Below are 461,373 nucleotides of genomic sequence, written 5' to 3' on the forward strand. Positions count from 1 at the left end.
ATCAATGTAGCTGTCGTACGCTTGTCGCACCAGTTGATCAGGATAATCATCATCATTGCCGTATTTAGGAACATCAAAAAGAATCATTTGCTGGATTTCTTTACTGCGATCACTTTCGTAATCAGTCATTAATGCTTCCCATAGTTCCTCGGTTGTGACTTTCTCTTCTTCAAAAACCAGCTTCTTAATGGCAGCTAACGAATCAGCTAAATTGGCAATGCCTACTTGCAGACCAGAAATAAAGTCGTAAACTGCTCCGCCCTCTTTTAAGGTTTTGCCTCGACCGATACAATCCTCTGTTAAAGCAGAACATAGAATATCTGGAACTTCCTTTTCTAACCCAAGATCAATCGCATTTTCCACAATCACACTCATGCGAGTCAGTTCTCGCACTGTTTTATCCCAAGCAGTCTGTAATTCTTCAAAGGTTTGCATCTCTTTGAAGTGTCCATTCCCTTCTACAAAACGTTTACCAGAAACTGGATCAATGCCGTCATTCATGGCAGTCATCAGAATTTTAGGGAAATTCATGTAGCTCATTCCAGTACAGCGGTAGCCCCATTTACCGGGGACCGCTGTCTCGACACAGCCGATTGCACTATAATCATAGGCATCTTCTTCTGTGACTCCGATGTTAATAAAGGATGGAATGATAATTTCGTCATTATTAAACGCCGGCATCCCGAAACCAATCTTCATAACTTCAATAGCTTCATCCATAAAATGCTTATCTAGACCAGCATGATAGCGCACCGTCAAGTTTGGTTGCGGCAGCTTCGTTTGTGCCACACTTCGTAAAACCAGATAAGACAAATCATTGACAGCATCTTGTTTATCTCGTGTTTGACCACCGATCGTCACATTTTGGTAAATCGGACTACCCGCACTGCTGAAGGTGTGGGCCTGGCTGCGAACTTTATTCACGGTCAAGGTCTTAATCCACAGGTTGGTTAACAACTCAACTGCTTGATCTTCAGTTATGCTGCCTCTGTCTAAATCAGCCTTCAAATAGGGATACATGTATTGATCGAAACGGCCATAGGATAATGAGTGACCATTTGATTCAATTTGCAAAACTAGTTGAATAAACCACACTGATTGTATTGCTTCTTGGAAGGTTTCCGCCGGCTCGTTAGGTACCTTGGCACAAATTCGGCTGATTTCCAACAACTCGGCCTTTCTTTCGGGTGCTGCAGTCTCTGCTTGTTCCTTAGCCAGTTGAGAAAAACGCTCGGCAAATGTCTTCACCGCATCCAAGACCAGTAAGACCGCATTATAAAACTGATATTTGTTAATACTTTCTGGTTGGGTTAAATCTAAATTCTCTTTTTCTCTTAGAGTGCGTTCTTTGTAGCCCTTGAGTCCAACTTCCAGAACTTGCCTGTAGTCAACTGCTAAATGCGCATCTCCGGAGTTCATCTTGCCTTCCATTCCGAAAAATCCGGTTTCCATAAAGACAGAAACCTCTTCCGGTAGTAAGCAGCCAGCTTTGGCACGTAAATTATTGTTTTCCCAAAATGGCGCAATCGAGCGTAGCTCCTCTTTCGTTTGTTCTGAAATGTAAAAAACATCCCCATCACGTTTTTCAAACAGATCTAACTCGTTTAAAACAAATTCCATGGTATATTCTGGAAAAATCGGAGCATCCTTGTTGGAAGAGGCTTGATTACCTACAATCAATGTTTCATCTTCAATATAGATGGACATTTTTTCTAGAATGTTCTTTAGCATTAGAGCTCGCTTCATAACGTTGGTCTGATTCATGTTTTCCTTATAGGCTTCTGTTGCTAACAGAGCACGTTCAGCACAAATATAAGGCTTCTTAGTCAGTACAGACTCACGATAGTCGTTCATGCGATTGGTTAATGTTCCAAAATAAGGGTAGTTTTCAGCCGAGCTTTTTTCTTTTGTTTGAATACTCATTACGCTTCCTCCTTTTTTTCGTTCGTAAACATTATTGTTTCTTTCGTAACCATAATAGCATGGTAATAGAATACGCGTCAATTGCTATTCAGTCATTTAAAAATAAAAAAAATATTGCACAAATGTGCAATATCAGACAGTTATTACTTTGATATGGTGATTAATTAAAAAAGCTTGGTTCTCTGCACTGATTCCCGCATCGGTAAATACCTTGTTGACTTCATCAAAACCAAATTCGGATACTACACCATTCTGGGTAAATTTGCTGGAATCTGTTAAAACAATCGTATGATTTGCAGCGGTCGCCAGTGTCCTAGTAGTATCACAGCGAGTAATGTCACTGCCGGTAAAGCCGCGCTTTTTATCAAAGCCATCGATACCAACAAAAAGCTTATCAACGAAAAACTCACTAATTACCTTTTTAACCAATGGTCCTACATTTACCTGAGAATCTTTTTGATATTCACCACCAATAAGGATTACTTTAGCGGATTCAGCCTTGCGAATATAGGAAGCTATAAAACAAGAATTCGTAATAATAGTGATATCATTTCGATTGAAAGCCAATTCTTCTGCCAGCAACGTACAGGTAGAGCCTGACTCAATCATAATCACATCCCCATCGTTCACTATTTTACTTGCTTCTAAAGCAATCCTTCGCTTGAGATCATAATTCTGAGCCAAACGGAAATTGATATCGTCGGTATTATTTAGTAAAGCATAGCCATGCTGGCGGTGCAACAACCCCCTAGACTCCAGCTTATCTAAGTCTTTTCGAATAGTTACTTTAGAAACCTCCAATAGTTCTGAAAGTTCATTAACTTCGATTTTTTTCTTTTGACTAACAATCGAAAGTATCTCTTCTTCTCTAGACATTCAATCCCCCCTATTCTTTACCAGATTACCATATTTTCCAGCAGACAACAATCATTAAAGATAACCTATTCACTTTCATTCGAAACTAAAACTATTTACGTAAGGATTTTTATCTGTTAATATGAATTTGAATAAGAAAGGAGCCTTTGCCATGATGGACCAAGCATGTATTTTCAATATCCAAAAATTTAGTATTCACGATGGACCTGGAATTCGAACGGTGGTTTTTTTCAAAGGTTGCCCGCTCCGCTGTTACTGGTGTTCCAATCCCGAGTCTCAAGCTGGTGATCCAGAAAATATGTGGGACACTCAAAAGAAAGATTACGCCACTGTAGGGGAATACAAAAGCATGAATGAAATTATTGATGAGGTCATGAAGGATGAACCTTTTTACGAAGAATCCGATGGGGGCGTGACTCTTTCCGGCGGCGAAGTCCTCTATCAGGCAGAATTTGCGACCGAATTATTGCGGAAATTAAAGGAGAAAGGCATTCACACTGCCAGTGAAACAACTGGGTTTGCCAGACAGGAAGTTTTTGAAAAATATATTCAACAGGTGGATCTGTTGTACTTTGATGTAAAACACCATGATGAGCTGCAACATAAAAAGGGCACAAAAGTATCTTTAGCTCCAATTTTAAAAAATTTGGCATTTGCCTTGGAGCGTCATACCAATTTAATTGTTCGTATTCCCGTTATTCCTGATTTCAACGATGGCAGAGAAAATGCGGAGTCTTTTGCTCAGCTGTTTGATCAATTGGGCATTCAAAAAGTCGAGCTTTTACCTTTCCATCAATTTGGTGAAAAGAAATATGCATTTTTGGATCGAGAATATAAGATGCAGGATATTCCCCAGCTACACACTGAGGAGCTGGCTTACTTTAAAGAAATATTTGAACAACATCATATTGCTTGTCAAATTCATTGATAGCCTTAGGTGAAGTAAGATTTGAATCTGCTTCACCTTTTTGCTGCCTTAAATTATAAAAAAGAAATTGATGTATTTTTCTTGCATCTTTATTTGTAAATTAGTCATTTTAGTAAAAGTTTTATCGCTCGTTCTTTATTGTGTTGTCACTGATTAGAATCAAAAATTATTTTAATATAGAAATCTGATTCTGTCTTTATTGGTTGGAATTCCTTTGTCTACTTTTTTCCACTGCCCTTCCTGATACAGTTCATATCGCTCAAAAGCACAAGGTAATCCTTGGGCTTTGACAATATTGCTGCTGTCCATTAATTGAAAATGCAAATGAGGACCGAAGGAGTTGCCTGAATGCCCAACACGACCAATCAACTGACCCTTTTTGACTTGTTGGCCAGCTGCAACTTGTACCGAACCTGTCTGTAAATGGCACAAAGCGGCATAAACTTTTTCTACCCGCTTAATAATCACATAATTTCCAGCTACTGTTCGTGCATCGTCAATAACGGGATCAAAATGATTGGCATTTTTGTAAGCATTTATCAAATCAGTCCGTAAATTCGTGCGCTCTCGTTCGGGATAATGATCTTCTGCGAAAACAACTTCTCCATCAAAGGGGGCATAAATCTCTTGCCCCCAGCAATAGTAATCACTAATAGGTAATCCGGATACCAAATATTTTGGCAAGCTGCTGCGATAGGCTGGCCAGCCGCTGCGGTTCCAATCCACCTGAATAAAATCATACGCATAGCGTGTTCCCAATCGATCCGTCCCATGACTGGGTATCTTTGTACCAGGTGTATTTGGCGACTGCCATTCTCCCCGCAGAGGAAATTCAACAATTATCGGATCTTGTATTTCAGTGTTCTTCACGGAATACCCTCCTATCTTGAATTGACTAAGCAATACAATTATCAATATAACTAAAACAAGTGCTGCCTTTTTATTCATCTGCTGCTGCATAAACTAATTTCTTCAATTCTTTTAAATACTCATCCAGTGTAACAATGACCGCCTCTTCATCGAAATCTATACCATTGGATGACTTAATCTTCTCCACAATCTGGCTGGTAAAGCCTAAGTTGATCCACAAAATGAATTGCTTACACTTTTCATGATCTAGATCACTGCGAAATTTCGATTTATCAAGATTATCAAACAATTGCTGCTGACAAGTCTTTTGTTTCTCAACAGTCGCTAACCTTTGATTGATTTCAGCTGATTTTGTTTTTGCTGATAATTTGTCAAAATCAAGGATCCAAGGATAGCGTTTGATCAGCTGGAGCTGCAAAAGATATGACCAACGTAAGCGAACAAAGATATCTCCTTCTGAAAAATCCAGCATTTCAAAATACTCCTGCTCAAGCAAATCCGTGAAATAGTCATAAACTGCTAAAAAAAGATCCTGCTTGTTATTCACGTAATGAAACATCAGTGCTTTGGACATTTTAGCCTCTTTAGCAATTACATTGGTAGAAGAATGATCATAGCCTTTTAAGACAAACTCCTTCAAAGCCGCATTCAACAGCCTGTCCCGTCGTTCCTGTTCTAATTCCAATAATTTTTTATCCATTTATTGCTCCTTCCACCTAGCTGTTTACCTATTAGGTCAACACAATTATATCTTTGTTTATCTAATAGGTCAATATTTTTTATAGTACTAGAATTGTCATCTGTATATAATAGAAGACAAATTTCTTAATTGGTGCCTGAAAAAGCCCAAACCCTTTTGGCTTCGGGCTTCGGCACTATTTTATTAAGACAATAAACTTAACAAGTAATAAACAATCCATGAATACCACTGCGTTCCCACAGCCAAGGAGGTGATTTCGGTCGCTTCCCCCGGGATTTGATAGCCAATATCGGCTGCTAATCCAGTCATAATTGGTGCAGCAATTCCCGAAATATACAGGGTAATTGTTGCAATAAATATTCCGGTGATTACACCGCGAAATAGGTTCCCCTTCGAAGGCAAGATTGCAAAAATCATATAAAATGGCAGTGCGGTTAAATCAGCTAACGGCAAAGTTTTGTTTCCGGGAAGAATAAATGCCAGTACTAAAGTAATCGGGATCATCAACAAACCTAAAGACAATACAAAAGGGTGTCCAATTCCTAATGCAGCATCTAAACCAATGTAAATCTCTCGGCCTTCGAACCGTTTCTCCATGAATTCCTGAGCAGCTTCGGAAATGACAATCAAGCCGTCCATCAATAGGGAAACCATGCGTGGAATCAAGACTAGTGATGCAGCAATTGAAACAGCCGTAGTCAAGATATCAGACAAAGGCATTCCGGCAACAGCGGCTAACAAGCCGCCTATTACCAGCCCCATCATCATTGGTTCGCCAAAAATCCCTAGTCTTTTCTGAACATTCTCGGTGGTCCAATTAATCTTGTTAATCCCGGGAATCCGATCTAACAGCCAATTCATAGGATACCCTAACACTGCCCAGCCGGTTGTCTGCAGTGCCGGTAATGAAATTCCTTCCAAGCCTAAAACATCTGAAACATCTTTTTGCGTCATATCTGCTAATTTAAAAATAATTGCCATATTAATGACAGCACTTGCTACAGCCAAAACCATACTTCCTGTCGTCAGGTACAGCGCACTAGAGATAAATAATGGCTGCCAGTAATTCCAAATGTCGACGTCCATCGTTTTAGTCAAATTAAACATTAACATTAAAACATTGGTGATAATGATAGCGATAAAAACAAACGGAACAACGGGTGTCCCCCAGGCAATCGAGGAGCCAATTCCCCAGCCGATATCTGTGGCTGTTAAACTAAAATTGTACCGTTCAACTAAGGCTTTGGTTACTGGTGTGATAGCACTCATCATGACACCGGCCATTACATTAATTCCGATAAACCCAATCCCAACAGTCAGTCCTGCTTTAAAAGAGACCGACAGCTTCCTTCCAAATATAACGCCCAAAATAGTAATAATAATGGGCATCATCACACTCACACCTAAATCAATGATGTATTTGAAAAAGTCAAAAACAACTGACATTTCTTTTCCTCCTTTTTGCTAGAATTCTAAAATCTCACGCAGCTCTTGCTTTGTTTTATCCCGACCAATTCCGGTCAAAAATGAGCGGCCTAAGAGCACTGGCACATCTCCTAAATCAGCAGAAATAGTGGTAGAGCTGATGACTATATCTGGTTTTTTATTAGCAACCTTAGAAGGAATGTCGGAGACAATATATTGACTAATATCGTACTGAATATTATTTTCATCTAAAAACTCCGAAACCTTTTTTACAATAACTGTGGAAGTTGCAATCCCCGTCCCACAGCATACATAGATTCTTTTTCGATTCATTTTTTTCTTCCTTTCCTAGAACTCTTCAGGGAAAAACATGATTTTGCCAAAATTGTCTTCTGGTTTTTTATGCGTGACGGTGTCAAATATTTCTGGTCCCTCGGATAGTTTCAAGCGATGAGTAATCATTGATTTTAATTCCAATTGACCATTTTCAAGCAGCGACATAATGGTTAACCACTCCTTACCAGGGAACGGTGCCGAAACACAACTCCAGGCCCCCCAAACCTTCAATTCACTACGTACAATTTTTTCAAAATAAAAGCGTTCAATCATAATATCCGCATACGGAATTCCCATAAAGACTACACCGCCGCCTTTCTTGGCATAGGCGAATACTTGAGCGGAAGTAATGGGAGAGCCTGCCGATTCTACTACAATATCAGACATCAAACCGCCTGTATAAGCGGTAATTCTTTCTAAAGTCTCTTCCTTCAAAGAGTTTATGGTATGAGAGGCTCCTGCTTCTTCTGCCATTTTTAATGCCTCGTCAGCAATATCTACTGCAATAATTTTGGTTGCTCCGAATATCTTGGCAAATTTAATTGATAACAAACCAATATTTCCACAGCCAACCACAACTACAGTATCGCCAGCAGTAATATTCGTGTGGTAATAGCCATGCACCACTACAGCTGAAGGCTCAATCATAGCTGCCGATTCATAATCCACCGAATCGGGAATGGCCACACAATTTTTTTCAGGTAAACGAATGTATTCAGCATAGGCTCCACCATGGCGAGCACCAATAACTGTTAAGTTTTCACAACGAGCAAACTCCGATTTTTTACAGTAATAGCACTCCTCAACATCCAAATCAGCACAAGTAAGACAAGGAGCTCCTGCCACACGATCACCTATAGATACATGTTTTACCTGCTCGCCAATCTCTATGACCTCACCAGAAAATTCATGGCCCCAAACCATCCCCGAAACATAGGGTCCTAATTTTTTATAGCGTGACAGATCGGAACCGCAAATTCCCACAGCTTTCACTCTGATCAACACATCGGTTGGTTTTTTCAACTGTGGTTTTTTGGCTTCTTCATAACGCAAATCTTGTTTTCCATATAATTTTAATGCTCTCATTTTATGCTCTCCTTACTGTAACGCATTTTCTAAAAGCTTAAATTTTTCGGTTGAATCCCCTGAGAACAGATAGGATCCTACCACAAACCAGTTAGCACCCGCTTGTTGGCAAGCCTTGATATTTTTAGTATTTACTCCGCCATCCACTTGGATATTAATCGGCCGTTCACCAATCAACTTCTTCATGGCCTGAATCTTTTGGTAAATTGGCGAATACAGCTCTTGTCCACCTAAACCTGGATTCACTGTCATCAGCAATACATAGTCAATTTCATCTAAAACCAACTGAATACTTTCTATCGGTGTACCTGGATTCAACACAACTCCAGCTTTTGCTCCCAATTCTTTAATCAACTGAATGCCCCGCAACAAATGAACCGTTGCTTCTTGATGGATGCTAATATACTCCACCCCAGCTTTCACTAATTGAGGAATAAATTTTTCTGGATTTTCAACCATCATATGAACATCAAATTGAAAGGGTAAAATTTGTTTTAAGTCCGCAACCTGAGTTGGTCCGAAAGCAATATTTGGCACAAAACTACCATCCATCATATCTACATGCAGCGTTTCTATCTCTAACTCTTTCAATGCCATAACGTCGTGTTGCAAATTCCCAATATCAGCCCCGAATAAGGAAGGCATGATGCTATTTTTAACCAAGATGAAAATCTCCCTTCAGATTCTCGTATAAATTTTCAATCATTGTTTGTTCGCTGGCATAACTGCTCTTTCGATTAAAATACAGCAGTTGATATTCCCCATTCGACTGACTGGCAAGTTTAACCCACCGTTCATTCTTTGAAGGAATCAAAATATACCAGGGTAGTTTTTTCTTTTCCTGCTTCCAGATTTCTGATAGTTTCTTTACAGGAAGTCCCGGATTCATCAAAATTATTTGTTTGATACGGCCTGGGATGTAATACATGTAAATGACTTTGGAGTACAGAAGCAGTGATCCATAACAAGCGAACAGAACGAGAAACAACAGCTTGTGTTGGATTAAAAATGTTAATACACTTTGTCCCACTTCTCCTAACATACGATCATTAATTTCTTCAAAAAGGCTTTTCATTCTCCCGTACTCCTTTTCGTTAGTTTAATAATTGAAGAACAGCAGCTTCATCTTCAGCCTGAACAAGGGCCCTCATTTTTTCTTCATTCTCAATCAATGAAATTACTGCCTGAAGTGTCTCCAACTGTTTATTAGGTTCTTTAATCGCCAGCATAAAAACGAGACGAACCGGAACCTCCACATCTTCTGCACCCATCTCCTGGAAAATGACTGGTGTTCTTACTACACCGATAGCAATTGTTGCTTCAATTACATGCTTGCTATCGGTGTGAGGAATTGCAATACCATAATTTGTAGTGTTTAATCCCGTAGGAAATGCTGCTTCCCGTTTCTTAATAGCTGGAATAAAACTGCTTTTTACATATCCATTTTTAAACAGCCGGCAGCCAATTTTTTCCAACAGCTGTTCCTTATCCAAATCGATCTGTTCATCAAAAAAAACAATGTTCTTCTGCTTAATCATATTAACTAACTCACTCATTTACCGTTACCTTCCATTTTCCATTATTTGCCCAGCAAGCGATCTCCCACTGCACCACCAGGATGATTAATACCAAACTGCTCTTTTGTAAATTTGGTATAAGTCATCAAGGCTATGCACACCGCATCAAAAATCGAAATAACTGCCAATGTACTCGCTGTTGCCAACATATTAAAACTATCTGGTTCTTTGTCCACTGACACTTTGATAAATAGATCAGCAGAGTGACTAATGGCCGAAGTTTCATTTTCACCAACTCCGACAATATAAGGCTTTTGAGCTTTGATAGAATCCAACAAATGAACCAATTCTTTGGTATTCCCGCCTTTGGAAATTAGAATAACAATATCGTCCTCGGTAATAATCCCCATTGAACCATGCACAGCATCCGCTGGATTCAGATAGACTGCCGGAATACTGACACAGGATAATGAATGCACAATCTTTTTAGCACCAACCCCTGAAGTACCGCATCCGCTGACAACTACCTTGCCTTTTTTTTCACCAATTTTATGAACCAGAGTAGTTAAAACATCCAAATCAACAGTTTCACTTAATTTTGTAATGGCTGCTCCTTCAATAGCTAAAGTATTTAATATACTATCTTTGATTTCTTGGTTATTCATACATAATTCCTTTCTTAATTCACGATTTCTTTCAATAGTTTTAAAATCGATTGCTTCTCATTCGTATTTGTCATTTTTTCTATCATTACCGGTGATTCAGCAATTGTTAAAATATCAATAATCGCTTGATTGTGCTGCTTCTTGTCAATCGGAGCGATCATAAAAACAATTTTGAGTGAATGGCTTTTAGAATAGTAGAAACCCTTGCGTACAATCAGCAGACTAATGCCAATTCTCTTAACTCCTTCGCTTGGTAAAGCATGGGGAATCGCTACCTCTTCTCCCAAAATTGTGTATGGGTCCTCAAAGTCATGGCTGTCAATCACCGCTTGAATGTAGCTTTCCGTAACTGCTCCTTCAGCCAAAAGCGGCTGACCAGCAATCTTTAAAGCTTCTCGATAATCAACCACCTCATCTAGAATAGTAATTTTATTTTCCGAAAGAAACTCATATAGCCCCATGGTTTTATTACCACTGGTACGAATTCGATTTTCATTTTTAATGGGCAAACGTTCTCCTAAAATTTCCAGAATGCTGTTTTCGATTCTGACTGTTTGAGCATCAGGGATATATTCTCTTATTTCTCCCATAATTCGTTCAACAATAGTCGTACGATCTTCATCGCCAAAAACGTTCTTAAAGACCTGCGCTCGCAATTGCTGCTTTTCTTCTTCTGTCATCGCAGCCTGGACTACGAAGCAATTATCATAAGGATGAAAGTGTCCAATTGAAAAAATAATGTCTACTTTCAAATGACTCTTCTCAAAGGCTCGGTGTGACACGGGTTCATAAAAATAAACTTCGGGAAAAATCGTCATCAATTGAGAAAGCATTAATTGCGAGTAGGTTACTCCTTTTGGACAAATAACAATCGCTGTTTTCATTTTTGGGTACTCTGTTTTTCCCTGAGGTAGAATTTTTGACCCGAATATTAAGGAAATGTACATAATTTCGATATCAGGCAGCGGTACTTCCAATAAATCCTCTAAAGGCTTGAAACAATCCTCAATGATGGTATTTAGAAAATCATATTGAGCAATAACATTTTCCAAAAACTCCTTCTCATAAAGATCATTCTTTTCATTAATCAAATAGCGAATGCGATAATAAGCGGGTGTCAAATGATACATTAAGCTGTTTAAAATCAGCTCGCGATCCTTTAATTCAATTGAGGTTTTCACTTCGAAGTTATCAATACATACATTTAAAGCTTCTCTTAAACGATTGGTGATCGTTTCATTCACAAACTCTGCTGAAATAATTTTTGAAGTCAAAATCTGCAAGGATATATAGATCGTTTCTCTACGTCCATATTGTTCTAAACCCAGAGTTTGTTCGATTAAACGAACTTCTTTCAGTTGATAGATGTCTAATTCTTCTTCTGAAGTTTTCTCATTAACCAACTGTCCATAAGAAATCCGATTAAACACAATCAGTAAAAAGTATGGCAGTTGACTAAACTGTTCATCAGTAAAACGAATTTCCAGCTTTTGCTCGATTGCTTTCAATTTTTTCTCCATCGCTAAGCGTTCCACTCGTGTTAAACCAGAAAATTTAACCAAAAGTTGAGTTCCACTAGACATTTTGTTAACATATAAGAGAGTTTCTTTAATGAAATCTCTTATAAATAGTTCTTTACCAGAAAGTGAATAGCCTTGTGTACGAGAATAAACAACCTTAATTTTGTGGACAGATAATTTCTTTTTCAGCTTAGAAAGGTCTCGTAAAATCGTATTTTTACTAACCTTCAGCTCATAAGAAAAATACTCTAAGGATAAATCTAATGCTTCGTTGAATAACAATAGGGCAAGTATTGTTATTCTTTCGTCTTCTGAATAGAAAAGGTTAGGGTCTTTTCTTGCTTCTTCATCAGTTTGTATGAAGGCAGCAACTGATTCGTCAATGATAAATCCACCGGTTCGTGTTCGTTGTATACTTGGCAATTCATTTTCTTTTAGTTCACTGTTAATTTGACGCATCGCATATTTAATTTGATCCTTTGATAAATTTAGTTTGCTTTCCAACCCCTTTCGCGTAATGCTAGGGTTAGCAATCAATTCTGTCATTATGTTTAAATACCTTTCTTCCATCTTCAAACTAACCCCCTTTTTTCTTGGTACCTATCTGCTGCAAAACAATACATTTTCCTTATGTCCTTATTATAGATTTTCACCTTGAAAAAGTATAAGCGTTTTCATTCAAAAAATTCCCCAGCCATGTACCTCGCTTGGTGATGTTATAGAATGCACCGAATATTTCAAATGAATACAGGGAAAGCTTTAACTCATCTCAGCAAATTCAGTTATATTAATTATACATAGGTTATCTGCCAAGACTGAAATTTTTTTTTGTACTAACCAAAATAACTTTCAGGAACAGAAATTTTTTTAATTTGCTACGAAAATACCTGTACTTTTTCATGCCCATAATTCTCGCAGAATAGTTCCAGTATTCCGCTTATCTTTTATATAGATGATTTATCTACATTACTTTTATGACATGATGGGAAAGCTACTTCTACAACTTTTGTACGATAAAGATTCTTTGTCCAAAAACTTCCAAATTTATTTTGGATACGGTCACTAAACTAACAGCCGTTTGGCATTTTGCCAGTCTCTTTTTATTAACACGCTGCAGACTATTTACCCCCCTCACAAATCCTAGGTGGTTTTAAAAAAATGCAAAAAAATAGTGAAAAAGCATACAGCCTTCCCACTATTCTTAGTGTTATTTTTCGATTTTATTTTAATACTTGCATCACAGACTCTACTGTAAAACCATACTCTTTGATAATGGTATCACCAAGAGCACTCATACCAAATTTATCAATTGACAAGATCTTTCCTTGGGCACCAACATACCGTCCCCAACCGAAGCTTGTATCCATTTCGATTGATACACGAGCTGTCACTTCTTTTGGCAGAAAAGAGTTTTTATACGCTTCTGTTTGTTGCTGGAATAGTTCAAAGCTAGGTATGAAAACGACCGAGACATCTTTGCCTTCTGCGACCTTCATACTGACCAGGTTTAAAATCTTTTTCAGCTGCCACCATTTTATTGTTTGAACCAGAAAGATCAGCTGATCCGCCTCATGAATACGGGACCGCTTTTGATAATTTCTGAATCATTTCTCGGCTGGATACGTGACTAGCTTGACTGGATCCACCTTCATATTTAGGCAGAGCAGCCTCCCAGTCCACCGGCAATTCATCAGTAAAAGCTTGTTTGAATTACTGCGCCAATTCTGGATAGTCCTGTTCATAGCAGATAAACGTTCATCCCATTCAGCTTCAGCTCTTTCACCTTCTTCAATCACCGTTTTCTTATTTTATTGTTTTGCCAGTCATATCTTCATAATCTTTAGCCATGATAGCAAAAGCTTTTGATATATCTTCATCCAAGCCGAATAACCCGCTGCGTCCAACAATATAAATGTCCGGTCCAGCAGCATCAATCCGTTTGAAAGATTTGCGGTTAGAAGAACCATCCATTTCAATTACATAATTGTAGCCTTTTTCTTCTCGTAATTCCCGTAACGCAACGATTTTGTCTAAAGTACTCTCGATAAATCGTTGACCAGCAAAGCCGGGATCAATCGTCATGATAGTAATTTTGTCCAACAACTCGATATAAGGGAAAAGCATTTCAATCGGTGTTTCAGGGTTCAAAACGATTCCCGCCTTTAAGTCGGCATCATGGATTTGGTCGATTAGACGAAAAGCTAAGCCGTCTAATACTTCTGCATGCATACAGATCCATTCACATTTCATATCGACTAATTGCTGCACCCACAGACTAGGATTAGTAACCATCAAATGAGCCGACATAGGCAAATCGGTAATCTTGCGCAGCTCCTCAATGAACCATGGAGATAGCGTAATGTTTGGGACATAATGTCCATCCATAATATCAATGTGATAAGAATCTACCTTGTCATTCAAAAAGGTAATTTGTTCTTTAAACTTGTCTAAATCCATCGTCATTAAGGATGGTGAAAATTCTACTTTACTCATAACAGTCTCCCGTTCTTCCATTTATTTATTTCTAGAAAATTTGAATGTCATCCAAATTAATCTCTTCTTCTTCTTTCTCTACTAGACCTTCATCAACTTTTTGTGAAACGTCTTTTTTAATTACTGCCAGAACTAATCCGGTAACAACTGCATTCACAACAATCGCAATTACACCGGCCATTGGTTTGCTCATGGTTGGAATCATTAATATTCCACCAAACGGAACTGTCGCATCAGCACCTAAAATCATAGTGGTTGCTCCACCTACAAAACCTCCGATAGCAGTTGCTGCAACACCGCGAACAATATCATTCATGACTAAGGGGATAACGCCTTCAACGATGTTGATAACACCCATAGGAACCGCTGATTTCAAGGTTTCAACTTCTAAAGGAGTATAAATAGTTTTTCTAAACAATTTAGCAATAAAGTAAGCTAAGCCAAAGCCAATTGGTGTTGCTGTATTGACTAGCTGTAAAGCTGTGATTGGTCCATTTAGCCCTTCCGCCTGCATAGTTAATACAAAGGCAAAAACAGTCTTATTGATAGGACCGCCATAATCAATGCCACTTAGCAAACCAATCACACCGCCGAATAAAAGCAAGGAAGAATTGCCTAGTCCATCTAAAAAGTTCGTCAATAGTGAAGTCAAGGCCGCAATCGGTGCACCAATTATGTACACCATTATCAAGCCGCCAATAATTGAGGTTAAGAACGGAATAACCAGAGTTGGCATTAGGCCTTTAGCCCAGTTTGGTAATTTCACATATTTTAAAATTGCTAATACAAGATAACCTGCTAAATAGCCTCCTAAAATTCCGCCAATAAATCCTGCGCCAATCGCATTCGCCGTTAATCCAATGATAAACCCTGGTGCGATTCCTGGTTTACCACCGATTGAGAATGAAATCCCGGTTGAAATAACTACCGGTAATAGTCCTAAAGCTGCGCCACCCATGGTCGCCAGTGCATCCCAAATCGAGAATTCTCCTTGAACCAGCTGTCCTTGACTAGTTCCGCCGAATGCCATACCAATCGCAATTAGAAACCCTGCGCCACAGACAATCGGAATTAAATAAGAAATTGCGGTTAATAAGTGCCCTTTAAGATTTAACTCTTTGATTTTTTTCATCGTCCTACCCCTTTACCCTAATTTTGTATTTTCTTGATCAACAACTTCTTTAGCTTTTTCAATTAATTTATTGGGTGATTTTACGGCGACTTCCGTTGGAACCTGAATCACTCGTTTGCCATCAAATCGTTCACGATTGGTGATTTTAACATCCACCGCTAGAATCACAATGTCTGCTTGGTCGATTTCTTCTTGCGTTAATTCATTTTCAATCCCTATGGTTCCTTGCGTTTCAACCTTCATTTCAAAACCCGCTTTTTTCGCGGCATTTTCTAATTTTTCTTGGGCAATGTAAGTGTGCGCAATTCCCACTGTACAAGCGGCTACTCCTACTAGTTTCATGCGAAGAATTCCTTTCCTTTAAGCAAATGCTGCAACGACCTCTTCTGGTTTCGAAGATTTCAACAAGTTATCGACAACTTCGTCATTACCAAGCTTTCTAGCAAATAATGACAATAACTTCAAATGACTAGTTGCTCCTTCATTATTGTTACCAACTGCAAACAGAATAATTCCCTTTACCCCATTGCCATCTAGTGACTCCCAAGGTATTTCCTGTTGGTTAATTCCAATCGCTACTCCAATCTTATTCACATAAGCACTTTTGCCATGAGGAATTGCGATATAATTGCCGATACCCGTTTGTCCTTCAGCTTCACGAGCATAGATGTCTTTGATGAAACCGTCAATGTCAGAGATGTAGTTGTTTGTTAGTAATTCCTGAGCTAAATCTCTCAAAGCTTCATCCTTAGTTGTCGCATTCATATTAGTCTTAACCGTTTTCAAATCAACGATATCAGTTACTTCCATCTTGCATTTCTCCTTTTTATGCCGTTTGTTGTTCAACAACTTCCTTAGCTTTTTCGATCAATTTATTTGGTGATTTGACTGCGACTTCTGTTGGTACTTGGATTACCCTTTTACCATCAAAACGTTCGCGATTGGCAATTTTAACATCCACTGCTAGGATCACGATATCCGCTAGATCAATTTCCTCTTGGGTCAATTCATTTTCAATCCCGATAGTTCCTTGCGTTTCGACCTTCATTTCAAATCCAGCCTTTTTCGCGACATTTTCTAATTTTTCCTGCGCAATATACGTGTGGGCAATTCCAACAGTACAAGCAGCAACTCCTACTAATTTCATGATAGTTCCTCCTTAGTTGGGGTAAAACAGCCAGCAATTTCGTGTTCACGAGTTGTTTTAGTGCTTGGTTGTTTTCCTTTGATAGCCTTATCATAATAGATATTTCAGAAAACGCTTCACTCAAAGTTGACCGTTGCAATGGACAATTTTGTAAATAATTATATCATGTTGCTATTGAGAGCCTTGTCACTACAAGTTTAATTAGAAGTTCATCTTTCATGTTTACTTACCCAACTTTTTTACCTATTTTAATTAAACAAGTCAAAAAAGCGAGAAGCCTTCGCTCCTCGCCAAACGTTTTTTCTATTCCTCGATATTATACGCTAACTCTTTTTCTTCACTCATTGTATTAATTCCCAGCTTGTCATAAATCATCGCTTTATAGGCAATATAAGCATTATATTCCAGACGCTCCAGCATATCGTTAGCCTTATTCAGGGAGTCTTCCAACACTAGAACACCGTGTTTGTTCAACAACATCACCTTGGACAACACATCATCTCCCAAACTTCCCACATGCTTTGTCACAATTTCCGCTAGTTCGGGTGAGCAAGCTGGTGCAAAGGGCAGACAAGGAATCTCACCAAATTTTTGAGTGGCTTCGGTCAGATTCGGCATCGGCAGTCCCATACTGGCAAAAACCATTGACTCACGAGCATGTCCATGTAAGACACAGCCGATTTTACGATTAGTGCGGTAGCAAGCCATGTGCATATTGATCTCTCGCGTTAAGCGTCCATCTCCTTCAATAATATTTTCAGCCATGTCTACAACTAAAATCTGATAAGGAGACAAATCACATAGATGGTTCTGCGACATTAATGTAGGAGTCATAATCACATGATCCTCGTTCAGCCGTACACTGATGTTACCTCCAGCTGCATTGGTCCCATATCGTTCGTAAACATTGCGGGTAATTTTTGCTAAATGCGCTCTTTCCTGTTGATATAGCATAAGTTTCCTCCTAATTTTGCTGTTTAATTCGAACCTTGTTCTTCAGTTCTTTGGCTTCTGCTAAATTAAAGTAGCAGCTATCTTCATATCGAACTTTGCTGGCAGCACAACCGCTTGCCATCATTAAGGACTGTTCAATATCACTTGTCTGATAAAAAGTCGCTAGAAAGGCGCCTACAAAGCAGTCACCTGCTCCTGTATCATTAACCTCCTTCACATCCGGAACGATCACTTGATACTGTTTCCCTTCAAAATAGCAGATGCTGCCTTGATCACCTCGAGAAGCAATCATTACGGCAACTTTAGCAGAAATTTCATTCAACTTTTCTTCGATAGTTTCCTTTTCTGACAATAATTCCCGCAGCTCCAACTCATTAGGTTTAATGAAGTCGGCGCCTGAATCAATTGCCAGCTTTAAAGCCTCACTGGACAAATCGCAGGCTAAAAAACACCCTTTAGTTTTAATTAACTGCAAAAGCTCTGCTAAATCGATCAAATCAAAGCCTTCTGGTGTGGAGCCTGCTACTAAAACCATGTCTTGTGGAGTTAATGTAACCGCCAAATAATTCTTCAGCTTCTCTTTGTCAACCGCTGACACTGTGAAGCTAGGCTCAGTTACCATAGTAGAACCCTGGTTTTCTGGATCAATTAGAATAACTGCTTCTCTCGTTGAGCCATCTGTTGTGATGAATCGATGAGCAATTTCTTTATCATCCAATACCTGCTGAAATTTCAGCAAATTCATTATTCCGGCAAAACCCAGAGCCAGATTTTCCACACCCAATTTTGATATGGCATAAGAAGCGTGGGTACCCTTTCCGCCGATATCGTACAACACCTTTTGTGCTCGATTATTTTTACGTTTTTTCAACTGTCCCTTTAAAAAAATCAAACGATCAATCGCCGGATTTAATGTGATTGTATAAATCATAGTGTGCCTCTCTTTTTAAGCAATTTCTTCGGTACCATTAATTTCGCTCTCACCTTTGTCCGCTTTGGCTTCCTTCATTAAGTCCCGATAGTAAAACACGAAACTGGTCACCCAAATTACCAAGATAATCGCTGGAATAAAATTACCTTCCAAGAATTTGAAGACATGAGAGAAAGCATAGGTAAAGACTGGCGCATCAATTGAGCTGTTAGAAATCATTTGACCAGCTGCTAATTCTACTGCCCCTGTCTGATTCGCTAGTTGGGTCATGAATGGGGCAAAAGCTGTCCCCACCCATAAGAAAATTGGTGAACCAATTATACAAAGAATGATCATTCGCAGTAAGTTGCCGCTCGTTACCAAATAAGCAGGCACCGCAATAGAAATGTTGATGATTCCAGCAAATGGTAAAATCTCATTGCCTGGCAAGAACATAGAGAACAGCAGCGTCACTGGAACGGTGAAAATAATTGCTAGCCAGATTTCATTAGAACCACCCATAAACGGCCAGTCTAATCCCACTAGAAGTGTGCGCCCTTCGAATTTTTTGTTCATAAAATCGCTAACTGCCTCTGAGATTGGTGATAAAGCCTGCATGAAATACTTTGTGATTACTGGGAACAAGGTTAAGGATGTAGCTGCCTGAATAGCCAAAGTCAACGTTTCAGCCACACTATAACGAGCCAGCACTCCAAAGACGATCCCTAACAAGAATCCTAATACATGATTTTCTGCAAAAACACCGATTTTACTCTTCAAGGTTTCGGCATCAAACTTACGATCCAACGCCGGAATTTTTCTCAGCATTTTGTCAATCGGGTAGAAAATTGCGGCCAGGAAAACCATTTTATGTGTACAGGTCACCCCAGGGATACCTGATAGTTTTTCGATTCGGTGTTGATGAGCATCAGCACTCATTAACTTGAAAACAATTTGGACTGCTGCTACAGCGAATGCCAAGAAAATGTTGCCGGTAATTCCCACCACAGCTACAGCTGTAAAGATTTTACCCCAAACATTCCAAATATCGGCATTAAAGGTATTGGTTCTATTGATTACCAGCATTAGCACATTGATTCCGATCATCAAAGGAAACATCAAGAAAGCATAAGGCCAGGACCAAGAAATCGTAGACATGGTAGTCCAACCGCCGTCAACAATTGGCAGTGAAATCCCGGTTGCTTTTAACATCGCTTCCGCTGCTGGAGTAATCGCTCCAGTCATAAAGCTGATTAGCATGGTCATTCCGGTAAATGCCACTCCCAGCGTAATACCTGCGCTAATAGCGTCCTTAATCTTCATCTTCACTGCAATTCCGGCAATGATAATAATGATTGGAACGAAAATTGCGGCACCCAAACTTAGTAAATAATCGATAACAGTTTTTAAGATATCCATTTACTTGCTCCTTTTCGTTTTATTTGCAAACTTCGATTAGCTTCTGTAACTCTGCTTCCTGCCCCATTCCGGTTAAAAAGGCAATGCCGTTAATCACTGGAATCGGGTATTCTTTAGTAGTTTTCGTAATAGTAATATAAGCCACACTCGAATCCATGTAACGGTCTACTGATTTCAGATCAACTGCCTCTACATAGGCATCTACCCCTCGATCCTTTAATAAGCGACTTACTTTGCTTGCTACCGTTTGTGAAGTTGCTACCCCACTTCCGCATGCTACAATTACTCGTTTCATTTTCCATTCCTCCATTTTCTAATCAATCGGTCCAAAATTGGCCTTAATAATATTGATAATCTCTTTTTTCTGCTCTACACTCATTAATGCACTTACCGCTTCTGTATTGCACAATAACCCCATCAGATTTTGTAGTGCTGTTACCTGCTGCCCATCTTTCAAAACTCCTAGCATAAAAATCAGTTCGGCGTTAATTGACCCTTCGGCAATACCCATTGGCTCAAAGGAGATACTGTTTTTAGGCCGAATCACTGCAATGAAAGGTTTTTTCAAATTCTCCGGATCAGTGTGAGGGATCGCTACTCCCACTGTGCTAGTCTGTAATCCGGTCGGGTACTCCTTTTCCCGCAAAGTAATGTTGTCATAATAGCTCTCCTTTACGTAGCCTGCCTGCTCCATGTAGGCGGCAAACCATTTAAAAAGATCTGTTTTGCAAGATATTTCCGGCTCTAAAAACACCAAATTTTCATCAAATAACTCTATTCCTGCCATATCTTCACCTCTTCTATTCATTGATTAGCTCAAAAGAAGATTTCAACAAATCATAAAAAGTCTCAATAGTTGAAATTTCTTCAATTTGACGAATATTTTTCTCCTGCAATAAGGCATCATTAATCTTTAGCAGCCATTCCACATGCTCATTTTGCTTTGAAGGTGCCAGAGCGATCATCATTTTTAATTCTCGTTCACCAGCAAATTTCACCTTATTTTTTACCAAGACCAATTGATAATCTGGCTTAAACACATCATTTTCCGGTTTCGCATGAGGTAAAAAACAATCCTTGGCAATCATCATGAACGGGTAGTCCTCTTCAAACAGCTGTAAAGTTCGCTCTACATATCTTTGATTGACACTGCCTCTCTCCAGCAGTTTTCCAAAGGCAAACTGGAAAACCTCTTGCCAGGAATCGGCTTCAATCATAGAAAATTGCTCAATTTTTAATTCAAAGGGATTACACTCCTCATCCGTATTCCCCGTATCCTTTTGGTAAAACTGCTCAATTCGCTTAACTGCATTGGCCTTGTTACCGTCTGGAAAAAGATCATCTAATAAACCGTACAACTCCTTGGTTTTCTTTTTGATGTCCTGATTGATCGCTATTTCTACCTGCTGCTGAATTTTCTGCTTGGCTTGCTTGTCTAAAACTGAAGGAATAACAAAGGTTGTAATCTCCGTATCGATCGGAATGGTTGTGAAAATGAAATCTGGCAAAACCTCTGCCTGGGAAATTTCATCCACTGCGTAGGTTCCTGCAAAAGCAATGTTAGGGAAAAGCTCCTTCAAATTCTCCTGCAGCAGCTTAGAAATCGACATGCCGCTTCGACACAAAACCAGTGCCGTAAAAGGCTTAAAGGATTGATCTTGAACAATTTCCTTCATGGAGCTGATAACGATCATAGCGATAAAGGCCTTCTCTTCATTTGAGAAATGACAGCTGATTTTCTTCTCAATCATGGAAATCCCCTCACTGATCTTCATATACAGTGCACTGTACTCCTCCATAATTACTCTAGTCAGCGGATTACGAATATTTACACTTAACAAACTACGAAAAATCGCCGGCTTCAAATGCAATGCCAGTTTTTCCTTCAAGGTTGCCGGATCCTTGAAATGCATCAGACAACCATTTTCCAGAAAATAAACAAACTCATTAATCGCTGATTCAACCTCACCGCTACCATAAAGCTCATCATTGATCTGTAAAAAAGTAGAGGACAAAATTTGAAGAATCATATACAGCTTGTCATTTTCATTTAAATTAGGCATGCCGCGAAAAACATTCCGATAAGTCGGATACTCGCTGGTGTTAACAATATCGTATTTTTCAAATGGAAAATGCCACTTTATGCGCTGCTGCTGAGCTCGTTTAATCAACGTACTTAGCAGAATCGGCAATTCCTCCAGACTTTCTTCAGTAAAAGTCATTTTGACCTGTGATTGAATTTTCAGGAGCCGATTCTTTAATAGCACAATTTCACTATTACTGGTATAACCTGCCTCCAATAACAGATAGCGGCTAAAGGATTTACGCAATAAGCCTCGCAGCGAATTAACAATTTCATTACGAATCGAAAACTCCGGCCCTTCAATCGTATAACCAATTTTGCGCGAATAGTTGATCAAGATCCCTTGAGTCGTTAACGCCTCCCGTAGCCGTTTTACATCAGTTAAGGCAGTGTTCTTACTCACCAAAAGTTGATCCGCCAGCTCCTGCAAATTAAGGTCCAGTTCACTCAAAGACATATGCAAAAACAACAATTGCTGACGATTCTCTGCATCGTAATAGGGCAGAATTTTGATATTATGCTTTTTCAAATATTTGTAACAAATGTTGCGATCCTGATCAGAAACATAGATTTTCCGTTCATCCAACTTCAGTTTGGCCTGCAATACTGTATTGATTTCCTCAACATCCTTTTTCAATGTGCATCGTGAGATAACCTGACGACTTAACAAGTCCTTGACTGAAATTTTGGACTGCTGAACACATTCTTGAATAATCTGAATTTGTGAACTCTTCATTTTTAAGCACCTCTTACACTAATTATCTTAACTGAAAAAAAAGGTCGTTTTTGAGAGTTCATCACAATATGAAAACGCTCTATTTTCCAAATTGTGATGAACTACTTTTCTGCTAAAATCACCCCTTTCATTAAAAATTAACCGAAACGCCTCGTAAAATAAGCTAGCAGTCTCTATGTTAAACTACGGAAGGTGATTGAAAAAATTTCCAGTCGTTTGAGCCATTTTCCTTTTTAAATAGCAGGCAGTACCCTGATCTAAAGCTTTTGTGCACAAAAAGCCCTCTAAAACTTCAATGTTTTAGAGGACTCGCTTTATTCTAGGATGGAGATTCACGAGAAGCAATGGTTCATTTTGATACAAAAAGTCTAATTAAATCAAAAAAACTTGACTGGTTGTCAACCAATCAAGTCTAATTTGAAAATTATTTCACTGAGCCGCTAGTCATCCCTGAGATGATATTTTTCTGGAAGATCAAGTAAACAATCAAAATCACGATAATTCCAATTACATAGGAGGCAAATGACGGACCGTAATCACTGAAGTATTGCCCTTGGTAATTGTATTGGAATAATGGTAACGTCCAGCTTGACGAATCCTTATTCAAAATCAGCAATGGCAGCAAGAAGTCATTCCAAACCCACAACGCATTAATGATCAAGGTCGTGGCATGCATTGGTTTCATTAAAGGAAAAGCAATTTGGAAATACATTCTAAACTTGCCGCAACCGTCAATTTCCGCGGCTTCATCTAATTCTACCGGAATCGCGGTTTTGATGTAACCTACATACAGGAACAAGGTTTGTGGAACAGCATAGGCTAAGTACAGAATAATCAAACCGGCGATATTAGATAATCCCAATTTAGTCATCATTGAGGTAATCGGAATCATAATTACCTGAAAGGGAACAAAAATTCCTAAAATCAAAAAAGAATACATAAGAGCAAAAGCTTTTTTGCGGTTGATATTTCTGGCAATCGAGAAGGCTGCCATAGGAACAAATAAAGTAATTAAGCAAATGGCTACCACAGAAATCAGCGCTGAGTTGAAGAAATATTGACCTATCCCATCAGCAATAAGTCGTTGATAATTCTCTGTAGTGAATGGATTAGGAAAACCGAAAAAGTTTCCGGTAATTTGATTCGTTTCTTTAAAGGAACTTAGCAGGGTCAAAAACAGCGGAACAAATATTAGGACGAACCCAATAATGAGTATCACATAATGACCAATGGAACCTTTTCTTTTCATGGGAATTCCTCCTTATATTTCGAACCGTTTGGATAAACGAATTTGCATTATCGAAATAATCGCAATTGCTACGAACAATACAATCGCAATCGCATTGGCATAACCATACTGATTATTTTTGAAGGCATAATTGTAAACTAACAAGCCTAAGGTGGTTGTTGAATCACTAGGTCCACCGCCAGTCAATGCGTAGATCAAATCAAATGCAGTTAATCCACCCTTTAGTGCCATAATGAAAACCATACTCAAGGAAGGCAGCAAATAGGGCAATTCAATGTTTGTAAAAATCTGCAAATTGCTGGCCCCATCAATTGATGCCGCCTCAATAATTTCTTCTGGAATACTCTGCAGGCCAGCCAGAAAAATCACAATAGGCATGGCCACACCTTGCCACAGTGCCACAAACAGTACACCCCAGAAAACTGTTTCCTCATTGGCAATCAGGTTTTGCTGCAAAAATTTAATCCCAAACGCTTCCCCTAGCTGAGGAATCCCGTAATTAAACACTTGCTTGAAGATCAAGCCGAGAGTTACCGTACTAAGAACCGCCGGGAAGAAGTAGGCTGTTCGAAAAAAACCTACTCCTTTCATTTTTCGGTTCAAAAATCTGGCTATCGCAATTCCTAGAACAACTTCCCCGACAATTAAGCCAATTGTGAAGATGATGGTGAAGCTAATTGATTTCATAAATTTCTCATCTGAAAGAATCGCCTGAAAATTCGCGAAACCAACCATATTATAGTTAGACGTTAATCCAGTCCAATCAGTAAAACTATAAAAGAAACCTTGCAGCATCGGAACATAAAAGAATACTATTTGCAGAAGTACAGGAACAATAACGAATAGGTACGCCCAGCTTTTATTAAAAAATCCTTTTCTTTGCATGTTCGTTTCCTCCCTGATTATTTCATCGTATCGAAGAAATTATTTAGATTGGATGCCAGCTTATCTTTATCTCCGCTGTTTACATATTCAACAGTCATATGATGGAAGGTTTCTTCTGAAGTCCATTCCTTCTGCAACCAAACAATTTGCTGATCAGTAAACACATACTGATTGACACCTTCCATTTCAGGGAATTTACCTTCTGTATCCACAGAGGTTACCGAAGTTGGTGCTCCATTTACGTCATAGTATTTTTGCATTGCTTCTTTAGAAGTCATGTATTCTACAAACTTTTCAGCTGCTTCTTTATTCTCTGAGCTTTCAGCTATCGATAAGGCTAAATCAGCCGCTCCAACCGTCAACTCTTCTCCTTCATTTTGTCCAGGATAAGCAAACATTCCTATTTCAAACTCAGGCGACTGATTTTGAACTGCCGGCAATGCCCAAATTCCGTTAGGGAAAATTAACGCATCTCCCTTAGCAAATGCGGCAACCGCATCATCATACGTCGCACCAGAAGCATTTTTTTGCCCGTTGTCTCGTAGTAAATCAAGCTCTTTTGTGACATTTTTGAAATCTGCATTGGAAGTTTTGATTGCTCCCTTAGGACTGTGTACCAATGCATTGTTGGCACCATCAAAACCACCATCCGTAGTTGCCCAAGCCAATTGATGATAACCGTTTAACGTCCAAGCATCTGTTTGAGTTAACGATAAAGCAAAAGGTGTTTCCTTTTTCTCTTTGATATCAGCAACCAGCTCTTCAAACTCAGCCCAAGTTTTTGGTGTTTCTAAGCCTAACTCTTCAAATTTATCTTTATTGTAAAAGAAACCCCAAGCATTGCTGGTTAATGGTACCGAGTAAATTTTATCATTAATCGCGTAGGTTTCAGCAGTTCCTTCTTTCAAATTCTTCAAGTAATCGTTTTCAGTTAAATCCTTAAAAACGCCATCTTTTGCCCATTCCTGAAAATCATTGTTTTGAGGATAAACGTTGATAACATCTGGAGCATCATCGCTAGATATTCGCGTTTTCAGCACGGTTGCTCCATCAGGTACATTGGTAAAGTTTACCTTGATGTCTGGATTTTCCTTTTCAAAGTCTTTAATGATTTCATCTAAAGTACTTTGCATTTCCTTTTTTTGATTATAAAACTCAATCTCTGTTTTTCCATTAGAACTAGATCCTCCGCTATTACCGCAAGCGCTTAACATTACACCAGTACTAATCAAAGCCAAACCACTTACAATCACTTTTTTCATATCCATTACTAAACAACCTTCTTTTTTATTATTGTTTTGTCTATTGTTTTCTTGTGTTTTTAGATTAACGTTTATCAAACAAAAAGTCAATGTTTTTTTCACTTCGTTTTCTAAAAAGCTTTAAAATCGCTATTATAAAGGCATTCAAATCTTACAAAACGCTTCACAAGATTTTTACCCCCGTGTCAGTAAACAAGTATAAGGAATAATGGAATTATAAAGAACTTCGTTAAGAATAAGTAAACAGCAGTAAACACTAACCTACGCAAAAAAAGCCTAGAAAAGATTTCTAGACTAAATTTAGTATGTTTATTATTTTAGTTGCGTACTTGTTCACTTTCTCGAACAATAATCGTTCCTGGTACATTAATCCGAACTGGAGCACAACGAACTCCTTCGATTTTTTCTGCCGCCATCCGTACACTAAGGGAACCAATTTCTTCAGTTTCAATATTGATAGTGCTCAAAGAGGGCGTTAAGAATTCAGCAACCTCAATATTGTCATAGCTGACAATCGAAATGTCCTCAGGAATGCGAATGCTTTTTTCCTGCAGCGCACGATAAACACCTACAGCCATCGGATCACTACCAACAACAATAGCTGTCGGCAGCTCTTTGTTCTGATACGCAGCTATGAATTCTTGTCCTAGGCGCATCCCTTCAATCGTCGTCCAATCGCCAACAAAAGCCGCTGAATATTCTCCCAGCTGTTGCCGTTTCATCCAGTTCAAATAGGTCAAATGACGAATATCATCATATTTGATAATTTCACTACCATTGTTGCTGCGAATCCTTCTGAAACCGCCGATAAAGGCGATATTTCGATGCCCTTTTTGATATATCCGATCCAGATGTGACTCAGTCGCTTCCTCTAAATCGGAATAGACGGTATCAAACTTTTTTGAGACCTTAGCATCATCAATAATAACAACATTCCTGTTTTTACTGTAAATCTCCTCCAGCAGCTGTTCTTCTACCTGTCCAATCACTAGCACAGCTCCCAGCTTGTCGATCCCCTCCAGCTTAGGATTTTGCGGTAATCGATAGACATTTTCGATGCGTAGATGCGCTCGTTTCGCTTCCTTTTCCATACCAATGCGTATGTTGCGGAAATAAGGATCATCCCATTCATTGATTTTCGTAACTGAAGTAACAATTCCGATCGTTGCCACCACTCGCTTGGATCGTTCCTTTTTCTCATACCCGTAAAACTCCACTGCAGCCATGATTTTTTGACGTGTTTCTTTCGTGACTGTCAATGAAGCATCTGCGTTTAAAACCCGCGAAACAGTTCCGGGAGATACACCGGCTTTTTTCGCAACATCTCTAATCCCAACCATTTTTTCTCCCCCTTTCCTGTCTTGCGAATTCTCTTTTAATCTTTCAATAGCTGTTCAATTGTTTGCAATTCTTGTTCCGTAAAGTTAACATTTCCCAAGCATTTAACGTTTGACTCTAATTGCTTCAAACTGCTAGCTCCCACGATGACACTAGCCACCGACTTTAAGCGCATATTCCACGCCAAAGCCATTTCTGCCAAAGTTTGACCTCGGCTCTCAGCCAATTCATTCAGTCTAGCTACCGAAGCCAATGTTTTCTCGACCTTTTCCTCGTTAAGGAAAGGACTGTCTGAACGGCTGGCCCGTGAATGTTCTGGAATTCCATGTAAATACTTATTGGTCAATAAACCTTGAGCAAGCGGACTGTAAACAATCGCACCAATCCCCTCGTTTTCTAACACGTCCACCAATTCATCCTCAATCCATCGATCAAACATATTGTAGTTCGGCTGATGAATAATGAACGGCGTTCCTAACTGTTTGAAGATCTTCGAAATCTCCAATGTCCGCTGAGCATCATAATTGGACACTCCGATATAAAGAGCTTTCCCTTGATGAACCAACAGATCCAAAGCACGAGCTGTTTCTTCCAGCGGCGTTTCATAATCAGGTCTATGATGGTAGAAAATGTCAAAATACTCGACTCCTACCCGCTTCAAGCTTTGATCACAGCTGGCAATAATATTTTTCTTTGAACCCCATTCACCATAAGGGCCTTCCCACATGTAATATCCTGCTTTAGACGAAATAATCAATTCGTCACGGTAAGCTCCAAGTTCTTCTTTCATCATTCGACCAAAATTTATTTCGGCGGAACCAGCTGGGGGACCATAGTTGTTCGCCAAATCGAAATGTGTTATACCTAGATCAAAAGCTCCCAATACAATTTCCTTTTGATTCTGAAAATAGTCAGTGTCCCCAAAATTATGCCACAATCCTAACGACAATGCTGGCAATTTAAGCCCTGAATTTCCTACACGATTATACTGCATTTGCATATATCTTTCGCTGTTTGCTTGATACATTTCATCCACTCCATTATTTTTTCTACCTTTACACTGCTTAGTCTTTCCAACAAGAAAACACCTAATCCATACTAAACAAAAGTAATCGGTTTCAATTCAAGAAAAAGCTAAAATCCTTAATCAATGAACATACAAAAAATGATTACACCTTTTTACCAGAATGTTTATCCAAGTGTTTTCCGCTTTTTAAGATTATCGTTTATTGAGTAAAAAGTCAATATTTTTTTAAATGTTTTCCTTTAAAACCCCGTCATTGCAAACAAAACAATTGGTAATCCATTCCATGAAAAAAAGCAGTTAAGTGTCCAAACTTAACTGCCCAATAATAATTAATTTTCCTTCGGTACAAAGCTTTCTCGGATAATCAATTTTGCCGGGAATGATAGTGTAACGTTCACTTCCCGTTCTTTTTGAATTTTTTCATTCGCTAATCGGACTGCTGCCTTGCCCAATTCTTTAGCATTGACCTTTACCGTCGTCAAATTGGGAGTCAAAAACTCCGCAATTTCAATATCATCATAACTGGAAACAACTACGTCGCGGCCAATCGTTTTTCCTGCTGATTGTATCGCTCGGTAAACACCCACTGACAGCGGGTCACTTCCAACTAATAACGCTGTCGGAAAATTATCTGCTCTTTCTGCCAACAGCTCATCAGCCATTCGTTTGCCTTCCAATGGTTCCCATTCTCCTAATTTGTAAGAAATTTTATCAGATAGACCTTGCTCGTTCATAAATTCCTTGTAAGCCTTCAACCGTTTCTCATTTTCGTCGGCAACTTCATTCCCCTGCTCGTCAATGTCTATATTATAACCACCAATATAAGCAATCTCCTTATGCCCGGCCGCAACAAATAGGGACAGAACCTTCTTAGTCACTTTAGAAAAATCAGTGAACACCAAATCGACAGACAAATCGATATCTGGATTGTCTAACAGAATAATATTACAATTATGGTCAAGCAGCTTCTCAATTGATCCCTTTTCAATGGTACCTAACACCACCAAAGCATCCAAATTACTGATTAACTTAGACTTCTTGAAAACATCCGCAAGGGCATACTGTTCTAAATTGAAATGACGTTTTTTGCATTCTTCCTCCATACTCAGCCGCAGCTCGCTAAAGTACGGGTCATCAATTTCTCGTTGACGCGTAATTGTAGAAACCAAGCCTATCGTGGTCGTCTTAGCCCGGTTATATTTTCTTTTCTTGATGTCATAATTTAGCTCTTGTGCTGCTTGATATATTCTCTCTTTCGTGGAATCCGTGACCGAAAGGGTTTCATCAGAATTTAGCACTCTCGATACGGTTCCAGGACTCACCTGAGCTCTTCGTGCAACGTCGCGAATACCTACCATATTATCAATACCTCATGAATTTTTACTTTAACAATAATACATGATTGCTGATAAGTCAAAGTTTCGCCATGCTTAGCACCCTATTTTGAGTTTACTATTTTACCGCCAATCATCCGTTTTTGGAAATGATCGGTATTATTTACCCATAGAATTACCAATACCACTAAAACCAGTCCAAATAAAATTTTGAAAGGAGCAAAAATACTAGATGAGCCAGAAGCCGTTTGCAAAATTCTTAAGCCAAAAGGAGCCACGAAATTCCCTAGATTGCAACCAATTAAAATAATCGAAGTAGCATAGTTCATTTTACTGGAAGGAGCGTATTTATTCAGCGAATTGTAAATGAAGGGAAAAATAAGGCTTCCCGGAATTCCACTGATAAAATAGCCTACCAACAGCAGCCGAAAATTATCCTCCGAATTACCAATAAGAATAGTCGACAACGCTAGCAAACCAAGACCGATGTACAAGCATTTCTCACCAAATAAGCGATTAACAAAACCAAAGGTAGCACCCGTCAGAATACCAATAATTGGCATTACAGCCAAAAAGTTAGAAGCATTGTAGCTATCTCCTTTTAAAGAAGCCACCATTGCTGGAAACCGTACGCCAATAGCCACGAAAATCATCACCAAAAACAAAGCAAACATCGAAAGCAAGTAGACTTGAGGTAAGACCCTGGTAATTTCCTCCGTGCCTAAAGTAGAAATCTCCTCTTCCGTATCTTGATCATTAATTTCCGGCACAAACAAGCTGAACATTATCAAAATCGGAAATGCCAACAAATAAACACCAAAGGACAACTTCCAGCCAAACGCTAAAAGCAAACCCGCCACAAGCGTCATCATTGCACTACCGATATTTTCAGCTGACCCTCGGAACCCCAGCAAAGCAGCTCGTTTGTTAGGCTCATTCTTATAAAGCAGATTGATAATAGAAACTGCCAATGAATTAAACAAACCAAAGCCCGCTCCCAGCACAAAACGGCTAACAATAATCAGCGGGTAGCTAGTTAAGAAGATCGGAACAACACCACCTATTCCTACCAATAGTAAACCCAGCTGTACGGTCTTTTTCACCCCAATCTTTTGGGCGATAAAACTAGACAGAACCACAAAGATCACTACTGCCAACGCCGGAACAGTCGCAACCAATTCTCCTTGAGTCGTGGTCATTCCTAGGCTGTTCTTCATCTGAGGCAATGCACCATTGATGGCTGTAGCGCTAGTTAACAGCATGGAAATTGCTAAAATTGAAATTTGCGTGATTACCGAATTCTTCTTAACCATTTTTTTATCCTACTTTCTTTTCAAATGAATCAGCTGTGTTTGAAAATCGCCAAAGAAATCTGGGTAGTACAAGCCGATATTCATCAACTCCGAACCCGAGTAAACTGCACCTGACTCTGTATCCTCATATAACCCTTTCTCATCCAAGCCTGCTAAACGAACTTCATTGAAGACAGGCTGAGCATTTGCCAATACCCTTCCAATGAACAACAACGCTTCGTCTTGCTCTTCTGAAACGAACATCCAGGAAGCCAAATTACCCTCAAAAGGACTTTGTAAACGGATAAAATTGCCAAATTGCACCAGCTGTCTGATTTCTTGGTAATAAGTCACCTGCTCCTTCACCTGAAGCTTTTCTTCCTCACTCATCAAAGTTAAGTCTAATTCGTATCCGAACACACCGCACATTGCGACATCCGCACGAGTCTTCAATGACGTAATCCGGCCTGTTTGATGATTTGGCACCGCTGAAACGTGTGCTGTAATTGCCGAGGTTGGATAGGCTAGGCTGGTACCATATTGAATCTTCAATCGTTCGACAGCATCAGTATTGTCACTGGCCCATGATTGCGGCATGTAGTACAAAAAACCAGCGTCGAAACGGCCGCCGCCGCCGGAGCAGCCTTCCCACAAAATGTTCGGATATTTCTTAGTTAGATTCTCCATCAATTCATACACACCTAGGATATAGCGATGTGCTGTTTCCCCTTGGTTAGTTGACGAGAGGGTTAAAGAATAAGCATCCGACATACTGCGATTCATATCCCATTTAATGTAGTCAATTTCTACCTTATCCAAAATTTTCTCCATTTGGACTTGAATATACTCTCGTACTTCTTTACGTCCCATATCCAATAAATGCTGATCTCTTGAGGAAGAGGGAATCCTTCCAGGCTCGGTCATTAAGAAATCAGGATGCTCACGGTAAAGTTCTGAATCAATTGAAATCATTTCCGGTTCAAACCACAAACCGAATTTCAGGCCTTTTTGATGTACGTAGTCAGCAACACCTTTCAAACCATTTTCCAACTTGCCATCAAACTCAAACCAATCCCCTAAAGAAGAATTATCGGAGCTGCGCTTACCAAACCATCCATCATCCAGTACAAACATTTCAATCCCTAAGTCGGACGCTTCGTCGACGATCTCTTCAACCTTTTGGCTAGTAAAATCAAAATACGTGGCTTCCCAATTGTTAACTAAAATCGGACGCTCCTGGTATTGATGATGTCCACGCGCCACTCGCTCTCGCAACAGATGATGATACGTATCACTCATTTTATTAAGACCTCTATCTGAATAGACTATCAAGACCTCTGGGGTTTGAAATTCTTGCTTCGGCTTTAGTTCCCAAGAAAAATTATAGGGATTGATTCCCGCTATAATCCGTAACTGATCAATCTGGTCTTTCTCCAATTCAAAGGCATGGTTGCCGGAATAAACAAAGTTAAACCCAATTACTTCACCAGTAAACTCATTAGTATCTCTTCCAGCAATCGCTACAAAGCTATTCATATGATGACTAGATGCCCCACGACGACTTTCAAAAGTTTGAATTCCTGTTGAAATTTCTTTACGAGAGATTTGGCGCTCCCTAACATGAGCTCCCGGCAGCGAAATCACCTCCTGATACATTCCGTTGTTGGTCAAATCCAACTGCATCGAAGCGATTCTTTCAATGTTGATTGCCGTTTCCAGTCTGTTTCTGACTTTAGTTGAACGTGCGATAACCGCACGATCGCGATAAATTGTAAACAAAAGATCCACATAGATTTCTTGATCACGATCCTTTAGGATAATTGTTAAAGTGCTTGCTTCCTCATCCTCAGTTACATAGGCCGCTGGTAACCCTGCTAAAGCAGGCTTGCCTTCATCAATGAAATGATTAAAATATCGAAAATCATGCAGATTAGAGCCATTTTCTCGTCGAATGATTGAAGCAGGAATTCGATAGTCCATAGAACCATGACTAGAAAACTCTTGCGGCAGCGTGTCTTTAGAATAGGTCCGGTCAGGATGCCCTGGTACATTGCCGGAAAAACCACGGTCTCGATGAGGATAGTTTTTATAGTCTCCATAGCTTGTGACTATTTTGCCAAAATAAATATGACTTAATACATTGTCAGCCTCAATTTTCATAATGTAAGAGATTTCACCATTAGATAAATGAAAGACTTGTTGCTCTTTATTAAAGGTAATTAATTCTTGTGACATTCTTTCTCCTCCGCTCAGTAAACAAAATAATTTTCCTTATTTGTTTACTTTAATGTTTACTAAACTGTTTTGTCAATGTTTTTTTGCTTTATCTACATCTTTTTTTATAAATAGCTAAAGATTACCGGTTTTACAAAATACTTTGTAGAACAAAATAAAAAAGTGATCAGACTTTTGTCTAACCACTTAATTATTCTCACATTTATCAAATTTTCTTGGTTACCTCACAAGGTGAGCCAAAGGCAACTACATTAGGTGGGATGTCTTTCGTAACTAAACTCCCTGCTCCAATTACAGCATTTTCGCCAATTGTCACTCCAGGGAAAATAATCGAACCAGCACCAATCCAAACGTTTCGCTCAATCACTACTGGCAAATTGTACTGGGCATTTTGTTTTCTCAGCTCGGGATCAAGCGGATGAGTGCCCGTAATGATGGTGACATTCGGTCCGATCATTGTATCCTCGTGAATTTCAATTCGGGTATCGTCAACCAAAGTTAAATTGAAATTGGCGTAGACATTTTTACCCAAATAAGTATTTTTCCCCCAATTTGCATGGAGCGGCTGCTCAATATAAACACCTTCACCTTTGGCTCCTAATAATTTTTCCAACTGCTCAGATTTTTTCTCCACCTGATCTGGAGAAATCTGATTGAATTCATGTAACAGACGATTATAGTGCAGCTTTTCTTCAAAAATTTCCCTGTTCTCATAATAGATTTCACCGGCATCCATTTTCCGTTTGATCTCTTGTGTACTATCCATCTTCTCCACCTCGAATTTTCCAGTCATCAAAACGTTAAATTTTGACATGCTAATTGCGATAAGTTTACTAAACCTTTAGCTGATAATCAATCAGTTTCTTTAGTTGATTTTTAATAAAAGGGACTCAGCTGGCAGCATTCTTCATAAAATCCAAGCAAATTAACAGTATTAACCTAAATCAAATTTCATCAAAATTTAGAAAACACCCTTCCAAAAGAGTAAATTTTCTAGTAGAATCTCGTTTAAGCACATCAATATAGGTAACAATAGGAGGTCACTATGCTCAATTATCAGGAAATAAAAGCGCTTTTCCCAGCAGCTGTTTTAGCGGATTCTCCTCATCCGATTGACGAGATCACTTATTTTAAACACAAGAATCAATATATCGGTATACCAAATTCTGATTTTACTCCGCGGGAAAAACAATTGTTAAAACTTTTATTACCGCAATCGGAGTTGTCCGTTGACAATAAACTTTGGTATCAAATCCTTTTTCAGCACAAGACAATTAAAACACAAGAAAGTTATCGACTCATTCAAGTAAAGTTCCAACAGGCAGACCCCATTATGCTGAAAGCTTGGCAAAATGAGATCAAGGAAATTTTACCCGCTTTGGTGGATATTCTTGTGTTAGAGCGACAACAAGCTATTCTAATTGAAGCCTTCAGTGGAGAACCTTTCTCAGCAGCCGATTTGAAAGGTATCTTTTTGGCTCTAGATACAGACTTTACTTTTTCCACCAAACTATTTGTAGGACCCTTTCATCAATCTAACCATGATTTCACTAATCTGCTGCAAGAGGAAAAACAACTATTCACCTTTGGAGATGACTATTTACGGACAGTCAAATGTGTTACCTTGCCTCAATTGAGTGTTCCTTATTTTTCGATCCACAGCGCTCAAGACAGCTATTTGTTGGCCTCTTTGTACAAGGATTGGTTTGCTAGTGATGAACTGTTGGAAATTATTCCTGCCCTTTGGAGTAATCATGGTAATCTCAGTTCGACTGCTAAGGCACTCTTTCTACATCGCAATACACTCCTTTACAAGCTGGATAAATTTCAAACCGAGACTTTTATTGACTTAAAAAATATTGATCAACTTTTTTTATGCTATTTGATTTTAATCAATTATCACTATTAGCTGAGCTGTTTTAACAACCTGACCATATTTATCCAAAGAATCTTGTGCAAGTTGACGTTGTCCTTCTACCCGTTTTTTCGGTATATTCTTGTTAATCAAACACGCTGACAAGAAAGAAGGAACTGCTATGGTAGAAATGAAGCTGCAAAATATTTACAAAAGATATGACAATAATCCAAATAATTCTGTAACTGATTTCAATTTGGATATTGCGGATAGAGAATTTATCGTTTTCGTCGGCCCTTCTGGTTGTGGAAAATCGACTACATTGCGGATGATTGCCGGTTTAGAGGATATTACTGAAGGCGAGCTTTCGATTGATGGTAAATTAATGAATGATGTCGCTCCTAAAGACCGAGACATCGCAATGGTTTTCCAAAACTATGCTCTTTATCCTCATATGACTGTATTTGATAACATGGCCTTTGGCTTGAAATTACGGAAATATAGTAAGGAAAAAATTAAGGAGCGGGTTGAAAATGCTGCTGAAATTCTCGGATTAACCGACTATCTTTCTCGCAAACCAGCAGCCCTTTCTGGTGGTCAAAGACAACGAGTAGCCTTAGGACGAGCAATTGTCAGGGATGCTAAAGTATTTCTGATGGATGAGCCCCTTTCCAATTTAGATGCCAAGTTAAGGGTAGCTATGCGGGCGGAGATTGCCAAACTGCATCGTAGATTAGAAACTACAACTATTTATGTAACTCATGACCAAACTGAAGCAATGACGATGGCTGACCGGATTGTTATTATGAAAGATGGCTTTGTACAGCAAATCGGTTCACCCAAAGAGGTGTACAATCAACCGAAAAATGTTTTTGTAGCCGGCTTCATCGGTTCTCCAGCTATGAATTTTTTCAACGTTTCTTTGAACCAGGGGGTAATTACTGACGGTTATGGCTTAAGACTGCGTATTCCTGAAGGTAAAAACAAAGTATTGCTAGAAAAAGGCTACGAAGGTAAAGAATTAATCTTCGGTGTTCGACCTGAAGATATTCACAGTGAGCAGGTTGCTTTAGATGCCGCAGTAGGTTCCACCGTTACTGCTGAAGTAGTGGTTTCTGAACTTTTGGGAGCAGAAACCATGCTGTACACGAAGATTGGCGAAACAGAATTCATTTCCAAAGTCGATGCCCGAGATTTCCACAATCCAGGTGAAACAATTGATCTGGCCTTCAATGTTAACAAGGCCCACTTCTTTGATAAAGACTCCGAAGAGGTCATCACCTTACCCTGAGGCACAAATCCTTATTCGTCGAATCAACAATAATTTGTTGATTCGGCTATTTTTATTTGGTAAAACATTTTAGTATTTGAGGAATTGAAGAAAAACTTATACTTTCTCTTTCGCAAATGAAAAATTGTAAAAATAAAGGGGTTGCTACTATTTCTTTAACGCGCTAATTAGAATTTATTTAAATAACACTTGTGTTTTCTCTCATTGTATATTAATATTTTGTCGTAACAAAACTAGAGAGAAGGACTTATCACCATGAATTATTCAATGACCACCCAAGAATTCGTCGCCCTTGCTTTAACGAAGCCCTTGCATGTGCTGGATCTTAGAGACCCAGATTTTTTTGATACAGAAGAAGTCAGAACACCTTCTTCAGTCACACAGATTCCTTTGACTCAGCTGCCGAATCGCTATAATGAATTAGATAAATCAGAAACCTATTACCTATTCAGCCAGTCAGGGAAACGAGCGAAAACTATGGCTCGCTTTTTAACGGAAAAAGGCTATCATGCAGTCGATGTAATCGGAGGAACAACCGCGGTATTGAGCTATCTGGAAATTTTCCATCCGGCTCAGTTAAGCTTGGTAAAACACTCAGTGATCGATTGCTTCTCCCAAAGCCTGATCGTAATCAAGATGCTGCGTACAAAAGAAGACTTGGCTCAGCGCTCTGTTGAATTCGCTTAATATTTAAAACACTATTTTCATCGTGAGAATTTTTAGTTATCGTTAGAGTATGGCACTTTCTGTCGGAATACTTTTTCCTTCGCAGATCACTCCTCATCCCGACAATACCCATCTATCTGCTTTCACTAAACCAAAAGATTCTCACCACTCTCAATTCTCACTAAAAAAGTCGAAAAGCTTTAACACTCTTCGACTTTCCTACTAATTCTCTTCAAGAGATCTTATTTTATACACAACAAAAATCGTCATACACAAAATAAAACCTAAAATAATTAGACTGTTGTTGATCGTATCATTCGTTTGGGCCAGTCTGCCGGAATAAACCCGTGATTCTACTTCGGTTGAGCCAGTGACAACTGGCTGATCAGCAGGGATTGATTCCTCCGTTCCCAAGGTCCCAAAAACTTCAATCTGACTTGTCAAATGACTGCCTCCTTACTTAGAGGGATGAGTTTACCATTTTGTTGGAGTGAATTTCAGCCCTAAATCGTAAGTTTCAGTGATTTGACCAGTAACGCTGCCTTGATCAAAACTTCCTGAGTAACCAAAAGTTAAAGAAGTTGCGTTATTAGTGGTTCCAGCTGAAGTCAACTTACCTTCACTATTCGACAATTCCCCTAAGCTTGTTTCTGCTTCACCAGCAGGAGTTCCGCTGCTGATAACCGCTACATCAGTTTTGGTTCCATTCAAGTTTGCATTCAATGCAACATTCAAACTGGTAATTTTGCTAAGTGCGCCATCTGCTGTTTGGGAAGAAAAACTTGCCACAGATACTGTCACAGGACGACCTGAATGATTTTCAATTGTATAATTTGGGGATTTAATCGTTGTTGATTTACCAGCACTGTAAAACAAGGTTTTGCTCGGCACCGTCACATTGACCCAATCAGTGTTTCCCTCGTCAATTCCGGCATCTGGTTTGGAGTTGTCCGCCCCTAGTGTTCCTTTTACTGGAACTGTACTTGTACCTGCTTCTGTTACTGTTTTGGTTCCATCACCATTATCGGTTTCAGCTGCAGCTGCTCCTACAGCAAAACTTAACATTCCAGCACTTAGCAATAATCCTGTAATAATTTTTTTCATTTTTTTGATCTCCTCTAATTGTTCTTTTATTGAACGACAATTTCCAGGGCGGATTTGACCTGTCCCTGTTGTTTCTTGGTATCTGAATTGAAAATTTCAAAGGTTGCAGTAGCTGAATAAGTCCCTTGATTTAGTTTTTTATCCAAAGTGGCTTCTTTAATTTCCTCTCCTGGTTGAATGGCACCTGAAGTGTAAAGAACCTCTCCAGTACTGTCCAGAGTAACAATTACGTTGGCCGGCTGAGCATTGGATGGTGGGTTTTGAATTGCCAATTTTCCAGTCATACTTTCTTGATCAATTATTGCAGAGGCAACAATCCGCATATTAAATTGACTGTTATCCACAGCTTGCTGCGCATAATCAGCGACTTCTGCTTCGGTCATTTTAGATGCATCTTTTCCCTCTGGTAAAAAATTCCCGGCTATCACTGTGGCTGAATCATTTTCGGAAAAATAGTTGTAAGCAAAATATCCGCCAAGCAGCAGAAGTAAAAGCAGCACTAGATACCACATTTTTTTCCTATTTTCTTTCTTTTTAAAAGTCAGTCCCTCCTTTATCTAACTGAATTTCTATTAAACAGCTTTCCTCTAACTTAACTGCTGAGGTAAGTATCTTGCTGGATTGCTTTTTATCCTACAGCATTCGAGAATGAAGGTAAATACGTTATTTTTTATATATTTTCAATTTGTTTGCAGAAAAAATAAAAATTTCTAAGAACGAATTGACGTATAGTAATCATGAAGTAAACTCGATGAGAGGAAGATTTATGAAGAAATTATCTTATTTACTCAGCATATGTCTGATTTTTTTCATACCAATAAAAACGGCGGCTGAGGAAACAATTGAAAGTCCTGAAACAAGTTCGACAGTTGCGTCTAGCCAAACAACTACCGAATCTACCAATGAAACAACAGATGAAACAACAGAAGCTACGACAAATTCAAGTCAAAGCAGTGGGTCTTCTAGTGAAGAAGCAACTAACGAATCTGTTGACACACTCGAATCAGAAGAGCTGCCTAGAATGGAACGGTCTGCTACGACATACAGTGAAGTAACTGTTCCTGAAGGTTATCACCTATATGCTATCACCAACTATGCCAGCTTCAAATCGGCCATGGCAGATACTACCTACAAAAAAAAGTACCTGCTTTTACAAACAGATATTGTTTATGGTTATGTAAATTTGGCGATCGATACCTTAACCTTTAATGCGGATACAATTATCGATGGAGGAGGGACTGATGGAACACATCAATACGGTATGTTTTTTGGTTACACTTCAAACGATGCAAACTTCAACACGAGTACTTTATTAAAGGTTTCATCAGCTAATTTGAATATCACTTTTCGTAATTTAAGCTTCGGCAGCAATGCATATCCTAATTCAACCACTGCTGGATTAGTTTATCCGTATACTAATGGTTCTTCTTTTGCAGCCAATTTGAATTTAACGATTGAAAATGTAAATTATACTATTTCTGGAAACGGTGCAGTTCCTTTTAACGGTTATTACGGAACCGGCAGCACGATTACTTTTAAAGGCACTAACAGTTTTATTAGCTCTAGTACAGGAAATTACGGACGTGAATTCGCATCTGGCTTTCGCTGGATCATTTTCGATGCAGCCAGCACGAATTATATCAAGGTGATGTCGAATCCTAACGGCGAGGATGCTGTCTTTCGTGGAGAATCGGAGAAAGGGCCCATTGATGTATCTCTCAATCAGAATGCTCAAGTAACCATTGACAATGGAAAAAATGATTTATTTGCTAGTAGTATCGCCACCTTAAATGTTGGGGAAAATGCTCAATTTCACTACAAAACTATCAATGGTGGAGGTTTGCGGGGAACAAGCTATATGAATTCAGGTATTCGCAATGTATCAGATGGAGGACCCACTACTCTGAATGTTGGAAAGAATGCTGAGGTACTTTTCGAAAACAATAAATCGGTTTCGACATCTTGGTCATTAAAGGGAAATACAGTGGTAAATGCGGATGATCCAAAACGAATTTTATTTTCTAAAACTAATGCAGGAACGAATCTATTTACTGGCGGGACAATGACCTTCAATCGAAAAGATGCTGATGCATTTAGGAAAGGACAAATAAACACTCTAATTAATGGAGCAACAGAAGCAGCAAATCCAAAATTATTAGATATCAATCAGTCTGCTTCCTATACTGAAAATAATACTGCCAATCAAGTCACTTTACTTTATCAGCCTACTGCTAAAGTGGCGTCTGTCTCTGCGACTACTAAAGTCGCTCCAAAACAAAGTGATTTAATCCTGGGTGAATCATTGATTCCTACACCAACTGATCGTACCCTGCAGGAAACCACCTATAAGGTTGCAACCGCTGATTTAGTAGCCGATCAAAATCCCAATAGCGAAAGTTCACAAGCAGCTATCGAAATGGCCAGTGGAAATACCTTGCAGGCGAACCAAAGTTTAACGGGTCAAACGCAATTTACGATCAATCAATTAGTTGCTCAAACTTATTATCTTTATACGAAGATTAAGGATCAGATCACTCTAACTGCTTCTGGTCGAACTTTCACTGTCGGTACCACGAGCAATTGGCTGTCCACAACCCAAACAGTTGAACCAGGAATTTTTGTTCAATTACCAGTTCAGGCGGCTTTTACCTCCCCCATGACTGGTGCTTTCAAAAGCACGAGCTATGATGCAATAAATCTGGGTAATACCCCAATTTTGGTTTCCGCAACAGCATTAACTGATTCAACGAACAACCAATTCAAACTGGTGGATCAGCTAACCAATAATTCTAGTTTTGAAGCAACCTTAAATTTGGAGTTAGCTGCTTCTTACAATGCCCAAAAAGAACTAGTAAGCTTGACAAACATAGATACTCGCAAAGGAGTTACCTTACAGCCCTTTTCCGAAACTGGCAGCAAAGGTAGCTTCACCTTAAAAGGCGACTACTCTGGACCACTCTCTGGAGTAAAAAGCAGCAACTATCTGCTGCAATTTTCAATTCAAGCAGCGAACTAGTTAGCAAAAAAACAAGGCGAGATTCGCGATGAGATCGATTGTTAAAATAAGGTTAGTCCCCGATTATCCAGGGATTAACCTTATTTTCTTTCAAAAAGTCTTCGGTTCCATGTTTACAGTATCATTTTATTCTGATTTCCAAGCTTACCAAACTTTTTTAGCCACTTCTTGCAGCAATTGAATTTTCGCCCACTGCTCTTTTGATGTTAATCTATTTCCTTCTTGGGTGGAAGCAAACCCACATTGAGGACTGATCGCCAAATTTTCAAGTGGTACATAGTCTGTTGCTTCTTTGATTCGTTGGACCAGCAAGTTCGGGTCCTCCAGCTCAGGAAACTTGGAGGTGACTAAGCCTAAAACTACTTTGCTATTGGGGTTAGTCCAATAACGAAGCGGTGCAAAGTCCCCCGCTCGATCCGAATCATACTCCAAGAAAAATCCATCGTAATTCGTTGAGAACAACTCCTTAGCAATTGGTTCATATCCACCAGAAAACAACCAAGAGGAGGCGTGATTTCCACGGCAGATGTGGGTGGTGATTATCAAATCTTCTGGTTTGTTTTTTAAAGCATCGTTGATGATTGTCGTACAAATTTGAGCAATCTCTTTTGGATTAATTCCTTTTGCAGTCAATTCAGACCGTTTATCTGTATCGGCCAAAAAGGCCCAATTAGTATCATCAAACTGTAAGTAGCGACAACCTGCTTGATAAAACGCTTGAATAGCCTCCTGATAGGTTTTTGATAAATCCTGATAAAAGTCCTGCAAATCAGGATAAATTTTAGTAATTTGAGAAGATCCATCATTTGCTAATAACTCCTGCCGTAAAATCATGGTCGGGCTAGGAATTGTGGCCTTAGCATAATAGCCAACCTCTGTTTCCACTAAATCCTTCAGAAAAATGAAATCAGCTAAGAAAGGATGTTCTAGATTGAAAGAAATCTTCTCTGTCACTCGGATATTGTAAGATGGAGCCGCCTTACCGTGAAACTGCTGATTGTAGCCTTGCTCTGGCACATAACCTTCAACTCCGTTTAAATTCTCCAAAAAATCAATATGCCAAAAGCCTCGCCGAAATTCGCCATCGGTAATCCCTCTAATACCTACCGCTTTTTGTTCCTTTACCAGTTTGGCAATCTCCTGATCCTCCAGCTTCCGCAACTCCGCTTGCGACAGAGTACCTGCTGCTACCTCTTGTCGTGCCTCCTTAATACTTTCTGGTCGTAAAAAACTGCCTACATGGTCTACTGTAAATGGAATTTTTTGAGTCATTGTCAACATCCTTTTCTTTTTTGTTTTAAAAAATTTGATCAAGCGAGCGTTGAAAAATAAAAAAAGCCCTTCTGCCAGCATGACTAGCAAAAGGACGAATGATCGTGTTACCACCTTAAATTTAGAAGGTTTCCCTTCCCTCAGTTCGACGTCACATTGTGAGATCGATGGCCCTGATATCGGCGGACATTCCGCTTTTGACTACCTATCGTCAAAAGTTTCTCAAAAGCCATTTTCAGCTTGTCACTTCTAACTCTTTTCACCTGCCAGAGTCTCTCTTAAACCGTTCCAAACTTACTTTCTTTCTCATCGAAAAAATATTTTATTAATCAATAGATTATCACTAAATTCTCATTTGTCAAATAGTTTTTCTAATTTTTTGAGCCAAATTTTTTCACTAGGCCTCAAAAAGTGCATCTCTTTCATTTAAAACGCTTGACTCATTTTTTCCAACTTACGTAAATATTTCTCTCGTTTTTCTGGCGTCGAGCCTCGTAAATAAGCAATTTCTGTTAATTTCACTGGCTTAATACCGCACATTTCCAGTACTTGCCGCTTCAACACACGGCCATAGTCTTGTTGAAAAAAACGTGCATAAGGCTTCGGTGTATCATGACTGGTAATAATCCAAGCTTGGCGACCCTTTAATAAACCCACTGGCATCATTCCCCTGTATTCATACGCAAAGCCCTTAGCAAATACCCGGTCAATAAATCCTTTTAAGATTGCTGGCATACTGCTCCACCAAATCGGAAAAATAAATATTAGCTGTTCCGACCACTCCAGCAGTTCCCGATACTTTTTAGTTTTTTCATCCGTAGCTAAATCCCGTCTCTGATTCTGCTCGTTAAAGACTAACAAAGGGTCAAAGCCTTCTTGGTACAAATCTAGCACCTTCACCTGATGCTGACTACTCAAATTCTCTCGAACTGTCTTTAAGACTCCCGCTGAAAAACCCGTTTGATTTGGGTAAGCATAAATAATTAGAATATTCATTAAAAGTCTCCTTCAAAAATAGTTACTGACCATTATAGACTCTTTGCAGGTTAAAAGACAGAGTTATTTAGTATGCCTTAACTATCCCCATCCGTTGACTCAATCGCTAAGTCAATAATTATTCAAAGATGTTGAGGAGCCTCATTGAATTCACATATGGTTGCCCCGGCAATAAAACGAATTTATAATTCCTCAGTCTCTCAATCAAAGGACTAATGGTATCTTGAACTTTTTGATTAAATTCAATGAGAATAAGCGATCACTTAAATGCCTAATCCTGCCAAACCATTTGATATTCTAATTCATTGGTGGCCTGTTCAACTTGACTTCCAGTACATACAAAGTTTTGTTTTTGATAAAAGTGCAGGGCTTGTTCATTTTTAGCATAGACAGATAAAAATAACTTTGTCTGCTGCTTTTTGACTTCAGCCATCAAAGCTTTGCCAATGCCTTGGTGTTGATAAGCGGCTTGAACAAAGATTCCGGCAATATACTGATCCATTAAACCTAAAAAGCCGACAATTTTATCTTCCCGATAATAAGCAAATAGTCTGGCATCAGGCAATAATTCTCTGACGTCCGTATAATTTTTTTGCCAGTATTCAGCTGGAATAAAAGCGTGAGCCGAAAGATTGCTAGCCAACCAGATTTGGGCAAGTTCATCAATTTCACTATGTGTTGGTGTTAATTCTTTAATCATAACTGATCCGATCCCTTCTCTGGTTTCACCGAATAAAAGCCAAAAGAGAAATATTTTAATACCTTACGATATGCTTCGAAGGAGAAGTCAGGCGCATTGGTCAATACATCGTAAACGACCCCAAACTCCTTCACACGATAACCAGTATCCTGCATTTGATTGTTGAAATAGAATTTTTGTCTTCGTTTTCGCTGCGCATAATCAGGATAATCTGGATCAACGGTTTCAATCGTCAGAACAATTCCTGACTCCGCATATTCTTGTTGAATCCAGCGAACTATTTGCGAACCATACCCTTTTGAACGCATGTCAGGATCGGTCGCCAGATAGAAAACGAAGGTTAGCCCTTCGTTATAAACCAAATAAGCAAAACCACAAAAAACCTCCTGATCATAAAACGCTAAAAAATCCACCCGCTTTCTACGTGCAAACAAGCGCATTAGCCAAAAGGGCATCTGTTCATCCTTTGGAAAAGAATGCTTATAAATTTCTACAATTCGTAAGTAAGCGGGCAGCTGCTTCGTAACAGGTTTGGTTGTGAGCATCAAATCCTCCTTTTATAAATAGATCAAAAAAGACTTCTTCAAGCTTAATTTTCTTTTTACTTGCTTGATTGTTGAAACAATGGCAATCCACATAATCATTTTGTAAGCCGCAGTTGAAATCAACGAAATGACCATAATACATACCCAATTCGGCATTTTCAAGCACACACTTCATCTTTTCTACTAAAAACAAGTATAACAAGTCCTTATTCTCACAGCAAATTTCGATAATAAAAAAACGCTGAATCAGCGTAAAAAGGCGTGTTCGACAACTAAGCGAACTAGTATTGGCAAAATAATAATTGTATAAAGCGTTCGACAAATTTGGATACCGGCAATTTTGGGCATATCACCGCCCAACTCTCCAGCAATTAGCGAAATATCCGTCGCTCCTGCCGGTGATGAAGCGAATAGAGCTGAGCGCAAGTCTAAAATCCCCCTCTTGTAAACGATAAAACCAAACAAGATATTAATCAATAAATAACTGATCAGCAAAAGACAAGCAGGAATGAATAGCTGAACTATTTGTTCCAGACTCTCTCTAGTAAAGGTACTGCCAATAATCGAACCAGCCAAAATCTGAGCCAATTGCCGTATTTTATTATTCAACGGTGCCGTATTTTTTAGAAGCTTCAACCCACAAGAAAAAATAAGCGAGAAAATCAGTGCTCCTACTGGTATTTGCAAGTACATTCCCAGCAAGCCGCCAAATCCGGCAATTAGAAGAATCAACAGATTATTCATCAACTCATGATTGGTTCCAAAAGGCACAAGTTTATTGGACGATATATCATCCGCTACTTCCCGTTTCTCGACTTTACCTAAGCGTTTCAGAATGAACGTAATCCAATAAGGCAATATCAGCAGCATTCCTACCAGACGTGCCAACTGCATGGTAGCAACAATTTCTGCCTGTGCTCCCATGTCAATACTAATCAATGACACATCCATGATCCCACCTGGAAGACAGCTCAAGAGCGCTGTGGTCAAATCAATTGAAAAAAAACGAGCAAATAAATAGCCCATCACAAAGGTATTAATGGTGAAAAAGGTCAGCAGTAAAACAATCGATTTTGCCAGTTTAGGAAAGTTTAGCAAATCCTGCTTTGATACTTGCTGACCAATATATGCACCACTGACAATTTGAGCGATGACCTTTAAACTGCTAGGCATAAACATAGCATTCGACAAAATCGAAAAAAGCGCCACTGCCAGCATACTTCCCGTCATAAAAGCGGCTGGCATTTTTAAACGCTTGGCGACTGTCCCACCCAAAAAGCCGACAATTAATGTTCCTACAATTTTTAACAGCAACTGATAAATCTCCTTGTAAAAGTATTAAACTCAATAGCTTCATTTTATCAGTTGATTACAGTTGGCTCTGTTCTTTTATTGTTCTTTTTTAACAAACAGAATTATTCACCGCGGATACCTGAGATCTTCTGTTCGATCCGTTTCGCATCTAAACGATATCTGACACTGCTGGCACTCAAAACAATCAGTACGATAATTGTTATGAAAAAATGGAGCGGAGATCTTGGTAAATGAAGTTTCCCAAATAACTCATAGGTCACATAAATGCTGTTGAAAAGACCAGCTAATGCTACATAGAACCAAGCGGTCGCTTTATCAAAATACAACAGCAACTTTTTGAGATCATTGGCTTCTAATTTCATTTCACGGATAATGATGAGTGCCCGTTCCTTTTCTTTGTGGATTTTTAATGGAGGAAGTACCCAGTAAAGAGGAGAAATTTTTTTGACTGTCTCTAATCTGCCCGAAACCATTTTAGAAAAAGTTATTGCCTGATCTGATAACTCTAAAAAGGCTTGGTACATAGGAAAGATAAACAGCAGCCATCCGCCAGTAAAACCCAATAGATTAATAAAAAGCGCCATTTCTGCACCCCATTTCGTTATGAAAATAGCTAAAATTTATTACCATTTTTCCGATCGGATTCGCGAATTGGTCGAATCACTTTGCAAGGATTCCCAGCAGCAATTACATTGGCTGGAATGTCTTTCGTGACTACACTGCCTGCACCAATAATCGTATTTTCCCCAACTGTCACTCCTTGTAAAACATGGACACCCGCTCCCAGCCAAACTCGGTCACCAATTTTTATCGGTTTTGAATACACAATATGGTCTTCAGCTCGTTCAATAGGGTCTTCCGCATGATTCGCGCCATACATTCCCACTCTGGGAGCAATATAAACACCATTACCGATTGTCACTTGATTGCAGTCTAGAATAATTAGGTCATGATTAATGTACACATTGCTGCCAATAGAAATGTTAAAGCCAAACTCACACAAAAAATTTGACTCAATATAAACGTCCTCACCGATCGAATGTAATAGTCCTTGTAAAATTGATAGATCATACTTGTTTTCCGAATTCACCAAAAAATTGTATCTTCGGCATTCCTGGATTGCTTTTGCCCGAATTGCTTCAACACCAGCATCCATATCATCGTAGGGTTCTCCAGAATTAATCATTTTTTTTACTGTTTCAATGTTCAAAGTATTCAACCTCCTAGTTATTAGTCATTTGAGTATATCATTAAGTAAAAGACTTGTTACAACTAAAAAAAGAAAACAGCCGAATTCGACTGCCTTCTTTTAATAATTTTTTACTGTGCTTTCTGTGCATCCATATCATTTTCCGTTTTAACTAATTCCTCGTAGGTTAAAATGCCATCGTTATTAATGTCCGCTTGCGAAGTCTGTTCGCTAATCACTCGTTCGCCATTTGGCAACACTCGTAAAACTGTTACCTCTTCACCCCATGGCGTAATTAAGACTTTACCAACTTGAGCTTCCTGTTGGGCATTCTGAGCGTCCATATCATTTTCCGTTTTAACTAATTCTTCATAGGTCAAAACACCGTCGTTATTGATATCCGCTTGAGAGGTTTCCTCACTGATTACTCGTTCACCATTTGGCAATACTCGCAAAACAGTCACCTGTTCACCCCATGGCGTAGTTAATACTTGGCCAATTTGACTCGATTGCTGCGCTTCGCTGGACGGCGTCGTTTGTTGATTGTTCGCCGTTGAAGTTGCAACAGTATTTTTTTCTTTTATAAAATCAGCAGATGGTGTAATTTTTACTTTCTGTTCTTTCTTCAAGTCATCCAAGGAGGCAGTAATAGTGATGGTTTTGCCTTCTGCTTCCTCTAATTTGTAATCATAAGTGAATTTCCCTTTGTTATCAGCTGTTACCGTATCATCTTCAATTTTAATCTTAGCCTCAGGATCAGTGCTTCCTTTAATCGTTGCTTTCCCGGTATCGTCCGTTGTAAATTCTTTGGCAACTGTTAATTTGAGACTTTTTACCTCAGAAGTCGATTGCGCCATACTGGAGCTAGTGGTCCCGTTGTCTCCTGAACCACAGCCTGCTAAAGCAACAGAACAACATAGTAATAAAGTTAACCCAATGATTTTTTTCATGGTTTCACCCTCTTTTTCTCTCTGTAATATAATTGTAACAAAAGAAATCTTTTTGTAAATACTTTTTGGCGAAAAAAACTAAATTTTTTTCCTATTTCTCCTCTAATCTTTGATAGCGCTCTTCTTTCAAGCTGCTTATTCATTATTATCTCTGTCTATAGTGTACCATACAACTAAATTAGACCAAATTTTTACTTGTGTATTCTATCATCCAGCTAGCTATCTTTGTGCGTGCTTCGCCATTTCCCAGTAGATATTCACAGTCAGATTGAACCCAACGGCTTGTATCTTTGTTTTATAAAATACACAGAAAATAAAGAAAAAGGTATCCCAACTCATTCATTAAGGTTGGGGTACCTTTTCTTTATTCTAACTATCTACCAATTCTCTGGCTTGTCCATTACCTTCGCTACATGGACTAATCCAGCATAATCAGCCAAGTTAATAGTACTGATCGGTTGAACCATCCACGCATCCTCCAACCCTTTTTTTGTAGGATAAGGTGGAATAAAGCCTTGTGGTAATGCTGGGACAAATCCATGACGAGGATAATAGTCAATATGACCTAAAACAAACACCAAATCTCCCTTTTGCTGCTTTAGCAGATTCAGACCTGCTCGAATCAACTGCCCGCCAATTCCCTTTTTTTGATGGCTAGGAATAATCGCCAGAGGAGCTAAAATTGAAACTGATAATTCTTCAAAACCTTCTAGCCAACCTTTAGTAAACAAAATATGCCCTACTGCCTGTTCTCCGTCGAAAGCCAATAGTGATAGTAACGGTTGTGCCGTTGGATCGTCCAATAATTCATCAGCCAGCACTGGCACTTCTGGGTCATTAAAGGCTAGATCCTCCACTTGAAAAATTGTCTTACGGTCCTGCTCATTTGTTTCACGAATGTTAATGGTCATTTTTTGCACTCTCCTTATTTTTTAGCTATGAGAAGAGCGTGTTACCAGTAGTAAACATAAGCTTGTCAAACAAAGGCCTCCTTTTATCTATTACCTAAAGTATAAAGGAGAACGATTGATACGACAACAAATTTTAGTGCATACCTGCAAGTAGTACAAAGAAAAAAATCAGATAATCATAAACAGTATGAGCGATAATTCCACCGCGAAGGCTGTCGGTTTTCTTCCAGGCATAATTGAATGGGAGACGCGTCAAGCCAATGACTACTAGACTTTGGTACCAATTCCAAGAATAAGTGGTCAAATGCAACGAACCAAAAAATAATGCACTCAAAATGGAACTGAAAAGAAAGGCTTGCTTTTGTCCGAATTGCTTAACTAAATAATAATACAAAGGAAAAGCTACTGCGGCAGTCGTTAGTTCTTCACCAGCCAGTGAGATCCAGGTGGTAAGAAAGAAATAGATATTTTGCAGTAAGCTGTTCTCGTGCAACGATTGCGCAATAGGATTTTCTACCGTTTGATTATTCAACAATAAATTGCCCAATCTTGCAGCAATCGTTGAAAGAACAAAGCTCAGCACTACAAACAGTATGATGTACCTTATTTTGCCTTTTCCCATTGGTTTAAGGAATAGTTTGCAAGCATCAGGACCAAATTGAAAAAGCAGCGCCAATAAAGAGAAAAGAAACAGCCAAATCCAGCTAAGCGGCCAGTCAGTCGTGCGTCCTATAAAACCAATTGCCAACAAAAATGGCGTGGCTATTAATCCCCGACGGTTGGGCCTCGTTTGTTCTATTTCATCCAGCATAATGAAACCTCTCCTTTTCCAAACAGTATACAGGAAGTCCCAAAAAAAGAGATAAAATTAGACTGCTAACCGATTGGCAGCAGTCTTTAGTCGTACTTATTCCATTTCCATTTCTCTTGCCGTTCGTTCTTTGATGGATTTATCAATCAACCACTCGCCTATGCCCACCGCTAAACCAACTCCAGCAACTAAGAACAAAACATAAGATACTGGATTTTCTCCTTCTGGAGGCAGAAAGAAGAAGATTGTACTGAAAGCAAAGAAGATAAATTGAACAGCTGCGACTAATTTTCCAATACCGTCACCACCAGGAATTCGGAAAGGTCGTTCGATATCTGGGTCTTTCTTACGCAAAGTAATAAAAGCGAATGAAAGAATAATATATGGTAAGAAGAAAATAATCGACGTAAAGGACAGCAATGTCCAAAATAAATTAGCATTACTAGAAGAGATTAAGCCATAAAAGACCAGCAATGCGGTTGAAGAAAGTCCCAGTAAAATAGCTGAGCCAATTGGCGCATGTACTTTATTGGTTTTTGCAAAAACCTTCGGCAGCTCACCCTCTAGTCCCGCCTCTAACGCAGCCTTGTTGCCCCCTAAAGCCCAACTGAAAATGTAACCTAGAAAAGCGATAAAGAAAATTACACCAACAACGATTACCACCCCGCGACCAAAAACTTCTCCAAAAGCAATAAACAAACCAGAATCAGGGTCAATACTGTCCACTGGCAAAATAATCAGCATGGCCACTGCCGCAATGATATACAAAACAATTGTACAAATACCGCTAGAGAAAACTGCTTTTGGCACATTTTTGCTAGGATTTTCCATTTCACCTGCTGAACAGCTGATCAAATCGTAACCTGTTAAAGCATAAACATACACCGGAACTAACGCAAAGAAGCTTAAGTCAAAGGTTGGTACGATATTAGCCATCGAAAATTCTGTTTGTGATCCCTTAGTAGTTAAGGTCATTACTGCTCCGATCATCAAAGCCAAACAGGCCAATAATTTACAGATCGTACTTAGCATAGTCAGCCATTTAGCATCCTGTAGATCAATACAGTTGAAACCTACAACAACCCAAGTGCAAATAATGCAAAAGATAACCATGCCCCATACAGATAGATCTGGGAAAAACAGCATTTGTAAAACGGACCCCATTACTACTAACGTCGAAGGAATAAAGCCCGCCACATTGACCCAGTACCACCAGGTAGTCCGAGCTGCCCAACGATCCCCGTAAGCTCGTTTGATCCAAACATAAATTCCTCCTTGATCAGGATAAGTCGAGCCCAGCTCGGCACAAATCAATCCATGAGATAAAAAGAAGGTTGCTCCTAACACAACAAAGCAAAAGATTAATGAGGGGCCCATGGATGCCTGAGAAGCAATCAATTCCAGTGAAAACACTGCCGCAAAGGACAGCGAAACAATGTCAATAAACCCCAGTTTTTTTACATCTTCCATTGTTCACTCACTCCTTTTAGTTGAGTCTTTGATCTAGAAAGGCACGCATTTTCCCTTCGTAATACGCCTTAGTCTGATCATCTGCCCGTTTCAATTGTGGATACAAATACCATGCCAGTAATCCCCGCTGAACATGCAAGCGGTTTTCTGCCTCCTGGAAGACCAATGAGCGTGTTGGATGATCTAGAACCTCACTAGTAATTTCCACTTCGCGATTAGCTGGCAAACAGTGCATAGCTTTACAATGATCGGGAGCCATTTCCAGCATTTCCATGTTTAATTGATAACGAGGATAAAAGGCTGCTGTTCGTTCCTCTTTTTCATCCTCATACCCATAATAGTACCAAACATCAGGAATAATAAAATCGGCTTTTTTTACAGCTTCTTCCACATTTTCAGTAACGGTCAGTGTTCCACCAGTTTTTTGCATTTTCTCCTCTACCTTTTTGATTTCTGCATCGCTGATAGAATACTGCTTTGGTGAAGCAATTGTATAATGCAAGCCTAATGACGCAGCCAAATGTGCATGTTCCATTGCCATGATACCGTTTTCGCCAGAATCGCCGACAAAAACTACTTCAACTTCCTCCAACGATTTACCTTTTGGCAGATGTTCCATCATGGTCAGTACATCAGCTAAGCCTTGCGTCGGATGAATGTAATAAGTCATAGCATTAAACACTGGAACAGAAGCGTATTTAGCCAAGGTTAATACCAGCTCATGATCCTCTGTCCGCAGCATAATTCCGTCACACATACTGGACAGAACCTGTGCAGTATCCTTAATGGCTTCATGAGACCCAAAATGAATCTCCCCTGGTTTTAAATAAAGACCATGTCCACCAAGTTCGGCCATAGCAGTCTCAAAAGAAACTCGGGTTCGGGTGGAAGGCTCTTCAAAAATCATCGCTAAGGTTGCTCCCTTTAATAATTGCGGCACTGCATTTTGATGGGCAGCTTCCTTTAGCTGAATGATCGTCGTTAAGATGTCCTGGATTTCCTCTTTGGCTAAATCATAATTATCTAAAAAATGCTTAATTGGATATGTTGGTGTATGTGATAGTTTCATTTGTTACCCCTCCAGTTTATTGTTGTAGGCAGTTTCGCCTCAAAAAGAACTACGCTATAATGAAATAGAAAGCGGGTGATCGGATGACAGCGACCAAAGATTTTTATTCAGCAGCGAATCAGCATTTTACGGAGCTCAATGATTCAGAAAAGCGTATCTTTAATTACATTCTGAAAAATTTTGATCAGATAAAATTCTACAGTATTCGCGAATTAGCCTTAAGATGCTACGTCTCCTCCACCACTATTTTTCGTTTTGCTAAAAAATTGGGCTTCAACGGATATAGTGATTTTATTGAAAGTTTGACCGTAGTACCCGAAGCTCCGCAAACGATTCCCCATTCGATTAAGCAAAAAGATTTTAAAGATGAATATTTAAAAAACATTGTTGAATCTGTTCGAGTCACTGACCAAACCAAAATTGAACAATTTAACCAGCTATTAGATTTGAATCCGGTACTTTACTTAATGGGTGAAGACCTTGATTTACAAGCCTTGCATTATGTTCATTGGTTGTTTACTGCACAAGGTTTTCGCGCAGTTTTGTTGCAGGATCAGGCTGCCGTTCAAAATGCATTGCGACATATTACTGACCAAGATATTTTCTTTGCCTTTGCCTATACTGGCGACAATAGTTCGATCGTCGAAGCGATTGAACGAGTGAGGCAAAATTCTCGTGCTACCATTGTCACCTTTACACGTGCCGTAACCAATGTTATTCAAAATTTGTGTGATATTGATTTTTACGTGTTCAGTGACGAAATTGGGCTGGATCACTTGGATCTCACTTCACGCATTTCCATGCTGGCTATTGTCGAGCTGATTTTCTATCATCGCTTCAATCGCACGCTTGACGAATGATAGTACCCGTTTCAGCTGAAATTGCTTGCGCCACCTGCTCCAAGTCGGCAATAATTGCGGTTTTCCCCGATTCGCTGGCCACAAACTCACAGGCTGCTTCTACCTTTGGCAGCATACTACCAGCAGGAAATTGTCCTTCTGCAACATATCGCTGCATTTCCTTTAGACTAACTTCTTTTAAAGCTTGCTGATTTTCTTTTCCAAAATGAATATAAACATAGTCCACCGCTGTCAAAATGATAAAGGTATCGGCATCGATTAAGGTGGCCATTTTGGAAGCCGCAAAGTCTTTATCAATTACGGCATCCACTCCTTCATAGCGATTCCCATGATAAACCACCGGAATCCCCCCCCACCACAGGCAATCACCACCTGATTAGCATCTACCAATGTTTTCAAACTCACTTTTTCATAAATATCTACCGGCTTAGGTGAAGAAACCACCCGCCGCCAGCCCCTGCCTGCATCCTCTTGATAGATTTCCCCAGTTTTAACCATCAACTCTTTGGCTTGCTCTTCAGAATAGTAGCTGCCAATCGGTTTTGTTGGTTTTTGAAAGGCTGGATCCTTGCCATCCACCACCACCTGAGTCAACATAGATATGACTGGAATATCATCTACGCTTCGGCTAACCAGTTCTTCGTCAATCGCCTGCTGCAAATGGTACCCAATATATCCCTGACTCATGGCAATACACTCTGCAAAAGGCATGACTGCTTCACTAATCATTGCTTCAAAGGCTAGTCGGATTTGACCAACTTGAGGCCCATTGCCATGAGCGATCACTACCTGATGCCCCGCTACAATCAAATCAGCAATTGAACGAGCTGCCAACTGTGCCCGTGATAATTGTTCATTAGCGGAATTTCCTAAAGCATTCCCCCCTAAAGCCACTACAATTTTTGCCATTTTATTTTTCGCCTATTCTAAGGTTTCTAAAAAACTATCCAGCTTCTCTTTAGCCGCCAGCTGTTCGTATTCTGTTCCAACATTTTGATACTTAGTTAAATACACTAGCAGTCCTCGCATTGCTGTTAAGCGGTTTTCCGCTTCGTCAAAGGCTAAGGAAATCGCTGAATCCAACACTTCATCCGTCACTTCTTCTCCACGGGTTGCTGGTAAACAATGTAAAAATTTTACTCCAAGGCTGCATTGCTCTAACAACTCACGATTCACTTGATACTTCGGCATGAAAATCTGATGCCGTTCTTCAGGCGACAATTCACTTTCATACAGACCGTACCATACATCTGTGTAAACAAAATCGGTACCTGGCAAAGCTTGCAATGGATCATCGGTAACCAGCCAGCTGCCGCCATTCTCTTGAACATTCTTTTCTAAAATTGCTCGGTAGTCAGCATTTAATTGATACCCCTCTGGACCATAATGAACAAAATGCATTCCAAGCTTAGTAGTTATAAAACCTAATGAAGCACAAACCTGTGTTGCGTCACCCACAAAGGTTACTTTGCAATCCTCTAAACGTTTCCCTTCTGGTAAATGTTCAACGATGGTACACAAATCGCTAATTTCCTGGGTTGGATGATTATAATCACTCATGGCATTCAGTACTGGAACACTCGAGGCTTTAGCTAAATCGACTACGGTTTGATGTTCAATCACCCGTGCCATCACCACATCAACTAAACGGGAAATAACTTTTCCTGTATCTTCAATCGTTTCATGTCCACCTAGCTGAATCATACCCGGTCCCAAATATTGCGCATGTCCACCCAGCTGTTCCATGGCTGTCTCAAAGGAAACACGGGTTCGAGTCGAACTTTGTTGGAAAATCATGCCTAAGGTTTTCCGTCGCATCAATGGCGGATAGTAGCCTTTTTTTACACAATCTTTGATTAAAAGTGATAAGTTGATGGTGTCCAATAATTCTTTTTTTGAAAAATCCTGTGTGTCGATAAAATGTTTCATAGTCTGCCTTCCTCCTATCCTTTTGGCTGCTGCTGAGTAATGCAGTGAATATTTCCGCCGCCGTAAACAATTTCCCGCGTTTGTACTCCGACAATTTCTCGATCTGGGAACATTTCCTGAATTTGCTTCAACGCTAATTCATCGTTAGGATCACCATACTGAGGTGCAATGATGGCACCATTGGTAATCAAGAAATTCATGTATGAAGTAATGCAAATATCCTCTGCATGTCTAGGAATACTGCCTGTCACTGAATCTACTTCATATTCAGCTCCATAAGTCACCGGATTCACTGTCGTACATAACTTATGAACCTTCAGCTTCCGACCTTTCGCATCGGTTTGATTGCTTAAAAATTGATAGGTTTCCTGTGCCACCTGATAAAAAGGATGATCCTTTTCTTCGGTATAAATACACGCAGCCTCACCTGGTCGAACGAAGCAGGCAACATCATCAATATGTCCATTGGTTTCATCAGGGTCAATACCATCTCTTACCCATAGGACTTTTTCAACGTTGAGATACTCTTGCAGCATATTTTCTATTTCTTCCCGATTTAAATGTGGATTACGACCTTCTGACAATAGACACATTTCCGTGACCATCACTGTTCCTTCGCCATCAACATGAATCGAACCACCCTCTAAAATAAATTCCGGGGTGTGATACGTATCCACATATTCAATTTCACAAACCTTCTGGGCAACTTTTTGGTCATAATGCCAAGGAAAATACAAACCATCTACTAAACCGCCCCAAGCATTAAAGTCCCAATCCACCGCGCGAACATCTCCTTGGTCGTTCACCACAAAGGTTGGCCCACAATCCCGCATCCAGGCATCGTCGGTGGTAACCTCCACTACTCGAATATCCTCTGACAAGCTGTTGCGGCAATGTTCAAATTGATTGGCCGATACACACATGGTCACCGGTACAAATTTAACAATTGCCTCAGCCACCGAAACAAATGCTTTTTGCGCATCCTTCCCGCCATTTTTCCAATTGTCAGGTCGTTCTGGCCAAATCATCCAAATTTGTTTGTGGGGTTCAAATTCTCCCGGCATACGGAAGTTGTCCTGTTTAGGTGTTGATGAAAGTCGCTTTGCCATGTAAAACACTCCTATTCTTTAGTTAAAATTTATTTTTGATTAGATATCCAAAATCTCCGTTTTAGCCGATTTCATAGCATAATGGATCAGCCATTCTCCACAACCAATTGAAAGCAGCAACCCTATTATTAAACTGGCTACGTATAAAAGCGGCTCCTCTCCCTCTGGTGGTAATAGAAAAGAGAAACTGCTGAAGATTAGAAAGAAACAATGTACCCCCGCCACTAGATAGGCCACTGGTTTACCAAAAGGTACTTTAAAAGGTCGTTCAATAGCAGGGTCAAGCCGACGTAGTTTTAAAAAGGTAAAGCTCATTACGATATAGGGTAAAAAGAAAATAATTGAAGTAAAAGCCAATAATGTCCAAAACAGGTTCTCACTAGTACTGGCAGTGACCCCGTAAAAAATCAGTAAAGCCGTTGAAACAATTCCTAATAAAATGGCCGAGCCGACGGGTGCATAGCTTTGATTGGTTTTCGCAAAAAATTTGGGTAGCTCTCCACCTTCTCCGGCTTCCAAAGCAACTTTATTTCCACCCAGTGCCCAGCCAAAAACATAGCCTAAAAAGCCAACAAAAGTTACCATACCAATCATGTTTACCAGCCATTTACTGCCAAACATGGCTACCACCGTATCGAACAAGCCGGAGGTTTCACTAATCGTCGAAATCGGCAAAACAACTAAAATAGCGGTAGCAGCTAATATATAAAAGAGAATCGTAAAAAAGCCGCTGAGAAAAACTGTTTTTGGAACATTTTTGCTCGGATTATCCATTTCTCCAGCTGAACAACTGATCAAATCAAATCCGGTTACGCTGTAAACATAAACTGGAATCAATGCCACAAAGCTTAAATTAAAGCTTGGTAAAAATGAATCGCTGGCAAAAGAATGGTTTACCCCTTGTGTAAAGGTGTAATACAGCCCCCCAACCAACAAGACCAAGGTCACTGCAATTTTGCTAATAGAGCTGATAATTGGCAGCCACTTGGCTTTTTGCAGATCAATACAATTGAAGAAAACGACAAACCAAACACACAAAATACAAATTCCGACAATCCCCCAGACTGAAAGATTCGGTAAAAACATTTCCTTGATAATTGAAACCATTACCACTGCAGTGGCAGGAATGAACCCTGCGACATTCAGCCAATACCACCAGGTCGTACGTGCTGCCCACTTATCCCCATAGGCTCGTTTTACCCAGACATAAATCCCCCCTTGATCTGGATAAGTAGAACCTAACTCGGCACAGATCAAACCATGGGACAAAAAGTACGTTAAACCGATAAATAAAAAATTGAAAATAAGTGAAGGCCCCAACTTTGCCTGTGAAGAAATTAGTTCCAGTGAAAACACCGAAGAGAAGGCTAAGGCTAAAATATCAAAGAAACCCAATTTCTTTTTTGCACCACCCATCTAATCACCTCTTTTCCTTTTTTGAAAGCGTTTGCTTTTCTTTCTTTTACTTTAGCATTGCCGAAAGTGCTCGTCTATTGTCTAGGCAGGGAATGTATCAACGAAACATTTTTTGGAGATCGTTACTTAATGAGTAACGTTGTAGTAACACCATTAAAAGTTGACTATAAAAGCTTTTTTTATTATCCGTTGTTATTCCACATATTTTTTTATAGCTGTTTCTTAGGTACAAAAACAAAAAGAGATACAGGATATCCTGCACCTCAGTAAGTGTATTAGAAAAATATTTTTATTCTTCTTCCTTTGAAGTAACTGCCAGTACCATAAAGGAGAGGGTTGCAATCAAATAAAAAATAAACGATTCCAGTCTGATTTTATCTTAACAATCGAACCAAGAATCGTTTATGTTTTTTGTGCTTTGTTGTAAAAGTAAACGCTTAATCTTCGCTGCCATTACTCAAAAACTATTTTTACTTAGCTTGTTCGTCTACTTAATGCCGCTTCAAGATTATCAAAACAATCATCCACTTGTTGTTGTGAGAGATTTTCGTCTGCAAGAACATTCCAAGCATCTCCCATTGCGTTATGATAAGCTGTGTAATCTTCACGAGGTCCAAAGTCTGCTGGCCCCAGCCCTTGAGACGAATCATATAATGCTTGAAGATCTGTCTTATCTGCTATTAAAATCAGATTATCTAATGCAACTTGTAGCTTATCCAATACTGGTTGTGTCGTTTCTTCTATTGGACGTTCACTATCGAGAATACCTTTCGCTGCATTTAAACAGTTATTTAGTTCGTTCCAAGAAGCTAACGTATAGTCGGCCGAATTCTTGGTCATACCTGTGTCATATAGTCTCTGTAATTGATCTAACAATGTCTGCGATGCATCTGCTTTTGCTGAATCTACCATTCCCTGCAACCTATTCAAGGCCTCATCAACTTCAGATTGAGAACTATTTAAATCATTCATTCTCATATACGCACCCGAATATGCTTCATGAAATAATAAATAGGTTGGTCGATCCTCATAATGGTGTGGTCCTATGCCTGTTGCACTTAGATGAAGATCTTTTAGCGCCTGGAACTTTGCACGTCCAACTAATTCATTAATCCTTTCATTCAGATCATTTAGACTGTCATTTACCTCTTTTTGGGTCGCATCTTCTCGAGCTTCAATGTCCTTGGCCGCATCTTTCGAAGCCATTAATTTATCCCAAGAAATTGGTGTATAGTCGTCTGCTTTTAAACCGTCTAGAGATTTTAAAGCATTCGTCAGTTTGTCTTTATTCACTTTGTTGTAATTAAAGACGATTTCCTTACTGGAAGTGATGTTTTTGATTTCTTGCCTACTACTCCCCACAAGCTCGTAGCCAGAGAAATTCTCGGCATTCGCAATATAGTTAAATCCTTCCTTAACTCTAGTAGTTGATTCTTTCAGTACTTTTGTCCCACTTTTATGAACAGTTTTTATATTGAAATAATCATTGGACCCGTGATGTGCATAGAAAGCGACTTTTTCGTCTTTCCAGCCAACTTGAATCAAATGCCTCTGCTCATTTAGATTAATTGTAAAATTATGGGCACCCGATTTAGTATTGGGGTTATATGCTCTGTAAACAGGAATTCCAATAGGCTTTTCTTTGTTGCTGGTATCAACTGATTTGAATGCTTCTCCTTCTTTGCGCCAGCCTGCTTTTTCCAAATGGTTATATTCATTTACGTCCATCGTATAATGGTGATCTCCGGCATTCGGATTATATAATCGGTAAACGATTATTCCGCTGCCAGGAGTTTCCCATGCTATTCCTTCATCATGCCAACCAACATTTACTAAAAGGTCTCTTTCACTTGAGTTCTGCGTATAGAAGTGTTCTCCGCTGTTGGGATTGTATACCCGAAATAGTGTCTGAGAAGCTGCCTGTGCCTCATTTGAAGTAAAAAATAGTGCCAGTCCAGAAAGAAAAAGTATACTCAGCAACAATTTTTTTCTCATAAAAAATCCTCCAATTTTTATAAGCGTTTACACTTAAAATAATATATGTTGTTTTTATTGTTGTCAACACATGGTTAAATATCCAATTTAATTAAATAAAATTAATTAAGTGGTAAATTATTCCACTATGAACTAGCTTATTTATAAAGAACATCAAAGAAACTACTTTATTGCGCATTTGAGCACATGTTCTTCAACTTCTTCAGCTAACTGTTGGTTATTTAAAAATCTTCTCATGCTAAAAAGAGTTTCTTAGAGACAGATACTCATTTAATCTGAAATTCTCCTACTCAAATCGCACGAAGCATAAAGTGAAATTTTTTAAAAAAATACATTTACAAAGATTTCTTTTGTGTTACAATTGGGTTACAAAAAAATTACTAAAAAGACAAGGAGTAGAAACATGAAAAAACTAGGAAAAGTAGGACTTATTATTGCGATGATTTTTGTATTGGCTGGGTGTCAAACAAAGCAGAAGGAAGAAGCAAAAAAAGCTGAGCCAAAGATAACTCAAACAAAGAAAAAAGCGAAAAAAACGACCACTACGTCAACTTCTGAAAGACAGCAAACGGATGATACAACACTTGTGCAACAAGCACCTGTTGGAAATGAACCCGCAGCAAACCCTGAGGCAGTAGGCAGCCAAGTAAACAATACCAATCCTGTAAACACACCACAGGAACAAACAGCAAGTCCTGCTCAACCAGTGCAGCCAGAAGAGATTGAAAAGCCTGGTGTTTATTCTCGTGAAGAGTGTATTCATATTGCACGGATGACTATTAGCATGAGCGGCGTTGATGCAACTCAATTTACTGAGGATCAATTATACAATTATTACGATCAGTGCGCACAGCTCGGTGCAGACTATAGCTACCTTTTGGGATTAGTCGCTCAAGATATTGGTGGTGATAAACAAGCCATGATTGAAAACTATCATCTGGTACATGGCTTGAATCCAGATGGAACAACACCGGAGTAAATCGATTTTTCTTTATAGGACTCTCGTTAAAAGCACCTTTATTTTGTAAAAGATAAAAGCTTCCTTATCCCGAATTTTTGGGATAAGGAAGCTTGATGAATTATTTTGCTGTTCGAATCGTTACAAATTTTACTACCACGTATTCTTCCACGCCATAGATTCCATTTTCGCGACCGAAGCCTGAGTGCTTGATTCCGCCGAATGGGGTAGCCGAATTAGAAATTTCTGTATCGTTTACACCTACCATGCCATATTCCAATTTATTGCTGACATTGTCAATGGTATGGATATTTGTAGCGAAGAAATAAGAAGCTAGACCAAATTCGCTGTCATTTGCATCCTCAATTACTTTTTCTTCGTCTTCAAATTCGATTAAAGGAATAACTGGTCCAAAGGTTTCTTTATAAAAAATATCCATTTCTTTGGTCACACCATCAAGAACAGTTGGTTCGAAGAAGAAGCCATTTGCATATTCGCCTTCATTCATTTCACTGCTGCCAACCAAAACCTTTGCTCCTTTGGCTGTCGCATCTTCCATTTGTTCGACAACCTTTTCGACACCTTCTTGATTAATCAGTGGTCCAGTCGTTGGATCATCCAATCCATTACCCACGGTCACCTCTTTAACCTTTTCAACGATCATCTTCGTCGCCTTCTCTTTAATATCTTTGTGAATAAAGATTCGATTTGGCGAAGTACATACTTGTCCGTTGTTGCCGAACTTAGTTTCAACTAATGTTTCAACTGCTAATTCTAGATCAGCATCTGGGAAAATAATAAATGGTGCATGTCCGCCTAATTCCATCGATACCTTTTTTAAGGTTGGTGCAGATTGCTCATTTAATGTTTTACCTACTTCAGTTGAGCCGGTAAACGTGATTTTCTTTACCGTATCTGATTCAGAAAGAATTTCGCCGATCGTAGCTGCATCTCCTAGCAAAATGTTAACTACACCTTCAGGAAATCCTGCCTTATCAAAAAGTTCCATTAAAGCTAAGGCTGAAAGTGGTGTATCCTCCGCTGGTTTAAGTACAACCGTACAACCAGCTGCGATTGCAGGAGAAATTTTTCGAACAATCATGTTTGACGGGAAGTTCCACGGTGTAATTGCACCAACTACTCCAACTGGCTGTTTGCGTACTTGCCATTGGTTGGTTGATGGTGAGGGGATAATTTCTCCCATTACTCGCTGACCTTCCGCTGCATTCCAACGCAAGTTCTCAACGTTGGTTTGAATTTCTCCTTTGGCTTGTGAAAGCGGCTTGCCTTGTTCCATCGTCATGATAGTTGCCAGACGTTCCGCATCCTCTTCCACTAAATCTGCCATTTTATTCATTAATTCAGCTCGTTTTGCTGGTGCCATAGCCGACCATTTAGGTAATGCAGCCTCCGCTGCTTCAATTGCTGTATTCGTTTCTTTTTCTCCGCCTTGATGAACCTCAATCAATGTTTCACCAGTTGCCGGATTAATAACAGGCCGTTTGTCTTCTGAGCCTTCGATCCATTTGCCATTAATATAGAGACGAGTTTCGACTTGTGGTAAATCTTTTTTTGCCATATGTCTAATTTCCTCCTTATTATTCGGTGCTTGGTACGTTAATCACCGTAACATGGATAAAATGAAAGCACAAAAATGATGCCTGTTATTGAATAAAAACTCGTTTCCTCTTAATAACTTATAAAAAAGTTTTTTTCTACTTGGTTAACGTTTAAGCGCCAAATCAAAAGCCAATCAAACAGATGAATTTCTGCTTAATTGGCTTTTGTGTACTTAGCTTTTAATTAATCCCGATGGCTCTTCCATCCCATTCGCGATTAAAATCTGCGACTGAAACCCAGGCAACCGCTCCCTTGTCATAGGCCATGTTTTTACCACCAGTACCCGCACCGGCATTAGCACTATAATACAACGGATCATGTACCAAGAATTTATTGTCTTTGTAACCAACAACTACCTTGCAATGGTTTCTGTTCGTGTCGTTTGGTTTTTGATAAGAAGAGTAGCCATAATAAAGTACAGGATTACCACCCATAATTCGGTCTACAATTGCTTGTGTATTCGTACCCGTAATGTTGGACACATTGTTATACCAGCGTTTCGCATAATTAGTCAGTGATCCTGGTGTAATGACCCAACCAAATCCAGCTCCAGTATAAACATTCCCCTGCTGTCCACCTTTATCACTAGGATACATTGGAAGATTATCTTGTACATATTTCAAATCAACATTTGCTCCTTTATAACGCAGCAGCATCGTCATGGCCGCACCGGCACAGCCCCATGGTGACATGACGGGGACGTATTGACTCACGTAAGGAACTGACAACACTCGTTCTACTGGAGCAATCGGTTGTGCTCCTCCTAGTGTATGCCAGGAAATCCCTTCATAACGCCAACCAGCACGAGTCAAAAAGTCTCGTTCATTGGCATCCATTGTATAATGATGAGCGCCTGCGCCTCGTGTATTCGGATTGTACACCCGATACATAGGCATCCCAGTCCAAGGTGTATGCCAGGCAATTCCCTCATACCGCCAACCGACTGATTTAAGATGATCTCGTTCAGCGCCATTTAAGGTAAAAAAGTGTTCGCCAGAATTCGGGTTATAAATCCGGAACAATTCTCTTCCAGATCCGAGTACCCGCATACTAATACCTTCGTAACGCCATCCTAGTCTTACTAAGAAATCTTTTTCGTTGCCGTTCATAGTATGCAGATGTTCACCCGAGTTCGGATTGTACACTCGATAAATCGGAATCGTCGCTTCTGCTTTTGGTGCTGCCGCTTGAGGAGCAGCTTTTACCGCTGGAGCCGCAGCAGGAGTTGTACTGTTTGTCGTTGCTTGAACAGCTGTTTTATCCGTACTGTCTTTGTTATCGGCCGGTTTATTTAAAGTTTCCTTATTAGTTTCTTCAACTGGTGCTTCTGCTTTTTCTTCTGTAGTATCAGGAACTGTTTCTGCAGATTCGTCCGTTGATGGGTCAACGGTTTGTTCCTGTTTATCTTCAGCTGGAAGAGACTCTTGTTCATTTTTTGGTGCTTCTTCAGTAGAGTCATCTGTAGTAGGCGTCTCTTCCGTTGGTTGTTCTATCACAGGTATTTCTGGCAGAACTGCTTCCTTGGAATCCTCTGCGACTGTTTCACCAGCACTTTCCTGAGAGTCAACAGTCGTTGGTGCATCAGTGGGCGGTGTTTCTACCACTGTCTCTACTGTCGTTGCTTCTGCTGCATGAACTGTTTGTTCCTGAACAGCTAAACCGCCAACCCCTAAAAGTCCCAGAAATACAATAGGTGCTACTAACCAGGTTTTTCCCTTTTTGTACATTTTAAACCGCTTCTTTTCCATAATAACCTCCTTGTTTTTTAACAAAATAAACACCCTAAAACTATTATACATTATAATGTGGGTTTCTATTAAAAAACAAATGGCAATTAGCGGGATTGTTTATAAATAGCCGCTGTTTTTGAAAGGAAAACCTAATCGAGAACGATACAAAGACGGTTACCTGTGCTTTTCAATATTTCTCGTAAACCCGATATAAGTAACTAGGAAGTAGGCCAAGTAAATGATTAAGAAAACCAGCAATGCCAAGCCATAAAATCTAACGGGCGTTCCCTGAACACCTGTGTAATAAACGAAACGTTCACCAGCAAACATGCCAATAAAAATACTTAGAATTATCGAAATCAGCAGTGGACACAAGTAATAAATACTTAGCTGCTTTAACACCACTTTTTCCGTTTCTTTTTTGTTTAATCCTAACTGGCGTAAAATATCGTAACGTTTTTTGTGCTTGGTAGAATCACTTAATTGCTGAACTGCCAAGATGGTCAAGGCCGCACATAGGAAGACGATCCCTAAATACGCCAACATGAAACAGATTGATACAATCACAAAACTGGCTTCCTTTTTGATATTGTCTCTAACGATTGTTGTCCCGGACATCGTTAAAATCTGATCACTGCCATTGCCATACCCCATAGCATAAAGATCCCCATATTGATCCGTTTCAATGAAATTCTTATCTAAGGTTTCCAAATTCTTCTGCAAATTCGCTGGTGCCTCATCAGTAAGATTGGCAATCAGTACCCCGTAATAAGGCGTCATTTGGTCAGCTACTTGATCTGGTACCACCAGGATGTAGTCTGCCCCATTCATTCCGTTCTGAGCAAAAGGTTCCATATTGGTATCCTGCAGTGATAAAGTTTTGTGATTAGCAGTAACAGTAACCGCCTCTTTTACCAACTGCCATTGTTTTTCTAATCGGCGTTTGCCATGTAAAATATAATTTCCCGATTTCAGACGAACTTGGCTGTAACCAGCTTGCTTTCTTAGGTGATTGTAGTCACTAAGTCGCATAAAAGTATCTTCGCCAAAATAGGTGCCATCAGTCCAGCGACCGTCGATTTTTTCCCCCTTTTGCGTTCCATCAACATGCTGATACAGATAGTCGTTCATCGTTGTCGTCCCATCACGGTAAATCTGGTATTGATAAAGTTCTTTAATGGAAGCTTTTTTTTCAATAGTAGCCCTCTCTTTAGTAAATGCATAATTAGGATCGGAGTTAGCTATAGAAATGTCAAAGGGCTGCTCCAAGGTTACTTGGTTCTGTTGATAATCTGCAAACATCATTACTACCATCCACGTTAGTAATGCCCCGGTGAATAAAATCGTCAAAGTTCCCATGGTAACACGCATTGTTTTAATTTTTGATGACAGCTGCCGCAGGACAAACAGAGTATCTTGTTTATAAATCAACGGCGATTTCTTCTGAATGAAGCGAATAAAGAAAGCCGATAAGCCAAAATACAATAAATAAATGGCGAGAACTAAGCCCAGCGAATAGAACACGCTGCTGTTTAAAGGCATATTCGAAGTTAATATCAGGACATTGAAGACACAAATGTATATCAGTGAAAGAAAGACCAAAATGCCTTTACGCGTATTTTTCTCGTGAACAATTTTCTCATTTTGCTGATCCGCATGCAGCAGCTGACGGATGCTCATCTTTTTGATTTTTCGTCGAACGTTTTTCATTGCTAGTAAATAAGCCAATGCTTGAATGCCAAAGGTCAGCAAAAGATACCAAGGATTAAAATCTGGAGAAATCTTGTACTCCGCATCCAAAATAGAATAAAAAATGTTTACAAATAACAGCTGAAACAAATACCCAGGGATAATTCCTAAAATAATCGACAGAAAACCTAGCAGATAGTTTTCTCTCCGAAAAAGTTTGATTATTTCCTTTTTAGTCATTCCCAGCAACAAATAGGTGCCGAATTCCTTACTGCGTTTTTCCAGCATGAAGTTAACAATATAGCGAACCAGCCACATGACAATTCCAATAATGAAAAAGGAAGCAGTACCAATCATGACGCCAAAAACTGTCATATCAGCATACAAAGCTCGCATATCTTTGGAGAAAATCATACCGTGAAAGGCAAACATCAGACTGGAAATAATCGTCATGGTACCCACGTAAATCATATAATCCTTGGCAGAACGCTTAGTATTGCGCCAAATGAGGGTATTAAACATTGCCCCCACCTCCGCCAAACACTGACAGCACATCTAAAATATCATTCAAAAACTCCCGGCGGCTTTTGGTGCCACGGATTAATTCATGAAAAATCTGACCATCCTTTAAGAATAAAATTCGTTTGCAATAACTGGCGGAAAAAGCATCGTGAGTCACCATCAAAATTGTTGAATGAAGATTTTCATTCATAGTTACGAAGGTCTCCAGCAAGGTTTGGGCCGATTTCGAATCCAAGGCCCCCGTTGGTTCATCTGCCATAATAACTAGCGGTTGGTTGGCAATTGCCCGGGCACAGGCACAGCGCTGTTTTTGGCCACCGGAAACTTCATAGGGAAATTTATCCCCAATCGTGTCAATACCCAGCTGCTGCAACAAACGCTTCACCCTTTTTTGAATATCTTTGGCCGGGCGGCTTTGTAGACTCATCGCCAGCATAATATTTTCTTCAATTGTTAAGGTATCCAGCAGATTAAAATCCTGAAAAACAAAGCCTAGATTTTCCTTACGAAAGGTCGCTACCTGTTCCTCATTTAAGGTGCTAATGTCGCTGTCGCGAAAATAAATATGGCCTGCTGTCACGGTATCGATAGTGGAAAGGACATTCAATAGCGTGCTTTTCCCGGAACCGGAAGCCCCCATTATGCCAGTAAATTCTCCTTCATTTACGGCGAAGCTCACGTTGTCCAGTGCTTTTGTGACATTGTTTTTAGACCCATAATATTTTTCTATTTTTTCAACTTTTATCAGTGTGTTCATTTTTCGCTCTCCAATCTATATCCTGTGTTGTTAAGTTCAGTTTATAGATTTTCTTAGTTAGTTAATATAGAACTAGCTGTAGTGAAGATTACAGTTTTGAAAGATAAGTATTTTTAGGGAAGCTTAAGGTAACAATAGTATACGCTCCTTCTTTAGAGTCGATTTCTAAGCCCAGCTCCAGTTTTTTACAGAGTTTTTGGCACAAATACAAACCGATACCAGTGGTTTTTTCCCGCTTACGGCCGTTTGTTCCAGTGAATCCCTTGTCAAATACTCTTCTTAGCTCTGTCTCAGGGATTCCGATGCCATTATCCTTTAAAGAAAGTCGAGTTGCGTGATCCGTTTCTTCTATTATAAAGGCGATTGCACCTGATCCATCTTTTTTGTATTTCAGTGCATTAGTAACCAGCTGGCCTAAGATAAAGGCTACCCATTTCTCATCAGTTTGAACGAAGACCGAATTTACTAAAGGGTCTACAGTCATTTGATGTTGAATCAGCAAGTATTTGCTTTTCCCCAAAACTTGCAGTACCACTTGACGTAGATCCGTTTCCTTAATAGCATAATCCTTATAGACCTCTTCAGAACGAGCATAGAAAAGGGCCTGCTCAACCATTTCGTCCATTTCAGTTAAATAAATTTCTAGTTTGCGGCGCAATTCATTGGTTTGATTGTGAGCCGTTAAACGCATCCCGGTAATCGGCAGCTTTACCTCATGAATCCATCCTTCAATAAATTCTCGATAATCCTGCTGTTCTTCCTCTATTGCCTGAATTTTTTCAATTACAGCCTTATTAGATTGACGCAAAATCTGCTGATACAATTGATCCTCCAAGCGCCAGCTTTGACCCATGAACTCTTGAATCAAATACGGTTTTTCCAAATTATACAAAGTGTTAATAATATCTTGAAAATACCTTCTCCGCTGATGATAACTGATAACTAGCCAAACAATTAAAATTGTCAGCCAAAAGCAGGTAATTAAGCCACAAGTCAGCCCGCTGTTGCCGATTGCCAGCAAATACAGCAGCAATAGAAACAGACTGATCCCATTTAACAGCAAAATAAGCAGCTTATCTCTCAAAAAGTTTGCAATTGTCATTCTCTGCTCCTTAATTTGTACCCGGCACCTCGTTTAGTTTCAATAAAGTTAATCACATCAATCTCGGACAGGCGTCCACGAATACGATTGACAGTGACGCTTAAGGCGTTGTCATCGATGAACACTTCGTTATCCCATAAATATTCAATTAAATCTAAGCGCGGGACTACTTCCTCCTTATGTAAAAACAAATAATGCAGCAGCTTGCATTCATTCTTAGAGAGCTCTACAGTTCTAGTCCCTGCTTGTAGTTTGTAGGATCGGATGTCCAGCCGTACCCCGTTATGCTCCAAAACTGACTCCTCAGGCAATTTTGTCCGACCCGTCCGCTTCAAAACAGCCGAAATCCGCGCCAGTAAAACCGATGGATGATAAGGCTTGGCAATAAAGTCATCGCCGCCCATTAAAATACTATTGGTTTCAGTCATCGCATTGCTGTCACTGGTCAAGAAAATAATCGGCACCTCCATAGTACGACGGATTTCTCCACACAAAGCCTGACCATCCTGTTCCGGCAAATGAATATCTAACAAAATTAGATCTGGTGCTAACTGCTGAACCTGCAGAGCAACAGCTTCAAATTTTTCAATAGCAACCACTTCGTACAGTGAATTCCGCAGCAAAGCAGCCAGTTCTTCTCGGATTTTAGGTTCGTCCTCAATAATCATGATTTTCAATCGGTATCCCTCATTTCTCGGCAGCCATTATCTTTTATTCTATGATAGCATTGGCTTTTGGAAATGAACATCCTTTTCCAGAATCAGCCAAAAAGAACCATCCAGCAAAAAAGTGCTGGATGGTTCTAGGGTTTAATGACGTTTTCTTCTTACGTAAACTACTCCAACTACAATTATCAATAGAGCTCCGATAATTAATAGAATTGGTGCATTTTGACTCCCTGTTTTAGGAAGATAGGTGCGGTTCAAGCGCTGAGTACTTTGGGTACTTTGCGTACTGCCGCCAGAGGTTGTTGGAAGCTTTGTTTCTGTTTCTTCCTTCGTATTTTTCTTCGTTAATGTCAGTGATTCTTTTTCATCTTTGACTTCGAAGGTTACTGGCGTATTGTCTAATACGTATCCTGCTGGAGCTTGTGTTTCTACCAGCTGATATTTACCCGGTGCTAAGTCCTCCAGCACGAAGGTTCCGGCTTCATTAGTAGTCAGATTCTTTTGCAAAGTTTTTCCTTTGTCATCCTGCAGCTCAAAATCGGCTTTGGCCAGGCGTTCAGAGGTTTGACTATCTATCTTGTTCAGAACAACCGTGTTAGGCAGAAGCTTATTGGTTTTCTTGACTTGGACTTCATCTTTTCCTTTAATCGTAAAGGTTACTGGCGCAGCATCTAGTTTATAACCATCCGGTGCTTTAGTTTCGATGAACTGATAATCTCCTTCTGGTAATTCCTTGACTGCTAAGCGTCCGTTGTCATCTGTTGTCATTTTATCAACCATGGTTTTTCCCTTAGTTGACTTCAAGGTAAATTCTGCTCCCGGTAAAGCTGCTCCCGTCACATCGTCTACTTTTTCTAAAAGAACACTGCCTTCTATTCGCTTATTCGTTTTCACCAGCTCAATTGCTTTCGCTTCAGTAGTCACTGTAAATTTGACTGGTGTCTGGTCGGCTTCATATCCGGTTGGTGCCTGGGTTTCTACTAGCTGGTAGTCCCCTGCTGTAAGATTTTCAAGCGATAATTTGCCTGATTCATCGGTTGCTAAATCTGATTTAAGCTGTTTCCCTTGTCCGTCTTGCAATTCGAAAACGGCTCCGGATAATGCTTCGCCAGTTTTGGCATCCGTTTTAGTTAATACAGCTGATCCTAGTTTAGCTGGTTCTGCCTTGTTAATCATCTGAACTTCAGCAGCTTTTGCTTGAGCTTTAGTGATAGTAAACTCAACCGGCGTTGCATCGAGTTCATATCCTGTTGGTGCTTGGGTTTCCACTAGTTGATAATCTCCCGGCGCCAAATCCTTAATTGTTAATTTGCCGTTCCCATCGGTAGCCAGATTCGATTGCATCTCGGTTCCGTCACTGGAGTTCAACTGAAAGATTGCACCTTTCAGCATTTGATCCTGTTGTTCATTTGTCTTGGTTAAAACAACGGAACCTGTAGACAGAGTATTGGTTTTCTTCAAATTAACTACTTGCCCCTGCCGTTCAGTAATAGTAAATTTAACCGGTGTTGCGTCTAGCTGATACCCTTCTGGTGCCTGGGTTTCTACTAGCTGGTAATCCCCTTTTGTTAAACCAGTGATGACAATGCTTCCATCGATATCCGTCGTATATTCGTTGTCGTCTGCTGCTGTTCCATCTGCTTTTTGCAGCTGGAAGACTGCATTTTTTAACGGATCTTTGGTTAACTGGTCAGTTTTAACTAATTCAACACTATTAGGAACCGTTTTAGTATTAGTAACTTTAATAGGTTCCATATTCTCGGTTAGGTTAATCAATTTGCCGGTGGCATACTCGGCATTGATTTCATAACCATTTGGTGCCTTGCTTTCCTTCAGAAGGTACTCTCCTAATGGTAACCCAGTGAAAGTAACTTTCCCATCCACATTGGTGTCGGCCTTCAAGCCGGTTTCATTGCCGTCAGCTGTCAGGATTTCAAAGGTAGCTCCTTCTAATACTTTGGATTCATCCTCTTTATCTACTTTTATAACGGATAAATCGGCTGTTTTCACCACACCAGAACCGCTGCCGCTAGTAAAGTTTAGATTTACATTGGCACTGGACTGACGATAGTAAATATTCAATCCGCCATAGCTTGCAGAATCCACCTGAGATTGGTTTTTCACCAAGCCCGGGAATTCGCTAATCGTATTGTAGGTAACTTTGATGTTATTTTCAGCTTTGTAATCAGAGAACGTCAGCTTGAAGGAGTTATCTCCAAAGGTTAGACGGTAATGATCAGTACTAATTTTTTCACCAGTTGACGCGTCTGTAACAACAAAGGAAGTCGGATCATAGGCTGCATTGGTGGTTCCTTGCGTTAAGGTATCAGAAATCACCGGATCTTCCACTGACATATTGGAAGAAATATTTCTCGTTTGCAGTGTCCAGTTAGCGACATTCTCCTTAGTTGGATCCTTAGCCGCTGATTTCTGCAGAGCATAATCATAATTGCTAGCATAGACAGTGTACTGATAATCCACCGGTGTTTGCGAATCATACGTCACTTCGGCCTTATTATCTAAACGTTGATAAACATACCAGTCTCGTTTCACACGGGTTTTGTATTTTACATACACCCGTTTTTCTCCAAGCTTGGCAAATTCCAAATTGACTTGATTATTCTCAGTATCAATTTTGGTTGGGTAAGCGTCATCGCCTTCTGGTACTAAGTTGTAATCATAACGCAAATAGTTTTGAATGTTGGTCAGCATTGATTCACTGGTCACTTCTTCAAAGCGTAGAGAGCCTGGTACCAGCTCAGTGCCAGCTGGCAAAGTATCTGCCATTTTGGTCATGTTGAACTTGGTTCCTTTCGAGTTCAACAAAACCAGCCAGTCTTGATACAAATACTGATCATCCATTGTAGAAGCTCGGCCTAGTTTAGCACCGCCAGTGTAATAAGGATCGGTAAAGACGCCTTTAGCTTCATACTCGATCACGCCTGGTGTATCTCCATAATTTAATGTTGCTTTATTTTTAATATCTGTACGCTGATCTGAGGTTTCCAGTTTCGTCTTAATTGTAATGACTAAGGTATCATCCAGTTGCTGATAATCTCCCAAGAAATCAATTCGAACGCCGCCGTTGAAGCTGTCTGGTGCCCCATTCACATTCGGTTGTACACCGGCTGGAGAACCATTCTCATCAAACCCTGTCAGCTTGTAATCCACGTTTTCGGTTAAAGGAACAAATTCCGTATCAGAAACTTTTTTCTTCACCGTTAAATCAGTATAGGACTTAACTGCCCCAATAAAGTAATCGTGAACTACCGGATTCTTCATGCGATATTTTTCGGCATTGATCGTAATTGTCCATTCCATTGTACGATTGAAAACATCAATTGTTCCAGATTCTTTGGATAATAAATTAGGAATTAGACTAACCTGTGCTTCTTTGTTAACTGTTCCATTAGAGATTTTGTTCTTGATCACTCGTTCTGTCGGATCGGTGATCTTCGTAGAATATCTGACAATATATGCCTGAGTAGTATTCGCTTTCGGTTGCAGGGTTAACGACCCATCTGTCTTAGAAACGACCGATAGCTCATTAGTACCGTCCCCTTGAGTGTTGACCTCGTAATCATTGCCGCCATTATAGGTGAAGCCTACCTTTTCAACAGATAAGGAGCCTGGTACAAATTCGACCCCTTGGTCAGCTAAGTTAGTTGTTAACTGAGAGGCAGTGGTCAATGGCTGCTCGTTGAAGTTGTACTTAATTTCCCAATCAATGTTGCCGGTATCCTTGTTGATAGTTCCCTTTGCCTCCAGTGGCTGCAAGGTTACAAAGCTCTTGCTTGCTGAAGAAGAACTGATATTGGTGGTATCTTCATAGGTATACCCATACGCATATAAATAGTTATACTCGGCGCCAGCAATGGATTCGTCCACGTAATTCTTACCATCTACACCAGTAACAATTGATTCAACAAAAACTGCCTTCTTATTCATTGGTTTCGTCAGTTGAATTTCCGCGGCAACCTGATTGGTACCCGCATTTTTTAACGATACCTTGTAGTCGCTGTCAACTGTCAGCAAAGTTTTTTCTCCAACCAAGGCACCGTTGAAATCCACGTCGCTGGTATATACCTTAATGGAATCAAAAGAAAGTTTACTAGTATAATTGTACGCTTCCACTCGAAACATTCGATTATCTTTATTGGTTCGATCTAAATTAAAAGCAGAATTGATTTGAACAGATTTAGGATTCAAATCGTCCATGGCTACTGCTGTAGTATTTTTCCCAGTATCTACACTAGAGGTCATTTCTAAATTGAAAATAGTTTGTGTAGGTGTTGTGTCAAATACGACTTTTTGTGTCTCTTCATCAATGCCGTTAACTTTCTCAAGAGAAGTCGTCAAGGTTAATTCATATTCTTCCGCTGCGACATTATCCTCTAAAAAGGTAATAGTTAATTCTTTTGTAGCAGCATTGATTTTCCAGTTTGCTGATGTCATAGGACTGAAATCACCGGATAAATCCTTGGCGATGGCAATCTGTTGAGGTAATTGGGTCGCAAAGGTATCCCCAGCCTGATAATTCTTATTAGCAAACGAGAACTTCAAGTTTAGTTTAATCCCTGACATGTTAGGCAATGTATCTGATGGTTGAACCTCATCGCCATTAATTTTATAAAGCTTCGCAGACGTAAAGATATTATCCGTAATGGCTGTCCGTAATGTTTTAGTTGCAGCAGCAGGTGCTTTCTCTTTAGCTGCAGATATCGACGGTTCTGTCGTATCTGTGCTGCTTTCTTTGGTTAAACTGCTACTTTCATTATTTACACTGCTGCTCGCTGCTATACTCCCCTGACTGCTGACAGTCGTAGAAGCAGTTGTTGTCTCTGTCGATTTCGTTACTTCAGAAACCTGCGAGTCCTTTGTTCCAGATTCGTCTGTTCCCTGTGCATAAGTGAACGTTGGAACAATGACTTGTAAAATTAACAAAACTGTTAAACTTATAGCTATAAATTTTCTTTTCACTTCCCCACACCTTTCTAACTCTATGTATATTATATTTAACAATAAAATAACTTTTTTGTTCGCTGATTAACATGTTTTATTATCATTTACTAATTTAGCGATTCTTTTTCTATGTATAAAAAATAAATAAAAAACCACAATTTTCAACCGATAAAAGTTATATGCAAGTATCATACTTTGATTTCCCCTTTTTTTATGAGTTTCATCTCTAAAAATAAGTTATTTATACATGCTAAAAAAGCCGTTCAATTAATCACTTTAAACAGCTCTAGCCTTTTTTCGATTGAAAGCTATTCAAAAAGGCCAAAACAGTTGTTTTGGCCTCCCTAAGTATAATTTTCCTATTCGAACGCTTTGTTTACATCCTCAAGCATCAGTTTTACTGATTCTAGTCCCCCTCCGCTTAAGTACCAAACATCTGGCTGAAGTGTGATCACTTTGTTTTCTTTGCCAGCAGTTGTTTGGGCAACTAATTCGTTCCCAGCAACATCATTATCAGTGCTATCTCCACCAATCGCTTTAGTGCGATCTACAACAAATAAAATATCTGGATTTTTATCTAAGACATATTCATAGGAAACGCTTTGGCCGTGAGTAGATGCTTCAATTGCATCATCAGCTTCGGCAAAACCAAAGGTGTCATAAATAATACCAAAGCGAGAATCTTTACCATAAGCGGAAAGCTGGCCTTCATTCACCAAAACAGTTAAGGCTTTATCTTTACTTTCTTCAGCTTTAGTTTTGGTTTCCTTGATACTTGTTTCTAAAGCAGCCAATTGTTCTTTGGCTTCAGATTCTTTGTCAAAGATTTTTCCTAAGGTTTCCACGTTGTGCTTAATAGAGTTCCAAGTGTCAGAAGTGTCTACCTCCAAATACATGGTTGGAGCAATTTCTTTTAATTGATCTTGGAAATCGCTTTGGCGACCGGAAATGATGATCAAATCTGGCTGCATTTGATTGATTTTTTCCAAATCTGGTTCCTTGATACCTCCAGCTGAATCAATCCCTTTGTAATCTGACAAGTAAGCAGGCAGATTATCTGTTGCTGCACCTACGATGCTGTCACCAGCGCCTAATGCATCAATCGTATCCAATGAACCATTATCAAATACCACAACTTTTTTAGGATTTTTAGGTACAGTTATTTTCCCATTGCTGTCGGTAACCTCTAAGGTTTCCGCTTTAGCTGCGCTGCTTTGCGCCGTTCCGCTGCTTGAATCCGTGGTTCCATCATTGGACGACCCGCATCCTGCTAAACCAAATCCTAACAATAAAATTGACAAACTAACCATATATTTTTTCACATTTATTTCCTCCAATTTAATTAAAATACATACAAAAGCGCTTGCCCTCAAGCTCGCAAATTTTGACGTTCATTTCATATAAAGGATCCAGCACACTACACTGGATCATTTCATCGGTGGTACCATGAGCAAAAATCTGTCCTGCCTTCATAGCTACAATTTCATCCGCATAACTGGCAGCAAAATTAATGTCATGAATCACCAAAAGAATCGTTTTTTTCTCCTCATCGACTAGGCGCCGTAAAGTTTGCATCAGCTGAACCGCATAATTCATGTCTAGATTGTTCAACGGCTCATCCAATAAAATGTACTCCGTATCCTGAGCCAAAATCATAGCAATATAAGCTCGCTGCAGCTGACCGCCAGATAAGGTATCAATTGTATCCTCAGCCATTTCAGTTAAGCCCAGCTTGTCCAACGCATGATCAATCAATTGATAATCTGCTTGGTTCAGGCGACCTTTGCTGTAAGGAAATCGACCGAAGCTCACTAGTTCACGAACAGTAATTCGTAGACTTAAGCCATTGCTTTGCTTAAGAATCGACAGCTTTTTTGATAGTTCATTGGATCGCCAGGCTTTTACCTCATTGTGATCCAAATATATTTCACCAGTATCAATCTCAATCAAACGACTAATCATTGACAGAAGCGTACTCTTACCAGCACCATTGGGACCAATAAAAGCGGTCAGCTGTTTCTCTTTAATCGGCAAACGAACTTCGGTAATAACCTGCTTGCTGCCGTAATTTTTCGATACATCTTTGACATCGATCATCCTTGACGCCTCCTTTCACGAATAATTTTCCAAATAAAATAGACGCCGCCGACAAATTGCGTTACGACACTGACCGTTGTTTTCAAATGGAAAACCTGCTCTACTAAAAACTGACTGCCGACTAGAAAAATGATTCCTAGCAGTACCGCCGTTGGAAAAAGGTAGCTATGGCGATAGGTTGGCATCAGCTGATAGGCAATGTTAGCAACAATAAACCCTAAAAAGGTTATTGGTCCTACTAATGCTGTAGCGGTTCCTGTCAACAGACTAACCAAAAATAAAATTAGAATCTGGAAGCGATTTAACGAGAGCCCTAGATTGGTAGCCTGATCTGCTCCTAAATGCAGAACATCCAAGTAGCGATTTACCCCATATAATAGAAGCGAACCCGTCAAAATAATCACTGCTGCCAGAATCAAATGGTTGGTGTTGACGTTGCTGAAGCTGGCAAACAGCCGACCTTGCAGCAGGTCATACTCATTCGGATCCATCATCACTTGAAGGAAGCTGCTGGTGCTGCTGAATAATGTGCCAAAGATCATCCCTAGCATCAGCAAAATAAACAGATCATTTTTCCGCCGCTGCAAAAGCACCTTGGCCAGCAGTAAACTTAACAATGCCATCAGTAAAATACTGATTAAAAATAAGGGCGTTTGTTCCTGTGATAGCATTTTTACACCGCCAACCGTAAAAAACAAAATGGTTTGGATTAAAACGTATAAAGAATCCAAGCCTAAAATATTCGGAGTTAAAAATTGATTCTGGGTCAGCGTCTGAAAGCTGACCGTTGCCATACCTGTTGCCAGCGCTACTAGTAAAAAGGCCGCAACCTTTTTGCCCCTCAGCATCCAGGCAAATTGAAAATTCCCATAGGTGTTATAAGTTAAGTAAAGCCCGCACAACCCAATGGCCACCAAGATTAATACCGCAATCGTTGTTCCTTTTTTTAAGGGAAAAGCTCTCATGCCTGCCGCCTCCTAACCAGTAGATAAATGAAGATAATACTGCCTAGAACGCCTACTGTCAGGCTGACTGGAACTTCGTAAGGCGCAATGACCACTCGCGAAATCATATCACAAACCATTAAAAACAAACTGCCCGACAAAGCAGTAATCCACAAGGTTTGCTTTACGTGATCGCCATAAATCAACGAGACAACGTTGGGTACGATGACTCCTAAAAACGGTACTGTTCCTACCATTATCAAAACCAAACCACTAGCTGCCGCTACTAAGGCAATGCCAAAGGTTTGAGTTAGCTGATAGTTGATTCCCAAATTGACAGCTACATCTTCACCCAAGCCTACAATTGTGAAAAGATAGGCAAAAATATAGATCACAAAGAATAGTGGAATAGTCAGATACAACAATTCATAGCTTCCCTTGGTTACTAAAGAAAAGTTGCCCTGCAACCAGGAGGACATGTTTTGAATCAGCTCAAACTGGTAGGCAAAGAAAGTTGCTACCGAGCCGATGATGTTGCCAAACATTACACCTAACAGTGGAAGGAACACCGGATCTTTTCCCGGCAGTAGCCGACTCAATGCCAGAAAAACCATTGTTCCTAAAAAAGCAAAGACAAAAGCTGCTAAGGTTCGCATCGGGGTTGAAGCATTTGGTAAGAAGAGCATCACCAATAAAATCCCCAGACGTGCACTGTCCATTGTCCCGGCCGTAGTCGGCGAAACAAACTTATTTTGGGTTAAATGCTGCATAATTAAACCACAAATGCTCATGGTTGCTCCTGCTAGAATCAAGCTAACGGTTCGCGGAATCCGCGTAGTTGCCAAAACCAGCCATTGCTCCTGATTCCCCTGAAGTAATTCCTGCAGCATTAAATCCTTTACACCTAAGAAAATCGAGAAACCACTAAAGAGGAATAAAAGAGCAACAATCCATCTTTTTTTCAACGAATCACTCCTTATCTAACTGATAATGATTCTCATTCTCCCTCTCATTTCTAAAGTTTAGGTGAATTTGTCTGAAAATGCAAGATTTTTTTTGCTATTAGGTGAGAATTGTTGTAGGTAACTTTTTGAAATACTCTTTCGTTTACAATTCCAATTAGAATAAAAATATTTTTAAATCCAAGTAAACATAGCATCAAGCCCTATCAACAGCAGCTGCTATTAAAGGTGCCTTGTTACATTGAATCGTTGAATTTGATACCGAGATACGAGTTCCAAAGCGAAGAGAGTATGAGTGTTAAGTTAATTGATATTGTCGATGACTGAGCATAACCACTGTGTACTTGATAAATTAAATGGCACTTATTACAAAAACTTAAACGACGACAGAAAATTCAAATGAAATCACCGATATTGCAGGTGGTTTTCAAAACAGACAAAAAAAACAGACATGAATTCAGCATTCACGTCTGTTAATAAACTCTCCGTTTTTTAAGTCACAAAGCAGTACCTTTAGTAGGAATCAAAAACTTACTAGTATCCACACCTTCATGTTGAAGAAGATAAATTTTTTTAGTGAGTCCCCCGGCGTATCCAGTTAAACTGCTGTTTGTTCCCACTACTCGATGACAAGGAATGATGATCGAAAGCGGGTTGTGACCGACAGCTCCGCCAATTGCCTGAGCAGACATGGAAGTTTTGTTTAATTTTTCGGCTGTACGTTGAGCAACCTCCTTATAGGTCATCACTTCACCATAAGGAATTTGACACAATACTGTCCAAACAGTTTGCCGAAATTCGTTGCCGACCGGCTTCAAAGGCAGTTCAAAAATAGCAGGTTTTTCATTGGCAAAGTAAGCATCCAACCAATTTTTGGTTTGAAGAAAAACCGGCAGCTGCTGATTTTGAGTGATTGCTTCCGATAAACCTGCACCATAATATTTTTGATCCTTCATCCATACCCCCACCAGCGTTTGGTCGATTGCAGCTAAGGTTAAGGGCCCAATCGGTGAAGAATAATCCATCACATAATGCATCTGCATCTTCCCTTCTTATAATGAATTCCACAAGCTGACTGTAGCGTAACTGCGCCACGGTCGCCAATTTTCAGCTAGCTGCAGCATTTCTTTCGGCTTTAATGGTGCTAAAGCCTTCTTAATTCCAACATCCGTTTCCAGAAAAGCATCCGGCCAGTTCAATGCGCGCATTGCTAAGTAATGGGCGGTCCAGTGGCCAATACCGGGAATCGCCAACAGCTTTTCTACTTCTGCTTCAGGAGTGGCTTGAGGGCCAAAACGAATCGTCCCTGCTGACAACCTTTCAGCCAAACTTTTAATCGTTCGCGAACGCGTGGCAATTACACCCAATTGGCCCAAATTTTCTTCAATTGTTCCTTCCAACGTCAAAACCGTTTGCGGCGTAGGAAAGGTGTGCGTTAATTCAGTGAAAGGTGTTTGAATTGGCGTTCCAAATTTTTGAACAATTCTGGCAGCCAATGTACTAGCAGCTTTCACTGTGATTTGCTGTCCAAGAATCGCTCGCACGGCCATTTCAAACGGATCAAAGCAGCCAGGAATACGCGTCCCGCAAGCAAAATTTTCCATATGATTAAGGGTCTCATAAACAACTGTCGGATCACAATACAAATCAAACAATTGACGAATTCTGCTTAACACCTGCGGTAAAACTGGCAGCAAGCTTTCACTAAGGGTTACTGCCAACAAATTTTTTCCTTCCATGGACTGTATTTTTATCCAACCCGAGCATTCTTTTCCTTCAAAGTTCGCGAGTCGAACGGTTCGCAGATAGGTATTATCCTGGACCCTTTCAACCCCCTCAATCGCCCGTTTCTCAAGAAAGTTTAGCAGCTCCTGCCAACGATAAGGCGGCCGATATCCCAGTGCTAAGGTAATCTTATCCTTTTCCCGCTGATCACTGATGCTTTCTTTACGCAACGCGGTTGGTGTTAGTTGGTAGTGTTTTTGGAATAAAGCATTAAACCGGCGTAAACTGCCAAATCCAGAGGCCATTGCCACTTCTATGACTGACAAATTCGTATCTGTCAGTAAGCTTTTTGCCAGCAGCAAGCGACAGGTCTGCAAATACTGAATCGGTGAAACATGGTATTCTTCCAAAAATACCCGTCGCAAATGGCGGTCTGTATAGCCTAATTCTTCGGCCAGCTCCTTCAAATGAATACCACTACCGCAATGCTCCTCCAGCACTTTGGCAACTTGAGCCGCCAAATTTGTCTGAGCATCCGTTACCGAATTTCCTGGCGCTTGTTCAGGACGGCACAATAAACATGGACGAAAACCTGCCAATTCCGCTTCGGCAGCCGTTTTGAAATAGCGGCAATTCTCAGCCTTTGCCTGCCGTGCGCGACAAACTGGACGACAATAAATCTGAGTAGTAGTGATACCGATAAAAAAGCGGCCATCAAAACGAGTATCCTTAGCTTTAAAGGCACTGTATAGATAGTCATTTGTTAACTGCTCCACAAAACTCACCTCCATTTTAAGTTAGTTTACAGAGTGTGAACTACCCGCCACTTAGCTAAACCAATCGGTTCTTCACGATTGAAGTGGGAGCTTCTTGGGAACAGAGCTTACTTGCCAGCAGATGTCTTTGCCTGCAGCGGTTGCTCTTTGTTACCAAGCTATCCCCGTAGTTCCTACGGTTCTTGATTTGGTTATGCAAAGGCTCGCATGCGCAGCCCTTCGTTTAGAATGTTGATACTGGCATTGATGTCTCGATCATGGTGAGCATGACAAATCGGGCAGGTCCACTCTCTAATCTGAAGTGGTTTCTTGCCATCCTTGTGTCCATATTCGGAACAAAGTTGACTAGATGGATACCACCTATCTACCTGGATCATTTCTCGTCCATACCAGTCGGCTTTGTACTGGAGTTTCGCCACAAGGCTGGACCAAGAGACATCCGAAATACTTTTGGCTAATTTATGATTACGCAATAGATCCTTCGTGTGTAAGTCTTCGAGACAGATCACATCGTGGTTTTTGATAAGTTCGGTACTTAACTTATTTAGAAAGTCGTTGCGTTGATTTTTGACTTTTTCATGCAATCTTGCCACTTTGCGTCTTTGTTTTTGGTAGTTCTTGGCTTCACTTAGCTTTTTGCCTGCTTTCTTAGCTTGTAAAGCTCGACGAGAAAGCTTCTGCTGTTCACGTGTTACCTTCCGTTCCATTTCTGCGGTAAAGCGAGGGTTATCAATCTTTTGTCCATCCGAAAGAATCGCAAAGTCTGTAATCCCCAGATCGATGCCAATAACCGAATTCGTTTTAGGAAGTTCTTGTATGTCTTCTTTGCACAACAAAGAAAGGTAATATTTGCCGCTTGAATGATAAGAGATTGTTGCGGATCGGATCTCTCCTTTTGGTTGGCGATGGCGTTTGATACAGACAAGGGATTTTAGCTTTGGTAGTTTGATGTATTTGTTTTCCACCAGCGAAATGGTACCGTTTTGATTGTTGGTGGTATAGCTTTGAACCGGACTGCTTTTGCTTTTGAATTTAGGGAAACCGACACGTTTATCGCGAAAGAAGTTGTTGTAGGCCTTGTCTAAATTCAGCTGGGCATTCGCTAAGGCAAGACTATCAACTTCTTTCAGGTAGGGATAGTCATTCTTATATTTGGCTGGGTAGGCTTTTTCAATTTTTTGGAAGGATCATTCTTCATTGCCGCATAAGCCTTTATCCGCTCATCCAGCATCAGGTTGTAGACTTTTCGAACACAACCAAAAGTCTTGGCAAAGAAGACGACTTGTTCTTCTGTTGGATAGATGCGGTACTTGTACGCTTTTAGTCGTTCCATGAGAGCCGCCCTTTTGTCAGTTTAGATGACACGAACACTTGTTCCTCTAATGATTATATCATGCGGAAAATAGCGTAGCAATAGCTTTTTGTCATTTTTAGTTGCACCGTCCCCCTAAACAAAAAACGGCATTCATCACCCACCTATAGAGGATGGGCGACTTCTGCCTGAAATTCTGTTAAAAATCAAAGCCTTAGTTACTTTTCTATATTATCAAGAAACTTTAACACAAACCAGCCGTTTTCGGACATGAAATTACTTTTCGTTTGTGGAGGCCTGTTTATCATTAAGACAAGTTTTCATTAGGAAAAGGAGCAGTATAGGACAAAAAATCCTATACTGCTCCTTTAGTCAATTCAGAATTGCTGCGCAGTGGCTTAAAAGGAAATTCTGCTAATCTTCATCCATAGCAGCTATTTACAGCGCCTTGCGCACTGCATCCGCAATCTTTTCAATTTTTGGTCCATAAACTACCTGAATATGCGTTTCTGAGGGCTTAATAATCCCCATGCTGCCGGTTTGCTTTAGAATATTTTCCTGTACTAGATTCATATCGTCAACATCTACCCGCAGTCGAGAGATACAGTTATTGACTACCTTGATATTTTCACGACCACCTAAGCCGGCAATTACCTGCATTGCCAAGGAATTATCACCAGCCAGCGATGAAGCACCTACTGCTTCATCCTCATCCACTTCTTCTGCAACATCAATCGACAAGTTTTTAGCTGTTAAGTATTTTTTAAAGACAACATAGTACAGTACGGCATAAACAGGTCCTACGACCAAAACCATGTACCAGCGGGAACCCGGCTGCATGACACCCCAGACAATATAATCAATCAAACCGCCACCCGTATTTCCAATTGCCACACCCAGAACGGACATCAACAAGAAGGAAACACCGCCCATAAAAGCATGGAAAAGAAACAATACTGGTGCAATAAACATAAAGGAAAATTCCAATGGTTCAGTGATTCCTGAAATAATGCTGGCTGCTACACCGGCAATCATCAAAGCTTTCACTCGATCTTTTTTGTCAGAAGGACTAGAGCGGTAAATGGCCAAAGCGGCGGCTGGCAAGCCGAACATCATAAATGGCATTTTTCCTTGTCCTAAGAATTGAGTAAACGGACGTAACGTATCAATATCTACTTTATCAAAGAACTGAAGGAAAATATTCAAGCAACCTTCCACACCTTCATAAACGCCCCCTACTGCAGTAGTTCGGAAGATACTATTCAACACATGGTGCAGTCCCGTTGGAATCAACAAACGTTCCAAGAAACCAAAGAAGAAAACACCCAACGATCCAGCACTGCCAATCAGTGTTCCTAAAGCAGTAATTCCGGCAGAAATTGGCTGCCAAACAAACGGCGCTACCTGTCCCAACAAACCCATAACTAAAATAACAACAATAGCTACAAAACGTTTTCCGCCATAAAAGGCAATTGCCACCGGAAATTGAATCTTATGGTATTTATTATGGAGAAAAGCTACAATAATCCCAGTTAAAATCCCCGCAACCGCTCCCATATCAATCGTTTCGACACCTAAGATCGGCGCTACCCGTAGCGATTCAAAGTTACCAAAGCCGGAATTCACCACTGTGCTGGCACTCACCAAAAAAGTATAATAGCCGACAAAGCCTGCAAAAGCAGCGATTCCTTTATCTTCTTTAGCCATCCCCAATGAAATCGAGATCGCAAACAAAACTGGAATCAAGGTAAAGACAACCCCAGAGATCGTTCGCAGCGTATCAATTACATAAAAAACGGCTGGGGTCTCTAAAATCGGTAATGCCGCTACTACCTGATCCTTAAGCAGAGCCCCTGAGATTCCCAAAAGAATCCCACAGGCTGCCAAAGCGGCGATCGGCATCATCAAGCTGCTGCCTAATGTCGAGAAAAAATCCATTATTTTATTCTTTTTCATTCCTTTTTCCTCCTTGTATCGCCGGCTTTATCGTAGCTCAGGCCACATACCTTGATTGGCTTCTATTAAAGCATCCAAAACCTTACGTGCTCTTTTTCCATCATTTATTAAGCGGTTTAGGGTAAAGGCTTCTAACGCTTTTTGATAAGAGTTTTCGTAATAAGCATCTACTAACAGCTTTTCACTAGAAACCTGGTTAACTAATAAGCCAAGATAAAATTGTGGAATAATACCGACCCCCATTGGACGCGGACCGTTAGCGCCCAATTCGCAGACAACCTCTACCATCGCATCGTCCTGCATGTTAGCAATTGCTCCATTGTTTTCAACAATTAAAATGTGTCGATTATTTTTGTTAAAGGCAATTGCAACCGCAACTTCAATCATCATTTCAGCATGAGCGTCACTGATATCATCAAACTTATCTCCCAGTGTCCCTGCTGAAATAATTTCCTCACATTCCGCAAAAACCCGTTTTTCCCGGCCAGCCATGACTTCATCAGCTCGTGTGAAATTGGGATCTAAGGTTGCTGCTTTGTATTCTGGATATAAGTAATACTGGTCATACGTATTTGGTAAAAATTCTGGAAAATCCTTCATCATCGTTTCCACCATGCCATAAGTATCTAACCAAGAAGGATCTCGCTGCTCGGCATCCTGTGGCAGAAACCCTTGTTTTTTAATCAGCTCCTTAATCTTCGGCAGCAAGTCTTCACCAGTAGTTTTATCGTAAATATGAGTAAACCAACCGTAATGATTCAGACCAAAGTAAACCGGATCCAAATCTTCCCATGAACAGCCCAACAAGCGGCTGCAAGAGCGGACAACATTTTCCGGCTGATCACAAATATTTAAAATTCGTCGATCCGCAGGAAATTCTCTTCGCAAAGCTTCAGCGACGATCGCTGCTGGATTGGAATAGTTTAGAATCCAAGCGTCCGGTGCGTACTCTCGAATCTCGTGAACCGCTTTAATCATTTCAACAATCGAGCGCAAACCATAGGCCATGCCGCCCGCCCCACAGGTTTCTTGTCCAACTAGTCCTATACCCAACGGAATATGTTCATCCTGCGCCCGCATTGGCAAACCGCCCGCTCGCATTTGCATGAAAACAAAATCCATTCCTTCGTAAGCTTCTTTGCTGTCTGTGGTGTACGAAAAGTCCAGCTCAGGAAATTGTTCCCGATACAAAATCTCACCAAACTTGCCGACTAAATTCTGACGCTCCTGGTCAATATCAAACAATACTAATTTTTTTAACGGAAAGTCCTTTTTCATCCGAACAAATGATTTTAAAAAACCTAAAGTAAAGGTGCTGCCTCCACCGACGATACATACGTTAAATTCTCTCATGATTTATAGTCCCCTTAGCTTGAATTGAATTCACTATTAATGGCCAGTTAATATAGTCTTACTATGCCATCGATTGAAAACGAATACAATATCCTGTATTATTTTACTAAGTGATTACCGATTTAGTGCTTTGTCACAAATAATGTAACAAATTTCAACCAAAGGAGTATAAGTATGTTAACAGACCTTTTAGATAATAGAATAATGACCAGCCTTAATCCTAATGAGCAAGCTATTTTTCAGTATATTTATACGCATCCTCAAATAGTTGAGACAGCTACAATTCGCGAATTAGCCAACCAACTAACGGTTTCCACCACAACTATTTTGCGCTTTTGCAAGAAAATCGGTTTATCTGGCTACAGTGAATTGAAGTATTTGACCAAACAAGCCAATTCCTCCATTCCTCAGCCTATCCTTAAGCAAAAATCTGATGCAGCGCTTTTGCAGGAGATGGCACAAGATATTGAAAACACCTTGTTATTGATGAAAGAACAAGATGTCCATCAAATGATTGAGCTCTTGAACAGTTCCAAACACATCCATCTTTACAGTGGCGGTGGTATTTCCGCGCGGGTGCTGGATTACTGGGAAAAAATGCTGTTTTCTTATGGCCGGCAAAATGTCTATCGCTATGAAGCCTCTCGTCTGGCCTTTCATATTGCCGAAACCTTGACCGATCAAGATGTGCTGTTTGTTATCAGCTGCAGCGGAACCTATGAACCGACCATTCGTATGGCTAATCTAGCCAAAATGCGAGGAGCCACGGTTGCAGCTATAACGCCTTACACCGATAATGTTTTGGCAAAAACTGCAGATCTGAACTTTCGGTTTTTCGGGCGATCACGGCAAAATAAAAATACTGAATTTACTTCACGATTGCCCATTTTTTTCGTAATTGATACTATCTTTAAGGCATACTACACTTCATCAGAGGAGGGTATTTCCCATGAATGATTTTTTCGCTGCCATTGAGATCGAAAAATTATCAGAAAATGAGCAAACCATGTTGAAATACATTCAAGATAATTCGACGTTAATCGCTCAGATGAAACTTCATGATTTAGCCAGCAAACTATTTGTATCAGACACCCTTGTAGTTCGTTTTTGTCAGAAGCTGGGACTGACGGGTTTTAGTGAATTAAAATACTTAATCAAAAACGAACTGGTATTGCAAAAGAAACGCCAAAAGGTTTTTCGCGAGCAGATCGATCAGCAGATCAATGATTTTAAATACTTTTTAGCGTTTGCACCTTTGGATCAGCTGCATACGATTGTTCAATTGCTTTGCAATGATCAGCCTTTGTATATCCACGGACGAAGTCTCAGTTCGATTCCCGCTAAGTACCTGCACACCGTTTTAAATACCTTGAACCGCCGCTGTATTCTAGTCGAAGATTTGCATTTGCTCAAAAGTATTAGTCGGACGATTCATCCAGGGGCTACCATTTTAATCACCTCTGCAAATGTTCCACTGGCCGTATATCAGGAAGTTTTTGACAATAGCCGCCAGAATCAGGCTAAAACTATTTTGATTACTTCGCAGGAAAATGATCAAACTACAAATTTAGCGGATTTTTGTTTATTTAGTAACGATACCCCTCTAAGCTATAATGAAACGGATGCTAACTCGCGAATCAATATGCTGAGCCTGATCCAAATCATTATTGAGTTAGCTAGTAAAGAACTGCTGGCTGAGGAATCCACTGCTTTCTAACAGCAAAAAATACCTGGCTATAATTGAAAAGCTCCGGCAAAGGATGGATTGCAAGCGTCTTTTCGTTATAGTCAGGTATTAAACGTTATTATTTTTTGTCCCAAACAGGAATGCTGGAATTTTCAGTTGTCTCGGCAATGATTTTGGCAACCTCGTCTGTCTGATAGGCAGCGATAATTTTTTGATACACCTTTGAATCTTTTTCCTCTTTACGTGCAGCAATCACATTATAATATGGCTTAGAGCTGTCCGCAATAGGCTCCAAGAAAATTGCATCCTTGGTAGGAATCAGTCCCGCATCTACGGCCATACCATTATTGATTAAGGAAATATCAACATCCGCCAACGCACGAGCAGTTTGATTAGAGTCCAGCGATTTAAAGGTCAATTTTTTCGGATTTTCGATAATATCACTAATATCGGGCAGCAGTCCTTTGTCAGGATTTACCTTGATTAATCCAGCGGTTTGCAATAAAAGCAGCGCTCGACTTTGGTTAGAAACATCGTTAGGTACAGCAACAATTGCTTCATCCTCTAATTCTTTAAGATCCTTAATTTTATTGGAATAAACACCTAATGGATTTAGCGTCGTATAAGCGATTGTTGTATTGTCATAACCGCTTTCCTCATTAACTGTGTCCATAAAAATTTCGGTTAAACACGCATGCAAATCGATTGATCCATCCTCCAAGGCTGTAATCGGGGTGCGATAATCGGTAAATTTTACCAGCTCCAGTTGGATATTTTCTTTGTCAGCTAATTCTTTTTTCACATATTCCCAAGGTTCATTGTTTTCACCAACGACTCCTAGTTTGACCACCTTTTGGTCCTCCACTGTTTGACTTTTGGCCTGTCCGCACCCGGTTAAGACAAGTACTCCACCTAATAAAACAACTCCAATTGAGAGCCACTTAGTTAACTTCATTTTTTTCTCCTTTTAGTAGTTTTTTATGACTTAAGTATTCTGCGCCTCCAGATTTTCCTGATGCTGCTCTTTAATGGCTTGCAGCAGCTCTGGATTTTGGATTAAGTCCAACGCCGTTTTTGCCAACAATTCAGCACCGATAGCAATTGATGCTAAGCCCTTTTCACTGCGAGCGGCCGCTTTGAATTCCTCACTATGTCCCGCAATGTAATCATCTGAAATCGATACGGTCGGCTGAATGGTAGGAATTACCTGACTCACATTTCCTACGTCTGAAGAACCATAGCTATCAGGAATTTCCGTACTGATTTCCGTTGCTGGTATGTCTAACTCTGTTAAATGTTTGAAAAGAACTTCATCAAAAAGCGGTGTTAAAACCGTATCATCCACCGAGTTTTGGAAGAGCCCAAAATCATACGTACAGCCAGTAGCTAAGGCCGCCCCCTGGACAATCTGATCAAACTTTTGATAAACCTCGTTTAAGGTTTTACGGCTTGCTGCCCGCAGGTAAAAACGAGCTGAAGCGAATTCAGGAACGACATTGGCGGCCACACCACCATTGGTAATTACTCCATGGATTTTTACATCCAGAGGTAAATGCTGTCTCAGCGCATTCACACTATTGTAAACCTGTAAAATCGCATCTAAAGCATTAATCCCTTTTTCAGGTGCCGCTGCTGCGTGAGAAGCTCGTCCGTAAAACTTCACATCGACCGGATCATTAGCTAGTGAAGGTAAAGTCTGACTGTAGCGATGCGCTGGATGCACACACAAAGCTGCATCCACGTCAGTGAAAAAGCCCTCTCGTACAAAACTACCTTTAGCTGAGCCGTTTTCACCGCCTTCCTCTCCCGGTGTTCCGTACACGCGAATTTCACCGCCTGTCTGATCAATTAATTTCTTAAGTGCGCTGGCTGCTAAAAGAGAGGTAGTTCCAAATAAATTATGTCCACAAGCATGCCCAATTCCTGGCAGAGCATCATACTCCGCTAAAAAGACAATCGTCGGTCCAGGTTTTGCGCTTTTATAACGTGCATCAAAACCAGTGCGGTGTCCGGCAACGTCAGTTTTAACCGCAAAGCCCTCTGCCTGCAGCTGTCTGCCTAAAACATCTGCTGCGTGAAACTCGTAATTGCTGACCTCCGGATGGTCGTGAATATCCAACGCCAATTCTTGATAATGGACTAAACGATTTGCAATAAATTCCTGGATAATTTGTGTTTCCTCTAGTGTATTTGTCGTCATAAAAAATTCCTCCAATTATTTTTTGCCAAAGGTTTCCCAAGCTGGGACATTCGAACCCTTTGAGGTACTCTCAATATCTTTAGCCGTTTCTTCTGTTTGATAAGCGGCCACTACTTTTTGATAAACATCGTTGTCTGCATCTTCTTTACGAGCTACGATAATATTGACGTACGGCTTTGCTCGCTCATCAACTGGTTCCAGGAAAATCGCGTCCTTCTTCGGTGCTAAACCAGCATCCACAGCCATACCGCTGTTGATGACTGAAATTGCTACATCTGATAAAGATCGGGCTGTCTGTGAAGCATCCAATTCAGAAATTTCCAGCTTTAGAGGATTATCAATAATATCAGAAACAGTTGGGGTTTGACCTGCGGCTTCATCTACCTTAATCAAATCTGCGGATTGCAGCAGCAATAATGCCCGACCACCGTTAGTAACATCATTAGGAATCGCAACCTTATCGCCTTCTTTGAGTTCCTTTAAATCCTTAATCTTGTCGGAATAAATACCTAGCGGTGCACTCACTGTATTACCAATAGAAACTAAATCTGTACCGTGCTCTTCATTGTAGTTATCTAAGAAAAACTGATGCTGAAACGAATTCAGATCAATCGAACCATCAGACAAAGCTGCATTAGGCTGATTATAATCGCTGAATTTTACATATTCTAAATCGATCCCCTCTTTACTCAAGCGTTCCTTAACACCGTCCCAAACATCAGTGTCCGCACCAATTACACCTAGCTTCACAACTTGTTGATCCTTAGCTTCTGTTTTGCCATTCCCACTGGAGCAGCCGGTGATGGCCAGTAATAACGCGGCCCCTAAAATAAATGTACTGATTTTTTTCATCTAATTTTCCTCCATTTAATGACTGATTTTTTTTATAACTAAATTACTAATAAATTGACTGATAAAAACTAATACTAGGATTAACAGTGTAGCGACCAAGGTAACATCAGTTTGAAATCGATTATATCCGCGAGTGATGGCCAAGTTACCTAATCCACCAGCCCCTACCGCTCCGGCCATAGCTGTCAAGCCGATGACATTAATGATAGTGACTGCAGATGCTCGGATAATTCCGGCTAATCCCTCCACAAGATAAACGCGAAAGATAATACCAGCTGGACTAGTCCCCATCGCCTGAGCGGCCTCAATCACCCCAGGATCAACCTCCAATAAAGCATTTTCGATTTGCCGAGCAAAAAAAGGAATTACCCCAATAATTAGCGGTACCAGCGCTGCCTTTTCACCAATAGTTGTTCCTACTAAAAATCGAGTAAAAACTGCTAACAGCGTCAGCAAAATAATAAAAGGGATCGAGCGAACAATATTGATCAGTTTATCCAAAACCTCATAAATACCACGATTAGCCAATAGTCCATCCGGACGGATCACCACCAGCAGTACGCCCAAGGCAATTCCTAAAATTCCGGCAACTAACGCGGTCCAAAAAACCATGTACAAGGTTTGCCAAGTAGCCGTCACGAATTCCTGTGGTATTTCACTGACATTTGGTAAATACGTTTCTAACAAATGCATTATTATTCTCCTCCCCTTTCAACCAACCGAATCGGTGATGACTGTTCTGGTCGTTTCAAAATCGTTGCCTCGACTTGGTGCTGCTGTAAAAATTCCAACGCTTTTTTCCGTTGGTGCTGTTCTCCTGTCAGGCGAACAATTAAGCGGCCAATTGGTACCTCCTGTAAAATTTCCACATTTCCGTATAAAATATTGGTGCTAACCTGATAGCGGCTATACAGTTGGGTAATCAGTGGTTCACTCGTCTCATCTCCTACGTAAGCGAACTCTGCCAAAATTTCATTAGGTGCCAGCTTCGAGAATTTTTGATGATTCAAAATAGTAGTTAAGGCCTGATCCACATGCAAAGCCGTTCGGATGAAATCTTTAGTTAAAGGCTGCTGCGGCTGACTAAAAATCTGAACGCTCTCTCCCTTTTCAATAATTTCTCCATTTTCCATTACCGCTACCTTATTACAAATTTCCTTAACCACCTGCATCTCATGAGTAATCAAAACAATTGTCAGACCCAGCTTCCGATTTAACTCCTTTAACAAATCCAGTATTTGCAAAGTTGTCTTAGGGTCTAAAGCACTAGTCGCTTCATCACATAAAAGAATAGTTGGGTCATTCGCTAAAGCCCGAGCAATCGCAACTCGCTGCTTTTGCCCGCCTGAGAGTTGACTAGGATAGGCCTGATGTTTATCAGAAAGTCCTACCAGCTCCAAAAGCTCGGTCACTTTTTGATAACGCTCCTGTTTGGTTTTACCTGAATATTTCAAGGAAAAATCCACGTTATCAAAAATAGTACGAGCATCCATTAAGTTAAAATGCTGGAAAATCATGCCAATAGACTTCCGCTCCTGCCGTAATTCCTTTGGCTTCAACTTATTCAGCTGGATTCCATTAATCAGCACCTCCCCTTCAGAAGGCTTCTGGAGCAGGTTAATCACTCGAACCAAGGTACTTTTCCCAGCTCCTGAATAACCTACAATGCCATAAACATCTCCCTTTCCAATCCGCAGGTCTACCTGCTTTACCGCAGCGATGGTTTTATTCTTTTGCTGAAAGGTCACTGATATATTTCTCAATTCAATCATTCGCTTCACTCCTTTTTATAAAAAAGACGCCCTCAGATCCCTATTGATTACGGATCTGAGGACGCCTGTCGCGTGTTACCACCTCAATTTAAGTGACACTTTCATGCCACTCCTCTTCAAGTACTATCATACTCTAGCAAGATAACGGCTGCTGCCGTTGCCGTCTCACGTTCTCCGCTCGGGGCAAATCACTCAATGGCCATTTTCCAATTTGCTGTTTCCTATCTCTTTTCAGCTGCCGAGATTCTCTGTAAGGGAAGTCAAACTGTACTTACCATTTCATCGTTTTTCCTATTTTAAAACAAAAAAGCCCCTTTACCAGTCTAGACTGATAAAAGGGCGAATGCTCGCGGTACCACCTTTTGTTTCGAAGTTTCCTTCTGCTTAATCCAACGTCTTAAATTCAAGATATTGGTGTTCCGGGTAACGGTGGAACCGACCGTGCCTGCCTACTTATCGACACGCTATCCTCAGAGGCCATTGTTCATCTTTTCTTCCTTGGTTCTTTTCACCAGCCAGAACCTCTCTAAAAAGTTTTCCAAGATTACTTTTCTCTTCAACGGAGTTGTTTATTAAGTTGATCCAAACTTTACACGAAGAAAAATTCACTGTCAACCAAAAAAATTAAGAATAACGACTATTTTTACTCTCAAAAATCTAAAAGGGTATTTTATCAAAGTTTCTTACCCAATTTTTTTTTGCGAAATAACGATTCTTTTTCCCCAAAAAAATCACTCTTTGATACGAAAAGTCTGAGGGGCTTTTTTCCATAAAATGACTAAACCGATCACTATATACAATAAACTCAGACCTGAGACTAGCAAGGCATAGCTCAATCCAGTAACATTCAGCTGCAGGTTCAAATAGGCAATCCCGTAGAAAATCCCGGAAATAATTTTGTATAGAGGGTTCATCACTTCCATCTCACTAGTAAAGGGCTGCAGCACATAATAGATAAACAGCTCATGAAAGGAGAATAAAACTGCCAGGCTAAATAGTAGTAGTACTAATACCATAAAAAATTGCAGTGATAGGATTCCCGGGTTTAACAAGGTAAAGGTAATAAAAAGCAGTAAAATACCCAAAATAATGGAGCCGTTGTAAAACAAGGTTTTTCGGAAACGATAGAAAAATCCCGACAGAATTGTTGAAGCCTCACGATAAAAGGGATAATAAAGCATCGCCACATCACAATTCACGAAGACCATTTGTACGATGGTTTTACCAAAGGAAGCCAAATACATGGTGAAAAACAGCAACGGCAATAAGCCGATCAGCTCAGCTTCTTTCGCGTCCTTCAATACACCAAATAGTGATCCGCCAATCACTAATAACCAGGTAGCCCCTATCACTGCCAAACGGATAAACAAGTTTCGCTGCAAAATGCGATGGTACCGTTTGAACAGAAGATCGTTCAAATACTGACTACCGGAAAGTGTTTCGTTGCTGTCAGCTTCCAGCTCTAATTTCTTTTGCATTGACAAGCCTTGCCCCAGATATTGTGAATTCTTGGCTTCCGGTGCAGCAGCGTCCAAATTACGAAGCCGTTCAACCTGCCAAATCAAATAGCCACCCTCATCATCAAAATACAAAAGCTTATAACCACAAAGAATTGTTAAAATTAGTAAGGGGAGCCAGCAGACAGGATGTAAGAGCACCGACATGACCTTAGCAGTTGGATCAAGCCAAAATTCAGCCGCTACCAGCAAAATGATAGCAAAAAAAATTGTCCATGTGATTCCGCGACGCTGACTAAGGGTCAAGGTATATGTTTTTCTTCCCAACCAATAAAAGAACAAACTAATAGCCAAGTAAGATAAGCTTCCAACAATAATTACTGTTAACGGATTTCGCAGAAACAAACCGTAAATAAAAAAAGCTGGCCAGTATTTCACAGTCTCAACAATGTTAAGCAGCATCAGCCTCCCCCGGACAAAACGCTGTCGTGGTAAAGAAAACTGGTCCAAAAAATTCACTTCATTGTTATCCATCGAATACCATATTCCGTTGAAGATACTCATGATCCCCAGCCAACCTATCCAAAACAGCAAACCCTGTTTTACAATGGTCTGATCTAGGGGAATCAAAACGAATGGCCCTCCCGAAAAAAAACGAATGGCAAAAAAAGAAAGGACATAGCTTAACCCCAGCCACAGAAATTTTGCCCCCAACGTCATTAGAGCCTTCCAAATGAAAATTAGTACGGTCAAAATCTTTTTCAATTCATAGCTGTTGTAGACTGTCACAGGAATTTTTTTACCAATCAATGGCAACTTTCGCAAATAATAAAGCAAGCCGTTAACCTTTTGAGTTGTTTTGACCACGGAAAAAATCCAAGAGATTCTAATTACCTCAATCATGCCTGCGGGTCCTGCAACAATTGAATAATCTCTTCTTCAAAATCCGCGTCATGTATTTTTTCCGAAGGGATTGACTGCAGCTGGTGATGATTCAGCAGCACAATCTCATCGCACAAATCCTGTGCCAGCTGCAAGATATGTGTCGAAAAAATAACAATTGAACTCTTTTTAGCAGCCACAATTAATTCTTTCATTTCATGAGCAGCAACGACATCAAAGGAAGTCAGCGGTTCATCCATCAAAAGAACTGGCGGGGTAATCATCAAGGAAACCACCATTTGTACCTTATTTTGCATTCCGTGAGAAAAATCCTTTAGTAACCGATGCTGGTCTTCTCCCTTAATCCCCACCATTGTTAAATATTCTGAAGGAGTTTTGCTACTCGTCATACGATCATTGTTAATATCCATAAAAAATTTCACGAATTCAATTGCTGTCATAAAAGCTGGCAAATGAGGAATCGTATAAACATAACCAATATCTGTATTAAAATAATCTTTCGGACCGGCTCCCTGATCCAACAAAATCTCTCCGCTGTTTAGCTGCATATTTTTGGCAATACAATTGAACAGTGTCGTCTTTCCAGAACCATTTCTTCCCAGCAAGCCATAAATCTTGCCCGCTTCAAAAGTAAAATCCGCCTTATCAAAAATAATCTTTTCATCAAACTGCTTGGCGATCTTATCTAACACTAATTTCATCATCCAACACTTCTTCCATTTTCGCTCTCTTAAGAACACTTTTTTTTATTGTATCAAACATCATTCGGCACTACGAGAAGATTCTCAGTAGGCTGCCCGCGAACTAACAATCCTGCTGTTCGTCAAAAAGACATCTAGTAATAAGAAAGTGTACAACTAAGTATACTTTTTCATAGCTTTTTATTTTCTCTATCTCTTTTTCAATAAGAAATCCTTCCCTGTTGTAACTGCGCTTAACAATGGGCTCTCTCACTCATCACAAAAAAATAGCTAACTTTACACTCCGAGTCCAGTAGACTCCATTTCGTCTAGAAAGTTATTATCCATTTATTTAGGAATTCGTTGGCTTCAGTTGCACGTTTAAAAGAGAAAAATTAGCTGATAAGAAAGAACTAAAATATTCTCATCTTTACAGCTTTATAGGTGAGAATTCCCACTAATTATCAAGTCAAATGACTACGTTCTTATAAATATTTCGTTTTTTGAGAATATGTAAGGTACAATCTGTATTATTAAAGCCTTCAGCATTTTTAGAAAAAAAACTTTTCACCCATATCTTTTAGCAAGCACAATGATCAACTTATTCCTACTTTTCAATACTGCTGCATTGGTATAATGCACTATAAAAATTTCTAATATCCTTAAAATACGCAGCAACTTACTGTTTCCGGAGTTGATGCCTGCCATACCATACCTTTATGCTATGTACCAACCGTCTCTTATTATTTTTCTATCAAGTAACCAATTAGTACATCCTAAACAGAAAATCTTTATCCTCTTTTAGCTTGCTCTTAAATATTTCTATGTCTAACTAAAAAATAAATGGGCATAGATGTGAGTTCAAAAAAAAGCCTGCGGAAAACCGCAAGCTTTCTCTATGATATATGTGAAAAATAGGTGTACAAGGTTCTTCCCCAAAAACCTTGCTCATTATAAGAAAAGCTCTCATAATGATCTATCAAGATCACACATATCAGATAACTTAATTATACGACAAAAATTAAATAAATAAAGCTATTTTTCGATATTTACAACTAAAAGCTTGGAATATATTTTTGAGTACAGATCAAAACAAATACTATGACCCTATCAATTGCCGCCATGACCTCCATTTGAGCATTGAAGGCCATGAAAATGACAACCCGCGGCTTATTAAAACGGGGATTATTTCAGTAAGTTATCTCGCAGTATTTTTCAGTATAACTTTTCAAAGTTTGAAAAGCTTCAATGACCAAGGACCAAGTTTAAATGCAGAATCTACTATTCTGCCTATTCCTCTATTATTAGCCTTCAGAGTTTTTATTCTTTAAAATTTGGTTCACTAAATAACCACCTTGCCAGCGTTATTATTGTTTAGGATAATCCCTTTCCGAGTGGTCTCAAGAGTCATTCTGTCTCATAAAAATTTATTCTATTCAAAGACAGGTCTAAATAAGCTATACTAACTAAACCAATTTAGAAAGCTATCTTCGCTTTTTCTTTCTTCGTTTTTTATTGACCTTCCGAACTAGATTCTGATTCGTTCGCCAATCCTTATTGGTTGATGGCGGACCGGCTCCATTTTCAGATTCAGAAACGGTTTCTTCTATTGAATCAACAAATTCAAAATTGAAATCTTTCAGCTTTGATCCTTTTGGCAGGGTACTTTTCACAAATTCCCGCAGCTCCTTCTTAGTCATTGAGGAATAATCGAAATCCTTCGGCAAATAGGTTTCCATAACTTGATCGCCATTTTTACAAGGTTTACCATATCTGCTCAGAACTTCCCCAGAGGGCACTAACGGCTTCACCGATTTCATTTGTTCACTTTCAGTTGTATGAGATGTCTTTTTAACTCGTGGTAAAGTCTCACACTGCTGTTTTCGAGCAGTCGTTTCTTCTATCGTTTTTCGGGTAATACTGGTTCGAAACAGACGGTATTTCACTTCCACAACTGTCACAAATCGACGAACACCATCTTTTTGGAGAATGTCAACGGTGCTTAGCAGGGATAAATAATCTTCATGTTCTTGGGTAGAAAGGGTCGGGTCAACATTGCTTAAGGTCCAATTGTGCTTTTTGCCGTTTTCGTCTTCAAAGGTCGAGATTAAGCTGGCTTTCGCTTCTACTTCTCGCTCACCAGAATGAAGCAAAGGGAATTTTTCCATATATAAAAGAGCTTGCTCTGTTAATTCCTTGCGTTTTTTTGAATTGGAGAATAATCGACGAAGTACAATATCCCATTCTTTGTCACTGAAATAAGGTCGAAAATAGACACACAGCTCTCTCACTTCTTGAAGATCTTTGCTTTCCATAAACAGTGAGCGAATTAGATCAGCCGCCAAATAAGAAAAATCAGCAGGACAAAGTGCATTGCGCAGAAGCACAATTAAGGCACACTGAATCACGTAAGCGCCATCATTGGTAATCTGATAAAAATCGCGTATTCTTTTTTCGAGCGAATTGCGCAACATATTATGAAGTTGTCGAGTACCAAGTGGTTTTGTAATCTTAGCCATGTTCACATCTCCCAAAAACGTTTTTTTATTTAATTACACCTTAATATAAAAAACTTACACAGTCAAGGAAGATTTCATTTTTAGTTATTCTATCTTTCATCCCATAATAAAAAAACTCTACATAAAAACTTTTATCTAAAATAAACCATGAGAATCCCTTCAGTTTAAATCACTGAAAAAACCTTATATAGAAACAATTACGACTATCCTTTTATTAACTTTCAACAAAATAAGTTATTAAAAGAAGTTGCTTAGAATTCTTTAGAACCTAAGAAACTTTTTTCTATTTCGTTATATAACTAGTCGTATTTTCCATTAACTACAAGAATCTAATTAAAAAACCTAAATAATTAGTTATTTATATAAGAGAATTTGTTAAGTACTAATTAAGAATAATCTATGTCAAATTTGTCACGAATGCTCAAGAAAAGTCTTCCCGATGAATCATCAGTTCAACAACCGATAGTTTCAAATTGACCCTAAGTTAAGACTAGTATTGCCTTTTCACCCCAGCACTCTTATATCGATTTCAATGAAGTTGCTAAATTCTTATCCTTATACACATGAGACGGCGAAATAGTTAAACAAACCTTTCTCTCGTTCCGCAGAAAGGCTGATCTAAATAGTTAAAATTTTCCCTACCTCCGTAGAAACATCAGCTAGCTTTTGATAACGACCTTTCCTACCTGTTATCCGATCTCTTTGCTTTGTTGCGTATCGTAGATTTCAAGTTTTTTAAAAGTTCACTCAAAAAAAGGCGGCTATAGCCACCTTCTACTCCAAATGCTTCGAATAATTCCAGACCTTTTGCTGGAAAGCCTCTCCATCTTCTGAAGAAAAAATACTTAAGCTAGTATTCTTCAGCAAACCCTTTTGACGGATTTTTCGCAAATCTTGTTCTCTCAGAAAAGCCAGCAAAGATGACAGCATCACGCCATGGCCTACAATCAGATAATTTTTATCTCCCTGATAGTCCAACGACTGTAAGAAACCCAGACCTCGATCCAACAATTCTTGATAGCTTTCTCCAGCAAAACCGCTTGGATCATACAGCTCGGGTTGGTGCATCAAATGATCAAATTGGTCATGATCCTTTTGTGCCTCGATAGCGGTCCCATCCCAGTCACCAAAATCCATTTCTTTTAAGTCATCACTAATAATAATTTCCAACTGACTGTGTTGATTTTCACTCAGAATTGCCTGCATTGTTTTAATGGTTCTTTGAGTCGGGCTGACATAAATACTGGCAAAATCGATTTCCTCCAAATACGCTCCGAGCCTTTTAGCCTGCTGGATTCCCTCTGGCATAAGACCAGGATTGGAACGACTTCCGTTAAACAGTTGTTGCCGATTATTCTCGGTTACTCCATGTCTTACAAAATATAAAGTTGCCATATGCTGCCTCCGATCCTTTTATTAAGGATAGTTTCTTTTCGGCAGTTGTGTCAAATTACGGGCTTAGTTAATCATCTGATGTTAGAGCTGTCCTCGCTTATAAGAGTCGTTATATACTTGAAAATCCTGATCATGCAAGGAAATGGCCGCGTCAGCTAACCAGTTAACATTACGAATCAGTGCCCGTCCCTGCATGATTATATCCGCCTGCTTATTCTGCAAAATATACTCGCACAAGCCAGGGTTGTCTAATAGACCCAATGCCGTTACCGGTATCGAAACTGCCTGTTTCATTGCAATTGAAAACGGTACTTGATACCCGTCATGCATCGGAATGTTGGGCCTGCGGTTCAGTAGTCCGCCCGTAGAAATATCTAAACAATCGACACCTTCAGTCTCTAACCAACGGCCAATTTCTTGCCAGTCTTCCAAGCTGTTTTGTTCCCCCGCTTGGGCGTAATCAGTTAGAGACAAACGAACCCACAAGCTGCCGTGGTAATTTTTACGAACTTGTTCCACAATTTCTTGCAGGAAACGATAACGATTTTCCAGCGTCCCACCATATTTATCCGTTCGTTGATTGGTCGAGGGTGATAAAAACTGGTTAATCAAATATCCATGTGCGCCGTGCAATTGGATCATATCAATCCCAGCATCGACACTGCGTTTAGCTGCTGCAACAAAGCTCGCCTGCACACGATGAATTTCTTCAACCGTCAGTTGATTTGGTGTTGCATAATCCTCACTATAGGCAATTTCACTAGGAGCCAGGGGATAAACAGCATCTTTCGCTTTCCGACCTGCATGATTCAACTGAATTCCCACTTTAGTTCCAAAACTATGCAAATCAGCTACTAATCTTTCCAACGCAACTTTCTGTTCTTGATTCCAAAGCCCTAAATCCCGACTGCTGATTCGGCCATCCGGTTCAACTCCCGTTGCTTCAATAATAATCAGACCTGTCTGGCCAATTGCACGAGCGCCGTAATGAGCGAAGTGAAAGGGGGTTGCCACTCCGTCCTCTTTTATAACTTCGTACATACACATGGGTGACATCACCACACGATTTGCTAAGGACAGATTACCAATTTCTACAGGCGACAACAATAATGACATTTTTCTCGACTCCTTCTATTTTATTAACCAGCTTTCGTCCATGTTAGGCTGCTTGCGGTAATGCTTCCCATGAATATCAATTACCGCATGCCACTCCCGACACAATTCCCAGGAAATCTCTTCAGGAATCGGCAGTAAGGCATTACGCATTTCTTCATAGCTTAAATAATCACCTAAGCCTAGTCGCTTAAACAAGCGTTGTGCGTAAGTATCTGCAATAAAGGCTTTTCGCTTGAATATATATAGCAACATCACATCAGCCGTTTCTGGACCAACACCCTTTATGGATAGCAGCTCTTCTCTTAATTCCTTCGTTGAGAAGTGCTCCAAAGCTGACACTTCTCCACCATGGCCCTTAAACCAATCCAGCAATGCCTTGATAGCTTGACTCTTTTGACGATAAAAGCCGGCTGGCCGAATCAATTCCTCTAGCTGTTCCAGCGTTAACTGTTCCAATTGCTCAATCGTCAAATAGGGTTGAAGGTTTTTCAATGCTCGTTCCGCGTTGCCTTCATTGGTTCGCTGAATCAAGATCATTGTAAGCCAATCTGACAACCAATCATCTGATTCCCACCAGTATTGGAATCCGTAATGCGCCACCAACCGATTCAAGACTTCAACTATTTGATCAGTCATCTTCTTTACTCCTTCGTTCTTTCCAAAAGCTTGGTGCCTTCTTTTATTATTATAAAGCCTTTTTCTTAGCTGACAAAGCAAAAAGCCGACTTGTTCTTCCTTGTCGGCCTTTGCATACATCATTTATTCCTCTGGATTCTTAATAGTTGCTGGATCAATTCCCAATGCTTCACACATTTCTTTATTAACGTAGAATTCCAGATTTTCTGATTCCTCTACTGGCATGTCTGCTGGAGTTGCTTCGCCTCGTAAAATTTTAGCAGCCATTCTTCCCGTTTGTGCCCCTAATTCTTCGTAATTAATCCCAATAGTAGCAATGCCGGCTTCTTTGACATCGTTGATGGCTCCAGCAACTAAGGGAACCTTTTTTTCTTTCATTACATCCCCAACCAGTGTTTTTGCACTAGCAAAGGTATTGTCTGTCGGCAGGTAAATGCCATCAACTTCATCCGCAACTGTTTGAGAAACTTGTTGCACATCATTCGTGCTGGTAACTGTGCGAACAACCGGTTCTACCCCAGCTTTTTTCAACGCTTCGATCGCCAAATCTGCTTGAATTTTTGAATTGATTTCACCGGAATTGTACATGATTCCCACTTTTTTAGCATCGGGCACAATCGACAACAGTAATTTGATTTGTTTAGCCACTGGCGACATATTGGTTGTTCCTGTTACATTTCCACCAGGTTTGTCGTAACTGTTTACCAATTTTGCTTCCTTCAAATCAGTCACACAGGTTACAACAATCGGAATATCTGTTGTCGCTGTCAACAACGATTGACCAGCGACCGTGGTTACTCCCAACAATAAATCTGGATCTGATTTTACTAATTTTTCACTGATGCTCTTCAAATTATCCTGACTGCCTTGGGCATTGTGGTAGTCGATCTTAACAGTTTCGCCATCAATAAAGCCCTCTTCTTTCAAGCCGCGAACAAAGCCCTTGTATGAATCATCCAACGATTCATGCTCCACAAATTGCAGTGCCCCAACTGTTTTCATGTCATCTTCAGCTGATTCTCCTTGCCCACATGCACCTAATATCATCAAACTTAAAATACCAATTCCTGCTAATACTTTTTTCATTATTTCCTCTTCCTTTCGAATAAAAAAATCGTCCACCTAGATAGTCTAAGCGGACGATTGGAAATTACGAAAGAAATCAATACTATTTTCGCACTATTCACAGCCACTTAGAATTACCTACGTGGCTGGTGACGCGTTGAAGCACATTAGCCATCATAGATACAAACCTGTCCGTTTGTATCCAGATGAATACAAACGTATCTAATAATAGCTAACGTAATAGCGGTTATTCAGTTGTGAGAGTTTGTTCTTTGTCATGTTAATGACCTCCAACCGATGAGTTGAACATAGTATACAACAAGATAAATTAAATGTAAATGAGAAAAATGGAATTTGTATTAAACATTTTTTTAGCTAGACCAATAAAACTAGAAATCCAATCTTACTTTTTCTCTCGCTGCAGGTAGACTCCATCAACTTAAATTAAAGAGGATATCCTTGAATTTCATTAGAAAAAATTACTTATTCATTATTTTCACTCGGAGTTAAAGGCATGCTCGCTTCTTTCTAACTAGTAGACCAATTTCCTCCCCAAAGAAAAACATCAGAGTCTACTCTAAACTAGACTCTGATGCTATTAATCCAGCCAATCCTCCCCTTGATCCATCAATTCCTGCAGCTGCTCCAAAAATACTTTCAGCTGATAGCCATCCGTTGCTGCATGATGTGCATTAATCGCCAATGGCATGTACCATTCGTCATCCTGCTGAATAAATTTTCCAGCTTCAAAGCTGGGAAAATAATAATCCTTTAGTTGATGATGCTGCAAAGAAAAACTATCAAAACTGAACCAGGGGATACAAGAGATCACATACGCATTCTCTGGTGGCGGTCCTTTCTTCGTTAACATGCCACGATCAGTGCCAAATGTTTGAACATCTGCCAAATAACGCTGATAAAATTCCGAAAAATTGGTCGAATATTCAGTCCATAGCAGGGAAACCGTCTGATCTTCTGGATGAAACTGCGGATAAACCGGATTGAGATAGTCCCAAAAACCCAAAGTCTCATCCTTTATCGCCAATTTCAATTCCTGCAGTTGACTTATCACGCGACTCCCAGCATACAAATATGCTGGGAAAAATTTAATCTGTTTGTATTTGGCTTGTTGACGCAGTTTAGTAACCCGCAGCTTTACTGTAATTGAGTAGCTGGTAGGAGCCATTTGCGAATAATAGTAAAAAGATTCCGCTCTAGGCCAATTTTCCATCGATTGTTTATAAAAAGTGGCCATTGGTTTGCTCCTTTTTGAATAATCCATGCGTAGTACAATAAAAATACATAGTCGCATGACACATTCGCGGCAGTCGAACTGCTGGTTCCTGTTCGGGATACAGCTTTTTCAACTGAATTTGATCACCAGAGACTAGCGCCAGAAAGGACAACGAGTGCTCCTTTTTCATTTCATGGGCAAAGGTAGCATACCAGTCAGCTTCAACTTCTGTTACCTTCACCTGATGCTCCCCTTGTTCTGCCTGAGGCAATAAGGGTTCTAAATGTCTTCCACAACAAGTCATTTCAGTTTTCCCAAATGAAAAGTTGATGGTCTGGCAGGTCGAACAGACAAAAAAACTGACCTTAGTTATATTCCCGTTATTCAGTTGATTTTGAGTTAATTCCCCTGCCAGCAGTTGATTGGTTTCTACTTGAAACAACTGAGAAAGTTTTGTTACCAGTGATACATCGGGGTAACCTCGCCCCCGCTCCCACTTGGAAACCGTCCGATCGCTAATCATTAGAGCTTCGGCTAATTCTTTTTGTGTCCAGCCGCGTTCATTCCGTAAATTGCGAATTAATCGGCCAGTTTGTATACTATCCATCTTCTCACCTCTTACCTTAAGATTACGTGATTCCCACCGGCAAAACAACCAACGGAACGTAGAGTTTTACTGCTTACTGACCACAAAGCAGGCGGTATCGGAATTATCCTCCCACGGCTCACCGGCAATATTTTTATAAAGCTTGACTTGGGTAAAGCCTCCTCGCTGCAACTCTTCTGTCATTTCTTTCGGCGTAAAGACCGTCTCCCAAATATAAAAAGTCTTTTGCTCTTCTTCATTCAACAAATGATGGGCTGCTAAATAGGTTGACCCATATTTTTCCGTACGTTCCAAATGCAGACAGGGTTCTTGGCTCCAAAAACTATTTTCTTCCATTTGCCAGATTTGAGTTGGCTTAAAATCTTGATAACGAACAGGCGTAAACACATCAAAAACCAGTCGACCATCAGGCTTCAGTGCCTGATAAGCCCTTTCTAAAATAATTCGGCGATTCTCATGGGACAAAACACCTAAATCACAATAAATCATAAAGATCAGATCGTAGGATTCCTCCTGCCAATCAGTTTTAGTATAGTCTCCCTGAATATAACGAATCGGCAGGTTCTCCTCCTCAGCAGATCGTCGGGCATAGTCAATACTATTCTGGGAAAAATCAATCCCAGTCACTTGATAGCCAGCTCGTGAAAACTTCTCAGCATAGATTCCCGGACCGCAGCCTAAATCCAATACTTTTGGATAGTCTTCTGGTGGAAATTTTTCTGTCAGCCAAGCCACCGATTTTTCAACAAAATATTTGTTGCGAGTGGCTCCGTCTTCCTGCTCATTTAAATGAGCAGCCAGCATGTGGTTAGCTACATAAGGATCAAGCCAAATATTCTCACTGCTTTTCGTGAACAAAGGGATGTCTTGTCTTAATTTATTTAGATTCATTTTTAAATTCTCCTTTTTAGTAGTTGATCGTTGATTGGTTTTAGATATACAAGAATAGCAACGCAAAAAAACATGAAAAAGCCAACATCTAAACACAACAAATAAACTGATTTCACCATGAAATTTTTCAGTTTATTTGTCTTAGATGGCTTTTCCACGTTTCACTAGCTTACTTTATTTGTAATGCTTAGTGCGCCGGACTACATGCACTTCCTTTAATCAACGATCACTATAAGTTTAGCAGAGCCATTCAGCATGTGCAAGCCTGGTTTTTGTCAGCTAATTTTTCGACATTTCTTTCAAAACGTAGTAAACTACCTCCAAGGAAGTGAACGGAATGTCATTAACGCAACAACAAAAATTGGATACTATTTTAGAATTCCAAGAAAATATGTCTTTGGCAAATCTGACAATTGAAGCAGTTGCTGAAGACTTTCAAGTAGCACCAGAAAAAATTACCCGCATTCTTCAGCTTCAACAAAATTCCATTGAAGATCCATGGATTCTAAAAGAGTACTTAGCCAAAAAGGTTGAAGAAGCTGGCCAAGTTCCTGTACCTTTCACCGCTTTGGTCGGTGATCACCATCAATATTGGTTCTTAAATACTCGAAAAATTGATAAAATGAAGCTAAGCCGCGGAAACGCTTAAACAAAAAAACTTCTCTGACCACTCAGGTTAGAGAAGTTTTTTATCCTTGCAGCTTCACCTAAAAGCCCATTCGCCTTTTTACCTGTTGAACATTTTCTTGATTTGTTAGTTGTTCAAGCAGCCAAAACGCTACTTCCAAAGCTGTTGCTGGCGAAGAAGAAGTAACAATATTTCCCTCTTGAACAATGGACTGACCATGCTGCACCTCTACCCCAAAAGCTGCCAGCTGATCTTGCCGAGGATTGCCGGGATAGGTATAAGTTGTCGCTTTTTTACCAGATAAAACACCACTTTTGGCTACACTTAAGGCGGCCACACAGATTGAAGCGATCGGTTTACCCGCTCCTGCAAAATATCTAATTACAGTCAGAAATCGTTCATTGAACGCATCTGTGTAAAATCCTGCTTCTTCAAAACCGCCAGGAATTGCCAAAGCATCGTAAGAGTCCAGTTGGATTTCATCTAACAGAACATCGGGAATCCATTTCGGCCCCCAAGTACAAGTCAGTTCTGAATGCAGTCCCACCGATACCAGCTCGGTGGAACCATCTCCCTCATATAAATTCCAACCTAGAACATCTGTGAAAACACTTGCTTCATACGCTTCAAACCCATTCGCTAACAATAATAATGTTTTTGTCATTTTTCGTTCCTGCCTTTCCTTCCCTCTATTAATAGCATATAATGAAAAAATACTTGCTTCCATGTACAAAACAAGGTATTAGGGGTGTTTCACCTTATTTATTAAGGTAAAAGAGCCTTTTCACCTTAATAAAGGAGGTTTCTATGGATCAAACTGATTGGAAGATTCTCGACCTACTGGCAGAAAATGCCCGCATGCCGATAAAAGAGCTTTCTAAGAGGGTCGCCTTAAGTAATCCCTCAGTAAAGGAAAGAATTTTAAAACTAGAAGAACAAGGTATCATCGAGGGCTACACTACCAAAATCAACTATCAAAAGCTGGGGAAGAAGATTGACGTCTTTATTCTGATGGAAACCATAAATTGCCAAGCCTTTCGTGAGTTTTGCTGGAGTCATCCTGATGTTATCGAATGCCATCGCATTGCTGGAAAATACAGTTATTTAGTTAAATTTGCGACAGACTCGATGGCTTCATTAGAGGATTTTATTGATCAAACCCTCAAGTATGGCCATCCTTCGACACAAATCGTTTTTTCCTCTCATTACAATGAAAAAATGTTCAAAGCTCCTTAATTAGAAGCCTTGAACATTTTTTTGAGCCTTGTTTTTTTCACTACATAATAAACCGGACAAAGTAGCCAAAACAGTATGGCAAGCCAAATACCCACATCTACGTAAAACGGTGGATTGAACCACAGACGTACCTTGTTTACTCCACTTTTTGCCTGAACAGCAGGCGTGCCAATCTCAGATAGCGTCGGCGAAACTTTTTTACCATTTACCGCTATTCCCGAACCATGATACAGAACAATTGGCAATTGCGTTTGTCCCGCTTTCGACTGTGTCCATTTAACAATTAAAGAATTACCAGCCACGATCTTTTGAAAATCCGGATTGGGATCAACCACTTTTTGTTTGTATAAATTGTAATTGTTGCGGCCAGTTTCTTCATAAACCGGCAAGTAGTCCGGTGTACCTTTTTGCAAAAGTTCTAAACTCTTTTTCAAGTCACGACTGTAGAAGGAGTCACGAACCTGCTGGTCATCTCCATAAACATACGTATGAATTCCTTCTTTATTAGTGTAACGCTCAGTGTGCCAGCGCTGCAAAGTCTGATTCGTGGTATACAAAATCTGCACCGCACCAATCACAACCACCAGCATCGGAATTATCTGCTTCAAACGCTTGGGCCAATTGGTTGTACTGTAGACCTGAGCCGTGAAAAAAACAAACAAGACAGTAAAAGGTGCAAAGAAACGAAACGGAAACTGAATTAACGACACAAACGGAACCTGCTTCTGCACCCAGGTTGTCCAAGGCAGCAAATCACTGGATAAAATCAAGAAAATCAGCGATAAAGCACCCGTCAAATGAATTAAAGGCGTCATCTTCTTGCGACTCACTAGATAGATTGCCAGCATTGCGCCCATTAACGGCACAAAGGTATAAGGATAAAACAGCCAATAATCACTACCGCTGTCCACCGCAAAATTTGACATTTGCTGGTTTACAAAAGGACTAATCAGCTGATTGTTGGTGTATAGATAGAAAAGCGACCCCCACAGATTCGCCGTTAGCCCTAAAAACAGCAGCACCGCCAAACTGACGTCCTTCATCAGCTTCATTTTCTGCTCACTGCGAATGAAGGTATAAACAAAATAGAAGGCATAAATCCCTGCCAGCAGCAAGCTAGAAAATAAATGAATTTGCGTCATCAACGCCATCAGAATCGCCAGCTTCACCACTGGAATCCGGCCTTTTTCCACCATATCCAATAACGGTAACAGACACAGTGGCAAAACCGCCGTTCCCCAGCTGGTAAATCCCTGACGCTGAATCCAGTATTGAATCGAAAATGTCGTCATAAAGAAAATTGCCGCTGAAACCGCCAAACTCTTGGAAATCCCGGCCCGCTTCAGCAAACAATACATTGAACTACCTGATATCAAATAAATCAAAAAATTTGCCAGCACCTGATACCTAAACCAGCTGCCACCGATCAGGACTAACAAACCGTTTAGATAAGCCCACAGCGGACCGTAAAGAGCATTGACAATTCGTCCCGACTGCTGAAAACCATAAAGAGTAATAAAATATTCAAAATTTCCGTTTTTAATTTGCATCGCTGTATCATAAAAGCGATTGAAGTGAAAAACTGCATCCGAACCAACGATCATATCGCGGGTAATCAGGTTAGGCAAAATAAATAAAACCGCCATCAAGGGAATGACCCAGTACGGATAGTTTTTTTTCATGAAAACCAACTCCTCGTTTTTCATTATATGTCACACCTATGTGATTCATGTAATAAGAAGACTTGGTTCAAGAAGCTTTATTAGCAATTTTTCTTTTTTCTTTAATGATTTATGCCGATAAACACCCTCAATAAGTGCGATTGAGGGTGCTCAAAAGTAGTTTTTAAGTCGCTATGTTCTGAATAATTAAAGAAAATCATCTTAACATAGTTAGCACAAAGTTCTGCAGTTTGTCTTACCTTCTTGATATCAGACAGAAAATCCACTAAGTCAACTATTGATAACAGACTCACAATTGACGGATTACAAAAACCGAATGGGTTCATTAACAATCAGTAATGACTTTTATCAGTAATCATCAGTGTCTCTTTATCGTAAGTAACAGTAACAGAGTGGGGCTCGTAATCCCCATCACTGGTTTTATTCCAAGTAGCCATCGATCTTGGCGGCATACCATAGGATTCTTTTTCCCAGCTAGTAACAGTATCGGGCTTGCCCACCAACTTTTCTAATTCTTCATAACTTGAACCATTTTCAAAAGAATACTTTTCACTGTCAGCATCGTAATTCTCGGTAGCTACTTTTACAGAATCATAGATATTTTGTGTCCAACCTTCAGGGAACTCCCCTTTTGTAGAAGAATCTTCGACACCTGGCTCGATTGGCTGATAGGGAATTACACTCTCAGTATTGCTACTAAACACTGAATAACTCAATAGTCCGACCAGCATAATAATAATCGGAATTGCCGCACTGACATGTATCAAGTTTTTTTTCTTTTTAACTGTAGACAACTCATCAACTTGATTGACGGTGCTCTTTTTTTTCGTGTTCAAATAAATTGTGCCGCAATATTCGCACTTCCAGCCATTTTTTACTTGGTGGAATTGCGTACTGCCACAGTTCATACATTCTTTATTTTTCATGATAAAACCCATCCGATCCATATTCTTCAGGAAAATCATCTGGGTATTTTCCTAACCCTTCTCGAGGATATTTTTCTGGCGAGCGGGTGAAGGATACGTAGCGCACGATCGGTGTCACATACCCCACTCGATCATCCTTAAAATAAACGTTTGGTTTTCCTTGTTTTTCGTAAACGAATTGTTTTGAGTACCCTGCATAAGAGTTGTCTTTAATAAATGCAATAAAAGCTTGAACTTCTCTCCAAGTAAGTTGTCCAGTTTGCCATTGCTCCTTTAAGGATTTAGCTTCGTAGTTGACAGGTCTGTTCTCATCATCAAATTCAAGTCGAATATTATTTTGGATTGCTTCAGAATTTGTGATGATTTCATCCGGCTGTCCCCAAATTCGCAAAATATCCGCAGTAGAATATTGTTCAAAATCTGGTCCATAAGCAACTAGAAAACCAGCTTCATGATAATAGGTTGTTACCGCGAACTCTGAATTAGGATCTTCGATGATCATATCTTTTTTAGGCGGTTTTTTTACTCTTTTCTTTTTTGCGATATCATGATCTTTTTGTGCCTCAGCCAATCGTTCTTCAAACTCATTTGTTCTCTCTCCGCCATATTCAGCAACTGAGGCTTTAGCTAATTTAATTTCCTCATCGTTGAGTGAGAGCTCTGCGATTCGAACAGCTCGTTCCGGATTGCTTAATTGACTTGACGAATAATCTGACTTGGGACTATCATTTGGGTTTTCCACATCTTGTTTTGCAGGTATGTTCTCTCCTGAAAAAAATAGTATGAAACTGAAGACGAATAAAATGAGAAAAAGACTAATTATCGTAGGTTTTGCAACTCGTGTATTTTTAGTTGGAACAGGCGATTTCTTCGGTGTGACTGGTGCATCATCGAAATCATATTCTGCGTGACAGTAAGAACACTGGTACCCTCTCTTTGTTTTTTTAAATTGATTCCCACCACAGTATTTACAAATTAAACCTTTCATCTTATCTACCTAACTTTTCTTTAGATTGTGAACAGTCATTGCCTCAACCATAGATTCCCTCTCAACTACACACAAGCAACAATATCCAAGAAGTAACTACAGGAAGAGAACCTGTCGACATCGTTGATTATTGATTAAATGACTATTTTATCGTGATTCCCCTAAGCATATTGTTTCATTTAAAAATAAGTGCGTGCAGAAAAAGCTGTTCTTCTGTCCACTCAATTGTTTAAGAAATTTGTCCATTTATTTTTCAGCATAGGTTCTGATTCTTCTTGTGTCAGAAAAAATCACCTTAATAATGGCAAAGAGGTCAGGAATCCAATTAAACTTCCCTTTTAGATGCAGGAATCACAAAAATTTTGTCCGCTTCAGTCTCTCAGTAATTGTTTTACACTATCTATTACCGTATCTAAATTTATACAACAAACAACTCCTAATTTCATATCAGAGTCCTTGTCTACCAAATTTCCTTTGAACTCAGTAGAAGCACTTTATCTGTGTATAAAAAACATGCCTTTTTAAATCAACTGACAGTAGCATTTCAATGGCCTCTCTAAGAATTTCTTGTTTTGTCACAAATTAATAAATAGACGATATTTTCTCCTATACTACAAACTTAATAATAAATAAAATTAATCGAATTAAAGGAGGGATCCTTCCGAATAAATTACAATAATGATTATTTTCATTCGCTGACAATCAAATTTATCCTCTATTTATTTTCATGCTATTTTTTATTATGAAAACTTGATTAATCCTATTATATCAAAGGAAATAGGAAGCACAATAGGTATTCTTCACAAGATTCTTTTCAGTATAAAAGCAGAATAATCTCGTGTACACTCTCCACGTAACATAACACCTATTTATTTTTATGCCAATGTGCGTATTTGGTTTGTCTTCAATTCCACCTTCACAGATAATCATTAATTGAAAAAATAATTAATTCTGCATTATATCTTACACATTTTTTATGTATGAACATTAACAGCTCCTTTTTATAAGTACTAGATAAGAAATCAAAGCAAAAAAGACAAGAAATTTAGCGAATACACCTCATTTCCTGTCTTCATGCTTTATTAAGTAAACTTATTTTCCTCTCAAACGCTTGAAAAGCAAGGGATCCGTTCTCACACTTACATCTCTTCCCCTGCCAAAAAGACCTGCTGTACATTCCGCAGCTGCTCAATATCCTGGGTAACATCGCCGGATACCACTAAAATATCCGCCTGCAGGCCCGATTTAAGTTGGCCTGTCACCTCGGTTAAGTCGAAAACTCGTGCCGGATTTTGAGTAGCTGTTTGAATCGCCTCAAGTGGCGTCAAACCATAACGAACCATTAACTCAAGCTCCTCAACAATCGGCACATCAGGCGCCTCCAGCATCACCATATCTGTCCCTGCTAAAATTGTTACTCCTTCATCATAGATCGGTTTAAAATTCTTCGAGTAAGCCTCAACAGAAGCTTCAAAAAAATCTAAATGATGAGAGTAGGTTTCAGTAGATTGATTAGAATGATCAATCCCCACCTCTTGTACCTTCTTGTTGTAATCAGCCAGAAAATGATAAGCAAACATCGTAGGCGTCCAAGTCTGCTGATTTGCCGCCATTTGTTTGCCTTGTTCTACCGTTAAAAAGTTGCCATGTTCAATCGTATCAAAGCCAGCATCAATACACATTTGGATTCCTGGTTGCGTGCCGGAGTGAACCACACATTTCATGCCCAAACGATGGGCCTCCTCAACTCCCGCATTCAGTTCTTCTTGGGTAAATTCACAGATATCGTCACGGTTTGTGGTTAACAGCTTAATCCAATCCGCACCATCACGTTTTTGACGACGAATGGTATGACGAATATTTTCTACACCATCCACCTCTTCAATGCCATCCTCATGGCCATGACCACCAGTAATACAAATTCCACGATCAGTATGCAGAATCCTTGGTGCTTTGACAAAACCTTTTTCCGCTGCCAGCCGCAGCGTTTCTAAAAGAAATTGCGGACCGCAGCAGTCCCGAATCGTTGTTACCCCCTTCTTCAGACAGGTCTCCGCTTGCTTTTGTGCATAATAAGCAATCATAAAATCATTGTAGTGATGCAAATCTGGCTGCGTCCAATAATAGCCCAAATGGATATGAGCATCCATTAAACCTGGTAGAATCGTTGACTGACCGTAATCTCGAACCTCTGCCTCCGGATATTTTTCCTGTAATTCTTTCGCAGGACCCACTGACAGAATCTGATCGTTTTGACAAACCACACCGCCATCCTCGATCACTGTTTCTCCATCACCAATAATAATTTTTGCCGCCTTTAATAAAAACATGCTATCCTCCCTTTCCCTACTAATGTTAGTATATTCACAAAAGTTTACGCTTACAAGGGGGAGGTGGAATTATTTAGCAAAGTCATTTTTTTAGAGATTTAAAAGCTTTCTATTACTCCTTTTTACTTTCCCATACGTGTCTTCTCTGTATTAACCTTATATAAATCAGAAATTATGCAGATTGAAAATTTTTGCACCTCTAATAATTTTTTTACAGTTTGCTTCATGAAAAAAAGCCTGCCTTCATTTTGCAACGAAAGCAGACTGTCTATTCTTAATAGCGTTCATTTAACACGGATAAAGCAACTAGAAACAAGATTACCAAGCTGATACTTAAAATAATATTCATTGAACGCTTGCTGACATCCAAGCCTTTGCCATGGCTGCTGAACAGCGGAACCATAGTTAGCCCAACCGGAATAAAGTAGCGGCCTTGAAGTCCCTCAATGGTTTTCTTGGCATTCACTGGATTCCAGATTTGATACAGTGCAAAGAAAGTCAGCAGGGTGTATAGGATCAGCAACAGCACAATAATTCCTTTTTGATAAAGAGCCAGTGTTCCACCGTCTTCTTTTTGCAGCAGGGAAGCCACAATCAAAATTGAAAAGTAAAAGATAATCCAGTGGGTTGCCATTGGTGCATCCAACAAACCAAAGTCTCCGACTGCTGACCGAGTGATATAATCTCCTTTGATCCCTAAAACATAGTTATCATAAAAATTCGTCAGAAAAATCGACGGATCCTTGAAAAAGGCTGCCACCTGCTTCGATGGGTTAGAAAAATCACGATAAAGCGTTTGCTGATCAATCATGAAGCTGTTCCACCACAGATAAAAACCAATCGATAAAGCCAAAATCAAAATACCCCAGGCAATTTTCCTTCGCACACTTAAAGCTTTATTGGGCAACAAGAAAAACAGCATCCCTAAAGTAATCATTGTCGGCTTCATTAAAACCAGTCCGATCATCATTACCATACTGATCAACATAGCTGGCGAGCTGATTCGTTTTTTGCTTCTAAGATGCAAGATCCAAGACGTAAAGAAAAAACCGCCGGCAATAATCATGGCATCTCCAGAAACCGTAGAAGCTAAAAACATAGCCATCGGATTGAGACCAATTACTGCCCCGCCCCATTTTGAAAAGGGGAAAATAGCTAAAGCTGCAAACACCACAAAAATGTAAGCAAACAGATTGAAATAGCGGGCAATATAATACTGATTCAGCGGTCGTTGATTAAACAGCTTACCCACCCAGATCGCGGTTATTTGCGGAATGTAATTGACAAAGCTGTAGTTGGTCATGCCGCCGGTTCCGATAAATTTATCCGAATTATCGCCATCTGACTTAATCATATAAGGATACTTTTCATTTTCTCCCCATTTTTGAACGGCGTATTCGTTCATGCGATAGATTTCATCTGAAACCTCAAAACCATAAAAGCCCCAGGTTTGATCAGCCTTTTTCGGTGCCTTTCCTGTACGCGTCTCTGGACGCACCTTAAAACGGGAAAGGGCATCAGCCTTCACTAAGTGCCCGACTTCATCGGGGGCCTGCAGCGGTGGAATGATTTTGATGAAGATTAGACCAAATACCATTGCGAAAATTAAAAAGAAAACGACTGGAAATTCCAGTCTTTTTATTGTTTGAAAGATCGGATTTTCTTGTCTTTTGCCCGATCGAAGTTGGGTGGTTGTCATTAACTAGCTCCTCAATAAATTTGTCTATGTCTAATTTATCATACTTCACAACATTTTGAGTGGACTTTTTCTTGATTGGTACAAAAAATCTATACAAGAAAAAAGAAGTCGCATCTTACCGCGACTTCTTCCATCAAAAAGGCTGAATCAATCTATAAAATCAAGTTGATTCCACGTTGCTTCTTTATTCAGCAATATACGAACAGCTGTAATCAGCATATTCCGTTACTTTTACTTGAAACGCACTATTTTTAGGAACAATAAACTCTTCTTCTTCAGTGAAAGTTTGCCATTCCGTTTCGCCAGGCAGCAAAACCGTCATTGCCCCTTGTAAAACAGTCATTAATTCTTTTTCGTTTGTATTAAAGGTATAGTCACCTGCTAACATGAACCCTAAAGTAACCTTACTGCCATCTGCCTGTTGAAGGGTTCGGCTGGTTACCTTCCCGTCAAAATAAACATTGGCCTTTTTCACTGCATCTACATTTTTTAACACGACAATTTATCCCCTTTTTTCAGTTTTATGCTTTTTGTGCAATCGCCAGCTTACGACTCTTTTGAATATAGGTAAAGCCAGAGTAAATAATCACTACGATGACAATCCAAGTTAACACCGTAATATCTAAGCCTGTAACGAATTTCGAAGCAATAATTACCCCCGCAATTCCGCCAATCGTGATTCCCAGACTTACCTTACGAGCATACTCACCTGTTCGAATAAAGTTGATACTCGCTACAGGCATCAATGCACCGCAGGAAGCAGACATGATCGGGAAAGCCACCAAAGGACTCAAGCCCAGCATATACACCATTGCCATACAAGGGGCATACAATCCCACCCCCATCGTCATTAGTGCACCTAAACCAAAATTACCCACAATTCCAATTATCAGTTTAATCCCGGTTAAGCCAGTCGCTGTATTGCCTTCACCTAAAATATTGATCATGCCAGTTTGTTTCAAGGCCATCAAGATTGCGGTCAATATTAAAGCACAGCCCATTACAAATTGAACCTTTTGCTCCGGCAGCTTAGTAACAAATTTCGAGCCGATCCATGAACCAACTGTTGCAGCAGCAACCAAAGAAAACAAAGTCAACGGCTCCACCTTTACCACTGTGATAAAGATAATTGCTTCCAATAAACAGGATAACGCATGACTGACATTTAACGTTCCCGGCAGCTTGCGATCGTCATCCAGCTGCTTGGTCAAGTTCATTAATAAAGTGGTAGGAGCAAATGCCCCAATGCCCAAAGTATCTAAGAAATCAGTAATAAAACCAATCCCGATTGAAACAGGCATACTGCCGCTGCCAAGATTTCTCTTATTCTTAAACAGATCCCGACCTAAAACACTCATGTGCAAGCCTATAAAAAGGACCAGCATTACCAAAACGATTTGTTTCATACTTACCTTCCCCCAAGAGAGAGCCTAGAAAGCATTTCCCGTTATCTTTCTAGGCTCAGATTTTTTTAGCCAAAATCTTGTTCTGTTCGAGCAATAATTTCATCCTGCAGCGCTTTTTCCAAATTATTAAAGTAGTCGCTGTAACCCGCTACTCGTACAATCAGATTTTCGTATTCTTTTGGATGCTTTTGAGCCTTAAGCAGAACATCCCGATTGACAACGTTAAATTGAATATGGTGTCCGTCCAGTGCAAAGTAGCTACGAACCAACGACGCCATATTAATAATTCCCTGTTCTCCAGCAACTACACTTGGCGTAAACTTCTGATTCAACAATGCACCACCAGTTTTGGTTTGATCCAGCTTAGAAGCAGATTTGATTACTGCAGTTGGACCGTTGCGGTCGGCTCCTTTTTCAGGTGAAATCCCATCTGGTAAAGGAATTCCTTTATGACGGCCATTTGGTGAAGCTTCCATCACTTGACCAAAGTAAACGTGGCAAGTGGTTGGCAGGAACTCTACTACCGTTTTAGAACCTTTTGGTGTAGGCCGGCCAGCAATGATATCCTGCAAGGTTTCATCCACTGTTTTTAACAAATCATCCGCATAGTCATCGTCGTTCCCGTATTTCGGTGTTTCATTGTAAACCATGTCATAAATATCGTCATGCCCTTCAAAATCATCCGAACAAGCTTGAATCATTTCAGCCATCGTCATCGTTTTTTGATCAAACACATTATGCTTCATCGCAGCTAATGAATCGGTGATAGTTGCGACACCCACACACTGAATATAACTCGTGTTATAGCGAGCTCCGCCGCAGTTGTAATCTTTCCCCACGGATATACAGTCATCGCTCATTACTGAAAGCAACGGTACGGGCATAAATTCCATGTACATCCGTTCGATCATATTGTTTCCGGCAACCTTCACGTCCACCACATATTTCAATTCTTCATAAAAAGCATCAAACATTTCTTCGTAAGTTGTCATTTCGCGGAAATCGCCAACATCAATCCCTACCTGCTTGCCTGTATAGTGATCGTACCCGCGATACATTGCTAACTCAAAAACTTTCGGAATATTCAAGTAACCAGTCAGAACATACGCTTCTTTACCAGCGACGCCCACTTCCACACAACCTGAACAAATCCCGCTTTCTCTCGCATCATCGACAGATTTGCCTAAATAGCTCAATTCATTCAAAATAGCTTCTGAATTATAAAGCGCCGGTTGACCCCAGCCTTTACGAGAGACCCGCAACGCTTCACGCAGGAATTTCTCTGGTGATTTTTTCGAAATTTGAACGTTCGAGCTTGGCTGCAGCAGCTTCATTTCATCCATTACTTCTAAAATTAAATAGCTGACTTCACTAACTCCGCTGGTTCCATCAGGACGCAATGCCCCGGTATTCAAATTACAGAAATCAGTATACGTACCGCTTTCCTTCAACGTGATTCCGACTTTTGGCGGTGCCGGCTGGTTGTTAAATTGGATCCACAGATTTTCTAAAAGCTCCCGCGCTTCCTCACGAGTCAAACGGCCTTCTTCTATGTCTTTTTCATAAAAAGGTTCTAAATGCTGATCCAATTTACCTGGTGAATACGCATCCCAGTTATTCATTTCAACAGTTACCCCAATGTGCACAAACCAGTACATTTGAATTGCTTGACGGAAAGTTTGTGGTGCATGTTCAGGTACAACATCACAGACTTCAGCCAATTCCAACAGTTCTTTTTTCCATTCTGGATCAGTTTCTGTTTCAGCCATATTCCGACATTGCTGAGCATAACGTTTTCCAAAGATAATCATTGCTTCACAAACCAGCTTCATACCTTCTAATTCTTCTCGTTTGTTTAAAGCTTCCATATCATTGTTGTAATCAAGGTTGTCAATTTCCCGTTGGATATCTGCTTTGAAATCAGCGAAACCTTTTTGATACATTTTTCCGTCTGCAACTGTATGACCAGGTCCCCGTTGCATCAAGAATTCTGTATATAAACCAGCATCAAACAATAAATGCCATTCTTCCGGCAATAACTTATTCATGCGCGTCATCATTGCTCGATCATGCCAATAAGGAATAATGACTTCCTCTTGAATCTTGCGATCTTCCTCTGATACTTTGAAGAATACCTTTTCACGATTGTTCATATTCTCAAAATCGTCTAACGTATGACAACATAACTCTGGGAAAGTTGGAGCTGCCCAAGGTGCATGCCCCTTCTCACCAAGAACCAAACTACCTTTTTCAATATAGTTTGTCCGGTTTTCCATAATATACTTAAATGCTAAACCACGCAAAACGGGGGTTGAAACTTTGCCTTCCCATTGCTTGTAGGCTTCTGTCAGTAAAACAGCTCGTTCCATGGAAATTCTAGGTTCACACTCTTTTTCACTAATTTCTCTTAATCGCTTGATTCGTTCAGTACTGCCTCTTCTCGTTGGTTCCAATGTTAATTCAGCCATTTCTTTTCCTCCTGTACTTCTTTATTATCCACCGATTGTCACTTGATAACCGGCTGTTTCATATACTTTTTGAATGTGCGCAACTTGTTCATCAGATGGTTTAATAAAATTCTGGGTACATTCTCGGTTCAAACGTTTGTATTTGTCTCGACCAAAGTCATGATAAGGCAACAATGAGATTTCACTCACATGAATTCCTTGTTCATAAAGCCAACCCACAATATTCCTCGCTGTCTGTTCATCTGCATTGACTTCATCCAGCAGAATTAATCGCAAATCGATCACTGCCTTTTGGTCGGATAAATAGCGTAAATTCGATAGAACCATGTCATTTCCAGCGCCTGTATACAGGTGATGCAATTGTGAATTTATGAACTTTAAATCGTACAAAAACAGGTCGGCATAAGGTAAGATTCTCTCGTAATTTTTTTGAGGGGCCACGCCGCATGTATCAATCGCTACCGAGATACCCATACGCTGACATTCTTTTGCCAACTCAACCACATAGTCCATGTCTTGCGCCATTACCTCGCCGCCGGAGAAAGTAACTCCGCCACCAGACTGATCATAAAATATCTGGTCTGCTTGGATTTTTTTAACCAGTTCTCGAATGGAATAGTCTTTGCCGATTACCTCTTCTTTTCCGTATTTGTTCAACATAATCTCTGGACCAAAAACTTGGCTTTCTGGATTGTGACACCATTCACATCGAATGGGACACCCCTTGAAAAAAATCGTTGTTCGAATACCTGGACCATCATGGGTAGAGAATTTTTGAATGTTAAAAATGGTCGGATTTTTTTTCACGTTATTCCCCTCCTACTCACTTGTAATTATAATCACAAAGGCAAATCTTTGCAAGCGGTTTTTTCATAATAATGAATTTTTTTCTTTTTGATGGCGCTTTCTTTCACGAGCGTGACCACATAGGCATTTAGGGTATTTTGCGTTATACTAATAGTAATAACTTCAAGGAGGAACACCATGAATATTGGAGATAAAGTAAAAGCATTGCGTACAGAACGGGGCTTTACCTTGAAGCAGCTTTCTGAGGCTACCGGCCTGTCTACCGGCTTTTTGTCACAATTTGAACGAGGAATTACCACGATTGCAGTGGAGCATCTGTCAAACATCGCCGAAATATTTGATGTAAAAATCAATTATTTCTTTGAGGATGTTGAAGAAAGTGAACCAATTATTCGCGGCTATGATCAACCAGTTCTGCGGATTTTAAACAATATGATCTACAAAAAGCTTAGCCCTGCTCCTGAGGACAAACAAATGGCACCGAAGTTAATTGAGATAATGCCTCACGAGGATCGTGAATTTCCTGCTTCCTATCCTCACCACGGTGAAGAATTTGTCTATGTATTGGAAGGAATTCTTACGCTGGAGCTGGATAGTAAAAGTTATCAGATGTATCCTGGCGACTCTGCTCACTATTTTTCAACCTTGGATCACAACTGGGATAATCAAACCAATAAGGTCGTTAAGTTCATTGTGGTTCATTTTCCGAATGATTATTGAAACAGTAAAACAACCCCAGTTAAACTATATACTTCTTGACGTATAGTTTAACTGGGATTGTCTCTTAGATCGCTTTATTTATGTGATTACCATCAATTAACCACTTATCTTCCTATTCAATTTCGCGTAATCGCTGCACACGATTTATTTACTTTTATTCCATCTAGTTCAAGCTGCTTTCTTCACTTTCGGCTGAAGCTTTTCGTTTGCTTAACTGTTTTTATTCATCGCTATCAAGTCTCCCTACTTGCCTTGAGTGCAGCGCGCATGCTTAATCGTTAAAAAACTTTGTTATAGTGGAACAAACAAAAAAGCCCTCCAATTTTAAAGAGGACATTTGATGCAAAGAAAACAATATTATACTTTCTGAATATCCTGATCAATTTTTTCCTGCACATATTTAGAAATACTGATATTATTGTTGTTCAGATAGAAATCCTGATATTTTTTGATGGAGACCATACGCTTAACCGGTTCTTCGCTGAACCTTTTCAAAATTGCCGTCAAATTAGTCGCGATTAACGTAATGTATTGATGATCTTCCTTCGTTTTTTCTAACTCTGAAAGAGCCTCTTCACCCATCTCTGGAAAAGGCTCTTTGGCTTCATAAATATCAAACAGCGTAAATTCCAACGAGCTCTTCGCCACCCCAACTGCTTCCGTTAACGTTTCCGCGCTCGCAGCAATTGTCATTCCAGTAAAAGGATAATCGATGAGATAATCGTCTTCGGCCAATCTACTAATACGCATGGCAAAAACAAGTTCTTGCTGGTCCATGGTAAACCTCCTTGTAAAACTTTAGTTTAGATTTAATAGTTTTAGCAGTGCTTGCTCAGTTCCTTTAGATAAATCCTTATTTGCATGAATAGCAATTGTTACCTTTTCTCCAGTTTCAAAATGCTTTAATCTAACATGGGAACCCTTTTGTCTAATCATTTGCCAACCATTTTTTCTTGCTAAACGCAATAGGTCTTTACCAGTCATTGGCATGATGTATCCTCCAATTTCATAATTATCTTATCACAAAAGTATATATTTTTATATACTTTATAATTTTGATTAGTATCTCCCCTGTTTAATATACGCATTCTGCCAAAAAACTATTTTTCACTATACAAAATAAAATCGAACCATCGTATCACTATTCATTGCATCACGCCTCTTCTACAATAAATATATCAAAGAAAAAGCAGGTGAAAAAATGAAGCTTCTAAACTTACGAGAATCACCAGAAATAAAAAATGAGTTGACAAACTATTTACAGGCTAAATGGGGTACTAAGGAAAGCAACCCCGTTTACCTTAATTGTTTGGCTCATGCTGTTAGTCCAGAACTAGCATTGCCAATGTGGTATGCCTTAATAGATGGAGAGAGAATAATTGGCTGTGCCGGATTAATACCGAATGATTTTATCAGTCGGATGGATTTAACACCTTGGCTTTGTGCACTTTTTATTGATGAAGCGCATCGCGGGAAGCAATTGAGTCGGTGGCTTATCGAACAAATCAAGCAGGACACGCGAAAATTAGGCTATCAGAAGCTTTATCTGTGTACCGATCATATCGGACTTTATGAAAAAATGGGGTTTGACTATATTGGCGACGGCTTCCATCCTTGGGGCGAGCAAAGCCGCATTTATCAAATAAACAGTTAAAAAGCTTCACGAAAAAAGCTCATGAAGCCCCCCTTTATGCTGACCAGCTATCGTACAGCTTTTGATAGTCGGTCTTTTTCTGTTTATCACCATAAACTTTTTCACTCAGTGCAGCCTGCAGCCAGAAAATGTCATTAATCACTTCGCGAGATTGCTTAGCTTCAGGAACATCTGCCCAGACTGAAATGGCAATGCCTTTAGTTTGGGTCAGGTTGATAACTCGTTGACCATTAGCAAATGTGGTTAATTGAAATTCCGCATTAATTTTTTCGTAGGTAGGATAACTGTAACCCGCCGCTTCACCCAAAACATAATAAAAGAAATTGTCATTATGATTGATGACGCTATAATTTTTTTCGAAATACTTTTCGATCGGTGCCATGTGTTGATTCCAGCAGGTCCAATAAGAAATTTCACAGTCCTGAGTTAAGTGAACCTGTTCCTGACGATTACTTCTATAAAAACCATCATTCCAGACACGTACTGTAAAACCAAGTCCTTTTACATAAGCAGCTAGATCATTTATATAGGAAATAAAGGTCTCAATTCCGCTAGCGGATTTTCCAAAATGTTTCGAGGCAGCCTTTTTCAATTCAGGATAGTTTTCAAGCAGATCGAAATCGACAAACTCATCGGCACCGATATGGAAATAGCGGCTTTCGTAAAATAATTCTGCAAATTCCTGATAAATAGCCTGAATGAACGCTGTGGCCTCCGAATTTAAAATATCTACTGCTTTCGTGTCACGTTCGTTATCCTTCATGGGCAGCTGCCACTGTGGATAATGGCGCAAAACCTGCTGCAAATGTCCTGGCGAGTCTAAATCTGGAATGAGTTCCAAATAGTATTGTTTGGCATAAGCAATCAATTCCTTGATCTCAGCTTGAGTTAAATGCTCTGCTGAAACAATCTCTGGATACCGCAGCGATTCAATACCAAAACCCTCATTTTCTGAAAAATGCAGCTGTAAATGCGTGAACTGGAACAACGCCATACTACGAACCAGACGTTTTAGTTCGACTAACGGATAATATTTTCGACCAATATCCAGCATTACAATCCGTTCTTCCAGTTGAGGCTGAAGTATTTCTGGCCAATTATTTTCCATTAATTGACTCAAAATAACTCGAACCGCTCCTCGAAACAGAATCGCTGGATTCCCTCCTAGAATACGAGTAGATTCAAGTTTAGCCTTCATCCCCAGCTCTGAATCTATTTGCAAACAAAAAGTATTTTCCTGGTCATTCACAAAATAATACCCTAGCTCCACAAATAGCTTCGTCACTCGATGTTGGACTTCTTGTGTGACTTTTGTTTCAGCAAGCAGCGTGCATTTTATTTTTTCCATAACCGTTTCCTTCTATCTAAAGAAGCTGACCTAAAAGCGCATTGCTCTTTCCTCAGCTTCCAATTCTTATTTTGATGCTTCTTCCGCCAATAAAAGACTGCCAAGAATTCCGCTTTCGTTAGGCAATCCCCAGCGAACAATATACTCGCTGGCAGCTGGTGTTTCCATGTATCCAGCCATTTGATCGACAAAGGATTGTTGTATTTTCATCAGCATATGCTCTTGATTCATTACTCCACCACCTAATACAATTTTTTCCGGTGCTAAAGTCAATACATAGCTCATTAATGCTTGTCCAATGTAATAAGCCTGCAAATCCCAAATCTGATGATCCTCCGGCAAGTCCTGTCCCTTGATTCCAGTGCGAGCCTCTAGCGAAGGTCCGGCTGCCAAGCCTTCCAGACAATCCTTGTGATACGGACAGCTTCCCGCGAAATTATCATCGGGATGACGCTTAACATGCATATGGCCCATTTCAGGATGACCTATTCCCGAAAAGATTTGCTGATCGACGACCACACCGCCGCCAATTCCGGTTCCCACAGTCAAATAGATGCAGCTTTTTTCCCCTTGAGCAGCCCCCTTCTTCAGTTCACCATAAGCTGCCGCATTGACATCCGTCGTCCAAGCCACTGGAATTGAGTAATGCTTTTTAATGCTGCCAAGAAAATCAAAATCAGCCCAACCAGGCTTAGGCGTAGCTAAAATATAGCCATAATTGTCTTTTGCAGGGTCTGTCCCAATTGGCCCGAAAGAACCAATTCCCATCGCTGCTAATTCGTAAGGATCAAAAAATGCGTAAACCTTCGTTAAGGTTTCTTCCGGTGTTGTAGTAGGTATACTAACTTTTCTAATGATATTCTGTTGTTGATCGCTGACGGCACAAACAAATTTTGTTCCACCAGCTTCGATACCGCCAAAGTACATACTTTTTACTCCTTCATTTCCAGCGTTTTGATTTCATAAGGCTGAAGGGTTGCTTCAAATTCTCCACAGCGCTCCTCCAATAGATTCAATTGATAGGCAGGGGCTTGACCAGCTTTTTCTACGAATAAGTTTGTCGCTTGATCACTCAAATTATACCCGCGAAGAATCAAGGCCTCGTCTTCCTTGCGCCGTTTAAGAGCCGTTACTTCAAAGCGATCTTCTTCAAGCAATAAATAATTGTGCCTAGCCTTCAATAGTCCACTATGAACATTAGTTTGTCGGGTAGTTAATGGAACTTGTGCACTATGAGCCTGCTTATAGGTTTGGTAACGACTAGCCGGTTCGCCATGCAATTCAACCCCAAAGCTGAAGGTATGCTCTCCTAAACATTGCGCTTCAGGAGTTGGGAAATAGCCCCAGTCACCCATTTCACCGACACTTCGTAAAAGTGTCAAGGCAATTGTATCATCAATAATTTCATACTCATTCAAACCAAAGTTAGAAACCGTCAGCCCATATTGTTGATTATGCAGATTAACAAAAGCATGCTGATGCTGCGGATTAGCTGGGTTTTCCCAATGCTTAGATGGCTTAGTTGGGCGGACAACCGTCTCATAAATACTGTCAGTTTCGTGAGTGTCTGCTGTGATCATCGTAGAGAACAATACCCGCAGACGATGGTCTTTTGCCTGATTATTGACCCTCGTTTCAAAATTCACCCGCCGATTATGATTATCCAGCGTTATCTCTGTTGTCAAAATGAATGGAATCCGTTTATCTGAACGCTGTGCTTTTCGCTCTCTAAAATCAACCACCATTTGCTGTTCCAAAGCGAGTAAATCCTCTGCTGCTTGTGGAATCTTCAACTCATGGACTAAACGAATTTTCCCAGTCAACGGCGTATCTTCTAAAACTTCTACCCGATGATCAAAGGATGTCGATAAAATCGCTTGATCATTTTCCGGCTGTTTGAAAATATACTCATTAGCAATATCGCCAACATCTTCAAAAACCAGCAGGTTATTCACGGTCCGACCTAATTCTTTGTCTGTTAAGCTGATTGAGCCATCCCCAGCAATCGTTACTTTGACCTGTCCATTTTCTAAAACACGGCCTTCTTCTTTAATTAAGCTGCCTTCCATCGCATCTACAGCCCCCTCAACCAAGCTAAAGCTTTCCCAAGAGAAAGGCGGTAAATCCTTTACGTCAATAGTTACAGTCACATATTTTTCCATGTACGGAATGCGAAAACGGTCCTTCGGCAAATCGTAATCAAAGCGAATCCGCTCTTCACTAATTACAGCCGGTATCGTCTGACCCGTTTGATTAATAACATGGTATTGCTTCCTTGTCTCTTGCGCTAAAGTTTCATAGCCATCAGAAGGATACTGCTCTTGAAACGTAATTCGCTTCAACTCAAGATCAACCTGAGCAGTACCGCTTTTTGCTGCACTGGCGGTATTAAACACGACAAAAGGGGAACTGCCGTCAGGAAACTCGCTAGTATCAATCGTTGAAACCAATTGTTCAGCTGCTTCCTCTGCCAAATATTTCCCCACCTCATTGGCTTTCTCAAAACGCGGCAGCATTTCTCGATGTACTTCGTCCACGGAGCATCCGCAAATGCTATCGTGAGGATGGTTTTGCATCAAGGTTTTCCAAGCATAATCCAACTGATCATGAGGGTACTCTCCAGTAACTTCAAAAGCCATCGAAGCCAACGGTTCCGTGATATTTTCCAGCTGACGGCTGACTTTGGTATTCCACTGCTTTAAATAAACTCGGGCAGATGACGTATTGGCTAAAGTAAACCAGCCGTCGGTCTCCTGACTGGTCAATTCTCCAGTTACCTGCCCAATTTCTTCTGGTAAATCTGCTTGAACAGCCTCTAAATATTCAGCAAAACTAGAGTGAACGAATTCATAGTTTGGATACAATTTATTGGCTAATGTGATTGCTTTTGATATATCTTTTTGTACCGGCTGGTGATCAACACCGTTCATCATCAGTAAATGATCCGTTGAAGCATATTTTTCTGCATCTGCCAATTTTTGGTCCCAAAAAGCTTTCGCCGCTGTCTCTTCTGCCGGAATCTCATTCCCGTTGCTGTACCAGTTAGCAAACAGCAACCCAAAAATCTCGGTTCCATCTGGTCCCTGCCAGTTCATTTCAGAATATTGTGAAGTATAGCGGTCCTCCAAAACTTCGTTATCAAAGCCAATCGGTTTCACCCCGCGACCAAATGCAGCCGCAGCTAAATTGGCTTGCTTCATCATTTGCGGTGTTTGTCCCATGTTACCAAAAGTGTCGGGAAAATAACCCAGCATCACCGGTGTTCCCCACTTTTTACTTTCCTCCATACCAATCAGCATATTCCGCGCATTTGATTCAGAGCTGATTAAAAAATCATCCTGTAAAATGTAAAAGGGGCCAATTTGTAGCTTGCCAGAGGCAATTGCTCGCTGAACTGCTGCTTTTCTTTCCGGACGTACCTGCAAATAATCGTCCAGTATAATTGTTTGTCCATCTAAATGAAAGCTGTGGAATTCTGGATCGTGTTCAATTAAATCCAACAAATCGTCCATCAGCTGAACTAGACGCATGTGATGCTGCTCGTAAGCCATGTACCATTCACGATCCCAGTGACTATGCGAGATGATATATACTTTTTTCTTCATTGAAATGCTCCTCATCTATTTTTCTACTCGTATATCAAAGTAATCCATCACCAGCTCACAAAACATCATATTAGCCCACGAAAACCATTCGCGCGTATACTGATTTGGATTATTTACATCAAATCCTTCGTGCATCAAATGAGTGCCGCCGTCAGTTGCAACCAGCTGATTCAAAATTCTTTCCTTTTCACCTTTATCATTGGTCGTCATGCCTTCCATTGCCAAAGCAATTGGCCAAACATAATTTTCCGGCGTATGGGAGGACCCGATCCCCTTAGCAAACTTTCCTTCATAAAAATAAGGATTTTCCTTACTCAATAAGGTCTTACGGGTAGCAAGGTAAGTTGACTCGTCTATTGAACCATAGCCTAAGTAAGGAGCCGAAATTAAATTTGGTACATTGCTGTCATCCATGATTGTGGCATGGCCTTTACCATCCACTTCGTAGGCAAAAATCGTTTCTCCAGCTTGGTTAATTGTTCGGCCGTATTCCTCAATGCCACTTTGAATCTCAGTTTTCAACTTGTGGGCTCGGGCAACAACCTCTTCATCCTTCAATACTTCAGTGAACAATTCTTCCAAGTACCCCAGTATAACTACTGCAAACATATTCGAAGGAACCAGATAGCCATATTGGCACGCATCATCACTTGGTCTAAATCCAGACCAAGTCATACCAGTAGGAACAACCTCCGCTCCTCGACCTTGGTTAACTAGTGTATCTTCTTGACGAGTAGTCTCTCGTTCAAAGGAATACAGCGATTGATTATGATCTTGTTCTGTTTCAAAAACTGTCAAAAGCTTGTCAATGCCTCTAACAAAATCAGCATTAAACTGATCCTGTCTACCTGTGTTTTTATATAACAAGTAAGCTAGCTGAACGGGATAACAAAGAGAATCAATCTCATATTTTCTTTCCCAAATCCAGTCGTTCATTTCTGTGTGGTCAGTTTGATGGCCCGCCCCATTCGCGGTTTCGTTAAAAGCATTGGCATAAGGATCAATAGTTATATAAAAAAATTGTTTCTTCACCAACCCAGCAATCATATCTGCCAAATCAGAATCTTCTTTAGCTACTACTAAATAAGGTCGAACCTGCGCCGTTGAATCCCGCAGCCACATCGCTGGAATATCTCCCGTTAATAGAAACGTCGTGCCATCCTCCTGACGTTTTACTGTTGTCAGAAGAGTGTTAGCAAAGGCCGCATTAAAATTTTCTGCCCAATTAGTATGTTCACTTCCACATTTCTCAGTAATTTGTTCCATAAAGCTAACGATGGATTTTGGTATATCTTTGTAGGTCATATTCTGTCTCCTTTTTGTAATTTGATATATCATTTACGCAATTGATTATATCCTAATAACCGATCATTGTCTACGCTTTCACCAACATTTATTTAACTATTTACAGAAATCAAAAGTATGTTAATATAGTGATATGATATATCAAATAGGAGGAGACCATGGAACCTTTATATAAAACGATTCTCAACGATCTTAAAGAACAAATCAGCAATGGAACCTTGCCTCTCGGCAGTCAGGTTCCTACCGAAAAAGAACTATCCGATACTTACGGTGTCAGCCGGATCACGTCTAAACGGGCCTTGACTGAGTTGGAGCAATTAGGGCTGATTGAACGAACACGGGGAAAAGGCAGCTTTGTCAAAGAACCGTCTCCACAAAAAAATTCAACCAAACGGATTTTGTTTTTGCTGCCCTTTTCCAATGACCTGTCGCTAGGAAACTTTTCAGAAGGACTGCTGCCAGTGGTTCAAGAGGAACAATTTGAAGTGATGATGACGAATTTTGACTTTCTAACCAGTCATCAAGCCCGTGATATTGCCCTGGAATTTGATGGCATGATTTATTATGCCGATGATGAAAGCCAGCATCTGGATTTGCTATTTGATCTTTCTTTCCAGCAATTTCCAATTGTCGTGTTGGACAAACAGCTGCACGACTTGGATCTGCCAACAGTACTTTCGGATAACTTAGCTGGAGGCAAGGCCGCCTGTGACTACTTAATTGAACAGGGCCATACTCAAATTGCTTATATTTTTGGTCATCTCCATCCACCACAATCGACTCGGCAGCGTTATTTAGGGTATATCCGCAGCCTAAAAGAGCAGCAATTGACTTTTCACACTACTTTAGAAGAAAAGCTGGCCAATCCAGCTAACGTACTTGAGTATGTAGAAAAAAATGGGATCACTGCTTTAGTTTGCGAAAACGATTTAGTTGCGATTGAAGCGATGAGAGTGTTAAAACAGGGCGGCTACCAGTTACCGCAGCAGATTTCAGTAATCGGCTTTGATGATATTCAAGCCGCTTCATTGGTGGATCCGGCATTAACAACTATTTCTCAAAATTTTAAAGAAATCGGAGCCCTAGCTGGTCAGTCCTTAATAGCGTGGATTAAAACCGGGCAGCAGCCGGACAGCTGCAAAGTAGACATAACCTTAATTACCCGAGACTCAACGAAGGAGTATGCAACCAATGATTAAAACGATTGATACCCGTCATGGAACCGCCAACCAGCACAGTTTTTCCAACGGCAACTGCCTGCCATATACTGGCGTTCCCTTTGGCATGAACTATTTTGCACCGCAAACGACCGACCAAAATGGCAGCTGGTGGTTCCATCCCAATGATCGAACTTTCCAAGGTTATCGCTTAACCCATCAGCCAAGTCCTTGGATGGGAGATTTCAGCCGCATGCTAATGACCCCATTCAGCGGAGAGCTGGCCGATATTTCTTTATTCCATGCCCAAAGCTCTTACCGTCCAGAGGAAGCAGTTTTTGCTCCTTATCAGTTAAAAATTAATCAATTGCGCTACGGTATTGATTCCATCTTGGTTCCTAGCATGTATGGTGCTATTTTAGAATTAACTTTCAGTCAAGAACAAAATGGACTTCTATTGACATTACCTGGTATGAAAGATGTTCAACAGATAAATGATTCTGAACTGCAGTTAAGTATTGTTAATTTCAGCGGATGTGAGGATGAAGACTTTACCTTTTACTTAACCTTTCAGTTTGCTGAACCCGTTTTATCTTTTGTTAAAACTATCAAAGACAATGACACTTTTATTAAATTAAATTTCGGCTCTGTTAAACAGCAAACGATTCACTTAGGTACCTCTTTTATTAGCCAAGAGCAAGCTGCATTAAATCTGGAACGAGAAAAAGAAAAATCCCTAGCTGAATTTTTGCAGACCAGTCAACAAGAATGGACTTCTTATTTCAATCGCATTCAGGTTGAACACACGGATTCGCAGCAAACAAAAACCTTTTATCACAACTTATATCGAATCTTTTTGTTCCCACAAACCTTCTATGAGATTGATGCAACAGGTCATAAGATTCACTATGATACCTTTAATCGCAAAGTTCAGTCTGGTGTGTTGTATACTAACAATGGTTTTTGGGATACTTACAAGACGGTTTATCCTTTATTTTCTTTGATTGCTCAGGAGAAATATGGGGAAATGCTGGAAGGTTTTTTAAACAGCTACGAAGAGACTGGCTTTTTACCAAAATGGTTGTCACCAGATGAACGTGGTTTAATGCCCGGTACCTTAATTGATGCAGTAATTGCCGATGCTGCAGTGAAAAATATTAGGCCGGATTTAATGCCCCGCTTTTTACAAGCTATGAAAAAGGGGGCTACCGTTCAAAGTGAACGCGCCAATTACGGTCGCCAAGGGACCCTGGATTATTTAAAATACGGGTATGTTCCCAGCAGTTATCATGAATCGGTTAATCACACGCTGGATTATGCTTACAGTGATTTTTGTATCAGCCAAGTAGCAAAAACATTAGGCGACAAGGAAATGGCTCAAACTTATGCTCAGCAGTCGCTGAATTATCGGCAGATTTCCGATCCAGCTGTCGGATTAATGCGGGCGAAAGATGCAGAAGGGCATTTTCGTAAGGACTTTTCACCAATTCGTTGGGGTAGAGATTATGCAGAGGGCAGCGCTTGGCAAAGCAGTTTTGCTGTATATCAGGATTTCCAAGGCTTAATTCAGTATATGGGAGGACAAACGGCCTTCACTGAAAAATTGATTGCGCTTTGTAATCAGTCACCGGATTTTGATGTAGCCGGTTATGGTTTTGAAATTCATGAGATGAGCGAAATGGCTGCAGTCGAATTTGGCCAGCTGGCGATTTCTAATCAACCAAGCTTCCACTATCCTTATTTATTCAGCTATGTCGGCAAACCAGAAATGGCTCAGCCCCTGATCAAAAATCTGTTAACCGAGTGTTTTAGTTCCGATACTGACGGTTATCCTGGCGATGAGGATAACGGCAGCATGGCCGGCTGGTACATCTTCAACTCGCTGGGCTTTTACCCGGTTAGTCCTGGTACTGGTGAATATGTGATTGGCATGCCGCTGGTCAAGAAAGCTGTCCTGATTTTGTCAACGGAGGAAAAATTAACCATTACAGCCTCTCCAAATCAGCGGCAACAGCAATTTATCCATCAAACGAAACGAAATGATCGCCCTCACCAGCAACTGTTTTTTACCCACGATGATTTGATGACTGGTGGACAAATTGACTATCAGCTAGGCATTGTACCTCATCCTAAAGAATACAAAACAAGCGACTTCCCCTTTTCGCTGAGCAAATAAAAAATCGGCCGAAAAAATCCCATCAAAGATTTTTCGGCCTTTTCCTATTTCATAACCGCTTCAAAATGAATCGCTGCTCCGATTAAATTAGCATCATTTTGATACTGACAGGCAACTACCTCGGGCATTATTTCTTCCACTGATTCAGCAGCTAAATAATGATACAAGCGTTCCTTAATATTCGTAATCACATCTTCCCGCGTTGAAACGCCGCCTCCAATCATAACGATTTCCGGATCAAGCGCCACCTGCAGATTATAGAGAGTCAAGCCAATTGCATCATACATGGCTGCTAAATATTGCTTTGCTTGTTCGTCGCCAGCATCTGCGCGAGCAAATAACTCCATGCCTGTTAGTTGGATTCCCGTATTTTGGCTAAAAGCATTAGCCGTATTAACCGCTGTTCCCAATTTGCTCAGTATCGTTTGACCATACGGCTTCATCAAGCCAAATTCTCCCCCAAAGAGATGACGCCCCTTGTGAAGCTTACGATCAATAAACACTGCTCCACCAATACCAGTTCCAATTATGATAAACACTGCATGCTTAGCGTGCTGTCCAGCACCTAACACCATTTCACTAATTCCGGCGCAGTTGGCATCATTTTCAATGGTTATCGGCAGACCAAGTTCAGCTTCCAGCTCATCAAAAATCGGGCGGAAATGCAAATACCCCACCGCGCTTACCCCTTCAATCTGACGAGCGGCCACATTCACTGCTCCAGGAGAGCTGATCGCCACCCCCGTGACCTTCGGAATTTGCTGCAGCCTCTCCTTCATAGCCAGAACCATTTCCTCAAAAGTTTCCGGTGTAGCAAAGCTGCCCTTTTGCGACAGCTGATCGGACTGCCAGCGAGCATACTTCACTGAAGTTCCACCAATATCAAATACGGCTAAAGCCATTTGTTTTCCTCCTCGCTGTTTACATTGGAATAATCCATAAAATATTGCTCACGAAATTCCTTTGGAGTGATCCCATTGAGCTTCTTGAACATTTTCGAAAAATAGTTGGTGTTGTTGTAGCCAATCTCATCAGCAATCTCATTGATATTCTGATTGCTGTACAGTAAAAGCTGTTGAGCCTTTTTAATTCGTACCTGATTGAGATATTGAGAAAAGCTGCTGTGCATTTCTTTTTTGAACAGCTGACCTAAATAAACAGCATTCAAATGTAATTCATCGGCCACCATCTTCAGTGTGAGATCCTGAGTATAATCCATGCGCACCAGTTCAATCACCTCCTGAGTTGCTTCAGAAATCTGCTTTTCTACCGGCTGTTCACTGACCATGTGCAGTACATCCTCCAATACCTGCTTCAATTGGTAGACCGTGGTGCTTTGACGAATTTTTTGGATTGTCTCTTCATAAATCACCTTAGTAACGGTGGGGTACTGCCGGGAAATATCAGTAAACAACAAGAAAGCAATATAACGGGCATTTTCTGGCTGCAGGTGTTGGCTGTGAACTTCTTCGAATATTTTATCCAATTCCTGCTGAATTGTTTTCGCATCGCCGATCATCAGAGACTTATTAAACACCAGAAAAGAAAACTCCTGCTCATTTAAGTTCTCTACCAATTCCAGCTTCTGATTCGGCAGCAAATCGGGATAAAAATTATTCAATTCCTCAATCTGCAAGACCTTCTCATAACTTTCATATACATTCTCCCAGTCTAGAATAGTCTCCCCTGTGTAAAAGGCAACTCGTCCACCATACTGTCGCTTCAAATCAGCTAAAAAACGTTTCAACTTCTCGGCATCTCCTTGAAAAATCAAGGTAATTTGCTGATCCTGCTGCGGACCTCCAGTGATAATCAATCGTTGGTTTTTGGTTTTCAATTGCTGGATAATCGCCAGCAATTGATCCGCCTCGCTTAAAATCTTAATTACCGTAAAAGGTCCTTGGATTGGTGTGCCAAAACTCTCCATCAGCTCAAAAAAATCATGCTCATTTAGATCATCGTTGAGCCAACGAACGATGCTGTTTTCACTATATAGCTGCTCTTGCTCCTTACGGTGCTGTTTTTCCTTTAACTCCTGCTGAATTTTCTTGACGATTTCGGTCAATTCCTCCTGATCAACCGGCTTCACTAAATAGTCCTTCACACCCAAGCGGATTCCCTCTTTGACATACTCAAATTCCTGATAGCCAGACAGAAAGATCGCTGCAAATTCATAGCCGCGGCTGTACGCTTCCCCGACCATCTCGATGCCGTTCATTTCCGGCATGGTAATATCACTCACAATCAAATCTACCGGATGCCAGCTCAAATAATCCAACGCTTCAAGACCCGTTCGAGCTGTGGCAACAATTTCAAAGCCCAGTTCCTGCCAAGAAATGATTTGCTTCAGGCCCTCTAAAATCATATATTCATCATCTACTAGCATTGCTTTATGCAACAAGAGCTTTCCCCCCTTTAATCCGAATAGTCACGATAGTCCCTTGGTTCAACTGTGCGTCAATGTGCATCGAAAATTCCAAGCTAAAGGAATTCTTCAAGCGCTCATAGATATTGCGCATTCCAATCGATGAATCCTGAAGATTCTCTGGCAGGAACAGCTTCTGCCGCAATTCCTTTAACGCTGCGTCCTCCATACCTTTCCCATTATCGATCACCTGAATCACGATATCTTGCCCTTCAAAAAAGGCCTTCACACTAATCGCGTTGTCATTGCGAGTATAATCAATTCCATGGACAAAATAATTCTCTATTAACGGTTGCAGGCTAAATTTCGGAATCACCAGCTGCTCCAATTCTTTTTCAATCGTAAACCGGTAAGCTACTCGATCGGGATATCGCATTTGATAAAGATAAACGTACTTCTCACAGAATGACAATTCTTTTTTCAACGTTGTGGTTTTTTCCTGAGTTGTATTATTTCGCAGCAAAGCCGAAAAAGCATACACTACATCAGCTAATTCTTTTTGCTGCTTGCTTAAAGCATACATCCGAATATACTCCAACGTATTATAAAGAAAATGTGGATTGATTTGCGATTGCAACGCGCGCATGTGAGCATCCCGCTGTTTAATCTCCAGTTCGTAATTTTCCTTAATATACTGATCTAAGCTGCCAATCATAAAATTAATCGCCTGGGAAAGATCAAAAAGTTCATCCTGAACCAAAGCAAGATCGATTCTTTCCTGCAAGTTCCCTTCCGCTACACTGTGAGTAATAGCCACAATCGTTTCCACCTGCCGGAAGTAGCGTTTGAAGGTTCGGTGAAGCACCAGTAATAAAACACTAGCCAACAAACAGCCCAACAAAATTATTAAGCTGAAGGTTTTTAGATTTTTCCACCAAAGAACGTTTTTGTTTGCCACTAAAACGTAGGAATAAGCTTTACTGGTTTTCCGATCCAGCACATAGTAATTTTTGTGAATTATTTTGGGAACTGCACTGTGACGTTCGATCCCTTTCACCAGTGTTTTGTATTCAGCATCCGTCACTTGATGATGAGTAGAAAACATTACTTGATCCGCACTATCGACGATAAATACATCAATTCCTTCATCCATCAACGACTGAGCAGAGCTGCCCAGCACCGCCGATTCTGAAAAAACACCATAAATCTGGCCAATGGTTTGAAAGCTGTACTGATCAACAATGGGACGATTAATCAAAAAGCCATTTTTTTCCGGCAGTTCTCCCTGCATTTTCTGTCCATTGTGATTTTTTCGATCAGCCTTCAAATAATTCTCTGAACCATCCAATGTGACATATAGCTCTTCCAGATCCGGAAAAGCAGTAAAAAAGCCGCTAATCGTAGAAGAAACACGGGTATCCTTCTGATAATCATCCCAATACTTTTGGGTAAATTCAAAATACTCCGAAGGCGACAAATTCAAATACTTGCGCACATTATCTACCGCCGCATTTGAACTAGCTAATTCCATGTAAAGATAACTCATGGTGGTGTCCTTATCCGTTGCATAACTGTGAATTCGATTCTCCAAGATGTTCATTTCACTCATCAGCTTCTTGTAATTAGAATCCGCAGTAAAAACGCACAAAGCAGCCACCGTTAATAGGATAATTCCTACTAACAGAAGGCTGTATACTCGCATCAATCGATTCATTAAATAAGTTTTCTTAGTCAAACGGAATCCACCCTTATCCATGGACGGCCAACTTCTGATCCACTAACTGGCGATTACTCTTAGTAGCATACCCACTCCAGATAATCAGCAGTGCAAAGGTCGCAAACAAGAATAAACCTTTAAAGTACCAAGTAACTGCTAAAATACTAATCACTCCAAAGAGCACCTTCAAGAAAACACCAAAATTTAAGAAAACACTGATAAAAGCTAGCTTCAGCAGATTGACGTTGGAAATCTCGTAGCTCGTTTCGTACAACGTTATATAGAGAAACAGCACCGTCACTAAAAGCAGCACAAAGAACAATAAGACAGCAATAATCAGCCAAAGCAAGCCTTGAATTTGCGCCGCCAAATAGAGATTATAGACTAACACCAAAGTAAGTACTGCAAACAATCCAAAGTGTAGATTTCCTCGTTTAAAGTTCGACTTCCAGCCGGTTAAAAAGCGCTTAAAGGTAATTTCTTGATAGTTTATTCCTTGTTCAGTCAGCAAATCATTCATCGTTTGAAATGCCGGTCCGATGCCTAAAACCAGTCCCCCCATTAGTGAAAATAAAAGGAAGAAAAGATTTAATTTGATAATGGTCCATATCACATAGAACAGTCTTTGAACCCCGCTGCTTGCCATAACCTTCACCTCATCATTTTTTTGAAAATGTTCAAGCCTTAGTTCACAAGGCTGTTATAAACTAAGGTTTAAACACTTGTCATATACTACCACGAATTCCAATTAAGAACAGCGACCATGACAGAAGCCTTTAAGCTAGGAACTTATCACTTGGCCCAAGAGTTCAAGTACCCTCTTGGAACCAAGCACGTTTTTCTAATTCATCCTATTTCTGTCACAGCCTAAGTATTCCTTAGTTGCTTTCTTCCATATATTGATCCAGTTGTGCCTGCATTTCTTTTTGAGCTTTGTCCCAGCCTGCGGTTTTTAATTCTTCAATTAATTTTGGCAGATTTTCTTCAGGGTCAATTGAACCAGTATTCAAATTCGCTGCGTAACGATTCATCACATTCATAATATTGGTCAATTCTGTTTTGAAGCTGTCCGTTTTCACGTTGAAGCCTAGAATTGGTGAAGTCTCTGCTGTTTCAATACTTTGATCACGTTTTTGAATCATTTCATCTGTCACAGTTTCGGAAGTATAAAGCAGCATGTTGTTACCCGTGTTCCAAGCATCCATGTGCGCTTTTGGTTTGTAACCGTCCAGTAATTTGATCTTTTTATCGCCAACTTTTTCCCAAGCTTCACCTTCCACTCCCCAAACCAAGCCGTTTAACAAATCAGGATCTGTGTTTAACAGATTCAAGAATTCTACCGCTTTTTCTTTGTTTTTCGAAGTATTGGAAACAACAAAGTTTGCCATTTGTGCCTGAGCCGTAGTCTTCAATTGAGAAGTTAAGGGACGAGAAGTCAATGATTGACCAGCAGCCTGTGACAGGATCGTATCACCATAATCCAATGGCCCTTGAGTTTCTTCACGGGCAAACCATGTGTTGCCCTCTAAAGGATAAGCCTGTGTATCTGTTGCCGCATCTGAAGGAATCAAACCAGCTTTGTACCACTGATGTAGGACCTTCAAATTGTTCTGGAATTCAGGATCTTCGTACTGGTTCACAATTTTCGGTGAACCATTGGCATCCAATTTCACCGCAAAAGGATAATCCTTGCCTAATGGAAAATCAAAGTTGCCGGAAGCTTTAAAATTTTGACCAATTGCAAAAGCAGCAATATTTGGTTCCTTTTCATGAAACTGCTTCAATACTTCGGTAGCAGATTCATAAGAACCATCAACTTTACTGATATCTAAATTGTATTTTTTCACGAATTGATCATTAAAGGTTAACACCTGCTGTGCCCAATTATTGCCATATACCGGAATCGCATACAATTTGCCATCGACTTCGTTTCCCTTTTTATACATTTCGGGCAGTTGATCCATGTATTCCTTAGCATGCGTTTGTGAAAGTTCAGTTAAATCGGCGAAAGCACCTTTTTGCGCATTGGCTACATATTGATAAGCAAAAGCGATATCGTAGCTTTCTCCTGAATTAATAATCGTTGGCATTTTCTTGTCCCAGTCTCCCCAGCTGATATATTGCAGGTCGATGGTTACACCAATCTTATCCTTGATTTGCTTGTTGGCAATCTTCATTAATTCATCATAGTTATCCGGCTTATCCCCCACTTGATACATTAACAAGGTTTTGGAATCACCACCGCCAGCTCCCTTTGAGTCATCTGATCCGCCGCAAGCAGCCAAACCGACTGTTGCTAAAGCAATTGCTGCTATCCCTAGTACTTTTTTCCACGCTTTCATCATTCCACTTCTTTCTATTCGTTTATTCTTTGACACCGCCAATAGTTAAGCCTCCAACGAAATAACGTTGGAAGAATGGATACGTTAAAGCAATCGGCAAGGTTGATACCACCACAATCGCCATCCGAGCAGACTCACTCGGCAGGGCTGCCAAGCCACCTTGAATCTGTGCACCTAAGCCGGCATTTCTTGCCAGAAAGTCCAAATTATTTTGAATCTTCATTAATAAATATTGCAATGGAACCAAATTATCTCTTTGAATATACAGCAAGGCATTCAACCAGTCATTCCAATATCCTAAAGCCGCGAACAAACTAATTGTCGCAATGCCCGGAACCGCCAACGGTAAAACAATGCTCCTAAAAATACGCATTTCACTGGCACCATCAATACGAGCAGACTCAATAATACTGTCTGGTACGGTCTTTTTAAAGAAAGAACGCATTACCAGAATATTGAACGGTCCTAAGGCCAATGGCAGAATCAACGCCCAAATCGTGTCATTCAGACCTAACAGATTCTTAACCACTAAATAATTGGCAACCATCCCAGGTGTGAACAGCATAGTTACTAGAGCAAAAATGGTAAAGAAACGGCGAAACGGAAAATTGGACCGCGAAATAACGTAAGCATACAACGAGGTCATCGACGCATTTACTAATGTTCCTAAAACCGTAACAAAAATCGTTACTCCAAAGGCCTGAAAAATTTTCTTACTCATTTCCCCCGCAAAAATGTAACTGTAGGCTGCCGTTGAAAATTCTTTTGGCCAAAAGCGATACCCCATCTCCGCCAGCGATGCTTCCTGAGTTAACGAAATCATGATGACAAAGATGAACGGCAACACACAAGAAACCGCAAACAAGGCAATTACTACATTGAAAATTAAATTGACCGTCGGATTAAAGGAACGAACTTCAACTTTGTTTACTTTTTTCTTTTTCATTGAATTCCTCCTTAGAATAGTGCTGAATCCGGTTCGATTTTTCTAACAACAAAATTAGCAATTAATAATAATGCAGCTCCGACGACTGACTGATACAAGCCGGCTGCCGACGACATTCCGATATCTCCCGTTGAGGTCAACCCATTATAGATGTAAGTATCTAAAACAGAGGTTACTTGATACAATGCACCAGAATTACGTGGTACATTGTAGAACATACCGAAGTCAGCTCGGAAGATCCCGCCGATGTTCATGATTAAAAGCACCAGCATCATCGGTACAATTTGCGGAATAGTCACGTTTTTAATCTGCTGCCACTTGCTGGCACCATCCACCATCGCTGCTTCATAATACGTCGGATCAATTCCCATCACGGAAGCATAGTAGATAATACTATTGTAGCCCAGACTTTTCCAAACGTTCATAATAACGAAAATCAGCGGCCACCACGTTGGATCGCTGTACCAGTTAATCGGGGTTTTTCCGGCATTGGTCAGCCAATGATTGATAATCCCTTTATCTGGACTCAAGAAAGCATAAACGAAATACCCGATAACTACCCAAGATAAGAAATACGGTAAAAGAGACATTGTATGATAAACCTTTACAAATTTCTTATTGCGCAGTTCACTCATAATAATCGCAAAAGCGATTGCGAAGAACAAATTAAATGCCAAGAAAACAATGTTGTATAACAGTGTGTTTCGGGTAATTAACCAAGCATCCTGTGAAGCAAACAAGAATTTGAAATTATCAAAGCCTACCCATTCACTGGTCATCAGGCTGTCAATAAACCCATTCGGTGAAATGTGAAAATTCTTAAAGGCCACCACATTGGCAAAGACTGGTATATAAAAGAAGAATATAAACCAGATGAACCCCGGCAAAGCCATTAAGATCAAGGCTTTATACCGCCATATATTTTGCCAAAATCCAGCTTTCTTTTTTTTCTGCATTCCTTCAACTCCTTTCGAAAACAATGATATCGCTTTCCATCAGCAGAAGTAATGAACAAATTTAAGGTATGTCGCAACAAATTAAAGGAAAGCTCTAAAAGCTATTTTTGATCGAAAGCAATTGTGATAAAAAGTAGGTAGCTGCTTTTGCAGGTTTTTTCAAACAAAGAAGATTTTGCTTCATAATTAAATGAAAGCGATATCCCGCCAAGCTCTGACTAGAGCTTGGAAAAATTTGGAAAAGAATCGTCGAAGGGTAAATAAAAGGAGGAACCACCAATGGTTGAAATGGCTTTAAAAAATATTTATAAACAATACGACAACAACGCAACATATTCCGTCACTGATTTTAATCTAGCTGTAAAAGATCAGGAATTTATCGTCTTTGTCGGTCCTTCCGGCTGCGGAAAATCCACTACTCTGCGAATGATCGCTGGACTAGAAGATATCTCAGAAGGTGAATTTTTAATTGACGGAAAATTGATGAACGACGTAGCACCTAAAGACCGTGACATCGCCATGGTCTTCCAGAATTATGCTTTGTATCCTCATATGACAGTATTCGACAATATGGCTTTTGGCCTGAAGCTGCGGAAAATCAGTAAAGAGGAAATAAAATCGCGGGTGGACAATGCGGCAGAAATTCTAGGTTTAACCGAATACTTGGATCGAAAACCAGCCGCTCTATCTGGGGGACAAAGACAACGGGTGGCCTTGGGACGGGCAATCGTTCGGGACGCGCAGATTTTCTTAATGGATGAACCCTTGTCCAATTTAGATGCCAAGCTGCGGGTAGCCATGCGGGCAGAAATTGCTAAGCTGCACCGTCGCTTAAAAACGACCACCATTTACGTTACTCACGATCAAACTGAAGCCATGACCATGGCCGATCGCATCGTGATTATGAAAGATGGCTTCATCCAACAAATCGGCTCACCAATTGAAGTCTATAATTCGCCAAGAAATGTGTTCGTAGCAGGATTTATCGGCTCACCAGCTATGAACTTTTTCAATGTAATTCTGTCTAAAGGCATAATTACTGATAATCAAGGTCTGACTTTGAAAATTCCTGAAGGCAAAAACAAACGCCTGATAGAAAAAGGTTACGAAGACAAAGAGCTGATCTTCGGTATTCGTCCTGAAGACATTCATACCGAACAAATCGCTATTGATACCACACCAGATGCAACAGTAAAAGCCGAAATCGTAGTTTCTGAATTGCTGGGTGCTGAAACCATGCTTTACTCCCGGGTGGGCGATACCGAGTTCATTTCCCGGGTCGATGCTCGTGACTTCCATCAACCAGGTAAAATGATCGATTTGGCCTTTAACCTGAATAAGAGCCACTTCTTTGATAAGGATTCTGAAGAAGTCATTGAGTTGAGGTAAAAAAAGCTGAGGAGAAATCCATTATAAGATTTCTCCTCAGCTCTCTTTTTATTTCACTGTATATCTTACTTGTTTAAACAAAGTCACATTTTCGTTGTCTTCAGTGTCGTCCTCGGTTTGGTAAAACTGTACTTTTGATTTATAATCTGTGGGATGTGCATCCTCTAATCCCTCTATATCGATAGAATACTCTTGATTATTCTTTAATGATTCAGCCAGTACCTTTTGATTGGCAACATAGACAAAAGTTGTTTTCTCTTCATCAAAATCAGTCACCATGAACCCCGATAATGTTGTTCTCAGACGAAATTTCATTTGTTAACAACTGTACCTCACCAGTACCGATGTCCATCTGCTTATCTATTTCTTTTTTCACTTCTTTAGTTGCTGTAGAGCACCTAGCTAGTAAAAAACTCCCATCAACATCTCGATTAATGTAAACTTTTTCATGCCAAAACTCCTTTCATTCTCATAAACAATATACGTTTTTTTTCACAAATTAACTATCTGTCTTAGGTCCGAAGTTAAAAGAAATTCTCTCTTTCTAAATTATCCAATTTACTTTATAATCATCAACGAGGAAGTGAGACGATGAGCCCTATTAACGCTAACGAAATTGTTGATAACATGAAAAACCAAAAAATAAACTATGACCGAGTATTACAAAAAATGATTAGTGTCTGGCAGCAGCAACATGCTCGTCCCAAAATTCTAATTCATTCCTGCTGTGCACCCTGCAGCACCTATACCTTAGAATTTTTGACCCAATATGCCGATGTGACAATCTTCTTTTCAAACTCCAACATCCATCCTGCCAGCGAATATCAAAGAAGGATGCTGGTCCAGAAAAAGTTTATTGATGACTTTAATAAAGCTACCGGCCAACAGGTAGATTTAATCGTCGATGAATACAAACCCAATGCCTTTATTCAAATGGTTCAAGAAAATCAGCTAGCCGAAGAAAAAGAAGGTGGGAAACGTTGCACCGCCTGCTTTAACATGCGCTTAGATTTAGCTGCCAAAGAAGCACTCGAACGGGGCTATGATTATTTTGGCAGTGCCTTGACGATTTCTCCAAAGAAAAATAGTCAGCTGATTAATCAGATCGGAATGGATATCCAAAAAATCTACGATACCAATTACCTGCCAAGTGATTTCAAAAAAAATTCTGGTTATCAGCGGTCTATCGAGCTGTGCAAAGAATACGACGTTTACCGTCAATGCTACTGCGGCTGTGTTTTCGCTGCTAAACAACAAGGCTGTGATCTAAAAACTGTTAACAAGGAAGCGAAAGAATACCTTTCGCAGCAGGAAACATCTACGAATAAACTAGAAGTATAATTGCCAAAGAAGCGGTGACAAAAGTAAAAAGATGATTTCAATTTCCGAACAGGAAATTTGAAATCATCTTAGTAGAAAAGCTTAAATGACTACTCAAAATATGCTCAATTTTGTCATCTCTAGTGTTGGAAAACTATTTGCTTTTATGTGTTACTTTCTTTTCCGATTGCACTTTTTTTCTTTTCATATTTTCTTCTTTTAAACGTTTTTGAGCATCTTCTGTGGATTCATTCTCTTTTTTCAAAAAAGTATCTACAAATTTATCAGCTATTTTATTGTGATTAGAGATAACAGTATCCGCAATTTTGTCATTAGTAGACATAAGCTTGTCGGCTATATTTTTGTTGGTTGAAGATAAAGTGTTTGCAATTTTGTCATTTAAATTATTCATAATGAACACCCCTTAATTTGTTATGTATTTATCTTACTCCTGAAAAAAAGACGATACAATCAACAGAATTAGGTAAAGTGTTGGTACACGAGGTGAAGAATATGTGTCGAGAATCTGCAGTAAAGAGAATTAAAAAAAATTTTATTTTATTACTCCAAACCAAGGAGTTACACGAAATCAAAGTTGCTCAATTATGTAAATTAGCGGAGATAAACCGCTCTACATTTTATGCTCATTTTATAGACATTTATGATTTGAGCGAAAAAATAACTGCTGAAATAGAAGATAAATACCTTTACATGGTCAACTTAGCAGGTGATAATGTAGGGCTAAAGCAAGCATTTTTTGAATTGTTTGCAGACGTTAAAAAAAATCCGAAAATTTACCAAGCTTATTTTAAAATTAATCCAACCAAAGGACTGCTTTTTAAAGAGCACGACGAAACAACAGGCGAGTCTCACAACGACTTCCTAAAATATAATTCGATTTTTTTTAGAACAGGAATAACTGCTGTGGTAAAGCTTTGGTTAGAAAATGTTTGTGAAGAATCCATTGAAGAGATGACCGCACTGGTTCTAAATAAATACAGCTTCTAGAACTTTTTGAAAATGAGCAATAAGCTATACTAAGTAGGGTTTATAAACGGCAACTACCTCTTAAGAGAGATGCGGCCTGAAAAATCGTCTATTTAATTGCTTTCAAAGCTATTTTTTTAATTTGTAATATCTCTACTGGTACATGAGTAAAAAGTAATTTTGGCATGTGAAGATACTGGGAGAATGCACTAAGACAATACTTACTGTTGATAGTACTGTTGGGGAAGTATACATGAATAACGTAAAAGAACTATTGCTAGGCTGCTTAGATTTGGCTAAGTTCACTGTTCAGGTGCAGTTCAACAATTCGGACTTTTTTCTCTGCCGTGCGGTGCATTTTTTCAATTCCCACCCTAAATACCCGTAACTAAGACTTAATTATTTCTTTGCCCTAGTTACGGGTAATATATCATGTTGGGCTTGCTGCTCTTATTAATCACTTTAACGTAAATAAATTAAAAAAAGCAGAGTTTTGTCTGTTTGCTCAAAAATCTTTACTCCAATTAATTGTCCTATCAAAGAGGAAGTCCACTACTGTTAAAACAGCGTTTTTTCGGATATCAACTAATAATTTTGTCATCAATCTGTATTGTGTCTCTTTTCCTTCAATTGATTGTCTTGCAAATTAATGCTGTAGATGCCATTTGAACGAAACCAGTTATAGTACTCATACACACCCATTTCAGACTGCGCAACTGATTCCATGTCGGGATAGCCGAAAATTTCAACCAAATCCTCTCGAGTATACGTGTCCATTAACTGCAAAGCATCAAACTCTGATTGATTGAACATTTGGTCTTTCATTTTTTCATTACTAAAGTATAAATTTTTATTGACGACCTTATCATTCTTGTAACTCACACTGAGCATAGGCATAGGTGATTCCCAAGAAAAATTCTGCCAAGTATACGTAAGAACCTTTTCGCCTTCTAAATGATCTTCCATCTTCATATTAGGAGAACCTAGAGAAGAATTGACCTGCTTCTTTGTACTTCCACCTTCCCCTGTTTCCTCTTTGCCAACCTGAATAGCTTCAAACGACTCTCGTAATTCACTAACCGAACCAATCTTTTCGTTCACCTGTTCATCTAATTCTGAAGATTCTATGTCTTTTGTACTCGTGGTTGAATGAAAAGGCTGCTTAAAATAAGTATAGGAAACTACTGCTAGAGTAATACAGAGTAAGCCTATCCAAAAATATTTATCGCGATAAAATTTCTTATTCCATTTTCTCACAGTTCAATCTCCTTTTTGCATTTAGAAACCGTTCATTCCTTTTTTTCGCTAAAAGCTGAAGCTTTATTTCATTTTACCTAAAGACGCCGCTTAAATGAATACTTTCTCACTATTTAACGATCTTTTCTCATGATCTTATCTTATTTTTTTCCTTTTTTTAAGGTATTTATAAAGGATTGCTAAGTCATAGGAATTTTCTTGGTTCACTTTTACTTAATATCTATACAAAAAATAATGGCTGGGAAGATTATCAGTTGGAGAGGTTTTGACCCCTTTCGAATAAATCACATATATCATTTGATGTTAGAATGTTGATTTAACGGTGTTTTGACACTCGATGAAACGAGTAAAAACATAGCAATTGACAAAGTCACCCGCCAGAATTCCGACAAGGGTTTTAAAATTCAAAATCGTTTTAAAAAAGATTGCTTTCGTTTCGATATCTCTTTTTGTTCGAAAATATAGTAATGTACTGAATGAATTAGTTCTACTTTAAAAAAAGTCGAAAAAAAATGTTTCTGCTTTTTAAATTGATGTATAATACCTATATGACTTAAAAGTACTGGAGGTAATTATGAAAAAATTTGAACTAAGTGAAGTGATTTATCAAGCTATTGTCGATGGTACGCTAAAAGGGTATCTGCAATACCTTGACGAACGTAAAGAAAAAATAGCCAAAATGAATGTTAGTGGTGCCTACGCTTGAACTAAAGGAAATCACATTGATGATCAAGTATCTAAAGTTGGACAAAAAGCTGGTATTGATTTTACAATTGAAAAAGCTGGCTATACTTGGGAGTATTTACAATTTACTTTAAGTGAAGAATCAGAAAACTTTATGTTGATTGTAAAAAATTCTCGCAGAATCCAACAATCATTTGACGGAGACATCAAAAAGGAAAAAAATTATCTTGTAGACCTATCAGATATCAATCTACCCGCATTCAAAGAATCCGGTCTTACATTTATCAAAAGGCCAGAACAAATTGAATTAGAGTTAAGTGATCCTGAGGAAGTAAAGGCAGTCTTAGAAGGCCGTTCTCTAAATGTTGAGCATAAATATTCCCGTTTTTACATTGTCACTTATGAAATCAACGATGAGACAAAAATTATTGACTCTATTAATCTGATGATGCCTAATAGCGAAACAATGAGTTTGATTCCAGTAGCAGACTTAACTAGCTATATTACGACCAGCCCATATGAAATTAGGTTTGATGATGTAGCACCAATCAGGGAAGAAAAAACAACAGATCAAACGATCTTTTCCGGAGAACCAAATGCTTTTGGCCTTTCTGTTGCAGCAGAAGATGAGGAAAAGAAAGAATAGTAAAACCTAAATAAGGATGTGTTAATCATGTTTTTCGGAGAGCAATTACAAAATGTTCGAGAATTGAAGGGGCTCTCCAGAAAAGATCTTGCTGAATTAGTTAATGTCAGTGAACAAGCCATATGGCAATATGAAAATCAGTATACTGTGCCTAAATTTGAAATCGTAAATGAATTCAAGAGAATTTTTTCTGTTAAACCTCAATTTTTCTATTCAAAACCTTTCACAAAGAATATAAGTACTATTGAACATATCGCTTATCGAGCAGAAGATCGAGAATCTAGAAAAAAAGCGAAAATGGAAACAACCTATTTAGACTTTGTTAGTCATTTCATTTTTGAGTTTGAATTTAGTGTAGATGTACCTCAAAGATCTATTTATTCTCTGAGAGAAGCTTCAGAAAAACTTTATTATAATGGCGATTCTAAAGTTACTGATAAAAAGAGTATTTTGCAACACCTTGCAGAAAACGCAAGAAGCACTCTGGATATACAAAATAATAGAGATCTATTGTATAAGTTAGAAATGTCTGGAATTTCAATTCTTGAAAAGAATATGGGATCTCATATTGATGCATATAGTACGTGGACAAAAGAAGAACGTCCCTTTATTATTTTAGGAAATATAAAGAAATCATCTGTACGAAGAAATTTTGATTTGGCACACGAATTAGGTCATCTTTTGATGCATAGATTAATTGACATGGATAGCCTTTCCAAAGATGAACATAAAGTCATTGAAAAAGAAGCCAATGATTTTGCTTCTTATTTCTTAATACCAGAAGAAGAATTTGTAAAAGATTTTAAACAAATTAAAAAGAAATCGAATCCATATTCTTACGTCGAGATGAAAATGAAATATATGGTTTCTATCATCGCTTTGGAATACAGAGCCTACAAATTGGGGCTCCTAAGTTATGAAGAAAACAGGTACTTTTACGCATCACTTAATAAATACAAAATGAGACAAAAAGAACCCTTGGATGAAGATATTCCTGTCGTTAAACCGGGTAAAACACGTGCGCTTCTTAATTTTGTATTTGAAAATCATCTGCTAGTACTAAATGATTTTTTAGACAAATATAACATTGAACTTCCCTTTTTAGAATCTCTGCTTGGGATTGATGAAGACTTTTTAACGAAGTTTAAAGCGACTATCAGAGAAGACTACTATGGGTCGAATGTCATTCATTTGTCTCCCAGTGGAAACTAAGGAGAAATCGAGTAGCTCAGCCGTCGCTGCGCCTTAGTGCACGCGAAAGAGCTGAGCTGCTCATCTTTTGAACGCATAGAAAAGATAACTATCCATCAATTTTGTATCACTTTTTGCAGTAAACCTAACAGTTAGTCGAAGATTCCTTTCATATGGGTTAAAGAATATCCAATGATTATTGGCTCTCAATAGGATAAACTGTCTACTGCAGAACAAACAAGAGAATTTCTTTCATAGAAAATAGACACGTCTCTAAAATCCACTAAAGATTTTTAGAGACCTGCCCATTTTCTTTTTTTTGAGACTACTTATGTCAGCCCCTATTTGTTTATTTCAGTAACAGGGACGCTCTTTTTAGCTGAAGTAATTTGCTCAATTTTTTCACCAAAGAAGTTAATTAATGGTCCGGTAAAAAATGCAGTCAACACTGTCCCCATACCTATCGGAGCTCCTAACAGAAAACCGACGGATACACACCCTAAATCGGTTAAGACCCTTATTTCCCGATATTTTAATTTGGTCTTGCTCTGCTCTTCAATGATCTTTGCCGCTGCATCGTAGGGGGAAATACCCAAATCGGCTCGCATGTAAATGGCTACTCCTAATGTGCAGCACAATAAGCCGATACACATTGCTAGTACTCGAATATAGATATTAAGCGGCAATAAAGTAAGCAGAGACAAGACAAAGTCCGACATATAGCCTACTAAGAAAATTCCCAGTGCTGTGCCTAAATGAATAGACCGCTTGCTGAAGCGCAGCATAAAGAGTAGAAAGAGTAAATTCATTACCATTTGAACGGTGCCAAAAGGCAAGGCTAAAAACTGAGCAATGCCGATATTCATTGTTACAAACGGATCTGTTCCAAAGCTGCTGAACCGCATCCAGGCAATGCCCAGTGCAATAATCATCACGCCAGCTATCGTTGCAAGAGCTCGATTGACCAAACTACGCTTCATTAGGCAAATCACTGTAAAGCTGTGCTTCAGCCTTACTCTCCTTTTCAGTATGAATATCTAAAACCTGTTTGGACAGATTAATCAATCGAGTTCCTTTTAGCTTATAGAACTTGCGGTACACAACATAACTGATAATCACAAACACAATTGGAATGATGCAAGTCAATATCCGAATACCCCAAATCGCCGTAGCCGATTGTGCTACATTCGGAACATACCCAACAATTGATAACCCAACCCCGGTCAGTAAACCAGCAACTGCTTGCGCAGATTTCATTAAGAAGGTTTGTGCCGAACAAATAATGCTTTCATTCCGGGTACCAAATTTAATTTCACCATAGTCGATACAGTCAGCGATTGAAACAGTTGTCACGCCTAAGGATAGACCTGAACCAAATTTCAGAATCAAACCAGAAGCCATCGCCAAAACCACATTTGTCGGTGCAATAAATCCAGACACCAGCAAAAGAGTCAATCCTGCTACAGGTAAGGCACAAGCAAGAATGTAAGTTTTTTCCCTACTGATTTTTCGACTAATTTTAGGAAAAAGCATCAATCCAAGCATCTCTGCAAAAATCGTAAAGAAGAAAAGTGAAAATAAGCGTTCACTGCCTGCGACATATTTAAAATAATAAATCATGAATCCATTCAAAATCTGCATCGATAAATTAAAGGTCAGCAGTAAACCGATAAAAGCCAACAGCTGATCATTTTTCTTAATGACATTTACCGCCGTCTTTATGGTAATTTTAGGTGCATTTTTTTGATCAAGCGTGGAAGCCTCGGGGACGTTGGTTTCAGTAATCCCAATTAATACAACAAAGATCACTGCAATAATCACTGCAATCGTTTGAAATCCTTGAAGCTGATTTCCGCCACCTAGTTTATTTACTATTTGGAGACCGAATGTTCCCACCAGCAAACCAGCCAAGCTGGCAAAAATTCTTGGAATAACTGAAACCTTTTCTCGTTCCTGTGGATCACTCGTCAAGTTAGGCAGCCATGACCAATAAGGAACATCCATTATCGTATAGGTCATCCCAAATAGTACATACATGATGGTGGCGTAGATATAAAGGCTGTTTCCAGTCAAACCAAACGTTGAAAAAAGTAAAACAAATACAATGGCATTTAACATGGTTCCTATCACCAGCCAAATTCGAAATTTTCCATGCTTCGTTCGAGTATTATCGATAATCATGCCCATCACAGGATCATTAATCGCATCCCAAATTCGTGCTCCAAAAAATAAAGCCCCTACAAATGCAGGTGTTAAGTACAAAACATCTGTAAAATAATAGGCTAAAAAGGTACCGACAAAGCAGATAATAGCATCTTTACCCAACGCACCTAAACCGAATGCGTATTTCTCTCTAAATGGTACTTTCATTAATCATTTCTCCCTTCATTTCGGTATGCGCTTACCTATAAATCTATTATAGGTTGATGAAAGCGGATACCACAGAGTATAATGTGATTAAATACAGTCAGAATGTTAGGTGGAAAACAATGGAGAAAACGTTTGTTAAGACTTACGCCTTTGATACACAAAAAGATTTACGACTTTTGTACACTGGAAAAGCGATTTGTGGTGCGTTGCACAGCTTTGGACCAGCAGTCAGGCCCAACCATATTGTGCATATTGTAACCAGCGGGAACGGGAGTTATCATGTGGATGGACAGGTTTATTCTGTAAAAGAAGGACAAGGCTTTTTGATTCCACCAGATAAGCGAACCTTTTACCAAGCCGACAGAGAATCTCCCTGGAGTTACTATTGGATAGCATTTTCTGGTGAAATGGCAACTTTTTATTTAGAAGGCTTAGGATTAGATGCCAAGCACCCCATTTTTAAAATTGATCAGATGGAACAATTAGTCGCTATCATTGAAACGACTTTTTCTTTTGAAGACACTTCGGTTCAATCAGAGTTAATGCTTTCTTCATTGCTTTACAAATTTCTCTCTTTGCTGCAGCAGTCTAATGCCAGCACCGTTGCTGTCAACAAGTCCGTTAACCCTCATGTCCAGTATGCGATTGACTACATTAAATCAAATTATGCAACTGACTTAACAGTCAAAAATTTGGCTGAAGCCTTATCCTTAAATCGAAGCTACCTTTCAACAATCTTTAAAAGTGAAATGCGGACTACCTTACAGCAATACATCACCGAGTATCGTTTAACAAGGGCCGCTGAATTATTAGGGATCAGTCAATTACGGATTGAGGATGTTTCAGAATACAGTGGGTATAAGGATCCATTGGTCTTTGCTAAAGCCTTTAAAAGAAAATTCGGCAAGACTCCCTCCCAATATCGCAAAAGTGAACAGGAAAGACAAAAATTATTTGAACATTCTTCTTTCCTCGTCGACCATGAGTAATTAGCAAAAAAAGCTGCTTCAATTCACCTAGTTAGATAAATTGAAGCAGCTTTTTTGTTGTTTTCGTTAGTCCTACTGCTATTTTGCCTGCAGCACGATTATTCTAGAATCAAAATCATGGGAAGTTTTTCGTCCATCAATGACCTGCCCACACGACGTATCGCTAGTTACAAAACCAACATTCATTAACTCATCACCAAAATAAGTCTTTCCTGTTTGAACGTTAGTATATTCAACTTTTGAGGCTAAGCCCTTCAGCTGCAAACGCGAGAACGGTCCATTGATTTCATTTAAAATCTTATAGTACCCCAAGATACTAGTTTTCTTATCAGCTGACACCACCATCCAAGCACAATAATTTCCCTCGAAGGGACTAACCAACCGATAAAAGTCTCCTTGGTGAATGATTTTACGGTAATCCTTAATAAAACAGATTTGCTGCCTGACAATTTCCCGATCCGTTTCCGTCAGCTGGTTCAAATCCAATTCGTAACCAAACGAACCAAAAGCCGCTACATTCCCTCGTGTTTCCATCGATACTTCCCGGAAAGACTGCTCATTTGGCACTGCCGAAACGTGTGCCCCCATCGAACTTAATGGATAAACCAATGACGTACCGTATTGAATCTTCAATCGCTCAACCGCATCCGTATCATCACTCGTCCAGCCTTGAGGAGAATAGTAAAGCATTCCTGGATCAAAGCGACCGCCTCCTGAAGCACAAAATTCAAACAGAATATGCGGAAAATCTGAAGTCAATCGTTCATACAGCGTATATACTCCCAGTATATAGCGATGGAATAACTCCCCTTGGCGTTCGGCCGGTAATTTTTCCGAGTAAGCTTCCGTGATGCAACGATTCATATCCCATTTAACATAGCTAATCTTTGCTTCTCCTAATACCTTAGCAACCATTTGATAAATTTTTTCAACTACTTCTTCTCGACTAAAATCCAAGACATACTGATGGCGGCCATGAGAAACTGTGCGGTCAGGTACTTTGATGATCCAGTCAGGATGTTTTCGATAAAGTTCACTGTCCTCATTAACCATCTCAGGCTCAAACCACAAACCAAAGGACAAACCAATCTGATTGATTTGTTCCGCCAGACCAGCTATCCCATTAGGCAATAGCTCCTCGTTCGCAAACCAATCCCCTAAGCCAGCACGCTCGTGTCGGCGGCCGCCAAACCAACCATCATCCAACACGAACAATTCTACGCCATCCTCGAAAGCAGTCTTAGCAAAATCAATCAATTTCTCCTCAGTAAAATCCATGCCCGTTGCTTCCCAATTATTAATTAGAATTGGGCGCTCCTGATCACGCCACTGGCCGCGAACCAACCGCTTACGATACAACCAATGGTAGCTTTGACTCATTCCATTCAAGCCTTTGCTGCTATAAGTCATCACTACTTCTGGCGATTGAAAGCTCTCTCCCGACTCCAGCACCCAATCAAAATTGAAAGGATTAATTCCCAATGAAACCCGCGAAACATTGTAAGTATCTACTTCTACCTGGGCAAGAAAATTTCCCGAATAGATTAAACTGAAGCCAATTGCCTCCCCCATTTGCTCAGTACAATCAGGCCGCTTTAATGCAATAAAAGGATTTTGATAGTGACTGGAAGACCCCCGAGTACTCTCGATACTTTGAATCCCTGGTACCAGTTTTCTGAACTGCAAATGTCGTTCTCTTCCCCAAGCCCCTGAAAGCTGCAGCAGCTCATAGTTACTATCTGGTAAATCCAAACTCATACTCATTATCTGCTCCAGATGAAGCTTTTGCTCTCCCCGATTAATTACCTTAACCGATCGAGTCACAACCGGCTGCTGCTCAAAGATAGTATAGCTTAGTGTTAGCTCCAAATTTAGCAGCTCATCCAAAAGTTGAATCTCTAATGTTGCTGCTTCATTCTTTTGTTCAACATAAGTTGCCGGCAACTGATCCAGTTCTTTCTTTCCATCAAAAACAGTATAGTCTTTCACCACAAATGACGAAATTCGGCTGCCATTTTCTTGCAGAACCGTAATCGCTGGATGACGAAAATCTGTTGAGCCATACACTGGATATTCTTGCCGTAAATGCTCTCTTGAAAAGCTGACATCCCCTTTGTTTACATACGCTGTATTCGGACGATATTCTGCTTCAATTAAATGATCAAAGGAGTCTCGGTCTGTAATCCGTTTTCCATAATATAAATTTCCTAATGTCCCATCTGACAATACTTGAATGACATAACTTATCTCATCATTGAATAGATGAAACATCTTTCCCTCTTGATGAACTGCAATCGGCATAATACGTTCCCCCTCAAATTTGATTTTATTGTAACCCCTTTCTTAGCGGTTAAGGAGTTCGATTAGTCAGTTAAATCAGTCAAAGTGTTAGGTAATTTATTCTTTAACAAATTGAGATCCGTTTTAGGGAAATTCTCTGTTCCAACCAGCAATCGTATAAGTAAACTTTACTTTTGTATAAATTTAGTTTATCATAATTACAAGAGGTGATTTGATTTGAAAAAAAATATAAGTGACTCTATCACCAATAAGGTTTATGAATATCGAGTGCTAGCCCGACTGTCTCAACGGGAATTAGCTCAACAGGTGGGCGTTTCAAAACAGACCATTTTTGTGATGGAAAAAGGCAATTATCTGCCATCTTTGCTTTTAGCCTTTCGTATAGCCAAGTTTTTCAATGTTGATATTACTGAGATTTTTGAATATATTGAGGAAGGAGAAGTGAACCATGAAGACCATTGATCACCTAATTATCAGTAGAGGGGAAATTTTCTCCAACAATCTGTTGGTTGTCGCCTGCGTACTTTCTGTTGTTCTTGTGCTGAGTATTTTTTTCCTACTGTTCAAAATGGGAGATGACGAGCGTTCCAGTCTTTTAGCTTATCAAACGGCTGCTATTGTTTTATTAGTCAATTGTGCCCTAAACAACTTTTTGCTACTTGGTTCAATTCAAAATTGGAAATTGTTCATTTGTCTAAATTTCATGTTGGCTTCCTTTTTCGGTCTTTTGTTTATTAGTAAGAAGTACTATCAATTTTTGAGGTGATGAGATGGCTGAACTTGAAAAAGATTTTATGCTGAGGCAGGCTAAGGATTTAGCTAAAGGATTAGGAAAGTTTCTAGAACAAGAATCCATTGACGAAATTCTTCAGATGGACCAAGCCAGCAATCAGAAGCAGCCATTGGATCAATTCATCGAAAACGAATTAGAGCGATTCAAAGAAGAACAAGAGGCTGCTTCAAAAGATTCTCTTTCTGGTAAAACTTAGCCGACGAAAACAGCCGTTCCTCAACAAAACAGGAACGGCTACTTACTATTTATAAAAGACTTTTAATAGACTTTATACTCTTGTCCAGTCTGCTTTCCAGCCACGCTCTTCAAAAACGCTGTTGCTACACGATCTGCCGGAACTGGAACAAAACCTTTAAAAGACTCCTTCAAGCGATCATAGGATTCTTCTAAAACATTTGGACTCACGCAGTTAATCCGAATACCTCTAGTGTAATCAATCGCTGCTGCTTTAACAAAAGCAGCTACTCCTCCATTCGCCATTGCAGAAGAAGCACCTGCCGCAATCGGATCGTCTTTCATCACTCCAGTAGTCAACGTGATACTTCCATTATTACGTAAATATTTTTGTCCAATCAACACCAAATTAATCTGACCCAACAGCTTGCTTTGAACCGCCACCATATTATCTTCTGGTGTCATCTCTTCAACCAGAACTTTTTTAGCTGCTCCTGTAGTAGAAATAATCGCATCCACATTGCCAATCTTTTGAAACATCTGCTCGATACTTTCCGGCAAAGTGATATCCACTTGAACATCTCCGCTCGTTCTTCCCGCTGTCAAAACTTCATAATTTTCCGCCTGCAATTTCGTCACGACAGCTTTTCCAATCGTACCATTGCCACCGACTACTAGAATTCTCATCTAAACACGTCCTTACCTTCTTTTTCTCAGAATACCACGAAAAGCCTATAAAACCAATATTCTACTTAGAGTAGAGTTGCTTTTTTTGATTTTTTTCTCCATTGCTACAGCTTTTTTTGCTATGCTTAGAACAAGAAGTTACAACTACAATTTCTTGGTAGGAGAGACAATCAATGGAGAATTTTTTAGCAAAGAAACTAAAGCGATACCGCAAACAACATGAACTTACCCAAAAACAATTAGCAAGTATTCTCTACGTGTCGGACAAAACCGTCTCGAAATGGGAACGAGGAAATGGACAGCCCGATATAGAAACACTAAAGAAAATTGCCCAACTATTGGAAACTACTATCGACAATTTATTAAACGAACGAGAGCCGGTTTATTACTTTGAGTATAAGAGCAAATGAATGATTGGCCTGCTGCCGATTTTGCACGTCGTGATTCCCAATTTTCTGGAGCTCATTCGGACATATGGATTTAAGTATAGCTACTTTTCAATCTTGAAAAAGCTGCCACACGCAAAAGGAATTATCAGCTGCGGCTTTCTTTCTACCGGCATTTTTTCATTGGGAATTTTTAGTCGAGGGATTTTTTCAGTCGGGTTACTTTCATTAGGTGTAATGTCCTTTGGCGTTGCTTCAGGTGGATTAATCAGCTTTGGCAGCCTGGCGGTAGGACCGATAGGCTTTGGAAATTTCGCTTTGGGACTCTTAGCCTTTGCGAATCTTGGAATTGGTTACTTAAGTATCGGGAATCTAGCAATCGGCAGGATCGCTATTGGCAATCACGGAGCTGGTACTTACGCACTATCTCTTGGAGGTAACCTTCATGATAAAGAAATACTGGCTGCTCTGCATCAGCTTCAGCAATTAGATATTCCCACTATGGTAAATGACCTGCTAATTCAACCAATGATCACTTTTATGCAAACACCTTGGATAACTGTGGTTTTCGCTAGTATAGTTATTCTACTGAGCCTGATCACTATTGGGGGGCTGGGATTAGGCTTAATGAGAATTATTCAACATAATCGCAATGAAAAAAGATGGGTGTAGAAGAAAGTCGTGGGTGTAGTGTCCACGACTTTTCGATTTTTAGTAAGCGTAAGATACGATTGCAGAAGTTGTCCTGCACATATACACAAAAATAAGCAGCCGACTTTGTATAAACAAAAATCGACTGCTTGTATTTATAGTTATACTTCTATGACATTCGAATCACTAATTTGCAACTTATAATTGACATCTGATGGAAAGCTATACGTAAACCCATCCACTTTACATGGACTTCAATAATATAATCCAGTGGTTTGAGTAACTCGGAAATATTGATTTCTAAACGACTATCAAATATCTTGCACCGTTGTTCATATTTGACATCACCGTTGTTGACCAAGTAGATAGTTGCTTGGTATTTATCCAAGTATACGATCTGTTGTTTCATACACCATATCATAATATCTGTTCCATATTTTTATTGCCTGATAATTATGTTCTCTGCCATTCTCAACACTTGAATTAAGGAGAAAACGTACTAAAGTTGTATCTATTGTTCGATTATCAGGAAGCACAAATCCAGTTATTGGACGATAAGTTATCCCTTTAGAATTAACAATCTTTCCCACTTCAGGTCGACTTAATACATATTCAAAATAGACACGAATAATGTCATCTGGAACATTGACAGTTATATTTTTAATTTCTCCATTATTATCCGAAACTAAATCATCACGTAAAACATGTCTTTTTCCTTGAGCATCATAATAGAGAATCTTCAAATGTGCATTTCTGATAAGAATGGCTTCTTCTTTATCCTCTGAATAAATCATTGTTAAAAATCTGTCTATCACGACTGGTTTTTCTGCTGCGTCTGATTTACTGTCTCCAATGGTGAATAAAAACAGACCAAGTACCAACAAACAAAATATCTTATCCTTCTTTTCAAATCAATCTCCTCCACATAATTTTTAGGAGATTACCTATTACATCCATCGCACATGAACGTACGTTCTTTTTGGTGCAAAAAAAAAAGACATCTTTTTAGCCTCACAAAGATATTTTACCTTAACTCATGTATATGAACGTCAGATAACTAAATTGATAGCTATTTGACGTTCATAAATCAATTTTCAAAATTTGAGAATCTATAATGAGCTAATTTTTTTATTTATTCCGTAAAAGTCAACTTTACATTTTCAAAAAAACTTTGTCGCTTAAAAAACAGTAATTACAATCAGCTTGATATGCATGGTATACTTTTCCTGAAATTACTATCAATCACATCAAACTGTTTAATAAGTCATCCAAAGTTATCATCTTTTCTCCCAGCTTTGGCAGTAATGCTTTATGCTCTTCAAACGCAGCTAAAAATTCTGAGGGTGTTGCATTTCCTGCTACTGACAAAGCCAAAATATTATAGTTCCACCATTGACTTTCTTGTAAGCTTTGAATAGTTGCCTCATCAAATCGATATTTTATCACCTTTGCCGGTACCCCACCAACAATCGCATAGTTCGGTACATCCTTTGTCACAACGGCATGAGCTGCGATGACTGCACCGTTCCCTATTTTTACTCCCTGCTTGATCGTTACATCCTCGCCAATCCACACATCGTTTCCGATAATTATCGAAGATTGGCTTTGGCTTACTGGAACAGGCTTGAATGTCGCCTGTTCACCTAAATCTTTATAACCATTTTTCGCAGGGTAATGCCTGCCATAAACAATATGAGAAGTAGAGAATCGATTCGTGGGATGTTGAAAGCCCATCATTTTTACATTCGGGGCGATACTGCAATAGCGACCTACTGTAACATTTGTAGCTAGACTAGAGGAAGAATACGTGTAGCTTCCCATGCTGCACAGCTTGCTTCCTACATCAAAACTGGTATAAGGTTCCAGCTGAAGTGTACTTGGAACAATGACTGAGTCCCCTGGTTGGAATCGTCTTCCTGTGGTCCAACGTTCAAAGGTAATGCCGGATGCTTCAAAATAATTGAGTAGTTTTTCAGTGACTACCAAGTGTTGAAGGAACCTTACAGGGGTGATAGCAGGACGTTCCACAAACTTTTGAATAATGTGAGTGTTACGAAATTTCCCGATCATCACAAGTTTTCCGTTCTCAAGTACTGCATGGTTAGTGATTGTGGAAGGTCTGTTTTTCCTATCATAAATAATGAGTTGATCCTCTTCTATTCTCCAATGATGCTCATTAAAATTACTGTTATAGCCAGATACCATGCCTGATGAATGAAAATGAAACTGATTGGTATTGAACTGATCATTGCTAGTCATTCTAAAGTACCCATTCTTTATTCGATGAAAATATTCGCGGATCATCACACATTCCTCACTTACCTATTTTGTCTTTAAAAATAGTCCTCTAGAAAATTGCTCACAACGGAAGATTCTCTCTCATTTGAATAATCCGATGTCCAACCTCTCTTGAAATAAACTTCGCAGCGGTATTGGAGCTTGCCAAGAATAATAAATACAATGCATCCTTAAAGCTGATTCGATCTCCTTCAAACATTCTAGGACCACTTCCTCCAGTAATATCTGAAGAAACAATCATGCCAATCTCATTCAAATTTTGTATATTCTCTACAAGCAAAAGTGCTGTCATTACCTTAGACAAGGCTGCCGGAGTAACTACCTGTGTTTCATGAATCCCTATCGTTGAATTCGGAAGCTGATTCGTATAATAAAGAGGGTTCCCATTTGGCACCCGCAGAGCCATTCCAGAAGTCGCTTTTAAGGACACCTCCGAGCCTACGTTCCCAGATTTATTTTTGCAGGCTGTGATTAATTGATGAACGGCTTCAAAACGATCATTTTCACCCGTTACTCCAGTGGCTCCCATCACAACAGCTAGGTAGAGATCACCCGATGATGGGTCAACAGTTAACGTAATGACATCCAAAACATCTCTTCCAATCGTTCCAGTTTTACCACCAAGAACAGTGTACTTCTCTTCTAAGAACGCATTTCGTAAGGTCGTTTTCACCGTCTCCTTCCGACTGTTTCCACCCTCAATGCGTACTGTGTAATCTTTGGTACCCCAAATTTTTACCAGCTTATCACTTCCCAAAACCTGTATGCCCAACTTCAAAAAATCTTTCGCCGTTGAAACTTGTCCATCTACCTTAAAGCCATGCATATTCTCAATCTTTGTCTGTTCCATTCCTATCTCGCAGGCTTTCTGATTCATTTCTTTTAAGAAAGCGGCATGTGCTTCACGATCTGAAGCTCCGAAACCTTTTCCGCTCAGTCTGTTTATTTTTGTATCCAACGCTGCAAACAACTGCCGCCCGGTCGAAGCAACACCAAACTCATCTTGCGTGTCTGGCAATGCTTCTAGGAACGCTTCCGCAGTTGGCTCATTCCCCGCCTGATAGATCGCAGTGAGATCATATACTGACAAGCGTCGAACGTTTCCAGCACCATTGGCTGATTCCATACTTCCAACGGAAAGAGTGTACTCCTGACTAGGAAAGCTGCCAGTCTTTACGATACCGGTAATGGTTTCATAGCCTTTATTTTTCGTTTTCCTACGTAGTCCAAGACGTGAGCTGCCTGCAACAAAGCGACCATTGACCTGTACCCCGAATAATCCGCTAACGTATCGGGTCACTTTGACATCAAACATAATGAAGTAACAATGATTTTCTTTCAAAATTAGCGATTGCTGCAGCTGTGCACTTCCTTCACTATCCATAGATAGATTCATCCATCCTTGGTCATCTTCATCAAGCACAAGCTCTTCACCAAGTTTCTCCCAATGAGAGAATCGATTTGTCCACCAAGCATTAGTCAACAAGTTTCTTGAAAGCATTTCTGAATCGTTTCTTTCCTTCAGCTGCACTTTTTCTATCGTTTTACCTGCCATCATCTTCTCCTATTTCTTTTCTGCTTGTTTTTTGATCATTTCAGTCACTTCATAAAAGCCCGTTTCACCATGGGATCCCTTAATAAATACGAGAGAATCTTCTGTTACCTCTGCCATGATCTTTTCTATCACCTGTTCCTTGGTTTCACACCAGGTCACAGGTGCGATAGACACGGGGAGGTCTTTAAAAGATTTCCCGTAAAAAATGGCTTGGTCTGGGTCGGCTTGATTAATGTGGGGAATCAAACGTTCGTGATGAAATCTTGCTTCTTCCTCATTTCCTAAGTAATCTACTTCGCCTAACACTAAAAGACTTTTGCCTTTATAAAAAGGCTTCTTACTGGTAAAAAAATCGATACCGTTCATCATAGATTCGATAGCAGAATTATGGGTATCATCAATCACCGTGACATTTTTTTCATTTAAAGTTAGCGGAATCGGACGCAAAACTCGTTTCAAGCTGTGAAAGTCGGCTAACTTAGGTGCCATCTTTTCAACTGAAGAACCCATACAGTCCAGTGCCAATAGTGCCCCCATAGCATTTTGAATTTGTCCATCACTATCGGTCGTCAAAGTAAAAGTCACTTCTTTACCCCGGAAGGAAATGCGGACATCAGTCTTCTCTCGGGACACTTTTTTCTCAAGCAGATAGCAATCAGTCGTTTTATCCTCAAAACTGAATAGAAGGACATTCAACTTGAAGAGCCGAGCCATCTCCACAAAACTAGCCAAATGATCTTCATCCATATCCTTGTTAATCACTACATACCCGTTTTCCTTCACACTAAAGAAGAGTTCTTTCTTTTTGCACAAATTATTTTCTACTCCATCAACAACATGCGCACTGCCGAAGGAGGGAATAATAACCACGTCTGTTTGCCAGATAAAGGCATTATTGCCATAGCCCAGTCGATTCATACAGGCACCGGCAGCTTCGAATAGAACAAAATCGTAATTATCATTGATCTCTACTGATAAGCTGAACGTTGGGTAATGCAGATTCGCATTGCCCATATTTGCCAGGATAGTTCCCTCATCTTTTAGTAAATGCTCCATAATCAGACGAGTGGATGATTTTCCAACACTTCCAGTCAATGCACAAAATTTTCCATGGTAATTCCCCATTTGATACGCGGCATAATGGTAAGCAAAGGTTAGACTATTGGGAACAATGAACTGAGGGATTGTATCCTTCAGTTTGAGAATGGGTTCGTCAGTAATAATGATCGATAAATGCTTTTCTACTTTGTATCGCAGAATGATTTCATTGCCGTGAAAATCCCGTTTCGCCTTGGGAATGATCGCCCGATAACTCTCTGCCGATAGCGCGATGTAAGCCACATTTTGCCAGTTGTTTCGTAACGTCAAGGTGGGATCGCAAACCGTGTGATCAATGACTAATTTAGCACCCAGCTCATCATTAAGAAAATAACCTTCAAAGGTTTGTTCTAACCATTGTTTGTGGGGCAGATTCGGCTCTTTTTCCACCAAATACTCTTTGGGTGCAGATTCTGGCTGCATCGCCAAATCAGCCGTATGGTTGTAATCTTTCCCATTAATTACTAAGGTACAAATCCGCTGATCTGCCTCCTTTTTGAAAACCAAGCAGTCGCTTTGATCGGTTCCCCAAAAAATGCTGCCAAGTACTCCTGCTTGATCCCCTAGCTGAGATTGCGCTTTATATACTTTTCCATGAATCAGATGATCCCGATTCTTGAGATAGTCGAAGCTTTTATCTGATAAACGCAAGAACTCTTCACCAATTTGATAATAGTCATATAAATGAGTCAGCTGCGGAATCATTTTTCGGCCAGTTGGTGTCTTTCGAGAATAATTAGAAGCAAAAATAAATTGGTTGACTCGACGCAGGGTTCCTTTCAGTCCACCATAGACATCAAATAAAGCCACAATACAATCCGGTGCATTGAGAGAAATAGCCTGATTCAATAACTCCCCTAATGGCCGTTTTTCCCCAGATTTTCCGTGGGTGGATCGTCGAGCCGCGTACTCTTTTTCAGCCTCTATGGAAAAACAAATTTCCTGATCTGGCGACAACTTGTTTGCCTCCATATCCTGTAAAATGGCTAAATAAAGCAATAAATGAACCGTTCCCCACGGGGATTGTCGAACCCCTGAAGGCCGTTTTCCGATGAATTCTTTGGTGCTAAATGTTAGCACGGTAGGCTGGAAGATTTCTTTCTCCATCTGTTTCATGTAATCTGTCGGTCATTTTAAGTGTGAAACGACCGTACTCCTCTCGTTGGTTGAATTTTTTATCTCGTTAAAGAAAGCAGCGCTTTTTTGGTAAGCGTGGCATTCTCCTTGTTTCTTCGTTTTTCATAGATCGTTAACATCTTAGTCATAGATTGATTAGTCAGTGCCACTTCGGTCCCTAATTCAAGAAGCCTCAGCGCCCGGATATCTCGACCTTTTTCTAAGTACTCATCAGATAACTGATACAGATAGTTCGCTAGCTCCTTACAAGAAAATTGAGCACGCATCACTGCCTCAAACTCTGCTTTCTCTAAATAACGATCCAAAATAAACCGAGTCCGGCTGTCAGAATAGAAATCCTGGTTTGTTTTTTCTGAGTGTAAGGACAATACCCGGTTAAGCATATACTGGCAGGTCTTGATATTCGCTGTTTTTCTTTGTACTTGAACATCAAAGGACACCTGAATCAGATGTTCCAGACTTTCTTGTGTCTTTGAATCAGTGATCATGCCCCTGCGCAACATGCGCGATAAAATCAACAAGGCATTCTGATTTTGCGTCCGACCAAACGGCAGGACCATTTGTTCAGCTGAAGAAAAATCTAGCTTCGAATGGTTCAGCCAGTAATTGTATAAAAAGACATCCACTCGTTCCTTGTCTTTTAATGCTTCGAGGAGTTCATGATTCTCTTCTTCGTCTAAACCAACAAACTGATAGGTCAGTACAGGCTCTGAATACTCCCGTTTTTGTTCCGCTACTTTCTTTCGCCAATTTCTCTCTCTCAGCCAATTAGCGGATAAGCCCCAGCCTTTGTTTTTGGCAAAGATTCTCAACTCATCAAATTCTTCATTGGTCGCTGCATTGAATAATTCCTCTGACCACAGTGCTTGGTGAAATAAATCGTCTGAAGCTTCACCACTACAGTTCTTGGCATCTAAAAAGCTATGCACCACTTGGTTGTTCATCAGTACACTGCCTAAAGGCCCATGAAGAATACCGTTTGATCGTTTATCTAAAAACAGATCTTTGAAATGGCAGGTCGTCTCGTACTGATTGCCATTGACCTCCACCAAATCAAAGTAATGTGCCTGAATCAGTAAATACGCGGCATACACACGATAGAAAAATGCTGGAAAATAATCCTCTGCCTCGTCTCGTTCAAAGTATTCCTTTATCCCCTTAATCAGAGGTCTAAAGTTAATCAGGCGGAAATAATCACGAATGATCGGAAATTGTCGCAGAATTGGATAAACGAACCATTGAGTATTGGCTACTAAATCACGACTGACATACAATTCCGCGATGTCAAAATTCACCAATTTTCTAACATCCTTCGCATGTCCCCAAAACACAAAATCACTGAAGTTAAAGATACGATGGGTTTTGGCACCAATAACGGTAATTTTGTAGTCAAAGACTGCAGGCATCTCTCTTTGATGGCTTCCTTTAGAAAAGGTATTTTTAATTCGTTTAGGCTCTTTGGTTAAACAGGCGTCAAACTTCTTGATATGATTCAATGCACGATCGGTTCGTACCTTCAACACAAAACAATCCGCTGGCAAATGATCCAGTGCTGCCTGAAACTGCAAGGCTTGCCGCATATAATTAATGGAGGTACTTCTGTTTAAATCCACCCGTCTTTCTAATGGCGGTTGTTCGATAATTTTTATGTGATTTTCTTCTAATTCCTGTTTTAATTCTGGAAAGCGGTCAAACTCACCCTGCCAAGTACTCAACAGGATACCCTCGATTGTTTTGGCTGCTCTCATCTTCAAGAGCTTATCGATGGTTAATCGAACTTCCAATTCTTCCCGAATAGCGCCACACATGACAGCCCACGTTTTCTTCATCTTGTTTTCCTCTCCTAACACACTTGTTTTGTCAGTGTGCCGTCTTCTCGATTGATCTGCCAGCCCAGTTCTTGCAGGTTGGCTTCACCCCAGGTTTCTAGGATTCGCTTGAAATCCTCCATATCCACTTTCCGAGGCTGCCATCTGGTTAGTTGATTTTCAGCATAAATCATCTGTGCCTGAAGAATCATTTGGTCATCTTCAAGCTTCAACTGCGTAACCATGCCATAAGGAACTGCCTCCGGATGAGTGTCAAACTCGCCATTACTATTGAAGACAAAATTGCCCAAGCTATAAAGAACATCCACGCCATCGACTTGTTCAATGGGTTGAATCGCATGAGGACCGTGCCCCATAATTAAGTCCGCACCTGCTTCGACTAAGCGTCGTGCTAAGAAACGTTGTGTTGGATTAATGTGTTGGAAATCAATCCCCCAATGGCAAAGAACGATTACTTTGGAGGCAGGAAATTCCTCTTTTGTTCGTTGAATCGTGCGGAATAATTGTTGAGATAAACAATTTCCTCCTAAGTGATTCCCTTGGGCATACATGCCAAACTCATTGTATTGCCCATTTCTAAACCAATAACCGTTAAAAATGAATAGGTCCTGGCTTTTAGTTTTTAACCGATAGGGACAAAGTGCTTCAAGAGAGGTATGTCCCGAACCAATTGCCGCAATTTTCTGTTTTTTCAAGGCAGCGAGTGTGGATAGGATGCCCGCGCGACCAAAGTCGTTGGTATGATTCGTAGCTAGGGTCACTAAGTCAATGCCATGCTTTTTGAAGGTTTCAGCGGTTATGTCTGCTTTTGCCCCCAGCACAAATTTCTTTTTCCTTTTCATTGGAGAGATAGTAGGATCATCCACCAAAACAGCTTCCAAATTGGCAATGGTGAAATCTGCTTCATCTAAGAAAGATTGGACCTTCTCAAAGGAATAATCATAGCCTTCTTCAGTCAACGGATCCCACTGATTCCGTTTGATTCTTCTTTCGGAATACCATTCTCCTAAATAGGTATCTCCAACGACTGTCATAGTGACGTTCTTTTTCCGAAACGTTTTTTGTTTTTTGTTTTCTTTTATTAGTTTTTCAATACTGATGTCTTCATAGTCTTCTTCAAACCACAGTTTTAGAAGCTGCTGGTCCAATTCAAACGTATTTTCTGCTTCTAAAACAACTACCAGTGTGTGCTCATCAAATGCGATACTGTTGTTTAACCATGAAATTCGATAGCCTACTTCTCGTTCACCCACCAGATGTCCCTGCTTCTTAAACAGTTTGCCCTTGTGAACACATTCGACGTCGATAAAGTAAGCCAATAATTCCTTCGATAGCTCCATGAACATTACACTGATTTTCTTTACATCTTGGATAGTATAGCTTTGAGGATCGTTTCTTTTTTTCCGTCCCGAGATATTTTTACAACAGTTTTCCGTTAATTCATTTTCAACAACAAAGGCATCAATTGCCTTTTGACAACTTTTTTTCGTTTGCTCTCTAAACAGCTTGGCTAACAATAGGCTGGTGTCTGGTCCCATCGTACAAACATGCAGTCGAATCAATTCGCTTAAAGAAATAAATTCGCCCTCATCAAATTGAACCGCATTCGGTGAACGCTTTTCTTTAGCGACTACCTCATTCACTTTGACTTGGTCAGTCAGTAATAACTCCCCTGCTTCCACTGCCTGAAGCACCTGTAAAAGAACCAATAAACTGCCTAGTCCTTTGTCTCCAATTGGTTCTGTTTCCGTTGTATAGTCGATCGATGTGCGATTGTCTTTTGAATAGTGCATCATTTAGCTTTCCTCCACAAAGTACGCATTATTTTTGATAAATATTTCTAACTCCTCTGGCGTCCCCAGTGCCGCATAACTGTTCTGAGGTAAAAATACCGGATGAATAGTTTTCCCCTGCTCAATCAAATAGTTATACAAAGGGGCAATATAAATCTCGCCATACTCATCCAATAATTGAGCGGACATTGCTTCAAAGGCTTCAGAGAAATCCTGCCATGGGTGGAAGTAATATAATCCTACCGAACCCCAAGAAGAAATCGGACGCTTTTCAGCCATCTCTGTAATCCTTTCCTGAGTTTCATCCAGTTTGGCAAAGGACCAGTGAGTGCCTTCTGCTTTAAATAAGGGAACACTGCCATCCCCTTGAAGAATGGCCTCCTTGGAAAGACATTCAGGGTTAATGGTTGTATCAATGTTGTAAATCAGAATATCTTCATCCTTATCTATAAGTTTCGCTACCTGCATAACCGTATCGGCTTGCCCTTTCGTCACTTCAGCCAATTCGATAATTTCATAAGTTTTAATTCCCAATCGCACAATTTCTTCTCTTAAAGACTCTGGAGAATAGCTGCCCTTTCTGACAATAAAAAGAAACGTTTCGTCAAAAAACTGTTTCAATGATCCGACTGCCCAAGAGAACAAGCTGCGCTCCCCAGCCATGATTTCATGTTTAGGCTGTGTATAGCCTTGTTTAGTAAAACGGCTGCCTCGACCAGCCATCGTGATAATTACCTTCATTCGTTTCCTCCATGTATCTACTTTCCGCCTTGAGTAAGGATTATTCTTGGCAGCCCAAAACTTACCTAACGGAATTTCGGTTCCGTAATTTATTCCTATCTAATCAAACGTTTACCAAGTGCATTCTTTTAGGTGTATTTTCGGATGTCTTCAGCTGTAACAACGGTCAACTCAGACACTTTTTTCAACTTATTCTGCACCTTCATCTCCTGAATCCTATCAATAAAATATTCGATACCATCACTAGCTTTGATCCCATCAAAAGTCCAATAGCAATAATCCCACCAATTCAAGTCCAGCAGATTTTCAATAATCGGTTTTCTGAAGCGATAATACAGAATTTTGGCCGGTACACCACCAACTACCGCATACGGTGGAACATCTTTGGTGACAACTGCACCCGTAGCAACTATTGAACCATGCCCAATGACAATACCTTGTTTAAAAGTTACGTTATCGCCAACCCAAACATCGTTTTGAATTTGTACTCCTGAAGGAATCTGCTTGTACGGAATGGCTTGAAAATTTCCTTTCTCAGTTCCAGCAGCTAACGGTACACTCACATTAGCTGGATGAACAGAATAAGAAATGTTTGAGGTAGTAAATCGTTCAATAGGATGCTGCACACCCATAATCTTAAGATTCGGTGCAATCGAACAATAGCGTCCAACTGTAGTAAATTCAGTCAACCTGCTATGGCTATAAGAACAAGTCCCCATTGAAGTGAGAGTATTTCCTACTCCAAAAACACAATGAGGTTCAATTTTCAAGTTCGTAGGATAGCGTAAAGGTGCTCCTTCTTTTAAGCGCCTAAATTTGTTAATGCCAAAGTAAACATGATGTTCCTCTAAAAAATCACCTAGTCGATCAGTATATTTGGTTAAGGGCATAATTAAAATCCTTTCAAATACGGTGCCAAAAGCTTCATCGCCTGCCCAAACATCACCTTCTGCCGCTCTGGATAATCCGCGTGTAAGGGAATCATCGACAAGAACAACAATCCTTCAATCAAACGAACCTGTTCGATTGGATACAGCTGGGCAATACTCTTGTTAACCAATCCCGTAATTTCCTGTTGTAAAGCTGTTTTATGAATCGTGTAGGAATAAACCATCGCAGACTTTTCCGCTAAGCTGAATTGATCCGTAATAATGTGGTCATAGGCCCCCTCAAAGCTGTGCATAATTTTGGCAATATCATAGAAATCATCGCCATAAATATCGAAAGAACCGAATTTACCCCGCGGATCAATCAGCTTCACCAGCTGATTACTTACTTCAAACAGAATATTACTCATGCAAAAGTCGCCATGAATGATTGAAGCGGGTTTTTCACTAATTAACTGATGGTGTTCCAATAAACTAAGTAATCGCTCCATCATTCCCTTGACTGGCTGATAGGTCACACCATTAATCGTTGGTGCTGCTTCATAGAACACTTGAAACGCTGGATCTTCCATCAAACGTTCGACTCGATCCACGGTTTTCTGGTAGTAAATAGCCTTCAAGTCCTGCGGGTCCAGCTGCTTCTTCTCAGAGTGCTGCTTCATTTCCTGACGAACAAACATCAGCTTGTTCATAATCTTTTCCCAATCACTGATCTCTAAATTTCCGTAGATGTATAGATTATGCAGGGTTTCATAGGGATAATATTCCATCTCCACGCATGGCTGCTTTTGATCCAAGGAATAATTGTAGATACGAGGTGTAAAGAACTGCAGCGCCTCCGGCATTTTGATGTACCATTCAATTTCGTGTATCAGCTTCGTGGTATCGTCACTCTTCTTGGTTAAGATTCCACGCTGGTCGTCAATCGTAATCGAGTTGAAGAATCGCGCTTGAACCAATTTTTTCGTTTCTAAGTACTCCCTCTCATGGCCTAAGTCCAGCCACGCATCGGTTGAGATTAATTCGACTAAGTGATCCGTTTTGTCGTACTGCTTAATGGCTTCATAAAAGGAGCGGCTGTCATCTTTGTGGTTTTCCCACCGATCATATTTTCCCGACAGTAAGGGTACGCAGTCGTGAAAGGCTTGTCCGCTGCGAAAGCCAAAAACTCCCGCCACCAGCTGGTCCGTCGGCTTGTCCTGCGAAGAATCATTTTTACTACTGAAGAGCAGCGCCCCTTCTTCACGAACGACACTGGTCCACGGTGTCACGTTATCCCGGTGACCAATCACAATGAAGTCTTTTGCCGCAAAGAAATTCTCCTTCACAATCGTATCGCCAAAGTGAATCGTCAAATGAAAATCATCGTTTACAAAGGACAACATCCGACGCAAGCCATTACTGACGGCTTGAAATAATGTACGACTCTCGCTATCCGTTAAATACAGCTCATAAACTGACTCTGAACGTTGCTTAATTAACTCATTCGCTTCTGCCTGACTTTGATCAGATAGAATAAATACAAAGTCCTTCTCATGGTATTGTTCTAACAAACTATCCTCGATTGTGCCCTCCTCAAAAGGCAGCATCAGCGGGTAGATCGATCCAAAGCGTGTCTGCATATTTGCCGAAATCTTTTTCGTATTTAAAATCATCACTGCTTCCATCGGTCATCCTCAATTCGTTGTAAAATTTCTTCTTCCGTCCATTCCAGGAATTCACTGGGACGAATGGCTCGATCATCGACATAGAAGCCTTGACCACACCAAGGCTTCCCTACATGCAGTTCATCGTAAGGAATCGCCCATTTCTCCAGCCATTCTGTAAGCACAGGCACCATATTTGCCGTGATCAATCCCACATTTCCCTGATAGGTACGCATTTGTCTGGCGGTATACAAAATAATTGTGTAGCCCTTTTCCTTGTATTGCTTCATTTGATCCACCACTTCTTTAATTGGCTCAAGATCGGTGTATTCCTTCTCACCCTTTTTCTCACAAAAGGTATTATCGATATCCATCACAATGGCTCTCATTTGCCACCTCAATTCTAGCGTTTCTCTTAGTTGTCTTCTGACTCAATCGTCAGACACTCATTGGGCTTAGTCGGTCAGCCATTCCCGAATATTCTGCATACCCGCTATCACTCTGACCCGTTGTCAGATAGACGAAAAATTCCGGTGCCAAGGCATAGCCCTGTCCCCATTTCGTAATGAGGGAATCCCCTTGGTAGCCGATTTTCTTGAACTTGCTTTTGATTTTAGTGGCAATACAAGAGAGCTGACTGCGATTCGAATCGGTTTCACCTTCTGACCACAGCACTTCACAGATTTCAGCACGAGAAAGCATTCCCCCTTGTGCTTCCAGCAACAGCTGAAACAGCCGCTCTTCCTTTTTAGAGAAATAAATCCGGCCCGTTGCGGTTTCCAACGTCCGATTCTCCATTCTCTGAACCGGCGGACATTCTTGGCTTTTATTTTCTAGCCGTTCTTCGTAATAAGTACTTTGCAACAAGACTAATTTTTCCCGCATGCTATCAAATGAAAGTGCTTTTGACAGATAGCCAAAAATACCGGCTTCTTTTTCTTCTTCATTGCGTTCGCTTTCAGAAGTCAGGCGAAGCGCCATATTTTTACCTTCACTAAGGGCCGCAATAATTTTACTCACCTCTAGATTACTCATTGTTTCACTCAACAAGACGATGGGGAAAAATTGAACGATCGAAAGCATCCGATGATTATTGAAGGTTTCAGCGGAACAAAACACTTCATAGTTTAATAATTGCAGCTGCTTTTGAAGCTGCTGCTCAGCCAATATATTTTTGGTAAGAATCAGTATCCTATTCATACACATACACTCCTTGTCTTTCCTTTGTTGGTGGGTCATTCCACAAGACTCATTGAAAACTCTGGGCTCAAACAATACCCGCTGCCCCAAATCGTTTGTAAAAGATCTTCACTAAAACCAGCTGCTGCCAGCTTTTCTTTGATCTTTTTCACTAGCACAGATAGCTGAGACATGCGCGAATGATTCAACGGCTCCTTCCAGAGGTAGTCGCACAGCTCCTCGCGGGAAACAATGCCACCATTGGTCGTTTGCAAATAGTGAAAGAGCTGTTGCTCCTTTTTCGTTAATGTTTTTATAAAATGCTCCTGCAGCCTTTCGGTCATCGCCGAATGCTGGTGCAAGGCCACGCGCTGTTTTTCTTCTGTTTGTTGAACCTGTTCCATTTTCTCAGCCAAGCATTCCCTTAGTTGATCCAACGACAGATTTTCTGTCATCCACTCGGTTACGCCCAATACCCGCAATTGTTCTTGCTCGTCTATCGTCGGCGCCCCACTGAATTTGCGAAAGACCGCCACATTAGCTGTTGCTAATCGCGGCAACACCTCCGCAATCTCCCTATTTGTGATCGTTTCACTGAAAATCACTACGCGATAATCGTTCATCACAAAGTCTTCTTTTCTGACATGCTGCAACGCCTGAACCGAGCACAGTACTTCATAATTCAGCTGCTGCAATTGTCCCTGTAACCCTTGTTCCATTAGTACATTCTTTGTCAATACTAAGATCAGCTGCATGCGCGTTTCCTCTCTTTCCTTCAGCCAAGCAGTGCCTCCTGTTTTTGTTTCTTTCTCAATAGGATCGAATCGGCAGTTGAAAAGCTTGGGCGGCTTCCTTCGACAGTCGCTTCATGGGTTGAACGTCAACCAATTCTCCTTGAACCACCAAACGACTCGTCGCATACAAATCCCCACAAGTGATCAACGTTAACAGCTTCCTCTCTGGAACGATCGCCAACACTTCCGTCTGCGTTGGACGGACTTTCTCCTTATGCACCGTTTGATAGGTATAAACACTGGATAGATCCGTTAAATAGATCACATCTCCCAACTGAATTTCTTCAAGCGGTGTAAACAAAAGCTCCGCTTGATCCGAACGATGACTGGCCAAGGCATAATTTCCTGTTCCCATTTCCTGATCAGGTGACAGAGTCCCGGCACCATATAACAACCCTTCATTGGATAATCCTTTAAAAATCGGCAGCCGAATCTTCACACTAGGAATCGCGATACTCGCAATCACTGGCAGCTCCTTTTTTCGTCCAGCCAGTTGTGATTTCACAACCGCCTCTGAGCTGAGCGACTTCACTTGATCGAAATCAAAGGGCGCCTGTTTCTGTTTGTTCTTCGCTAATTGCTGCTTCGATAGATGTCCAATGTCATAAGCTGCACCCGTATCCTTTATAAAATAATTGATCAGCGGTTTATTAAATAGAAGAAAAAATCCGACAACAATCAGCAAAAAAGAACAAAACTGAACGATTTTTTTCTTCATATCTTCCCTTTCTGTAAAAAAAAAGCCATACGATTGAAAAAAACGAACGATCCGTCTAAAAAGATTAATTCTTAGTTCTAGAGAGATCGTTCGTTTCCTTACTGTTTCCTACTCTTCATGATCGAAAAATTCATCAATTGTATCTTTGGTCTTGCGTTTCTTACGCTTCAGCTTGTCCTTCAGTCCAAGCAAGCCAAGTCCAAGCAAGCCCAAACCAGCAGCTGGATAGGCTGCTTCTTTCACTTCGGTCCCTGTCTTCGGTAATGAACCAGCTTTCACTGTCTGAGAAGGTCCCTTCTTCGGAGTCGGTTTGTCCGTATCTGAATCACTGTCTGAATCTGAGTCGCTATCCGAGTCTGAATCGCTGTCCGAGTCTGAGTCGCTATCTGAGTCCGAATCACTATCTGAATCTGAGTCGCTATCCGAGTCTGAGTCGCTATCCGAGTCCGAATCACTGTCCGAATCCGAGTCGCTGTCTGAATCTGAATCGCTATCCGAGTCCGAATCACTGTCCGAATCTGAATCGCTATCCGAGTCTGAATCACTGTCCGAATCCGAGTCGCTATCCGAATCTGAATCACCATCAGACTTCACGATATCCTTCACCTTTTCACTTTCTTTTTGTTCTTCTCCAGGCTGATGGCCCTTCAAAACAATTTCAACTACATCGCCATCTTCCAAGGTAATCCCTACTAAGCGCGCGAGATTCTGAATATAATCATTCAAATCAATCGAGAAGCTGCTTCCAGGAGTCACAGCAAAATCAGCAATAAATAATTGACCATTGATATAAAGATCGATGGTGTAGTATCTATCGAAATCCGTATTCTGATTAGGCACATACCCAGTAATCACAGAACCACCTACGTAATTTGGATTCAGTGTTGGTGGAGTAACTACCCAATCGTCATAATCAACATCCCCGTCTGAATCTCTATCTGAGTCCGAATCGCTGTCTGAATCTGAGTCGCTATCTGAATCTGAATCGCTGTCTGAATCCGAATCGCTATCCGAATCTGAGTCACTATCCGAATCTGAATCGCTATCTGAGTCCGAATCGCTGTCTGAATCTGAGTCGCTATCTGAATCTGAATCGCTGTCTGAATCCGAATCGCTATCCGAATCTGAGTCACTATCCGAATCTGAGTCGCTATCTGAGTCCGAATCACTATCTGAGTCTGAATCGCTATCCGAATCTGAATCACTATCTGAATCTGAGTCACTGTCTGAATCCGAGTCGCTATCCGAATCTGAATCGCTATCTGAGTCTGAGTCACTGTCCGAATCCGAGTCACTGTCCGAGTCCGAATCGCTATCTGAATCTGAGTCACTATCCGAGTCTGAATCGCTATCTGAATCTGAGTCACTGTCCGAGTCTGAATCGCTATCCGAATCTGAATCGCTGTCTGAATCTGAGTCGCTATCCGAGTCCGAATCGCTGTCTGAGTCTGAATCGCTGTCCGAGTCTGAGTCACTATCCGAGTCTGAATCGCTATCTGAATCTGAGTCACTGTCCGAGTCTGAGTCACTATCCGAATCTGAGTCGCTATCTGAGTCTGAATCGCTATCCGAATCTGAATCGCTGTCCGAGTCTGAGTCACTATCCGAATCTGAGTCGCTATCTGAGTCTGAATCGCTATCCGAATCCGAATCGCTGTCTGAATCTGAGTCACTATCTGAATCTGAGTCGCTATCTGAATCTGAGTCGCTATCTGAGTCTGAGTCGCTATCCGAATCTGAATCGCTATCTGAGTCTGAGTCGCTATCCGAGTCCGAATCGCTATCCGAATCTGAGTCGCTATCTGAATCTGAGTCGCTATCCGAGTCTGAATCACTGTCTGAATCTGAGTCGCTATCTGAGTCTGAATCGCTATCCGAATCCGAATCGCTGTCTGAATCTGAGTCGCTATCTGAGTCTGAGTCGCTATCTGAGTCTGAATCGCTATCCGAATCCGAATCGCTGTCTGAATCTGAGTCGCTATCTGAATCTGAGTCGCTATCTGAGTCTGAGTCGCTATCCGAATCTGAATCGCTATCTGAGTCTGAGTCGCTATCCGAGTCCGAATCGCTATCCGAATCTGAGTCGCTATCTGAATCTGAGTCGCTATCCGAGTCTGAATCACTGTCTGAATCTGAGTCGCTATCTGAGTCTGAATCGCTATCCGAATCCGAATCGCTGTCTGAATCTGAGTCGCTATCTGAGTCTGAGTCGCTATCCGAATCTGAGTCGCTATCTGAGTCTGAGTCGCTATCTGAGTCTGAATCGCTATCTGAGTCTGAGTCGCTATCCGAATCTGAGTCACTATCTGAGTCTGAGTCGCTATCCGAGTCTGAATCGCTGTCTGAATCTGAGTCGCTATCCGAGTCTGAATCACTATCTGAATCTGAGTCGCTGTCTGAGTCTGAATCGCTGTCCGAATCTGAGTCACTGTCCGAGTCGCTGTCTGAGTCCGAGTCGCTATCCGAGTCTGAATCACTGTCTGAATCTGAATCGCTATCCGAATCTGAGTCACTATCTGAGTCCGAATCGCTATCCGAATCTGAGTCGCTATCCGAATCTGAGTCACTGTCTGAATCTGAGTCACTATCTGAGTCCGAATCACTGTCTGAATCTGAATCGCTATCCGAATCTGAGTCGCTATCTGAATCCGAATCGCTGTCTGAGTCCGAATCGCTATCTGAATCTGAATCACTGTCTGAATCTGAGTCGCTATCCGAGTCTGAGTCGCTATCCGAGTCCGAATCGCTGTCTGAATCTGAGTCGCTATCCGAGTCCGAATCGCTGTCTGAATCTGAGTCGCTATCCGAGTCCGAATCGCTGTCTGAGTCTGAGTCGCTATCCGAGTCTGAATCTGAGTCGCTATCCGAATCTGAGTCACTATCTGAATCTGAGTCGCTATCCGAGTCTGAATCGCTGTCTGAATCTGAGTCGCTATCCGAGTCTGAATCACTATCCGAATCTGAGTCGCTATCTGAGTCGCTATCTGAGTCTGAATCGCTATCCGAGTCTGAGTCGCTGTCTGAATCTGAGTCCGAATCACTATCCGAATCTGAGTCGCTATCCGAGTCCGAATCACTATCCGAATCTGAGTCGCTATCCGAGTCCGAATCGCTATCTGAATCTGAGTCACTGTCTGAGTCCGAGTCGCTGTCCGAATCTGAGTCGCTATCCGAGTCTGAATCGCTGTCTGAATCTGAGTCACTGTCTGAATCTGAATCGCTGTCTGAATCTGAGTCACTGTCCGAATCTGAGTCACTATCTGAGTCTGAATCGCTGTCCGAATCTGAATCACTATCCGAGTCTGAATCGCTGTCCGAATCTGAGTCGCTATCCGAATCTGAGTCGCTATCTGAGTCTGAATCGCTGTCCGAATCTGAGTCTGAATCACTGTCTGAATCCGAATCGCTATCTGAATCTGAATTGCTATCCGAGTCCGAGTCACTGTCCGAATCTGAGTCGCTATCCGAGTCCGAATCGCTGTCTGAATCTGAATCGCTATCCGAATCTGAGTCGCTATCTGAGTCTGAATCGCTGTCTGAATCTGAGTCACTATCTGAATCTGAGTCGCTATCTGAATCTGAGTCGCTATCCGAATCTGAATCGCTATCTGAGTCTGAGTCGCTATCCGAGTCCGAATCGCTATCCGAATCTGAGTCGCTATCTGAATCTGAGTCGCTATCCGAGTCCGAGTCGCTATCTGAATCCGAGTCGCTATCTGAGTCTGAATCGCTGTCCGAATCTGAATCACTATCCGAGTCTGAATCGCTGTCCGAGTCCGAGTCACTGTCCGAATCTGAGTCGCTATCTGAATCTGAGTCGCTATCTGAGTCTGAATCGCTATCCGAGTCCGAGTCACTGTCCGAATCTGAGTCGCTATCCGAGTCCGAATCGCTGTCTGAATCTGAATCACTATCCGAATCTGAGTCGCTATCTGAGTCTGAATCGCTGTCCGAATCTGAATCACTATCCGAGTCCGAATCACTATCCGAATCTGAATCGCTGTCTGAGTCTGAATCGCTGTCTGAATCCGAATCGCTATCTGAGTCTGAATCGCTGTCCGAGTCACTGTCCGAATCTGAGTCGCTATCTGAGTCTGAATCGCTATCCGAGTCCGAGTCACTGTCTGAATCTGAGTCACTATCCGAGTCTGAATCACTGTCTGAATCCGAATCGCTATCTGAATCGCTATCCGAGTCCGAGTCACTGTCCGAATCTGAGTCGCTATCCGAGTCCGAATCGCTGTCTGAATCTGAATCACTATCCGAATCTGAGTCGCTATCTGAGTCTGAATCGCTGTCCGAATCTGAATCACTATCCGAGTCCGAATCACTATCCGAATCTGAATCGCTGTCCGAATCTGAATCACTATCCGAGTCCGAATCGCTATCCGAATCTGAGTCGCTATCCGAATCTGAATCGCTATCTGAGTCCGAGTCACTATCCGAATCGCTGTCTGAATCCGAGTCACTGTCTGAATCCGAGTCACTGTCGGAGTCTGAATCGCTATCCGAATCTGAGTCGCTATCTGAGTCCGAGTCACTATCCGAATCCGAATCGCTGTCTGAATCCGAGTCACTGTCGGAGTCTGAGTCGCTATCTGAGTCTGAATCGCTGTCCGAATCTGAATCGCTATCTGAATCCGAGTCACTGTCTGAGTCTGAGTCGCTATCTGAGTCCGAGTCACTATCCGAATCTGAATCGCTATCCGAATCTGAGTCGCTATCTGAGTCTGAATCGCTGTCCGAATCTGAATCGCTATCTGAGTCACTATCTGAGTCACTATCTGAGTCACTATCTGAGTCACTATCTGAGTCACTATCCGAGTCTGAATCTGAGTCACTGTCCGAATCCGAATCACTATCCGAATCCGAGTCGCTATCTGAGTCTGAGTCACTGTCGGAGTCTGAATCGCTATCCGAGTCTGAGTCGCTATCCGAATCTGAGTCACTATCCGAATCTGAATCGCTATCTGAGTCTGAGTCACTATCCGAATCTGAATCGCTGTCTGAATCCGAGTCAGAGTCGCTGTCCGAGTCTGAGTCGCTATCTGAGTCCGAATCACTATCTGAATCCGAGTCGCTATCTGAGTCTGAATCGCTGTCCGAGTCCGAATCGCTGTCTGAATCCGAGTCTGAGTCGCTGTCCGAGTCCGAATCGCTGTCTGAATCTGAATCGCTATCTGAGTCCGAATCACTATCCGAGTCCGAATCGCTGTCTGAATCTGAATCACTGTCGGAGTCTGAATCGCTATCCGAGTCTGAGTCGCTATCTGAATCTGAGTCACTATCCGAATCTGAGTCACTATCCGAATCTGAATCGCTATCTGAGTCTGAGTCACTATCCGAATCTGAATCGCTGTCTGAATCCGAGTCAGAGTCGCTGTCCGAGTCTGAATCGCTATCTGAATCTGAGTCACTATCCGAGTCTGAATCACTGTCTGAGTCCGAATCGCTATCTGAGTCTGAATCGCTGTCGGCATCCGAGTCACTATCTGAATCATCATCTTTTACATAAGTGATCTTTGTATCTTGTTCTGGATTGGTTATTTCCCTTTTCGTATACCCTAGGCTAGGGTCCGTTTCATCGATCAGTTCTAATTCTTCTCCATCTTGTGTCGCTACATAGCCAGGTTCATAAGGAATTTCAGCTCCTTCCAGAATCCCACTTGCATCCTCTGGGTCATTGACATAGTCAATAAGCGTTTCTTCTCCATCTTTTTCAAGAACGTATTGGCCTAATTTACCATATACATAGGTAATTGTTGGTGTATCTTCCGCACCAATGATTCCCTCTGACGATCCACCTTGTTTCTCTACATAGATATAGCCAGTAACCACTTGAATCTTTTCTGTAATCTTATCGCCAACCTTTACTGATTCAGTGTCTGTATAAATTGTTTGGCCATTTCTGTCGACATACGTGTAAGAAATCGTCTTTGCTTGCCCCTCATAGATATAGGTAACGACGGTTTTGTTATCTGCCAGAACAGTTTCTGAATTACTATCGGTTTCCACAAGATCGTAGCCGGGGATTGCTTCTTCCTTGTTGGTAACCGTATCATCAAAACGTTGAGTATCCGTTACAGTTGGATGGACTTCATCTCCGTGTTGATTCAAATATCGATAAGTAACTGTTGAGTCGTTCCCTTCATAGATATACGTAATGATCGATGAACCATTAGGCTGGGCAATAGTATCTCCTTCTCTTCTAGCAAAGGTATACTGCTCAAAAGTCTTTGCTTCAGGGGCAATAATTGCCTGACCCACTAGATACTCCGAGTTAACTTCATCAGCTGTTAGTTCTTTGCCCGTATCACTTACGTAACGATAGGTAACCGTAGTTGGATTTCCTTCATAAACATAAGTGACTCTTGACGCATCATTTTCTAAAACAGTTTCGGATGAACCTGCTTGAACTTCCTTGAAGGTATAATCAGGAATCTCCAATTTATTCTCAGGAACTGCTGCGCCTACTTCTTCTTCAACAGTTGTGTCCTCAGCAATTGGATTCCCGAACGTATCCACATAACTATAGGTAACATTCGCTTTCGCTACCCACTGATCAGAAAGAGGGCCTGGTTTTCCTTTATAGGCTCTGATTTCCGCATCGACTTGAATTCTCAGTTCAGCATGCGCTGCTGTAGCATCTTCCAAGTCGCTAGTTGTTTTAGTTGGTGGATTCGCACTGACTGCTGCATAGGTTACATTAAGGTCATCGAAAGCTCCTCCTATGAATTTATAGTAAGTGGATCGCCCACCTGTAGGATTTCTTTTATCCTTTCTCATCTCGGTGATTGCTTCTGTCATCGCACCGTTTCTTAAGTTTTTAGCTTCCTCAACTGCAGCGTCTACCTCAGACGCTGCAGCTTCAACTATCTTTCTATCTAAAGAGTTGGCAGCTCTGACTGCTAGCATATTTTCTATTTTTTCAATAACCTCTGGTTCATTAATGAATACACCAGTTTTATTTAAAGTGTTAAGTACAACTTCTACCCAAATTTTTCTTTTAGCTGAGGAAGAACCAATATCCCCTGGCTCTTCAAAATAATCCCTGGACTGCGTACCTATCCCATTACTCAGCGAAATAAACTCACTCACTGTTTCAAAAGTAAAATCTGTATGATTTCTTACGGGGTCTTGGGGAGTAGACGTAGTAGCATAAACATTGCTCACAGTTAAGGAGCTTAAGAATAGCACCAATAGCGGACTGCTGGCTAACACTATTTTTTTCCCGGTCCTTCGATAGACAATCGTTTTTTCACTCAGCGGTTGATATTCCCGCTTCATCTTATTTAAATCCATCAACACTTTCCTCCCTTTGAGAGAATGAAGCTACACAGTTGACCTGGTTCTAGTTGTGTAGCCTCATTCACTAATCACATGAACGGCTTACTTATTCTGGTTTCTCGTTTCTTCTTTTCTTTTTCTTTGAAACCTCATAGAAAGTAAGACCTAATCCAACCATTCCCAATCCAGCAACAGAATAGAGCAGCTGGCTGTCTTCTGTACCCGTACTAGGAAGTGATTTCTTGCTCAAGGAAGTGCCTGACGACCCGCTTGACCCTGTACCTGGAAGTGTTTTAGGTTTATCGGAATCTGAATCACTGTCTGAATCTGAGTCGCTATCTGAGTCCGAATCGCTGTCTGAATCTGAGTCACTATCCGAGTCTGAATCGCTGTCTGAATCTGAGTCGCTATCTGAGTCCGAATCGCTGTCTGAATCTGAGTCGCTATCTGAGTCCGAATCGCTATCTGAGTCCGAATCGCTGTCTGAATCTGAGTCGCTATCTGAGTCCGAATCGCTATCTGAGTCCGAATCGCTGTCTGAATCTGAGTCGCTATCTGAGTCCGAATCGCTATCTGAGTCCGAATCGCTATCTGAGTCCGAATCGCTGTCTGAATCTGAGTCGCTATCTGAGTCCGAATCGCTATCTGAGTCCGAATCGCTATCTGAGTCCGAATCGCTATCTGAGTCCGAATCGCTGTCTGAATCTGAGTCGCTATCTGAGTCCGAATCGCTGTCTGAGTCACCTTGAACCACCGTACTCGCTGTTTGGCTTTCTTTATCTTCTTTTCCTTCTTGATGCCCTTTGACTATAGCGGTCACGACATCGCCTTCTTCAAGTACTTTTCCAGTCAGTCTTGCGTATTCATTTGCAATTTCAGCTAAATCATAGAAGAAATTCCCCTCAGAATCCACGGCCACTCCACCAACAATCAATTGGCCATTGACATATATGTCAACTGTGTACGTCCGATCGTAATCCATATTCTGACTTGGTATATTTCCAGAAATAACAGTATCTCCACCTTTATTAGGATTTAATGTTGGTGGATTGACAATCCAATGATCATAATCAGCGTCTGAGTCGCTATCCGAGTCTGAATCGCTATCTGAATCTGAGTCGCTGTCTGAATCTGAGTCGCTGTCTGAATCTGAATCGCTATCCGAGTCCGAATCGCTGTCTGAATCTGAGTCGCTATCCGAGTCCGAATCGCTATCTGAGTCTGAGTCGCTATCCGAGTCCGAATCACTATCTGAGTCTGAATCGCTATCCGAATCTGAATCGCTGTCTGAATCTGAGTCGCTGTCTGAGTCTGAATCGCTATCCGAGTCCGAATCACTATCCGAGTCTGAATCGCTATCCGAGTCCGAATCACTGTCCGAGTCTGAATCGCTATCCGAATCTGAGTCGCTGTCTGAATCCGAGTCACTATCTGAGTCTGAGTCGCTATCTGAATCCGAATCACTGTCCGAGTCTGAGTCGCTATCTGAATCCGAGTCACTATCTGAGTCGCTATCCGAGTCCGAATCACTATCTGAGTCTGAATCGCTATCCGAATCTGAATCGCTGTCGGAGTCCGAATCGCTGTCCGAATCTGAGTCGCTGTCCGAATCTGAATCACTATCCGAGTCTGAATCGCTATCCGAATCTGAATCGCTGTCTGAATCTGAGTCGCTATCCGAATCTGAGTCGCTATCTGAGTCTGAATCACTATCCGAGTCTGAGTCGCTGTCCGAGTCTGAATCACTATCCGAATCTGAATCGCTATCTGAGTCTGAATCGCTGTCTGAATCTGAGTCACTATCCGAGTCTGAATCGCTATCCGAATCTGAATCGCTGTCTGAATCTGAGTCACTATCTGAATCTGAATCGCTGTCTGAATCTGAGTCGCTATCCGAGTCTGAATCGCTGTCTGAATCTGAGTCACTATCTGAGTCTGAATCACTGTCGGAGTCTGAATCGCTATCCGAATCTGAATCGCTGTCTGAATCCGAATCGCTGTCTGAATCTGAGTCCGAATCGCTGTCCGAGTCTGAGTCACTGTCCGAATCTGAATCGCTGTCTGAATCTGAGTCGCTATCCGAGTCTGAATCGCTGTCCGAATCTGAGTCGCTATCCGAGTCCGAATCGCTATCTGAGTCTGAATCGCTGTCTGAATCTGAGTCGCTATCCGAGTCTGAATCGCTATCCGAATCTGAATCGCTATCTGAGTCTGAATCACTATCCGAATCTGAGTCGCTGTCCGAGTCTGAATCACTATCCGAATCTGAGTCGCTATCCGAGTCTGAGTCACTGTCCGAGTCTGAATCGCTATCCGAATCTGAATCACTATCCGAGTCTGAATCACTATCCGAATCTGAGTCGCTGTCCGAATCTGAATCACTATCCGAATCTGAGTCGCTGTCCGAATCTGAATCACTATCCGAATCTGAGTCGCTATCTGAGTCTGAATCACTATCCGAGTCTGAGTCGCTGTCCGAGTCTGAATCACTATCCGAATCTGAATCGCTGTCTGAATCCGAATCACTATCTGAGTCTGAGTCACTATCTGAATCTGAGTCGCTATCCGAATCTGAGTCGCTATCCGAGTCTGAGTCTGAATCGCTGTCCGAATCTGAGTCGCTATCCGAGTCTGAATCGCTGTCTGAATCTGAGTCGCTATCTGAGTCCGAATCGCTGTCTGAATCTGAGTCGCTATCTGAGTCCGAATCGCTGTCTGAATCTGAGTCGCTATCTGAGTCCGAATCGCTGTCTGAATCTGAATCGCTATCCGAATCTGAGTCGCTGTCTGAATCTGAGTCGCTATCTGAGTCCGAATCGCTGTCTGAATCTGAGTCGCTGTCTGAGTCCGAATCGCTGTCTGAATCTGAGTCGCTGTCTGAGTCCGAATCGCTGTCTGAATCTGAGTCGCTATCCGAGTCTGAATCACTGTCTGAATCTGAATCGCTATCCGAATCTGAGTCGCTGTCTGAGTCTGAGTCGCTGTCTGAGTCCGAATCGCTATCTGAATCTGAGTCGCTATCCGAGTCCGAATCACTGTCCGAATCTGAGTCGCTATCCGAATCCGAATCACTGTCCGAATCCGAGTCACTATCCGAGTCTGAATCACTATCCGAGTCTGAATCACTGTCTGAATCTGAATCGCTGTCCGAATCCGAGTCACTGTCTGAATCTGAATCGCTGTCTGAGTCTGAGTCGCTATCCGAGTCTGAATCGCTATCTGAATCTGAGTCGCTATCTGAGTCTGAGTCGCTATCTGAGTCTGAGTCGCTATCCGAATCTGAGTCACTATCCGAATCTGAGTCGCTATCTGAGTCGCTGTCTGAATCTGAGTCGCTATCCGAGTCTGAATCTGAGTCGCTATCCGAATCTGAATCGCTGTCCGAGTCTGAGTCACTGTCTGAATCTGAGTCGCTATCCGAGTCTGAATCGCTATCCGAATCTGAATCGCTGTCTGAATCTGAGTCGCTATCCGAATCCGAATCGCTATCTGAGTCTGAATCGCTATCCGAATCTGAATCGCTGTCTGAATCCGAGTCACTATCCGAGTCTGAATCACTGTCTGAGTCCGAATCGCTATCCGAGTCTGAATCGCTGTCTGAATCTGAGTCACTGTCTGAATCCGAATCGCTATCCGAGTCTGAATCACTGTCTGAATCCGAATCGCTATCCGAGTCTGAATCGCTATCCGAATCTGAGTCGCTGTCCGAATCTGAATCGCTATCTGAGTCTGAGTCGCTATCCGAATCTGAATCGCTATCCGAATCTGAATCGCTGTCTGAATCCGAGTCACTATCCGAGTCTGAATCACTGTCTGAGTCCGAATCGCTATCCGAGTCTGAATCGCTATCCGAATCTGAATCGCTATCCGAATCTGAGTCGCTGTCCGAATCTGAGTCACTATCCGAGTCTGAATCGCTATCCGAGTCTGAATCGCTATCCGAATCTGAGTCGCTATCTGAGTCTGAGTCACTGTCTGAGTCCGAATCGCTATCTGAATCTGAGTCGCTATCTGAATCTGAGTCGCTATCCGAATCTGAATCGCTGTCTGAATCCGAGTCGCTATCCGAGTCTGAATCGCTATCCGAGTCCGAATCACTGTCCGAATCTGAGTCGCTATCCGAATCCGAATCACTGTCCGAATCTGAATCGCTGTCTGAATCTGAGTCACTATCCGAGTCTGAATCGCTGTCCGAATCCGAGTCGCTATCTGAGTCTGAATCGCTATCTGAATCCGAATCGCTGTCTGAATCTGAGTCACTGTCCGAATCTGAATCGCTGTCTGAATCTGAGTCACTATCCGAGTCTGAATCGCTGTCTGAATCCGAATCGCTGTCTGAGTCTGAATCGCTGTCTGAATCTGAATCGCTATCCGAATCTGAGTCGCTATCTGAGTCTGAGTCACTGTCTGAGTCCGAATCGCTATCTGAATCTGAGTCGCTATCTGAGTCTGAATCGCTGTCTGAATCTGAGTCACTGTCCGAGTCCGAATCGCTGTCTGAGTCTGAATCGCTATCTGAGTCCGAATCGCTATCCGAATCTGAGTCACTGTCTGAGTCCGAGTCACTATCTGAATCTGAGTCTGAATCACTATCCGAATCTGAGTCACTGTCCGAGTCCGAATCGCTGTCTGAATCTGAGTCACTGTCTGAGTCCGAATCGCTGTCTGAATCTGAGTCGCTATCTGAGTCCGAATCGCTGTCTGAATCTGAGTCGCTATCCGAATCTGAGTCGCTGTCCGAATCTGAATCGCTATCTGAGTCTGAATCGCTGTCCGAATCTGAGTCACTATCCGAGTCTGAATCACTGTCTGAGTCCGAATCGCTATCCGAGTCTGAATCGCTGTCTGAATCTGAGTCACTGTCTGAATCTGAATCGCTATCCGAGTCTGAATCGCTATCTGAATCTGAGTCGCTGTCTGAGTCTGAGTCGCTGTCTGAATCCGAGTCACTATCCGAGTCTGAATCACTGTCTGAATCCGAATCGCTATCCGAGTCTGAATCGCTATCTGAATCTGAATCGCTGTCTGAATCCGAATCGCTATCTGAGTCTGAATCGCTGTCTGAATCCGAATCGCTATCTGAGTCTGAATCACTGTCTGAGTCTGAATCACTGTCTGAGTCTGAATCGCTGTCCGAATCTGAATCGCTGTCTGAATCTGAGTCGCTATCTGAGTCCGAATCGCTATCCGAGTCTGAATCGCTATCCGAGTCGCTATCTGAGTCTGAATCCGAGTCACTATCCGAGTCTGAATCACTGTCATCATCATTTAGTTCATATTTTATTGCAGTGTCTTCATCTAATGATGTGACCTCAGGCGCCATATATCCTTTTGTTTCATCCTCAGGGTCTAGCCATTTCAAAGGATTTCCTTCACTATCGACTGGTGAATACCCTTCAACATAGTCAATAACTTGATTTGGATTCCTTTTGGTTGGATCGGTTGAATCATTTTCATATTTTATTGGTGTTGGTGGTGTTAGTTCTCCGTCTCCTGTAAAGGTGTAGCTGCCCATTTCTTTATAAGTGTATTTAACCTTCACATCACCGGTTGCGCCTACTTTTCCTAACTCACTTGTATTACTTGATTCATGCCCAGTAACGTTTTTTTCTGTTAGATAATAACCTGTCACTACTTGTGCTTTGTCTTCAATATCATTGCCTACAAGACTTGGATCTACGATTGTAGTAACACCTTCTAAAGGTTGTCCTTTATCATCTACAAAGGTATGCGTTACAGTTGCTGCATTTGGTACTAAAGTTAGGGTTGTATTCTCTATCGGGCTTGCTGGACTAAGAGTACTGTTATTTTGATAAACTGTTCGATCGTCATCTACTAAATGATAACCAGCTGGGATGTTGGCTAGTTTAATATCTTTTACTGTTTCTAAGTCATCATTAATTGCATATGGTCCACTATTGCTTGTCATTTTTGTTAAATCTTCGGCTGAACCTTTGTAGGCTGTCGTGTCGTAACTTAGACTACCGACTTCCTGATAAATGAAATCATAGGACTCTTCCATATCTGGACCAAAAGTAATAGTCATATCCGGTTGTTCTACTAAGACATATCCTTTGTCACGATAGTCTTCTGAAAAGATGTAGTCTTCAGATCCGGTCGTTCCGGATAGTTCTTGACTAGGGTCAATTTCTGTCATGTTGGTTCTTGTGCCATCTGGATCTAATAAATATTTTACTTTTGTCTTGTACTCATTAGGCGTATAGCAGTAGGTAATTGTCGGTGTTTCTTCACCCTCAGCAGGGTACTCAATAGTCATTCCTCCTGTTTCTGGATCAGCACCTACAGGTAATTTAGTCTTATCTAAGGTATAACCAGCAACAGCTATATCCTCTTCAGTAATCTTTAAAGCATCGCTAGGAAAACCTGCTTTGGTTTCTGTACTTTTTATTGTGTTCCCAGCATCATCAACATACTTAATATCAATTGTTGTTTGACCTTCAATAATATATTGATTCGGAGTAGTAGTACCTTCAGTATCTTTCCTATTTCCTATTGAATCACTATATTCAATTTTTAAAGTGTGCGGAACACTTTGGTCTTTAAAAACAATTTCCGGTCTCCATCTTATATCAATACAGTAATTTCCATAAACATAATTAATCATATCTTCGTAGACAGCATTCTTATACGAAATACCATATTTTTTTTCAAAAAAATCGACAGGAGAAATCGCCCCACTAGCAAGATATGCTGGACTATCTACTAATCTGTAACCTGTATCTAATTGACTAAACGCTCTAGCAAATGTATACGTTCCATCGGAATTCTTTTTTGAAGTATAAACAAGACTTCTATGCGCACTAGCCTCTTCCGAAGCCTTTTTCAGAATTTCGGTTATTTCTTCATTTGTAGCATCATCTGGTGTTTCTACGTATTTCGTAGGAATGCCAACAACACTTCCATCTACACTTCTTGTAGTATCTGTACTTTGAAAAACTTTACCGGATCCATCGGCTTTAGGCAGGGAAATTAAGTCCCAAGTAGAGGTTAAATCTTCTTCTTGATTCATTCCTGTATAGCTAAGTATTTCTGATTCTGACTCCACAGTAGCTCTGCTTATTTGTACGACAGTTCTGTTGGTAGGAAGTGTCCCTTTACCATCTTTGACTGCAGAATATAGTATTCCATTAACTTTGTAATCTGAAAGAGCCATCAAACGTCCCGAACTTGGACTTATGCCACTAAATATTCCCCGTTCTCCAGTTCCTGCATCATTTTCATTTGTGGACTTATATGTTTCCACAGCTATATCATTTAGTAATAAAGTTGTTGGTAAACATACGAACTTATCCTTTATAGGATCGTATCCCTTTGTAAAAGAAAACTTGGACTTTGATCTACCAACTAAATTGATCTCTATCCTCTTTTTTTCTATGCTAGTTGTTTCAACTTTTAAAATGAAACTATTTTCTTCCGTCGAATAGGCCAAACCTCCTATTCCATCAATATTTGCTATTAATTCTGATAAAACATTGCTACTATTAATTCCTGTTGAAGTTTCTAATCTAATTGGAATCTTTATTTCATCGCCAACAGCTAATTTATTTGACAAATTATCAATGTTCACTATCATGTGAAGTCCATTTTCGAAATACTGATCCGAAGCTACTTCATTAAATTTATTTAGATTCTCATCAATTAGGTATAAGTCTGACACAGTTACTTCCGCATCCTCGTTCGCAACCCAAGTAGTTGTCCCATCAGGATTCTCCGTAGCTCTTGGCTGCGGTCTTTGCGGCATATCTGTTCCTGCTGTAACAACATCTCCACCCTGCTGTCCAACTTCCTCCACCGGATCACTACTGGCAACCGTTCCTACTCCTTCACCAGTGGCATCCACTACTTCATTCTCTGCGGCATGAGCCAACAGATTGCTTGCTGGGCTTGCCACTGTACCAACCAGCATTGCCCCAGCAACGCCACCTTTAACTACCCAATTCTTCTTAACCTTGTGCATCCGGTATTTCTTGATTGGTTCATGCCGGTACACCATTTTTCTTCTTCTACTCATACGTTTTGCAACTCCCCTTTTTGCTAATTTCCCCTTTGATGCGTATTTACTCCGTGTAAAAATAGGTATAGAAATTGATCAGTCCACTTAAGAAGTGTTCCTGATCATCAATCCGCATACGGAATTTATCATGTCTGGTATAGAAACCATTCACAATCTTATCTGGTCGTTTCATGAACAGCGCCATTTCGGGATGCATGACCCCTTTTTCAATTTCAATCACAGCTCGCTTGATCGCCACTTGTTGTAAGCGCCAGAAATCAGTTTTTGAGACAAATTCAGTGAATTGCCCTTTTTTATAGTCATCGGATGCTTTTAACTGATCCGTCGTTTTGATGGCTGCCATTAATAGTTCCAGTAAGGTTGGATACGCGGTATCCCGATGTTCAATGAAACTTAAGTTTTCAAAGGCATTCTTTAAACCAAACTCATAATATTTTTTGTCTTTCAAGTACAACAAAATTTCGTTCGTGGCGTAGCTCAACCAATGATCGTGATAGCGTTCATAGTTCTTCGCTACAAAGCGATCAAACAGTTTTTTCGCTAGTTCTAAGTGTTGTGGATTCTTAGTGATCGCATAGCCACGCAAGATACTAAAAACCGCTTCGCCATCGTAGTAAATAATATTGAATTTCTTCTTGGTCTCAAGATTCTCATTTAAGATATGGGTGGTTTCACCTTTTTCATCGACAAAGTGCCGTTCCATACCCAAAATCAGTTGATTGATCGCGGCTTCATATTTGGTATTGCTAGTAATCACTTGGAACTTCGCTAAAGCCAAAACAGCTAAAGCCTGAGCACCTAATTTTACGGAAATTCCTGAGCCCGCTTTTTCTTTGATGTATAAGGCATCTTCTTTTTGAATCGTTAGATTGGCTAATCCCCAATCCAATCCTTGTTCTGTCGCTTTCAACTCTTCGGTTTGTTTCAGATATTCCTGCGCTTCCAACAAAGCATACAAACTAGAGAAATGCCGAACGGAATTGTACCCGGTCAGCTTATAATCATAAGTGGGATAGTAGCCATAAATGAACTGGCCGGAATCCTTTATTTGTCGCTGTAAGAAGGCGGCTCCTTGGGTTATTGCGTCATCAATAGCCGGTGGCAGTGTTTGATAATCGACGGTTCGCACTCCTGCTTGCTCCTGTTGGGTAGCTAAGGTTAGCCACTCGCCGTTTTCCAAGTAATACCCTTGCGTATCGAACACATAGAATTTCCGCTGAGCGATTTTATTCTTTAGTGTCTGTCCGTATTTTTTCTTCATATAGCTATCGATATTCTTTTGATCAAAGGACAACTCGGGTGAATTAAAGCCCACCCGATGATTGGCTGAAGGCTTGATCAAGGCATTGCCCATCAATTCTTCTGCTAGAAAAGCCGTATTGAATTTCTTGTCAAAGGCGATACCAGACCGAAAGTAATTGTTGCGGGTGACGACTGACAGCTTGCGCATGAGTTCTAAATACGTGCATTCCTCGATTATTTTAACTACATCTACTCGGATGTATGTCTGCTTGTCTTTCGCTTTCTTTAGTTCTTTTCTTAGCCACTCCAGGCAGTCCTCTAAACGTGCTGTGCGGATATTTTTTACTTTGGCGCGATTATTCCCTTTAGAAACTGATAAAAATACCAGTCGTTCTGCTGTCTCAATCGGCACTTGTTTGATTAACTTTTCCAATTTGGTTACTTGCTGCTCCACTCAAAAACGTTCCCTTCTCCAACAATCTTCTTGCCGATGTTTAACGCCATCGGCCGCGTTTCGGTCCCCATCTGTTCACAATTGGTTTACTCTCTGGTGTCACACGCAGCGGGCTGTCATCGGTATCGGCTTCCCAAGGATACAAACCGTTCTCATCCTTTTCGTAGATAGCTTCAATCCGTTGATTCTCTTCTTCTGCGGTAATTTGCCGATGCTTGTACCGATTTTGTAAATACCGTACAGCCATCATGGTAAACGTGAGGGCAATCAGGATTCGCTTGAAATTAAATCCGCCAGCACCCACAGCACTATCCATAGAAGAAAGCCATGCTGTTTGAAGTAGTTGTGTCATCATTGCCTCAGCTCCTTCATTCGATCGGCCAGTAGGAGGATTTCCTTCAAGGTCTTGTATTCTTTAAAATCATAGAGAGACACGACCTTATGAGTGAAAGTTTCCCCTAGCATCAGGTAGCGCAGCACAAAAGGATCATAGATGGACGTGAGTCGCGGCTCTTCATTCTTCACTTACATGACCTCTTTCTCCCGTTCCAGCACCTGCGTGGTGGATGGTTGTCTGGCTTGTGTTTCCTTTCGGACTGTTTCATTTTTCTTTGTTAAGGCTTCAATACTTGCCGTGTATTCTTGACTAATTTCCTGTCTGGCAGCGGTCATCATTCCAGCGAAGGTCTGAATCTCGTCATGGATCGAGGCCTTCAGCTGCAACAAGTCGTGCTGTTTTTTCTCCAGCAATTGTTGTTGAGCCGTTAACTTTACCGCCCATTCCTCCTGCTCTTTTTGCAGGGCACTGATTTCCAGCTTGCTGCTGAAGAGGTTTTGCAGGCGCTCTTCTTCGGCTTGGTTCATTAGGGCTTGTTGTTGTTGTTCCGCTTCGGTTAACAACGTATGTTTTTGTTGCTGAGCAGTGGTTAAAATACTAGTCTTTTTCCGTTCGGCTTCTTCCAGTAGTTTATTGGCTGCTTTCTCAGCTGCTTCCAGTGTTTGTTGGGCAATTCGCTTCATCTTGGTGATGTCTTGGTAGTCTAGATGCAGCTGCTTGAATTGGTCCCACTCGGCTTTTTGTGTTCTTAGTTGATTCAGTGCCGTTTCTAACTGCTGAATCTTCTGCAACAAGTCGTTCTTTTCCGTTTCTTGTTGGGTAGTCAAACGGTTCTGTCCGGCTTGTTTTGACGTTAGCTTGGTCTCTAGTTTTTCCTTTTCTTCAATCAGACGACGGATCCGTTCGTCATAGGTCTCATAGTCATCGGCCACGTTTCGCAAAAAATCATTGACATCACTCTGTCGAAAGCCGCCTAAAGCATTCTTCTTAAAGGTGAGCTTGCGCAGTTCAATTGCTTCAAAATTCATTGACTTGTTTCCTTTCTACGCTTGGATTTGGTGCAGCTTGTCATCAAAGGTTCCTGCCCAGTTTTGCCATTTCACATCGTTGATTTTAGCTAATGCGGCTTTATAATCGTAGATCAGCGTATCGCGGAAATTGATTTCTTCCCGCTTAGCTGCGTCGATTTCCTGTTTGGTTTGCGCCATCTCTTCTGCTAGTAGACTTAACTCATGCTTGGCCTGTTGCAGCATCATTTCCTTTTCTTGTTCCAGCTTCACTAATTCTTGTTGGCAATGGGCCTCTATTTCCTGCTTCCGTTGTTCGGCTGCAGCCAAGACCTGATTGGCTTGTTGCTGGATCGCTCGACGACTGGTTTCGGCTTGCTTTAAAAGGTTCGTCTTCTCTTCTTTGGCTTCTTTGATAATGCGACCGCGTTCGACATGGGCCTCTTCAATGATCTTAGCCCCTTCTTTTTCGGCACTGCGTTCAATTTCTAACGCTGTTTCCTGCGAAATTAGAATGGCTTCTTGGAAGGTACTGCTGGGCTGCTTGGTCGCTTCTTGTTCTTTTTCCCAAGCTAATTGCTTCAAACGTCCTTCCAGCTCTTCCGTTCGCTGTTTTTGTTCGTGCAGCTCGATGACATAGCGCGAACGTTCTTTACTGAACTCGTCTTCCTGCTTCTTCTGCCGAACAGTGATCATTTCGATATCTTCTTGCAGGTCTTCCTTGTCCTGTTCAAAGCGCCGATAATCTTTGGCGACATAGTGCAGGAAATCGTCCACATCGTATTTCCGGTAACCGGAAAAGGATGCCACTGGAAACGTGGTTTTTTTAATCTTTTCTGAATCGAATTTCATGGAACTCCCCCTCCTAAAACAACACTGTTGCTGGATCAACCAGCCGCTCCACCGCTAAGGTTGAATCTAAGCACAATTCAAAGTGCAAATGGCTGCCGGTACTGTTACCGGTTGAACCAACAAAGCCAATCGTTTGTCCTTGTTCGACCCGCTCTCCGGCATTGACTGCGAAGTTGCGTTGATGGGCATACAAGGTTGTTTCTCCATTGTCGTGTTGAATCACGACGTAATTGCCCCAAGAGTAGTGGTACTCTGCAACCAAAACTTTTCCTGCTTTACTGGCAAAGATTGGCATGCCTTCACCAGCGGCTAAGTCAATACCTCGGTGAAATTCACTACCGCGCATTCCGAATGGACTTGATACAACGAAATCATTCAATGGCAGTAAATAACCGGATGAAGCCACTTGATTGGTGGCTTCAGATTCTTCTTTCGGATGATCGTATTGTGTTAAGTTATAGGTTTCGATTAAGCCATTTAGTTTCTTGTTGTAAGAAGTATCTGTGGCATACTTGCCTGTTAAGAATGCTGTCGCTTCTTCATAGTTTTCAGTAGTCGTTTTCCAAGCTCCTTTATAAAAATCAGAATTGCCAGAAATCCCTTCTTTCAATAATTTCGCATAATCTTCAAAGCAATCTTCATAATCGTCATAGGCTCTGAAGCTGGCTTGGATCGTGGTCATGTTGCCACCACCCGTATCTTCTTGCGTGGCGAAACTAACGCTCTTGCCTTCGTGTGCTCCCTTAATTCCAAATAAGTTATAGTTCGGTGCTTGTGCCAATTGGCTGCCGCCCGAACCGGATTCTAAAATGGCTTGAGCAATCATGACCGACGCATAAAGTTCCTGTTCTTGCCCAATCTTTCGTGCCGATTCGCCAATTTCTTCAATAAATTCTGTCGTCGTTAAGTTCCGATCAAATTTGATTGAACCATGACTAGCAGTAGTTTGTTGCGGACCAACGGGCACGATATTCTCTGGGGAGTGCACAACAATCGGTTCAGTTACTGGCTCTTGGACCGGTTGTTGTGCAGGCTGTTGCACGTAAATGACTTCAAACTCAGATTGAGGAGTGGGGGTCTCTTTTTCTGGTTCAACTGGTTTGGACGGTTCTGGTGCCGGAGTTTCCTGTTCAGGCTCCGGCTTTGGTTTTTCTGGTTCAGGCTTTGGTTTTTCTGGTTCAGGCTTTGGATCTGGCTTCTCTTCCGGTTTAGGAGTAGGAGTCGGTTTTTCTTCTGGGTCACTTAGATCAGGGATGGGAGTAGGTACTGGTTCAGTCTCCTCCTCGTCTTCCGAATCAGGCGTTAACACGTTTCCTTCCTCTTTAACTGATCCTCCCTCAGAAGGAGCAGTGATTGTTTCCTCATTATGAATCTCCTCATTTACAGGTTTGGAATCTTCCTTTGTCTCCGTTGGAGCAGCTGAGGAAATGGTTGGCTGTTCTACTGTTACCGACTCACTGGTCGACGCTGCCTTCCCGCTGATCGTATTCTCCGTTGAAAGGGTGCCTTCCGCCGCATGAGCCAACACAGAGGTGCTGTTTATGGCAATTGAAGCTGACCCCAACAAGGTTGTGGTTCCAATAATCCCTTTCCTTAGTGTCGGATGTTTACTGCGTGATCGAAAGACTTTTTGTTCCCACATTCGCTGATACCTTTGCCTTCTTTTCAACTCTTTCCTCTCCTATCCATCTCCATTGGTTGCTTGAACAACCGGGGTGCTTTCTATATACTTAACTTATTTATAGGTAAATCTGGATTACCGACTTGAGTAAAATCAAATGAAGTCCCTGGCTCATTTAAGGCAATTTCACTGACTTCATACGTTAACCGTTGCACAAGCTCTAATAAGGGGGTGGCTAATTCCGCAATTTCAGCCTCGGTCAGGTCTTTCTGGGTTTCAACCTGTTTATTTTTTATGTGATTAATTTGAGTGATGCCGCCTGAAATCTTAAATTTCTTAACCGCTAATGAGAAATCTAATCGGGTGCCCACTGTACTTGTGTAGTGTTCTTGTGATTCTGGATGTTCCGTTTCCAAAGGAAGAATACTTAGATTGAGGAGCTGTTCCTCTGTATCTTCTTGGATGCGATCGTAATGAAATGCTTCCACTAGCGGGTGGCGTCTGTGAATCTCCATTTTGTTCCCTCCTGACTATCTGTAACAACTTAATTTATTACTACTTAACAATGAAATAAATAAAGAAAAATGGTCGCATCAATTGCTTTAACGCCATTTTTAATTGGAAAAATCGATTCATTTAGTCACTGATTGCCCCTCTTAACTCATGAAATTTATTTCTTGGTTTTAACAAGACCAAGAGAACCAACTAACAATCCTATGAAGACAATAAAAAACCGCCAATTGACGGTCTTTGACGGTTTAAAAAGTTTGTGAAAAATAAAATGAAGAAAAATTAATAAATAATGAGAGAATATTTCGGATAATTTTTTCAATTTACTGCGTTGATCCTTGAAACGATTCTTCAGGGAAACACGTTTTAGTGAGACAGACATCTACATCCAACAAAGTAAGCGCTTTCTTTAAAAACGAAAAAAGAGTTGCCCGATAACTAAAATGCTTACTTTTTGTAAGTGAAAGCTATTAGCTGATGGCTCGTTCCATCTGTTTGACCACCTTGATTCGTTGCTCCAACATCGAATCAGTATAGGTGTCTAACGTTAACTTCGCTGAGCTGTGGCCCATGAGCTGGCTAACACTCTTGATATCCCCTTTGCTCTCGATGCAGCGGGTCGCAAACGTATGGCGCAGCTGATGGAAATGGATGTGTTCCAGCTTAGCTTTACTCCGCAGCTTATGAAAGTGATAGGTCAATAGACGCGGCTCTGCCGGGTTTTCTTTGGTTGAAAAGACAAATTCCCCAGTTGAGTCTGCTTGATGCTTCAACAATAATTCTCTCAACAGACCACTCATAGGAATGTACCGGGCAGAAGCTTCTGTTTTAGAACTGGTGTGAATCAGCTCTGTTTTACTCTCCTTGTCCAAAACACAAAAGACACGTTGAAAGGTTGAATGGACGTGAATAGTATTGTCATCAAAATCAATGTCCTGCCAAGCCAACGCCGAGGCTTCGCCAATGCGTAAGCCAGCATGCAAAGCCAGAAGTATTGGCAATCCTTTACTGGTCTTTTCTGTTAAGGCAATTGTCTCCAATGACTTTTGTTCTTTTTTTGTTAAGGCCTGATGCTTATTTTTAACTGCCTTTGGTAATTTTACTGAAGCAAAGGGAGCAGCCTTCAAAAGATTTTTGGTAATGGCAGAATGAATGCACTGATTGACAATTCGGAAAATGACTTGGATCGTCGAAGCCTTAAGTTCCTGTGCTTTTAATGATTCCAGCAACTCTAAACCAGCTGCTTCATCCAGTTCATTCAGCGCATAATTGCCAATCACCGGCAAGACGTAATGCGTTAATTTGTGCTTGTAGTTGGCATGGGTTGATTGCTTCACGTGCTCTTCTGCCTCATAGAGCCAGCGCTGTCCCCATTCTTCTAATAGGATGCACGCTCCTCCCTGGGTTTCCTGGATCAATTGATACTTTAGCTTCAATGGATACAATTTCTGGCGGACTTCTTGAAGGGATTTGCCGTATACCGAGCGGTATTTCCGTTTTCCATTCGCTTTTTTGCCAACAGAATAACGCCCTTCCCAACGTTTGTCCTTTCTTCGATAGATATTTTCTCCTCTGCGCATAAATAATTTCCTTTCTATAGAATGACGGAATTTTTGACGGTAAATAGAGAACCCTGTTCTACTGCCATTCTTTATTTCTTCTTTTTCCAACAATAAATAAAACGATTCAGATTAATTATTTTTTTAAAAGATATTGCGTATTCTAAGCGCATATTCTATAATTAATTCAGTTAAGAATAAATTTTACAACTGATTTTGTTTTGATTTCTCGATTCCTCTTAGTTTTGTTAACACTAAGATATATTTCCCGCTACGAACGATCATTTTTAACCTCTCTCCACTACAAAAACGAGTATAAATCTAATTTTCCCCTCATTTCATTATAATACAACGACATAGTTTATTGGAATTTACAAATAGAAGTTTGTGAATTTTTCATTTTATAAAAGTTATTAACTAGTGTTTTTTATTAATTACACTATTCCCAAATGAATTGGTTAAATGTACTATATTAGTATCCCCTTAATAACTGGGACAAGTAAAAATTATACCCTAAAAAATGATCGGAGTGAGAATCAATGTTACCTATAAAAAATGAAGAATTATGGATGAATGAAAGCGATATTTTGTTAAACTGCCAAGAATGGGGTCCAGATTGGGCGCGTGAATTAGAGCGAGCCGATCCTATTTACCCAACCTTGGATATTATGCAGACCCACCTTGTTCTGCCAATCCCTGGGCAAAACGCAACCCTCACCTTTTATGATGAGAACCAGTGTTACCATTCTCCCTTCAAAACGCTGACCACCTTACGGCGGAAGGAAGAAGCGCTAACCTTCTATGACTACCCTCTTACCAGTCAGGTGTTCACTCATTTACACCAGCATTTAAACGTTTTTCAGAGCCGCCTGCATCCCATGGTGAATGCCCTGTATGTGCTTTTTCCGCTAACCACCATTGAGCATACGATCTGGATTAATCCTTTATCCATTCACACCGTCTGGGAAGACTCTGGCCGAACCTACATCAAGATGGCCAGTGGCCCTGGAGCGGTTGTCAAAACCCGCAAAGAAACCATTATCAAATATGCCGCGAATGCGGCCCTGGCTTTTGCCTGTTCCGAACGGGATCTGCCTTGGCCAACGAAACGATCACGTTACGGGACACCGCTGGACTATTTACAATTGCCAGACACGCCATTCGGACTCCTGTTAAGCAAGCAGCCGGTTTTACAACAATTTCCTTTCGAGTCTGGGATTTATTATCACCAATATTCGACTCGCTGGACGGCCCACTATCAGGCTGAAGCAGAGAGAAATCGCGGCTTCGATGCCTTCCCTTTGGATGAACAGTCCGTATGATCAGACAAAAATAAATAACTAGAAAATAGAGGTAGTTTCCCTTTCATCAGGTGAAACTGCCTCTTTGGTTGTTCTTATTTTTTCGTTTTTTGTTATTTTATCTTTTTCTCAAAAAAGCTGAAACTGCTCTTTTCGTTGGTATATCAGGGTTTATCGGCTTTTTACCGCAAAAGGAGAACACCCCGATTAAAAAAACTTTTCTGGTACCCCAGCCCCTTTTTCCACTTTCTCAAAAATCAAAAGCCTGTTAAATCAAGGTTTTGATTTTTGAAAAGGGCCTGTAAGCCCGAATTATACTCTGGGGTCCCTATAGCTTTTTTTTGAAAAATTATTTATTGTTTAGTCACCGGCCGGGACACAAAAACGAAAAATAAAACAACACCATTGGAGGAATGAAAAAAATGATCCAACTACTAGGAACAAAATTGCAGGTCCAAATTGAACAGAATGGCGAAGACAAACAAAAGAAAGTCAATTTCAGCAATATCGTCAATAATCCAGCGGAAGCCGACATCGTAGCATTAGGGGAAATAATGGCTGACCTGGCACCGGATAGTTCGTTAGACAGCGTAATCGTGACAAACCAAACACGAGTTACTAAATAAAGGAGGTTAACTATGCCTACAACTAAACTAGTCGCTAGATTTCAAACGGAAGATGGGAAGAAGCAAACTTGGTCTTATGAAACGCCCAATACGAGTAAAACAGCAGAAGAAATGAAGGAAACACTTGAGAGAATGACTCAACTAAATCTGTTTCAAAAGCATGGCATTCGTCAGTTTGCGGCGATCCAAAGTGCTGAATTTATTACTACCAAAGAAACAACGATCTTTTAGTCACTTATTATAAAAGCTTCGTTCACTTAGACATTTTCGAAGTCATCACTAAAAACAATACTGAAAACATTAAAAATAGCCCCGCAGTCTGAGTCCTGCGGGTGCTAAAGGAGGAATTAATCGATGTCAGAACAGCCTTTTACCACTCATCAGCTGTTTCATTCAAAACAAGAAAAATTAGAAGAAGAAATTCTGAACTTCTATCAAGAAACACAGGACAGTACTGTCACTATCCAAGTTTTACTAGCCGCTAAGGTTCGTTACCAGCTAGGCGACACAGGCTTTCACTTATTTATGAAGGGATTGGTACGGCATTTATTTGCCAAAGCAACCGTTAACCGTGCCCTTCGCCGTTACTTCTTTTTCTTTGCGGACTATTTTACCAAAGATGAGTGGCAGAAGCTGACTGCCCGATGTTTCCCAGCTGAGCCTGTCACCACTGAATTATTTAAAGTTACTGAAGCCAATACCCTTGGAGCTGTTCTGTCTGCAGCAGAAAGTTCCTGACTACTAATTAACTAAACCCAAAAAGAGGAGAGATCTATATGTTAAAACTAAATGCTTCATTTGAAGACGAAATGGGAAAAAGACACCGTTGGTCTTACAATGAACCTAATCCAAATCTAACACCTGAGGAAATTCGTACATCCTTAGAGACTTTAACCACACTGAAACTATTTGAGAAAGACAATGTGAAGCAATTCCAAAAGGTGGTTTCTGCTAAATTCGTGGAAACGATTGAAACACCGCTCTTTGATTTATCAAAGCCAGCTCCACAGGCGTATGTAGCAGATCCCGATAATGTATTTGCGCCACAATTTGTGACCGAAGAAGTATCCCAAGTCTCTGAAGCTAAAGAACTGCCTGTTAATGAAGAGAAGAAGTCTGAGATAACAGTAGAAGCTGTTGCGTCAGCTGAACAAAAACCAGCATTACCGGTTTCAACTAAAATAGTAGAAGATAGCACAGCTGGTATTGTAAAGAGAACAACTCCAACCGCTATTCCAACTGCACCTGTCCCTGAAGCCATCAAACCTAAGAATCTTCCAAATGATTCAGCCAAACAACTGCTTGAAGTGACTGAATCACAGGAATCTGAAGCTCCTGCTAAACCGATCAACCCACGGAAGGCTCAGGTAGACCGAGTCCGAGCCTTTCATGAAGCCAAGAAGAAGAAAAAAGGGACGAAGAAGAAACGCTAAACTGTCTTTCTCTCCTGCCCTTACCTGTCACAAAGGTGGTGATGATTGATTGAGCAGTGTTTCTGGCGGTGGCTGAACTCTATAAAGGAGGGATGCTTGGATGCTTACCCTAGGAAAGGATTCTCCGCCATGACTGTGTTTCAAGCGTTGACGCTGGCAATTGCCTTTGCGACCTTGATCATCACCATTGATCGACAGAACAAGAAATAGATTCTACTCTTCTAGTTCCACAGTCACCGTCTTAAATGGTGCTACTGGGGTGCCAGCGCGCGGCACCTCTTATCTGAGTAGAGGGTTACTATTTTTCTGCTACATAAATGGAAGCTGGATTGAAGAATTTGTTCATTGACAACAGAATATTTTTTAGAAAGATCTAGCTGCTTCGAAACTCTCAGAGGATATAAGGAAACTGTTGCAAAAATAAGTGGCTGGCAGTATGGAATTGGTGGGTGCCTTAGAAATCTTTACTGGAAACTATTGCTCAATGAATTTGAAAAATATTTACTTCATACCCAATTCCAAGTCGGGATTTTTATTTTTCGATTTTTCTCTATAGCATTTTAAACTTAGAAAACCTTTCAACCGAAAAAACGACTCCAGGAACTTGATCATTTCCTTAGAGCCGCAATGTATACCATTTATTTCCACATATTGGATTGTTCTGTGCTATCTACTTTCACATATGGTTATTAGTGTGTTTCATAAGTTTATGAGCTTTTTCAACAAAAAACAGTATTCATTTTTAAGTCCATCAGAAGTCGAAAGCAATCTTTGTAATTGTCTTGTTATGCTTCTAGGCTTCTCAAAGATTTAATCAGATTATCGTAAGTCTCTTCTTTTTTAAATAGAGCAGAGGTACCTAAGACAAATCCATCCACACTCATTTTGAGCTGGTTCTCTATTTTATCAGGCGATATTGCCCCATCTGTATAGATTTCAAAGGAATAAGCTTTTTCCTCTCTTAAATCAGCAAGCTGTTGAATTTTTGCATCGACAAGATCAAGATATTTTTGTCCAGCAAAGCCTAAATTAACAGTCATTACAAGAACGGCATCCACCATTGGCAACAACTCTTGAATGGTGCAAATAGAAGTACTTGGACTTAGAACGATGCTTGCTTTAAGTCCCTTTTCCTTTATTTTTTGAATTGTTTTACTGGGTTCAGGATCTACCTCTGGATGGATATGAACCATATCACCCGAAACCAATTCAAAATAATCGATAAACTGATAAGGGGATTCCGTCATCAAATGGACATCCAGTGGTTTCTTGGAAACTCTTTGTACCGCTTGAATATCCTGCTGTCCTAATCCAAAGCTTTTGACGAAGTGTCCGTCAATAACATCAATATGATAGCCATCAACACCTGCTTCATCTAATTTTTTAATTTCCGAATCAACCTGAGAAAAATCGAGACACATTAACGAAGGCAATAATTTCACGACGGATCTCCTCCATTCACATTAAATAGTTGCTTTAAGTCGGCAATACCTTCACTGCCTGCGGTGATCGCTTTTTCTTTAAGTTCTTGAACATTTCCGACTGTCTGACTGTTAACGACCGCTTCGATTAACATCGGGAGATTCACACCAGCGACGAACTCGACATTGGGCGTATTCTCGTTCAGTTTATTTAAAATTAAAGCACTCCGATTTGATGGACTGCCACCCAGCAGGTCGATAAAAACCAAAACTTGTCTCCCTTGTTCTAAAGAAGTAAAGATTTTCGATTGAATTTCTTGTTCTAAATGCTCTACATCATCGCCATGAAAGAAGCCAACATAAGTGATGGGGGTTGTTTCTCCGACAATGAGCGTTACTGTTTCTTCAAAAGCTTTGCTTAGTGGTCCGTGTGTAGCGACTACAATATCAATCAAGCTGCTCACTCCCTTAGTTATTCAATAAATTTAGCAATTGAATGGATTCTCGATTTTTTTTGATTTCTTGATAATAATACAAGGTCTTTTCTATATAAGGTGCATCCTCTTTGATTTCTAACAGTTCAGCCAGTAATTTCCGGTGGTCACTAGGCATTTCGGGTTCGGTGATCCCTTGTAGTTCTTCCCAATAAACCAATGCCGCAGCTGCATTAAAAGGTAAAATCTCTGTATCCAACTCATTTTGTCTAATAATCGTATAGGGTGCATAGATTCGTTCGGTTTTGCCAAGCTTACGTTTGGCTGCCCGACCGTTTTTAATACAGAAATCGATAATTGCCCGATCCTTAAACTTAGTCATCGCTTTGTCAGAAAAGTCTTTTTGCTCTTCTAGGGGAATGTTAAAATATTTTGCCAAGCTAGGATTCAAGCTTTCCTGAAGCTGATCGATCATCGTTAAAATTTCAGGATCATTTGCGGCGTCACCAAATAATTCGTAGCCTTTAAGATACCCTAAATAGCTTATGATCCCAGCAAAACAGTTATACGTATAAATTTTACGTTTTAAATAGTTTTCAAAATCATGGATCTTTTCTGCTCCATTAAAATCAAGTGTGCCCTCAAAATGATCGGTATCATAAGGGAAGTGGGTGATATTTTGTGACAAAATGTCCAACCGTGTTTGTTCTAGATTGATTGTTGAACAAAATACCGCCGTTTGTGACACGTTAAAATTTAAATCCTGTTCAAATACTTCTACTAAAGCTTCGTGAAGAACTTTTCCAGGGTTAATGCCGTTTTCACAGGTTAATAATTGTGGCAGGTTTCTATCCGACTGCCAATTTTTACGGATCGTTGTGGCAACTGCTTTTAAATTTTGTTCCCCTACCGCAGTAAAAATCATGTCTGCTGTTTCCAAAACTTCGGATAAATCATCCTCCACATGATAGCCTTTGATCTTTTCTACAATAAAAGGGGTGCGATCTTTATTGTAAAAATGAATGGAAAAGAAGCCATCTTGATTGATTCGCTGGATCAGTTCCTTATCCTGATCAACGAAGACAATCTCTACATTTTTTTCAACTAAGTATCTTGCGGTGTAGCCTCTACCTGTCTGACCTGCGCCAAAAATGACTACTTTATTCATCTTCCTTCACCTGCTTTATCCATTCTTTTTCTTTCAACTCATCAATCGCCGCAAGTACCAATTTTAATAAAGCATCATTTTCTTTTAGTCCAGACAGCTCCTCTAACGTTTTGATATCTCCCTTTTCTTTTCTCATCTCCTGCAGCTTTACGGATACAGGATCTTCCTCGTTATCATAATAAAGCGCAGCTGCGATTGCTTTAGCAAGTGCCCTAGGCTCAAACCCTGAGTCTAAGGCCATTTTCGCAGGGCCGATTAAGCGATCGGTCGGCGATAACTTGCGAATTGGATCTCTAGCGATACGATCCACAGCATCAATAATTGTTCGACTTTGGTATTTTTCTTTGGCAATCTGAGAAAACTCCAGCTGACTCTCTTCTGATACCTGCAATTGAGCGATCAACGCTCGATTTATCTCATCGTATCCTTGATCAAGTAGTTCAACTATTTCAGGATCGTTCGCCGCATCACTCAATACTGTATACCCTTTTAGCGAACCTAGGTAGGCAATCAACGCCACACTGGTATTATTTGTATAAATTTTTTGATACAGCATCTTGCCAAACTGCGGATCAAACTTAAAATATTGCCAGTCAGGGAGTTGATTGACCGTTATTCGCGCTTGATCGACGGGAATCTCCCAATAATCCTGCACCCAGGTATCCATCTGATTTTTCAGATCAAAATCCGCTGGTGCTGAGGTTCCTGAAGCGCGAATTACAGATTGGCTAACATCATTTCCATCTTCAAATTTGTTTTGCTCCGCTTCAGATAAACCATTTAGAATCGCTTCGTGAAGTTCCTCCGCTGGTGTGAGCCAATTTTCACAGGTGATGAATACATTTTTGGGAAGCTGATTTTGCTGATACAACTCATGGTAAGCTTCTGAAATTTTTTCTCCCACACCTGCCAGATTTTTACCGCCTACTGCAGTGAAAACAACGGCGGATTCTGCCAATTCTGTTGCCAGTCGTTCTTTATCAGAGAGTAAATATGCCTGATAGTGATCAATAACTGTATCCTTTTCTGCGTTTCCCAAAACATGAACGGTGTACGTTTTATACTCATTTAGCTGCTCCACCACCGATGGATTCACATCAAAAAATGTCAGCTCTACCTGATTGCGTTTTAATAGCGACGCCACAAATCCTCTACCTATTCTACCTGCACCTATAATAATTGCCTTCATCAATACTTCCTCCCCGTTCTAAATAAATCCAATCAAAACTCCTACGACTGCAATCATGACTAAAATCAATAGCAATTTGGTAGAGCTAAGATTCTTCTTCATTAACAAATACAAGGTGAGAAAAATAATCGACAATGGTAAAATCCCTAAAATGATCTTATCGAATAATTCTTGGATAACCATCTTATTGGCTCCTAAGTTAATGACCGCCGAAGAGGAAAGCTTCACTGTATTTGCAGCTAAGCCGCCGATTGTCACTGCTCCAACACTGGTTGCCATCGTCATATACTTTTCTAATAAACCGCCAGAGAAGATTTCGCTAATTCCTTCTTTTCCTTTCGTAAATAGTTTGCGAAACCCAAAGTAAGAAATACCGTAGTTAATCCCTAGTGTCGCCACCATATAAAAGATTGGTCCAAAGAAGCTCCCGCCAGTCCCTAGCGCAATCGCAATCGAGCCGATAATTGGAACTAAAGTTGCTTGTCGTAATGTATCTCCAACACCGGCCATAGGTCCCATCAAACCAGTTTTCATACCTGAAATATCTTCACTTTCAATAGGAACACCCGCTGCTTTTTCTTCTTCCATTGAGAGAACAACGGCTAAAATAAATGGCCCCGTTAACCAAGGCTCGGTATTATAGAACTCCATATGGCGAGCCATCATTTCTTTTCTTTCCTGCTTGTATTTGTTGGCATCTGGATACAAGCGTTCCATGACATGGATCATTGTCCCTGCCATCGCCGGACCCTGCATTCGCTCCCACGAATAAGTCGTTTGTGCTAGGCTGGTCCAGTAAATAAAGGCTTTGTTTAAATCTTTTTTCGTTAATTTACGGGATTCGTCAAAAGTCATCTCATTCATTTGATTGTCCATTTTTAGACCTCCGCTTCATCTTTAAATTTTAAATCTGCATAGAAATAGGCAATGATCGTGGCAAAAACTGCTAATAGCATCATTGGCAATTCTGCATAAACAACTAAGAAATAGCCCAACAGAAATAAAGGAATGATTCCTTTTCGATTCATAATTACTTTAAGGGTTAAGGCAATCCCCAGAGCTGGTAAAACACCGCCGATAGCACTAAGAATACTCATCGGTGTTCCTTCTAGAAACGTTAATAGGGAAGAAACGGAGCTGCCTCCCAGCTTTAAAATCAGCATCACAGGAATCGCACTAATCGCAAAAGTAGATAATTGAGACGGAACTAAATGAATGAACATAATTTTATGATAGGTTTCTTTTTCTACCATACGATCCATCCACTGAACAAAGAATGAGTTGATGGTTTGTCTGACATTCCAAATCAGTGTTCCAACTAATCCAAAAGGAACAGCTAGGGAAATTGCTACTTCTGGTGAAGAGCTGGACATAATGGCTAAAGCTGTCCCAACAATCCCGGCAATACCTGGTTCGCTGGAGACAGATCCTCCTGGTGAGATAAAACCAATAAAGAATCCATTGATTGTCGCACCGATAATTAATCCGGTTAACGGGTCCCCCAAGATAATACCTACGATCGTCCCTGCCACAATCGGCTGCCGGACAGAAACACTGGTCAACCCTGTTAACCAAGGACTATTTGCAACAGTAAAATAATATAGAACGCCAATTAAAAACGCTTGAATAAGTGAAATTTGCATGTTGGTTCCCCCTCTTTAAAGAACTGACGAAAGTTGAACTTTGTTGGTATCCGGTGTTACTTGGAAAAAGACATCCAATCCTTTTTCTTGCAGCTTAACTAAAGCAGCTTTTTCATCCTCTGAAGCTGAAATATTACGATACAATGGACTTCTTTCAGGCTTGGCTCCCATTCCGCCAACACCCAAACTTCGAAAATCGACACCCTTTTCAACCAGCTCAAGCACTACATTGGGCGTTTTCACGAGAACAAATAGTTTTAGCTTTGGATCGTCTTTACTTAGATAGTCAACCGCTTGTTCAATCGTTAGTACTTCCAACTTAATCTTCCCAGGCATCGACTGCTTCATAACCATCTGTAAAAACGTATCCTTGGCTACTTGGTTATCAATAATAACCACACAATTGGCTCCAGTCGTTTGAACCCAAGCGGTCATAACCTGTCCATGCACCAAGCGATCATCAACTCGTGAATAAACAATATTTTTCATACATTTTTCCTCCTTTGTTGTTACTTTACTAAAAGCAAGTATCGTGCCAACTTGCTAAAAAGCGCTTCAGCGTACGTCTAAAAAGCAAAATGCACACATAAAGGAGGATTCTCCAAATGTGTGCATTTTATTCCTCTGATGTGTGCAGCTGCGAAGACCGCATTCTAACTTGTGTGCACGGAGCTATCCTTCGAGATTAATGATTATCTCGATCAAATACGCCATCTCATCATCACTTAGTTTAATTGTGTATGCATTTTCGATTAGAATCATTTCCGTACGAAGAACTTTATAAATGTGTGCATGCTGTGAAATGTCCTCCGCCGTTCTTGGATTGACGAGGGGTTCTTTCCGAATTCCTCGCTCGATCATGCTGTGGCAATGGAACTGCATCTTGATATAAACCGCATCTGTGATGACTAGTTTCAAATGACTGCATATTTTACTGATTGCTTCATTTATTAGCGGGATTGATTTTTTTGTCTCAATAAAGTTGGTCGAATCTTTGATCAACTCGAAGATTCGAGCATCGTATCGCAAAACTTCTGCCAAATCTTTTTTCTCATCTTTATAGGCACTGATAACTGAAGCGGCCTTTGCCCCTTCCAAATAAGCCGCATCATGAGCAATTTGCTTGATAAGTTCATTTACAGTCATGCCGGGAAGTAGTGATTTTCTCGTTGCTTCTAAAACAATCGGTGTGCTAACAGAGCTGATCAGCTTTACATTCAGTCCTGTGCGCTCTGAAACAATTCGATCTAAACTCACCAATGACCCCATATCTACAAGTAATAAGAGTCCATTATGATAGTTTTCCTTTTTTATCTCTTTGATTACTAGCTCAACTATGTCGGTAAACGAGTCTGTTAATCGCATATCTATCGCTTTCGCGTGATCACAATCTAGCAGATCATTTGCTACCTTCGCCATACTGCTGCCCGTGCTGTCTCCATGCATGACAATCAGAACGCCTACACCATTATTTTGCTTTGAGACTTGAACAGCTTCTAAAAACATGCAGATTGCCAAAATTTCGTGATCGGGTAATTTGATATTGATGTGTTTTCCTAAAGAATCATAGACAATTTGATAGATACCAAAACGATCGGAATACTTTTTTTCGCGCGTTTTTGCGGGTGATTCCAAGCGTCCTGATTTTAGCTTAACTTTAACTGATTCAATATGAAGGGCCAAGCTATATCGGACTTGATTATCGAAGAGCAGTTTTCTTTCTTTACTTACCCGATCGAATAGTTCTTTTACTCCATCGAATACTTCCGGAGAGATTATTTTACCTAATTGAAAGGCTTTGTTATCCACTGGCAATTCGATGGAGAAAAACTCTTCCAATTTTCTTTTAATATCGGTTGTCTCAAATGCTTGATCCGCACTTGCCATTTCAGAGTACATATTTAAGATACTTTGATAAAGGACTTGCTCCTCCTGATAGGTATCAATCGAGAGAGATTTTCCACCGATTGTCTCACGACTAATATTCTTCCCATTAGAGAATATTTGAGAACCAACGCTATCCAAGAAGTTGCTTGTTACTACTGCATTGCGCTTTTCTTTGGCAAATAAAATTCGTTGTTCTTCATTCATTTGCATGTGACCACTCGTTACTTCGATCGTTTCTGCATCACTGATAATCGCTTCAGCAAACGCACGGGCACAGATCATTTGAATATCATTTTTAAGCTGTCCGATATTTCCCACACAGTCATAAATGCAGAAAAACTTGATCACATCCTTGTGAACATTCATTTGATTTTGAATCTTGGTGGATTCATATTTAAAAAAGCTCTCAATCAGCTGAAATCGTTCTTCTGTTTTTTTACTTTTCAACCCTTCCAAATGAATAACATTCGGTATACGTCGTCGAAAAGTCGCTAAGATACTCTCATCAACATTTTCTGTAGTTGCTCCAATTAATAATAGATCCACTTGATGCTGCTCATTATTATTTTCTCCAAGCCTGCGAAACGTCCCATTATCAAGGATCGAAAACAGCATTTCTTGACCTTCTGGAGGCAGTCGATGGATTTCATCCAGAAACAAGATTCCCCCATTCGCAGCATCCACTAATCCACTTTTCTCTTTATCCGCACCTGTAAAAGCTCCCTTTACATGGCCAAACAAGAAAGAGAGAAGCAGCTGAGAGTTCCCTGCATAGTCCGCACAATTATAATAAACATACGGCGCGTTCTCTTCTAATTGGCCGATATCTAAGGCATATTCATGCATTGTTTTCGCAAAGGTAGTTTTTCCGACACCGCTTGGTCCCGTAATCAACGTATGGATGCCCCTAGGCGGATACAATATCGCTGCCTTTGCTTGGTTGACAGCATGTGAAAGACTGCCGTCGTAGCCAATCAGCTTTGAGAAAGCATCCAGCTTAGCATCTTCCTTGTGTTCCTTTTTGTGAGAGAAAATAGTCTTCCACAAATCATTCACATCTCTCCAGGTTGTTTGCTCTAACGCTAAAAAGTTATAAATATATTTGACTGGTTTTCCCTTAACCTTTAAGAAACGCCCCTCATTGACTTCTTGATTCAATACTTTACTCACTCTTGTTCTCTCAAACCCCAGTGAATCTGTAATATCTTTCGTTTCCAAAGAAATGAGCAATTTATCTTTTTGATTGATTTTTGTATTTTGTCTGACGTACTGTACAATTTGCTCACGCATCGGATATCCTCCCCATTCTGAAAATAAAACGATTTCTTTAACCTTATCATATTTAGCAAACAAAAAATATTCATTTTCCAGATGACGTTTTGATCCTTGTCCTTGCCGCCAAAAAGACCGAATCAACGATTGATTCGGTCTCCTGCTCTCTTTTTTTAAAACAAAGACCCAACTGAGCTAGTTGTTACGCGTATTTCTCTTCCGAGTCCTTCTTCAACAATTGAGAAATGACATGGCAGAAATACATGTGTGCATCCTCAACTACTCCGTAATTCTTTGATTGGATCACTTCACAGTATTCTGAATAGGTTTTCATTTCACCATTGTAATCACCTAAGATCGAGAAGACCGTCGCATCATTGTCTTTGGCATATTTGAATGCGCTGACAAGATTCGGTGAATTACCTGAGACCGATAAACCAATAACAAGATCCTTTGGTTTTAAATAGTTTTTCAATTGCTCAGTAAAAACCTCTTCATAAGCGACATCGTTGGACAACGCCGTCACAAGCGGACTGTTATCTACTAAGCTCTGAATATGCAATCGCTTATCCTGCTCCACCGTAATATTTTTACTGAAATCTGCTACCCAATGACTGGAAGAAGCAGCACTCCCGCCATTTCCCAGCATAAATATTTTCCGATCCTGTAATCGTGCTTGATTGATTTCATTTTTCAAGGTTTCGATAAATATTACATCAATTTCAGAGATCGCGTGAAAAAAATCTTGATTATATTTCTCAATATATGTTTTCGTGTTTGTCATGTTGTTGCCTCCTAGTTTAGTAGTTTTGCAATGAAATCAGAGAAGAGTCCCACGACCGTGAAATCGGGATCTCCAAAGGTCATATTGTTTGAAAGTCCGCCTACCACCGCCATAAAAACAGCGGGCAAGATGGAAATCAGTAAGCCATTCATTACCGCACCGGCAATTGCTCCTCTTCTTCCCCCTGTACTATTGCCATAGATAGCCGCTGTCGCACCGGTGAAAAAATGTGGCGTCATGCCTGGAACAATCACGGGTAATTTCGAAAAGCTAAGTAGCAGCATTCCCAATAGCCCAGCTAAAAAACTTGAGATAAAGCCAATAATTACTGCATTCGGGGCGAAGGGAAAGACGATCGGACAATCAAGAGCCGGTTTTGCTCCTACGATTACTTTGTCCGCGATTCCTTGGAATGCGGGAACAATTTCAGTCAAAGCCATTCTCACACCAGCTAATACAACATAAACCCCTGCCGCAAAAGTAATTCCTTGAATTAAAGAAAAGACGACAAAGAATTGGCCTGAGCTTAATTCAGTTTCAATATATGCAGGCCCTGCAAAGAATCCAACAATTACAAATAAGATGGTCATCGTTAGAGAAATTGCGATAGAAGAATCTCTGAGAAAGGATAAGCCTTTTGGCACATTGATATCTTCTGTCGATTTGCTCTTGTTTCCAATAATGCCGCCTAATTTTGAAGCGAGAAGATACGAGACTGTTCCTGAATGACCAATCGCAAAGTCATCGGAATCTGTTATTAGTATCGTGTTTTTCTGGATAAGTGCTGGCCCAATTGCCATATAAGCTCCTAGAATAATAGCACCGATAACTACCGCCAGCCACGGAGTAACTCCACTAAAGATCATTGCGAGCATCCCAGACATGTACATAGTAAGGTGTCCGGTCAAATAAATATATTTAAAACGAGTGAACTTCGCGATCAACAAATTGACTGCCATACCAAAAATCAGAATGAAAGCTGCCGTGCTGTATTTTTCATTGGTCAAAGCACCCATCGCATCTGTATTCGTTACCACTCCTTGAAGCCCAAAAGCTTGAGTGAACATCTGATTAAAAATCGTCAGTGTTCCCGAAATAATCCCCGCACCGGCTCCCAGCAAAATGAACCCCATAATCGTTTTTATCGTCCCAGTTAGTATATTCGTAAAGGGTTTTTTCAAAAGCAATAAACCGATAAAAACAAATATTCCAATCAGGATTGAAGGAGTTCCTAAAATATCGCGTACAAAAATATCGAGCATTTTATCTCCTCCTTATAAATCGAATCCTTTTTCAATAGCCGCCTGCAGGTCTTTTTTACTCATTAAATTAACCAACCCTTGGATGTTTTTCTTTCCATCTTCAAGATTTTCTACAATCGATTTATCGCCAATATAAAGATCAGCGACCTCACCCTTCGCAGAAGTTAGGTCTGTATGGCTTACTTCCATCTCCAAACCCATTTCGGCAAGAACTTTTTTGATATTCATTTCAACCATGAAGCTACTGCCTAACCCATTACCACAAACAATTAAAATTTTCTTAGTCATTTTCTGTTCCTCCTTCTTTGATCAAATCCATGATCGACTGCTTGTTCTCACATTTAAATAGCTCTTCCGTTTTTGTTTCATCAGAAAGAATTTCCGATAATTGCGCTAATGCTTTCAAATGTAGAGAATTGTCAACCGTTGCCAAAATAAAGATCAAATTCACATCTCCTTTTTCTCCAAAAGAAACGCCTTCCTCAAGCTTCAGCAAGCTCATCCCAAGCTGGTTCACACCGTTCTCTGGTCTACTATGCGGAATAGCTACACCTGGTGCAATAACAACATATGGACCGAATTTTTCAACATCCTCGATCATTTTTTCAACGTAGCGAGTTTCAATTTGTTTTCCTTGAACAAGCGGCTCAGAAGCCAGTTGGATCGCTTCTTTCCAATCACTTACAGAGTGTAAAAATTGGATATGTTCTTCTATTAATAGGTCTTTCAACATAGGTTTCCCTCCAGCAGTTACGGATGTCCGATTAAATATAAAGTTCGTCAATTCTTTTCTTACTTTTTCTTCATCATGGATCGTTGCGTAACTTTCAATAATATCCAAGACCCCGTCCATGTAATGCCTGATCTGGTAGCCTGTGATATCTGTTCCTAATTGTTTCCGAATCATCTTTATTTGATCAATTCCCAAGAATGGCTCGATTTGCATAAAGGGATGATTCGTAGCCGTTTCTAAATGAATCGTTGATAAAACTAGATCAATCGGATTCATTGATGGTTCTAAGAGTGTGAACTCTTCTTTCGAGTAGGGGCCAACTACATTAATTTCTGGTATCTCATTCGTCAACTGAATCGATAATAAATTCGCTGTTCCAATTCCACTGGCACACACGAGAATCACTTTCTTCTTTTCAGTCTTTTCAACGTGGTTTTTGATTTCTCCACCAAAATAGACCGTAATAAAGCCAATCTCATCTTCTGAAAATTTTCTTTTTGCATACTCTTCTAATGAGCGAACAGACAATTTAGCAATGGTGAAGATATCTTGGTACTCTTTTTTTAGTTGATCCAAAATTGGGTTGATGTTTGGAATATCGTAGATCAACCGATAGTAAGCTCCATAAAGATGAGAATAAAATTCTTCTAAAAAACTTTCTTTTTGATTAACATACACCCCTGACAACCGTTCAAAAGAGGCCACGATCCGCACAGTGATACTAAATAATTCCTTATCAATCGACGTATTTCTCTTTCGATTTCTTAACCCATTCAGCTGTCCACTAATCAAAAAGGTTTCAAAAAATTGAAGTTCACTGGATTCAGTCGTTTTCAAAAGCTGCTCAGCAATCTTTATCTCCGAAGATTCATCTTGCGGCTGCTCTTCACTAATGAGGGAGTTTTCAATTAAGCTGGTATTGATTCGAATGTTAATTGATCCAGCAAATACACTCAGCAAGTATCGGATTTCATCTGTATAGACAATAGCGTATTTATTTTTTGCTTGATCAATGATAGCTAAGCAACGGGTCACGTCTGATCTAAAAGCTTCTGCTTCGACGATAAATTCATCAAACACTGACAAGATTTGGTCTAATCCGTAGTGAGAACGATAGGCATAATATTGAATTACTCTGAAGAGAAATTTCCTCGTTTGTTTTTCCGATTCTGGCTTTAGGTAATGACCGTCCTTATTCACGGATAGTTGGATAGCTTCTTGTGACGAGAGTGTTTTCAAATCTTTCAGTACGGTATTTTTTGTAACTGCGTTCAACTCTTCCAACCGAGAAATAGTGACGGCTTTGTTTGAGAAAAACAGGCATAGAAACGTGCGGAATTTTCTTTCTTCGGCATCAAATCGAGTAACTATGATTTCTTCATTTGTGAGTTCCAGACTTAGCTTTTCAACCGTTGCTTCTTCAAGATAGTAGCCGGAGATCTTTGAATATTGAATCGGAACCAGCTGAGATTGTCTCAGCCATTCATTTATTTTTGAGATATCATAATAAACTGTTCGCTTAGAGACAGAATATTTTCTGATGAACGTCTCTACAGAGATATAGTCAGGTGAAGTTTTCAAATCATTCAGCATGTTTTTTCTTCTCAGCGTCAGCATAATACCGCTCCTAATTAGTTTATTTTTCTACTCTTATGATACCATGCACAGCTCGTGAACTTTGTCATATCAAGGTTATTGCTCATTTTAATTTCAGAGTTCTGTTCAATATTGGATACTTTCCGTTCTCTTTTCTACTTCTTCGAATTCGTTTTCCCTCCTTTTCATTTATTATTGTATGTTCTTTGGTTTTCGGATGTAAGTTGAATCCCTGTACTATAAAACAGTGCAAAATAGTTTGCTTGTTATGACCTGTAACTATTTTATTGCAGTAATTGTACTTGGTTCAAAAAAAGGCGAGCTTCTTTTTTATAAACTCACAAGTAAATAGGCTATTGAGAACCTATTATTATGGCAGGTTGAATTTTAAGTTGCCCTTCTCCTAATGGACAACACAGTAAAAAGACTGAGCGATAAATACTCGTGTTGATTACTAGGTAAAAATATTCACAGTATACTGTTGCACTATTGATCAATCACCAAAATAAGGTACCACGCTCAGCAAATCATTGTGAGTGTTTTGCTATAATAAGACGCTATAAGTATGTGCTAATTTTCTTTTTAGGAACTTATATGATTCAAAATGCAATATATACTTTACAAATAGTCAGATATAAAATATACTAGGTTTATCAAATTTGATGAAAGGATGCATCCCTGTCATGAAGAATAAACGAATGAAGATGGCTAGAATTGAGTGTGATGTGAGTCAAGAAGACCTCGCCAATGCGATCGGCGTCACACGACAAACAATCGGATTGATTGAGGCTGGCAAGTACAACCCAACACTAAAACTTTGCATTGCCATTTGTAAAACACTGAATAAAACCTTAAACGACTTATTTTGGGAGGATTACTATGAAAAAGAATAAAGATGAACGAACCGTACAATTGAACAACAAAATTCAAAGTGAAGGCTTTGCTTTAGTGATTGGCTTATTATCCCTATCCATATTTATTAAGACATATATTTTGGACATGCCAGTTGCAGAATATACGACTGAATTAGTCATTATGGCTATTGCTGTCCTTTACATTACGATTCGAAGCTCAACTTTGGGTTTTAACTCTTTTGATTACCCGATGAACATGAAAAAATTGATTGTACCTTTAACAATTGCTATCGGATTGCTTATAACTGTCGTTAGTGGGGTTAGAAATTTTTCTCTTTATGGTAATAAGTACACCGGCATAATGGATGGACACTTCCTTGCTGTTTTAGGAGTCACTTTCGTCTCTTCAACTATTTTCATAGGCGTAATTATTGGCGTTTTGTATTCTATTGGCGAATTTGGACAAAAGCGTTTAGAAAAAAAGCTGTATGATGAGGATAAGTAATTTTGGACTTGTGCTTATGAGGAACAAAGCTCTAGTAGCAATCTAAAAAAAGAGCTCTTAGGATAAAATAGCATCCTTCACCGAACAGCTTAGAAAATCTCAATAGTAAAAAAACTGAGCAGATGTTTTTAGACACCCTGCTCAGTTTTTGTATTATTCTTTTACGTTTGGTTTCGCTAATAAACAACAAGCTAACAAAGATTTATTTCCGCATTAAGGGAGTTGAATTCATAAGAGAACCTAAAAAAGCTGATTATGGTACTGTTGCGGTATTCAAAGACTTATACGGAAATTTATGGGATTTAGTTCAATTTGATACGGATTATCCAATGAGTAAACAAGTTGAATATTAGGTAAGCATTCTGTATACCTTTTTTCCTTGCCTCAATGATAACTAGAATTAATAATTCATTCGTTAAAGCTATCATTTATTTGATAGATTTTTTTAGCCATTAAAAGTTAGCTGATTGCCCCAACTGGATGATCTATTTAAATTCAATATGCAGCTCTTTACCTACTTTTGTAGCAATCTCATAGAGAATGCTAAAGCTAGGGTTCATTGAGCCATTTTCAATACGAGCAATTGTACTTTGTGGCTTGCCTACTCGTTCTGCTAACTCTCTTTGAGAAAGACCAAGCTCACTTCTTAATTGTGTCAAAGCAACCGCAACATCCAAACGTTGCGACTCCTTTTCATATTCAGCGGCGAAAGTCGCACTCTCCGCTTTTTTCTTTGCAATTAGTTCATCAATCTTGTTCATAATTATTTTCCTTTCTCATATTCTTCACGCATCCGTCTAGCATGTTCAATCTCACTTCTGGGTGTTCGTTGCTGCTTTTTAGTGAATCCATGAGTTATAAGATATTCGTTTCCGACCTTTTGAAAATAGATTGCTCGTTGAATATTACCTCCGACTTTTGATCGTAGCTCGTATAAGTCAGAATCTAGTTTTTTTACCCATTCCATTCTTTGAGCAACCAGCAATCCATGATCTTCGGCTCTTTTGATTACTGCTAAAAGTTTTGCAGAATCTTTTTCTGGAATTAAATTCAAAAAATCTTCAAATTCACTTGATCCATCTTTCCTTCTAATAAAATCAAACTTTGGCTTTTCCATACTCTGATGATAGCTCATCCGCTATCATTTGTAAATAGTATGCATCAACTAATTAGACTTAACGTTCGTGTTTATACGGAAAATATTCGTTGATTGGGCGCCTACAGCTGTACGGATCATATTCCTCAAATAATGTTAGCTGATCTGCTGCATAATCGTCTTGTAATTAATTACGAATATATTCTCCTTATTTCGTCCTACTGTGTCCACATAATAGCCTCGACACCAAAACTTTCGATTCCCATAACGATATTTCAGATTGGAGTGACGATCGAAAATCATCAAACTATTTTTTCCCTTTCAAATAACCTATGAATTGAGCAATACTTATTTTGGGCGGGAAGCTAACAAGTAGGTGGCTGTAGTCTTTACAAGTATTTGCTTCGAGAATTTCTACTCTCTTTCGTTCGCATAATTCTCGAATAATCTCACCGATGCTTTGTTTGTATTTTCCATAGATAATTTGCCTTCTATTCAAATTGTCTAAATTTACAGGCATTATCGAGATAAGATTAAGCTTCAAATGATCGTTTTTTATTTTTTATAACTAGAATTTTAGTATAATTTTAGAAACGCAGAATATTCTAACTTTTATAGTGATGTCTATACTTATCCCTTGGTTGTACAATTTCTTACTACCGTCTAGAAGAAGTTGGAAAAATACAGTGTAAGAAGTCGCAAAATACTTGTTAATATGTTCGGATATTGTGCTTCTAGATACCTTTAATCCGCAAAGCCAAGAAATCGCAAGAACATTAATAAATCAACGTTTACGTGTTATAATATTACTTAGAAATATAGCAATCCAACAAATTATCCCTTATCCTTACTAGTTAGTAAGAGCTGGATGAAATATATAGAAAAGGGTTTGATAGTTTTGACAACTGTTAAAATGGAGTTAACAGACGACGAAAAGAAAGCTTTAGATGATTTAGGCTTGACAGATCAAAGCATTCATCTTTCGTAAAATAATCGAAGACAATGTTTTTCCAACTATCTCAAATCCTAAAAAATCTAAAAGAGTTAGTCTAAAAACTTATGGTGATGGCTCTCTTATTGTCCCAGATGATGCCCCAGAACATGTTAAGGAGTGGGTGAAGCACGGCTAACTATGATATTTATCTAGCTACTGTCCACTTTCCAGATGATTTTGGGAAGAAAGATAGACAAAAGGACTGGGAAAAGCTGGATTAAAAACTCACTCTATCCTTGATATAAGTATATTATTCGATGCTCTACTTGTTGAGATTAAGCAAAGTCAAAGCCTTGGTAAATTAGCTCAAAATGATACTGTGAGCTTGATTAACAAATTCAACGAATACAACAAATAGTAATCTCTCTCTACGCCTCTTATGCTCTCATTATTTACGTGGGCATTTTTCTTTGTCTATTTTTCGCTTTGGTTTTTTGACTGAAAAGTGCGCAACCTCTTAACAGGATATGTCAGCCCAATCCCACGGACCGATCATGTTAACCCTTATTCTTTAAATTTCACTGTAAAAAAACTTATACCTGCTCAAAGATGTTAAAATAGACTATGGCTATTGATTGAAAGTAGGAATTTTTAAATGAAAAATAAATTGGGTGGTTGGTTTAACGGGCGAATTGGATTTATTTTCCTGTTGGTTTTGTTGCTATGGATGAAGGCGCTATTTGCTTATTTTGTAGAGTTTGATTTGGGACTTGATAATGCGCTGCAGTATTTTATCTTGCTGATTAATCCATTGGCTTCGAGTCTTTTGATTCTTTCTTTTTCCCTCTATATAAGAAGAGAAAAGCTGGCCTACATTACAGCCTTTGTTTTATATGCAATACAGCTGATGCTATTGTTCGCCAATATTATGTATTATCGAGAATTTACGGATTTTCTAACAGTCAATACGATGCTGGGGGTAGGCAAGGTAAGCGGCGGCTTAGGTGAAAGTGCGCTGCAGCTGCTTCATCTTAGCGATCTGCTGTATTTCATTGATTTGTTCATTCTGCCGTTTCTTCTATGGAAGAAAAAGCTTCAGGTCTCTACGCAACGAATTCGAGCTCGTAAAGCATTTGCGGTATCTCTTGGCGCACTCTTACTTTTTTCGGGCAATTTGTTTTTAGCCGAAACTAGTCGGACTGGCCTTCTCACTCGGAACTTTTCTAGAAGCTATTTGGTGAAATATTTAGGAATGAATGTTTACACAGCACTAGATGGCATCCAGACTTACAATACCTACCAGGTTCGTGCTGAAGCGAGTCCTAATGAACTAGTGGAAGTTCAGGATTACACTAGCGCGCATTTTGCAGAACCGAATAGCGAGCTGTTTGGTATTGCTAAGGGAAAAAATGTGATTTATATCCATTTGGAAAGTACACAGCAATTTGTGATCGATTATAAATTAAAGGATGAGAACGGTGAAGAACATGAAGTGATGCCTTTCATTAATCAGCTTTATCATGATAAGAGCACCTTTAGCTTTGAGAATTTCTTCCATCAGGTTAGTGCTGGTAAGACCAGTGATGCTGAAACTCTGCTGGAAAACTCGTTATTTGGTTTGAGCCAAGGATCGTTGTTTAGTCAAATGGGGGATAAAAATACCTTTTATGCTGCACCGGCGATTCTGAATCAGACTCAAGGCTATTCTAGCGCCGCTTTCCATGGCAATGCAGGGAATTTTTGGAATCGAAATGAAACGTATAAGCGGTTTGGCTATCAGAATTTCTTTGATGCTTCCTATTATGATGTGAACGAGGACAATTCCTTCCAATATGGTTTGCATGACAAACCTTTTTTCCAGCAATCGGTGCCTTATCTAGAGCATTTGCAGCAGCCGTTTTATACGAAGTTTATTGCGGTTTCAAATCACTATCCTTATGCTCCGCTGAAAAATGATGAAGCAGGCTTCCCAATGGCGGCTACCGAGGATAAAACCATCAACGGCTATTTTGCCACAGAAAATTATTTGGATCGTTCAGTGGAGGAATTTGTGAATTATCTGAAGGCTAGCGGACTATACGAGAATTCTATTTTAGTCTTTTACGGGGATCATTATGGTATTTCAGAATCACGCAATCAAAGCATGGCTGGTTTGTTAGGAAAAGATAGTCAGTCTTGGAACAATTATGACCAGGTACAGATGCAGAAGGTGCCGTTGATGTTCCATATTCCTGGTCAAGAAAATGGCGGTATTCAGTCAACTTACGGCGGACAGGTAGATGTTTTGCCTACCCTGCTTCATTTGCTGGGGGTCAACAGTCAGGAATATCCTTTCCTAGGTCAAGATTTGTTTTCTGCTCAACATAATCAAATGGTAACCTTTAGAAATGGTGACTTTATTTCTCCTGAGTACACGTATCATCGCGGTTCTCTGTACCATACACAGACTGGTGGGATTATCAGTGAAATGCCTAGTGAGGCCGAAACTGTGAAAGAACAAGTAGCGACTCAATTGGCGATGTCCGATAAGATTAATAATGGTGATTTACTGCGATTTTACAATAACGAAGGTCTTCACCCAGTGGATCCTACTGACTTTGGCTACAAGAATTCTTTGGAACGTTTAGAGACTGAGGAAAAGAATTTGGCTGAAAAGTCTACCAGTGTTTATTCGCAAAATGGTGGACAAACAACCAAAGATTTGTATGAGTCGAAGAGCTATAAAACGTATGAGCTAGAGAATGATCAATAAAATAAATACTGCAAAAGCTGCGTAAACGTCTCAGAAGTCGGTTACGCAGCTTTTTAATTTGCCTATTGCAATGGAGTTAAAATTAGGATTGTCTTTTAAAAATGGTAGCAAAGTACTTGAACTTCTTTTGTCTAACGTTCAGACTGAACGCAAAGCTATTTTTCTGGTGTAATGTATGGAACTGTTGGGACAGTTACGCCGATTGAACTGCCTCTGATATAGGATTGATTCTCTAGCTCAGTAAGGTTCTGGGTTTGCCCGGTTACCATGACGCCCAGTACTGGCAACTCATCCATTTTCTTATCTTTGTTTTCCTTAATAAAGGCAGCGGCTTGCTTATTACCAGCGGAAGCAAAATGTGTGTCAAATGAATCAAAGAAATTATCTTTATCGGCTGAATTATTTTTTGCATCGTTGCTCAATTGGAAGCCATATACCGGCATGCCGGAAGGCCCCACCCGTTCATCCCTCTCTTCTGAAAATAAGTAAAGCCACACGACATTGATGTTTTCTGGCAGCATTTCTTGCACTTCACGGTAAGTGTACGGTCGATCAAAGGAAATGGCCACTTCGGCAACATAATTATCCATTTTTTTTAATTCAGGTAATTCATTTTTCACATTATCATAATACTTCTTGATATTCGGATGATAAAATTTCGCCACCTTTTGTTTAGTCTGTTGATTGTACTCATAGGAATTTTGGTCTGAATGGTACCAAGAATTTGTCAACTCATTATAATCAATCGAATTACGCCAAGTTGTATATTTACTGCGTAAGCTGCTCCAAGGTACGATATACCCATCAATATTTTTGGATTGGTTCGTTACAACATCTCCACCCAAGAAAGAACTGTTGGCAATTACTTGAGAATCGATTTGAGTATTTGGTGCAGCAATTGTTTGATAATTGAACAAGGCTTTGTCTAATTTGCGGTAATTATTTGTTGCGATTTTATCTAAGGCAACGATCAATAAGCCTAAACTAACCAGAGTAATCAGTATTGAGATACCTGCAATTCGTACTAGATTTTTTCTTTTTGCTTTCTGGATGCTTTTGTTTAAATCCATGATCAGTCCTCCAAGCTTTTCTTTAATTTTTTCCGACTTCGGTATAGTTTCTTGCGTACATTTTCGATGGATATCCCTAATAAATCAGAAATGTCGCTATAGGACAGTTGATAAAAGTATTTAAGCAGGATTAACTCTTGTTCTGCAGCAGTCAATGAATCAATCAATTCAAATAATTTCGAGTGTTCTTCTGAAAAGTCTGATTGAAAAACATGGTAGTTATGAACGAACCCCTGCTCCCTTCTTTTTTTCCTATAAATGTTTATATAATTGTTAAAAGATACTCGAAAAAACCACGGTCTCAAATTGTCTTGCGTAATTTCGGGAAGAATCGAAAATATGGTGAGATATGTCTGAGATACCGCATCTTCTGCATCCTCAAAAGAACTGCCTCTTTTTACCAAGAGGTTTGTCATCTCTTGCCCCAACGAAAGCAGAACTTCTTCAAATTTCACATCCTTTTTCATTTGATTTTCTCCTTTCACCTATACAACGTCTGAAGGTACCAAAAAGTGGACAATAAAATTCGGAAAATACTAATTAAGGCGTTAAAGCTTTAGATACAATTATTCAACCTACTAATTCCTCTTGTAAGACCTCCCTTAAGCATACCATGTCACTATCCCTTCATACTTATTTTTCAAGATAGGAAAGAAAGTCGCTATGGTTCGCTAGCATTGAATAAGTTAACTAGAAGTGATCTGCTGGAGAAGTTAAAAGAAGTTATTCATTCTGCTGTGGTACCTATCGCTGCCATTAGTATTTCCATTCCAGGAAAAGTCTTTCAAGGAACCTTAATATCGAGCTGGAAGCAGGAATTGAATGGTTGGGATATAGTAGGAGATTTAGCTAAGCTAACAGATGCACCTGTCCGTATTCAAAATGATGCACATTTGTTTACGATTGGTTATTCGCTGGACCAAAATATTCTGGAGGGAACGACCATTGTTGGAATATACTACCCTCCTCATAGTATGCCTGGGGTAACCATTTTATCTGATGGTCAGTTAATTGAAGGGGAAAAATCGTTGGCTGGAGAGGCAAAATTTCTGCCGTTTTTGATGGACTCGGAGCTGCCAGCTTCTGAAGAAACCTTTCTGAAAAATCTGGTGAATCTCGTTTCAATTTACAATGTGGTTATTGCTCCAAAATATTTTGTCATTTCTGCAGGAAAGACTTCACCACAGTCGCTAAGTCAGACCTTGACTCAAAATGAGACCTTACTTCAACAGCCTAACACACCTAGTTTTTACTTTGATGATCAGGTTACTCATAGTATTGAGTCCGGATTGTTCTGGCTAGCTTCTCAAGATAGGAAATTTTAACAACAAAATAGACCCGTTAGCTGTGGGGGAGCTAACGGGTCCATTTCTTCTATTCTTTTTCTTTATGTTCGTCGATCTTCTTATTCATTTTTCCAGCAGCATCATCGGCAGTATCCTCAGCTTTTTCTTTCGCTTTGCCCATGCCTTGCTGAATCTTGCCTTTTAGTTCATCTTTATTGTCACCTGTCGCTTTACCTTTTGCTTCATTTAATTTTCCTTTAATTTCTTCTTTGTTTGTCATATTAATTCCCTCCTGTTTTTACACCTTTAATTATACGCTTGAAGTACTTCTTGTTCTAACAATGTGCTCGCAAATTAACAAGCAGGAGCAAGAGCAGATTTATCGGCCTATGTTACACTCATAATGAGGTGAAGATCATGCGCAATACTTGGTTGGCTGAACAGCTACAGACGTTAAAAAATGAGCAGAATCAGCTGGTAATTGAAGAAGCACTTCGTTACATCGAACAGTTAGAGGATGACAACGAAAGTTTACAGGTGGCTTTAGAAGGAAACATTTGGAGTCCCAAAAAATGGAATGAAAACAGATAGCCGTACTGGTTTGCAGCACGGCTGTTTCTATGGTTTGATATACGCGTACCCTTCATGCTGAAGACGGACAAGGGCCATCACCCCAGCGGGGACAACCTCGATTTCCTTTGCCAGATCTTCTTTTTTTATATGGTGGGCTTTCATGGCGTTGTTGCAGGCAAGATAGCTGACTGTTGGACAGTCCTTCATAAACTCAAGCTGAGCTGGCAGCAAATAGCCTTGAATGGCCTCCCCGTTAACAACTAAAGTAATTGCCGCATTTTTATCTGCTGCTAACAGGTTTTGAATATTATGACGGGCTTCACTAAGCTTACCTAATTCATCGACATGGAACACAACTCTCATCTTCAATTTCCCCTTACCTATATATATTTGCACGTTCTTCCATTAGATTAGCTGAAATAAGTAAAAAAAACAAAGCATACGAATGCGTTATTTTTCTTTATCGAAATCACAGAAAGTTTTTACTTTGCTTCTTTTGATAATTTGCAAAAAAATTTACTTTAAATACAAAAAAATTGTTTACATGAGACGTTTTTTTGTTTATGTTTAGATTGGTGGTTTAAAAGATGTGATGGAGGTTGTAAGGTGTCTTATCAAGAGATGTTTTTTACGTTTTTAGGTGGCTTAGGAATTTTTCTATTTGGGATCAAGTATTTAGGTGACGGTCTGCAAAAAGCAGCGGGGAATCGTTTACGGGAAATACTGAATCGATTTACTTCAACCCCTCTGCGAGCAGTCCTGGCTGGGCTTATTGTTACTGGATTGATTCAAAGCAGCTCGGGTACCACAGTTCTAGCCGTCGGATTGGTTAGTGCTGGATTTATGACTTTAAAGCAAGCGATTGGGGTTATCATGGGGGCAAATGTCGGCACCACTGTAACCGCATTCATCATCGGATTTAATTTGAGTGAGTATGCTCTCCCCATTATGGGTATTGGGGCTTTGCTGCTATTCTTCACTAAACGCAAGTCACTTCAGTACTTGGGACAAATCCTGTTTGGTTTCGGTGCTCTGTTTTTCGGACTGGAATTAATGGGCAGCAGTATGGACCCCTTAAAGGATTTGCCACAATTTAATGACTTAATGATTCGAGTGTCTCACCTGCCGATTTTAGGCGTGGGGATTGGAACTTTACTAACGATGGTCCTGCAAAGTTCCAGCGCAACAATCGGAATTTTACAACAATTATATATGCAAGGAAGTTTAGGACTGTCTGCTGCATTGCCGATTTTGTTCGGTGACAATATTGGAACGACAATTACAGCTGTTATCGCCTCTTTAGGGGCTAGTGTTGCAGCTAAACGAACCGCCGCTTCGCACGTCATTTTCAATTTAGTTGGTGCAGTTATCTTTACTTTATTATTAACGCCCTTTACACACGTAGTAATTTTTTTAACAGATACATTTAATTTAAACCCGGCCATGCAAATTGCTTTTGCTCATGGATTATTTAACGTATCCAATTTAGCGATTCAATTCTGGTTCATTCCACAAATTGAAATTATTGTGAAAAAGATCATTCCAGGTACCGAAAAGAATTTGAACATTCGACCAACGGCCTTGAGCGATTCCCTGATTTATACTTCGCCTAACATGGCGATTGAACAGGCTTCCAACGAGGTCATTCAAATGGGACGTTATGTGCTGTCGGCCTTGGATGCTGCAAAGAAATTTTATCTGGATCCTAAGAATGAATGGCAGGAAGATGTTAGTCAATATGAGGAAGCCATTAATCGCTTTGATGTTGAATTAACGGAATTTCTTGTGAAGATTTCTACAGCTGAATTGTCTGATTTAGAGAGTCAGGAACAGGCGATGCTGATGGAATTCACCAAAGACTTTGAGCGAATGGGGGATCACTGCATCAATATCATTCGTTACATTGAAGAGTCCATTGACCGCGAAGAACGACAACGACAAAAAGACAAGCGCAATAAGAAACCAAGCCCACGGGATAGTTATATCCTTTATGACGAGGATCTGGAATTGTTGTTTGATAAGGTACGGAAAAATATTCGTGATGCACTGACTGTTTTGGAAGATGACGATGTTGAATTAGCAGAAAGGATGCTGGAGCGGGAAAAGGAAATCAATCAATTGGTAGAATTGCTGCGTTCGAAGTATATTCGCTTGATGAATGCCGGTGAAGGACGTGCTGGAGATAGTGTCGTATTTATTGATATCAGTTCGAATCTAGAACGTTCTAGTGATCGGACCTTGCATATTGCCAAGTATATTTTGGGAAATAAATACAGCTTTAAAGCAGACACTAAGAATTTCCAATATATTGAAACAGAAGATATATAAAAAAAGCTGTCGCATCACTGATGCGGCAGTTTTTTTCAGCCATTAATCCTGCAAGGTCATAATCACTGGACCATCTTTAGTAATTGCAATGGAATGTTCATATTGCGCACAGTATCCCCCATCAATCGTGCGAGCTGTCCAGTTATTTAGATCCATCTGCATCTCCCAAGTACCTGTTGCAATCATTGGCTCAATGGTAATCGTCATGCCTTCTTTTAAACGCGCTCCTTTACCAGCTATACCTACGTGGGGAAAAATCGGATCTTCATGAATTGATGGTCCAATCCCATGGGCTAGAAAATCACGGATCACGCTATAGCCTTTGTCCTCAGCGTAGGTCTGAATCGCATGCCCAATATCCCCCACACGATTTCCCACCTGTGCTTGTTCAATTCCTCGCATCAAGGCTTCATAGGTCACTTCCATTAACTCTTTATGTTTATCAGAGATTTCACCAACTGCATAGGTCCAGCAGCTATCCGAAATTGCACCATGGTAATCGACACAGAAATCAACGTTAACAATGTCACCGGATTTCAAGCAATAATCCGAAGGAAAACCGTGACAAATTTCGTCATTTACGCTGGTACAAGTCGCATACTTATAACCTTCAAAACCAATTTGTGCAGCCACAGCTCCTGCTTCCTCAATCCTCTTTTGGACGAACTGATCAATTTCATTGGTCGTGATTCCAGGTTTGATGAACCCTCTTAATTGTTTATGTATGCCTGCTAAAATTGCACCTGATTCTTTCATTTGTTCTATTTCTCTTGATGACTTTAATGTAACCATGTAACACGCTCCTTTTTTAATTGCAAGATGCTTCCCCATCGCAAAGACTAGCTGGATTATCTCACTATACTTTGGTAAATACAACTGTTTGAAAAGGAATAAGCAGCAGACACGGATGCATCTGCTGCTTGTAACTAGTCCATTGCTATAACAATTCGATAAGTTTCCGGAGTTAGGGCTGCCTGTATCCCCTCTACAATAGAAACGAGTGGATAAGTGCCGGAAATAAACGGCTTCACGTCAACAATCCCTTCATTTAACAATTTCATAGCAGTGATAAAATCGTGGGTATTGGAATTGGCCGTTCCGACTAGCTTAGTCATTCGACGGTGCAGTTTATTCGGGCTGACACTTATCGGTGTATCGGGATGGTAGGAACTATACAGTACCACTCGTCCATACAAAGCGCTCATCTCAATTGACTCTTCTGCCAGCTTGGAAACACCCACTGTGTTCAAAATAATATCAGCACCTTTATTATCTGTTAGCGCCAAAACTGCTTCTACGACATTCACTTGATTCGGATTGATTAATTCATTAAAGCCTAATGTTTTTAGAAAGTCTAAGCGCTGCTCATTTGGTTCTACTACAATTACCCGGCCGCCTTTATTACGAGCTAAAATTGCATGGAATGCACCCATTATCCCAGCTCCGATAACCACAACACTTTCACCTAGTTGAATATTTGCTAACTCAACACTGTGCACAACGCAAGATAGGGGTTCTGTCAAGGCTGCTTCTTCATAGCTTAATTTATCAGCGATTTTGAAAAGCTTGCTGACAGGAACCGCCAAATATTGAGAAAAGCCGCCCATACCACGTGTATCCAAGCCGCCAACCATATTTTCATAACTGAAATTTTGGCAGCTGCTTTCTTCACCAATTCGGCAATTTTCACATTCACCACAGGAAGTCAGCATCCCAACTACCACCCGATCACCGATGTTCCACAGCTTTAGATCAATATCACTACCGACTGCGGTAATAATTCCAGCTTCTTCGTGCCCGCCAATGAAAGGAAAATCAACTTGATTGATCCCTTTATAGACCCGCTGCTCCCAAGTACAAATTGCGCAGGTTTTAAGTTCGACCAAAACCTCGTTGGCTTTAGGAACAGGTTTTTTAATATCAACTACCTCTAATTTTTCTACTTCGGTGAAAATTGCTGCTTTGCATGTATCCATTATATTGTTAGCTCCCTTCGCTACTTAGAAAATTCCGATGATCGCGCCGATAGTTGAGATTAAAACCAGGATCAATAATACCATGGTAGATTTCATTTTTTTATTTAAAAAATATAGTGCCAGCATTGTTACCGTTAGTGGCAGCATACCTTCTAACAGCTTATCCAAAATATCTGTTTGAACATTCAACTTTAAATCACCAAATTTGAAAACCATGCTCGTACTCAAACTGACATAATTAGCGGTCAAAGCACCGATAACCACGCCACCCATAACTTTCGCTCCCAGCATCACCTTTTTTAGTAAATCGCCATTCATTAATTTCTGAATACCTTCTTTACCGTAATTGTAGCCTTGCATCCATAAATAATAGGCAATCCCCAACATAATGACAAACATAGAAATAATATAGAACAACGGACCAAATATATTCCCGTCTGATCCGATACTAATGGCAATCGACAATAGAATCGGAACCAAGGTCCCTTGCCACAAGGTATCACCAATCCCTGCTAAAGGTCCCATTAAACCTGTTTTAATCGAGTTAATGGCATCACCAGTAATCGGAGCTCCAGAAGCCTTTTCTTCTTCTAATGCAATAGTCAATCCACCAATAATTCCACCAAAATGCGGTTCGGTATTGAAAAATTCTAGATGCCGATTGTAGCTTTCTCTCAATTCTTCTTCATCATCCCCATAAAGCTTGTTAAGCACTGGCAACATTGCCAATAGAAACCCTGAAGACTGCATTCGTTCATAATTATAATTAGAATGAGAGAAAAAGGTCCATCGCCAAAAACTCTTTTTTAACTCTTTCTTGGTTAATTTCTTTGCTTTATTTTCCATTCTGCTTCCCCCTACTCTAGTCCGGCATTTCCTTTAAACAATAATTGTGTATAAACAAAAGCAATGATGAAGGCAAGTATTGATACGGCAATAATCGGTAGACCCAAATAAACTGCCAATACAAAGCCTAAGAAGTAAAACACTGCGGTGTCCCTGCTCATAATAGATTTTAAAATCATCGCGACCCCAAGTGCCGGCAGCACGCCGCCAATTACTTCTAACACATGCAGTGGTTTTCCTTGCAATGCATCCAGAATATCCTTCACCACTCCGGAACCAAAATAAGTAATAATAAAGACTGGAATAACTGAGATTAACAGCAAAAACAATTGTGGCATAAACATTTGAATTCGTTCGATTTTTTTGGGATTTAGTTCGTCAGCAGCCTGATCAATCATGTGTAAGAAGGATATATCAACGGTCATATGAGCAATCCAAATGACTGTTCCCAACAATCCAATCGGCACTGCCATTGAGACCGCTACTTCTGGTGAAGCATTCGCTGCCATTGCTAATGCGGTTCCCAACGTTCCCGCCAAGCCTGGGTCCATCGGTACTGTCCCACCGGCTGAAATATAAGCCAAATAAGGTAAACTAATGGCTGCACCGATCATACACCCTTGAACAACATCCCCTAAAACCAATCCGACTAACGTGCCGCAAATCAGCGGCCTTGCTAAAACCGTGCTTCCAAGCAATGTTAACCATGGTGTTCCGTTAATACTCAAATAGTAAATAAAGCCAATTAAAAGTGCTTGAAATAAATTGATTTCCATATTTTTCCCCCATTTTTCTATAAGTACTGTTTAATATCGGCACTGTTTTCTTCCGGTATTACTTGAACAAATACGCGGACTCCTTTATCGGCAAGCGTTTTGAAACACTGACGCTCAGAATCACTAACAGAGATGTTTCGGTAGAGCTTACTGCGGTCTTTTCGAGCCCCCATACCTCCAACATTTAAAGCCTCAATTACCACTCCACCATCAATCAGATTCTCAATCACGTGAGGATTCTTGGCTAAAACAATGATTTTATTGTCGTCAGCTTGTTGTGTTAAATATTCAATCCCTCCGTCCTCTGTTAAAACAGATACCTTAATACCGGCTGGTACTGATGAAGCCATAATCATTTTTAAAAATTCATCCTGTGCCACTTCATTGTCCACAATGACAATTTCGTTGCCCTTGGTTTCATGTACCCAAGCAGTCATCACCTGTCCGTGAATTAAGCGATCGTCAATACGGGCAAATACAATATTTCTCATGCTTGTTCCTCCTTTTGAAATGCTCCTGCTTCAACAAACAATTCTTTGATACCCTCTTGTCCTGTGCTCATAATATGGAGCGCTAATGTATCCAGATCCTTGCTGTCTCGCATTAAAATACTTTCAATCAGCATCGGAAAGTTTACACCCGCGATTGAGCGGTACGACTGCGGCCCTAGTTTACTGGCACAATAGGCCGTTGCTTTAAAAGGACTAGCACCATAAAGATCCGTGAAAATCAATACCCCAGATCCATCATTTAATTGTTTTATTTTCGTGATAACCTTTTCATTGAATTCATCAATGTTATCACCAGGATAAAGTCCTAACCACTCTAGTTTTTCGGTCTCTCCGACAATCATTTTGCTACTTTCGATAAAGCCCCTGGCTAATTCGCCATGTGTCATTACTAAAATACTGATCATCTCTTTTCCTCCTCTTCACTTTCTATATAAGCAATTGCTGTGCCAAAAATCTGGTACACATCTTTTTGGCTAAATACGAGAGTTTTTTCTCGATCTGTGACAGATCAGTTGTTACACATCATAAAAATGATCTGTAACAAGTTCAAAACTATCTGTAACAAGAGATGTGTAACAAATAGTTTTGTCTAAACGAAGGTTTTCACCATCTTGGTTACATATAAAATTTCGCTTTCTGGCAGGCTGATCCCGTATATCCGTTCCAGCAGTTGCAACTCTTTTTCAATCTGATAGAAGTAATTATCTTTATCCTCGCTTCGTAATTCGAAAGCCAAATTCTCTTTACGAATAGAACGTTCAATCATTGCTAAGCAATGGAAATAGAATTTAATAACTAACGTATCAATAATTTCAAACGCTAAAAGCTCCGATAAAGAAAGCAAGATTTCGTCTAAGATTTCCGAAGCTCGCCGGATATCTAGAAAAGTGACACTTTTTTCCAAAGAATGGTAAAATAAATGATCTTTATTTTTGATTAATCGTCGGCTGGAGTAATCAAAAATGGTTGTATTCTTTCGATGACTGGTGAAATAAGTACTCTCCTCTAACAGTTCATTGACAAGGCTTTCAATTTCCAGATTAGTAAACAATGCTTTTCTGGTAGCTTCAATTAGCAGAGGTGACGTGATATTGTCTACTACTCGCACGTTGATCCCCAGTTCTTTCTTCAATCTGACAGAAAAAGTGCTGAGAGAACCCATATCCACCAGCAGCAGAACTCCTGCTCCTTGGTCAATCCGTCGCACAATATCGATGGATTTTTCATAGACACTTTCGATCGTATCCTCTAGGGGCATATCCAATCCTTCTGCATGGTGGATTCCCAATAAATCGTTGACCATTTTTGCTAAATTCGTTGCCACACCCACTCCGTGCATAATAATCAGGATACCAATTGGATTTTTGCGTGTATCTTTATAAATAGTCTCTAGAAATAGTTCAATAATTTCCTGTTCCTCTAAAGGAATTTTTATTTGGAATTTTCGATTAATACTTTTAACCAATTTTTGAGCATAGGGATGAAAAGCTGTTTGTTTAGCTTCCTCAGAAATTTTTCGCTTGCTAAAGTTACGTGATCCGGAGTTGCATTTTAGAACTAAGGCTTCTACATGCAGAGCCAAATTGTAGGTCACTTTTTGATCACAGTTCACCTCTAGATCCGCCGATATTTTCTGAATGGTTGTATTGACAATACTTAATACTTCCTCTGAAACTAGTTTCTCAATCCCTTTATTACTGAGAGGTTCTCGACTTTCAACTGCATCGATCTGAATATTAAAACGCTGATTCATAAAGAGAGTCATCTTCTGCTGAATTTCCTTAATAGATTTTCCCTCCTTCAACAGCGTCGAATATTTTTCTAAAATTTTCTGATAAAACGAAGAGTCAATGGTACTCTCGATCGGCAGCTCCACTTTAGTTCGTCGGTTTAACATAATTTTATTTCCCATGTAATAAGTACAGTCTTGAAAGAAGCCTCTGTCCTCTATATCTATCTCTGGCAACAACGAGCGATCTAGCTGATCGATGCTGATTTTTATCTGGTCATAGCCCTGAATAACTGCTTGGGCAAACTCTTTGGCACACAGAATTTGGATGTCATTCTTCAGCTGACCAATATTTCCCGGACAGTTGTAACGAGTCAGGCTTTCCACAATCTGTTTTTCCACAAAGATTTCTTTCTCAATTTTTTCTGATTCTAAACAGAAAAAAGAATCCACCAGCTGGATTCGTTCCTGTAAGGTCCGGTCTTTCAAATCTGGCAGCTTCAATACCATTTGAAACCTTCGTTTAAAGGTATGGAGCAGAGAACTCTCGATATTTTCAGTTGTTGCGCAAACAATCAGCACATTGACTGGATGGCTCTGACTGGAGGTTTCTCCCAGCTTTCGGTACTGCTGTGTATCAATAATCGTAAATAACATCTCTTGTCCCTCTGGCGGTAACCGGTGAACTTCATCCAAGAAAAGTAATCCATTATTAGCTTCCTCAATTAACCCATCCTTATCAGTATCTGCTCCTGTAAAGGCCCCCCGAACATAACCAAACAAGACAGACAGCAGTAGTTGAGGATTGTTGGAATAATCCGAGCAGTTCACGTGGACAAAAGGACTTTTACCTCTAAACTTACCGATCTCTTGGCCGTATTTGTACATTACCTTGGCAAACGTACTCTTACCTACTCCGGTTGAGCCCAGCAAAATGGTATGCAGACCATCAGGCGGATACATAATTGCAGCTTTGGCTGAGTTAACTTGGTTTTTCAAACTTTCACTTGTACCAATAAACTCAGTAAAAATGGAGCTTTTTTTAGTTGGAGAGGGTTCCTCTTTTCTGATTCTTTTAGGTAACGGTGACTCCTCAGATAACATATTCAAGATGTAAAGGACTGGTTTACCTGCAACTTTTTTTAATTGTCGGTTTTGCACTAATTTATTCAATTCCCGACTAACGGCGGTGCGATTCATATTTAAGGCTTGAGAAATCTCTAACGTCGTAAAGGATACTTTCGATTGATTACTCTTTTTTTTGATCCAAGCTAGAACTTGTTCTGTTCGATTCATACATTCCCTCCTCAAGAAATATAATTAAAGTAAACTTCAATAAGACTGGCCTACACATTTTTCTGTGAAGGCCAGTCTTATTTTTATGAAAAACGTTGAGTTGTTGTTTCGGATTCAACTTTGTCTTGTAATGGAGATGCTGTTACTTTAAGGACCTTATTCAGCTCTTCAATATTCTTGCGTCCAATGGTCCTTAACCATTCGCGAGCAGCCTCTTCTCCCTTGGTAATAAAGGGTTCTACACCATTCGCCCAGGTTGCACGACCGCAAAGAACGCCGTTAAACGTTGAACCAGAATCTTTAGCAAAGTGTAATGTTTTCTGGAATAATTCTGCACTGACACCGGCACTCAAGAAGATAAATGGCAGATCAGTTGCTTTACTCTGTTCCTCAAAAAGTGCTGCTGCTTCCGATTTAGAGTAAACTTCAATTTCGCCAAATCCTTCGACAAACTTCATATTGACAGGAACTTCGACCTTCAATACATCCACGTTATAACGAGGGTTGGAGAACTCCTTCATCATATCATTCACTTTATGAGGTTTTACTTTGGCATATTCTTCTGAAGCGGCATCCGTAATAGTGGCATCATAAGAAACCAGCTCCAAGAAGAATGGAATTCCTTCAGCCACACATTCAGAACCGATTCTTTCCATATAGGCTTTCTTTTGATCATTGATTTCATCGGCTTCATCGATGTCGTAATACAGTAAGAATTTGCAGGCGTCTGCTCCAGCTTCCTTCAGGCGCTTCACGGACCAAACATTCAATGAATCAGGCAACCGACCCGGAGTTGATGCATCGTAGCCTGTTTTTTCATAGGCTAGCAGCAAACCGGCATTTTCTGCCCGGGCTTTTGCCGCTGGCAAACCATATTCTGGGTCCAGCAAGATTGATGTTGCATACGGCGTTAATTCTTCTGAGACAATTTTCTTGAAATCGATAATATCTTGATCAGTCGCTGTTTCTTTGTATTTGGCGATCATCTTTTTCAAAGCACCACGCTGATCAATGGCTAAAGCACCGATTACTCCATCCGCATTACAAGTGTTCATTAAGTTAGTATATTGAACTGCATTTAATTTTTTCACGATTAGTTGGCTCCTTCTAATTGGCTTGAGATTAATTGGGCTAACTCTTTGCTTGAGTTAGTTCCGATAAATTGTGTTTTGAACTCTTCCTTCATTAACATGCGCGCTACTTGAGAAAGTACCTTCAAGTGAGTCGTACCGCCTTCAGCAACTGGGATAAATAGTGCAAGCACATATTTCGTAGGCTTGCCATCCAGACTGTCCCAGTTGATCCCGTCTTTAAGTTTAACCACGATAATTGCTGGCTGACTGACCGCATCGCTTTTCGCATGAGGAATCGCAAAGCCGTCCATCATTCCCGTCGTTCCTTCAGCTTCGCGTTTTTTTAACGCATCATAAACGGCTTGTTCATTATTGGCTAACTCTTTCTCTACAATGGTTTTCGCCAGAAATTGAAAGGTCGCTTCCTGGTCCGGCAAAGCCATATCGGTAAAAATCAATTCTTCATTTAACATATCTTTTTCACTCCTTTATGCTTTCTTCACTCGATTTTTTTGAATCAATCCTAATAAGACACCACCTACAATTGAACCGATTAGAATAGCAACGACCCACAAAAATCCATGAGTAACTACTGGCAAGACTAAGAATCCACCATGCGGTGCTGGTACTTGAACTTTAAACATATAGGTCAAAACAGCTGCAATTGACGAACCAATCATCATGGTTGGCAATACACGCAACGGATCTTTCGCTGCAAAAGGAATCGCTCCTTCTGTGATATGAGTAGAACCCAGAACAAAGTTAACCAATCCCGCATTTCGGTCATTTTTGTCAAAATATTTTCCAAACAGCAATACGGCAAAACCAGTAATTAGCGGTGGAGCGATACAGGCTGCGGATACACCGGCCATAAAGGTTGTGTTTCCTTCTGCTAACAAGGCAGTTCCTGTTACATAAGCGGCTTTATTGATCGGGCCGCCCATATCAAAGGCACACATACAGCCGACAATTATTCCTAAAACTAAGGGACTTGAATTTTCAAATCCAGCCAGGAAGTTCATCATCGCTTCATTGATAGAGGACATCGGACCAGAAACCACTGACATAATTAATCCAGTTACAGCAACGCCCAAAACTGGATACAAGAAGATGGCCTTCAACCCATCCAATGATTTTGGTAATGGTGTCAACAGCTTACCTAAGCCTAAAATTACATAACCGGCCAAGAAACCTGAAACAATTCCGCCTAAGAAGCCTGTTCCTCCATCAGCAGCAATCAATCCACCTACAAAACCAACCACCAAACCAGGACGTTTAGCAATGCTTTCGGCAATATAGGCTGAAAGTATTGGAACCATCATGCTCATAGCAAAACCACCAATACTGTTTAAGCGAGCGGCAAGTTCGTTATATTGCGCATTGGTTGGATCAGCTGAGTAAATCCCCCACAAGAAGGAAATCGCAATTAGTACTCCTCCACTGACAACGAATGGCAGCATATGGGAAACACCATTCATTAAGTTCTTATAGATTGAACGGCCAATTCCACTGGAGCTTTTTTCATTTTCCTGTTCAACCGCTGTTGTATTTTCTTCATGAGAAATTTTACCCTTGCCTGCTAAAGCATCATCAATTAGTTGTTCCGCATCTTTGATCCCTTTGGCTACAGGTACATCAATGATCCGTTTCCCTGCAAAGCGTTCAGCATGAACATCTTTATCCGCAGCAATAATGACAGCATCGGCACCAGCAATTTCTTCGGGGCTCAGTTCATTTTCGACTCCAACTTGCCCATGGGTTTCCACCTTAATGGTAATTCCCTTTTTCTTAGCTGCCTGTTCCAAAGCCTCCTGTGCCATGTACGTATGGGCGATACCGGTGGGACAGCCAGTAGCGGCAATAATTTGATATTTTGTCATTGCGTGTTCCTCCTATTCGATTGTGATTTGTTTTTCTAATTCCGCAACATCCGACAGATCAGTTAATCCTTTTCTAAAAGCTGTTGAGCTCCCGGCTGCAATACTTGTTCGTAAAGTTTCAGCCGGGTCATTTTCTTTAATTAGTCCTGCTAAAAAAGTTCCTAATAGAGTATCTCCGGCACAGGCTGAGTTAACCAGCTTGCCCTTCGGTGAATTTCCTCGTAGACAGTGCTCCTGATTGATAAAAATGGCTCCTTCACTTCCTAATGACAACAGCACATTTTTAGCTCCTGCAGCAATCAGCTTTTTCCCGTACGTAACATACTCCTCTTCTTTCAAGCGCTCCTTGCCAAACCATTCGGCTAGTTCATCTTCATTTGGCTTTAATAGGAACGGTTTGTAAGGCAAGCATTCCAAAATTTCCGTATAGCTGCTGTCGATGATCAAGTTCACCTTATTTTCGAAGCAAATTTTACTAATCTCGATCAAAATACTCGGCGATACCCCCCGCGGCAAACTGCCGGAAACACATAGATAATCTCCCGACTTAAACTGACGAATCTGTTGAAGCAGTGTATCAATGCTTGGTGAATCAATTTCTGGTCCTTTGTTCACCAGCTTGTACTCGGTCTGCTCGCTATTAACTTGAGTAAAAACGTTAATCCGAGTTATTCCGTCAACTGTAACAAAATCGGTTTGAATGTCCTGCTTGTTTAAAAATTGTTCAATATATTCTCCAGTAAACCCGCCACTAAAACCCAGGGCTGTATTAGGAATCCCCAGCATTTTCAGCAATAGGGAAACATTGACGCCTTTTCCATTAGCCTGAATGTCGTCATCGATTGTTCGATTGACTACTTTGGGGATTAACTGCTCTGTTTCGATGTATAAATCAATCGCCAGATTCATGGTACAGGTATATACATTTACCATTTCTTTCCCTCCATCTCTGTGACTTCATTATGCCTTAGAAACTTCTGGTAATGTTTTCTAAAAAAGGGGATCCAGCCGGAAACATTTCCTAAACAGTTGGCAATTCATCTTTTTACTTTGCCTATGCCAAAAAATATCTTAGAACGGTTTGCTTTTAAAAATAAAAGAGCTTACAATATGATAAGAATTAAGGAGGGATCAAGCATGGATAGCAAGTTGAGTGAGGCAGAAGCTTATTTGTGGAAATACATAACCAAGCATATGAATGATATTCCAAACTTGTCGATTGTAAAACTGAGTGAATTAGCCAATGTTTCTACCAGTACAATTGTTCGAACTATGAAGAAAAAAGGCTATGAAGGCTTTACTTCCTTTAAACACCACTTAAAAGAACAAGCCAGCTCCACAATCAATTTTGCTAAAGTAGATCGAGTAGATGAAGAAATCCGCCGCTCCATTTTGAAAAATGAGCAGGAAGTAGTTCGTACCATTAACATGCTGGATACAGGGATTATTGAGGATGCGATTCAAAAAATCGGCAGCTCGCAGCGGATTATTCTTTTTGCCCGTGCCTTCTCTGAACTAATTGCCGAAGAAATGAAAATCAAATTCCAGCTGGCAGGAAAATACTGTGAACTGCATACTGATCCTAATATTATCAAGACCATGAGCACTCGTTTAAGTAAAAGTGATACCGTGATCTTTGTTTCTCTAAATGGCGAAACGGAGGAATTGGTGGTTGCTGCTAAAAACTGTTATAAAGAGGAGATCACAACGATTTTGATCACTGCTAATAATGACAGTCGACTGACTGACCTTTGCGAATTGTCCTTAATTGGCTTCAAATCAGAAATTTCTTTTTTCCCTGATTACGAAGTCCGCTCTCGTCTGCCTTTGTCAGTAATTGCTCGAATCTTACTGGATTCCTATGCAATACGGGTAAGCCGCAACAAAGAAGAGGGTTAAAAACGAAAACCGGAATCTCCTGTGATTTTCTTCAGGAAATTCCGGTTATTTTGTCTATTAATCCGTTACTGAGACAGACACAATCTCAAATTTTGTGACATCCACCAAACCTAAATCAGTAATCTTCAGGCTGGGAATTACCGCTAATGACATAAAGCCTAGAGTCATAATCGGATCAACCTCCGTAGAAATCCCTAGTTCCTCATGAGCAAGCTGATTGATAATTGCTTCCTGCTGAGCTACTTCCACGCCAGTCAAATCGCTCATCAAACCAGCGATTGGTAAAGCTAATTGTCCAATGACTTCTTGATCATTGACTAATACGACTCCACCACCTAACTCTTTTAAGGCTTCTACCGCAACCGTCATGTCAGCGTCGTTCGTTCCGGTAACAATTAAATTATGGGAATCATGGGCGATAGACAACCCAATCGCACCTTTTTTCAAGCCATAATTTTTAAGCAAACCAACAAATACATTACCAGTATTATGATGACGCTCAATCACGGCAATCTTGGTTACATCTTGATGAGCATCGTAAATAAAATCTCCCGACGCATCTCGTTGAACCGGTACAACCGCTTCGTTGGTTAAGGCTTCTTTCGGTACGACCTCAATTGCTCGTGCTTTGTCAGAAGTTAGATGCATTTGGAGCTGAGCTGAGTGAAATTGGTCAATATGAACACTAGATTGAACGTTTTCTGTAGACACTTTCTGAAGTTCGGGTAAGTATTCTCCATTCTTGGCTACTAAAACACCGTCAATGTAAGTTTCTTCGACTGCAAACTTTTCCAAGTCAGAAAAGACGATAAAATCCGCCTTCAAGCCAGGGGCTACTGCTCCACGATCTGGTAATTGGCAGCATTGAGCTGCATTAATCGTCGCCATTTGAATGGCGCGAATCGTCTCAAGACCCTCTTCAATACAAATTCGAATACTATTGTCTAAATGACCCACTTCTAAAATTGAAGCAGCCTGTAAATCATCGGCCACTAAAACACAACGGTGAGAATTATTCACTGTTACGCCTTTTATTAGCGTGCGTAAATTCTGCGTTACTGAACCTTCGCGCAAGAAGGCATACATCCCCCGAGCGATTCGGTCCTGAAGCTCTTCAATCGTAGAGGACTCGTGATCGTTAGTGATCCCCGCCGCTGCATAAGCATTCAGATCCTTGGCGAAAACCATCGGTGCATGACCATCAATTCGTTTCCCATGATTTTTAGCTACCAAAAGCTTATCCAAAATAGCATCTTGCCCTTGAATAACGCCGGGAAAATCCATGAATTCCGCTAGACCATCCACTACTTGGTCTTTCATCGGTTGAAGCATGTCTTCAGCTGTAAGTACTGCTCCCGCATTTTCCATATTTGTGGCTGGAACACAGGATGGCAGCATATAGCGAATATCTAGTGCTGTTCCTCTGGCAGCTTCTAGCATATAATCAAGACCTTTTAAACCTAAGACATTAACAATTTCGTGAGGATCAGCTAAAACAGTGGTTGTCCCATGAGGCACCAGCAATCGTCCAAATTCTTCGGGTGTCACATAAGACGACTCTACATGAATATGAGACTCAATCAAACCCGGGGCCAAATATTTTCCTTGCAGATCATAACTCACTTTGCCCTCGTAATCACCGCCAATTCCGGCTATGACACCATTCACCACCGCAACATCGCCCTCCAAAACCGCGGCTTGATAAACATCTATAATTTTAGCCTGTTTAAAAACGATATCTGCTGGTACACGCCCGGCAGCAACATCGATGATTTGCTTTAACTGTTGTTTGTTCAATTGGGTCACTCCTTAAAAAACATTTTCTCTATTATAACAGGAGTGCTGCGTATTGAGTAAAAAATAAAGAGGATCCTTCAAAACTCTGCCTCTCACTTTTTGACAAGTGTTCTCCATTATTGAAGCTGCAGCTTAACTACCCCTTTTAGCAAGTTATGTACCACTTGATCTCATGCAGCATCACTTTTAAAAACCTTCTATTACTATCATTACTAGCCAAGCTCTCTTATTATTTAACAGCGTTTAAGAAGTCCTTGTCTTTAATACAGAAAAAAACATCAACATATACTTAACTGTTGATGTCTCCTGAAAGTTATGAAGCTAGATAATTATTGACTAGATGCTTCAATACATGTACAGTGATCGGACCCTTATTTAGTAAAAATCTATGACTCATACAAACATACTTTTGGTCATGGTCCACGTCAATTATTATTAAAACCAGTCAACCCTCTCGTAATTATTTACTGCTTAAAACTCTTGTTGAGTGACGCTCAATTAGGGTCACTGGTAAAGAAATGTCTTCCGCCTCTTTGTCCGGCTCTTTAATTCGCTTCATTAACAGTTGAGCCGCCGCTTCCCCAAGCTCCTCAATGGGCTGGGCAATAGTCGTTAAGCGAGGCGTAACATACTCACACATTTCAACATCATCATACCCAACCACACTGTAATCCTCTGGAATCCTTTTTCCTAAATCTTCCAGTCCTCGATAGAGCCCAAAAGCTGTTTCATCATTAATGGCAAAGATCCCTGTAGCTTTTGTCTCTACTACTTGCTTAGCCACAGTATAACCACCGGACTTGTTCATACTTGTATCTAAAATTGTAACTGTCTCTACTTGATTCTTGCAGGCCGCTCTGAAACCTCGTAGACGATTTTGTAAATTTTCTGGTCCTTCAACAGGCATGACAATTGCCAGCTGCTTATGTCCTAATCCAAGTAAATGTTCAGCTGCCAATCGGCCCCCCTCAAAATCATCAGATACAACGGAATCAATAGCACCTTCTGTCCGATTTTGGTCAATGACAATAAAGGGATGATTATTGCCATGAAGCATCTCACATAATGCCTTGTTGGAAATAACTGGCGTTGCAATAATAAAGCCATCTACTCCACGACGCATCAGTTCTTCTAGATAGTCATGTTCCTTTGTCATATCGAAGTTCGCATTGCATAAGACCGTAACAAACTTTTCTTGATAAAGTGCTTTTTCGACTCCGGTCATTAGCTGGCCAAAGAATGGATTAGCAATATCTGAAAGCATGACTCCGATCGTTTTGCTGCCCTTGATTACCATTCGTTGGGCAAAATAATTCGGTGAATAATTTAATTCCTTCTTAGCCTCTATCACTTTAGCAACTGTGGCTGGACTAAATTTGTGGGCGTTTCCATTTAAAACCAGTGATACGGTAGCGATTGATACCCCAGAAAATCTTGCTACATCTTTAATTGTGGCTTTTTTCCCCATTATCCTGTCAATCCTTTACTCCATTATCTACAAACCTATCCCATAGATTAAACGTTTTATTTCAAAAGATGTACCGCTCTCAACCGATCCAGGTGGTGTAGTATCTTAATTATAAAATGTATTGATAACTTTTCAAGTACTTTTGGATAATTTTTGTCATGTTATGGGATTTTTCTCATTATAAAGCTAATGTTGTTTGTCTTGGAACTTACGTAAAAAACTGTGAAGCCTTAACGCACTTCACAGTTCTCTCCTAAATTAAAATAGCTATTGTTTGATACGGCTGCAACTTGAACTCAGAATTCAGTTGAGTTGCGCGATAGTTATCAACTAAAATTTCGCCAGTCAAGAACTCATCAGGCAAGTGAACGATCGTCTCCTCAGCAAAAAAATTATTTAAGACGACTAACTTTTGTTCTTCATGTTCTCGAATAAAGCCGTATACGGATTCATGTTCAGGAGCGAAAGCTCGATAACTGCCTTCTGCGATAATGGGATACTCTTTGCGCAAACGGATCAGCTTTTGATAATAAGCAAAGATTGATCCTTCTTCCAATTCAGTAGCTGCGTTAATCTCTTGGGCATGATTTCCAACCGCTAACCATGGTATTCCTTTAGTAAACCCAGCATTTGCTTCATGCGTCCATTGCATTGGCGTCCGGGCATTGTCTCGTGATTTACTTTGTACAATCGCAAAGGCTTCTTTTTCCGAGTATCCTTTTTGAGTCAGTTCTTGATAAGCATTCAAAGTTTCAACATCCACGTAATCAGCCATTGATTCAAAATCAGGATCAAGCATACCAATTTCTTCACCCATATAAATATATGGCGTCCCACGATTTAAATGAATTGCTGAGGCTAACATCTTTGCCCCTTCGATTCGATAGTTTTCCACATCTACAAATCTGTTAAGGGCCCGCGGTTGATCATGGTTATTCCAAAACCAAGCGTTCCAGCCGTTGTTTTCGCTCATTTGTGTTCCCCAAGTGTGAAACAATCTTTTTAATTCTGAAAAATTAAAGGGAACGTTTGTCCACTTTTTACCCTCTTCATAATCTACTTTTAGATGATGAAAATTGAAGGTCATAGATAATTCATGACGCTCTGGTTGAGTATACAAAATGCAGTTTTCTACAGTCGTAAAACTCATTTCTCCTACAGTAATAATCTCAGGATCTGCTCCATAAGTTGCTTCATTCATCATACGTATATACTCGTGGGCAATCGGACGATCTGTGTATTCTGGTTTACCCTCACTAACAGAATTATCTTTTAGAACCTCGTCTTTACCGATCAAATTGATTACATCAAAACGGAAGCCTTTAATCCCTTTATCCATCCAAAAACGTACAACCTTAAATAACTCTTCCCGAACTTCAGGATTACGCCAATTCAAATCTGCTTGCGTAACATCAAACAGGTGTAAATAGTATTTCCCAGTATCGCCGAAGGGTGCCCAGGCATTGCCGCCAAACTTCGATACCCAATCAGTAGGCTCTTCCTGAATAATAAAATACTCCTGATATCTTTTATCACCGGCCAAAGCCTTTTGAAACCATTCATGCTCGATTGATACATGATTTAATACCATATCCAGCATTACCCCAATTCCATGCTCTTCAGCAGTTTGAATTAGGTGTTCAAATTCTTCCATTGTTCCAAATACAGGATTGATGGCAGTATAATTGGAGATATCATAGCCATTATCTCTTTGTGGACTTGGATAAACCGGATTTAACCAAATCATATCTACCCCTAATAATTTTAAATAGGGCAATTTCTTTAAGATCCCTGCCAAATCACCAATCCCATCACCATCGGTATCTAGATAAGATTTGGGATAAATTTGATAAATTACTTTGTCCTTAAAAGACATCTTCTTCCTCCTAAAACGAGGCAGTTGTTTCACCAACTGCCCTTTGTTAATTATAAGTGTGTAACGGTCATTATCGTCTCAGCTGGGGTAATAGGCGCTGCTTCTAAAACCGGATCAACTTGAAATTCATTCGAGTTGGTTACAATAATTGGGGTTTGAACTTCGTAACCCGCTTGACGAATTGCTTCTAAATCGAACTCCATTAATAATTGTCCTTTAGTTACCGTATCTCCTTGATCTACTTTAGCAGTAAAATATTTACCGTCCAGCTTGACCGTATCAATACCTATATGGATTAATACTTCGGTACCGTCATTACTTAACAAACCGATCGCATGCTTCGTCGGGAACAATAGGCTGACCTGACCATCAAATGGCGCAAAGAGCTTTCCTTCCACAGGGTCAATCACTACTCCTTGCCCCATCATACCTTCAGCAAACACAGGATCTTTGGCTTGATTCAACGGTTGTACTTCGCCGTTTAATGGTGCAAACAATTCTAGAATCTGACCCTTTTTACTAGAGACAGGTTGATCCACCTCGTTTAGGTCAACAGACAGCTCCTCACCAATCCGATCGATTTTGTTAAAGATACCCGCACGTCGGAAGAATAACGTCAATAGGAATGGCACAACAATCGTAATCAGCATCGCAATCCCAAAAATCACATAGTCCTGTGGTCGGATCGCTAAAATTCCCGGCAAACCACCGACACCGATAGACAGTGCGCGAACTTTGAATAAAGTGACGAACATCCCAGCTATTCCGCTGCCAATCATCGCCGCAATGAAGGGATACATGTATTTTAGATTAATCCCAAACATCGCTGGCTCAGTAACCCCTAGCCAAGCAGAAATCACCGATGGAACAGATACTTGCTCTTCCTTTTTATTACCGCGGTGAGCATAAACAACCGCCGCAACCGCTGCTCCTTGAGCAATATTCGATAAACAAATCATTGGCCACAAATTAGTTGAACCAAAATCGGCAATCAGTTGAGAATCAATCGCCAAGGTGGTATGATGCAATCCAGTAATAACCAATGGCGCATAAACTGCGCCGAACACTCCTCCGAACAACCAGCTAAAGCTTGAAGTTAGTCCAGCATTGACTACTGCTGAAATCATCGTTCCGATTTTCCATCCGATTGGTCCTAAAATCACGTGAGCCGCCAAAATGGTTGGCAGTAATGAGAAGAACGGTACAAAGATCATTGAAACAGCTTCGGGAATATGCTTTCTAAAGAAGCGCTCTAGATAAACTAATAGGAAACCTGCCAACATCGCTGGTATGACCTGAGCTTGGTAGCCGATTTTCTCAACTGTTAAAAAACCAAAATTCCAAGTATAATTTGCAGCTATTTCAGCAGCTGAAGTACCATTTACCGCATAGGCATTCAATAGTTGTGGTGATACTAGGGTAATCCCTAATACAATTCCTAGAATTTCCGTTGCCCCCATTTTACGGGCGATACTCCAAGTAATTCCTACTGGTAGAAAATGAAAGATCGCTTCCCCAGGGAGCCATAAGAAGTTGTTCACAGCATCCCAAAATTGCGAGGATTCTGTGATTGTTTGTCCTCCAAGGAATCCCATCGGAACAGCTTCTAAAATGTTGCGGAACCCTAAGATCAAACCACCGACAATAATGGCAGGTAATAATGGCGTGAAAATTTCAGCTAAAACAGTAATGGCACGTTGAACAGGATTTTGATTTTGCTTAGCAACAGATTTGGCGGCCTCTTTTGAAACGCCTTCAATTCCAGAAATAGCAACAAACTCATTGTAAAAAACTGGCACGTCATTCCCGATGATTACTTGAAATTGTCCTGCATTAGTAAACATTCCCTTGACACTTTGAATATCACTAATCTTCTCTTCATCCGCTTTCTTTGGATCATTCAGTACAAATCTCATCCGCGTAGCACAGTGGGTGACCGCAGAAATATTTTGTTTCCCTCCAATGGAAACTAACAGTTCTTTGGCATCCTTTTCGTATTTACCCATCTTTTTCCCTCCAATTTAATAACTTGTATGGATAAGTTATTTCTGCCTTAACTATATGAAATTATGTTCAAATTGTAAACCGCTTACAATTTTGGCCTTTTGTTTTTAATTAGAATTATCTCATTTTATATAGCTACAAGAAAAAATTCACTGCACTTTCTTGTCTACTGTTTACCAACATGTATCTCCTAAAGCAAACAAGTCATCCTTATACATCAAAAAAAATAAGTTTTTTCTAATGTTCTAAAACCACTTAAGAAAGCGATTTACTTTTCATTTGTTTTAATTTATACTTTAGTTGCTTATCCGTACAAGTGAATATCAAGATTGGGTTAAAGGAGGTATCTGATGAAAACTTATGAAATGGTCTATCAGACAATCGAACGAGGTATTTTGAAAGGAATTTATTCTCCTGGCAGCTATTTGCCTAGTGAGAACCAATTACGCAAAACGTATGCTGTTTCTCGCGATACAATTCGCAAAGCACTGTCTCTACTGATGGCGAATGGATATATTCAAAAAATGCAGGGTAAAGGTTCCCTTGTACTGAAACGCGAACAGCTGCGTTTTCCAGTTTCTGGTTTAACCAGCTATAAGGAACTGCAAAATTCTTATGGTTATGAGAGTACCACTGCTGTTGTAAGCCTAACAAAAGTAACCATAGATGAGGATATGGCACGAATAACCGGTTTTGAGGTTGGAGAAATTTGCTGGTCCTTGATTCGTACTCGACAAATTGACCAGAAGAAAGTGATTTTAGATAAGGATTTATTACTGGCCTCCTTGATACCAGAATTGGATACAGAAATTGCTAAAGATTCTATTTATCGTTACATTGAACAGGATTTGCATATTTCTATCAGCTTTGCAGAAAAAGAGATTACCATTGACAGTTTGACAGATGAGGATCGAAAGCTGTTAGATCTGAATCATCACGATATTAATATTGTCTCTGTTAAAAGTCGTGTCTATACTTCGGAAGCTCAACAATTCCAATACACTGAAAGTCGGCATCAGGTAGACAAGTTCCGATTTTTCGATTTTGCCCGCCGCAATCCTTCTACTATGTAACGAATAAAGGGCAGGTTCCATTGCATCACCCTGCCCTCATTTCTATTCGTTTTTCTCTAAGTCATCCCAATGTCGTTTGTACTGTGAAGCTGCTTTGGTAATTTGGTGAAGATCACCTGCTAAAAGATTTCCGCCAACCCCTACCATTACTGCACCTGCTGCATGCCACTCTGCTAAGTTATCCAAGTTCACGCCGCCTGTAGGCATCAAGTTTACCTGAGGCAGCAGACCCTTAATTGCTTTTATCATTTTTGGTCCAGCACTGCTGCCAGGAAATAGCTTGATTACTTCTACTCCACTTTTTAGAGCTTGCTGCATTTCCGTAATGGTAGCACAGCCGGGAAGGTATGGAATTTGATACAAATTACAAATCTCCGCTGTGGCCTGATCAAAAGCAGGGCCAACGATGAAGTCTGCTCCTGCCATAATCATACGTTCAGCACTCGATACATGTAGCACTGTACCTGCACCAATAACGATTTTTTTATTTTTAACCTGCTCCTTCTTTAATTCCTGAATAACTGATTCAGCTTCAGGAACAGTTAAAGTCACTTCAATTCCGGTAATTCCCCCCTTAATCAGTGCACGGCACACACTAAGAGCTTCATCTTTATTATTTCCTCTAACTACAGCAATTACTCCTGATTGCCTTAATTGCTGTAAAAGGTTGATTCGTTGCACTCTCTTCACTTCCTATTCTACGTTCACATGTTCATGCAACGCGTCCTGATTAGAGGTGTCATCACGTTTTGCCAGCATTAAAGTTAAAGCATCCAACGTAATATGAACAGTTTGATCAAACAATGAAGACAATAGTTGAACAGATCTTATACCTGCTCCGGTTTTCGTTGCTCCTGGCACTACAATGACCTGATCCGCTAATTCTGCTAATGGAGAGTTAGGGTCACTGGTCAACACCACAATATCCAGACCTATTTTTTGGGCAGTCTTTGTATCAGCTACAATACTCTTGGTCGTACCTGATCCAGAAATAGCGACCCATGTATCGCCTTTTTGAATGGACGGTGTGATTGTTTCCCCCATTACGTAATCAGTATACCCAATATGCATCAAGCGCATGGCAAAGCCTTTGCCTTGAAAACCGCTGCGGCCAGCTCCAATCACAAAAATTCGTTTATCTTTTTGAAAATAGGATAAAGCAGCCTCTAATTGGGTTTCATCTACCTGCTTCATTACTTCGTTAATTTCTGTCATGATGGTTGTTATCGTGCTCAATTTATTCCCTCCATAAATTGCTCTGCTGCTTGCAGCGGTTCAGATGCTTTGGTGATTTTTGAACCTACAATGACAATTTCTGTCAGTCCTTGCTTAGCTAATCCTTTCGCCTGTTCCAAATCAATTCCACCAGCAATCGCGAGATGCTTAATCGTTGGATACTTTTCGTGAAAAGTTTTCACACTAGCTACAGCGTCTAATTTATCTTTGCGATCAATGGAGTGATGCAGCGCGAAAATTGCCTGATCAAAATTTGTTAGCTGAGTAATCTTTTCATCAGCTACCTCCAGCAGGTCAATCATCATGGTTTTTTGCTGCTCCTGAGCAACTTCATAGCAAGCTTTTAATGTATCGTAAGAAGCAGCACCCATCACTGTTAATATATCTCCACCATAATGGTACCCTTGACGAAACTCGTAGGCTCCTTCATCAATTGTCTTTAAATCCACTAATAGTTCGGTGTCTGACAAAACAGTTCGAATTTGCTCAATTGCTTGATTGCCGTAATCTTTCACTAACGACGTTCCCATTTCTAAAATATCTGTTTTTCCATTTAAAGATTTGGCTAGTTCGACAGCTTCTTCAAGGGTAACTCGATCGATGGCTATTTGTAATTTCATGCTGGTTTCACCTCATTTTTTGCTAAAAAATCTGCTAACTCTTTAGGCGTAGGATAACCATCATTATCTCCTGGTGATTGAACAGCCAATGCACCTACCGCATTTGCTCGAGTAACTGATTCTTTCAGGCTTTTTCCTTCTATTAAAGCAGTAATTAGTCCTGCAGCAAATCCATCCCCCGCACCCACGGTATCCACAACTTCATTAACTGTAAAGCCAGGTATTGTAAAGCTGGTTCCATCTTTTTGCTTCACATATGCTCCCTCTGTTCCTAGTTTTACTACTACTGTTTGTGTCGCAGCACCGTTAGCCAGATAAAAGTCAGCAATTTTTTCCGGATCTCGACTTCCCATAAGAATCTCTCCTTCATTAATACCAGGTAAAATGATTTCAGCATGAGAAGCCAATTCATTAATGGTTGCGACCATTTTCTCCTGTGTTTCCCACAATTGAGGCCGCAGGTTTGGATCAAAAGTTGTCCGTATTTGTTTCTTCTCTAACAATTGAACAAAATGTCGGAATGCAGCCAGCGCTTCACTAGAAATTGCCGGAAAAATACCAGATAAGTGCACCATCTTTACTTCTGAAAAATCAATGTTATCTAAAATTTCTTGATTGAGGTGAGCGGCTGCTGAACCTTTACGGAAATAGAAGATACTCGGGTCTCCTTGACTGACACGATCCTTCAATTGAAAAGCAGTCCAATAATCTTCCGTTTGATCAATATAGTCGGTCCCTACCTGATTTTTGCGCAATTGATCAATAATAAATTCACCAAATGGGTCTTTTCCTAAACGAGTAATATATTCTGAAGTATGACCTAAACGTGAAACTCCTACTGCTACATTCACCTCAGCACCGGCTAAAAATTTTTGGAAATTCTGTGCATCTTTTAAACTTTTGTCTACCTCTGTTGATCCAAATAAAGCAATCGGTTCACCAATCGTTAAAAATTCACTCATCATTTATTCCTCTTTTCTATTAAAGTAAGATATAAGCAGTTGCTAGATTCAAAATAGTAGCCATCCATGCCCATGGCAGGCCGGTTAACAAGAAAGTCTTCGTATCCAATTTCGCGTATTGTACTGACCATAAATTCCAGGATTGAGTTATACATGCTGAGACACCCATCATAGAAGGTACTACCAGCAATCCGTACAAGAAGTATTGATCAAACATGCCGGTTCCGACTAAAATGGCAGCAGTCGCTGCCCCTGCTCCATACAGCATCAAAGGTCCTCGGAAGTAGGATAGTGGCGCGATTATGGCAATAATAATTACGAGAATCAGTTTGCTGTCTGGAATGATTTGTTGGAAAACACCTGTGAATCCTGACATTGCATGAACAGCTGCTGACTGAAACATCGTTAAAACAAACAACATAATCAGTAATCCAGCAATGTCACTAATCGCATGCTTCGCTGTTTCGTTCATCATCGTAACAAAGCGGGTATAGCTTTTCATATTTCCGGTGGCAGCAAAAGCAATAATAGTAGACAACAGCAATGCTGGTACTGCATCCCATTTAGCAAAAATGCTCAAAGCTACTGGTAACACTGGTAAAATATAGGTCCAAATAGGTACTTCAGCAATTTCTTCGCTGGAGTCGCTAGTTATAATTTCCGGCGTACCATTACGAATTTTTTTCGCATTAAATAAAATAAATAATAAAACAATCACCATTTGTACACCCATTGCAACGAAGCCAAAACGTTGGTAATGAGGGCCCCACTCAACTTGCGGAAAGAAAACTTGAAACTGAACAAAGAGCACATTGTTCACATACATTGCAGCCCCGATTGACATGGTGAAGACTAAAACAGCAATATTTCGTGGTACCCCGATCGAAAACATAATCGGGAACAAAATGACTCCGACTGCAATTGCTGACCCAACACCATAAGAACTGGTAAAAATCAACGCAATAACTAATGCGATTAATACCGTTGCTAAAACTGGACTTTTTTTACCCACGGTTTCTGTTCGTCGACTAATACTACCAGCAATTCCCGTATCCACTAGCACGCGGCCAAACCAGGAACCGAAAATAATATAGGCAGCTGTTTTCCCGTAATTTAAGACTGGTTCAGTGAAAATTTCTTGAATTGCTTGGTTAAACGGCACTCGGCCAATGATAGTCCATAAAACAGCCATGACAAAGAATCCGACCGTTAAATTACCGCCCTTCATCGCGTATAAAACAAAGACGATAAAGGTAACCGCTAACAATATTCCGACAATTGCACTACTCATGTTAGTCACCTCCTTAATATTGGTTCAATTCACTTAAAATCTTTTGATACGTTGAAATTGGTTTGGTGTGATCATCAATAAAAAATTCATTTTCCATACTATTAAATCGCTGGGCTAAATAATAAGCACTTAAGTAAGCCGCCAATGCTTCCTTAGCAGCATCCTCCATTTTTTGCTTTTCAATGATCGGTCGATTAATCGTATCCATGAAATGATAAGCGAAGGTTTCAGGATCGATTTTTGTTTGTTGGTCACGCATGTTTTTAAGCCTCCTCAAGTAATTGTTTGGCAGTCAAGATTTGTTTATCTGATGTCGTTGGGTACTCGATTGCTACTGGTATATTCTGTGGCAAAATTTCTAAAATTTTGCGCCATTTAATGACCCCTTTGTCCAATTCGGCGGCTTGAGGTTGATTGTTCTCATAAGCAACATTTTTTACATGAATGTAACGAACATATGCGGATAGTTTTTCCGCCGCGACCTCTTCAGACTCCCCAACAAATCTCCAGTTTCCTAAATCATAAACATAACCAATCGCTAGCCTCGCAATATTAACCGCTTCCATAAATGTTAAAATTGCCTGAATAGTTCCAGATGTCTGTGTTTGATCATTCTCAACATTAACCTCCACGCCTTCTTCAGTAAGCGCTTGAAGATTAGCCAATTCAATGTCTTTATGGAAATCACCAATATTCCACTTAATGTGTTTGACGCCTAATTCCTTAGCTTCCATTAAATACTTGGTTAAGTTAGGATTGATCTCTCGATTTACAAATACCTCATCCGGCACACTATAAAACAACTCAATGTCATTTTTTTCAGCCAACTTTTTGATAACAGGTATTTCTTCTTTTATATTCTGAAAATACTCTCTTCTTAATTCGACTTTGTTAAAGCCTAACTCTTTCGCCTTCATTAACAACTCTGCTTGGAGTGCACCTGCTTCTGCCTCTTTTGCAAAAACAAGTAAGTTTAATACAATTTGTTCTCTCTTCATAAAACAGCTTCCTTTCAATGTGTTAACCGGTTTCTATACCAATATAGTAAACCGGTTTCCTAAAAGTGTCAACCGCTTTCAGTCTAAAAACAAAAGTTAACTGCATATAAAAAGAAGCTGAGTATGGAAAACGGTTCCCATACTCAGCTTCTTCGCCTTAATACTTTCTTAAACAATAACGGTTAAATCGATTTTCGCCAACATAATTTTGTTGGTACTATAATTTCATCGACCACAGATTCTTCATCCTGCAGCAATTGAAGAATCTGCTCAGCAGCAGTTTGCCCGATCGTCTGAGATTGCTGTTCAATACTGGTAATACCTGGTCCTACTAGCGCTGTTAGATTCCAATCATCAAACCCGGTAACCCCTACAGCCTTAGGAATATCAATTTTTTCCTCTACTAAAAAAGTCAACAAAGCCATTAATACTCGTCCATTAGAAGCAAACAACATCGTTTTTTTTGGCTGCATAATTTGTCGTCGAATCCGTTGATCAAGTTTATCTTCTAGAGTAGTTTCCAGCAATTCCGTTTCCATACCAGCCTCGTCTGCAAGTGTTTTAACGGTCTCATAACGAATTTCACGAGTTGTTGCTTCGTGCAAAGGCTCACTGACAACAACAATTTTTTGATAGTTTTCTTGAATAATTACTTTCATTATTTTATTAATTGCGGAGACATTATCAGTTATCACGGCCGGCCACAACACCGGAGAAGTTTGCCTATCCACCAGCAGTAAAGGAATGTTACGTTCTTTCAAAAATTCGTAGTGCTGCGAATCACGAGAAGAGGGCTGCAAAATGATGGCTTCAACACTTTGATCCATCAGCTTTTCCAGTAAATCATGCTCTTGCTCAACAGAGTTGGCTGCGTCCATAATAATCATTTGATAGCCTTGCTCCCCTAGCACTTCACCAATACCTTTTAATAGTAAGGAAGAGTACATATTGGAGATATCGGCAACAACGACTCCAATTAAATAGCTTCGCTTTGACTTTAGTGCTTGGGCCTGACGATTTGGTCGATAATTTAATGCTTTAATAACCGCCGCTACTCTTTCTTTTGTTTCGTGCGACATGTTACCGTAATGACCATTTAAATACCGGGAAATAGTAGTTTTAGACACACCGGCTTGTTCAGCTACTTGATTAATCGTCACTTTCTTCTTCATGTGTTTACCTTCTTCACTTTGGTGTTTCTTCTATTTTAGCGGAAGCTGCCCAGTTTGTGAAGGTTTAGTGTGCCAGCATTTCTTGTGCGATGTCCATTCCTGACAAATTGCTTGGATAATAGGTTGGCCAATGATCCATTTCCTCCAATAGCGCATCTTGGCTCTCGTTGCCACAATAAATATGAAAATGTCCCGATTTTTCTGGCTGAACTCCATGATCGCTAAATTGAATGTACTTGAACGCATCTGTGTCACCTTTTGCTTCAAATAAGAAACGAACTCCTCGATTCCCCGCTTTATAATTTAATATTTTATATCCAGCAGATTTATACTCTGCAGATTTCTCAGTTCCATCATCAAAAATAAAGGTCATTTTATCTCCTTTAATTTTGATTTCTTTGACATCGGTTTGATAACCCGTTTCATAATAAGCCTTATATTCCTCTGCCGTTTTGGAAGAATCCTTTTTGGTTTTGTATTCCATCACTTGATCCAATGTTCCATTTTCTAAATAAGGATAGACCGATTGCCAATTTCCAGCCCAGTCAGACAAAGAACGATCCTTTACATCACTGTCTTCGAAATAACCATTATAGACTGTCTTTTCTTTAGTTGGTGCCAAATTCTCTTCTTTAGGATTTTCGGTATCGGTTGTTTTCCGCAGGGCCTTCAAGTTTTGCTCCATAACGGAAACATAGTCTTCTCCATCGTCCATTTGTTGCTGAGTTAATCCTTCTAACGGATTTAATACTTCTGTTTTAATTTTCGTTTCAGCTGCTAAGGTTTCTGCGACGCTGCTTTTCGCATTCTCTTCAAAGTAAATATATTGAATCCCATTCTTTTCAACAAATTCTTTTAGTTCAGCCAATCGAGCAGGAGAAGGCTCTTCCTCAGCTGACACTCCTGAAATTGGTACTTGATTTAGGCCATATTCCAAAGCTAAATAACTGAATGCTGCATGCTGAGTCACAAAACTTTTTTGTTTAGCGTTAGAAAAAGCGCTAGAGTAATCAGAATCAAGCTTTTGTAATTTTTCCACATAATCAGCTGTATTTTTTTCAAACGTCTTTGCGTGTTCTGGATAGCTTTCACTTAATTGATCACAAATTGCTTCTACTTCTTTGATTGCTAAACTTGGGGCCAGCCAAACATGTGGATCTAATTCATGATGGTGACCTTCTTCACTGTGGTCATGATCATGTTCTTCTTCCTCACCGCCCGGCATTAACAGCATATCTTTAGTTGCTTTAATAATTTTTACATCTTCTTTTTCTAAAGAATCCTCCACATCCGGTACCCACATCTCCATATTTTCATTGTTGTATACTAAAGCATCTGCATCCTGAATCTTAGCAATCTCTTTCGCTGAAGGCTCAAAATCATGGGAATCCGTCCCAGCCGGAACTAGCAGCTCAACCTTTCCTGCATCCCCTACAATATTTTTGGTGAAATCATACATTGGATAAAAACTGGCTACGATAGTTAACTCGTCTTTTCCTGAATTCTCTTTCTTTTCTTCGTTATTTCCACAGGCACCTAGTACACCTGCTAATCCTAGTAATGCCAACCACTTCCATGCTTTTTTCATTCTTTCACATGCTCCTTTACGGTTTATATTTACAAATCGTAATATTTACGTTTTGCCGCATGGGTTTAAATTTAGCATAGACTAATTTCCTTTGTCAACAAAAAATAAAAATTTCTCTCAAAATGAAAAAACAAAAAATCTAAACAATATCCGTACTCTCTCTGCGATCCAATCAGACCGTTTCGCAAATTTTGCGTTTTAACAGAGTTGCTACTAAATATAGTTCAGATTTATTCGTTTTGTATTTTCGAATGCTAGCCATCAATAATTTCAGTCTGATTATCCTTGTAATGCTTCACACTCAAAGTTTCAAAAACAGCCATTACCGGGTGATGATAATCTAACTGCTGCTGGAAATCGTTAAGCTTAGCCGTCAGAGCTTCATAACCTTCTATTTCTTCTAAAAAGAAGTAGCCTTTTAAAGCCAAGCTTTCATGATTAATCGAATCCACACAAAATAAACTGCCAGAGCGGTTATTTTGTATATTTTCAGCGGTTCTTCCATCCATATTAATATAGAATTTGAAATAGTGGAAACCGTTGCGTTCTAACGGCTTCGAAACTGCAATTACATGAGGAAAACCGCGACTATCAATTGTCGTTAAGGTAAACATGTCTGCCCTTTTTATTAATGCTTCAATTTCTTTATCCACTAGAATCCTCCTTTAAATTTAACTGTTTTCCTTTGGTTCGGGCACGTAAAGAGTGAGAAACTTATCCAGCCAATCCAACTCAACTGGCAAAGTTGGACCCTTGTCCCCATCAATCCGTGCAACAATATCCTGTTTTCCTAAAGGTGTAAGTTTCAGCTTTTTTGGTTCCAGATAAAGCAAGCTTTCTGTATTTTTCAATTTGCCGGTAAAAACAAAACGAGCTAACTGAAACAGCTTTAAGAATGTCATATTATGCAGCATACTGACGTGAAATGACTCTGATCCATCCTGAACGTAGTTCATACCGCCAATTGAGTGGGTGGTGGTAATTAAAGCAAACCAAACTTTTAAATTTTTTTTGTAAGAATCGGCCTCAATACTTACCTTGTAGGATCTTTTCTTACCAAATTGTTTCAACGCCTTCAATGGATAGACAATTAAACCAAATTTTTGTTTTTCCTGCTGCCGTACTTCATTGGAGATATCCGCAAAGGTACCAAAAGCAAATGAGCTGACAATCGCTTTTTTGTGCTCATCACATGCTCCAATTCCCACTTTTCGTGTGTGTCCTTTAACAATCACATCCATCGCTTGTTCTAAATCCATCGGAATGTGCCATCGTTTAGCAAAATTATTAACTGTCCCTCCAGGAATAATTCCAAAAGGCACCGTTTGATCCGCCTGTACAAATGCGGTAGCAACGATATTCAAGGTCCCATCTCCACCAATTGCTACTATCGCCTCATAATCGGATAAGTGCTCCTTGATTTTTTTGATAGCTGCCTCTGGATCAGGTGCCGTTAAAAATTCTGCTTGCTTATTGGCAGCCTTCAATTTTTCCTTAAGTTTGTGCGCTGTTTTTTCTGCCTCCCCATCTCCAGCATTCGGATTAAAAAAAATTGCGTATGTCATGTGAATCCCTTCTTTCATCAATCTAACCATACCATGACCTTGAAAAAAAAGCCGTTAAAATGATTATTTCTTACTCAAATAGTTTCCTTTCTCAGAAAAACTGCTATTATAAAAACTAGAAAGGAATGACTGTTATGTTTGAACCGAATAAAAAACGACGCAGCGAGGTATCCGCTGAGCAATTACCTGAACAAATGCAAAATGAATTGTGGCATATGATTTTCATGCGTCCTCATAAAGGATTGCCCTTAAGCTCACCACAACGCTTTAACTTTTTTAAAAATCCCAATAAAACTTTAAGTGTGGTCCATTCACAAAGTGAACCTTACTTTTCCGATAGCGTGACTGCACCTTACATACAGGCTTATGAGCACGTCTCCTTCCCTAGCCGTCTATACGTGTATGATACCGGAGAAGAATTAGTAATGACTTTAGAAGAAAAAAACTGAGTTTCTGTAAAAAGGACCCTCAAATGCAGACTAGAAATCTAACGTTTGAGGGTTACTCTCTATTTAATTACCATGACATTGCAAGAAGAGTGGTTGACTACATATCCCGTTGTAGATCCCAACATCCACTGACCTAATCTATTTAGTCCCGTTGCTCCCATCACGATCAGGTCGCTATCAAAATCTTCTGCCGCCTTAATAATTTCCAATTTGGGATTTCCAGCAGCAATCTGTGTCTCCAACGGAAAATCTACTTTTTCTTTCAGTTTAGTAATCATTTGCTGCGCTTTTTTTTGCAGTTCTTTTGTAATTTCAATCGAATTAACACTGGCAGTCCCTCGAAAACTAGTCACATCAATTACTGTTAACAACAGCAGTTGTGCCTGATTGCGTTTAGCAATTTGAGAAGCTTCTAAAAAAGCTTTTTCAGCCAAATCCGACCCATCTACTAGAACTAAAATTTTGCGATACTCCTTCACATTATCACCTTATTTCACAACTAAGACACTACAAGAAGCATTATTTACAACGAAGGAAGTTGTTGATCCCACTAAAGCTCGTCGAATCGCTCCTTTACCTGTTGGCCCCATAACAATTAAATCAATCGACTGACTTTCAGGAATAATTGTAGCAAGGTACTCTTTGGGGTTCCCAATTTCGATCACACTCGTTACTTCTTTTACTTGTGCTTGTTGTGCTTCATTAATTTTTTTCGCTATCTCCTTTTCGACCATTTCTTTTTCTTCATAAAGAATTTTCGAATACGAAAAGGCACTGTTACTAAGATCCTCTTCATTGATAATCCAAGCGATAAACAATGATGCTTGGTTAGCTAAAGCGATTGTAATGGCTTCTTTAAAGGCTTTTTCGGCTTGTTTTGATCCGTCTACAGCTACTAAAATTGTCTCATAATTTCCAAATATTGTAACCGCCTCCCTTTTCTTAATTATAGCATAATTTTGCTAAAGTACTCTTTGGGAGAGGCTCATTTTATTGCTCTTCCTCTCTATGAATGCTAAGATATGACCAAATTTTCTGAAAGGAAGCTTTGCAATGGATAGAAAACAACGAAAAAGAACTCATTTAGTTATTCACACGGCTTCTTCTACCGCAGCCGCCATTGGTGGAGGGATGGCTCAATTGCCTATCTCCGATGCGGCCGCCTTAATTCCTGTTCAAACAGCTATGATTATTGCTTTAGGCAAGATTTTTAATAAAAAAATTGAAGACGGTGCTGCAAAAGCCTTGGCAACGCAATTCATTGCTCAGCAAGCTGGAAAGATGACTGCCCGTTTCGTCGCTGGTAAAATTCCAGTTGCTGGTACGATTGTTAATGCCACTACTGCAGCAGCTATTACCGAAACTTACGGCTGGATGATTGCTAAAGAGTTTGCTGAGGAAGCTCAAGCTTTAAAAAAAGCTTAAAAGGATCGGCTTGAAATAAAAGCTGCCATTCTTTTTATTATACTATGTTTGTGGATGAACACGGTGTTTCACTCGTTCAATGAAGTAGTCTGCATTTAAGAAAGAGGTCCAGGTTCAACTCCTGGCATCCACATTATAATTCACAAGTGAAGCTTTAGTTGGGTAAATTCCGCTGAAGCTTTTTTGTGTGAAGAATGAAATGCTTCCTTTAAAATTCGAGATCATTCTTAAAGTTATTCACTAAATAACCTAATCAGATAATTTTTAGGCTTTAAATTTTTGATGCTTTCGTGGGCATATTTTTTGTCGTTTTAGACAGATGATGGTAAATTGAAGATGTAGCACATATCCCAACTACCCCATTTTTTCCGGTCACGTTTAGTGATCGGTTTTTTTATTGAATTAAAATCACTCTAATCAAGATGTGTTTCTTCTATCCTAAAGGTTACCTAGCTTTTTGTAATAATTTTAGTCACTCGTTAAATGTTATCTTTTCCTGGCAATTTTAGTATGCTATAATTCTTGTTAGATTGACCATGACTTTTAGAACCTGCAGATTACAGATAATTAATTTGTTTACAACTATTACTATCTTTCTCAGGTCCTTTAATTTGTTTACGCATGCTTCATGGTCAATCCCTTTTAAAAAAAACTATTTTTGCGGTCTTTGAGTGCTTCTCTTGTGAACTAAATTACAATCTGATATTATGACACTGTCTAGCTCAATTAGACGAGTCAATGTACTGGGGTAGTCAGGCTTGACTATCCTTTTTTAGGTGAATTGAATAGGTTTAGTGATTGAGAAAGAAGTGAAAAAATGCTCTTTATTAAGATTCCCCTACTAAACGACATTCCCCCGTTTGATTCTCCTGAAGAGTTGCGATTCACTTGTGTTACCAAAAGTCTCAGCGTCCATACAATGACACCTTATTTAGTATCTTGTGGCTCATTTTTCTATGTCGCTGAACTTATAGAAGGTGCTCCAGCAACGATTTGGACCCAACAAGACTTAGAATTCGCAAAAAGGAGTCTTAAGAGAAAAAATGCCGAAATCTATTTTAAACATTCAAATGATATGTACGAAAAGATTTCAAATTGAGTCCTGTGATATTTTTATATCACAGGTACTGAAAAACGGGTAAATAGTGTGGCTGGAACAGCTTCTTGAAAAACAAGCTGAATAACGAAAAGCTAGTTTAGGAGCTGTCCGCTTCCGTCACACACTTCTTTACTGCTCTTCTTAGAAGCTTCTAATTCCAAATCAAATTTCTGGCTGTTTATACCATCTGCTCTCCCCTATTTTGTCATTTTGCAATGAACAAATCTCATTATTCTTACAGAACTCCTTTATTTCCTGTGCTATAATCAACATAAGTTCACCGTTTGAATAAAGGAGTTTGTTATGCATAAAGTTTGTTTACACGATTTGATTACCCGAAAAACTTTTTTGGCGGAATTTTCTTCTATTCCGGCAGTTTCTGAAACGATTCAAATTGATAATAGTCAACGTTTCTATTTAATTCATGGCATTACTAAAAATATTACTGATCAAATGGAAGCTTCTCATGATTTTGATATTTATGTTGAACAGATTAACAAAGAATACTGGGTGAATTCTTTATTGGACAAAACCCAGAATTGTTAATTTTGAGAAACTTTACATATGGAAAGGCGACAATGAGATGACTACATTAACGATCAAGAGTTATCATATAAATAACGTCCAGTTAGGTGAAAAAAATTTAGTCCTTGAAACCGGGAGCCTAACTCTATCACCAAAATTACTATTTTTCGATCATCCTTTAATCGAAGCAATTACTATCAAAATAATTCCTCCAGATAATCGTAACCAATTCACGAACACCATCATGGATGTTATCCCTCTTTCGGCTAAAGCATTAGGAAGTCTAGGTGAGGGGATTACTCATACATTAACTGGAGTATATGTTTTATTGACTGGAGTGGATACAAACGGCCGCCAAATTTGCAATGGTGGCGGGTCAGAAGGTATTTTGACGGAGCAAGTTGCTTGGGGAAGAGCCGGAACTCCGGCGGATGAGGATTTCCTGATTTCCTTTAATGTGGTCTTGAAAGCAGATGCCTGGGTGTCGCGAGCTGGACCTGATGCTGCACATTTAGCGTGCGATCAGTTTTGTGCCGTTTTTCGACAACAGTTGCGTGCTTTTGACCCACAGGTCTATACTGAAAAACATGTGTTTGACGATCACCTCCGTCCTAATGCAAAGCAAGTTGTTTTAGTTAAAGAGGTTTCGGGGCAGGGTGCTATTTACGATACACGATTATTTCCTACCGAACCAGCCGGTTTTCAAGGAAGTAAATCAATCATTGATATGGGGTGTATGCCCCAATTAGTAACACCAAACGAATACCGTGATGGTATTATTCGAGCAATGGATTAAGGAGACGGCGACATGGGTTTAGGTGCAAGTATGAAAGAAACAACTTTACACCATTATCGTGATCCCTTTGTCGAACTTTTAGCTGAAGATGCTGAGATCGATTTACTGGGAGTGATTATCATGGGAAGTGCTGATGACACGCCAACAAAAATATTAGCTAGCAACCGAACTGCTCAGCTTCTTTGTTCCTTAAAAGCTGATGGAGCTATTTTGTCTTGCAATGGATTTGGCAATAATCATGTTGATTACGCTAATTTAATTAATGAAGTAGGAAAAAATAAGCTTCCCTTTGTTGCCATGAGCGTTTGTGATGCCGAGAATTTTGTGGTTACAAATAATTACCTAACTGAGGTATTGCCTTTTTACAAAAGCAATCAAGGAAAAGAGACTGGTATTTTAGCTCAAAACACCGTAACTAAAGAGGATGCTCAAAAAGCAATCGCACGTTTACGGTTAAAAATGCGTCATTCTTAAGAAGCTAAGAAGCTTCTTTTTTTTGAGGAAATCTACTTTACTTTTAGAACGTATGTTCGTATAATAGCAGTGAGGTGATGATAATGTCTATGATCAGTGCAAATTCTGTTTCAACTTTTTATCAAGCTTATTATTCTATTGTTCAAGAATCCGTTCCTTTAGCCCTATTTCTTAGCAACATTGTTGAAAAAATGGACGAAGAGCAACGAGATTATTTTAAAGTAGCGGCCAAACGTACAAAGCAAAATCAGGATAGTTACTTTTTGTTCGAACGTTCAAATGATGAACTTGTCTTTAAAGGGGTTCGCACGAAAGAAACTTGCCTTGCTTTTCCCAGTGGTAGAAATAAGGAGTGATTAGGATGAATACATTAAAAGGAACAGTCAGCCATTTGAAAGTAATAAAGTTCTCTGATTACCCTCTCGTATATTTCCAGCTAGATGATCATCATTGTTTAATCGCTAAACATAGTTTAAATTTCCTTGCTGACGTAGAAGATGGTATGCAAATCACCGTTGTTGGCCAGTTCAATGTTCGGAAACAATTCGTCGCAGCTAAATACGCTGTGTTAGGAAAAACGCGAATTATGATTGATATAGAAAAATTTCAGCAAACACATTTCATTTCATAAAAAAATCGTGAGGAGGAATCAATTGCATTCCTTCTCGCGGTTTCTCTACTCATTCTTAAAGTTTCGCGTTTCTTGTAGTGTCCCGTCACGTTTAAAAATTCTCAGTTCAGATTCTTTATTTTCAGCTATATCTTTCCCTCGTTGGATAGCTTCTGATTTTTTAGCAAACCGTTCGCTGGCACGTTTTGCACCGTCCGAAATGACTTCCCATTGATCTTCCTGATATTTGACTAATACAGTTGCATTAATTAGTTTTTTTGTATTAGGATTGGTTTCATGCGTATCATTTTTCTGTGGATTCTTAGCATTTTCTACTTGACGTAGTTCCTTCTCAGAAGCATCTGTGTACCATTTTTCCGCTTGACTAATCGCAATTGGAATTGCACGTTCTTCTGGATATCCGTCAGCTAAAAGTGCATTACCAATATCAATTGCTTTTTTGCGTGTTACCTTTTCCAAATTTTTCATAGACGCTGGATAGTCTTTCATATTCCAAGGCATTGGATTTCCCCCTTTTATGCTGCACAAATTAGACTTCTTACAGCTCCCTTCTATTGTATCGACTGATCTCTAAAAAAGAAAAAAATTAGCTCAATCAAAAAAGACACTCCTGCGATAGAGTGCCTTAGGGGAAAACATTGCTTACTCTCATAAGCAGACAAAGAAAGAATGAGAGTTTCTTTCTTCTAGATTTATCTTAGCAGATTTTCTCATCCTTTTACCATTTATATTTGAAATAATTATCCTAAATTTGCGTTGCCTATAAACAAAATGATCACTAAGTAATAAGTTCAAAATAAAAAAAGACCGTCCGTAAAAGCATACATGAATGCTTTACAAACCGCCTTTGATAATTTTTTCACAAAATGCTAGAAAAAAATTAAACATGGACGTATTCCAATTCCACTCCTCTAGCGGTATCTTCATTCACCACTACTTGATAGGTTTTGAATAATTTGGCCATTGTTTTTGAATCGAATGCAAGTACTACACTTGCTGGTAAATCAACCGCTTCAGTTACCTCGCTGATATTGACTTCCTTTTTATTTCTTTGTTGGAATTCAGCAAAAGGACGCATCATATTAGCAAACCCACTAGTCAGTGCAATCTCTTTCTTTTCACAACGAATGGCATCTCTCAGTTCGATTGGATTGGCAACAGTTTTTCTCATGTTATCACATCTCCTTTTCCATACTTTAGCATATTAAAAAAAAGAAAGCAATGAATTTGTGAAAAAAAGCACAAATGTTTTACTTGTTTGAGAGTTCGTTCACTATATCTTTATTTAATGCTATACTCAAAAAAAGGAGATTTTTTTATGAAAAGTAGCAAAAAGCAGCTTCAAACAAGAGGCTGGTTAGAAGAGGACGATCTGATAAATTTTAGAAAATGTTCTTTTGAAATGTTAATGGTACTTTTGGATTCAGAACAGTCGCTAGAACGCAGCGCTGCTGCTCGTTTGATCCCACTTACCGTTGATTCATCTGCTAAATTATTAGAAGTAGTCTCTAAAGAAAGAAAACTGTACTGCCGTTTAGAAATGATGCGCAAGCTGGAAACTGGAACGGTAGAAACAGCTAAACAAATGCTGCCTTATCTAGGAAAGATTGGAAGTAACCAACATCAGCAACCGTTGAATACACCTTCAGCTAAAAAATCTTTCCCACTGCCCCGCGATTTGATTGCTCGTTCATTAGGTAACATGTCGACAAGTATTTTACCTACGTTGTTTGAACAGTTGAATCAGTTAGACATGCCCGCATTAAGTGAATTGATCGATGCGATTGGTCTGCTTATTTTTTATCACCCTAATGAAGCATCTGATAATTACTTTAACGAACTTCAAACACTTTGGGAGGAAAGTATTTATGAGCCCTTGCTTCAATGGAAACTAGTTATTTGCTTTTCTTCCTTTCCACAAAGCGAAATGCTGCTTAAAGAAATTATTCAAACGAACGCTGATTTAGCAAGTGAAGCCCAGCGTTCATTAATCTTAAGGAGGCCTATGTAAATGAAGAATCTTAACCGTATCGAAAAACGCATTGCCCATTTTCAAGATTTTGGTAACGAACTCCCCAAGGCGAAGGTTTATTATCGTCTGGATTGGGAAATTTTATATTTCGATCTTTATGGCAAAATGTTTGGTCTAATGACCCAAGAAGTTAGTGAATCTGCTACTATCACCCTTAAAGGCTTACCCGAAAAGAATGAGGAACTGCGAGAACTTTATTCCGATATTACTCCTGGCTATCATACTAATAAAAAACACTGGAACACCATTAACTTAGCTACCACCCAATTAAGTGATGAAGAAATTGAAAATATGATTCGTCTTTCTTATCAGTTAGTGGTAAAAAATTTACCCGTAAAAGATCGAAAAAAAGTAGAAGTGTATCTTTCATAGCACTTCTACTTTTTGGCAATAATTTTTTTAATTAGAGGCTCAGGAACTGACTGGTCAAATCGAATGTTTAATCTCTTTTGCCCAGTAGCGTAACCCAAATCTTTCGCTTCCTTTACTTGTTCAGGTGTCAAATCCTCAGAGAAGCTGACACTCACGTGCGCTTTGTAAGCAGCTATATTGGCCCGCATTTCATTGTATAAGAAAAAAGGCAGTCCCCATTTAATTGTTTCTTCAACTGGTTGAGTTTTCCGTAAAAGACTCACTAATTGAGATAGAATATCTTGAGCCTCAGCAGGTGACTGTTCAATGTAATCCTGAGTATCAGTTGCTGGTATTTTTTTAGGCATCATGCTCGCTTCCTTTCGCTAACACTATAACAGAAATGCCTATATTCACCGAATGTTACGCATAAAATTTGATAATGTCTCTTAACCAGTTGGCTGCGTTCTTGCCAACACGTATTTCATAGTATTCCGTGAATCGTTCATCCAGTATATACATTTCAGCGACTCCACGATGGGCTTGGGAAGAATATTCTTGCCAACTATACTGCAACCACTTTTTGTGTAGTAAGAAGACTTGTTTGGCTAAATCACTAGGGAGTTCCGGTTGTTGACCATATTTCTTCAACTTTCTTAACAATTCTTGTTCCGTTTCTTCTTTCGTTTGAAAATCTGTTTGGGACATCGCTGACCATTTTTTGGCCGCTTTTTTCACTACATCCTCTCCATATTTTTCAAGCAGCTCTTCTCCATACTGCTCTTCGTTTTCCTGCCATGATTGCTGTTTAAACAACTCAAATTTTTCTTCATTTGTCATTTTCTGCTCTCCTTTATAATGAGCCAAGGTTTGATCAACTAATAAGAGCAACTCATCAATTTCTTGGCGTCTTTTCAGCAATTGCGTTTGCTGCTTATGAAGTGCGGTTTCAATTTTAAATTCTGGTTGATCCAAAATTTGTCGAATCTCTTTTAGTGGCAGCCCCATTGAACGGTAGACTAGGATCTGCTGCAAACGATCAACTTCTGTTTGTTTGTATAAACGATACCCTGCTAGATTAACTTCTGCAGGCTTCAACAAATTAATTTCATCATAATAGCGTAGCGTTCGAGGACTAACTCCAGATAAATCAGCCAATTGCTTAACTGTGTAAATCACTGTATTCACCTCCATGTAGTTAATTTACACCTTTACGTAACGGAAAGGTCAAGTCAATTTACATTTTATGCTTTGGTTTAATAAAGTTAAAAATAAAGAATTTACTGTATGCCATTACCTATTGTGTCAATTTTTTTACAGTTCCTTTTTTCATTAAAGGAACGTATCTCAGACCGACTTACTCTAATAGGAAAAAAATCGGTTTGATGATCTTTTTCGTCTGAATGGCAGAGTATGTTTTTCTGAATTATAGATCTAATTTATTTTATCATGTTTTTGAAAGTTGGATTTTTCGTCCCTGCAAATCTTTTGAAAAATGTCAGCGGTATGATTTTAAAAAGAAATTTTTTTATCCATTTATTTAAAGATAGGAAGAATTAGTAGCTATTCTTTTCTGTAAGACAACCATAGAAATCTAAGAAATAGTATGAACATTTTTGTCATCTTAGCGTTAAAATTGTCACTTTCAGTAATTTTTGAAAACGTTCTCTTTTTTTGCTAAAATTATTGAAAGGAGGTTTCTTATGAAAAAGTTGTTTGTGGGAATGTGGGGTATCCTAATGTGTCTCACGCTATCCGCTTGTGGAAAGTCGGTCACGGTGAACGACCTGAAAGCCCATGATTGGGTAATGGAAACACACGAGCAAGAGGAAGATATAAAATTTATTGCATCCTTTAATGACAAGGAAATGGTTCTTACTATCGACACTCCAGAAACACCCACTGATGCATCTAACGAGTGGGAACAAGCTGGGGAAGAATTAGGTAAGGAACTGATTGAAAATATGGCGTTCCACGTAGCCTGTCAATTAGAAGAAGAAACAATCCATCTAAAAAATGAAGAATTAGAATTAGATAATGATTACCGGGTGAAATTAGATGGAGAAAATGTGGTCTTCACTTCAGAAGAGCCCCAGGAAACGGAGACCATCACTCTGATTCCATTAGAAAAGACGAGTAACACGAACAAATAATAACGTATGTATTTTTTCTGTCAAAAACTAGTAAACATCCTGATTTGCTCTCCATAAATGCTTAATATTTGCTATACTATTTTTAATCAATAAAGAAGGAAGGTTCTTGTATGATCGATCATTTGAGTTTAGGCGTTTCAGATTTGAGCAAAAGCAAAACTTTTTACCAGAAAACTTTAAAACCATTAGGTTACGAAGTAAAAGTAGAAATGGAAAACGGTGTTTGCTTTGGTGCTAAAGATGGTGGCGATCTTTGGATTGTTAAAAGTGAACCTAGCAAAACCCATGTTGCTTTCAGTGCAAATACTCGTGAATATGTTGACGCTTTTTACCAAGCAGCTTTGAATGCTGGTGGTGAAACCAACGGAGCTCCAGGTCTTCGTCCCCACTATCATGAAAATTACTATGGTGCTTTTGTGATTGATCCAGATGGTTACAATATTGAAGCTGTTTGCCATAAAAAAGCTTAAAGGAGAAAATAATGATTATTATTAATGTATTACTAAAAGTAAAAGAAGAAAAAAGAGAAGAATTTTTGGTGTTTGTAGAAGATTTAGTCAACAAATCTCGGCAAGATGAAGGTGCACTGTTCTATGATTGCCTAGAAAGTCTGGATAACAGAAATCAATTCATGATTATTGAAAATTGGCGTGATCAGGCGGCCATTGATAAACATAATGCTACAGATCATTTAAAAAAATTCTTAGCAGAAATCGATCCATATTTATCAGCAGATAAAGAACTTAAAAAGGTTGAGTATCAAGGATAAAAAAGACTGATATACTTAAGAAGGAATTCAATGATGATGTGCTCATTATTGAATTCCTTTTTTTAAATTTTTTGGAGCATTGTAACGTACATTTTAAACGATAATGCCATTGATCCTTGAACTCAAAAACTCAAACCGATCACCAACCCAATCGAACAGCTATTTCTTGAAGAAATTCATTGTCGTACCTTTTAATTGTGGACCCACTTAAATAGACATCACTAGCTACTACAGCATTATCTTTACTTGGATAACCGTTTAGATACTTCGATTCGAAAATAGTAGTTATTTGATCTGGTGAATTTGATAAAGTTTCTTCGACTATTGTCAAAAACATTTTATGAAAAACCAATTGATTAATATTCCACTGAGTATTTAAATCATGCGAAACAGGATAGTCCCAAAATACATTTTTTTGATCCAATGTAACATCTGAAATATTCCTCAATACTTTTTTGATTGTTTTGATATCCCATAGAATATTACGTATATGCGTTCTAGTTGCTTTGTTCATAGTATTCTCCTTAGCGAAAAATATCCTGATAATGAAGCAGTCTAAAAATTAAATTTTTTATCCTAATTTTGACCCGTCTCATCATTCAGGATAGTTTAATCCTTTCATTCAATCGGGCTTCTCTTAGCCCCTTTTTTCTTCTTTATCTCTAATTTGTTGAAAAACTTCTCGCAGCTTTTCCGGTAGAGGAATAAACTCGGAAATATTCTCAAGAAATGAAATTCCTTCATTTGCTAAATAGAACATAATAACGATTTCCCGTAAAGGAATCGTATTTCCTAAAATTTTTTCAACCTCAACAGAAACAGCTACTACTGCAAATAGTAATACTTTTTTGATTAAACCTACAAAGCCAATTTCACTGTTGATTGTTTTCAATTTCCAAGCTTTAATCAGTCCAGTGACATAATCAAGTACCACTAAAAAGATTAGTGCATGTAAAATAGCATCCATCCCTCCAAGATAATTTACGAAGAATCCACCAATCAAACCGATAATGATAGATAGTTCGTTTAAATATTTTTCCATGTGTTCACCTCGATTCAAAACTAAAGTATTTCTCAGTTGACTGTTTAAATTATTAATACGCAGATTTTGGATTTTCTGGAGGCGCCCCTCTATACAAGAGAGCTCCTGTTACTAAAATTTTTTTAATTCCATCATTTGATGTTTTAATAAAGAAAACATGAGGCTTCTCAAAGCCATTAAATGTACAATCAGCCACTAACTGGAATGATTCAAAGCCTGCCCCGCCATAATAGTTAGGCCGAACATTATAACCCAAAATAGTAATTACGCTTTTCATATTACTAGGTACTTGTAATGCAGGGTATTTCCCGGATCCTAGTTGTACAGCATTACCCGTTTTCCAAACGCCAGCATTTTCCAATGATGCACTTGACCATCCCAGCCAAATTTCTCCACCTAAATAGATTTTCCCATTTGTTTGGAAGGCGTTTTGAGCATCTGGACTGTTATTTTCAGTATAAGGAATCGCCATATCAACATTTTTAAAAGAGGGCATCTTTGTATAATTTTTCTTTCCATTAACATCTTGATTCCCTTCTAGCATTACAGATTGAGCCTCAATGGTGTCCTTCACATTCTTCGGAGTCATCACCTTATTATTAACTGTTCCTAACAAAGCTTCCGCATCTGTAGCAGCTCCGTAATTAGGTACATTTCCTAATCCAACCTGATTCTTTGTCACAACATGGGGGTTATTTGTGTCATCAGTATGCTGCTTCAATTGATTAGTAACCTCTGCTGATTTGGCAAAACCGCTTGATTCTAAAACATCTAATGGATTCAAGGAGACGACAATCTGAACACCAACATAATCAATATCAATGTTTGAAGAGGTTACACCATTAGAACTATCCGAATAAACAAGTACATTGATTTTTCCTTTAGAATCAATAAAATTGCGATCATTAATTTCTGTTGTGAAATCATTATATTCTTGTGCTGCACTTTGCAACTGGGTAGAATAACTGTCAGTTGATTCCAAATAGATTGCAGCCTTCAGATTTTTATTGTTAGGTGAAGTTGCTTTCCCCCGCAGTGCTAGCGTAAATGAAACAAAGTTGTTTTTTATCAGCTGAATACTTTCCTCTACACTTTTTCCACTAAATACTGTTGGTGCAATCTGTTCAATGGCTTTTACTACATCAAATTTAAATAGTTGCTGCGGAATTACGCCATTTTGCGTTGAGCCTGTTGATAATCCTGAATCATCTCGAGCTACTATTTTGTTGTAAGCATCCTGATTTACTTCGTTCCAAGCTGCTGCAGGCTTTTTCAACGTGGCAGCCGTATAATCTGAATAACCTTGATGAGGATTCGTTGCTAGATTCCCAGCTGTTTTACTTGAAAAATCCATCATCTTAGGGGTATTTACTGAACCTGAAAACATTTTGATCGCATCCGCGGTAGTCAGACGGTTGCCGAAATCTCTGGTTAATCTTGCTTGTAAGGTTGGTTGCTTAATTCCTTCTGTATCGGTACGAGCTTGGACAATTTCAGGATTGCTGTCGCCAGATTCGGCAACAAGTTCGTCAAACTCATTTCTTAGCGTATCAAACTCTTGCTTATTTTGATTGGCTGTACCTACCGCACGATTGGCTGTTTCTACCGCTGTTTTTGAATCAGCGACTGCTTGATCTGCCTTTACATTTGCCTCTGCTCCGGCATTTTGAGCGATTTGTTTGGCATCATCTCCGGCATCGGCTGCAATTTGTTTGGCATCTCTGATTCCTTGCTCTAAGGTTCTTGAATAGTCGTCAACCTTTTGAGCTGACTGATTGGACTGGTCCATGATTTCGTTAATCTTTTGCCGCCCTTGATTAAGGGTATCGGTCTCTTTAATATGTTCAATTGCCATATGTTTTTCCTCCTTTAAGCTGCTTCACTTTAGCAGCTCAATTCAATTTGTAACTTCACTAAAACTGTCCGCCGATTTGACTTTGAATAAATACCCGACAAGTAATTTGCGCTTCTATTCTCGCTAATTTATTGGGTCTAATCTCGATTGTATGATTGCCCCGTAGAATTTTCCCATTGCTTTTTTTCAAACTTCCTACAATATCCAATCGATTTTCATCTAATTTATGGCTATCTTTTAGTAGTTCTCCATCCACATAAATATCTACCTTGCTGGCATTCTCATTGGCTTCATAAATTCCTAGTTGTAATGGATGTGTGTGATTTGGCAGATTTATCTTATGTTTATGTGCCGGTAAATCCACTTGATGATTATGTGCCGGAATCGTCACATTATGAGCGTGGGCGGGAATTGTAACGCTGTGGGTATGCCCAGCTTTATCAAACCTGAAATTATGGGCGTGACTTGGTAAATCCACACTGTGTGAATGATTTCCAGAAGAGCTCGCAGTATAAATGTCTTTAACTGAGCCGCTTCCACCAACAAAAAGACTATTGCCATTGGAAGCATTATAAACATTCGCTGTCTCATCATCCTTCCACTTATGGTTGACAGTATTACCACCTCGAAGCACCAAATGATTATGATCACCAGCAGGACTAGTATTGGTCGTTCCTCCACCACTTTGACCAGTTATTTCGTTTATATGGATATCCCCATCAGAACTGGTTGTCGAATTTCCTCCACCACCGTTAGAAGCAGCTACCGTTATTGCTCGATTGTTTTTACTGCTAATCGTTTTTGCACCGCCATCTTCACTGTTGATAGGTTTCGCTCCTCCATCACGAACAGCTTTCGTATACCCACGATATTTTTTGGTTTTATAGGTTAATTCCACCGTATTGATATGAAATACATCCTCATCTAAATAAAAATCAATTTTCGCTGGAAAGTTGTATTCACAATTATCCTGATAAGAGTAGCTCAATATATTTGTTGCCCCTTGGGAATAAGTTTCATTGATCTGCTGCTTCCGACTCAAATCAGAAACGGTGGTTGTGATGTCTCCGCTTAGATTGCCAAGCTCTAATTCAATATCCTGCGGAGCGCCAAATACATCATTTTTCCTTTCTTTTTTGATTCGCAAATCAATACTGCCAAAATCATTGGTATTAATCATTACGGTATTGCCCAATCTTAATTGATCAATTGCTAACGGCTGATCGGTTAGCTTCATCAGATCAGTCGCTCGAATAGTCCATGAAATTTTAGGTTCCAGCCATTTTTTTAATAGGCTTTCGGCACTGTCTTTTAACGACTGAGCCTGGGTAAAACGAGTATCTGTCCAAACATATTCAATTAATCCATGCTTCTCGATACTTTCTTTGTTTTCAATATAATAAATTCCATTGTTGACAGAAGAAATATTTAATTGGTTGACACCTTCACCCGAACCCAGAGGATAAATGCGATTGACTAAATTATTGGGATCTCTTTCAATTTCAAAGCCTTGCATGTTGTAGCCTTCTTGAATCCGAGCCACAGCGGATGTCTTAGGCTTAACCAAAGAGAGTTCAAACGGATATGTTTGTGTATTCCACTCCCACAAATACTCTTCATCAAAGACCTCTGGAATTGAAAACAGCGCATCTGCTAACCCATTCTCATTTTCCCAAGAGTAGGAAAAGTACTTCGTAAAGTCGCACTTTTTCAATACCCAATGTTTTGTCTTTTGTTTAGCTAAAATGAACTTGATCGCATCCGCTGTTTTTCTGTTTATACACTCGTGATAACCAAAGAGGACTGTATCTAGTAATGTGCACAACGCATGGGTAGCCGTATAGGTAATCGTATTTTGCGAGGCATCTTTTCGAATCGTTGAAGGCATGATCCGATACAAGCCAATATATTCATTCTCATTATCCACTAGCTCTACCCACAACATTTCTTGTAAAAACTTATTTTTAGGTTCATCCAGCGGCATGGAAAACTCGATGCTTCCAATCTGATTTTCAATTTTTTCATAACTAACATTAAATGCATTCTCAAGGATCGCTGTATACTCTCGCTTGAGATTCATTGCCATAAGCATATGCTCAGCCTCCTATAAGAATCGATTTGGATAGCGTATAGTTAGGCGGAAATCACTATCCTTTGCTTGGATGTACAATGGTTCGTTAGGATAAATATAAAAATCATTCATTGGTCGAATCATTGGTTGTCCATTTCTAGTAATATTAAAAAATTTGGTATCAATGACAACATCTGAACGGTCAAAGTCACCTAAATCAACGGTGTCATTCCTAGTCTTAATCCAAACGCCTCGCCCAGTTCCTGATAAAGTAATGGTAGGTTTTACCTTCAATCCCTCAACGGTTGGATAAATTTCAATTGGTTTAATTTCTTTGCCTTCATCTCCCATTGTGTAGGCCCGATTTTGAAAAGTGATCATAGTGGATCCCCAGTAAGCTCCACCTTCAATCTTAATCGGCATATTTACAGCTCCAGATCCAGTATTTCCCATTAAATAATTTGCTTGGAAAGTAATAGTCTGAGAACCCCACATTACGCTTGTAGCATCTGAACGAGTATATTTATAAGGATCACTTAGTAAAATAGTAAAAGTGCCAATTACTTGATTTCCTCCTTCGGGCACCTCACCGACGTCCAATTTACTTCCTGACCAACGCATCTCTGGCTCATCATTGAACCAAATGTCTACATCTTTCTCCGAAAACAAAGCTACATTCAGCCGATTGAATTTATCCCGAAAAGATTCATTGTTTGACGTCGTCAGCTGATACTTGATTGTCAGTACACGATCCGGAATTCTGGCATACACATGTCGTTTTCCGTCACGAATTCCTAATTGATAGCTTTCAACTTCTGTCGCTGCCAGTTCCCGTCCGGTTACATTTAATGTTCGATATCCGGGAATCAGTTTTTCGAGAAAGTTCCCATTAAAATTCAACGCCTCAGAAGGAAGAGGTCGTTCCTTTTGCGTTGCTGTTGTATCAATAAATTCATATAAGCTCAAAGATTATCCTCTCCTTCCTAATTGACTGTTCCTGCGGTCCTGGTGTTTTTGAAGCAGCTTAGGCATAAAGGGTGCGGTTGTTTCAGCAATAATCCTTCCATCTGGCAACGTGACATAAATTGGTTGATCATTGCCGATAATAATTGGTTGATTCATAGATTCCGCAGAAAAACTAGCCCCAATACTTCCCATACTTTGATTCATCGCATAGTCCATCGATTGCATATCGGGAATAGCCGCCTGAGCTAACTGTTCAGAAGTTTTCTCAACATTAGAAATCATGCTGTCCATTCCTAATACAAACCCCTGACCAGTATATTCACCAATCCTTTTAAATACTCGAGACGGTGATTTTATTCTTAGAAATTCTTTAACCTTATCAACAGCCGAAGAAGCTAATTCACCTGCTTTTCGAACAACACTATCAATCATTGAGCCAATGCCCTCAATAAATCCACGCACTAAATCTTTGCCAGCCGCAATCATATTCGGCCCAGCCTCTAAAATTTTAGAAAGTAACTTCGACGCAATTTCCATCGCTTTCTCTCCTACTGCTGGAATTTTTTCAGCAATTGATTGGATAAATCCCTGGATCAGCTGAACTCCTGAGTCGATAACTTGGGGCAGCTTGTCGATTAGTCCTTGAATCAATGAACCAACAATCTCGCCCCCTTTATTCACAACATCTGCCAACTTTTCGCCAATAGTACTTAAAAATTGATAAATAATGCTTGCAGCTACTGGAATCAGCTGTACGACTGTTTTAGCAATTGCGGTAATCAATGTGCCTAAAATTTCAACCCCCTTAGAAAAAATTGTCGGTAAATATTCCGTAATAGCGCCAAGAAAAGCAGTTAGAACATTAGCAATGGTCTCGACAATTCTTCCAGTGTTTTCACTAATCCCTTGTACAATCGCCAGCAGCAGATTCAAACCCTGAATCATTAATTGAGGTGCTGCGCTAATCAAGCTGATTGCCAAAGTTTCAATCATCTGCAAGGCAGCTGGAATTAATTGCGGTAAAGCCGCAATCACCCCTTCGATTAGAGAACTAATAATTGCCACCGCTCCATTAAATATGGGTTCGATGTTGGCAGTAATAGCTTCCATTAGCGACGTTAAAATTTGCGCCCCCGAAGCGATCAAGGCTGGTAAAGCTGTCGTTATGTTAGTCACTAAGCTATTAATGATCTCTGGTCCCTTCGTAGCAATCATCGTAATCATACTGGAGATCTGCTCGCCAAATTGCTGATTGGCTAAACCTAAACCAGCTAAAACGACACCTAAAATTGCTCCTGGGCCTAATACTTTTAGCGCTAGACCAAACACATTGGTTAAACCACCAAGCATGCCGTTTACAATACCTTGAATTGTTTCAAATGCACCTTTCGATTTTTCAACCTCATCCTTCAACTGCACTGCTGGATTTGCGCCACCGCTTTTTTTCTCTCCGCTGCTTGAGGAAGAACATTTACAGCCTGAATTATCCTGGCCATCCGACTTAGCATTATCTTCTTTTTTACTTCCTAATAAGCCAGTTATTTTTCCTACTGACGAATCAACTACGCCGTTAAATTTACTTAAGGCTTTTTCTACTGGTGTAACAATGGCTTTTACATTACTCATTAATTCTAGAAATTTAGAAATACCGCTATTTTCACCTAGGGTTTCAAACGCTCGATTGACTTGATCTACACCGTTTAAAATCTTTTGCCAAGCCTTTGATAACTCATCAACACTTGAATTAACCGATTTCCCTAGGCTGTTTATGGCTTTACCAGAATTTTCCAATTCGTTTGCCGATGCACTAGAGCGCCCTGAGATTTTTCCAGTTGCTGCATCGGCTAAATTAGAAGCCATTCGTAAAATCCCTCGCACTGGCTCGCTTTCTTCTTTCGCTGCTTCTGTTCGTTGAAATAAACTATTCATATTAGAAAGTGTAATTTCAAAATTATACATGTCATCCATCTATTTCCCTCCTTTCGCATTATAATTTGCAATAAAGTCCTGCAACTGATCCTTATCAGCTTCCTTCACCGACACCTCTTCAGTTGCTCGTTTAATTGCCTTTTTATAATCAAAAAACTTATCAAAACGCGTATAAATGGGTTTCCCTTTTTTCGTTGCTTGGGCCATGGCATTAGCCCAAGCCTGTGAATGAATCATATATTGTTCATCCACCTGCTGCAGACGAAAGGCCTTCATTCTTAGTTCATATTCCACAATCGTCATTCGCTCAATATCTTTAAAATGGAAGAAGTTCAGACAACGCAAGGCGTTGATTTGAACTTCCTCATAGTAATCGCGAAATGATCGTGGTTTTACAGAGCTCCTTGAGCTTCCTGCAACGTTTGATTGACTAGGCGTTTTGTATACTCCGACTTTTTTAATTCTTCGATCACATCATTAATAAGTTTTTCAGCACCAACGTTATTTAAGTACTGATCCAATAAATCCAGCGTGATTTTAGGCTTTTCTGTCTCATTTGCCATAAGAAGTGCTTCAAATGCTGTTTGCATATCACCCAACATAAGATTAGTAATGATGGTACCAATCCCTAGTCTCAGTTCAATGCCGTTTTTATCTAACGAGTATTTTTCGTTAATTCTTGCTAAAAAACCGTACCCAAATTTAAAATGATAGTTTTTTTCATTTACCGTAATATCCACAAAAAGATCCTCCTAAGTGTTTGATTATGGTGCTGCTTCAACTTTTACTGTGTCCTTAAATGCGTAGTCGCCGCCGTCACTATCATCAATTACTAATGTTGCATACCCATTTTTTCCGGTCGATTCAATTGACCATTCTAATGAATATTCCACTTTATCTTCGGCATTATCTGTTGGTTCAAAGGTTGTAAGATAGCCTTCAAAATACTTTGCTTTATATTTAGAAACATTTTCACCAGTACCCGCTTCTTTGGTGCTAATCCGCCATAATTGCATCCGTTTTCCAGCATCAATTCCTTTCTCTTCCAATTCATCAATTCGTGTATCTCCTACTTTGTATAACGTAGTGGCTGATGCAGTCGTTTCAACAGCTCCTGGTGTAACAACTGTGCCATCTTTTGTGATCGTCGTTTCACTGCTTTTTGATTTTGAATAGCCGCTTTCTGTTGTGTAAGCCAATCCCCAAGCTGCCTCGTTTCCTTCTTCCTCTGTAAAGCGATAGCGCCACAATACATCGATTCCGTCTAATGCTGCCATATTCTATTCCTCCATTTTCTTTTTTTCTAAAGGTAATTTGTTGCTGATTAACAGACCGAGCTGATTTTTTAAGTCATCGATCATGGTAGTTAAAGCTTCCAATGCAAGCTCATGAGATTGGTCTGTTAATAGCAGCTGTTCTGTAAAACTGTATTGAAATTCTTGCCAAATTCTTTCTGATTGCCTCATAAAAAGTTGTTGGCGATAGTGCAACTCCAACCTTGAAAGCTGCTCTTCCTGTTTTTGCTTTTCTTGAGTCAGCTCTTTTTGTTGGTTCTCAAGTTGTTGAATATAAAGCTGTGTTTCTGCTAAACGTTGGCGAAATGCATTTTTTCTTGCTTGTTCTTTACCCACTCGTTTTTGCAGCTTTTCAATAATTCTTTCTGATTCCAAATGATTAGTCCTCCTACTCCCTCTGCAGCGGTTTACTTGTAACTAATTATTTTCAGATACGCACATTTTTGGTCATTGGGAGACCCCCACGTGTTTTATTTAACGTCCACAACCTCCGGAAACGGACCATTCTGTTGTTTAGAATTGTTGCGCTATTTGACATTACCAATTTAACGTATGTAATTGGTAGAAAGATATAAACGTTATTCTACTCTTACCAAAATTCCTCGCTCAATCGCTAATTTTTCTAAAATACGATAACGTTTCTTATAAATTCCAGCAGTAGAAAAGTAAGTTGCTTTAGCTATTTCAGGCCAACTCAAATAGTTGAATTCTCCCCATAAATAGATATCCACCAGCTCTTTTAGATCTTCACTTAATTGGTTATATACCTTCGTAATATCTTCATACAAAGCTGCATAATACCTGTAGCTTCTATTTCTCTCCTTTAGAAATAGAGCTCCTAATTCTTCCTCTGGGTGGGACATAGAACTTTTCATCCATATATTTACATCATTAGGATGCCATTCATCAGCTATTAGTGCCTCTGCCATTTTACTAGGTAACCTTTTATAAGAACGAAAATCCTCTTCTAAATTTGCTAATTTTGCTTTACTTAATTCTGCCATATTAACTCCTCCTTTTAATCTCTTTTCGAACATATGTTCTTTTTTAGTTAAAAAAAATTTAAATTCCCAATTTCTCCAGTAAGTTAGCAAAAAACTGATCCCGCAAACGTGTTACCTGTCGTGCACTTAAATAGACTTGATCTGCTACACTAGATAAATTGCAATTTTTGTATGGATTCATATACAGCTCTTTAATGATTATGCGAACTTCAGGAGAAGCAGTTGCTAAGGTCTCCTGAATTATTCTATGGTTTCTTTCTAAATTTCTCAGCCTCCTATCTGAAGAAATAGTTATGAGTAATCGGTCGTCAGTGTTCGGCCACTGAAGAGAAATTTCACCCTCCTTTTCCTTAATATACTCTTTCAAGTTAGGATAATCAGAAAGAATTCCTTTCAAATAATCTTTTTTCCATTTTTCCACGTGCGTAACTCCTTTCGCCAATTTTCTCATCACTTCTTTACTTAAATAGACAAATATTCTACAATAGAGAAGACGAATAGATCAGATTGGCCCTTTTTTCCGTTTCCTATACAACTATTGTATACATATATTCTGCACAATGCAACCATGTCGATTTTTTGTCTATGTTTTTTTTAGAAAGAAAGGTTATTCTCATGAATCTATACGAAAAAATAAAAATATTAGCAAATGAACAAGATATTTCCATTCGTCAATTGGAAGAACAATTGAATTTTGGCAATGGCGTAATCAATCGATGGCGAAAAAACAAACCTGGGATTGATAAAATTGAAAAAGTTGCTGATTATTTTGATGTCTCTCTCGATTATTTGTTAGACCGAGCCGCAAGTGTCAACGATACTGATGCTCCAGACAATCATTCAATTGCCAGGCAAATTATGCTTCGTTCGGATACCTCCGATCTCTCTGAAGAAGATGCAGAAGATATTGAAAAAGAAGTTGAGCGTTTCTTGAATTGGCGTCTGCAGGAAATCAAACGAGAACGTACAGAAAAGGATTGATTGTATGTCAGGCGAATTAGAGGAATATGTTCAATTTTCTACAAAAATTAACGAGTACCTTTCAGCCACAATGTTAGGGTTAGAAATGAATGTTGAAAACTATAATCACGAAGCAGTTTGGCAGTGTATAATGGGTGAAAGTATAAAAATCCGCGGTTTTTATTTCGAAGGCAAAGCACGTCAAACGCTCTCCGGAATGATCGTTAAAGATGCGCATGAAACTACCATTACTTACAATAAGCATATGAACCAAAACCGAATTAACTTTACAATTTCACACGAATTAATTCACTACCTTTATCATTTAAATAGAGAAACTCCTTACCATTATGATACAAAGCAAACTTTGAATACGTATGATTATAAATCGCTCATTGAATTTCAAGCCAATATCGGAGCTGCGGCAATTCTTTTACCTGACCCAGTATTTATCAATGTATTAAAACAAGGGAAGAAACCAGCCGACATTTCAAAAGAATTTGGTATTTCCGAAACAGCTTTAAAGCTGCGTTTAATTCAGACAATGCAAGCTGAATTTAGCGCCTCCTATGAAGCTGCCAGCAAAACTAGCTTTAAAATACTAAATCAATTCGGCCATACTGGGCAAACTTTGATGAAGGATCTGGGAACCAATCTCGAAAGAAAAATTATCGATACAAATCCTTTTTATGAGGCTTTGTGTATCTAGATAATATTTTATTAACGAACGAATAGAAAAGAGGAACAATTATGGGATTATTTGATGGCCTGATGGGCAATGCTTCTGAAGTTAAACAAACAAAAGCAGACAAAGAATTAGAAAATGTATTAATACCCAATGAAACAGTTGATTTAGCTTTTGTGTTAGTCAGAGATTTAATCGTTTTTACAGATTATCGATTAGTTATTGTCGATAAACAGGGAATGACTGGAAAAAAAGTTGAATACAAAAGTTATCCTTACAAAAGTATCTCACGCTTCAGTGTTGAAACTTCTGGACACTTTGATTTAGATGCTGAACTAAAAATTTGGGTTTCTAGTGCCCTGGAACCAGCAGAAGTACTACAGTTTAGAAAAGACAAAAATATTATAAAGGTCCAACAAGCGTTAGCTGCAGCGGTAATGAAATAACCAAAGAAGCGAAAAGTTCGTTCACTTTTCGCTTCTTTGGTACTTCTAGTACTTCTAGTTACTTAATTACATCCCAATCGTAAGCCTATGCTTGCCAGCCAGAGGCTGCATTAGAATAAATCAGCAATTGATTTGCTTGGCGCTCTTTCACTAAGAAAGTTCGGGTTGTTTTGTTTTCAATATTGATTGCATCTCCATTTGCCCAGTGAGTTGCTTGAGCACGAAGTTTTACTAAAGCCCCTCGAGTGATTTGATTTTTAGGTGCTGGGCTTACTTGGCTACTATTTACCCAACCAAAAACTTCTGGATTTGATGCCGAGGCCATTCTAGTTCCTTCAGCATTTCCACCAGTAACTTTATATACTGAGTCATATTCTGAAAGACTAATTTTGACGTTGGTGGATACTGCTTTGTACGCGTTCCATCGGGTCGTATTTTTGTTCATAGCAACATATCGCTCAGTAGCACCAGCAGGGATAATCTTATGCTTCCGCTCTAACAAACAATCCCAGTCATAAGCCCATACCTCCCAACCATTTGCCGCATCTGAATATAAAAGCAACTGGTTGTCTTTTCGATCTTTAACAATAAAAGATCGGGTTGTCTTATTTTCAATATTAATTACATCTCCTTGGCCCAATGACTTGCCGCAGCGCTCAGTTTAACAACCTCATTCGAACTAATTGTATTTGATCTGAATAGCATCAAATCTTTTTCTAAAACATTCCCTCCCCAAGCATCATCTAATGTTCGAATGTAAAGAGAACCATCATTATTGATTTTCGATACATTATACCCTCGCATCATATCATCATAGTTAATCGAGTTACCTCCATGCCATTTCGTAGCACTATTAGAAAAGTGTACCTTTTGGCCTACTTTAAATTTAGAAGTTGGAACAGGTGGTGGTGTGGGTGTACTGTTTTTCAACCGATAATAATAAACAGGTAAGCCGCTGTAATCACCCATCCAACCTTGAGCAGGGGTTGTTACAATTCCATTTTTCCCATAAGCAGGAGCTAAAGTACAATGAATGATTGTCTGATTATCTAAAAAGACCCCCGTATGACCACCAGATCCGCCAGATCCGCCCTTAACACCGGAGACAAAAAGATCTCCTTTACGAACTTCGCCTCTTCCAATCGACTGCAATACACTACCTTCTAATCGATACAAGCTGTCCGTATTACCTACCGCTGTTCCAGATGGCAGAAATCCTGCCTCCATTAATGCGAAATAAACGGAAGAACTGCAGTCATAACTATTCGGTCCCATTCTGTTAGTCATGGAATAGGTAACCTTTCCTTCTCTTGCCTTAAACCAATTAATTACTCCTTCAATACTTGCCATAAAAATCAATCCTTTCTCTTGTTTCTATTTTAGAAGTGGCCACCTCCTCATATAAATGTACACGAACTTATGTTCTGGTTGTGGACAAAAAAAAGACATCTTGATTTTTTTGATAATCTAAAAAATGCTATCTCCTACTTAGATGGACTACTGGCGCATGAATAAATAATAAGATGATCCGAACTATAAAAAATGATCTCGTCATTTAAGAATGTTCATCTCGTAGAGTTCGGATATTTTTATCGGCATTTTACTTCTATCATCATTCCTTTGAGAGGTTACACTTCAACCATTTTTTCAGCAATTTCCCACTCCGTTATTTTTCCAGCTGTTTTCATTCGGTCATAAATTTTACCATCCTTCAAGAAGATCACACTCTTCGCGCTATTGGCAACTTTATTATCATGAGTGATCATTAGAATAGTTACACCCATTGCTTCATTGATGCGCTTAAAAATAGCTAAAACTTCCGCACCTGCATTGCTGTCGAGATTACCCGTCGGTTCATCAGCTAAAATAATTCTTGGTTGATTAACCAGGGCTCGACAAATAGCTGTTCGCTGCTTTTCTCCTACTGATAAGGTTTGAGGGAGTTTATCCAACAAAGGTTCGATTCTCAAGGTATCAATCAAGGGTTTTAATTGCTGCTCTATTTCGTTGAGATTGCGTTTATCTAAAATAGCCGGCAGCAGAATATTCTCCCGTACCGTAATACTCTCCATCAATTGGAAATCTTGGAAAACAAATCCTAATTTACGGCGCCGAATATCCGATAATTCATCTGGATACAACTCCTGTGTATCTTTCCCCTCAAAGAAAACTTTTCCAGAGGTGGGTGAATTAACCATGCCCAATATTTTTAGTAACGTAGTTTTACCGCAACCTGAACGGCCCATAATACTCACATAATCGCCTTGATCAAGCTGTAAATCGATCCCCTTTAGCACATGTTGTTCCCCGTAACTTTTGAAAACATTCTTAGCTGTAATAATTGCTGTCATCAGATCACCCACTTTATAATTTGATTTCCGCACCAGCGATAACCGCAATACCAAATAAAAATGTACCCGATAATTGCTGATAAAAAGTGACTCCAGAATTCCTGACGTTCTACTTGATTAAAAAATCGTAAGCCAAACATTGTAAAAATAAACCCCATACTTGTACCTACAGCTAATACAATTGGTAATAGAAGAAATAATCGTAGTTGACGATTCACCAATTTTCGCCGATCTCTTTCACGAATGCCTAATAAGCCAAGTAGATTTTGCCGGTCCGTCCAGACATTTTTTTCACTAACATATTTATTTAAAAGTAAACTAAAGCACAGCAGCTGACTGATAATAACTAAAAAGATTAAAACCATCATTTCCAGTTTATTTTCAGTAACAACATTTTGCTTTCGTTGCCCTCTCGCATAAAATGGCTGAATCGACTCGTCCCAGCGACGTTCATCAGCATACTTTTCAGACAAAAACGCTAATTCTTTGACCATAGTCTCTTCGTCAGCTGTACGAATCAAAACCAACTGTCGAGCGAAATTGGGCTGTTCTTTTACGGCTTGTTGAAAATCTTTATTTGATAAAACAATTAGATTTTCTTGCAATCCTCGTTGAAACATTCCGGTTAAAATAGACCGTTCCTCGCTTTGAATCTGACGTATAGGAAATAGATTATCGACATTTGCTGTGTCATACTCTTCCAAAGGTTGGCCAATTCGCAAACGTGGCAACGAGCTTCCTGGATCCCAGTCAATCGGTTGCGCTTGAATACTGATAGTCTGTTGGTAAACTACATGCCAGAATCCCTTTGCTAAGTGCAGTGGTTGTTCATTCATTCCAATTTTCTTCCGTAATAGTTGATAGGTATCCTCTGATATCCCTACATGCTGCCCTTGGATAATCATCACCGGACGTTGTGTACCATACATTTCCGGTTCAGGATCCCCATCGACCGAAGTAATGGGTAACATCGGAAATATGTTCATTTCAGCATTTTGTTCTTCACTAATTTTCTTCAGTTGAAGAACATCTTCAGCTTTGACTTTTGCCATAATAGTGTAGGGAAAAATAGTTGCTTCTTCTGTCATTTGATACGTAATGATTCTAGGAATCAAAATGCCCATACAAAACACTTGCAATAGAATCAAAAGCACAACTAAACTAACACTCTTACGAAATTGATAGAAAAAATCAGTAAAATTCAAAAATTGTTCATAATAGCTGTGGCTGTGTTTCAATAGCTGCTGTCCAAGAGCTGCTCCACCATATACTATACCAAGTAACCCAATCGCTAATGGAGCAAAGATAAAGTATGTTTCTGAAGATTTTCGGCGGCTAAACCATAAAAAGGTAATGACTAGAGAAACTATCCCTACACTTAACCAAATAATTGGATATTTGACATTTCCTTTACGTACATCGACCGATTCTTTATGCTTAAACTGTAAAAGACGCAAAATTTGTTCTTGATGAAAAGCCAATGTTAAAACCGAAAACATCAATTGAATCAGTATCGCTATCACAAAAACTAACCAATCTACTCTAACTATTGGCAGCAACAAAAAAGTACCAAAAACTACAGCTAAGCTAATATTTAAAAGATATTCTCTAATAAGCATCCACAAATAGGTCTTTCGTCGAATACCCAAAAGAATCCAAAGTCCATTATTAGCTGTTCTAAAAGACAAATAAACCCCGGTAACATAAGTTAAAAAAATCAATAATAATAGACCCAATATCCCACCAGACTCAATGAATATCCGTAATAAGCCAGTTTTATTAAAGATACTCTCCTGACTATGAAGCACCGAGAATGAACGATAAAAAACCAATAGTAAAACAACAGAAGTATATGACACTAGATTGCCTACAACCAATATGACGGAATCTTGACGATAAAACAGCCAATTTTTTCGAATGATTTTTTTTAGCAGTTTAGGGTATGTACCTTTAAAGTCTAATCTCTCCTTTTTGTCTTCTTTCATAGTGAGCTTAGCAGCCTTAGTCTCAGCATATTCTCGATCTCGCTCTGGTTTTCCGTCAAGATAACGTGACAGCATAAACTCAATAAATGCCAATCCTGGAACGAATAGCAGCGCAATATTTACTTGAAAGAACTGCAAATAAGCGACCCCGATCATCAGGAAAAATAAACTAACATTTTTCATTTTTGGTAATAGCATATTTCTGTAGTCAAATGTTAATCCAACAGCTTCTGCAAAACTAAAAATAATTAGCAACAGCAGTAAGCCACTTCCAACCATTGCTTGTGTCCCAGAAGCAAAGTTGTGTTGCCAAAATGCAAAAAAATCATGATTAAATAAGCTCGTAAACCAAGCTCCAAAAACTGTATATTTCTTTTCAATTCCTTGGACAAAAGGGAATGCGATCCCTAAAATAATTAGGATATATCCAAAAACGATGGAAATTTTATCTATTGGCTTTTTCATTATTTTTCCTCTTCCATTCACAAATTAATAATAACGCTTTCAATAAAAGCTTAACATGCTAATACATAAAAACAACCATGATTTTTTAGTTTTACAAATTATTTACTCAAACTTCATTTATTCAAAACAGATACTCTATACAATAAAAGGTGAAGGGAATCCTCTTCAAAACAACGTAGTAGTCAACTATTCCCATTTATGCTACAATTGTAGATGGAATTTCGTTATCAGCGTAATAGTTGCCTTTCGTTAGTACAAAGAAAGGAGAATGAATATGACATTCTATAACAAAGAATTAACTTATCGAGTAACTTTGGATACTGAATTGAATCTTTTCATCGTTTTTAATGAAGAGGATGCAAATCAATTTGCTACCGGTGTTACTATCGAACAAGCAGTACAAGAATTGAAAAAAATCGCATAAGGAGTGCAATTCTCAAATGAACGGTTCCAGTTCTCTGTAAAGGCATCTACTAGAAGTCAATAGTAGATGCCTTTTGTTTTGTCTTTTTATCAATATTTGCCATGTTTTTTTACTTTGAATACTGTTCTGCTAACGCTACAATTTACTTGTTGATTGTGCATCCTAATCGGTTTTTTCTATTTCCCCTTTTGCAAAAGATATGAATAAATTAACCTATATATCCTTTCAAAGAACGAGTTTGGGGAGAAAAAAGAACGTACGAAGGATCTATATTTCTCCAATTCTTAATAAGTGTTAAATTCTGACTATTGTGCTTCGCAGCTTCCATAAAAACATGATATAATAAATTAATACGAAAAATATTTTTATGCGACACTTTAACTCATTTTGATGAAATTTAATCAATCTGGCGTAACTATAGGGTTACAAGGATGTATTAGAAGGATTTGGGAATACATCGTTTAAACGAGAAATAGTTAATTTTTAGTAATAGTCTACACCCTCAACTTTAGAATATGAATATTGATTAGTTAGATAGCCTTCTCTTTTTTGAGAAGGCTATCGTTCATTTTGCTGATATATTGAGCACTGTCGCTTTTAAAAGTATCTTCCCATTAATTTAGTAAGTAATCTGCCTTTTGTTATAAAAACGGTTGATTGAGCTGCCAAAGAATGATAAAATTATCTTGTTTCGGGAGTGGATGGGTTCTGGTGTGCCCTCTGGTCTTCAAAACCAGTATGAGGAGTTAGTAGCTTCTTGGGTGGGTTCGATTCCCACACATTCCCGCCAATAATGCTTAGCCAAGCTGATCACTAGTGATTGGCTTTTTTATTTTATCAAAATAAGAGAACAGGCAAAAGTTTAAAGTGTATCGTTCACTATAAACTTTTGCCTGTTCTCATACTCATTATTCAGCTGGATATAAATTAGCAGTGGTCTGATTCCCGTTTTGGGAATAGACACTTGTTGATTTTTGACCTTTTTCTTTTTCAACTGCTGCATTTTTATCATCTAAATTATGATAATCATATTTCTTAGCCTCCACAGGAGTAAATCCCTGTGGTGTATAAAAACGCAGTAAATTTTCTTGATTTAGCTTATCAGATAAGGATAAAGCAGTCTTCACCTGCTTTTGATCCTTATCCACTTGATCAGCAATTCCTACCGCTGTGGGATCAACTACTTGACCTGTTTGATTGTCATAAGTTTGTCCGCCTAGTTCCGTGTATTGCGGAGTAACAAAATCGCCATTTCTAAAGGCAACTACTTGATTATGCTGTGGTGAAAAAAGATCCGTTCCAAAATGAATATAGCTTTTATCATCAATACCTACTAAATGCAACAACGTTGGCAATACATCAATTTCGCCACCATATTGATGCTGCACCCCACCATTTTCGAAACCTGGTATATGAAACATCAAAGGTACCCGTTGCATTTGAGCATTATCAAAGTTACTCCATGTGCTTGGATCTTTTCCTAACGCTTGTGCCAAATCTTTATTATTCGTATCAGAAATACCAAAATGATCACCATAAATCATAAAAATAGAATTCTGATAAATCCCTGCATTTTTTAAATACGTGAAGAACTGTTGCAGTGATTCATCCAAGTAATGAGCCGTTCGCACATAATCATCTACAACACTATCACCAGTATTCAATGAAGGGAAATTGAAATTTTTGTCATCAGTATAATAAGGTGTATGATTCGTTACCGTTAAGAATTTAGCATAAAAAGGCTGTTGTAAATGTTCTAAATGCCCTGCTGATTCTCTCAGCATATCCTTATCTAAAATTCCATAACCCAAACTTTCATCTGATTGATTGAAGTAAGAACGGTCAAAAAAGTTTTCATAACCTAAATTCTTATACACATGGTCTCGATTCCAAAAGCTACCAACGTTTCCATGGAAAACAGCACTGGTGTATCCTGCTGATTGATTTAAAATGGCTGGAGCACCTTGAAAGACATTGTCTGAACCCAACTGGGTAAATAGCGACCCTTGCGGCAAACCAAACGTACCCGTTTCCAGCATATTTTCTGCATCACTCGTCTTGCCTTGACCTACTTCATGGAAAAAATTATCAAAGCCTAAGGTTTGCTTGTCACTATAAAGACTATTTAAAAAAGGTGTTACCTCCTGACCATCAACCTTCATTCCAATTAAAAATTGTTGGAAACTTTCCAAGTGAATAACAATCACATTCTTACCCTTAGCCACCCCAAATAAATTTGGATCAGCTGCAGCATAGTGACTGTCCGTGTATTTTTTTACTTCATCTAGACCATTACTAGAAGCATGCGCTCTTACACTATTGGCCATTTCAGTAGTGATTCCATCATATACCGTAAAAGCATCTAATCCTAAATATTTTACAATGTAGGAACGATCAAAGGTTCGCTGCAATAATTGAGGACGATTTGCTTCGCTTAAGGATAAATTTACTGTGAAAAACAAAACAGACAATGCTGTCATAGCAATAGCAGCCGGCTTTTTAACTGACGGACTAACCAACGGTATTTTCTTAATGAACAGCCATAATAAAATTCCTAGAAACGCTAAAATATCCAACCAATAAAAAATATCATGTCCGTTCATTAAAGCAAATGAGCTTCCTGAAATACCATCCGAAACCTTCGAAAAACCTAAAACTGACTTAACTGTAACGAAATCCGTAAACTCTCGATAAAAAATAATGTTCAAATATAAAATCAGAGTATTCAATACATCCAAGACAAACAAAGTGATTAATGCTGGTTTAATTTTTTTAACGTAAAGAAAAATCCCAAAAATTAGAGTGGTTGTTGCAACCGGATTAATCCACAAAATCATCGTTTGAATGGTTCCCTTGACTCCTAACGAAAAATCTAAGTAATAAGCTAGCATTGTTTTAGCCCAAAATAAGAGACCGACAACCAGTAAAATTACCCAGCGATTGGTAATTACTCGTCTAATTCGGTTCATCAAAACCACTTCTTTCTACTATTAAACTCTCCTCCATACACTATAGACCTTTTGATAAAAGAACGGGTCCTTCTGATAAATTATTTAGGATTTTTACAGTTTATTCTAGAAGATCAGCTATAAATGTCCGATTAGTGTAACCATACTTGTTGAGTCAAGAAAACTTTCAGTCTAAACACTTAAAAAATTTTAACCTTTTATCGTTTTTTTTTCATAATTCTATCTGCATTATATAAAATAACAAACCATCTGAAACTTACTCTTGTTGTTCAATTACTAAGTGTGTATACATCCAAACAGTAATCACATAATAAATCAAATATAAAAGGAAAAATATCCCAAATGGTATCCATAACGCTTGATAAGGATCGCTCAAAAATGCTGTGAACATTTGCAGTCCAAAAAGTACATGAACCATTCCTAAGAAGCCAGGTCCTAAAAATAGAACTCCAATTTCTCTGCGAATAGATTGTTTCAATAATGATTGACGTGCACCAATCTTATTAAGCATACGATAACGTTGAACATCGCTATAAGCTCCTGATAAAATTTTAAACATTAGACAGCTTGCTAACATTGTTAGAAAGGCTAATCCTAAGAAGAAACCCATAAATTCAAATCCAGAAAACATGATATTGTAAGAATTATAAGCAGAAACCTTTTGTGAAAAACTACCAATACCGTCTTCATCAATTGATGGATTATTTTTCTCATTCTCGTGAGCCAAAGCTTGGATAGGTTTCAACTGTTTCAAAAAGTCATTTACTTGAACCAATTGCAACTCATCAATTGATTGATCAATAGCATCAAATTCAGCCTGAGAAACTAGATGCATTTCCTTGCTTTGTTGATCTGGTAATTCTACCGAACGTATCGCATCCTGAGCCGTAATATTATTCTGCATTTCTGAGCCTGTATATTTTTTAACCTTTACTGAGCGATCTTGTTTGAACTCATGAGTAGAAATTGGGTTTTGATTGAACTCTTCCGTTAAATAGTAAATATTCTCGGCGTCTTCTTTAAATTGATAGTTCACATCTGTCGTTGGATTTAACGCTGACACTTTTTGCTGATCCACTTTTTGAGCATTATTTAGTACAAGGTCATACGGTGTCACTGCATTGGCCATTTTAGGAATCTCATTGCGGAAACCTAATCCTACTGTTAAAGCACCCAAAGCTAAAGCAACTAGCATGGCTACCATTGACAAAATTCGTGTATATTCCTGCATGCGAAAACTTAATTGTGATAGAGTAAAATTATTTAGTTTCTTAAAGGCAATATTATCTACTTTTTTCAGCATGGACAAAATAAAGACAATGACTGAATGGAATACAAAATAGGTGCCTAATACAATCGTAACCAGTGCTCCCGCAATTCCCAAAAGCTGAAGAACCATTAGTTGATCCATCATGACATAACCAGCTATCAGTAAAATTACACCCAGCAATGCTTCAAAAAACAAGCCCGATTTACGACGTTTTACTTGCAGCGGCGTTTGGTTTTCCCGCAACAAGGTCAAGATTGGTTTTTTAGCAATTACTGTCGCATTTGAAACAGCTGCAATCAAAAATAAAATTGTAAAGAAAACAACGGTCACTAAGAATGCTTTCCCATTAAGCGGTGAAAAGTGTTGAATTTGAATATTGAGTTTAGTTGTCAATAGATGATTCACTACCGAAGTTAATCCAAGTCCCACAATTGAACCACAAATAGTTGCGAGAATCCCAATCAAAAATGTTTCAATAAAAATCATTTGAGCAATTTTTTTTGCTTTAGCTCCCAACATCATAAACATGCCATAATCCTTTTGACGCATTGCCATCAAAAAGGAATTGGCATAAAAAATGTAGACTAACGTAATAATCGATAGTAGGACAGTGCCAAAATAGAAGATAAAGACTATTGATGAAACCAACGAATTGCTTTTTAGAAAGGCTTCATTACTAGCCATAGATTGAAACATATAAAAGATGGCTGCTGCCATTACTAAGCCAGAAAACAAGACTAAATAGTCCCGCAAACGGCTTTTTACTCCTGTTAATGATAACTTGACTAACATACACATACTCCTTCTACTGTTCAAGGTTTCCTAAAGCTGATAAAATATCTCGATAAAATTTTTCGCGACTTTTTTCACCCCGCTGAATTTGCTGATAAATTACGCCATCTTTAATAAATAAGATTCGCTGGCAATAACTGGCAGATAGCGGATCATGGGTTACTAATAAAATAGAAACTTGATCCTCACGATTTAATTCTTCCATTGTGTCCAATAAATCTTTGGCACTTTTTGAATCCAAAGCGCCCGTCGGCTCATCTCCTAATAGTATTGTCGGTTGGGTCACTAAAGCCCGAGCGGCTGCCACCCGTTGCTTTTGACCACCAGATATAGCCGTTGGATAACTATCTAAAATATGGTCAATCGACAAACGTTGCGCTATCTTTTGAACCTCTCTCTTAATTATTTTTGGCTTTACCCCTTGTAATGACAAAGGAACCGCTATATTTTCGGCAGCGGTTAAATTTTCTAACAAATTAAAGTCTTGAAAAATGAACCCAATTTCCTTGCCACGAAAATCAGCTAGACGATTTCCTTTCAGAGTAGAAACATCTTTTTGGTTTATCAAAATATTCCCCTCCGTTGGATTATCCAACGTTGACAATAAATTTAATAAAGTTGATTTTCCTGAACCTGATGCTCCCATGATGCCAATAAATTCTCCTTTGTTCACTTCAAAGGAAATTCCTTTTAGAGCCTCTGTCTTTTTTTCATTTTTCTTACCATATACTTTTTTCACGTCTTGTATTTTTACTATTGTTTCCATTAATTTGCCTCCAATAATTTTTCTTGCGCTTTTTTAGGGACTTCTTTTTCTTTTACTTCTTCAAACGAAGTGACCCCCTTATTCTTGTTCCACGTCAATTTCAAAAAAGCTTCTTTACGTAATGGACGTTCTTTTACTGTAGAGAAATCCATACTCTTTTCCTCACCATTTTGATCATAGCCTGGGAGTTGGTATTGATATTTTGTATAAGTTTGGCCTTGACTATCGGTTTCATTCTGCTTTGTTCCATCCGTTGTTACTTGAACATAATAGCTATCTCCTCCCATAACGACAATATCAGCTATTTTTAGGGCAGCTACTCCAATAACAATCAATGTGATTAAGCCAATTAAAAGTTTTTTCAATTTATATCGCTCCTTTGTTTTTTCTTGTAGTATAGGCTGAATTAGAAAAACGCTCCATCGAACAAAGACAAAAAGAACTAACAATTTTGTCATATGAAAAAAAGACTCAAACATGGATTTTTGCTCCATCGTTTGAGTCTTTTACTCCCATTATGCTAATGTTCTGATCGCTGAAGTTATGAACGCGAATTCCTCATCCTCAATTGTTCGTACATCCAAATAATTTTTTTTGTTTTTTATGCGACTAATTATTGGCATACGACTTTCCCGCAGCTTTTGTTGCAAAGATTCTGCCGAAATAACATCCGAATAAATCGATACGACATAAGTTGGCAACGAATGTTCAGGATAAGAACCGCCTCCGACTGCACTGGCATCCTTTTCAACAGTTATAGTTAAATCATTAGTATTTTTTTCTAGTTTCTCTGCTAAAATTGTTGCTTTGCTCAGACAGTCCTCTTCTGTTAATGACAACATACGTAAAACAGGAATTTCTTGAATTGCTTGCGTTGGATCGAGGTATAATTCAAAGGTTGCCTCCAAAGCACTTAAGGTCATTTTATCGATCCGCAATGCTCGCAATAGTTGGTTTTTTTTCATCTGTTGAATATATTTCTTTTTACCTACAATAATACCTGCCTGTGGCCCACCTAATAATTTATCACCACTAAAAGTTACTATATCACAGCCTTGATCCAGTGCTTCCTTAACTGTTGGTTCATATGGTAACCCAAATTGTCGCATATCAATAAATAAGCCGCTACCTAAATCATTAATCAATGGAATAGCGGTATGATCGGCTATTTTCGCCAATTCTGGTATAGGGACACTTTCTGTAAAACCGACAATTCGATAATTGCTCGTATGCACTTTCAAAATTCCGCCAGTTTCTTCATTCACTGCCTGTTGGTAATCATTTAAATGGGTTTTGTTGGTTGTCCCAACTTCTACAATTTTTCCTCCACTGGAGGTCACTACATCAGGAATACGAAAAGCACCGCCTATTTCCACCAACTCTCCTCGAGAAACCAAAACTTCCTGGCCCTTGATTAGCGTACTCAGAACTAGTAAAACCGCCGCCGCATTGTTATTAACTACTAATACATCTTCAGCACCAGTTAACTCCTTAATAATTTCCGTTAAGTGGCTGTAGCGAGAACCCCTTTCCCCAGATTCTAAGTCAAACTCTAAATTAGAATAGTGAAAACTAATATCTTCTACCTGCTGTTGGACTCGTTTACTTAAAGAGGATCTTCCTAGATTGGTATGAATTACAGTACCTGTTCCGTTAATCACACGACGTAAAGAAAATTGATGTTGTATTAGTTCTTCAGTAATCATTTGTTCAATAGTTGGCAATTGCGGTAAATCTTGACGTATTTGCTGCAGCACTTCTCGACGAATATTACCAAGAACTTCTTGAATCGCTGCTTTTATCGCTCCTCTAGGATACTCCGTGGCTAACTGTTCAATCGCGGGACGTTTCAAAAGAATATCCACTGCCGGCAATTGTGCTAAAAGCTCTTGAATACTTTTCACCATAATCTTCCTACTTCCTTCCAGCAACTTCACTCAATGCCTGTACTACCTGATCAATTTCTTTCTGAGTAGTAAAACGAGAAAAAGAAAATCGAACGGTTCCTCGTGCTGCAGTTCCCAATGCTTCGTGCATCAAGGGGGCACAATGATAACCCGAACGTGTGGCAATTTCATAGTCTTCCCATAATAAATCACTCACTAAAGCCGAATCAGCGTCAGCAATATTTAAAGAAAAAACATTTACTCGCTGCTGATTCATATCTCCATATACAGAAATATTAGGAAGTTCCTGAAGCCTTTTAATGAAATAGCGACCAACTATTTCTTGCGCGGGTGCTGGGTTTTCTAATCCCCATTGGACAGCAGCCCCTAAACCTGCAATTCCTGGAACATTTGCTGTTCCCGCTTCTAATAACGTAGGGAATTCCTTTGGTTGTGTCTTAGAAAATGAACGCATACCGTCGCCACCAGTTAATACAGGTTCAACTACTATGTCTTTACGTACACAGACACCCCCTGTCCCTTGTGGTCCATACAACGATTTATGTCCGGTAAAACAAACAGCTGCAATTTCTTCATCGCCTAAATCGATCGATAAAACTCCAGCTGTTTGAGAAATATCAAGAACTAGCAACAAATCATACTTTTTACAAAAGGCCTTTACTCGCTCCAAATCCAATACATTTCCCGTCACATTACTCGCATGATTGCATACCACTACCTTGGTCTCTGGTCGTACTTTCTCCTCAAATTCTTGATAATTTAAACAACCAGTTGATGTTTCACTAGTAACAAAATCTAACTGAGCACCCGCTTGTTCTAACTGATATAAAGGACGAAGTACTGAATTGTGTTCCCAGCTGGTTGTTATTACGTGGTCCCCTGGTCGAATTATTCCTTTTAGCACTTCATTTAATGCAACTGTCGCATTATTAGTAAAAGCGACCTCATACCCTTCTGTGGCATGGAAAAGTTTCTTGATTGCTTCACGAGTTTCTTCAACTACCTGATAAGCCCGCAAAGAATAAAGATGAGCTCCCCGTGATGGATTACCGAAACTGTCAGCACTCAACACCTCTGCTACTCGTTTAGCTACAACAGAAGGTTTATGAACTGTAGTAGCGGCATTGTCAAAATATAGACTCATCCTATTCACCCGTTTCTTTCGATGCACCTAAAATCCGATAATTCTCCACTCTTTTAGTAATTTCTTGCTTATCCATATATTCTAAAATCAGCATTGATGATTTACGACTAGAGTTGGTCATGTCACGAAAATCTGCCAGTGTCATTTGTTCTTGTTCCTGAATTGTTTTACGAACCTTTTGAACCGCTTGCCAATAAATATTAGCCGATAATACGTATTCGTGAGTCAAAAAGATAACGGAATCTCCGTTTAGTGCCTCTAATACTTCCTCTGCATTTTTATCGAGTCCATACAAAGCATCTTTTTTAACCGGAGTATGACCATTTTTAGCCAACTCCGTTTCAATTTTTTCTTTCGCAAGTTGTTGGTATTTGTTAAAAGTAACTGTAAACTCAGCAACAGCCAATTTGTCCTGCTGTTCCTTGACTACTTCTGATTCTATCAATAGACGAATCAAAGCTGACAATTCCTTTTCAGTTAAGTGATTCCGCATGCGTGAACGAAATTCCTCTACCGGCATTCCTAAACGTAACCGATGTTTCTTATGATAGTCATTTAAGATGCCGATTGCTTTTTCTTGCAATGCTTGGTAACTACTTTGAGCCAGATAACCTGATTTCGTATCAATGATTTGCTGATCAGTTACCATTTCTTTTAGTAATGGCTGTAATTCTTCAATAGACTGCCCCAGATATTCGTGCAGTTCCTTTGATGTAGTAAAAGGCTGTTTTTTATTATTCATGAAATCCAAAATGATCTCTTCAATACTTCCTGCCTCTTTAGCTTTTAAGCTTTCTAAGATTTCTACCTTGAACCGACGGTGTTTAGTTGGTGCAGCATCTAGAACTTCTCCACCAGCAATTGTATGCATTGGTGAATAGGAACGCAATATAAAATGGTCTCGTTCCCTAACTGCCACTTGATCCTCTAAACGTAATTGTAAAAAACCTTCTGTCCCAGGTTTAATCCATTCCGTTCCTAAAGGTACCGTACGTGCCATGACTTCCCTAGTTCCAATCAATAAACGAACGCGATCCCATAGGCCAATTCCCATTTCAACTTCAGGCAAACACTTGACTTTTACATCTAACATCCAGGTCGGTTGCAGACTTTCAGAGGCTGACAATACATCGCCTCGCTCCAATTCGTCTTTACTTATATTAGCCAGATTCAAAGCTGTTCGCTGACCCGCCTGAGCCTGCTGAACATCTTGTTCATGAACCTGAATATTTCTAACTCGAACCTTTTTCCCACTCGAGTATACAAAAAGTTCTTCTCCCAACTGGACTGTACCATCCAACAGCGTACCCGTAATAACCGTACCAAATCCCTTAACACTGAATACTCGGTCAATATTCAAACGAGCGATCCCGGTACTGTTTTTTTCAGACAGTTCCTCAGAGCGAACTTGGATGGCCGTCAATAGTTTTTCAATTCCTGTACCACTAACAGCATCCGTCTCAATAATCTCTACCTCTGCTAACGGTGTATCAGCCAATTGATCTCGAATATCCTCTACTACCAGTTCCTTTAATTCTGGATCAACCGTATCAACCTTGGTTAAAACCACTAAGAAGTCTTGAATACCTAGTAACGTCAAAATATCGATGTGTTCCTTCGTCTGAGGCATAATTCCTTCTGCAGCATCAATAACTAGCAGGACTAAATTGATACCTGGTAACCCAGCTACCATATTTTTAATAAACTTTTCATGTCCAGGAACATCTACGATTCCTACTCGTTGATGGTTAGACAAATCTAAATAGGCGAAACCTAGATTAATAGACATTCCTCGTTTTTTTTCTTCTTTGGTTGTATCCGTCTCAATTCCCGTCAAGGCCTTAATTAAGGTTGTTTTCCCATGATCAATATGGCCGGCAGTTCCAATTACAATATTCGCCATCTAAAGATCCTTTCTTAATTCATAGTCTGTTTTTAATCCTTCTCGTTTCACATGATAAAAGCTTTCAGACTTCACCTGCTGCAAAAGTGTACTTAATATTTCCTCTTCTGCTAACTCATACTTCAAAGAAAAGCCGCAACTGGCATGAATTTTCTCTGGAGTAGGAATAATTCGTACCTTTAGTTGGGCTTCTTTGGCTAGTTTTTCAGCTTTCATAGCTTCATGGGTGGAATAGAAAAGGACCACTCCATATTCTTGCATCGCCTGCTCCTTTACGGTTTCATCACTTTTGGCGCTTGTCGCATCATTTCCACAATACGGTACATGTTAGTGATTTCACCAATGGCTACTTTTTCTGTCAGCTCAAAGAAATTCAAACATGCACCACAGGCATAAATTTCTACATCCTGATCCGCCAAGGCTTGCAAATCTTCTAATGAGTCTGATCCCTCTGTTACAAGACTTACACCACCATTATAGAAAATAATTTGCTTTGGCAATACATCTTGTTCCGTTATAGAATAAATGAACATCTTTAAAAGATTTTTCCCAAGCTCATCTGAACCGCGGCCCATAATATTAGTATCTACCACTACAATATAATCCTCGTTTGTCACTATTTCTGGTGATTCTTTTATCTCTTCTGTATCCACCGCGTCGCCATTACCCTTAGAAATTTTTACTCGATAATTATCCTTGTCGGGTTCCATTTGGTAAATATACCCTAATTGATCCGCCATCTTTTTCAGATTTTGTGTGGCAATCTCATTATCAACCAACGTCTCCACCGCTTCATGTTCCTTTAATGCTTTCTTTGTTTCAATCACTGGTAATGGACATGCTTTGCCAATTGCATCAATTTTATACATGTTATCGTCTCCTTAATATACAATAATTTCTTTTTCTGCTGGCTCTGTTACCCTCCCAAAATCTTGCGCTGGAATTCCCGCTGAGTTCAGTTCAGAAACTAACTCTTTCACCTGTTCTTCCGGTACACTAACTAATAAACCGCCAGAAGTTTGAGGGTCAAATAACAATTCTTCAATTGCAAAATCATCTACTACAAATTTTATTTTTTCCGTCATATAGTTGCGATTTCGCTGCCCGCCAGCAGTCAAAATAAATTCTTTGGCACCTTCATAGGCTTCTTGGAAATAGGGCAGCTGATCCGATTGAATTTCAGCAGAAAAATGACTATTCAACATTTCATGTAAATGTCCCGCCAAACCAAAGCCTGTGACATCCGTACAACTAGTAATCTCATAATTACGAATAATGGACATCGCATATTTATTTAGAGTCTGCATACTTTCAGTTGCCTTGTTGAAACCTTCTTGACTAATTTCATTAGCACTATAGCCTACTGTAATGATACTTACCCCAAGTGGCTTTGTCAGTACTAAATGGTCCCCTATCTGACAAGTATTGTTTTGATAAATATGATTAGGATCAATTGTTCCAGTTACAGATAACCCATATTTTACTGAATGATCATGGATCGAGTGACCCCCGGCTAAAATGGCACCAGCCTCTTGTACTTTCTCCGCTCCACCTCGTAAAATTTCTTTTAAAATCGTTAAATCCTTCTCCTCAGGAAAAGCTACGATATTTAGTGCTGATAATACTTCGCCCCCCATTGCGTAAACATCACTCAAAGCATTAGCCGCAGCAATCTTTCCGAATAAATAAGGATCAGTAACCATAGTTGGGAAAAAATCCAATGTTTGAATAATCGCTAAATCGTCTCTTAGCTTAATGACTGCAGCATCATCTGTTGAATCAAATCCTACTAGTAAGTTTTCATCACTAGATTTTGGTAAATCAGCTAATAGTTCTCCTAAATTCCCAGGACCGATCTTAGCGTTACATCCACCGCAAACAATTAATTTTTCGATTGTATCCATCTGTGCATCATCCTCCACGTTTCCTATTATAACAGGTAATTTTGTTATTCTCTATGTAAGTTTCCTTTGCAGTTTATCAGGAATAATTAATCTTTAATTTATATCCAAAAACTTGTTTCAAAAGGCTGTAAATCATGCTACCATGACAGTGAAGTATCAGATAATTTAAGGAGCACTGCTTATGTTTATAGGATCTATCGTTAACGCATTGTCCGTTATGTTAGGCAGTATTTTAGGAGCCTTTTTAAGAAATATTACTGAACAAACGAAAGAAACCATGACACATGGTCTAAGTCTTGCTGTCATAGCCATTTCAATCCAAATGGCTACTCAGACTGCTTCGTTTATTTTAGTTATCATTTGTATTTGCCTAGGCGGTATGCTTGGAGAATTTTTTAAAATTGAAGACCGCATGAATCAATTTGGTCTCTTACTTCAAAAACGTTTTGCTAATGGTAACGGTAATTTCGCTGAAGGTTTTGTGACCGCCAGCCTAGTTTACGTCGTTGGCTCAATGGGTATCATTGGCGCAATCGAAAGTGGTATTACTGGAAGTAATCATACCCTTTTTATGAAAGCCATTATGGATGGTTTTATCTCGATTGTCTTGACCGCCTCGTTAGGTATTGGAGTCTTTTTCTCTGCATTTGCTGTTCTTATTTATCAAGGAGCACTAACTTTATTGGCTTATTTGATTGCTGAAGGTTTGCCAAATCAGCTATTAGATCCTCTGATGAATGAAATTAGTGCCGTTGGTGGTATTATTATTCTAGGTATTGGACTAAATATGCTAAAGCTGACAACCATTCGAACCTCTAACTTTTTACCTAGCATGATTGTCTTGATTTTGATTATGAGCATTAAATACTATTTTTTTTAACCCATAAAAACTCCAATCCTTACGGGCACAACCGCAAGTAGATTGGAGTTTTTAATATTAAAAAATTAAATTGGTGCTGACTTACGACTTTTACGAATATAAGTAATTCCAGTATAGATTACTACGAAGATGATGATCCAAACCAAAATTGTTAAATCTAGCCCTGTAACAAATTTCGCAGCGATAATTACTCCAACGATTCCTCCCATTGCAATACCCAAGCTTACTCGACGGGAGTATTCTCCCTCTCTAATAAAGTTCACACTAGCAACCGGCATCAAGGCCCCACAAGAACCTGACATAATTGGGAAAGCAACCAACGGACTCAAGCCTAACATATAGACCATTGCCATACATGGCGCATAAAGTCCGACACCAATGGTCATCAATGCTCCAAATATGGCATTGCCGATAATTCCAATAATTAAAAGTCCACCTGACAGGCCGGTAGCTGTATTCCCTTCCCCTAACAAATTGATCATCCCAGCTTGACGTAATGCCATCAGAACAGCTGTAACAATTAAAGCCCACCCCATCCAAAACTGGACAGTTTTTTCTGGTAATTTTGTTACTGTCTTTGAGCCCAGCCATGATCCAACAATCGAAGCTGCGATCAAAGAAAACAACGTCAAAGGATCCACGTCCACTACTGTTATAAAAATAAGGCCTTCCAATAAACAAGAAAGTGCATGTCCAACATTCAACGTTCCTGGCAACTGCTTATCGCTGTCTAATTGCTTAGTTGCGTCTAACAACATAGCCGTAGGTGCAAAACTTCCGATACCCAGCGTATCTAAAAAATCTGTTACAAATCCAATCCCGATTGAGATAGGCCAACTACCGCCTCCAAGATTGGTTTTGTGTTTAATTAAATCTCTCCCAAAAACAACAATGTGCAGCAGTGCAAATAATCCTAAAGTGACCAAAACAATCTGTACCATTTTTTTCCTCCTGTTATTTGTATTAAAACATCAAAAACTACTCGTCCTTCTCTAAGGAAGGACAAAGTAGTTTTAGTAATATCTTATTATGCTGCAGCTGGTTTCATACTCTTACGAATGTAAGTAATACCAGTATAGATGATAACTACAATAATGATATACGTTAAAACATTCAAGTCTAAACCAGTAACAAATTTTGCTGCAATGATTACTCCGATGATCCCACCTGCTGTAATTGCTAAACTTACTTTACGAGCATAATCGCCGGTTTTTACAAAGTTTAAACTTGCTATCGGCATCAAGCCTGCACATGAACCCATCATTACTGGGAAAGCAACTAGTGGGCTTAGGCCTAACATATAAACCATCGCCATACATGGTGCATACAAACCGACACCAATCGTCATCAATGCTCCTAAGAAAAAGTTGATTACAACACCAATAATCAATTTGATCCCAGTCAATGCAGTAGCTGTATTATCCGCACCCAAGATATCAATCCAGCCTTGTTGACGTGCAAACATCAAAACAGCTGTAACAATCAACGCCCAACCCATCCAAAGTTGGACTTTCTTTTCTGGCAAACCTGTTACGAATCTTGAACCGATAAACGCACCTATAGTTGCAGAACCAACTAAGGCAAATAATGTAACCGGAGATACATCTACTACAGTCGTAAAGATAAATGCTTCTACCAATACGGGAATCCCATGTCCTACATTCAAAGTTCCTGGTAGCAAGCGGTCATGACTTAATTGCTTGGTAAAATCTAAAAGCATCGTAGTTGGAGCAAAACTTCCGATTCCTAGTGTGTCTAAAAAGTCTGTAATAAAACCGATGATTCCTGAAACAATCCAATTCCCATGTCCTAAATCATCTTTATGCTTAACGCAATCGCGCCCCATATTTACGGCATGTAACAAAATCAACCCAACATAAATCGCTAAAATAACTGTTACCATATCACTTACCCCTCCTTCATCTCTACCCTAAAAGGAACCCATCTTTTAAAGAATCTTTTGGATCAACTAAAAATGTATTGTATCCAGTAACATACGCTGACCCAGAGACACGAGGAATGATACCTTTATATCCACCCACTTCAGCTTCCTTAACAATTTCACCTTTGAATTTCGTGCATAAAATACTTTCGTAAACAAAAGTATCCCCAACCTTCATTTCGCCTTTACCATACAAAGTGGCAAGCTTCGCACTAGTTCCTGTTCCACAAGGAGAGCGATCCACTTGTCCGTCTCCAAACACAACCACATTTTGATAAGTCGCATCTGGGCTAGTAGCAGGTCCATAAAACTCAACTAAGTCAACTGTCTTAATGTGTTCTAAAGTAGGATGCTGAATTTCAATTTGATCATTCACTGCATCTCGAATGATCATACCTAAATCGTTAAATTTAGAAGCATTTTCTGGTTTAATCTCTAATCCGACAGAAGCCGCAGGTAAAATTGCAAAGAAGCTTCCTCCAAAAGAAATATCCATAGTGACTTCGCCAATTTCCGGAACATTGACTTTGACTGCTTCTTTGTATAAGAATGATTCCACGTTCTCAAATGATACAGATTCCGCTGAGAAATCTTCATCTAAGTGTACTGTTCCGCGAACAATTCCGGCAGGTGTATCTTGAACAACTTTGACTTCACAATCGCCTTCTTTAACTTCTACCCAACCTTGTTCAACTGCGGTAGTCATAGCAGCAATTGTGTTATGTCCGCACATATTCAGATAGCCACCCGAATCCATGAAGATAATTCCGTAATCAGCTTCTTCGTGGACAGGTTCCGTAATAAAAGCACCAAACATATCACGGTGCCCACGCGGTTCTAGCATAAGCATTTGACGTAATACGTCTTGTTGTGTTTCTAAATATTCTCTTTTTTCAGCCATTGTTTTACCAGGAAATTTTGGAATTCCACCAATGATTAAACGTGCTGCTTCTCCCGCTGTGTGTGTATCGATTGCTGAGATCATTTTTGATACTTTCATGTTTTTTCCCTCCAGGTTTATAGATATAGCTACTTTCATACTCAAATCAGCCTTAAATCAATATTAAGTAAAAGTATGCTATCTAATTTTTTGATCGTCTTTACGCATTTTCAATTTGATTGAAGCTAATGCCTTAACTGCATCTCGATGATTGATCGTATTTTCCCCAACTATCTCTGTTTCAATACCCTTTTCAGATTTATTAAAATCTAAAACAAAGTCAGTATACTTGTTTTCGACCACAAACTTAGCTTGTGATCCAATGAACTTAAGACCAATCACGCTGATATCTCTTTGTCCAATCTCTTCCAACATGTTCGCAAAATCAACATCTGAGTTACCCCATCCATCGGTTGAAGCAATTACACCATTGGTGCGCATCCCTTCAAGCCAAGCAGCTGCTCTACGGCCAACTAAATGTTTCATTTTGTTGCTTTGCGGTGTTCCCACTACCACAATGCCTTGAAAATCTATGTCAGGGTCATTCGACAAAAGATCTACTAACGGATCTTGAAAATGATGCAGTGAGGTTTCTTTTGTTGATGGGCCAATCCCCATAAAACATTCCCTCCTATCCGAATTCAAACTATACCATTGAGCGTATGACACCATCACGATATTCGTTTGCAGTAAGGTATACTGGCATATTATTCGTATCGATAATTGAAACGCCGCCTCTAAAACCACTTGGCTCTTCTGGAAACAGCAACATGTCATACATTGCACCTTGACCTGCTACTTGCTTAACTAAAGCTACTTTGGGTTTTCCAGGATTACTTTTTTCTTCATAAGTATGGGTTTCAACGGCCAGCTTACCTTCCAACATTTTCATCCGTTCTCTGATTTCTTGAATATAGTGATCTACAATTTCAAACATTTTTAAACTTAGCTCACGGTTAAAAGGCGTTCCTTTTTTCGCAATTAAGTCAATCCAAATAATGAAATCAGTTTCTTTTGGTGTTCCTGCTCGATTCAGCATCAAGTTTTCACGTAACAAACCTTCAGATGAGCCAAATTCATGCATCTGTTCGCCTTCTTCAATTGTCCCAGTCATAACAACAGTGACGCCTGTTAAAGTGTACGTGATTCCTGTCCCCAACGTTCCCAATACCTTCGTGGATATTGGTATAATATCCATGATGGTATTGGTTTCAATATCTAATTGATCAGGTTGGAGAACGTGAATGGTTAGTTTCTGAATATCGGGGCACGCACTGTCAAAGTGTTTTTTGATCTGTAGACGATCATGTGTCATATGAAATTGGTCACCAAGGGTTACCTCCGCCATATGGAAAACTTTGATTTTTAGTGTTTCGCCTCGCATAAAGTCACCTATATTCTATACATGCGCAATGTATTCGTAAGGTAATGGAACGATCTTACCTGGTGTCTCGATGGTTACTAAGTTAGTTAACGTATCTTTTAAGATACCTGTCTGCATTTCAATATTATGTGGTTCTCCAGCATTGGCGCCCATGGGTACCATCGGTGCAACTGCACGTGGTGATCCATTTTGACGTACTACTGGTGGTAATGCTGCAATTAAAATAGTAGGAATTCCCGCTTCCTCAATAGCTCTCTGCACGATCACGGCAGTTCTATGACAGGTTCCTCAGCCAGCGGTCATTACGACAGCGTCGACTTCTTCGTCCACTAATTTTTGTGCGATCTCAGGACCAGTGACATCGTGAAATGCTTCTTGGTCTCCTCCGCCGCCCATAAATGCGTAATGTACTGGTGCTGCTTCTTTGATAAAGCCTTCTTTGACTAATTCATGCAACCGGTCGATCGGGAACATTGCGTTCACGTCGCGGTTTACATCGGCGTTGTCGTACCCGCCGTGAGAGACCATCAATTCGTCGCTTGGTGTGCCGTCTGGTACTTCGCGGTATGTGGTATCTCCTGCTAAATTGAATCGTTTATCACTCTTTAAATGAACGCCTGCTGCCGTAGCTAATGCAACACGCATTTCTTTAAGCTCTTTTGTGACAGGTGTGAAGACAGATTTCGGCGTAATTGGCACGAAAATTTCTGACTGCAACCCTTCAAAGACTGTTAAGCCCATGTGTTAATTCTCCTCTCCTGGTGTCTGTGCTTGCTTCTTCTGAGTTTCCAAGCGTCGACGTTCATGCTCTTTGATGGCATGGACATAATGATCGTTGGGTTCCTCTTCCAAAACTTCTGGATAAGTCATTAAAAAGCCGACTTCCTGACCAATCGCTAAATCATATTCAGAGATGATCATGCGTCTGGGAATTTTCAATTGACCTAAACGTCCTTTAATGTCGATGGTTACACTGGCATCGTGAAGCTCGACAATGATTCCCTCAAACATTTGCTCTGTTGAAATATATTTGAGTCTATCCATAGTTATTCGTCACCCAAATCTAGTCTTTTTCGTAAATCTCTTGACGTTTTTTACTCTTCGGCAACACTTGTTCATTGTCTGCAAGGTCAATTTTCTTCCCTGTCGCTTTTTCAATGATTTCGATGTTGTTCAATTTCACATTTGGGTTCCACTTGCGTTCCGCTGTTTTGATTTCGCCGCCACCCATTAATGTTTTCAACATGGCCAAGTCACGAATCGCATCTTCTTTACACAAGGTGTTATTAGATAAGATTTCGTTTTCGATTCCTTGTTTGGACTTGTTATTATCCACCATAGCGCCCATTTCTGAGTTGCCGACAACCAATGCACCTTGAACAGCTGAATAAGAATCACCGACTACTTTCACGCCGCGTTTACCGATCTCTTCGATATGAGAAGCGAAGTCGATGTGGTTATTTCCGAAGCCTTCGGTTGTAACAATCGCTCCGTCGATATCCATCGCTTCAATCGTCATACCTAGACGTTTTGATACATAGTATTTTTCCGTGTTTGCCTGAGGTGAACCGACAAACATCACACCAACCAAGTCAATTTCTGGATCTTCCATTGCTTCCATTACCAATGGTTCTCTCCAGTAATGACGAGAGGTTTCTTTTGATGCTGGTCCAATACAGGTTAATGCATGGATTCCACCATCTAATACTTCAGTTGGAGCTAACATGATTGGCAAGTTCCCCAAGTCAACGTTTGGCTTCGCGCCAAGGGTGCCAACTGGTTCAACAGGCATAATCAAGTTATCGTGCATCGCACCTTGTCCCATGATTTCTTTCACGATCAAGACACGTTTGTTGCCAAAGCGACGTTTTTGCACGATTTCGTCTGTTTCTGCGACTAAAGCTTCATCAGCAACTTTAATGGCTTCACGAATTTCTTGTGTAATATGATCAGAAGCTTTATGAGCTGCCAAAGGTCCAGGACGTTCCATATTGGCGCCCTCTTTAATCGTTACTTGTGTTTTGATGAAGATTTCGCCTTTTTCTGGGGCACCAGGACGTCCCCACATAATATTGCGATCCAATTCACCTTCGGATGAACCAAATTCACCGATTTGTACGCCGTTGGCGTCTGTTCCAGTTACCACTAGTACGATGCCATCCAAAACACGAGTAACGCCATGGCCAATATCGCCTTCTGCTTTGGCCGCAATCGGTTGAACATCCATAATGGTTTCACTGTATTCGTTGTAACGATCGGGTGTAATAATTTCGAAGGTCATGCTTTCCACTAGCTCTTCTAGCTCAACTGCTTCCGCACACATCTCTTCCATTTTACGTAAAATTAAAGTTGTTCCTTCAATTTTAGTCTCTTCGCCAAATTCTACTTTGTTAATCTTTAAATAATCACGACGAACTGAGCGAATTACTTTTTCTTCTACCTCCGCAGCTGGTGCCTGCGGTGCAGGAGCGGCTGCTTGTTCTGGAGCAACTGGCATTGGTGCAGCTGGTGCTGCAACGCCCATTGATCCAGCAACAGACATAGGGACTTCTAAGTCAATGCCTTTTCCTTCAGCAATATGAATTTTGATGGTACCTCCTGTAAAAGGTGCTGCTGGTGATACAGGCGGTGCTGGGTGAACGGGTGCTGCTGGAGCCATTGGTTCTTCTGCCACTTCTGGTTCTGCAGCAGCTTCTTCCACTTCCTTCACACCATCAAGAATTTCTCTTGTTAAAGGAATCAAAGCATCTGTGGTTTCCTTTAAAGTTGTGCCAAGTACTTGTTCGATTGTTAACGCATTTTCAGGAATTTCCAGCAAGCCTGAATCCTCTAAATCTTCAAAGATTGCTGGATCTTCTAAATCATCTGGTGCGATTACTTTGCCTGCTTCTGCACGGCAACATAATACTGCAGGATCTTTTGCATGTTCTTTCGCAGTTTCTGCTGTGATGGACATTCGTTAATTCCTCCTAATATTTTTCTTAATTTGTCGGTAATTTACGATATAACCTGTGCCCATCCGCTCGCAGTACATGATCTGTATGATGATAAACCGGAACTCCTAACCTAGGAGCTACACCCATGACGGTGTTCGTTCAATCAGAACAGGATCCAGTCATTACTACCTCGGCGCCTTGTTTCTTCAAGGACATTACCGTCTTCGCTTGACCTGGACATATACCTGGTAAGGCACACCTATATCTTCCGTTCACTTCTACCATTCGCTTGCAGCGCTCTGCAGCGACAACTTCGGCACCCATGTTATTCACGATTTCGGTCATTCGTTCTGCGGACCCTCCGCATTCGCAAATCAGCAAACCGACTTTGCGGTGTTCCTGTGGAAACGGCATAGCTACGAGCACGCCCCCACTTGTTTTTGTAATTGGCGTGGTTTCTTCCCCGCTGCGTCCAGTCATCGGTCCACCGATGACGATTTCACCATGAGGTTCTACATAGCCGCCCACATTATTAATCAAAGTCTTGACGGGTGTTCCGATTGGCACATCTACAAAGACCGTTTCTTTTTGTTTTACACGTCCAGAAACAGTGACATCTTTGTCAATGAATGGTTTGCGGTCTTCAATGGCTTCTGCAATACGTTTGATGGTTTCAACATTGTCAATGACCGCACCGACTTCAGTCGGAAGTTGACCAGGTTCTAGAACAATATCCATGACTTCACGAACAATCATCCGTTCATCCCCTGCTGGATAAATATCCGGTAGCTGATGAACATCAATAGCAGTTTCTGTATCTACAGCTTTGATTAACCGCGTTACTAATTGGCGATGCTTACCTTTCACAGCGATGACACCTTTAGGTGCTTTAACCATCTCCATACAATACTTCATGCCACGAATTAATTGATCAATATGCTCATTCATTTGTTTGACATTATGAACTAGCAACGCTTCGCATTCCGCACCATTAGCAATGAATGTTCCCTTTGAAATTTCACAGGACAATTTTAGAAATGTTGGAAAACCAGCTCCACCAGCTCCAACCACACCGGCTTCTTCTACAGCCTTAATCATCGTGTCTGTTTCAGGGATCGGTAAATAGCTGGAAAAGTCTTGTTCTTCATCAATCATTAGGACAACGCTTTCTTCGCTAACATCTACAACTTTTCCCGAAAAACTACTATGAATATTAGCCCCAAGACCATTTGGCTCCGCAACCAACTGGCCTCGTTTAACCATCTCACCGGCTTTGACAATCCCTTTACAAGGAGCACCAACATGTTGTTTCAATGGTATAAGAATTTGTGTCAATTTATTTCACCTCCTCCGTTTTTTACTTGTTCGAACTTGAGCAAATCAGCCGCCCTTAGTTCAAATAAATCATATCACAATGACGGTTTTTAATAAAGACGATTTCTACTATTTATCTCATCTTCGTATCAATTTTATCTTCTAAGTTACTTCTATTTTTAATTATTTTTTTCGAAAAGCAAAAACGATAGAAAAAATCTTGAAAACTTTAACAAATAGCTTCAAAAGAAGAATATACGTTCATCATATCTCTTTCTAATTTCCGTCACACCATATTTTAATCCAGTTATTTATAATGATTACAAATATATCATATGCGTTATTTAGCATTTCGTGAAAGCGTTACTATTTTCGCTTTCAATAGATATTTATTATCAGATATTAGTAAATCTATCGATGTAATTTATATGTGACTCTATACACAAGTTACTCTTCACATTTTCCAAAAAAAAATAGACCTCAAAATGAGATCTATTTTTCAAACCATTATTCTGCTGTTTCCAATTTATCCAGATTTTTACTTCCAAACCATAGAATCAAACCTAAGACGATAACAATTGCGGCTAAAATACCATAGCCTCTTTGGAATTCCGCTGGAACATCGGTTTCTAAGAAAGCATAAATTTTTGGATAAATTAATTGGGCGATAAATACTGCAACCGGCCAAACACCAAGCAATAACCCCATCAATTTTGCCGGAGCTAACTTGGCAATAAATGAATTTCCTAGTGGTGAGAAAATCATCTCTCCAACTGACATTAAAAGGCTGACTAATACTAACCACATGATAGATGCATGACCTTGTCCCACCATATCCGCAACTACCATTGCCACGTAAGATACACCTACTAAAATCATTCCTAACGCTGTTTTCTTAAACATACTCATATCACCTTGTGGGCGAGCAGCTAGCTTTGTCCATAATTTACCTAAAATTGGACCTAAGATGATACAAGTTAGAGCATTCATAGAATCAAAATATGATGTTGGTACTTGGAAGCTTCCGACCACCCAGTTAGCACGACCTAAGAAGCCTGCTCCATCTCCATAACCAAAGTAGTAGTACGCTGGCATATACGCCATATACCAGACCATCCAAAATACAACTGAGAACAAAGTAACTAAAATAATAGCAAAGATTCGTTTTTTATCTCCAGAAGTCAATGGTGCATTTTCTTCACCCGAAGTATTTTTACCAGCCGACTCAAATTGACGCTGATCAATTTTAAATGGTTTCTTACCTGCTTCACCTAATGAACGGCTGTTAAAGATAAACCATACAGCATCGATTAAAAGTAAAAGGCCGCAAATCATGAAGACAAAGTTAAATCCAAAACCTGGGATTAACAATACTAGAAATGTTGTTCCACAAAACGAGCCAATATTGACGAATGAGTACTGAACAGAGAAAGCCTCATTCAATTCATTTTCATCACTAAACAATAGGCCGTTTATACCAGAAAGATTTCCTTTAAATAATCCTGTCCCAATAGCAACTAAAATGATCATTGCCCACACCATGCCCATAGAGTTTGCTTGCCAAGCTAGCATGTAACCGGCACCCATCAAAATCATTCCAACTGCTACACAAAGTCGTGGACTCAACCAGTAGTCAGCCAACCAACCTCCAAACATTGGTGTAATATAGGTTGCTGCTACGAAATAGGCAGAGATAGCTGCCCCCTGTGCACTAGTCATTCCTAATCCGCCAGAAGCAGCAGTTGTTGCGATCCAAATAGCCAGCATGTATTTTGCTGTATAAAAGGCCGCGCGTTCAAAAGAGAAGCCTAGTGAGCAGACATAAAAGCCAAAAGGTTTTTTCTTTTTAACCGGAGTCGTTTCCATGGTGTTCCTTCTTTCTTAAAATATTTTTAGTCGTGTGCAGAAAGCCACGATTCTAACAAATTCATATACTTTTCACGTTCTTCCACAAACGGCATGTGGCGACTGTACGCAAATAATTCCCATTGTGCTCCAGGAATTACGTCGTACATTGTCTTAGCAACAAGTGGTGTAGACAAATCGTTGGTTCCACTGGTAATCAATGTTGGTACATCTATTGACGATAATTTATTCGTATATTCATATGGCTGTAAGGTACCCGTTGGCATGTATTCATTTGGTCCCCAAGCAGTAACATAGCTTTCAGTTCCAGGAACTTTTTTCCGACGTAACGGTTCTGGAGAATCTTCAGTCGGTACCGCGGCTGCATGACGGATCATGAAGCGGTCATTAGCAGCTAGATAAGCCGGATCATCGTATTTGTTCTCAGCTTCTGCTTTAGCAATCGCAGCCTGATCCTCTTCCGTCATGAATTTGATCATGCGATGCTGTTCTTGTGCCCAAAGACTAGCAGAAGAAAGTGTACTAGAGAGAATCATACTCTTGATTCCTTTAGGTGCATAATCACATAAATAGATAATTTCTAGCATCCCACCCCATGACTGACCTAACAGATGAACTTCATCTAAACTCAAATATTCTCTCAAAGCGATCAACTCATTGACCCATGTTTCTTTGGTCCACAAGGATGGATCAGAAGGAACCGCTGACTTGCCGCATCCCAACTGATCATACATGATTAGTTGACGGCCCTCAACAGCCAGTTCGTCAAGAACTTCAAAATAATTATGAGTTGAGCCTGGTCCTCCGTGCATCAAGATTAACGGTTTTTTACCGCCACTTTTTTCTCCAATTATACGGTAATACGTCTTGTGATCTAAATAAGGCATATAGCCTTCTTCTACTTTCATCTTCATCCTCCTTAATTAATCAATGAGTCTGATATTTACCGATGTTTTTTTGATAGTTAACGATTTTTTGAAAGCCTTCTACCCGCAATAACTACGGATAGAAGGTTATTTCAATTTAACCGACAATTTCAAGCTCTTTTGAATAGTGGTTCAAGTTTTCACAACCGTCTTCTGTAACAATAACTAAGTCTTCGATGCGCACTCCTACTTCTCCAGGAATATAAATTCCTGGTTCGATCGAGAAGATATTTCCTACTTCAGCTACATTATCATTAGCTCCTGAAACATCTCCTGCTTCGTGACATTCAATTCCGATAAAGTGTCCTAGTCGATGAGTAAAATATTCACCGTAGCCCTTTTCTGTGATGTAATCACGAGCCGCTGCATCAATAGCTGATAACTTTACGCCTGGTTTTACCATGTCAATTGCACGTTGGTTAGCTTCCTTGACGATTTCGTAAACTTCACGACCTTTTTCAGATACTTTTTTATAGAAAAACGTACGAGTTAAGTCAGAAGCATAAGAATTTTTGATTCCACCGATGTCCAGAATTACACTATCGCCCGGCTTCACTTTAGAATCATCTGTTTCATGATGGGGGTCTGCTGCATTAGCTCCATAACCCACGATTGGATCAAATGAGAACCCGCTGTTGCCTAACTCTTTATAAATCTCACCTAATTTGTCAGCCATTTCAGCTTCTGTTAACTCCTCAGGTAATAGTTTTTTCAGACGATCAACTGCAACTTCATTATCTGCTTGTGCATCACGCATTAATTGCTTTTCTTCTTCATCCTTGATTGCACGAACGGCATCCGTTACTTGAGAACCATTACTTAATTTTGCATCCGGAACGAGTTCTAACAAGCGCAATAAAAAGTGCGCCGGCCAGTTTTTGTCAACACCAATTTTTTCATCAGTATTTATATACTCTAAAACTTTTTTCACCGCATCATCAGTATCATCAATAAATACTTTTTCTACCCCTAAGTCTTCTTCAATCGGAAATAATTTGTTGATAATCAGTGTATTTTTGTTTTCTGGAGTAATGACTAATACTAATAACCTTTCACCGGGATGAATCCAACGACCCGTTAGATAGAAAATGGTTGCTGGATCCGAAACTAATAATTGCCCATACCCTTGTTCCTTCATTTTTTCTATTACTCTTTCCACACGACGTTCTTTCAAAATAGTTCACTCCTTTTATTGGATTATTTGGCCTTTAAGGCTATTTAAAACAGTTGAATACTGTTTAAAATTATTATTTGAACGTAAATAAGAACCTGTTAGAAACCGGCGATCTTAGTAAAATCAAAAGTACAATTGCTCAACTATTCACCTATAACAGTTTTAAAATAACCATAAAAAGAGAAAAATTTCAAGTCTTTTCAAATAGAAAATTGTTTTTTTCTATTTTTCTCACTTACGTAAGTTTACTACAAATTTTTGTCAATTTAAACAATTCTTTTCATAATCCTCTAAAAACCTCTTCTTTTTTTAGCTATCTCATAAAAAGGAGCGTAAAAACCGGGAAATATTTCGTAATCCTCTAAAGCTATTTTTGCTAAGAAAGAACCAACGGATTATATTATAATAAGATTAGAAAAATCTTTATATAACATTTTTATTCTAATTGCAATCTTATGTTGCTTTAAAAAACATTCACTCCTGTATTTTTTACCTGTAATGAAAAAAAAACGAGAAACCTATTTCTAATTTTCACAGAAATGAACAAATGTCTATACACCTATACTAATCACCGTTTTTTAATAAAAAAAGAAGATAGAACACAGCCTGCTCTATCTTGAATTATTTTCAGTTGTATTTCGAATAATCATATTTTATTATTAGCCTTTTGACGACGACGATAGGAAAAAAAACATTTAGGAGACAGTTCATATCCTACTGTAATTCCGATAGAGATAGCAATAGCAATTTTTAGTACCTGAACACCTATCTGTGCCGCTTTAATTGAATCCCCGATAAAAAAGTTATACGTAAAATTGTACACACCCATTCCTGGAACTAAACAAAAAATTCCACAGATCAAAAAAATTGTAACTGGTGCTCGTAAAGCAAATGAAGCTTCTCTTGATAAAACGATTAATGCCAATGAAGCAATAAAAGTTGCTGCAATAGGAGCTGTCCAAAATTGCATTATTAACAAATAAATAAACCAACCTAGTGCACCAATAATTCCGCAAAGCAAATAATATTTCTTTGGGGCCTCAAATAGTATAGCAAAGGAAATAGTACCTAAAAAACCCGCCACTACCTGTAATATCATACTCACCATCTTTATCTTCTCCTATAACCAGTTAAATACGGTTAAAACCAATCCGACACCAACAGATACACATAATGCTGTAATTAATGCATAGATCATTTGACCCCATCCAGAGCTATAGTCCTCGTTAAATAAGTAGCGTATCCCATTTACTACAGCTACTCCTGGCAGCAAAGAAATAATTCCGCCAGTTACTAGACTAGTTAGCTGTAAGACTGGAAAAAAATGTACAAAAATACAGGCTAAAGTACTAACCCAAATACTGCAAGTAATATTCCAAATTATTTGTGACATATTAAATTTAGGTGCCAAAAAGAAACTATAAAATGCCAACAAAAATCCAAGTACAAATGCTCCAGCAGCATCCCAAAAAGTACCACCAAAAATGTAACAAAAGCTGGCACTACCAAAGGCATAAGCAAAAAATTTTAATCCAGCAGAAGCAAAATGCTCTTGCTTAATTATCGCCAATTGTTCCTTCGCTTCTTCCGGTGTATACTTCTTTTCAGCAATACGACGGGACAGGGTGTTAAGTTCTTCAATCCGTCCTAAATTGATCGGCGATATTGGGATATCGCGCACTCGTGCCTGAACTGTTTGGTCTTTTAGGCGAGCCGTCATAAAAATTCCATTAATTAAGACAAAGCTGTCAAACTCCTTCAGCTCCAGAGCATCAGCGACATGGCGGATCGTACTCTCAATTCGAACAATTTCTGCACCATTTTTTAACATGGTTTCACCAATATCATATACAAAATCAAAACGATCACGTTCATTCATACTTCAAGCCCCCCCTTTATTCCTTACAGAAAAACAACGACAGCAAACTGCTGTCGTTGACCTAGTATAGCCTATTTACCTCTTATAGTTCAATCAAATCATGAGAAATACTAATCATATTTTCGTAACCGTCATCTGTTATTAATACTTGATCCTCAATCCGTACACCACCCCAGTCAGGAATGTAGATACCCGGTTCGATAGTCATTACCATTCCTGTTTCTAACACATCTTCATATTGTTCATCGATATACGGCAATTCATGAACAAACAAACCAATGCTGTGACCAATATTTCGATAGGTATATTGAGGATATTCGGTTCCTTCTAAAGGTTTCAAGGAAGCTTGATAAACATCGCGAACCGCTACTCCATTTTTCATCACTGTCTCAGCAGCTTCCAAGCTCTGTCTTTCATATTCATAAACTTCCCGTTGTTTATCCGAGGCTTTTCCAACAACCACCGTCCGAGTCATGTCAGACATATAGCCATTGTATTGACAGCCAAAATCCATTAAGACAAAGTCGCCATATTCCACGGCTTTTTTAGATGGAATACCGTGCAATAATGAAGTATTAGCACCCGAGATTAAAATATTACCATAAGGCTGTGTATCTGCTCCTTCTTGTACCATGTATAAAGAAAGCTTGGCCGCTAATTCTTTTTCAGTTACACCTACTTTGATATCTTCTAAAATACGAGTGAAGGCACGGCAGGAAATTTCACAGGCATTGCGCATATATTGAATTTCTTGAGGAGATTTGATTGCACGCATTTTGTCGATTACACCACCAGCCTGTACAAATTCTGCAGGTGTTTTTTCATTAAAATCTGTATACATATCATAGGTTAAATAATCAGCTTCAAAAGCAATTGTTTTAATATTTTTTTCTTCAACTAGGCGTGCTACTGTGTCTCCCACTGTTTTTCCTGGCAACCGCCAGTTAATAATTTCATAATCAGGCACTTCGATGTCGGCTTGTTCCGTGTAACGCGGATCAGTTAAAAAGAATTGTTCATCTTTAGTTAATAAGATAAATGAATCATCTCCTGTCCAACCGCTGGTAAAACGAACATTAACTCTTTTAGCAATGAAGAAAGCATCAACTTTTTCTTTTTCTAAATACGCACGAATCTTCATCTCATTCATCATTTTACATACCTTCTTTTCTTTTATTCACTGAAACAATTTCTTGTTTCTATTTCTAGAGTAGCAGTCAACCTTTCAAGGGTCAAACCGTTTTCATTAAAAATAAGTAAATCCTCATTTTGACTGCATTCGTTTTTTTGTCTCTGTTTGCATGGGACTTTCATCAATCTCCCGATGTAAAAAGTAAGAAATAACTGTTCTGATGATGACAATCAGTGCTAGTTTGATAATATCCTGAAATGTCGGATTAATAATCGACTCAATGATGTCAGCAATGATAAGTACTTCTAAGCTTAACAATACATAACTACCTAAATAAGCTTTAATAAAATTATTCTCCAAAGCAATTCCTACCTGATCAGCTTTCTTTTGGAACAGATTTTTGAAGAAATCAAGACACGCAGTAAAGGCTCCCCATAAAATAATAAAGATAGATACCATATTCAATAAGAATACAATAACCTGAAAAACTGGCATCATCCACAATAAGAGCTCATGAGTAAGATTATCCATCACTTTTTCCTCCTTGATTAAAAATAGTTGTTCGAAAGGCCTGCATAGTCTCAGTGAATAGATGCTCTGGTTGATAAACTAATTGAATTTGATTATACAAACGCTGGCCCTCAAAAGACAAACAACAAACCTGATCATGATAAATCGATTGTTCCACCAACTTTTTAGGTAAAAAAGTAATTCCCGTTCCTGTGGCCGTCATTGCTAACAAAGCTGGTGAATTGATACTAGTCATCATGGGTACTGCTTGTTTTTGCTGGAGTAGTAACCAGCTATCCAAAGTCTTCCTAATGGCACTTCCTTGCTCTCGTAAAAAAAGTGGATATTGTAAAAATTCTTCTACAGAAACCGTCTTTTGCCTAGCTAAGGGGTGATCCGACCCAGCCACTACCACTAATTCGTACTGATCAAAAGGTTCAACTATTAAATCCTTTTCAGGCACACTTCCCTCCAACAAAGCCAAATCTAAATCTTGATTACGCAAGGCTGTCAAAATACGTTCAGCAGTATCCGCTTGGATTGTGACCTGATGTCCTTGTTGTATGAAAGCCGGTATTAAATCCGGCAACCAAAAATTAGCAATCGTTAAGTTAGCGCCTAATTTCATAGGTGCTTGCTTTTCAAGATAAACCGCAAAATCTTCCAGCTCTTGGTATTCTTGTAAGAAATGCTTGACCCGCTGATAAAAAGATTTCCCAGCTGGATTCAATTGGATAGCTCGCCCAGGGCGATCAAAAAGTCGAACGCCGATTTCCTTTTCTAACTCTTGAATAGTTTGACTGACGGCCGGCTGGGAAATAAATGCACGTTCGGCAGCTTCGGTCATATTTCCAACTTCTGCAACCACCATAAATAATTCTAATTGGCGGATATTCATAATTTTTCTCCTTATAAGTAAATAGTTATCGTTTTGATAATTACATTGTATTTCACTTATGGGTATTTGTCTCGTATACTGTCTTTAAGGGGGTTTTTTTTTGTCTTCATCTTATTTACGACTATTTGGTTATAATTTTTTTATTAGTGCCTTCACCTTTGGAGGTGGTTATGTAACGATTCCTATGATGGACAAATATTTTGTCACTCATGGTGATATTACCAAAGATGAGCTATTAGATTTAGCAACTATTGCTCAATCTTCTCCAGGCGCAATCGCGGTCAACCTATCAGTTCTCGTAGGAAAAAAATCTCGTGGCTACCTAGGTGCTTTTGTCAGTGGTATTGCAGCGATTTTACCATCATTTATTATTTTGTCTATTATTTCATTGGCTTATACCGCCTTTCAAAACAATCCTGTAATTAGAGCAGTACTACGAGGAATGGAGGCTGCTGTGGCGGCAATCATTGTCGATTTGGTAATTGATATGTATTTGGCTTTAAGGCGTGAAAAAAAGCTTTTACTGATGATTTTACCTTTTATTGCTTTCGTAGCTAATGCCTTCTTCAATGTCCATCCGCTTTGGATTTTAGTCGGAACCGTACTGATTTTGTTTATCCAGGCTAAAGGAGGCAAGAAATGAAATTATATTTAGAAATATTTATCAGCTTTTTCCAAATTGGATTATTGAGTATCGGTGGTGGCTACGCGACTTTACCATTAATTCAAGCAGAAATTGTTCAAGAACAGCAATGGCTTTCATTACAGGAATTTAGTGATATTGTCACCATCTCTCAAATGACGCCAGGGCCTTTGGCAGTCAATAGTGCAACATTTGTGGGATTGCGAGTAGCAGGTCCGGTGGGAGCTATTTTAGCAACCGTAGCCTGTGTAATTTCCGGGTGTTTAATTGCTCTTTTTTTAGAACGTCTTTTTACTAAGAATAAAGAAAATACCACGCTACAATTAGCTTTCTCTGGTTTAAAATCCGCCACTGTTGGTTTGATTGCAGCAGCAAGTTTATCCATGATTACTTTAGCCTTTAGCGGTACCCTAAACTGGTTTGAAGTAGATCATGTTAATTTTATTGCGGTCGCCTTATTTCTAGTTTTCTTCATTTTACTGAGGAAAAAGAAAATAAGTCCTATTTCTTTACTAATTTTAGCTGGCGTCATTGGTTTCATACTTTACTAAAAATTTTCTCAGTGTTTCATGTGAAACTCTGAGAAAATGAGTATCCTTTCCCAAATCACTTTAATAATATGAATAAATCTACTGATTGGTAAATTATTGTCCTATATGTAAAAAAGCTTTCTCAAAGAAAAATCTTTGAGAAAGCTTTTATTTACGTCGGCTGTGACGAGAACGTGAAAAATCTGATGAAGAACTTTTCATCGGTTCTTTTGTTTCCTTAGTATCTTGTTTGTCATCAGTATTCTTATTAAGTATCGGTAAATTAAATCTTGATGTACCTAAAGGAAGCTTTTTAATCAACAGATTACCTAAATATCCAGCTAACCAGGTCCATAAAAATAGTTGAACCGGAAATAGGAATAAGAAAAGGCAAGCCGTTGCAAATGGACGCTTTAAAATGACCGCACAAGAACTTGCTGTAAAAATCGCTACAAGTAAGCCGTTTGAAAACGGAAATACTTGAACTAAAGCTAAAGCAGCAGCTATGCTTGAAAAAATCATCGGAAAAATGATTCCTCCGCGCCAATTACACGCTAAACAAATCATAGTGATAGCTACTTTACCAAAAGCAATCAATAGTATAATGAATACACTCATGGTTTCTGCTTGCCGAGTGAACGACAAAAGACTATGTTCTCCTGAAAATAAGAAATATGGTGATACTAAGCCTAAAATCCCTAAAAGAACCCCAGCAGTAATAGTTAATGGCATTGGCCGTTTAATTCGCTGATTAAAATTCTCTGCTTGTTTTTGCATCCACAAGAAGAACTTTCCGAAAAAGGCTCCTAAAGCAATGGTCGGAATCACTAATAGAATTCCTTGCCATGACCAATTAGTGCTCATTCGTTGGATGGCGAAAACCTGTTCCTGATTTGGAAATAGACTGTAAGTCATCAAGTACCCAATAAAGCCTGTAAACGTAGCAAAAATGAATAATACGTATCTTTTTAACTTACTTTCAGTCAAATTTTGCAAATCATCTTTTTCTAAGGCACTACCGACACCAAACAACGGTGCAGTAAATATAACTCCTAATACCGTTCCTGAAGCAAATTCCAGCAAATCTTTTCTTTGCGGCAAACTTACTTTAAAATGATCACAAAAAAAAGTAATCACGCCGCCAACGATGATCATTAACGAGGCTTCAGGACTAACACTTGCACCAAACAGTAAAACAAGCATGGCACCTAAAATATTGAACAGCAACTGTCCATTTTTATATTCTAGTCTTCCTGTCTCCTGAGATTCAACAAGTGTTTCTGGAAGCATTTTAGGGTATTTTCCAACGTGCTCAATAAAAAAGCCAATGACAATCCCACCCAATGAACAAATCAGTAAGGGATAAATAAACGGATCTCCTAATGCACGTGGAATAATTTGCCATAGTAATTGATTTCCTAATTCCACCATTCCCATAAATAATGCAGCGATGACTCCTACAATCAGCCCTAGCCCGCCACTATAGACGAATGAGGTTCCTGTAAACTTATTCATATAACAGACCTTTCTGAATAGACTCTGCTACATTATAGCAGAGCTTGGGCCTCTTAAGCGCCATAAATAGGTTTTTTTGTGGTATTTTGCCTATTTTTATTAAATTTTTCTTTACTAAACACGTGTTTCACGCCTGAAAGCGTTGTTTCCAATTCTGGTGTTAGTTCATAATGATCCAATAAGTACTGCCGAGTTTTTTCTGTGAAATAGCCGCGCATAAAAGCAAAGAAAAAAGCTTCGATATTTTTAACTTTGTTAAATCGATAGATTTGTTCCAAAGCTTTTGCTACTGCATCTGCCAATCCATTTTTGTAGTACTCATTTTCTTCAAAGGTTAGTACTTTTGCCTCAGCTGGTAGTCCCGCCTTTAAAAATTGTTGGTTACTGACATACTTAGCTTTAAAAATAGTGTCCACAAACCATTTTGCTTTTTCATACTGTCCATCACAAAACGGTAGAAAACGCTGAAAAACTAAATTTGGAATCAATTGTGCATAACGTGCCTGTAAACCGGCAATCAATGCAGACTCTTTATCCACCTGTGGATAACTATTGCTGGCAGGCTCCATGTGTGTTGCATTTGTATTATTTGTTGTTTTTATTACTTGCTGTTTTTCTGTACTTGTCAGTAAATTTTGCGCGCTCGGAGCCGCAAAATTTGCATCTCGTTCAATTCCCCGGTTTTCCCCGGTAGTGGGTTCGATCATTCGCTTACTCGTCGTATAATTTTTGAAAGCCAACTTCACTACGGATCCTTCAGCCGGAGCCTCTGGGTTTGCCACATAAATTCGGTAGTTTTTCAAGCCATGACGAAGCACCTTGATCAAATCCAGCTCTGCCAAGCGATTTCTCAAGGTTGTGATTTTGCGTTCAGATACTCTTAATAAGTCAGCTGCTTCATCATTAGAAAAATAAATGTAAGGCAGTTGATTATCATCCAGCCAACTGCCATCCTGCCGACTGTTGTGGATACTGCAGGTTATACGCATGGTGTACAAAGCGTGCAGCATCATTGCTTCAATAGATAACTCTTGATATTTTGGATTATTGATTAAGTTTAGATCAATGGGCAGATAGTTCCCATTGGGTAAATTGGTTGCTGTCATTGCGTTAAAGGTAGACATGCCAATCGCTCCTTAAATTTTTATCGAAAAAAATTCTTAAGGATTTGAGAGCTGTCACACTATAAATGATTGAGAAAAGAGTGAATTTATAGTATAATAAATAGAGGTTAGTTAAACGCCAATTTTTCTAACCGATTGCTTAAATTTATATGTGACATGCTAATTCGCCAAAATTAGCTCAAACCTTGGGAGTTTAAAGATCGCCAAATCTTTAGACTCTTTTTTTTCGCTGTGCTTTACATGTATTAGAATAATGGATATAAAACGCGTTGTAAAGCGATTTGTTGCCATCTTTTTTTGAGGTTAACTTTTATAAATGTTATGAAGTGTATTATAGTTTACCGCAATTTGGCGGATAACTTTATTTGAGTTAACTTCAAATAAAGTTAAAATCTTTAAAAAGGTAAACTTAAATCAAAGAAGCATTAAGAACAGACGTTTGAAAAGTGTGGATAAACTCTTTGAGAATAGTCACTTTGTCTAAAAGATATCCACAGCTTTGGATTATCCACAACTCCAAAAAAGTAAACCGTAATCGCAAATGCTCCTTTAAAAAAAGTAAACTTTAATCATAGTTTCTCAAAAAAAAAGTAAACCACAATTCATCTTTTAAAGATAATTGGAGTTTACTTTTTTTAGTTGTTTTTCTCATCATTTTCTAATTCAGCGAATAATTTCTGATATTTAGGCTTCTCTTTGTACTCTTCCATCGCTGTTTCTTCCACATGATTCAAGAAATCTCGGTCATCCTTGGACAATTCTTTCTCAATGTAGTATTCATACAGCCAGTCAAACATCTTATCCGGTGTATACCCGTCAAACTTAGCATTGATCAGGTTTTGAATCCGAATTTTTGTGCGTGCCGAAATCTTTTGCATCTCCAAAGCCTTAAGCCGCGGATCGTAGTATTGCCGTTTACGTCCCCGCTTTCCAACTTCCTCATCAGCAGAGACTGCAGGTGTCGGGGCAGATGGACGTGATTGCGGTTCAACAAAATGACTGCGATCAATCGTGTTTTCCGGTTTGCTGGTGGTCTTCTTAATTGGTGCATTAGCTAGCAGATCCTTGGAACTAGGCTTTGGTTTAGTGGCTGTCTTTTCGGTCTGCTCTTGATTGGAGTATTCGGACATTTTCTCAATGCCCTTATTCTTCTTGTTCGCCGTCAAAAGCGAGTCTAGCTTCATCTTTTTCGCCATTTAACGTCTCCCCTATTCACCCGATAATAAGTAACGATGCTCATCAATTTCATCTAAAATATGCACAAACACCTCATGCGCCCGGTTATCCCATTGCTCTACCTTGCCATTTTTATTGATATCATAGGTAATCCCAGAGCCGTCATAGCGTTTCAAGCGGCTTTGGTTCAAGACAACGGTGTTCAATAAGTGACCGCCATAGATGCCCTTTGCTGTTTCATAGATCTCTTGATCGACCGAATCTCTTTTTTGCATCATAAATGGAATGATTCCGACTACTTCCAGCTCCGTTTGATACTGTTCAACGAAAAAATTCATGTAGTCGATGTAGTTCTGGGCCCCTTTAAGTGATTTCACCTGGGTCTGCAGAATGACAATAACGTATTCTGCCACATACATCGCAGCGTTTGAATACGTACTGATCGTCGGCGGTACGTCAATGTAAATTACGTCATAGACCGACTTCAATGAAGAAATAAGCTTGTCCATGTATTGGAACTGCGACAACTTATCATTAGGAAACATCGAGATCATGTAATCCGGAAAGTCAGAGAACGAAATATTGGCTGGGATCAAGTCCAAATTCGGCATAATATTATAGATAGAATTAGAAATGTCCCCTGTTCGGACCGCTTCCCAAATTGTTGAATCAAATTCATCCGGCAGCTCGCTGTTGCCAAAGTTCTCTGCAGTCAATGACAATACGTCACTAGTGTTTCCTTGAGGGTCCAAGTCAATAACCAAGGTCTTCCGGTTCTTTCTGAAGGCACTCTCAAAGGACAACATTTGTACGGTGGTTGATTTACCCACACCACCTTTAAAGTTTCCGACAACATATGTCTGAGCTTTCTGTTCTGCCATATACTACTACTCCCCTATCCTGTGTAAGACTCTTTTAAAGTTTACTATAATTCCCAGCAAAATACAATAAGGTTTACTATTAACGAGGAAAACAGGAGGTAAACCGCAATCATTTAAGGTTTACCGTGAATAACAGCTTGAGAGACAAACGGCTTTTATTGCGGTAAACTATAACTATATGAATAAGGATTACTCTATTTACTCATGTAAAGTTTACTTTATTAAGAAATAAGGTATACTATTTTCTAATTAAGGTAAACTTCTTGTTAACAGAAATACTGTAAACATAGCGATACAGACAGCAAAAAGTAAACTTCTAGATAATTGGAGTTTACTCTAAAAATTTTAGAAGTATACTTTATAGTGTAAATCGACTAGGTTCTCTCAGAGATAAGAAGCATAAGGTAAACTTTAGTTAGTTTAATTAAGGTATACTTTCTATCTTCAGAAATACTAATATAACAGTCATCTGAAATAAAAAAAGTAAACCTTTATAGAACATTTGAGGTAAACTCTAAATACTAATCTGACTTGGCTGCTACTGTAGGAAGAGAGTTTAAAGTTTACCTTTACCAGTATAATTAGCATAAGAATTGAAGTAAACTTCAAAAATCAAAGGTTTACCCTAACTCCACAGAAGAAAATGTACAGTATAGAGCGTTTTCGATGGGTATCTTTAAAGGTAAACTCCTAAATATATGGGATAAAAAGTAAACCTTTAACAACATAAAAAAAGTTTACTTCAAATTTAAACACTGATCTGTAGGTGCTTATTTAGAGTATACTGTATAAGTATTTATATATAAGGTAAACTTTAATCATTTGAAGTTTACCGTTTGACACAGACCCGTAAGTACAAATATGTGAAAGTAAACCATAATTCGTTTCATAAAAAGTAAACCGTTAGTAGACAGTTCCAAGGTTTACTTTAAGGATAAACATTGATATAATAACTTTTATTTAAGGTATACTTCATAATGGTATTATTAAAAGGTAAACTGTATATCAATAAAGTAAACCGCATTTGTCATTGTTGAATCATGTAGAGAGTGTGTATTAAAGGTGAACCTCAATAATTAACCATTAAAGTAAACTTTTACTCATATTGTTTTAAAGTAAACTTTTACATCCAGGATTTATTTAACAGCGATTATTTAAGGTAAACTTAAAATAAGATAATTATTAAAAGTTTACTTTATATAAAAAGGTTTATCTTAATTACCCAATAAACAGAGCCATCTCAACAATTCTCTTCCTATAAAGGTAACCTTCAAATCATAAAGTAAACCTTTAATCCGTCTTGTAACAAAAAGGTAAACCTCAAATGATAAAGGTTTACTTTAATGTATATTTTAAAAAACCTTGCTATAACAGCAATAATTCTATAAATACATAAAAGTTAACCGCAAAAAATCCTATCAGAGTCAGACTCCAATAGGATTAAAGTAAACTTTATTTAGTTAAGGTAAACTTTTAAAGGGATTCGACCACCTGAATCGCTTGATAAACCTGCTCTGAAGTAATTGTCGGGTCAATCATTCTAAAGGTTTCTTCTTCACAGGCGGCATGGTCGGTACAAGGCTTCAACGCCTCTGCATCTGTTTGAGTTACATTCAGTTCAGCCAGCTTTAATGGTAAACCAGTTGCTTGATAGAAGTCCTTCAGCTTTATGATTTCGTCAATCTCATTGGTATGAGCCAATTGAACCAAGATACCATAAGCTACTTTGTTGCCGTGCAGCTGATTGTGAGTGGATTCCAAATAAGAAAGGCCATCATGGATTGCGTGGGCGCCAGCTGAACGTCCGTAGGTAGCGGCAAAGCCGCCAGTTTCTCCCGCCAAACCGACAATCGTATCAGTTACTCGTTCAAAGGCTGGCGTGATTTGTTTGCTTTCTAAGTCTTTAATGCCTTGGATGGAATCCTCCAATAGAATATCTAAAATCACCTTCGCACTAGCTATTCCCAAACGAATGTAAGCGGTCTTATCGTCTGGTGACAGCTGTTCGGTGATCCCTTTGATTTCATACCATTTAGCGAGGGTATCCCCAATTCCAGCTACAAAATAGTCCTTAGGGGTAGCTAGCAAGAAGTCATAATCGACTAAGGTTAAGTACGGCGCCTTTTTCATGAAGCCCATCTCTCGGAAAGTGCGATCCGGGTGATACACCGCAACAATGGGAGTAAACGGTGCACAGTTTGAGATCAGGGTAGGGACCATGATAGCATCGATGTTCATTTCATCAGCCACTAGTTTCCCAGTATCTAAGACTCGTCCACCACCGATAGCGACGATCACATCAGCTTCACCGATTTCTTCAGCGATTCGGTGAGCATCTTCGCGGCTGGCACTGCCATTATAGCGAAACACTGGATATTCTAGTTCTTTTTTATAGTAATCTGAAAAGATTTGGTAAGAAATAGTTCCAGTAACGACGGCTACTTTTTTGAATGGTGCTAAGTATTGAGGTAATTCGTGTAAAATATTCTTTCCAGTGGCGTAACGATTGGCGCCAGGACGTACTTCGGTTGCTAGGTTCATTAAAGCTTCAGCTCCTTGGTTTTTGAATTGAAACCAGTCTAAGCTTTTCTATTATTAAAGTCAACTGTGATTTCGATGAAATAAAAAGGTTGACAAATGAAAAATAGATGAGTAATATACGTAACATATCAAAAAGCTAAAAACGTGATGAAGAGAAAAGTATAAATGATTAAGCATCAAAGAGAGTCTGGGTAGGTGAGAGCCAGGCATGTGGAAGCATTTAGAAAATGGTCTCTGAATGGTGACGTCGATAAGTAGGCGTCAACGGGGTAGCGCTCGTTAGATACGCTCTAGTATGCATACGTACTAGTGAAGGCAAGAGTTGTGAGACTTTTGCGAACAAAGGTGGTAACGCGAGTAAACTCGTCCTTTTCTGACTCATTAAAGCAGAAAAGGACGAGTTTTTTTTAGCTTAAAATTAGGAGGAATTCATGATGAAAAAAACGCACAAATTATTAGTAGGAACATTCGCAACAGCTGCACTATTACTGACAGGCTGCGGTGGCGGCAATGCCCAATCAGAAGCTTTAAATGAAAAAGAGGTGACTGTCGGCGTTACCTCTGGCCCGCATCAAGAGATTTTAGAAGAGGTAGCCAAGCAGGCGGAAGAAGATGGTTTGACCATTAATATTAAAGCCTTTGATGATTACAATACACCGAATACGGCCCTAAATGACGGTGATTTGGATGCCAACAGCTACCAGACGATTCCGTTTTTGGATCAGCAGGTGAAGGATAAGAGCTATGAAATTGAGCAAGTCTTTGAGACGGTGGCCTTTCCATTAGGAGTTTATTCGGAACAGATTAAGAAATTGGATGAATTGAAGAGCGGCGACAAGGTCGGTGTACCGAATGATCCCACCAATGAATATCGGGCCTTGAAACTATTGCAGGACGCAGGTGTAATCACTTTGAAGGATGGCGTTAAGGTCCAAGCCACTAAGAATGATGTCGGAGAAAATCCAAGAAACATCGATATTGTGGAGCTGGAGGCTTCCCAGATTCCATCTCAATTAGGTGAGCTTACGGCGGCGGTGATCAATACTAACTTTGCCTTCAGTGCGGGTTTGACAATTAATGATGATTCAATTTATCATGAACCGCTAGTGGACAACCCGTATCCGAATGTATTTGTGGTTCGCAGCAGCAACAAAGACGATGCAGTCGTTAAGGAAATTGAAAAATACTACCATTCAGATGAAACAAAACAATTTATTGAAGAGAAATACAAAGGTTCGGTTGTACCAGCCTTTTAGTGAGGAGGATAAGCAGATGATTGAGTTGAAGCAGGTATCGAAAACTTATCAACAGAAAAATAAAACAATTGAAGCAGTGAAGGAAGTTAATTTATCCATTAAGAAGGGCGAAATCTTTGGGGTAGTAGGCTATTCAGGAGCCGGTAAGTCAACTTTGATTCGCATGATCAACTTTTTGGAGCCGCCTACCCAAGGCGAGGTTTGGATCAATCAGCACAATCTAAACGAATTAACTAAGAAGGAATTGCTGCTGGCGCGCAGGAAGATCGGCATGATTTTCCAGGGCTACAATCTGCTTTCGACTGCCACAGTTTATGAAAATATTGCCAAGCCGTTAAGCCTGGAAGGTGTGCTAGATGAGGAAATCAAGCTGCGGGCAGAAAAGTACTTAACTTTGGTTGGGTTGATGGATCGCAAAGATAATTATCCTGCGCAGCTTTCAGGCGGTCAAAGACAGCGGGTAGCCATCGCCCGGGCTTTAGCCCATGAGCCGGAGATTTTGCTTTCGGATGAAGCTACCAGCGCTCTTGATCCGGAAACCACCGAATCGATTTTGGAGCTTTTGTTAGAGATCAATCAGGAGTTGGGGATCACCATTTTCCTGATTACCCATGAAATTGATGTGGTTCAGCGCATTTGCGATCGGGTGGCGGTGATGGAGGAAGGAGAGATCATCGAAGAAGGTCCGGTGATTGAAGTCTTTACCCAACCGAAAAAAACCACTACTAAACGCTTTATTGGTGCTAACGAAAATTATAATGTGCCAGAGGAAGTGTTGAATCACTACAAGCGCACTGGCCGTCTGCTGTACCTGCAGTTTATTGGTGACGAGGCCACCGAGCCAGTATTAGCCAAAGTGGCGCAGGATTATACAGTAACACCGAACATTTTAAGCGGAAATATTAGTTACTTAAAGGATCAACGCCATGGACAGCTGTTGGTTCAGTTGGCTGGCGGCAGTGAAGATGATTACCAAAATGCCAAAGACTACATCGCATCACAAGGCGTTTTTATTGAGGAGGTTCAAGCATGACACAATTTTTTGAACAATGGGGAGCCGTCATTTTAGAGGGCTTAGGACAGACATTGATCATGGTAGTGATCGGTTTGGGCATTTCCATCATCGTCGGCATTCCTCTAGGGGTGCTACTGGTGTTGACGCGCCCGGGCGGCTTAAATAGCAGTCACGCGTTGTACTCTGTATCTAACTGGCTAATTAATATTTTGCGATCACTGCCATTTATTATTATGCTCTTTCTGATTTTGCCAGTGACCAAATTTATTATGGGAACCACCATTGGTGTCAGAGGTGTGCTGCTGCCGTTGATTGTGTACACGGCACCTTATTTGGCCCGCTTGGTGGAAACTTCACTATTAGAAGTGGACGGAGGAGTGATTGAAGCCTATCAGTCCATGGGCATCAGTAATTTCAATATCATTAAGACTGTTTTGCTGCGGGAAGCCCGTGGCGGAATTATTCGTGGTTTGACGATTGCCATGATCGGCTTGATTGGTGCGACAGCGATGGCTGGCTTAGTGGGTGCCGGTGGATTAGGAAGTATCGCTTACCAATATGGTTTTTTACGGAATGAACCTGCTGTAATGTATGGTACAATTCTTTTATTGATTATCTTAGTCCAAATCGTTCAGTCGATAGGCAATTTTATCGCAAAAAGCCTAGATCGGAGTTAACCATGAGAATTACCTTACTGCAATTGGATATTCAATTCGGTCAGCCAGAAGCTAATATGTTCCATGTGGAACAGTGGTGTGAAACAGCTCAACTTGTTCCGCACAGCTTAGTGGTGCTGCCGGAAATGTGGAATACGGGCTATGATTTAACTCGCTTAGCTGAAATTGCGGACACAGACGGCCGGCAAACTCAGCAGATGCTGTCACAACTGGCTAAAAAGTATCAGATTTACCTTGTAGGCGGTTCTGTCGCCCTTAAACGGGGAAATAAGTATTACAATACTACTTTTGTTTACGGGCCAGCAGGAGAGCTGTTAGGTAGCTATGACAAAGTCCATCTCTTTCGTTTGATGAAGGAAGAACAATTTTTGACGGCTGGTAATAGTAGTTTGTCAGTAAACATGGCAGAGACGGTTCTTTCCAATGTGATCTGTTACGATTTGCGCTTTCCTGAGTGGTTTCGCAAGCAGGCCAGCGAATCGGGGACTCAACTATTTGTTGTACCAGCACAATGGCCACTAGTGCGCATTGAAGCCTGGCGCAAGCTTTTGCAGGCTCGGGCAATCGAGAATCAAGCCTTTGTTGTCGGTGTAAATCGTGTCGGTTCAGACCCTGATAATCAATTTGGCGGACATTCAATGATTGTCGATCCGTTAGGGCGAATTGTTTTAGAACTGGATGATAATGAAGCAACTGGCTCAGCGACGATTGAGTTATCATTAATAGAAGAGGTACGAAGAGGTATTCCGATTTTTCATGATCGGCGTCCTGAACTTTATTAGACCTGAAAGGGTCTTTTTTTTAACCATTGACAGAGAAAACAGTATAATAAAATGAAGAGAGTAACAATTAAGGAGACTACTATGAAAGCAAAAGATTTATTAGCCGCTCTGCAGGTGGATACAACAGGCAAGTTAAATAGCTTATCAACAATGATTTATGTTTACGCTGATATTGGAGAAAAGCCAGTAAAAGAATTGCATTTGGATACAGCGGATGACCAGATTGAAATTAGAAAAGATCTTAAACAGCCTGCGTTAACGATGAAGGAGTTTGTTGACATTCTGAATCGTCACAAAGAAGCCAATTTATATTTGATAAAGGAAGAAAAGAAGCTGATTTATGGCTATCGCCTAATTAAAGATGGAATTGTCATTGGTTAAGAAATTCAATCTAGTTTTGGGAACTAGATTGAATTATTTTTATAATCATGTTATGATGTTGTCAACAAATAATTTGAGGTGAATTGTATGAATGCAGAGTTTAGTCGCAAGTATTTAATTGCAAATGAAGTGTTAAATGCTGTAACACATGGAATTGCAGCTGTTTTGAGTTTAGTAGGAGTTGGTTTCTTATTGCAAAAGGCATCTACTAATATTGACTATGTTTCTTTTGCCATTTACGGTGTATGTTTGTTTGTCTTGTTCTTTGCTTCTACTATGTATCATAGCTTGATCTTTACTAAGGCGCGCAAAGTTTTTCAGGTCTTTGATCATTGCTCCATCTTTTTACTAATTGCCGGCACGTATACACCATTTTGTCTGCTTCGTATCAAAGGGACATTGGGAATTATTTTGTTGGTAGTTATTTGGCTAGCGGCAATTACCGGAATTATTTATAAGAGCTTGACCTTGACGAAAAGAAACAGTGTTTCCAATATGTCAACGATATTATATAACGTAATGGGGTGGGCAGTAGTTATCGCTTTACCTACCTTATATCAAAGTATTGGTATTAAAGGTTTACTTTTATTAGTTGGTGGGGGACTTTCTTATTCAGTTGGCTCTTTATTTTATAGCATGAAAAGCAAGAAATTTACTCATGTTATATGGCATTTGTTTGTTATATTAGGAGCATTGCTGATGTTCTTTGTGGTTTACCTTTATTAATTGAATAGAACCACATAAAGTAAAAAATTCACGGTTCATTTGAACCGTGAATTTTCTTACTTATTTTTTTGCTTCGTCTAAAGCAATTTCGTAAGCTTCAACTTGAGCATATAAGCGTTGGATTTGAATTTCGTTTTCAATGTAGTTGATTGAGTTGCCTAAGCTTTCGCTGCGGCGATCTTCTAGACGTTCAACTTCTTTTTTTGCTTCGATTAACTTACTATTTAGAAATTTTTCCATGATCCTTCACTCCGTTTCTTTTACTACCTCTAAATTAGCACTTCCGTTTGAAAATTACAAAAGAATGGTCTTGAGAATCAACTATAAGTAATCATCTTCTGAGAAATCGGTATTTTCATATGTCCCTTTATCTCCGAAATAATGATTGTAGCGCTGTTTAAACTTCCGGAAGGTGAAGACCACTAACAACTTAATCATTGAATAAATTGGTATCCCGAAGATTACTCCAACTAGTCCAAGTAAATCACCCATAACCAACAAGACAATTAGGATGGTTACTGGATGAATTTTCAGGCGATCACCCATTACTCGAGGAACGACTAAGTCTCCATGGAGCATTTGGACCGCGAACCAGGCGATAACGAATTTAACTACCATAAAGGTTGAATCCTGAAAGGCAATAAAAAGTCCTGGGAAAAAGGCTAAAAAGGCGCCGATGTAGGGAACAATGCTTAGGATACCCGCTGCAATTGCAATGACCGTAGCGAACTCCATGCCAATTAATAAAAAGACTATCCAATAAATGGCTCCTAGTAAAAGAGAAGCAATCACTTGCCCCTTTAAGAAAGCTCCCAACTGCTGATTAGCAATTTTCGTCAATTCCTGCACATCTTTACGGAACCTTGGCGGTACAATCGCAATAAATGATTGATACAGCTTGTGAGGATTCTTAATTAAGAAGAAGGCCACAATCGGTCCAGTAAATAAAGTAATGGCCACACTAGAAACGGCTGAAAAGATCGTGCCTAGTCCTTGAGCTCCTTTTTGCCAATTACTGGCAATAAAGTTGGCAAAGTCCTTCACAATTGAATCAATTGAATTCAAAGCTTCGTTTGATTGAGCAGCGAAGGGTGTATTATCTAACAGATTTTGAACTGTTCCCTGAAAATCATTAAAGAATCCCGGAAGCTGTTCAAATAAATCAGAGGCTTGGCGTTCTACAATTGGTCCTAGCTGAAAGCCGCCAATTACTAAAGCTCCTAAAATCACGATATAGCTTAGTCCGATGCTTAATCCACGCGACAGGCCTTTCTTACTAAGAAAGTTAACAATTGGATTAAACAAATAATAAAGCAGCAGTGCAAAGATCATTGGTGGCAAAATTGTGGTAAAAATAACTACCAATGGGTGAAAAATGAAAGAAATCTTGTTTAATAGGTAGACGGTAACTGATAAAAGAGCCACCAGCCCGATTAAATAGTAGGATGTTTTTCCGCCAAAAAAAGCAACTAACGGCGATTTAGCGTCCTTTTTCAAAAAAAGCACCTCGTTTCGATTTTATTTCTTTTAAGTATAACGAAAGATTAAGGTTGTGTATATGTGAAAGTTTCAATTGATTTTCAATTGTGTAAAAAGGGACAAAATTGCATCATTTGAAAGCGTTTTTCTTTGTGGTATATTTAAGATGTAAATTTACTTTTTGGAAACTTTTACTGTGATAAAAAAGCAAAATAAAGGAGCGGAACGCATGGAATCTTACATTATGTCGATTGACCAAGGAACAACTTCTTCACGCGCGATCATTTTTGATAAGGCCGGAAAAGAAGTCGCTTCGTCGCAAAAAGAATTTAAGCAGTATTTTCCTAAGTCAGGGTGGGTGGAACACGATGCCAATGAGATATGGAATTCAGTTCAATCAGTAATTGCAGGAGCTTTGATTGAGGGCAGTTTAAAGCCTGATCAAATAGAAGGAATTGGGATCACGAATCAACGGGAAACAACGGTAGTCTGGGATAAGGAAACTGGATTGCCAATCTATCCGGCGATTGTCTGGCAATCGAAACAAACTAGCAAGATTGCTGATGAGTTAAAAGATGAAGGACATCAAGAAATGATTCAGAAGAAAACTGGATTACTGATTGATTCTTATTTCTCAGCTACTAAGGTTAAATGGATTTTAGATCATGTAGACGGTTCTCGGGAGCGAGCAAAAAACGGTGAGCTGTTGTTTGGTACCATCGATACTTGGTTGGTTTGGAAGTTAACGGGAGGCAAAGTTCACGTAACTGATTACACCAATGCTGGTCGTACCATGCTCTATAATATTTATAAGTTAGAGTGGGATGAAGAAATCCTGCAGTTGTTGGATATTCCGAAGGTGATGCTGCCAGAAGTAAAATCAAACTCTGAAATTTATGGTTATACTGAAGACTACCATTTTTATGGTAATAATGTTCCGATTGCCGGTATGGCAGGTGACCAGCAAGCCGCATTGGTTGGCCAATTAGCCTTTGAAAAAGGGATGGTTAAAAATACTTATGGAACTGGTGCCTTTATTGTTATGAACGCTGGTGAAGAACCGATCCTATCGGGAAATGGATTGCTAACAACAATTGGCTACGGTATTGATGGGAAGATTACCTACGCGTTAGAAGGAAGTATTTTCGTTGCCGGCTCAGCAATTCAGTGGTTGCGAGACGGTTTGCGCATGTTCAAAACAGCACCAGAATCAGAAGACTATGCGAAACGTGTAGAGGATAGCGGCAATGTTTACATGGTTCCGGCATTTACTGGTTTGGGTGCGCCTTATTGGGACCAAGAAGCACGAGGTGCAATCTTTGGTTTAACCCGTGGTGTGACTAAAGAACATTTTATTCGGGCAACCTTGGAGTCCTTGGCTTATCAAACTGCCGATGTTGTAAAAACGATGGCGATGGATTCTGGCACAGATATCAAATTACTACGGGTGGATGGGGGAGCATCTAAGAATGATTTGCTGATGCAATTCCAGGCGGATATTTTACAGACACCAGTAGAACGAGCACCGTTCTTAGAAACTACAGCATTAGGAGTAGCTTATCTAGCAGGGTTGGCAGTTGGCTACTGGGAGGATATTGAAGAAATCAAGAAGTTCAAGGAAGATGGTATTTGCTTTGAACCGAAGATGGCTCAGGAGCGGACCGATGATCTATACGCTGGTTGGCAGGAAGCAGTTCAGGCGACCATGCAGTATAAGCATCAACCGAAAACTTAAGAATGACAGGCAGCCAAGTCTAAGGTGATTTGGCTGCCTGTTTGTGATTATTTTTAGCCTAAATACTTTTGACTGATAAACCTTGCGGCGTTAACAGCACCATCTGCGTGAAAATTTTCCGCTAATTGTTGTGCTTTGTGCTGATAATCATCGCTTTGAATACTCTCAATGGCTTGACGCAGTTTGGTTTCGGAAAATGGTTTAGGCTTCAAGCGAATGGCATTGCCATAGTGTTCGCAGTATTTGAGATTCATGACCTGCTCCTGTTGAAGACCGAAACCGATGAAGGGTTTACCTGACAGACAGGCTGTTTGAACGGTTCCTTCACCGCCATGAATAATCGAGAAGCTTAAATAAGAACCCAATAAGGGAGCTGGCAGCAGATCTGTGATCATAATTGATGATTCTTGAAATTCAGCGATCGCTTTTTCAGAAAGGTATTGTTTGATCGGTGCTACCACTAAAAAATTTAATTCGCGAAGAACGTTTAAAATATTCAAGGCTAAATCTGAATTTCCCGAGCTGCCTAATGCAAAATAAACAATCGGTCTATTTTCTTGTTGTGCCGCCAATAAGGTATTCTGTAAATTATCAGGTAGCGAATCTCCCAATTGAGCAAAAATCGGTCCAACATTATGATAGTTTTGGGGATACTTTTGCCAGCTGGTAAACTCACGAAATGTGGTAATTAGATTTTCATCCCCATCTAACAAGTCAATACTATACTTTGGCAGCGACAGCTGATGCTCTCTGGCCACCGCCCTAAAAGCTTTCGGCTGCCATTTAACCTTCAATAAAAAAATGTCCAGTAAGGATTGTCGGTCATTTTCCAGCTGCGGCCGCGACATAGCATAGGGTTTAACATAAACCAAAGGAATTTTGGCAATCCGAGCACTAAGAAAAATCGTGACATTGGTTCCGGTAATAATTGCGGCGGGGCGTTTATCAGCAAGGTAGCTCAATTCACTGTTAACTCGGGAAGCAACTAACTCCTTCGTAAAAGGATTTTTCACAGATTTCATTTGATCTAGGTCCATAATCTGCTGCTCCTGTTTTTTGGTTAAGATTGGGGAAAGCAGGGAAAAATCAAAACCGTTTTGACTAATTAGTGGAGCATATGTTGGTGAAAAACCAAAAAAGTGACAGTCACAGCTTTTTTTCAGCTGTTTAGCAACTTCAATCATCCGAGTAGTCTCAGCTAAGTTAAAGGTGGCCGGGGCAAAGACAATTACTTTTTTCAAGGGTACTGCAAACCTCCTTTTATGATAGAAAAATGCGCACCTTTAACAAGATGCGCATAAAAAATCTATTTGCGAAGGTCATCCAAAAATTCGGTTTTTCCAGCCGTTTTTTCGTCCTTCATTTTGATAACACGTGCGGGTGAACCAGCAACAACAGCTCCAGCTGGAACATCTTCAGTTACAATGGCTCCTGCAGCTACCACCGCATCTTTACCGACACGCACGCCTTCCAATACTACTGCATTGGCACCAACTAATACGTTATCTTCAACAATAACCGGAGTAGCACTAGGCGGCTCAAGAACACCAGCCAGAACTGCACCTGCTCCAATGTGTGCGTGTTTTCCAACGGTTGCACGAGCACCTAAGATGGCTCCCATATCGATCATGGTTCCTTCGCCGACTTCAGCGCCGATATTAATGATGGCTCCCATCATAATTACTGCGTTATCGCCAATCTCCACCCGGTCGCGGATCATTGCGCCGGGTTCAATCCGAGCATTTACTTTAGTAAAATCAAGCATTGGAATAGCGGAATTGCGGCGATCATTTTCAACATGACTTTCCAAAATACGATCTGCTTGTTGTTCCAACAATGCTGTTACTTCTTGGGCATTACCAATCCAGATCCAAGAGTGTCCTTGACCGAAAATTTTTACCTTGTCACTTTTAACGCCAGCCAAGTCGCCTTGGACGTAAGCTTTAACCGGTGACATTTTTTCTGCATTTTTAATATATTTAGCGATCTCATATGGATCGGTTAACTTCTCTTGGGTCATGTGTAAATCCTCATTTCTCGTCAATTAGTTGTTCCATGTCATATAAGCCAGCAGGTTTCTGACTGACATATTTGGCTGCTTTCACCGCACCGTTAGCAAAAATGTTGCGGGAAAGAGCTAAGTGGTTTAACTCAATTACTTCATCTGGTCCAGCATATAATACAGTATGCTCTCCAGGGATCGTACCACCGCGAACAGCATGAATACCAAGTTCGGACAGCGGGTTGGTCAGATCATTACCATGGCGACCATAAATATAAGTTTTCTTTTCCTTCACTGCATCATTGACTGCATCAGCTAAAAGCAGTGCAGTTCCGCTCGGAGAATCTTTCTTTTGGTTATGGTGCTTCTCAATAATTTCCATGTTGAAATCATCCTCTAACAAAGGTGTGATTTCGCGAATCGCCTTAGCCAACAGGTTAATTCCGATCGACATGTTAGCCGAAAAGAAGACAGCTGTTTTTTTGCTGGCAGCCAATAGCTGTTGTTTAGTTTCTTCATCTAAACCAGTAGTAGCAATCACAACTGGCAGTTGTTTTTCAACACAATACGCCAACACAGCTGGTGTAGCAGTGTAGTGTGAGAAATCGATCACTACGTCAGCTGCTACATCACAGTCAGCCATGGTTTGAAAAGTAGGGAATTCCGCCGAAAAGGCCTCACGATCGACACCGGCAACAACCTGCATGTCTGTTTCGTTGGTGATCATTTCCTGTAGAACTTTCCCCATGCGGCCATTGGCACCGTTCAAAATGACCTTGATCATGCTTGAACCTCCAAGCCGTATGCTGTCATTTCTTTCTTCAAGCGTTCAACCGTTTCTGGCTGCGCTTCACTTAGAGGCAGACGGAAGTTTGGATCAATTTTGCCTAGCAAACCAACGGCTGTTTTTACCGGAATTGGGTTTACTTCACAGAATAAAGAATGAATTAACGGCAATTGAGCGAGCTGCAACTCTCTAGCTAAATCATAGTTGCCATCTAACACAGCCTGTGCTAATTCGTGAGTCTGTCTTGGTGCAATATTAGCGATAGTTGAAATAATTCCTTTTCCGCCTAAAGCCATCAATGGCAGAACCTGATCGTCATTGCCAGAGTAGACAGTAAAATTGTCGGAAGCTAAGCGACAAATGTCAGCAATTTGCGAAATATCGCCGCTGGCTTCCTTAATACCAACGATATTAGGGATAGTAATTAATTTTTCTACCATTGCAGGAGTCAAATTCATATTAGTACGTGACTGTACTGAATACAAAATAATTGGCAGTTTTACACTTTGTGCGATTTTCTCGTAGTGTAAAAATAAGCCAGTATCTGAGGCTTTATTATAGTAAGGAGTTACGATTAATAAAGCATCGGCGCCTACACTTTCTGCCCCAGTAGATAGTTCGATGGCGTGGTTGGTGTCATTTACGCCCGTACCGGCAATAATCGGTACCCGACCAGCTGCTTTTTTCACAACGGCCTCAATAACACTGATATGTTCATGATTAGCTAATGTGGATGCTTCACCTGTAGTACCACAGGCGACAATCGCATCAGTACCCTCATTAATTTGCCATTCCACTAACTCGTCTAAGCGTTTATAATCAACTGCACAGTCTTCTTTCATTGGTGTAACGAGAGCGACTGCTGTACCTTCAAAGATGCTCAAATAAAACACTCCTTTGTTTGTGATTTAAAAGGATGAAAAAGCTTGAAAAACCAATAGATAATCCTTTAATTATTCGAATTATATACCAAATCATTAGAACCTGTCTATTCGTTTTCTAATCCTTTTTTCGCAAATGAATAAAAACTCAAGAAATTCACATTGAAAAGCATCTTTTATACAAGGAAAAAGAGATTGTCCAAAAGGTGGTTTGACAGGGAGTGTATACTCGCTATAATCAGATCAGAGACGTCTTTCCACGAAGAAAAGATTTTTTTGTGAATACAAGCACATGTGAGTTAATCATGTCATCATCAAAGATTTGTCTTCATATAGAAAGGGGAGGACTGCGATGTATAGAAATTATTCTTGAGTTTGAGAAAAAGTAAAACTTAGAGTTTCTAAGAGAATAGATTGCCTGTTTTTCAAGCTGAATGAGTTTTTGTTTGTCGTGAAAAGACCTCTCCTTCAGTTGGATAAAGCAAGGTAAATAGAAATGGATGAAAAAATGAATCAACCAAGCAAGAAATTAGTAGCGGTTTCTCATTGTATTTTGAATCAAAATGCTGTAATTCATGGATGGGAACGGGCTAGTGGAGCATTTCCTTTCGCTCTTGAACTGCTTAAGCAGGGGGTTGCGATGATTCAATTGCCTTGTCCTGAATTCATAACACTGGGGGCTAATCGACCACCGATGACCTATGAAGAATACGCTCAAATTCCGAATTATCGCAAGATTTGCCGCGATCTGTTATTGCCAATCCTCCAGCAAATTCAGGCTTATCAACAAGAAGGCTATGAGTACCTGGGAATAATTGGTATTAATGAAAGCCCTAACTGCTCAATTACTGATCAGCGGGGTGTTTTAATGGAAGAATTTTTTTCATTGTGTGAGGTGTTCGCTGTTTCCTCAGACTTTTTTGAGGTGCCCGTTTGGTACAGCGAAGATCATCAAGAGAACATGACTGGGCTGTTAGCTCAATTTATGGAAAGAGGTTAATAAATTGAAAAATACCACGAAAGTTTTAGCAATGTGTGCCATTGCGGTAGTATTAAATGTAGTATTGGGAGAAGCGGTATCTATGTTAAAAATTCCTTTACTGTTTTTAGACACGATGGGAACAATTTTTATCGCGGCTAACTTTGGGATGAAATATGGAATTCTGACGGGTGTAACGACAAATCTACTAATGGGTCTAATTAGCGGCCCTTTGTCGATTCCCTTTGCTTTAGTAAATGTTGCGGTAGCTATTGTGGTTGCTCTAGTGGCCAAAAAAGGCTTCTGTTACAAACAGGCCTTGATTGCGGGTGTGTTGTTGGCAATTATTTGTCCTATGATCGGTGCTCCAATTCGGTTAGCTTTATTTGGCGGTTTTACAGGATCAGGAACTGATATTGTTATTTTAGCTTTAAGAGCTTCTGGTAAAGAGATGATTAGTGCTACTTATTGGGGAGCAGTCGCTGGAAATATTGTCGATAAAATTGTTTCTTGTTTAGTAGTTGCTTGGTTTATTAAGCTTCCGCAGTTGAAAAAATATACAGCATCTTTTTAATTGATTACGGGGTAACATAAATTCTATATAATTAAAAAAAGGAATAGCAATCCACTACGAGCTTTTTCACTTAGGTGATTGGCTCGTTTTTATTTACAACTAGCAGCCTTTACACACTAAGAGAGGTTTGGTAAAAGCATATGCTAAACAAAAGATGTTTGCACTCGTCAGGAAAAGGGAAAGGATCGATAATCAGAGAGGAGAAAGCAATAAAAAAGCTTTCCCAAACCTTCATTAACGAGGATGGGAAAGTATTGATTGAGGTTCAATTGAGTAACGGACAATCGCTAGAGACAAAGTTCTTTTGATCTAAAAGTGACTGCATCTTTCGTCGATATTGCAAAGGAGACTGCTGGTATTTCTCTTTAAAGCATTTGCTGAAGTAGGCGGAATTATTGAAGCCGCATTGAAAAGCGATCGACGTAGCAGGTTGATTAGACTGAAATAGTTTGACAGCAGCTAAGGCTAAGCGGGCATCTTTTACGTAACCGCTGAAGGATAATCTAGCAGTTTGGAAGCCCTTTTGCAAAGTGCGAGTCGATATTTGGCAAGCCTGTGCCGTTCTTTCCAGCGATAATGTTGCATCCCATAGATAGGAACGAATATAATCTGCAGCTTGATTCAAAAGCAGTTCCTCTGTAGAGTAGGATTTCTTTTGACCTAACCAGTCTCTCAACAGAGTAAGAAAATGATGTAAAATTAATCTATTTTCTTCCATTGAAATATGGTTAAACTGTTGTTCAAAGATAAACATGCTTTCAAGTAAAAAGCGAGCAAGACCATTTGAGCAATCCAAAACCACACTGGTAGTAATCGGATTAAGTAAATTTCGGGTATAACCGTTTTTTTCAATGAACAAGTTAATTCCTTCAGTTGGTCGTTGGCGATCATAGATGCTGATAGTGTTTAAATCAAAAATACCGATACTATAATCCTTCAAGATATTTTTCTTGTTATCGTCAGTATGAACTTCATATCCATGGCGGATAAATCGTAATGCTAAATACTCTTGCGGAGTATCAGGAATCCGAGAGAAAATACCTTTTGAACAATCAACAACACTATAGGTTAAAATCGCATCATCCAGTTGGTGGATACGAGAAACGGTCAAGCTGTCAGCAGCTGGACTTTTAATAGTATAGCGAAAATTCAAATGAGCCAGTCCTTTTGAATAATCTTGCGCTTTTAAAAAGCGTTGACACTTATGTTCCATGGATACTTGCTCCTCTCGCGTGATTCTTATAGGGCAACTGCGTAAAAGTGATAGTCTTTTTACAATAGGATCGTATACTTAAAGTATAAAGCATGATAGGTTTTTCACAAGCGTTTTTTGTCAGGAAAGTTCGATTGCCTTAAAAAATGTAAGAGGAGGAAACGTTATGGAAACAAAGTATCAAGCACTCTTTTCGCCATTGAAAGTAGGATCGGTGGAGCTGCCGAACCGAATTGCTATGATGCCGATGGGAGTATTTTCTCCACGTTTGTTGAACATGGACACCGTCGCGTACACTAAAGACGGTGCAGATTACTATATTGAGCGCGCCAAGGGTGGTACTGGGCTGATTATTACCGGATTGATGCCAGTTGTTGACAACATGGGTTTTTGTATTCTAAGTAATCCTGAAGGTTATGTGAAGGACATGAAGTATTTGACCGAAGGGGTTCATGCAGCCGGCGGTAAAGTTTTTGTTCAGTTGACTGCTTTAACAGGTCGGGCTAATCATGGCTTAACGGGTATTACACCGGCTCCAGCACCGATTCAAAATGTTTGGGATCCAACCAAGATGGATATCGGAATGACCAAGGATGAAATTAATCAATACGTGAAGAATTTTGCGGAAGGTGCGAAGCTGGTTCAGGATGCCGGCGGAGATGGTGTGGAAATTCATGCGGTTCATGAAGGATACCTTCTTGATCAATTTGTTATTTCCTTCTTTAACCGTCGGACTGACGAATATGGTGGTTCTTTAGAAAATCGTTTGCGAATTATTAAAGAAATTGTAGAAGCAATTAAGGAAAAATGCGGTGTAGATTTTCCAGTATCCATGCGATATAGTGTGAAAAGCTATATCAAAGATTTTAACCGAGGTGCAATTCCAGGTGAAAAATTTGAAGAAAAAGGTCGTGACTATGAAGAGTCCTTTGTTGTGGCGAAAAAGCTGGAGGAATTTGGCTATGATATGCTGAACTGCGATAACGGAAGCTATGATTCGTGGTTCTGGGCACATCCACCAATGTATATGCCGAAAGCCTGTAATCTAGAAGATGTCATGAAATTAAAAGATGTAGTAGATATTCCGATTGTGTGTGCTGGACGCTTTGATAATCCAGAATTAGCTAACCGGGTAATCGAAGAAGGCAAATTAGACATGATGGGTATGGGACGACCTTTGTTAGCTGATCCAGAAATTGTGAACAAATTTGCGGAAGATCGTTTAGCAGATATTCGACCATGTATCTACTGTCATCAAGGCTGTTTAGGTCGAATATTCCAAGGCAAAGATATTTCCTGTGCAGTGAATCCTGCCTGCGGTCGTGAAAAAAGTTTTGCTTTGACACCTGCTGAAACACCTAAGAAAGTTTTAGTAGTCGGTGGGGGAATCGGCGGAATGGAAGCTGCTCGGGTAGCGGCCATTCGCGGTCATCAAGTAGATCTCTTGGAAAAAACCGATCAACTAGGTGGTGTATTTGTAGCAGCAGCAACACCAGATTTCAAAGAAGATGATCGGCAGTTACTCGAATGGTACAAGAAACAAATGAAGGATTTAACTATCAATGTGCAAATGAACACCGAAGTTACCGAAGCTATGACCAAAGGGTATGATGAAATTTTTGTTGCCACGGGTGCCAATGAAAGAAAATTGCCTATCCCGGGCTTCGAGAGTGAACATGTAGCCTACGCAATTGATGCCCTGCGTCACAAAGAAATTACTGGAGAAAACGTAGTAATTGTTGGCGGAGGTTTGACCGGTTGTGAAATTGCCTATGATTTGGCTCGCAAAGGTAAAAAGGTAACTATCATTGAAGCTAGCGAAACCATTATAAACGCATTTGGTTTATCGGCAGCTAACTATAATATGATGATGGAGCTTTTGGAGTACTATAAAGTAACGGTCATAAAAAATGCGGTTGTTGATAAATACGAAAACGACATTGCCTATGTGACCGAAATGGTCAAAAACTATCCTAACGTGGCCAATCGTGCACAGCACATGTTTGCTCTTGGAGTTCAAGGCATGCCGAAACCCCATGAAATTCCGGCGGATGATATTGTGGTTTCAGTGGGCTATCTACCAGACGATCGACTATATAAAGCAGTCAAAGGTGAACATGTACATTTGATTGGTGATGCTAAGAAGCCGACTAATGTAATGGATGCAATTTGGGCAGCTTACGAAACTGCAATGAGGGTTTAGTTTTGTGCTTATATAATAGAAGTATTCATTAGCTTCTTTTGAAAGTAAAAGAAAAAAGGCAAACTTGAGAAGAACTTTTGTCTCAATGTTTGCCTTTTTGACGTGTTTAGTTTAAAGAAGGCAAAAAGATATTCACCTTCACTAGACAATCTGCGCATTTGTACTATAATATTAGAAACTGTCAATACTATTTTAATCGAATAAACAGAATAATTTCACTGATGAAGGATGATACGATGATTGAGCTTGAGATACAAGAATTAGAAGAATTAGTCACTAAGATGCGCCGAGACCTACATCAAATTCCCGAATTAGGTTTAGAAGAATTTCAGACAGCTAACTATATTCGTGAGAAGCTGGCTTCTTTTGGCATTACAGAAATCTATGAAGTGGTTAACACAGGAACGATTGCGGTAATCCGGAGTGAACGACCAGGTAAGACAATAGCTTATCGTTCAGATATCGATGCCTTGCCGGTAGAGGAACAAACAGGCTATGATTTTGCTTCAAAAACATCAGGAAAAATGCATGCTTGTGGACACGATGGTCATATGTCAACTCTGTTAGGGTTTGCAGGCTATTTAACAAATCACCCGGAAAAAGTTCGAGGAACAATTGTTTTGGTTTTTCAACCAGCTGAGGAAGGACCAGGTGGCGCTCAGTTAATCGTAGATACAGGGATTTTACAAGAGTTAGGTGTAGAAGAAATTGTGGGACTACATGTTTTTCCAGATTTGCCCGCGGGTAAAATTTCTTGTCGTCCAGGACCGATGATGGCGCGCAACGCCGAAGTGACGATTATTGTTAAGGGACTAAGTTCTCACGGCGCTCAACCACAGCAAGGAGAAGATGCAATCGTGGCAACTGGTGGAATTATTTCCGGATTATCCAGTATTTTAGCCCGTAACATCAGCCCATTAGATAATGTTGTTTTAACTTTTGGAACCATTCATGGTGGAGAAGCGATGAATATTATCGCTCAAGAGGTCACTTTACATGGTACGATGCGAGCTTTTGATGATAAGGTTTACGATGAAGTCGTTCGACGGATTGATCTAATTGCTTCGGAGATTGCTAAAGGTTATGGTTGTGAAGCGGAAGTTATTTTCAATCATATGTATCGAGTGGTGGATAACAATCCTCGTATGGTGGAAGCCTTGGAAAAAGTTGCAACTGATTATTATGTGGAAACACCGCCATATTTAATTGCGGAAGATTTCTCAATGTATCAAACCGTTATGCCGGGAATGTTCTTCTTCTTGGGTATCCGTGATGAAGAAAAAGGATACACATATCCTTTACACAGCGGAAAAATGAAATTTGATGAAAAGCACTTATTATTAGGAATTCAAACGTTTGTAAACTTAATCGACGCATTGAACGAGGGGGAATAATATGGAAATGACAGTAAAAAATGGACATTTATTTTGGGATGGCTGTGACACGGTAGAATTAGCAAAAATTTACGGTACGCCACTTTACGTTTTCTCACAAAGTATTATTGAAGAACGCTGCCAGGAATTGCGTCGAGACTTTGTTAATAAATACGATAGGGTTCGAGTTGCCTATGCCAGTAAAGCTTTTTCAACCATGGCGATGCTGAAAATTATCGAAAAGCAAGGCTTCTCATTGGAAGTTCTTTCTGATGGTGAGTTGCATACAGCGTTACAAGCTGGATTTCCAGTAGAAAAAATCGAAATCAACGGCAACAATAAATCACTGGCTGAGCTAGAAATGGCTATCGACAATGGGATTGGCCGGATTATCGTAGACAGCCTACAAGAAGTAGATACGATTTCAGCTTTGGCGCAAGAAAAAAATAAAACCGTTAATGTTTTGTTCCGGATTACTCCAGAAGTGAATGTGGAAACTCATTCCTTTATTTCGACTGGTCAAAAAGATTCTAAGTTTGGTATTCCAATTAATGAAGACATTTTATTCCCACAAGTGCAAAAAGCGATTAACGCAGAGGGAATTAATTTCCTAGGCTTCCATTTTCATGTAGGCAGTCAGTTGTCTGACAATAGTGCTCATTTGGGCGCTGTAGATATTGCACTAGACTTAGTAAAAATGGTGAAAGAACGATTTGATTACGAAATCAGTGAATTGAATTTTGGTGGCGGCTTTGGTGTACGCTATACCGATGAAGATATTCGTCAGCCCTTTGCTTATTTCTTAGCTCCGATGATGGATAAATTGTTAGCGTTCTGTGAAAAAGAAAACTACCCGCAGCCAGCCGTTGTGATTGAACCAGGTCGCAGCATAGTAGCTGAGGCTGGAATTTCTTTGCATACGATTGGAGCGATCAAAGAATTGCCAGGAATTCGTAAATATGTCAGTATAGATGGTGGGATGACGGATAATATTCGCCCGGGTCTTTACGAAGCAAAATATACGGGAATATTAGCAAACAAAGCAGATCAAGCTGTGGCAGAAACAGTAACGGTTTCTGGTAAAGCCTGCGAAAGTACAGATATCTTGGTAAAGGATATTGAGTTGCCAGCAGTTGAAACGGAGGATATTTTTGCAACCTTCTCAACTGGTGCATATGGCTACTCAATGGCCAGCAATTACAACAAACTAGCAATTCCCGCGGTAGTCTTAGTGAAGGACGGCCAGGCTGATTTAATTGTAAAACGTCAAACCTTAGAGCAAATGATCCAAAACGAAGTAATTCCGGAATCACTGAAATAAGCATGCTAGGAGCAACTTATGAGAATACCTTTTAACAAAATGCAAGGTGCTGGTAATGATTTTATTGTGGTTAACAATATTGAACTGAATTTAACTGGCGAACAATTAAGCCGATTGGCAAAACAAACATGTGAACGTCGAGTTTCGGTAGGGGCAGATACATTGATCGCCATTGAAACAGCAAAAAGCGCTGGTGATTTTTATGCTCGTTATTACAATTCTGATGGTTCGGAAGCGGAAATGTGTGGAAACGGTGCCCGTTGTGTTGCCCGATTTGCCTACGAGACTGGCTTAGCGTCAGAAGAAATGGTAATCGAATCAATCGCGGGAGACGTACCAGCACAACGTTTGTCTGAGCGGATTTACCGGGTACAGTTGAATTCACCGACCGTGTTTAAGCAGGACTTAGTTTTGCAGATAGATGGTCGAGATTTGACAGTAGATTATGTGGAGCTTGGCAATCCAGGAATTCCACATTTAGTCGTACATTATCCTGATTTAGCTATGACTCAATTGGAGACGATCCTTGATTTGGGTCGTGAGCTGCGCAATCACCCATCATTTGAGAAAGGTGCCAATGTAAACTTTTACGATCTTTTACGAGATGGACATATAGTTGAACGAACCTATGAGCGTGGGGTTGAAGATTTCACTTTGGCGTGTGGAACAGGAACAGGCTCAACTGCTTATGTTCTAAAAAAAAAAGGCCTGACGCCGGATAATCCAGTAAAGGTAGAAGTATTAGGTGGCCAACTTCAAGTTAATGTCGAAGGTGAGAATCTCTTTTTGATCGGGGATACTAACCGTGTGGTTGAGGGTACTATTATTGATGAAAATTTAAGAGTATAAAAAGCCTAGGCTGTATCCCCAAAATGCAGCCTAGGCTTTTTGTGCGCTACAGTATTTACGATTATCAAAAATTTGAGTTCAGGTCAGCTATTTTTCTGTGGATCGCTTCTATGGATCTCTTAGCTGCAGGAATAAACCGAATAGTTGCTACTCCTGAAATATATTGAGTATTTTGAAGCATCTTAAAAAAAAAGAACCCAAAAGGAATATAGAATAAGTTAAACTATAAATACAGAGTGAAACCAAAAGTGCAGAAGCAAAAGGGGAATAACTCCGCAGCTAATTAGTCATTTTCGTTTATCACTACCAATTTTGTTTTTTTCCTTTTTATATATTCTCTCAGAAGAGTACCTCTAGTTTCTAAAACTGGAGGTACTTTTCGTACCTGTAAGGATTTAACTCCTTTTTTAACGTGACAATTAAAATGAAGATAGATGCAAAATAATAGTAAAGAATCTCCTGCTTTATAGTTTATATTTGTTTAAATACTGCATTATCTACAGCAATGATTTTAACACAAGTCATTTATGAAGCTGATAGCTAGTGTGATTGGTTTTAATAGTCATACTTTAGTACTGCCATTTATAGCTGGAGAAATGAGACAACAGAAAAAGAAGCCAAGGGATGTTTAGAGGCAAAAGTATAAAGGAGAGTATAGGCATATTAAAGAGCAACAGAGAAAAAACATGCTATCATAAAAAGAAAAAAAGGTGATAGCTATGACAGATCAAACGAAGAAAACAGTTCAGATTAAGGAATTAGAAAGTGACCTTCAAGCGTTTATAGTGCAGCAGACACCAGAGATGAATCAAGAATCAAAACTTTCCTATCAAAATTTGTTAAATTATCGTTTCCAGTATATCAATCAATTATTGATCCAAGAAATTCACATTACGAATCAATTTGACCATGAATTAAAGCATAAGATTCGTAATGAGCAAGTCCACATTCAAAACGTCAATGATGCCTTGAAAACTAAAGAAACAAGAGGGCAAAAACTTGCGGATGGTATCGCTAAATTTGGAGGCAGCTGGCCATTCATCATTATATTTCTACTTATCTTAGCAATATGGATTGTTTTGAATACGCTGCCTTTGTTTTTTCAACCATTCGACAAATTTCCTTTCATACTGTTAAATTTGGCACTCTCTTGTTTAGCGGCAATTCAAGCCCCTATTATTTTGATGAGCCAAAATCGTCAGGCCGATCGTGACCGGGTAGAGGCAGACAATGATTATCAAGTCAATGTCAAAGCGGAAGTAGAAATACATTTGCTTCACGAGAAACTTGATTATCTGATGTCAACTAAATGGCAGCATATTCTTGACTTGCAAAAGCTGCAAGTTGAGATCTTACAAGAGCTTATGGCTCAAAATAAAACAGATGAGCACAATAAAAATTAAGATAAGAGATCTTTTAACAGAATAAAGGAAGTGAATCTATGGTAGTTGGTCAGTCTTCTATTATTAAGAGCAGAACAATCGAAATATAAGAAGAGAGATTAACAGTCATAGAAAGATTTGTTTTCAAGAAATTTAACGAGTGCTATAAATGCAAGAATGTATTTGTTCCTAAAATACAAAAGTTCTACTTCTGGCTTCTTTTGGGAGTTTTTTAAATCGCTGTGTCTAAATTCCCAGGCCGAGGTCACCCTGACTAAAATAATTATTATCAAAGATGCTTGGCAGCTAGTGTTACAGTACACTCAAAAGGATAATGTGCTTTTGGCAACAAGCTATTGAAGGAAATAGCGGAATAAGAATTAAGGAGTAAAATATCGACTCAGAGTATAACAGCTCTGGGTCTTTTTGGTGTTAACTAAAAAGCTATTCCTCGGTAGATCGTAATTCAGTAGTTTATGATATACTAAATGCAAATCAAATAGATGAGGTGAAGTGATGTTTGTAGGAAGAAAGCAGGAGCTTGTAGAACTGGAGGAACGATTAGCCAGTGAACAGTTTGAATTCGTTGCAATGTATGGTCGACGGCGGATCGGAAAATCCCGGCTATTGGAAGAGTTTGTTCAAGGTAAACAGACCATTTTCTTTACAGCGGATCAATTTGGGCCAGCCATTAATCTTGCTAATTTGAGTCAAGCAATCAATGACTTAACTGAACCAGATGATTCAACTAAAAATTTTGCTACTTTTATGGCAGCTTTTGATGCAGTAGCTAAGCTTGCCCAGGCTTCGGATGAACCAGTTGTCTTTGTTATTGATGACTACCCTCATTTAGCGAAATCAAATGAAGGACTTGCTGAAGAGCTACTAGAAATCATTAAAAAATCTTATCAGAATAGTGGTAATTTGCTAGTGATTCTAACTGGATCACAGGTTTCCTTTATGAAGGAACAAGTTTTAGGTAGCAAGAGCCCTCTTAATGAAAAAATCACTGGACAAATAAACCTGTTGCCATTAACTTTTACTGAGGCTCATACGCTCCTAGCGAGAATCCCTAAGGAAGTTTTTATGACTATTTATGGGTTAACAGGAGGCATTCCCTTTTATCTTGAAATGTTTAATGACAGCTTATCTTTGAAGGAAAATATTTTAACCAATGTGTTGCGTAAAAATACTTTCTTATACGAAGAGCCTAGCAACTTGTTAATGCAGGAGTTGCGAACACCAAATCGTTACAATGATATTATTACCGCTATTGCTGCAGGTGCAACTGAGGTTAGAGAAATTGTCAATAGAACTGGTATTGAATCTGGACCGTTAACTAAGTATTTGGAAACACTGATTGACTTAGAAATAGTTGAGAAAAGAACGGCATTAACTGAAATTGGAAAAAACAAGCCAATTTATGTGATCTCGGATGGCTTATTCCGTTTCTGGTACCGTTATGTTCCTAAATACAAGCAGTTTATTGAAACTGAACGGACAGAGTTGATCTGGAAATACATTGCCGAGGATATTTTGCAGTTTACTTCAAAAACTTTTGAAGATTATTGTCGCAGCTGGCTGGTAGAGAAAAACGGAAGTGAGCGGATGGCCATTTCACTCACTGAAGTGGGTTCTTGGTGGGGGAATCCGTCCACTGGAAAAAATAAAAATGTTCAACAGCAAAAAGTCAATGTGGTTGGACTGGGTACTGAAGAAGAAGATTTGTTACTAGGTGATTGCTACTGGCGAAATGAAAAAATTGATTTGCCAGCAGCTGAACAACTGATAGAGCATAGTAAATATTTTCCATACGCTACTAAAGAATTGTTTTTATTCTCCAAAAGAGGTTTCACTAAGCAAGTGAAGGAATTTGCAAGAGAGAAAAAAATTCGTTTAATTTCATTGGCAGAGATGTAGATAAAACTAGCTAGAAGAAACTGAGTCAACTCAGAGTCTTTCTAGCTAGTTTTTATTCCTGATAAAAAAGGCGGTATTAAAAAATATACAGTAAGAAATTTAGTATCTTATGATCTACTGAATTACGATTATAAATTTTTCCTGCGGGCAGAGCCTACGAACAAATTAGAAATGCGGTCGCCTATCAAAAGTTAAATGTGGTTATTGCCGCTACCCATGCTGGAATTACTGTTGGTGAAGATGGCGGGTCTCATCAAGCAATTGAAGATTTGGCATTGATGCGGGTGATTCCTGGGATGACGATTTTAAACCCTGCGGATGATTTGGAAACAGAAGCAGCGATTGATGCTATTTTGGCTCAAAATGGACCGGTTTATCTACGATTGGGTCGGCTGGCCGTACAACGAGTTCACCAGACCAAACCTGTTTTCGATATCGGGAAAGGGGAAACCTTGACGGAGGGGGCAGACGGAACGATTATAGCAACCGGACTGATGGTACAAGAAGCTCTAGAAGCTGCAAAAATTTTAGAAAAACAAAGAATTAAAGTACGAGTATTAAACTTCTCAACTATCAAACCTTTAGACGAAGAATTAGTTTTGCAAGCTGCTAGGGAAACGCCATGGATTATTACAGCAGAAGAGCACAGTATTATTGGCGGGTTAGGTAGTGCAGTGGCAGAATTTCTGGCTGAGTACCATCCAGCCAATGTCGTAAAAATTGGAGTGAAAGACTGTTTTGGTCAATCCGGGGATCCCAAGCTGCTAAAAGAGCATTATGGCTTAACTGCAGAAAACTTGGTAAATAGAGTGGTTCAATTAAATAAATAAGAATAAGCGGACCATTCGAGAAAATGGTTCGCTTATTTCTGTTGGCTATTTTTCCACACTTTCCCAAAACTCTCAACAGGTGGTATACTAAAAGAAAAAAAAGAAGGTCTTATTATGGCATTTTTTAAAGAAATTGGTGAAGCAGTTGGAGCCGTGCGCGGTGGGATAATCAGTGGCGTAACGAATATTGCAGCGGAACTAACGGATAGTGATGATCTAAGAGAAATTAGTAAAGATGTTTTTGAGCGGAACAAAGCAGTAGGTAAAGTAGTCGGTCAAACATTGGATGGGGTGGCTAATACTGCAGTAGGTACGATTGGTAAACAAAGAATTCGTCGAGATGATGGACTGGAAGATTTAGGTGAAGTGGTTGAACAAACCAAGGACGGTGTAGTCCGAACGATTAACTTTACTACACAACAGGTTGGAGAAGTATTAGATGGCGTAAAAATCAACGACAGTAAAAAGGTTGTTTCCAGTGCTAAAAAACTGGCTAAAGAATCGGTAGTCGGTTTGTTAACATTCAAGAAGTTTTAAAGGAGGCTGATTTCAGTCTCTTTTTTTCTCTCTACTGTAAGCATATCAGTTAAGCAACATCGAAAATCATGCTACCATGAAGAAAACTGAGACTAGAGGAAAAAACGATGAAAAAAGGATTGGCACTATTTACGTTGAGTTTTTTGCTGGTAATTTTAGGCAGCTGCAGTGATCCGGATTCACTTGAACTAAAAAATGGCACGAGCATTTCGCCAGCAGTTTATACCGATTCCCAGCAAAAACAACAGATAAAAAAATATCCTAAACTATACCAAGCAGTTTATGAAAGCGAGAATCTTGACCAGCCCCGTACGTACATCATTCCTGGCTTAGATCAGACTAAAACTTTAGATATCAATCAACAGGTATCTACCAGTACGGATATGGATCCTCAAGGTGTGGCAGTGGCGGATCGGTACGTCTTTATCAGCGCTTACAGCCATGATCATCGTCATTTTTCGGTAATCTACGTGATGGATCGGCAAACAGGTGGTTACATCAAAACCTTGGTTTTACCAGGGATGCCTCATGCAGGTGGAATTACTTATGATCCAAAAAGCGAAAATCTTTGGGTAACCTCACAGGTTGAATTGGATCATTCGCAAATTTCAGCGATCTCTCTTAAACAAATTGAGAGCTATGATTTTGATGTGAGTCACCGTCCGGTTAAGTACGACCAGAATATTCAGTTTGAAGACTTTTCTGTTACTTCCTATATCACTTATTCTGACCAGAAACTTTACGTAGGAACTTTTAAGCTGAATCGCGAAGGTGAGGTTTCTATTTATCCATTGGATGAGAAGGGGAAGCTTAAGCCTAAGCGCACAGTTGTCGATGATAATCGGGATTATTACACGATGCCTAGTGAGGCTCAAGGAATTACCTTTTATCAGAATGACTTTTTGATCTCAACCTCCTTTGGTTCTAGTGATTCAGAAATCTTGCGGTACCGCAATTCAAAGCATTTAACTCAGGATCTGACTAATGATGAGTATAGAGGGAAAATTAGAATGCCTCCTTACTTGGAACAAATCACTGCTAACGATGGACAACTATATATTCTTTTTGAATCAGCCTCAACCTATTACGATTACACCTCGGCGCCTCGAGTGGATCGAGTATTGGTAGCGGACATAAAAACATTATTGAATTAGAGACGATAATATCCTTCTATGGTGCATGGCGCCACAGAAGGGTGTCATCGCCTCATTTTTTGACAGAAATCGCTAATGCTGAGGATCTTTTACAATTTATCAAGCGTGTAAATAATGTTTCCCGTTTTCTCACTTTCGGTCATTTCTTTGTCTCTATCCTTACCGCTGAAGGCCTCAACTCCATGAATATGGACCGGAACGCGAGCATCCTTTTTAGCTAAAATATTTTCACAGAGGATCAAGTTATTATCTAACAAATGAATCGGTGATTCGAATGTCCCATGATTTCTTAAAATTCGATCATAGCGACCCTCCCACTTCTTTAATTTTTTTAAAGCAGTGTAATGTTCAGCAAGTGATGTGCTTTCGGGAAAACAGATCAAGGTGTTCTCGCCACAAGCATCTCCAAAAATAGCTATTTTTTCTTCTGGTAATAAGAAAACCATCATTCCTTGCGTATGTCCTGGAATAAGTAGAAGTTCAATTGTTACCCCACCTAAATCGAAGATCATTTCTTCTGTTAACTTTTTAAATCCATTGGCTTGTTGTGACAATACTTGATCCGACTGCCATATTTCTGGAAGCGGAGTAGGTGCTTTTTGGATTTCTCGGATACGAAACTGTTGGGTGCAATGATAGCTTTCTAAATTGTTATCTAATGGACTTAGGTAAACTTCCTCAAACTGGCTGCTACCTCCAGCATGATCACAATGACCATGAGACAAAATAACGGTGTAGTCGGTAGTTGATAAATCATCTATGAAACTCTTTAAATCACCACAGCCCAATCCTGTATCTAACAGGGCGCCGCTTGTTTCTCCTTGAATATAATAAGCACATACTTCAAAGGCTGTTCGAATCCGGGTAATTCTTTCAGTTATTTTTTCAGAGGTAAAATACATTATTCCTTCACCAATCCTTCATCAAGTTTGAAAAACAGCATGACAACGAATCCAGAGATCAAACCAGCCGCCACGGTCACACCCAATACAATATAATTGTAAGTGCTGCCGCCCACAAATCCTGCTAAACCATAGATGCCGTTGGATATGTTCAATACATGACCAGTCAAATTTAAAATACCTGCGATCAAACCAGTGATGGCTCCGGCAATGGTTCCAGCAACAAAAGGTGTTTTGTAAGGAACATTCAATCCATACAATAGAGGTTCGCCAACGCCACCTAAAAACCAAGTAACCACGTAACCAAACGTCAAAGTTTTCTTCTCTTTTGATTTAAATTTATAAACGCAAGCCAGTGCCACACCAGTTCCAGCCCATGAAGCTGCTAAAATTCCTGGCATTAAGAAGTTATCGTAGCCTAATGCTGGAAAAGTTGTAAACAGATAGGTAAATAGAACGGGATGCATTCCCGTCATAACGATAAAAGCAAACGTTGCTCCCACGACACAGACGGCTAAAGGTCGTGCGAAGGTATTCAAGGCAATCAAAGCTTCACCTATATAAACCCCTAAAAATCCACCTAGTGGACCAAAAATTATCAGCGTTAAAGGAAGCATTACAAGCAAAGTACCAAAGGGAATCAAAAATACTTTTAGCACATCCGGTGTGTATCGTTTCCAAAACTTCTCAACAAAGCTCATTGCTGCAATCGTCAAGATCATTGGCAAAACAGTACTTGAATAATTCTGCAGCATCGTAGGGATTCCGTAAACAGAAAATGAAACACTATCTTCCGCCATTTGCATAAAATTAGGGTACAGCATCACAGCACCCAGCAGCATTCCAATAGGAATACTGCTCTTTAATTTGCGGGCGGCTGACCAGCCAATAAAAACAGGTAAGAAATAGAAGCCAGCATCTCCAACAAATGTAAACAATTGATAAATATCACTATTTTCTGTGACTAGGCCCAACAATGAGGGGCCCAGTACAACACCAACTGTTTTACATAGCGACGCAACTAAAAGAATCGGAATCAACGGCGTCAAAGAACCTGAAATATAATCCAATACCTGTTCAAAAATTGCTTTTCCATCTTTTTTATGTTTAACCGTTTGTTCTTCCGTTTGTTCCTGACCGGCTGCTGGTAATAATTTTTCAACAACATCATAAAGACTCGCGACATTCGGTCCAATAATTAATTGATATTGACCGCCTTTTCTAGTAACTCCCATCACACCAGCAACGTTTTTTACTTTTCCATCATCTGCTTTTCCATCATCTCTCAGAACAAATCGTAGACGGGTCATGCAATGTGTCACATTGTCGACATTCCCGGTTCCCCCTACTGCGTCAATAATCAGTGGTGCGGCTTCTTGATAGTTCATCTTTTTGTACCTCCATTTATTTTAGTTGATTAAAATAAAAGGTCTAGCCGGCTTTTCCCGTAACCATCCAGTACGAAGTCATTTTCCCTCCTTAATAGTCAAATTATCCGCTGATTTCTTTAGCGGTTGTTAAACGAATGACGTGAATCAGTAAAAACAGGCGCTCTCCTTCGATTTCTTTTTGATATTTTTCAGAGATGACCTGCATAATTTTCGACACACAGACAGACTGATGAGGATATTCCTTCATTAATAGTGCCATCATGTGATCGCTTTTATCGTATTGTAATATTTCTTCTTGAATAATTCGTTGAAGTAAAAAACGTAGATGCAGAACAAAGCGGGCCTTATCAAGCTCGGAGTTTTCGAGAAATACAGTAGTATCCATACATTCTTCAATCACAAGCAAGATTTGATTGATTGTCTCGGTAATCCCAACGGTTTCTTGGATTTCTAAATCCATTTCTGAGTTGACAATGTGTATCGCGATAAAATTGGCCTCATCGTTGGCAACTGGCAAGTCAAAATGCTGCCGGATCATAGCAACCGCCTGGACAGCTAATTGGTATTCTTCTGGATATAGTGCCTGAACATTCCACAAAAGAGTACTGTCGAAGTGAATGCCTAATGCCATTCGTTCTAACAGATTTGAAATATGATCGGTTAATGTGATATAAATTTTGTCACTGATGGTTTTTTCAGTGCCATTTTTTATCACTTCAATAATCTCTTCAGTCAGTTCGATGATATCTTCTGATATATCCATAATGATTTCTTGATATTGGCGAATGGTTTCCGTAGTATCTAACGTAAACACTTTTTCAGTTTTACTTTTATCTGCTTTCTGTCCAGGCTTCTTCCCAAAAGCAATTCCTTTTCCTTTAACAATTATTTCTGCTCCATTGGGGTCCAGACTAATAATCGTATTGTTATTAAGTACTCTTTTTATGATCATTATTCCACCTACTTTATTGTAAGAATAGGGGTTGCACAGTCCACTTCACCTAATGAAGCTTTCTTTTCAATGCTTTTTCCGGCAGTATTTGTGATAATCAGCATCACATCTGTATCATATCCGGCCTCTTTTATACTTGAAAAATCCATGTCAACGAGTAATTCGCCGGCTTTGACCGATTGATTCAACTGAACGTTACTTTGGAAAAAATTACCTTTAAGAGCTACGGTGTCTATTCCTAAATGCAATAACAGTTCAATTCCTTCTGCTGTTTTTAAACCAATGGCATGACCAGTTGGGAATACAGCAGTTACCTCAGCATCTGCTGGAGAGACGATTCGCGGGTCTCGTGGTAAAATAGCCACTCCATCTCCTAACATCTTGGTAGCAAACATTTCATCATCTACCGTTTCAATCTGTTTTAGTTTCCCGATTACCGGACTTAACAAATCCATTTTAATCCCTCTCCTTTTCTAAAAAAATGAACAAAAAAGACCCATTTACACAAAATCTCCACGGATTTTGGTAAACCGGTCATGCTTAGCCGAACTAATAACATTCCTTAATTACACTTTAAAGTTATCATATGTCTTCATTCTTGTAAACCTTTTCTTTTAAAAAAATGAATATTAAACCCCGCTCCGTTTTGTATATATGTAGTAAAAATCGTTAATAAGAACTACATGATGAGTGCGAGTAAACGAAGTAGTTTCAATTCTATTCTTAATGGTTTTCGAGCAGAATTGACATACAGACTGTATGTATGCTAAAGTCAAAGGAAAAATGGAGTGAGGCAGGATGAAGCACAAGGATCACTATAATGATGCCTATGTTGGTGAACTGGCAGGAAAAATAGCGGAGGTTTCCCCAAATTTTGATGCGGCGAATTTTACCAAAGAAATACAGGGACAACTGGAAAACAAAGAACTTTTTGCTCGTTTTGATTTCATTGTAGATGCGATGGATAAATATATGAGTCCTGATTATTTCGAAAATATTCAGATCTTTTATCAGCTGCTGGGCCCGGAATTGGAAAAATCAGAAGGTATGTTTAGCTTTGGCTGGTGGCTGTGGCCGATTGGTCGTTATGTCGAACGCAACGGTAATCAAGATTGGCAGGTGTCGTTGGCTTTTTTAAAGGAGCTAACCAAACGTTTTACCGGAGAGTATGCAGTTCGTCCTTTACTGAAGGAGCATCCTAAGGAAGTCATGGACGAATTGATCCAGTGGACTTTAAATGATAATGTACATGTCAGAAGACTAGCTTGCGAAGGGGTTCGTTTACGTTTGCCATGGTCAGAAAAACTATCGATGGCGCTGGACGAACACGAACGTTACTGCGAAATTTTGACGAATTTAAAGGATGATCCTGAAAAATTTGTGCAAAAAAGTGTTGGTAATAACCTAAATGATCTTTATAAAGACTCTCCTGACAAAGCAGATGCGTTGATTGCCCAATGGCGGCAATCACCTAGCACCAAAGCCCAAGATTGGATTATCAAGCATGGAACTAGAAATCAAAAATAGAAAGGAAATTCTATGAGAAAAGAAGAGGCAACTCGCAAAACAACAGCCTTGCTGACGCAAATCGCGCGTAGGCATTTTACTCAATATGGGTATCATAGTGTTTCACTGGAGAAAATCGCTGAAGAAGGTCAAGTAACTCGTGGTGCAGTGTATCATCATTTCAAAAATAAGCAGGGACTTTTTCTGGCTGTATTGGATCACGTACAGCAGGATGTCGCTGCACAAATCGAAAAAAATGCACGAACCAGTGACGACCCTTGGCAGCAACTAATTCTCGGGTGTATTGGTTTCATTAAAGGAGCCAATGCGCTGGAATGTCGACGAATTTTATTGGTGGATGCTCCTGCAGTGGTTGGTTGGGATGCCTGGCGCAAAGCGGATCAAGAAAACTCAATGAATTCTTTGCAACAGCACTTGATGGATTTAAAGGCACAGAATTATTTAACCGATGAAGTAAATCCAGTATGGGTCACCCATGCCCTTTCAGGGGCACTTAATGAGATGGCTTTGAATTATCCAGCCGCAGTTAATGATGAAAGTGACCAAATGATTGTTCAAACAGTTACTCGATTAGTTGCAGGTTTTAAAAAGATGTAAGAAAGTAAGTTCAGATTATTCCTAATAAATGCCCCTGAGCAAGTAGGTGAAACTAACTGCTCAGGGGCATTCATAATGCATACTTTTTCTAAATCCCTCAAGCTAAAATGATAGCTGCTATAGCCTCAGTGACCAGAAAGTTTATGGACACTTCGAATCGAATAGAGCTTTTTAGGAATATCGGCAGTTACTTCATCAATATTGTCTTGACGAAATCCTCCTTTTGCAATAAAGGTTAAGTTATCCTAACTATAGCATAATAAGTTTTTCAGAGAACCTCATCTTTTTAAGTAAAAGAGACGTCAGCTATAGTAGTCATTCCTTCACAATTTCCGACTCGCCATCCAGCTTTAAGAAAAGATAAACGAGCAACAAAATCGTTAGGGCATTCAACACGGGTCCTAGCCAAAAGGTATTATTCCAAGGTGAATTCCAAAGAAAATGTAAAATGATTGGAGCTAACAGCCACAGGTACGCACGTTGTCCTTTTACATGCTTGATTAAATAGAATACACCTAATGTAAAAATGCCCGTATAAACCCAATGAGAACTGACTGATCCAGAGACACGATTCAATGCTTCAGGAATTACTTCGCGCAGGGATTTTTCTGCGGCGTCCGAAATATAAGCAATATCTTCAATCAGCTGAAAACCTAATCCTACTCCCATTCCAGTAAGCAAGGCTCCTTGCGGCTTTTCAATTTTCAACAAATAAAGAAAACAAAGGGCAAATAAACCCTTGGAAAATTCTTCGACAAACGGTGCAGAAAGTGCATCTGACCACTGCTTCAATAGTGCTGAATGACCAAATAGTGCAGTCAAACCAGAGCCGACTGCCTCATTACCAAAAGTGGCGATCCAGCCGCTGGAAAATCCGCCAAAGAGAATAATAAAGGGAAACAACATCAGGGATATCTCCCAACGCTTCGCTGCCGTATGGAACAAATACAAGAGCGGTAGAACGTAAATAAGCAGAAGTAAAATAGCAGAAAAAACTTGCTGATAGTCATGGGTGGACAAACCCAAATCAGCCATATTGCCAAATTCATAGTCCAGACCCAAAAAAGCAATTACCAGTAAGAAAAACAGAACCAATGCTTTCTTCATAATAGTGACTCTAACCTTCCTTCTTCTTCCAAATTGTAGCATGACTGAAGCTAAATAGTGGATTGAGAAGGCTTGAACTGTGGCTCTTTTTTTAACTTTCTCAAATCAACTAAACTTCTCTGAAAAAGATTGTTCAATTCAAATTTGATGAGTAGTTGTGGAAGGGAAATTACTGCGTGTTGAGGGAGTAATCAACTATAACGGTAGATTAAGAGTTTCGTTTTTTTGTTTTGAAATAGAGAACTCATCTGGTTAAACGTTTTTTAAAAACGAATAAACCAAGGACTATTTTATATGATAAAAATAGAATGACTTTTACAAAAATCAGCAGAGAAACAAAGTATTTTTGAAACGATGTTCTAAGATGGACCCAACAACGTTTTTTGATAAAAAGATAATGATACTATTTAAACAAAGTTAGGAGGAATTTAACATATGAAAATTGTTGTTATAGGTGGAGCTGGACATATCGGTACGTACCTCACACCCAGATTAGCCAAAGCAGGACATGAAGTTATATCTATCAGTCGTGGTATCAATAAACCATATATTGAAGACCCCGCATGGGAGAAGGTGAAACAAGTGAAATTAGATAGAAGTAAGACTGAGGATTTCTCTCAAAAAATTGCAGATTTGAATGCTGATGTGGTTGTTGATTTAATCAACTTTACGCTGAAAGATGTAAAAAGCATGGTAGAAGCATTAAGAGAAACAAACCTTTCCCACTACTTATATTGTTCGTCTATTTGGGCACATGGTAGAGCTGAGCTTGTTCCAGCGGATCCCAACGGTGTGAAACATCCATTAGATGAATATGGTTGCCAGAAATACAAAAGCGAACAGTATTTGAAAAAAGAGTTTCGCACCACAGGCTTCCCTGCCACTGTAATTATGCCAGGACAAATTTCAGGACCAGGCTGGACTTTTATCAATCCGCTAGGAAATGAAGATAGTATGGTGTTTCAAACAATTGCTGAAGGTGGGAAAATCTATCTTCCAAATTTCGGAATGGAAACATTGCATCATGTACATGCTTCAGACGTGGCACAGATGTTTGTAGATGCAGTTAATCATAGGAACCAGGCGGTGGGTGAGAGTTTTCACGCCGTAGCAGAAGAATCACTGACTTTATACGGATATGCAACCTTGATGTACCAGTTCTTTAATCGTGATCCCAAAATCGAATTTTTGTCCTGGGAAAAATGGTGTGAGTATATAGATGATGAGTATCATATTGATAAAACATATTACCATATTGCACGCAGCGGTCACTATAGCATTAAAAATGCTAAGAACCTGATTGGCTATTCGCCAAAATATAAAACAAGTGATGTGGTGGAGGACAGTTTAAAGAGTTACATTGAAAGAGGGATCATTTCAGTTCCCTAATAAAGTATTGGAAGAAATGATTTAAGACGTAATGACAACCGATCATTACGTCTTTTTAAGGTGAACTTTTAATCAAAACTAAACTCAGCCTGATCATCTACTATTTGATTTTGAATTTGTCTATGTTCTGTTCTTCGGGCTAAGTCAATTTTATAATCATAGTTTTCTTGGAAATGAATTGCAAAAAAGTTTGAATAGAGAATATCCAAAATTAACGAAATCGATTCTAGTGAAGAAAAACCACCAATTTTTGAGTAGGAAGTTTCCCGAGTGGAGATCCGGAGAATCACGTCAGCAAATCTTGATAGGCTATTTTCTCCAATGCTTGTAATAGCAATAATAGGTACTTTGTTTTCACGTAATATTTTGCATGTATCTAAAAGTTCTCCAGTTTCTCCTGAATAGGATAGGCAAATTGCACATTCAGCAGAAGTCATCATTGTCGCTTCTTGGTACAAGGCATTGGAGACCATTACTATTTCCGCCCGTTTATTTATATGTTTCAGTTTATGAACAAACTCTTCTCCGAGAAATAAGGTGTTGTATAGTCCGAAAACTTTGACATTATTCGCATCCTCGAGAATTCTTACTGCTTTTCGCAAGGTGTCATGCTTTAAAAGTGAAAGGGTATCATTAGCACTTTCAATTTTTAATTGCGTTATTTTCGCAGCAATAGTCATAGGTGAATCCTTTGAACTGAAGGGCTTGTTTGCATCAAGGTTGCTAAAACTGGACTGTAAATAATGAACCTCTTCTAAAAAGGCTGGTTTGAAATCATTCCACCCATTGAAATTCAATTTCTTTGCTATTCGAATTAAAACAGAAGGAGAGGTATAAGTTTCCCCAGCAATTGATTTAGTGGAATAGGGTTCTATTTGTTCTTGTTTATCTAAAATGAAATCAACGACAATTCGTTCATTTGGGGAAAATCGTCTCTGCTTCATTTTTTCTTGTAAAAGCAATACTAACACCTCCTATTGTTTATTTTAGTAAGAGAAACCTTAGAGTGCAAGAACCAATTTAGTAGTGTCCCAAAAGATTAGGTAGTGTCGACAGCCTCGGGGACACTATTTTTAGCTGTTAACCATTGCTATTAAAGGAAATACGATTAGTTTAATATTGGCACGCTACTTGCTTAATAGTAAAGTGAAGAGAGGTGAAGAAATGTATCATATAGTGATCTCATCCCATGGAAGTTTATCAGATGGCTTTCTTGACACATTAAGATACTTTACAAAGGATCTTGAGCAGGTTCATTCCATAGCACTTAGAGATAAAAGTGTCTATGACTATCAGCAAGAAGTGCACGAGCTGATAGAAAAGCTGGAAGGCGATGTTCTGGTAATGGTAGACTTATTTCAAGGAACACCATTCAAAACATTCTATCTGGAGCTTCAAAAAAAAGAGGAAGCAATCATCTTGTCAAATGTCGGCTTTCCACAAGTACTAAATGCCGTACTTATGCAACAGTCGAAATTGAGTGAAATATTACCGATGATTGAAGAATGCGGGGAATTAACTGTTACTAAGTGCGGAGAAATTGTAAATGTTGCCACAGAAGAGGATGAATAGGGGAGGAAAAAAATGGAACCGAATGTATTGCAAATAGCATTTGTTATCTTTTTTGGTTTTTTTATTAATTTGGATCGTTACGGGCTGCACTTTAATTTATGGCAGCCAGTAGTTGGTGGAACGATTGTTGGGTTGATTTTAGGGGACATGCAAACCGGGATGTATATTGGTGCTAGTCTACAGCTGATGACTTTAGGTGTGAGCCAATTTGGTGGGGCCTCTGTACCTGATTATGCAACGGCTGCAGTAGTAGGAACGTTTATTGCTATTACGACTGGGCAAAGTCGTGAATTGGGTGTTACTTTGGGGATTCCTGTTGCGCTATTAATGGTTCAATTAGATGTTTTAAAAATGACCATCAATATCTTCTTTCAACATGAAGCTGAAAAAGCGGTACAAAATGGCAATTACAAAAAAATCGGTATTAGTCATTGGATTGCCACAGTCTTGACTATGTGTTCTACCGGTGTACCAATTTTACTCTGTGTATTGATGGGACCAACACTCGTTGATTTTATTGTAAATCGGACGCCTGAATGGCTAATTGGGGGATTAACTGTTGCAGGAGGACTACTGCCAGTAATGGGTTTAGGGATCTTACTACGCTATTTGCCAACCAGAGACTACCTTACCCCTTTGATTGTTGGCTTTGTACTAGTTGCTTACTTTGAAATACCTATTATGGGGGTAGCTTTATTAGGTGGAGCTTGGGCGCTCCATGTATTGAAGACATATAATAAAAACAATGGAGAAACTGTTGGTGCAATCACCACAACGTCATACGAAGGAGTGTTCGATGAAGATGAGTAATACGGAAAATAAAACATTTACCAAAGCTAGAACCAAATCTTTAGTTCGCTGGATGTTTACCAGCTGTAATTCATTAAATTATGAAAAGCAATTATCCCTTGCCTATGCTTACTCAATGCTGCCGGTTCTGCAAGAAGTATACAAAGACAAGCCCGAAGATTTGAAAAAATCAATGACGGCACACTTGCAGTTCTTCAACTGCACCCCTTGGGTATGTCCGTATATTTTGGGCTTGAATGTTGGAATTGAAGAAAATGAAGGAGCCAAATCATTAGAAACAGTGACTTCTTTGAAAACAGCGTTAATGGGACCTCTATCGGCACTGGGAGATACTGTGATGATTACAATTCCTTGGACAATTTTTGGAGCGATTGCTTCATACATGGCTTTAGAGGGCAATGTTTTTGGAATTATTCTATGGCTGATCGTCAGCTTAGTTTTGCTAGGTCTGAGCTTTCCATTTTTCAAAGCTGGATTAATTTCAGGGATGTCCTTGATTGATTCACTTAATGAAAAAATGGCCAGCATTACAGCTGCTGTTTCTACGATTGGGTTGATGGTTGTAGGAGCATTAATACCTTCAGTCGTCAAAGCGAATGTTGCTTTTCAATATAAAATGGGCGATGTAACGCTGAAAATACAGGATCTTTTGGATCAGATTATGCCGAATTTGGTTCCTGCTTTGCTGGCTGTTTTTGTCTACTATTTATTAGGGAAAAATAAAATGACTCCAGTCAAGGTAATTGGAATTCTATTAGTATTTTCTATCCTTTGTTATGTATTAGGTATTTTAAAATAGGAGGGTAAATGAATGAAAGGGATTAAACATATTCGTATTGATGATCGATTGATCCATGGACAGGTCGCGGGACTGTGGACAAATAATTTGAAAGCAAATCGAATCATGGTCATCAACGATCCGATTGCAGCCGACGAGGTTCAGAAGAACTTATTGAGAATGGTTGCACCGCCAACGGTAAGAACTTCAATCATTGCTAGAGATACTGCAGTAGCAAATATTTCAAATGGAAAATACCACGGACAAAACGTTTTCATAGTGGTAAAGTCGCCAGAGGATGTTCTCTATTTGTTAAACAACGGATTAGACATTAAAGAAGTAAATTTGGGCAATATCTCTTCAAGAGAAAATACTGAAAAGATTAAAGCAGGAATTAATGTTACTGCCTCGGAACGCGCAGCACTTAAAGAGCTTTTAGCAAAAGGAGTCAGAATCACCACTATTCGTACACCTTCTGACCCAGTAGTAGAATTGACCGTCAGCGAATTATAGGAAGAGAGGAGATGGAAGGTTGTTTCTCATTGATCAACTCGATCAATAGAAAATCGTTCGTCTCCTTTTGACTTTTTGCAGACTATTTGGATAAAAACTCTCGAAATTCAGGAAAAGCCTTTATCGAGAAAAATTTTCAAAATCAGAATAAAGCAGAGCAAAAAGATTTTTTTTAAAAGCAGACACTGAGATAACTAAAAAACTATTTAACTATAATATAAAAGCCTTTATGATAGAAATAACTATCCTTATTGGAGGTCAGTTATGGATACAAAACAAAATAAGATTATCAGGTATATCAGAGACACCCAGGAAAAGGCGGAATTTTACACGGCATCATGCATTTCTACAGCACTGAATATAAGCCGCAACAATGCCAGTCACCATTTGAATCGTTTGGTTGAAGAAGGGGTCTTAACGAAAATAAATACTCGTCCGACCAAATTTGTTTATAAAGAAAATCAAGAAAGCAGTCAAGCCTTTGAGGGCTTTATTGGCTATGATTCCTCCTTAAAAAACAGCATTCAAAAGTGTAAAGCGGCGGTTAATTACCCAAAGGGACTGCCATTGATGCTGCGAGGAGAAAGTGGGACAGGAAAAAGTTATCTAGCCAGCTTGATCTTTCAGTATGCGAAAGACAATGGTGTGATTCCTCCTCAAGCACCACTTGTAGTTTTAAATTGTGCTGACTATGCAAATAATCCGGAATTGCTGTCATCAGTTTTATTCGGACATATTAAAGGAGCCTTCACTGGTGCAGAAACCGATAAAAAAGGATTAATCGATGAGGCGCAAGGCGGCTTTCTCTTTTTGGATGAGGTTCACAATTTAAGTGCTGAAAATCAGGAAAAGCTCTTTCTTTTAATAGATTCACAAAAGTTTAGGCGTTTAGGAGATAACGACAATTGGCAGTCGTCAGATGTACGACTAATTATGGCTACTACAGAAGAAATAACTTCTAGTTTATTGACCACCTTTAGACGAAGAATTCCTCTGACTATCACGTTGCCAAAGTTTACCGATCGACCATTGATAGAACGCCACGAACTAGTTTTAGCCTTATTTCAATCAGAAGTCAAAAAAGTAAAGAAAACCATCCAAGTTTCCTATGAAATAATCGAAGGGCTTGAAAAAAGCCAGTATGAAGGCAACGTTGGGGAATTAAAAAATGAAATCAAAGTAATGGTAGCCAAGCATTACTCCCAAACGACCATCGTTATTAATAAAAAAGGTTCTTCTGATCAAAGGTATCAATTATTTTCAACCGAAACAGCAAGTAAGGGACAAGCAAAGAAAAGCAGCAGCTTGTTAGAATTGGCAGATACCTCAGCGATAAAAAACTTTCAGGGATTGCTGAATTCGGTCGAAAATTTAGTTTTTAATATTCACTGTTGTATTAAACAAGAATACGGCAGCTATCAAATTTTCATCGAGAATGAATTTGAAGAAAGCCAGGTTGAGTATGATAGAGATTTGGTGAAAAAGCTATTTAACCAACGAGGGATACCATTAGAACAAATGGAGCTCGACAAATTTATAGAGCTGTTGCATTTTTTCCAACATTTTGATTATGTTTACCCACTTTCAATTGAGCTTAATACCAAAGAACGAATGCAGCTACACAAATACCTTCGATTAGCAAAAACAGTGGTTTCAGAATTATTGGTTTATACCGAAAAGGCTGATCAATTGGTTTTATTTTTCACGGCCTTCTTTTACAAGAAAAAAATCATCACATCGATAATACCAGCCGTAATTGCAATGCACGGATTCAACAATGCAACAAGCATGGCAGCAATGGCCAATCAATTGGTGAATGATTATATCTATGATGGCTTCGATTTGCCGCTAGAATTATCAAGCACTCAGCTGATTGAAGAAATTGTTCAATATATCAAGCAAATCGATACGAAAAATGGCTTGGTTGTTTTTGTAGATATGGGATCTTTAGAAGAAATGTATGTAAAAATCACCCCTTTTGTCGAAGGAGATTTACTTGTGTTAAACAATGTTTCATCGGCAGCCGCGCTAGATATTGCCCTTCAACTGAAGGCGAAGGTTCCCATGAATGAGATTGTGAAGGTAGATACGACGAAATACACCGTTGAAAAACGATACTTTGAGGGGCTGTCTCAAAAAAATAATATTTTAGTGACCTGCTTATCTGGAGAAGGAATTGCGATCAAGGTGAAAGAAATTCTTAGCCATTATTTTGATCATGAAAAAATTGAGATTTTGACTATGGATTACAAAAACGTTCAGCAGCAATTTAAGCGGGAGGATTTAACCATTTTTAAAAATACGATTGCCATTTTTACAACCCCTAGTATGAATGAACAGCGGGTCCCCGTGGTCAACATTGAAGAAATTGTAAATGGACGAGAAACATTGGAACGATTTGCTTTATTTATTGCTGAAGAAAAACGGAAAGACTGTATCAATGAAATTGTTAAATTATTTACGATCGAAGGGGCAACGGCTAGATTAACCTTTTTAAATCCCGAAATGGTCGTTAACGAAATCGAGGAAGCCATTATTGCTTACGAAGAATTTTACGATATTGAGATTCAAAGCTTCATAAGAATCAACCTATTCCTGCATCTGTCATCTATGATTGAACGGATTTTACGGCATGATGAGATCGATGAGGAGCTATCCCCAGATGTTCTTTCGCAAAAAGAGAAATTTGACGATTTCTTAGGTTTTTCAAAGCTTGTTTTCTCAAAAATCCGTCAAAAGTACAATATCCAAATTCCCAAGAGTGAATTTGGAATGGTTTTCCAATTAATCAATGAGTTGATTTCTAAAAAGAAATAAAGGTGGTCACTAGTCATCACTAAGTAGAAAGGACAAACGATGCTTAAATCAATAATAAAAAATACCCAATTAAAAGCCAGCGTTTTTAACAAGCGTTTTTCGAAGAATTATGATTATATGTTAAGCTTGCGGACGGATAATTTATTGCGTAGTTATTTGTTAGAAGCAGGTCTTTGGAGTTATAGCGGGAATTCTAGCACAACCATTGATCCGGAAGAGCAAGTAGAACAGCCAGATGAGTGGCATTGGGGATGGGAAGCTGTCACCTGTGAAATTCGTGGTCATTTTCTCGGCCATTGGTTATCGGCCGCTGCTAAAATTTACGGAGCAACTAACTCACCAGTGATCGCTGGAAAAACCGAAGAAATTATAGCTGGTTTGGCTAGGTGTCAGCAGGCCAACGGCGATGGCTGGGTGGCTTCTATTCCCGAAAAATACATGCAGCGGATGGAAAAAAAGCAAGCTGTTTGGGCTCCCCATTACACCATTCACAAAACGATGATGGGCTTGTTAGATGTTTACAAATATACTAATAACGAAGAGGCACTCGCTATTCTTATTCAGTTCAGTGAGTGGTTTATTCATTGGTGTGAGAGAGTAAATGAGGAGACTTTTCAAAATATTTTGTCTTATGAAACAGGAGGGATGTTAGAAATCTGGGCGGAGCTGTTCGCCATTACGAAGGATCCGCGCTATCGCCAATTAATTGACCTCTATTATCGGCATTCTTTTTTTGATCAGCTGTTAGAAGGAAAAGATGTATTAACCAACAAGCATGCGAATACTCAAATTGCTGAAATTCTGGGTATCGCCCGTATTTGGGAGGTCACTAAAGAAGCCAAGTATCGATCGATTGTAGAAAAATTTTGGGAAATGGCAGTTGAAAAGCGCGGGACTTATATTACAGGGGGGATTTCCTGCGGGGAGCTGTGGACTCCGATTAAAGATTTTTCGGGTCGTTTAGGCAAGGCTCAGGAGCATTGCACGGTCTATCATATGATTCGTTTGGCTCACTATTTATTTAAGTGGACGGGGGATTCTAAATATGGAGATTTTGAAGAATTGAATCTATACAATGGTATTCTGGCACAGCAAAACAAAAACACTGGAATGGTTACTTATTTTCTTGATATGGAGCCTTGTAGTCAGAAGAACTGGGGCGATCCCTTAAAGCATTTTTGGTGTTGTCATGGCACTTTAGTCCAGGCGCAGAGCTCGTATCAAGAGTGTGTTTTTTATCAAGAAGAAAATACGGTAACCATAAACCAATACATTCCTTCCCAAACGATCCTAGAAGCAAAGGAAGGTCAGCTGAAAATAAAGCTTATTCAAGATAGTCAGCTGGGGGAAGGTCCCTTGGAGCGTTCTAATAAATTTGGCAAGCAGGTTATTCAGTCCTATGAATCTAGCAGTGATATTCCCAGCAAACGACCATCAAGCTACCGATATAAAATTATCCTAACAGGTGAAGGCTTCTGTACATTGAACTTTCGTGTGCCAAAATGGTCAAAGGAGACACTTCTATGGGTCAATAATCAACCACGAAATTATATAGCTAATCGAGGATTTGTAACCATCGAAAATCTTACCTCAGTTAGTGAGATTGTAATTGAATTTAAAAAGTCTATTGAAATGGTTACGCTGCCTGGCAATCCTAATCGCGTAGCCTTTATTGATGGCCCCTTAGTTTTAGCCGGATTAACTGAGAAAGATGTACCAATACACATCCATGAGGGGCTTTTCCAGCCACTGAATGAGAGACACCATAGTTTTTGGCGGGACAGCACCTATATCACCACAGGACAAGAAAAAAATATAAAATTTGTTCCCATATCAGAAGTTTCAAATGAGACCTATTCAATCTATTTTGAAAGAAAAGGATAACAAAGTAACATATCTAAGAACTGTTGTCCAATAAATCATTGTTATCACAGCTTCTATATACAGATGATGAAAAAGTGTCAATAAGATAGTCATTTTAACGACACTTTTTCATCATTCAGCAAGTAGCCAGTCAACAATATAAATAATCGGAATCCCATCCACCTGCTCAACCTCAGAGTAGCGGCCAGTGATGACTATTTTTTTGTAGTTATCTTTTATATGAAGTAAATTATCCGTCTCGTGCTGATTATCGGGTAATTCGTAAGTGATTTGGACGTAAAGGGTTTCATCCAATTTTCTGGCGACAAAGTCAATTTCTTTTTTACTCAGCTTACCGACATCAACGGTGTATCCTCTACGTAATAATTCAATGTAAACAATATTTTCTAAGCGATTACTGTAGTTTCCATCTTTTCTCCCTACAGCATTTCTTCTTAAACCAGCATCCACAATAAAGTATTTGCCATTTGTTCTTAAATACTCTCTGCCACGAATGTCATATTGTTTAGCCTGGTAAAACAGATAACCGTTCTCCAATAAATCCAAATAGCGATTAACTGTATGATTAGTGGTTTCGATGCCTTCGCTTTTCAACGTATTGACAATTTTTGACGCATTGACCAATTGTCCAACATTATCGGCTAAGAAACGAATGAGTGATTTTAAAACAGCGGGGTCTTTCACACCTGCTCGTAAAGCGACGTCGTTCAAAACAATCGTATCGAAAATCCCCGCTAAGATGGTATCCTTGATTGACTCCTCAGCGATGACCACGTTGGGAAAACCACTATATTTCTCATACTCATTATAAGCACTATCTACTTTACGAGAAGCTAGATCAATATTTTTTGCTCGTAAAAATTCTTGAAAAGAGAAAGGATACAGAGGGATTTCAATATAACGTCCATTTAAAAGAGTAGCCAATTCACCTGAAAGCATGTTTGCATTAGAGCCTGTGATCACAATATCACTATTAAAGCTGACACGAAGACCGTTGACTACCCGTTGCCAACCATCAACGACTTGAATTTCATCAAATAGAAAATAGATTCTCTGATCATCCTTAGGTAATAATCCGCTAATTGTATTGCGAAATTTTTCTTCGGTAGTGACGGTTTGATACGCAAAGCTTTCTAAATTTATATAAATGATATGATCTTCAGGAACCCCTTCTTGTAATAAATACTCCCTAAAAAGCATCAGTAAAACAGACTTTCCAGCACGTCGTACACCCGTAATGACTTTGATAAAATCAGTATTCTCAAATTGAATGAGTTGTTGAAGATATTCTGGTCGCTGAAACATGAGCAGTCCTCTTTGAAGTAAACTTCCAATTTCGTTTAAAATTAATAGAATTTGAAGTAAAACTAAATTTGTGCCTGATGAACTATCTCATCAAATAAAATCAAATCAAAGCTTACTATTTTATTTCACCTCTCGATAAACGTTGATATAAAGCTTTTTCTCAAGAGGTGAAATAAATTGACTACTATTTTAAAAATTTACGTACTTTGCAAACTTAATAGCCGCTTCTCCTTCTAATGGAATCATTTTAACGGTAACGGGTAAATTGTCGTGTAAATAAGCAGTGATTCCTAACTGTAACGAAGTATTTTTTTTCAATATTAAAATGAAGGTCTACATCATCGGGGTCGATTGACCTTTCGTGAAAATCATCACGTAATTCAATGCCGTTTTGAAAGAATTTATATTTAACGAGCGAACCCATAAAAGATCTTTTGTTATATAAAGAAGAATCATTTCTCCAATCAAATTGGAAATTCATTGTTGTACCTTCTACTTTTACATATAAAGGCTTTAAGTTAGCACGGTCAAATTGAAAATCGCCAAAAGAAGTAAGATCAATTTTTGTATCTATTTTCTTTTCGCTTTCTTGTACTGATGATTCTTTAAAAAGATTTTGCAAATGGATTGAAGGGCCGATAGTTACAAAGAAGCTTAATACATATACGGCAATAGATGAAATAAAAACTTCTTATTATATTTTGTTTTTCCATAGTAGAATATGCTTACTAGTCCGCTTAAAAATATTCATGGTCTTTCTCCTCCAATGAATTTATTTTACGTCATACGTTTTTCTGTAAAGACATTTCTTGTTCTTCCGTTAGCCAACATTGATAAAATTCCTCATTTAATTCATAGCCTTTTCCCCATACGGTAGTAATGACATCATAAGGAAGGCCACATTGTTTAAATTTATTTCTAATTTTTTGGATTAAGCAGGACAACTGACTCAAATTAGAATTAGTAATACCATCGTTCCATAAATAATCACACAAATCTTTTCGTGACAAAATAGTTTCTTGATTTTGTGCCCATAGTAAACGGTCGAATATATTTTTCTGAGATTTAGTAAAATTCATATAAACACTTCTTAAATTTCCAGCGTGTAAAGGTATAACATGTTTTGTAGAAAAGCTTTTAAAATGATCCTTATTACCTATCTTTTCCTCCAATATAATAGCGGCTTCCGCTAATCCTTCCCTTAATTCTTTTACAGAAGGGAGTTTGTTAATCCAATGAAGGATGCCATTTTCTTTCCACATTCTCTTTTCATCGGGAGAAGGAGATTCACCAGCCCGAATAACGACCAATCCATAAGAATTCAAAGTAGGTAAAATATTTACGACTTCATTGTCGCTTATAGTTTCGCTGATAATCACTATTTTAAAATAAGAAATTACAGGCAAAATTTTACCATCTTCTAAAGGTTGAATAAGGTGAGCTGAACATAACACTTCATAGTTTAAATAATGAAGTTGCTGAATTAATGATTCCTCAGATAAAACATTTCTAGTTAAAATTAATACGTGTTTCATAAGGGGGCACCTCTATTTTAAATTTTTAGACTTTCCATATAATTATTGTTTTACCTTAATATGAAATGGATGTTTTGTTCATCGAGCTGTTTTTTTGCATCTTTAAAAACTTTTTCTTTTCTTGAAGGTTCAAGTGTTTGATAGATTTAATCTAATGGTAAGTTTGTAATTTTATATGCCGAAAGGCAATATACTTTTTGGAATAACGGTATAACTATTAATATAAATTTGCTTTTAGCTGTTTTTCAGCATAGATAAGATTTTTTTCGTGAGGGTTCTAATTTGAAGTAAAATAGTTTCCTATAGATGAATTATGGTTTTATCATCTGAAACATTTTAAAACGTTTCAGATGATAAAATCCTCTAAAAAACCTCTTTTTTTCTTAAAAGCAGCATGTGGGAACAAATGATTCAATTTAAATAAATTTCGTTTAGTGTTAGTTGTTTAATCGGTTGTATTTTTTCGTTGAGTTGTTACTTTGCGGCTTTAAAAACTTTTTCTTTTCTTGATGGTAAGCTTGTAATTTTATATGTTGAAGGGCAATGGTGGATGTAGTTTTTTTTGAATACTTTTGAATACCAAAAGATCGTTAAACGTTGCGAGTGATTGTGAGAGGTATTAGTCGCAAATGCTTTTAAACCATTTTTTTGTGAAAAGTCCTGACTTCTTTATTATGTGAATTCAAAGCTTACTATTTTATTCATGATTTGCACAAGGTCTTCTGGCGATTCTTTTTGACCAGTGTTAATCCATTCCTGCAAAACGCCTAATATTGCATTGCTTAAAAAGGTCACTAAATAATGCTTTTCTGTCTCGGTATCCAGTTGGATATTAATGTGGGCAATTATATTTTTCAGAGCATTCTTTTTCAATAATTGCTTCACTTGATTCTGAATTTCTGGTGACCCATGATCAGAAATTAGAAGGGCTAATAGTTCTCCATCATTTTTCAGGTAGTTAAGCATATGCAACATCAAGTCATTCCTTTTGATCGTACTTTGTGAAGCTGTTTGAATGATTTTATTGGCGTGAGCCAGTAGCTCCAGCTGATGTTTTTCAGCTAAATCATACTTATCAAGGTAATGTAGATAAAATCCGCTGCGGCTTATTTCGGCATATTCACAAATATCCTTAACGGTTATCTGATCAAAGTTTTTTTCCTTTAGTAAGCGAACCATAGCTGCTGTAATCCGCTGTTTGGTACGATAATAACGGATATCTTTTTCTTGTTTCATTAAAGAGCACCTCAGTTAGTAATCAATTTTTGACAAGTGTCCATTAAGTCAGTAAATGTCTTGTAGTTTTTTAAAATCATTCTATACTACAAAGAGTACAAGATAATACACACGATGTCCATTAAAATGAGGAGGGATTACACGTGGGGAAAAACACTCAAATCGCTGCAAAGATGACTCAAGCATCCATATCATTTAATCAACGTAAAATATTAGATAACGTTAATATTAAGCTTGATTCTGGTTGTATATTAGGATTAATCGGTCCCAGTGGAGCAGGAAAATCAACGACGATTAAATGCTTAATGGGAATGGAAAAACTAGATCAAGGAACAGCAGAAATTTTCGGAACAACGATGCCAAATCGTCAGATTTTAGGCCGGATCGGATACATGGGACAAAGTGATGCTTTGTATGAGGATCTGACTGCAAAAGAAAATTTAGTCTTTTTCGGTAACCTGATGGGTCTGAAGAAAAAGGAGCTAGACCAGGCAATTGATACAAACATAAACCTCGTTAACTTGACTCAGTTCATAAATCAACCCGTGAAAACCTACTCAGGAGGAATGAAGCGTCGACTTTCCTTAGCGATTACATTATTAGCTAATCCTGATTTGATTGTGCTGGATGAGCCAACTGTTGGGATCGATCCGAGTCTGCGAGTGACTATTTGGGAGCAGCTGCAGACTTTGGCTGCTATGGAAAAGGCAATCATTGTAACGACTCATGTAATGGATGAGGCAGAAAAATGTGATTACGTTGGATTGATCATCGAGGGGCAGCTCTTTGTTTTAGGAACGCCTAATGAATTAAAGAAAAAATTTGATGCAGACAGTATCGAAGAAGTCTTCTTAAAAGCAGAGGTGAATGCAAAATGATTCGATACAAAGCAATGTTGACTCGTGTGGTGAAGGAGCTGACTCGAGATAAGCGTACCTTGGCGTTAATGCTTATCGCACCGATAATCGTTTTGAGTCTTATGAATGTCGTCTTTGATACAAATGCAGAAACCCACGTTAAAATTGGGGTCGATGAGACGGTGCCGGCTGCTCTAACCGACAATTTTCCAACGGACGAAGTAAAAGTGAAAAGGTACCGTGATGCAAAAGATAGTGAGGATAAAATGTTGACCGACAATTTAGATGCATTTGTCACACTAAAAGGCTCTACCTTTCATATTTTGTATCAAAATGAGGACCCTAGCAATACAGCGAAAGTGAAAGCACTGTTCCAAAATATCATTACTACAAGTAAACTGAAGAAACTGAGTGTAGATTTGCAGAAGCTGGCAATGCAAACGGGGCAAAAAGTACATGTTGAAAACTTCTCAATCAAAAATACCTATGTATATGGTGATGCGGACAGTTCCTTTTTTGATAAAATATTTCCGATTCTAATTGGCTTCTTTGTTTTCTTTTTCGTTTTTCTGATTTCAGGAATTGCTCTGTTACGGGAACGAACTACTGGAACTTTAGAACGTTTGCTTGCGACACCTATTAAGCGGAGCGAGATTGTTATGGGGTATTTAACAGGCTATGGGATATTTGCTATCCTGCAGACACTCATTATCGTTTTCTTTTCCATCTATATTTTGGATTTACAAATAGCCGGGAATCTGCTGTGGGTTATCATAACCAATAGTTTGATCGCACTGACAGCATTATCTATGGGGATTTTTGTTTCGACCTTTGCCAACTCAGAATTCCAAATGATTCAGTTTATTCCTTTAGTTGTTATTCCTCAGGTTTTCTTTTCTGGCCTGATTCCATTAGATAGTATGGCAGATTGGGTCCGGTATATTTCCTACATTTTCCCCTTAAGTTATGGAGGAGAAGCTTTAACGAATGTAATGATCAAAGGGCAGGGCTGGTCAGCCATTTCCTTTGATTTAGGGGTGCTAGTTCTCTTTGTTGTCGGATTTACATTGTTAAATATTGTTGGGTTACGGCGGTATAGAAAAGTGTGAAGCAACTTTTTTTCACTCTGACATCTTTCGCGACAAGCTTGATTTTCAACAGCAAAAAGAGAACTGCTCGATTTTCATTGTGAGCAGTTCTCTTTTTATAAGTAAAAAATGAGAAAAAAGAACAAATCCGACACTGGATAAGCTTTTTGCCAAATGATGCACCCAATTTCTGTGACAACCAACGGATGGGGTGTTTTATGTATACTCTCAAAAATTCTAGCAGAAAAAGCAGTTAATTTTCGATCTTAATAGACTATAGAAACTCAAAAATTTAAGTTGAGGACCAGTTGTAACTTTTAATGATTAATCAATCAGACTGCGAAGAAATATTCTCAAAGTGAATAGAGCGTCATTTTTTGCCAAGCAATTGTAGCGGTTTATTCTTGGTGTTACGATACAAGCGAAAAGAATGGAGGAGGCTCGAATGAAAACGAATTTTGAGAGAATAAAAAGCGATATTGAAAACTTGGCAAAATATAATGCGACCCCAGAACTAGGTATTACACGATCAGCTTATTCAACAGAAGATCGTCAAGCGAGAAATTACCTAATCGATGAAATGGAGAAGCTAGGTCTGGAGATTTGGGAGGATGGGTTTTCCACCTTGTTTGGAAGACGACCAGGTAAAAAAACTGAAGCTCCGGCGGTGATGATTGGTTCACATTATGATTCAGTCGTAAACGGTGGACAGTTTGATGGTACTGCTGGAGTTGTTACGGCACTGGAAACGATGCGAGTCCTTGAAGAAATTAATTTTGAAAATGAATACCCGATCGATCTCATTTTAATGAATGCAGAAGAAGGTGAGACCTTTGGACCAAGTACTGGGGTTTCAAATTCACGAGCAATGATGGGGACTTTAACTATGAAGGAATTAGAAACGGTTAAGAATCGTCATGGTCAGACGAAATTAGCAGCATTGCGAAACTACGGTGTTGAGCCTGATTTGGAAAAAGCTAAACGAGATCCCAAAACCATTAAAAATTTTATTGAACTGCATATTGAACAAGGTCCTATATTAGAAGATGAGGGGAAAGATATTGGATTGGTTGAATTTATTCCAGGAATTGGCCGCTTTAAAGTACGCTTTTATGGTGAGACTGAAGATTCTACAGCACCGATGACTACTCGCAAAGATGCTTTAGTTGCAGCTGCTCGTTTTGTCTTATTCATGAATAATTGGATGTTATCTTTGGGAGATAATATTGCAGGTACTGTTGGAAAATTGAACATTGAGCCAAACTCTAATCAGTTTGTTCCTCACTTTGTCGAAGCACTTGTGGAGATTCGAACGTTTGATACAAAAACCATCACACCAGCTGAGGTAAAGGATAGTATGTCGAAAGAGTTGGTCGAGATTCAAAAGGATACAGGGGTGCGTTGTGAACTTGAGGAAATGGCCCGAATCGGTTACAGCAACCCAACAGAACCAAGTGTGATGGATCAAAGAAATGTAGAAAAAATGAAAGAGATTTGTCATCGATTGGATTATACGTATCGTATTATTAATAATGGGACTGGCCATGATGCTATGATAATGGCGGATTTTGTTCCAACTAATATGATCTACATTCCTTCAAAAAATGGCGTTACTCATCATCCTGATGAATGGACAGATCTTGAAGATGTTCAAAAAGGTGCCGATGTTCTACTGAATCTAGTGATGGCTATTGCGATGGAATAGGAGGCGGTTCATGGGAGTCTTCAAGTGTTAGTTAAGGAAAACCAACAGGTATTTGTTGGAAAGCCATTGCTTGTTTTTGATGCAGAACAGATTCAAGCAGGGAAGCTTTCCGATACGATAATGAGTTTGTTCCCTGAAGAGAAAGAATTCATTTTAGAATTTACGGAACATGAAGTAAAAAGTGGGAAACTGTTATTAAAAGTATAAAATAAACTTATCAAAGCTGTACTTTCGTATTACAATGAAAGTACAGCTTTTAATTTTTTTAGAGGAGGTCTGGGGATATGACACTCGAACAACTGATTAATGAGCATCATGGGCTATTAAATGAAAATGATGAATATGTCTTAGGATTCATTACTCGTAATATGGAAAAAAGCATCAAACAAACTGTTTCAGAATTGGCTAGACAGGCGAATGTATCAGATTCAACAATTATTCGCTTAACAAAGAAATTAGGGTTTAAGGGGTATGGTGAATTCCGTTATTTTTTAAAAGAGGAATACGTACGCAACCAAAAGACAAGAGTGGATATGAGTGATTTATTTCAGCCCACTATCCTTTTGGAGGATGTTCAGGTAACGATTAAACTATTCGAGGATGATAAAAGTGTAGAAGATATTTATGAAGCCATTCGTCGTTCGAAAAGGATTTTTGCTTACGCAACAGGCCATGGACAACGAATGATGCTGAATGAATTTGCCCGATGCATGTGGAATCTAGGAATTTATATAATCATTGTTCCTGAAAAGAATGAATTGAAATTAATCTCAAATGATATTACTGATGAAGATTTGCTGTTTGTTGTCTCATTGTCTGGAAGATTAAATACGTTAGAAGAAATCGTCCGAAAAATTCAATTAAAAGGAACACAATTAATTTCTGTTACACGTTTTGGTCAGAATAAGCTAGCCAGTCTGGCGGATACCAGCTTGTATTATCAAGTCACGAACATTAATAATGTCAATGGATTGAACAATTCTTCTTTTTGTACCTTAAACCTTGCTTTGAGTCTACTCTATGAGGGGTACCTCAATTATCAAAAAATGAATAGCTGAGAGTTCTTCAGCTGTTTGAAGACACGTTTTCGTGTCTTTTTACTTTTGAATGACCATTCAAAAAAAGAACGAACAATCATCCGTTGAATACTGATTTTATAGCCTTCTATCATATTGTTAGCGCTTTTTCAGGGTGCTATACTCACCTTGTAACAGAGAGATAAACGTTTATGTCAATCTAGAAAAAGAAGGTGTTAATTGTGAGAACTTATGTCCAAAAGTTAGGTAAATCATTGATGGGCCCCTTATCAATCATCGTTGCTTCGGGGTTGTTGTTAGGTATTGTATCGATTTTACAGAATCCTACTCTGGTGGGGGAAGGATTTGCAAATGCAACGATTATTCAAGGCATTGTTGGAGGTGTCCAAACGGTTGTCGGGACCATGTTTGGATTATTACCAATTTTGTTCGCAATTTCAGTTGCGATAGGGATGTCACAGGAAGACAAAGAAATTGCAGCTTTCTCTGTAGTTATAGCTTTTATTTTATTCCATGTAGTCATTAACTATTTGTTGAAACTAAAGGGAATTGATGCTGACAATACAACAGTTGAGCACTTAATGGAAAACGGGATGAGTCAGATTCGTGCTGTTGAGACTTCGAATATGTATGAAACTATGTTGGGAACCTTTACTTATCGGATGGGGGTTTTTGGTGGGATTATTACCGGACTTTGGACTGCAATGATCCACAATCGCTACCATACCAAACAATTACCTACAGCATTTAGTTTCTTTAGTGGTAATCGTTTTGTTCCTATTATGATTATCTTGACCATTCCTATTGTATCAATCATTTCCTATTTTGTATGGCCATTTTTCAATACTGCCATTAATGCATTAGGTGGTTTGATTGGTAACTCTGGAGTTATTGGAACATTTTTGTATGGCTTTTCAGAACGATTGTTGATTCCGACGGGCCTCCACCACGTATTGAATCAATTGATTCGGTTCTCACCGATTGGCGGAACAGCTACGATTGATGGGGAAACTATTTCGGGTGCATTAACGATTTTCAATGCTGAACTAGCAGCTCCGGTCAAAGACATGGAAATTATGCGCAATGCTACACGTTTCCTGACACAAGGCACACATCCATTTATGGTATTTGGTTTGCCGGCAGCTTGCTATGCAATGTACAAAACATCTTATTTAACACAGCGACCTAAGATCAAAGGTATGCTGATTGCAGCAGCAGCTACTAGCTTTGTGACAGGGATTACTGAACCAATTGAATTCGCATTTATCTTTATTTCACCGATTTTATGGGTTTTCCACGCCTTTATGTCAGGTTTGTCATTCATGATCATGAACTTACTGGGTGTAGCTGTCGGAAATGCCGGCGGCGGGATGATTGATTTAGCTATTTTCGGTATTCTCCAAGGGACCTATACCCGGTGGTACTTAGTCGTAGCTTTAGGATTAGTTTACGCGGTAGTCTATTATTTCGTTTTCAAATATGTAATTGAGAGATTTGACATCAAAACGCCTGGTCGTTCAAAGGATGATGTTTTAGAAGATGCTGACGAAGAAGTGGCAGGTAGTGAGTTAGGAAGTTTAATTATGCAAGCACTAGGTGGATTCGATAATATTAAGGAGATTGATAACTGTATTTCTCGTTTGCGTTTGGTGTTAGAGGATACAAGTATTATAAATGAGCAGCGGCTAAAGAAAACCGGATCGATGGGCATTGTCAGAATTGATGAGAAGAACCTCCAGGTGGTTTATGGTGGAAAAGTAGAAAATGCGGCACGTTCTTTGAAGAACGAAATGAAATCAATAAAAAGGAATCAGTGAGAGTGATCCTTACTAGGTGAAAAATAGTGACAACAGGAAAATTCGCATTTTTTATTTTTCCTAGGTGAGTGTCACCAAACTGCATTATCTTGCAACGATATACCTTTGTTTACCTCCGAATTAATTGACGTTCTTATCATCAAGAAACAAAAATACTGCAAGGGTAGTGATATCGACTACCCTTGCAGTATTTTTGATTTTGTTCAGCCATATTTACCAATGCTTTAGATGTTGTTGGACATCTAGTTTGCAAATCGAATGAACTCTCACGAAGGTGAAAATGATTCAAGTTACTTTCGTTTTCCTTCATAGCCACTAATTCCATCTGTAATGAGCTACATCGTTTTTTCTTCCTTAAAAAGATCCAAGCTGCCTCTATTAAGATTTTCATCGTTTAAAAGAATTGTTAAAAATACTTTTTCAGTGGCTCGGCGTACTTTACGTGGGACAAATTGTTGAATCCCCTCTTTGTTGTAACCAAGCTGAAGCTTATTTTCGTCGAACATTATAGGATGTTTCAATAAATCAGGATAATCCTCCAGCAATTTAATCAACTCATTAAAGGACAAGTCTTCAAAGTCAATATTCAATTCTCTATAGGATTTCGAACGAATAGAAATAATGTCTTCTGTTCCGTTTTCTGTTTTGCTAAGAAGCTCTTTAAGCTCTTCACTGGTGAGGGGGTTATTGATAATGTTTCTTTCTTCAAATGGAATTCGATTCTCTAACAGCCAAGAACGGGCCTTTTTGCAAGAATCACAATATGAAGCTATATACAATGTAATCATGTCAGTGACACCCCTTTCTGCCTGTAGATAAACCATAGGAATAGAATAACATATCTTTTATAGAAATCCACCATGATCTGATTAAGGTTATCTAATTTTTTCAGGAAAGGAAGGGGGAGGTCACAAAATTCAAGGCTGTCTTCTAACTGTTTTCCGATTTTTTCAGTGATTCTGGGGTTCATTTTTTCTGACATCAGCAGCTGCATCTAGGGTTTAGGCGCAATGAGCAAAAGTTTCTGGAAGTTTGTCTGGGTACTTATCCTAGTTCTAAAGTAAAAATCTCAGACAAATACATCGTCTCATCCTCAGCAATCGCAATTCCATAAGCATCTTCACTTATCATTAAAGTTGATAGTCGTTCAACCTTTTTTTGTATTGCCTGTTTTCTATTTGTTTAACAAGTACTAAAAAGTAGCGCAATACTAGCAAATAGCAAACCTTTTAACTTCTCTCAATCTTAAAAAGTAAAGTCGGGTGATAAATCTCCGGTATAGGGTTTATGTTCAACAAAAACTTTGATCTCTTCTCCAGCTTTATCTTTTCCCATTCGAGTATAGGTAAATTGTTTATCATTTAGTTCAGTCAATTCCAGAACAGCACCATATTTGTTTTCACCTAACGAAACGTGGGCACGAACTTTATTATGATCTAATACTTTAAAATATCCGAAATCTCCGCGGCTTTTTCCCGAAGTTTTATCAAAGAACTCATATTTATTAGTCGCAGCGTCAAACTTAGCTAAACTAATAAACATTTGATTTTCAGCAGTGACATCATTACCGTCTTCATCTACTACTTTTGTACCATTCCATAATGTTTCACCTAATAATTGGTTACCATCTTCATTTGTAACAGTTTTTCCTGTACTTGTGGTAAGTTTTTGAGGCTCATTTGTGAAGGCTAATTCTTTTTTCTCGTAGGGCACATGTTCAACAAAGACTTCGACTTCTTTGCCGTTTTGATCTTTGCCCATTCTTTTATAAGTAAATTTTTCATTCGTTACATCCGTCAAATCAACAACTGCTTGATAATTTTGCGAGGTTGAAATCAGAATGCGCTTTGCACCATCTGCTGTTATAAAGAATGTTCCTTCATCTCCGCGGCTTTCTCCGGTTTCTTTATCAAAAAACTCATAATGACCGGTTGTCCCATCATACTTCGCCAGTCCAATAAAATTAGCATTCTCCGCTGTTAAATCGTTATTGTCTTTGTCATATACACGTGTTCCTTGCCAATCCGTTTTTGCTAAAATAGTCGTTAGGTCATCCCCTTTAGTCGAATTTTTATTCTTTTCAGATGTAGTTGCTGTACTTTCAGTGACCTTTTTAGTAGAAGCTGAGTTACTGCATCCTGCTAATGTAACGCCGCCAACTGCTGCTAACGTTAACATTAAAATCAATTTCTTTTTCATAATTGTTCCCTCTTTCCTATTGGATGACCTTAGAATAGCATCCCTTCCTAAACTGCTTCTGTCTTAAATATGAACAAAAAATAAACTCTTTAGTGATTTAAAGGAAATCACTCGCCTTTCTCCACTTCTTTCGATACACTAAATTAGAAATTGAGAGTAAAGGAGGAAAAGCTGTGACGATCAAACGACGTTTTTTTATTTCTTATATAAGTGCCATTATTATTACATTAAGTGCTGTGCTGATCGTACTGTCTTTGGCTTTTTATATTACTTCAGGCACCGTTCCCAGTGTTCCGCAGGCATATAAAATGATGACGAAACAACGACCGTTGACTCAAACGGAAGAAGAGAGTTATATCACACTAGATAAATTGGTCAAACGCTCTCCTGAGCTGCTCACCCTTCCTATGAACAGTGAGTTATCAGAAGCCATTCATTCTATTGAAAACAAAGGCTTAGAAGTCGTCATCCGTAAAAATGCTTCCTTTCCATATTATTCAAAAGACCTGGTTGAAAAATCCTTGATTGTTCATAGCCCTGATTATGAAATGAATAATTTTATGCCGACAGGAACTTTAGACAATGCCGGTCGACTTTATCATTATGTTAAATCTGATTTTCAATATTTAGATGGAAGTAAGGGAAGCTTCATTATTTTAAAAAGAGAAAGCAACCTCTTTGAATTCATCACGCGATGGATCATTTGGGTAGTTATTGTGATTATCATCATTGCCTTTTTAGCTGCTTGGTATATCAATAAAAGATTAACAAAAACAACCATTGAACCGTTAGAAGATTTAGAAAAAGCGTCCAAAAAAATCAGTGATCCTACTCTGACGAATAATCCTTTTACCACAAAAGATGAGCAAAAATTATCATCTGAAGTAAAACAGTTACAAATTAGCTTTGAACAAATGTGGCAAGACTTACAAGAAGCCAATCAACAAAAAGAACTAGACGAAGATAGCCGAAAAGAATTGATTGCTAATATTTCTCACGATTTAAAAACACCAGTTACCTCTATTTTGGGTTATGTTGAGGGACTTTTAGATGGTGTTGCTAACACAAATGAAAAAAGGAACCACTATTTAAAGGTGATCCATGAAAAAAGCATCGCTTTAAATGAATTGATCGAAGAACTTTTCTTCTATTCAAAACTGGATTTAGATCAATCTCTTTATGAGCTGCGACTAACAAATTTTGTTTCATTCATTCAACCAATTTTAGAAGAATATCTCTGGGAGAAAGATATTGAGTTAACAACTGACATTCCAGATAAAAAATTACTGGTTAATATGGATGAAATTCAAATGAGACGTGTAATTACTAATTTAATCCAAAATAGCATAAAATTTGCTCATTCAGAAAAAGACGTATTAAAAATCTTTTTTAGTATTACCTATTCATCTACTGAATTGACTCTCACGATCACCGATAATGGGATCGGGGTTGCTGAAGAAGAACTCCCATACCTTTTTGATCGGTTTTATCGAACAGACAAGTCCCGGACCCCAACGATCAAAGGCAGCGGTTTGGGATTAAGTATCGCTAAACAAATTATTGAACACCATCAAGGAAGTATCTCCATAGACAGTAAGCACAAAACAGGCACGAGCGTAAAAATCCAATTACCTTTAATGAAGGAGGCTCACTAATTTTGCCACACATTTTGATCATAGAAGACGATCCTGATATCGCTGAACTTCAAAAAGACTATTTAGAGATCAATAATATGAATGTTTCGATTGAGCACGATGGGAAAATGGGGTTACAACTGTCTTTAGAAAAAAATTTTGATTTGATTATTTTAGATATCATGCTGCCTAGCATGAATGGCTTTGAAATTTGTAAAGCCATTCGTGAAAAGAAACAAACACCTTTGATCATTGTTTCAGCAAAAACGGAAGATATCGATAAAATTCGTGGACTTGGATTAGGGGCAGATGATTACATTATCAAACCATTTAGTCCTAATGAACTGGTTGCTAGAGTAAAAGCTCATATGAATCGTTATCAATTATTGAGCGGAAATACTTACCAGCCAAAAACAATCGAACGAGCAGATATTTCAATCAATATCGATGCCCATAAAGTTTATGTATTAGAAGAAGAAATTATTTTTACTAACAAAGAATTTCAGCTGCTATTGTTTTTGATGGAACATCCCAATCGAGTATGGAATAAAGAAGAATTATTCGAACGTATTTGGGATTTCGATGTTCTAAATACAGAAGTATCGACGGTAACCGTTCATATCAAACGAATTCGTGAAAAATTGAGAAAAACTGAATTGTCTGAATTACCCATTGAAACACTATGGGGTAGCGGTTATCGCTTTAATGCATAAATTTTGTAAAGAGTAGGGAGCTTAGCAAAAAATCGCACTTCTGCGGCAATGAGGAAAAACTTACTTTAAAAAGGCGTTTTAACGAATAAGACAAGACCGTTTATTGAAACAAATGAATATAAACGATTCGCAGAGATCTGTGATGCATGTACTAAATATATTGGAGTTGGTAAAACTTTCTTAGCACGTACTGACATAGCTGCGACGAAAGAAATTCTACAATATTCTCCAAAGTATCAGCAGAAAGACAATTAAAGACTAGCAATGATATTCATGGGTAGGGTGTTAGGGTTAGTTGACTCGGAGAATTTATCGAATCGAACAATAGAGAAAAAGGGACATAGGTTGTCGAGTGATGTGTATGAGAGAATTGATCCAATTATGGCAGATGAAATAGATATACAAAAGCATAAGCATAAATATCGATATATCTGAATCAAAAAAATAGAAAAGTGAACGCTCTCTTTGAGACTTCGCTCTTCTATTTTTTTCATTTTTAGCGTGTGCAACGTTTTGAAAAAGACAACTATTTTGTTATGAAGCATCTCTTTACATAAAAGGTGAAAGCTGGTAGCTGTTACCCGAAAGGCTAGAATCACTTCTCCCTGAAAGTCCAGATCCTATTTTAATCGAATGATGCTGAAAAGCTGACTCAGATCGGAAATGGTGGTTTTCTCGCCTCATAGAATACTGTATAGTTCGTGCTCGGAAATCACTTCTAGTCCTTGCAGCAAACAGTCAAAATGAATAGGAAACAGCCAAAAATAAGTTATGTCCTTCTATACGGATTTCAGAAAATTATTTTACTCTGCTTTAGGTATATAAGATTATCTGAAAATGTGTTTAAAATAAATTAAATGAACTTTTGATTAAGAAAATATGTTATAATCTCTAAGGAACTTTACTTTAAGGTGTATAGTAAAGTCGAAATTAAGGAGAAAAGAAGGATAAAAATGAAAAAACTAGTCAATGGGGTCATCTTACTGTTATTATCACTCTCAACAATATCAGTAGCAACAACTAAAGTAGAGGCTCTATCCAGTAGCCAAGGTGCGGTATTGTCGACACCAGAAACGAATTCAGAATTTGGTCATGTTCTTTATTTTCCAAATTCAGAATCCAGCAAAATCAATCGCTATTCATTAAATCGAGCGAGAAAATTTTACAGCTCAGATTTGAAGGCTTCTTGGACTACTCTTATTCCACAAGAGCAAGAAGGCTCACAAAAAATTGAAATGAATTCTTTTAAAATGACTTTAAGCTATAACGGCACAATGGCAACAAAGCAAGACTTTCTCGATCATGGCATTTCATTTCATTTTTACATTACCAAAGATGGAACTAATTTTACTGAAATGACGGATCTTATGGTTCCTCAAGAAGGTTATTATCAAATTCCTGGTGAATTTATTGGCTATCGTTATGAAATGATAAAAACTAATCCAACGGCAACAATTGAAGATACGTTTCAGGTTGAAGCCAATTGTTTAGTTGATGTAGATTTAACCAAAATTACACAAGACCAGTTTGCTGGTCAAGCTGGATTAGGAAATTGGTTAGATTCAAAATCTCCGAATGAACAGCCAACGAGTAATTATCAAAATGTATTCGCCATTCAACCAACGATTAGCGGCCAAGTTAATTATCAACAGTTAGCAGCTGAAACGGATTCTCCAGTGTGGGATAGTTCAAATGCAATTGAAGGGATTACTGTTGATTTATTAGAAGATACGCCCACTGGTGAAAGAATTGCTGCGAGCACTTCAACGGATGCACAAGGGACATTTACCTTCTCTGCTTTATCTGGTAAAAACTTTAGTATTACTGATACGAACAACCAATTAAGCGTTCGTGTTCGTCCAAAAAGTTATAAGGGATGGCTGGTCCAAGACGATACACCGACAGCCAGCAAAAATTTAGTCGTAAATGTTGGCCGATTGTCTGACATCGCGCGCCAATCAGGAGCGTACGCTCTTGCAGAATCAAAAACAACTTGGCTTGCTCCTTTTGATGAAGTTTTAGAAGCAGGTAAAAATGCGACCAATAGTAAATTTATTTTAACCGATTTTGAAACAACCCCACCAACCACTGAACCAAGCACTACTGAACCAAGCACTACCGAACCAAGCACTACTGAACCAAGCACTACCGAACCAAGTACTACTGAACCAAGCACTACTGAACCAAGCACTACTGAACCAAGCACTACCGAACCAAGTACCACTGAACCGAGCACTACGGAGCCAAGTACCACGGAACCAAGTACCACGGAACCAAGCACCACCGAACCAAGTACTACTGAACCAAGCACGACGACATCTACTACTAGTACAACAGTAGGGATAGTAACCAATAAAAATAATACGAATAGAACTGGTGGATTAGGATCAAATAATTCAACCGATCAGAGAAAGCTGCCAGCAACAGGTAGCCAACAGTCGTTCTTATTTATTGGTTTAGGTAGTTTAGTTTTGCTCATTGCAGCTTCTCTTTTACTATTTGCTAACCATAAGAAGGTAGACTAATCGAAAAGACTTAACAATGAAGAACTCGGATTCCTATTTAATTCCTACTAGCAACTTTAACGAAAATAAGCGGCATATAGTCTCTTGATAAGTAACTCAAAAACACTCTGTCATGAATCGTAACAACTGAGTTATTAAGGATTGCAGTTCTTTATGACCTGATTTCACCAGAGCATTGAGAAGCCAGAAATACTTAAAAAATTAGTTACAATGAGTTTGCGAAATGCGGAGATTTCGAATGCTAGAAGCACAAAGAGGCTAGAAAATAAGTGAAAAGATGACTTCAAATTCTGAACAGAGAATCTGAGGTTATCTTTTTTCTAATTGAGCTAATTTCATAACCGAGTACCAGTATTTAGCACTGATATGGAACTAACTTAATTAGAAAATATTCGAAAACGGGTGTTGGGTAACTATCTGGTATTTTTTTATTGCTGAAGACCATCGGGTGGTCAATATCGTTTTTATACATAACCGATTGAAAGAGGGAAGATAGACTACTGAGAGAGCCCACTCACTTTAGGAAAAATTAGAAATTAGCGGATGATAAATTATATTGTATTCTATAGATCAGTATATTCTTATAGAAGATTGCCTCTATTTCTTAGTTTCGTAATGAGCTTACAAATTAATTCAGTTGATCTTTTTGCGAGTTAACAGGATAGGACTTTTAGTTGTAATTGGTTTTGGTTTGTTGCTGAGATAGTTGGCAGTTAGTTGATAAAACAATGTTTCCATATGGCTTTTGCATTTACATTGCTTCCTTTTAGATATACAATGAACGTACAAAGGATGTGGTATTTATGTCAATGACGACAATTAATTTTAAAGTTGAGGAAGAGGTAAAAGAAGAAGCACAGAAGATTTTTAAAGAAATGGGGTTGAATATGACCACTGCATTTAATATGTTTCTTGTTAAAACAATTCAAGAAAGGCAACTACCATTTCAACCAACCGCAAATCGAAAAACAGAAATAGACTGGGAAATGCTCCCGCCAACTATACAAAATAAAATCGATGAGGCTCTTCTTGAATTGAACAATGAGAACAGCTACACGATTCAAGATTTAATGAAGAACAAAGAAAAACTGAGAGCGAAATATGAATGAGACCTATTCTGTCGAAATAAAGCAAACTGCATTGGATGATATGGAAGCTATCTACAGTTATATTGTCCGTAAGTTTAAAAGTATAGTAATAGCAGAACAACATTATGAGGCATTTATTCTTAGTATTCAGGGATTAGAGTATGACGCAGGTATGCGACCCATATACGTAGAAAGAAAAGGGATACACATTTATCGAAAGTCTGTAAAGAATTACATGCTTCTCTACACAATCAGTAGTAGAAAAGTAATTGTATTGAGAGTACTGTATGAAAAAAGAAATGTTTATACCCACTTAAATTAAATTTATACCTAGCAAAAGCGGGATTACTAATGTAAGGGAACCAATTTCTATCTTTTATAGCTCGATTTCAGCAGAGTATTGAGAAGCTAGATATGATTGAAAAAACTATAATTAGCTTGCGAAATGTGCAGAATTTAAGCAGCAATATGTTGGCATAATGTACTTTGGCAAATCAAAGTAAAAATAAAAACTATGCTACAATATAAAATAAGAACCAAAAAAATAGTTAGGATAAAAAAAGAAGCATATAAAATTTCTTTTGATAGCCTCTTTAATGGGAATAGCATTGGCAGGGTGTTCAAACAATTCATCCGATTCTGTAGAGTCTTCCAGAGAGACAAGCGATCAGTTGAGCTCCAGTTCAGTTATGGAAACTGCGACAATCAGCAGCGAAGTACCCAGCTCAGCTTCAACAGAATCTACCCCTACTACGACAACTAGTTCAGAGGAACAAATTGTTATAACTGGACTGTCAGAAGAAGCGATATTGAATAATGATTATTCTTCATTAAATGGAACCTGGACAAATTCAAATGGGCATGAGTTAACCATTCAATAATGGTTTAGTTACTTTATCTGGTGAAGGACTTGGAGGAGTAACTGAGTTTTCGCTGAGCAATCCACAGAAACAAAGCAATGTGATCTTTTTGTCATTTGAACCGGCTCCTGCACCAACTGGTATGAGCTTGATGATAGCTTCGAAGGGCACCACTCCGGAAGGCATCGAAGCAGACGGGACAGACTCAAATTATGATCGTATTATGATGGGAAACAATGGAGGTACGTTGTTGTTTGCTCCTAATGAAAACGGCGGCATCCCAGATACAGCATATTTTAGAGGGAAATAACACGCTAAATGATCAGCTCTTATCTTTACGAGTGCAGCGCAAACAGATTGTGCTGCATTCTTTTTTTGTTGCTAGAATTTTTACCTGTCAGATAATAGATATTCATAGCGACTTTATAAAAAACTAATGTAAAAGCTTACCTGTGTCTTTCTTTTTTTAGGATATTATATGTAAAACCTGCGTGGATTTTACAACTTTTCAATAGGATCGCAATCAGTTTCTTCAAAAAACACGGTCAATAATTCCCCATATACTATTTCTTGATTTATCAATCATAGAAGAGACAGGCATCCTATATGCAAGTATCAAAAGTTAAACGTTCTCAATGAATCAAAATCATCTAAACTATCTATAATATTTCTAGCTATTTTGTCAGCAACGATATTTCCAATGATTCCATTATGCGATTTTACATTCAAAAAATGAATATTCAATTCATAAGTATCAATGTTTTCAACAATTTGCTCTTGCACAGCAGTGGTCACGCCTCTAATTTTCATCTGATTTCTAGCCACTTTCTCCAAGTCATCAAAATCATATACTAAAATAAATTCTTTAAACTCATAAAGCCCGATAACCAATTTTAATGCAAATAGGAGTGCTTCTACTTCCCCATCAATATTGTTTTTTTTACTTACTTCGGCCTTTGCAAAAGTGGCAATCGTGCTACTTTTTTCGCATATCACAACAGAAGAACTGTACCGTTTTCGATGAGGAAAGTAAGAACCATCTACATAAATTACGGGTAACGACTTGCTTTCATAGGCTACAATCACTTCTTTATAAAGGCTATTTTTGTATTTACGAATAAATGCTGTACGCTCGTCGAACCATTTTTGTGCGTCTTCCCTGCTTTTGAAGTTATCTTTGCCCCAACTATTTTTTATTCCTTTCAAATTATTATCGAATTTTTTCTTATCTGTATAAATACCTGCACGCTTGCCAATGACAATTGCGTGGTATTTTTTTTGATTCTTGGTGACTCTCTCAAGCCATTTTTTAGCTTGTTCCTTATTTTTGAAGCCCCCTTTAGCAATCATATCTTTCGAACTAGAACTATACTTCTGGTATTTAGTAATATCAGTATAGATACCTCTGCGTTTTCCTTTAGCTACGACATAGTATCTAGTCTTTTTAGGAGATTTCTTTTTGTCAGTTGATTTTTCGACCTTTGACTGCTTAATCAGATTCGGTTCGGTAGTTTTAACAAGCTTGTAAGATCTTCCAGCAAGCCACTCTTCAGCATCCGCCAATTGTCTAAATCCTCTACTAGAAGAACCACTATGACCTTTAATTCCAGCTTGATAGTCGTCAAAATTTGTGAATATCCGTCCGGTATTATCTGTATATTTAACTGAATAATAATTGTTTTTAGACACGTTATCCTCCTTGAGAAAATTTTTATCTAATTTTCATTATACCAGCAAGTTTATTCAACTGATCTATTTAAGTGAGACCTTGTGTTAAGAAGTTTGTACCCTGTGAGCTCTTAGAGGATTGTCCATTGTTGTGTTGCGTGAAGTTGAAATAGACCGACAGAAGAAGAGACCCGAGAGACACAACAGTAAGAATTAGTGACTGGATTCGTAAAAGCTGTACGCAGGAAGATCTGCAGGAAATTCTCCAATGAAATTAAGTGATTCCGGCAACGATTTGCCATTCTCCCAAAACCATGAAGAAGGACGGTGCGCTGTCTATTCTGTTGAACATCCGGTTTGCCCGTTAAGAAAAGTAGCTGCTGAAAATTTTGTTTGATCGGAAAGAAGAGATCGTGTCGCGACAAGAACTATGCATCCTTTTGTGGGGAGGAATGCTACGCCATCCAATTTGAGACAGCTTTCCAGTATTGTCAACCGGCTCAAAAGAAAGTTCGAGGAAAGAGAAAATGATTCTCACCTATTGGAGCAATGGGTATCAGCTTACCACTAATTTTTATAAAAAGATGCCCGATCCGTTTCAAAAGATCATTGTCAACTGTTTCAGAAGATCAAAATAAGAAAACAACTAGGAAAGTAAAGTCACAGTACGAACTTTCACTTACCTAATTGTTTTTCTCTTATCGTGAACGAATCTATGAGTCTAATAATAGCCACTAAGACGGGCAATTACAACTTAAAAAACACACTCTACGCATGAAAAGGCAAAAGAAAATGATCCTTAAACGAAGTGATACACACCCATAGAATCAGCATAGGGATAAACAATACGTTAGATTTACCCAAAGAATAAATCTATAAACAGGGAAAAGGGACGTAATTCAATAAAATTACAACTGGTAAAAGCGTTCCTCAAAAGATCAATTACAGCTGATTTATTCAATTATCAAATATCGCAATCGCCAATGCCAACGCCTGATGCACTGTCATGGCGGAAATTCTTAGGATAAATATACCAGCATCACTTTTTTTAAGAGTTTAACCACTTTTTTAGACGAAATAAATAGTTTGAAGCTATTCTAATCTGTTAGGCATTCACCCTAATCTATTATCGAGCCAGATTTTTGCGAAGCCCTTAAAAATATCTGAGGCTGCAGAAGAATAGACCTCCGGGTTTCTTGCAATGACTAGGGAACGGTAATAGTGTTCCTTGATCGGTCGAATAGCGACAGTTACATGATTAGGTATGCTATCCAAGAAAAATTTTGAAAAGATACTGATGCCAAATCCTGCTTCAATAAGTTTTAAAGCCACCAATTCGTCGAATATTTCGAAAGTATATTGTGGTTCCAAACCAAGTGAATGGATAAAATTACCAATTTCAAAGTCAAATCTTTCGCCGGATAAAATGTATGTTTCTTCAACTATACGATTGATGGAAATAGTTGACTCTGTAACAAGTGGATGATCGCAGGGTAAGACCACGACAAACTCATCTTTTAGAAATACTTCACAAGAAAATTCTTCCATACCATACATAGAAGTAAAAGCAATATCAATTTCATTTCTATGTAATTTTGTATAAATCTCTTGCTGGTTGCCTGTAAAAATCTCAAATTTGATCTTTGGATATTTTGCTGTAAATTCTTTCAATATTTTTGGAAGGTAAGTCATTGCAAAGCTTATAAAACTTCCAATACGCACAGTTCCGATTTCCGATTGGGTCATAGAATCTGAGAGCTGTTGTAATTTTTGGTTTTCTTGATGAATAATTTCAAGCGATTTAATAACATCCTGTGCATTTGGTAAAAGCTGCACACCCGAATTTAAGCGTTTAAAAATCGGAAAGCCCATTTCACTTTCAAATGATTTAATTGTTTGACTAATTGCTGATTGACTATAGTTCAAATTTTTTGCGGCCTTGGAAATATTGCTTGTTCTTACAACTTCTAATATAACATCGTATTTCTCCATTTTGACCTCCAAATAGTAATCTTGTTGTTAACTAAAAAGTATGGGCCTTTTTCGATTTAATGTCAATTGCAGGTATTAATAAAAGTGATATCGGCCAACAGGATGCACGGTAAAGTCATGAGTAATTGTGAAATAAAACACATGTTTTTTTAGGTATTAAAATTTATGATAACGGCTATCGCTTATTGTTTGTTTATTAATGTCCCTTCTGTAATTACAATGAAATCGATAATACAACACCTTTAGAAAGGATGAGTTTATGAAGACAATTGATGAAACTCAGGTCAAGGCATTTTTGAATATGGAGAATGTCATTGAAGTAGTGAACAATTTATATTTAGAATGTTCAGCAGGACAGATTTACGCGGGAAATAGAATATATATGCCTATCCGCGGTGGAGAAAATGTGGGGCAATGGCTAGTAGCTAACTCACTGAATCAACCTTTTTTTGGTTCAAAGTTTTCCTCGGTATTTCCTAATAATGTGACGATGGGTTTACCAAGTACAATTTCGAAAATCAGTCTCTATTCTGCAAAAACAGGTGAGCTGCAAGCTTTGATTGATGCGAATTACCTTACCGCTATCAAAACGGGAGCGAGCGCAGCTGTTGCAACGGATTTAATGGCAAGAAAAGATGCTTCTGTTCTATCTATTATTGGTACAGGCTTACAGGCATTTTCTCAAGTGTTAGCTATTCAAGAGGTAAGGAAACTGGAAAAGGTATATGTTTATGACGTGGTTCCTGAACGTATAGAACAATTTATCGCACTATTAGAAAAAGAAAAGAGTCATGATTATCCAATCGTGGCAGCGGCTTCCGGAGATGAATGTGCCGAGCAAGCACACATCATCTGTACATGCACGACGGCTAAAGCTCCTGTCTTCTCAGGGAGAAAGCTGAAACCTGGTACACATGTAAATGCTATTGGTTCTTTCACGCCATTCATGCAAGAAATCGATGAAGATACTGTTCTTAAAGCTTCAAAGATTTTGACTGAGCATGTTGATGGCTTGTGGGAAGCTGCCGGTGATATTTTGATTCCCTTTAATGAAGGTAAGATCACCAAAGAGGATGTAACTGGATCTATTGGGGATGCTCTGACTAAAAAAGTTTCTGCTAGAGATAATGACAATGAAATCACTCTGTATGAGAGTGTGGGTTCAGGCGTCTTAGATATAGGTCTATCAATCTATGTCTATCAAAGTCTTTATGAAGAAGAAAAAGGGAATTGATTATGGAAACACAAATGAGCTATAAACTTGCGCCATTAATGACCATTCACAAAAAAGTATTTCTCTGTATGCTTTTGGGACAAATGGCTTGCTCCTATGCTTTAGGTATTGCTGGTACAGCATTGACACAAGCTTCTGGACCATTAGGGCTTAACAGTTTTTGGATTGGATTAATAGGGGCAGGTACGTTAATTGGTTTAATGGGTAGTATAGTGGTTGGTAATTTAGCCGATCACATTGGCAGACGAATTCTTTTTAGTTTAGATATGATTTTATTTACATTCATTTCCCTTGCCCAATTTTTTGTAGTCGGGCCAGTAAGTTTATTTATTTTGAGAGTTGCATTGGGATTGATGATAGCGATTGATTATACAGTAGGAAGTGCATTATTGACCGAATGGTTACCAGATAAATTAGCAGCCAAATTCCAAAGTTACCTCATTATTTTTTGGAGTATTGGATTTGTTGCCTCTTACTTTGTTGGGAGTGCAATGACTAGTTTAGGGAGTGAGATGTGGAAATGGATCTTTATGTCTTCTGCTCTATTTGGTGCCGTAGCCGCTATTGTTAGAATTGTTCTCAATGTTCCAGAATCTCCAGAGTGGTTAACAACTGTTGGTAAAAAACAAGAAGCTTTAAAATTAATACACACACAGGTAGGGGCAGAATATAGTTTACCGATTGTTGAACAAGGAGAAGCTGAAAAAGTTAGTTGGTCTGAGCTGTTTAATAAACACAATCGAATGAATACCTTAGTAGGTAGTGTCTTTTATGGTTGTCAAGTATTTCCGTACTTTGGTGTGAGCATCTTCATTCCAATATTGGTGAAAAATATGAACATGGGGAATAGTGGTACATCAGGTACTATTTACAATATTTTTGTGGTAGTTGGTGCGATTGTTGGAGTTATTTTCTTTGATCGGGTATCGCGGCGAGCCTTTCTACTGACAACTTTCTATGTACCAGCTGTTGCGGTTATAGGAATGATTATTTTACAAAATGCGCCAATTGTTATTACGATTATTCTATTTTCTATTTTCGCTCTGGGAATGGCGGCTTCTGTCGTTGCAGAGAATCCGTATCCACCTGAATTATTTTCAGCAAGATTAAGAGCTTCAGGTGTAGGTGCCGTGATTGCGATAAGTCGTATTGGTGCCGCTTTAGGAACATTTCTTTTGCCGATAATTGTGGATCGTTTCAGTGCCTATACCGCTCTTGGTGTATGCGCAGCTGTTCTGCTGTGTGGGGGTCTATTTTGCCAATTGTATGCACCTGAAACGTCTAAGTAAGTAATAGTTAAACCAAGTGAAAGGAGGACTGCTCTATGCCCCATATTGCTATTCAAATGTTTCCAGGAAGAGACCAAGTGACCAAAGAAAAAATTGCTGAAAAAATGCAAACGGTATTGGCTGAAGAAATGCAAGCAGATAAAAAATATTTTTCAGTCTCCATTGAAGATATTGCACCAGAAAAATGGAAAGCGATGGTTGAAGATAAAATTGAACCAGAGAATCTGTATATTCCAGCTGAATTTTAGTGTGATAAAAATACAAAATAAAAAGGAGTAAAGATTATGGCATTTAAACGAATGATTAATTGTGTAGAAACACATGATGGTGAACCAATGCGTGTGGTAACTGGAGGCGTTGGGCATATTCCAGGAGACAGTGTCTATGAAATGATGCAAAATCTAAGAAACACCGATGATGGCTTGCGGAAATTTCTGCTAAGAGAACCTAGAGGCTATCCACCACTATGCTGTAACATAGTGGTACCACCGAAGCATCCAGATGCTGAAGCTGGCTTCATCATCATGGAACAAGTGGAATATCCTATGATGTCTGGAGGAAATACAATTTCAGTAGCCACCGCTTTGTTAGAGACAGGGATTATTCCAATGCAAGAACCCTACACCGAATTTAACTTAGAAGCTCCTGCTGGGTTGATTGGTATTAAAGCAAAATGTGAAAATGGGAAAGCTACAGAAGTGACATTCAAAAATGTACCTGCCTTTGCTGCTTATACGGATACAGTGATTGAAGTTCCCCACATCGGACATGGTGTTGAGAAAGTAACAGTTGATGTTGCTTGGGGAGGGATGTTCTATGTTATGGCAGATGTTCGTCAGTTCCCTTGGGTACAACTAGAACCTGATCAAGGACGTGAAATAACTCGTATTTCATCATTGATTTTAAAAGCTGCACAAGATCAATTATCAGTAGCTCATCCTGACTATCCAGGAGTAGGTATTACTATTTCTCAATTATTTGGACCAACAGACGATCCTGATGCAGATATAAAAAATGCGGTAACCGTAGCAAGCGGTGAGGTAGATTTTAATAATCCTTCCACCTGGATTGGTGCCCTTGACCGATGTCCTTGTGGTACGGGAACCTGTGCACGAATGGCCGCAATGTATGCTAAAGGTGAATTAAGTCTAAATGAACCTTTCCGTCATCAAGGTCTTTTAGGTGTAGTCTATAAGGGTGAACTTGTCGAAGAAACAACAATTGGCGACTATAAAGCAATTGTACCTACAATAACCGGATGTTCATGGATTTATGGGTTCAATAACCTTGTTTTAGATCCGACTGATCCATTCACTGAAGGATTCACTATTGGAGATATTTGGGCTTAAGGGTGTAATTACAACTTCTCGGTTATCGATCAAGAGAGAGCAAAAAATAAGTTATCAATGCTATAGAGATAAAATTAATAGATAAAGTGTACAGGAAAAGTTTCGCTTCTGTACACTTTTTTTAGATAAATTCGTTAAGTGAGCCAACAAGTTCATTGGTCATAAACCCGCTTTCAAATCTTGTTCAAATAATTCAGAGAAATAGAGTTAGAATACAAGTTAATGCGTCTTGAAAAGTAGTGCTTATATTAAATAGAAGAAACTAGTTAGCTGAAGCAAATGATATTCAAATTTGTGAGTTCTAAAAACGTAGTATATTTCGATTCAGTTACATTCATATCTATAACAATGCCCTTGAGACTTTTAAGGAAAGATTATATTTCTAAGAGCCGCTATTTGTTCGTTTGAAACGTAGAATAATACTTTCTTTACCATGTTTTTACTAGGCTGATCACTTAATATTTTTAGCTGTAAGGTAATTGGATACTGGGTTAAAGGACTTATATGAAAGTATATTTACTATTTTTATTAAAATATGTATAATTATCATTTGATTGTCAAAATAATTTTTAGATGGAGTTTCGAGATGAAAAAGGAAGTCAAAAGTGGGGATTTTTTTAGTTTAGCCATGTTAGCCTTTGGAGGCGTAGGTTTAGAACTGTTACTATTGTTTTTAGAAAGCTTAGTCTATAGCAATTCACTTAATGAAATGACCACTACGCAACATATTCTTCATTGGTGCTTAACAAGCTTTGTTTGGGGAGCATGTACGCTGCTGCTAGCAAGATATGCAAAAAATCACTATTCTTTTGATATTACAGGCAGCAGGAAATCTATAAAAACATCAAAATTAATCGTGGCTATTCTGTTAGTCCTAGTTTGTATTGCTTCAAACGCATGGAGTTGGGGAACGTTAAAAATTTTAGGAGAACTTGCTAAAAAGGAGAGTATTGCTCTTTTTCTTTTCCAATACATCTACTACATTTTTGAAGTTGGACTAATACTATCAATTATTGCTTATGGTCAAAAAGCAGGTGAACTTCGGTTTGGGAAAGTAAATATTCCATGGGGAGGGTTCATCGTAGGCTTAAGTTGGGGATTGATGCATGCATTAACAAAAGGAAGTTTGTTTATTGGGGCGGAGGCTATGATTACAGGTATTTTGTATGGCAGTATCTATCTACTAGTAGAAAAACGGGGCTGGTATTCTTATTGCTTGATTTTATTAGCTTTTGTTTTATAAGGAATGTGTCATAAAATAATTCTACTATTCTTGAAATAGTATTCAAGTTAGCAAAAGGAGCATGTTAGCAGCATGCTTTCAGACTATAAACAAAGTCAATTAGATAGCGTAACGATGAATATATGATAATAATTATTCAATACTATTTTTCCATCCTTACCCATGCTATACTTTACTAAATCAGAATTTAAAATGGAGATATCTATGGACTGCTATAATTATATAATTGAAAATAGTGAAGCTTGGTTACAATACGCTGTGCGATTTAATGTTATGAATGAGAATAAAAAAAATCTGCAGGAACTGAGAACGCAAGTTATTACAGATGTCAAAATCAAGAAGTACCTGCATGATATTACCGATTTTCACAGTATTCTGGTACGTAACCATAAGAATCCTGATTTGCCTATTCACAAACTGATATTTCTCTTAGATATTGGGTTAGACACAGATGTTCCGGAGATACAAGCTGCAGTAAAGGAAATAATGGCACATAAAGACGAAAACGGTGTATATCAGTCTTTAACCAATGTCCCAAAACATTTCGGTGGCAGCGGTACTGATATATTCAGCTGGTGCCTTTGTGATGCACCTTTATTGTTATATGGCTTACTAAAAGCGGGAATTGATTATGAAAAACACATAAAACAAGGGGTAGATTATCTTTTAAACTTTTATAAGCCACACGGGTTCCCGTGCACTGTTTCACAGGAATTAGGTAAGTTTAGAGGCCCCGGAAGGAAAGCGGATTGTTGCCCATATGCTACATTAATAATGCTGCGATTGCTTATATCGATTTCAGAATATAAGGATAGCGACATGGTAAAAGAATCAGCAGATGCTTTACTTTCTTTATGGGAGAATAGTTTAGAAAGACATCCATATATGTTCTATATGGGAACCGACTTTAGAAAACTAAAAGCTCCTACTATATGGTATGATATTGTAAGCGTTGTTGATGTATTGAGCCAGATTGACTCTGTTAGAGAAGATGTACGCTTTAAAGAAATGATTCAATTAATAAAAAATAAGCAGGACGAAAACGGTTTTTTTACGCCAGAATCTGTTTACCAAAAATACAAGGGATGGGATTTTGGACAAAAGAAGAAACCTTCATCTTATCTCACATATCGTTGTTGCTTAATTTTAGAAAGGCAAGTCTTTAAAAGCGATAAAAAGAATTAAATGTATGCTGAATAATTGATGAACTAAATTCATATTTAACGATTAAATAATAATCGCCCAGGTAAGTAATTTATCTAGGCGATTGCATATTAATGCGAATATTGTATAAAGCAAACAAAATAAATTAGTTTGTCTACGGTCTGGGAGCATGTTAGCAGCATGCTCTTTTTGCTCTTTCCTAACAGGGCTTTGTATAGGGTATCCCACAATAGAACTAGACAAAGTAATAGTTCGTTTTCATAAATTTAGATTCCTTATAACACTAGTAACTTAATCTATACGAAAAAATCCATTCTTTGAAATTATAGATGTTTTAACACCTTAAGCCACAAGTTTATTAGTTTCGGAACAGTAAAGATCTCCATGAATAGGGATATCTTGAGATCAAGGTACAAAATAGCGAGCTTATCATCACAACCCCGAAACCTACATCCCAAACCAATAACGATATTAAAAATTCTAATTTTCTCAATCCTGTCTATGCTTTTTCGTATGCTTGACTAAAATTATATAATCTATGGCAAGCTACATAGTTCAAGATCTAATTAAGAATAAAAAAAACTGAGAACGAAATATGAATGAAGCACATTGTGTCGAAATTAAGCCAACTTTCTGGAAGACTTGGAGGCTAGTTCTGCTAATATTGTCCATAAGCTGAACAACATTATTAGCAGTCATTTGTTCTAGGTATTCAGGAAGTAGAGTATGAATCATCTATTTGCCCCGTATTCATAGAAAGAATAGGCATTCATCTATAAAGAATGAAATGTTTATACTAATTTAGAGTGAATTCAGACATAGCAATAAACGGAAATTGCCGATGCAAAAGAACAGATTGTCGCCCTTTTGTACCTCGGTCTCAAAAGGGCAGTGAGAAGCTAAAAACGCCATAAGAAGTTTGCGAAATGTGAAGATTTCGATTGTCAAAAGCACGAAAACCTTACTCAGCCAGGAGTAGTTTTTAATCGCTTGATGCGACAGTCAGCGCGGGAGTTAATGCACAACTGCTATGCTAAAAGGCATCATTCTTTTCCATGTTCACGTTTCAAAAATCTGGAACGCTAGTAAATATACAGTGATATGCTGAATTGAAAACAAAAATTATGATACAATAAAAGCGATCAAATAAGAACTGAGAAAATAGTTAGGAGGAAAGAAATGAAGCCTATAAAATTTCTTTTGATAACATCTTTAATGGGGATAGTCTTGGCAGGGTGTTCAACTAATACAACGGAGTCTTCGGATACTTCAAAAGAAACAAGTGAGCAGGGAAGCTCCAGCTCACTTGTAGAAACCACGACTAGCAGCAGCAAATCAACTAGTTCAACGTCAATGGAAACAACCGCTGCTACAACGAGCAGTTCAGAAGAACAAGCTGCTGTGACTGGAGTAGTAGAAGAAGCGATATTGAATGGTGACTATTCTTCATTGAATGGAACTTGGACAAATTCAAATGGTTACCAAGTAACGTTCAATAATGGTTCAGTTACCTTATCAGGTGAAGGGCTTGGAGGGCAAACCCAGTTTTCCTTGGACAATCCACGAAAGCAAAGCAATGTTATCTTTTTAGCATTTGATCCGGCTCCAGCTCCGAATGGAATGGAAATAATGCTCGCTTTGAAAGGAACAAGTCCTTCAGAAGGTATCGACGCAGATGGAACGGACTCAAATTACGATCGAATGATCATGGGGAACAATGGAGGGACGTTATTGTTTGCGCCTAAAGAAAGTGGCGGCATTCCAGACACGGCGTATTACAGAGACAAATGATAGGGAACTGATTATTTTTTATCTTCACGAATGAACCGAAATTAGGAATAAAAGCAAGCACACCTAACTAAAAGAAAAGTTTGTGTGCTTGCTTTTTTGAGATCATGTAGTGTTCAATGTCAAAAATATATAAATGAATTTAGCTTTCATAGGGACCTAGTTCAATTATTCCAAGAAAGTAGACCCATTTGGAAATTTGCCAATCATTGTCAATTTTCTTAAATTCAATTTCATAGCGACCACAGGCATGTTCAGTCGTTGCGTTATCTTTTGTAAAAACGTAAGGATGCTTTCTCTGTTTGTGACCGGCCATTCTATAAGCTAGGACTTTGGCGATGTCTTTATCCACTTGGAGATCGTAAATCAAAACGGGGTGTGCCCAGTAACGATCTTTTTGACGGTGGTACTTGAGACATTCTAGATAATGGCGTTTATTCATTGGACCCCAGGGCGGCATAGCACCAGATAGATCTTCAGAAAGAACTGAATTTACGTGATCAAACGCTAAATTGTCCACACCGAAGTTGTATTTAGAGAAGGCTTCCTCGATTTTTTCTTCTTCAGTCAAGTAGTCCTCAGCATCTTTTATTCTATTCCAAGGGGAGTCAAGTTCACCACTGATACATGGATAGTGTAATCCTGGAGTGGTTTTTACCACAGTATCCTCGAAAAACCATTCCGTTGTAAAGGTCTCTATATCTCCACCATGAGAACATACATCCATTCTCATTTCGTCTATCATCCAATTTTTTTCTTTTTTAATCCAATGATTCGAAAAGATGGCGGTGAACTCGAAAGATTTGGTTTTGTTCGTGCTCTTTTCAAATGAAAGTGCAGTACCTACGACTTCAGCGCTTTGCTGCGCTTCATGTTGATTTGATTTACAGACAAAATTGCACACCCTTGTGTGTAACTGATCGCTCTTTGGAAAATCACGCACAAAACTTTTCACGCCAAATTTACTGTGTTGAGAACCATCAGCATAGGCAGCAACGATACTTAGATAACACTCAATCTCACTATCTATAATCCGATCTAACTTCTTTACCTCTTTTGTTTTCCAAGTTTCAACAAATTCATTGAATTTGTTTTTAATTTCGTTATAGTCCTTCTTTGACATTATCGATCCTCCTAGTATACGCCTTGGTTTTTAATTAAGTCTTTGTACCAATAAAACGAGTCTTTTTTGTATCTTTGTAAGTCCAATAAATCCTCATCTGATCTATTTACATAGACGAAACCATAACGCTTTCGAATGCCCTGATGAGTAGAAATCAAGTCAATCGCTGACCATGGACAATAGCCTATAATGGGTACGCCATCTTCCACAGCTTTAGCAAGCTGACCAATATGCTGTTCGTAATAGTAGATTCGTTCTTGGTCATGAATGGTTCCGTCTTCTTCTAACGTATCAAAAGTCCCAATCCCATTTTCAGAAATTAGAAGCGGTAATTGATAACGATCGTAGACTTCCCGTAGCGTTACTCTGAATCCAACTGGATCAATTTCCCAACCAAAATCCGTTTCTTTCAAGTGAGGATTGTTAACCTGTCTATAGTAACCCTCTTCGGCCATAGCGATTTGTTGATCACCGTATTCACCGGCAGAGTTAGTATTTTCTAAGTTCGCCTCGACAGTCATCGTATTATAATAATTTACTGCGATAAAATCTGGCTTGGCCTGTTTTAAAAGATCCATATCTCCTGCTTCAATTTTAGGTAAATAATCTCGTTCTTTTAAATAGTTCCACGCTTGAAAGTTATATTTCCCATAAACAGACAAATCTAAATACAACCAGTTTCTAATGGCTGTGGCATTCATTGCTGCCAAATAATCTTCTGGGCTGCATGTTTTTGGATAAGCTGGCGAGATATTTGGTGCAGGACCAATTTTTGCGTTTGGAGCTAACTCGTGACAAAGAATAGTCGCTTTTGCTTGGGCGAGCTGCATGTAATGGTTTTGTTGGTATAAACTTCTCCATTTTTTCTCAGCTTCAAGTGAAGTCCCAATGACATTTCCATGTAGAATCATAACATTTTGCTCGTTAATCGAAAGAAAGTAGGGGACCTTTTCACCATACTCTGAAAAGACGATTTTACTAAATTCTTCGAAGGCATCGATTGTTGAGGGATTAGACCAGCCACCCTCAATTTCTAGCGCATAAGGCAAATCAAAATGAAACATGGTGGCAATCGGAACAATACCATAGTTGATACACTCATCAATTAATTTGTGATAAAATTCTACACCTTTTTGGTTAACTTCACCTCTGCCATTTGGAAGCAGTCTAGTCCATGCAATCGAAAATCGGTAAGCTTTTAAACCCATTTCATGAAAAAGCTTGATGTCTTCTTTGTATCTGTTGTAATGATCTACGCAAACTTTGAAGTCACTCGTATTTTCGTAGACTTCTTTAACATCTTGAACACTTTTACCTTTATTATCAGTCTCCCATGCGCCTTCAATCTGATATGCACTTGTTGAGGCACCCCATAGAAAGTCTTTGCTGAATTTATAATTTTGTTTCATTTTATTTACCTCTTTCTTCGAAGTGAAAGAACTTAGTTTCCTTCGCTTTGATTTTTCCTGATTTATCTAGTTTCACCTTATAATTTATCAAATTTGTAAAAATGACAGGACTAATTACAGAAACTTTAGAAGCTAATTGCGCTAAATCGACTGTCATAATTAATTGACCAGCCTCTACCAACTCGTCCTGATTAACTAAAATTTCAAAAGGTGAACCGTTTAGCTTAACAGAATCTAAACCAATATGAATGAGTATTTCTTTCCCTTCATCAGAAAGAATGCCAATGGCGTGCTTTGTTGGAAAAACATTATCAATTTTCCCATTCACTGGTGAATAAATTTTTCCATCCGAAAGCTCAATGGCAAATCCTGAACCCATCATTTCTTCGGAGAAAACTTTGTCTGGCACTTGATCAATCTCCAAGAGGTTTCCTTCCATTGGAGAGAGAATAGATTCTGTTAGTCCAATTTCATTAAGGTTTTTTACTGGGGTAACGGTCTTCTTAACAGGAACCTTTCCATCCATGATGGACTTGATTTGTTCCTTAAGAAAACCAGCTTGAGTTCCAAAAATGATCTGTAGAGAAGTTCCGACCTGCATCACGCCACTTGCACCCATTTGAACGAAGTCGTCCTTGTCTATATTTTCTAAAGAATTTAAACTCACTCGTAAACGTGTTGCGCAGGCATCAATACTTGAAATATTGCTAGAACCTCCTAATCCATTGTAAACAGAGTAGGCTAAGTCATCGACGGGTATTTTCTTGGAAGAAGTTTCAGAAACAGCATCTTCTCTTCCTGGTGTTTTGAAATCAAATACCTTAATAATGAGCTTGAACAAGAAGTAATAGGCTACACCCACGATTAGATTCAATGGAATAATCAATGCCCAGCCTGGAGCATTTTGCAATACACCATAAACGATGAAGTCCATGATTCCACCACAGAACGTGGAGCCGACATGAACACCAAAGATGTTAAGCAGAGGAAAGGACAACGCCATGAAAAATGAGTGAATAATGTACAATGGAAAAGTTGTAAATAGGAAAACAAATTCAATTGGTTCGGAAATTCCTGTAAAAAGTACGGTTACAATACCAGCACTAAATAACCCAAGAATTCTCTTACGATTTTCCGGTTTTGCCATTTTGGTAATAGCTAAGGCAGCCGCGATACAAAATGCAGGAAATAGATAACAACCACCAGAAAAGCTTCCTGCTGTAACAGGTACACCATCAGCAATTTGTGCTAAGAAAATGTTGATATCACCATGGACCACTTCACCAGCGACTGTGGTATAATTTCCAAATTGGAAAAAGAATGGAGGATACCACAGATTGTGCAGGCCAAATGGGATTAGTAATCGATTGACTAATCCATAAATGTAAAGTGTCAAAGGACTTTGCGAATTTACCATAGTATCCGCTAGGCTTAAAATGCCACTTTGAATTGCCGGCCAGACTAGAGCAAATGGGATAGCTACAATACAGGCAGCAAAAATATTAATAATGGGAACAAATCTTTTTCCTTGAAAAAACGATAATGCTTGTGGAAATTTTATGTCTTTAAACTTCTTATATGTCCAAGCAACCGTCAATCCGACAACAATCCCTGCGAATATCCCTGTTTGCAGAGTTGGAATTCCTAACACTGTGGTATACATGGCCGGATCTTTTGCCATAGTTTCTGTTGTTATCCCTAAATAACTTCCAATTGCTGTATTCAAAGTCAAGAAAGACAAGACGGCACTTAACGCCGCTATACCGTCATGATCACTTAAACCTTCTGCGATGGCTACTGAAAATAAAATGGGCAGATTTCCTAAGATGAGTCCACCGATGCTGCTGAATAGAGTTGCTATTGCTACAATCACACTAGAGCCTAACAGTGGAATATCCTGAACAAAGGTTTCATTTTGCATGATGGTCCCTAACCCGAGTAGTAATCCACCAACTGGAATTACTGCAATAACTATCATCATAGCTGGTCCAAATTTCTGGAGCTTATCAAGTATTGTTTTTCCGATAGTGTTTTTCATTTCTTTTCCCTCCAATAAAAAATAGGCGCAAAAGAGACTCAAACCATTTAGAATAGTTTGAATGTCTTCTACACCTAATTTAATAGTTATGCAAAAAATATTTAGTTAACAGCTGTCACTTGCATTGTAGTATCTTAAAAAAAGAAAGTCAAGTATTTTTCGAAAATAAAAAAACATTGACTTTTAAATAGTTATTCGCTTACAATATGCTTAACAGCTGTCAAACAAAAAAATATCGTGTATGACTATTAAATTAGGTACATAAATATCCTCATCATTAGGGGATATTTATGTACTTTTTTGCTTGGAGGTAATTATGGAATATTTAAAAAAATACATTGACTTCTATTCAGGAAATAACAGGAAAGAATTATTCTCTCAGTTTTACAGTTTCATCTCTTCTTTACAGGACAACAATTTTGAGAATTTCGCTGACTTTTTTGTCGAGGATTGTAAAGCGGATATAAGTATGACCGGTCACTTTGAGACGATTGAAGAAGTCAAAAATGGATTAAGATGGCCGGGTCCGTCGATGGACATCCAACGTATTACTATTTGGAATTTTGTGGCTCGATCAACGGGTGATAGGGCGCAGCAAAGCGCGTATGTTCAATGCATATATGGTAAAAAGTCAGGCGGGATCATTCATCCTTTCGTTTTTGGCGGTCACTTTGTTAATACGTTCAAGAAAACGATGAATGGCTGGAAAATTTCTCATCTTAAGTTCGATTTGATGTATGAGAGCGGGAATAATTCTTTTGTTAAGGATCATTGGACTTTAATGGATTACGGGATTTTTTACGGTCACAAGCCGATGATTAATGCGGAACTTGATTCTCCCTGGCATGTGATCCCTCACGATGAGGAAGAACAAAGTGATGCAGAAAAAATATTTGATACTGAATTTAAATTGAACTTTGGTATGGATGGTGGAAATTTTGAGATGACAGCATCGACTTTCACTACAGATGTACAGTTTAAGATGGCTGCTCATAAGAACGTCAATAAGTATAACCCTTCTCAAACGGACGGTGATTATTTTGGAATAGCTGAGTGCAATAACTTTTTGAAATCTAAGCATCATAAGGAACCACGTTTGCAGCATACAGATACCATGGGAGATATCGTGATTAATGGAAACGAGGCAACTGCCTATATGTTTCGAAGTGAATTTAATCGTATCGCAAATAGAATTTATGATGACAAAACCGTCTTTACCAATGTAAATAATGCCCTCCATAGAAATAAATTTCGAAAAGAAGAGGGGGAGTGGAAGCTATCGGAATTTACGTATGATCCTGTTCTTGATTTTGTTGAAGTACCTGAGCATTCTCTTTGTTACGATGACTTAATTTGTGGAGGTAAAAAATGGTCAACTATCAAACAATAATCAATAATTTTCTAATCGCTTATACGAACAACGATTCTGAAGGAATGCAAAAATTACTCTCGTCGGACGTGTCAATCAATTACTCAAATTTAGGGTCAGCAAAGGGGATTGAGGCTGTATTGCGGGCACTTTGTTTTGAGGAAAATTTTGATGTGTTTACTGTCAACACAACGGGAATCATGACCTATACATTAAATGATAAATTTGTAGAAGCTCTAACAGTCCATCACATGGTAGCTGACGAAAAATTCAACACTCTTTATCCCCTTGTTTTTGGTGGTAAATATGTCTTTATAATTGATAGACTAAGTAATAAAATAGAAGAAATTTCTTTTGTCTTAGAATATCAGGCGGAAAATACCAGCTACATGATAAATAAATGGAACTTCTCAACGGGTAAGAATAATTACAAAGGTCTAAACAAGTTCAGCTTGAAGTCTTATCTTAACTCATTGAGGTTTGAAATGCATTTAGACAACAAAGCGAAAGATTACTCCAAAATTCTTTTCTGGTGCCTAGATACTGGTGAGGTAGATATATTAAGAGAGATTGTAACGAAAGATTTTTTGATTCAAAGAGATAAATCTGTTGGCGAAGAAATATTTTCAGGAGCACCAGATAGTTTGGACCAGTATATTTCAGAAACGAGAGCTTATTTTGATTTAGATCAGAATAGCATTGCTTTGAAAGAAGTTCATTTAATCGATTCAGGTTTGATTGTGGAAGGTCAACATTTAACGTCACATAGACTGGGAACAAAGAAACTGAACTCGTTGACTAAATACCATACGTTCTTTGATGAAGATGTATCGATTGAATTAACCAAAACAAATGATTGCGATTTGAGAATCAGAAAAGTTCAAATGAAAAAAGCTGCAGATGTTCACTATAATCGTGTGTCTATAATTAACTATTAGAATGATGGAGTGAAACGATGGAATACGTAAAGGATTATTTGAATTTTTATTCTGGAGAAAATAGAAAAGAGATTTTTCAACTTTTCTATAAGTTTTCCTCTTTTTGGAGAGACAATGCGATTGATAAACTTGAAGAGTTAGTAAGTGAAAATTGTATTTTTGATGTCAGCATGACCGGTCATTTTGTAGGACGAAAGAATTTAAGGAATGCGTTATCTTGGGAAGGTCCTAAATTGGATGCAGCGATTCTTAATTTTTCAAATTTTGTTTGTCGTAGTCAGAATGATTCAGCACAGCAAAGCGCATATACACAACACAAGTATGCCCTTATCGACAAAGATGGCCAGACTGTCCATTCATTCATTTTTGGCGGTCAATTTTGTAATTCCTTAAAAAAAGAAGAGGGTAAATGGCTTTTCTCGCATATTCGCTTTGATTTGATGTATGAGCATGGCAACAATTCGTTGATTAAAGATCATTGGAAGCTGATTGATTATACAAAATTCTATGGGCACACCCCTATGATCAATCCTGAGCTTGAATCACCCTGGAGGGCCATCCCCTTTGATGAAGAGCCGCAGTCAGATGAAGAAGTACTATTTGAGTTAGAATTCAAAAACAACTTTGGTATGGATGGCGGCGATTTTTCATTATGTCACGAAGCTTTTTCAGACGAAATACTCCTGGATTACTCAAGTCATAAGAATATGAACCGAAATGATCCCTTTGCTGCGGATGGTTCTTACTATGGAAGAAAGGCTGCGATAAATTTCTTTAAGTCCAAGCAGCACAAAGAAGCAAGACTGCAACATACAACCAGTATGGCTGAACTCATTATCGAGAAAGATTGTGCTACAGCCTATATGATTCGAAGTGAATTCAACAGAACTAAGAATCATATACTTAGCGCAAGCTCGCTCTCTCTTCATCCTTTGACCGCTATTCATGTCATAAAGGCGGCAAAAGAACAGGGAACTTGGAAAATGAAAGAAATGAAGTATTATCCAATCATGCAACTTGTGGATATTCCCCCTTCAGTTTTATGCTTTGATGAATTTATTTGTAAAAATAACTACTGGAAAAAACTAAAAAATAACTTGGCTATCTAAAAAAAGCAAGGTCCGATAAGAATGTTATTGGAACAATTCTTTGAGTTAAAACTATGGGAGATAAAAAATGGAAAAAATTGAGGATCTTTTCTTACCTCTGGTATTACCTAATGGGGCTACTATTCCGAATAGGATTGCTATGGCTCCAATGACCACTAAAGGTGCTACTTATGATGGTATCGTTCTTAAGGAAGATATAGATTTTTATTCTTCTCGTTCGAGTGTAGGCGGTCTTATAATTACAGGTGCAACAGCAGTGTCAGAGCATGGTGAAGCTTTTTTTTATCAAGCATCAGTTTCAGACGATCGATTCATTGAAGGGCTAAGTAAACTTGCTTCGGTCATGAAAAAAGAGGGGGGACGAGCCATTTTGCAGATATACCATGGGGGTAGACAAGCCGAAGTGTCCCAAAAAAATCTGGGGGTTGTTTTTGCACCAAGTTTCATAGAGTTTCCTTTTCTTGAGTATGACGTTAAAGAACTACAGCTGTGTGAGATATGGTCGATAATTGATGATTTTGGACAGGCGACGAGACGAGCCATTTCAGCCGGGTTTGATGGTATCGAGATTCATGGTGCGAATCATCATCTGATTCAGCAATTTTTCTCTTCTTATTCGAATCGCAGAGAAGATTATTTTGGTGGCAGCCTTAGAAAAAGAATGAATTTTCCACTAGAAATAATCAAAGCAGTAAAAAAAGTTGTATCAGACAATGCCTCAAAGGAATTTATCATCGGCTACAGAATTACTCAAACAGAAATTCATGGTGAAAATATAGGGTATGGAATTGAAGACTCTCTACAGTTGATTGACGAAGTATTGAAAATAGGAATCGACTATCTACATGTCTCTCGTCCAGAATACGGAGATCTAATTAAGCAGTGTATTTCTAACCGTGCTGCCTATATATTTATGCCAAGAGCAGCTTCTCTAAACGAGGTGGTACATGCTGCTTCTGTAGGAGACATGGTTTCAATAGGCAGATTAGCTATTTTAAATCCGGCGTTCTCCAAAACTATAAAGACTAAACCAGAAAAAATTTCTTATGAGTTGACCTCCGTATCAACCATTGAGACATTAGATCTTCCAACAAAATTGAAATATTGGTTTAAGAATTCTGATTCTGGCATTCCCAAATTTAAAGGTACAGAGTTTCTAGAATGATTGAGCACAAGTTATTGAAATAAAAATACACTACTGTTCTGCTATTTGGAGGAAAGGATGGTAGAAATGGGACGATATATAATAAAAAAGGTTCTAACGAACAATATTTTACTTGCCATGGAAAACGACAGGAATGGTGAGGAAGTCTTTTTAATAGGCAAAGGGATTGGTTTTAGTAAAAAATCAAAAGATATCATCGTATCATCAAAGGTCGATACTGTTTTTGTCCTAAAAGATCGTTACGAAAAGGAAATGTACTCTCAATTACTTGAGAACACTTCTCCAAAGATTGCCGAAATTTCAAGTGAAGTTGTTGCACTGATTCAGGAAAATCTTTCAGAGAAACTAAATGAGCATATCCATGTCGCTTTAACAGATCATATTTCTTTCTTAATTAAAAGAATTAAAATGGGGATTCCAATTGAAAATCCGTTTGCTATGGAGCTGCATGCTCTTTATTCTAAGGAATTTGAAATAGCTAAAAAAGTTGTTTCATTCTTAGAAGAAGAATTTACTGTTGAAATTCCTGAAGGAGAAGTAGGATTGATCACTTTGCACATTGTAAGTTCGATTAAGGGAGAATCTATTGAAGATATGCAAAGAATATCCTCTCTGATCCAAAAGTTGATTGAGCTAATAGAGGACTATATTGGTGGGAAAATTGACAAAACTAGTCTAAACTACGGCCGATTAGTGACTCATTTCAAATTTGCAATCGAGAGAATTCGCAGAAATGAAGTATTGGAAATCCCTGCTGAGATGGAGACTCTTTTAAAAGAAAACTATGCACGTAGCTATTCATTAGCCTGGCGACTCGTAAAAGTCATGCAAAATGATTTAAACAAAAAGATCAATAGATCCGAGGTTGGTTATATTGCCCTTCATTTATATAGATTTGGAGTGGATGCATTTTAATCAGATCCTATATTTATTCGGTAATGTTTCATAGTAAGGATTCGAAAGCTGCTGCCATCCAAAATAAAATTGATGAGGCTCTACTTGAATTGAACCATGAGAACAGTTATACCGTTCAAGATCTAATTAATTTAAGTTTCGCACATGAAAAACTTGAGTAAATCCTAACTTACAGTGCTTCTTTGAAAATGAAATAGGGACCTTGACATTAACTGCGTTTCTTTCAAGAAACTACACAAAGAGAGTCCCCTTTGCTTTATAAGGAGTTCGTCTAAAAATCACATTAAGCAAGTAGACTCTTCACTTGTGTTAAATTGAACACCTATCAAAAAGCAATTAGCAAATGAAATTTTTGCCGTTTTTTCTGAATCAAAGCTGTTCTATTCTGTTAGAAATTCTGCGATTATCAAGCAAAAAATGGGTAACACCGCTTTTTGTACACGGTAATATTTTCCCTCGTCTTCAAAGGAAACTCGTTGAATCAAGTCTAAAACAGTGTGATAAAGAATACCAAATCTCACTTACTGAGACAGCTGATTTTCGCAATACATGACACCTTTCTGTTTCAAGAGCTGGCAGCTTCCTCTGCTTATTTTATCAGTTTGTTAATTGATAAATGGTAAACAATCATACTATAATGATGTTGCGAAACGATAGTAATTGTGTTGCATTGCAGCATGAAAGCCAACCCTATGCGACTATGGTTGGCTTTTTTTTACGTTCGTTGTGTGGGATAGATAGCAAACTTGTTCTATCAATCTTACACGGTATTCCTAGCGGACGCTTTTCTTTTTTACCAAATTTAGTTATATAAATTCTTTTAACTGGTTTCGCTGAGTAGTGGTTCGGATTCAGTAGTCCAATGGCTTGGAATCTTAGAGAGTCGCTTTTCCAAATGAGCCACCCTGAAAAAAGTTTTACTAAAACTATAACCATGTTCAAAGCATTCCCACTAAATCCCCTCACAAAACCTTAGGGGACTTAAGAGCCACGTCCAATCCTTGGCGGCACCTGAACCGCAGGGTTTAAAAAGCAGGCTTTTTCATCAAAAAAAACATAATCCCAAAAGAGAACCGCCATTCTCACAAGGATTTTAGATGATAAGAGTATTCTTTTTTTGTCCACCACGTTCCGACCGCCACCACCACTTAGGTGGACAAAAAAAAGCGGGCAAAAGCCCGTTAGATCAATCCTGAAATTGGTTTTTAGCATACTTTGTGGTATAATGAAAAAGTAAAGAGGGGGAGTTAGTGCTCCACCCTCAATAAAGATGTAGACCGTTTAAAGCGGTAGCATGGATAATTTTTGGAAAAGTAATCCCGTCAATCCCGCTAAAGATTATGACGGGTTACTTTTTGTCGTTTTTTAGCAATTTAACAATCAAGCTAATCAAAGCAATGGTAAATGTACCAAAGCCAAGAATGACCTGAATTGTCTCATATGCAGACAAATGCGCGCCTCCTTTCGTCAGATTTCCGGTGTTGTGCATAGAGCACCACCCTCTTTCTTTCGAATAGGATTTGCTACCGCCATAAACTTCCTACCCTTAAATTATATCATATAGAAGCACTGAAATCATTGATGTGACAATGTTTTTAGTGCTTTTTTGTTAATGACTTTAGTCAGTTTTGCTCGCGTTAGCGAGTGAAACAACAAGTTCTTTACGTCTCCTCTCTTAACGATTACAGGCATTCGATCATGGATCAGTTTGATCGAACGGTTCGCCTTCGTCGTTGGTATGGAATATTTAACTGGTCAGACTGAAGACCAAGCCAATGCTGGTACCTGGTTAGTTAGACGTGAGAAAAATTGGATAGTTGACTTTGATAGACGCGTAGACTCCGAAAAAGCTGCACGAGAAATGATAGCTAGAGAAATAGCAAAAAGAATTAAACAGCAGCTGTATGCAGATAGAGTTTGAACAGCTCGAGCAAAGGCCTATCAAGTCCAAAGTGGTCATTACCTATAGCCAAGTTGATAAGCGGCGAAGAAATTATACTCTTATCCCTCTACTCTTAAACAAAACTGACTAGGAGGAAAAGGCAGATGCTGAAGCTGTTGTATCTGCAGTTATATGATTGCTAGAGATTAGTCAAGCTACGGTTGCCAGTGCTGCTTAGTATTAGATAGTTAATAGAACTATTAATATCGCAAAAAATATTTCAAAAAAACTATTAGTAAGTAGGGATTGCTACTCCATTGTCATGTCTTTCCTATTCTGAAAATTGCCAACTGGCATTTCTTAATAAACCTGCGAAACGACAGTGTATGTACTGCATTGCAGCACAAAAGCCAGCCATATTGCGAGAAGGATTGGCTTTTTTTACGCTCGTTGCGACTACGAACATGTGGACTAGATAGCAAACTTGCTCTATTGATCGTCGCCTTTGTCCTTCTCATCTAGCCAGTAAGAAAATAGCTTTGTAGCTATACAAACAATAATTGGTGCAACAATCAACGATAGTAATTGTGCAAACATTCCGGCACTCCCTCACGGGGCAAGCTGTCAAATCATTCTTGGTGTGCTATTCGTATTCGTTTTGTAGAATCAGTCGCAAACTAAAATTAGGGTGCTAAATCACCAAATAATATAAAAAATCAGACTCATTCATAGATATGTATTCTTCCATCCATCTCGCCAATAAATTACAGCCAACTGCCACTAAATATTCTTTTAGATTTATTCAATTTTCAAAGGTCACAGTCCACCAACATACCGGCAGAAAAAAGCTGAATTTCATCCTCAATTATGTAGAACCTTTTTACTCAAAGCAGAGGTGCTGCGCGCATAACACCTCAAAGAGCACCGTTTAAGACGGTGACTGTGAGTAGAGCTCGGTACTATTTCTTGTTGTGTCGATCAAGGGTAATGATCAAGGTCGCAAAGGCAATTGCCAATGTCAACGCCTGATACACAGTCATGGCGGAAGTTCCTTTCCTAGGATGAACATGTCAGCATCACTCCTTTCTTAGAGTTCAGCCACCGCCAGAAACACTGCTAAGTTAGCATCACCTCCTTTACGACAATCAAGGTTAGGTGAGGGACTTAGCGTTTTTTCTTTTTCCCTTTTTTCTTCTTGGTTTCATGAAAGGCTCGAACTCGATCTACTTGTGCCTTTCGCGAATTCACAGGCTTTTGGACTGTGAGACTGTCGGTTGTAGGCGAGGCAGACTCATTGGTCAGAGCCTCTAACTGCTGTGCTGAGTTGCTTGATACAAGATTAGTTTTCTTAGTTTTTTCAACAATAGCTGCTAGAGTTTCAGGTTTAACAGAAGCAGCTGATACGTTAGATTTTTGTTTCATTGGATTCACCATTTTTGTTGCTGGAACTTCGGCTTCCATAGTTTTTGGTGCAACAACTTCTTCTTGTGCTACTGCTTCTATTGTAATTTCTTCTTCATTTACGGCTGGTGTTACTGAGACTTGGGGTGTTTCTTCAGAAATAATGTGAGCTGAAAAGATATTGTTCGGATCAGCGATATAAGCTTCTAGTGTTGGCTTCGATAGATCAAAAATTGGTGTTTCAATAGTTTCAACGAATTTCGCAGAAACGACCTTAGTGAATTGTCGGATTCCGTCTTTCTGAAATAGATTTAACGTAGTTATGGTATCTAAGGCTGTTTTGATTTCCTCTGGACTCTTCGTTGGATCTGGATCATTGTAGCCCCAGCGATGGGTTCTTCCCGCGGCATTTTCAAATACGGCTGCTAGTTTAAACATAGTTTTTTCTCTCCTTTAATTTTTTTATCTTTATATAGTAGTTTTCTTTCAGGAACTTTCTAAAGTACCCTGTTCATTTCCTTCAACAGTTGACGGGACGACTTCCATTAATTCTGTAGTAACATGACTTGGTGGAAAACACCGAGCTGACAAGATCTCCCACTCATTCTCTTCAAAATATTCTCTAAAAAAATAAAAGTAACGGCGCAAGGCACGAGTAATCCGATTGTTGACAAAGAGATGCTTAACTAAATCCTGCAGGAATAATTCAAAATCGGATTCGCCTAACATATGGCGAACTTTCATGGCTAACAACAGTTGAATCGTCACAGAACTATCTTGGGTTTCTTGATAATAGTGGCTGATTTGTTCCTCTAATTTAGTGTGTTTTAAATGAAACAGTTGGTATTGAGTGAATGGTTGTTCAGTCATCGGTGGTTTCCTCCTTCAGCTCCCGCGGCGTTTTAGCCGCGGGGCATACTTGTATTTAAAATAGTGGGGTTTCTTTGGTAGTAACGAATTCTGCACTTTCCACTGAGAAAAACTGGCGGATGCCATCCTTCTTGAAGAGATTCAGAGTAGTTAGTTCTTCTAAGCTTGCTTTGACTTCTACTGGAGTCTTAGTGGTATCCGGTTCGTTGTAGCTCCAGGTGTGGGTTTTGTCCGCTTCGGTTTTGAAGCGAGCGATCAGTTTTGTTTCGGGCATAGCTTCCTCCTTTGGTTTATTTAGTAACACGAGTTTGGTTGGTAACAATGATGCTGTCTAGACTGCTGCCATCTCCTGCTAGATCAGCCATGATTTCACCTAACTTTGTGATGTCTGATTCTGCTGGGTTTGTGACGATGTTGCTGAAATTCACTTTCTTTTGTTTGTCTTCGCCTGCTTGTTCGATTTGTACTTGTAATTTGGTGCCTAGCTGTTGGATCATTTGTTTTCCTCCTATGAGATAATTTTTTTGTTCCGGCCGGTGACTAAACAATAAATCAAAGGAATAAAAAAACAAACTAGCAAAGTTGCCAAAAACCATAGAAAGTTTCCAGTCTCATTTGCCATAATGCTGATTTAATCGCACAGTAAAATTTACCTTTGAAAACTTTCTATCCCTTTTAGAAACTTTGACCTTTTCATCGAATAAGTGTTAAAAGCTGTTACAAAGCCATTTTCATTTTTTTAGTACTCTACGACTAGAGTTAAAATAACGTTTAAGTGGTTTCCGTTTCTTTATCTATCCAAAAAAAAGGAAAAAGCACCCATCCTAACCTTTGTTAGAATGAGTGCATCACTTAGTTACTCTATTTCCGGAAATTCACCTTCAAGAGATTGATACCAAAGCAGATGTTCCTCCAGTTTATATTGTCTAGAAAATTCACCAGGCGTTAACAGCCATTCCTGCAGCAGCTTTTGCTTAACTAATGTCCGACCAAATGGTGTGGCGGGAATCATTACGTAACTCAACGGATGTCCTTCAGATCTCATAAAGGTGGAATAATCCTGACGATAGGTAGCCAATGAATAAATCGCCTTATTAGTCAAAGCAACCAAGGATTTCCTAACAATAGGTAACTTCAAGGAGAGTCCGTTGGTTAACGTTATAGTAGTGTACCCACCATCTTCAGCCACTTGAAAAATGGTTAAGGGATTCAACCATGTAGATATCTCTGGCTTGGTAATAGGAAACAATACAAAGTGGGCGTTCACAATGGGTACCTTTTTCGAAGGCAAGCCCTCTAACGATTGACAGGTCCGACGCATCAACTGATAATCCATCAAGCGATGAGTGGCAAAGAACTTCTCAATCATTTTTAATGGTCCTTCAGTAGCCAAGTAAGGTAAATCATCTTGTAAAACAAAGGTGCCTTTCTCTCCCGGAATAGGGCACACTAAGTGAATCTCTTTCATATTCAAATAATTGAACACAGGAGCTGTGTCTAAGAAATATTCCCAATCATCTGACATTTCTTCTCCCAACACTTTTCCCTCAAATACACGCTTCTTACTTATGACAATCACTCCGATCAACAGGTATGTAGTGCATTGTTTCGAAATCTAAGCTGTGGCTACACAGGGGGAGGGTGGCACAAATTTGTTTTTCATAAAATCCTGAAAAGGTGGATGTTGAGGAAATACCAAGAACTTCTTTACTAAAGTAGAATCTTTTTGTGACAAGAGCGAATCAATCAAAGCCAGCTGCTTTCTCAAATACTGATTAAAAGGTGTATCCAAAAGGTGAAAAGACTCGACTAAATTCTGATGAACAGAACGATACAGTGCGAACGTATAAGCTGTTTCAACTGATAATCGTAGAAAAAACGTACAATCAATTGCCATATCCAAGCTCAAACCATTGCTTAATTCAACTAAAACGCCTTCATTTCCACAATATAATTGATAAATGTGCAAAGGATTCACCCAAAGCACCCCATCAGAATGCGGAATAGCACTTAAGCAGAACGTTGAAGTCACTAAAGAGACCGTTCCCGATGAGGACGGTTTCAACTCAGCATTCACGTAACGATGGATGGTCAACCATTTTTCCAATACGTTCAATGGTTTCTCTTCAGCATAAAAGAGACCGAAATTCTTCACAACTAATGTACCCAAATCACACGGCATCGAGATTAAGGATGTTATTTCACTTAAGTCATAATAGTTCAGTGGTGAAGCTGCCTCACAAATATGAACCCAGTCTTCAGATAATACCTCCTCTCTTAGCACCTTGTCTTTTAATAACCAATCATACTTCTTCATTTTCAAACTTACCTCCTCAATATGGTGTTACTTCAATAATAATACTATATAAAAAACCATTGTAAATAGACATATTTTCGGTATGGACGAAAAAATAACGATATAAATTATTAAAAAGATACGGTATGTGATTAAATCAGCAGAAAAGGTCGTTTATCAAATTTCATACATGAAACAATCATTTGTTATATAGTTGAAATCGTGTAATTTCCGATGTGTTTCCCATTCCTAATGAAATTGTGGGAAGGAAAATAATGAATCTATAAGTAAAATCGGTGCTTAATCGATAACTTATTAAGTGGTAATAGTTAGATGATTAATAAAAGATATAAATAAATTTAAGAAAGCCCCACGGGATGAAGAAGATTCCAAAAAGGACAATGAAAGAAGAAATTTTTTTGAGGAGGCATTAAAAGAAGAGCTAAAAAATATGGTCATAAAACGATAAAAAATTCAATAAAAATAACGAAAAATAGATTTAAGTGGAAAGGATTTTGTAGTGGTTAATCTTATTTTGAGAAATAGATAAGTGAGATAAATATTGCAATAGTAGTAAAAATAGGCTTTGCTCATATTTAATGAGCAAAGCCAAATGAAGTACAAATAAATCGATTAAAAAACATCCATTCTTTCAAAAAAATTATTGATTATTTAGTAATGATTTGATAAATTGACAGTTGGCTTGTTTTCCTGTTTGGCTATAAAACTGGAAAAAAGTTCAATAGAAGCCTCAAACTTGTTAAATAATAGAATAAACTAATTTAGCAAAACCTTCATTTCATAATTATTGTAAATTATTCAAACCAATAAATCAATAGTTTAAATAAAAAATATGTGATAATAATTTTTGAGGGAAGAAAATTAGCTATTTGAAGTGAAATTAATGACGGAAATTAGGTTAGAAATTGGCCTTTTTACGTCGTCAAAATAAATCGTCTACTAAAGAAAAAGGGAGTGTTATCTTATGGCGCGAACAGGTGAAAATATCTATCACCGAAAAGATCTTCGTTGGGAGGGCCGCTTTCATAGAGGCCGTAAAGTTGATGGAAAAATTAGGTATGGCTATATCTACGGTAATTCGTATGAAGAGGTCAAAGAAAAGTTAGGTCCGTTACGTAGGCAAGCTCAAATCACATTAGAACTCTACGGAAAAAGCGTTGTGGAATATGACGAATGGAGTCAAACCTGGCTGGCAGAACAACAAAAAGTCGTCAAACCAGCAACTTATTCTAGTTACTTAAGTAAGCTCAAAAAATATATTTGGCCGCATATTGGGAAGGTAGCATTGTATCAATTAGATGAGTCCACCATCCATCGCATGATTCAAGCCTGGATTCAAACTGGTTTATCATTAAGTAGTATAAAAGTGATCTTTCGGATCGTAAAACAATCTTTGAAGTATGCAATTCAAAAAGAATTAGTACAGAAGAACCCTTGTGAATGGATTCGATTACCTAAAGGACCTAAAGAAAAAGTGCATGCTTTAACGACCAAAGAACAACAGCGTCTAGAAAAGGCTGTCTTAGCCGAGAAAGATATTCGCACAAAAGCGGTCATTTTAGCAATGGAGACAGGCATGCGGATTGGCGAGATTGCTGGTCTAAAATGGGAAGCGGTCGATCTGGACAAACGGATGATCGAAGTGAACTACACGTATCAACGAGTACTATCCGCAACCGGAACCAAAACAGCTTTACACTTAGGACCGCCTAAATCACAGTCTTCTCGGCGAGTAATCCCTATGACAAGCAAGCTGCATCAGTTGTTGTCTAGCCTAAAGGAAGAATCTAAATCAGAGTATGTTTTCTCCGTGAAAGGCAAACCATGTGAACCACGACTGTTAACGTATCATTTTCATCGTGTTCGCAAAAAGGCCAAGCTGGAAGACATTCACTTCCACCAGCTACGCCATACCTTTGCGACCCGTTGCTTGGAATCTTCAGAGGATATCTTAAATGTCAGCATCTTGTTAGGGCATACCTCTCCACAACTGACCACAACGGTCTACTTTGATTCCATCGTACAAAAACGTATCGCTGTGATCGGTTCAATGGAACGTGCACAACAAAATATTGCTTAATTAGTAAGTAATCGATTTCAAAAAACGTTTTCGATTCTCCTTACTCCCCCTTTTTTTCTTTTTTTGTATGTAATCGTTTTCCTGTGGAGGAAATCGAACTAACTCCAGTTTTTTAAAAAAGTTCATTCCTTATTGAATGAATTCATCTCAAAAAAAAATTTCAAATTATTTTTTGTTATTTAATATCGTCTAAAGGCAAGTGTGCGCCGTCATTTTACGCCGTAATAAAAAGTGTATCCTTGTGGATATAGGTATTGAGGTAGAAATCGTGTTTTATAGCCAAACAGGAAAAATACAGAACTAAAAAATAGCATATGAATCGTTTTTGATTAGCTATCAATAGTTAATCATCCTTACTAAGTATCAATAAATGAATAGCAAAGATTCATTTCGAACAAAGATTATTAATTTTTTGAAAGCTGACTTTCTTATTCTTAAATAGAACAGGATAAAAAAAGCTTTAAAAAGGCATCAAGTAAAAGTATAGCACTTTTACTGTCATACCGGTATCAATGGGGGAGTAACCTTGATATAGATCTCAAAATAACAACATAGAGGAGAGAAAAAGAGATGAATAGGAAAAAATTAGCAACAGCACTATTGGGTACAGCAATGATGGGTGGTTTGTTGGTGCAGGCAATGCCGGCAGCTGCGGCACCAGTATCTGGAGGTTCAACTAATGGGAGCGTGGGATTCACAGGACATACCCCACCAACTCCAAATGGTGGAGATTTAGACTTACTTTGGTATCCAACAGCTTTTGAGTTTGGTAATTCTAACGCACACACCACAGCAGCAAAAACCTACACAGCGACAAATGGAGCAACAAAATATGCCGTTGTAAAAGACGAGCGGATCGCAAATGGTACAACAGTTCCTACGGACAATGGATGGAAATTGACTGCAGCAGCCAAAGAATTGAAAGCTGGAACAGATGTACTAACAAATGCAGAGTATTCTTTTACAGGTAATGCGTTGAAAGAATACAAGAGTGCTAGCGGACAAAATACTGAAGTTCCTGAATCAACAGGTGCTATTGCGGCTTTTGGTACTGCACCCACTTTAGTAACTGTAGCTGGTGCGACAAGTGTAACTTTGAAAGCAACTGGTTTATCAGCTGATACCGTAACTATGATGCAGTCGGCAGATCCTGGTGTTGACGGAAAATTTGCTCTAGAAATGAATGCTATTTCATTAAAGGTTCCTGCAAATACATCAAAAGACGGAAAACAATATGCCGGCAAAATTGATTGGGTATTAGAAGATTCTATTTAAATAAAAACCAGAAGAAATGGGAGTGGGGAATTTCCCGCTCCTTTTTTCAACGATTGTTTAGAGGTGTGAATATGCAGATAAAGAAACAATTTGAGTTTTTACTCATACTTATTAGTTTCTTCCTAGTTGCTTCTACAGGAAGTACAAGTGCCAATGCGGAGGACAAAGCAGCATCTGATGTAGCCGATCAAACAGGATACTCAGTTGAAGCAATTCAGCCGGATACACAAATTGATAAAAATTATTCATTCTTTTATATTCACGCAGAGCCTGATGAAGAACAGACCATTAAAGTAAAGATATCGAGCAAAAGAAAAGAACCCTGCAAAGTGAAAATTAGTTTGAACAATGCAACGACAAGTACAAACGGACAAGTTGTTTATGGAAATGAGAAGAATCTCTTAGATGACAGTCTTGCCTATCCATTGACTGAAATAGTAAAAATTGTTGAAAAAGAAGTCACTGTTGAGGATTTTGAAGAAAAGATTGTAGACATAAAAGTGAAACCACCAAAAGAAGCTTTTCAAGGCGTTCGTTTGGGTGCGATAGCTTTTCAAGGAATCGAAGAGGAGTCAACTAGTGGAGGAGTTAATAATACCTATGGCTACAAGATAGGTTTAATGATCAATGAGGACCTTCGACCTTTCAATGAAGGTGGTCAAATAAAGTACAAAAAAGTTCAAGCGATTTTGCGAAGTGGCGAAAAAGTAATTGCAACGACCGTTCAAAATCTTGAGCCAAAGGTACTGGAAAATGTGACCATGCAAATGAAAGTCACAAGAAAAGGCGAAGAAGAGGTTCTGTATTCTAATGGTTTAGCGAATATGAAGCTCGCTCCAAATAGTTCATTTGATTTTCTACTCTATACAGGAATTGAAGATTTGGTTCCTGGGAAATATATTCTGACAGCCACAGCCACCGATGGCAAAGAAAACTGGAACTGGGAAAAAGAATTCGAAATCACGAATAAACAAGCCAATCAAATTAACAAAGATGCAGCCTACAAAATCACAATGCCAAAACTTTACAAAATTATCGGGATTATTTTGCTTGTCTTGACTACAGGCAACATTGCTTACCTGATTTATCGAAGAAAGACACAGCAAGGAGGAGGAAAGGATGATGCGAAAGAAGAGTAAGCAAGCAGGGATCATTGCTTCTGCTGCTTTGATCTGTCTTTTTTTTGCAGGCACGACTGCGTTTGCCAATACTAAAACCTATATTGGTTTTGAAAAATCAACCAGCAGTTCACAAACGAGTACAAGTAGTTCAGATACATCCACAAGCACTACCACCAGTACTTCTACCAGCAGCACCACTGAACCGAGCCACAGTTCAACCGATTCAACAAGCAGTACAACTGAACCAAGCGCGACAACAGATACGACAAGTACGAGTGGAACGGCTAGTACCACTAGTTCAACGAAGCAACAGGGTAAGACATTGCCTAATACCAACGGAGGCTCTGGTGGTTCATCTGGTTCAGGCAACAAGTGGCTGCCTCAAACAGGGGAGAAGAAGCAGTTATTTTGGACTGTTTCGGGATTTCTATTATTAGTGATTCTAACTACAATTGTCTTTATCAGACGATCAAAGGAGGAGAAAACCTATGAAAAATAGGCAGCGAAACCTTCGTCTTAGTTCTTGGCTGATGCTTGCTTTGATGATTGGGTCCATTCTTTCTCCAACAATTAGTTTGGCAAATACTGTTGAATCAACGACAAGTTCAGAAGAACAAACAGCAAACACCTTACAGACATTAAGCAGTGATCCATTGTTGCCAGAAGCAACAACAGAAGCAACAACAGAATCTACTACTGCAAGTTCAGAAATGGAAACAGCAGATGAAGCAGTAGAGCCTGTGATTACTTATGGTGCAGAGACAATTGATGAAAATGAATTGAAGCTGCATGAAGATCAGAAGAACCCACAACCAAGTATCAAAGAACAGAAAATAGAGCAGGTAGAAGATCGTGTTCATTTTTCTGGGAAGTTATTTGCAGGAGTGGATGAAACAGAGAAGACGAGAAGCACCACTGCTGTCACTTCTTTTGAGTTGCAGAGAAAGGCTTCTTCTGGCGAATGGGAAACGGTTAAAGAATGGCTGGAGCAAGAAGTGGCGATTCAAGAAGAGGATTATCCCTTTGAGACTGAGGTTTTATTGGTAGAGGATGAGGTAACCACTTTTCGTTATGTAATAAAGTATAAGGTGAATGCTCATGATCAGGAGAATCAAAGTTTAATAGAAGAAAAGAATAATAAAGGGTATTTTTTGGTAGAGGATGAGTATTCTTATCAAAAAAAAGTTGTAGAAGATAAAGCACAAGAGTTTGAGAATACAACAATCTCTTCTAATCAATCTGATGAACATTCTAAAGAAGAAGTTTTGGTTACTGATAGCAACACTTCTGATGGTGAACTTAATGAGTCAACTAAAAATCATATTAAAATCCCTTCAATAGGTGGAGTAAAAAGCAAAAGCCGATACTCTTCTCTAGGTATACAACCTTTCGGATTAGGAACCGTTGGTGTATATGATACTCAAAAAGATATTGTACAGAATACAGCACTCGGACAATGGAATGATGTTGCTATTAGTAAAATTGGGTCAGACGGAGTTAGTATTTCGGGCAGGTTCAAACTTAACTATTTTAAAGCTTCACATGTAGGTGGTGTATATGGGACAGATGAAGATAATGTTTATGCTATTCATCTGTTGTATAAAGAACAAGGACAGACTGTTTGGCAAAAAAAAGGAACGATTGCAACTGTTGCTACTGGAAGTGAAATCAATATCTCAAATGCTACTTTTGGAGGATTTACTTTAGGCAAGACATTTGATTTTGCAATTGGGTATGATGTCGAGGAAAAACGTTTATGGGATTATGGATCACATGCGGGATATCAATATACTAAATCAAGTTATTGGACTGGGCCTTTTTCTGGAGGGACGATTGTATTTCCGCCCCCTCCATCTCCAGCAGTTGGAGTCCCAGTACCATCAAGTATAAAAAGAAAGGCTGCTGATATTTCCTGTCAAATAGATAATTCTGTGTTTGATAATAAAATCACGTCAGTTCATATAAGAAAAGCTTCTGATGCAACTTATACAGAGTTAAATGTTATAGACAATCAAGTTATTGTTCCAAATGGTTCAAAAAATGGGATATCTTGGGCTGTAGGACATGCATTCATTTCGGGAACAGATACCTTGAAACTAACATTGCATACTTTAGAATCAAATACTAAATATATTGTCAGAGTAGTTATTTTAACATCAGAAGGTGGAACTGTATATAGTAGTCCTTCAGAAGCAGATTTTACTACTCTTCCTGAACCGAGCATATCAAATGCTAATGTCTCTAGTATAGGAGCTACAAGGGTGAGTGCCGTTTGTGCGGTGGACAACTCTGATGGAAATAATGGAATATCCCAATTTCAGATTAGTACAGATAAATCCAATTGGACAAATTATGAGATAAGGGGAGGATATGCCAACAAAGCACCCGATAATACAACTTGGACGTCCGGAGGTGCACCCACTTCTGGATCTGGAAATATGACGATAGATGTTATTGGATTATTGCCAGATACTCAATACTATATACGAGGCCAATTACTGGTTACATTGTCAGAAGGTAACGTAATAGTAGAAAGTACGAAACCGCAAGAATTCAGAACTAAGAAACTGACTGTTGGAGGAAGTGCGATATCTGGTATTGGAGCTACACGAGCATCGCTTTTTACAGCTGTTGATAATTGTGAAGGGAATAACGGAATAGCCAAATTTCAGCTAAGTACAGATCAGTCAACCTGGATAGATTATGAAATGAGAGCCAATTATGTGGATCAAACACCCGACAACGTAAAATGGACAGGCGGAGGTGCGCCATCGACAGGATTTGGAGGCATGAGTGCAAATATTATAGGTTTAACACCAAATACAAAATACTATATACGTGCGCAAATATTGGTTACTTTTGATAACAATACTTCTTACATTATTACAGGTGAAGAAACCAACTTTACAACAAAAGAGATAAGCGTTGGAGGGAGTGCGATATCCAACATTGGAACTACAAAAGCTTCTTTATTTACAGCTGTAGATAATTGTGAAGGAAATAATGGGGTATCCAAGTTCCAACTAAGTACAGATAAACTAACTTGGGTAGACTACGAAATGAGAACCAATTATGTGGATCAAACACCTGACAATGTAAAATGGACAGGTGGAGGTGCACCATCGACAGGATTTGGAGGCATGAGTGCAAATATTATCGGTTTGACACCAAACACAAAGTATTATGTACGTGCACAAATTCTAGTGACTTTCGATAACAATGTTTCGCATATTGTTACAGGAGTCGAAACAGATTTTAAAACAAATTATACTGTAAAAGAACAATATTATGACTTATCAGGAAACCATATAAAAACTAAGGAAAATGAGGTGCTAGGAAATAGTCAATTTACACCTACTCCTCCTAACTCCTTTACACATTCCGGTCAAGCTTACATCTACAAAGGTTGGCTTAAAGAATCCGAGTGGGATGGCAACAGTGCAACACCAATGCCAGCATTACGTACAGGCGCAGTAGATCCATTAACAACCCATGATGAAGAGGTCTACTTAATCTACGACTTAGACTCAAACTCCCTACGTCTAGATGAATACCCGAACAAATTCGATTTCGGCAACCAGCACAGACCTGAGAGCTACAATCAAATCTTCAATCTGGATGATTCGAAGTACGCTTCGACAGAATCAACCGATGGCTTTAAGCTGCGGGTTCGTGATGATCGAGCGACACATCCGGGATGGAAGTTAACGTCTACCTTCTCTCAACTAGTCGGTGTGAATAATACTTCTGATCAGCTTGTGGGAGCGAAAATTTCCTTTGGTGTTGAATTGAAAGAGATTCAAAATCCGGGAACACCTGGCGAGACAGCGATTACGCCAACACCAGCAATTGCTCCATCATTTGGGGCACCTGTATCTAGCAGCACAGCTACACTAACTGCGGATGGTACTGCACTAACCTTCCTAAGCGCATCAAATACCAAAGGCGAAGGTGTCTGGGATGTGCTGATTGATTTTGATTCTGTGAAGCTCTTTGTACCTGCGGGGCAAGGAAATACAGGGGAAGAATATCAAGGAACGATTCAGTGGGATTTGGAAGATACCCCTTAATCAATAAAGGAGCTGCAAAGAATGAATACGTGGATTTTTGGAACGATTGGTGTCGGTGCAGTTGTCTTGATTCTTGCGCTTGTCTTTTTCGTAAAGGACAGTCAAGCGATGCTGCAATGGCAGAAAAAGGGCAATTATTTGTTGCCGAATCTTTCGTTAACGATTTTGTCGTTTGTATGGATTGGCTTGGCAGTCTATCTGTATTTAGACGTACAAAATCAGATCAATTTTTTCTTGAAATAGGAAACGGGGTGTCTGCTTGCGGGAGCAGGTACCTGATACATAGTAGAAACTGACTAACGTAAACGATAGCTGTCTACTAAAAGAAAAAAAGTACGCATATGTGCCAAGTTTTGATAGTAACAAAATGTTCTTTTGCGAAACCGGAAACGGAACAGTAATTCACTTGCTGGGACATAAAGTATATGCGACATATGTTTTGTTAGATTTACCGAAGAAACGAGCAGTAGTGGATGTGTTTTTTGCTTATTTTCATTTGATACTTTTAAGCGAAATGATTTCTGAGTATGAGAAGCCGGAGCTGTTGGTTCAGGTGCTTGAATAAAACTTGAAAATTGTTCAGAAAGTAGCGCATCAGCCATCACAGAAAGATATAAATATTCAAAAAATGACCAATCGGGATACCTCTCAAGAAGAAATCGACTGTATTACTAGTGGATTGCGACTTATTGTTTGTCAGGCTGCTGGCATTTGGTGATCTTGTATCTTGATTGGCATGATCATAGAATTATTTTCTATCCTGAGAGTTGAGAGGGAGGGAAGCTTTCCTTTCAGCTACTTTTTTAAAGAGTTCGGGTGATTCTTGCCTACATAATTCGTTGACTAAAAATAAAATAGAGAGAAGTGTAATCATGAGCCGAATTTTGATGTTAACAAAGTGCCAATACGCGGAAGAAAATCTAGAGAAAATGATTCGACGACTGGGGCATGAGTTGTTTTGTACGACGAGTATTTTGGACGCTATTAAGTACGGAAAACCTTCCTCAGAGTTTTTGGAGCAATTTCAGATTATCCTTCTAAGCGAAACAATCTCCAATAAAGAGTGTCTAGAAATCATTGGAAAATTAGATGAGAATCAATTCGTCTTCATTCAACTAAGCGGAAAAGTCCTTTCGAAGGATGAACAAGAAAGAAAAGTAAGTGAAGGAATTACTCACTGCTTATCAACTTCAGCCTCATTAGAAATGTTTAGAGAAGTGTTAAGTCAGCAACCAAAAGGTAAAACCAAAGAAATCTTTTCTCTGAGTGCGAATGGAACTTATTTACCGGAAGACTTAATTGAGAAACTAGCACTCACTAAAATGGAAAGACGAGTGTTTCAGCTATTAATCGACTCAGAAGGACAAACCATGTCTCGCGAGAACCTCTGCCGTGAAATTTGGAAAGTAGAACCTAGTCAATCCACCCAATCGCAGTTATCAACACTGATCAGAAAAATAAAAGTCAAAATGAGTAAAACTGGGATAAATAGCGGCTGCATTAAAACACAATGGGGTCTAGGATACATGCTTGATATGAATGTTTTGCGTAGTGGTTCGACTATCGATCACTCTGTCCTATATCAAGCACAATAGATGAAAACGGCTATGCTTACATATGCATACAGCCGTTTTTTTGTGTTGGGGAAAGTATCAATAAGATTAAGTTAGATCGGAAAATCAAGTGAGGAATTACTTGGACTTCTGGTTTATTTCCTGTGCCCGTTATATTTTTATAAAACTGCTGGAAGTAAGTTTAAGGGAAGCGAGTCAGACTGTTGAACTAAAAGAAGTATGGATATCGGCAGAAGGGCATCTAATGATATCTGTGCTCTATTTATAGGAAATGATTTGTTACAGCTGCTGCTATAACAAAAATTCTGTAAGTTTATGGGCTACATATACCAACGAGGAAGTAGAGATTATTATTGAAATAAAGCACTAAGTAAACAGTAGATCAATGGTACAATAATTATAAATAAAATATGTAATCATTTAGAGATAGTTCATTTAGTTGTCTGTATGTAATACAGGGAGAGTGACATGAAAAGGAACGTAGGGAGAAGCATCTATTCATAATTCTATTATTGTTAGGATTTATGTTCTTCCTTCCATCGTTATAATGTGCCGCGACCTCCTTTGGAATCATTCAAGTCATTAGTTCACTATTTGGTGGATACTTGAGGCAAAGCGACGACTTCATCTGGAGTGGAGAAGGCTTTAAGAGAATCGTCTATCTTTTATCTGTTATCGATGCAATCGGGATAATTATTGGAGGATGTTTGATTATACTTGGTTTTTTCGGAATAATCATACAGCGAAATAGGAATAGGTAAATATGAGGGGCTTTATCTGTGTTGCTGCGGACTTTTGTACTAGTATGTTTAGACTCATCCATTAATGAGGGTTGGAGGGATTGTGATGAAAAATGAAATCAAGTCCAGGACATTGATTGGTTCACTCCTTATTCTGGCATCTTTGCTTTGCCTGCCATCAAGTGCTTATGCTAATTCGTCTTGGCATTGGTTTACAAAGCAGCCATGGACTATTCTGCCATTAGTTGTCGTCATTACGTTGCTTATAGAAGTAGGCATTATATGTTTTAGCAATCGGATGAAACCTAGATTTATACCACTTATCAGTATCGTAGCAGCCAATGTTCTTTCATTTTTGTTTCCACTTTTTGCCTTGGGGATCTTGCCAGTGCTTGGGATGGAGAATGAACCTTTTTTTGAGCGAATAAACTACTCAACAAGTCGTTTTCCTTTCTATATGGTGAATATGGGCTTTCTATTTCTGACACTGATTGTTGAAATGCCTATTGTTTATATAGTTCTCAAGAAATATGTTCCCAATAAAAAACGATTATTTTGGTCGATTCTGTTAGTAAATTGCCTGACTACATTAGTGATTGCAGTAATTGAACGTATGTTGTTCAAAGGCAGTTGGTAGTCGGAGATTTGTACTACGTGACTTAGAAAAAAATTATCCTATGATTCCAAGATTAATGATCTGCCAAATCATCGGATAATTGATGTTGTTGCCATTTATTAACTATGGAAAGGATTCTTATGAAAAAGTATAGGCGAAGGGAAACGAACCATGCGAGTGAATATGTCATAAGAAGGCCCTTATTTTGGCCGATCTTCCTTTTGATCATGTGTTTGTGCTGCTTAGTTCTCTGCTTTCAGGATACAGCATCGATAGAAACTAGTTACCTAATTGATGAAGTAGATCGATTGTTCTATGCAATCGTGGGGTTTTCTATTTGGATACCGATCACGATGGTTATGTTCAGTATATTAGCAATCCAACTCTATTTTCACCTCCGATTCAAGGTAGTGATCCATGGAAAGGGTCTCGCTGTTACCCCACTTTTTGGAGCAACCTACGATCTTCCTTATTCTTCGGTAGAGAAGGTAGTACATGTAGGATGGTCCGCAAAGGGATCTTTCATTGACATCTTCTACCATAATAAAAAGCTTCATATTCCCTATACTTACAACAGTCATGGCCGATTTAAGCAGGAGGGATTTGAAGTTCTACTGAGGAAGTTTAAAAGCTGCAATGTCCCGATTAGTGAGCATTTGGATATGCGTGAGAATTGGGGGAAGAAACACTTTTCTTAAGTTTTTAAACGAGGAGGGAGTCACATGCAGATAATTCGTAAATATAAATGGTTCTACCTCTTGAACAGTTTCAGTATTTATATTCTTCCGTTGTTGTTCCTAATAATAAGCGGTTCTTATTTCGACTTCCTGATAGTCAGCGCAACTTTTCTTGTCCCTTTTGGCTGTCTCATTCTTGGAACGGTGTTCGGTTTTCTTTGCAAAACAGCGGGCGATATTCCACGGTATGCAATCACAGTGTCCTTATTAATCTTTCCTGCAGTATTTGTGCCCAGCCTTACGGGTGATTCTTTTAGTGAGAAGTTGCTGACGTTCATGCTGCTGTACATCTGCTATTTTGTTCTTACTATTTTTGCAGGCTTGCTGGGTCAAGTACTTCGAGCTTTATTTTTTAAAATCCGTGCAGGAAAATAAGACATTTACATAGCTATTTTCCTTGCTAAGAGGCTGGTTAGACTAAATTGTGTGGGTGTCTACTTGATGAAAACGAAGGATAGGAAGGATTGAAGCGAGGATGATCGAGGTTTCAAGTCAGTTAACAAAAGAAGAGTGGATACACTTCAACGAAATGTATCGAAGCTATGCGTCAAAGGCAGCAAGAAAATGGGTTTTGGTTGGAATGGTTTTGTTTTCTTTTCTACTCCTCTGGTTGGGTATCGGGTTGCTTAGAGATCTCTATTTTACTTTTCACATGGTAGACTTTCCCTGGTCCTTCACGTTTGTATCGTTGGCTTTTCAACTTTATGGTTCTAGAATGCTTCTCATGTTCCTATGCCTGGTCTTTTTCCTTTATTATCTGTATCGGATATACGTTCTCTTTTCTACAAGTTATGTCAGGAAGAAAGTGGGTAAAAGTTTCAAGGAGAGTCAGGGGAGTCGTGTTCAATTAACTGACCAATCCATTGGCACCTATTCTGACACTATTGATTTGCGTTTAAATTGGGAGCAAATAACTAAAGTAGTTACTACTAACGAAGTGATTGCCTTATTTGGCACAGATCCACAATGCATCGTGATTTCGAAGCAAACACTTTCTGAAGAGGAGATTCAACAGGTGGATAAGAAGATAGAGGGATGTTTTTCGGGGACAATTGTTAGATTGTAAGGAAGTCCAACTGGTGTTTGTTGGGGTAACTATACTTAGTGAATAGGAAAGTACTTTTGCGATTGTTGCCCGAGTTGATAAATGTCGAAATTTATAGTGAGTCTGAAGATAAATTATATTTCTAGATCAAGTATCATTTCACTGAAAAAAGAACGTGATAAAGTATGTTAACCACGAAGATAGCTCGTGAGCGGTGGTCTTCTCTTGGAAGGATGTGGTACTTATGAAAGTGAGTGCTGAAATCTACAGAAAGGAGAAGATATTTTGTCTACTAAGGACGTTATTATTTTGATGTTTATAGCAGCAACTGCAAAGAATAAAGTTAGAATAACTTTTTTGTGATTTCATAATAATCCCTCTTGACACTAGCGAAATGTTTAAACACTAATTTTATTTGTATTGAATTTCTTTAGATTGAAACCTGCATGTCCTTTTATGGAAATGCTAATTTTGACATTGTACAGAAAATGTCCCATTTCTGTACAATGTTTTTTTGCTATATACTTTGAAAACTACCTGCTATATGGGGGGGCAAAGAGCCTCAAACGAGTTAGAAAAAAGCCTTCCAAATTGTCAAAAACGTACCACAAACAAATTAGGAGGTGTCCAAATGAAGAAGGACAAAAAAGTTTATTACATAGTGTGTTCTGAAAGTGAAGGAAATTGAAAGGAAAATTGGAAATTAGGTAATTTTGTAAACTTGGATTAGTCAATTTATTCGCTATTGAGGAAGCGCTAAACCAATGAAATCAATACTAAAGTCCAATATATTCTATTATTGTTCTAGTAATTATTAAAAGTGGGATTCGAGAATAGACGGTCAATCCACTAACATCCATTATCTTTTCACTATGACCAATAATAGAAATATCTGAATAGTCTTCTAATTCTGTTTTTTCCTTACAACATAAAGTAACAACATTTGCACCGATTTTTTTAGCAGCTTTTGCCGACTCTAATAACTCTGGAGTGGAATTTCGGACGGAGACAATAATGATAACGTCCTCTGAAGTAACAATCTGATTTGTATTTTTCATCCACATACTATCTTTTACAATGATCGCATTATAGCCTAGTAATTGCAGATACATTTGGAATTCATCAGCTATCAGTGACGTAAAGCCTCTTGAATAAATAAAAATTCGACCAGCCGACTTAATATATTCAATGATTTGAAAAATAGTTGTTGAATTAATCGAATCGATAGTTTCGGTGCATTCCAAATATGACTTAGCCAAAATGTTATTGACAACATATGGAGCATGAACTTCATCTTTTGTTTTTCCTTGTTGAGAAATCTTGTATCTCAATTCATTAATACCAGAAAAGCCACACTTTTGAATGGTCCTAGAAACTGTTGCAGATGAGACAAACGTCTTTTTTGCAATTTTCGTAATTGACAAATCAGGAATTGCTTTCTCATTTTTATTTAAAAAGTCAATGACTACGCGTTCTGAAGCTGATAGATTCTGATAGATTTCTTTTTTTACATCTATAATCATACTTGACCTCCTAATGTTCTAACGTATTATACCATGAATCGATTTTCATAAATCGAGTAAATCACTCTAATTCTGTAACGGTTTTCCTTTACAGATTATAGATTTGCCCCAAAAAAAGCTATATGATGAATATGAATCAAACGTACGTATATTCTAACGTTGATTGTATTCTTTTTGAATGAAATCACAGATGGCCATCTTATTGTTAGGAGATTCGGATTATGCTTAGGGGGAAACGTTGATGTATGTGACATTAAAAGAAGTGTTAAAAGATGCCAGTCAATTGAATATGGCCGTAGGAGCATTTAATACCCATAACTTGGAAATGCTACCAGCAATAATTAAAGCAGCCGGTAATCAGAAAACGCCAGTTATTATTCAAACTAGTTGTGGCACAGCTAATTATGTAGGGCACAGAAACTTAGTAGCTGTTTGTAAATCTATGGCAGAAGAGTATGGAGTAAATGTAGTTTTACATTTGGACCATGCAAAAGACTTTGCTGAAATTCGTAAAGCAATCCGAGCTGGATACAGTTCTGTAATGTTTGACGGCTCTTCATTACCATTCAAGGAAAATATTCTAGGCACAAAACAAGTAGTAAATTTTGCCAAAGAATACGGAGTAAGTGTTGAAGCCGAATTAGGAACAGTAGGTGGAACAGAAGATGGAATCGTTGTTAGCCAAGATGAAGTTTTCTACACTGATCCAAAAGATGCAGTAGAATTTGTGGCTGAAACGGGAATAGATGCTTTAGCTGTTGCAATTGGAACAAATCACGGACAGTATATGTCGAAAACGGACATCAGCTTTGATCAGCTGAAACAGATTAATGATGCTGTTACTATTCCTTTGGTTATTCATGGCGGAACTGGTGTTAAGGATGATGATGTAAAAAGAGTTATTGATCTAGGGATTCGCAAATTTAATGTTGGCACGGAATTATTAGTAGGATGGAACAGAAAGTCTAAAGAATGTTATGACTCTCATAAAGAGAACGTATCTAATAGAGACAATGTTGTTCCTTGTTTAGAAACGATTGAAGAAATCGTAGAACGGAAAATCAAATTGTTTAAAAATTTGAGTGACTGAGGTAGGTAAAATGAAGGCAGGATATTATGTTGGTGATTATTCTTACGAAGTTCGAGACATTCCTGAAAAAGAGCCTGAGAAGGACGAGGTTAAAATCCGAGTAGCTTGGTGCGGATTATGTGGAACGGACGTCCACAAATTTCAAGGAAAGAACGGCGCAAGTGTGGTGAAACCACCGATCATTTTAGGACATGAGTGTTCAGGAATTGTTGTTGCAGTAGGGCCAGAGTGTAAATATTTTAAGCCTGGAGATCGAGTAGCTTGTGATCCGAGTTATGGATGTGGCAAGTGCTCGTGGTGTCAACAAGGTTATCCCAATTTTTGTCTAGTAAGACATGGTGTTGCTAAGGGATTTGCTGAGTTTGTTTGCCCACCAGAGAAAAATGTTTATCATATATCGGATAAGCTGGATCTTAAAGCAGCAGCGTTCACTGAACCACTATCCTGTGCTGTACATGGACTTGATCTTATACAAATTGAAAGTGGTAAGACAGTTGTCATGTATGGTATGGGATCAATTGGCTCGTTGATGCTTCAATTGATTTGTTACAGTGGTGCTACAGAAGTAATTGTTGTAGAAAGAGAAGTTCAGAAGAGAAAGTTAGCTTTAGAACTTGGTGCAACTGAAGCTGTATCAGATCAAGAAATTGAGGCAATAAGTCAAGCAAAAAACATTGATTATGTTGTAGAGTGTATAGGTCTAAAACAAACTATGGAACAAGCAATTAAAATTGCTGGGAAAAATGGCAAAGTGTTACTATTTGGATTGGGTGATCCTGAGGAACCAATCTCATTCAATCAGTTTGAAGCTTATACAAAAGAGTTAAGTATTTTTACGTCTTATTTAAATCCTCATACTTCGGAACGAGCTGTAAAACTTTTAGAAAGCGGTTTAATTAATACAGAAAAAATTATTAGCGCAGAGTTGAGTTTAAAAGAAATTGGAAATGAACTCAAAGAATTAAGATATTCAAGAATAGGAAAAGTGATGGTGTATCTGAGTAAAGAGTATTAGTTATTAGGGAGGAAGAAAATGGTAGTATCCGCGATTTTGGTTGCAATACTGGCAACGATGGGGCAATGGTGGTTCTTCGGTCCAGTCACGAAATGTTTAGTGTATCCACTAACCACTGGAACTTTGGTGGGGTTATTTATGGGTGATCCAATGCTGGGCATGCTAGCAGGAGCAAATATCCAATTAATTTACCTGGGTTGGATTTCAGCAGGTGGTACAATGCCGAGTAATACAATTGTAGCTGGTATTTTTGGTACGGCTATGACGATTTTATCAGGCGCCGATCCAAAAATGGCTGTAACTTTTGCAATTCCTTTTAGTATGCTTGGTCTTTTATTAAATCAAGTATATATGACAGTAAACGCTGCTTGGATTCATAGAGCTGACAAACTTTTAGAAAAGGGGAATTTAAGAGGCGTTAGGTTAATGAACTTTGTTCCTTCAGCATGTATGGCATTTGTTCTATATGGAATTCCAGCTTTCTTGTTAGTTTACTCTGGAAGCAGTTGGGCACAACAATTAATAGATATGGTTCCAACACATGTAATTAGCGCACTTGAAGTAGTTGGAGGAATCATGCCAGCTTTAGGGATTGCTATGTTACTCAACTATTTGGGTAAAAGAAATCTTATACCATGGTTTTTTGGAGGTTTCTTCCTAACAGTTTACTCTGGACTTGGAATGACAGCGATCTCTATTTTCTCAGCAATTATAGCATTGATCATGTATTTGAATAGTAATAATAAGACATCAGATAAAGTAGAGAAGAAAAAAGTAAAACGATTGTCAGTAAATAAAAAGATCGAACCTGTCGAGGTTGTAGATAAAACTGCTGAAGCAGGCACTGCAGCACCAGTTATCGAATACAATAAAAGGTTATCTAAGAGTACATTAGTAAAAACTTGGCTTTGGTCAACGAGTACAGAATCTTGTTACAACTATGAACGATTACAGGCCTTAGGAGCTACTAACTTAATGATAACACCGATTCGAGAATTGTATGATACAAATGATCGCCGCGCAGAAGAATTAAAAAAATATATGGTTTTCTATAATTCAGAAGTATTTACAATTGGACCGATCATTAATGGGATTGCTTGTTCGATGGAAGAAGCTAGGGCAAATGGTGAAGATATTGAGGCTAAAGATATCAATGCAGTACGAACAGGTTTAATGGGACCAGTAGCAGGTATTGGCGATACTGTAATGCAGGGAATATTGTTCCCAATTATCTTTGGTATCGGTTGTTCTTTAGCATTGGAAGGAAGTTTCTTAGGCCCTATTTTATCCTTTGTAGTTTTTGAAGCATTGATCTTTGGTTGTGGTTATTTCATGTTTATGACAGGATATAAACAAGGGAAAACATCACTACTGAAAATTCTAAAAAACGGAACAATTGATAGAATTATCAACTCATTTAGCATTGTTGGTTTGATGGTAGTAGGAGCTATGGCTGCTAGTCGAGTTACAGTGAACACACCCTTAGCAATTACAGTAGGAGAAGGTACCACAAAAATTCAAGATGTTTTAGATTCTTTGGCACCAGGGTTAATTCCTTTAGGACTAACATTACTTGTGTGGTGGATGTTGAAAAAGAAAATTAACACACTTTACATTATTATTGCGATATTTGTTGTTGGTATTCTTGCATATTATCTAGGCTTACTAGGTTATGTAGCGTAAAATTAAAAGAGGTGATTTAATGGTACATGTTGTAGTGATAAGTCATGGAGCTTTCTGTGAAGGATTGTTAAGTAGTTTGAAAATGATCTCTGGAGACACTTATGGGGTTAAAGCAGTTCCTTTAATTCCTGGAGAAGCCCCTGAAAGCTACAGAGAGAAGCTAGCCAAAGTATTGTCAGAATACGAAAATCCAGTAGCTGGATTTATCATTTTATCTGATATTGCTGGAGGAACACCATTTCAAAGTGCTGCTTACTTATCAAAAGATTTTAAGATTGGTTTGGTATCTGGAATGAACATGCCGATGCTTCTGTCTTTAACTTTGGCAAAAACTGAGGATGATACTCTAGAAGATTTAATGAAAAGGGTAACTGAAGAAGAGTGTGTTGGAATTCAAAGCAAGCTATTTGGTAAAGGAGAGAAAAAACAACGTGCAAAACTTAGTGTTAACAAGAATAGATGATCGTTTAATCCATGGACAAGTAATGACTGCTTGGATTAAAAACAAAGGTGCAAATCAGGTTGTTATCGTCGACGATGGTACTGCCAATGATGAGTATATGATTGAAGTTTTGGAAATGGCTATACCAGAAGAAATTGCCATTGGAATTTTTACAAAAGAAGAAGGGGTTCAATTCTTTAGTCAAGGATTAGATGAAAAAACTATTCTTTTAGTTAAAGGTCCAGATGTTTTAAATTATCTTGTTGATAATGGTATTCAGATTGATGAGGTTGATGTCGGAGGTATGGGAACTAGAAATGATCGAAATGTGCTTTACAAAAATATTTCTACCAGTGAAGAAGAAAACAAACAATTTCAGTCATTACTCGAGAAAAATGTAAATGTATTTATACAGGTTATGCCGCAAGACAAACCGGTTAGTGTTGGAAAATATTTGAACTAGGGGTGCAAAAGATTATGAAAAGAATGGATGGAAAAGTTTTTGTCATTACTGGTGGAAGTAGTGGTATGGGAGCAGCAATGGCGAAAGATTTCGTATCACGAGGAGCAAAGGTAGCCGTATTTGATTTAGATGAAAATAAAGGTAAAGCTCTTGAAACTGAGGGTAATGGAGATTTGTTTTACTACAAAGTAGATGTAACTTCTAAAAATCAAATCAAAGAAGCTGTCAATAAAGTTGAGTCCCAATTTGGACCCTTAACATCTCTAGTGAACTCTGCAGGTGTTTCTAAGATGGTGCCTTTCTTAGAAAGCAGTGAAGAACTATGGGATTTGACTATGGATGTAAACTTAAAAGCGACATTTTTAACTTGTCAAGTGGCGATTGAACGTATGCTAGAACATGGTGGGGGAGAGATTTTGAATATGTCGTCTCTATCTGGAAAAAAAGCAAGTTCATGGCAGACCATTTATTGTGCTAGTAAATTTGGCGTGCAAGGTTTAACGCAATCGATTGCGAAAGAATTTGCTGATCAGAATATTCGTGTTAATTCAATTTGTCCAGGCATTGTGTATACAGAAATGTGGGAAAAGCTTAAACATGAATATGCTAGAAAGCGAAATATTGATCCTGAAGAGGTAATGGACTACTTCAAAGGAAATATTCCTATGCATCGATTAGTTGACATGCAAGACGTTATCAATGCTGCGGTTTTCCTATTGACTGATAGTTCAAGTTATTTAACTGGGCAATCTATTAATCTTGTCGGTGGAGAATGGATGGATTAACAAAGTAAGGAGGATGGCATAAATGATTGCGCTAGATTTTAGTGGTAGAGAGCAACTCTATTATCAAATTTATGATCGGCTGTTTCAAGGAATCATTAATGGAACCTATGCAGTGGGAGAATGTATTCCATCAGAAAGTGAATTAATGAAAAATTATCAAGTAAGTCGAGCAACTGTCAGAAAATCAATGGAGATGCTTGCAAATGATGGATTTGTGAAAAAGCAAAGAGGTCATGGTACCGTAGTCATTTCTGCCCATCCTAAACACTCACCTCAAAGAGTTGCTAATTACTCTAGAAAATGTGTGATTAGTGATGTTGTTGCTCAAAAGAAAGTTATAAAATTCGGCGTGATTTCAGCTCCACAACAAATTTCAGATTCACTTGGCTTTTTAAAAAATACTAAACTGATTTGTTTGGAGAGAGTTAGATATGGAAATAGCGTTCCATATTACTTGGAAGTAAATTACTTTGAGAAAGATTATGTCCCTGAAATGCTAAATCGAGATTTTTCGGAAGAATCTTTACGTGTTTTCCTAGATAAGACTTACAATATCAAATGGGCATATGCAAAGCAGGAAATTCACTCTATGATAGCAGACACTTATATAGCAACTCTACTTGAAGTTAAAGTAGGTACTCCATTACTAAATATCAAAAGAGTTTCTTTTGATATTGAAGATACTCCGAGAGAATATGTTGATACATATTATATAGCGGATAAGTATCATTTAGAAATAGAACTAACGATATAAGGGAATGAGAGACTAGATGAAAAAATCTTTAATATTATTAGCGGGATTTCCAGGAACAGGAAAATCATATTTGTCGAATCTCATTATGGAAAAGTTTCCAGAGATTTATCTCATTTCACCGGATGAATTGAAAGAAAAAAATTGGGATAAATTTGGTTTTGAAAACCTTGAGGATAAAGAAAAATTAATACAACGGAGTTGGAAAGAATACTATAGTGAATTGGAAAATTCATTCCAAAAGGGAAAAAGTGTTATTTCTGATTATCCTTTTAGCGATAAGCAAAAGAGTACAATAGAAAAACTAACTGAAAAATATGGTATTCAAGTAATTACTATTCGATTAATTGCTGATTTGGATGTACTTTTTGAACGACAAAAAATTAGAGATTTAGATGATAGTAGGCATTTAGGACATATTTTAACTTGCTATAATAAGGATAATAAAGAAATAGAACATCAGACTGCCGATAATTTGTTAGACTATCAGGAATTTATAAAAAGATGCACGACTCGAGGATATGGCGAATTTAACCTAGGTCTTTTATTTGAGATAGATGTTACTGATTTTTCAAAGGTTGATTATGATTCGTTGCTGGAAAATCTTGAAAAAGAACTCCGAATTTGAATCATCATAAATACGCTAGGAATAGCAGCCAAGATATTCTACAAGATATCTTAGCTGCTATTCCTAGTGTGTTTATTCCTATGCCTGGTCTTTTTCCTTTATTATCTGCATCGTGATTTCGAAGCGAACACTTTCTGAAGAGGAGATTCAGCAAGTGGATAAGAAGATAGAGTTTTTTTTCGGGGATAATTGTTACTTTATAGAGGATGGGAATGTTCAAAATGTGTTCTTTAGGGTAACTATACTTAGCGAATAGGGAAGTACTTTTGTGATTATTGCCCGAGTTGAAGGATTTACAGTTTAAATGACTTTTATTTGAAATAGTCATTGATTTAGGTGATGGTTGAATCTATTTATCTATCACAGATATATTAACACTAACTCACTTTTTTCATGAGTGTTGCAAATTATTATAGTATATGATCATTTTCATTCACCATAATAACCTAAAGCGATGATGTGATAATCATGAATCTGTTGAAGCTAAGAAGACCTCCGAGAGCTTCAAAAATCAAGCAGATTTCACTTCTGCAGGTTCTCTTAGTTCTTCTTCAGAATGTGCTGGTAATCACTCAACTGAAGAGTATGTTAAGCGTCTTCTAGAAGATCTATTGATGAATCTCTAGGTGCATAAGAATGAAAAAGCAAGTATCGTTGTAGATAGTGTTTGCCTTTTGTTTAAGCTTTTCATTTTTTAATCAATTGCTATACAAAGGAATACATTGAATTTACGAATAGCAGCAAAAGTAGTACAATATATTACAAAGGGGTGGATTAATATGGCACAATTAAATATGAGGCTGGATGATCAGTTGAAGAAAGAATCAAGCGAGATATTTGACAGTTTAGGAATGGATTTGACGACAGGTATTAAAATATATTTAACCAAGGTAGTTCGGGAAAAAGGAATACCTTTTGATTTATCCTTGCCGCAAAGTGAATTGGAGGAAGCATTAAGAGACATTGAAAAGGGCAACTATAAGACATTTTCTTCCAAAGATGAACTGTTGAGAGAATTGAACAATGGAGATTAGAGTAGCCCCGCCGTTTGAACGTAATTATAAAGCTTTAAAGAAGAAACACTATGATATGAATAAGATCGATGAAGTTTTAGGTCTGCTCATTGATCAGGAAATAAATATACTAAGACAGAAGTACAAAGATCATGCACTAAAAGGAAACAGAAAAGGCTTGAGAGAACTTCACATAGAAAGTGATTGGCTGTTAGTTTATCGAATAGATAACGATCACTTAGAGTTGTGGTTGCTTGCTACGGGTTCACATGACCAAATATTCAGAAATACTTAAAGGATTAGAAGGACGAATTTTTGTAAATATAGTTTTCCATTGAATTGAATATGACGAATGCAAGTTGCTTTTTTACTCGTCACTAAAAGGTGATGTTTATGTATATTTTCCTATTTCTATAGAAGAGAGTAGCGTTTTTGTCTATTGTTGAAGCAATTGGACGGAGGATTCAGCTTGGATCATTTGTTCTGTTTTTCATTGGCATAATGTTGACAATTAGTAAGCATAAAAAAACGTCATAATCTTTGGTAGGGATGATGGGGTATTTAGTCTATAGAATTTTGACACCGTTTTAAACGGGCTATGCTTAATAGTTATGCTGATGCATAGATCTTTTTACATATACAGTATGCCGTAAATCCATTCTATTCCAATTACTAGCTTTTCAAATCTACAGGTATAAAATACTACTTACATTTATATTTCTTATCTTTTTCCTTTTCTGCAAGTTATATCAGGAAGAAGGTAGGGAAATAATTCAACCCAGAGAATTTTCAAGAGAGTTGTGTTCAGTTGACTGACCAATTTTTGGGCACTTATTAAAATAGTAGCGCTTTGCGTTTAAGCTGGAACCGGATACCCAAATTTTTTTATACGAAAGAAGTGATCTTTTTTTATGGGACAGATATACAAGTGCATCCTGATTTTGAAGCAAACACTTTATGATTCCATCAATACCAGGAGTGCTCTTCCCTTGATTTAATATCATCTTTTTAGATAAAGCTTTTGCGTAAAATGAATGTGTCATTAGGAAATGGAGTCTTTTAACAAGTCTCCATTTTTTTTGTTGTGTAGTTCTTTACAATACTCAGTTGCAGTCGTTTTATATAGTCCTCAGTTTGTCTCCATTCAACGGTTTTACATGCAAGTTGTCCTCATTTTCGTGTCGTAGAACTTTACTTGTTAGATAACATCAGCTGATTCAAGTAATAGAATACCCTTTGGAAGTCAGCTACCCTTTAGTACGGGGTAAATTTTGAATCTCTATTTCAACGATTACAGCCGAATAGTCGCTTATCCCAAAATCCTACATCCCCAGTACATTGTACGTTCTCACAGATTACCTACTCGTTGGGAGCACCTGGAACCTACCCTGTTTCGGCAGGGGTGACTCACTCAAATCCCATCACGGTCCATCGAAAGTTCACTTACGTCAACTAAGTATATTTTTCCTAGCAGCATTATCGGATTGTTCTGACAGCTTCACACTCCAAAATTACTTTTAAGCATGATCTGGTATGGATATTACGAGTGGAAGCAATAGCTCTATTAACAATTTTATAGACGATTTTTCAGGTCACAAATCCCCTTGCCGAGGCAGCTGCCAAGAAGTATCATGCCGTTGTAAGATCTACTATGAGGTCCGTTATTACTAAATTTGGTGTGTGACAGAAAATTAAAATTAACTCCAAAAGAAAGAAAAATCTTTATAAAAAATGGTGAAATTGATATACTAATATTAGTAATCATGAAAGGAGTGCTAAAAATAGGTAATAAATATTTAGATGTCTTAGATTGTTGTTGATAATGACAACGAATGTTATATCGTTGCTAACAGCAGTAAACTAAACAACAAAGTAAGCCAATTCGCACCAACAAGAAAAATCTGAAATTGATACGAGACATGAAAATCACAATCTAGAAGAGGGCGCTAAACCGAGGGTATCCACGGTAAATACTGTCGCTCTAAATGAATTTATTAGTATACGAGTTACTGATTCCTTTGATAATGTCACAAATACATCAATAGGGGTATAAGATTCATTTCGTATTTATGGAGGTTTTACAATTCCGAATGATCAAGTGAGTGCTGGGGATGCAGCAAAAATTACGTTGCCAAACACGCTAACTTTTTATGCAACAGAAAGTTTTGATGCTAAAGACAGGGAAGGAAATGTTGTAGCGAATGCGGTTATTGATCCTGATACAAAAACAGTTGTATTAACTTACAAAGACTATCTAGAAAAATTCAGATAATTCTGGCATATTTTTTCCGAGCTGAAGTTAATACTGAAATCATAAAGGAAATAGAGCCTATTAGTGTTGATGTTGATGGAACAGTAATTATTAGTGTTATATGCAATTCAAAAAAAAGGGGAAATTCATATTATTTTTCAAGAAATTATCTTGGGGTACATGGAACATAGAAACGAAATAGTACGGTAATATACACAAGCCGAAAATGGCGAGTATTTTTCTAATTTTTAATCTCAGCACAAATGAAGTATTTTGGGAAATCTTCATTTAGGACTTATAAGCGCAGAGGGGGAAAAATCTCTATAACCAATATTTTCGCTTTTTTTGCCGTCATTTCACTCCTTAAATTATCAGTTCTCCACAGGAAGAACTTGTGTACCTAACTTTTACGTGAAAATGGGCCGATGATAGTGCAGTCACGTGATATCCAAGATAATTCAAAGAAACAATTAATGGGAGGATACAATGAAAAAATCATATAATTTGTTATGTATAGCCATAATATTTTTAGGTCAATTATTTTTACCGGTTTCTGTTTTTGCTGAAACAGCAACTAATAATAGCGAAGCAATTGATACCTGGATGCCGGATAAAAACTTACAAAAAGCAGTTGCTGAAAAGTATAATGTTGATGTCGATCATTTAACAAAAGAGCTATTGGAAAATAATAAAGAATCATTTGTGGATCTTATGTTAACTGACGACCTTAGTGCAGCAAACGAAAGTGGACGTTATTATGTAGAAAATTTGGAAGGGTTACAATATATTTCAGGAATGTTATACGCTGATATTAGCTTATATCATACGACTAATACGAGTATGAGTATCAATCAATCCTATTTTTTAACTATCAAAAATGATTCAAAAAGAAATCATGCGATCTTTAATGAAAACTATAACCCAGATTTCACCAATTTCTCTTTGTTTTGGGATTATTTAAATGATGATAATGCGTATTCTTCTTTTTCTCTATCTGACAATACATCAATGAATCGAATAACTAATTTACGTTTAGAAACATCTATCGATGACTATAGAAAAATAGTCTTGCCTATTTCTGATTTTTATCAAAAAGGAACCCCTTTTTCAGATTCATATAGTGGGGCCCGTTTGTCCATATATCCGTTAGAAGCAGTATGGGATAATGATTTTGATACAACAGAAGAGGAAGAAAATCCACTTAATTTTTTAGATTATGTATATGTTTCTCAAGAAGATACCAAGTTAGTTTATGCTATATATTTGGAAGATGATAACCTTGTCTTTAAACTAAAGAAAGGTGAACTAAATCTATCCGATATAGACTTAGATAAACCGTTTAGCACTAGTTTATCGTTTTATCATATGTTAATACCTACTAGAAGTCTATTAGGCAATTATCGTTTTAGTACACAATTAAACACAGACATATATTTAAAAAAACCTGTGAATGTAGGGGAGAACGTGACCGTTCAGTACCAAGATACTGATGGCAATACGATTGCTCCTGATGTGATAAAGTCTGGAAATGTTGGAGATAGTTATACAACAGAGCAGCTAACGATTGACGGATACTCATTTAAAGAAGTTAAGGGAGCAGCTACCGGGACATTTACCACAGAACCACAAACAGTTACCTATGTTTACACGAAGAATCCTGTTAAGGGCGCTGAAGTAACTGTTCAATACCAAGATACTGACGGTAATACTATAGCGCCTGATAAGATAAAGACTGGAAATGTAGGGGATACTTATACTACAGAGCAACTAACGATTGACGGATATTCATTTAAAGAAGTTAAGGGAGCAGCCAGCGGAACATTTACCACTGAGCCACAAACGGTTACTTATGTTTATACTAAGGATCCTATTAAAGGTTCTGCAGAAGTAACTGTTCAATACCAAGATATTGATGGTAATACTATAGCGCCTAATAAGATAAAGACTGGAAATGTAGGGGATACTTATACTACAGAGCAACTAACGATTGACGGATATTCATTTAAAGAAGTTAAGGGAGCAGCCAGCGGAACATTTACCACTGAGCCACAAACGGTTACTTATGTTTACACGAAGAATCCTGTTATAGGTTCTGCAGAAGTAACTGTTCAATACCAAGATACTGATGGCAATACGATAGCGCCTAACGTGATAAAGACTGGAAATGTTGGAGATAGTTATACAACAGAGCAGCTAACGATTGACGGATATTCATTTAAGGAAATCAAGGGAACAGCCAGCGGAACATTTACGACAGACCCACAAACAGTTATCTATGTTTATACGAAGAATCCTGTTATAGGTTCTGCAGAAGTAACTGTTCAATACCAAGATACTGATGGCAATACGATAGCGCCTAACGTGATAAAGACTGGAAATGTTGGAGATAATTATACAACAGAGCAGCTAACGATTGACGGATACTCATTTAAAGAAGTTAAGGGTGCAGCAGCCAGCGGAACATTTACCACAGACCCACAAACGGTTACTTATATATATACAGATAATCAGGTACCTCCTGTAAATCCTTCAGATAGCAATTTAGTGAAGACTACAGGAAACACTGTACCTGTCAATTCAAAATCAACAATGAAGCTTCTTCCTCAAACTGGTGAATCAAAGACTATATTATTCACACTACTTGGTGGGGTTATTCTAATCATTGGAGTATATATATTTATTTCAAAACAAAGAAAACTTAGATAAAAAAGTTCATTTAATAGTTGGTTTTTGATCAACTGGTGTTGATGAGGGGAAATCAATGGAATAATACAAGCGGCCAGGCAGCTCTTTTGCCTGGCCGCTTGTTTATCGTAGGTATAATCTTAATATCTTCTGTTAGTTTTATATCGTATTTTCAACTCATTATTTGATCTGATCTCTTGAGAGTGTACTCTTAGTATTCTTCTTTCTAGTTTGATACCATTTCAAAACTTACATAAAAAAAGAATCTTGGAGAGTAGTTAGACGCAAATGAAAAAAAGATCAAAAAGGTTCTGTTGCAGGATCAACTGCAGATCGTTCTAAAATTTATGTTCAAATTCTGCAAAAGCTGCGAACAGTAAGGCATCAATTGACCAGTAGAACTAGATTCATCCATCGGAATATTTTCTTGTAGACTATGGAAAGTAACCTCACATTCGTTCACTCTATTTAGAATCGAAATTAAATCTTCCATTTTTCTTCCTAGTCGATCCAATCGCCAAACAACCGAGGTATCTCCTGAGCGAACAAAATCAATCGTTGTTTCTAAACTAAATCTTGTAATTTTTACCCCACTCATAGGATCAGTGAATACATTCAGTATCAGCATTCATTCTCTTGAAGATAAAACGAAAAATAAAATAGTCTGCAAAATAGTAAATAGTAAAATAAATGCCATGGAGTCCAAACGAAAAATTGTAGGAACAGCCTGCAATATTGATACTGGATGGTTTAAAACATTCACACTATTAAATCTTAAAAAACGTCCCAAAAAAACACCAATACTAATCAAAAAGAACAGGATAAAGAGTATTGTCAGATTTTTATTTCGTGTAAGTGAATATTTTTCCGATAATAATCTTAGAATAGCTTGTTCACTTTGTACCCCTAAAATATATAGGCTTAAAATTCCGCCTACTGCTAAGACAAACATCATCCAAATTAAAACATTCTCTGACATAACTAGATTGGACGAAGTATAAAAATTGATGCGATTCAAGTGAACTAAATCTGTTAATAAATAAGCATTGTTAGGAATAAACAGAATATAAAAGATGAAGAATAGTGTGGTTCTTTTTTTTTGAAATCTACCTTTCATGTAAGAATAAATTTCTAATGGTAAGTAGGCTAGTAAAGAGTCAATCAGTAAAAAATGAATGGGTAAATCATACACATAAAATGGGATAAGAGCAATAATGTAGATGCTAAATAGGATTCTGATGTTCTTTAGGTTATTCATAGTTCTCCTTTAAAAAACTGAATTCATTTTGATATATCTTATGTCATTGTTTTAATATAAACAGGCTTTTTAAAATAGTGATTAGTACACAGCTGAAAGTAGCACTGATTGGTCCAAAAGAAAAAGTGATAGAATAGGATTCTTGAAAATAATAAAAGCGTTACCAATAGTTACACTCCATATCCGTTTTTTATCTAACCCTTTTATTAAATTCTAGATTTTACGTACCTTGAAAATTCGGATCTGCACACGGCTGGTTATGAGCCGGATGCTGTTTCAGTGTAGATTAATTGAGCACCTCTGTGATTCAACGAATCAATTTGAAAATCTAAATTTCGTTCAAAAGTTGAAACTCGAGCATAACTAAATAGTTTCTCATGCTAAGAAAACCTCCCTAAACTTATGATAACTAAAGTATATAGGGAAGTAGAATTAGGGACAAGAAAAGTAACGTGATAGACCAAATAATGATCTAAATTTTTATGAAACATTTATAAAGAATACTAACCGTACAAAACTGGCAGAACCCTGCTGTTACATCATAATAAAAAAGAATAGCAGTGATCTGGAATGAATCAATTATAGTGTTAATTTATTGAATTTTGTGTGATTAGATTTTTGGTAATCGCTCACTTTTTACATCCAATCTTCCATGAACGGAAGAGTCCCAACTAATTCATGAATAAATCGGGCAGGATTCTCTTTTTATGTGAGTATAGGAAATAGATATATCCAAAGTAAGTTGAGTAATGTTATAAGTAGTTATGTGTTTTGATCCTTTCGAGGATTAAAGTGTGAGTATAGGCAGTCCACCTATACTCTTTTATTTTACTGGCATTTTTTACTAAGGAAATTAATCGAAAAAAACTTTCTATAATTAAAAATAAACTAAATCAATGAATGTGAGTACTTCTTCCACTAGCTGTTTTGATATAATTGTGAAGAACAAGTGGATAAACTTAGAGATAAATTAACTAAGGAGAACGAAGTAAATGAAAAATAAACTAACGACTTATCTGAGCATATTTTTGATGATGACTTCCTTTTTAGCAGCACCGTTAACGGTGTTGGCAGAGACAAATGATAGTAGTGGTACACAAGCAACACAGTCAGAAAGTATGCAGCCAGCAGAAGCAGCTAAAAGTACGGGAATCACAAAAGAAAAGGCTGATCAACAAGAAAATCCTCTGAAAAAAAGTGAGGAAGTAACGACTAGTAAATCTGATACTTTGAAAAATACCCAAACAGATCAAAAACAAGCATCAGCAACTACTCAATCAACGAACCAACAGACACGAGCGCCAAACCAGACGAAAAGTATACAAGAGCCTGAGGTAAACGCAGAGGAAAATAGTTTGAGTATAACATCATCTTTGAGCTACCCCTCTGGTCAAGATTACGTAGTAGCTACTTCAGATTGGTTGACAGTTGCGATGGATTTAACTTTACCAGCTATGAAAATGGGAGATACAGTAAAGCTCACCGTGGCCAATTCAGATTGGGCATATTCTGACCAGCCGTTTGTTGTTGGCGATTATACAATAATACCTGATAGTAAAAAAGATGGCACTTTTATCATAAAAGCAAACACAGATACCTTAGCGGAGAACATAAAGCTAGATATTAACATTAGATACAAAGAAAATCTCTCTTCTTCTAAAGTAACACAAGAACTACCCATATCTATTCAATATCAAAATCAAGTTAGCAGTGATAACAAATATGTTGAAATTCATCGATTTAAAGATACTATACCCAAAAATGAATTCATCAAAAAAGTAGCGTATGGGATAAATGAAGACGGGAATGCTTTATGGGGATTATATTTTAACTACAATAATTTCAATTTAAGAGGTAATGATACGGTTCCCTTTATCTTTAAAGATATTTCTGACAAAGGACAAAAAATCATTCCGGAATCAATTTTGGCATATGATGTTTCTAAACCTACACTAGAAGTTGATGGGTCTATGGAAAGAAATCCAGACCATGATGAATATAATTATATGGTATCAAAATATTTAATAGATCATGTGAACGATGGAATTCTTGATATTCAGTCGAATTCGTCCAATCCATTGGGATTAGATGATATAACAAAATCTTTTTATATATTTTTTGAAACTAAGCCGGAAAAACAACCAGAAGTGGGAGAAGTGCTTTCGAACAAGGTCAATGTTCAAATAGCAGGGGAAAATGGAGAGACTCAAAAAGATGAGAGCGAAGCTTCTGTCACGATTCCTCCTATTAATAATGGTGAACAGTTTATTAAGATATCGGGCACTAAGACTTGGGCAGACAATGATAACCAAGATGGCAAACGTCCGGATAAGATCACTGTAAATTTATTAGCCGATGGACAACAAATTGCTACCAAAGATGTGACTCAAGCGGATGGTTGGGCGTACGAATTTAAAAATTTACCAAAATTCAAGAACGGCAAAGAGATCGGCTATACAGTCACTGAAAATCAAGTAGCGGATTATAATACAGACATTAAAGGCTTCGACATCACCAACAGTTACACCCCAGGTAAAACTAGTATTTCTGTTACCAAGCAATGGGAAGATGCCAATAATCAAGACGGCAAACGTCCAAATAGTATTCAGGTTCAATTAAAAGCAAATGGCGAAAGTCAAGGACATCCTGTTACATTAAATGCAGCGAATAATTGGACCACGACTTGGAATGATTTGCCGCAAAAAGCCAAAGGACAAGACATTGTCTATACAGTAGAGGAAAGTGCCGTTCCAGGCTACATTACAACAGTGGATGCCTCGGATAAAGGCAATGTGAAGATTGTCAATATCCATACACCAGAATCAACCGAAGTGAAGGGAACAAAAACGTGGGCAGACAATGACAACCAAGATGGCAAGCGTCCGGACAAGATTACCGTCAACTTGTTAGCGGACGGGCAACAAGTAGCTGAAAAAGAAATTACCGAAGCTGACGGATGGCAGTACAACTTTTCCAACTTACCGAAATTCAAAAACGGAAAAGAAATTGTATATACTTTGACTGAAAATGCAGTAGAAAATTATACAGTAAGTATGGATGGGTACAACATTACCAATACGTATTCACCAGGAGAAGTTAGCGGAACAGTGACCAAGCATTGGGAGGATAGCAACGATCAAGCTAGGGTTCGTCCAGAAAGTATAAAAATCCAACTTTATGCTAATGGGAAGGAACAAGGTAAGCCAGTGGAAGTCAAAGCCAAAGACAACTGGACATATACTTGGACACATTTAAAAATCACTGATAAAACTGGAAAAGTGATTCAGTACAGTTTGAAAGAAATTGGTGTTCCAACTGGTTACACAGCAGCAATCACTGGGGAAAATACAGGAAACTTGCTAATTACTAACACATATACACCAGTAAATTCTACCAAACCAAACCAACCAACAAAACCAGAAAATTCAACTATACAAAAGTTCGAAAAATGGTTGCCAAAAACAGGGGAAGAAAAAGCAGCCTGGTTAACTATAATTGGCGCGTTCTTAGTTTGCAGTGTCGTTGGGTATCTTTATTTTAGAAAAAAAGCCAAATAATATGGAATAAAAAACGAACGTTTATTATCTAAAAGATATTAACCGTTCTTTTTTTTAGTCCTTTTCTTTCTTGTCTTGTACGGTTGTATGAAGAATCCCGAAATGTTTAAAAAATCGCTCGATAGAATATATGCTTTGGTTTAGGATAGGCTGTTGATATACTTTTAAGTTTGGAATAGTCCAAAACAAAAATGCAGGGGCGGACGGTTCATCACTGAAGAATCCCACCTTAATTCCTAAGGAGTGGGAATTCACTGAGTGAAAAATAAGCTAAAGACCTTTAAAACTTGCAATTATTATCATTTTACAATATTTTATTTAAATTATATATTTTTTTATATGTCAGACTTTGATAGATGTACTCTTTTTTTATAACACAGGAAAGATTTTAATATCTGAGCTATAGGGACAGTCTTTACAGTTATTAGAGTAGTATATTTATTTGTTAAAATTGTCAAGAAGTCATTTACATGTGTCCCTGTCTTTTTTTCTTCGTTGAAAATAGGAAGAAAATAATTTTTTTGTTGAAAATAAAGAGAAAATAACTTATGATAACAAAACAGAAAAAATTATTTGCGTAGTATAACGAAAAGGGGAGGAATACGGTTGGATTTTTTAGCAGCGCTGTTTGAAAATGATTTGCATTCTCTAGATTTGATGAAAATTCCGATCTTATTAGGATTGTTGATTGTTGGAATTTCTGTTTTTTCGCTGAAAGGGATTGGGCAAATTGAAAAAAATAAAAGGGAAAAAAGAAATAAAGAAAAACGGTAGTCTGTATATATGGATACTGATTGTTTGGGGAACCTTGAGCGCCTTCGGTTTAGTTGCCTTCATTAATACAATTCTGCAGAATAGAGCAATGCATGTATCTGTATGGACAATTATACTTTTAATTGTAAATACTATTTTCATTCTATATTTTTGGTTGAATGGAACCAAAGATATCGTTTACATTTTCTTTTATCAGTTTAAGTATAAAAAAATGCAAAGGCAAGAACTAAAGGTGTTGGAAACAGAGTTGCTACCCAAATACAAGGATGCGCGTGTTTTGTTGCTTTACTGCACTTGTAATGATTTTATAGAAGAAAGCTTATTCGCTTCTATGAATCAGAAATATTCAAATTATAAAACAGTTATTCTGGATGATTCCAGTGAAAATCAGTACAAAGAACGAATTGATAATTTTGCTCAACTTCATTCAATTGAAGTGATAAGAAGAGAAAATCGTAAGGGGTATAAGGCGGGTAACTTGAATAATTATCTAGTCGGTCGTGAGGATTATGATTTTTTTGTTATTTTAGACAGTGATGAAATTATTCCAGAACATTTTATTGCTAAGGCCTTACAATACTTTTCCTATTATCCAGAAGTAGGACTGTTACAGGCAAATCATATATCGACTAGAAACAGAACGAAATTCATGGAACGTTTTTCTGTAGGAGTGGATGCACATTGGCCAACCTATCAAGCAATGAAAGAAAGATATGGGTTTATGTCATTTTTAGGACATGGAGCAATGATTTCTAAAGAATGCTTTGAATCAGTGGAACGGTTTCCGCATCTTGTTGCAGAAGATTTGTGTTTTTCCATAGAAGCTAAAATTAAAGGATATTTTACAGCGTTCTCTACTTTTATTGTATGTGAGGAAGAATATCCAGTAGATTACTTTGCCTTTAAAAAGAGGCACCTGAAATGGACAGGGGGAAATTTAGAATTTATAAGCAACTATGCAAAAAAATTATTTTACAGCAAAAATTTACGCTGGTTTGAAAAATTGGATGTGGTTCTATTCACGTTTAGTTTGCCAATGTCTACAGTATTCTTTCTATTTTTGATTATCAATTTAATCCTGCTGCCGTTATTGGGTGTGAGTGCAGGATATCCGTTATGGCTAATGACACCGACAATCATATTCTTGTACGCGCCCACAATTAATGACATGGTCTATTTATTAGGACGTTATCCGTTCTTTAAAAGTATTGGATACTTATTTTCTGCATTCCTTCTATATGGTTCACTATATTGGATCAGTTTTTATGGAGCAACAAAAGCATGGATTGGGATTAAACCAAAATTCATTGTAACGCCGAAAGAAAATCGACAGTATTCATTAGTAGAAATAATAAATGGCAATATTCAAGAAATTCTATTTTCTCTTGGATTGATGGTTTTGTCTGTTTGGTTTACGAAAAGTCTATTGCCAGTTATTCTAATTGTTCTCCCAAGCCTATCTGGAATTTATCTAACTTCTTTGTGTAAAGAAAAGAGGTTAGATAAAAATACAGGTGATAAAAAAGAGGAAAATAGATCAATGAATACTGAAGAATTTGAAGAAGGAATTGGTTAATCGTTAGAATGATAGTTGCAGATCGTTAAGTGTACAGAAAAAGAGGATTTATTGATAAGTTTATGGGTATAAAACCAGTGAAATTTCAAAGTTACAGTCCAAAGAAAGTGTACAAACACATAATTTTTGTACACTTTCTTTGTATGTCTTGAAAAGCACTTGCTATCATCGAGTGGCGACTAAACATATCTTTAACTTAATTGGTAGAGCATACGACTCATAACCGTTGGGTCACAGGTTTTGATAGTGCAAGGTACATGAAATCCAGAATCTAACAAAAGTGTTAGATACATAAATGAGTAAAGTCACATATTTTTGCTATGCTTACATAAGATGCGAGATATCTGAAAAAATATTGGAATAATAGTTATAGAAGTAATAGCTGTAGGTCATTTTGGATATAAGTATTACTCAGAAACGTATAAGACTGAAGTTGCTTACGCTATCATTCCAAATGAAGTATCAGAGAAAGAACTCGCAGCAGATGCTGATAGGAAATAACTATTCCTATAATTACAAGTTTGGATTCGTAAAGAAAAATGGCAATGTTCAGGAAGTCGAGTATGACTTGTCAAAGCTTAGATTAGTAAGAAAAGGATAGTTTTTGATTCAAAGAAAGTATTTCTGAAATGACAAAATCTTTATTTGTAAAGTTAAACTGGTCCAGTTGATAAGAATTGAGGTGATAGGATGAGCACATTTGGAATCATTGGAATGGTCACTTTTTTAATCGGAATGGCTATTTTTTTATTCGGTAAACAATTTATTCTTTTGAGGGCTTTTTTTGGTGATAGAAGCATGTTTTACCAATTATTTTGGGGAACTATTATTGCTATAATCGGATTAGCGATAATGTACTTCGCCGGTGTATTTCATTAACAATTACCAAATAGATCATATGGAAAATTAATTTCATAAAAAAGACAGTTTAAACTACCTATCTTTAGCTAGCACAAGTTTTCTCCCGTTAACTGCAGCAAGTGGTTAGCTCGTTTTTTAAACAAGCTATCCATGCGGTTAAATTATAGACTTGGATTTTCAATTTAAGTGCAACACATAAAAAATAACTCATAAGGAATATTCGACTAAAATAGGTTTGTCTAAAAACACTACCAGGGAGAATTCAATTATAAATTCTTATCACAAACCACAGATTGCTGTTTCATCGTCGTACACTTCCTGCTTCGAAAGCTACTAACATGTATTTCTTTACAAAGTATGCTGTAATTTACTTGCGAATATGGAAGATTTCGGATGCTAGAAACGCGAAAGCCTTACTCGGTCCTGAGTAAGGCTTTTTCTCTCACTGGATACAACGTACAATTTGCGAGTTATAGTGAAGCTGTTTTTTCAGTTGTCGACCCAAGTATCTAACTGGTGAACGACTAGTGTGTTGCTAGAATTACGAAACCCACGACACAATGAAAATCATGCGAACCGAAGTGAAGGTAATAGCTGTAGCTGAATATGGCAAAATTTTTTTTAAACAGGTGAAGTTGACGAGAGTGCGCCAGAGTATATTAAAGAAGCAAAACAAAAAATTGATTATTATCAGCTAGATAAGGAGGAAAAAGCAATGATCATGAGAATTGATAAGGCCAAGGCAATAAAGAATGTCGAATTAGCTACAGCTCGTGAGGAAGGGCTGGATCAAGGAATAGACATCGGAAAACTAGAAGTTGCAGTAAATCTCTTAAAAATGGGTATGGCGTCAGAACAAGTTGCTCAAGTGACCAGATTGAGTCTGAAAAAGATCAACGAGTTGAAGAAAGAACAGGGCTAAGGATCGATCGTAATTGTTGGTAACACAATTTTAATGCGTTGATTTGCCAAGGGAAAGGCATTGAAGAAAAATGCATTCTACCAGTTACGAATTTTGTTTTACAAGAAAATACCTTTGCTGAAGTTTTACAGTTTTAGTTACAGGAATTAATGGAATGACTTTTTTCAGTAAGTCATTCCTTTTCATTTTGCAGCAATTACGAGATGTTTGTTCAGTAGTTTGGAAAAGTACGTACAAGCTTCTGAAAGAAGTAGTTTGATGATAAATTAGGTACTTTGATACTTAAACCACGAAATAGTGTGTGGAAAATTTGTGTTTTCCGCAAGCCGTTGGTAGTCAATGCTTTGTTTTCTCCCCGCATGGAAGAACGAGTCACTAGAAAATTTACTTTTTAGTAAAGGAAAGAAGCTATTCAATAAATGGTGCGCACCCCGTCAATAGGACAGTGAAATAGTATAAAAATTTTGTGGACTGCTCATCAAAAATAGATGAGTAGTTTTTTTTTGAATATACCTTGGTGATTTATGCAGCTTTGTAGTAATTGTTGTGAAATTCCATCGGCGTCATTACTTGTAATTTTCGTTGGTAACGTCCAGTATTGTAGTACTTCATGTAGTCAGTAATCATTGTGACGAGTTCTTCGCGACTGGTAAACTTTCGTCCATAATAGTTTTCTCGCTTAAGCATTCCCCAGAAACCTTCCATAGGCCCATTATCAGTACATTTCCCTACACGAGACATACTCTGAATCATATCGGCTTTTACGATGCGGCGGAAGAAGTTCACATGGGTATATTGAAACCCTTGATCACTGTGGAAAATTGGATGAGCCTCTGGCTCCAATTCGACTGCTTGATCAAACGTATCAAAGACCAAGTCCAAATCATTGGTGTCACTCAGTACATACGTGACAATGCGGTGATCGTAAAGATCTAGAATCGCACTCAAATAGAGTTTTTTGACTATTGGTCCAATAAAATACTTGAATTCTGAAACATCTGTCACCCACTTCTGATTCGGCGCCTCTGCATGAAATTGGCCACGCAAAACGTTCTTTGCTTTGTAGTACGGAGCATAAGCACGCCTTGTAATACAATTTGCTGGATGTTTTATCCTCGATTGGATTTGTTCATGACGACAGATGCGTAAGACTCGTTTATCGTTAACATTTATCTTATAGGTCCGCTTCAATTCATCTTTAATTCGACGATACCCCATATCTGGATGCTTCTCATGAATTGTTCGAATGTCTTTTGTGATTTGACGATTGATTTGTTCACGTACACTCTCTGGATGTTTCAACCAGCGATAATAGGCAGAGCGTGTTATCCGCAAGAGTTCGCACAAGGGTTTTATCGGGTAGTCCATTTCTTCGTGCAAGAATTTGATTGCTTGGTAAGCAGCCACGTTTCGAAATTACCCTAACGATTCCTCCTCTCCAATTCCCTCACTTTTTTTAACAGGTCATTTTCCATTCTCAATTGTCTAATCTCACTCTTCAATTTGGCTAGCTCAATTGCTTGTTCTTCTTCTGGTGTTCGGCCGACTTGTTTCGCTTTGCGTCGGCCTCGCCGATCTTGAAGCCCGTCATAGCCTCGCTGTTCATACTTCTTCACCCAGTTATAGACGTTCTGATAGGACACTTGATACTTGATTGCCATCGCTCCATAATCCTTATTATTGGCTAGACACTCTAATACAATCTTCAGACGTTCCTCTTGACTGGTCTCACGGGTTTGACTCATTCTACTTCCACCACTTTCTGATTTGAAGTCTTTATGAGTATTATAAACCTTGATCCAGTCCTGTAGTTGCCTCTTGCTTCTTAATCCATACTTTTTGGCGATATAAACTTGGCTGCCTCCACCAGTAAAGTAATCTTGAACGGCTATCAGCTTCAAATCCTTCGAATAATTGTTATTCTTTCTTGAAGCAACCAAACCTGCGGCTCCTTCATTTTCATACAAATTGCACCATCGTTTGATTGTTTCTGTGGAAACCTGTGCTTCCTTGGTGGCTCTCTTCAAACTGATCTCATGTCTAAGATAACTCTCGACAATCTTTAGACGTTCTTCTGGACTCAGCTTCATCCTTCTTTTTCCCATAACAAATACCCCTATCTAGGATTTAATTATTTCCTTGTCCTAGATAGGGGTAGCATATCAAAAATAAATCAGCCTTTTGTTTCAGGCTGTTTTTTTGAATGCTTTTGATGGGTGCTTTGGTAGATAAGTTCTAGCGAAATGAAATATATTCTGTGACAATCGATTATGCTTTGTCCTTTTAGAAATTCCCACAGCACCTATCAAAATTAGGTGTTTTTTTTGCATGAGCATATCAAAAAGTAAATCTACGTACCAACGTGTACCAAAACCACTTGATTAACGAAATATTCATCTAGTACGGCAACGGGTTTAGGAGTGTTACTTTTTTCTAATAGTATAGAGGACTGTTCAAACAGGCGGCGTTATTTATACAGGAGAGTTTGTCTTGCCTTCAAATTGCACACTTAATTCCGGTCGAATAAGAAGGTACGTAAAACCTAATAAAATGTTCTAAAAGTTATTTCTCTTGTCAAGTATATCCTGATTTTATATATCATTTTCTCTTGAGTGGAGTAATTAGTTTATAGATTTACTTATGATATACATAATCTGTGCAAGGTATTTCGGCATAATATACATTAAAAGATTGAAATGAAGAAAACTGTATAGTAAACTTAGAGTAATCTTAGTTATATTTTATTTTTAAGGCAACATATTTTTCTTTAATTAATTTTTCCAGATATAATTATTTAATCTCAATGTTCATACTAAGTAAAGGGAAGAAGGGGATGAAACAAAAGATGAATACTTTTTTTAAAGACGAAAAAAAGATTTTTTGTTTGTTTGTTATTGTTATTCTCTTGTTTTCTACTTTGGTTCCAACACTTTCGCTCGGTCAATCACAGGAAACTACAACTCCTTCTTCTGAGCTTTTGAGTGAAAAGGTGAGCAAGTATGATGAGTTGTTATCCAGTACAGAAAGAGTGGAAGAAGCGTCCGTCGAAAGCAGTACTAACGGATCAAGTGAATCAATTTCTTTAGAGGAAAGTACAACGGAATCTTCAACCACATCGCAGGAAATCCAGACATTTCAAGGGAAAGCTATTGCAGGAGATATTCTTAGTTCAGTAGTTGTAAACGACTGGGAACTATTTAGAGATAAAAATGGCAGTCGTGAATCATTGACAGCAGAGCCTAAGAGTACTGCAGCTTCGAACCAAGCCTATACCTTTGGCTTCTCTTGGACTATTGTTGCTGAAAAGTTAGAGAGAAACCTGTTGCCTGGCGATTATTTTGTTTTGGAAATCCCTCAAGTTGAAGATTCTAATAGTGGACATTGGTATGCGCCGGGAAGTGCTTGGAGTACAATCACGATTGATACTGAAGAAGGGCCAAAACCAGTTTATCGCTATCGAATTGAACATTCTACAGAAAAGGATAAACAGGTTGTTCGTGTCGAATTTTTAGACGGAGTAGACCAACTTCACATTAATACCTTGGATACTGAACTAGAGTTTCCAGGATTCATGAACTATGTGATGAAGGAAGGAACACAACAAGTAACCTTTGGACAGGATAAAGATGGGAATGCACTAGCAAAAGCAATAACCTTTGAGAAAACACCATTGAATGCTGCGAATGGATTCTCCTACAAGTTTGGAGGAGCAGCTTCCAACAATACGATTCAGTGGGGAATCCAATTTAATGGTGCTGCGAATGTTGAATTGGGCGGAGATGAAGTAAATTACAGTGTAAATGGTGGTGCAGGAAGCCAGAATCAAGGTTTTTATCTAAATAAACCTGATCGAGATGTATGGAATCCTTGGGGAAGTCATTACACGGATGTTGACGCGCCCATCGGAAAAGAGGGCGGCGGTGAATTAGGTGGTTATGTAGAAGATGTATTGCCAGCCGGTGCTGAGCTGGCCGCTTTGACAATTGCTGCGTATATTCAAATACCGATTGGTTTGACACCTGAAAACTATAATCAGCAAACGGGAGTATATCCATCTTCGGTAGCTGGGTATCAATCGTTTGTTTTAGCAGATTACGGGAGTGGTCCTACATATCGCTCGGGTTCGGATACTGAAGCGATCCTTAAACCCAAGGTAGGAACGGGTTTTTCTTTGCTGACACAAGGAACTGGTGAAACGAAGGCAGCATTCAAGCAGAGAATTCAAAGTACACCTTATCAATACGGTGTTTATAAAGAAGCTTCTGGAGTATCAACCGTCATGATGCACTACGGTTCACTGAAGAAAGCAGATAATCAGCAGCAAAAACTTAGCGAATTAACAACCAGTCCATATACAGGCAGGACAATTACGAATCCGATTTCGAATCAATCGGTGAACATTACTGAATTTGCTGCTCAAGCAGCTGACTTCTCAATTAAGCTCGGGTACTACGCTGAAGAGGATCGTGAATTATTAGAAAATTATTACTCCATTACGTATGGTGATTCAAATGTCATCAAAGGAGCAAGTGCATCATACAATATTTCTCTAGCTATTCGTTATCCACCAGATACCCCATCTGGTGAAATAGAAAACACTTCGGAAATTTATACGCATAGTGCGTTAACCTTGAATCGACCCACTCCAGAAGCGATGCCGAAAAGGAATACCGGTAAGGCTGATTTACAAAATCCTTACGGCAGTATCAGCTTGAATGCCAATCAAGTATTGCTGCAAAAATTTGATGTCGAGCGCGATGCAAACGACGGTTACATTCCAATTAATGGTGCAAAATTCAAATTGCAAGTCAAAAATGGCACGAAGTGGGCGGATGTCAAAAAGAGTGATGAAGTAGTTTATTTTACTACTGATGGCATCAGTTATTATGAAATAGAAAATGGCGTCACGGTAGAGAAAATAGCAAATGGATTAGTGAAGGTTGATTTTAGTGCATTAGGTTTAGCTGATGGGACGTATCGTTTTGTCGAGACCGAGGCTGCAGCTGGTTATGATGAAGAAAACTCTCCTAGCTGGAATGGAGAAGCCGTTGTATCAGATGAATTTGCAATTCCTTCAGCTACTTCCAAAGGACCGACAGTAACAGTCTGTAACAAGAAATTACCACAGGCCAAATATACTGTTAAACACTATGTACAGAAAAATGAAGTAAGTACAGCAAAAGATAATTTCAGGCTGGATAAAACAGAAGAAAAGTCAGGTTATATCGGACAGAAAATTATTGGCGAACCATTGCTGGAGTTATTAACCTCTTATAACTATAGTGAGGTTCTATCCATCGAGCATGGATTGATAGAAGGGCGCGTAACTGCAGATGGCGAATTAATAATAGAGTTGTACTATACTATCGCTGCGGAGGTACCTTTCACCTTTTATAAGCAAGGATTAAACGGTGATATGATGCCGTCTGTAGATTCAAACGGTAATCAGCTATTTGATGAAGAAGGTCGAGAAAAAAAGGTAGTTTTTGATATTTATGAGTATATTGGACCAGATCGCCCGGTAACATATCCAGACGGAACAGGACCGAAAAGCAAACCTGGTGATTGGAACAAACTCTATACTGTTACGACGGATGCATTAGGAAGAATTCGAGTTCCTGAGATTAATGATCCTGCAGAGTTAGCGAAATATTATGCCATTGTAGAGGTGGAGACCTATCCAGGGTATGTTTTGCCAGAAAATAAATTAGACCAAAATAGCGACCGAGAAGTTTATTGGGTTGTCCGATTGAGCGATGAGACTATGTTCTCCATGCCAAGTTGGGCGCATGGAACAGAAGTAGACAAGCCGGATTTTGAAAAACCTAGCAGCAATAACAACAATCAGTATATCTTGAAAAATCGTAAGCCTGAGATTTCTTTATTCAAAGTGAATGAACGTAATGAGCCTATGCCGTCGTCTGATAAACAAAAAGTTCAGTTTGATATTTATCGATGGACTGCGGGCGGGTATTTTAATGAGAGTGATCCATATTATTGGTCACCGCAATGGATGAAGCTGGACTCAAATGTGACGACCGATAATCAAGGATACTTTGCGAGCATTGGGAAGACTGGATTAAGTGGTTCTGAAAATAAAAATTTTGATTGGTATGCCATTCGTGAAACCAGTACCTACAGCGGATATCAGCTAGCAGAAGGCTATTGGTTAGTGAAAACTGGTTGGAATCCAACCACGCAGCAGTTTGAAATTTTTGACGTGAAATACAAAGTCGTCCAAGAAAATGCTGGTATTGATGCCGAAAGTCCTGGTCATAAAATCAGTGACGATAAAAAAGATCTGTACTTAACTAACAAAGTTAAGGCAACTAGTTTTTACAAGGAAGATGGGCAACAAAATCCGTTAGGTGGAGTCCATTTCTCACTCTATAAGCCAAAAGCAGGCGAGGCTGGTGAGACGGGAAGCGAAGATCCGGAAGCAGTAAATACAAAATGGGATTTGACAAATCCAATTGAAAAAATAAGCAGTGAAAGCAATTCCGATAAGGGAAAAGTTACTTTTGAAGATATTGTCCAAGGAGATTATTTATTGGTAGAAACAAAGACGCTCCCTGGTTATCAGCTGCCCTTAGGCTCTTGGATTATTACAATTAATTTTTATGGTGAGATTGAAGCGATTAAGGGGCGTGGAGACCCTTTACCGCCAGCATTCCGAGTGGAAGCGGGCAATTACTATTTGCCGAATTACTTAATTAATAGTCTGCCGAAAGCAGGTGGCTATATGAGAATGGCATTAGTGGTACTAGGTATTGTTTTATTGGGTTCTGGGATTATTCTTTCACAGAACCGAAAGAAATCTAAACGAATGAGTGAGAAGGGGAAAGAAGATGAGAAAAAAAATAAGTAAATTAATCACAATGCTATTCATTTTAGCAACAATCTTAGGTGGGGGGCTTTCGGCGCTTGCTGCACCAGGTGCAAAACCAACCAAGGGTGACTTAACGATTCATAAACACTGGGCGGAGACAGCGAACGATATACAGGGCGAGGGTACTGGTGAGAAATTGAACCCAGGAATTACCAATCCTGCTATTTCTGGAATTCAATTTGATGTGTATCAGTTAACACCAAAGGGGAATCCACTTGCACCTGCCACACCGCCATCGGATAAAGATGGTTGGACGTACACAAGAACAAATAATGAATTAACTGTGGCAAAGGGAGCAGTTGAGCATAAGTACGATTTGACTAAGAAAACTTCAGCTACTACAGGTGGCAAGACCGATACCAATGGTGAGCTAAAATACACAGATTTACCTGCTGGCTATTATTATGTAGAAGAAAACTTAGCAGCTTCAACTGGGTATCAAGTACAAGGTACTGGCAATGAAGACAAGAAAATCACCTCGGGGGCAAAGCCTTTTATTGTAGCAGTCCCAATGACGTCTGCTGACGGCACAGATTGGAATGACGATGTCCATGTCTATCCAAAAAACCAAGGTTTGAACCCCGAGAAAAAACCGGAAAAACCATCGGTAAACGTTGGTGACAAGGTGAAATGGACCATCACGGCTAATGTACCAGCAGACTTTGCAGACTATAAGCAATTTGTAGTAACCGATGAGCTGGATAAACGATTGAATTATGTTGGTACACCTGCTCATAGTGTAGTGGTAAAAGGAATTGATGCTAGTTCTAATCTTTTAGTGACACTGAATAATCTTGCTGATTATACTGTTGCTCATACTGCAGCTACCCCTGCTGATAAAGAAAAGATTGTCATTACGTTAACAACAGCTGGGATTGCTAAATTAGCTGCAGCTACTGGGATTGAGAAAATTTCCATTGACTTTGAAACGACAGTCAACGGAAATATTCTAAATGACGGCGAAAACAAAATCGAGAATAAAGCCGATATTGACTTTGAGAATGGTTCAAGTGAAACGGGAAAAATTACGACCGATCCTTCTGAAATACACACAGGGGAAATAAAGATCAACAAATCCTATTCTGGTGGCGACACATCAATTAACAAAAGTGCTCAGTTCCAATTAGCAGCTTCTGAAGTAGATGCTAAGGCAGGCAATTATTTACGGGTTGTCCTAGATGCTAATAATACAATTATTGACATTCTTGCTCCTGGCGAAACAGGATATGACACGGCTAAGAAATGGGTCGCAATTCCATCGCATGCTATTAAGAGTGAGACGTTAGGACTTGACGGAGATACTTTCTACGTTGAATCCTTTGAAGGTCTTCAAACCTACACAGAAAACGCTGGCGGAACAAAAACGTACAACAAGTATTATTTAGTGGAAACCTTAGCACCAGATAAATACAACTTGCTAGACGGACCAGTAGAGGTAACCTTTGAAAATGCCAATACTCAACATATACAAACAAAGGATATTGAAAACAAACGTGGATTCACCCTACCAAATACTGGCGGAGCAGGTACGTTGCTAATGGTGATTGGCGGAATTGTTTTGATCGGTTTAGCAGTTCTGTTAACAATGAATAAGAAAAAAGCTGCGTAATGGAGGTAAAAAAAGCCGAGAATTCTCGGCTTTTTCTCTGCATAGGAAAGGTAGGCTGGGGATGAAACGAGCCATTTTAATCATTGGATTATTAATTTCAGGGGTCGGTATCATCGCATACCCTTTCTTGGGAAATTATTTTAATCAGAAAAATGCGACCCAAGTAGCTGAAAGCTATCAAGAAGAAGTGGACCAGCTAACGCCTGAGCAAATTGCTGAAGTCTTTCAACAGGCAAAAATTTACAACGAAAATTTATTAGGTCAGCCAGCTCACGATCCTTTCATACCAGGATCAGGCATTGTGATGCCTGCCAATTATTATCAAGTATTGAGGGTTAAGGGAATAATGGCTCAGGTTGAAATTCCTAGTATTGATGTGAATTTGCCTGTTTACCACGGAACCCAGGAGGATGTCCTGCACAAAGCCGTGGGACATTTGGAAGGTTCTGCTTTACCGATTGGTGGCGAAGGGACCCATTCGGTACTGACCTCCCATACCGGCTTAACTCACGCAAAGTTGTTCACTGATTTAACTGAACTGAAAAAAAGTGATCTTTTTTATGTTCATGTATTGGATCAGACCCTGGCTTATGAGGTAGATAAGATCTCAGTCATTGAACCGGAACACACAGAACTATTAAAATCAGTAAAGGGAGAGGACTACGTGACACTATTGACCTGTACCCCTTATGGAGTCAATTCTCACCGGTTGTTGGTCCGGGGAAAACGAGTTCCTTATGATCCTAGTAAAAAGGTGAAGAAGAAAAAGTTGACTACTGAGAATCATTTGTTGTTAAAAACAGCATTGATAACCAGTGGCATCATGCTGCTATTAGTCTTACTAAATTATTGGCGAAATAAACACAAATCTAGTTAAAAATAGTTATCTTACCTGAAATTTATAATAAATAAAATACATAAGCTGCCTCCTGAATTTTAGAATATAAAATTTGGGAGGTGGCTTATATGTACGTTAAAAATTAGTTAGTAATTGAAATGATACGAATTAGTTTTCGGCTAACTGTTTGAGATGCTTTTGATATATTAAGAAATCTTTTTCAAAGAAAGAAATTTTAGCCAATCTAGATCATTTCAACGATAAAATGTAATCCTTTTTAGCTATATTACTATATAATAGAAGTATGAGGTTACAAGAGTTTTATTGAATATACGAAGAAGGTGAATACAACTATATGAAAAAATTTGCGTTAGGGAAATGTTTATTATTTATGGTTCTCACAATTAGTATTGCTGCTTTGAGTGCTTGTGGGGAGGAGAAACCGAATATCCGTAATATCTTAATAGAGAACTCGGATAAGTGGCAACTAGTTAGTGAGCAAGGTTCGGTTGAAATGATCTTTGGAGGGAATGGTATCGCGGAATTGTCCAACGACAATGGCGAAGGGCAGGCCACCTATGAAATTAATGAACGTCAGACGGAGATAGAGCTTCAATTTATGCAGGAAATTTACTCAATCAAAAGTGGAACTATGAAAAATATTCAGGTAGAGAATGACGAATTAATTCTCGCCGACTACACTGAAAAAGACAGCGAGGCAAGTGTACCGATTAGACTTGAGAAATAGCAATTTAATAAATCATACCCAAAAATGGGATACAATCAGCCATTCGTTTTATGCGTGTGGCTGTTTCTTTAAAAAGATTAGGTATATAGTAAGTGATAATATGCTAATACATACACTTATTAAAAAAAAGAGAAAAGGCCAGTCAAATTATGTATTGGATAGAAAATTTTTGCTAAAAATCAAAAGCTGTTGAAAGCTTGGTCAAAAAAATTAGTCCAAAGTCTCATAAAGTTGATTACAACAGGCATTTACTAGGGTAAACTATAAGTAGAACGATACGGGGTAGGGGTTGGTAAAAATGAATCTTGAAAACGAGAAAGCGGGAATTCTCGCAGGGTTAGAACAGCTTTACTTGAGAAATAAACAGGAAGAAGGCTATTCACAACTGATGAATTATTTAGATTCGATTTCTTCAGTATTTACTGCTAAGCGGCCGAACTCTGAGCTGCTGCCTAAACTACGAACTGTGCCAATTGCTCGACTACGTAATGGAAACGAAGTAGTGCTGCTTTCTCCTAGCCTGCCTCTATGGATAAATAAAACTGAGCAAGAGGACGAAGCGGATGCTGAAATTGTTGTATCTGGATTGACTCGCTTGATTGAAATTGAACGAGCGATTAAGGATTAAAAATAGATGCAAAGAAGCTTGCAGCAGGAAACTGCTAGCAAGTTTTTGTTATTTATAAAAAAGAGAAGCTGCAACCAGCTTCTCTTTTTAAGGCTCAATTTTCCACTTTAATCGTTACTAGCCTTTTAAAAACAGCGAGGTCTTCCGTATTTTTCACTAGAATAGCGATCGAACGGCCTTCAACATAGGCTTTCGCAGATCTTAGATTTTTTAGTACATCAATTGGCAAATTGGCTTCTTCAGCAGCTGCAACAGCTTTTTCACCAAAAACAAAAGTGGCTTGCAAATGAGCATCCTTTGGTATCAAGTAAAACATTGTACGTTTATTTGACTTTACTACATAGGTCCAACCAGCTGCTTTAGTGTAAAATTTCCATTCTCCTTGTACGATTCCACCGAATTGTTCTACAAAATGAATGGCCTCGTTCCAAAGAAGCTGTGCTTCTTTTAATACGGACAGCAACATTGTATCATCTGGTGTAGTAGCTTTATCATCAAATATACTAACGGCCATGAAAAACTGCTCCTTTCTGAATAACCTACATTTATTATATCAATTCAACATGACAAGATATGTCATGTTGAATAATTTTTAATTAAACTGTGTTAGGATTATAGAAAAAGGAAGAATTCTATGCAAATTCAACGATTATTTGCCCTGACTCATTATCTACTGGCTAATCGCTCCGCAACTGCTGCGGAATTAGCTCAGCGTTTTAATGTATCCCTTCGAACCGTATTTCGCGATATTGATATTTTGAGCAGTGCAGGAATTCCGATTTATACTTCGCAAGGAACAGGCGGTGGGATTTTCATAGATAATGATTTTGTCTTAAGCAAAGCAACTCTTACTAGTGAAGAGCAAAAAAAGATTTTACTTTCACTAAGCAGTCTGGCAGCGACTAAACAAGATGACCTATCTTTTTTATTAGAAAAGCTATCAGGCTTGTTCCAGAACCAACCATCTGATCTGATCGAGGTAGATTTTTCCCGTTGGGGACGCACAGGTGAAGACAAGGACAAATTCAATAAAATCATTTCAGCAATCAGTAGAAACCAGCTGCTTGGTTTTTCTTATATCAATATGCAAATGGCACAGAGCAATAAAATTGTGATGCCAATAAAGCTTCTTTATAAATCTCAAGCCTGGTATTTAATAGGCTATTGCCAGGAAAAGCAGACGTATCGAACCTTTAAAATTACTCGAATGTCTGAGGTGTTTGTAAAAGTAGAAACCTTTGATCGGAAGAATCTGCCAGTGAAAGAACTGGACAAAACGGAACAAATCTCTTACACAATGATCCCCCTCGTTTTAAAATGTTCAGCCGAAACTGTGCATCGCTTATATGAAGATTTTCATGAGTCACAGGTTACCATAGCAAAAGATGGAACCGGCACATTGCGAGCGGAGGTTCCTGATACACCATGGCTTTACGGATTCATTCTTTCCCTGGGGGGTGAAGCTGAAGTTCTTTCACCGTTACGTTTGAGAAACAAATTATGCCAGATGATAAAAGAACTGATGAACAGGTATAGTGAGGATTAGCTTTTTATTCAACAAAAGAATAAGGAAAAACACTTTCAAATCAACAAATGATAATGAAACAATTCCATTAGATGTTTAAATAATATACTGTAAAAAAACTGCAGGTAAGTTATAATTACTTGCAAACTGATTTCATAGTTTCATGGGAGGTAATAAGTAAGTGGCAAAGTTTTACGCAATTCGAATTGGAAGAAAACCAGGAGTATATACAACCTGGAACGATGCACAAAAGCAGGTAAAGGGCTTTCCTGGTGCAATTTTTAAATCGTTCCCGACAAAAGAAGAAGCACAGCAATTTGTGAATATGAGTTCAGAGAAAAAAACAGTAAATCCTGATGAATACCAAGCATATGTAGATGGCTCCTTTAATAAAGCTCGGCAGCAATATGGTTCTGGTGTCGTTATTTTAAAAGGTGAAAAAGTGATAGAGAAGCTTTCCTTCGGTGGAAATGATCCTAAATTTATCTCTAGTTATCAAATTGCTGGCGAAGTGTTTGCTTGTATCGAGGCAGTGAGATGGGCAAAAGCAAACCAGATTGATGAGATTACGATCTTTTACGATTACCAAGGAATTGCTTCTTGGGCTGAAAAACAATGGGCAGCTAACGCAGCCATATCAAAGGCGTATGTTGCTTTATTTGATGAAGTGTCAAAAGACTTAAAGGTGCGCTTCGTTAAGGTAAAGGGACATTCCGGCGACAAGTTTAACGATTTAGCGGATGAGTTGGCCGACAAAGGTACACGGATGGAAATAGGATAGCTTTGCTGATTCTTTATGACAGTAAAGTTTCCAACCTATAGATGGATTGCCAGTTGTGAAAAGGGCTTTAAGCTGTAAATTGCTTAAAGCCCTTTTTCTATTTGTACCAACTTTATTTTGTGAACGATAAAATCGCCTTTACTATTTTCTAATGCCAATCCGCAATTCGCTAACTCTGAACCCGAATAGACTTGCTCGGTGGCAGAGTCTTGATACAAACAGTCTTCTTTAAGAAACGGAATTTTTATTAATAGAGACAGTTCGTATACTTCATATTGATTGCGGAAAACGTAAACTATTGCTTGTTCCATTCCTTTATCAGTAAACATCCAAGCACAATAATTACTGTTGAAGGGAGAAAGTAAACGATAAAAGTTTCCTTGTGTAATTAGCTTACGTTCTTCTTTATATTCCTGTAGATGATCACGAATAATTTCCTTTTTTTTAGGAGAAAGGTCAGTAATGTTCATCTCATAGCCCATATTCGTGGAAGATGCTAGGGCCGCTCTAGTTTCAAAGGATATCGTTCGATTGGTTTGATGGTTCGGTACATCAGAGACATGTCCTGTCATAGCTGAAATTGGAAACAAATAACTAGCACCGTATTGGGTCTGTTGGCGATCTTTTCCATCGGTATTGTCACTAATCCAGGTTTGGGGAAAATAGTAGAGCATTCCAGGATCTAACCTTCCACCACCGCTAGAGCAATTTTCGAATAAAACGTTGGGATAAGTTGTCGTTAATTCATTCATAATGCGATAGAGTCCCAAAATATAGCGGTGAGAATATTCAGAAGCCTCAAAAGAATGGAGCTGGGAAAAGGGATCCGTCATGTGTCGGTTCATATCCCACTTAATGTAGCTCACATCAAGCGTATCAATTGCTTGAGACACAGTGTCAATAATAAATCGTTGAACTTCCTTATTAGTCAAATCCAGTACATATTGACTGCGCCCTAAGAGCGGTTGATAATTTGAGCTTCTCATGACCCACTCCGGATGCTGTTGAATTAAGGTTGTTTCCGGTGAGATCATTTCTGGCTCAAACCAGAGCCCAAAACCAATATTTTTTTTCTTTGCGTAGGCTACCAACGGCTGAATGCCTTTAGGGAACTTCTCATGATCAATTACCCAATCACCCAGGGAAGTTTTGCTGCTGTTTCTCTGGCTGTACCAACCGTCATCTAGTACTACGGTTTCAAACCCCAGCTCATCAGCAGCATCAATTAACTGCTTGATTAAGGTCTCATTAACATCGTAATAGGTCATTTCCCAGCTATTAATCAGCAGCGGACGTACTTGATTTTTCCAAATTGGAGGAATCAAATGATCTGTAAAAAAACGATGAAAGCTTTGCGAGCATCCATTGAAGCCTTGGTCACTATAGGAGAGCAGGGCTTGCGGACTTTGAAACGAGTCACCAGGATTTAACTGCCAGGAAAAGGTTTCGCTATTTAAGCCAATTTGCAACCGCAAATGATTGTACTGATCACGTTCCAGCAAAACCTCATGATTGCCGCTGTAAATTAGGGTCATAGCATGAACATCCCCTTTATTTTCAGTTGCTTCCTTTGATAGTGCAAGATAGGGCGGATATTGTGGGCCGCTGGCACCACGAGAGCTGCCAATTTTGAACAATCCATGTTGAATCGCACTCCGGTTTAACTGATACTCTTTTTGATGAGTCCCGTAAAAAGTTGTGACGAGTTGATCATCATAGCTAGTATCTACCGAGGCACTGAAAAGCTTAGTAAGCTTTATTGATTTTTCGCTTTGATTGTTTACTTTCGTCGAGCGAACAATCACCGGAAAGTTTTCGAAGATTGTATAGGACAAAGCAAGTTCAATTTGAGCGATTGGATCAAACAAATGAATAATGAGTGTTTGAGCTAGTTCCTCCGTGTTCCTAGCATGAGGGAGATCGTCCAATTCAATGGCTTTGTTGATAATTTCATATCTCTGATAATGAAATCGAGTAATTCTTTCGCTATTCGTATGTTCAATTTGGATAGCTGGGTTTCGAAAATCGCCTTGGTGAGCACCGGGAAGCTCAAAAGGCAAAAATTCGGGCGAAATTTCTGGTTTTTCATTATCAGGTGCAGCTGCAAACGTTCGTTTCTTTAAAATGGGACGGTTACTAAAATGATAACTGCTCAGGCGTTTTCCCCAATAGCGATGGATTAAATAAGTTTCTTCAATGACTTCCATAATGTAGCTGACTTTGCAGTTGTGTAAGCTGAAGGTGCTAGTTTGTGAACAATAATGGATCATGTTTTTCACTGAGTTTGTTGCTCCTTTCTAAATTCCGTGGGGGAATAACCAATTTCTTTTTTGAAGAATTTGGAAAAAGATAAGGCATCAGTAAAGCCGACTGAGCTGGCGATTAAACTGACGGGATCGTCACTTTCCATTAAAAGCTTTTTGGCTTTAGTAGTTTTTAGGTTGGTTAAATATTTTTTTGGCGTAACGCCCATCTCTTTTTTAAATCTTAAAGAGAGGTAATTAGGATGAACACCGATAAAGTGTGCAATATCTGAAATTTGAATGTCATCGTGATAATGTAGATCCATATACCGCATGGCCTGAAAGGCGGCAGAAGCTTCGTGAATATTGGCAGAATCATTTGGTTGAACTTCCTCCAGCAATGTTCCGACAATATTATACATAATCCCGTTAATTTTAAAGTAAGAGGAACGATTGTTGTGATTCAGAGATAGAATTTTACTGATTTCCTTCTCATAAAAAGCTGCATCCGAACAATCCAATACATAATTTTGCTTGCTGGATTGAAGTAAGGTGTGAATAAAATTACTTGATTCAATACCAGTAAATCCAATCCAGCAGTATTTCCAAGGCACCTGATTATCGGCTGTATAGGTGGAAACAACATTTGCTGGAACAACAAACAGCTGATTCTCAAAAACTTCAATCGTACGATTCTCAACCTCCAGCAGTCCTTTGCCCTCCTTTATAAAATGAATAAAGTGATAATCCCTTCTTTTGGGACCGTAGCTGTAACCAGGTTCACAATATTCAATTCCGCTGTTGTACAAAATGAAGTCTGAGATACTTTTTTTTGAAAAATCAGTAAAGCGATCCGTGTATTCTTTTAAATTAGTATCCATGCTTGCATTATACATGGGAACTCTGCTAAAAAGTTTTGGATATTAGAAATTTCCATATTTTCCTTATTTTTTTCCATATTCTAAACGGGGGAATAGATGATAAGATCTCATTAACCTAGGTGATGTAAACGCATTAATATGAAATAATAAGAGGAGGAGCTCCTGTTTTGAAAAGGAATGACAAAAATTCTTTCCATATAGAACCGGTACAAGGATTATTAAATGATCCGAATGGATTGATTCAATTTAAAGGAAAATATTATTTTTTTCACCAGTGGAATCGCTTTGATACAGATCATACTTATAAAGAATGGGGTTTATTTACTTCAACTGATTTAGTCAATTGGGAGAATCCAGGCACAGCAATTGTCCCCGATCAGAAAGAAGATAAAGATGGCATTTACTCAGGAAGTGCTGTTGAGAAAGCTGGTATGCTGTACGTATTTTATACTGGAAATACTAAAGAGAATAACGTCAGAAAAAGCGCACAAAAAATAGCGATTTCTTCTGATGGAAAAACGTTTGTAAAAAAAAATCAGGGAATCAAAACCCCTGAAGGTTTCACGGAACATCATCGTGATCCGAAGGTTTGGCAAAGCCAGGGCAAATGGTGGATGATCGTTGGTGCTCAGACAACCCAAAACGTAGGAGCAATTACCTTGTTTGTATCACTGGATTTGTTACATTGGGAATTTCAAGGAACTTTTTATACTGATTCAGCTTTAGAGCAAATGTGTGAATGCCCAGATGTATTCTCATTGACCAATGATGTGGATATTTTGACCGTATGTCCACAAAGACGAACATCCATAGAAGAAAATGACTTGTCACTATCGAGCTATGCCGGATATTTGATTGGAAAGATTGATTACAAGAAAAAGAAGTTTGTACCTGAGAGTGATATA

At 39.0% G+C, this 461,373-nt stretch carries 422 protein-coding genes, 1 tRNA gene, 5 pseudogenes and 4 other annotated features (2 of these 432 only partly in view); of the genes and pseudogenes, 149 read left to right on the forward strand and 279 right to left on the reverse strand.

The window, feature by feature from the left end; genetic code table 11:
* Both IGI49_RS19960 and IGI49_RS19965 read right to left on the reverse strand, forming a co-directional pair.
* Positions 1-1,923 carry the 5' portion of a glycyl radical protein gene (locus IGI49_RS19960; RefSeq protein WP_429965821.1) on the reverse strand. It extends 519 nt beyond the left edge of the window, so 1,923 of the gene's 2,442 nt are visible here — the first part of the coding sequence; the start codon lies at positions 1,921-1,923; its stop codon lies beyond the left edge, outside the window.
* Positions 1,924-2,055: 132 nt separating this feature from the next.
* The gene (locus IGI49_RS19965) at positions 2,056-2,799 is read right to left on the reverse strand and encodes a DeoR/GlpR family DNA-binding transcription regulator (protein WP_207701896.1); all 744 of its coding nucleotides are present in this window, start codon (positions 2,797-2,799) and stop codon (positions 2,056-2,058) included.
* 151 nt (positions 2,800-2,950) lie between these two features.
* Between IGI49_RS19965 and IGI49_RS19970 the strand changes: the two genes are divergently transcribed.
* Complete coding sequence (locus IGI49_RS19970) at positions 2,951-3,727, forward strand: glycyl-radical enzyme activating protein (protein ID WP_429965820.1); 777 nt, start codon at positions 2,951-2,953, stop codon at positions 3,725-3,727.
* 171 nt (positions 3,728-3,898) lie between these two features.
* Here IGI49_RS19970 and IGI49_RS19975 read toward each other — a convergent pair whose 3' ends face one another.
* The 31 genes and pseudogenes from IGI49_RS19975 to IGI49_RS20125 all read right to left on the reverse strand — a co-directional run bounded on the left by IGI49_RS19975 (position 3,899) and on the right by IGI49_RS20125 (position 34,108).
* Entirely contained in the window at positions 3,899-4,597 is a 699-nt protein-coding gene (locus tag IGI49_RS19975) for a M23 family metallopeptidase (protein ID WP_429965819.1), read from the reverse strand.
* 70 nt (positions 4,598-4,667) lie between these two features.
* Positions 4,668-5,297 carry a TetR/AcrR family transcriptional regulator gene (locus IGI49_RS19980; protein ID WP_429965818.1) on the reverse strand — a complete coding sequence of 210 codons (630 nt, stop codon included), beginning with the start codon at positions 5,295-5,297 and terminating at the stop codon, positions 4,668-4,670.
* 183 nt (positions 5,298-5,480) lie between these two features.
* Positions 5,481-6,743 (reverse strand): PTS galactitol transporter subunit IIC, encoded by a 1,263-nt coding sequence (locus IGI49_RS19985; protein WP_429965817.1) that lies wholly within the window; start codon positions 6,741-6,743, stop codon positions 5,481-5,483.
* 18 nt (positions 6,744-6,761) lie between these two features.
* On the reverse strand, positions 6,762-7,055 hold the full coding sequence (locus IGI49_RS19990; protein ID WP_207701900.1) for a PTS sugar transporter subunit IIB: 294 nt from the start codon (positions 7,053-7,055) through the stop codon (positions 6,762-6,764).
* A gap of 15 nt (positions 7,056-7,070) precedes the next feature.
* A complete protein-coding gene (locus tag IGI49_RS19995) occupies positions 7,071-8,144 on the reverse strand; it encodes a galactitol-1-phosphate 5-dehydrogenase (protein ID WP_429965816.1) in 1,074 nt (357 codons plus the stop codon).
* A 12-nt stretch (positions 8,145-8,156) separates the two neighbouring features.
* Positions 8,157-8,807 (reverse strand): ribulose-phosphate 3-epimerase, encoded by a 651-nt coding sequence (gene rpe / locus IGI49_RS20000; RefSeq protein ID WP_429965815.1) that lies wholly within the window; start codon positions 8,805-8,807, stop codon positions 8,157-8,159.
* On the reverse strand, positions 8,800-9,219 hold the full coding sequence (locus tag IGI49_RS20005; RefSeq protein WP_207701903.1) for a hypothetical protein: 420 nt from the start codon (positions 9,217-9,219) through the stop codon (positions 8,800-8,802). Before IGI49_RS20005 ends, rpe begins: the two co-directional genes overlap by 8 nt.
* 19 nt (positions 9,220-9,238) lie before the next feature.
* Positions 9,239-9,700, reverse strand: coding sequence for a PTS sugar transporter subunit IIA (locus tag IGI49_RS20010; RefSeq protein WP_429965814.1), 462 nt, complete (start codon positions 9,698-9,700; stop codon positions 9,239-9,241).
* Between the two features lie 23 nt (positions 9,701-9,723).
* On the reverse strand, positions 9,724-10,326 hold the full coding sequence (locus IGI49_RS20015) for an SIS domain-containing protein (RefSeq protein WP_429965812.1): 603 nt from the start codon (positions 10,324-10,326) through the stop codon (positions 9,724-9,726).
* 14 nt (positions 10,327-10,340) lie between these two features.
* Positions 10,341-12,416 (reverse strand): BglG family transcription antiterminator, encoded by a 2,076-nt coding sequence (locus IGI49_RS20020; protein ID WP_429965811.1) that lies wholly within the window; start codon positions 12,414-12,416, stop codon positions 10,341-10,343.
* Positions 12,417-13,066: 650 nt separating this feature from the next.
* Positions 13,067-13,651: pseudogene (locus IGI49_RS20025) on the reverse strand (transketolase-like TK C-terminal-containing protein); the annotation flags it as partial.
* Complete coding sequence (gene alsE / locus IGI49_RS20030) at positions 13,650-14,339, reverse strand: D-allulose 6-phosphate 3-epimerase (protein WP_429965810.1); 690 nt, start codon at positions 14,337-14,339, stop codon at positions 13,650-13,652. The pseudogene IGI49_RS20025 and the gene alsE, both read right to left, overlap by 2 nt.
* Before the next feature lie 31 nt (positions 14,340-14,370).
* Positions 14,371-15,471, reverse strand: coding sequence for a PTS fructose transporter subunit IIC (locus IGI49_RS20035; RefSeq protein WP_429965809.1), 1,101 nt, complete (start codon positions 15,469-15,471; stop codon positions 14,371-14,373).
* A gap of 12 nt (positions 15,472-15,483) precedes the next feature.
* The gene (locus tag IGI49_RS20040; RefSeq protein WP_429965808.1) at positions 15,484-15,813 is read right to left on the reverse strand and encodes a PTS fructose transporter subunit IIB; all 330 of its coding nucleotides are present in this window, start codon (positions 15,811-15,813) and stop codon (positions 15,484-15,486) included.
* 18 nt (positions 15,814-15,831) lie between these two features.
* A complete protein-coding gene (locus IGI49_RS20045) occupies positions 15,832-16,281 on the reverse strand; it encodes a PTS sugar transporter subunit IIA (RefSeq protein WP_429965806.1) in 450 nt (149 codons plus the stop codon).
* 16 nt (positions 16,282-16,297) lie between these two features.
* Complete coding sequence (locus IGI49_RS20050; protein WP_429965805.1) at positions 16,298-16,618, reverse strand: PTS fructose transporter subunit IIB; 321 nt, start codon at positions 16,616-16,618, stop codon at positions 16,298-16,300.
* Positions 16,619-16,921: 303 nt separating this feature from the next.
* Positions 16,922-17,572 carry a class II aldolase/adducin family protein gene (locus tag IGI49_RS20055; RefSeq protein ID WP_429965804.1) on the reverse strand — a complete coding sequence of 217 codons (651 nt, stop codon included), beginning with the start codon at positions 17,570-17,572 and terminating at the stop codon, positions 16,922-16,924.
* A gap of 10 nt (positions 17,573-17,582) precedes the next feature.
* Positions 17,583-18,503, reverse strand: coding sequence for a 1-phosphofructokinase family hexose kinase (locus IGI49_RS20060; RefSeq protein ID WP_429965803.1), 921 nt, complete (start codon positions 18,501-18,503; stop codon positions 17,583-17,585).
* A 15-nt stretch (positions 18,504-18,518) separates the two neighbouring features.
* Positions 18,519-19,901 (reverse strand): PTS galactitol transporter subunit IIC, encoded by a 1,383-nt coding sequence (locus IGI49_RS20065; RefSeq protein ID WP_429965802.1) that lies wholly within the window; start codon positions 19,899-19,901, stop codon positions 18,519-18,521.
* 19 nt (positions 19,902-19,920) lie between these two features.
* The gene (locus IGI49_RS20070) at positions 19,921-20,196 is read right to left on the reverse strand and encodes a PTS sugar transporter subunit IIB (protein ID WP_010757553.1); all 276 of its coding nucleotides are present in this window, start codon (positions 20,194-20,196) and stop codon (positions 19,921-19,923) included.
* Between the two features lie 18 nt (positions 20,197-20,214).
* Positions 20,215-20,688: a PTS sugar transporter subunit IIA gene (locus IGI49_RS20075; RefSeq protein WP_429965801.1), complete on the reverse strand. Its 474-nt coding sequence runs from the start codon at positions 20,686-20,688 to the stop codon at positions 20,215-20,217.
* 13 nt (positions 20,689-20,701) lie between these two features.
* Positions 20,702-22,720, reverse strand: a complete 2,019-nt coding sequence (locus tag IGI49_RS20080; protein WP_429965800.1) for a BglG family transcription antiterminator — start codon at positions 22,718-22,720, stop codon at positions 20,702-20,704.
* 424 nt (positions 22,721-23,144) lie between these two features.
* On the reverse strand, positions 23,145-23,969 hold the full coding sequence (locus tag IGI49_RS20085; protein ID WP_429965799.1) for a carbohydrate ABC transporter permease: 825 nt from the start codon (positions 23,967-23,969) through the stop codon (positions 23,145-23,147).
* Between the two features lie 12 nt (positions 23,970-23,981).
* Positions 23,982-24,854, reverse strand: a complete 873-nt coding sequence (locus IGI49_RS20090) for a carbohydrate ABC transporter permease (protein ID WP_207701920.1) — start codon at positions 24,852-24,854, stop codon at positions 23,982-23,984.
* 17 nt (positions 24,855-24,871) lie between these two features.
* Complete coding sequence (locus tag IGI49_RS20095) at positions 24,872-26,122, reverse strand: extracellular solute-binding protein (protein WP_429965798.1); 1,251 nt, start codon at positions 26,120-26,122, stop codon at positions 24,872-24,874.
* A gap of 311 nt (positions 26,123-26,433) precedes the next feature.
* Entirely contained in the window at positions 26,434-27,456 is a 1,023-nt protein-coding gene (locus tag IGI49_RS20100; protein ID WP_429965797.1) for a LacI family DNA-binding transcriptional regulator, read from the reverse strand.
* Positions 27,457-27,491: 35 nt separating this feature from the next.
* Positions 27,492-28,481 carry an aldo/keto reductase gene (locus IGI49_RS20105; protein WP_207701923.1) on the reverse strand — a complete coding sequence of 330 codons (990 nt, stop codon included), beginning with the start codon at positions 28,479-28,481 and terminating at the stop codon, positions 27,492-27,494.
* 329 nt (positions 28,482-28,810) lie between these two features.
* Positions 28,811-29,839, reverse strand: a complete 1,029-nt coding sequence (locus IGI49_RS20110; protein WP_429965796.1) for a LacI family DNA-binding transcriptional regulator — start codon at positions 29,837-29,839, stop codon at positions 28,811-28,813.
* Between the two features lie 80 nt (positions 29,840-29,919).
* A complete protein-coding gene (locus tag IGI49_RS20115; protein ID WP_429965795.1) occupies positions 29,920-31,128 on the reverse strand; it encodes an MFS transporter in 1,209 nt (402 codons plus the stop codon).
* A gap of 9 nt (positions 31,129-31,137) precedes the next feature.
* Entirely contained in the window at positions 31,138-33,342 is a 2,205-nt protein-coding gene (locus tag IGI49_RS20120) for an alpha-galactosidase (RefSeq protein ID WP_429965794.1), read from the reverse strand.
* A 205-nt stretch (positions 33,343-33,547) separates the two neighbouring features.
* Positions 33,548-34,108: a sugar O-acetyltransferase gene (locus IGI49_RS20125; RefSeq protein WP_429965793.1), complete on the reverse strand. Its 561-nt coding sequence runs from the start codon at positions 34,106-34,108 to the stop codon at positions 33,548-33,550.
* A gap of 279 nt (positions 34,109-34,387) precedes the next feature.
* On the opposite strand from IGI49_RS20125, the gene IGI49_RS20130 reads away from it, so the two are divergent.
* The 3 genes from IGI49_RS20130 (at position 34,388) to IGI49_RS20140 (ending at position 37,175) form a co-directional block, all read left to right on the forward strand.
* Positions 34,388-35,251, forward strand: coding sequence for a helix-turn-helix domain-containing protein (locus IGI49_RS20130; protein ID WP_429965792.1), 864 nt, complete (start codon positions 34,388-34,390; stop codon positions 35,249-35,251).
* A 127-nt stretch (positions 35,252-35,378) separates the two neighbouring features.
* Positions 35,379-36,488 (forward strand): ABC transporter ATP-binding protein, encoded by a 1,110-nt coding sequence (locus IGI49_RS20135; RefSeq protein WP_429965791.1) that lies wholly within the window; start codon positions 35,379-35,381, stop codon positions 36,486-36,488.
* A 255-nt stretch (positions 36,489-36,743) separates the two neighbouring features.
* A complete protein-coding gene (locus IGI49_RS20140; protein WP_429965790.1) occupies positions 36,744-37,175 on the forward strand; it encodes a rhodanese-like domain-containing protein in 432 nt (143 codons plus the stop codon).
* Positions 37,176-37,376: 201 nt separating this feature from the next.
* Here IGI49_RS20140 and IGI49_RS20145 read toward each other — a convergent pair whose 3' ends face one another.
* Genes IGI49_RS20145 through IGI49_RS20155 form a run of 3 tightly spaced genes read right to left on the reverse strand, consistent with a single transcriptional unit; the run spans position 37,377 to position 38,758 of the window.
* The gene (locus IGI49_RS20145; protein WP_429965789.1) at positions 37,377-37,598 is read right to left on the reverse strand and encodes an LPXTG cell wall anchor domain-containing protein; all 222 of its coding nucleotides are present in this window, start codon (positions 37,596-37,598) and stop codon (positions 37,377-37,379) included.
* A 30-nt stretch (positions 37,599-37,628) separates the two neighbouring features.
* A complete protein-coding gene (locus IGI49_RS20150; RefSeq protein ID WP_429965788.1) occupies positions 37,629-38,258 on the reverse strand; it encodes a hypothetical protein in 630 nt (209 codons plus the stop codon).
* Between the two features lie 26 nt (positions 38,259-38,284).
* The gene (locus IGI49_RS20155; RefSeq protein WP_429965787.1) at positions 38,285-38,758 is read right to left on the reverse strand and encodes a hypothetical protein; all 474 of its coding nucleotides are present in this window, start codon (positions 38,756-38,758) and stop codon (positions 38,285-38,287) included.
* A gap of 266 nt (positions 38,759-39,024) precedes the next feature.
* On the opposite strand from IGI49_RS20155, the gene IGI49_RS20160 reads away from it, so the two are divergent.
* The gene (locus IGI49_RS20160; protein ID WP_429965786.1) at positions 39,025-41,274 is read left to right on the forward strand and encodes a hypothetical protein; all 2,250 of its coding nucleotides are present in this window, start codon (positions 39,025-39,027) and stop codon (positions 41,272-41,274) included.
* Positions 41,275-41,418: 144 nt separating this feature from the next.
* Here the strand turns inward: IGI49_RS20160 and IGI49_RS20165 are convergent, their stop codons facing one another.
* The 13 genes from IGI49_RS20165 to argF all read right to left on the reverse strand — a co-directional run bounded on the left by IGI49_RS20165 (position 41,419) and on the right by argF (position 52,501).
* Positions 41,419-42,546: a 5-methyltetrahydropteroyltriglutamate--homocysteine S-methyltransferase gene (locus IGI49_RS20165; RefSeq protein WP_429965785.1), complete on the reverse strand. Its 1,128-nt coding sequence runs from the start codon at positions 42,544-42,546 to the stop codon at positions 41,419-41,421.
* 87 nt (positions 42,547-42,633) lie between these two features.
* Positions 42,634-42,865 (reverse strand) — a binding site (T-box leader).
* 107 nt (positions 42,866-42,972) lie between these two features.
* The gene (locus IGI49_RS20170) at positions 42,973-43,542 is read right to left on the reverse strand and encodes an NAD(P)H-dependent oxidoreductase (protein ID WP_429965784.1); all 570 of its coding nucleotides are present in this window, start codon (positions 43,540-43,542) and stop codon (positions 42,973-42,975) included.
* 271 nt (positions 43,543-43,813) lie between these two features.
* Entirely contained in the window at positions 43,814-44,242 is a 429-nt protein-coding gene (locus IGI49_RS20175) for a GNAT family N-acetyltransferase (protein WP_429965783.1), read from the reverse strand.
* A complete protein-coding gene (locus tag IGI49_RS20180) occupies positions 44,239-44,787 on the reverse strand; it encodes a GNAT family N-acetyltransferase (RefSeq protein WP_429965782.1) in 549 nt (182 codons plus the stop codon). The genes IGI49_RS20175 and IGI49_RS20180 overlap by 4 nt, the downstream gene beginning before the upstream one ends.
* Entirely contained in the window at positions 44,723-44,980 is a 258-nt protein-coding gene (locus IGI49_RS20185) for a hypothetical protein (protein ID WP_429965781.1), read from the reverse strand. Before IGI49_RS20185 ends, IGI49_RS20180 begins: the two co-directional genes overlap by 65 nt.
* A 53-nt stretch (positions 44,981-45,033) precedes the next feature.
* Positions 45,034-46,098: an AbrB family transcriptional regulator gene (locus IGI49_RS20190; RefSeq protein WP_429966088.1), complete on the reverse strand. Its 1,065-nt coding sequence runs from the start codon at positions 46,096-46,098 to the stop codon at positions 45,034-45,036.
* A 104-nt stretch (positions 46,099-46,202) separates the two neighbouring features.
* Positions 46,203-46,685: a hypothetical protein gene (locus IGI49_RS20195; RefSeq protein WP_429965780.1), complete on the reverse strand. Its 483-nt coding sequence runs from the start codon at positions 46,683-46,685 to the stop codon at positions 46,203-46,205.
* Between the two features lie 29 nt (positions 46,686-46,714).
* On the reverse strand, positions 46,715-47,311 hold the full coding sequence (locus IGI49_RS20200; RefSeq protein WP_207701938.1) for a sugar O-acetyltransferase: 597 nt from the start codon (positions 47,309-47,311) through the stop codon (positions 46,715-46,717).
* 110 nt (positions 47,312-47,421) lie between these two features.
* On the reverse strand, positions 47,422-48,240 hold the full coding sequence (locus IGI49_RS20205) for a hypothetical protein (protein WP_429965778.1): 819 nt from the start codon (positions 48,238-48,240) through the stop codon (positions 47,422-47,424).
* A gap of 377 nt (positions 48,241-48,617) precedes the next feature.
* Positions 48,618-49,151, reverse strand: a complete 534-nt coding sequence (locus IGI49_RS20210; protein ID WP_429965777.1) for a GNAT family N-acetyltransferase — start codon at positions 49,149-49,151, stop codon at positions 48,618-48,620.
* 133 nt (positions 49,152-49,284) lie between these two features.
* Complete coding sequence (locus IGI49_RS20215; protein ID WP_429965776.1) at positions 49,285-49,962, reverse strand: CPBP family glutamic-type intramembrane protease; 678 nt, start codon at positions 49,960-49,962, stop codon at positions 49,285-49,287.
* A gap of 96 nt (positions 49,963-50,058) precedes the next feature.
* Positions 50,059-51,432, reverse strand: coding sequence for an APC family permease (locus IGI49_RS20220; protein WP_429965775.1), 1,374 nt, complete (start codon positions 51,430-51,432; stop codon positions 50,059-50,061).
* Between the two features lie 16 nt (positions 51,433-51,448).
* Complete coding sequence (gene argF, locus IGI49_RS20225; RefSeq protein ID WP_429965774.1) at positions 51,449-52,501, reverse strand: ornithine carbamoyltransferase; 1,053 nt, start codon at positions 52,499-52,501, stop codon at positions 51,449-51,451.
* 83 nt (positions 52,502-52,584) lie between these two features.
* On the opposite strand from argF, the gene IGI49_RS20230 reads away from it, so the two are divergent.
* Positions 52,585-53,361 carry a MurR/RpiR family transcriptional regulator gene (locus IGI49_RS20230; protein WP_429965773.1) on the forward strand — a complete coding sequence of 259 codons (777 nt, stop codon included), beginning with the start codon at positions 52,585-52,587 and terminating at the stop codon, positions 53,359-53,361.
* On the opposite strand, the pseudogene arcC reads toward IGI49_RS20230, so the two are convergent.
* The 5 genes and pseudogenes from arcC to IGI49_RS20255 form a co-directional block, all read right to left on the reverse strand.
* A pseudogene (arcC, locus tag IGI49_RS20235) lies at positions 53,339-54,270 on the reverse strand (carbamate kinase). The gene IGI49_RS20230 and the pseudogene arcC sit on opposite strands and share 23 nt — an antisense overlap.
* Positions 54,271-54,282: 12 nt before the next feature.
* Positions 54,283-55,290 (reverse strand): putrescine carbamoyltransferase, encoded by a 1,008-nt coding sequence (gene ptcA, locus IGI49_RS20240; RefSeq protein WP_429965772.1) that lies wholly within the window; start codon positions 55,288-55,290, stop codon positions 54,283-54,285.
* 14 nt (positions 55,291-55,304) lie between these two features.
* A complete protein-coding gene (gene aguA, locus IGI49_RS20245) occupies positions 55,305-56,399 on the reverse strand; it encodes an agmatine deiminase (RefSeq protein WP_429965771.1) in 1,095 nt (364 codons plus the stop codon).
* A 39-nt stretch (positions 56,400-56,438) separates the two neighbouring features.
* Positions 56,439-57,815 carry an APC family permease gene (locus IGI49_RS20250; RefSeq protein WP_429965770.1) on the reverse strand — a complete coding sequence of 459 codons (1,377 nt, stop codon included), beginning with the start codon at positions 57,813-57,815 and terminating at the stop codon, positions 56,439-56,441.
* A 474-nt stretch (positions 57,816-58,289) separates the two neighbouring features.
* Positions 58,290-59,810, reverse strand: a complete 1,521-nt coding sequence (locus IGI49_RS20255) for a hypothetical protein (protein ID WP_429965769.1) — start codon at positions 59,808-59,810, stop codon at positions 58,290-58,292.
* A 403-nt stretch (positions 59,811-60,213) separates the two neighbouring features.
* Between IGI49_RS20255 and IGI49_RS20260 the strand changes: the two genes are divergently transcribed.
* On the forward strand, positions 60,214-60,789 hold the full coding sequence (locus IGI49_RS20260; RefSeq protein WP_429965768.1) for a hypothetical protein: 576 nt from the start codon (positions 60,214-60,216) through the stop codon (positions 60,787-60,789).
* 100 nt (positions 60,790-60,889) lie between these two features.
* On the opposite strand, the gene IGI49_RS20265 is transcribed toward IGI49_RS20260, so the two are convergent.
* The 16 genes and pseudogenes from IGI49_RS20265 to IGI49_RS20340 all read right to left on the reverse strand — a co-directional run bounded on the left by IGI49_RS20265 (position 60,890) and on the right by IGI49_RS20340 (position 84,943).
* Positions 60,890-62,347, reverse strand: coding sequence for an NAD-dependent succinate-semialdehyde dehydrogenase (locus IGI49_RS20265; protein ID WP_429965767.1), 1,458 nt, complete (start codon positions 62,345-62,347; stop codon positions 60,890-60,892).
* 220 nt (positions 62,348-62,567) lie between these two features.
* Entirely contained in the window at positions 62,568-64,136 is a 1,569-nt protein-coding gene (locus tag IGI49_RS20270) for a C39 family peptidase (protein ID WP_429965766.1), read from the reverse strand.
* Between the two features lie 156 nt (positions 64,137-64,292).
* Positions 64,293-66,329, reverse strand: coding sequence for an ABC transporter permease (locus tag IGI49_RS20275; protein ID WP_429965765.1), 2,037 nt, complete (start codon positions 66,327-66,329; stop codon positions 64,293-64,295).
* Complete coding sequence (locus tag IGI49_RS20280) at positions 66,322-67,086, reverse strand: ABC transporter ATP-binding protein (RefSeq protein ID WP_429965764.1); 765 nt, start codon at positions 67,084-67,086, stop codon at positions 66,322-66,324. The genes IGI49_RS20275 and IGI49_RS20280 overlap by 8 nt, the downstream gene beginning before the upstream one ends.
* An 88-nt stretch (positions 67,087-67,174) precedes the next feature.
* A complete protein-coding gene (locus IGI49_RS20285) occupies positions 67,175-68,188 on the reverse strand; it encodes a sensor histidine kinase (protein WP_429965763.1) in 1,014 nt (337 codons plus the stop codon).
* Positions 68,185-68,856, reverse strand: coding sequence for a response regulator transcription factor (locus tag IGI49_RS20290; protein WP_429966087.1), 672 nt, complete (start codon positions 68,854-68,856; stop codon positions 68,185-68,187). The genes IGI49_RS20285 and IGI49_RS20290 overlap by 4 nt, the downstream gene beginning before the upstream one ends.
* Positions 68,857-68,997: 141 nt before the next feature.
* Complete coding sequence (locus IGI49_RS20295) at positions 68,998-73,836, reverse strand: MSCRAMM family protein (protein ID WP_429965762.1); 4,839 nt, start codon at positions 73,834-73,836, stop codon at positions 68,998-69,000.
* Between the two features lie 341 nt (positions 73,837-74,177).
* Positions 74,178-75,140 (reverse strand): siderophore ABC transporter substrate-binding protein, encoded by a 963-nt coding sequence (locus IGI49_RS20300; RefSeq protein WP_429965761.1) that lies wholly within the window; start codon positions 75,138-75,140, stop codon positions 74,178-74,180.
* Between the two features lie 16 nt (positions 75,141-75,156).
* Positions 75,157-75,915, reverse strand: a complete 759-nt coding sequence (locus IGI49_RS20305) for an ABC transporter ATP-binding protein (protein WP_429965760.1) — start codon at positions 75,913-75,915, stop codon at positions 75,157-75,159.
* Positions 75,912-76,880 carry an iron chelate uptake ABC transporter family permease subunit gene (locus IGI49_RS20310; RefSeq protein ID WP_429965759.1) on the reverse strand — a complete coding sequence of 323 codons (969 nt, stop codon included), beginning with the start codon at positions 76,878-76,880 and terminating at the stop codon, positions 75,912-75,914. The genes IGI49_RS20305 and IGI49_RS20310 overlap by 4 nt, the downstream gene beginning before the upstream one ends.
* The gene (locus IGI49_RS20315) at positions 76,877-77,824 is read right to left on the reverse strand and encodes an ABC transporter permease (protein ID WP_429965758.1); all 948 of its coding nucleotides are present in this window, start codon (positions 77,822-77,824) and stop codon (positions 76,877-76,879) included. The genes IGI49_RS20310 and IGI49_RS20315 overlap by 4 nt, the downstream gene beginning before the upstream one ends.
* 494 nt (positions 77,825-78,318) lie before the next feature.
* Positions 78,319-78,858, reverse strand: a complete 540-nt coding sequence (locus tag IGI49_RS20320) for a methylated-DNA--[protein]-cysteine S-methyltransferase (protein WP_429965757.1) — start codon at positions 78,856-78,858, stop codon at positions 78,319-78,321.
* Positions 78,859-78,873: 15 nt separating this feature from the next.
* Entirely contained in the window at positions 78,874-80,322 is a 1,449-nt protein-coding gene (locus tag IGI49_RS20325; RefSeq protein WP_429965756.1) for a DNA-3-methyladenine glycosylase 2 family protein, read from the reverse strand.
* Between the two features lie 191 nt (positions 80,323-80,513).
* Positions 80,514-81,655: pseudogene (gene tnpB / locus IGI49_RS20330) on the reverse strand (IS200/IS605 family element RNA-guided endonuclease TnpB).
* Between the two features lie 417 nt (positions 81,656-82,072).
* Positions 82,073-83,590, reverse strand: coding sequence for a PTS transporter subunit EIIC (locus IGI49_RS20335; protein ID WP_207704071.1), 1,518 nt, complete (start codon positions 83,588-83,590; stop codon positions 82,073-82,075).
* A gap of 27 nt (positions 83,591-83,617) precedes the next feature.
* Positions 83,618-84,943 (reverse strand): 6-phospho-alpha-glucosidase, encoded by a 1,326-nt coding sequence (locus tag IGI49_RS20340; RefSeq protein ID WP_429965755.1) that lies wholly within the window; start codon positions 84,941-84,943, stop codon positions 83,618-83,620.
* Between the two features lie 174 nt (positions 84,944-85,117).
* Between IGI49_RS20340 and IGI49_RS20345 the strand changes: the two genes are divergently transcribed.
* Positions 85,118-85,900 (forward strand): MurR/RpiR family transcriptional regulator, encoded by a 783-nt coding sequence (locus IGI49_RS20345; RefSeq protein ID WP_429965754.1) that lies wholly within the window; start codon positions 85,118-85,120, stop codon positions 85,898-85,900.
* Positions 85,893-86,660 (forward strand): MurR/RpiR family transcriptional regulator, encoded by a 768-nt coding sequence (locus tag IGI49_RS20350; RefSeq protein WP_429965753.1) that lies wholly within the window; start codon positions 85,893-85,895, stop codon positions 86,658-86,660. Before IGI49_RS20345 ends, IGI49_RS20350 begins: the two co-directional genes overlap by 8 nt.
* Before the next feature lie 88 nt (positions 86,661-86,748).
* Here the strand turns inward: IGI49_RS20350 and IGI49_RS20355 are convergent, their stop codons facing one another.
* From IGI49_RS20355 to IGI49_RS20425, 15 genes are all read right to left on the reverse strand, one after another.
* On the reverse strand, positions 86,749-87,585 hold the full coding sequence (locus tag IGI49_RS20355; RefSeq protein ID WP_429965752.1) for a MetQ/NlpA family ABC transporter substrate-binding protein: 837 nt from the start codon (positions 87,583-87,585) through the stop codon (positions 86,749-86,751).
* A 30-nt stretch (positions 87,586-87,615) separates the two neighbouring features.
* Positions 87,616-88,830, reverse strand: a complete 1,215-nt coding sequence (locus IGI49_RS20360) for a M20 family metallopeptidase (RefSeq protein ID WP_429965751.1) — start codon at positions 88,828-88,830, stop codon at positions 87,616-87,618.
* 15 nt (positions 88,831-88,845) lie between these two features.
* Positions 88,846-89,682: a MetQ/NlpA family ABC transporter substrate-binding protein gene (locus IGI49_RS20365; RefSeq protein ID WP_429965750.1), complete on the reverse strand. Its 837-nt coding sequence runs from the start codon at positions 89,680-89,682 to the stop codon at positions 88,846-88,848.
* Between the two features lie 15 nt (positions 89,683-89,697).
* The gene (locus IGI49_RS20370; protein WP_207704078.1) at positions 89,698-90,375 is read right to left on the reverse strand and encodes a methionine ABC transporter permease; all 678 of its coding nucleotides are present in this window, start codon (positions 90,373-90,375) and stop codon (positions 89,698-89,700) included.
* 2 nt (positions 90,376-90,377) lie between these two features.
* On the reverse strand, positions 90,378-91,454 hold the full coding sequence (locus tag IGI49_RS20375; RefSeq protein ID WP_207704079.1) for a methionine ABC transporter ATP-binding protein: 1,077 nt from the start codon (positions 91,452-91,454) through the stop codon (positions 90,378-90,380).
* Between the two features lie 54 nt (positions 91,455-91,508).
* Positions 91,509-91,746: a binding site (T-box leader), on the reverse strand.
* Positions 91,747-91,786: 40 nt separating this feature from the next.
* Positions 91,787-92,023: a binding site (T-box leader), on the reverse strand.
* 162 nt (positions 92,024-92,185) lie between these two features.
* Positions 92,186-93,814 carry a hypothetical protein gene (locus tag IGI49_RS20380; RefSeq protein ID WP_429965749.1) on the reverse strand — a complete coding sequence of 543 codons (1,629 nt, stop codon included), beginning with the start codon at positions 93,812-93,814 and terminating at the stop codon, positions 92,186-92,188.
* A complete protein-coding gene (locus IGI49_RS20385) occupies positions 93,811-94,515 on the reverse strand; it encodes an ATP-binding cassette domain-containing protein (RefSeq protein ID WP_429966086.1) in 705 nt (234 codons plus the stop codon). Before IGI49_RS20385 ends, IGI49_RS20380 begins: the two co-directional genes overlap by 4 nt.
* Before the next feature lie 1,463 nt (positions 94,516-95,978).
* On the reverse strand, positions 95,979-97,013 hold the full coding sequence (locus IGI49_RS20390; protein ID WP_429965748.1) for a hypothetical protein: 1,035 nt from the start codon (positions 97,011-97,013) through the stop codon (positions 95,979-95,981).
* 774 nt (positions 97,014-97,787) lie between these two features.
* Positions 97,788-98,408 (reverse strand): histidine phosphatase family protein, encoded by a 621-nt coding sequence (locus IGI49_RS20395; RefSeq protein ID WP_429965747.1) that lies wholly within the window; start codon positions 98,406-98,408, stop codon positions 97,788-97,790.
* Positions 98,409-98,489: 81 nt separating this feature from the next.
* Positions 98,490-99,524, reverse strand: coding sequence for an NADH:flavin oxidoreductase/NADH oxidase (locus IGI49_RS20400; RefSeq protein ID WP_429965746.1), 1,035 nt, complete (start codon positions 99,522-99,524; stop codon positions 98,490-98,492).
* Positions 99,525-99,539: 15 nt separating this feature from the next.
* The gene (locus IGI49_RS20405) at positions 99,540-100,160 is read right to left on the reverse strand and encodes an endonuclease III domain-containing protein (RefSeq protein WP_429965745.1); all 621 of its coding nucleotides are present in this window, start codon (positions 100,158-100,160) and stop codon (positions 99,540-99,542) included.
* Between the two features lie 123 nt (positions 100,161-100,283).
* Positions 100,284-101,246, reverse strand: coding sequence for an ABC transporter substrate-binding protein (locus IGI49_RS20410; RefSeq protein WP_429965744.1), 963 nt, complete (start codon positions 101,244-101,246; stop codon positions 100,284-100,286).
* A gap of 577 nt (positions 101,247-101,823) precedes the next feature.
* Positions 101,824-102,480 (reverse strand): CatA-like O-acetyltransferase, encoded by a 657-nt coding sequence (locus IGI49_RS20415; RefSeq protein WP_429965743.1) that lies wholly within the window; start codon positions 102,478-102,480, stop codon positions 101,824-101,826.
* Positions 102,464-103,066, reverse strand: coding sequence for a helix-turn-helix domain-containing protein (locus IGI49_RS20420; RefSeq protein ID WP_429965742.1), 603 nt, complete (start codon positions 103,064-103,066; stop codon positions 102,464-102,466). The genes IGI49_RS20415 and IGI49_RS20420 overlap by 17 nt, the downstream gene beginning before the upstream one ends.
* A 66-nt stretch (positions 103,067-103,132) precedes the next feature.
* The gene (locus IGI49_RS20425; RefSeq protein ID WP_429965741.1) at positions 103,133-103,957 is read right to left on the reverse strand and encodes a class I SAM-dependent methyltransferase; all 825 of its coding nucleotides are present in this window, start codon (positions 103,955-103,957) and stop codon (positions 103,133-103,135) included.
* A gap of 337 nt (positions 103,958-104,294) precedes the next feature.
* Between IGI49_RS20425 and IGI49_RS20430 the strand changes: the two genes are divergently transcribed.
* Complete coding sequence (locus tag IGI49_RS20430; protein ID WP_429965740.1) at positions 104,295-104,606, forward strand: DUF2316 family protein; 312 nt, start codon at positions 104,295-104,297, stop codon at positions 104,604-104,606.
* 58 nt (positions 104,607-104,664) lie between these two features.
* Here the strand turns inward: IGI49_RS20430 and IGI49_RS20435 are convergent, their stop codons facing one another.
* Positions 104,665-105,249 (reverse strand): DJ-1/PfpI family protein, encoded by a 585-nt coding sequence (locus IGI49_RS20435; RefSeq protein WP_429965739.1) that lies wholly within the window; start codon positions 105,247-105,249, stop codon positions 104,665-104,667.
* Between the two features lie 143 nt (positions 105,250-105,392).
* Here IGI49_RS20435 and IGI49_RS20440 point away from each other — a divergent pair, with 143 nt between their 5' ends.
* Positions 105,393-105,821: an Lrp/AsnC family transcriptional regulator gene (locus IGI49_RS20440; protein ID WP_429965738.1), complete on the forward strand. Its 429-nt coding sequence runs from the start codon at positions 105,393-105,395 to the stop codon at positions 105,819-105,821.
* Here IGI49_RS20440 and IGI49_RS20445 read toward each other — a convergent pair.
* The 9 genes from IGI49_RS20445 to IGI49_RS20485 form a co-directional block, all read right to left on the reverse strand.
* On the reverse strand, positions 105,818-107,503 hold the full coding sequence (locus IGI49_RS20445) for a hypothetical protein (RefSeq protein WP_429965737.1): 1,686 nt from the start codon (positions 107,501-107,503) through the stop codon (positions 105,818-105,820). The two genes, IGI49_RS20440 and IGI49_RS20445, sit on opposite strands and share 4 nt — an antisense overlap.
* A 332-nt stretch (positions 107,504-107,835) precedes the next feature.
* Positions 107,836-108,429 carry a hypothetical protein gene (locus IGI49_RS20450; protein ID WP_429965736.1) on the reverse strand — a complete coding sequence of 198 codons (594 nt, stop codon included), beginning with the start codon at positions 108,427-108,429 and terminating at the stop codon, positions 107,836-107,838.
* Positions 108,419-109,417 carry a DUF4947 domain-containing protein gene (locus IGI49_RS20455; protein WP_429965735.1) on the reverse strand — a complete coding sequence of 333 codons (999 nt, stop codon included), beginning with the start codon at positions 109,415-109,417 and terminating at the stop codon, positions 108,419-108,421. The genes IGI49_RS20450 and IGI49_RS20455 overlap by 11 nt, the downstream gene beginning before the upstream one ends.
* Positions 109,418-110,556: 1,139 nt before the next feature.
* Positions 110,557-111,747 carry an amidohydrolase family protein gene (locus IGI49_RS20460; RefSeq protein ID WP_429965734.1) on the reverse strand — a complete coding sequence of 397 codons (1,191 nt, stop codon included), beginning with the start codon at positions 111,745-111,747 and terminating at the stop codon, positions 110,557-110,559.
* A 274-nt stretch (positions 111,748-112,021) separates the two neighbouring features.
* Positions 112,022-113,446 (reverse strand): DUF2142 domain-containing protein, encoded by a 1,425-nt coding sequence (locus IGI49_RS20465; protein ID WP_429965733.1) that lies wholly within the window; start codon positions 113,444-113,446, stop codon positions 112,022-112,024.
* A 184-nt stretch (positions 113,447-113,630) separates the two neighbouring features.
* Positions 113,631-113,942 (reverse strand): pyrimidine/purine nucleoside phosphorylase, encoded by a 312-nt coding sequence (locus IGI49_RS20470; protein ID WP_429965732.1) that lies wholly within the window; start codon positions 113,940-113,942, stop codon positions 113,631-113,633.
* 25 nt (positions 113,943-113,967) lie between these two features.
* Positions 113,968-114,852, reverse strand: coding sequence for a sulfite exporter TauE/SafE family protein (locus IGI49_RS20475; protein ID WP_207704098.1), 885 nt, complete (start codon positions 114,850-114,852; stop codon positions 113,968-113,970).
* Positions 114,853-114,917: 65 nt separating this feature from the next.
* Complete coding sequence (hypD, locus tag IGI49_RS20480) at positions 114,918-117,320, reverse strand: trans-4-hydroxy-L-proline dehydratase (RefSeq protein ID WP_429965730.1); 2,403 nt, start codon at positions 117,318-117,320, stop codon at positions 114,918-114,920.
* Between the two features lie 24 nt (positions 117,321-117,344).
* Positions 117,345-118,127, reverse strand: a complete 783-nt coding sequence (locus IGI49_RS20485; RefSeq protein ID WP_207704100.1) for a radical SAM protein — start codon at positions 118,125-118,127, stop codon at positions 117,345-117,347.
* 177 nt (positions 118,128-118,304) lie between these two features.
* Here IGI49_RS20485 and IGI49_RS20490 point away from each other — a divergent pair, with 177 nt between their 5' ends.
* On the forward strand, positions 118,305-118,847 hold the full coding sequence (locus IGI49_RS20490) for a helix-turn-helix domain-containing protein (RefSeq protein ID WP_207704101.1): 543 nt from the start codon (positions 118,305-118,307) through the stop codon (positions 118,845-118,847).
* 357 nt (positions 118,848-119,204) lie between these two features.
* Here the strand turns inward: IGI49_RS20490 and IGI49_RS20495 are convergent, their stop codons facing one another.
* Together IGI49_RS20495 and IGI49_RS20500 are read right to left on the reverse strand one after the other, a co-directional pair.
* A complete protein-coding gene (locus IGI49_RS20495) occupies positions 119,205-119,624 on the reverse strand; it encodes a hypothetical protein (RefSeq protein ID WP_429965729.1) in 420 nt (139 codons plus the stop codon).
* 21 nt (positions 119,625-119,645) lie between these two features.
* Entirely contained in the window at positions 119,646-119,837 is a 192-nt protein-coding gene (locus IGI49_RS20500; protein WP_429965728.1) for a type II toxin-antitoxin system HicA family toxin, read from the reverse strand.
* A 211-nt stretch (positions 119,838-120,048) separates the two neighbouring features.
* Between IGI49_RS20500 and IGI49_RS20505 the strand changes: the two genes are divergently transcribed.
* Positions 120,049-120,501 carry a GNAT family N-acetyltransferase gene (locus tag IGI49_RS20505; RefSeq protein ID WP_429965727.1) on the forward strand — a complete coding sequence of 151 codons (453 nt, stop codon included), beginning with the start codon at positions 120,049-120,051 and terminating at the stop codon, positions 120,499-120,501.
* A gap of 34 nt (positions 120,502-120,535) precedes the next feature.
* Here IGI49_RS20505 and IGI49_RS20510 read toward each other — a convergent pair whose 3' ends face one another.
* From IGI49_RS20510 to IGI49_RS20525, 4 genes are all read right to left on the reverse strand, one after another.
* Positions 120,536-121,849 (reverse strand): family 20 glycosylhydrolase, encoded by a 1,314-nt coding sequence (locus IGI49_RS20510; protein ID WP_429965726.1) that lies wholly within the window; start codon positions 121,847-121,849, stop codon positions 120,536-120,538.
* Positions 121,850-121,915: 66 nt separating this feature from the next.
* Positions 121,916-122,776: an ROK family protein gene (locus tag IGI49_RS20515; protein ID WP_429965725.1), complete on the reverse strand. Its 861-nt coding sequence runs from the start codon at positions 122,774-122,776 to the stop codon at positions 121,916-121,918.
* Positions 122,777-122,781: 5 nt separating this feature from the next.
* Positions 122,782-125,454, reverse strand: a complete 2,673-nt coding sequence (locus tag IGI49_RS20520) for an alpha-mannosidase (RefSeq protein WP_429965724.1) — start codon at positions 125,452-125,454, stop codon at positions 122,782-122,784.
* Positions 125,455-125,469: 15 nt separating this feature from the next.
* Positions 125,470-126,759 carry a glycoside hydrolase family 125 protein gene (locus tag IGI49_RS20525; RefSeq protein ID WP_429965723.1) on the reverse strand — a complete coding sequence of 430 codons (1,290 nt, stop codon included), beginning with the start codon at positions 126,757-126,759 and terminating at the stop codon, positions 125,470-125,472.
* A gap of 158 nt (positions 126,760-126,917) precedes the next feature.
* Here IGI49_RS20525 and IGI49_RS20530 point away from each other — a divergent pair, with 158 nt between their 5' ends.
* On the forward strand, positions 126,918-127,958 hold the full coding sequence (locus tag IGI49_RS20530) for a GntR family transcriptional regulator (RefSeq protein WP_429965722.1): 1,041 nt from the start codon (positions 126,918-126,920) through the stop codon (positions 127,956-127,958).
* On the forward strand, positions 127,951-130,092 hold the full coding sequence (locus IGI49_RS20535; protein WP_429965721.1) for a GH92 family glycosyl hydrolase: 2,142 nt from the start codon (positions 127,951-127,953) through the stop codon (positions 130,090-130,092). Before IGI49_RS20530 ends, IGI49_RS20535 begins: the two co-directional genes overlap by 8 nt.
* A 44-nt stretch (positions 130,093-130,136) precedes the next feature.
* Here the strand turns inward: IGI49_RS20535 and IGI49_RS20540 are convergent, their stop codons facing one another.
* The 7 genes from IGI49_RS20540 to IGI49_RS20570 all read right to left on the reverse strand — a co-directional run bounded on the left by IGI49_RS20540 (position 130,137) and on the right by IGI49_RS20570 (position 138,418).
* On the reverse strand, positions 130,137-130,994 hold the full coding sequence (locus IGI49_RS20540; RefSeq protein ID WP_429965720.1) for an ROK family protein: 858 nt from the start codon (positions 130,992-130,994) through the stop codon (positions 130,137-130,139).
* Complete coding sequence (locus IGI49_RS20545) at positions 130,985-132,493, reverse strand: response regulator transcription factor (protein WP_429965719.1); 1,509 nt, start codon at positions 132,491-132,493, stop codon at positions 130,985-130,987. Before IGI49_RS20545 ends, IGI49_RS20540 begins: the two co-directional genes overlap by 10 nt.
* Positions 132,483-134,213 (reverse strand): sensor histidine kinase, encoded by a 1,731-nt coding sequence (locus IGI49_RS20550; RefSeq protein WP_429965717.1) that lies wholly within the window; start codon positions 134,211-134,213, stop codon positions 132,483-132,485. Before IGI49_RS20550 ends, IGI49_RS20545 begins: the two co-directional genes overlap by 11 nt.
* Positions 134,206-134,820 carry a YesL family protein gene (locus tag IGI49_RS20555; protein WP_207704111.1) on the reverse strand — a complete coding sequence of 205 codons (615 nt, stop codon included), beginning with the start codon at positions 134,818-134,820 and terminating at the stop codon, positions 134,206-134,208. Before IGI49_RS20555 ends, IGI49_RS20550 begins: the two co-directional genes overlap by 8 nt.
* A gap of 232 nt (positions 134,821-135,052) precedes the next feature.
* A complete protein-coding gene (locus IGI49_RS20560) occupies positions 135,053-136,516 on the reverse strand; it encodes an ABC transporter substrate-binding protein (protein WP_429966085.1) in 1,464 nt (487 codons plus the stop codon).
* 22 nt (positions 136,517-136,538) lie between these two features.
* Positions 136,539-137,462, reverse strand: coding sequence for a carbohydrate ABC transporter permease (locus tag IGI49_RS20565; protein WP_207704112.1), 924 nt, complete (start codon positions 137,460-137,462; stop codon positions 136,539-136,541).
* Positions 137,463-137,473: 11 nt separating this feature from the next.
* Complete coding sequence (locus IGI49_RS20570; protein WP_207704113.1) at positions 137,474-138,418, reverse strand: ABC transporter permease; 945 nt, start codon at positions 138,416-138,418, stop codon at positions 137,474-137,476.
* A gap of 279 nt (positions 138,419-138,697) precedes the next feature.
* On the opposite strand from IGI49_RS20570, the gene IGI49_RS20575 reads away from it, so the two are divergent.
* Positions 138,698-139,807 (forward strand): ABC transporter ATP-binding protein, encoded by a 1,110-nt coding sequence (locus tag IGI49_RS20575; RefSeq protein ID WP_429965715.1) that lies wholly within the window; start codon positions 138,698-138,700, stop codon positions 139,805-139,807.
* A 48-nt stretch (positions 139,808-139,855) separates the two neighbouring features.
* On the opposite strand, the gene IGI49_RS20580 is transcribed toward IGI49_RS20575, so the two are convergent.
* Positions 139,856-140,122 (reverse strand): hypothetical protein, encoded by a 267-nt coding sequence (locus IGI49_RS20580; RefSeq protein WP_429965714.1) that lies wholly within the window; start codon positions 140,120-140,122, stop codon positions 139,856-139,858.
* Between the two features lie 276 nt (positions 140,123-140,398).
* Between IGI49_RS20580 and IGI49_RS20585 the strand changes: the two genes are divergently transcribed.
* A complete protein-coding gene (locus IGI49_RS20585) occupies positions 140,399-141,148 on the forward strand; it encodes an epoxyqueuosine reductase QueH (RefSeq protein ID WP_429965713.1) in 750 nt (249 codons plus the stop codon).
* 133 nt (positions 141,149-141,281) lie between these two features.
* Here IGI49_RS20585 and IGI49_RS20590 read toward each other — a convergent pair whose 3' ends face one another.
* Positions 141,282-141,539 carry a hypothetical protein gene (locus IGI49_RS20590; RefSeq protein WP_429965712.1) on the reverse strand — a complete coding sequence of 86 codons (258 nt, stop codon included), beginning with the start codon at positions 141,537-141,539 and terminating at the stop codon, positions 141,282-141,284.
* A 101-nt stretch (positions 141,540-141,640) separates the two neighbouring features.
* Between IGI49_RS20590 and IGI49_RS20595 the strand changes: the two genes are divergently transcribed.
* The gene (locus IGI49_RS20595; protein WP_429965711.1) at positions 141,641-142,135 is read left to right on the forward strand and encodes a TetR/AcrR family transcriptional regulator; all 495 of its coding nucleotides are present in this window, start codon (positions 141,641-141,643) and stop codon (positions 142,133-142,135) included.
* A gap of 579 nt (positions 142,136-142,714) precedes the next feature.
* On the opposite strand, the gene IGI49_RS20600 is transcribed toward IGI49_RS20595, so the two are convergent.
* Positions 142,715-143,371, reverse strand: a complete 657-nt coding sequence (locus IGI49_RS20600; protein ID WP_429965710.1) for a DUF3862 domain-containing protein — start codon at positions 143,369-143,371, stop codon at positions 142,715-142,717.
* Positions 143,372-143,945: 574 nt separating this feature from the next.
* Between IGI49_RS20600 and IGI49_RS20605 the strand changes: the two genes are divergently transcribed.
* From IGI49_RS20605 to IGI49_RS20615, 3 genes are all read left to right on the forward strand, one after another.
* Positions 143,946-144,077, forward strand: a complete 132-nt coding sequence (locus IGI49_RS20605) for a hypothetical protein (protein ID WP_429965709.1) — start codon at positions 143,946-143,948, stop codon at positions 144,075-144,077.
* Between the two features lie 132 nt (positions 144,078-144,209).
* Entirely contained in the window at positions 144,210-144,701 is a 492-nt protein-coding gene (locus IGI49_RS20610; RefSeq protein ID WP_429965708.1) for a hypothetical protein, read from the forward strand.
* Positions 144,702-144,728: 27 nt separating this feature from the next.
* On the forward strand, positions 144,729-145,913 hold the full coding sequence (locus tag IGI49_RS20615) for a helix-turn-helix domain-containing protein (protein WP_429965707.1): 1,185 nt from the start codon (positions 144,729-144,731) through the stop codon (positions 145,911-145,913).
* 320 nt (positions 145,914-146,233) lie between these two features.
* Here the strand turns inward: IGI49_RS20615 and IGI49_RS20620 are convergent, their stop codons facing one another.
* Positions 146,234-146,872: a YczE/YyaS/YitT family protein gene (locus IGI49_RS20620; RefSeq protein WP_207704579.1), complete on the reverse strand. Its 639-nt coding sequence runs from the start codon at positions 146,870-146,872 to the stop codon at positions 146,234-146,236.
* Positions 146,862-148,262, reverse strand: a complete 1,401-nt coding sequence (gene melB / locus IGI49_RS20625; protein WP_429965706.1) for a melibiose:sodium transporter MelB — start codon at positions 148,260-148,262, stop codon at positions 146,862-146,864. The genes IGI49_RS20620 and melB overlap by 11 nt, the downstream gene beginning before the upstream one ends.
* A 119-nt stretch (positions 148,263-148,381) precedes the next feature.
* Between melB and IGI49_RS20630 the strand changes: the two genes are divergently transcribed.
* Positions 148,382-149,251, forward strand: coding sequence for an AraC family transcriptional regulator (locus IGI49_RS20630; RefSeq protein WP_429965705.1), 870 nt, complete (start codon positions 148,382-148,384; stop codon positions 149,249-149,251).
* Positions 149,252-149,329: 78 nt separating this feature from the next.
* Here IGI49_RS20630 and IGI49_RS20635 read toward each other — a convergent pair whose 3' ends face one another.
* Entirely contained in the window at positions 149,330-151,552 is a 2,223-nt protein-coding gene (locus tag IGI49_RS20635) for an alpha-galactosidase (RefSeq protein WP_429965704.1), read from the reverse strand.
* 216 nt (positions 151,553-151,768) lie between these two features.
* Here IGI49_RS20635 and IGI49_RS20640 point away from each other — a divergent pair, with 216 nt between their 5' ends.
* The 3 genes from IGI49_RS20640 to IGI49_RS20650 are packed head-to-tail and all read left to right on the forward strand — an operon-like array spanning position 151,769 to position 152,541.
* Positions 151,769-152,014: a helix-turn-helix transcriptional regulator gene (locus tag IGI49_RS20640; RefSeq protein WP_207704575.1), complete on the forward strand. Its 246-nt coding sequence runs from the start codon at positions 151,769-151,771 to the stop codon at positions 152,012-152,014.
* Positions 152,001-152,318 carry a hypothetical protein gene (locus tag IGI49_RS20645; protein WP_429965703.1) on the forward strand — a complete coding sequence of 106 codons (318 nt, stop codon included), beginning with the start codon at positions 152,001-152,003 and terminating at the stop codon, positions 152,316-152,318. Before IGI49_RS20640 ends, IGI49_RS20645 begins: the two co-directional genes overlap by 14 nt.
* Before the next feature lie 4 nt (positions 152,319-152,322).
* Positions 152,323-152,541: a hypothetical protein gene (locus IGI49_RS20650; RefSeq protein ID WP_429965702.1), complete on the forward strand. Its 219-nt coding sequence runs from the start codon at positions 152,323-152,325 to the stop codon at positions 152,539-152,541.
* A gap of 62 nt (positions 152,542-152,603) precedes the next feature.
* Here the strand turns inward: IGI49_RS20650 and IGI49_RS20655 are convergent, their stop codons facing one another.
* Positions 152,604-153,206, reverse strand: coding sequence for a short chain dehydrogenase (locus IGI49_RS20655; RefSeq protein WP_429965701.1), 603 nt, complete (start codon positions 153,204-153,206; stop codon positions 152,604-152,606).
* Positions 153,207-153,379: 173 nt separating this feature from the next.
* Here IGI49_RS20655 and IGI49_RS20660 point away from each other — a divergent pair, with 173 nt between their 5' ends.
* On the forward strand, positions 153,380-153,616 hold the full coding sequence (locus tag IGI49_RS20660; RefSeq protein ID WP_429965699.1) for a helix-turn-helix transcriptional regulator: 237 nt from the start codon (positions 153,380-153,382) through the stop codon (positions 153,614-153,616).
* Positions 153,617-154,264 (forward strand): hypothetical protein, encoded by a 648-nt coding sequence (locus IGI49_RS20665; protein ID WP_429965698.1) that lies wholly within the window; start codon positions 153,617-153,619, stop codon positions 154,262-154,264. It begins immediately after the preceding gene.
* Between the two features lie 359 nt (positions 154,265-154,623).
* On the opposite strand, the gene IGI49_RS20670 is transcribed toward IGI49_RS20665, so the two are convergent.
* From IGI49_RS20670 to IGI49_RS20780, 23 genes are all read right to left on the reverse strand, one after another.
* Complete coding sequence (locus tag IGI49_RS20670; protein ID WP_429965697.1) at positions 154,624-155,127, reverse strand: hypothetical protein; 504 nt, start codon at positions 155,125-155,127, stop codon at positions 154,624-154,626.
* A gap of 358 nt (positions 155,128-155,485) precedes the next feature.
* Positions 155,486-156,547, reverse strand: coding sequence for a CatB-related O-acetyltransferase (locus IGI49_RS20675; protein ID WP_429965696.1), 1,062 nt, complete (start codon positions 156,545-156,547; stop codon positions 155,486-155,488).
* Between the two features lie 55 nt (positions 156,548-156,602).
* Positions 156,603-158,096, reverse strand: a complete 1,494-nt coding sequence (locus tag IGI49_RS20680; protein ID WP_429965695.1) for a hypothetical protein — start codon at positions 158,094-158,096, stop codon at positions 156,603-156,605.
* A 9-nt stretch (positions 158,097-158,105) separates the two neighbouring features.
* Positions 158,106-160,310 carry a Mur ligase family protein gene (locus IGI49_RS20685; protein WP_429965694.1) on the reverse strand — a complete coding sequence of 735 codons (2,205 nt, stop codon included), beginning with the start codon at positions 160,308-160,310 and terminating at the stop codon, positions 158,106-158,108.
* 59 nt (positions 160,311-160,369) lie between these two features.
* Positions 160,370-162,160 carry a hypothetical protein gene (locus IGI49_RS20690; RefSeq protein ID WP_429965693.1) on the reverse strand — a complete coding sequence of 597 codons (1,791 nt, stop codon included), beginning with the start codon at positions 162,158-162,160 and terminating at the stop codon, positions 160,370-160,372.
* Between the two features lie 14 nt (positions 162,161-162,174).
* Positions 162,175-163,956, reverse strand: coding sequence for a CapA family protein (locus IGI49_RS20695; protein WP_429965692.1), 1,782 nt, complete (start codon positions 163,954-163,956; stop codon positions 162,175-162,177).
* On the reverse strand, positions 163,957-164,694 hold the full coding sequence (locus IGI49_RS20700) for a glycosyltransferase family 2 protein (protein ID WP_429965691.1): 738 nt from the start codon (positions 164,692-164,694) through the stop codon (positions 163,957-163,959).
* 128 nt (positions 164,695-164,822) lie between these two features.
* On the reverse strand, positions 164,823-165,584 hold the full coding sequence (locus tag IGI49_RS20705) for a CatB-related O-acetyltransferase (protein ID WP_429965689.1): 762 nt from the start codon (positions 165,582-165,584) through the stop codon (positions 164,823-164,825).
* Positions 165,585-165,586: 2 nt separating this feature from the next.
* Positions 165,587-167,248 (reverse strand): hypothetical protein, encoded by a 1,662-nt coding sequence (locus IGI49_RS20710; protein WP_429965688.1) that lies wholly within the window; start codon positions 167,246-167,248, stop codon positions 165,587-165,589.
* Positions 167,236-167,616: a capsular biosynthesis protein gene (locus IGI49_RS20715; RefSeq protein ID WP_429965687.1), complete on the reverse strand. Its 381-nt coding sequence runs from the start codon at positions 167,614-167,616 to the stop codon at positions 167,236-167,238. Before IGI49_RS20715 ends, IGI49_RS20710 begins: the two co-directional genes overlap by 13 nt.
* 49 nt (positions 167,617-167,665) lie before the next feature.
* Positions 167,666-168,427 (reverse strand): helix-turn-helix domain-containing protein, encoded by a 762-nt coding sequence (locus IGI49_RS20720; protein ID WP_429965686.1) that lies wholly within the window; start codon positions 168,425-168,427, stop codon positions 167,666-167,668.
* 35 nt (positions 168,428-168,462) lie between these two features.
* The gene (locus IGI49_RS20725) at positions 168,463-169,161 is read right to left on the reverse strand and encodes a winged helix-turn-helix domain-containing protein (protein ID WP_429965685.1); all 699 of its coding nucleotides are present in this window, start codon (positions 169,159-169,161) and stop codon (positions 168,463-168,465) included.
* Positions 169,162-169,216: 55 nt separating this feature from the next.
* Positions 169,217-169,918, reverse strand: a complete 702-nt coding sequence (locus IGI49_RS20730; RefSeq protein ID WP_429965684.1) for a class A sortase — start codon at positions 169,916-169,918, stop codon at positions 169,217-169,219.
* 108 nt (positions 169,919-170,026) lie between these two features.
* A complete protein-coding gene (locus tag IGI49_RS20735) occupies positions 170,027-177,220 on the reverse strand; it encodes a MucBP domain-containing protein (protein ID WP_429965683.1) in 7,194 nt (2,397 codons plus the stop codon).
* Positions 177,221-177,311: 91 nt separating this feature from the next.
* On the reverse strand, positions 177,312-185,237 hold the full coding sequence (locus IGI49_RS20740; protein ID WP_429965682.1) for an LPXTG cell wall anchor domain-containing protein: 7,926 nt from the start codon (positions 185,235-185,237) through the stop codon (positions 177,312-177,314).
* 46 nt (positions 185,238-185,283) lie between these two features.
* Complete coding sequence (locus IGI49_RS20745; RefSeq protein ID WP_429965681.1) at positions 185,284-186,936, reverse strand: hypothetical protein; 1,653 nt, start codon at positions 186,934-186,936, stop codon at positions 185,284-185,286.
* 40 nt (positions 186,937-186,976) lie between these two features.
* On the reverse strand, positions 186,977-187,291 hold the full coding sequence (locus IGI49_RS20750; protein WP_429965680.1) for a hypothetical protein: 315 nt from the start codon (positions 187,289-187,291) through the stop codon (positions 186,977-186,979).
* The gene (locus IGI49_RS20755) at positions 187,288-187,461 is read right to left on the reverse strand and encodes a hypothetical protein (protein ID WP_429965679.1); all 174 of its coding nucleotides are present in this window, start codon (positions 187,459-187,461) and stop codon (positions 187,288-187,290) included. The genes IGI49_RS20750 and IGI49_RS20755 overlap by 4 nt, the downstream gene beginning before the upstream one ends.
* The gene (locus tag IGI49_RS20760; protein WP_429965678.1) at positions 187,462-188,301 is read right to left on the reverse strand and encodes a DivIVA domain-containing protein; all 840 of its coding nucleotides are present in this window, start codon (positions 188,299-188,301) and stop codon (positions 187,462-187,464) included.
* Positions 188,302-188,316: 15 nt separating this feature from the next.
* The gene (locus tag IGI49_RS20765; protein ID WP_429965677.1) at positions 188,317-189,132 is read right to left on the reverse strand and encodes a DivIVA domain-containing protein; all 816 of its coding nucleotides are present in this window, start codon (positions 189,130-189,132) and stop codon (positions 188,317-188,319) included.
* A 13-nt stretch (positions 189,133-189,145) separates the two neighbouring features.
* The gene (locus tag IGI49_RS20770) at positions 189,146-190,801 is read right to left on the reverse strand and encodes a glucosaminidase domain-containing protein (RefSeq protein ID WP_429965675.1); all 1,656 of its coding nucleotides are present in this window, start codon (positions 190,799-190,801) and stop codon (positions 189,146-189,148) included.
* 53 nt (positions 190,802-190,854) lie between these two features.
* Positions 190,855-191,268 carry a DUF1149 family protein gene (locus tag IGI49_RS20775; RefSeq protein WP_429965674.1) on the reverse strand — a complete coding sequence of 138 codons (414 nt, stop codon included), beginning with the start codon at positions 191,266-191,268 and terminating at the stop codon, positions 190,855-190,857.
* Between the two features lie 465 nt (positions 191,269-191,733).
* A complete protein-coding gene (locus tag IGI49_RS20780; protein ID WP_429965673.1) occupies positions 191,734-192,843 on the reverse strand; it encodes a tyrosine-type recombinase/integrase in 1,110 nt (369 codons plus the stop codon).
* A gap of 518 nt (positions 192,844-193,361) precedes the next feature.
* On the opposite strand from IGI49_RS20780, the gene IGI49_RS20785 reads away from it, so the two are divergent.
* The 6 genes from IGI49_RS20785 to IGI49_RS20810 all read left to right on the forward strand — a co-directional run bounded on the left by IGI49_RS20785 (position 193,362) and on the right by IGI49_RS20810 (position 196,392).
* Complete coding sequence (locus tag IGI49_RS20785) at positions 193,362-194,144, forward strand: hypothetical protein (protein WP_429965671.1); 783 nt, start codon at positions 193,362-193,364, stop codon at positions 194,142-194,144.
* A 401-nt stretch (positions 194,145-194,545) separates the two neighbouring features.
* Positions 194,546-194,749, forward strand: coding sequence for a hypothetical protein (locus IGI49_RS20790; RefSeq protein WP_429962996.1), 204 nt, complete (start codon positions 194,546-194,548; stop codon positions 194,747-194,749).
* Positions 194,750-194,761: 12 nt separating this feature from the next.
* Positions 194,762-194,980, forward strand: coding sequence for a DUF2922 family protein (locus tag IGI49_RS20795; protein ID WP_429965670.1), 219 nt, complete (start codon positions 194,762-194,764; stop codon positions 194,978-194,980).
* Positions 194,981-195,103: 123 nt separating this feature from the next.
* A complete protein-coding gene (locus tag IGI49_RS20800; protein WP_429965669.1) occupies positions 195,104-195,487 on the forward strand; it encodes a hypothetical protein in 384 nt (127 codons plus the stop codon).
* Positions 195,488-195,525: 38 nt separating this feature from the next.
* Complete coding sequence (locus tag IGI49_RS20805) at positions 195,526-196,182, forward strand: DUF2922 domain-containing protein (RefSeq protein ID WP_429965668.1); 657 nt, start codon at positions 195,526-195,528, stop codon at positions 196,180-196,182.
* Between the two features lie 96 nt (positions 196,183-196,278).
* Positions 196,279-196,392, forward strand: a complete 114-nt coding sequence (locus IGI49_RS20810; protein ID WP_347298847.1) for a putative holin-like toxin — start codon at positions 196,279-196,281, stop codon at positions 196,390-196,392.
* A 575-nt stretch (positions 196,393-196,967) separates the two neighbouring features.
* Here the strand turns inward: IGI49_RS20810 and IGI49_RS20815 are convergent.
* The 12 genes from IGI49_RS20815 to IGI49_RS20870 all read right to left on the reverse strand — a co-directional run bounded on the left by IGI49_RS20815 (position 196,968) and on the right by IGI49_RS20870 (position 209,592).
* Positions 196,968-197,624: a ribulose-phosphate 3-epimerase gene (locus IGI49_RS20815; protein WP_429965667.1), complete on the reverse strand. Its 657-nt coding sequence runs from the start codon at positions 197,622-197,624 to the stop codon at positions 196,968-196,970.
* The gene (locus IGI49_RS20820) at positions 197,621-198,058 is read right to left on the reverse strand and encodes a PTS sugar transporter subunit IIA (protein WP_429965666.1); all 438 of its coding nucleotides are present in this window, start codon (positions 198,056-198,058) and stop codon (positions 197,621-197,623) included. The genes IGI49_RS20815 and IGI49_RS20820 overlap by 4 nt, the downstream gene beginning before the upstream one ends.
* 13 nt (positions 198,059-198,071) lie before the next feature.
* Positions 198,072-199,205, reverse strand: a complete 1,134-nt coding sequence (locus IGI49_RS20825; protein WP_429965665.1) for a hypothetical protein — start codon at positions 199,203-199,205, stop codon at positions 198,072-198,074.
* Positions 199,198-200,394, reverse strand: coding sequence for an NAD-binding protein (locus tag IGI49_RS20830; RefSeq protein WP_429965664.1), 1,197 nt, complete (start codon positions 200,392-200,394; stop codon positions 199,198-199,200). The genes IGI49_RS20825 and IGI49_RS20830 overlap by 8 nt, the downstream gene beginning before the upstream one ends.
* 18 nt (positions 200,395-200,412) lie before the next feature.
* Positions 200,413-201,270 carry a PTS system mannose/fructose/sorbose family transporter subunit IID gene (locus tag IGI49_RS20835; RefSeq protein ID WP_207703564.1) on the reverse strand — a complete coding sequence of 286 codons (858 nt, stop codon included), beginning with the start codon at positions 201,268-201,270 and terminating at the stop codon, positions 200,413-200,415.
* Positions 201,271-201,272: 2 nt separating this feature from the next.
* A complete protein-coding gene (locus IGI49_RS20840; RefSeq protein ID WP_207703563.1) occupies positions 201,273-202,037 on the reverse strand; it encodes a PTS mannose/fructose/sorbose/N-acetylgalactosamine transporter subunit IIC in 765 nt (254 codons plus the stop codon).
* A gap of 15 nt (positions 202,038-202,052) precedes the next feature.
* The gene (locus IGI49_RS20845) at positions 202,053-202,526 is read right to left on the reverse strand and encodes a PTS system mannose/fructose/N-acetylgalactosamine-transporter subunit IIB (protein WP_207703562.1); all 474 of its coding nucleotides are present in this window, start codon (positions 202,524-202,526) and stop codon (positions 202,053-202,055) included.
* 183 nt (positions 202,527-202,709) lie between these two features.
* Positions 202,710-205,214, reverse strand: a complete 2,505-nt coding sequence (locus tag IGI49_RS20850; protein ID WP_429965663.1) for a sigma 54-interacting transcriptional regulator — start codon at positions 205,212-205,214, stop codon at positions 202,710-202,712.
* A gap of 184 nt (positions 205,215-205,398) precedes the next feature.
* Positions 205,399-205,980 carry an SIS domain-containing protein gene (locus tag IGI49_RS20855; RefSeq protein ID WP_429965662.1) on the reverse strand — a complete coding sequence of 194 codons (582 nt, stop codon included), beginning with the start codon at positions 205,978-205,980 and terminating at the stop codon, positions 205,399-205,401.
* 11 nt (positions 205,981-205,991) lie between these two features.
* Positions 205,992-207,242 carry a PTS ascorbate transporter subunit IIC gene (locus IGI49_RS20860; RefSeq protein ID WP_429965661.1) on the reverse strand — a complete coding sequence of 417 codons (1,251 nt, stop codon included), beginning with the start codon at positions 207,240-207,242 and terminating at the stop codon, positions 205,992-205,994.
* Positions 207,243-207,254: 12 nt separating this feature from the next.
* Positions 207,255-207,530 (reverse strand): PTS sugar transporter subunit IIB, encoded by a 276-nt coding sequence (locus IGI49_RS20865; RefSeq protein ID WP_207703558.1) that lies wholly within the window; start codon positions 207,528-207,530, stop codon positions 207,255-207,257.
* Positions 207,523-209,592 carry a BglG family transcription antiterminator gene (locus IGI49_RS20870; RefSeq protein ID WP_429965660.1) on the reverse strand — a complete coding sequence of 690 codons (2,070 nt, stop codon included), beginning with the start codon at positions 209,590-209,592 and terminating at the stop codon, positions 207,523-207,525. The genes IGI49_RS20865 and IGI49_RS20870 overlap by 8 nt, the downstream gene beginning before the upstream one ends.
* 662 nt (positions 209,593-210,254) lie before the next feature.
* Between IGI49_RS20870 and IGI49_RS20875 the strand changes: the two genes are divergently transcribed.
* Positions 210,255-210,464 carry a helix-turn-helix transcriptional regulator gene (locus IGI49_RS20875; RefSeq protein WP_207703556.1) on the forward strand — a complete coding sequence of 70 codons (210 nt, stop codon included), beginning with the start codon at positions 210,255-210,257 and terminating at the stop codon, positions 210,462-210,464.
* Complete coding sequence (locus IGI49_RS20880) at positions 210,451-210,930, forward strand: DUF6773 family protein (protein WP_429965659.1); 480 nt, start codon at positions 210,451-210,453, stop codon at positions 210,928-210,930. Before IGI49_RS20875 ends, IGI49_RS20880 begins: the two co-directional genes overlap by 14 nt.
* A 485-nt stretch (positions 210,931-211,415) precedes the next feature.
* Here IGI49_RS20880 and IGI49_RS20885 read toward each other — a convergent pair whose 3' ends face one another.
* From IGI49_RS20885 to tnpA, 3 genes and pseudogenes are all read right to left on the reverse strand, one after another.
* Positions 211,416-211,691 (reverse strand): helix-turn-helix domain-containing protein, encoded by a 276-nt coding sequence (locus IGI49_RS20885; protein ID WP_429965658.1) that lies wholly within the window; start codon positions 211,689-211,691, stop codon positions 211,416-211,418.
* A gap of 2 nt (positions 211,692-211,693) precedes the next feature.
* Positions 211,694-212,047 carry a type II toxin-antitoxin system RelE/ParE family toxin gene (locus IGI49_RS20890; protein ID WP_429965657.1) on the reverse strand — a complete coding sequence of 118 codons (354 nt, stop codon included), beginning with the start codon at positions 212,045-212,047 and terminating at the stop codon, positions 211,694-211,696.
* A gap of 58 nt (positions 212,048-212,105) precedes the next feature.
* Positions 212,106-212,519: pseudogene (gene tnpA / locus IGI49_RS20895) on the reverse strand (IS200/IS605 family transposase); the annotation flags it as partial.
* 1,096 nt (positions 212,520-213,615) lie between these two features.
* On the opposite strand from tnpA, the gene IGI49_RS20900 reads away from it, so the two are divergent.
* Complete coding sequence (locus IGI49_RS20900; protein WP_429965656.1) at positions 213,616-215,712, forward strand: LTA synthase family protein; 2,097 nt, start codon at positions 213,616-213,618, stop codon at positions 215,710-215,712.
* Between the two features lie 155 nt (positions 215,713-215,867).
* Here the strand turns inward: IGI49_RS20900 and IGI49_RS20905 are convergent, their stop codons facing one another.
* Together IGI49_RS20905 and IGI49_RS20910 are read right to left on the reverse strand one after the other, a co-directional pair.
* A complete protein-coding gene (locus tag IGI49_RS20905) occupies positions 215,868-216,782 on the reverse strand; it encodes an anti sigma factor C-terminal domain-containing protein (protein ID WP_429965655.1) in 915 nt (304 codons plus the stop codon).
* Between the two features lie 2 nt (positions 216,783-216,784).
* The gene (locus IGI49_RS20910) at positions 216,785-217,249 is read right to left on the reverse strand and encodes an RNA polymerase sigma factor (RefSeq protein ID WP_429965654.1); all 465 of its coding nucleotides are present in this window, start codon (positions 217,247-217,249) and stop codon (positions 216,785-216,787) included.
* Between the two features lie 210 nt (positions 217,250-217,459).
* On the opposite strand from IGI49_RS20910, the gene IGI49_RS20915 reads away from it, so the two are divergent.
* A complete protein-coding gene (locus tag IGI49_RS20915) occupies positions 217,460-218,107 on the forward strand; it encodes an ROK family protein (protein WP_429965653.1) in 648 nt (215 codons plus the stop codon).
* 49 nt (positions 218,108-218,156) lie between these two features.
* Here IGI49_RS20915 and IGI49_RS20920 read toward each other — a convergent pair whose 3' ends face one another.
* Entirely contained in the window at positions 218,157-218,348 is a 192-nt protein-coding gene (locus IGI49_RS20920; RefSeq protein WP_429965651.1) for a CsbD family protein, read from the reverse strand.
* A 137-nt stretch (positions 218,349-218,485) separates the two neighbouring features.
* On the opposite strand from IGI49_RS20920, the gene IGI49_RS20925 reads away from it, so the two are divergent.
* A complete protein-coding gene (locus IGI49_RS20925) occupies positions 218,486-218,659 on the forward strand; it encodes a hypothetical protein (RefSeq protein WP_207703546.1) in 174 nt (57 codons plus the stop codon).
* A 27-nt stretch (positions 218,660-218,686) separates the two neighbouring features.
* Here the strand turns inward: IGI49_RS20925 and IGI49_RS20930 are convergent, their stop codons facing one another.
* On the reverse strand, positions 218,687-219,004 hold the full coding sequence (locus IGI49_RS20930) for a DsrE family protein (protein WP_429965650.1): 318 nt from the start codon (positions 219,002-219,004) through the stop codon (positions 218,687-218,689).
* A 243-nt stretch (positions 219,005-219,247) separates the two neighbouring features.
* On the opposite strand from IGI49_RS20930, the gene IGI49_RS20935 reads away from it, so the two are divergent.
* On the forward strand, positions 219,248-220,969 hold the full coding sequence (locus IGI49_RS20935; protein WP_429965649.1) for a Na/Pi cotransporter family protein: 1,722 nt from the start codon (positions 219,248-219,250) through the stop codon (positions 220,967-220,969).
* Positions 220,970-221,011: 42 nt separating this feature from the next.
* Here IGI49_RS20935 and map read toward each other — a convergent pair whose 3' ends face one another.
* The 11 genes from map to pfkB all read right to left on the reverse strand — a co-directional run bounded on the left by map (position 221,012) and on the right by pfkB (position 231,990).
* Positions 221,012-221,761, reverse strand: a complete 750-nt coding sequence (map, locus tag IGI49_RS20940; RefSeq protein ID WP_429965648.1) for a type I methionyl aminopeptidase — start codon at positions 221,759-221,761, stop codon at positions 221,012-221,014.
* Between the two features lie 134 nt (positions 221,762-221,895).
* Positions 221,896-222,945, reverse strand: a complete 1,050-nt coding sequence (locus tag IGI49_RS20945) for a zinc-dependent alcohol dehydrogenase (protein ID WP_429965647.1) — start codon at positions 222,943-222,945, stop codon at positions 221,896-221,898.
* 24 nt (positions 222,946-222,969) lie between these two features.
* Complete coding sequence (locus tag IGI49_RS20950; protein ID WP_429965646.1) at positions 222,970-223,791, reverse strand: PTS system mannose/fructose/sorbose family transporter subunit IID; 822 nt, start codon at positions 223,789-223,791, stop codon at positions 222,970-222,972.
* Between the two features lie 11 nt (positions 223,792-223,802).
* Positions 223,803-224,567, reverse strand: coding sequence for a PTS mannose/fructose/sorbose/N-acetylgalactosamine transporter subunit IIC (locus IGI49_RS20955; protein ID WP_429965645.1), 765 nt, complete (start codon positions 224,565-224,567; stop codon positions 223,803-223,805).
* 17 nt (positions 224,568-224,584) lie between these two features.
* Positions 224,585-225,058, reverse strand: coding sequence for a PTS sugar transporter subunit IIB (locus tag IGI49_RS20960; protein WP_207703539.1), 474 nt, complete (start codon positions 225,056-225,058; stop codon positions 224,585-224,587).
* A complete protein-coding gene (locus IGI49_RS20965) occupies positions 225,055-225,483 on the reverse strand; it encodes a PTS sugar transporter subunit IIA (protein WP_429965644.1) in 429 nt (142 codons plus the stop codon). Before IGI49_RS20965 ends, IGI49_RS20960 begins: the two co-directional genes overlap by 4 nt.
* A 185-nt stretch (positions 225,484-225,668) precedes the next feature.
* Positions 225,669-228,104 (reverse strand): sigma 54-interacting transcriptional regulator, encoded by a 2,436-nt coding sequence (locus IGI49_RS20970; RefSeq protein ID WP_429965643.1) that lies wholly within the window; start codon positions 228,102-228,104, stop codon positions 225,669-225,671.
* 83 nt (positions 228,105-228,187) lie between these two features.
* Positions 228,188-229,195 (reverse strand): tagatose-bisphosphate aldolase, encoded by a 1,008-nt coding sequence (gene lacD / locus IGI49_RS20975; RefSeq protein ID WP_429965642.1) that lies wholly within the window; start codon positions 229,193-229,195, stop codon positions 228,188-228,190.
* A gap of 2 nt (positions 229,196-229,197) precedes the next feature.
* Positions 229,198-229,650: a fructose PTS transporter subunit IIA gene (locus IGI49_RS20980; RefSeq protein WP_429965641.1), complete on the reverse strand. Its 453-nt coding sequence runs from the start codon at positions 229,648-229,650 to the stop codon at positions 229,198-229,200.
* A 15-nt stretch (positions 229,651-229,665) separates the two neighbouring features.
* On the reverse strand, positions 229,666-231,057 hold the full coding sequence (locus IGI49_RS20985; protein WP_429965640.1) for a PTS fructose transporter subunit IIC: 1,392 nt from the start codon (positions 231,055-231,057) through the stop codon (positions 229,666-229,668).
* Positions 231,058-231,069: 12 nt separating this feature from the next.
* On the reverse strand, positions 231,070-231,990 hold the full coding sequence (gene pfkB, locus IGI49_RS20990) for a 1-phosphofructokinase (protein WP_429965639.1): 921 nt from the start codon (positions 231,988-231,990) through the stop codon (positions 231,070-231,072).
* 204 nt (positions 231,991-232,194) lie between these two features.
* Between pfkB and IGI49_RS20995 the strand changes: the two genes are divergently transcribed.
* Positions 232,195-232,956 (forward strand): MurR/RpiR family transcriptional regulator, encoded by a 762-nt coding sequence (locus IGI49_RS20995; protein WP_429965638.1) that lies wholly within the window; start codon positions 232,195-232,197, stop codon positions 232,954-232,956.
* Positions 232,957-233,013: 57 nt separating this feature from the next.
* Here IGI49_RS20995 and ade read toward each other — a convergent pair whose 3' ends face one another.
* From ade to treP, 4 genes are all read right to left on the reverse strand, one after another.
* Positions 233,014-234,753, reverse strand: coding sequence for an adenine deaminase (ade, locus tag IGI49_RS21000; RefSeq protein ID WP_429965637.1), 1,740 nt, complete (start codon positions 234,751-234,753; stop codon positions 233,014-233,016).
* Positions 234,754-235,213: 460 nt separating this feature from the next.
* On the reverse strand, positions 235,214-236,224 hold the full coding sequence (gene rbsR, locus IGI49_RS21005; protein WP_429966084.1) for a ribose utilization transcriptional repressor RbsR: 1,011 nt from the start codon (positions 236,222-236,224) through the stop codon (positions 235,214-235,216).
* A 250-nt stretch (positions 236,225-236,474) separates the two neighbouring features.
* Complete coding sequence (gene treC, locus IGI49_RS21010; protein ID WP_429965636.1) at positions 236,475-238,097, reverse strand: alpha,alpha-phosphotrehalase; 1,623 nt, start codon at positions 238,095-238,097, stop codon at positions 236,475-236,477.
* A gap of 50 nt (positions 238,098-238,147) precedes the next feature.
* Positions 238,148-240,103 (reverse strand): PTS system trehalose-specific EIIBC component, encoded by a 1,956-nt coding sequence (gene treP / locus IGI49_RS21015; protein WP_429965635.1) that lies wholly within the window; start codon positions 240,101-240,103, stop codon positions 238,148-238,150.
* 348 nt (positions 240,104-240,451) lie between these two features.
* On the opposite strand from treP, the gene treR reads away from it, so the two are divergent.
* Positions 240,452-241,174 carry a trehalose operon repressor gene (gene treR / locus IGI49_RS21020; protein WP_207702775.1) on the forward strand — a complete coding sequence of 241 codons (723 nt, stop codon included), beginning with the start codon at positions 240,452-240,454 and terminating at the stop codon, positions 241,172-241,174.
* Positions 241,175-241,216: 42 nt separating this feature from the next.
* On the opposite strand, the gene IGI49_RS21025 is transcribed toward treR, so the two are convergent.
* The 11 genes from IGI49_RS21025 to IGI49_RS21075 form a co-directional block, all read right to left on the reverse strand.
* Positions 241,217-241,855, reverse strand: a complete 639-nt coding sequence (locus IGI49_RS21025) for a bifunctional 2-keto-4-hydroxyglutarate aldolase/2-keto-3-deoxy-6-phosphogluconate aldolase (protein WP_429965634.1) — start codon at positions 241,853-241,855, stop codon at positions 241,217-241,219.
* 12 nt (positions 241,856-241,867) lie between these two features.
* On the reverse strand, positions 241,868-242,410 hold the full coding sequence (gene hxlB / locus IGI49_RS21030) for a 6-phospho-3-hexuloisomerase (RefSeq protein ID WP_429965633.1): 543 nt from the start codon (positions 242,408-242,410) through the stop codon (positions 241,868-241,870).
* A complete protein-coding gene (locus IGI49_RS21035; protein ID WP_429965632.1) occupies positions 242,407-243,030 on the reverse strand; it encodes an orotidine 5'-phosphate decarboxylase / HUMPS family protein in 624 nt (207 codons plus the stop codon). The genes hxlB and IGI49_RS21035 overlap by 4 nt, the downstream gene beginning before the upstream one ends.
* Positions 243,027-243,992 carry a sugar kinase gene (locus IGI49_RS21040; protein WP_429965631.1) on the reverse strand — a complete coding sequence of 322 codons (966 nt, stop codon included), beginning with the start codon at positions 243,990-243,992 and terminating at the stop codon, positions 243,027-243,029. Before IGI49_RS21040 ends, IGI49_RS21035 begins: the two co-directional genes overlap by 4 nt.
* Before the next feature lie 19 nt (positions 243,993-244,011).
* The gene (locus tag IGI49_RS21045) at positions 244,012-245,283 is read right to left on the reverse strand and encodes a gluconate:proton symporter (RefSeq protein ID WP_429965630.1); all 1,272 of its coding nucleotides are present in this window, start codon (positions 245,281-245,283) and stop codon (positions 244,012-244,014) included.
* A gap of 13 nt (positions 245,284-245,296) precedes the next feature.
* Positions 245,297-245,542 carry a hypothetical protein gene (locus tag IGI49_RS21050; protein WP_429965629.1) on the reverse strand — a complete coding sequence of 82 codons (246 nt, stop codon included), beginning with the start codon at positions 245,540-245,542 and terminating at the stop codon, positions 245,297-245,299.
* A gap of 4 nt (positions 245,543-245,546) precedes the next feature.
* Entirely contained in the window at positions 245,547-246,281 is a 735-nt protein-coding gene (locus tag IGI49_RS21055) for a sugar phosphate isomerase/epimerase family protein (protein WP_429965628.1), read from the reverse strand.
* Between the two features lie 182 nt (positions 246,282-246,463).
* Positions 246,464-247,453 (reverse strand): LacI family DNA-binding transcriptional regulator, encoded by a 990-nt coding sequence (locus IGI49_RS21060; protein WP_429965627.1) that lies wholly within the window; start codon positions 247,451-247,453, stop codon positions 246,464-246,466.
* A 64-nt stretch (positions 247,454-247,517) separates the two neighbouring features.
* Positions 247,518-249,041 carry a zinc ABC transporter substrate-binding protein AdcA gene (locus IGI49_RS21065; protein WP_429965626.1) on the reverse strand — a complete coding sequence of 508 codons (1,524 nt, stop codon included), beginning with the start codon at positions 249,039-249,041 and terminating at the stop codon, positions 247,518-247,520.
* Positions 249,042-249,295: 254 nt separating this feature from the next.
* Complete coding sequence (locus tag IGI49_RS21070; RefSeq protein WP_207702765.1) at positions 249,296-249,694, reverse strand: pyridoxamine 5'-phosphate oxidase family protein; 399 nt, start codon at positions 249,692-249,694, stop codon at positions 249,296-249,298.
* Between the two features lie 18 nt (positions 249,695-249,712).
* Complete coding sequence (locus IGI49_RS21075; protein WP_429965625.1) at positions 249,713-250,606, reverse strand: diacylglycerol/lipid kinase family protein; 894 nt, start codon at positions 250,604-250,606, stop codon at positions 249,713-249,715.
* A gap of 134 nt (positions 250,607-250,740) precedes the next feature.
* Here IGI49_RS21075 and IGI49_RS21080 point away from each other — a divergent pair, with 134 nt between their 5' ends.
* Positions 250,741-251,055 carry a DUF960 family protein gene (locus IGI49_RS21080; protein ID WP_207702763.1) on the forward strand — a complete coding sequence of 105 codons (315 nt, stop codon included), beginning with the start codon at positions 250,741-250,743 and terminating at the stop codon, positions 251,053-251,055.
* 59 nt (positions 251,056-251,114) lie between these two features.
* Here IGI49_RS21080 and IGI49_RS21085 read toward each other — a convergent pair whose 3' ends face one another.
* Together IGI49_RS21085 and IGI49_RS21090 are read right to left on the reverse strand one after the other, a co-directional pair.
* Positions 251,115-251,534 (reverse strand): universal stress protein, encoded by a 420-nt coding sequence (locus IGI49_RS21085; protein WP_429965624.1) that lies wholly within the window; start codon positions 251,532-251,534, stop codon positions 251,115-251,117.
* 9 nt (positions 251,535-251,543) lie between these two features.
* Positions 251,544-251,978 carry a universal stress protein gene (locus IGI49_RS21090; protein ID WP_429966083.1) on the reverse strand — a complete coding sequence of 145 codons (435 nt, stop codon included), beginning with the start codon at positions 251,976-251,978 and terminating at the stop codon, positions 251,544-251,546.
* 130 nt (positions 251,979-252,108) lie between these two features.
* Between IGI49_RS21090 and IGI49_RS21095 the strand changes: the two genes are divergently transcribed.
* The 6 genes from IGI49_RS21095 (at position 252,109) to IGI49_RS21120 (ending at position 256,005) form a co-directional block, all read left to right on the forward strand.
* Positions 252,109-252,480, forward strand: coding sequence for a hypothetical protein (locus tag IGI49_RS21095; RefSeq protein ID WP_429965623.1), 372 nt, complete (start codon positions 252,109-252,111; stop codon positions 252,478-252,480).
* 1,402 nt (positions 252,481-253,882) lie between these two features.
* Entirely contained in the window at positions 253,883-254,125 is a 243-nt protein-coding gene (locus tag IGI49_RS21100; protein WP_207702760.1) for a hypothetical protein, read from the forward strand.
* 37 nt (positions 254,126-254,162) lie between these two features.
* Positions 254,163-254,900 (forward strand): proline reductase cluster protein PrdD, encoded by a 738-nt coding sequence (prdD, locus tag IGI49_RS21105; RefSeq protein ID WP_429965622.1) that lies wholly within the window; start codon positions 254,163-254,165, stop codon positions 254,898-254,900.
* 12 nt (positions 254,901-254,912) lie between these two features.
* Entirely contained in the window at positions 254,913-255,374 is a 462-nt protein-coding gene (locus IGI49_RS21110) for a glycine/sarcosine/betaine reductase component B subunit (protein ID WP_207702758.1), read from the forward strand.
* An 83-nt stretch (positions 255,375-255,457) separates the two neighbouring features.
* Positions 255,458-255,730 (forward strand): DUF5960 family protein, encoded by a 273-nt coding sequence (locus tag IGI49_RS21115; protein ID WP_429965621.1) that lies wholly within the window; start codon positions 255,458-255,460, stop codon positions 255,728-255,730.
* A gap of 5 nt (positions 255,731-255,735) precedes the next feature.
* Positions 255,736-256,005: a hypothetical protein gene (locus IGI49_RS21120; protein WP_429965620.1), complete on the forward strand. Its 270-nt coding sequence runs from the start codon at positions 255,736-255,738 to the stop codon at positions 256,003-256,005.
* Positions 256,006-256,050: 45 nt separating this feature from the next.
* Here the strand turns inward: IGI49_RS21120 and IGI49_RS21125 are convergent, their stop codons facing one another.
* Both IGI49_RS21125 and IGI49_RS21130 read right to left on the reverse strand, forming a co-directional pair.
* Entirely contained in the window at positions 256,051-256,506 is a 456-nt protein-coding gene (locus IGI49_RS21125) for a DUF2188 domain-containing protein (RefSeq protein ID WP_429965619.1), read from the reverse strand.
* A 379-nt stretch (positions 256,507-256,885) separates the two neighbouring features.
* On the reverse strand, positions 256,886-257,176 hold the full coding sequence (locus IGI49_RS21130; RefSeq protein WP_429965618.1) for a hypothetical protein: 291 nt from the start codon (positions 257,174-257,176) through the stop codon (positions 256,886-256,888).
* A gap of 147 nt (positions 257,177-257,323) precedes the next feature.
* Here IGI49_RS21130 and IGI49_RS21135 point away from each other — a divergent pair, with 147 nt between their 5' ends.
* Entirely contained in the window at positions 257,324-258,016 is a 693-nt protein-coding gene (locus IGI49_RS21135; protein ID WP_429965617.1) for a hypothetical protein, read from the forward strand.
* Positions 258,017-258,409 carry an MmcQ/YjbR family DNA-binding protein gene (locus IGI49_RS21140; protein ID WP_429965616.1) on the forward strand — a complete coding sequence of 131 codons (393 nt, stop codon included), beginning with the start codon at positions 258,017-258,019 and terminating at the stop codon, positions 258,407-258,409. It abuts the gene before it with no gap.
* 5 nt (positions 258,410-258,414) lie between these two features.
* Here IGI49_RS21140 and IGI49_RS21145 read toward each other — a convergent pair whose 3' ends face one another.
* Positions 258,415-258,756 carry a DUF1801 domain-containing protein gene (locus IGI49_RS21145; RefSeq protein ID WP_429965615.1) on the reverse strand — a complete coding sequence of 114 codons (342 nt, stop codon included), beginning with the start codon at positions 258,754-258,756 and terminating at the stop codon, positions 258,415-258,417.
* 55 nt (positions 258,757-258,811) lie between these two features.
* A complete protein-coding gene (locus tag IGI49_RS21150) occupies positions 258,812-259,567 on the reverse strand; it encodes a MerR family transcriptional regulator (protein ID WP_429965614.1) in 756 nt (251 codons plus the stop codon).
* 524 nt (positions 259,568-260,091) lie between these two features.
* Here IGI49_RS21150 and IGI49_RS21155 point away from each other — a divergent pair.
* The 3 genes from IGI49_RS21155 to IGI49_RS21165 all read left to right on the forward strand — a co-directional run bounded on the left by IGI49_RS21155 (position 260,092) and on the right by IGI49_RS21165 (position 261,310).
* Positions 260,092-260,541 (forward strand): hypothetical protein, encoded by a 450-nt coding sequence (locus tag IGI49_RS21155; RefSeq protein ID WP_429965613.1) that lies wholly within the window; start codon positions 260,092-260,094, stop codon positions 260,539-260,541.
* Positions 260,542-260,651: 110 nt separating this feature from the next.
* On the forward strand, positions 260,652-261,011 hold the full coding sequence (locus tag IGI49_RS21160; RefSeq protein ID WP_429965612.1) for a VOC family protein: 360 nt from the start codon (positions 260,652-260,654) through the stop codon (positions 261,009-261,011).
* An 11-nt stretch (positions 261,012-261,022) separates the two neighbouring features.
* A complete protein-coding gene (locus tag IGI49_RS21165) occupies positions 261,023-261,310 on the forward strand; it encodes a putative quinol monooxygenase (protein WP_207702747.1) in 288 nt (95 codons plus the stop codon).
* 139 nt (positions 261,311-261,449) lie between these two features.
* Here IGI49_RS21165 and IGI49_RS21170 read toward each other — a convergent pair whose 3' ends face one another.
* The 12 genes from IGI49_RS21170 to IGI49_RS21225 all read right to left on the reverse strand — a co-directional run bounded on the left by IGI49_RS21170 (position 261,450) and on the right by IGI49_RS21225 (position 271,893).
* Positions 261,450-261,824 (reverse strand): transcriptional regulator, encoded by a 375-nt coding sequence (locus IGI49_RS21170; protein ID WP_429965611.1) that lies wholly within the window; start codon positions 261,822-261,824, stop codon positions 261,450-261,452.
* A gap of 123 nt (positions 261,825-261,947) precedes the next feature.
* A complete protein-coding gene (locus tag IGI49_RS21175) occupies positions 261,948-262,352 on the reverse strand; it encodes a phage holin family protein (protein ID WP_207702745.1) in 405 nt (134 codons plus the stop codon).
* A 52-nt stretch (positions 262,353-262,404) separates the two neighbouring features.
* Positions 262,405-264,207, reverse strand: coding sequence for a hypothetical protein (locus IGI49_RS21180; RefSeq protein ID WP_429965610.1), 1,803 nt, complete (start codon positions 264,205-264,207; stop codon positions 262,405-262,407).
* Positions 264,208-264,265: 58 nt separating this feature from the next.
* Positions 264,266-266,299 (reverse strand): phage tail spike protein, encoded by a 2,034-nt coding sequence (locus IGI49_RS21185; protein ID WP_429965609.1) that lies wholly within the window; start codon positions 266,297-266,299, stop codon positions 264,266-264,268.
* A gap of 12 nt (positions 266,300-266,311) precedes the next feature.
* Positions 266,312-267,244, reverse strand: a complete 933-nt coding sequence (locus IGI49_RS21190; protein ID WP_429965608.1) for a distal tail protein Dit — start codon at positions 267,242-267,244, stop codon at positions 266,312-266,314.
* A gap of 3 nt (positions 267,245-267,247) precedes the next feature.
* Positions 267,248-269,212, reverse strand: a complete 1,965-nt coding sequence (locus IGI49_RS21195) for a phage tail protein (RefSeq protein WP_429965607.1) — start codon at positions 269,210-269,212, stop codon at positions 267,248-267,250.
* A complete protein-coding gene (locus IGI49_RS21200) occupies positions 269,213-269,476 on the reverse strand; it encodes a hypothetical protein (RefSeq protein WP_429965606.1) in 264 nt (87 codons plus the stop codon). It abuts the gene before it with no gap.
* Between the two features lie 89 nt (positions 269,477-269,565).
* A complete protein-coding gene (locus IGI49_RS21205; protein ID WP_429965605.1) occupies positions 269,566-269,913 on the reverse strand; it encodes a tail assembly chaperone in 348 nt (115 codons plus the stop codon).
* Positions 269,914-269,937: 24 nt separating this feature from the next.
* Positions 269,938-270,450, reverse strand: a complete 513-nt coding sequence (locus IGI49_RS21210; protein WP_429965604.1) for a phage major tail protein, TP901-1 family — start codon at positions 270,448-270,450, stop codon at positions 269,938-269,940.
* Positions 270,451-270,453: 3 nt separating this feature from the next.
* Positions 270,454-270,843, reverse strand: a complete 390-nt coding sequence (locus IGI49_RS21215; protein ID WP_429965603.1) for a hypothetical protein — start codon at positions 270,841-270,843, stop codon at positions 270,454-270,456.
* 203 nt (positions 270,844-271,046) lie between these two features.
* Complete coding sequence (locus tag IGI49_RS21220) at positions 271,047-271,472, reverse strand: transcriptional regulator (RefSeq protein WP_429965602.1); 426 nt, start codon at positions 271,470-271,472, stop codon at positions 271,047-271,049.
* 58 nt (positions 271,473-271,530) lie between these two features.
* Positions 271,531-271,893 (reverse strand): transcriptional regulator, encoded by a 363-nt coding sequence (locus IGI49_RS21225; protein ID WP_429965600.1) that lies wholly within the window; start codon positions 271,891-271,893, stop codon positions 271,531-271,533.
* 194 nt (positions 271,894-272,087) lie between these two features.
* On the opposite strand from IGI49_RS21225, the gene IGI49_RS21230 reads away from it, so the two are divergent.
* From IGI49_RS21230 to IGI49_RS21240, 3 genes are read left to right on the forward strand one after another with little or no spacing between them, the layout of a single operon-like run.
* Positions 272,088-272,453: a helix-turn-helix domain-containing protein gene (locus IGI49_RS21230; protein ID WP_429965599.1), complete on the forward strand. Its 366-nt coding sequence runs from the start codon at positions 272,088-272,090 to the stop codon at positions 272,451-272,453.
* Between the two features lie 4 nt (positions 272,454-272,457).
* Positions 272,458-273,141, forward strand: a complete 684-nt coding sequence (locus tag IGI49_RS21235; protein WP_207702734.1) for an ImmA/IrrE family metallo-endopeptidase — start codon at positions 272,458-272,460, stop codon at positions 273,139-273,141.
* Between the two features lie 41 nt (positions 273,142-273,182).
* Positions 273,183-273,563 (forward strand): PH domain-containing protein, encoded by a 381-nt coding sequence (locus tag IGI49_RS21240; protein ID WP_429965598.1) that lies wholly within the window; start codon positions 273,183-273,185, stop codon positions 273,561-273,563.
* Between the two features lie 85 nt (positions 273,564-273,648).
* Here the strand turns inward: IGI49_RS21240 and IGI49_RS21245 are convergent, their stop codons facing one another.
* The 4 genes from IGI49_RS21245 to IGI49_RS21260 form a co-directional block, all read right to left on the reverse strand.
* Positions 273,649-274,203: a hypothetical protein gene (locus IGI49_RS21245; protein WP_429965597.1), complete on the reverse strand. Its 555-nt coding sequence runs from the start codon at positions 274,201-274,203 to the stop codon at positions 273,649-273,651.
* On the reverse strand, positions 274,185-274,913 hold the full coding sequence (locus IGI49_RS21250; RefSeq protein WP_429965596.1) for a peptidoglycan amidohydrolase family protein: 729 nt from the start codon (positions 274,911-274,913) through the stop codon (positions 274,185-274,187). The genes IGI49_RS21245 and IGI49_RS21250 overlap by 19 nt, the downstream gene beginning before the upstream one ends.
* Positions 274,914-275,191: 278 nt before the next feature.
* Positions 275,192-275,914 carry an ABC transporter ATP-binding protein gene (locus IGI49_RS21255; RefSeq protein ID WP_429965595.1) on the reverse strand — a complete coding sequence of 241 codons (723 nt, stop codon included), beginning with the start codon at positions 275,912-275,914 and terminating at the stop codon, positions 275,192-275,194.
* Positions 275,914-278,364: a hypothetical protein gene (locus IGI49_RS21260; RefSeq protein ID WP_429965594.1), complete on the reverse strand. Its 2,451-nt coding sequence runs from the start codon at positions 278,362-278,364 to the stop codon at positions 275,914-275,916. Before IGI49_RS21260 ends, IGI49_RS21255 begins: the two co-directional genes overlap by 1 nt.
* Positions 278,365-278,638: 274 nt before the next feature.
* Between IGI49_RS21260 and IGI49_RS21265 the strand changes: the two genes are divergently transcribed.
* Together IGI49_RS21265 and IGI49_RS21270 are read left to right on the forward strand one after the other, a co-directional pair.
* Positions 278,639-278,788, forward strand: coding sequence for a hypothetical protein (locus tag IGI49_RS21265; protein WP_207702730.1), 150 nt, complete (start codon positions 278,639-278,641; stop codon positions 278,786-278,788).
* Between the two features lie 693 nt (positions 278,789-279,481).
* Positions 279,482-279,578: transfer RNA gene (locus tag IGI49_RS21270), tRNA-Sec, on the forward strand.
* A gap of 118 nt (positions 279,579-279,696) precedes the next feature.
* Here the strand turns inward: IGI49_RS21270 and IGI49_RS21275 are convergent.
* The 10 genes from IGI49_RS21275 to selD all read right to left on the reverse strand — a co-directional run bounded on the left by IGI49_RS21275 (position 279,697) and on the right by selD (position 291,443).
* Positions 279,697-281,757: an LTA synthase family protein gene (locus tag IGI49_RS21275; protein WP_207702729.1), complete on the reverse strand. Its 2,061-nt coding sequence runs from the start codon at positions 281,755-281,757 to the stop codon at positions 279,697-279,699.
* A 256-nt stretch (positions 281,758-282,013) separates the two neighbouring features.
* The gene (locus tag IGI49_RS21280; RefSeq protein WP_429965593.1) at positions 282,014-283,819 is read right to left on the reverse strand and encodes an ABC transporter permease; all 1,806 of its coding nucleotides are present in this window, start codon (positions 283,817-283,819) and stop codon (positions 282,014-282,016) included.
* Between the two features lie 13 nt (positions 283,820-283,832).
* The gene (locus tag IGI49_RS21285; protein WP_429965592.1) at positions 283,833-284,585 is read right to left on the reverse strand and encodes an ABC transporter ATP-binding protein; all 753 of its coding nucleotides are present in this window, start codon (positions 284,583-284,585) and stop codon (positions 283,833-283,835) included.
* On the reverse strand, positions 284,585-284,950 hold the full coding sequence (locus IGI49_RS21290; RefSeq protein ID WP_429965591.1) for a YxeA family protein: 366 nt from the start codon (positions 284,948-284,950) through the stop codon (positions 284,585-284,587). Before IGI49_RS21290 ends, IGI49_RS21285 begins: the two co-directional genes overlap by 1 nt.
* Positions 284,951-285,100: 150 nt before the next feature.
* A complete protein-coding gene (gene selA, locus IGI49_RS21295; RefSeq protein WP_429965590.1) occupies positions 285,101-286,492 on the reverse strand; it encodes an L-seryl-tRNA(Sec) selenium transferase in 1,392 nt (463 codons plus the stop codon).
* 7 nt (positions 286,493-286,499) lie between these two features.
* Complete coding sequence (locus tag IGI49_RS21300; protein ID WP_429965589.1) at positions 286,500-287,636, reverse strand: aminotransferase class V-fold PLP-dependent enzyme; 1,137 nt, start codon at positions 287,634-287,636, stop codon at positions 286,500-286,502.
* A 1-nt stretch (position 287,637) separates the two neighbouring features.
* On the reverse strand, positions 287,638-289,539 hold the full coding sequence (gene selB / locus IGI49_RS21305) for a selenocysteine-specific translation elongation factor (protein WP_429965588.1): 1,902 nt from the start codon (positions 289,537-289,539) through the stop codon (positions 287,638-287,640).
* Positions 289,540-289,800: a DUF3343 domain-containing protein gene (locus IGI49_RS21310; RefSeq protein WP_207702722.1), complete on the reverse strand. Its 261-nt coding sequence runs from the start codon at positions 289,798-289,800 to the stop codon at positions 289,540-289,542.
* An 11-nt stretch (positions 289,801-289,811) separates the two neighbouring features.
* Positions 289,812-290,408, reverse strand: a complete 597-nt coding sequence (yedF, locus tag IGI49_RS21315; RefSeq protein WP_429965587.1) for a sulfurtransferase-like selenium metabolism protein YedF — start codon at positions 290,406-290,408, stop codon at positions 289,812-289,814.
* A 12-nt stretch (positions 290,409-290,420) separates the two neighbouring features.
* Positions 290,421-291,443 (reverse strand): selenide, water dikinase SelD, encoded by a 1,023-nt coding sequence (gene selD, locus IGI49_RS21320; protein ID WP_429965586.1) that lies wholly within the window; start codon positions 291,441-291,443, stop codon positions 290,421-290,423.
* A 181-nt stretch (positions 291,444-291,624) separates the two neighbouring features.
* Between selD and IGI49_RS21325 the strand changes: the two genes are divergently transcribed.
* Entirely contained in the window at positions 291,625-292,323 is a 699-nt protein-coding gene (locus IGI49_RS21325; RefSeq protein WP_429965585.1) for a DUF554 domain-containing protein, read from the forward strand.
* A gap of 65 nt (positions 292,324-292,388) precedes the next feature.
* On the opposite strand, the gene IGI49_RS21330 is transcribed toward IGI49_RS21325, so the two are convergent.
* The 17 genes from IGI49_RS21330 to IGI49_RS21410 all read right to left on the reverse strand — a co-directional run bounded on the left by IGI49_RS21330 (position 292,389) and on the right by IGI49_RS21410 (position 309,224).
* Positions 292,389-293,264, reverse strand: coding sequence for a sulfite exporter TauE/SafE family protein (locus tag IGI49_RS21330; protein WP_429965584.1), 876 nt, complete (start codon positions 293,262-293,264; stop codon positions 292,389-292,391).
* 86 nt (positions 293,265-293,350) lie between these two features.
* Positions 293,351-294,226, reverse strand: a complete 876-nt coding sequence (locus IGI49_RS21335; protein WP_207702717.1) for a sulfite exporter TauE/SafE family protein — start codon at positions 294,224-294,226, stop codon at positions 293,351-293,353.
* A 22-nt stretch (positions 294,227-294,248) separates the two neighbouring features.
* Complete coding sequence (locus tag IGI49_RS21340) at positions 294,249-295,265, reverse strand: proline racemase family protein (RefSeq protein WP_429965583.1); 1,017 nt, start codon at positions 295,263-295,265, stop codon at positions 294,249-294,251.
* A 78-nt stretch (positions 295,266-295,343) separates the two neighbouring features.
* Positions 295,344-295,823 carry a glycine/sarcosine/betaine reductase component B subunit gene (locus tag IGI49_RS21345; RefSeq protein ID WP_207702715.1) on the reverse strand — a complete coding sequence of 160 codons (480 nt, stop codon included), beginning with the start codon at positions 295,821-295,823 and terminating at the stop codon, positions 295,344-295,346.
* A 28-nt stretch (positions 295,824-295,851) separates the two neighbouring features.
* Positions 295,852-296,589 carry a proline reductase cluster protein PrdD gene (gene prdD, locus IGI49_RS21350; RefSeq protein WP_429965582.1) on the reverse strand — a complete coding sequence of 246 codons (738 nt, stop codon included), beginning with the start codon at positions 296,587-296,589 and terminating at the stop codon, positions 295,852-295,854.
* Between the two features lie 15 nt (positions 296,590-296,604).
* Positions 296,605-297,330, reverse strand: a complete 726-nt coding sequence (gene prdB / locus IGI49_RS21355; protein WP_278253196.1) for a D-proline reductase (dithiol) protein PrdB — start codon at positions 297,328-297,330, stop codon at positions 296,605-296,607.
* A 3-nt stretch (positions 297,331-297,333) separates the two neighbouring features.
* Complete coding sequence (locus tag IGI49_RS21360; RefSeq protein ID WP_429965581.1) at positions 297,334-297,633, reverse strand: CBO2463/CBO2479 domain-containing protein; 300 nt, start codon at positions 297,631-297,633, stop codon at positions 297,334-297,336.
* Between the two features lie 19 nt (positions 297,634-297,652).
* Complete coding sequence (prdA, locus tag IGI49_RS21365) at positions 297,653-299,545, reverse strand: D-proline reductase (dithiol) proprotein PrdA (protein WP_429965580.1); 1,893 nt, start codon at positions 299,543-299,545, stop codon at positions 297,653-297,655.
* A 25-nt stretch (positions 299,546-299,570) separates the two neighbouring features.
* Complete coding sequence (gene prdC, locus IGI49_RS21370; protein WP_429965578.1) at positions 299,571-300,860, reverse strand: proline reductase-associated electron transfer protein PrdC; 1,290 nt, start codon at positions 300,858-300,860, stop codon at positions 299,571-299,573.
* Between the two features lie 486 nt (positions 300,861-301,346).
* Complete coding sequence (locus tag IGI49_RS21375; RefSeq protein ID WP_207705464.1) at positions 301,347-302,705, reverse strand: peptide MFS transporter; 1,359 nt, start codon at positions 302,703-302,705, stop codon at positions 301,347-301,349.
* A 26-nt stretch (positions 302,706-302,731) separates the two neighbouring features.
* Positions 302,732-303,613 (reverse strand): proline iminopeptidase, encoded by an 882-nt coding sequence (pepI, locus tag IGI49_RS21380; RefSeq protein ID WP_429965577.1) that lies wholly within the window; start codon positions 303,611-303,613, stop codon positions 302,732-302,734.
* A 115-nt stretch (positions 303,614-303,728) separates the two neighbouring features.
* Positions 303,729-304,805, reverse strand: a complete 1,077-nt coding sequence (locus tag IGI49_RS21385) for a M24 family metallopeptidase (RefSeq protein ID WP_429965576.1) — start codon at positions 304,803-304,805, stop codon at positions 303,729-303,731.
* A 646-nt stretch (positions 304,806-305,451) separates the two neighbouring features.
* Positions 305,452-305,913, reverse strand: a complete 462-nt coding sequence (locus tag IGI49_RS21390) for a threonine/serine exporter family protein (RefSeq protein WP_429965575.1) — start codon at positions 305,911-305,913, stop codon at positions 305,452-305,454.
* Between the two features lie 12 nt (positions 305,914-305,925).
* Positions 305,926-306,684, reverse strand: a complete 759-nt coding sequence (locus tag IGI49_RS21395; protein ID WP_207702899.1) for a threonine/serine exporter family protein — start codon at positions 306,682-306,684, stop codon at positions 305,926-305,928.
* Between the two features lie 82 nt (positions 306,685-306,766).
* Entirely contained in the window at positions 306,767-307,837 is a 1,071-nt protein-coding gene (locus tag IGI49_RS21400) for a M24 family metallopeptidase (RefSeq protein WP_429965574.1), read from the reverse strand.
* 111 nt (positions 307,838-307,948) lie between these two features.
* Entirely contained in the window at positions 307,949-308,347 is a 399-nt protein-coding gene (locus IGI49_RS21405) for a DUF1622 domain-containing protein (protein ID WP_429965573.1), read from the reverse strand.
* Positions 308,340-309,224 carry a LysR family transcriptional regulator gene (locus tag IGI49_RS21410; protein WP_429965572.1) on the reverse strand — a complete coding sequence of 295 codons (885 nt, stop codon included), beginning with the start codon at positions 309,222-309,224 and terminating at the stop codon, positions 308,340-308,342. The genes IGI49_RS21405 and IGI49_RS21410 overlap by 8 nt, the downstream gene beginning before the upstream one ends.
* A gap of 100 nt (positions 309,225-309,324) precedes the next feature.
* On the opposite strand from IGI49_RS21410, the gene IGI49_RS21415 reads away from it, so the two are divergent.
* Positions 309,325-309,867 carry a chromate transporter gene (locus IGI49_RS21415; RefSeq protein ID WP_429965571.1) on the forward strand — a complete coding sequence of 181 codons (543 nt, stop codon included), beginning with the start codon at positions 309,325-309,327 and terminating at the stop codon, positions 309,865-309,867.
* Positions 309,864-310,418, forward strand: a complete 555-nt coding sequence (locus tag IGI49_RS21420) for a chromate transporter (protein WP_429965570.1) — start codon at positions 309,864-309,866, stop codon at positions 310,416-310,418. The genes IGI49_RS21415 and IGI49_RS21420 overlap by 4 nt, the downstream gene beginning before the upstream one ends.
* Before the next feature lie 147 nt (positions 310,419-310,565).
* On the opposite strand, the gene IGI49_RS21425 is transcribed toward IGI49_RS21420, so the two are convergent.
* From IGI49_RS21425 to IGI49_RS21445, 5 genes are all read right to left on the reverse strand, one after another.
* A complete protein-coding gene (locus IGI49_RS21425) occupies positions 310,566-311,912 on the reverse strand; it encodes a chloride channel protein (RefSeq protein ID WP_429965569.1) in 1,347 nt (448 codons plus the stop codon).
* A gap of 53 nt (positions 311,913-311,965) precedes the next feature.
* Positions 311,966-313,036 (reverse strand): replication initiator protein A, encoded by a 1,071-nt coding sequence (locus IGI49_RS21430; RefSeq protein ID WP_429965568.1) that lies wholly within the window; start codon positions 313,034-313,036, stop codon positions 311,966-311,968.
* A 635-nt stretch (positions 313,037-313,671) separates the two neighbouring features.
* Complete coding sequence (locus IGI49_RS21435; protein WP_429965567.1) at positions 313,672-314,232, reverse strand: hypothetical protein; 561 nt, start codon at positions 314,230-314,232, stop codon at positions 313,672-313,674.
* A gap of 12 nt (positions 314,233-314,244) precedes the next feature.
* Positions 314,245-315,093, reverse strand: a complete 849-nt coding sequence (locus tag IGI49_RS21440; RefSeq protein WP_207702908.1) for a ParA family protein — start codon at positions 315,091-315,093, stop codon at positions 314,245-314,247.
* Positions 315,094-316,566: 1,473 nt separating this feature from the next.
* Positions 316,567-317,634, reverse strand: a complete 1,068-nt coding sequence (locus tag IGI49_RS21445) for an iron-containing alcohol dehydrogenase family protein (RefSeq protein WP_429965566.1) — start codon at positions 317,632-317,634, stop codon at positions 316,567-316,569.
* A gap of 138 nt (positions 317,635-317,772) precedes the next feature.
* Positions 317,773-318,008 (forward strand) — a binding site (T-box leader).
* Between the two features lie 57 nt (positions 318,009-318,065).
* Between IGI49_RS21445 and IGI49_RS21450 the strand changes: the two genes are divergently transcribed.
* The 6 genes from IGI49_RS21450 (at position 318,066) to trhA (ending at position 322,471) form a co-directional block, all read left to right on the forward strand.
* The gene (locus tag IGI49_RS21450) at positions 318,066-318,890 is read left to right on the forward strand and encodes a MetQ/NlpA family ABC transporter substrate-binding protein (protein WP_429965565.1); all 825 of its coding nucleotides are present in this window, start codon (positions 318,066-318,068) and stop codon (positions 318,888-318,890) included.
* Positions 318,891-318,906: 16 nt separating this feature from the next.
* Positions 318,907-319,923 (forward strand): methionine ABC transporter ATP-binding protein, encoded by a 1,017-nt coding sequence (locus IGI49_RS21455; RefSeq protein ID WP_429965563.1) that lies wholly within the window; start codon positions 318,907-318,909, stop codon positions 319,921-319,923.
* Positions 319,920-320,582, forward strand: coding sequence for a methionine ABC transporter permease (locus IGI49_RS21460; RefSeq protein WP_207702912.1), 663 nt, complete (start codon positions 319,920-319,922; stop codon positions 320,580-320,582). Before IGI49_RS21455 ends, IGI49_RS21460 begins: the two co-directional genes overlap by 4 nt.
* Positions 320,583-320,584: 2 nt before the next feature.
* Complete coding sequence (locus IGI49_RS21465; protein WP_429965562.1) at positions 320,585-321,364, forward strand: carbon-nitrogen family hydrolase; 780 nt, start codon at positions 320,585-320,587, stop codon at positions 321,362-321,364.
* Between the two features lie 81 nt (positions 321,365-321,445).
* A complete protein-coding gene (locus IGI49_RS21470; RefSeq protein ID WP_429965561.1) occupies positions 321,446-321,745 on the forward strand; it encodes a hypothetical protein in 300 nt (99 codons plus the stop codon).
* 87 nt (positions 321,746-321,832) lie between these two features.
* Positions 321,833-322,471, forward strand: coding sequence for a PAQR family membrane homeostasis protein TrhA (trhA, locus tag IGI49_RS21475; protein ID WP_207702915.1), 639 nt, complete (start codon positions 321,833-321,835; stop codon positions 322,469-322,471).
* A 60-nt stretch (positions 322,472-322,531) separates the two neighbouring features.
* On the opposite strand, the gene IGI49_RS21480 is transcribed toward trhA, so the two are convergent.
* On the reverse strand, positions 322,532-322,711 hold the full coding sequence (locus IGI49_RS21480; protein ID WP_207702916.1) for a hypothetical protein: 180 nt from the start codon (positions 322,709-322,711) through the stop codon (positions 322,532-322,534).
* 81 nt (positions 322,712-322,792) lie between these two features.
* Positions 322,793-323,968, reverse strand: coding sequence for an AI-2E family transporter (locus IGI49_RS21485; protein ID WP_429965560.1), 1,176 nt, complete (start codon positions 323,966-323,968; stop codon positions 322,793-322,795).
* 211 nt (positions 323,969-324,179) lie between these two features.
* On the opposite strand from IGI49_RS21485, the gene glpK reads away from it, so the two are divergent.
* Positions 324,180-325,685, forward strand: coding sequence for a glycerol kinase GlpK (gene glpK, locus IGI49_RS21490; protein WP_429965559.1), 1,506 nt, complete (start codon positions 324,180-324,182; stop codon positions 325,683-325,685).
* Between the two features lie 53 nt (positions 325,686-325,738).
* On the opposite strand, the gene IGI49_RS21495 is transcribed toward glpK, so the two are convergent.
* The 4 genes from IGI49_RS21495 to dapA all read right to left on the reverse strand — a co-directional run bounded on the left by IGI49_RS21495 (position 325,739) and on the right by dapA (position 329,358).
* Positions 325,739-326,869, reverse strand: coding sequence for a glycosyltransferase (locus IGI49_RS21495; RefSeq protein ID WP_429966082.1), 1,131 nt, complete (start codon positions 326,867-326,869; stop codon positions 325,739-325,741).
* Between the two features lie 122 nt (positions 326,870-326,991).
* A complete protein-coding gene (gene dapD, locus IGI49_RS21500) occupies positions 326,992-327,705 on the reverse strand; it encodes a 2,3,4,5-tetrahydropyridine-2,6-dicarboxylate N-acetyltransferase (protein ID WP_429965558.1) in 714 nt (237 codons plus the stop codon).
* 10 nt (positions 327,706-327,715) lie between these two features.
* Positions 327,716-328,471, reverse strand: a complete 756-nt coding sequence (dapB, locus tag IGI49_RS21505) for a 4-hydroxy-tetrahydrodipicolinate reductase (protein WP_429965557.1) — start codon at positions 328,469-328,471, stop codon at positions 327,716-327,718.
* The gene (gene dapA, locus IGI49_RS21510) at positions 328,468-329,358 is read right to left on the reverse strand and encodes a 4-hydroxy-tetrahydrodipicolinate synthase (RefSeq protein WP_429965555.1); all 891 of its coding nucleotides are present in this window, start codon (positions 329,356-329,358) and stop codon (positions 328,468-328,470) included. Before dapA ends, dapB begins: the two co-directional genes overlap by 4 nt.
* Positions 329,359-329,851: 493 nt before the next feature.
* Here dapA and IGI49_RS21515 point away from each other — a divergent pair, with 493 nt between their 5' ends.
* Both IGI49_RS21515 and IGI49_RS21520 read left to right on the forward strand, forming a co-directional pair.
* Positions 329,852-330,355: a CD3072 family TudS-related putative desulfidase gene (locus IGI49_RS21515; RefSeq protein ID WP_429965554.1), complete on the forward strand. Its 504-nt coding sequence runs from the start codon at positions 329,852-329,854 to the stop codon at positions 330,353-330,355.
* Between the two features lie 4 nt (positions 330,356-330,359).
* A complete protein-coding gene (locus IGI49_RS21520) occupies positions 330,360-330,908 on the forward strand; it encodes a CD3073 family putative ECF transporter S component (RefSeq protein WP_429965553.1) in 549 nt (182 codons plus the stop codon).
* Positions 330,909-331,173: 265 nt separating this feature from the next.
* Here the strand turns inward: IGI49_RS21520 and IGI49_RS21525 are convergent, their stop codons facing one another.
* Positions 331,174-332,121: a helix-turn-helix transcriptional regulator gene (locus tag IGI49_RS21525; RefSeq protein WP_429965552.1), complete on the reverse strand. Its 948-nt coding sequence runs from the start codon at positions 332,119-332,121 to the stop codon at positions 331,174-331,176.
* 166 nt (positions 332,122-332,287) lie between these two features.
* On the opposite strand from IGI49_RS21525, the gene IGI49_RS21530 reads away from it, so the two are divergent.
* The 9 genes from IGI49_RS21530 to IGI49_RS21570 all read left to right on the forward strand — a co-directional run bounded on the left by IGI49_RS21530 (position 332,288) and on the right by IGI49_RS21570 (position 343,690).
* Positions 332,288-334,324 carry an FAD-dependent oxidoreductase gene (locus IGI49_RS21530; RefSeq protein WP_429965551.1) on the forward strand — a complete coding sequence of 679 codons (2,037 nt, stop codon included), beginning with the start codon at positions 332,288-332,290 and terminating at the stop codon, positions 334,322-334,324.
* Positions 334,325-334,560: 236 nt separating this feature from the next.
* Positions 334,561-335,718: a M20 metallopeptidase family protein gene (locus tag IGI49_RS21535; protein ID WP_429965550.1), complete on the forward strand. Its 1,158-nt coding sequence runs from the start codon at positions 334,561-334,563 to the stop codon at positions 335,716-335,718.
* 1 nt (position 335,719) lies between these two features.
* A complete protein-coding gene (lysA, locus tag IGI49_RS21540; RefSeq protein ID WP_429965549.1) occupies positions 335,720-337,018 on the forward strand; it encodes a diaminopimelate decarboxylase in 1,299 nt (432 codons plus the stop codon).
* An 18-nt stretch (positions 337,019-337,036) separates the two neighbouring features.
* Positions 337,037-337,867 carry a diaminopimelate epimerase gene (dapF, locus tag IGI49_RS21545; protein WP_429965548.1) on the forward strand — a complete coding sequence of 277 codons (831 nt, stop codon included), beginning with the start codon at positions 337,037-337,039 and terminating at the stop codon, positions 337,865-337,867.
* Positions 337,868-338,586: 719 nt separating this feature from the next.
* A complete protein-coding gene (locus tag IGI49_RS21550) occupies positions 338,587-339,270 on the forward strand; it encodes a DUF1003 domain-containing protein (RefSeq protein ID WP_429965547.1) in 684 nt (227 codons plus the stop codon).
* 495 nt (positions 339,271-339,765) lie between these two features.
* Positions 339,766-341,169 carry an ATP-binding protein gene (locus tag IGI49_RS21555; protein ID WP_429965546.1) on the forward strand — a complete coding sequence of 468 codons (1,404 nt, stop codon included), beginning with the start codon at positions 339,766-339,768 and terminating at the stop codon, positions 341,167-341,169.
* Between the two features lie 134 nt (positions 341,170-341,303).
* A complete protein-coding gene (locus IGI49_RS21560) occupies positions 341,304-341,999 on the forward strand; it encodes a transketolase family protein (RefSeq protein ID WP_429966081.1) in 696 nt (231 codons plus the stop codon).
* Between the two features lie 114 nt (positions 342,000-342,113).
* Complete coding sequence (locus IGI49_RS21565) at positions 342,114-342,536, forward strand: hypothetical protein (RefSeq protein ID WP_207702940.1); 423 nt, start codon at positions 342,114-342,116, stop codon at positions 342,534-342,536.
* Positions 342,537-342,643: 107 nt separating this feature from the next.
* Positions 342,644-343,690, forward strand: coding sequence for a YncE family protein (locus tag IGI49_RS21570; RefSeq protein WP_429965545.1), 1,047 nt, complete (start codon positions 342,644-342,646; stop codon positions 343,688-343,690).
* Positions 343,691-343,779: 89 nt separating this feature from the next.
* On the opposite strand, the gene IGI49_RS21575 is transcribed toward IGI49_RS21570, so the two are convergent.
* The 4 genes from IGI49_RS21575 to IGI49_RS21590 all read right to left on the reverse strand — a co-directional run bounded on the left by IGI49_RS21575 (position 343,780) and on the right by IGI49_RS21590 (position 347,390).
* Positions 343,780-344,592, reverse strand: a complete 813-nt coding sequence (locus IGI49_RS21575; protein WP_429965544.1) for an MBL fold metallo-hydrolase — start codon at positions 344,590-344,592, stop codon at positions 343,780-343,782.
* Positions 344,592-345,980 (reverse strand): PTS transporter subunit EIIC, encoded by a 1,389-nt coding sequence (locus IGI49_RS21580; protein WP_429965542.1) that lies wholly within the window; start codon positions 345,978-345,980, stop codon positions 344,592-344,594. Before IGI49_RS21580 ends, IGI49_RS21575 begins: the two co-directional genes overlap by 1 nt.
* Before the next feature lie 103 nt (positions 345,981-346,083).
* A complete protein-coding gene (locus tag IGI49_RS21585) occupies positions 346,084-346,935 on the reverse strand; it encodes a PRD domain-containing protein (protein WP_429965541.1) in 852 nt (283 codons plus the stop codon).
* A gap of 8 nt (positions 346,936-346,943) precedes the next feature.
* A complete protein-coding gene (locus IGI49_RS21590; RefSeq protein ID WP_429965540.1) occupies positions 346,944-347,390 on the reverse strand; it encodes a PTS sugar transporter subunit IIA in 447 nt (148 codons plus the stop codon).
* 343 nt (positions 347,391-347,733) lie between these two features.
* Between IGI49_RS21590 and IGI49_RS21595 the strand changes: the two genes are divergently transcribed.
* Positions 347,734-348,462 carry a DNA alkylation repair protein gene (locus IGI49_RS21595; protein ID WP_429965539.1) on the forward strand — a complete coding sequence of 243 codons (729 nt, stop codon included), beginning with the start codon at positions 347,734-347,736 and terminating at the stop codon, positions 348,460-348,462.
* Positions 348,463-348,474: 12 nt separating this feature from the next.
* Positions 348,475-349,059: a TetR/AcrR family transcriptional regulator gene (locus tag IGI49_RS21600; RefSeq protein WP_429965538.1), complete on the forward strand. Its 585-nt coding sequence runs from the start codon at positions 348,475-348,477 to the stop codon at positions 349,057-349,059.
* Between the two features lie 315 nt (positions 349,060-349,374).
* Here the strand turns inward: IGI49_RS21600 and IGI49_RS21605 are convergent, their stop codons facing one another.
* Positions 349,375-350,166, reverse strand: coding sequence for a PrsW family glutamic-type intramembrane protease (locus tag IGI49_RS21605; RefSeq protein ID WP_429965537.1), 792 nt, complete (start codon positions 350,164-350,166; stop codon positions 349,375-349,377).
* Between the two features lie 435 nt (positions 350,167-350,601).
* On the opposite strand from IGI49_RS21605, the gene IGI49_RS21610 reads away from it, so the two are divergent.
* Entirely contained in the window at positions 350,602-351,555 is a 954-nt protein-coding gene (locus IGI49_RS21610) for an NAD-dependent epimerase/dehydratase family protein (RefSeq protein WP_429965536.1), read from the forward strand.
* Between the two features lie 68 nt (positions 351,556-351,623).
* On the opposite strand, the gene IGI49_RS21615 is transcribed toward IGI49_RS21610, so the two are convergent.
* On the reverse strand, positions 351,624-352,517 hold the full coding sequence (locus IGI49_RS21615; protein WP_429969603.1) for a MurR/RpiR family transcriptional regulator: 894 nt from the start codon (positions 352,515-352,517) through the stop codon (positions 351,624-351,626).
* 202 nt (positions 352,518-352,719) lie between these two features.
* Here IGI49_RS21615 and IGI49_RS21620 point away from each other — a divergent pair, with 202 nt between their 5' ends.
* The 6 genes from IGI49_RS21620 to IGI49_RS21645 all read left to right on the forward strand — a co-directional run bounded on the left by IGI49_RS21620 (position 352,720) and on the right by IGI49_RS21645 (position 359,929).
* Positions 352,720-353,127, forward strand: coding sequence for a PTS sugar transporter subunit IIA (locus IGI49_RS21620; protein ID WP_429965534.1), 408 nt, complete (start codon positions 352,720-352,722; stop codon positions 353,125-353,127).
* Positions 353,128-353,139: 12 nt separating this feature from the next.
* Positions 353,140-353,937, forward strand: coding sequence for a PTS mannose/fructose/sorbose/N-acetylgalactosamine transporter subunit IIC (locus IGI49_RS21625; RefSeq protein ID WP_429965533.1), 798 nt, complete (start codon positions 353,140-353,142; stop codon positions 353,935-353,937).
* Complete coding sequence (locus IGI49_RS21630; protein ID WP_034693710.1) at positions 353,930-354,736, forward strand: PTS system mannose/fructose/sorbose family transporter subunit IID; 807 nt, start codon at positions 353,930-353,932, stop codon at positions 354,734-354,736. Before IGI49_RS21625 ends, IGI49_RS21630 begins: the two co-directional genes overlap by 8 nt.
* A gap of 12 nt (positions 354,737-354,748) precedes the next feature.
* Complete coding sequence (locus IGI49_RS21635; protein WP_429965532.1) at positions 354,749-355,228, forward strand: PTS sugar transporter subunit IIB; 480 nt, start codon at positions 354,749-354,751, stop codon at positions 355,226-355,228.
* A 264-nt stretch (positions 355,229-355,492) separates the two neighbouring features.
* Positions 355,493-358,045, forward strand: a complete 2,553-nt coding sequence (locus IGI49_RS21640) for a sigma 54-interacting transcriptional regulator (protein ID WP_429965531.1) — start codon at positions 355,493-355,495, stop codon at positions 358,043-358,045.
* 39 nt (positions 358,046-358,084) lie between these two features.
* A complete protein-coding gene (locus tag IGI49_RS21645; RefSeq protein ID WP_429965530.1) occupies positions 358,085-359,929 on the forward strand; it encodes a beta-L-arabinofuranosidase domain-containing protein in 1,845 nt (614 codons plus the stop codon).
* A 111-nt stretch (positions 359,930-360,040) separates the two neighbouring features.
* Here IGI49_RS21645 and IGI49_RS21650 read toward each other — a convergent pair whose 3' ends face one another.
* The 3 genes from IGI49_RS21650 to IGI49_RS21660 form a co-directional block, all read right to left on the reverse strand.
* Positions 360,041-361,234, reverse strand: a complete 1,194-nt coding sequence (locus IGI49_RS21650; RefSeq protein ID WP_429965529.1) for an ATP-binding protein — start codon at positions 361,232-361,234, stop codon at positions 360,041-360,043.
* 782 nt (positions 361,235-362,016) lie between these two features.
* Positions 362,017-362,769 (reverse strand): winged helix-turn-helix domain-containing protein, encoded by a 753-nt coding sequence (locus IGI49_RS21655; RefSeq protein WP_429965528.1) that lies wholly within the window; start codon positions 362,767-362,769, stop codon positions 362,017-362,019.
* A 672-nt stretch (positions 362,770-363,441) separates the two neighbouring features.
* Complete coding sequence (locus IGI49_RS21660) at positions 363,442-364,005, reverse strand: TetR-like C-terminal domain-containing protein (RefSeq protein WP_429965527.1); 564 nt, start codon at positions 364,003-364,005, stop codon at positions 363,442-363,444.
* Positions 364,006-364,178: 173 nt separating this feature from the next.
* On the opposite strand from IGI49_RS21660, the gene IGI49_RS21665 reads away from it, so the two are divergent.
* The 6 genes from IGI49_RS21665 to IGI49_RS21690 all read left to right on the forward strand — a co-directional run bounded on the left by IGI49_RS21665 (position 364,179) and on the right by IGI49_RS21690 (position 370,509).
* Complete coding sequence (locus IGI49_RS21665; RefSeq protein WP_429966080.1) at positions 364,179-364,883, forward strand: ABC transporter ATP-binding protein; 705 nt, start codon at positions 364,179-364,181, stop codon at positions 364,881-364,883.
* Positions 364,880-365,971, forward strand: coding sequence for an ABC transporter permease (locus IGI49_RS21670; protein WP_429965526.1), 1,092 nt, complete (start codon positions 364,880-364,882; stop codon positions 365,969-365,971). Before IGI49_RS21665 ends, IGI49_RS21670 begins: the two co-directional genes overlap by 4 nt.
* Before the next feature lie 424 nt (positions 365,972-366,395).
* Complete coding sequence (locus IGI49_RS21675; protein WP_429965525.1) at positions 366,396-367,655, forward strand: M20 family metallo-hydrolase; 1,260 nt, start codon at positions 366,396-366,398, stop codon at positions 367,653-367,655.
* A gap of 24 nt (positions 367,656-367,679) precedes the next feature.
* The gene (locus IGI49_RS21680; RefSeq protein WP_429965524.1) at positions 367,680-367,862 is read left to right on the forward strand and encodes a hypothetical protein; all 183 of its coding nucleotides are present in this window, start codon (positions 367,680-367,682) and stop codon (positions 367,860-367,862) included.
* 77 nt (positions 367,863-367,939) lie between these two features.
* Complete coding sequence (locus IGI49_RS21685; protein WP_207702958.1) at positions 367,940-368,713, forward strand: MurR/RpiR family transcriptional regulator; 774 nt, start codon at positions 367,940-367,942, stop codon at positions 368,711-368,713.
* 200 nt (positions 368,714-368,913) lie between these two features.
* On the forward strand, positions 368,914-370,509 hold the full coding sequence (locus IGI49_RS21690) for a PTS transporter subunit EIIC (protein ID WP_429965523.1): 1,596 nt from the start codon (positions 368,914-368,916) through the stop codon (positions 370,507-370,509).
* 335 nt (positions 370,510-370,844) lie between these two features.
* Here IGI49_RS21690 and spx read toward each other — a convergent pair whose 3' ends face one another.
* Together spx and IGI49_RS21700 are read right to left on the reverse strand one after the other, a co-directional pair.
* Complete coding sequence (gene spx, locus IGI49_RS21695) at positions 370,845-371,297, reverse strand: transcriptional regulator Spx (protein ID WP_429965522.1); 453 nt, start codon at positions 371,295-371,297, stop codon at positions 370,845-370,847.
* A gap of 457 nt (positions 371,298-371,754) precedes the next feature.
* Positions 371,755-372,708, reverse strand: coding sequence for a DUF4822 domain-containing protein (locus IGI49_RS21700; RefSeq protein ID WP_429965521.1), 954 nt, complete (start codon positions 372,706-372,708; stop codon positions 371,755-371,757).
* A 311-nt stretch (positions 372,709-373,019) separates the two neighbouring features.
* Between IGI49_RS21700 and IGI49_RS21705 the strand changes: the two genes are divergently transcribed.
* The 7 genes from IGI49_RS21705 (at position 373,020) to IGI49_RS21735 (ending at position 379,838) form a co-directional block, all read left to right on the forward strand.
* A complete protein-coding gene (locus tag IGI49_RS21705) occupies positions 373,020-374,363 on the forward strand; it encodes a sensor histidine kinase (RefSeq protein WP_429966079.1) in 1,344 nt (447 codons plus the stop codon).
* Positions 374,363-375,055 (forward strand): response regulator transcription factor, encoded by a 693-nt coding sequence (locus IGI49_RS21710; protein WP_429966078.1) that lies wholly within the window; start codon positions 374,363-374,365, stop codon positions 375,053-375,055. The genes IGI49_RS21705 and IGI49_RS21710 overlap by 1 nt, the downstream gene beginning before the upstream one ends.
* A 953-nt stretch (positions 375,056-376,008) precedes the next feature.
* Positions 376,009-377,580, forward strand: coding sequence for an LPXTG cell wall anchor domain-containing protein (locus IGI49_RS21715; protein WP_429965520.1), 1,572 nt, complete (start codon positions 376,009-376,011; stop codon positions 377,578-377,580).
* Positions 377,581-378,383: 803 nt separating this feature from the next.
* Entirely contained in the window at positions 378,384-378,689 is a 306-nt protein-coding gene (locus IGI49_RS21720) for a type II toxin-antitoxin system RelB/DinJ family antitoxin (RefSeq protein WP_429965519.1), read from the forward strand.
* Positions 378,682-378,990 (forward strand): type II toxin-antitoxin system RelE/ParE family toxin, encoded by a 309-nt coding sequence (locus IGI49_RS21725; protein WP_429965518.1) that lies wholly within the window; start codon positions 378,682-378,684, stop codon positions 378,988-378,990. Before IGI49_RS21720 ends, IGI49_RS21725 begins: the two co-directional genes overlap by 8 nt.
* A 274-nt stretch (positions 378,991-379,264) precedes the next feature.
* Complete coding sequence (locus IGI49_RS21730; protein WP_429965517.1) at positions 379,265-379,549, forward strand: DUF6287 domain-containing protein; 285 nt, start codon at positions 379,265-379,267, stop codon at positions 379,547-379,549.
* Positions 379,550-379,637: 88 nt separating this feature from the next.
* Positions 379,638-379,838, forward strand: a complete 201-nt coding sequence (locus IGI49_RS21735) for a hypothetical protein (RefSeq protein ID WP_429965516.1) — start codon at positions 379,638-379,640, stop codon at positions 379,836-379,838.
* Positions 379,839-380,143: 305 nt separating this feature from the next.
* Here the strand turns inward: IGI49_RS21735 and IGI49_RS21740 are convergent, their stop codons facing one another.
* Positions 380,144-381,217: a viroplasmin family protein gene (locus tag IGI49_RS21740; protein WP_429965515.1), complete on the reverse strand. Its 1,074-nt coding sequence runs from the start codon at positions 381,215-381,217 to the stop codon at positions 380,144-380,146.
* A gap of 1,092 nt (positions 381,218-382,309) precedes the next feature.
* Positions 382,310-383,188 carry a LysR family transcriptional regulator gene (locus IGI49_RS21745; protein ID WP_429965513.1) on the reverse strand — a complete coding sequence of 293 codons (879 nt, stop codon included), beginning with the start codon at positions 383,186-383,188 and terminating at the stop codon, positions 382,310-382,312.
* 259 nt (positions 383,189-383,447) lie between these two features.
* Between IGI49_RS21745 and IGI49_RS21750 the strand changes: the two genes are divergently transcribed.
* From IGI49_RS21750 to IGI49_RS21780, 7 genes are all read left to right on the forward strand, one after another.
* The gene (locus tag IGI49_RS21750; RefSeq protein ID WP_429965512.1) at positions 383,448-384,422 is read left to right on the forward strand and encodes an ornithine cyclodeaminase family protein; all 975 of its coding nucleotides are present in this window, start codon (positions 383,448-383,450) and stop codon (positions 384,420-384,422) included.
* A 2-nt stretch (positions 384,423-384,424) separates the two neighbouring features.
* Positions 384,425-385,711 (forward strand): MFS transporter, encoded by a 1,287-nt coding sequence (locus IGI49_RS21755; RefSeq protein ID WP_429965511.1) that lies wholly within the window; start codon positions 384,425-384,427, stop codon positions 385,709-385,711.
* A 35-nt stretch (positions 385,712-385,746) separates the two neighbouring features.
* Positions 385,747-385,959 carry a tautomerase family protein gene (locus tag IGI49_RS21760; RefSeq protein WP_429965510.1) on the forward strand — a complete coding sequence of 71 codons (213 nt, stop codon included), beginning with the start codon at positions 385,747-385,749 and terminating at the stop codon, positions 385,957-385,959.
* A gap of 36 nt (positions 385,960-385,995) precedes the next feature.
* Positions 385,996-387,060 (forward strand): proline racemase family protein, encoded by a 1,065-nt coding sequence (locus IGI49_RS21765; RefSeq protein ID WP_207703708.1) that lies wholly within the window; start codon positions 385,996-385,998, stop codon positions 387,058-387,060.
* 586 nt (positions 387,061-387,646) lie between these two features.
* The gene (locus IGI49_RS21770; protein ID WP_429965509.1) at positions 387,647-388,303 is read left to right on the forward strand and encodes a hypothetical protein; all 657 of its coding nucleotides are present in this window, start codon (positions 387,647-387,649) and stop codon (positions 388,301-388,303) included.
* Positions 388,304-388,507: 204 nt separating this feature from the next.
* A complete protein-coding gene (locus IGI49_RS21775) occupies positions 388,508-389,488 on the forward strand; it encodes a hypothetical protein (RefSeq protein WP_429965508.1) in 981 nt (326 codons plus the stop codon).
* Between the two features lie 1,158 nt (positions 389,489-390,646).
* Positions 390,647-391,258 (forward strand): DUF6287 domain-containing protein, encoded by a 612-nt coding sequence (locus tag IGI49_RS21780; RefSeq protein ID WP_429965507.1) that lies wholly within the window; start codon positions 390,647-390,649, stop codon positions 391,256-391,258.
* A 139-nt stretch (positions 391,259-391,397) separates the two neighbouring features.
* Here the strand turns inward: IGI49_RS21780 and IGI49_RS21785 are convergent, their stop codons facing one another.
* The 3 genes from IGI49_RS21785 to IGI49_RS21795 are packed head-to-tail and all read right to left on the reverse strand — an operon-like array spanning position 391,398 to position 395,825.
* The gene (locus IGI49_RS21785) at positions 391,398-392,378 is read right to left on the reverse strand and encodes a nuclear transport factor 2 family protein (RefSeq protein ID WP_429965506.1); all 981 of its coding nucleotides are present in this window, start codon (positions 392,376-392,378) and stop codon (positions 391,398-391,400) included.
* A gap of 11 nt (positions 392,379-392,389) precedes the next feature.
* Positions 392,390-393,787, reverse strand: coding sequence for a glycoside hydrolase family 1 protein (locus IGI49_RS21790; protein WP_429965505.1), 1,398 nt, complete (start codon positions 393,785-393,787; stop codon positions 392,390-392,392).
* 1 nt (position 393,788) lies between these two features.
* Complete coding sequence (locus IGI49_RS21795; RefSeq protein ID WP_429965504.1) at positions 393,789-395,825, reverse strand: glucose PTS transporter subunit IIA; 2,037 nt, start codon at positions 395,823-395,825, stop codon at positions 393,789-393,791.
* Positions 395,826-396,141: 316 nt separating this feature from the next.
* Between IGI49_RS21795 and IGI49_RS21800 the strand changes: the two genes are divergently transcribed.
* The 5 genes from IGI49_RS21800 to IGI49_RS21820 all read left to right on the forward strand — a co-directional run bounded on the left by IGI49_RS21800 (position 396,142) and on the right by IGI49_RS21820 (position 401,321).
* Complete coding sequence (locus tag IGI49_RS21800; RefSeq protein ID WP_429965503.1) at positions 396,142-397,215, forward strand: nuclear transport factor 2 family protein; 1,074 nt, start codon at positions 396,142-396,144, stop codon at positions 397,213-397,215.
* Positions 397,194-398,132, forward strand: coding sequence for a hypothetical protein (locus IGI49_RS21805; protein ID WP_429965502.1), 939 nt, complete (start codon positions 397,194-397,196; stop codon positions 398,130-398,132). Before IGI49_RS21800 ends, IGI49_RS21805 begins: the two co-directional genes overlap by 22 nt.
* Before the next feature lie 17 nt (positions 398,133-398,149).
* Positions 398,150-399,241, forward strand: a complete 1,092-nt coding sequence (locus IGI49_RS21810) for a hypothetical protein (protein ID WP_429965501.1) — start codon at positions 398,150-398,152, stop codon at positions 399,239-399,241.
* A 67-nt stretch (positions 399,242-399,308) separates the two neighbouring features.
* Positions 399,309-400,406 carry an NADH-dependent oxidoreductase gene (locus IGI49_RS21815; protein ID WP_429965500.1) on the forward strand — a complete coding sequence of 366 codons (1,098 nt, stop codon included), beginning with the start codon at positions 399,309-399,311 and terminating at the stop codon, positions 400,404-400,406.
* Between the two features lie 57 nt (positions 400,407-400,463).
* Entirely contained in the window at positions 400,464-401,321 is an 858-nt protein-coding gene (locus tag IGI49_RS21820; RefSeq protein ID WP_429965499.1) for a PRD domain-containing protein, read from the forward strand.
* A 1,348-nt stretch (positions 401,322-402,669) separates the two neighbouring features.
* On the opposite strand, the gene IGI49_RS21825 is transcribed toward IGI49_RS21820, so the two are convergent.
* From IGI49_RS21825 to IGI49_RS21870, 10 genes are all read right to left on the reverse strand, one after another.
* A complete protein-coding gene (locus tag IGI49_RS21825) occupies positions 402,670-402,810 on the reverse strand; it encodes a putative holin-like toxin (RefSeq protein WP_429965498.1) in 141 nt (46 codons plus the stop codon).
* Between the two features lie 86 nt (positions 402,811-402,896).
* Positions 402,897-403,061 carry a hypothetical protein gene (locus IGI49_RS21830; RefSeq protein WP_429966077.1) on the reverse strand — a complete coding sequence of 55 codons (165 nt, stop codon included), beginning with the start codon at positions 403,059-403,061 and terminating at the stop codon, positions 402,897-402,899.
* Positions 403,062-403,692: 631 nt separating this feature from the next.
* Positions 403,693-403,800: a type I toxin-antitoxin system Fst family toxin gene (locus IGI49_RS21835; protein ID WP_429965496.1), complete on the reverse strand. Its 108-nt coding sequence runs from the start codon at positions 403,798-403,800 to the stop codon at positions 403,693-403,695.
* Between the two features lie 362 nt (positions 403,801-404,162).
* On the reverse strand, positions 404,163-404,243 hold the full coding sequence (locus IGI49_RS21840) for a putative holin-like toxin (RefSeq protein WP_242704509.1): 81 nt from the start codon (positions 404,241-404,243) through the stop codon (positions 404,163-404,165).
* Positions 404,244-404,367: 124 nt separating this feature from the next.
* On the reverse strand, positions 404,368-405,042 hold the full coding sequence (locus IGI49_RS21845) for a DUF2922 domain-containing protein (protein WP_429965495.1): 675 nt from the start codon (positions 405,040-405,042) through the stop codon (positions 404,368-404,370).
* 48 nt (positions 405,043-405,090) lie between these two features.
* Complete coding sequence (locus IGI49_RS21850) at positions 405,091-405,474, reverse strand: hypothetical protein (RefSeq protein WP_429965494.1); 384 nt, start codon at positions 405,472-405,474, stop codon at positions 405,091-405,093.
* A 55-nt stretch (positions 405,475-405,529) separates the two neighbouring features.
* Positions 405,530-405,748, reverse strand: coding sequence for a DUF2922 family protein (locus tag IGI49_RS21855; RefSeq protein ID WP_429965493.1), 219 nt, complete (start codon positions 405,746-405,748; stop codon positions 405,530-405,532).
* Positions 405,749-405,764: 16 nt separating this feature from the next.
* The gene (locus IGI49_RS21860) at positions 405,765-405,971 is read right to left on the reverse strand and encodes a hypothetical protein (RefSeq protein WP_429965492.1); all 207 of its coding nucleotides are present in this window, start codon (positions 405,969-405,971) and stop codon (positions 405,765-405,767) included.
* Between the two features lie 359 nt (positions 405,972-406,330).
* Positions 406,331-406,999: a hypothetical protein gene (locus tag IGI49_RS21865; RefSeq protein ID WP_429965491.1), complete on the reverse strand. Its 669-nt coding sequence runs from the start codon at positions 406,997-406,999 to the stop codon at positions 406,331-406,333.
* Between the two features lie 90 nt (positions 407,000-407,089).
* Positions 407,090-407,791 (reverse strand): hypothetical protein, encoded by a 702-nt coding sequence (locus tag IGI49_RS21870; protein WP_429965490.1) that lies wholly within the window; start codon positions 407,789-407,791, stop codon positions 407,090-407,092.
* 964 nt (positions 407,792-408,755) lie between these two features.
* On the opposite strand from IGI49_RS21870, the gene IGI49_RS21875 reads away from it, so the two are divergent.
* The 12 genes from IGI49_RS21875 to IGI49_RS21930 all read left to right on the forward strand — a co-directional run bounded on the left by IGI49_RS21875 (position 408,756) and on the right by IGI49_RS21930 (position 421,070).
* Positions 408,756-409,871, forward strand: coding sequence for a site-specific integrase (locus tag IGI49_RS21875; protein WP_429965489.1), 1,116 nt, complete (start codon positions 408,756-408,758; stop codon positions 409,869-409,871).
* Positions 409,872-410,441: 570 nt separating this feature from the next.
* Positions 410,442-411,146, forward strand: a complete 705-nt coding sequence (locus tag IGI49_RS21880) for a WxL domain-containing protein (RefSeq protein WP_429965488.1) — start codon at positions 410,442-410,444, stop codon at positions 411,144-411,146.
* Between the two features lie 71 nt (positions 411,147-411,217).
* On the forward strand, positions 411,218-412,285 hold the full coding sequence (locus IGI49_RS21885; RefSeq protein WP_429965487.1) for a DUF916 and DUF3324 domain-containing protein: 1,068 nt from the start codon (positions 411,218-411,220) through the stop codon (positions 412,283-412,285).
* The gene (locus tag IGI49_RS21890) at positions 412,266-412,766 is read left to right on the forward strand and encodes an LPXTG cell wall anchor domain-containing protein (RefSeq protein WP_429965486.1); all 501 of its coding nucleotides are present in this window, start codon (positions 412,266-412,268) and stop codon (positions 412,764-412,766) included. Before IGI49_RS21885 ends, IGI49_RS21890 begins: the two co-directional genes overlap by 20 nt.
* Positions 412,756-416,337 (forward strand): WxL domain-containing protein, encoded by a 3,582-nt coding sequence (locus IGI49_RS21895; RefSeq protein WP_429965485.1) that lies wholly within the window; start codon positions 412,756-412,758, stop codon positions 416,335-416,337. Before IGI49_RS21890 ends, IGI49_RS21895 begins: the two co-directional genes overlap by 11 nt.
* Positions 416,338-416,358: 21 nt before the next feature.
* Entirely contained in the window at positions 416,359-416,580 is a 222-nt protein-coding gene (locus tag IGI49_RS21900; protein WP_429965484.1) for a hypothetical protein, read from the forward strand.
* A 124-nt stretch (positions 416,581-416,704) separates the two neighbouring features.
* The gene (locus IGI49_RS21905) at positions 416,705-416,902 is read left to right on the forward strand and encodes a hypothetical protein (protein ID WP_429965483.1); all 198 of its coding nucleotides are present in this window, start codon (positions 416,705-416,707) and stop codon (positions 416,900-416,902) included.
* A gap of 307 nt (positions 416,903-417,209) precedes the next feature.
* Positions 417,210-417,932, forward strand: coding sequence for a winged helix-turn-helix domain-containing protein (locus IGI49_RS21910; RefSeq protein ID WP_429965482.1), 723 nt, complete (start codon positions 417,210-417,212; stop codon positions 417,930-417,932).
* An 825-nt stretch (positions 417,933-418,757) separates the two neighbouring features.
* Positions 418,758-419,288 (forward strand): hypothetical protein, encoded by a 531-nt coding sequence (locus tag IGI49_RS21915; RefSeq protein ID WP_429965481.1) that lies wholly within the window; start codon positions 418,758-418,760, stop codon positions 419,286-419,288.
* 119 nt (positions 419,289-419,407) lie between these two features.
* Entirely contained in the window at positions 419,408-419,965 is a 558-nt protein-coding gene (locus IGI49_RS21920) for a hypothetical protein (RefSeq protein ID WP_429969604.1), read from the forward strand.
* Between the two features lie 24 nt (positions 419,966-419,989).
* Positions 419,990-420,379 carry a hypothetical protein gene (locus IGI49_RS21925; protein ID WP_429965480.1) on the forward strand — a complete coding sequence of 130 codons (390 nt, stop codon included), beginning with the start codon at positions 419,990-419,992 and terminating at the stop codon, positions 420,377-420,379.
* A gap of 430 nt (positions 420,380-420,809) precedes the next feature.
* Positions 420,810-421,070, forward strand: a complete 261-nt coding sequence (locus IGI49_RS21930; RefSeq protein WP_429965479.1) for a YcxB family protein — start codon at positions 420,810-420,812, stop codon at positions 421,068-421,070.
* Between the two features lie 755 nt (positions 421,071-421,825).
* Here IGI49_RS21930 and IGI49_RS21935 read toward each other — a convergent pair.
* Positions 421,826-422,572: a MurR/RpiR family transcriptional regulator gene (locus IGI49_RS21935; protein ID WP_429965478.1), complete on the reverse strand. Its 747-nt coding sequence runs from the start codon at positions 422,570-422,572 to the stop codon at positions 421,826-421,828.
* Positions 422,573-422,813: 241 nt separating this feature from the next.
* Here IGI49_RS21935 and IGI49_RS21940 point away from each other — a divergent pair, with 241 nt between their 5' ends.
* The 10 genes from IGI49_RS21940 to IGI49_RS21985 all read left to right on the forward strand — a co-directional run bounded on the left by IGI49_RS21940 (position 422,814) and on the right by IGI49_RS21985 (position 430,737).
* Positions 422,814-423,662 (forward strand): class II fructose-bisphosphate aldolase, encoded by an 849-nt coding sequence (locus IGI49_RS21940; RefSeq protein ID WP_429965477.1) that lies wholly within the window; start codon positions 422,814-422,816, stop codon positions 423,660-423,662.
* A gap of 10 nt (positions 423,663-423,672) precedes the next feature.
* On the forward strand, positions 423,673-424,677 hold the full coding sequence (locus IGI49_RS21945; protein WP_429965476.1) for a zinc-dependent alcohol dehydrogenase family protein: 1,005 nt from the start codon (positions 423,673-423,675) through the stop codon (positions 424,675-424,677).
* 18 nt (positions 424,678-424,695) lie between these two features.
* A complete protein-coding gene (locus IGI49_RS21950) occupies positions 424,696-426,360 on the forward strand; it encodes a PTS system mannose/fructose/sorbose family transporter subunit IID (protein ID WP_429965475.1) in 1,665 nt (554 codons plus the stop codon).
* A gap of 19 nt (positions 426,361-426,379) precedes the next feature.
* A complete protein-coding gene (locus IGI49_RS21955) occupies positions 426,380-426,823 on the forward strand; it encodes a PTS sugar transporter subunit IIA (protein WP_429965474.1) in 444 nt (147 codons plus the stop codon).
* Positions 426,792-427,265 carry a PTS system mannose/fructose/N-acetylgalactosamine-transporter subunit IIB gene (locus tag IGI49_RS21960; RefSeq protein WP_429965473.1) on the forward strand — a complete coding sequence of 158 codons (474 nt, stop codon included), beginning with the start codon at positions 426,792-426,794 and terminating at the stop codon, positions 427,263-427,265. The genes IGI49_RS21955 and IGI49_RS21960 overlap by 32 nt, the downstream gene beginning before the upstream one ends.
* Before the next feature lie 23 nt (positions 427,266-427,288).
* Entirely contained in the window at positions 427,289-428,050 is a 762-nt protein-coding gene (locus tag IGI49_RS21965; protein WP_429966076.1) for an SDR family NAD(P)-dependent oxidoreductase, read from the forward strand.
* A gap of 22 nt (positions 428,051-428,072) precedes the next feature.
* Positions 428,073-428,804: a GntR family transcriptional regulator gene (locus IGI49_RS21970; protein WP_429965472.1), complete on the forward strand. Its 732-nt coding sequence runs from the start codon at positions 428,073-428,075 to the stop codon at positions 428,802-428,804.
* Positions 428,805-428,820: 16 nt separating this feature from the next.
* On the forward strand, positions 428,821-429,429 hold the full coding sequence (locus IGI49_RS21975) for an AAA family ATPase (RefSeq protein ID WP_429965471.1): 609 nt from the start codon (positions 428,821-428,823) through the stop codon (positions 429,427-429,429).
* 779 nt (positions 429,430-430,208) lie between these two features.
* On the forward strand, positions 430,209-430,463 hold the full coding sequence (locus tag IGI49_RS21980; RefSeq protein ID WP_429965470.1) for a type II toxin-antitoxin system RelB/DinJ family antitoxin: 255 nt from the start codon (positions 430,209-430,211) through the stop codon (positions 430,461-430,463).
* Complete coding sequence (locus IGI49_RS21985) at positions 430,453-430,737, forward strand: type II toxin-antitoxin system YafQ family toxin (protein WP_429965469.1); 285 nt, start codon at positions 430,453-430,455, stop codon at positions 430,735-430,737. Before IGI49_RS21980 ends, IGI49_RS21985 begins: the two co-directional genes overlap by 11 nt.
* Positions 430,738-431,215: 478 nt before the next feature.
* Here IGI49_RS21985 and IGI49_RS21990 read toward each other — a convergent pair whose 3' ends face one another.
* Positions 431,216-431,485 carry a hypothetical protein gene (locus IGI49_RS21990; protein WP_429965468.1) on the reverse strand — a complete coding sequence of 90 codons (270 nt, stop codon included), beginning with the start codon at positions 431,483-431,485 and terminating at the stop codon, positions 431,216-431,218.
* A gap of 1,040 nt (positions 431,486-432,525) precedes the next feature.
* Here IGI49_RS21990 and IGI49_RS21995 point away from each other — a divergent pair.
* Together IGI49_RS21995 and IGI49_RS22000 are read left to right on the forward strand one after the other, a co-directional pair.
* Complete coding sequence (locus IGI49_RS21995; protein ID WP_429969609.1) at positions 432,526-432,714, forward strand: Ig-like domain-containing protein; 189 nt, start codon at positions 432,526-432,528, stop codon at positions 432,712-432,714.
* A 465-nt stretch (positions 432,715-433,179) separates the two neighbouring features.
* Entirely contained in the window at positions 433,180-435,399 is a 2,220-nt protein-coding gene (locus IGI49_RS22000) for a MucBP domain-containing protein (protein ID WP_429965467.1), read from the forward strand.
* A gap of 329 nt (positions 435,400-435,728) precedes the next feature.
* On the opposite strand, the pseudogene IGI49_RS22005 reads toward IGI49_RS22000, so the two are convergent.
* Together IGI49_RS22005 and IGI49_RS22010 are read right to left on the reverse strand one after the other, a co-directional pair.
* Positions 435,729-435,991, reverse strand: a pseudogene (locus IGI49_RS22005) (recombinase family protein); the annotation flags it as partial.
* Positions 435,992-436,006: 15 nt separating this feature from the next.
* Positions 436,007-436,636: a DUF1361 domain-containing protein gene (locus IGI49_RS22010; RefSeq protein ID WP_429965466.1), complete on the reverse strand. Its 630-nt coding sequence runs from the start codon at positions 436,634-436,636 to the stop codon at positions 436,007-436,009.
* A gap of 992 nt (positions 436,637-437,628) precedes the next feature.
* Here IGI49_RS22010 and IGI49_RS22015 point away from each other — a divergent pair.
* From IGI49_RS22015 to IGI49_RS22030, 4 genes are all read left to right on the forward strand, one after another.
* Positions 437,629-440,193, forward strand: a complete 2,565-nt coding sequence (locus IGI49_RS22015) for a Cna B-type domain-containing protein (protein ID WP_429965465.1) — start codon at positions 437,629-437,631, stop codon at positions 440,191-440,193.
* Positions 440,194-440,799: 606 nt separating this feature from the next.
* The gene (locus tag IGI49_RS22020) at positions 440,800-440,967 is read left to right on the forward strand and encodes a hypothetical protein (protein WP_429965464.1); all 168 of its coding nucleotides are present in this window, start codon (positions 440,800-440,802) and stop codon (positions 440,965-440,967) included.
* Complete coding sequence (locus tag IGI49_RS22025) at positions 440,924-442,543, forward strand: glycosyltransferase (RefSeq protein WP_429965463.1); 1,620 nt, start codon at positions 440,924-440,926, stop codon at positions 442,541-442,543. The genes IGI49_RS22020 and IGI49_RS22025 overlap by 44 nt, the downstream gene beginning before the upstream one ends.
* A 1,576-nt stretch (positions 442,544-444,119) precedes the next feature.
* Positions 444,120-444,326 carry a hypothetical protein gene (locus IGI49_RS22030; RefSeq protein WP_429965461.1) on the forward strand — a complete coding sequence of 69 codons (207 nt, stop codon included), beginning with the start codon at positions 444,120-444,122 and terminating at the stop codon, positions 444,324-444,326.
* 522 nt (positions 444,327-444,848) lie between these two features.
* Here IGI49_RS22030 and IGI49_RS22035 read toward each other — a convergent pair.
* Positions 444,849-445,733 carry an IS3 family transposase gene (locus IGI49_RS22035; protein WP_429963057.1) on the reverse strand — a complete coding sequence of 295 codons (885 nt, stop codon included), beginning with the start codon at positions 445,731-445,733 and terminating at the stop codon, positions 444,849-444,851.
* Between the two features lie 14 nt (positions 445,734-445,747).
* Complete coding sequence (locus IGI49_RS22040) at positions 445,748-446,431, reverse strand: transposase (protein ID WP_429963056.1); 684 nt, start codon at positions 446,429-446,431, stop codon at positions 445,748-445,750.
* 728 nt (positions 446,432-447,159) lie between these two features.
* Here IGI49_RS22040 and IGI49_RS22045 point away from each other — a divergent pair.
* The 5 genes from IGI49_RS22045 to IGI49_RS22065 all read left to right on the forward strand — a co-directional run bounded on the left by IGI49_RS22045 (position 447,160) and on the right by IGI49_RS22065 (position 455,038).
* Positions 447,160-451,194: a SpaA isopeptide-forming pilin-related protein gene (locus IGI49_RS22045; protein WP_429965460.1), complete on the forward strand. Its 4,035-nt coding sequence runs from the start codon at positions 447,160-447,162 to the stop codon at positions 451,192-451,194.
* A complete protein-coding gene (locus IGI49_RS22050; protein WP_429965459.1) occupies positions 451,175-452,824 on the forward strand; it encodes a SpaH/EbpB family LPXTG-anchored major pilin in 1,650 nt (549 codons plus the stop codon). The genes IGI49_RS22045 and IGI49_RS22050 overlap by 20 nt, the downstream gene beginning before the upstream one ends.
* A 61-nt stretch (positions 452,825-452,885) precedes the next feature.
* A complete protein-coding gene (locus IGI49_RS22055) occupies positions 452,886-453,701 on the forward strand; it encodes a class C sortase (RefSeq protein ID WP_429965458.1) in 816 nt (271 codons plus the stop codon).
* Positions 453,702-454,017: 316 nt separating this feature from the next.
* Positions 454,018-454,410, forward strand: a complete 393-nt coding sequence (locus IGI49_RS22060; RefSeq protein ID WP_429965457.1) for a hypothetical protein — start codon at positions 454,018-454,020, stop codon at positions 454,408-454,410.
* A 298-nt stretch (positions 454,411-454,708) separates the two neighbouring features.
* A complete protein-coding gene (locus IGI49_RS22065) occupies positions 454,709-455,038 on the forward strand; it encodes a hypothetical protein (RefSeq protein WP_429965456.1) in 330 nt (109 codons plus the stop codon).
* 94 nt (positions 455,039-455,132) lie between these two features.
* On the opposite strand, the gene IGI49_RS22070 is transcribed toward IGI49_RS22065, so the two are convergent.
* Complete coding sequence (locus tag IGI49_RS22070) at positions 455,133-455,552, reverse strand: DUF3788 family protein (RefSeq protein ID WP_429965455.1); 420 nt, start codon at positions 455,550-455,552, stop codon at positions 455,133-455,135.
* A 120-nt stretch (positions 455,553-455,672) separates the two neighbouring features.
* Between IGI49_RS22070 and IGI49_RS22075 the strand changes: the two genes are divergently transcribed.
* The gene (locus IGI49_RS22075; protein WP_429965454.1) at positions 455,673-456,584 is read left to right on the forward strand and encodes a helix-turn-helix transcriptional regulator; all 912 of its coding nucleotides are present in this window, start codon (positions 455,673-455,675) and stop codon (positions 456,582-456,584) included.
* A gap of 160 nt (positions 456,585-456,744) precedes the next feature.
* Complete coding sequence (locus IGI49_RS22080; RefSeq protein WP_429965453.1) at positions 456,745-457,344, forward strand: viroplasmin family protein; 600 nt, start codon at positions 456,745-456,747, stop codon at positions 457,342-457,344.
* Between the two features lie 83 nt (positions 457,345-457,427).
* Here the strand turns inward: IGI49_RS22080 and IGI49_RS22085 are convergent, their stop codons facing one another.
* Positions 457,428-459,614: an alpha-galactosidase gene (locus tag IGI49_RS22085; protein ID WP_429966074.1), complete on the reverse strand. Its 2,187-nt coding sequence runs from the start codon at positions 459,612-459,614 to the stop codon at positions 457,428-457,430.
* A 5-nt stretch (positions 459,615-459,619) separates the two neighbouring features.
* On the reverse strand, positions 459,620-460,483 hold the full coding sequence (locus IGI49_RS22090; protein ID WP_429965452.1) for an AraC family transcriptional regulator: 864 nt from the start codon (positions 460,481-460,483) through the stop codon (positions 459,620-459,622).
* Positions 460,484-460,635: 152 nt separating this feature from the next.
* Here IGI49_RS22090 and IGI49_RS22095 point away from each other — a divergent pair, with 152 nt between their 5' ends.
* Positions 460,636-461,373: the 5' portion of a glycoside hydrolase family 32 protein gene (locus IGI49_RS22095; RefSeq protein ID WP_429965451.1), read on the forward strand. It continues 603 nt past the right edge of the window; the window shows 738 of its 1,341 coding nt (coding positions 1-738); the start codon lies at positions 460,636-460,638; its stop codon lies beyond the right edge, outside the window.

This window comes from Enterococcus sp. AZ071 (assembly GCF_050499065.1).
Taxonomy (GTDB): domain Bacteria; phylum Bacillota; class Bacilli; order Lactobacillales; family Enterococcaceae; genus Enterococcus_A; species Enterococcus_A ferrettii.

Coding starts and splice junctions, on each gene's coding strand:
- IGI49_RS20885 (WP_429965658.1), bottom strand. CDS start 211,691: ATGAACAAGATTGATGAACTAATTGCAAAGAAAAAAGCGGAGAGTGCG.
- spx (WP_429965522.1), bottom strand. CDS start 371,297: ATGATTACATTGTATATAGCTTCATATTGTGATTCTTGCAAAAAGGCC.
- IGI49_RS20360 (WP_429965751.1), bottom strand. CDS start 88,830: ATGACGACAAATACACTAGAGGAAACACAAATTATCCAGGAATTTATT.
- IGI49_RS21635 (WP_429965532.1), top strand. CDS start 354,749: ATGAAAGGGATTAAACATATTCGTATTGATGATCGATTGATCCATGGA.
- IGI49_RS20375 (WP_207704079.1), bottom strand. CDS start 91,454: ATGATTGAATTGAGAAATATATCAGTGACCTTTCAGCAAAAGAATAAA.
- pepI (WP_429965577.1), bottom strand. CDS start 303,613: ATGAAAGTAGAAGAAGGCTATATGCCTTATTTAGATCACAAGACGTAT.
- IGI49_RS21835 (WP_429965496.1), bottom strand. CDS start 403,800: ATGTTTGCACAATTACTATCGTTGATTGTTGCACCAATTATTGTTTGT.
- IGI49_RS20065 (WP_429965802.1), bottom strand. CDS start 19,901: ATGGATATCTTAAAAACTGTTATCGATTATTTACTAAGTTTGGGTGCC.
- IGI49_RS20380 (WP_429965749.1), bottom strand. CDS start 93,814: ATGATTGAGGTAATTAGAATCTCTTGGATTTTTTCCGTGGTCAAAACA.
- IGI49_RS21855 (WP_429965493.1), bottom strand. CDS start 405,748: ATGCCCGAAACAAAACTGATCGCTCGCTTCAAAACCGAAGCGGACAAA.
- IGI49_RS21585 (WP_429965541.1), bottom strand. CDS start 346,935: ATGATCATAAAAAGAGTACTTAATAACAATACGATTATTAGTCTGGAC.
- IGI49_RS22030 (WP_429965461.1), top strand. CDS start 444,120: ATGATCATGAGAATTGATAAGGCCAAGGCAATAAAGAATGTCGAATTA.
- IGI49_RS20270 (WP_429965766.1), bottom strand. CDS start 64,136: ATGGAAAAGAAGCGGTTTAAAATGTACAAAAAGGGAAAAACCTGGTTA.
- IGI49_RS20735 (WP_429965683.1), bottom strand. CDS start 177,220: ATGGATTTAAATAAGATGAAGCGGGAATATCAACCGCTGAGTGAAAAA.
- IGI49_RS20345 (WP_429965754.1), top strand. CDS start 85,118: ATGTTAACAGACCTTTTAGATAATAGAATAATGACCAGCCTTAATCCT.
- IGI49_RS20880 (WP_429965659.1), top strand. CDS start 210,451: ATGAAAAAGAATAAAGATGAACGAACCGTACAATTGAACAACAAAATT.
- IGI49_RS20805 (WP_429965668.1), top strand. CDS start 195,526: ATGTTAAAACTAAATGCTTCATTTGAAGACGAAATGGGAAAAAGACAC.
- IGI49_RS20685 (WP_429965694.1), bottom strand. CDS start 160,310: ATGAAACAGATGGAGAAAGAAATCTTCCAGCCTACCGTGCTAACATTT.
- IGI49_RS21805 (WP_429965502.1), top strand. CDS start 397,194: ATGGTCAACTATCAAACAATAATCAATAATTTTCTAATCGCTTATACG.
- IGI49_RS20525 (WP_429965723.1), bottom strand. CDS start 126,759: ATGACCTACAAAGATATACCAAAATCCATCGTTAGCTTTATGGAACAA.
- IGI49_RS21145 (WP_429965615.1), bottom strand. CDS start 258,756: ATGCCTAAAAAAATACCAGCAACTGATACTCAGGATTACATTGAACAG.
- IGI49_RS21575 (WP_429965544.1), bottom strand. CDS start 344,592: ATGTATTTTACCTCTGAAAAAATAACTGAAAGAATTACCCGGATTCGA.
- IGI49_RS20290 (WP_429966087.1), bottom strand. CDS start 68,856: ATGATTATTGAGGACGAACCTAAAATCCGAGAAGAACTGGCTGCTTTG.
- IGI49_RS21595 (WP_429965539.1), top strand. CDS start 347,734: ATGAAGCACAAGGATCACTATAATGATGCCTATGTTGGTGAACTGGCA.
- IGI49_RS21230 (WP_429965599.1), top strand. CDS start 272,088: ATGAATCTATACGAAAAAATAAAAATATTAGCAAATGAACAAGATATT.
- IGI49_RS20045 (WP_429965806.1), bottom strand. CDS start 16,281: ATGGAAGTAACTGATATCGTTGATTTGAAAACGGTTAAGACTAATATG.
- IGI49_RS20060 (WP_429965803.1), bottom strand. CDS start 18,503: ATGATTTATACAATCACATTAAATCCGGCGATTGATCGTTTGATTTTT.
- IGI49_RS20560 (WP_429966085.1), bottom strand. CDS start 136,516: ATGAAAGCGTGGAAAAAAGTACTAGGGATAGCAGCAATTGCTTTAGCA.
- IGI49_RS20945 (WP_429965647.1), bottom strand. CDS start 222,945: ATGGATACATGCAAAGCAGCAATTTTCACCGAAGTAGAAAAATTAGAG.
- IGI49_RS20590 (WP_429965712.1), bottom strand. CDS start 141,539: ATGAATAATTTAAATGACAAAATTGCAAACACTTTATCTTCAACCAAC.
- IGI49_RS20040 (WP_429965808.1), bottom strand. CDS start 15,813: ATGAAACTAGTAGGAGTAGCCGCTTGTACAGTGGGAATTGCGCACACT.
- IGI49_RS20675 (WP_429965696.1), bottom strand. CDS start 156,547: ATGATCCGCGAATATTTTCATCGAATAAAGAATGGGTACTTTAGAATG.
- ptcA (WP_429965772.1), bottom strand. CDS start 55,290: ATGAAACATTTTATCGACACACAGGATTTTTCAAAAAAAGAATTATTG.
- IGI49_RS21050 (WP_429965629.1), bottom strand. CDS start 245,542: ATGCGTGACCAACAAACAAAAATCGATCCTGAAACCTTCGCTTATCAT.
- IGI49_RS21745 (WP_429965513.1), bottom strand. CDS start 383,188: ATGGAGAAATACGATGTTATATTAGAAGTTGTAAGAACAAGCAATATT.
- IGI49_RS20775 (WP_429965674.1), bottom strand. CDS start 191,268: ATGGAGATTCACAGACGCCACCCGCTAGTGGAAGCATTTCATTACGAT.
- IGI49_RS20455 (WP_429965735.1), bottom strand. CDS start 109,417: ATGAAAGGTTTAATTTGTAAATACTGTGGTGGGAATCAATTTAAAAAA.
- IGI49_RS21130 (WP_429965618.1), bottom strand. CDS start 257,176: ATGAGAAAAACTGTTGCCAATCCAATCGAACTGAGAGATGCCATTCGT.
- IGI49_RS22050 (WP_429965459.1), top strand. CDS start 451,175: ATGAGAAAAAAAATAAGTAAATTAATCACAATGCTATTCATTTTAGCA.
- IGI49_RS21410 (WP_429965572.1), bottom strand. CDS start 309,224: ATGAATATCCGCCAATTAGAATTATTTATGGTGGTTGCAGAAGTTGGA.
- IGI49_RS21645 (WP_429965530.1), top strand. CDS start 358,085: ATGCTTAAATCAATAATAAAAAATACCCAATTAAAAGCCAGCGTTTTT.
- IGI49_RS21555 (WP_429965546.1), top strand. CDS start 339,766: ATGTTTGTAGGAAGAAAGCAGGAGCTTGTAGAACTGGAGGAACGATTA.
- map (WP_429965648.1), bottom strand. CDS start 221,761: ATGGTTACATTAAAGTCATCAAGAGAAATAGAACAAATGAAAGAATCA.
- IGI49_RS20420 (WP_429965742.1), bottom strand. CDS start 103,066: ATGGATAGTATACAAACTGGCCGATTAATTCGCAATTTACGGAATGAA.
- IGI49_RS21185 (WP_429965609.1), bottom strand. CDS start 266,299: ATGCTTATGGCAATGAATCTCAAGCGAGAGTATACAGCGATCCTTGAG.
- IGI49_RS21660 (WP_429965527.1), bottom strand. CDS start 364,005: ATGAAACAAGAAAAAGATATCCGTTATTATCGTACCAAACAGCGGATT.
- IGI49_RS20860 (WP_429965661.1), bottom strand. CDS start 207,242: ATGCTCGATATTTTTGTACGCGATATTTTAGGAACTCCTTCAATCCTG.
- IGI49_RS20980 (WP_429965641.1), bottom strand. CDS start 229,650: ATGTTAAATGAAGAATTGATTTTTACCGATATGGCTTTGCCGGACCAG.
- IGI49_RS21730 (WP_429965517.1), top strand. CDS start 379,265: ATGGGAATAGCATTGGCAGGGTGTTCAAACAATTCATCCGATTCTGTA.
- IGI49_RS22055 (WP_429965458.1), top strand. CDS start 452,886: ATGAAACGAGCCATTTTAATCATTGGATTATTAATTTCAGGGGTCGGT.
- argF (WP_429965774.1), bottom strand. CDS start 52,501: ATGAAACTATCACATACACCAACATATCCAATTAAGCATTTTTTAGAT.
- IGI49_RS22075 (WP_429965454.1), top strand. CDS start 455,673: ATGCAAATTCAACGATTATTTGCCCTGACTCATTATCTACTGGCTAAT.
- IGI49_RS20620 (WP_207704579.1), bottom strand. CDS start 146,872: ATGAAGCGTAGTTTGGTCAATCGAGCTCTTGCAACGATAGCTGGCGTG.
- IGI49_RS20710 (WP_429965688.1), bottom strand. CDS start 167,248: ATGGAAGCAGTGATGATTTTAAATACGAAAAAGATTTCGGCAAATATG.
- IGI49_RS21910 (WP_429965482.1), top strand. CDS start 417,210: ATGAGCCGAATTTTGATGTTAACAAAGTGCCAATACGCGGAAGAAAAT.
- IGI49_RS21430 (WP_429965568.1), bottom strand. CDS start 313,036: ATGTCTACCTTTAACGCAATGACAGCAACCAATTTACCCAATGGGAAC.
- IGI49_RS20535 (WP_429965721.1), top strand. CDS start 127,951: ATGATTAAAACGATTGATACCCGTCATGGAACCGCCAACCAGCACAGT.
- IGI49_RS21825 (WP_429965498.1), bottom strand. CDS start 402,810: ATGCACAACACCGGAAATCTGACGAAAGGAGGCGCGCATTTGTCTGCA.
- IGI49_RS20350 (WP_429965753.1), top strand. CDS start 85,893: ATGAATGATTTTTTCGCTGCCATTGAGATCGAAAAATTATCAGAAAAT.
- IGI49_RS20080 (WP_429965800.1), bottom strand. CDS start 22,720: ATGAAGAGTTCACAAATTCAGATTATTCAAGAATGTGTTCAGCAGTCC.
- IGI49_RS21630 (WP_034693710.1), top strand. CDS start 353,930: ATGAGTAATACGGAAAATAAAACATTTACCAAAGCTAGAACCAAATCT.
- treC (WP_429965636.1), bottom strand. CDS start 238,097: ATGTCTTTTAAGGACAAAGTAATTTATCAAATTTATCCCAAATCTTAT.
- IGI49_RS20095 (WP_429965798.1), bottom strand. CDS start 26,122: ATGGATATGAAAAAAGTGATTGTAAGTGGTTTGGCTTTGATTAGTACT.
- IGI49_RS20105 (WP_207701923.1), bottom strand. CDS start 28,481: ATGTATCAAGCAAACAGCGAAAGATATATGCAAATGCAGTATAATCGT.
- IGI49_RS20250 (WP_429965770.1), bottom strand. CDS start 57,815: ATGGGTGGTGCAAAAAAGAAATTGGGTTTCTTTGATATTTTAGCCTTA.
- IGI49_RS21160 (WP_429965612.1), top strand. CDS start 260,652: ATGATCGATCATTTGAGTTTAGGCGTTTCAGATTTGAGCAAAAGCAAA.
- IGI49_RS21905 (WP_429965483.1), top strand. CDS start 416,705: ATGTTCTTTTGCGAAACCGGAAACGGAACAGTAATTCACTTGCTGGGA.
- IGI49_RS20565 (WP_207704112.1), bottom strand. CDS start 137,462: ATGAAAAAGAAAAAAGTAAACAAAGTTGAAGTTCGTTCCTTTAATCCG.
- IGI49_RS21260 (WP_429965594.1), bottom strand. CDS start 278,364: ATGAAAAAGCCAATAGATAAAATTTCCATCGTTTTTGGATATATCCTA.
- IGI49_RS20510 (WP_429965726.1), bottom strand. CDS start 121,849: ATGGAAAAAATAAAATGCACGCTGCTTGCTGAAACAAAAGTCACACAA.
- IGI49_RS20075 (WP_429965801.1), bottom strand. CDS start 20,688: ATGGCAGGAATAGAGTTATTTGATGAAAATTTGGTGTTTTTAGAGCCG.
- alsE (WP_429965810.1), bottom strand. CDS start 14,339: ATGAGTAAAGTAGAATTTTCACCATCCTTAATGACGATGGATTTAGAC.
- IGI49_RS20150 (WP_429965788.1), bottom strand. CDS start 38,258: ATGAAAAAAATTATTACAGGATTATTGCTAAGTGCTGGAATGTTAAGT.
- IGI49_RS21455 (WP_429965563.1), top strand. CDS start 318,907: ATGATTGAGTTGAAGCAGGTATCGAAAACTTATCAACAGAAAAATAAA.
- IGI49_RS20920 (WP_429965651.1), bottom strand. CDS start 218,348: ATGACAAACAAAGAAGAAATTAAAGGAAAATTAAATGAAGCAAAAGGT.
- IGI49_RS20890 (WP_429965657.1), bottom strand. CDS start 212,047: ATGGAAAAGCCAAAGTTTGATTTTATTAGAAGGAAAGATGGATCAAGT.
- IGI49_RS20220 (WP_429965775.1), bottom strand. CDS start 51,432: ATGGAAGATGTAAAAAAACTGGGGTTTATTGACATTGTTTCGCTGTCC.
- IGI49_RS20655 (WP_429965701.1), bottom strand. CDS start 153,206: ATGAGAATTCTAGTAGTCGGTGGCAATGGTACGATTGGAAAAGCTGTC.
- IGI49_RS21870 (WP_429965490.1), bottom strand. CDS start 407,791: ATGAAGAAGTATGATTGGTTATTAAAAGACAAGGTGCTAAGAGAGGAG.
- IGI49_RS21265 (WP_207702730.1), top strand. CDS start 278,639: ATGACATTCTATAACAAAGAATTAACTTATCGAGTAACTTTGGATACT.
- IGI49_RS21200 (WP_429965606.1), bottom strand. CDS start 269,476: ATGACGATTGTGGAATATGAACTAAGAATGAAGGCCTTTCGTCTGCAG.
- IGI49_RS20705 (WP_429965689.1), bottom strand. CDS start 165,584: ATGCCCTTAACCAAATATACTGATCGACTAGGTGATTTTTTAGAGGAA.
- IGI49_RS21530 (WP_429965551.1), top strand. CDS start 332,288: ATGGAAACAAAGTATCAAGCACTCTTTTCGCCATTGAAAGTAGGATCG.
- IGI49_RS20425 (WP_429965741.1), bottom strand. CDS start 103,957: ATGAATCTAAATAAATTAAGACAAGACATCCCTTTGTTCACGAAAAGC.
- yedF (WP_429965587.1), bottom strand. CDS start 290,408: ATGTATAAAATTGATGCAATTGGCAAAGCATGTCCATTACCAGTGATT.
- IGI49_RS20050 (WP_429965805.1), bottom strand. CDS start 16,618: ATGAAATTAGTAGGAGTTGCTGCTTGTACTGTTGGAATTGCCCACACG.
- IGI49_RS19970 (WP_429965820.1), top strand. CDS start 2,951: ATGATGGACCAAGCATGTATTTTCAATATCCAAAAATTTAGTATTCAC.
- IGI49_RS22085 (WP_429966074.1), bottom strand. CDS start 459,614: ATGATCCATTATTGTTCACAAACTAGCACCTTCAGCTTACACAACTGC.
- IGI49_RS20320 (WP_429965757.1), bottom strand. CDS start 78,858: ATGCATTATGTGATGGATTATTCTTCACCGATTGGGCCCTTAACCTTA.
- IGI49_RS20195 (WP_429965780.1), bottom strand. CDS start 46,685: ATGGCGCTTTTTATTAATCTATTGGGTTTTACTGGCGGATGGCTGCTG.
- IGI49_RS21840 (WP_242704509.1), bottom strand. CDS start 404,243: ATGACTGTGTATCAGGCGTTGACATTGGCAATTGCCTTTGCGACCTTG.
- IGI49_RS21220 (WP_429965602.1), bottom strand. CDS start 271,472: ATGGCAGAATTAAGTAAAGCAAAATTAGCAAATTTAGAAGAGGATTTT.
- IGI49_RS21195 (WP_429965607.1), bottom strand. CDS start 269,212: ATGGATGACATGTATAATTTTGAAATTACACTTTCTAATATGAATAGT.
- IGI49_RS21970 (WP_429965472.1), top strand. CDS start 428,073: ATGATTGCGCTAGATTTTAGTGGTAGAGAGCAACTCTATTATCAAATT.
- IGI49_RS21570 (WP_429965545.1), top strand. CDS start 342,644: ATGAAAAAAGGATTGGCACTATTTACGTTGAGTTTTTTGCTGGTAATT.
- IGI49_RS20835 (WP_207703564.1), bottom strand. CDS start 201,270: ATGGACAATCAAATGAATGAGATGACTTTTGACGAATCCCGTAAATTA.
- IGI49_RS21395 (WP_207702899.1), bottom strand. CDS start 306,684: ATGAATGAACGTGATCGTTTTGATTTTGTATATGATATTGGTGAAACC.
- IGI49_RS20005 (WP_207701903.1), bottom strand. CDS start 9,219: ATGAAAAGCCTTTTTGAAGAAATTAATGATCGTATGTTAGGAGAAGTG.
- IGI49_RS21420 (WP_429965570.1), top strand. CDS start 309,864: ATGAAATTATATTTAGAAATATTTATCAGCTTTTTCCAAATTGGATTA.
- IGI49_RS20055 (WP_429965804.1), bottom strand. CDS start 17,572: ATGCTATATCAACAGGAAAGAGCGCATTTAGCAAAAATTACCCGCAAT.
- IGI49_RS20205 (WP_429965778.1), bottom strand. CDS start 48,240: ATGAAAAAAATCATTGGGTTAACTTTATTACTATGTTGTTCTGTTGCT.
- IGI49_RS20035 (WP_429965809.1), bottom strand. CDS start 15,471: ATGAAAAAAATCAAAGAGTTAAATCTTAAAGGGCACTTATTAACCGCA.
- IGI49_RS21675 (WP_429965525.1), top strand. CDS start 366,396: ATGAAAACGAATTTTGAGAGAATAAAAAGCGATATTGAAAACTTGGCA.
- IGI49_RS20385 (WP_429966086.1), bottom strand. CDS start 94,515: ATGAAATTAGTGTTAGATAAGATCGCCAAGCAGTTTGATGAAAAGATT.
- IGI49_RS21140 (WP_429965616.1), top strand. CDS start 258,017: ATGAAGAATCTTAACCGTATCGAAAAACGCATTGCCCATTTTCAAGAT.
- IGI49_RS21920 (WP_429969604.1), top strand. CDS start 419,408: ATGAAAAAGTATAGGCGAAGGGAAACGAACCATGCGAGTGAATATGTC.
- IGI49_RS20465 (WP_429965733.1), bottom strand. CDS start 113,446: ATGACAACCACCCAACTTCGATCGGGCAAAAGACAAGAAAATCCGATC.
- IGI49_RS20475 (WP_207704098.1), bottom strand. CDS start 114,852: ATGAAACAAATCGTTTTGGTAATGCTGGTCCTTTTTATAGGCTTGCAC.
- IGI49_RS20585 (WP_429965713.1), top strand. CDS start 140,399: ATGAGCCCTATTAACGCTAACGAAATTGTTGATAACATGAAAAACCAA.
- IGI49_RS20505 (WP_429965727.1), top strand. CDS start 120,049: ATGAAGCTTCTAAACTTACGAGAATCACCAGAAATAAAAAATGAGTTG.
- IGI49_RS20090 (WP_207701920.1), bottom strand. CDS start 24,854: ATGCAAAGAAAAGGATTTTTTAATAAAAGCTGGGCGTACCTATTCGTT.
- IGI49_RS21470 (WP_429965561.1), top strand. CDS start 321,446: ATGAAAGCAAAAGATTTATTAGCCGCTCTGCAGGTGGATACAACAGGC.
- IGI49_RS20840 (WP_207703563.1), bottom strand. CDS start 202,037: ATGCAAATTTCACTTATTCAAGCGTTTTTAATTGGCGTTCTATATTAT.
- IGI49_RS20610 (WP_429965708.1), top strand. CDS start 144,210: ATGTTGATTGTAAAAAATTCTCGCAGAATCCAACAATCATTTGACGGA.
- IGI49_RS20335 (WP_207704071.1), bottom strand. CDS start 83,590: ATGAAAAAGAATAAAATAATGGATTTTTTCTCGACATTAGGCAGCAGC.
- IGI49_RS20615 (WP_429965707.1), top strand. CDS start 144,729: ATGTTTTTCGGAGAGCAATTACAAAATGTTCGAGAATTGAAGGGGCTC.
- dapD (WP_429965558.1), bottom strand. CDS start 327,705: ATGACCCAAGAGAAGTTAACCGATCCATATGAGATCGCTAAATATATT.
- IGI49_RS20760 (WP_429965678.1), bottom strand. CDS start 188,301: ATGAATTTTGAAGCAATTGAACTGCGCAAGCTCACCTTTAAGAAGAAT.
- IGI49_RS20605 (WP_429965709.1), top strand. CDS start 143,946: ATGAAAAAATTTGAACTAAGTGAAGTGATTTATCAAGCTATTGTCGAT.
- IGI49_RS21170 (WP_429965611.1), bottom strand. CDS start 261,824: ATGAACAAAGCAACTAGAACGCATATACGTAATATTCTATGGGATATC.
- IGI49_RS20995 (WP_429965638.1), top strand. CDS start 232,195: ATGGATAGCAAGTTGAGTGAGGCAGAAGCTTATTTGTGGAAATACATA.
- IGI49_RS21280 (WP_429965593.1), bottom strand. CDS start 283,819: ATGTTAGTCAAGTTATCATTAACAGGAGTAAAAAGCCGTTTGCGGGAC.
- IGI49_RS20925 (WP_207703546.1), top strand. CDS start 218,486: ATGCGCAATACTTGGTTGGCTGAACAGCTACAGACGTTAAAAAATGAG.
- IGI49_RS21755 (WP_429965511.1), top strand. CDS start 384,425: ATGGAAACACAAATGAGCTATAAACTTGCGCCATTAATGACCATTCAC.
- IGI49_RS20955 (WP_429965645.1), bottom strand. CDS start 224,567: ATGGAAATCAATTTATTTCAAGCACTTTTAATTGGCTTTATTTACTAT.
- selD (WP_429965586.1), bottom strand. CDS start 291,443: ATGGATACAATCGAAAAATTAATTGTTTGCGGTGGATGTAACGCTAAG.
- IGI49_RS21390 (WP_429965575.1), bottom strand. CDS start 305,913: ATGGTGAGTATGATATTACAGGTAGTGGCGGGTTTTTTAGGTACTATT.
- IGI49_RS21425 (WP_429965569.1), bottom strand. CDS start 311,912: ATGAATAAGTTTACAGGAACCTCATTCGTCTATAGTGGCGGGCTAGGG.
- IGI49_RS20275 (WP_429965765.1), bottom strand. CDS start 66,329: ATGTTTAATACCCTCATTTGGCGCAATACTAAGCGTTCTGCCAAGGAT.
- IGI49_RS20635 (WP_429965704.1), bottom strand. CDS start 151,552: ATGCCGATTGCAGTTCATCAAGAGGGAAAGATGTTTCATCTATTCAAT.
- IGI49_RS20020 (WP_429965811.1), bottom strand. CDS start 12,416: ATGGAAGAAAGGTATTTAAACATAATGACAGAATTGATTGCTAACCCT.
- IGI49_RS21040 (WP_429965631.1), bottom strand. CDS start 243,992: ATGAGTGAATTTTTAACGATTGGTGAACCGATTGCTTTATTTGGATCA.
- IGI49_RS21790 (WP_429965505.1), bottom strand. CDS start 393,787: ATGAAACAAAATTATAAATTCAGCAAAGACTTTCTATGGGGTGCCTCA.
- IGI49_RS21055 (WP_429965628.1), bottom strand. CDS start 246,281: ATGAAGAGAGAACAAATTGTATTAAACTTACTTGTTTTTGCAAAAGAG.
- IGI49_RS21770 (WP_429965509.1), top strand. CDS start 387,647: ATGAAAAAGGAAGTCAAAAGTGGGGATTTTTTTAGTTTAGCCATGTTA.
- IGI49_RS20930 (WP_429965650.1), bottom strand. CDS start 219,004: ATGAGAGTTGTGTTCCATGTCGATGAATTAGGTAAGCTTAGTGAAGCC.
- IGI49_RS19980 (WP_429965818.1), bottom strand. CDS start 5,297: ATGGATAAAAAATTATTGGAATTAGAACAGGAACGACGGGACAGGCTG.
- IGI49_RS21895 (WP_429965485.1), top strand. CDS start 412,756: ATGAAAAATAGGCAGCGAAACCTTCGTCTTAGTTCTTGGCTGATGCTT.
- IGI49_RS20700 (WP_429965691.1), bottom strand. CDS start 164,694: ATGAAGGTAATTATCACGATGGCTGGTCGAGGCAGCCGTTTTACTAAA.
- IGI49_RS21060 (WP_429965627.1), bottom strand. CDS start 247,453: ATGAAGAAGAAAGTGACGATTAATCAAGTAGCTGAACAAGCCGGTGTG.
- IGI49_RS21310 (WP_207702722.1), bottom strand. CDS start 289,800: ATGCAAGAATATGGAGTGGTCCTTTTCTATTCCACCCATGAAGCTATG.
- IGI49_RS20440 (WP_429965738.1), top strand. CDS start 105,393: ATGGATCAAACTGATTGGAAGATTCTCGACCTACTGGCAGAAAATGCC.
- IGI49_RS20960 (WP_207703539.1), bottom strand. CDS start 225,058: ATGAGAAATATTGTATTTGCCCGTATTGACGATCGCTTAATTCACGGA.
- IGI49_RS20085 (WP_429965799.1), bottom strand. CDS start 23,969: ATGAAAAGAAAAGGTTCCATTGGTCATTATGTGATACTCATTATTGGG.
- IGI49_RS21210 (WP_429965604.1), bottom strand. CDS start 270,450: ATGGCAGCATTAGACGGAATCGATGTATTGTGGCGCTATCGCTTTACA.
- IGI49_RS21525 (WP_429965552.1), bottom strand. CDS start 332,121: ATGGAACATAAGTGTCAACGCTTTTTAAAAGCGCAAGATTATTCAAAA.
- IGI49_RS21810 (WP_429965501.1), top strand. CDS start 398,150: ATGGAATACGTAAAGGATTATTTGAATTTTTATTCTGGAGAAAATAGA.
- IGI49_RS21550 (WP_429965547.1), top strand. CDS start 338,587: ATGACAGATCAAACGAAGAAAACAGTTCAGATTAAGGAATTAGAAAGT.
- IGI49_RS21775 (WP_429965508.1), top strand. CDS start 388,508: ATGGACTGCTATAATTATATAATTGAAAATAGTGAAGCTTGGTTACAA.
- IGI49_RS21780 (WP_429965507.1), top strand. CDS start 390,647: ATGAAGCCTATAAAATTTCTTTTGATAACATCTTTAATGGGGATAGTC.
- IGI49_RS20390 (WP_429965748.1), bottom strand. CDS start 97,013: ATGGCTAAGATTACAAAACCACTTGGTACTCGACAACTTCATAATATG.
- IGI49_RS21845 (WP_429965495.1), bottom strand. CDS start 405,042: ATGTTTAAACTAGCAGCCGTATTTGAAAATGCCGCGGGAAGAACCCAT.
- IGI49_RS21590 (WP_429965540.1), bottom strand. CDS start 347,390: ATGGATTTGTTAAGTCCGGTAATCGGGAAACTAAAACAGATTGAAACG.
- IGI49_RS21935 (WP_429965478.1), bottom strand. CDS start 422,572: ATGATTATAGATGTAAAAAAAGAAATCTATCAGAATCTATCAGCTTCA.
- IGI49_RS21650 (WP_429965529.1), bottom strand. CDS start 361,234: ATGTTTCAGCGACCAGAATATCTTCAACAACTCATTCAATTTGAGAAT.
- IGI49_RS20870 (WP_429965660.1), bottom strand. CDS start 209,592: ATGCTGACGCTGAGAAGAAAAAACATGCTGAATGATTTGAAAACTTCA.
- IGI49_RS20340 (WP_429965755.1), bottom strand. CDS start 84,943: ATGAGAGAATTTAACGTATGTATCGTCGGTGGAGGCAGCACCTTTACT.
- IGI49_RS20265 (WP_429965767.1), bottom strand. CDS start 62,347: ATGGCAAAAAAAGATTTACCACAAGTCGAAACTCGTCTCTATATTAAT.
- IGI49_RS21035 (WP_429965632.1), bottom strand. CDS start 243,030: ATGAAATTACAAATAGCCATCGATCGAGTTACCCTTGAAGAAGCTGTC.
- IGI49_RS20115 (WP_429965795.1), bottom strand. CDS start 31,128: ATGGTTAAGAAGAATTCGGTAATCACGCAAATTTCAATTTTAGCAATT.
- IGI49_RS20175 (WP_429965783.1), bottom strand. CDS start 44,242: ATGATTAAAGAATTAACACCAACACATAGTGAAATTGATGAACTTGCC.
- melB (WP_429965706.1), bottom strand. CDS start 148,262: ATGAAAGTACCATTTAGAGAGAAATACGCATTCGGTTTAGGTGCGTTG.
- IGI49_RS21940 (WP_429965477.1), top strand. CDS start 422,814: ATGTATGTGACATTAAAAGAAGTGTTAAAAGATGCCAGTCAATTGAAT.
- IGI49_RS20365 (WP_429965750.1), bottom strand. CDS start 89,682: ATGAAAAAAATCAGTACATTTATTTTAGGGGCCGCGTTATTACTGGCC.
- IGI49_RS21795 (WP_429965504.1), bottom strand. CDS start 395,825: ATGAAAAACACTATCGGAAAAACAATACTTGATAAGCTCCAGAAATTT.
- IGI49_RS20730 (WP_429965684.1), bottom strand. CDS start 169,918: ATGAAGAAAAAAATCGTTCAGTTTTGTTCTTTTTTGCTGATTGTTGTC.
- IGI49_RS20490 (WP_207704101.1), top strand. CDS start 118,305: ATGAATATTGGAGATAAAGTAAAAGCATTGCGTACAGAACGGGGCTTT.
- IGI49_RS20180 (WP_429965782.1), bottom strand. CDS start 44,787: ATGCTCACAACCAAACCTGTTACGAAGCAGCTGCCCGCTTACTTACGA.
- IGI49_RS22015 (WP_429965465.1), top strand. CDS start 437,629: ATGAAAAATAAACTAACGACTTATCTGAGCATATTTTTGATGATGACT.
- IGI49_RS21445 (WP_429965566.1), bottom strand. CDS start 317,634: ATGAACCTAGCAACCGAAGTACGTCCTGGCGCCAATCGTTACGCCACT.
- IGI49_RS20650 (WP_429965702.1), top strand. CDS start 152,323: ATGGCTGAACTTGAAAAAGATTTTATGCTGAGGCAGGCTAAGGATTTA.
- IGI49_RS21065 (WP_429965626.1), bottom strand. CDS start 249,041: ATGAAAAAAGCATGGAAGTGGTTGGCATTACTAGGATTAGCAGGTGTA.
- IGI49_RS21890 (WP_429965486.1), top strand. CDS start 412,266: ATGATGCGAAAGAAGAGTAAGCAAGCAGGGATCATTGCTTCTGCTGCT.
- IGI49_RS20255 (WP_429965769.1), bottom strand. CDS start 59,810: ATGAGAAAAAAATTGTTGCTGAGTATACTTTTTCTTTCTGGACTGGCA.
- IGI49_RS21600 (WP_429965538.1), top strand. CDS start 348,475: ATGAGAAAAGAAGAGGCAACTCGCAAAACAACAGCCTTGCTGACGCAA.
- IGI49_RS21685 (WP_207702958.1), top strand. CDS start 367,940: ATGACACTCGAACAACTGATTAATGAGCATCATGGGCTATTAAATGAA.
- IGI49_RS20825 (WP_429965665.1), bottom strand. CDS start 199,205: ATGAATAAAGTAGTCATTTTTGGCGCAGGTCAGACAGGTAGAGGCTAC.
- IGI49_RS21620 (WP_429965534.1), top strand. CDS start 352,720: ATGTATCATATAGTGATCTCATCCCATGGAAGTTTATCAGATGGCTTT.
- IGI49_RS19985 (WP_429965817.1), bottom strand. CDS start 6,743: ATGTCAGTTGTTTTTGACTTTTTCAAATACATCATTGATTTAGGTGTG.
- IGI49_RS21760 (WP_429965510.1), top strand. CDS start 385,747: ATGCCCCATATTGCTATTCAAATGTTTCCAGGAAGAGACCAAGTGACC.
- IGI49_RS20630 (WP_429965705.1), top strand. CDS start 148,382: ATGGAGAAAACGTTTGTTAAGACTTACGCCTTTGATACACAAAAAGAT.
- IGI49_RS20690 (WP_429965693.1), bottom strand. CDS start 162,160: ATGAAGAAAACGTGGGCTGTCATGTGTGGCGCTATTCGGGAAGAATTG.
- IGI49_RS21495 (WP_429966082.1), bottom strand. CDS start 326,869: ATGATTGAAGTTGCTAAACAGCTGAAAAAAAGCTGTGACTGTCACTTT.
- IGI49_RS21725 (WP_429965518.1), top strand. CDS start 378,682: ATGAATGAGACCTATTCTGTCGAAATAAAGCAAACTGCATTGGATGAT.
- IGI49_RS20430 (WP_429965740.1), top strand. CDS start 104,295: ATGTCATTAACGCAACAACAAAAATTGGATACTATTTTAGAATTCCAA.
- IGI49_RS20165 (WP_429965785.1), bottom strand. CDS start 42,546: ATGACTCAAAAAATTCCATTTACAGTAGACCATGTAGGCAGTTTTTTA.
- IGI49_RS21880 (WP_429965488.1), top strand. CDS start 410,442: ATGAATAGGAAAAAATTAGCAACAGCACTATTGGGTACAGCAATGATG.
- lysA (WP_429965549.1), top strand. CDS start 335,720: ATGGAAATGACAGTAAAAAATGGACATTTATTTTGGGATGGCTGTGAC.
- pfkB (WP_429965639.1), bottom strand. CDS start 231,990: ATGGTAAATGTATATACCTGTACCATGAATCTGGCGATTGATTTATAC.
- IGI49_RS21345 (WP_207702715.1), bottom strand. CDS start 295,823: ATGGGGATTGGCCCATCAACAAAAGAAACCTCACTGCATCATTTTCAA.
- IGI49_RS21235 (WP_207702734.1), top strand. CDS start 272,458: ATGTCAGGCGAATTAGAGGAATATGTTCAATTTTCTACAAAAATTAAC.
- IGI49_RS21900 (WP_429965484.1), top strand. CDS start 416,359: ATGAATACGTGGATTTTTGGAACGATTGGTGTCGGTGCAGTTGTCTTG.
- IGI49_RS20070 (WP_010757553.1), bottom strand. CDS start 20,196: ATGAAACGAGTAATTGTAGCATGCGGAAGTGGGGTAGCAACTTCACAA.
- IGI49_RS20740 (WP_429965682.1), bottom strand. CDS start 185,237: ATGAGTAGAAGAAGAAAAATGGTGTACCGGCATGAACCAATCAAGAAA.
- IGI49_RS21715 (WP_429965520.1), top strand. CDS start 376,009: ATGAAAAAACTAGTCAATGGGGTCATCTTACTGTTATTATCACTCTCA.
- IGI49_RS20285 (WP_429965763.1), bottom strand. CDS start 68,188: ATGACAATTGCAAACTTTTTGAGAGATAAGCTGCTTATTTTGCTGTTA.
- IGI49_RS20725 (WP_429965685.1), bottom strand. CDS start 169,161: ATGCAGCTGATCTTAGTATTGACAAAGAATGTACTAATGGAACAAGGG.
- glpK (WP_429965559.1), top strand. CDS start 324,180: ATGGAATCTTACATTATGTCGATTGACCAAGGAACAACTTCTTCACGC.
- IGI49_RS20540 (WP_429965720.1), bottom strand. CDS start 130,994: ATGGCTTTAGCCGTATTTGATATTGGTGGAACTTCAGTGAAGTATGCT.
- treR (WP_207702775.1), top strand. CDS start 240,452: ATGAAAACTTATGAAATGGTCTATCAGACAATCGAACGAGGTATTTTG.
- IGI49_RS20125 (WP_429965793.1), bottom strand. CDS start 34,108: ATGGATAGTACACAAGAGATCAAACGGAAAATGGATGCCGGTGAAATC.
- IGI49_RS21610 (WP_429965536.1), top strand. CDS start 350,602: ATGAAAATTGTTGTTATAGGTGGAGCTGGACATATCGGTACGTACCTC.
- IGI49_RS20780 (WP_429965673.1), bottom strand. CDS start 192,843: ATGCGCAGAGGAGAAAATATCTATCGAAGAAAGGACAAACGTTGGGAA.
- IGI49_RS21580 (WP_429965542.1), bottom strand. CDS start 345,980: ATGAACTATCAAGAAGCCGCACCACTGATTATTGACGCAGTAGGGGGA.
- IGI49_RS21720 (WP_429965519.1), top strand. CDS start 378,384: ATGTCAATGACGACAATTAATTTTAAAGTTGAGGAAGAGGTAAAAGAA.
- IGI49_RS20555 (WP_207704111.1), bottom strand. CDS start 134,820: ATGGCAAGCAGCGGGGTTCAAAGACTGTTCTATGTGATATGGACCATT.
- IGI49_RS20015 (WP_429965812.1), bottom strand. CDS start 10,326: ATGAATAACCAAGAAATCAAAGATAGTATATTAAATACTTTAGCTATT.
- IGI49_RS20645 (WP_429965703.1), top strand. CDS start 152,001: ATGAAGACCATTGATCACCTAATTATCAGTAGAGGGGAAATTTTCTCC.
- IGI49_RS22010 (WP_429965466.1), bottom strand. CDS start 436,636: ATGAATAACCTAAAGAACATCAGAATCCTATTTAGCATCTACATTATT.
- IGI49_RS20160 (WP_429965786.1), top strand. CDS start 39,025: ATGAAGAAATTATCTTATTTACTCAGCATATGTCTGATTTTTTTCATA.
- IGI49_RS20110 (WP_429965796.1), bottom strand. CDS start 29,839: ATGGTAGGTATTCGCGACGTTGCACGAAGAGCTCAGGTGAGTCCTGGA.
- IGI49_RS21110 (WP_207702758.1), top strand. CDS start 254,913: ATGGGTTTAGGTGCAAGTATGAAAGAAACAACTTTACACCATTATCGT.
- IGI49_RS21375 (WP_207705464.1), bottom strand. CDS start 302,705: ATGGAAACGACTCCGGTTAAAAAGAAAAAACCTTTTGGCTTTTATGTC.
- IGI49_RS21885 (WP_429965487.1), top strand. CDS start 411,218: ATGCAGATAAAGAAACAATTTGAGTTTTTACTCATACTTATTAGTTTC.
- IGI49_RS20415 (WP_429965743.1), bottom strand. CDS start 102,480: ATGGCCACTTTTTATAAACAATCGATGGAAAATTGGCCTAGAGCGGAA.
- IGI49_RS20665 (WP_429965698.1), top strand. CDS start 153,617: ATGATTGGCCTGCTGCCGATTTTGCACGTCGTGATTCCCAATTTTCTG.
- IGI49_RS20695 (WP_429965692.1), bottom strand. CDS start 163,956: ATGATGCACTATTCAAAAGACAATCGCACATCGATCGACTATACAACG.
- IGI49_RS21820 (WP_429965499.1), top strand. CDS start 400,464: ATGGTAGAAATGGGACGATATATAATAAAAAAGGTTCTAACGAACAAT.
- IGI49_RS21165 (WP_207702747.1), top strand. CDS start 261,023: ATGATTATTATTAATGTATTACTAAAAGTAAAAGAAGAAAAAAGAGAA.
- IGI49_RS20140 (WP_429965790.1), top strand. CDS start 36,744: ATGAATTATTCAATGACCACCCAAGAATTCGTCGCCCTTGCTTTAACG.
- IGI49_RS21850 (WP_429965494.1), bottom strand. CDS start 405,474: ATGACTGAACAACCATTCACTCAATACCAACTGTTTCATTTAAAACAC.
- IGI49_RS21625 (WP_429965533.1), top strand. CDS start 353,140: ATGGAACCGAATGTATTGCAAATAGCATTTGTTATCTTTTTTGGTTTT.
- IGI49_RS21980 (WP_429965470.1), top strand. CDS start 430,209: ATGGCACAATTAAATATGAGGCTGGATGATCAGTTGAAGAAAGAATCA.
- IGI49_RS21255 (WP_429965595.1), bottom strand. CDS start 275,914: ATGACAGCAATTATTACAGCTAAGAATGTTTTCAAAAGTTACGGGGAA.
- IGI49_RS21665 (WP_429966080.1), top strand. CDS start 364,179: ATGACTCAAGCATCCATATCATTTAATCAACGTAAAATATTAGATAAC.
- prdD (WP_429965622.1), top strand. CDS start 254,163: ATGACTACATTAACGATCAAGAGTTATCATATAAATAACGTCCAGTTA.
- IGI49_RS20170 (WP_429965784.1), bottom strand. CDS start 43,542: ATGAATATTCTAATTATTTATGCTTACCCAAATCAAACGGGTTTTTCA.
- IGI49_RS21815 (WP_429965500.1), top strand. CDS start 399,309: ATGGAAAAAATTGAGGATCTTTTCTTACCTCTGGTATTACCTAATGGG.
- IGI49_RS22060 (WP_429965457.1), top strand. CDS start 454,018: ATGAAAAAATTTGCGTTAGGGAAATGTTTATTATTTATGGTTCTCACA.
- IGI49_RS20355 (WP_429965752.1), bottom strand. CDS start 87,585: ATGAAGTTAACTAAGTGGCTCTCAATTGGAGTTGTTTTATTAGGTGGA.
- prdD (WP_429965582.1), bottom strand. CDS start 296,589: ATGCGAGGCGAAACACTAAAAATCAAAGTTTTCCATATGGCGGAGGTA.
- IGI49_RS21975 (WP_429965471.1), top strand. CDS start 428,821: ATGAAAAAATCTTTAATATTATTAGCGGGATTTCCAGGAACAGGAAAA.
- IGI49_RS20845 (WP_207703562.1), bottom strand. CDS start 202,526: ATGAAAAATATTGTTTATTCACGAGTTGATGATCGCTTGGTGCATGGA.
- IGI49_RS21990 (WP_429965468.1), bottom strand. CDS start 431,485: ATGACACATTCATTTTACGCAAAAGCTTTATCTAAAAAGATGATATTA.
- IGI49_RS20580 (WP_429965714.1), bottom strand. CDS start 140,122: ATGAAATTTCGTCTGAGAACAACATTATCGGGGTTCATGGTGACTGAT.
- IGI49_RS21100 (WP_207702760.1), top strand. CDS start 253,883: ATGCATAAAGTTTGTTTACACGATTTGATTACCCGAAAAACTTTTTTG.
- IGI49_RS21400 (WP_429965574.1), bottom strand. CDS start 307,837: ATGATGAATGAGATGAAGATTCGTGCGTATTTAGAAAAAGAAAAAGTT.
- IGI49_RS21250 (WP_429965596.1), bottom strand. CDS start 274,913: ATGGCAAGTATTGAAGGAGTAATTAATTGGTTTAAGGCAAGAGAAGGA.
- IGI49_RS21955 (WP_429965474.1), top strand. CDS start 426,380: ATGGTACATGTTGTAGTGATAAGTCATGGAGCTTTCTGTGAAGGATTG.
- IGI49_RS21865 (WP_429965491.1), bottom strand. CDS start 406,999: ATGTCAGATGATTGGGAATATTTCTTAGACACAGCTCCTGTGTTCAAT.
- IGI49_RS21605 (WP_429965537.1), bottom strand. CDS start 350,166: ATGAAGAAAGCATTGGTTCTGTTTTTCTTACTGGTAATTGCTTTTTTG.
- IGI49_RS21460 (WP_207702912.1), top strand. CDS start 319,920: ATGACACAATTTTTTGAACAATGGGGAGCCGTCATTTTAGAGGGCTTA.
- IGI49_RS21080 (WP_207702763.1), top strand. CDS start 250,741: ATGTTTGAACCGAATAAAAAACGACGCAGCGAGGTATCCGCTGAGCAA.
- IGI49_RS21465 (WP_429965562.1), top strand. CDS start 320,585: ATGAGAATTACCTTACTGCAATTGGATATTCAATTCGGTCAGCCAGAA.
- IGI49_RS20715 (WP_429965687.1), bottom strand. CDS start 167,616: ATGAGAGCCATTGTGATGGATATCGATAATACCTTTTGTGAGAAAAAG.
- IGI49_RS20875 (WP_207703556.1), top strand. CDS start 210,255: ATGAAGAATAAACGAATGAAGATGGCTAGAATTGAGTGTGATGTGAGT.
- IGI49_RS21045 (WP_429965630.1), bottom strand. CDS start 245,283: ATGAGTAGTGCAATTGTCGGAATATTGTTAGCGGTTACCTTTATCGTC.
- IGI49_RS20660 (WP_429965699.1), top strand. CDS start 153,380: ATGGAGAATTTTTTAGCAAAGAAACTAAAGCGATACCGCAAACAACAT.
- IGI49_RS20965 (WP_429965644.1), bottom strand. CDS start 225,483: ATGATCAGTATTTTAGTAATGACACATGGCGAATTAGCCAGGGGCTTT.
- IGI49_RS21860 (WP_429965492.1), bottom strand. CDS start 405,971: ATGATCCAACAGCTAGGCACCAAATTACAAGTACAAATCGAACAAGCA.
- IGI49_RS21155 (WP_429965613.1), top strand. CDS start 260,092: ATGAAAAAGTTGTTTGTGGGAATGTGGGGTATCCTAATGTGTCTCACG.
- IGI49_RS21435 (WP_429965567.1), bottom strand. CDS start 314,232: ATGGCGAAAAAGATGAAGCTAGACTCGCTTTTGACGGCGAACAAGAAG.
- IGI49_RS21765 (WP_207703708.1), top strand. CDS start 385,996: ATGGCATTTAAACGAATGATTAATTGTGTAGAAACACATGATGGTGAA.
- IGI49_RS21950 (WP_429965475.1), top strand. CDS start 424,696: ATGGTAGTATCCGCGATTTTGGTTGCAATACTGGCAACGATGGGGCAA.
- IGI49_RS20305 (WP_429965760.1), bottom strand. CDS start 75,915: ATGATCGATGTCAAAGATGTATCGAAAAATTACGGCAGCAAGCAGGTT.
- IGI49_RS20850 (WP_429965663.1), bottom strand. CDS start 205,214: ATGCGTGAGCAAATTGTACAGTACGTCAGACAAAATACAAAAATCAAT.
- IGI49_RS21240 (WP_429965598.1), top strand. CDS start 273,183: ATGGGATTATTTGATGGCCTGATGGGCAATGCTTCTGAAGTTAAACAA.
- IGI49_RS20260 (WP_429965768.1), top strand. CDS start 60,214: ATGAAAAAACTAGGAAAAGTAGGACTTATTATTGCGATGATTTTTGTA.
- IGI49_RS21535 (WP_429965550.1), top strand. CDS start 334,561: ATGATTGAGCTTGAGATACAAGAATTAGAAGAATTAGTCACTAAGATG.
- IGI49_RS21985 (WP_429965469.1), top strand. CDS start 430,453: ATGGAGATTAGAGTAGCCCCGCCGTTTGAACGTAATTATAAAGCTTTA.
- IGI49_RS20500 (WP_429965728.1), bottom strand. CDS start 119,837: ATGCCAATGACTGGTAAAGACCTATTGCGTTTAGCAAGAAAAAATGGT.
- IGI49_RS21640 (WP_429965531.1), top strand. CDS start 355,493: ATGGATACAAAACAAAATAAGATTATCAGGTATATCAGAGACACCCAG.
- IGI49_RS20460 (WP_429965734.1), bottom strand. CDS start 111,747: ATGTTTTTATTAAAGGCGGCAAAAATTATTATTGGTGATGGAGAAACA.
- IGI49_RS20410 (WP_429965744.1), bottom strand. CDS start 101,246: ATGAAAAAAGTATTAGCAGGAATTGGTATTTTAAGTTTGATGATATTA.
- IGI49_RS21125 (WP_429965619.1), bottom strand. CDS start 256,506: ATGCCTTGGAATATGAAAGACTATCCAGCGTCTATGAAAAATTTGGAA.
- IGI49_RS20435 (WP_429965739.1), bottom strand. CDS start 105,249: ATGACAAAAACATTATTATTGTTAGCGAATGGGTTTGAAGCGTATGAA.
- IGI49_RS20215 (WP_429965776.1), bottom strand. CDS start 49,962: ATGCTGGATGAAATAGAACAAACGAGGCCCAACCGTCGGGGATTAATA.
- IGI49_RS21670 (WP_429965526.1), top strand. CDS start 364,880: ATGATTCGATACAAAGCAATGTTGACTCGTGTGGTGAAGGAGCTGACT.
- IGI49_RS20370 (WP_207704078.1), bottom strand. CDS start 90,375: ATGCATTTGTTAGAAACGTATTTACCAAATGTCAGTGAAATACCACAG.
- IGI49_RS20515 (WP_429965725.1), bottom strand. CDS start 122,776: ATGTACTTTGGCGGTATCGAAGCTGGTGGAACAAAATTTGTTTGTGCC.
- IGI49_RS20865 (WP_207703558.1), bottom strand. CDS start 207,530: ATGACTAAGAAAATTTTAATTGTTTGTGGTAATGGGTTAGGCAGTAGC.
- IGI49_RS21480 (WP_207702916.1), bottom strand. CDS start 322,711: ATGGAAAAATTTCTAAATAGTAAGTTAATCGAAGCAAAAAAAGAAGTT.
- IGI49_RS20570 (WP_207704113.1), bottom strand. CDS start 138,418: ATGCAGAAAAAAAAGAAAGCTGGATTTTGGCAAAATATATGGCGGTAT.
- IGI49_RS20785 (WP_429965671.1), top strand. CDS start 193,362: ATGTTACCTATAAAAAATGAAGAATTATGGATGAATGAAAGCGATATT.
- IGI49_RS21335 (WP_207702717.1), bottom strand. CDS start 294,226: ATGGTAACAGTTATTTTAGCGATTTATGTTGGGTTGATTTTGTTACAT.
- IGI49_RS20970 (WP_429965643.1), bottom strand. CDS start 228,104: ATGAATCGAACAGAACAAGTTCTAGCTTGGATCAAAAAAAAGAGTAAT.
- IGI49_RS20790 (WP_429962996.1), top strand. CDS start 194,546: ATGATCCAACTACTAGGAACAAAATTGCAGGTCCAAATTGAACAGAAT.
- IGI49_RS21325 (WP_429965585.1), top strand. CDS start 291,625: ATGTTTATAGGATCTATCGTTAACGCATTGTCCGTTATGTTAGGCAGT.
- IGI49_RS20765 (WP_429965677.1), bottom strand. CDS start 189,132: ATGAAATTCGATTCAGAAAAGATTAAAAAAACCACGTTTCCAGTGGCA.
- IGI49_RS22045 (WP_429965460.1), top strand. CDS start 447,160: ATGAAACAAAAGATGAATACTTTTTTTAAAGACGAAAAAAAGATTTTT.
- IGI49_RS21750 (WP_429965512.1), top strand. CDS start 383,448: ATGAAGACAATTGATGAAACTCAGGTCAAGGCATTTTTGAATATGGAG.
- IGI49_RS20520 (WP_429965724.1), bottom strand. CDS start 125,454: ATGAAGAAAAAAGTATATATCATCTCGCATAGTCACTGGGATCGTGAA.
- IGI49_RS21655 (WP_429965528.1), bottom strand. CDS start 362,769: ATGAAACACGTATTAATTTTAACTAGAAATGTTTTATCTGAGGAATCA.
- IGI49_RS20280 (WP_429965764.1), bottom strand. CDS start 67,086: ATGAACACACTGATAAAAGTTGAAAAAATAGAAAAATATTATGGGTCT.
- IGI49_RS21285 (WP_429965592.1), bottom strand. CDS start 284,585: ATGGAAACAATAGTAAAAATACAAGACGTGAAAAAAGTATATGGTAAG.
- IGI49_RS20905 (WP_429965655.1), bottom strand. CDS start 216,782: ATGGATTTAAACAAAAGCATCCAGAAAGCAAAAAGAAAAAATCTAGTA.
- IGI49_RS20750 (WP_429965680.1), bottom strand. CDS start 187,291: ATGATGACACAACTACTTCAAACAGCATGGCTTTCTTCTATGGATAGT.
- IGI49_RS19965 (WP_207701896.1), bottom strand. CDS start 2,799: ATGTCTAGAGAAGAAGAGATACTTTCGATTGTTAGTCAAAAGAAAAAA.
- hypD (WP_429965730.1), bottom strand. CDS start 117,320: ATGGCTGAATTAACATTGGAACCAACGAGAAGAGGCAGTACTGAACGA.
- IGI49_RS22065 (WP_429965456.1), top strand. CDS start 454,709: ATGAATCTTGAAAACGAGAAAGCGGGAATTCTCGCAGGGTTAGAACAG.
- prdA (WP_429965580.1), bottom strand. CDS start 299,545: ATGTCCATCACAGCAGAAACTGCGAAAGAACATGCAAAAGATCCTGCA.
- IGI49_RS21120 (WP_429965620.1), top strand. CDS start 255,736: ATGAATACATTAAAAGGAACAGTCAGCCATTTGAAAGTAATAAAGTTC.
- IGI49_RS20575 (WP_429965715.1), top strand. CDS start 138,698: ATGGTTGAAATGGCTTTAAAAAATATTTATAAACAATACGACAACAAC.
- trhA (WP_207702915.1), top strand. CDS start 321,833: ATGAATGCAGAGTTTAGTCGCAAGTATTTAATTGCAAATGAAGTGTTA.
- IGI49_RS21915 (WP_429965481.1), top strand. CDS start 418,758: ATGAAAAATGAAATCAAGTCCAGGACATTGATTGGTTCACTCCTTATT.
- IGI49_RS21700 (WP_429965521.1), bottom strand. CDS start 372,708: ATGAAAAAGAAATTGATTTTAATGTTAACGTTAGCAGCAGTTGGCGGC.
- IGI49_RS21135 (WP_429965617.1), top strand. CDS start 257,324: ATGAAAAGTAGCAAAAAGCAGCTTCAAACAAGAGGCTGGTTAGAAGAG.
- IGI49_RS19995 (WP_429965816.1), bottom strand. CDS start 8,144: ATGAGAGCATTAAAATTATATGGAAAACAAGATTTGCGTTATGAAGAA.
- IGI49_RS21565 (WP_207702940.1), top strand. CDS start 342,114: ATGGCATTTTTTAAAGAAATTGGTGAAGCAGTTGGAGCCGTGCGCGGT.
- IGI49_RS20130 (WP_429965792.1), top strand. CDS start 34,388: ATGCTCAATTATCAGGAAATAAAAGCGCTTTTCCCAGCAGCTGTTTTA.
- IGI49_RS20795 (WP_429965670.1), top strand. CDS start 194,762: ATGCCTACAACTAAACTAGTCGCTAGATTTCAAACGGAAGATGGGAAG.
- selA (WP_429965590.1), bottom strand. CDS start 286,492: ATGGTGAAAAGTATTCAAGAGCTTTTAGCACAATTGCCGGCAGTGGAT.
- IGI49_RS21275 (WP_207702729.1), bottom strand. CDS start 281,757: ATGAACCGAATTAGACGAGTAATTACCAATCGCTGGGTAATTTTACTG.
- IGI49_RS20900 (WP_429965656.1), top strand. CDS start 213,616: ATGAAAAATAAATTGGGTGGTTGGTTTAACGGGCGAATTGGATTTATT.
- IGI49_RS21360 (WP_429965581.1), bottom strand. CDS start 297,633: ATGGATAGACTCAAATATATTTCAACAGAGCAAATGTTTGAGGGAATC.
- IGI49_RS20120 (WP_429965794.1), bottom strand. CDS start 33,342: ATGTCACAAGAATTAATTACCTTTAATAAAGAGCAACAAGTCTTTCAT.
- IGI49_RS21515 (WP_429965554.1), top strand. CDS start 329,852: ATGGATGAAAAAATGAATCAACCAAGCAAGAAATTAGTAGCGGTTTCT.
- IGI49_RS20830 (WP_429965664.1), bottom strand. CDS start 200,394: ATGAAGGCAATTATTATAGGTGCAGGTAGAATAGGTAGAGGATTTGTG.
- IGI49_RS21440 (WP_207702908.1), bottom strand. CDS start 315,093: ATGGCAGAACAGAAAGCTCAGACATATGTTGTCGGAAACTTTAAAGGT.
- IGI49_RS21925 (WP_429965480.1), top strand. CDS start 419,990: ATGCAGATAATTCGTAAATATAAATGGTTCTACCTCTTGAACAGTTTC.
- IGI49_RS22000 (WP_429965467.1), top strand. CDS start 433,180: ATGAAAAAATCATATAATTTGTTATGTATAGCCATAATATTTTTAGGT.
- IGI49_RS21180 (WP_429965610.1), bottom strand. CDS start 264,207: ATGGCAATTGAACATATTAAAGAGACCGATACCCTTAATCAAGGGCGG.
- IGI49_RS20985 (WP_429965640.1), bottom strand. CDS start 231,057: ATGACAAAATATCAAATTATTGCCGCTACTGGCTGTCCCACCGGTATC.
- IGI49_RS21175 (WP_207702745.1), bottom strand. CDS start 262,352: ATGGAAAAATATTTAAACGAACTATCTATCATTATCGGTTTGATTGGT.
- dapB (WP_429965557.1), bottom strand. CDS start 328,471: ATGATCAAGGTCATTTTGAACGGTGCCAATGGCCGCATGGGGAAAGTT.
- IGI49_RS20950 (WP_429965646.1), bottom strand. CDS start 223,791: ATGGAAAATAAAGCAAAGAAATTAACCAAGAAAGAGTTAAAAAAGAGT.
- dapF (WP_429965548.1), top strand. CDS start 337,037: ATGAGAATACCTTTTAACAAAATGCAAGGTGCTGGTAATGATTTTATT.
- IGI49_RS21875 (WP_429965489.1), top strand. CDS start 408,756: ATGGCGCGAACAGGTGAAAATATCTATCACCGAAAAGATCTTCGTTGG.
- IGI49_RS20395 (WP_429965747.1), bottom strand. CDS start 98,408: ATGGCAACTTTATATTTTGTAAGACATGGAGTAACCGAGAATAATCGG.
- IGI49_RS21340 (WP_429965583.1), bottom strand. CDS start 295,265: ATGAAAGTATCAAAAATGATCTCAGCAATCGATACACACACAGCGGGA.
- IGI49_RS20720 (WP_429965686.1), bottom strand. CDS start 168,427: ATGAATAGGATACTGATTCTTACCAAAAATATATTGGCTGAGCAGCAG.
- aguA (WP_429965771.1), bottom strand. CDS start 56,399: ATGGCAAAGCGACTTTCATCAACACCTAAACAGGACAACTTCCGTATG.
- IGI49_RS21705 (WP_429966079.1), top strand. CDS start 373,020: ATGACGAAACAACGACCGTTGACTCAAACGGAAGAAGAGAGTTATATC.
- IGI49_RS20310 (WP_429965759.1), bottom strand. CDS start 76,880: ATGAGAGCTTTTCCCTTAAAAAAAGGAACAACGATTGCGGTATTAATC.
- IGI49_RS19990 (WP_207701900.1), bottom strand. CDS start 7,055: ATGAATCGAAAAAGAATCTATGTATGCTGTGGGACGGGGATTGCAACT.
- IGI49_RS20135 (WP_429965791.1), top strand. CDS start 35,379: ATGGTAGAAATGAAGCTGCAAAATATTTACAAAAGATATGACAATAAT.
- IGI49_RS21945 (WP_429965476.1), top strand. CDS start 423,673: ATGAAGGCAGGATATTATGTTGGTGATTATTCTTACGAAGTTCGAGAC.
- IGI49_RS20550 (WP_429965717.1), bottom strand. CDS start 134,213: ATGGATAAGGGTGGATTCCGTTTGACTAAGAAAACTTATTTAATGAAT.
- IGI49_RS20100 (WP_429965797.1), bottom strand. CDS start 27,456: ATGGTTGGGATTAGAGATGTTGCGAAAAAAGCCGGTGTATCTCCCGGA.
- IGI49_RS21965 (WP_429966076.1), top strand. CDS start 427,289: ATGGATGGAAAAGTTTTTGTCATTACTGGTGGAAGTAGTGGTATGGGA.
- IGI49_RS20445 (WP_429965737.1), bottom strand. CDS start 107,503: ATGAAAAAAAACTATCCGTACTGGGTCATTCCCTTGATGGCGGTTTTA.
- IGI49_RS21115 (WP_429965621.1), top strand. CDS start 255,458: ATGTCTATGATCAGTGCAAATTCTGTTTCAACTTTTTATCAAGCTTAT.
- IGI49_RS20230 (WP_429965773.1), top strand. CDS start 52,585: ATGACAGCGACCAAAGATTTTTATTCAGCAGCGAATCAGCATTTTACG.
- IGI49_RS22070 (WP_429965455.1), bottom strand. CDS start 455,552: ATGGCCGTTAGTATATTTGATGATAAAGCTACTACACCAGATGATACA.
- IGI49_RS20400 (WP_429965746.1), bottom strand. CDS start 99,524: ATGTCATTATTGTTGTCGCCTGTAGAAATTGGTAATCTGTCCTTAGCA.
- IGI49_RS21800 (WP_429965503.1), top strand. CDS start 396,142: ATGGAATATTTAAAAAAATACATTGACTTCTATTCAGGAAATAACAGG.
- IGI49_RS20495 (WP_429965729.1), bottom strand. CDS start 119,624: ATGGACCAGCAAGAACTTGTTTTTGCCATGCGTATTAGTAGATTGGCC.
- IGI49_RS20595 (WP_429965711.1), top strand. CDS start 141,641: ATGTGTCGAGAATCTGCAGTAAAGAGAATTAAAAAAAATTTTATTTTA.
- IGI49_RS20910 (WP_429965654.1), bottom strand. CDS start 217,249: ATGAAAAAGGATGTGAAATTTGAAGAAGTTCTGCTTTCGTTGGGGCAA.
- IGI49_RS21095 (WP_429965623.1), top strand. CDS start 252,109: ATGGATAGAAAACAACGAAAAAGAACTCATTTAGTTATTCACACGGCT.
- IGI49_RS20405 (WP_429965745.1), bottom strand. CDS start 100,160: ATGACTGATCAAATAGTTGAAGTCTTGAATCGGTTGGTGGCGCATTAC.
- IGI49_RS21405 (WP_429965573.1), bottom strand. CDS start 308,347: ATGGATAATCTTACTCATGAGCTCTTATTGTGGATGATGCCAGTTTTT.
- IGI49_RS22040 (WP_429963056.1), bottom strand. CDS start 446,431: ATGGGAAAAAGAAGGATGAAGCTGAGTCCAGAAGAACGTCTAAAGATT.
- IGI49_RS20680 (WP_429965695.1), bottom strand. CDS start 158,096: ATGGCAGGTAAAACGATAGAAAAAGTGCAGCTGAAGGAAAGAAACGAT.
- IGI49_RS21075 (WP_429965625.1), bottom strand. CDS start 250,606: ATGACATACGCAATTTTTTTTAATCCGAATGCTGGAGATGGGGAGGCA.
- IGI49_RS21330 (WP_429965584.1), bottom strand. CDS start 293,264: ATGGTACAGATTGTTTTGGTCACTTTAGGATTATTTGCACTGCTGCAC.
- selB (WP_429965588.1), bottom strand. CDS start 289,539: ATGGCGAATATTGTAATTGGAACTGCCGGCCATATTGATCATGGGAAA.
- IGI49_RS20855 (WP_429965662.1), bottom strand. CDS start 205,980: ATGACAAACACGAAAACATATATTGAGAAATATAATCAAGATTTTTTT.
- IGI49_RS20450 (WP_429965736.1), bottom strand. CDS start 108,429: ATGAAAAATAAAGAATGTATGAACTGTGGCAGTACGCAATTCCACCAA.
- treP (WP_429965635.1), bottom strand. CDS start 240,103: ATGGGTAAATACGAAAAGGATGCCAAAGAACTGTTAGTTTCCATTGGA.
- IGI49_RS20210 (WP_429965777.1), bottom strand. CDS start 49,151: ATGACCATTAACATTCGTGAAACAAATGAGCAGGACCGTAAGACAATT.
- IGI49_RS21450 (WP_429965565.1), top strand. CDS start 318,066: ATGATGAAAAAAACGCACAAATTATTAGTAGGAACATTCGCAACAGCT.
- IGI49_RS21785 (WP_429965506.1), bottom strand. CDS start 392,378: ATGTCAAAGAAGGACTATAACGAAATTAAAAACAAATTCAATGAATTT.
- IGI49_RS20010 (WP_429965814.1), bottom strand. CDS start 9,700: ATGAGTGAGTTAGTTAATATGATTAAGCAGAAGAACATTGTTTTTTTT.
- IGI49_RS22090 (WP_429965452.1), bottom strand. CDS start 460,483: ATGTATAATGCAAGCATGGATACTAATTTAAAAGAATACACGGATCGC.
- IGI49_RS21300 (WP_429965589.1), bottom strand. CDS start 287,636: ATGAGTCTATATTTTGACAATGCCGCTACTACAGTTCATAAACCTTCT.
- IGI49_RS20800 (WP_429965669.1), top strand. CDS start 195,104: ATGTCAGAACAGCCTTTTACCACTCATCAGCTGTTTCATTCAAAACAA.
- IGI49_RS20530 (WP_429965722.1), top strand. CDS start 126,918: ATGGAACCTTTATATAAAACGATTCTCAACGATCTTAAAGAACAAATC.